Here is a 461373-nt window from a genome sequence, read left to right on the forward strand (position 1 = left end):
TCTTGGGCAAGTGTCCTCAGCCTCGATCGAGGTTCCTGGGTCAGGCCAGCACGCAGAAAATCCCGCCCCGGCCGAAGCCGGAACGGGATTCCACGAAACGGTGCGCCCTGTGGGGCTCGAACCCACGACCCACGGATTAAAAGTCCGATGCTCTACCAACTGAGCTAAAGGCGCCCACCCGAGCCCGGCGCGGTCAACACGCGCTCGACTCAAGCTCACCCAGTCTACAACACCCATCGGCATGCTTCGAACCGCTCGGAGACGATGCAACAGCCCTCTCAGGGCCAACGAGCGCGGCACGACCCGCGGAAGGGGTAGCCGGGGGTTTCCGCTCCGCGAACCCGTGAGACATGGCACGGTCCGGGCCGGGGGCCTGAGCCTAGACTGGGCGCATGCCAGCATCGAGCCAGCCGTCACGGCATCACAGTCCCGTCAAGTTTTCCCCGGGGATGTTCGAACACATCGACGGGGGCATGAACCCTGAGGTCGTCTCCCAGGCGGCGCATTCCTCCGCGTGGGCGTTGTTGACCCAGGGGCGGGCCAACAGCGACCCCTCCGTGACCGCGCGGCTCGTCGAATTCACCGACCACTACGGGCTCGAGGCCATCGCCGAGATGTGGGCCGAAGCGCCCGGCGTCTCCCTTCCCGGAGCCCTCTGGCGGATCTACGCGCTGCGCGACGCCGTCCGCCAGAACCCGGAGGCCATCAGCCATCACTACCACTTGGGCCAAGAGAACGCTCAGGTGTCTCGCGTGGTGGCCGGGGTCGCCGACCCGCCGGCGGCCGATGAGGTGTGCCGTACCATCGATGCCATTCTGACCGGTGCTTACACCGGAGAGTTCGACGTCGCCCTCGAGCGTTTCGCCGCGTTCTGCCGCGTCGTCGCCCTGGGCCAGGCCGTCGCGGCCGACCGGGCCGACGTCGCCGTCGAAGCTGTTGGCGCGGAGGCCCACCAGCGGGCCGGGGAATTCGTCTCGACTCCGGGCTCTACCGCACGGGGCAACCACCTGACCAAGGCGGCGCGTCGACTCATCACCACCGCTGAAGAGCTCGAGGCCGCGGCCAGTGCCTGGAGGCACAACCAGCTCGACTGAACGCCTTGCACGGCCGAAGCCCACGGGGTCTCCGGGTCAGAGCAGTCCCGAGGTCAGGCGACAGACGTTCTCGAGCGCCTTCAGGCGCAAGGGGCGCTGGCGCCACTCGTCGTAGTTGATGGCGAAACTGGTCTCGAGATATTCATCGGCGATCTCCTCGAGCTGGCCGGTGATCTCCTTGTCCAGGATCAACAGTGACACCTCGAGGTTCAGGGCGAAGGACCTCTGGTCCATGTTGGAGGAGCCGATGAAGGAGACGTCGTCGTCGATCAGCATGAACTTCGAATGCAGGACCGTCGGCGCGGGGTAGAGGTGAATGTTGATCCCGTTCTCCAACAGGGCCTCGTAATAGGACCGTTGCCCGAAGTGCGGGAAGAACTGGTCGCCCTTCTCGCACACGATCACGTGGATCTCGACTCCGGCCTGGGCGGCCGTGGTGAGGGCCATCTTCAGCGAATCGTCCGGGACGAAGTACGGGCTGCAAATGATGATCCGTCGCTCGGCGTTGTAAATCAGGTGGTTGATCAGGCGAAGGTTGTTCTCCGTCTCGAACCCCGGCCCGGAGGGGACCACCTGTGCGCGCACCCCCGAATCGACGGCGGGCAGGTCCTGGTCCACCTCGTCCAGCAGGAGGTCGCCGGTCTCCGAATACCAATCGGAGATGAACAGGGCGTTGAGTTCGTCGACCATTGGCCCCTCGACCCGGAGCATGAGGTCTTTCCACGCCAGGTTCTTCCTGAGGTTGGCGCGCTTGTTGTAGGACCGGTCGATGATGTTCTGGGAACCGGAGAAGGCGACGTCGCCGTCGAGCACCAGAATCTTGCGGTGGTTTCGGAGGTCGGGCCGCTGGTATTCGCCGCGCCAGGGGCGGATGGGCAGGGAACGCCGCCATGAGATCCCCGAATCGTTCAACATCTTGACCAGCCGGCTGTATCCCGGGTAGCCGGCAGACCCCAGCTGGTCCACCATGATGTGGACCTTGACGCCCCGTCGGTGCGCGCGGAACAGGGAATCCAGCAAGGGCGCGCTCGTGGCGTCGTACGCGACGATGTAGAACTCGAAGTGCACGTACTCCTTGGCCTTGTCGACCTCCTCCGCCATGAGGTTCATGGCCTCGTGGTTGTCGCGAATGAACTTCAGGTGGTTGCCGCCGGCCATGGGCAGCGACCCGAGCTTGTAGTTCAGCTTGGCGGCCGCGATATCCGGTTCCCGCAATCCGGTCGCGTCGCCCAGGATCGGTTGATCACCGATCTGTTCCCGGATGATTTCGTTCATGTGCGTCTGGCGCTCGCGACGACCGCGCGGCAAATACGTCGAACCAATGACCAAGAAAGCCACGATTCCCACATACGGAATCAGGAAAATCGCCATGAGCCATCCCAGAGCCACGGACGGCTTCCGGTTGTACGGAATCCAGCAAATGGCGACGACGCGAATCAACATATCGATGACGACGAGCGTCGTATCCGCCCACGTTGGCAAACCGGGGATGTTCAGGAGCGAGTAGGTCACGGGCCAAGTCTACGGGAGGAGGGGGTGGTCTCGTCTCGGTCCCAAGGGATCAGGCTGCCATCCTCCCGGTCCTCATCGGAGGCGGACGGCCTGGTCGGACGCGGTCCGTTCGCCCGGGAGGATCCCCTGGATCCCGCCGATGCACCGCGATGCCGGGAGAGGGAGGTCAGTGCAACCACCAGAAGCAGGACCACACACGCTGTGAGGATTCCGATATTGATCCAGATATTGTGAACGTCAATGTTCGCGTACGGAGGGTTCTGCCCGGCGGCATTTTCTCCGGACGGAAAGTAATTGCCCGGAAACCCATTGATGAATACATTGGTGGCCTCCGGCCGCCCGAACTCGAGGCCCGAGCGGAAAACCGTCCCACGACTCCACGGCAAGGGAACGAAAGTCGCGTACCTCTGGATTCTGTCGACGACGACGTAAACGGCCCACGCCCCCACAACGTACAGCCACCACCGATGCACACGGGACATCCCGAGCGCGATCGTCGCCAACAACGCGCAGAACGTTGCGACTCCGACCGCGGCTTCGAGCCCGTAGAACAAGACCGTCGACGTCAGTTCCTCCGCCGGAGGCGTGTGTGACCGATGGACGGATGCGATGACCACCTGTCCGGCCTGGATGAGCCCCATGACGAGGCACGTCTGGATGGTGGGCGGAATGGAGAGTGATATGCGTCTGGGCAGGCTCACGACGGCAGCGGTGGAGGAAGCCGGCCGGACGGCCGAGAGGATCAGGAATCCGGTGTACACCAGGAGAACGGTCCACGTCACGAAGACGATCTCCGGAGTCACGGATCGCAGCCAGGGGGCGGACACGGACTGCGCGCCAGAGAACCGGTTCAGGATTCCCGGGGTCCAGATCACCAGCATGCCCGCGAAATACAGCGGCAAATGGCTCAGCACGGACCTCAGCGGTCGGGGTGCGTCCTCGCTGAGGGCCCGCAGATACGGCTGGCCGTTCTTGTCCATGAAAAGTCCTCGCGTCGCGGTCGGTTCAGCCAGAATACCGTGACGTCGCCACGGCTAGGCCGTACGCGCTCGTGCGCGCCGGAGACCAACCTTCGGAACACGAGTGGGCCCGCGCGAGAGACAGCTGCACGCCCTCAGGGGGCGCCGTGTAGGGAGGCGGGTTTTCGAACGATCCCTCGGCGTGGTCCTGATGCCCCGCCATCAGAATCGCTCGGTGTGCGTGCAGCAACCCGGCGTAGGCAACGCCCGGTCGCAAACGGTCTGCGTCGGCATACACGATCCAACCCAGCCGGTGCTCTCCCAAACTGCGGCAGACCCCGGGAAGATGTTCGGAAGCGACACCTATTTGTGGGAACACGAGGCCGAGCACCTGCCAGGCGGAAAGGACGGCGGACGGATCCGGGCACGGGCGGCCGTTCAGAAGGTCCCGGGCCGCCAGAAGCCCCGTGCGGAACTCCTCCGGCAGGCCCTGGATGGCCATCGAATGCATGCGCAGGGCGGCTTGGAACGCGTCGTAGCGGGCCTTCTGGATCTGCCCGTCCAGCCACGGGGCGGGGGCCCCTTCTTCCTGCCAGTCCCCGGCCAGCCACTCCTGGTCGATGGCGTGGTCGGGATACGGGTAACTCGCGAGCTCCTCCCGAAGAGAACGCACCGATTCCTTGTTGTCCCGCAGGTCGTCGCGCAACGCCTCGTGGGCTGCCCGCAACTGTCGGAGTTCTCGGTGCACCCGGTCGACCCTTGCCTGTGCCGATTCTTCGTCCGCCTGGGCGAGGCTCTGATCCCGACGCAACTGCCCCAGCCTCTCGCGCCAAGGGATGCGGTTTCGCCCGAACGTTGCCAGGCGCGCGATCATGCGAGGCTCGTCCCTCAGATGGGCCGCTATCGCGTCGCTGTACTCCATCGACTTGGCCCGGGCGGCCTGGTGGGACCGGCTGAGCCCGGCCAACTCTTCTTCTTTCTCCTCGATACCGGAGGTCGACTCGGCGAGCGCCTCAGCAATGTCCGTCACCACGTGTTCGTTGCGCAGGAGCATCGGGACGACCTCGTGGAATCTTTGCCTCTCCGCGAGCAGGGACTTGACCCTTTCCACGTTCTGCAGGACGGTCCTGGCAGTCTCGTCCCAGGTCTCGTAGTCCTCGGGACCCATGGTCGGGGAGGCGTGGTTCAAGGTGTTGAGCACCATGTCGATCGCCCGGACGGCGTCCACGGTCTGTCCGTCGGCGAAGCCTTGGTAAGGGCTCTGAGCGGTCATGCCGGGGAGGATGCGCACATGCACCGAGGAGCCTGCTTCGGATTCGGACGTGGCCCGCAACGGCGACGACCGGACGAATTCGAATCCGGTCAGGTCCGGATGAAGGGCGAAAAGGTGCCGCCCCGAGGACCAGCTCAGAGCTTCGGGATCGAACAGCTCCGCCGGGTCGGGGATCCGGGCCATAGCGACCGCCCTCCGAGTCACGAGACCCGCGACGACGTCGTCGGTCCATTCGGGCTCCGGGGCCCCGGCCGCCGTGCTGCGGGGACAGGTCCACAGGCCTTCGGACTCTCCGAGCTCGTTGAGCGAGGCATTGATGGCGAACTGCGTGGACACCGAGGGTCGGCTGAGGTGGAAGGTCCCTTCCGGAACCATCCGGGGTGCCACCGCGTAGTAGAGGGCCTCCCTGGAGTCCTGGACGCGTTCGAAGGGTTCCGCGGCGTCGACCCCCAGCAGTCCGGCGGCCGCCTGCCGGAACCGGGTCGTCTCCGTCGCGAGATCCAGATCCTTCGCCGCCGGGTGATTGAGCTGGGACACGTCCCCGGCCGCGCTCGGCGGGGGACCCAGGACGCTGCGAATGCGCACCGGAAGATTTTTGGCCCGGTCGGGGAACACGTCGGGGAGCCTCAGAAAGTCTCTGGTGTATCTGACGGCCGTCACGAGGTCGGAGCGTTCGAGCATACGACGGCGCGGACGATCGGGTCGACGTCGGCCGGTCTCGTCGGGAACGGACCGGGGCGTCTCCTCGCGAGGGCCGTTCGCCCGGATTCCGCGCATCCGAACCCCGTGTTCGGCCCAGGTCCGAATCAATCCGTCTCGCCAGGCTCGTGCGGCCTCGGCATAGGTTTCGGGCAGATCCGCCGTCCCTGCTTCTGCCCCCGCGGCGACGGCGGCGGCCCACGCGGTTCTCGAGAGCTCGAGCGAGTCCGGCAGGAGTTGACCGTCTTCCGAAACAGCCGCGGCAAAGAGCGCGGTCAGCTCGGTGCGGCCCCTGGTCTCCACCGGGGCGAAGCCGGCATATTCGAGCAGCCGCCGATACCTGACCAGGCCGGCGAACACCGTGTGGTGCCACGAACGGTCCCGCGCGGAGCTCGAATGACCTGTACCGGGTTCCCACGGCATGTGGTGGCCCGAAAGGTAGTCCTTGACCGTGATTGACCGGCTGGACGCGCCCGGTGAGGGGAGAACCCGGGGGCTGAGCTGGGCCACGGAACGCCACAGCTCGATCGGGTCATCGTGAATACGGGTCCGCGCGGTCATACAAACTAAGTTACAAGCCATGGATCGTGGCCCGAGTCAGGGGGTTTAGTATTAAGCAAGGTGTGGCTTGTCAGCCACCGTACGGGCACCGGCTCTTCTCTCGTGCCGAGGGAATCCGACTCGGGGCCGCCGTCCCCGGGACCCAAGGATCTCGACCCCCGATCCGCGGTTGCCCGCACGTTGTACCAATGATCCGTCGTCCAACCCCCTGAGGAGCCCATCCCACAGTGACCAATGGCCACATCCGCGAGATCGTGTCGTTCGCCCCATCCAAAGCGGACCACATACCGGCAATCCGGATCGCGGCGAGTGTGGCCGTGCCGCTGGCGGTGCTCCTCCTCCTGAGGCGGGTGGATCTCTCGATCTACGCGTCCTTCGGCGCATTCACCTCGATCTACGCCCGCCAGGAACCCCTCAGGGACAGGCTCAGGCACCAGTCACAAGCGGCCGCTCTGCTCATCGCCTCGATCGGCGTCGGTCTCGCGCTCGCATACCTCCAGCCCGGACCTTGGGTCGTGATTCTGGTGTGCGCGCTGGTCGGCGGCGTGGGCGCAATGATCGGCCTGATCCTGACCCTGCGACCGCCGGGAGGGCTGTTCTTCATCTTCGCTTCGGGCGCGGTCGGCTCGATGCCGACAACACCGCCCGTCCTCCTGGCCCTCCTCGCGGGGGTGGGCGCCGCCGCCTGGTCGATCCTGGCCGGCATGGCCGGGTCCTTCCTGGGCGAGGGGCGCAGGGGACCGGTGGCCCCCGTGCCGGCCCACCACGGCCAGACCAGGAAACAGATCCTGCAGCGCGGGCTGATGTTCTTCGGCGCGGCGGCGATCGCCGGCGTGCTGGGTCAATTGCCCGGACTCAGCCATGCGTACTGGGCCATGGTTGCTGCGGTCGCACCCATCGCCGCCCCGAACGTGACCGCCCGGCTGTACAAATGCATCCAGCGCATTGTCGGCACCTTCGGAGGAATTCTGATTGCCGCGTTCCTCTTCTCGACCGGCCTGCACGAGTGGCACATGGCCGTTTACGTGGTCATTCTCCAGTTCCTGGCGGAGGCCTACGTGATGAGGAATTACGGGTTCGCGATGTTCTTCGTGACACCATTGGCACTCATGATGGTGCAACTGGCACATCCTGCCTCGCCCACTGAGATCCTGACCGCTCGCATGGCGGAAACCGCCATCGGCGCCGCGGTCGGGTTCGTCCTGATCCTGCTCACCCGGACGCCGGCCGAGCGGGAAGCAGACACCCAGGCCATGCCCATCCTCCGCCACAGCGATCGCAAGAAGAAGGTCTCATGACATCTCGACGCCGACGCATGAACGCAGCGGGTCTCAGGAAACAGGCCTCCAAGGTCCTGAAGTTCTCCATCGTTCTGCCGCTGTTCATGACCATCATGTTCCCCCTGGTCTACGGGTTCAGCATGCACTCGCCGTCCCCGCACGGCCTCAAGGTCGCGGTCATCGGCTCCGACCAGAAGACCGAGCAGCTCGCGTCGAAGCTCAACGCCACCTCCGGAGGCGCCTATGAGGTCTCGGCGGTCGGATCGACGGACGAGGCCAAGGACAAGATCGAATCCTTGGAGATCCGTGCGGCCTGGGACCCGCAGACCAATACGGAATACGTCGCGACGATGGGAGCCTCCACGGCCGCCCAGTTCGCGGAGGCGTACTTCGAGAAGGCGGCCCCACAGATCCTGGTCCAGTCCGGGCAGTACCAGGATCCCGGGGACGTGCCCAAACCAACCGTGGACGACCTGGTCCCACCCCCGCCCAACGACGGGATGGGCACCTCCCTGATGTTCATGGGGCTGCCCGTGCTGATCGCCAGCTTCATGACCGCGGTCGGCCTGAGGAGCAACCTGGCCCAACTCAGTGCCAAGGTCGCGATCAGCATCATGGGAATCATGGCGCTGTTCATCGCGACGGTCCCGATGTTCATCGCATACGCGGTGCACGGAGCATTCTCCGAACACGGTTTGCCCGTGTTCTGTCTGCTGGCTTTCATGTCCTTTACCGTGATGCTGTTCCACACGGGCGGACTCAGACTCATCGGGCTCTACATGGCCCTGCCGACAATGTTCCTGCTGGTTCTGCTGGGTATCCCGTCCTCCGGGGCGGGGATGGCGATCGAACTCGTTCCGCCCGTATTCCAGGGGCTCCACAAGATCCTGCCGACTCCGGCCCTCATGGAGGCCCTGCGCAGGATCCTCTACTTCCCGAACGCGCCGCTGAGCAGTTACATCATCACGCTCATGGTGTGGTTCTTCCTGGCCCTCATTCTGCTGGCGTCGTCGTTCCTGAAGAGGCCCAAAGCCTCGGACGATGACGCCCTGTCCTCCGAGAAGGAGGACGCGGACCCTGTTCCGGCGGGCACGGGCCGCCACATTCGGCGGACGTACTCCTCGCCCGGGTTCCGGCACTACTTCGGGAGCCGGAGACTGGTCTCCGAGGAGCAGATGAAGAACCGCTTCGGGCTGGTCCATGCCTTCAAGCTGCCCGTCATCATGATGATCGCGTTGCCTCTGATGTACATCGGCCTCGTGCACGCTCCGTCGCCGAACCACATGAAGCTCGACGTCGTCGTCTCCGACCAGACCTCGGAGAAGCTCGCGCAGACCATGAAGGAGCTGCCTTCCTCCGAATACGAGGTGCGCACGGTCGACGACGCCGACCAGGCACGTCAGGACGTCACCGAGAACAAGGCCCGCGCCGCGTTCGTCCCGGCGTCCGCCGCGGGGGACATTTCCGAGCGGAAGGACCCGGCCTCGTCCGTCCTGTACGTCGCCACCGGCAACGGGATGCAGGCCGAGAGCTCGGTCGAGAAGCTCTTCGGAACCCTGACTCAAGGGAAACCGATGGAGAACGTGGACGTCGCCCCGACGGACGGGCACGACAAATTCGGCATGTCGATGATGTACCTCGGCATGGGCGGAATCGTCGGGTCGAACCTGGCCGGAATGATGATCGGATTGGTCGGACGAGGCTGGCACTGGGGCAGACGCGTCGCGTGGGTCATCGGGGTCGCGGCCGCGAACACGTTCCTCCAGTACGTGATTTCGGTGCACGTGGTCCAATTCCTGCACCCGGGTGCACCGTGGACGGTCTGGGGGATTCTGTTCCTGACGTCTCTGACGATTCAGTTCTTCACCCTGGGCGGGGCGCTGTTCCTCCGAAATTCGGTCATGCTGATTTCCTTGCCCCTGTTCGTCATGTGCGGTGTGCCGAGTTCGGGGCTGTTGCTGCCCCTGGACATGGCCCCACACCTCTACACGGTGCTCAACCACCTGGTGCCGAGTTCGGCGGCGCTCGGGGCGATCAGGCTCCAGGTGTACTTGCCGGAGGCTTCGATCCGCGGGGACATCGTCCTGGAGCTCGTGTGGTTGCTGATCGGCATTCTGCTCTACACCGCGGGCCACCTGTACGTGGAGCATCTCAAGCGCAAGAATGCGGATGAGGAGCTGGCGGACGCGCGACAGTACGAGGACGAGGACCCGGGCGATTTCGAGGGCAGGGTCCTGACCGGAACCGAGAACCCGGAGACGCGCCAGATGCGCGCCCTCCGGGTCGAGCACGAGAAGGCCGCGCAGGGCAAGAGCCAACCCTGACCCCGCACTGCCTCCCGGGGCGGGTCAGTTGGCCGTACGCACCTTGCGTTCGGAGGCCACGGCCTTCGCCAACTCGTCCAGGGCCGACCGCCAGCCGTCGACGACGGTTGCGTGGACCTCGCGGGGCAGAGGGCCCTGGCTCACGACGACGCGCGTGCCCTCGGTCCCGTCGATCTCGCGCGGCAGGAACTCGATCCGGTGAAGGACCGTCGCATCCGAGGCCTCGCCGTCCGGGCCGGGGAGCGACTCACGGTGTTCGAGGAGTTCGCCGTCGACCACGCTCACGAACGTCGAGTACAGCGGCACGGCCTGTCCCGGCTGGGCGTGGTTGACCATCGCAAGCCGGAACGTGCCTCCGGGCCGGGGATCGATCGAGATCGTGTGCGCGGGCACGATCCACCCTTCCGGGCCGTACCATCCGGCGAGCCGCAGCGGATCGACGAAGGCCCCGAAGACGTCCTGCGGCGGTGCCGGGACGTCGCCGGAGACCGAGACGATCTGGTCCGTCGGGACCGTGGTCAGAATGCTCACTTCTCCGCCTTCCTACGCGTAGTACCTACCGAGGAACTCGTCGCGGTACTGAAAATATTCCCCGGAGGCGATGGTTTCTCGTGCGGTATCGACCATGCGGACGATGAAACGCTCGTTGTGGATCGAGGCGAGCGTCGCGGCGAGGCGCTCTTTGGCCTTGAACAGATGGTGCAGGTACGCCTTCGTGTAGTGCGCGCAGGTGTAACAGTCGCACCCGTCGTAGATCGGGCTGAAATCCGTCTTGAAGCGGGCGTTGGACACGTTGAATCGGCCGTCCGGTGAGTACACGGCGGCGGTCCGTGCCACGCGGGTGGGGGAGACGCAGTCGAAGGTGTCCGCTCCGTTCTCGATCGCCACGAAGATGTCGTCCGGTTCCGAGATGCCGAGCAAGTGCCGAGGCTTGTTCTCGGGAAGCTCTTCATTGCACCAACGGACGATCGTCCCCAGATTCTCCTTCTCCAGAGCCCCGCCGATGCCGAAGCCGTCGAACTCCATGTCACCCAGGTCTCGGCACGCCTTCCGGCGGAGATCCTCGTACTGGGCACCCTGAATCACTCCGAACAGCGCCTGGTACGGCTTCTCGGACCTCTCTCGCGTGAGACGCTGGTGCTCCGCGATGCATCGCATGGCCCACAGGCGCGTCCGCTCGAGGGCTTCCTCCTGGTATCCGCGGGAGTTGTAGAGCGTGGTCAACTCGTCGAAGGCGAACATGACGTCGGCTCCGAGCCGGTGCTGCACGCTCATCGAGACTTCCGGCGTGAATCGGTGGAGGTCCCCATTGAGATGGGACTTGAAGGTCACGCCGTGGTCGTCGACGTGGGCCATGCGCTCTTTGCCGCGGGCGACGTCGTCGTCCCCCACGGGTCTGCCGTCCGCGCCCCGGGTGCCCTCGACCGTTCCCATGTCGATGACCTTCTTGAACCCGGAACCCAGGGACATGACCTGGAAACCGCCCGAGTCCGTGAAGGTCGGTCCTTCCCAGTTCATGAACCGACCGAGACCGCCCGCGGCATCGAGCACATCCGGACCCGGCTGGAGGTACAGGTGATACGCGTTGGCGAGCAGGGCCTGCGCCCCGAGGTCCTCCATCTGACCTGGCAGGACCGCCTTCACGGTCGCCTTGGTCCCCACGGGGACGAAGGCGGGCGTCCGGATCGTGCCGTGCGGAGTGGTGATGACTCCCGTTCGGCCGAGGAATTCGCCCCCGTTGTTGCGGTTCAGGGCCGCGGAGGAGGAATCATTGCCCGAAGTCTCGGCGAGCCGGGCGCCGAGATCGAAACGAAAGCTGGGGTTGGGAAATTCGGTGTTGGACACCCGACCTATCCTAGATGGTCCGTGGGACTCAGGAAGCCAGGTTCGGCAGGCCCTCGATCATTCGTTCGGAGGTCTCCCAGAGCCTGTATGCGGTCAACGGATCCTGGCCCTGACGGGCGATGCTCGCGGGCTTCTTCCTCGCGAAGTATCCGCCCGAGCCGAAGTCGACCCACGGCTCGGCCTCCGCGAGCCAGACAAGGGTGTCTGCCCCTTGGTCCGGACCGGTGAGCAGCTTCTGCACGGGACCGCGATAGAGGGCCTCGACGCCGGCACCCGCAGACTCCTGAGCGAAATTGCTGCTGATCACTCCCGGGCGGAACGAGGCCGACGCAAGGCCGAGGTGGCCGTACCTGCGTGACAACTCCTGGGCGTGGAGCAGGTCGGCGAATTTGGCGTTTCCGTAGGCGGTCCGTGGATCGTACCGCTTCTCGGCATCGAGGTCCTCGAGCGAGAAGCGCGAAAAGAGCCGGTGGGCCATGGAGGACGTATTGACCACGGTGGCGTTCGATGAGATGAGCCGGTCTATGAGCAACCGCGTCAGATAGAACTGCGCGAGGTAATTGACCTGGAAGGTCATCTCGTGGCCGTCGGTCGTGATCCACCGGCCCTTGCCGAAGATGCCGCCCGCGTTGTTGGCCAGCACGTCGATTCGGTCGGTGGATTCGACGATGTCGGACGCGAGCGCGTGCACCTGAGAGAGGTCGGAGTAGTCGGCGACGAAATGGCGTGCACCGATCGACTCCGCAACGGAACGCGTCTTGTCCGGTGAGCGCCCGACCACGACGACGTCATGCCCCTCCGAGCTCAGCCGACGCGCGGCCGCGGCCCCGATGCCGTCCGAGGCACCGGTGATGACGATGGTCTTCTTGGTGTTCTCTTGCATCAACAACGTCCCCATCCTGCGTAGGCGAGGGCTCTGCGGACCAGATCCCCGCTTCCGCCTTCGAATTCTTCCTGGACTTCTTCTCGCAGTGCCTCTTCCGGGGTGAGCCAGGACAGCTGCAGGGCGTCCTGGCGCGGTTCGCAGTCGCCATTCACCGGGATCACGTAGCAGAGGGCTACGGCGTGCTGTCGGTCGTCGGTGAGGCCGGACTGGGACGGATGAGGGAAGTACTCGGCGATCGTGAACGGGGTCAGAGAGGGCGGCAACTGCGGCATCGCAAGGGGCCCGAGGTCCTTCTCGAGATGGCGCAACAGGGCCGCCCGCACGGTCTCCCGATAGTGGACCCTCCCCGAGACGAAGGACCGGATCATGTTGCCTTCGTCGTTCGGTCGTAGCAGGAGCCCCACGTCGCTGACGCAACCCAAGGGGTCCAGCGTCACTGGGACGGCCTGGACATAGACCATGGGCAGTTGCTGTCGGGCCTGAGCCAGCTCTTCTTCCGAGAGCCAGCCCGGAGTGGGATCCGGGGTGCGTACTCTGCTCATGATTCGGTTCTATCTCACGGGTTGGTGTGATGCCTAGCCATTTGGGGTTTTGTTCGGGAGGTTCGGCTACCCGCTGAACCGTCCGGGGCGCCGGGGCGGCCACGGAGTCGCGAGGTGGACGCTGTGCCGCGAGATGGCAACTATGTGCGTTTCACCCCGCGAGGTGGCAACTATGTGCAGTTTTGGGCACCAAAACCGCACATAGTTGCCACCTCGCCCTCAAAACCGCACGTCATTGCCACCTCGGCGTGCGGACGGCGGCGCGCGATGGGGTTGCGTGGCGGTTGGCCGTTTGGGAGGGGGCAACCGGCGACGTCGTCGTGCCCGGGATGCCCTGTTATGTGGCGGTTACCGGAATGAGGGGCGTTGACCCCCGTTAGGTGGAGCTCCAGCCCCCACATCAGGGAGGCGATCGCCACCGAATCGGGCAACCACCACCTCAACGAGAGCCCCCATGCCGGGGGGGGGGGGGGGAGGAGGAGAGAGGGAGCCTCCGAACCCGTGGCCTACGTCAGCCGATGGGCGGCCTCGAGGATGGTCCATGCCTGAATCTGCGAACTCAACTCGACCTTGGCCCCGGTGCCGAGGGTCTCGGCGCTGTGGCGGGTGGCGTCGGGGGAGAAGAGAACCACCGACTCGCCTCGGATCTCGTTGACGTCGATCCCCGGTTCGTTGAGTGGCAGATCGGGGTCGTATTCTCGCCGGCCGGCCCACAGCAACTCGCCCGTGGCGATGACTGCCTCCCGGACGGCGCTTCGGAGCTTGGGATCCACCCGCGCGTCCTGGGCAGCGTTCGCCAGGTAGCGGGCCAGGATGCCAGCGAACAGTCCGCCGTCTCCCGAACCGCGGGTGTCGAGCACACGGAATTCCGTGTCTCCCTCCATATGAGGGACGGTGAAGCGCTCCAGGACCAGCCTGATGACGTCCTCGACGTGCCGAAGGTCGCTGCCGGGGATCTCCAGGTGCGCCCCGATAGCAACACCCTGGTTGTAGGGGAATGCGGCTTCTTGGAGCGCGTGTTCGCGGGACCCGTCTCGCTGGAGCACCAGTTTGATCCCGTCCAAGTAGCCCTTCTCCGGCGACCACAGATTGCTGCGGAACCAATCCACGAGCCGACCAGCGGCGTCGTACTCGCCGGCCCTGGCCAGGGCGATCGCGATGGGGCCGGACGCGGGAAGGTTCTTGAAATCTTCCGCCTTGGACCAGAAGGCCCCACCGCCGAGGTCCTCTGTCACGGCTTTGCGCAGTTGGGGGTAGAGGATGCGGCCGACTTCCTGGGCCGGGGCCGAACCAGCGCCGTTGACCTGGTGGGAGAGCGCGTTGAGTCTCTGCGCGGCGAGGACGAGCCAGGCCATGTCGTCGTAGTAGGCGTTCACGTAGGTGCCGAAATTGTGGACCCGGATGCCGCGGAGCAGCCGGTGGCACTGGTCGATGACCCATTTGGCGTCGGACTCGCGCCCGGACCCGGCGGCTCGCTTGCCCGCGTCCACGAAGGCGTCCAGGAGGTGGGCCTGCCACCAGTAGTTCCAGTCGGTGACCTTTTTCCGGAACCCTTGGACGGGCGGGAGCGTCGGTTCGCCGATCAGGGTTCCCGGTACGTGCATGAGCCGGTGAACGAACAATCGGTTCACGGAGTACGAGGCCCGTTCGGCCCGTTGCGCATATTCTGCCTTGTCCTTCTGTTTGGCGCTGAAGAACAGGCCGCGGGAGGCCGTGACGGTGCGGGACCGATCGCTCGGGGTGTTCGGCGTGGTCGGATGGGTCTCGTTGCTCATGGTTCCTCCCGGTCTGCGGCTCCGATTCCGGTGGAATCGGCGAACGTGCTGATCCCCAGGTTACGGTCTGATCGGATGCGAAGGTACTCCTGAGTGAACGGATGTTTGAGGAGGACTTCCCGGGCCAGCAGCTGGAGCCGACCGATGGGGCGCTCCAATTCATCGTTCCTGATCTGCGGGTACAGAGGATCGCCGCAGATCGGCCTGCCGAGGGAATTCATGTGCACTCTGATCTGGTGGGTCTTTCCGGACAGCGGGTTCGCTCCGTACAGACCCCAACCGGAATCGCCGAGCTCCTTGAGGAGCAGCACGCCCGTGACCGCGTTCGGCGGTCCCTCCACCTCTCGGGCCTGGAGGGAGGACGAGTCCTTGACGATGCGCGACCGGACCATGTGAGGCTCCTCCGGGTACTTCGGCAAATGTCGGGGAGGGGCGACGTCGTCCGCCTCTGGCCTCTCAGGGGCCGTCGGTTCCAGCGGGGCGATGAGTTCGTACGTCTTCGACACCCGTTGGAGCTCGAACAGTCCCTGGAGCGGGCCGCGGGCCTCGCGTGTCTTGGCGAAGAGGAGCACCCCCGCCGTGAGCCGGTCGAGTCGGTGCGCGGGCGATAGTTCGTCGTTACCGGTGCTGTTCCGCAGTTTTGTGACCGCGGTCTGCCGGACGAAGGACCCGCGGGGCGTCACCGGGAGCGAATGAGGCTTGTCGACCGCGAGCACGTGGTCGTCCTCGTAGAGGATCGGCAGGTCTCCGGGCAGCTCGGGCTCGTCGGGAAGGGGACGGAACACCCACACGTGGCCGCCGGGCACGAACGCGGCGTCGAAGTCCAGCGGGGTGCCGTCCGCGTCGAAGACGTCTCCTCGATCGAAGAGGTCGCGGGTGAACCCGGCGTCGTGCGGTGGAAATCGATCGGTGAGGAAGTCCGCTACGGTCCCGTACCCACCGCCCTCGGGAAGTCTCACGCGTGTTGGTGAAACGCCGTCGCGCGGCGGGACGGGACTTGGGACTCTGGGTCGACGTGCCATACGACGGTCAGTCTATCGAGGCGGCCGTCTCCGGGTTTTCCGATGAGGCGTCCTCCGCGGAGTTCCGCCCGATCCGGCTGTGACGGCGCGAATAGAGGAAGTAGACCACAATGCCGAGGGCGAGCCAGATGACGAAGCGGATCCACGTTTCCAAGGGCAGGTTCATCATCAGGTAGAAGCAGACGATTGCCGAGACGATCGGGAGGACCGGAACGAACGGAACCTTGAAGGAGCGTTTCAGATCGGGGCGCTTCTTGCGGAGGACGATCACGCCCACCGAGACCAGGACGAAGGCCGAGAGGGTGCCGATGTTCACGAGATCGGCGAGTTTGGCCAGCGGAACAAAGGCTGCGAGCAGCGCGATGGCCAGGCCGGCGAGCATCGTGAAGCGGTACGGGGTCCTGAACTTGGGATGTGTCTTGCCCAAAGCCTGGGGGAGAAGATTGTCGCGTGACATCGAGAACCCGACGCGGGTCTGGCCGAGGAACAGGATCATGGTCACCACGATCAGGCCGATGCAGGCGCCGATCGCGATGATGTTTCCCATGGCCGGGAGGCCGTTGTTGGTGAAGGCCGTCGCGAGCGGGGCGCCGTCCTTCGGGTCGATGTCCTTGTAGTTCTGCATGCCGGTGATGACCAGCGAGACGCCCGCGTACAAGATGGTGACGATGGCCAGGGAACCGAAGATGCCGATGGGCAGGTCCCTTGCGGGTTGCGGGTCTCCTCAGCGGTGGTGGCCACGATGTCGAAGCCGATGAACGCGAAGAACACCATGGCCGCGGCCGCCAACACACCTCCGATCCCGAACACGCTGGGCGCGATGCCGAAGAGCGACTGGACCAGCGGAAGCGTGAGTGCGCTGCCGTCCGCCTCGCTCGCTCCTTGGGCGGGCGGGATGAACGGAACCCAGTTGGAGACCTTGACGAAGAAGATGCCGACGATGATCACGGCGAAGACGACCAGGAGTTTGATGCCGGTGACCACCTGGTTGAGTCGGCTCGACAGTTTGACGCCGGTGATCAGGACGACCGTCAGGGCCGCGACCAGCAAGAAAGCGGGAAGGTTGATCCAGCCGGTCTCGGTCGAGGCCAGGGCGTCCGGGATGGCGAGTGGCGTATCCGCGAGCAGGACCCCCAAGTATTGACTGAACGATGTCGCCAGCGCGGCCGCGCCGACCGTGAATTCGAGGATGAGGTCCCACCCGATGATCCAGGCGGCCAGTTCTCCGAGGGTCGCGTACGTGAAGGTGTAGGCGGAACCGGCGACCGGCACCGTCGAGGCCAGCTCGGCGTAGCACATGGCCGCCAGCCCGCAGGCGAGCCCGGCGATGAGGAAGGACAGGACAATGGCGGGCCCCGCATTGGTTGCGGCGGCATGGCCAGTCAGGACGAAGATGCCCGCGCCGACGCACACGCCGACGCCGAAAACGATGAGATCGAGTGCGCCAAGGTTCTTCTTGAGCTGATGCTCGGGTTCCTCGGTGTCCCGAATGCTCTGCTCGACGGACTTGGTGCGAAATAGCCCAGAGGTCATGATGACTCCTTGCGTCTCAGGGCAGGCCTACAATATTGACGCTTGAGCATACGCCGAGTTAAGCGGATTGGGACGCCGAATCTCAGGATGTGAGACATTTAGGCATCCTCCATTCGCCTAGTAGAGCGGGGTAGGTCTGCGACCTTTGGTAGGGTCCCAGTGGTTGAGGGCACATCGTCGAGGTTGAGCCAGGAGCACATATGAAGAAGCGAATCGAAGTCGTCGGTGCAATCCTGATGCGTGGTGAAGCTGTGTTCGCAGCGCGGCGAGGTCCTGGAATGACACTAGAGGGATACTGGGAGTTTCCGGGCGGCAAAATTAACCCAGGAGAAACGCCTCAATCCGCTTTGGCTCGGGAAATGCGCGAAGAACTAAACTGCGAAGTCGAGGTCGGTGAGTTTGTCACCACGACCGAGCACGAGTACGACTTCGGAATCGTCGTCTTGTCTACGTATAAGTGCACCATCAAGGGCACAGAACCTGAACTTTCCGAACACGCCGAAATATGCTGGGTGCCTGTCAGCGAACTCGGCGGGCTCTCATGGGCACCCGCAGATGTGCCGGCAGTGGAAATTATCCAGGGCGATCAGTGCGCATGACAGCATTGCAATCGGGACTTCGCGCAGACCTCGAGTACGGGTTTGTTGATCGTCTTGCAGCGTCCGACCGGCGCCAGCACCCGGAGCTCATCTCGAATGATGGGGAAGTGACCATGCTCCGGGCGATTGAAACGGAGTTGAAGAAGTCCAGCCGGTTCGTATTCTCGGTGGCATTCATCAGCTCCGGAGCCCTGGCCTTACTGAAGCAGTGCCTTCTGGATTTCCAAGGCAGGGGAACCATCATAACCTCGACCTATTTGGGATTCAACGATCCCGATATGTTCCATGAATTGTTAGCGCTAAAGAATATTGATGTCCACGTCTATCCAGATGAGGCATCCGGATTCCACCCCAAAGGATATCTATTTGATCAGGAATCTGGGCAGACTGTCATTGTGGGCAGCTCAAACCTCACCCGAAAGGCGTTGCTTACTAACCAGGAGTGGAACCTTAAATTTGCGGCGGCGCCTGAGGGGCAAATTACGGAGCAGGTCCAGCAGGCGCTCGAGAGGCAGCTGCGGAAGTCTGAGCAGTTGACCCCGGAGTGGATTGAGCGGTATCGAGAGGAACGGGTCGCGCCTGCCGGACCAGACGAACGTGAGGCCGGTCCTCGTGACGTGCTCCCGAGCGGTGGCATCATTCCAAATGACATGCAGGCTCGAGCTCTCGAATCGCTTGCACGTCTGAGACAGGAGGGAGAGAAGCGTGGATTAGTTGTCTCCGCTACTGGGACAGGAAAGACGATCCTGGCCGCCCTCGAAGTAAAACAAGCTCGGCCTAAGAGATGCCTGTTCCTGGCGCACACCGAGGGAATTCTGAATAAAGCGAAGGAAGAGTTCGCTCGAGTACTGGGTGTCGGCGTAAATGAAATAGGGTCAATCGGCGGCGGGAAACATCAAAGAGATCGAGAACTGACTTTTTCGACCGTCCAGTCGATGTACCGGGAAATTGAGGCCGGAAATTTCTCTCCAACTGCTTTTGACTACATACTCATCGATGAAACTCATCGGGCGGGCGCGAAAACGTACTTGCAAATTGTCGATTATTTCTCCCCTAGGTTCCTGTTGGGGCTAACCGCCACCCCAGATCGCATGGATGACTTCAACATCTACCGGCTATTTGACTACAACGTTGCGTGCGACATCCGTCTGCAAGATGCCCTAGAGGTGGGGATGCTGGCTCCGTTTAATTACTATGGCGTATGCGATTATACGGACTTGAGTGGAAACACGGTCAGCGACACGAGTGAACTCGCGAAGTTAGTGACTGAAGAGCGCCTCGGGTATGTCCTTAAGATGATCAAAACGGCTCTTCGCAGTTGAGGGGGTAGGTGGCTGAGCGCGTCGGTCGCCGGATGAGGGTCGAGGCCTTCCGATGATGGAAGTTCTCACACTGACCATCTGCCGGAAGACCTCGACGTGCACCACGCTACCTTCGCGACCCCTGATCTGACCGTGTTCTGCCATCTCGACGAGCTCGGCCTCGTGGCCACCGGTCAGCTTTTTGAGCCGGATCGCGCGGTGATCGAGTGCCGCGTCGCCGAGCCGGATCCGTGGTGCCGGGGATGCGGTAGCCAGGCGCTCTCGCGCGGGACGGACACGCGGCGTCTCGCCCACGAGCCGTTCGGTCATCGCCCGACGACGCTGCTGGTCCGGGTCCGCCGCTACAAGTGCTCGGGATGCGGACGGTCCTGGCGTGAGGACCTCACGGCAGCGGCGCCCGAGCGAGCCAAGCTGTCCCGTAGCGGGATGCGGTGGGCGTTGGAAGCGCTCGTGATCGACCACCTCACCGTCGCCCGCGTCGCCGCCGGACTCGGTGTCGGTTGGCACACGGCGAACAACGCGGTCCTCGCTGAAGGGCGTCGAGTGCTGATCGACGATCCCGCCCGGTTCGACGGCGTCGCCGTGATCGGCGTCGACGAGCACGTCTGGCGCCACACGAGAGTCGGCGACAAGTACGTCACCGTCATCATCGACCTCACCCCGAACCGCGACAAGACCGGCCCCGCCCGTCTGCTGGACATGATCGAGGGTCGCTCGAAAGCCGTGTTCAAGACCTGGCTCGCCGCACGCCCGCAGGACTGGCGCGATGGTGTCGAGGTCGTCGCGATGGACGGGTTCACCGGCTTCAAGACCGCCGTCAGCGAGGAGCTCCCGGACGCGCAGGCGGTGATGGACCCGTTCCACGTCGTCCGCCTCGCCGGCGACGCCCTCGACACCTGCCGTCGTCGCGTCCAGCAGTGCCTGCACGGCCGGCGGGGCCGCAAAAACGATCCGCTCTACAAGGCCCGCCGCATCCTCCACACCGGCGCGCAGCTGCTCACTGACCGGCAGCAGACCCGTCTCGAGGCACTGTTCGCGGTCTCCGAGCACGTCGAGGTCGAGGCGACCTGGGGCATCTACCAGCGCGTGATCGCTGCCTACCGCGAACCCGATCGGAAGACGGCGAAGAAGCTGATGACAGCCGTCATCGATTCCGTCTCCAGCGGCGTCCCCGCCGCGCTCGTGGAGGTCCGCAAGCTCGGCCGCACGCTCAAGCAGCGCGCCGCCGACATCCTCGCGTTCTTCGACCGGCCCGGCACGTCCAACGGGCCAACAGAGGCGATCAACGGGCGCCTGGAACACCTCCGCGGCTCCGCCCTCGGATTCCGGAACCTCACGAACTACATAGCCCGATCGCTGCTCGACACCGGCGGCTTCAGGAGCCACCTACCCCCTCAACTGCGAAGAGCCGACAACGCTTGGAGATGACACGGTCCGGAAGATCCTAGATCCGGTCGATCTTGCGAAAATTCACTTATTTGTGCGTAAGCATATCGCTGAAAGTCGAGATTTCTACTACCTCGGTAGGGCATCCCCCCGCGCAGCGGAAAATTGTCATATGCCGGGAGTTTCCGGATCTTCGAAGGTGGTGAGGATGAAACTCGACATGGAAAGACCAGTCTCGGCTGAGTTGTATGACTACTTCGAAGGAATCTCGGAATGGTGAGCCCTCCGGGGTCAAGACCCCTCAACGGGTCATCATCGCCCACTGCGGTAGTCGGTCGTCGTCCTGCATCGCGGGTGGCGAGGCCTAATGACACCCGGCGTGTCGTTCTGAATGAAAGACATATGCCGGGGACCTCCCCGTATCGGTGGGGTGTCTTCGTGTGTTGCTCTGCGGCGACTTGCAGATTCCCACCCCGCTGAAAGAAAAGTAAGCTGGGTCACCATAGACGCGCCCAGTCCGATCGACAGTCCAGGAAAACGAGGTCACCGATGTCCCAGAGCCAGGAACCGCAGGAGCAGGGTCAGAGAAAGCTCCTCTGGCGCCCCACCCGGGAATCGATCGAACAGTCCCGGATGTACGCGTTTGCTCGCCGCATCGAGCAGAAGTACGACGTCGACCTTCCTGACTATGCTTCCCTCCACGCCTGGTCGATCGAGAACCTCGAAGACTTTTGGAAGGAGGTCTGGGAGTGGTTCGGCATCGTGGCCTCGAAGACGTCGGACCAGGTCCTGACGACTCGGAAGATGCCGGGCGCGAAATGGTTCCCCGGGGCTTGCCTGAACTACGCCGAGAATTCCCTCCGTGCGGCGAAGACGCGGCCGAACGACGTCGCCATCATCGGCGACCACGAAACCGCGGAACGCACCGAGACCACGTGGGCGGACCTCGAGGCGCAGGTCGCCTCGCTCGCGAAAAAGCTCCGTGACCTGGGCGTCGAGCCCGGCGACCGCGTCGCCGCCGTCCTGCCCAACATTCCGGAGACCGTCGTCGCGCTCATGGCGACGGCCTCGGTCGGTGCGATCTGGTCGGTGGTCAATACCGACTTCGGGCCGCCCGCCGTCGCGGACCGGTTCGCCCAGATTGAACCGAAGGTCCTCTTCACCGTGGACGGCTACACATACAACGGGACCCTGCGCGACATGACCGAGACGGTGCAGCCACAGCGCGAGCACCTGCCGACGGTCGAACACGTGATCATGATCGACCAGTGCGACCCGTCCGAGGTCGGCAGCATCCCCGCGGACGTCAGTCTGTTCTCGGACATCGTCGCGGTCCCGGCAGAACCACGGTACGAGCAGGTCCCCTTCGGCCATCCCCTCTGGATCCTCTACTCGTCCGGGACCACCGGCAAGCCCAAGGGCATCGTTCATTCCCACGGCGGCGTCACCCTCGAATTCGTGAAGTCCCTGGGACTCCACGCCGGGGTCGGCGAGGAGGACATCGTCTACATCGCCGTCGCGACGACCTGGATGATGTGGAACATGCACATGGGGAACCTGCTGGTCGGCAGTACGATCCTGGTCTACGACGGGTCGCCCGCGTACAACGGACCGGACAAATCCCTGGAACTCGTCGCGCGCAACAAAGTCACCTTCTTCGGCACAGGCGCCGGAATCCTCAGCATGGCCCAGCGCGCGGGCCTCCACCCCAACACGACCTACGACTTCTCGGCCCTGAACGGCATCCTGGTGACCGGATCGCCCCTTCCCGATCCCGCGTGGGACTGGGTCTACGACGCCATCAGCCCGGACGTCCGGCTGGGCTCGGACTCAGGCGGCACCGACGTCACGACGGCCTTCGTCGGCAGCAACCCGTACATGGACGTCTACAAGGGCGAGATCATGGGCCCGTACCTCGGGGTCGACGCGCAGTCCTGGAATTCTGAGGGGCGGCGCGTCTGGGACGAGGTCGGCGAACTCGTGATGACGGTGCCCATGCCGAGCATGCCCGTTTTCTTCTGGAACGACGACGACGGCAGCCGGTACCACGATGCCTACTTCGATCTCTTCCCCGGAACCTGGCGCCAGGGCGACTGGACGACCCAGCGCCGCGACGGCCGGATGGTCATCCACGGTCGTTCCGATTCCACGATCAACCGTGGAGGAATACGCATGGGCTCCGCCGACATCACGGACATCGTCGACCAGGTCGACGGCGTCGCCGCGTCCATGGTGATCGGCGCCGAACTCGCCGGGGGCGACTACTACATGCCGTTGTTCGTGGTTCCCCAGCCCGGAAAGCGGCTCACGGACGAGCTCAAGGCCGAGATCGTGCATACGATCCGGACCCGGATCTCGCCCCGCTACGTCCCGGACGAATTCATCGAGGCCCCCGCGGTTCCCCGTACCCGCACCGGGAAACTCATGGAGATCCCGGTCAAGAGACTCTTTCAGGGGGCGGATCCGGGAACCTTGAACCGGGCCAGTGCGGAGGACGCGACGGTCCTGGACTGGTACGCCCAGGCGGCCGGGATCTTCCGGGAGAGTCGGGGTGCCGGCGGCCGCTGAGTGCCGCTCGCGGTCCCCGCCCTTTTTCGGGACCGGCTTGCCCGGGGCGGCGTCTCCATACCGGCGCGACGTGGCAATCGCGTGCAGAATTCCGCGCGAAGTGGCAGTTTTGAGCGATTTTGGCTGCCAAAAAAGCACGAGATTGCCACCTCGGGCCGTGGACCGCACGAGATTGCCACCTCGAGCCGGCGCCCGCACAAAATGCCACTTCGGGGCCGAACAGCGACCAGCCCCCCCGGACCGAACAGCCCGTTGTGCTCACTAGCCCCGGTGGGGCACAGACAACGACGACCTCACAACCGGCGTGCCCTGGCTCTGAGCAGGCGTTGAACTTCTCGAGCAAACAAGGGAGCGCCGGCCTGGGTCAGACGCCCAGGGAGATCGACGCCGTACCCGGACTGATCTCGTTGCGACCAATACTGCAGTTGTGAGTCAAGCACTCGAAGGCGCGATCCCTCGTCGGTAAACTCCACCACCTGCATCAGGAAGCTGTCCGCATCCATGACCTCAAAATGCAGGGAGTCGTTGACGTCGGTGGCCCACGTCAGGAGTCCGACATCGTTGGTCACGAGTGCGTCCACCGGTTTGTGGCGTGCTGCCTCGACCACATGAAGGTCGTGAGGGTCCGGGAAGTCCTGGTATTCCGCGCGATGGGGGTCGACTGTGAACCCGGTGATCATCTTCGAGGTCGTCATCTTTTCGAGGTGCTTCCACCAGCGATCGAGCAAGTTGCCGTCGGCATCCGGGAACTTCCGGCGAGTGTGGTAATCCACCTCCGCCTGAATATCTCGGGTATGGAATATCTCGTACACTTGCTCCTCGGTCGCGAAGCTGAGGAGGTAGATCCAATCCCGCAACGTCTTGGACAGATGAATATTCGCATCGAGCAGGATCGAGTACGTGTCCAAGGTCATGGAATGATTTTAGGTCAGTGGCGATCACACCTGCGGTTGCTCGTTCATGCCGATCTCGGCCTCGCTGTCCCTCAGCTGGGCAAACGCAGCGAACCTTTCGGCGAGTTGTTTTTGGCGGAAGGTCTCGACGTCCTCAGCGTTGATGCGAAAATGGCTGCCCACCTTGTGAGCGGGGATTTTCTGCTCTTTGATGAGCTTCATCAAGGTCGGACGGGACATCCCGAGCTGACGTGCCGCGACCGTGGTGGTGAGTTCTTTGGTCTCTGAGCCGACGACGACTTTCTTTCCCTCGCTCAGCAAAATGATCACCTGTTCCAGGATTTGCGACAGCTCCGGACCCAAGTCCCGGGCCGGTGACCCTTTCACCTCAACGGTCACCTTGAGATCGGTAAGTCCTGACGAATCGATCTGCAAACCCCGGACAAGTTGCCGTGCCTTCTCATGTGGTGTGGCGTCGGCCTGGAGACGATCCAAGGCCATGGAGCTCGATGCCTGCATGGTCCCTCCTGTTTTTCACCGATCCTAGAACCCAAGTGAAATAACTGCAACCGATTGCACTTGCTTCGGAGGGACGTCCCCACCTACCGTCGCATCCGGATGCCGCGCGGTGTCGTGTAGAAGCCCGCCGCGACCAAGCTGTCGCGGAGCACGGCGATGGGGGCGCGCTCGCCGTCGTCGCTCGTGGTCCCGCGCTCGAGAATCGACAGGCCGTTGACTTTCTCGACCACGAGCTTGTCCACGGCCCCGATCCGCACGGCAGAGGCGACAGCGGGGCCCGCGAGGTCCAGGGCGGTTTCGTCCGTGGAAAAGGCCAACATCGTTTTTCCGCCCCGTTCGATGTACAGCACCGGGGCGCCATCCACCAACACCACCAGGGACCCGGCCTTCCTGCCGGGCCTGGCCATGCGGGACTCGTCGTCCTGTCCATCGGACGTGCGACCGAGCAGTCGCGCCGGGGGAACGGCGTCGGGCCATGGCAGTGCGGCACCGTAGGCATTCGCGGGATCGCTCGCGGCCAGGATCACCGATTCGGGGGAGCGCGGTTCCGATGCCGATTCCCTGAGCTGGTCGTCAATTGTCGAGGACCTGAGGATGTCCACGGTCGAGGGAGCGGCGAACTGGGCCCCTCCAAGACCCTCGATGAAATATCCGCGCCGGGCTTCTCCCTGGTCCTCCTGCGCGGTCAGGATCTGGTAGACCGCCGCGAAGCCGCCCGGAGTCTCCTCCTGGGCAACGGCGCCCCTGGTCAGCACCCCGTAACGGTCCAGCATGAGCTGAGCCATCGCGACGGCGCGCACGGTCACGTCCAGGGGGTCGTCGTCGAGGAACGCGCTCACCCTCGACCACCGGCCGCTCAGCTCACGTTCGCGTTGGGGACTCAGCCCTGACATCCCCGCGGGCGAATCACCCAGTCCACCCGGCGAGGGCTCCAACCCGGTGGACGACGACGGGTCCGCACCGGATCCCATGGGGCGTCGGCCAAGGCGTGCGGTGGCGATTCGTCCGGCGCCTCGACGGCCCCTCGACCGGGACCTTCCCGGTGCCTTGGGGCGAGCATGGGCGGATTTGCCTCCGTCCAGGAACGCACGGAGCGGGCCGGCCGTGTCATTGGTGATCAGCCCGGCCCACACCAGGTCCCACAGTGCGTCGCCCGCGGTGCCGAGAGCCAGACCGGCCCGCGCCGCGATACGAGGAAGGAAATCCGCCCCCTCACCCATAGCATCGAATACTTTTCGGGCGTCGTCGCTCAGGTCCTCCAATCGCTGCGGCGGTTCCGGGGGCACGGTCAGGTCTGCCGATTCGGCCAGATGCAGGCTCACCCACCCGTCCTGCCCCGGAATCGTGCCCGAACCGGTCCACAGGACGTCTCCGCGGGACATTGCCTCGTCCAGCATGCGGGGCTGGTATCCGTGGATACGGGCGGGCAGCACCAGGGTCTCGAGCGCCGAGGCCGGTACGGGGAAGCCCGCGAGCTGGTCGACGACGGTGAGCAGGCCGTCGGAATCGTCCACGCGCGGGTCGTCGGCCGCCCCGTCCGCCCTGACATGCTGCCAGGCGGGAAGGAACCGAGCGTAGGTCGCGCCGTCGACCGGTTCGATCTGGGACCTCAGCTTGGCCAGGGAACGACGCCGGATCGTGCGGAGCACCCCCGCGTCGCACCATTCCACGGCCTGCTCCCCGCCGGCCTGCTCCCCGCCGGCCTGCCCGCGAGTCAGCTCCGGGGGCAGGAAGCGCCCCTGAACCACGCGACGGTCCACGGCCAGACGGTGCAGGATCGTCTCGACGACGGCCGTCCCCAAGCCCAGAGCCTCGGCGGCCCGGACGGCCGTGAACGGGCCGTGAGTTCGAGCGAAGCGGGAGACGAGGTCGCCCAGGGGGTCGTCCACGGGCTCGATGAAGGCGTGAGGTACCCCCATGGGCAGCGGGGCGCCCAGACCATCGCGCAAGCGGGCGGCGTCCTCGACCGCGGCAACCCGTTCCTCACCCGAAATCCTGGTGATGAAAGCCCGGTTCGCATCCACCAGTTGCTGGGAGAACGCGCTCGCGTCCTCTCCGTCCTCGAGGCGGACGGCGGCGTTGTGCATGGTCAGCGGCCCCAGAATCCGCAAGAGATCCGCGAGACCCTCGACGCCGTGCAACTGTCGGCCCTCGGCCAGGCGCTGCAACTGCGCCTCGGTCTCGCGAATGACGTCCGGGTCCAGCAGCTCACGCAGTTCGTCTTTCCCGAGCAGCTCGGACAGGAGCCCCGGATCGAGAGACAACGCCGCGGCCTTGCGCTCGGCAAGGGGAGAATCGGTGTTGTAGAGGAATTGTCCGACGTATCCGAAGAGCAACGTCTTCGCGAACGGGGACGGCTCGGGCGTCTCGAGCTCGCGCACCGTGATGCGCCGGGACTCGATGCTCTCGTGGATGCGCCGCAGGGCCGGAAGATCGTAGACATCCTGGAGGCATTCGCGCACGGTCTCCAGGATGATCGGGAAATTCGGGTGCTTCCGCGCGACGTCGAGCAACTGGGCCGAACGCTGGCGCTGTTGCCACAGCGGTGTCCGTTTGCCCGGGTCACGACGCGGCAGGAGCAGGGCACGTGCGGAGCACTCCCTGAAACGCGAAGCGAAGAGCGCAGAGGAGCCGACCTGCTCGGTCACGACAGCTTCGATCTCGTCCGGCTCGAACATGAACAGGTCGGCACCGGGAGGATTCTCTTCCATGGCCGGTATGCGCAGAACAATGCCGTCGTCCGCCGCCATGGCGGAGCCGTCCAGACCGTAGAGCTCGTCGATGCGCGCTCCCACGGCCAGGGCCCACGGGGCGTGCACCGGCATCCCGTAGGGCGAGTGCAGGATGACCCTCCAGTCGCCGAGTTCGTCGCGGAAGCGTTCGACGACGACGGTCTTCTCGCTGGGTACCTGACCGGTGGCCACGCGTTGTTCGTCCACGTAGGCGCACAGGTTGTCGACCGCCCAGTCGTCCAGCCCGGCGTCGGCCAGTCGCTCGCGGGCCGCAGCCGCGCCCTCGTCGCCCTCGGACAGCGCCGCCGCCAACTCGCGGGTGAATCGTCCAGTCGCTTCGCCCAGGTCCACGGGTCGCCCCGGACCGTCGCCGTGCCAGAAGGGAAGCTTGCCGACCTGGCCCGGTGCGGGAGTCACGTTCACGCGGTCGTGGGTGATGTCCTCGATGCGCCAGCTCGTGGCACCCAGTGCGATGACGTCGCCGGAGCGAGACTCGTAGACCATCTCCTCATCGAGCTCACCGACGCGTTTCGGGCCGCGGGCCTGCTCGTCGGAGCCGACAATGTACACCGGGTACAAACCGCGATCCGGGATCGTGCCTCCCGACGTGACGGCGACGCGTTGGGCGCCGGGGCGGGGCTCAAGGGTTCCCGCGTCCCGATCCCAGACGAGCCGAGGGCGCAACTCGGCAAATTCGTCGGAGGGGTACTTTCCGGCGAGGAGGTCGAGGACGGCGTCGAACGCGGACCGCGGCAGCGCAGCGAACGGTGCCGTATGTCGTACGGCGTCGAACCACGCCTCGACGTCGATCGGTCCGAGGGCGCATGCGGCGACCGTCTGTTGGGCGAGGACGTCCAGAGGATTGGCAGGGATGTGCAACGGTTCGATGGCGCCGGAACGCATCCGTTCCACGGTGACGGTGGATGAGAGGAGATCGCCTCGATGCTTCGGGTACATCACGGCGCGCGAGACCTCGCCGACCTGGTGCCCGGCGCGACCCACGCGCTGGAGGCCGCTGGCGACGCTCGGCGGGGACTCGACTTGGATCACGAGGTCCACGGCGCCCATGTCGATTCCCAGCTCCAGGGAGCTCGTGGCGACGACGCAGCGGAGACTGCCCGATTTCAAGGCGTCTTCGATCATGGCCCGTTGGTCCTTGGACACCGACCCGTGATGGGCCCGCGCAAGTTCGGCCGGCGCCGTGCCCGAGGTCAGGTGGTTCACCGCGGCCGGCGCGTAGGGGACCTCGTTGCCGTCGGGAAGGACGCCGGGATCGCCGGGTTCCGGGCCGTTCCCCGGGCCCCTCTGCGAGTTCCGCCCCGGGGTCCCGGAAGGTACGTTGCCTCGTTGCTCTTCCCGGAACGCGTGGACTTCGTTGAGTCGCGACGTCAGCCTTTCCGCGAGCCCGCGGGAATTGGCGAAGACGATGGTGGACCGATTGGCCTCGATCAGGTCGACCATTCGTTCCTCGACATGCGGCCAGATGGACGCGACAACGGTGTGAGGCGGCTCGGGAGGGAGTGGCCTGGACGTCGAACGCTCGCCCTCTTCGGGTCCTTCGTTCCGTGTCAGGGGAGATTCGAGGTCCAGCCCCAGAGCGTCCTCGAGAGTCGCCGTGCCGGAGGATGCCGATCCCGCGCTGACGCCCGAACGCTGTTCCGGCAGATCGGTCCGGGGCACCGGCGTCGTCAGGTTGGACATGTCGGGGACCGGCACCGAGACGGACAGGTCCCAGTTCTTGACCGCTTCGGGTCGGACAACACTCACGGGGGAGGTGCCGCCCAGGAACCGTGCGACCGTCTCCACGGGTTCGACCGTGGCCGAGAGCCCGATGCGTTGAGCCGGTCGGGGCAGGATGCGGTCCAGGCGCTCGAGGGAGACCGCCAGGTGGGCGCCGCGTTTGGTCCCCGCGACCGCATGCACCTCGTCCACGATCACGGTGTCGACCTGGGACAGGCTCGACCGCGCCTTGGAGGTCAGCATCAGGTACAGGGATTCCGGCGTCGTGATGAGGATGTCCGGCGGATCGGTGAGCAGTTGCCGTCTTTCCTTCGCCGGAGTGTCTCCCGAACGGATCCCGACCGAGACCTCGTTGGGCTCGGTCCCTTGGTACCTGGCGGTCTGGGCGATTCCGACCAGGGGAGACCGGAGGTTTCTCTCGACGTCCACGCCCAAGGCTTTGAGCGGGGATATGTAGAGCACCTTGGTGCGGTTGGTGGCCTTCTTGCGGCGGGACTTCGCTCGCTGAGTGCCCGAGTCCGGTGTGTCCTCCGAGGATTCGTGATCCGCGGACGAATCGGTTCGCTGCGTCGGCGCGCTCTGGCTGCCGTTGGTGTGCATGAGCCTGTCGAGGGCCCAGAGGAAAGCGGCGAGGGTCTTGCCGGATCCGGTCGGTGCCACGACGAGGGCGTGACGCCCCTGGGCAATCGCGTCCCAGGCGCCGTCCTGAGCCGAGGTGGGCTGCCTGAAGGCACCCGTGAACCATTCACGGGTTGCTGGACTGAATCGTTCGAGAGCCGATGGCATATCTCCTATTGTGCCTCTGGTTCCTCTGAGGTTTCGTGTCTCTTGTCTCCGGAAGCCGACGTCGCCCGCGGGAGTCGTGCATCACATTTGAGTCACGCCGGGACATCGGCGGAATAGGCTGAGCGCGCCATCCGTTTACCCGTAAAGCAATGCGCGTCCGGTCCGGACGTACCCCTCAGATGAAGGAATTCGAATGATCGATACTGTTACCCAGGCCCAACTGACCGACGAGGATCTGCACCTGCTCTTCAACACCCGCACGGTCAGCGAATTCGAGGACGTCGAGGTCACCGAGGACCAGAAGCGCGCCATTTACGAGCTGGCGAAAATGGGGCCGACGGCCTTCAATTCGCAGCCTCTCCACGTCGTGTGGGTCGAGAAGGGGGAGAACCGCGACCGCCTGGTCTCGCACATGATGACCGGAAACCAGCCCAAGACCTCCGGTGCGCCCCTGGTCGCCGTGCTGGCCGTGGACACGAAGTGGCACCACAAATTCGACAAGTTCCTGCCGGCTCGCCCGCAGATGGGCCAGATGTACCTGGACAACCCCGAGCTTGCTGCCTCGACGGGACGGGACAACGCCTTCATCCAGGTCGGTTACTTCGTGATGGCCGTTCGGGCCCTGGGCCTCGCGGCCGGCCCGATGACCGGTTTCGATCCCGCGGGCGTGGACGAGGACCTGCTTGCGGGTACTGACTTGAACTCGCTGGTCGTCGTCAATATCGGCAAGGGCGTGGATCCGGCCTACGACCGTTCCCCGCGTTACGCCTACGAGGAATCCACGACCACGCTCTGAGCCCCGAGGGTCATCAGCGCTGGACGCCGACCTTGCTCACGGACAGTTGCTGAACAGACTGATTCGCGCACGCCGACATCGGGAAGCTGACATCCAGAACCTGTCCGCTTCCCGGTGCGGCAATGCGAAGACCGGAGGCGCTGGTCTTCTGGCAGGTTTCTCCGTAGAGACCCGGTTGCGTGCTCCGGAGGACCGCCGACGTCGAACCGCCCGGTTCCAGCGTCGCTCCGTTCCCGGCCAGTTCCGTTGCCTGCATCGCAGGAGGCCCGATGACCTGCCCCGAACCGTCGAGGAAATTGACGGTGGGGTAGCCGGAGAGCTTGCACGAATCGGAGCCCGAGTTCGTGAAGGTGAGGTTGTAGTCCGTCGATCCGGCCGCGTTGCCGGATTCCTCGATGGCTACTTTCAGCGCCCCGTCTCCACAGGTTGAGCCCTTGGCTCCTTGAGGAGACGACGGGTCCGGTGAAGCGGGATCCGTCGAGGGCGGCTGGTCGCTCGGCTCCGATGCACCGGGCTGACCCTCCGCCGGTGCGCTCGATACCGTTCCGGATGGCTCCGGGGTCGGGGATTCTTCGACCACCGAGGGCGTCGGGGCCGGCGTCGTCGGGCTGGGGCCGGGACGCTCCGAAGGCCCCGCAGACGCGGACGACGACGCGGAGGCCGAGCTCGAAGCGGACGGGGCGGCGGAGGAGGACGGCCCGTCTGAGCCGTGCGTCCCGCCCGAGGAGCACGCACTCGTCCCCAGGAGCAGGACTAGCAGACCGGCTCCCGCGAGAGACGTTCTCCAGCGTCGGTTGGTGTCATGGACCATGATTTCAGGGTAGGCGCATTCTCAGAGCGGTTCCACCACATTGCATCCATGCGGGTCCGCTCCGTTCGACCGTGACGCCGGCGCCCCTTACATTCCGGGTTTGAGAGTTACTGTCGCGCCGTCGAGCCCTTCGTTGTACTCGGTCTGGCACGCCAGGCGCGAGTAGTCGTTGGCGACGTCATCAATCATCTCGAGCAGGTCTTCCTCGGCCTCGGTGCGTTCGTCGCCCCCGGTCTCGAAATGCTCCGGATCCATGAAAGTGTGGCAGGTCGCGCAGGAGGCGTTGCCCCCGCAGGTGGCCAGCACGGGGTACTGGTTCTTGTGAAGGCATTCCAGAAGGGTCTGGTTGTCCTTCCACTCCACCTCCTGGGCCTCTCCCGACTCATCGACCACGGTGATGTTGATGCTCATTGCTCTCCAAGCTGGACGAATTCTTCTCTCGGGACAGTGTAGGTCGGCTCCAGCGGAAGGAGTAACCGTCCCTTCACAAGGAGTGACCGGAAACATACCGCGCTCTGTCGGCGCGACATGTCCAGTAATCTGGCGACTGATCCTACCTCCAGGAGGCCGCATGAGTCCGAAGCATCCGCACGACCAACCGGAAGAGCAGTTCCTGTTCTCGCTCGACCTCGCCGAATTCGAGGAGTCGGGAAAGACCTCCCACGGGTCGGGGTCGGCACGGGCTCGGAGCGGTGCGGATCGCGCGGCGGGCCGGAAGACCAGCACGGCCCCCGGCACAGCGAATCAGGGGAGCGCGGAGGGCAGATCCGGGACCTCGGGCGCGGAGCAGGCGCCGACGTCGGAAGCCCGGACGCCGTCCCCGCAGAGTGCGCCGGTTGCTCCGGAGCCGCCGAACCTTGACGAGGCCAAGGCGGAGATGACCCGCGCCGAAGTCGCGGCCTTCCACAGGTCCAAGCCCGAGTACCTGCTGGACCGTGCGCGTCGCGTATTCCACCGCGCCCTGTTGGACGAACGCGTCCTGGTCCTGAACCCGGGCAGTGGTGTCCCTTCCAACGCGGACAAGGACTCCGCCTCGAGCATTCGCTACGCACGCTGCGTGGCCCAGGGCATCGGTGGCGTTCCTGAAACCTCCCGCGCGCCCGGCAAGGGCGTCAGCAGGAATTTCGAACGGGCAGTCGCCGCGTACCTCAAGTCGGTCACGCAGGCCCTCGACGCCGTGAGGCCGGGCGACTGGGTCGTTCGGCGCCTGGGGGACCGGGAGGAATGGACGGCCATCGAGGACGCATCCGAGATTTTCGAGCAATACGACCATGTCTCGGGGATGCGGGAGGCTATTCTCGGCCGTCGAGACCTGCGTGCCCTTCTTGGGCACGACACCGAGATCATGGCCCCCGACGTCGTCATCGCGCGTCATCCCGTCCCTGACTCGGAACTCAACGGTTCGGCCCGACTGGTCGATCCGATGGGACCGTTGGCGGCCTCGACCCCTCTCCGGGCGGCCGTCCAGTCCAAACCGCTGTTGCACGCCGTGGTCTCGTGCAAGTGGACGCTGCGCAGCGACCGTGCCGAGCAGATCAAGGCGGAAGCGCGGCACCTGATCCGGAACCGGCGGGGCAGGGTCCCTCACCTGGTGCTGGTCACGGGGGAGCCGATGCCCTCCCGCATTGCGTCGGTTGCCCTCGGTACGGGAGATCTCGACTGCGTGTATCACTTCGCGCTGCACGAGTTATTGGATGCGATCGACCCCGAGACCGACCCTGCCGGTGCCGAACTTCTTCACACGATGGTCCAGGGAAGGAGACTCCGGGATATCTCGGACCTGCCGCTCGATCTGGCGATCTAGCCCTCGTTCTTTGCCCGCCCCGTGGCCAGCGCGATCGCATGGGCGCGGTTCTGGGCGCCGAGCTTGGTGAAAATGTCATTGGTGTACGACTTGACCGTTCCCACCGCCAGGAAGAGTTGCTGAGCTATCTCGGTGTTGCTTCGGCCGGCCACCATGTGGGTGAGGACTTCGGCTTCTCGGGCGGTCAGGGTGGGGAACCGGTCCCGCGGAGAGATGCTCTGCGGGGAGAAGGAACCGGCGAGTTTCTCACCGATGTCCCGGGTGAACGTGACTTGCCCGGTCGCGGCGGTTCGGATTGCGGCAGCCACTTCTTCTCGGCCGGCGTCCTTGGTCAGGTACCCGCGGGCGCCGCTGGCCAGGGCGCGGGCGATCGAGTCGTCGTCGTCGAATGTGGTCAGCACGAGCACCGCGACGTCGGGATGTGAGGTGCGAAGGGCCGCGGTGGCCTCCGCTCCGTCCATCTCCGGCATCCGGAGGTCCATCAGGACCACGTCCGGCCCGAGTCGGTCGACCATCTCCACCGCTTGTCGGCCGTTTTCGGCCTCGCCCGCGATCTCGATGCCCTCCGTCAGGGAGAGTACTGCGGTCAGGCCGTCACGGACGATGGCTTGGTCGTCCACCACCAGAACGGTGATCACTGAGGCACCTCCAGAGTCACGAGGAATACGGTGTTCTTCTCGACGCGGAGAACGCCTCCGATGGACTCGGCTCGTTCCCGAATCCCCAGGAGCCCGAAGCCTCCACCGACCGAGGAGGTCGGTCCACCCGCCGATGCAGGCGTCCACACGGTCAGACGATACCCGTCCGGAAGAGGCGCCAACCCAATGTGTGCGCACTCGTCCGGTGCGTGCCGACGAGCATTGGTCAAGAACTCCCGCAGGCCACTGAGGAGGACTTCGGCTGATGCTGGGGACATCGCGCCCGTTGCCGCGATCTCGGCCTCCGCGGCAAAGCCCAGTTCTCGGTGGGCCCGGATCAGTTCCTCGGCTCCGGCGTCGAATTCTGGTGCGGGCGCCCTCAGGGCCGCCACGGCACGGCGGGCGTCCTTCAATCCGGATCCGGCCAACTCGCGTGCATCCCTGGCCCGGGACAGCGCAGCGGTATTCTTCCCGGCTTCGATCTCGGCGGCCAGCGCATCCAGCTGAATCGTCAGCCCTCCCAAGCTGTGGGCGAGGACATCATGCAGATCGCGGGCTATGGCCGTACGTTCCTCGGCGGCGGCCGTCCGCGCCCGTTCGTGGGCCGCGGCCAGACGGTCCTGGAGGGCGGCCCGTTCCGCGACGGCGACCGCGTCGGCCTGGCGCCTGAGAAGGCCGAAGGGGATGATCAACAAGAAACCGGCGAAACACCCGATACTCGTGGGCAGGTCCGCTTCGCTGATGACGACCCCCGCACCGACGGCGACGATTCCCTGCCCGTGCGTCAGGAGAATTCGCTGCAACGACATCGTGCTGTCACGGGACTGTCTGAGCAGCCCGGCAAACGCGGGTATCGCTCCGAGGACGTCGGTGCCTGGCCCGCTGAAACCGCCGACGGCGATCATTACCACGTTCAGCGCCAGGAAGGACCGGGTTCCGGGGCGGGTGAAACAAGCCTGGGCGAACCAGCAGGCCAGGGCACAGATTCCAAGAGCGGCGAAGACCGGATGATCCCCGTGGACCAGTCGTGTGGCCAGCGCATAGGTCCAGAGCGCGCAGACCGCGCCCGTGATGATGATCCTCGCGGGACTGGCATACGCCTGGGCAACCTTCGGACCCGAACCGGTTTCAAGCTGTGACACGGTTGTCCACTGTACGTCGGGCGAAGACGGCCCCGTTGACGATCCGGTTGGCGGCAATGACAAGGTATGTCGGCCACATCGAACTCATCAGGTCGTAACCGTGCGCCGAACTGAAGATTCCGAGACCAACGCGCAGGCCGAGGAGCAGAAGCCAAATGGCCAGGCCCTGAACGCCCGCGCGGCTCTCCTGCTCCGGCAGATCCGCGACTGGTTCTTCCTTTCTCCGGGCCCTGGCTTCGGGCCTCGCAACGGTCTTGTCGCTGATGGGCCTGACTTCCGCGAGTTTGGCTTGCCAGAGCCCGAAGGCTGCGCCCGCGACGAGTTCGATGGCGAGGATTCCCACGTCTCCGCCCTTGACCGGGATCGGAGAATGCCAGAGATTGGCCACGGCGATGATTCCCAGAACCATCCCAATTTTCATGTTTCGTTGGGGTCGGACTGGAGACCAGAGGAACTGCCGGAGGCAGATCCATGCGATGAGGACTACGAGAAGAGCGAAACCGGTGAGCGTCGAAGTGTTCATGGCTTCCATGGTTCTTCGCGGAACCGCCCAACCGGCACCCCCGTAGGGTGGGGATCAGGGTGGTTGTGTGTCGATTCTTGTCTCGACACCGTGTGGATACGAAAAAGCCCCGTCACCTTCCGATGACGGGGCTTCCGCTGATGTGCGCCCGAAGGGATTCGAACCCCCAACCTTCTGATCCGTAGTCAGATGCTCTATCCGTTGAGCTACAGGCGCCCGGCCCACAAACGCATTACCGTTCAAGGCCGAGTACTACCTTACATGCGGGTTTACGGAACGCCAACTCGGGGTTCTGTGATCTCTGCCGCACCACAATCCCGGGACACTATGTTCGGTTTACGCTACTCTGGTCTAGTCACAAGGGACGGAGCTGGAATTCGTGGACCGCACAGCGGGCACGAGTCCGAACGGACATCGAGCACCCCCACACAATGTCGTGAGTGATGGCCCGAGAGGGCCGAAACCTGTTGAGGGGAACAATTAATGACTGACATCGTCGTCGGAAACAGCGACAAGCTGAAGCCAGCCGTGGAAGAAGCCCTGAAGAGCGCACCGACTCAGCACCAGCGGTTGCTGGACTGGGTCCGCGAAGTCGCTGCATTGACTGAGCCGGAGACCATCCATTGGGTGGATGGCTCCCAGGAGGAATGGGACCGTCTCACGAGTGAGCTCGTGGACGCCGGGACCTTCGTCCGGCTCAATGAGGATGAATTTCCCAACTCATTCGCCGCGTTCTCCGATCCGGAGGACGTCGCCCGCGTGGAGGAGCGCACGTTCATCTGCTCCAGCACGCGAGAGGGCGCCGGGCCCACCAACAACTGGGTGGATCCGGAGGAGATGAAGGCGACCCTGACCGAGAAGTACCGGGGTTGCATGCGTGGGCGCACGTTGTACGTGATCCCTTTCGTCATGGGCCACCTGGGTGCCAAGGATCCGAAGTTCGGCGTCGAACTGACGGACTCCGCCTACGTCGTGTGCTCGATGCGCATCATGGCGACCATCGGGCAGGACGTTCTGCGCACGATGGAGGAAAAGGACGCCTTCTTCGTGGAAGCCCTCCATTCCGTGGGCGCGCCTCTGGACGAGGGGCAGGACGACGTCGCCTGGCCGTGCAACCCGGACAAGTACATTGTGCAGTTCCCCGAGGACCGCGCGATCTGGTCCTTCGGATCGGGATACGGCGGAAATGCCCTGCTCGGCAAGAAGTGCTACGCCTTGCGCATCGCCTCGGCCATCGCGCACGACGAGGGCTGGCTTGCGGAGCACATGCTGATCCTGAAGGTCACCGACCCCCAGGGCGAGACCCACTACATCAGTGCGGCCTTCCCGTCGGCCTGCGGCAAGACCAACTTCGCGATGATCGAACCCACCATCGAAGGCTGGAAGGCCGAAATGGTCGGGGACGACATTTCCTGGATCACCTTCGACGACGAAGGCAAGCCCCGGGTGATCAACCCCGAGGCCGGCCTGTTCGGCGTCGCACCCGGAACCGGGTGGACCACCAACCCCAACGCGATGCGCGGCGTCGCCAAGGGCAACACGATCTTCACCAACGTGGCTCTGACGGACAACGGCGGTGTTTGGTGGGAAGGCATGACCGATGAGGTCCCTGAGCACCTGATCGACTGGAAGGGGCAGGACTGGACCCCGGACTCCGGTCGTCCCGCGGCACACCCGAATTCGCGGTTCTGCACGCCGATCGAACAGTGCGATATCGTCGCGCCCGAGTACAGCGACCCCGACGGCGTCCCGCTGTCGGCGATCGTCTTCGGCGGCCGCCGCAAGACCACGGTCCCGCTCGTGTCCGAATCGTTCGACTGGAATCACGGCGTCTTCCAGGGGGCCACGCTGTCCTCCGAGACCACCGCAGCTGCGAAGGGCCAGGTCGGCGTCGTGCGTCGCGACCCGATGGCCATGCTGCCGTTCATCGGTTACAACGCGGGTGACTACCTCCAGCATTGGGTGGATATCGCGAAGAAGTACGGCGAAGAGAACATGCCGAAGATCTTCTACGTGAACTGGTTCCGCCGCACCCCGGACGGTGGATTCGCCTGGCCCGGTTTCGGCGAGAACTCGCGCGTGGTCAAGTGGATCGTCGAACGCCTGCAGGGCACGGCCGGTGGCAAGGAGACCCCCGTCGGTATCGTCCCGAACGTCGAGGACTTGGACCTGACTGGGTTGGACGCCGACCCGAAGGATACCGAGGCCGCCCTCGCGGTGAACGTCGACGAGTGGAAGGAAGAACTTCCCGGAATCGATGAGTGGTTCGAGAAGCTTGGCGACCACGTTCCCGCGGAGGTCAAGGAGCAGAGGGACGCCCTGGGCGCCCGTCTCGACGGCTGATACCGGGAGCACGATGAAGGACGCCGCCCGGCCGCCCTCAGTGGGCGGACCCGGCGGCGTCCTTTGCATGTGATGGGGCTGGTCGAGGCCCCGACGACTTCGGGGCCCTGGCAGCGGGCCGCCCGGGCAGCGGGCCGCCGGGGCAACCGCGCCATCCGGGCAACCGCGCCGTCCGGACCCTGTCGGCCTTCTGGCCGTGCCGCAATTACTGCCGGATCAGCCCCAGGACCTCGTCGCGAACGCGTTCCATGGTTGCCGGGTCAGGGCCCTCGACATTGAGCCGCAGGAACGGTTCGGTGTTCGAGGGGCGCAGGTTGAACCACCAGCCGTCGGTGCGATGGGTGAACGTCGTCCCGTCCATGTCGTCGACATCGATGGGCTCGTCGGCCAAGGCTTCACGAACGCGCGCGACCGCGGCCGCCTTGTCCTCGATCTCCGAGTTGATTTCGCCGGATGCGACGTACGGCGCATACTTCTCGGCCAGCCCGGACAGCGGTCGCTCCTGCGTCCCCAAGGCCGCCAGCACGTGCATGGCGGCGAGCATCCCGGTGTCGGCGTTGAAGAAGTCCTTGAAGTAGTAGTGGGCCGAATGCTCGCCGCCGAACACGCCGTTCTCGCGAGCCATGACGCCCTTGATGAAGGAATGCCCCACCCGCGTTCTCACGGCCCGGCCGCCCAGGGACTCGACGAGCTCGGGCACGGCCTTGGACGTAATCAGATTGTGGATGACCACAGGCTCTTCGGTGCCGTCGGCCTGGGCACGGGCAATCTCCCTCTCGGCCACCAAGGCAGCGATCGCGGACGGAGTGACGGGGTCCCCCTTTTCGTCGACCACGAAACACCGGTCGGCGTCACCGTCGAAGGCCAGGCCGAGGTCCGCTCTCTGTTCGACGACGGCGGCCTGCAGATCGCGCAGATTTGCCGGTTCCAGCGGATTCGCCGGATGGTTCGGGAAGGTGCCGTCCAGATCGAAGTACAGCGGGCTGACGTCCAGCGGCAGCGCGGGCAGGACGGCGTCGCCGAGAACGGCAGGCGTCGTCATTCCCGCCATGCCGTTGCCGGCGTCGACGACGACCTTCAGCGGGCGGATGGACGACAGGTCCACGAGGTTGCGCAGGTACTGGGCGTAATCGACGAGAATGTCCCGTTCCGAAACGCTCCCGGTGGTCTCCAGGGCGACGACGCCGCTCTCGAGATAGCGCTGGGCGGCATCGCGGATATCGAACAGTCCGGTCTCGGAGGAGATCGGGACGGCCCCTGCCTTGGCCATCTTCATGCCGTTGTACTCGGCGGGGTTGTGCGACGCGGTGAAAGTGACACCGGGGGCGTCGAGGACACCGCACGCGAAGTAGAGTTCGTCGGTCGAGATCAGGCCGATCTTCACGACGTCGGCTCCTCGGGCCGTGGCCCCGTCCGCGAACTCGTCCATGAATTCGGGGGATGAGGGCCTCATGTCGCCGCCGACCAGAACGGTCTTTCCCGAGAGGTCAAGAACATCGACGAAGGCGGCACCCGTGGCACGCACGCTTTCCCGTGTGATGGACTGGCCCACGATCCCGCGGACGTCGTAGGCCTTGAACGACTCTTGTAGGTTAATGCTCACCCGCACAATTCTACGTGGGCGCCCTCCGAAAACCCTCGGAATCGCCGGGGTGACAGCCATCATAGCCTTGGGGTGCGACTGCGTTGCGGGAACCGGTTGTGGTTGGATGATGGGTATGGGTCAGCTGCTCAAAATGGTAAATCCAGTCCAGAATTATGCGTGGGGAACGCGGGATACGCTCGCCCGACTTCGCGGCGAGAACAAGCCCGCTTCCGAACCGGAAGCCGAGCTGTGGGTCGGGGCGCATGCCAAGGCGCCGTCCTCGGTGCTCACGGCCGGAGGAACGAAGTCCCTGGCCGACTGGGTCGACGAGGACCCGGAGACGGTCCTGCCGGAAGGCACCTCCGGATTCCCGTTCCTGTTCAAGATTCTGGCCATCGATTCGCCCCTGTCCCTCCAAGTCCATCCTTCCGAGCAACAGGCCGTCGAAGGATTTGAGAAGGAGAACCGGGCGGGCATCGCGCTCGGCGCGAACGAACGCAATTACAAGGACGACCGTTCCAAACCGGAGACCGTCATCGCGTACTCGCCGGTGCGTCTCCTCACCGGGATCCGGCCAGCGGCCGAACTCAAGCGGATCGCCAAGGAACTCAACCTCACGTGGCTGGCCGAACTGGCGGATTACGACGCCGCGGAGATCATCAAGGCCATCTTCGCCAAGGACGAGACGAGCTCGGCCCTGGCATTGGATGCGACGGTGAACGCGGCCATGGACTGGAGTCTGGCTCATCCCTTCGACGAGGACGACGCCGCCTACCGTCGCGACCGTGAGGGCTTCGACCTCGACGCCGTCGCCGACCTCATCCTGTTGCTCCACGATGCCTACCCCGGTGACCGGGGGACCCTGGTGGCCGTGGCCATGAATCAGCTCTTTCTGAAACCCGGGGAGTCGGCCCACACACCGCACGGGCAGGTCCACGCGTACCTCCAGGGCACCGCGATCGAGATCATGAATCCGTCCGACAACGTGATGCGGGCCGGACTGACGCCCAAGCACATCGACATCAAGGAACTGCTCTCCGTGGTCGTCGCCGACCAGCCCGCCCCGGACCTGGTGCTCCCCGCGGAGCAGCAGCCCGGCGTGGCCCGCTACGGCCTCTGGGACTCACACATGCACGTGGACCACGTGGCCGTGTCGCCGGACACTCCCGTCGAGTACACCTGTGATGGGCTCTCGGCTATCCTGTGCGTCGAAGGCGACGTCGAAGTGGCCGGTGCCGGCGAACGAATTGGCCTGCGCGGCACGGAATCGGCACTGCACATCGGGTCGCGGGACGTCCTGACCCTGTCCGGAAACGGCCAGGTGTACACGGCCGTCCGGACCTGACCCCGATCGTCCACGCAGGGAGAACACCCAACCCATGAATCGACCCGTCGCCGCATCAACCCGAGCGACAGAAACGGATGCGAACATGCCGTTGCAGGAGCAGGAACGAGCTCCTCGCCGTGGCCCCGACCTGCCGCTCGGCGTCGTCGCTCTCGTCGCCCTGGCGGCCCTCGTGGTCTTCATGGGTGGGCTCAAGTTCATCTCGGAGATCTTCGGGCCCATGTTCCTGGCCTATTCGCTCGTCGTCGCGGTTCGACCGATGCGATTGTGGCTGGCCGACCGCAAGGTTCCCCGGTGGCTCGCGACGGTTCTGGTGGCGCTGTTCCTCTATGCGATATTGCTCGCCATTATCGGGTCCATGGTCGTGTCGGTCCTCCAGCTCGTCGAGACCCTTCCGAATTACAGCGGAAAATTCGCGACCCTCTACCAGCAGACGCGCCACTTGCTGAGCGACTACGGTCTCAGCGAGACGGACGTCGGGGATTCTCTGCTCGAATACCTTCAGCCGAGCCGAATCCTCAGCGCAGCGACCACGATCCTGAGCGGACTGTCATCCGCGGGGTCGCAGCTGTTCGTGCTGGTGATGGTGATGGCTTTCCTCTTCATCGACGCCACGATCATCCCCGGACGTCGCTCGGAAATCGCAAGCGCCAAGCCGGGTCTCGGCCAGGCCTACGCGGACTTCAGCCACAGGACCTCGAAGTACTGGGTCGTCAATACCGTCTTCGGCGCGATCGTGGCCGTTCTGGACACGATAGCCCTGATGATTCTGGGGGTCCCGCTGGCCTTCACCTGGGGCGTGTTCTCGTTCGTCACGAACTACATCCCCAACATCGGGTTCGTCATCGGCCTGATCCCGCCGGCCCTGCTCGGACTGCTCGCCGGCGGACCGGCCACGGCCATCTGGGTCGTGGTGCTGTACTCCGTGATCAACTTCGTCGCCCAGTCGGTGATCCAGCCGAAAGTCACCGGGGACGCCGTCGGCCTCAACACGACCGTCACTTTCGTCTCGCTGATCTTCTGGTCGGCGATCGTCGGCCCGCTGGGCGCGATCCTCGCCGTCCCGCTGACGCTGTTCTTCAAGGCGATGTTCATCGATTCGGACCCGAGATCGCGTTGGATCGGCGTGGCCTTCGACTCCAGGGGCAAACCGAATGATCTGCGCTGGTCGGAACAACTCGTCCACGAGGACGGTCGGTATTCGCTGAGGAAGACCTACGGTCCCGAACCCGGGGAGGACGCCGAACCTCCCGCGAGTCTGACCGCGCGAAAACGCCGGCTCAAACGCGAAAAACGCCGGCGGCTGAAGCAGCAGAACACCCAATAGACGCGAACCGTCAGCCATCACTCCCGAAAGAGCATCATGAAAGTCATCCTCACCGTGACGGGCCTGGACCACGAAGGCATCATCGCCGCCGTCTCCACTGGTCTGGCCGATCTTCACGTCAACATCCTCAATGTCTCCCAAACCCTCATGGAGGGCTACTTCACCATGATCATGCAGGGTGAATTCGACGAGTCGAAGCAGACCATCGAAGACATCCAGGCGGCGATGGAACCCATCGGTCAGGCGGCGCAGGTCGAGATCCGGATCCAGTCCGAGGCCATCTTCGAAGCCATGCACACCCTCTAGGACGTCCCGCCATGATCGATACGAACGCCAATATCCTCGAAACCATCCAGATGATCGAGGAAGACAAACTCGACATCCGCACGGTGACCATGGGCATCTCGCTGCTCGACTGCATCGATGCAGACGGGGCCAGGGCGCGGGCCAAGATATACGACAAAATCACCCAGCGCGCGAAGAACCTGGTCGGGGTCGCCGAAGGGATCGAGGCCGAACTCGGGATCCCGATCATCAACAAGCGCATCGCGGTCACCCCGATCTCGATCGTGGCCGGCGCATCGGGCGATTCCGACTACCTCGAATACGCCCGCACACTCGACCGGGCCGCGCGCGCGGTCGGCGTCGATTTCATCGGCGGATTCTCGGCGCTGGTCGACAAGGGGCAGACCGAAGCCGATCGCATTCTCATGTCCTCGATTCCTCGGGCGCTCGCGGAAACCGACGTGGTCTGCTCTTCGGTGGACATCGGCTCGTCACGCGCCGGCATCAACATGGATGCCGTGCGGGACATGGGAGAGGTGATCCGCGAGACGGCGGATCTGACGGGTGAAGCCCACGGTTTCGGTTGCTCCAAGCTCGTCGTTTTCGCCAATGCCGTCTCGGACAATCCCTTCATGGCGGGGGCTTTCCACGGCGTTCAGGAGACGGACTGCGTGGTCAGCGTCGGTGTCTCAGGTCCCGGCGTCGTCAAGCGTGCCCTGGAAAAGGCTCCCGGGGCGTCCTTGAATGTCAGCGCCGAGGTCATCAAGAAGGCCGCTTTCAAGACCACGCGCGTGGGGCAACTCGTCGGGAACCTCGCGGCAGAGAGGCTCGGGGTCTCCTTCGGGATCGTGGATCTTTCCCTCGCGCCCACGGCCGAGGTCGGCGACTCCGTGGCGCGGGTTCTCGAGGAGCTCGGCCTCGAGGTGGTGGGAACCCACGGGACCACGGCGGCGTTGGCGCTGCTCAACGACGCCATGAAAAAGGGAGGCCTCATGGCATGCTCTCGCGTCGGTGGGTTGTCCGGGTCCTTCATCCCGATATCGGAAGACATCGGCATGATCGAGGCCGCGGCTTCGGGGGCCATCACCCTGGACAAGCTCGAGGCGATGACAGCCATCTGCTCCGTGGGGCTCGACATGGTCGCCGTTGCCGGAGACACCCCGGCGTCCACGCTCTCGGCCATGATCGCCGACGAAGCGGCCATCGGCGTCATGAACCACAAGACGACCGCCGTGCGTGTGATCCCCGCGGTCGGTCTCGGGGTGGGCGACGTCGTCGAGTTCGGCGGGCTCTTGGGACGGGCGCCCGTAATGCCCGCGCACGAAGGGTCCTCGGAGATCTTCGTCCGCAGGGCGGGCCACATCCCGTCCCCGGTCCACGGTTTCCGGAACTGACCCGCGCCCCTCGGCGGTCAGTGGCGGAGTATCAGGCTGGCGGCCATGGCCTCGAATGCCAGGCGCGGGCTGACATTGGTCGAGATCCGTCTGCGCGTGAGATTGATCGTGTCGATCTGCTCCAGGGTCCGTTCCGCGCTGGAATTGAGCGCGTAGTCGGACAGCTCCCGTTCCAAATGGTGATTGACCAGACGTGAGCCCGTTTTCAGCTGGAGTGTCAGCACGTCCCTGTAGAAGGTCGAGAGGTCGATGAGGAAGCGGTCGAGGGTGTCGACCTGAATCCGTTTGGCACGCCGCTTCTGGTCCTCCTCGAGGCGACGTACGGCGGCCTTGATGGTCGGCGGCACCCGGCCGGACTCGGGCGCGCCGAGAGTCACGAGCAGGTCTGCTTTTTCCTGGTCGTTGCGTTCCTCGGCATCGGCGGTTGCCTCGGCCTCCGCCGTGGAGATGAGGCGATCCGCGGCGGCCACGGCCGAGCTGATCCCACCCAGGCCCAGGGGGAGCCGCACCACGTCCTCGCGGCGGGCTTTCGCCTCGGGGTACAGCGCGAGCCGACGAGCAATTCCGATGTGTCCCTGTGCCAGGCGTGCAGCCTGCTCCGCGGTCTCCGGATCGACTCCGTCCCTGCGCCCAAGAAGCTCCGCGACTTCCTCGGCCGTGGGGACTTTCAGAGTGATGGCGCGGCACCGTGACCGAATGGTCACCAGGACGTCGACCGGGCTCGGCGCGCAGAGCAACCAGATCGTGTGCGGAGGAGGTTCTTCGATCGCTTTCAGCAAGACGTTGGACGTGCGTTCGGGCATGCGATCGGCGTCCTCGACGATCATGACCCGCCACCGGCCCACGGCGGGGCGGTCCTGGGCCTTGACCACGAGGTCGCGAGCCTCTTCGATCTTGATCTGGACATTCTCGGTCGCGAAATTGGTGACGTCCGCGTGCGCTCCGGACATGGCCGTACGGCACGATTTGCACTCCCCGCACCCCCTCTCCGCCGGGTCCGGTTTCTCGCAGAGCAGCGCCGCAGCCAGGGCGCGTGCGGCCGTTGACCGCCCTGATCCTGGAGGTCCCGTGAACAACCAGGCGTGCGGAGGCAATTCCGACGCCGCCGCCTTGCGGAGCTGGACGACGGCCTGTTCCTGGCCGACCAACTGGTCCCAGACGCTCATGGTGTCTCACCCGCCATCAGGGTCGGCAGGACGCTGTCCCACACCCTGTCCGCGACCTCGTCGACGGAACCGGAACCATCGATCACTGTTTTCTTCGATCCAGGGCTCCGAACCAGACCCTGGAACGATTCCCGCACGCGGGCATGGAACGAGTCGGGCTCCGTCTCGAGTCGATCCAGTGCGCCTCGGGAGGCCACGCGGTTGCGTGCATGTGAACCGTCGACGGACAGGAAGACCGTCAGATCCGGGACGAGATTCTCCGTGGCCCACAGGGAAAGATTCGTGACGGCGTCCTCGCCCAGCCCCCGTCCGCCGCCCTGGTAGGCGGCCGAAGAGTCGATGTATCGGTCGCACACGACCACGGCTCCGCGTTCGAGGGCCGGTGCGATGAGCTGATGCGCGTGGGCGGCGCGGGAAGCGGCATACAACAATGCTTCGGTGCGGGCGTCGATCACTCCGTTGCCCGTCTCGAGCACGAGGGAACGGATCTTCTCTCCGATATCCGTTCCTCCGGGCTCTCGGGTCAGGACGACCTCGCGGTCCAGCCTTTGGCGGATCCGGTCCTCGAGAATCCGCGCCTGAGTCGACTTCCCGGTACCGTCCCCGCCTTCGAACACGATGAAGGTTCCGGGGCGCCGGGAAGTCACTTCGGGCGGTGAATAGTGGAGCTCTGAAGTCACCCTCGTAGCCTATCGAAATCAGGGGCGGTCCATGGGCGCGCACCCCGGTTTGCCGTGGGCGGACGGGTAATCTGTGGACTATGCACCAGAATTCCTCGGATATCCACGGACGCAAGGGGCACGAGCCCGACGAGATCGTCGCGGAAGAAGCGCGCGCCGAACATCAGGGCACGGACGCCGATTCGCCGTGGTCGCGCGAGACCCTGGTCGTCTCGGCGGGGCGACCGGAGAGGGAACATGACGCCCCGGTGAATTCGCCGATCGTTCTCTCTTCGACGTTCCACGGCGCTGGCCCCATTCTGCCGGAGGACCGCGCCTACGGTCGGTTTACGAACCCGACGTGGGAGGACCTGGAACAGGTTCTCTCGTCCCTCGAGGGGTCGGAGCTGCCGGCTCTGCTCTTCGGTTCGGGCATGGGCGCCGTCGCCGGCGTCGTGGGCCAGGTCCCCGTGGGGTCGGTCATCGTCATGCCGGAGCACACCTACTTGGGGTCGATGTCCTTGGTCCGTCAGATGGAACGGCGTGGTGTCTGCACACTTGTCGAGGTGGCCATCGAAGACACGGATCGCGTGATAGAGGTTCTGACCGAGCGGGCGCGTTCCCTCCCCGAACCCGCCCCTGGTGCCGAGGCCCCGTACGTTCTGTTCTGGCTCGAAAGCCCGACCAACCCCATGCTGGAGGTCGCGGACCTTCCGACCCTCCTGGCGGCCGCCCGTGGCCTGGGAATTCGAACGGCCGTCGACAACACCTTCGCGACCCCGCTGGTGCAGCGCCCCCTGGAATGGGGTGCGGACTTCGTGGTTCACTCGGCAACCAAGTATCTGGCCGGGCATTCCGACGTCGTCATGGGGGCCGTTGTGACTCGTGACCCCGCGCTCAGGGAAGCGACTCTGGCCCAGCGCTCGCTGGGAGGAGCGATCGCCGGACCCGTCGAGGCGTGGTTGGCGTTGCGCGGACTGCGAACCCTGTCCTTGCGTATCCGGCAGTCGTCGGCATCCGCGCAGGTTCTCGCGGAACGACTGCGCGATCATCCGGCCGTCGCCGAAGTCAGGTACCCCGGCTTGCCGGAGGACCGCGGACACGATCGGGCCAAGGCACAGATGAGCAACTTCGGCTCGGTGCTGTCGGCGACCCTGGATGCCGACGCCGAGACGACACAGCGGGTCGTCGAGGCCTTGCGGCTCTGGACGCCGGCGACCTCGTTGGGCGGCGTGGAATCGCTGGTCGAGCGACGTCGCCGACACTCGAACGAGGCCCAGAGCGTCAGCGAGGCGCTTCTGCGACTGTCGGTGGGCATTGAGGACGTCGAGGATCTCTGGTCGGATCTGAGTCAGGCTTTGGACCACGTCGAGAAGCGATAGGGTGAACGCATGGAGATCTTGACCATCACGATGGCCCTGGAACGAATCATCGATCTTGCGCTCGGGCTGATCCTCTTCCTGCTCGCGCTGTGGGCCTTCGTCTCAGCGCTCGGGGCGAGCGACCACGCCTACCAGTACTCCTTCAAACGCACGAAGAAGTTCTGGGTACTCGTCACGGGAGCCTGCCTGCTTGCCGCCGTGATATCCATGCTCGGCGCCCTGCGCGGCGGTTCCTCGAGCCTGTTCCTCCAATTGATCGCCGCGTCGGCGGTGGGCGTGTTCCTGGCCGATGTCCGTCCGGCGGTCCGCACCAGGAAATAGCTCCTTCCGCAGGGCCTTTACCGGCCTGCGCGATGACGAACGCACAACGGACAGTGCCCCGGGTTCGCCCGGGGCGCTTTTATTTCCTGTGGATTTCCTCCCGATGAGGTCCCGGAAAGTGGAACAATGGGGGACATGGCTGAAACGTACAAACTTGTTCTGCTGCGTCACGGGCAGAGCGAATGGAACAAAGAGAATCTGTTCACCGGTTGGGTCGATGTGCCCCTGTCCGACCAAGGGCGGGAGGAAGCCGTCCGTGGTGGTGCACTGCTCAAGGAGCGCGGCATCCTTCCGGACGTCGTGCACACGTCCTTGTTGCGTCGTGCCATGAACACAGCGAACCTCGCGTTGGACGAGGCCGACAGGCTGTGGATCCCGGTCAAGCGGAACTGGCGTCTCAACGAGCGTCACTACGGCGACCTTCAGGGCAAGGACAAGGCCGAGGTTCGGGACAAGTACGGCGAGGAACAGTTCATGCAGTGGCGTCGTTCCTACGATGTTCCGCCGCCGCCCCTGGACGATGACTCCGAATTCTCCCAGGCCCATGATCCGCGGTATGCGGACGTCGAAGATGCTCCCCGGACGGAGTGCCTCAAGGATGTTCTCGAGCGGATGCTTCCTTACTGGCACGAGGGGGTCAAGCCGGATCTTGCAACGGGCAAGACGGTTTTGGTCGCCGCACACGGCAATTCCCTGCGGGCCCTGGTCAAGCACCTGGACGGTATCGCGGATGAGGACATCTCCGGCCTGAACATCCCGACCGGAATTCCGCTCTATTACGAGCTGGATGAGAATTACAAGCCGGTCAAGCCCGGTGAGTACCTGGACCCGGACGCGGCTGCGGACGCGATCCAGGCCGTTGCGAACCAGGGCAAGAAGTAGCCCGTATCCCACGACGCACACCAGCCGCCCGATCAATCCCATGGTCGGGCGGCTGGTGTGCGTCGTGGCGCGTTCTGCGTTGAACGGGACCTGACCCGGCCCACGCGGTCCGGGCACATGGTCTGGGTTACGAGTGGCTTGCCGTCGGGGCGGAGTCCCATTCGCCGGTCACGAGGTACGTGACCTTTCGGGCCACGGAGACGCCGTGGTCGCCGAAACGCTCCATGTAACGGGAAACGAGCGTCATATCGATGGTCGTCTGGGCATCGGACCCCCAGTCCGCTTCGGCGATGTGAGCGAAAACGGACTCGTGGAGCACGTTGATTCGACCCTTGGCCGCATAGATCTCGTCCGCGTAGGCCAGTTCCCGCGTCTCGAGCAGGTGGATGACGTTGTTGATGATCGCTTTGTCGTGATCGATGATTTCTTGGAAGGTCGGTACGAGGTCCTCGGGAACTGAAGTCTCCGGGTACCGCAACCGGGTGACCTGAGCGAGGTGACGTGCGAGGTCGCCTGCGCGCTCGAGGGAAGCACTCATGCGGAGCGCGCCCACGATCATGCGCAGGTCGGATGCGACGGGACCTTGCAGCGCCAGGAGGTCGATCGAACGCTCGTCGAGCTGGTTCTGGAGGAAGTCGATGCGGGCGTCGTCGGAAATGACCTGCTCGGCCTCCTGAATGTCCGCGTTCAGCAAGGAATCCGACGCGCGGTCGAAGGCCGTTTCAACGAGATTCGCGATCTCGACGAGGTCGTCGCCCACCTGCTGGAGCTCGGCCTGAAAAACTTTGCGCACGATGAAACGGTCCTTTCCTGACAACGCGTATCTACCTGTCGAGTCTGGCCATCTCGCGTAAACGCAGTGCCGGCCTTGGGTGAACCTTAGTTGAATCCATGGATGTGAACCATGCTCCGAACGGTGTCGGCGGCCCGTATGTGCCTAAGCTGTAAGGGTGAGTTCTGTGGCTATGGCCTTCATGTGGGGTCTTATCGGTTTGGCGCTCGGCGTGGTGAGTCACTTCGCCCTGCGCAGGAGCGATCGTCAGCGCGCCGAATGGGCCGTTGTGGACGAGCCCACCATCAACGACGGCGCGGCCCAGGTGCTGGCCGTCGTCGGGCAGGCGTACGTTCTGGTCGACGCCGTCGACGGGGTCGTGCGGGCATCCCAGGGTTCATATGCCTACGGACTCGTCAGAGGCCACAGCGTGGCGCAGTCGGAACTGTTGGACCTGATCAGACAGGTTCGTCGGGACGGCGTCATCGTCGAGAAGACCGTGGAAATATCCCGCGGGCCGATGGGGCGCGGCGTTCTCGTGCTCAATGTGCGCATTGCCCCCGTGGCCGACGAATACATCCTTATGCTGGCCGACGACCGGACCGAGATCACGCGGGCTCAGGCCATTCGTACGGATTTCGTCGCCAATGTTTCTCACGAACTGAAGACTCCGGTGGGGGCGGTCCGCCTGCTGGCCGAAGCCATCGAAGGCTCGTCGGAGGATCCGGAAGCGGTGCGGCACTTCACCCGGCGGCTTCACAAGGAGTCGGCTCGTCTGACGGCCCTCGTGCACGACATCATCGAACTCTCGAGGTTGCAGGGAACCGACATCGTCCAGAAGGGGACGATCATCGACCTCAACCAGCTGGTGCACGAGGCAGCGGACCGCAACAAGCTGGCCGCTGAGAACAAGAACATATCGATCCGTGTCGGCGGCGCGGCCACACGTCCGGTCCACGGGGACCCGGAATTGCTGATGACTGCGCTGCGCAACCTGATCGACAACGCGATCCGGTATTCGCCGGAGAACACCAGGATCGGCGTCGGCATCAAATCCAAGAAGGGCACAGCGCTGGTCTCGGTCAAGGACCAGGGGCCCGGGATTCCGAATGACGAGCAGGACCGGATCTTTGAGCGGTTCTATCGCGTCGACGCCGCGCGTTCGCGCCAGACCGGTGGGACCGGTCTGGGACTGTCCATCGTGAAGCACGTGATGGCACAGCACGGTGGCGAGATTTCCTTGTGGTCGACGCCGGGACAAGGATCCACTTTCACGGTGAGCCTTCCCGAATTGGACGAAGCCACCGAAAAAGACCTTCGGGACAGCGAATCGGAACCGGCACCGATTCGGGACCAGGAACCCGTCTCCATCACGGCGGTGGACGACGCCCCCGCGGGGTCCGCGGAGAAGAGCAGACCGGCTGGATCCGGTCGTGACGAGGAGGATACTCAAGCATGACTCGACTCTTGGTAATCGAGGACGAGGAGGCTCTCAGCGAGCCGCTGGCGTTCTTGTTGGGACGTGAAGGGTTCGAGGTCACGGTGATCGACAACGGTCTGGATGCGGTTGCGGAGTTCGATCGAGCCGGCGCGGACCTCGTTCTGCTGGACCTGATGCTTCCGGGGCAGTCAGGAACAGAGGTCTGCAAACAGCTGCGGCAACGATCCAATGTCCCGATCATCATGCTGACCGCGAAGGACACGGAGATCGACAAGGTACTCGGCCTGGAGCTCGGCGCGGACGACTATGTGACGAAACCGTATTCGTCCCGAGAACTCGTGGCCCGCGTGCGTGCCGTGCTGAGACGGCAGACGGAGACCGAGGAGCTCGTGACGTCGACCGTTGAAGGCGGCCCGGTCCGGATGGACATAGAGCGCCACGTGGTGAGCGTCAACGGATCGCAGAAGTCCATGCCGCTCAAGGAGTTCGAACTGCTCGAAATGTTGCTGAGGAATGCGGGGCGCGTGCTGACCCGAGGGCAGCTCATCGACCGCGTGTGGGGAAGCGACTATGTGGGGGACACCAAAACACTGGACGTCCATATCAAACGACTCCGGTCCAAGATCGAGCCGGACCCCTCGCACCCGAGGTACTTGGTGACGGTCCGCGGGCTCGGCTACAAATTCGAGCCCTAGGCCGGACCCTTGGCCGAAATGCGCGAAGGCTCCCTGCCGATGATTCGGCAGGGAGCCTTCGTGCATGTGTCTCAGTCGCCTGGCTCGCATCCGGCGAAGTGAGCCCGGTTCTCGGGGCCGCAGGAGTCGGAAGTCGAGGAAGCCTAGCTGGGCGAGGAACCGTTCGAGGGCTGAGTGTCCGCCAGGTTGGGCATGTACTGCTGGTATTCGTCCAGGGTTCCGTCGAGTACGGGAACATTGGACGTGGTGCTCTGGGGCCCGACGGAGAGCTTGGTGTCTTCCAGGGTTTCGCCCGGGACCTTGCCCACGGGCTTGAGGAGAGTCTCCTGCTTCTCGAGCTGGACCTTGCCGTCGGCCGGAACCTTGACGGAGGCCGTGGCGTCACCGGTGTCGATGGTGACGTTCATTTCCTTGTCCGAGGAATTGATGATCGTACCCAGCAACCGCCCGGCGGAGTTCTTGTCCTTGGCGATCACCATCAGGTTGCGGAATTCCGCATCGGCCACGTTCGCGTGGACGCCGTCCGAAGCCGCGTAGTGGATCGTGGTGGGCTGTTCGTGAATGTAGCCGCAACCGGCGGTGGCGGACAGAACCGCGACTGCGATGGCTGCGGTTGCTCCAGCGCGCTTGACGTTCTGGCGACCGAAAGACTTCACGTCTCACTCCTTGTGTGGTGATGCGAGGATCGAGCGGCGCCCTTGTCTGAAGCGTCGCGGACTCATTCCCTGGTCAGTTTAGCGTGTTTTGTGGACGCTTCGTCTGCAACGGCTCCCGTGGCGATCGTCCCGATCTCCGGCAGGCCGGTGCACGGGTCCCGTATCCCCGAATTCTCGCTCCGAGCGATCCACAACGGGTGGCGAATACCTCATGTTTTCCTGCACTTCATTGTAGGAAACTCATCGGCCCCTGGTGTAAATGGGCCGTGGTAAACTGGGTAGGCTGAAAGGGGTTCATCCATATGCTTTTTGAGGTTGGCGAAACCGTCGTTTACCCTCACCACGGCGCTGCGACGATCGAAGAGATCAAGACTCGCATGGTCAAGGGCGAAGAAAAAATGTATCTCAAGCTCCAGGTCGCCCAGGGGGATCTGACGATTGAGGTTCCGGCGGACAACGTCGACATGGTGGGCGTGAGGGACGTCGTTGATGAGAACGGCCTCCAGGAGGTCATCAACGTACTCCAGGCCGAGGATGTCGAAGAGGCCAGCAACTGGTCCCGCAGGTTCAAAGCGAACTCGGAGAAGTTGGCTTCGGGGGACGTCCTCAAGGTCGCCGAGGTCGTCCGCGATCTCTGGCGGCGCGAACAGGTCAAAGGTCTTTCCGCGGGGGAGAAGCGCATGCTGTCCAAGGCACGGCAGATTCTCTCGTCCGAGGTGGCACTCGCGAGAGACATTGACGAGGAAGCCGCGGAGACGGAGCTCGACAAGATCCTGGAGCACTGAATTCGTCCACCGGGCGCCCGGCTCGCCGGGACCGCCTGGGCCGCGGCGTCATTGAAGACGACGATCGCGCGTTCCTCCGTCCGGGAGGGACGCGCTTTTGTTGTTTGAGGTGTCCTTCGTGCGCGGGGCGCCGACCGGGCCGTCGAACTGTCCGAGGGGACAGGACCGTGCGCCACGGAGTGCGGGGCCCGGCGGTTGGACGTCGTCGCTGGACATCGCCGCTAGAATTGCCCCGTGAGCTTGCGTTTTTACAGTACAGATACTGCCACTGTCCGAGATTTCGAACCGGTGAATCCCGGGGAAGCCCGCCTCTATTACTGCGGAGCGACCGTCCAGGGGATGCCGCACATCGGGCACATCAGGTCTGCTCTCGTTTTCGACCAGCTCAGCAACTGGCTGCGCTATCGCGGCTACAAGGTCACCACCGTCCGCAACGTGACCGATATCGATGACAAGATCTTGGCCAATTCTGCGGCCAGTTTCGAGCAGGGGTACTGCGGAAATTACCCCGAGGAGGAATGGTGGGCCCTGGCCTATCGGTTCGAACGCATTTTCTCCTCGGCCTACGACACTTTGGGCATCAAGGCCCCGACGTATGAGCCGCGGGCGACTGGCCATATCACCGAGATGTTCGGACTCATCCAGCGGTTGATCGACAGGGGGCACGCCTACCCGGCCCTGGACGATTCCGGAGACGTCTATTTCGACGTGAGGTCTTGGGGCCCGTACGGGTCACTGACCCGGCAGAACATTGACGACATGCAGGCTGCGCCCGACGCCGATCCCCGAGGCAAACGGGACCCGCGTGACTTCGCGTTGTGGAAGGGGCACAAAGAGGGAGAGCCGCAGACGGCGTCGTGGGATTCCCCGTGGGGACGGGGTCGTCCGGGGTGGCACCTGGAGTGCTCGGCCATGGCGGGGAAATACCTGGGTGAGCGTTTCGACATCCATGGTGGGGGGCTTGATCTGCGGTTCCCGCACCACGAGAACGAACTCGCCCAATCCACCGCGGCCGGCTTCGGCTTTGCGAATTACTGGTTGCACAACGGTCTCGTGACCTACGAGGGCGACAAGATGTCCAAGTCCATCGGCAATACCGTTTCGCCGGAGGAGATGCTCGAGACCGCACGTCCCCTTGTTGTGAGGTACTACCTTGGTCAGGCTCACTACAGGTCCGTGCTCGATTACCGTCCGACGTCCCTCGACGAAGCGCGGGTCGCGGTGGAACGCGTCGAGTCCTTCCTGGCGAACTCCGGGGGAGGTGCCCCGGGCGGGGAGATGCCGGAGGCCTTCGGCCAGGCCATGGACGACGACCTCAACATCCCGCAGGCCCTCGCGGTCCTGCACGATCGCGTGAAGGCGGGAAATTCGGCGCTGTCGGCGGGGAAGACCGACGACGTCGAGCTCGAAGCACATGCGGTCAGGGCAATGACGGACGTCTTGGGGCTGACATCTTTGATGGATTTCGGGCCCCGAAATGGATCCGGCGCGGAGCGATCCGCGCTCGATTCCCTGATCAGAACCCTCCTGGCCCAACGGGCCGATGCGCGCGCTGCGAAGGACTGGGCGCGCGCCGACCAAATCCGTGACGAACTCACCGCAGCCGGAATCACTGTGAAAGATTCCGGCGACGGCTCGACTTGGTCGGTCTGAGACCGGACCGAGTACAGAAAGGCAAACCATGGCTGACAACAATCGCCCCGGAGCCATCCGGAAGAAGAAGCGTGCCCCGCTCAAGGGGACGGGCGGCCACGGCCGTAGGTCCCTGGAGGGCAAGGGCCCCACCCCGAAGGCCGAGGACCGGCCGTACCACAAGGCCTACAAGACCAAGAAGGCCGCCGCCCGGAATCAGCAGCGTGGCGCGCAGCCGCGCCAGCAGCGACTGGGCGGAAAGCGGACCAGCGAAGAGCTCGTGACGGGCCGCAACGCTGTACTGGAAGCTTTGCGTACGGACATTCCTGCGAAGCACATCTATGTGATGGCCAATATCGAACAGGACGATCGGGTCAAGGAAATTCTTGCGACCGTGGCGCATCGGGACATCCCTGCCCTGGAGATCACGAGGAGCGAGATCGACCGTCTGACGGAAGGCGCAGTCCACCAGGGGCTTGCCCTGCAGATTCCGCCGTACAAATATCCCGACGCCGGCGACCTGACCTCGACGATCTTGGAGAAGTGGCACGCCGGGGAGATGGCCCAGCCGCCGCTCTTCGTCGCGCTGGACGGAATCACAGATCCCAGGAACCTTGGCGCGATCATCAGGAGCGTGTCCGCGTTCTCGGGCCATGCGGTGATTGTGCCTGAGCGTCGGGCCGCCGGCGTGACTGCTTCCGCGTGGAAGACAAGCGCGGGTGCGGTCTCACGTGTTCCGGTGGCCAAGGCAACCAACCTCAACCGGACGATCGGCCAGCTCAAGGACCAGGGAGTCTTCGTGGTCGGGCTCGACGGCGACGGCGACGTGGAGTTGCCCGACCTCGAGTTGGCGACGGAACCCTTGTGCGTGGTCGTGGGATCCGAGGGCAAGGGGCTTTCACGTCTCACGGCGGAGAAGTGCGACCAGGTCGTCTCCATCCCCATCGATTCCGCGATGGAATCCCTCAATGCTTCCCTCGCTGCAGGCATCGCGCTCTACGAGGTTTCGCGCCTTCGCCGAAGCGTCGGCGGGGACTGACCTGTGCCCTTCCGGGCCGCTCCAGCAGGAGTGACCCATCCCACGGCTTCCCGAGTTGCGGGGTTCCGTGGGCGTCTGTAAAGTAATGCGAGTTGCCACGGCGACCTGGTCACGACCGGGGAGTGGCGACAAACCTCCACTAAGATCTCAGGATCAACGAGTTGCGTCGTCAGGAACGACCAGCTAAGCTGGTGGATTGTCGCTCTGAAGAGCAATCAGCTCGAAGAGGTGGCAGGAAGAGTGAACAAGGCGGAAACGTCAAGTTGACTCGCCGGAGGACAGCCGGTAAACTTGTTCAGGCAACCGCGGGAGCGGACATCATACCAGGTGAAAGTTCCTAGTACAGGTTTGTTGTTTGAGAACTCAATAGTGTGCTTTGTTTGAATGTTGTACCAAGTTTTTTGAATTCTTGTTGGTTTCAACATTGCCTGGCAGGCGTGGTGCTGTCACCTCCGTGATGGTGGCCTGTTGGGGTTTTATTTTGTTGGGCCACGGGTTTTTCTTTTTGTTTTTTAACGGAGAGTTTGATCCTGGCTCAGGACGAACGCTGGCGGCGTGCTTAACACATGCAAGTCGAACGCTGAAGCTGGGTGCTTGCACCTGGTGGATGAGTGGCGAACGGGTGAGTAATACGTGAGTGACCTTCCTTGGACTCTGGGATAAGCCCGGGAAACTGGGTCTAATACCGGATACGACCAGTCCTCGCATGGGGTGCTGGTGGAAAGGGTTTGTACTGGTTCTTGATGGGCTCACGTCCTATCAGCTTGTTGGTGAGGTAATGGCTTACCAAGGCGACGACGGGTAGCCGGCCTGAGAGGGTGACCGGCCACACTGGGACTGAGACACGGCCCAGACTCCTACGGGAGGCAGCAGTGGGGAATATTGCACAATGGGCGCAAGCCTGATGCAGCGACGCCGCGTGGGGGATGACGGCCTTCGGGTTGTAAACCTCTTTCAGCAGGGAAGAAGCGAAAGTGACGGTACCTGCAGAAGAAGCGCCGGCTAACTACGTGCCAGCAGCCGCGGTAATACGTAGGGCGCAAGCGTTGTCCGGAATTATTGGGCGTAAAGAGCTCGTAGGCGGTTTGTCGCGTCTGCTGTGAAAGCCCGGGGCTCAACCCCGGGTGTGCAGTGGGTACGGGCAGGCTGGAGTGCAGTAGGGGAGACTGGAATTCCTGGTGTAGCGGTGAAATGCGCAGATATCAGGAGGAACACCGATGGCGAAGGCAGGTCTCTGGGCTGTTACTGACGCTGAGGAGCGAAAGCATGGGGAGCGAACAGGATTAGATACCCTGGTAGTCCATGCCGTAAACGTTGGGCACTAGGTGTGGGGGACATTCCACGTTTTCCGCGCCGTAGCTAACGCATTAAGTGCCCCGCCTGGGGAGTACGGCCGCAAGGCTAAAACTCAAAGGAATTGACGGGGGCCCGCACAAGCGGCGGAGCATGCGGATTAATTCGATGCAACGCGAAGAACCTTACCAAGGCTTGACATACACCGGATCGCAGCAGAGATGTTGTTTCCCTTCGGGGCTGGTGTACAGGTGGTGCATGGTTGTCGTCAGCTCGTGTCGTGAGATGTTGGGTTAAGTCCCGCAACGAGCGCAACCCTCGTTCTATGTTGCCAGCACGTTGTGGTGGGGACTCATAGGAGACTGCCGGGGTCAACTCGGAGGAAGGTGGGGATGACGTCAAATCATCATGCCCCTTATGTCTTGGGCTTCACGCATGCTACAATGGCCGGTACAATGGGTTGCGATACTGTGAGGTGGAGCTAATCCCAAAAAGCCGGTCTCAGTTCGGATTGGGGTCTGCAACTCGACCCCATGAAGTCGGAGTCGCTAGTAATCGCAGATCAGCAACGCTGCGGTGAATACGTTCCCGGGCCTTGTACACACCGCCCGTCAAGTCACGAAAGTTGGTAACACCCGAAGCCGATGGCCCAACCCTTGTGGGGGGAGTCGTCGAAGGTGGGACTGGCGATTGGGACTAAGTCGTAACAAGGTAGCCGTACCGGAAGGTGCGGCTGGATCACCTCCTTTCTAAGGAGCTCAACTTTTGGTTGGCCATGTCCGTGCACGAGTGTTGTGCGGGTGGTTTGCTCATGGGTGGAATGCGATATTCAGTGGTTGCATGGTGGCATCGTTGTGGTGTTGTTGTGTGGCTGGGCAGAGTGCACTGTTGGGTTTTGAGGCAATGAGCCGTGTGGTTGTTGTCTTGGTGCCTGTGCGCCGTGCTGGGTGCCTCCTGGTTGGGGGTGTTTGGTGTGGTGTGATGGGTTGTTGTTTGAGAACTATATAGTGGACGCGAGCATCTTGGGGTTCCTGCCTGTTGTGGGTGGGTTCCCTGGTGATTGTTTATGTGAATGCCTTTGTGGTGATCATTTGTGTGTAAATCGTTAAGGGCGCACGGTGGATGCCTGGGCACAAGAAGCCGATGAAGGACGTGTGAATCTGCGATAAGCCTCGGGGAGTCGATAACTGGGCTGTGATCCGAGGGTGTCCGAATGGGGAAACCCCGCTGCTTGTCAAGGGCAGTGACCCGCACCTGAATGTATAGGGTGTGTGGAGGGAACGGGGGGAAGTGAAACATCTCAGTACCCTCAGGAAGAGAAAATAATAATGATTCTGTTAGTAGTGGCGAGCGAACGCGGATGAGGCTAAACCTGTGGTGTGTGATACCGGCAAGGGGTTGCATCACGGGTGTTGTGGGGCGCACTTTTACTGGTTCTTGTCTGGCTGGTGGTGTGCAGTGTTGTGGTAGGCGAATCATCTGGGATGGTGGACCGGAGTGGGTGAGAGTCCCGTAGTCGAAACCATGGTACTGGCATTGTGTGTGTTCCCGAGTAGCACGGGGCTCGTGGAATCTCGTGTGAATCTGCCAGGACCACCTGGTAAGCCTGAATACTTTCTTGTGACCGATAGTGTATCAGTACCGTGAGGGAATGGTGAAAAGTACCCCGTGAGGGGAGTGAAATAGTACCTGAAACCGTGTGCCTACAAGCCGTCAGAGCATCGTTGTGGTGTGATGGCGTGCCTTTTGAAGAATGAGCCTGCGAGTTAGTGCTGTGTCGCGAGGTTAACCCGTGTGGGGTAGTCGTAGCGAAAGCGAGTCTGAAGAGGGCGTATCAGTGGCACGGTCTAGACCCGAAGCGGAGTGATCTACCCATGGCCAGGTTGAAGCGTGTGTAAGAGCGCGTGGAGGACCGAACCCACTTCAGTTGAAAATGGAGGGGATGAGCTGTGGGTAGGGGTGAAAGGCCAATCAAACTCTGTGATAGCTGGTTCTCCCCGAAATGCATTTAGGTGCAGCGTCGTGTGTTGCTTGTCTGAGGTAGAGCTACTGGTTGGCTGATGGGCCTTTACGGGTTACTGACGTCAGCCAAACTCCGAATGCGGGCAAGTGTAAGCGCGGCAGTGAGACAGTGGGGGATAAGCTTCATTGTCGAGAGGGAAACAGCCCAGATCATCGACTAAGGCCCCTAAGCGTGTGCTAAGTGGGAAAGGATGTGGAGTTGCTGAGACAACCAGGAGGTTGGCTTAGAAGCAGCCATCCTTGAAAGAGTGCGTAATAGCTCACTGGTCAAGTGATTCTGCGCCGATAATGTAGCGGGGCTCAAGCACACCGCCGAAGTCGTGACAATACCGTTGTGGTGTTGGGTAGGGGAGCGTCGTGTACTGCGGTGAAGCTGTCGTGTGAACGTATGGTGGAGTGTACGCGAGTGAGAATGCAGGCATGAGTAGCGAATGATGCGTGGGAAACGTATCCGCCGAATGATCAAGGGTTCCAGGGTCAAGCTAATCTTCCCTGGGTTAGTCGGGGCCTAAGGCGAGGCCGACAGGCGTAGTCGATGGATAACGGGTTGATATTCCCGTACCGACGAAGGACCGTCCATACCAAGCCGGTGATACTAACCGTCCGGGTCGTGCTGTGTGCTTCCTTGTGGAGTGCTGGTGCGTGCCTGCACGGGACCTGATCCGGGGCGGTAAACGCATTAACGGGTGTGACGCAGGAAGGTAGCCGGGCCACGCGGTGGTTGTCGTGGTCTAAGCATGTAGGGTTGGTCGTTGTTAAATGCGCGGCCTGTGTGCCTGAGATGTGATGGGACCCCTTATTGTGGGGGGATCCGGTGATCCTATGCTGTCGAGAAAAGCATCGGCGTGAGGTTCTAGTTGCCCGTACCCTAAACCGACACAGGTGATCAGGTAGAGAATACTAAGGCGTTCGAGAGAATCATGGTTAAGGAACTCGGCAAAATGCCCCCGTAACTTCGGGAGAAGGGGGACCTTGAGCGTGAGCTGCCCGTGCGGTGGTGAGCGTGTAGGGGTCGCAGAGACCAGGGGGAAGCGACTGTTTATCAAAAACACAGGTCCGTGCGAAGTCGCAAGACGATGTATACGGACTGACTCCTGCCCGGTGCTGGAAGGTTAAGAGGACTCGTTAGGCCCCTTTTTTTGGGGGTCGAAGCGGAGAATTTAAGCCCCAGTAAACGGCGGTGGTAACTATAACCATCCTAAGGTAGCGAAATTCCTTGTCGGGTAAGTTCCGACCTGCACGAATGGAGTAACGACTTCCCTGCTGTCTCAACCATGAACTCGGCGAAATTGCAGTACGAGTAAAGATGCTCGTTTCGCGCAGCAGGACGGAAAGACCCCGTGACCTTTACTATAGTTTGGTATTGGTGTTCGGTGTGGCTTGTGTAGGATAGGTGGGAGATTGTGAAGCTACGGCGCTAGTCGTGGTGGAGTCGTTGTTGAAATACCACTCTGGTCATATTGGATGTCTAACCTCGGCCCATGATCTGGGTCAGGGACAGTGCCTGATGGGTAGTTTAACTGGGGCGGTTGCCTCCTAAAGAGTAACGGAGGCGCCCAAAGGTTCCCTCAGCCTGGTTGGCAATCAGGTGTTGAGTGCAAGTGCACAAGGGAGCTTGACTGTGAGACTGGCAGGTCGAGCAGGGACGAAAGTCGGGACTAGTGATCCGGCGGTTCATTGTGGAATGGCCGTCGCTCAACGGATAAAAGGTACCTCGGGGATAACAGGCTGATCTTGCCCAAGAGTTCATATCGACGGCATGGTTTGGCACCTCGATGTCGGCTCGTCGCATCCTGGGGCTGGAGTTGGTCCCAAGGGTTGGGCTGTTCGCCCATTAAAGCGGCACGCGAGCTGGGTTCAGAACGTCGTGAGACAGTTCGGTCCCTATCCGCTGCGTGCGTTGGAGAATTGTGGAGGCCTGTCCTTAGTACGAGAGGACCGGGACGGACGAACCTCTGGTATGTCAGTTGTACCGCCAGGTGCATGGCTGATTGGCTACGTTCGGGAAAGATAACCGCTGAAGGCATCTAAGCGGGAAGCTTGCTTCGAGATGAGTTCTCCTTGCCCCTTTTGTGGGTGTGAGGCTCCCTGTAGATGACGGGGTTGATAGGCCGGGTATGGAAGCCAGGACTGAAGACTGGTGGAGTTGACCGGTACTAATAGGCCGAAGGTTTATACACAATACACTCCCCGCTTTGTGGTGGGGCTGTTGGGTGGTTGCTGCGAGGGTTTGTAGATGATTGTTGTGTGTTCGTGTTCACTGTATGGTTTTGAAACAACAACCTGTTGTGGGTGTGTTGTTTGATTGGTTTTCACCATGCCAGTCCCGCGTGTTGTGTGGGTTGGTGTGTGTGGTTGGTTTTTTCGGTGGTTATGGCAAGAGGGGTACACCCGGTCTCATTCCGAACCCGGTAGTTAAGGCTCTTAGCGCTGATGGTACTGCACCCGGAAGGTGTGTGGGAGAGTAGGTCGCCGCCGAAAATATTCTTTGGGGGAGTGCGTACGTGCGCGAGGGGTTTTTGCTCCTTGTGTGTGTGCTCACTCCCCCCTTTTTTGTTTAACCCCCGGTGTGTGGGTGTCGGTGCGGGTCGGTGGGGTGATCACACCCCACGCCGCTCTCCGGTCCCTGTGGCCCATAGATAAACCCCCGGCCCCTTCCAAGGGGCCGGGGCTTTACTCGGTTAACGGAGGGACCCGTCGTCGGCTGGTTCAGTCGGTGGCGTTCGCGTCATGCCAGTCTGCCTGAGCAGAGTGCTTACGGCGAAGGTGGGCCAGGCGAGCGAGGGCATGGGACATCGCTTCGGGCCCCGTGACTCGCAGGCGTGCCACGGAATCCGCCCTTCCGACCTTGATACCGAGGTCGTCCGGGCCGAGGACGGCCAGGGCGTGTTCATCCGTGAGGTCGTCACCCGCAAAGATGGACACGTCCGCCTGGACGACATCTCTGACGGTCTTCATGGCGTCACCCTTGTTCACCTCGAGCACCGCGCATTCGACGACGTACTGGCCTGGGGACAACATGACTCCCGGAATCCGTTTGAGCGTCTGCACGGCGTCCGCCTCGGCGGCCTGAGCTGCCTCGTCGTCGTCCATGGTCCTCGTATGGAATCCCACGCCGGCCGGTTTGTGTTCTATTTCAGAGCCGGGATGGCGTCGGACCAGATCTTCTACGGCCTGGGTTGCCTGCTCGAGCGCCGCGCGTTGGTCGTCGCTCAGTCGCAGGCCGGGAGACTCCTCACCGGCAACAGACAAATCGAATTCGGCGCCGTGCGACCCGGCAAGCAACATCTTGCGCCTGGGATCGGCCACTTCGCGGAGGAAGTCCAACGGGCGTCCGGAGATGAGCGCGACCGAGGTATTCGGGAGATCCGCCAGAGAGTCCAGGGCGTTCTCCGACAGCGGCAGGGCCCGCGCCTCCTCCGGGTCGGTCGTGAATGGGGCCAGCGTTCCGTCGAAGTCCATCGCAACCAGCAGGTTGTCCACACTTGCTGCACGTTGGAGCTCCTCCTCCACGGCCGGGGTGGGGAAGGGGCCGTGGCCACGATCCATGTGGCCCACCGCGGGCAGCTCGTCCGTGGACGGCTCCGGACCCAGATTGTCTTCTCGTGTCTTGGACAGGTCCTCCAGGAACCGCGTCGACCAGTCCTCGACGTCGTGCGCGAAAATCTGCTCCCTCATGCCCTTCATGCGATCCTGTTGTTCTTCGATCGTCATGTTCTTGGCATAGAGCAGGGCTTCCTTGAACCCGTCGATGTCGTGCGGGTTGATCTGTATCGCGTCCGGAAGCTGCTCGGCAGCGCCCGTGAACTCGGAAAGTACCAGGGCGCCGGTGTGATCCAGGTGGCTCACCACGAACTCCTTCGCGACCAGGTTCATGCCGTCACGCAGGGACGAGACCACCAGGACGTCGCTGGCCAGGTACAGAGCGATCATCTCTTCGAACGGGTAGCCATGGTGCAGGTACCTGATCGCGGTGTGGGACATCGTGTCGAATTGGCCGTTGAGTCTTCCGACCATGCCCTCGATCTGTTCTCGCAGCTCTATGTACGAGGCGACCCGCTCGCGGGAGGGGCTCGCCACCTGGATCATCGCCGAGCTCTCCACGGTGAGGTCACCGTCATTCAAAAGTTCCCCATAAGCCTTCAGGCGGTGGCGAATGCCTTTGGTGTAGTCCAACCGGTCCACGCCCAAGTAGATGGTCTTCGGGTTGCCGAGTTCTTCCCGGATCTGACGTGCGCGCCTCTTCGTCGAGGCCAGGGAAGCCATTTCCGTCACGGCTTCCACATCGATCGAAATGGGGTATGACGTCGCCCGAGCAATCCATGTGGGGAGGTCGCGATTGAGTCGTTCCTTGCGGGCGCGACGTCGGGATGTCACGTTCGGCATGGCATTGGTGTAGGCCCGGCGGAACCGTTCGTTCTCTTCGTCCTCATGCTGCTCCTGAGGCGTCTGCGTGACCTCGGCCCGTTCGCCGTCGAACTGGACGCCCAGGATCTGGTCGCAGCACCTCCGGAAATTCTGGGCGTCTCCGGGACGCTGGAAGCCGAGCAGGTCCGCGCCCAGCAGCCCGGTGAGGACCTGCTTGCGCCACGGGAGCTGCGCGAAGATTTCCAACGGCGGGAACGGGATGTGGTCGAAGAACCCGATGGTGAGGTCGGGACGGAGGTGTCGCAACATGGCGGGTACCAGTTGCAACTGGTAGTCCTGGACCCAGACCGTGGCATTGCGGGAGGCGCTGCGTGCCGCCGATTCCGCGAAACGACGGTTCACAGCGCGGTATGTGTCCCACCACGTACGGTGGAACTCGGGTGGGGCGATCACGTCGTGGTACAGCGGCCAAATGGTCGCGTTGGAAAAGCCCTCGTAGTAACGGCGGACCTCGCCCTCCGAGAGCCCGACCGGCACGAGATGGAATACATCATGGTCGAAGGGTTCGAGCTCTTCGTCGGCGGCACCGTGCCAGCCGACCCAAGCACCGGAATGACTCGACATGACGGGGGCCAGGGCGCTGACCAGCCCACCCGGAGAGCGCCTCCACGTGGACTCACCGGCCTCGTCTACTGTTCGGTCCACGGGCAGCCTGTTGGCCACGACGACGAAGTCGTAGTCGCCCACGGGGCCTTCTTCGGAAGCAACGCGATCCTGCGTCAGATCTTCACTCGGATTCATGGTTTCTCCCTTCAACCAACCTGTACCAAGCCTATCCGCAGTTGGCGGCAGAGGAAGGAGCGTTCTCCGAGGAATTCGTTGACCGGCTATTCAGCAAATTCGGCTAGGCTATTCGCGACTGCAAGTACCGTCCAACTCGAACAGGGAGCATATCGTGGCATCTTCCACTTCGCCGCGCAGCAGCGAGGCGAGAGAAAAGGCGCGCCAGATCGCCGCAAAGCAGAGCAAAGGGGCCGGCAAGAAGTCCCGTCTCTGGTGGCAGATCGGCGTGGTCGTCGTGCTGGTGCTCATCATCGGCATCATTGCTGCGGTCTACACGCACAACAAGAAGAGTGAAATCCCGGATGCCGGTCCGGTGCCCGCCAGCGCGAACCAGTACGGCGGAATCGTGTTGACGAAGGACGGTATCAAGAAGGACACCTCGGACGTCGACGAGCGGGATGTCAACGACGTCAAGAAGTCCTCCGAGTCCGCCCCGCCGGATGACGAGTCCAACGGCAAGGAGACCACCCTGCCCCTGGGCATGACCACGTCCGAGGACTCCAAGAAGAACGGTGAACCGGCGAGGGTGACCACGTTCCAGGATTACAACTGCGTCCACTGCGCCGAGTTCGAAAAGGCCAACGGGGACGAGATCAAGCAGAAGGTTCTCAACGGAGACATCACCCTGGAAATCCGTAACCTGAACTTCCTCGACCAGGAGACAAGCACGGAGTACTCCTCGCATGCCGCGGCGGCCGCCTACTCCGTGGCCGACCAGGTCTCGCCCGAGAAATTCCTCGATTGGCAGCAGGAAATGTTCTCCCACCAGGGGCAGGGAGGCATGAGCAACAAGGAGATCGCCAAGATTGCGGACAAGTATGGTGCCGACATCAAGGACGATCTGGACAACAACAAGTACAGGCCCATGGTCAACGTCTTGGTTGCCGAGTCGAAGAAGAACGACGTGCAAGGCACCCCGACCACTTATGTGGACGGAAGAAAGTTCACGGGACAGAGCTTCCCCGACTTCCTCAACGGCATCATCAAGGACAAATCGGGTCAGTGATCCATGCCTGGGGCGCAGCCTGTGAGGCACGATGCCGGTCGACGGAGTCGTGCCTCACACGCGGCCCGGCGGGTTTGGGATAGTCCTGGGCGCCAGGTAATCTGATCAAGCGCCTCGGCGCCTGCCTCCTTAGCTCAGATGGCCAGAGCATCTGTCTTGTAAACAGAGGGTCGCCGGTTCGAATCCGGCAGGGGGCTCCAACGTCCCCGGAATATCAACGAAGTAGCATTGATATTCCGGGGATTTTTCTGTTTAAGACCCGGACGGGGCTACTATGGGGCTACTTTCAGACGGGGCCATGGCTGCGACCACGGCAGAGAAATCGACCATCTCCGCCCGCTCGACGTAGTATCGTCGAGTAATTTCCGGGGACGAATGACCCAGCTGATCCGCCGCAGCGGCCATGCCTTCAGCGCGTTCGATAAGAGTCGCGACAGCCTTCCGATAGTGGGCGAAAGACACGTGTGCCCACTTCTCGCCACGGGCAGATCTCCAGAGCCTGCGCATGTTCGAGTCCTGGAAATAGGTTCCTGCTCGCGTCGCGAAGACCGGGCCGCTCTTGTCTGCGGTGCGCATGTATCGCAATCGCAGGACTTGGACGGTGAACTCTGGGATCTTGAACCATCGAATAGACGTTGTCGTCTTCGCGGTCTCCTGCCGGGTGACTCCAGCTTCGGTGTAAACGATCGTGCCGGTGATGCGAATCGTGCCATTTTCCAAATCCACGTCTTCCCACCGGAGGGCCAGTACTTCGCCAGGACGGCACCCAGTGCCCGTAAGCACGTCCAGAAAGTCCAGCATCAATGTTGCGTTGCGTGGTGGGCCGGGGGCACGGACTGTCCCCCAGGCTCGTACGTTGTCCCGGATCTCTTGGATTTGTTCGGGGGACAACGCCGTAACGGATTTTTGCGGGTTCTTATTCATCTTCGCCGCGTCAACTGAGTTGTGTGTGACGGCGCCGTCCAGGACGCACATGGTCATGATCTGCGACAGGGCGACCTTGCAGTGTTTGGCGGTGGTCGTGCCACCCACGGTCTTGTCGCCTATTTTGCGGGGCTTCGCGACAACGGACAGGAACTCTTGGACCTGGGAAGGGGTTATCTCCCGTAGCAAGAGTGCGCCAATGAGCGGCGTGATGTGGGTTTTGACCACGTTCTTGTAGATGCGTTTGGTCGCGTACTTGCGGTCGGATGATTCGACTTGGTCTAACCACTTCTTGGCGGCCACGTGTAGTTTCGTGGAGCCGTTGAGTGTCTTCGCCTGCGGTGGGGTTCGACTGGTGTGGCGGGCTATGAGCAGTGTTCGGGCTTTCGCCCGGGTGGGGGCGGTGGCTTTCATGCGTCGTCTGATGCCGTCTTTGTCGCGGGTGTATGCGACGGCCTGCCAGTGTCCGTTGGGGAGACGATCTATGCGGATGGTGCCAAGACCCCCAAGAGGCAGTGGTTCACGCGGCATGTGTTTTTTCCTTGAGGTGTGTGGTGATGACCCAGGGGAGTACGTCGTATGCACGGCACCATTCGGCCATGTCGGTGATCCCGGCTGTGATGGTGGGGTCTGTGTTTTTCATGAGTCGTTGGGTGGCGATGCGGTCGCGGCGAGTTTCACGTTTCGCGTGCCAAACCGGGTCTGTCGTGGGTTCGTCGCCGTATTCGTGATGGACGATTTCGTGGGCGAGGGTGCAGCGTTTGCCGCGTGTGGTGAGGGTGGCGCGGATGATGATGGTTAGGCAGTCGTGGAGGTATATCCCGTTCCGTCCTGGTCCGGGGTCCCCGTAGACCACTCGAAGGCCGAGTTGGTGGGCGTGGTCTTCGGGGTTGTACATCTTTTACTCCTCTGGAACGTCGTCTTGTTTCTCCTGGGCGGCGAGGCAGTAGCCGTCCTGTTCCAAATTTGTATGTCTTGCGACTGACAACTTAAGGACTTCGTCTTCGTAAGCCTGGGTGGCTCGGCCCATGAGGTCGTTGATATTGACACCCAGCGCTTGGCAGATCATCTCTACGTCGTTGAGAGTTAGCTCCTTGTTCGCCTGGCTGATCCTCTCGTTGAGGTAATTGCGGCTACGGTCCACGAGTTTGGACAGGTTGAAGGACGTCATGCCTCGATGTTCGAGTTCCTTGCGCACTTCCGCTCGCACGTGGAGAGAGAAACTGGCTGGTGCTGTGATGGCGCGTCGTGTGTTCATGCGGCAAGACTACCCCAGGGTTTCCGGTGTTTCCTCAATTGCGCAAAGAAATTTCCGGGCACAGTTGACAAAATTCCTCAAATGAGGAACGCTTGGTTTTGTCCGAAGGGAGGTAGCGATGAGCTACAAGGAACAGGTCGCGGCGAATGTCCGTGCAGAAGCAGAACGTTACAGAGTGCCCGTCGTGGATATGGCAGAGGCGCTTGGGATTGGGGCGACGGCCATGTATGCCCGTCTGAGCGGGGTCGTACCAATCAAGTTGGATGAGATACCGGAGCTTGCCCGGATGATCGGGGTGCCGGTGGAGATGCTGAATAAGTATGACGCCGAGGAAGTGGCTGCGGCATGATCTGCGCGCATGAAGGCAAAAAGAAAGCCGCCCGAGCAGGGGCGGCAATCAGTGAAAGGAGTTCTGTCGTGGAACTTTTCAAGTATCAGGATACACCAGTCCGAACGATCATGGAGGGCGGAGAGCCCTGGTTCGTCGCATCCGATGTCGCGAAGATCCTCGGGTACGCGAATGCCTCAGCTACTGTTGCACAGCATGTCGATTTGGAAGATGCCCGCAGGGCAACCCTCGCGATTCACGAGGGTTCCCGCGAGGTTTCACGTGAGCGCACGCTGGTCAACGAATCGGGCATTTACGCTCTGACATTTGGTTCGCACCTTTCCGAAGCTCGGAAGTTCCGCCGCTGGGTTACAAGTGAGGTTCTTCCTACGATCCGTAAGACGGGTTCGTATGGAGGCACCCTAGTGCTGACTGGTCCCGAGCTGATGGCGAGGGCGTTGCTTGAGGCGCAGTCCACGCTGGAGGCGAAGGACGCGAAGATCGCGGAGCTTGCTCCGAAGGCTGATGTGTTCGATGAGTTGTTGACTGCGGATGGTTCGTATCTGGTTGGGGACGCGGCGAAGATTCTTTCCCGTGCGGGTATTGAGACTGGGCAGAAGCGGCTTTTTCAGAAGCTTGACGAGTTGGGGTGGACTTCTAAGCCGTTTGGGCGGTCACGGCGTGCGACTCAGCGTGCTGTGGAGCAGAGGTTGATTGTGGTGAAACCTGTGACGTATTGGGATGCGAAGCGTGAGGAGCGTGTGCTTGGTGACCCGCAGGTGAGGGTTACGGTGAAGGGGCTGTATAAGCTTCGGGATTTGATGTTGTACCCGTTGGAGTTGACAGCATGATCGCTGCGCTCGATCCGAAGACGAGGCTCACTACACCGGAGGCGGCGGAGTACATGGGTCTCGAGGTGAAGACACTGCATAACTATCGTTCTGCTGGGACCGGCCCGGCATGCATCCGTGTAGGCCGTTGTTACCAGTACCGCGTTGAGGATATCGAGAAGTACCTTGACCGGAACCGCGTCGAACCGATTCGATAACAGGCTCATCGCATTTGAGGGTGTAGGTGGTTCCTGAAGCCGCCGGTGTCGAGCAGCGATCGGGCTATGTAGTTCGTGAGGTTCCGGAATCCGAGGGCGGAGCCGCGGAGGTGTTCCAGGCGCCCGTTGATCGCCTCTGTTGGCCCGTTGGACGTGCCGGGCCGGTCGAAGAACGCGAGGATGTCGGCGGCGCGCTGCTTGAGCGTGCGGCCGAGCTTGCGGACCTCCACGAGCGCGGCGGGGACGCCGCTGGAGACGGAATCGATGACGGCTGTCATCAGCTTCTTCGCCGTCTTCCGATCGGGTTCGCGGTAGGCAGCGATCACGCGCTGGTAGATGCCCCAGGTCGCCTCGACCTCGACGTGCTCGGAGACCGCGAACAGTGCCTCGAGACGGGTCTGCTGCCGGTCAGTGAGCAGCTGCGCGCCGGTGTGGAGGATGCGGCGGGCCTTGTAGAGCGGATCGTTTTTGCGGCCCCGCCGGCCGTGCAGGCACTGCTGGACGCGACGACGGCAGGTGTCGAGGGCGTCGCCGGCGAGGCGGACGACGTGGAACGGGTCCATCACCGCCTGCGCGTCCGGGAGCTCCTCGCTGACGGCGGTCTTGAAGCCGGTGAACCCGTCCATCGCGACGACCTCGACACCATCGCGCCAGTCCTGCGGGCGTGCGGCGAGCCAGGTCTTGAACACGGCTTTCGAGCGACCCTCGATCATGTCCAGCAGACGGGCGGGGCCGGTCTTGTCGCGGTTCGGGGTGAGGTCGATGATGACGGTGACGTACTTGTCGCCGACTCTCGTGTGGCGCCAGACGTGCTCGTCGACGCCGATCACGGCGACGCCGTCGAACCGGGCGGGATCGTCGATCAGCACTCGACGCCCTTCAGCGAGGACCGCGTTGTTCGCCGTGTGCCAACCGACACCGAGTCCGGCGGCGACGCGGGCGACGGTGAGGTGGTCGATCACGAGCGCTTCCAACGCCCACCGCATCCCGCTACGGGACAGCTTGGCTCGCTCGGGCGCCGCTGCCGTGAGGTCCTCACGCCAGGACCGTCCGCATCCCGAGCACTTGTAGCGGCGGACCCGGACCAGCAGCGTCGTCGGGCGATGACCGAACGGCTCGTGGGCGAGACGCCGCGTGTCCGTCCCGCGCGAGAGCGCCTGGCTACCGCATCCCCGGCACCACGGATCCGGCTCGGCGACGCGGCACTCGATCACCGCGCGATCCGGCTCAAAAAGCTGACCGGTGGCCACGAGGCCGAGCTCGTCGAGATGGCAGAACACGGTCAGATCAGGGGTCGCGAAGGTAGCGTGGTGCACGTCGAGGTCTTCCGGCAGATGGTCAGTGTGAGAACTTCCATCATCGGAAGGCCTCGACCCTCATCCGGCGACCGACGCGCTCAGCCACCTACCCCCTCAACTGCGAAGAGCCCGATAACAGGCGCAAATTCAAAACCCCTGAAATTTTCTGGGGAGGACTCTACCCAAATTCGCCTTGCTGTTCGCGGCTTGGCTTGCTCATAGGAGAGAACTATGCGCGCTGATATGAGCGCTTTCTTAGCTGGTGTGGACCGGTCGGATACGAAGAACACGATCAAAGAAGTGTTTTTGGCGAACGCTGAAGGGTTGCGTCTGGAGTTGTCCCGGTCGAGGGCTGCCCTGCTGGCGGATAAGTACAAGCGGGGCCGGTTAGATAGGTATGACCCGGACCTTGTGAGGGTGTTGGATCATGCGGACCCGACTGGTGAGCAGGCAGTTGAGAATGTCCTGTTCCGGGCTGCGTAGAGCAATCTGTTCCACTGGCGGGGGCCGCGGAGTGTGTGGTGCCCGCCTGCCAACATAAGGCGGGCACCGTGTGGAGGTGTTGCAAGACCGCAAAATCCCCACGAGCCGAAGTTTAGCAGGTTTTGTGAGGCCACCCCTCCAGTATATGGGGGACAGAGGTGGCCTCGTGCGGGGTCGTCGGAAGAAAACCCCGCAGACCAGGATGCTAGCATAACGCCGCCTAGAACGGCAGGGGAGGAGGGGGCGTGATTGGTGTTCAGGCTGTCGCGGTCATCGTGCAGTTGGGGATGCTGGTGTTCCAACTGTGGTTGTGGCATGAGACAAAACAGTCGGAGAAGCGGAACGCCACGTACTACTCGAGGTACTACTCATCGGGGAAAGAAACCAATTTGTGAGTTTTGGCGCTGGCTTCCGGGCCGTCCAGAACGTTTTGGTTCGGGCGGCGTAGGTGAGGCCGCCCCGGTTTTCAGGTGTGCCTGACTATCTGGTAGTTGGGCTCCGGGGCGGCCTCCCTGCGGGGGTCAGCGAGTCCCCGCACGATAAAACGCTAGCACAACGCCACCATGCTAGCCGAGGTCTTTATGGTCTAGTAGCTCCCAAGCATTGTCGAAAGTGATGCTTGCGCCGATATCGGCCCGCTCTTGTAGCTGTTGTTTCTGCCGATAGAACCGTGCGTTCTCTTTGTCGTTGATGGCCCCGAATGGTGTGTGGAAATGGACTGGGACTCCCAAGGGGATTGTCCAGGTGTTTGCGCCGTCTGGTCCGAGGATGGTGAACAAGACTGGTTGGGGGACTGGGCTGTTGACGAATGCCCGATACATCTCTTCCAAAGCTCCTAGGGTGCCAGCCGGCATGTCTAGCTTCAGGGGGTTCGCCGCGGTCGGATCGATTGTGAGCGTAGCGAGTTTGCGCACTGGTTTCCCGTTCGTTAGTGAGGTCCACGGTTGTGGCGATTTGATGCTACCGAGGGTAGGGGGCCAACCTGTGTGTTTTCAGTGGGTCTGGGCATGAAGAAGGCCGCCCCCTTAGCGAGAACAGTCAGAGCTGGGGGCGGCCTCTTGCGGATATCTGCAGGAATTCCGCGATACGAAATGCTACCAGGTTTTTTGGGTGAGGCCGCCCCGGTTTTCAGGTGTGCCTGACTATCTGGTAGTTGGGCTCCGGGGCGGTCTCGTGCGGGAGGGGTCTGAGAGCCGGTGTGACTGAAAAGTACCTGGATTATAGGTGTGGGTCGCCTGTACCTGTGTGGTCGGGTTGGGCGGCCGGGCCGGTATCTGCAGGGCTCCCGCGAGGCTAAACAGTAGCACAACGCCGCGTACGGCGGCAGGAGAGAAGCGGCATCTCTAATTCGAGGGGTGCCACAGAAGATCAACCAAGGAGAGGGACGTAATGACTCTGTTTAAACGCAGACAGAAAACCACTGATCTCTTGAGTCTCATCCTCAGTGAGGTCCGAGGACTCAGAGTCTCCATAGACGAACTGAACCGGAACACCAGGAGTAAAAAGAAGTACCACTTTCCCGGTGGAGCCATGGTTGGCTTCGACCTCGAAGAAGCTAAGACCCGCCTCAAGCAGCGCGTGGATTGCGGCTTGGGCTTTTCGGGCGGTGGAATCGTTCATGGTGTAAGCGGTTGTCCCGTAGACGAGGTCGGCCATCGGAGTTCTCCTTCAGGTGTTGGGTTTTCTGATTCTAAGTCGGGTGAGCCGAATGACTAGACCGATGTCTGAGGAGATGACGCCGGAGGAGTATGAGGCGGCTCGTGAGGAGTGGATGCTCCGAGGCGAGGACGTCGTTGAGTCGTTGTCCGCGTCTGGGCAGCCGTTCTCGTTCGACATGGTGCGCCGTGAGCTGCCGGAGGCGTTACACCCGAATCATTATGGGCAGTTGATGAAGCGGCACCGTGTGAAGGCGTTGGTGGATAAGGTACAGGCCCGTCCGTCGAGTATCCCGACTCGTCGTGGCGGGCTTTCTTATGTCTACGTGGGCCGTGGTTGGGATGAGGTCGCATGAGGCCGTATCCGAAGCATGATTCGTGTGATGCGTGTGGGTTGCCTGGGTTGCATCACACGCATGAGACCGACAGTGAGGGTTCGGAAGAGCAATTGTGGGAAGAAAGGACTGGGAAATGATTGAGGAGTACACGCCGGACAGGTCGCGGAATGTTGAGTTGCCGACGTTGGCGGCGGCGGTACCGACGGGTGCGCATTTGAGGTTTTCGGATGGGACGGTGTGGTACTTGGACCGGACGGATCTGCGGTTGTTGATGGACACGTTGGGCTATGCCCTGGAACGGTCCGAGCAGGAGGAGCGGTCGTGTTTTGGTTCGTGATGTTTGTGGTGTGGGCCGGGTTGACCGGTTCCACGTTGTGGTTGGAAGAGTTCAAGCCCTGGAAGAGGATTCCGGGGCTTTTTTCGTACCTGAAAGGAGAAGGTTGTGGAGAGCACGCGTAGGGCGGCACGCAGGAACAACGAGCTGGGGCGGCAGCGCGGTACTGGTTCGCCGGAGAAGAGGTCCCGGTCGGAGGTCTCCTACGGGGAAGAAGTGAACCGGTTGCATCTTGCGCTGTACTTCCGGTCGAGGACAAGACGCCGCCGGGAGGATGCAGCATGAGCGATCCGAAGAAGATTCACGAGGCACTGGCCGATGTCATGGAGGACGTCAGGGCTGTGCGTAAGGGTGACCAGAATACGCACCAGCGGTTCATGTTCCGTGGTGTCGATGCGGTGGTCAACGCGGTAGGCCCGAAGCTGCGTAAGCACGGTGTGGTTGTGATGCCGGTCGAGGTTATCGCTCGGGAGGTGGACCGGGATCAGACGAAGTCCGGGGCGATCAACTACATCACGAGGTTGACGGTCCGGTACCGGTTCACTGGTCCGGCAGGGGATGCTTTAGACGCGGTGGTGGCCGCCGAGAGCATGGATACCCAGGACAAGGGCACAGCGAAGGCGATGTCGGTCGCGTTGCGGACCTGCCTACTCCAAGCACTCTGCCTACCGACCGACGACACGGACCCGGACGCTGAGAGCCATGAGGAATCGGTGAACCCTGAAGACGAGATCCGGTCCCGGATCGAACAGGCGACCGCGCAAGGCCCGGACGCGGTCCAGTCGCTCGGGACGTGGGCCAGGGGCCGCTGGCCTGATTGGGCTTTGGACGAGTTGAGGAAACGACTCGCGACGATGAGGGGGAAGTAATGGATCAGAACATGCCTGCCGTGTTGGTGGCGTACTACATGCAACGCGAATTGAAGAAGTACCTGGACGATCACAAGGGCGATCTCATGCGTGAGCTCAACCCGGGTGATTCGGTCTCTGCCCGGTATGACTTGGATGGGCAAGAGCTGCCGTTGGGTAAGGCCACCAGGACGGAGCCTCGTCCGGCGTGGAAGGTCACCGACAGTGACGCCCTGATGGAGTGGGCCGAGGCGAACATGCCGGATCTGGTGGTGACTCAGAAGGCCCTGGACAAGTCGGGGGTGGATGAGCTGTTGCGGACGGTCAAGCACCAGAACGCGGCGATCACCAGTGAGGGCGAGGTCATTCCCGGGATCGAGTGGGACAACGCGGGCGGCTCATATGTGCGGTTCACTCCGGCGAAGGACATTGCGGAGAAACTGGCGTTGCTCAACCGTGAGGGCCGCCTGGTTGGTCTGACAGGGGAGGTGCTGGGCATTGAACCCACAGTTGAAAGCTGAGTTGGTCCGGTTGTTCAAGAGGGCGGAAGGTCGTTATGGCCCCGCCTTTTTTCATGCTCTGGACGAGGTCGCGGCCTGTCCCGCGTATCGGACTTCTCCTGGTGAGGTAGCGGAGTTGCTGGATACGGAGATCCTCGACGGCGTGGGCCAGTTGTATCGGAAGGAGCGGACGAAGTGATCCAGACCGACATCAACCGGCATTTATTGGAGTGGGACAAGATCGCTCAGGCGTACCGGTCCACGATCAACGCCCACGCCGAAGCCGAGAACACGTACAGGCAGGAGCGGGCGAAGTTCATCATCCGAGCCAAGGACGCCGACCCGAAACTGTCCCAGGCCGGGGCGGAAACCCTGGCCGATGCCGACGACCCGGTGATGACCCTGCGGTTGAAGAAGGAAGCGAAGGCCGGCGAGGTCGAGGCTTACCGTCAGAAACTCTTCTGGTGCAGGGCCAAAGCGGACTCGCTCAGGTCTGACCGTGTGGACGAGCGCGAAGCAAACAAACTCTATTCCCAACACGGAGGTGGCGCGTGATCGCCAAGACCAAACGACTCAAAGTATTCGACCGTGACGGGTGGGCGTGCGTGGCCTGCGGGGCGCAGTCGGAGCTGACACTTCAACATCGCATCAACCGAGGTATGGGCGGAAGCAAACTGTTCGACGGCTACGAGTGTCTGATCGTCCTTTGTGCCCGGTGTAATACCCGCCTCGAGCAGGACGCCGACTTCGCGGAGCTCGGGCGACGTCGTGGGTGGAAGCTGCCCCGGAATCGGCGGGTCTACCCGGCGCATGAGCCCGTGTTCTATCACGGTGATTCTCGGCAGTGGTTGCTCGACCCAGATGGGGAACGACGCCTGGACGAACCCGCATTTTGAAGGCCCGCCATGAGCGGGCCTTTCTCATATCCGTCTTGTCGGGGCTGGCACCTGACATCGAAGAAATGAAAGGAGGAACAACGTGGCACGAATCAGGACAATCAAACCCGAGTTCTGGGACTCACCAAGTCTGCCAGCTGACCCGTGGGCGAGGCTGACGTTCATCGCCCTATGGAACTGGGCGGACGACTACGGAGTGGGGACGTTCAACGAGCGTGAGCTTCTCGGGTTCATTTTCCCGAACGACGATTGGGTGGACTCATGCAAGTTGCATGAGTGGCTCATGAGTGTTGAAAACGCTTTCGATTTGGTGTTCTTCAAGGTGGGTCGACGGGCTTATTACTACATTCCGTCGTGGGATGCGCACCAGACGGTGAATAGACCCTCGAAAAAGCGTAATCCATCCGTTGATGACGCTGACGAGTTCTTTACTCTGGCCCGTGATTCCGGGGGAGTAGCGAAGAATCGTGAGTCACTCACGGAGGGCTCATGCAAAACGGGCTCTTCGCAGTTGAGGGGGTAGGTGGCTGAGCGCGTCGGTCGCCGGATGAGGGTCGAGGCCTTCCGATGATGGAAGTTCTCACACTGACCATCTGCCGGAAGACCTCGACGTGCACCACGCTACCTTCGCGACCCCTGATCTGACCGTGTTCTGCCATCTCGACGAGCTCGGCCTCGTGGCCACCGGTCAGCTTTTTGAGCCGGATCGCGCGGTGATCGAGTGCCGCGTCGCCGAGCCGGATCCGTGGTGCCGGGGATGCGGTAGCCAGGCGCTCTCGCGCGGGACGGACACGCGGCGTCTCGCCCACGAGCCGTTCGGTCATCGCCCGACGACGCTGCTGGTCCGGGTCCGCCGCTACAAGTGCTCGGGATGCGGACGGTCCTGGCGTGAGGACCTCACGGCAGCGGCGCCCGAGCGAGCCAAGCTGTCCCGTAGCGGGATGCGGTGGGCGTTGGAAGCGCTCGTGATCGACCACCTCACCGTCGCCCGCGTCGCCGCCGGACTCGGTGTCGGTTGGCACACGGCGAACAACGCGGTCCTCGCTGAAGGGCGTCGAGTGCTGATCGACGATCCCGCCCGGTTCGACGGCGTCGCCGTGATCGGCGTCGACGAGCACGTCTGGCGCCACACGAGAGTCGGCGACAAGTACGTCACCGTCATCATCGACCTCACCCCGAACCGCGACAAGACCGGCCCCGCCCGTCTGCTGGACATGATCGAGGGTCGCTCGAAAGCCGTGTTCAAGACCTGGCTCGCCGCACGCCCGCAGGACTGGCGCGATGGTGTCGAGGTCGTCGCGATGGACGGGTTCACCGGCTTCAAGACCGCCGTCAGCGAGGAGCTCCCGGACGCGCAGGCGGTGATGGACCCGTTCCACGTCGTCCGCCTCGCCGGCGACGCCCTCGACACCTGCCGTCGTCGCGTCCAGCAGTGCCTGCACGGCCGGCGGGGCCGCAAAAACGATCCGCTCTACAAGGCCCGCCGCATCCTCCACACCGGCGCGCAGCTGCTCACTGACCGGCAGCAGACCCGTCTCGAGGCACTGTTCGCGGTCTCCGAGCACGTCGAGGTCGAGGCGACCTGGGGCATCTACCAGCGCGTGATCGCTGCCTACCGCGAACCCGATCGGAAGACGGCGAAGAAGCTGATGACAGCCGTCATCGATTCCGTCTCCAGCGGCGTCCCCGCCGCGCTCGTGGAGGTCCGCAAGCTCGGCGGCGCGCTGCTTCATCGTGCGACCGAGCTTGCGGACCTCGACCAGCGCCGCCGGGACGCCGGTGGTGATCGTAGCGATCACGGCCTGCATGGCCAGCTTGGCCTTCTTCTTGTCGGGCTCGCGGTAGGCGGCGACGATGCGCTGGTAGATGCCCCAGGTCGCTTCGACCTCGACATGCTCCTCACTCGCGAACACCGCATCCAGTCGGACCCGCTGACGGTCGGTGAGCAGACTCGCCCCGGTGTGCAGGGTGCGGCGAGCCTTGTAGAGCGGATCGCCCTTCATCCCGCGGTGCCCCGTGGTGTCCTGCTGGACCCGGCGCCGACAGACATCGAGCGCATCACCGGCGAGCCGGACCACATGGAACGGATCCATGACGGGAACAGCGTCGGGCAGCTCTTCGGCCGCGGCGGTCTTGAACCCCGAGAACCCGTCCATCGCGACCACCTCGATCGCCTTCGACCAGTCCTTCGGGCGGGCGGCTAGCCACTGCTTGAACACCGCCTTCGAGCGGCCCTCGACCATGTCCAGCAGCCGCGCCGGGCCCGTCTTGTCGCGGGCTGGGGTGAGGTCGATGATCACGGTGACGTATTTGTCGCCGAACCTGGTGTGACGCCAGACGTGCTCGTCGACACCGATCGTGGTGACCCCGTGGAACCGGGCAGGGTCGTCGATGAGTCGACGCCTGCCCTCGGCGAGGATCGCGGTGTTCGCGGTGTGCCACGACACCCCCAGTCCTGCGGCGGCGCGGGAGACGGTGAGGTGGTCGACCACGATCGCCGTGAGCGCCCACCCGATCCCGGCGCGGGAGATCTTCGCCCGCGGCGGCGCCGCCTTCGTCGTGTCCTGCCGCCAGGTCCGCCGGCATTGGCCACACCGGTACCGGCGCACCCGCACCAGCAGCGTCGTCGGCCGGTGCCCGAACGGCTCGTGCGCAAGCGGCCGCGTGACGGTGTCACGCGGCACGCCCTCCGCACCGCACTTCCGGCACCACGGGTCGTCGTCGACGACGCGGCACTCCAGCACCGCCCGGTCGGGCTCGAGCAGCTGGCCGACGGCTTCGAGGCCGAGCTCGTCGAGACGGCAGAACGTGGTGAGGTCAGGGGCCGCGAACGTAGGGTGGAGCAAGTCGAGGTCTTTCGGGATGGCAAGCGTGAAGAACTTCCATCATCCGGGAGACCTCGACCCCTACCCGGCCGCCGACGCGCTCAGCCGACTACACCCTCGTTCGCGAAGAGCCACTTTCAAGTGCTCGACGGTTATCTTTTAGAGTTCCTTCAACGTAAACGAGCCTCTTTGGAACTCTCTGAGATTACTCGATAATTTTACTTGAATCCGAGACGCCATGTCGCCGTACCATCGGAGTTGATGGACGAATGATCGGCATTCGGACAGATATCCTGGAACTTTAGACTGAGATTATTGAACGTTGCCGTCTGGGTGAGTCCGGCATCAGTTGTTCCTTGAGGGCGGCCGAGGGTCACATCGTAATATGGGAAGTCTTTCGAGTTGCACTTACCCTTTTCAGGATGTTTGGTATAGTCCTCATGCCAGGACATTAGGTTATTAGTGGTTATACCTTCTGTCTCTTCTGGGATTTTGTAGGATCCGGCGTTATATTCCTTATGGGAAGCGGTGTCGATGACTTTGCCATGAAAGGTGTGGTCCTCTTTCGTGAACGTCATAGACAAATCATACTTTGCACCGGCGGTGAAGGGAATGTCAGTCGCGCAAGTTACACCACCCCCACCGTCAGCCCCACTATGGCAAAGTCCTGTGTCCACCGGAGTAGCGTTCTTGTTGAAAGAGCTAAAGCGGACTGATACTTGACGATGGCCATCCCTGGCCCGCTCCATCGGCTGCAACCCGAAATACCCGGCGTCATCGGAATGTGCGTAGTAAAACTGGTTGGAAAAAAAGAACTGACGAGTATCGGGCGAACTATTGATCGTCATAGGAAATGTCATTTTGGCGAATTTGTGCGGACTGTCGCCGAAATTTGGCCAAACGACTCCGTGATACCCATTAGAGTAATCTTCGGGTGCTTGCCTTGCGCTGCCCGATGTAGGTTTTGAATCCTGCTCTTGAATGTTGGCTGGAGCGGGCTGGACTGATTGAGCGGCAGAGGGTGTTGTGACGACTGCGGTGAGTGCCATGCAGGCGATTGCGGGGGCAGTTAACCATTTCATGATAATAATCACTCCAATTATTTGGGCTTAAGCGGGATTTCGCTGTTGACGGGGGTCGTTTCGACTTGCACCAGGAGAATGCTGTGAGGCTAATTGTATTGTAAGCCGTAGACGATTGTCAGTTTTTGCTGGCATTTTGAGAGGCGGAGGGCCCCATCTAGAGTGGGGTCAAGAGGGGCCCTCCTTGCGCTCTGATGGATTCTGTTTATGCTTGGCGGACCAGCGCGAAGTCTATCCGTGGAACTGCATCAATGCCTTTGAGAATTCGTAAGGACTCTGCTCGACTTTCGATGTTTCCTTATTGTCGCGGTTTGTTGACCACGCGGATACCCTGCCGATATGGTGCTGGTTGGCCCACGTCACTAGTTTCTTTGCGTTGTTGACCGTAAAAGTCTCAGTTTCCACGTCGTTTACCCCTAGCATTGGGGTAATGCCCACCATTTTCCACAGCTGGGCATCAGTCCTACTGGTGCCATAAACGGATTTGAGCTGGTCGTGAAGGCTTTCACCTGCCTTGATTGCCGCGTCACCCATATCGCCGTGCCCGGGCCATGCCGAATCGCCGTAATCCATAGCCATCACGTTCCAGGTGTCTACCGCCAGGCCGGCTTTGACGGCTTCCTTCACCAGATCAAGACCTTCTGGAGTGAGACCGGTTGGCAGTACCGGCAGGGTAAATGAAACATGCAACGGGTTTCCTGTGGCTTTATAGCCCTGTTGCAGGGAGGCTAAGACTTCCATGCGGCGTGCCACCGCTTCTTTATTTTTAAGTCCTGCCCCTTCGATATCGAAGTCGACTTTATTGGTTTTAAGTCGATCAAATACTGATTTGTAGGCATCTCCCAGCTCGCCTTTATCAGTGATCACTTCGGCCAGTTCTTGGTTGGCGGCCCCGCCGAAGCTCGTGACTACATCACCATGACTATTGCGCAGATCGTTGATAGTCTGGATCTTGGAATTTCCAGAAACTGGCTCAGTTTTCTGCGCACCCCAAGCGGGGAAGTATTTCCCATCATTGCCTTTGGCCGCTTGGATGAAGCCAGTAGTGAAATAGGGGTTTCCGATCTGCTGAGAAAGTTCAGTCAGGTTAGCGGGGGGCCAAGCGTCCATGTCGGTGTAAGGCACGAACGGGGCAGGGGCCTGATGATTATTGTCGATCGCAGGGATAAACGCCGTCGATTGCTTCCACTCCAGCGTTAGAGGTGTGCCGGCGGCGGGAACGTAATCCTCGGATTGCCCTGCTTCGGTGACTGTAACGGTGCGAGTGGCCGCATCGTACTTGGCGTTTTCCCAGCTGTCCATTTGAGAGAATTCCTGGCCAGCGGGTAGCTTGATCTGAACCTCCCATCCCGGGACGGTGACAGCTTTGCCGTCTTTGGGGACTAGCTGGAAATGCGTGATACCTCCGGAGCCCCAGTCCTGGTCCTTCGAGCTGGCCTGATCGCCAACCCATTTTACATCTAGCTTGTCGGCACCCTTGGTGACTGTGGCCGTCGTTTTAGTTTTCTGCATCTGGATACTGGATGATCCTGATGGTGCAGGTTCCTGTGCTGTCCCGGCAGCCTGAACGGTGGGTGCGGCGCCGATCAACGAGATGAGGGCGAGGCTGGTGACTGCTGAGGCGGTTTGCCATTTCAAAAGAATCAACTCCAATGTTATTGATGTGCCCATGCCTTGAGACTAGAGGTGTCTATCCAGGCTGGGGCAGGGTGTGCCTGCATGGCTTAAGGTAATACAAGTTTGAATGTATGGGTAGCGGGGTTGGCCAAAAGGTCCTGCCAGCGTTTGCTGGGCGATGGTCCGAATACGGGGCTACTTTGGGGCTACTTTGGAAGGTAATTCATCTGATATTGGCGGGAATGTGCGGGATATTGTTCGGGAAATGTATTGTCTGGAAGCTGGATACTAAGGGGATCAAGTGGTTGTTGCAGGAAACGTCTGGAACTGTCAAACGTGCGTGATCCACCAACAGAGGGTCGCCGGTTCGAATCCGGCAGGGGGCTCCAAAATCAAAGGGCCACGAACGGCATCAACCGTTCGTGGCCCTTTTGCATGTCCCGGGTCATGCGGCGTCGCGTGCCGGCATGTGGATTAAGCGTGTGGCTTGACCTGGTGACAAGGGGATTCTCCACCTTCCTAGACTGGTGTCGAAGCGTACTTCCGTTGGACCCCGCTGGAGGAGACACCATGACTCAGAAGAATACGCAGAACCACGTCGGCGCCAATCAGCTGACTTTTCAGAATCCCGTGAACCGCTTTCCCTCGATCGAGCCCCCGCAGCAGCATCAACCGGAGCCCGGCCTGGACGAACAGCTCGTCCCCAAGGCCGATAGGGGAGAGACCAGCTATCGGGGGACCGGACGCTTGGAAGGGCGCAAAGCCCTGATCACTGGCGCCGACTCCGGAATCGGGGCCGCGGTGACCATCGCTTTCGCGAGGGAAGGTGCCGAGGTCGCCCTCAACTACCTTCCGGCCGAGGAAAAGGACGCCCAGTACCTCAAGAACCTCCTGGAAAACGAGGGGCACACGGTGCACCTGCTCCCGGGCGTCCTGACCGACAGGGAATTCTGCCGGAGCGTGGTGGACCAGGCCCACGAAGCCATGGACGGGCTCGATACTCTCGTCAACAACGCCGGAAAGCAGGTGGTGACCGACGGACTGCAGGGCCTCAGCGATGAGGAGCTGGAGGCGACCTTCGACGTCAATATTCTGGCCATCTTCCGGGTCACCCGCCATGCCCTGAACTATCTTCCGGCTGGCTCCTCGATCGTCAACTCGACGTCGATCCAGGCCTACGACCCGTCGCCGCACATCATGCATTACGCCTCGACCAAAGCGGCCATCAACAACTTCTCCAAAGGGCTCAGCCAGGAACTGGCCCCGAAGGGAATCCGTGTCAACGCCGTGGCCCCGGGGCCGATTTGGACGCCGCTGCAGGTCAGCGACGGCCAACCGAAGGACGCCCTTCCCCAGTTCGGCAAGAACACTCCGCTCGGACGCGCGGGTCAGCCCACCGAGTTGGCCCCCGCATACGTCTTCCTGGCGTCGTCCGAATCCAGCTACGTGATCGGGGAGACCCTCAACGTGACGGGCGGACAGGTCTCGCCGTAGCCACGGCGCGGGCGAGGTTGGTGACCGACCCCGTGGCCGTGATGCACCAGTGCACCGCGAGAACAAGAAGCAGCGCGAGGGACAGAAGATCCCACCCCATCAGGTGGGTCCCGAGGCTGCAGGTCCCCACGGGGAAGGTCATGGCCCACCAGCCGGGGGTGAACGGCATGCCGCGGAGAAACTGCCGGTAGGTCGTCGCGGCCGCCCATGCAAAGACCGGGATTCCGATGCACAAGACGACCACGCCGTACCCGTGGGCGATCTCCGACAGGATGGAGTCGACGCCCGGGCTGACGAACGGGGTGGTGGCCATGGCCAACGACTGGGCAGCTGCCGTCGACTGCCCCACAATGCCCAGAGGAATGAAGGACGACGCCGCGGCGGCCGCTGGGAGCGCCTCGTGCCTCCACGAATGCTCATAGGCGACTCCGAACACTGCGACGCCCATGCCCAGGGCCACGAAAAAGCTTCCGACGGACAACAGGCCCGTCAGGATCGCTCCGTGCGGGGACGCGGCGTGCGCGACCAGTTGGGCCCCCGTCGTCGCCGTCACCATGGGCGCGACCACGGGCAATCCCCACGCGGGCAGGGGGTGCTCATGGTGAATCTTCATGAGCTTGGCCGCGAACCCGACTGCGCTGACCCATCCGATCGCGGTTCCTATGAACCACAGGACCCAATCCACCGACCAGGCGGTTGTCTCCCACTGGGGAAGCCAATGAGGGATCACGGTAGACGTCGCCGAGCCCACGGACAGGCACCCCATCGAGACCATGCCCCAGGCGCTGACTTCGGAATGCTTGGACAACGAGTCCCTGAGAACACGAGGTCTACGAACGCACCTCGCCAGAAAACCCACGGTGAGCAGGATCAGCAACGCCCATCCGATCAAGCACAGCACCACGTCCAGAACCGCGATTCCATGGGCCCGGAGAAGGGACGACAGCAACGACGTGCCCATCACGGAACCGAACCACGCGGGGCCTGCGGGAACCACGGTGGGGCGTCCTTCGCTCGCCGGATCCTCCAGCGGGCGCGTGTCGAAATGTTGCGCTGAACGAAGCATGAATCGAGCCTATTCCCGCCATTGCGCCTCGAGTAGAGGGTATTCACCTGTCGGGTCACAACTACAGCTTGTGACCAGCTAGGCTTGGACCATGAGCGTGCATCGACTTCCCGACCTCTCGGTCTGGGCCCTGATCGACGAGGTGGACCGGCGAGGAAGTCTCGGCGCGGCGGCCCGAGCCCTGGGGATGACGCAACAGGCGGCCTCGGCCAAAGTCAGGGGCGCAGAAAGTCTCCTCGGGGTCGACCTGTTCGTGCGCTCTCCACGGGGCGCCGTCGCGACCCCGGAAGGACGCACGGTGCTCGAGGCCGCAGCGGGTCTGCTCGAGTCGGCGCGCTCGCTTGCGGAAGCGGTCGACTCGGTTCGCGGGGGCACCTCGAGGCGGCTCACGGTCGCTGCCAGCAATACGGTGGTCGAGCACTATCTCCCAACGTGGACCGGGGCCATGCTCCGCAGGGATCCCGGGATGAGGATCGACGTCGTCGCCGCGAACTCCCGCGAGGTCATGCGCGACGTCGTGGCCGGAGACGTCGAGCTCGGTTTTGTCGAAACCCCAGAGAGTCCCGGTGGCGATCCGGACGCGGGGCGTTTGCGCGAAGAAGCCCGTTGGCAGGGCAAGCTCCTGGCTCGTTCGGTGGCCTGGGACAGCATCGTCCTGGCCGTGACCTCGGCCCACCCTTGGGCCGAGGAACCACCGACGGTGGACCAGGTTCGCGCCACACCACTGCTGCTTCGGGAGTACGGTTCCGGAACCCGCCGCGCCGTCGAACAGGCTCTGCCGGGAATGGCCGCTCCCGCGGCGGAGGTCGGTTCCCTTTCCGCGCTGTGGCGCACGGCTCGTGCGACCGGGATCCCCACGTTCTTGCCGTCGCGGGCGATTGTCGAGCCCCTGGTGCCCGTGCGTGTCGAGGGTCTCGACGTCGGGCGTCCCATTCGTGCGATCTGGCGCCGAGGTCGTCACCTGTCCGCCGTCGCGAGTTCCCTGATTGCGGCGGCGGAGGACCCGGCATCCGCGTAACAGGGAGTGGGCAAGAGGATGTTGGGCGTCACACAAAAGTCCACGCAAGCCCACAGGCCCGAGTAGGATCGATCCGGATCGATCTATGAGGAGACAGCGAGTGACACAGGAACAGGCCGAGAAATCCGTGATGACGGGGCGTCTTGTCGTCGTGCGCCATGGGCAGACCGACTGGAACAAGGCCGGTCGGATGCAGGGCAGCTCGGACATCCCCCTCAACGACAGGGGCCGCGAGCAGGCGCACGAGGCCGGAAGGGCCTTGGCAGAACAGAATGAGTTCTGGAGCTACCTCGGGGCGTCCCCGCTTTCCCGTGCCCAGGAAACGGCCCGCATCATCGGTGAGCACGTGGGCTTGTCGGAGATCGAAACCGTCCCCGGCGTTATTGAGCGCGCCTATGGTGACGCCGAAGGACAGACGCTGACCTTCGAGGACTCGCGCCATCCGCAGGACCTGTTCGCGGGAGTCGAGCCCGAAGCGGATGTCTACCGTCGAGGAGTTGCAACCCTCAAGGACCTGGTCCTGGAGCATCCCGGGGAGAACCTCCTCGTGGTGAGCCACGGGACGCTCATCCGCAGGGTTCTCCTGGCGACGACGCCGGGGGACTGGACCGAACACGTGCCGAACGCGACCCCGATCGAGGTCGACATCGAAGGTTTGTTCGCGTGGGATCCGGAGCAGCTGGTCCTGGACTGAAACGTTCCGTCATGGAGACCACGAAAGCGGTGTGCCGGGGATGTGCGTTTCCCTGCGAACGCTAGCGATCGCAATCAATCCCGTTGACCGGACCACTTAATGCCACATAAAATCAAACACGCACAAACGGGGGTTTCCCGTTGACGTAACCGGGAGTGTTTCACCATGTTCGCTGAAGAACGACGGGCGGAGATCGCCAAGCTGGTCAGCAGCGCCCGGCGAGTGAACGGTGCCGAACTGGCCCGACGATACGAGGTCACGATGGAAACCGTGCGCCGTGACCTGGCGGCCCTCGAAGCCGATGGCCGGTTGCGCCGCGTGCACGGCGGGGCCGTGACCGTCGAACAGTCCACTGCGGTCGAATCCAGCATTTCCTCCCGCCAGACAGTCAATACCCCGGAGAAGCATCGGATTGCGTCCCGCGCGTACCAGCTCCTGCAGGACGCCGACGCCGGGGCCGTGGTTCTCGACGCCGGTTCGACGACCGAAATCCTGGCCGACCTCATCGCAACTTCGGACTTCTCCCTCAAATCCGGTGCCGATCGCCTGATCGTCACCCATGCTCTGCACATTGCGGTCAAACTCGCCGAGGCCGACGGGATCGTTCTCGACCTCGTCGGCGGCCAACTGCGCAAGATGACCTGGGCCGCGGTGGGTACGCGAGCTGCGGAACATTTTTCGACCATCCGCCCGGACATAGCCCTGATCGGCGTCAACGGACTCAACGAAGAGTTCGGGCTGTCGACTCCCGGACTGAACGAGGCCATCGTCAAGACCGCGATCGTGCGCAGCGCGCGCCGCGTGGTCCTTCTGTGCGATTCGGCCAAATTCGGTCAGGAGTCGCTCGTGAGGTTCGCGAGCCTGCCCGACATTGACGCCCTCATCACTGACAAGGCGCCCGAAGGATCCTTGGCAGCCGCCCTCGAAGAAGCGAACGTAGAGGTTCTCATCGCATGATCGTTACCCTGACAGCCAATCCCAGCCTTGATCGAACCGTCGAGATTCCTGCTGCCCTGGATCGCGGAACCGTGATCCGTGCCAGCCGTTCGGTGGCAGACCCCGGCGGCAAGGGCGTCAATATTGCCCGCGCTCTGAGTGTCAGCGGCGTCGAGACGGTCGCCGTGCTACCCGGGGACGACGGCGATCCCGTTCTGGCCGGTCTTGCCGAGGCGAACGTCAGGTATTCGAACCTGGCGACCGGTTACCCGATCAGAACAAACGTGACCGTTGCCGAGCCGGACGGGACAACGACCAAAATCAACGCCCCTGGCGAGCCCTTCGACGAAAGAGCGCAGCGCGAGCTGACTCGCTTGCTGATCAATGAGGCCGACGGCGCCGGTTGGCTGGTGCTTGCCGGTTCATTGCCTCCCGGAGTGCCCAGCGACTACTACGCCGTGATCTCCAGGGCGGTCAGGGAAGGCCTGGGGGCCGAGGCTCCCCGCGTCGCCGTGGACACCTCCGGGTCCGCGCTGAGGGACACCCTCAACGGCCAGGACGGCCTGCCGACCCTGATCAAGCCCAACTCCGAGGAGCTGGCGGAACTGGTGGGACGTTCGGGAGCGTGGGAAACGCTCGAATCCGATCCGGTGGAGACCGCCAGGACCGCCCGTGAACTCGTGGACCGCGGCGTCGGATCCGTGCTGGCGACGCTCGGTGCCAAAGGCGCCGTCCTGGTGACTGCGGATGGTTCGTGGCATGCCCAGCACGCACCGATCCGGGCCCGGAGCACGGTCGGTGCCGGGGACTGCTCGCTCGCCGGATACCTCCTGGCTCACGAAGCCGGTCAGGAGCCGCAGGAATGCTTGCGCCAGGCCGTGGCCCACGGGTCGGCGGCCGCGTCCCTGCCCGGGACCCAGGTTCCTACCCTTCAGGACACGACCCCTCAGGCCGTGACCGTGACAAAGATCGACTGACAGCACGACCCATATCACGCCCCGGCGGGCCGCCCCATCGGGCCGCCCGACCGGGCCCGCACCATCAAGGAGAACCTCATGTCCGAACTGATCACCGCAGATCTCGTGGTCTTGGATCAGGACCTGGGCGAGGACCGCTTCGACCTCATCAGGAATTTGTCCGAAAAAGTCGTCCAACAAGGCCGGGCGACGTCCCTCGAGGGCCTCTACGCGGACGCCAAGGCCCGCGAATCCAAGACCGACACCGGAATCCCGGGCGGAATCGCCATTCCGCACTGTCGGTCGGAATCGGTCACCGAGGCAACACTGGCCATGGCCAGGCCCGCACCCGGCGTCGACTTCGGGGCGAAGGACGGACCTGCCGACCTCATCTTCTTCATCGCCGCACCGGAAGGCGCAGACCAGGAACATCTCACGCTGCTGTCCAAACTGGCGCGCTCGCTCGTCAAGAAGAGTTTTGTGGCGTCCCTCCGTTCGGCCGAGGATCCGCAGGACGTCGTGGACCTGGTCAACGGGGCACTCGGGCTCGGCGGTGCAAACGAGGCCTCCGACGCCGGGGCGTCGGCGGGCCCGTCGTCGGATCGGGTAACCCAGGAGGGCGGATCGAAGACGCCCACGGGCGAAGGATCCACGTCGTTGGCCGCCGGCGCAACGGCAGCCGCCGGCGCCACGGCAACCGCTGGCGCCACTGCAACCGCTGGCGCGTCGGGGGCTGAAGCGGCCGCTTCGTCCGCAGACACAGCCGCGTCCGATGACGATCACGGCACGACGTCCGCCACGGAGGATGCAGCCTCAACGAAAGACTCGAGCGAAAAAAGACTCGTGGCCGTGACCGCGTGTCCCACGGGGATCGCCCATACCTACATGGCGGCGGATTCCCTGGCCCAGGTTGCCGAGGAAAAAGGCATCCGTCTCGACGTCGAGACCCAGGGGTCCTCGGGGAACGAAGCGCTGTCGCAGGAGACCATCGACGCCGCCGACGCCGTGATCTTCGCAGTGTCCGTCGACGTTCGGGACCGGGAGCGCTTCGCAGGCAAGCCGGTTATCGAATCCCCGGTGAAACGAGGGATTGACGAACCCGAGGCCATGATCGACGAAGCGATCGCGGCCTCGGGGGACCCGAACGCGCGCCGGGTGTCCGGTTCCAAGTCCGCGAATGCCTCCGCGGCATCGGACGAAGGCACGTGGGGCGGACGAATCTACCGCTCGCTCATGACGGGCGTTTCCTACATGATCCCGTTCGTCGCGGCGGGCGGTCTTCTGGTGGCCATCTCCTTCATCCTGGGCGGCTACGAGATTGCCAACAACGCCAACGACATCCTGGGAATCTCGGACGACGCCGTCACGGGGGACGGCGCGTCGCTGTTCAACCTCGGAGACACGAGCCTTCTCCAGTACCTTGCCGCCGTGGCGAACGTGATCGGCAACTTCGCGATCGGGCTCCTGGTGCCGGCCTTGGCCGGGTACATCGCCTTCGGCATGTCGGGGCGACCGGGCATCGCTCCCGGATTCGCGGCCGGCCTGGTCGCCAATACCGTGGGCGCCGGCTTCCTGGGCGGGATCGTCGGTGGTCTCCTGGCCGGCGTCGTCGCCTATCTGCTGGCGAAACCGAAGCTTCCTCGGTGGCTGGCCGGCATGATGCCGGTCGTCATCATCCCGTTGCTCGCGACCATGATCTCCAGCGGTCTGATGTTCCTGATCCTGGGGCAACCGATTGCCTGGATCATGACCGTGCTCAACGATTTCCTGATGTCGATGTCCGGCGCATCCGCCGTGGTCCTGGGCCTCATCCTGGGCGCGATGATGGGGGCCGATCTGGGCGGCCCGATCAACAAGGCCGCATACCTCTTCGCCACGGCCGGGCTCTCCGCCGGAAACGACGTCTCGAAGGAAATCATGGCCGCGGTCATCGCCGCCGGAATGGTCACGCCTCTGGCGATGGCGCTCGCGACGACGATCCGCAAGAAGTACTTCACCGAGGCGGAGATCTCGAACGGACGCGCGGCCTGGTTGCTGGGCGCGTCGTTCATCTCCGAGGGAGCCATTCCGTTCGCGGCGGCGGACCCGTTGCGCGTCATTCCGTCCTCGATGGTCGGAAGCGCCGTCGCCGGTGCCGTGTGCATGGGGTCGCACGTCGCCTCACCCGCGCCACACGGCGGCGTCTGGATTGTGTTCCTGGTGGACAATTGGCCGATGTACCTGATCTCGGTTGTGATCGGAACGATCGTGACCGCAGCGGTGTACCTGGTCCTCAAGGGCCTCGGCAACGCCAAGACCGGCAATGAAAAGGCCGACGAGGTAGCGGCAGCTTCCTGACAGTCGGCACGAGCTTCACGAGTAAGGACTGATAGCGATGAAGAAACTCACCGGAGTAGGCGTTTCCGCCGGGCGGGTCATCGGCCCCGTGCTGCAGATGCCCGAACCCATTCAGGAGCCGACGCCCGGATCCACCCTCGGCGACGACCAGTCGCCCGAGGAAGCGGTCGAACGTCTCCAGCAGGCGGCCGCCTCCGTCAAGGAGAACCTCAAGGAGCGTTCCGGGCGGACCTCGGGCAATGCCGCCGCGGTTCTGAAGTCCACGGCTCTCATGGCCGGGGACAAGGCGTTGCTGAAGAGCGCGAGCAAGCTCGTGACCGGCAAGAACTACACCCCCGAGCGCGCGATCTGGGAAGCGGCAGGCCTGTACGCGGAGCAGATGAAGGCCTTGGGTGGCTACATGGCCCAGCGGGTGACCGACATCCTGGACGTCAGGGCGCGCATCGTGGCGGAACTGACCGGTGAGCCCGCACCCGGGATCCCCGAGTCCGAGGACGCCTTCATCCTGATTGCGGAAGATCTGGCCCCGGCCGACACCGCAACGCTCGACCCCGAAAAGGTCATTGCGTTGGTGACCTCCGAGGGCGGGCCCCAGGCCCACACCGCGATCCTCGCCAGGGACCTGGGCCTTCCCGCCATCGTGGCCGCCAACGGTGCAACCGAGGTTCCGGAAGGCACGGTCGTCTACGTGGACGCAACCGACGGGACCATCGTCGTCGAACCCGGAGACGCCGAAAAGCATTTGGCCGAGAAGTACGCGAACCGCAAGGCGATTCCGGAGTTCGACGGCGCGGGTGTCCTTGCGGACGGAACAGGTATCCCGCTGTACTCCAATGTCGGCAACGGCAAGGCGGCACTGACCGCGGCGGAGAACCGGGCCCAGGGTATCGGCCTCTTCCGGACCGAATTCGCGTTCCTGAACAGGGAGGAAGAACCCTCGGTCGAGGAACAGAAGGTCGAGTACAAAGCCGTTTTCGACGCTTTCCCGGGGCAACACGTCGTCGTACGGACGCTGGACGCGGGTGCGGACAAGCCTCTGCCCTTCCTCACGGACGCCTCCGAACCCAACCCGGCCCTGGGCGTCCGCGGGTACCGGACGGATTGGACGACTCCGGGCGTCCTGAAACGCCAGCTCGAGGCGATCTCGGCCGCCGCGAAGGAGTCCAGCGCCGACGTCTGGGTCATGGCTCCGATGATTTCCACGGCCCCGGAAGCCAAGGACTTTGCGGTTATGCTCGATGAGGTCGGCCTCGACGTGCACGGCGTCATGGTCGAGACCCCATCGGCCGCCGTGACGGCGGAGGCGATCCTCCAGGAGGTGGACTTCGTCTCGATGGGAACGAACGACCTCACGCAGTACACGATGGCCGCGGACCGCCTGCTCGGGGCATTGGCCGAGCTGAACAACCCGTGGCAGCCGGCGGTCCTGGAAATGATTCGGCTCACCGTCGAAGGCGCCCAGCGGGCCGAAAAAACGACCGGCCGGGAGAAAACGGTGTCGGTCTGCGGCGAGGCCGCGGCCGATCCGGCGTTGGCCGTGGTTCTGGTCGGGATGGGAGTCAAAGCGCTTTCCATGAATACCCGTTCCTTGCCCGCCGTCGCCGCCGTCTTGAAATCCGTTACGCTGGAACAAGCACAACAGATTGCATCCAAGGCCTTGGGCGCGCGATCTGCTGAAGAGACAAAGGATGTGGCTCGCGCGGAGCTGCCCATCCTTGATGACCTCGGTCTGTAATCAGTCCGGCATCTCAAGGGACGTTCCGACGCCCCGCCTGACCACATAATCAAGGAGAACAATCATGGCAGAACGTATCGCCACCATCGCCAGCCGAGTCGGCCTCCACGCTCGACCGGCTGCGATTTTTGCCGAGGCTGCTGGCGACCTTCCCGTCGAGGTCACCATCGCCGCCGAGGGCGAGTCGGCTGATGAGGCAATGGACGCGTCGTCGATCCTGTCCCTCATGTCCCTGGGTGCCAAGCACGGCGACAAGGTTGTCCTGCGAGCCGAGGGCGAGGGCGCTGACGAGGCCCTGGACAGCCTGGTCAAGATTCTCGAAACGGATCACGACGCCGAATAGTCGGCGACGGCCGAGGTGCTCGACGCCTCGAGCCGCCCCGGCCCAGCATTGAGCCCGAGTTCGTTGTCCACAGAAGACGACGATCTCGGGCCTTTGTGTGAGGACTTTCCGAAACTCCGCCGTAAACTGGTGGAGACCAGCCCGCGGCGCGGGAAAACCAACCATGGCGTGGGGCAATACCTCCGCGCACGGCAGATGAGGATTCTTTGCGACACTTCACCGCTCGATTCGCGACCGATCAGGAAATCGACAACTGGGATGACCACGTCACCTCCAACCCCAACGGTGGCAACCTTCTCCAGTCCGCGTCCTTTGCCTCGGTCAAGTCCGCTCACGGGTGGAAGCCCGTGTTCATGGTCTACGAGGGCGTGACCGAAGTCGGCGAGGGGAACGACGTCGAGGAGCGAGAGGTTTCCAGCTACAACCTCGTCCTCGAGAAAAGCGTTCCTCTCCTGGGCAAGATCTGGTACATGATCAAGGGACCGGACGTCACCGACATCGAGGACATCCCCGCGATCATGGAGGCCAACCGGGAGTTCGTTCGGTCCAACGGCCTGAAGGTCTTCGCCATCAAGATCGAACCGGACATCGAGGATTCCGAATCTCGCAGCGCGTTCCTCCACCGTGCCGGCCTGGTCAAGCAGTTCAACATCCAGCCCAATGACTCCACGGCGATTCTTCGCACGGACGCGGACGAGGAGACGGTGCTCAAGTCCCTGCACTCCCGCGGGCGGAACGCCGTGCGCCGCGCCAAGCGTGAAGGGGCAGAAGTCGAACAGGTCGAACTCACGGAGGAGAACATGAAGAAGATGTTCTCCCTGATGGACACGGTCGGCCAGGGCAACGCGAACGTGAACCTGAGGTCCTTCGAGTACTACAAGCAGTTCTGGACCACCTTCGCCCGCGCCGGACAGGGACGCCTCTACTTCACCTATGAGGACGGCGAACCGTCCGTCGGCGCCTTCGTCATTCGTTACGGGCGCAAGGGCACCTACAAGGACGGCGGGTCCAAGCCGCGTCGTCGTCAGTACGGGGACTCGCACTTGGTGCAGTGGATCGCGCTGACGGACCTCATGACCGATTACGGGATCGAGGAATACGACTTCTGTGGGACGCCGCCCAAGGCGGAGCTCAAGAACAAGGAACACGGTTACTACGGGTTGGGACTGTTCAAGACCAGCTTCACGAAGACGGTGATCGACTTCGTCGGTGTCTACGACCAGGTCCTGAACCCGACCGCGTACAAGGCCTGGGTCTCCGTGGTCGAACGCGTTGTGCGCCAGATCTGGTGGCGCCGTACCAAGCAGCCTTTCTACTGAGCCGACCCTCAGGTTCTCGCGAACCGATTCTCAGGGGCGCTCGGTAGCGTCGAAGTGAGTCATGTGCCTAGGAGGGAAGATGAGCGAAGGGCAAGGGGAGCAGCACCTTTCGGGTGCCTACCCTTCCGCGGACTTGCCGCACGAGTCCGGGTCCGAAGCCGACCCATTCGGCCCCGACGTCGCAGAAGACATCTACACGGATCCGTTCTCCGGAAGTCACACGGCCCCCATCGCTCCCGACAGCACAACGGCCGAGCAGCCTGCCGCATCCACGACGGGTCTTCTCGACTCTGAAGGGGAGTACGGCGAGGAACCCCTGACGGGACCGCCGACTCGCGCCGAACAGCAGTCGACGGGGTTCCCCGCCGTCAGCAGGTCCCAGATCCGGGACGAACGGCTCGCGGAGATCCTCGGACGACCGGAGCACGGCGAGTCCGGGGCCGACCACAGCTCGGCATCGGCCGGCGGCCGAACGGGATCCACCGCGTACTCTGAGGAGAACCCCCAGCCCGAGACCGACATCAGCAGCTTGGGCGCCGCGACCCAGGGATCCGGGGTCCAGGACGCCGAGCGGATCGCCGCCACCAGGACCGCCCCGCAGGATGTCTTCCGCAATACCCAAGACCTGACCGGCAGTTATGCGGCGGGCATGCAGGCGGCACCCGCGGAACAACCGATAGCTCGTGCCAGCTATCCTTCCGCCGAGGCTCCGACCGCCCGGCCGTCTCAGCCCCGACGCGGCATCGGCTTGCGTCGGATGATGCGCTCCGAAAACTTGCCCACGGCCCCCATGAGGGTGGTCGAAAGACTCGCGAACTCGCCCTTCGCCAACCCTCGACGCCGCAAGGAGAATACCGAGGCCCGCAAAACGCTCAATTTCGCGTTGCGCATGGCGGAGACCATGTTCCACTTCGGCGCCGATTCCCGCGACGTCGAGACGGCCATCGTCGCGACGTGCGCGACCTACGGCGTCGAGGACGTCGACATCGACATCACCAACCAGTCGGTGATCATCAACTACATCTCCGAGTACGGAATCCACTCGGATGCGAATGAAGCGACGGACGAGAATGGCGGCGTCTTCAGCCACACCGTGGTTCGTGTGGTCCGGTCCTGGTCCGACAATTACGCCGGGCTGACCGAGACCCACCGCCTGGTCAAGACGATCACCAACGGTGAACTGTCCCGGTCCGAGGCGGAAGCGCGGCTCAACCGTATCCTGTCCAAGCCCAAGCCTTATCCGCGCTGGCTGGTGAGCCTCTGCAACTCTCTCGCGGCCGCGGTCCTGACGATCGGTATCGGCGGCACCTGGCCTGGCGCCATCGTCTCCTTCGTGACGTTCGCGCTCGTCCAGGTGATTGCTGGGAAACTGGCTTCGTGGAGGATTCCTTCCTTCTTCACCATGGCCGCGTGTTCCGCCGTGGTCACGCTCATCGCGATGGCGCTGTGGGCCATCGGTGCCCCCATTTCGCCACCACACATTGTCGCGTCCGGGCTGATTATGCTCCTGCCCACGCTGACCCTGGTCTCGACCATTCAGGACGCGATCAACGGGTTCCCCGTGACCTCGGCCGGGAGGCTGGTCGCCACGGGGTTGTCGTTCCTCGGGCTGATCGTCGGCATCGCGATCGCCATCTCGATCACCAGCTATGCCGGATTCGAGGAGATCAAGGTGGACAGCGTGATCTTCTCCGGAGCGCAACCGTTGGTGAATATCATCTTCATGCTCATTGCTACCGCTCTGATCGCCGTGACGGTCCAGGTGAAACCCGAACATATTCTCTACGGGGTATTCAGCGCTTTCTGTGGCCTGATGGTTTACCACCTGTTCGGTTGGCTCGGTGCGGGCGGACGCATGATCTCGATGCTCGGCGCGATCGGCGTGGGCTCCGCGTCCGCGCTCATTGCACAGCGTCGGGTCATCCCGCAGGTCGTCATCGCCGTTCCCGGGCTGACGTTCTTGCTCCCCGGACTGACCATTTTCCGTGGGATGTACACGCTGACGGTCAATATCGACCCGGTCACCGGGATCATCCCCATGCTCAACGCCGGGGCGATCATCATGTCCATGGCCGCGGCAGTCGTCCTCGGCAATTATCTGATGCGTCCACTGATGAGCAAGGATCCGCAAGTCAGGCGAAGGCTTGTCCGTAGGAGGAGACAACAGCCGGAGCCGCTGGGCAACTGAAGCCGGCGTCGTCGAGAGTTACTGGATGCGCCAATCGACCGGTTCGAGCCCCAGGGACTCCAGATGCTGGTTGGCCGTGCTGAAGGGCCGCGATCCGAAGAAACCTCTGGATGCGGACAGGGGAGAAGGGTGCACGGACTCGATCTTCGGTACGTCCGGACCCAGTTGGGCACCCGCGTTCCGGGCGTCCCTGCCCCACAGGATCGCGACGAGAGGCTTGTGGCGTGCGCCCAGAGCTTGGATGGCGGCGTCGGTGACGGATTCCCATCCCTGGTTCCTGTGGGAACCGGCCTCGCCCTCGCGCACCGAAAGGCACCGGTTGAGGAGCATGACTCCCTGGCGCGACCACGCGGTCAGGTCCCCGTGCCGGGCGGGTGGGATTCCGAGGTCCGCTTCCAGCTCCTTGTAGATATTTCCCAAGGAGCGGGGCAACGGACGCACGTGGGGCTGGACGGAGAAGGAGAGCCCCATCGCATGACCCGGTGTCGGGTACGGATCCTGACCGATGATGAGGACCTTGACCGAATCCATGGGCTCCTGGAAAGCGCGGAACACCTGGCCGGCAGCCGGAAAGGTGCGGTGCCCCGCGGAATGCTCGGCCCGCAGGAAATCGCCCATGCGTCGAATCGTCGGCTCGACGGGTTCGAGGGCCTCGGCCCAGTCACAGGCCATGATCTCGGACAGCGGCTGAGCGCCCACAGTTGCTCCCTGGTTCGTGTACGACGACGGTGGTCCCTAGACTATCCTCGTGGAGTCCCTGACCGAAGCCGAGCGCGCCATCCTTGAGATGGAGAAGAGAACCTGGAGGTATCCGGGCGCCAAGGAGCGTGCCGTGCGCCGGGAACTCGACATGCCGGCGACCGAATACTACATGCGCCTCAACCGCCTGATCGACGATGTGCGCGCCATTCGGGAGGAGCCGGCGCTGACCCGGAGACTCAGGCAACGGCGGGATCTCTGACGATCTTCGTTGCACGTGCAGAATTTGACCAGCCGGGCCGGATATTGTGGATGCTTGACCGATGCGCGGCCGAGCGTACGCAACCCCGAAAACGACGAGGACACTGATGGCCGAGTACGAACACGATGAATTCGACGACGTCCCCGCGGACTCGCCACGGCGCGGCGCATACCGCGGCGAGGTGCCCGAGAAAACTCGCGGCTACAAGCATCTCGCGGCCCTGATCGTCGCCGGCGTCTGCGCGCTCGTTCTGGGCGGCGTGTTCTTCCTGCTCTCCCCGAAACTTGCCTCGCCCGAGTCGGCGAGCGCCACGAAGTCGTCCTCGAGCAGTCACTCTTCCTCGGACTCTTCATCCTCGAAGGGCGGGGAAAACGCGGATTCGTCCGAGACCGAACCCGATTCTTCGACGTCGCTCGCGGTGTACAACCAAGGCGCGGCGGAAGGCACGGCGACCAATGCCGCGTCGACCCTGACCGACGCCGGTTGGAAGGTCTCCGATGTCAGCAACTGGGACGGCCCCTCCCAGGAGGCCACCGTGGTCTTCTTCACCGACGGCCATGAGGACCAGGCCAAAGCGGTAGCCGACAAGCTGGACATCGACAACGTCAAACCGGCTACCGACTCCGGCTACGACGTCGTGGTCGTTCTCTCAGATGACGGCGGAACCTCCGCGGAATCCGGCCAGGGCGGCGAGAACGCCGACCAGGGGGCCGGAAGCGCGGGACAGGACGCCGGAGGATTGGGCCAGGATTCCGGAGGACTGGGCCAGGACTCCGGGACAGCGGGCCAAGACGGCAGCGGTATCGGTCAGGACTCCGGGATTCCGGGCCAGTAGTAGATCGTCACGGTTCGGCACCTCGTGGCCGCTTGCGTTCCTGCTATCGGCACGACGCATCGGAGGGACGGCGAGCGGTGCTTGCGGCGGCCGATCCTACGGATGTGCTGTGAGCGAAGAGCCGTTGCCGTCTGTGGAGAACGTTTGCACTCTCCGTCGCCGAGTGCCAAGATTGGACTTAGCACTCATCCACCTCGACTGCTAAACACGTCGCTTGGGCCGGCCGATTGTCGGCCGGGCGGCAGGCGTCGCGGATCGATGGGCAAAGACACAGTCACCACGGTGAGGTGTGGGAGCAGGTCGCCCAGAGCGTGGTCTGGTCACCAGCCGTCCGTCGCGGGCACCGTGGCTGATGTATCCGTCTACCGTCCAGGAGGGACGTAAGCCACCATGGCAAAACTGATTGCTTTTGATGAAGAGGCACGGCGCGGACTCGAGAAGGGCCTGAACACCCTTGCCGACGCGGTCAAGGTCACGCTTGGGCCCCGCGGTCGCAACGTTGTGCTGGAGAAAAAGTGGGGTGCCCCCACGATCACCAACGACGGCGTTTCCATCGCACGTGAGATCGAGCTGGAAGATGCGTACGAGAAGATCGGCGCCGAGCTCGTCAAGGAAGTCGCCAAGAAGACCGACGACATCGCGGGTGACGGCACGACCACCGCGACCGTCCTGGCCCAGGCCCTGGTCCGCGAGGGCCTCCGCAACGTTGCGGCAGGCGCGGATCCGCTGTCTCTCAAGCGCGGCATCGAAAAGGCCGTCGAGGCCGTGACCAAGGAATTGCTCTCCTCCGCCAAGGAGATCGAGACCGAGGAAGAGATCGCGGCCACCGCTTCGATCTCGGCCGGTGACCCCGAGATCGGCAAGCTCATCGCGCAGGCGATGGAGAAGGTCGGCAAGGAAGGCGTCATCACTGTCGAGGAGTCGAACACCTTCGGGCTCGACCTCGAGCTGACCGAAGGTATGCGCTTCGACAAGGGCTTCCTCTCCGGTTACTTCGTGACCGACGCCGACCGCCAGGAAGCGGTCCTCGAGGATCCCTACATCCTCATCGTCAACTCCAAGATCTCCAACGTGAAGGACCTGGTCCCCGTGCTGGAGAAGGTCATGCAGTCCGGCAAGCCGCTGCTGATCATTGCCGAGGACGTCGAGGGCGAGGCCCTGGCACTCCTGGTCCTGAACAAGATGCGCGGCTCCATCAAGTCCGCGGCCGTCAAGGCACCGGGCTTCGGCGACCGTCGCAAGGCTCAGCTGGCCGATATCGCCGTCCTGACCGGCGGCCAGGTCATCACCGAAGAGGTTGGTCTCTCCCTCGAGACCGCAACCCTCGACCTGCTGGGCCAGGCCCGCAAGGTGGTCGTGACCAAGGACGAGACCACGATCGTCGATGGCGCGGGTTCCGCCGAGGAGATCGAGGGCCGTGTGGCCCAGATCCGCGCCGAGATCGCCAACACCGATTCGGACTACGACCGTGAGAAGCTGCAGGAGCGCCTGGCGAAGCTTGCCGGCGGTGTGGCCGTGCTCAAGGCTGGTGCCGCGACCGAGGTCGAGCTCAAGGAGCGCAAGCACCGCATCGAGGATGCAGTCCGCAACGCCAAGGCGGCAGTGGAAGAAGGCATCGTCTCCGGCGGCGGCGTGGCACTCATCCAGGCCGGTGTTCGTGCTTTCGATTCCCTCAGCCTTGAAGGGGACGAAGCTACTGGCGCGAACATCGTCAAGGTGGCCGTGGACGCTCCGCTCAAGCAGATCGCAACGAACGCCGGCCTCGAGCCCGGAGTCGTGGCGGACAAGGTTCGTGGACTCGAGCAGGGCTACGGCCTGAACGCTGCAACCGGGGACTACGAGGACCTCATGACCGCGGGCATCAACGACCCGGTCAAGGTGACCCGCTCGGCACTGCAGAACGCTGCATCCATTGCCGGACTGTTCCTGACCACCGAGGCCGTCGTCGCCGACAAGCCCGAGAAGAACGCCGGCGGTGCCGGTGCCGAGGGCATGGACGGAATGGGCGGCATGGGCGGCATGATGTAGTCATCGGCCCTCCGGGCACATGCCCGGCAGCCTCCGAAGCCCCGCACGAGTTCGACTCGTGCGGGGCCTTTCTGTTGCATTCCGGGCCTACCGGGGCGTGAGAATGACGTCGATGCGTCATGTTCGGCCGGTCGGAGTAAGGTGGGCAACCGGAAAAAATCCTTCGAGGAGTTGGGACGACGGGTGGGGAACACGAAGAGCAAGGCCTGGTTGTGGGCGCTGGTGCCTTCATGTTCTTCTCCCAAACGGGCCTCAACATCGCCAGGCCGCAGATGAGCTACAAGCTCATAGCCCTCGGCGCGCCACCATTCACGATTGGTCTGGTGACCTCTGCTTACGCGATTGTCCCCGTATTTGCCGCGATCGCCATGGGACGGCTGGCCCAGAGGATCAAAAGATTGAGGCTCCTTGTGCTCGGGGGCGGACTCCTCATCGCGGTAGGCACCGCGATGCTCGCCGTCGTCGATGGCGTGGGAACCATCGCGTGCGCCAGTCTCGTCTTCGGCATGGGGCACCTCGTCTCCCAAATCGGCTCACAGTCAGCGGTCTCCAGGTACGCGTCCGACCCCGGCCTGGACCAGGGATTCGGCTGGACTACCGCGGGGCTGTCTGCCGGTCAGCTCGTCGGGCCGCTGATCGGTGGCTGGGTTCTGGGGCTCCACGCCGACCCGAGCGAAGCACAGAGGCTCAATGACATTGCGATCGCCTCGTGGATCGGTGCCGGGTGCGCCCTGGTCTCGATTGTTTTCATGCTCCTTCCCGTGGTGAAGACCACCTCGCGGGCCCAGACCGGGGCCTCGCCGTCACAGGCTGCCGACACAGGGGACGCCCCGGAGACAACGGAGCCCGCCTCGAAGGCCACCACCACGAGGATCCTGCGGACACCCGGAGTCGCCTCACACATCCTGGCGTCCTTGGCCATGCTCTCGATCATGGACATCCTGACCTCCTTCCTTCCGCTCGTCGGCGAACAGCACGGCGTCGCTCCCGTCTGGGTCGGTATCCTCCTGGCCGCCCGCAGCCTGGCCTCGATCGTGTCCCGATCGATGATCTCCGTCCTGTCCGCCCGGTGGAACAGGACACAACTGGTGCTGGTTTCCCTCGTGCTGGGTTCCCTCACGGTCGCCGCCGTACCACCCGTCATGTCCGTGATTCCCGCGGCCCTCGTGCTGCTCCTGATCGGGGGCTTCTTCATCGGACTCGCACAGCCTCTGACGATGACGATGATCATCAAATCCGTTCCGACCACATGGAGATCTCCTGCGCTCGCGGTTCGCCTGACCGGCAACAGGGTGGGGCAGGTCCTCATCCCGCTGGTGGCCGGCGCCGTCGTCGCGCCCGTGGGACCCGCCGGAGCCATCTGGCTGACCTGCGCACTGCTCCTGGGGTCGGCAGGGGAGAAAGCGCTCCGGTATTCGCGACAAGGAGCCACGAGTGCCGACCTCTGACCCGGAGCCGACCTCTGACCCGGAGCCGGGGACTCGGTTTCGCGGGATACCATGGGGTCACCATGCAATGCGATGATTTCGACGCCGGCGCCTGCCGGTCCTGTTCCCTGATGGGGGTCCCGTACCGCACCCAACTTCAGGACAAACAGAATCACGTCGAGACATTGTTGGCCGAATTCGAGGGAGTCGATTGGCCAGCCCCCATGGGGAGCGCCGAATCCGGTTTCAGGAACAAGGCCAAGATGGTCGTTTCGGGTACCGTGGACCGGCCGATGCTGGGAATCCTCGACCGAGGAGGGCGCGGCATCGACCTGTCCGAGTGCGGGCTCTACCCCGAGCCGGTCCTGCAATGCATGCCCGTCCTCAAAGCCCTCATTCGGTCCCACGGCCTGACGCCCTACGACGTGCCTTCGCGGCGGGGTGAGCTCAAGAACATCTTGGTGACGGTTTCACCCGACGGGGAGGTCATGATCCGCTTCGTACTGCGGAGCAAGAAGCTGGTGGTCCCGATACGCCGCGCCATGGCAGACCTGCGGCACGCTCTTCCGCACGTCCGAGTGGTCAGTGCGAACATTCTGCGCGAACACAAAGCTCTCGTCGAAGGCGAGGAAGAAGTGCCGCTCACGGACGAGCAGTTGCTGCCGATGCGGCTCAACGGGCTCACACTGAACCTCAGGCCACAAGGTTTCTTCCAGACCAATTCGCGGATTGCGGCGGGAATGTACGAGCAAGCTGCGGCCTGGGCCGCCCAACGGGGGCCGGACAGGGTATGGGACCTGTACTGCGGCGTCGGAGGATTCGCTCTCCACGCGGCACGGCGGCTCGGTCCTCGGAGCACGGTTCGCGGAGTGGAGATCAGTGCCCAGGCCATTCAGGCGGCCAAGGCCAGCGCGGCGGAGGCCGGGCTGAACAATGTGACCTTCGACGACGCCGACGCCCGAGCATTTGCCGCAGGCTCTGCCGAGAGCCCAGACATGATGATGGTCAATCCGCCCCGGCGAGGTCTGGGACCGGCAATGACGGAATGGATCGCGGCGAGCGCGACGAGCACTCTCATGTACTCGAGCTGCAATGCTCGTTCGCTGGTCAAGGATCTGCGTGCGTTGTCGTCGTTCAGGCCCCGGGAAGCGAAGATGTTCGACATGTTCCCCCAGACCAACCACTACGAGACGATGGTTCTGCTCGAGCGGGTCAACTGACGGTACGGCTGGTTGATCCGGCGGAATACACGGAACACCGTGGCACGGAGGCCGCGGAAGAGGAAGGACGACGATGAACTGGACGGACGCGCGCGGCGCCGAAGCAGTGGGGGCCGCTGCCCCCAGTGCCGTCCCCAACGAATCCGCCGTGCGGGGGACCGAGAGCGGCATGCCCGATTTCGCGTTGTCCACGGGGCGCGGGACTCTCGAAGCTTCGGGCGTCCGCGAACGCGTGTCCGAGGGCCGGGCCGCTCAGGCCGCGGCGGAGCACGAATCGGTCGTCGTCGGCATGCTGCCCTTTGACCCGGAGGGCGAGCCGCTGCTGTTCGTGCCCGAACACGCCGCATGGACGACAAGGAACGAGAGCCCTCTGCCCCCGTTCGACGTCGCCCGACCGACGGCAGCCCACGGGCTCGACAGCCAAATATATCGCGACGCCGTGGCGTTGGCCGTGGCCCGGATCCACGAGGGGACACTGGACAAGGTCGTCCTGTCCAGGGCTTTGGACCTCTGTTACGACGCCCAGACCATCGACCCCGAAGCCGTGTACAGAAATCTCCTCGCGCTGTACTCGACCGCGTATGTTTTTTCCGTCCGAAACCCCTCGACGGGGGAGTACGTGATGGGGGCGAGTCCCGAACTCGTGGTCGGGGTCGAAGACAGTCGGTGTTCGACCCACCCGTTGGCGGGATCGTCGGCACGGCGTACGGCGGACGGCCCGACCGAGGACGCCCAAGCGGGAGAAGCCCTGTTGCGGTCCGCGAAGGACCGGGCGGAGCACGCAACCGTGGTGGACGACATCGCGGCACGCTTGGGGCCGCTGTGCGCCTCGTTGACGGTTCCGCCTGCCCCGACCCTGTTGGCCACGCCCCAGCTGTGGCATCTCGGGACGGCCATGAGCGGGACACTGCGGCCGGGCGTGACGGCATTGGACGCGGCCCGGGCCGTGCACCCGACCCCCGCGATCTGCGGGATGCCCCGGAACGAGGCGTTGGACCTCATCCGAGAGGTCGAACCCTACGAAAGGGGATTCTACGGAGGCCTCGTGGGCTGGATGGACCAGCACGGCAACGGCGAATGGGCTCTCAATCTCAGGGGCGGTCGAGTGGGAGAGGGGCGTGCAACTCTCTGCGCAGGAGCCGGAATCGTCTCCGGGTCCACGCCTCAGAACGAACACCACGAGACAGCCGTGAAGCTCTCGACGTTCCTGGCCGCCCTCGGCCTGGACCTCGACGATGTCGCAGCCGTCTCTCGGTAAAGTGGGGACAATGAGCACACAAGGCGCGATCACGGACCCGACGGGCGACGACGAGACCGGCGAGGCATCGCCGCGAGGTGCCGACGACGCCGTGATCGTGGCCGCCGCCGATGGCTCGGCTCTCGGGAATCCGGGACCCGCGGGGTGGGCCTGGTACGTGGACGAAGGGTCCTGGCAGGCCGGTGGCTGGCCCCACGGGACCAACAACATGGGGGAGCTGAAAGCCGTTCTCGCCCTCTTGCAGGCCACGGCAGACCGTCCGAACAGACCACTGCGGATCCTGTGCGACAGCAAATACGTCATCAATTGCATCACCCAATGGATGCCCGGTTGGAAAGCGAAGGGCTGGAAGAAGAAGGACGGCAAACCCGTTCTGAACAGGGACCTGCTGGAAGAGCTCGATCGAGCCCTGGCCGGGCGCACGTACGAATTCGAATGGGTCAAGGGCCACGCCGGTCATCATCTCAACGAGGCCGCGGACGAACGCGCCCGGGCCGCGGCCACCGCGTTCCAGAACGGCCAGGACCCGGAGACGGGGCCGGGGTTCGTCCCCGGTGCCGGGGGCGCCGGGGACGAACCCGCGGGCGCAGACGACGCGTCCACGGAAGCGGGGGACCATCCCTCCCGCCCGCAGGAGAAATCTGCGCAGGCCGCCGTCGAGCACGAGAAGCTCCTGAGCGACCGCGAGACCTGGGCCGACGCCCAACGTCTCGCGCCGCTGCTCGCAGAGGACCTCGTGTGGGTCACGGCCAAGGGCCGACTGGCCGACAAAACGGCCGCCATCAACTATCCGGAACAGGCCTTCGCGCTCGATGGGGATCCGGATCTCGTCCGGTCCCACGCGGTCTCGGACGACACCGGGCTGGTCGTCAGCAACGTCCGGACGGCGCGTGGGCCGGCGGTTCGGTCAAGTCTCTGGACCCGAACCACCCATGGCTCCTGGACACTGGCGATGCGTCAGGACACCCTCGAGCTCTGAGCCGTGGCTACCCGGCAAACAGGGATGCGTTCGCGGCTTCCGTCTCGGCGTAATTGACACCGGCGTTGGCCAGTGCGGTATTGATCTGGCCGATGGATTCCTCGACCTGAGCCTGGGTGGCCCTCCACGCGGAGAGAACCTCTTGGAAATTTGCCGCCGCGGAACCGGTCCAACTGGACTGGAGATCCTGCAGCGATGACGTCATGCCGTTGACCTCGGACGAGATGCGCTCGACGTAACCGTACGCCTCCGCCGTCTTGGCCGCGATGACTTCCGAATCAACCACGAATTGAGCCATGTCTTCCTCCTGATCTCGTGGCGCCGATGCGCCCCATGCCGGCCGGAACGGGCCGGTGACAGGAGGATAAGACGTCACGCCCTCGGCAGAGCCCTGGCGCTTCGCGATAAATCACCGTTCGCGGGACAGCCAACCGTCAGGAAGGGATTTCCCCGGTCTGTGGATGAGCGGTTCCGTCCTCGGCCTCGGGGGCGTGCTGCGGAACCTGGACGACCATCGTGGCGCCTCCACCGGGGGACTCCTCGACGCGCACGGATCCGTTGTGCTGAGCGATGATGGCAGCCACGATGGCCAGACCGAGTCCGGTGCCGCCGGTGTCCCGCGCTCGCGATTCGTCGGACCTGTAGAAGCGCTCGAAAACCTTTTGCATTTCCTCGCCCTGGATTCCCGGTCCGTGGTCCACGACCTTGACGACGGAGAGGAACTGCCCATCGATGCCGGGGCGGGACCCGACGGCCAGTTCGATGGGCGTGCCCTCCGGCGTGTACCGCAGGGCATTGGTCACCAGGTTGGCGAGAACCTGCCGAAGACGCGACTCATCGCCCAGAACGGGTGCGGGCAGGCCCGGGCCGGAATCCAGGCCCACGACGGCGATCTCTCGCTCCGGGGCCGAGGCCGCGGCGTCGCCGGCGGCGTCGTTGGCCAGGTTCAGAAGGTCCACCTGGGTCATCTCCATCGCTCGACGTTCGTCGATGCGGGCGAGCATCAGGAGGTCTTCGACCAGCTGGCCCATCCGTTTCGACTCCGCTTCGATGCGGGACATCGCCTTGGCGACGTCTTCGTCCGTCTGCAGGGCCCCGTGCCTGTACAGCTCGGAGTATCCACGAATCGAGACGAGAGGAGTGCGCAACTCGTGAGAGGCGTCTCCGACGAAGCGGCGCATCTTGACCTCGGAGCGCTTCTGGGCGTCGAAGGATTCCTCGATACGCGTCAGCATGACGTTGAGCGACAGCGAGAGCTGACCAATCTCCGTGCGGGGGTCGTGACGTTCGATGCGTTGGGACAGGTCGCCGGCCGCGATGCGGGCAGCGGTGCGCTCCACGCGCGTCAGTGGTTCGAAGGCTCGCGTGACCAGAACCCAGGCCAGTGCCGCGGCGGCTGCGAGGGTCGCCAGCCCGAAGGCGAGGGTCAGGAGCCCGACGAGGGTCACCACGGCGTTGGTCTGTGTCAGGGGTGTGGCGATGATGACCGTGTATCCGGAGTCGTCGGTCGCCAGGGGAAGGATTCGCCACTCGGTGTCGCCGTTGTTGCTCGGCACGGTCAGGCCCTGGCCGTTGTAACGCATCCCGTTGTCATGGTTCCAGCCGTTCAGGCGGGGAGACGAGTTGCCGTCGTCGGCGACGATGGAACTGACCAGGTTGCCGTCCGAGTCCATCAAGTAGGCCGAATAGCGGAACCCGGGACCGTTCGAGGATACGGCCTTGTCATTGCCCAAATACTTGGTCAACGACGACGAACTGGACTTCATCTCGGTGTCGATTTGCTGGACCAGCTGTCCTCGGAGGGCCGAAATGGCCACCAGGCTCGTGACGGCGATCGCCAGGGCGAGCAGCAATCCGGTCAGCATGACCAATTGGGTGCGCAGGGACAGCGCACCCAATTTGGATTGTCGTACTCGGTTGGTGACGGAGTACACCACGGATTAGTGCTTGGTTGTTCGCAGGAGGTAGCCGACGCCGCGCTTGGTATGGATCAGCGGCGGCAAGGACTTGTCATTGTCGATCTTGCGGCGCAGGTAGGAGATGTAGGACTCGACGATCGAGGCGTCACCGTTGAAATCGTATTCCCAGACGTGGTCCAGGATCTGCGCCTTGGACAGAACCCGGTTCGGGTTCAGCATCAGGTAACGGAGCAGCTTGAACTCCGTGGGTGACAGGTCGATTTCACGATCGCCGCGGTAGACCTCGTGGGCGTCGTCGTCGAGGACCAGGTCTTCGACGTGCAACCTGGAATCCTCTTCCTCGAGCGCCTGCGTCCGGCGCAGCACCGCGCGGATGCGTGCCACGACCTCGTCCAGGCTGAACGGTTTGGTGACGTAGTCGTCCCCGCCGACGGTCAAGCCGGTCACCTTGTCCTCGGTGTCGTCCTTCGCCGTCAGGAAGAGGATGGGGAATACCAGACCGGTTGCTCGGATCTTGCGAGTTACGGTGAACCCGTCCATGTCCGGGAGCATGACGTCCATGACGGCGAGATCGGGGGCATCAGCCGTCGCCTTGTCGAGAGCCTCGCGACCATTGGCGGCCGTGATCACCTCGAATCCCGCGAACCTCAACGAGGTGGCGAGGAGCTCGAGAATGTTGGGCTCATCGTCGACGACTAGCAGCTTGGCTTCTGACTGTTGTGCTTTCACAGGGTCAAGTCTGACCCAACTATCTGAATGGACGCTGGGCATTGGTCAGGGGAATCCTGGTTCAGGTCTGGGCGACTCCGGGTTGGAAGCCCTTGTCAGACGGTCAGAGCGATCTACGTCGCCTGGCAGCGAGGACCAGTGCGACGATGAGAAGGACGAATGCGATCGGAAGGCAGATCAGGGGCACCTGGGTCAGGAAACTCCACGGGTGGAAGCCCGACCACTTCAGAATCAGCATGACGACGCCGCAGACCACGCAGAGCACGGCGATGACTGCGGCGAGACCCGCGAACCAGGTGAATGCTCCGGACTCCGCCGCACCCTTTCCCGGCTGCGAAACCCCCATCGAATCGTCCGTGGCCTCACGGTCGGAGCTCAGTGGCGAGTTCGCGCGGGGAGAAGAGGAGTTGTTCATGGCCTCAACGGTACCGTCTTTCGGGAGTTCGAGCCCGCACGAAGTTCTGGCCCGCTGTATAATAGGGACTTCAGGCTTTCGCGCACCGGAATCGCTCGGGCGGGAGAAACCGGGCATCACGGCCCAACATCGAGGGGCCGCCAGGGTTCGGTCATGACGCCGCGGACCAGCGTGTGCAACCCACGGTCCGGCGTCCCCGCCCTGGGTCCTGGGTTTCTGGCGAGGCGGACGGAATCGACTCGCGGCACTCGACCAGGGGTGCAGCGAGCCGTCGTGCGTCGCCTCCTCGGCGAGACCGGGTGCGCCAGCAACGGGGGACAAGGCCCCCACCACAACGCAAAGGAAACGATCATGCCCACCGGAAAAGTGAAGTGGTACGACGAGTCGAAGGGCTTCGGCTTCGTGACGGCCGAGGACGGCCAAGAGGTCTTCCTGCCGTCCTCCGCACTTCCGCCCGATGCCAAGGGCGTCAAGTCCGGCACCCGGCTCGAATTCGGTATTGCCGAAGGCCGGCGGGGCGCGCAGGCGCTGTCCGCCCGCCTGCTGGACAAGGCCCCGTCGTCGGTCAAGAACCACCGCAAGCCCGCGGACGAAATGGCCGTCATCACCGAGGACCTCATCAAACTGCTGGACGGCGTGTCCAACACATTGCGCCGCGGAAGGTACCCGGATCGAGCGGTCGGAAAGAAGGTAGCGACGATCCTGCGCAACGTCGCTGACAACCTTGATGCATAAATCTGCTGGTCACGGGGTTTAATAAGGGATATGGCGAAAACACTGCACGATGAATCGGCGGTCGCGGTCGACGGCACTGAAGCAGCCGTCGAACCGGCGAGGCCGACCCTCGGCGCCCAGAGGACGCCGCGACGGCGGACGACCCGGCTGGACTCCGTTCTGGACGAGGCCAAGGAAACGGCGTACCGCAGCGTCCTGGAGATCACTCCCGAAGAGACGGTCGGCACGGTCCACCACATTCGCGGGGAAGAGGACCGGCTCAGCACGCACCTCTTCGAATGCACCCTTCCCGGGTACCGGGGGTGGTTCTGGTTCTCGACCGTCGCACGCGCGCCTCGCTCGAAAAAGGCGACCGTGTGCGAGGTCGGCTTGTTGCCCGGCGACGACGCCCTGCTCGCCCCCGAATGGATACCCTGGGCAGACCGATTGCGTCCCGAGGACGTCGCCGAGCACGCCGAGGGCCACGACGGTGAATCCGACGAAGATGCCGAGGACTCCGGCGCCGAGAAGAACAACGAGGAGACCGAGGAAGCTTCCGCGGACAAGGAATAGTTAACCAGGGGGCTCGGTCCACGATCGGTCGTCGCCCCGCAAGGAGATGACCCGGAACGCCTACCCGAAAAACCGATAACGCCCGCAGCTCGCGCCGAGGAACCTTCCGATCCCTCAAGGTTCCGAACTACCGCCTGTGGTTCGCGGGTGCCCTGATCTCGAATATCGGGACCTGGATGCAGAGGATCGCCCAGGACTGGCTGGTCTTCAACCATCTCTCCCATGAGGACTCCACCGCGATGGGCATCGTGATGGCTCTTCAGTTCCTGCCGCAACTCGTCCTCGCGCCGTACGCGGGTCTCCTGGCGGACCGCGCCGATCGGCGGAAGCTGTTGTTCCTGACTCAGACCTCGATGGCCGTTCTGGGTGGTCTCCTCGGCGGGCTCGTCCTCTCCGGAGCGGCGCAACTGTGGCACGTCTACATCTTCGCTCTTCTGCTCGGAGTGATCACGGCGCTCGACTCACCCGTGCGGCACACCTTCGTGTCGAACCTGGTCTCGGACGCGGACCTGCCGAACGCCGTCGCCCTCAATTCGATGTCCTTCAACTCGGCTCGCATGGTGGGTCCCGCCATAGCCGGTGTCCTGGTCGGCGCGGTCGGTCCGGGCCCGGTGTTCCTGATCAACATGGTCACCTTCGTGGCCATGATCATCGCGATAGCGAAAATCGACACCGGCAGCCTGCGACCCATGCCACGGGTCTCCCGTGCAAACTCGCGGATGAGGGACGGAATCGCCTACATCACGAGCCGGCCGGACATTCTGGTCGTGATGATCGGAGCCTTCCTGGTCGGGACCTTCGGAATGAACTCCGCGATCAATATCGCGGCCATGGCCACGACCGAATTTGGATACGGCGCGAACCAGTTCGGTTTCCTGACCTCGACAATGGCCATTGGGTCGATCACGGGAACACTCATGGCGGCCAAGAGGGAACGGCCCCGGCTCCGATTCATCTTCGGTGCCGCCGGCGCCTTCGGTCTCACATGCCTTCTCGCAGCGCTCTCGCCGACCGTCGTGGTCTTCGCCGTCGTCCTGATCCCGATGGGGTTGGCGGCGCTCACCTTCATCACCTCGGCGAACGCTTACGTCCAGGTCTCCACCGAGCCCCAGATGCGCGGCCGGGTCATGAGCATCTACATGGCCGTGTTCATGGGAGGCACCCCCATAGGCGCACCCGTGGTCGGCGTCGTCAACGACACCCTCGGAGCGAGATGGGGGTTGGGTGTGGCCGTCATCGCGGGCCTGGTCACCGCGGCCCTCGGTTTCTTCTGGTACTGGCGCAGCCAGCACCTCCACCTGACCTTCGACCGGTCACGGCGAGGTTTCGTGCGTCTGGAGAAGGACGCCGACTACTCGCCCGTCACCGCCGCACTGGAGGTCCAAGAGCCGCGGTGAGCGCTTGGCCGCCGGGGCACCCCGGCGGCCGGACGCTCACGGCCCGTGGCCGATCAGGCCAGGCGTTCGATCACGTAATCGATGCAGGACAGCAGGGCGGCGACGTCGTCCGGGTCGATCGCAGTGAACGTCGCGATACGCAACTGGTTGCGACCGAGCTTCCGGTACGGTTCGGTGTCCACGATGCCGTTGGCACGCAGCACCTTGGCAAGAGCGGATGCATCGACCGTGTCGTCAAAGTCGACGGTGGTGATGACGGTCGACCGGTTCTCGGGTCGCCCCACGAAGGGGCTGGCCACGTCGCTGGCCTCGGCCCACCGGTACACGAGGTCGGATGAACGCGCCGTGCGCTCGGCTGCCCAGCCCAAACCACCGTTCTCGAGGATCCATGCGATCTGGTTGTCGAGCATGACCAGGTTCGCCAAGGACGGAGTGTTGTAGGTCTGGTTCTTCCGTGAATTGTCCACGGCAGTGGTCAGGTTCAAGGAATCCGGAATCCAGCGGTCCGTGGACGCGATGCTGCTGACCCGGTCCAGGGCCGCCGGGGAGAAGAAGGAGAGCCACAGGCCGCCGTCGGACGCGAAATTCTTTTGCGGGGAGAAGTAGTAGACGTCGGCTTCCCGCGGGTCCACGGCCATGCCCCCGGCGGCGCTCGTCGCATCGATGAGGACCAGGGCATCGTCCTCCACACCGGAAGGGCGCTGGACGGGTGCAGCGACGCCGGTCGAGGTCTCGTTCTGGGGCCACGCATAGACGTCGGCGCCGGGAACGGGGGAAGCGGTCGGGCGGGTTCCGGGCTCGGCCGAGGTGATCTCGGACGGGTCGAGGAACGGAGCCTTGTCGGTGGTCGCCGCAAATTTGGATCCGAACTCACCGAAGCTCAGGTGAGCCGCCTTGGAGCGCACGAGGTTGAATGCGGCCGAGTCCCAGAACGACGTCGCCCCGCCATTGCCCACAATGACCTCGTACCCGTCCGGCAGTTCGAACAAGTTCTCCAGGCCGGAGCGCACCGAACCGACCAAGTCCTTGACCGGAGCCTGACGATGGGAGGTTCCGAGGAGGGACTGGGCCGAAGCGACGGCTTCGACCTGTGCGGGGCGAACCTTGGACGGGCCCGCGCCGAAACGTCCGTCGGCGGGAAGAAGTTCTTGGGGGATGACAATGTTCTCGGCCACTATTCGTGCTCCAATGATCAGTGAGGGGTGCGCGTGGTTTCCGCGGCGTCCTGACTCCACCATTGTGCTTCGTAGAGTCCTCCAGGAGTGAATCTTCGACGGAAGATGAACCTAAGCACCTAGAATGGACGGACAAACAGGCAGGAAAATTACGAGAAGGGCGTTATATCTCCGATGACGGACCTCGTTGACACAACAGAGATGTACCTCCGGACCATCCTGGATCTGGAGGAAGAAGGCATCACACCGATGCGCGCCCGGATCGCGGAGCGGCTCGACCATTCCGGGCCGACCGTCTCGCAGACCGTGGCACGCATGGAACGCCACGGGCTCGTGCACGTCGAGAGCGATCGTTCCTTGTCCCTGACCCCGGACGGCCGGAGCCGCGCTGTATCGGTGATGCGCAAGCATCGCCTGGCGGAACGACTGCTGGCCGACGTCGTGGGGCTGGACATGGCCTATGTTCACGACGAGGCCTGCCGCTGGGAGCACGTGATGAGCGAACGCGTCGAGCGCCGGCTCGTCGAGCTCCTCAACTCGCCGAAGTTCTCGCCGTACGGCAACGCGATCCCGGGGCTCGAAGAACTCGGGGTGACCAGCGAGAAGGACGATCCCAAGACCGTGACTCTGACGATCGCTGCCAAAGATTCCTCGGATGAGGATCGATTCACGATCGCGCGTTTCCCGGAAGTGCTTCAGGCCGACGTCGACATCATGAAGGTTCTCGGTCGTGCCGGCCTCCGCCAAGGATCGGTCGTTGGCATCCAACCGAAGGTCGGAGCGATTCACGTCCGCGTCGAAGGCGAGGCCGAAGGCGTGGACATCGACATGGACATCGCGGACCACATCGTGGTCAAGCGCGGCGCCTGAACGGACGTGGCCAAGCTCTATTTCCGTTACGGAGCCATGAACTCCGGCAAGTCCACCGCGTTGCTGCAGGCGGCTTTCAACTATGAGGAGCGAGGACAGCGCATCGTGCTGGCCAAGCCGAAGGTTGACACCAAGGGGGAGGCCCACATCGTCTCGCGCCTGGGCGTCCAGCGCGAAGTCAATATCCTCCTGGCGCCGGAAGAATCCGCCCGCGACACCTTTCTCCATCACGCCCATGGCGACGACGACGGCGGGCTCGGGGTGAACGTGGACTTGCCGCCCGTTGCCTGCCTGCTGGTGGACGAAGCCCAATTTCTGACCCCGGAGCAGGTCGATGACCTGATGAGGATCGCCGTGCTGGATGGCGTGCCGGTCCTGGCGTACGGGATCAGAACAGATTTCCGCACGCGTGCCTTCCCCGGTTCTGCCCGCTTGCTCGAGCTCGCCCACACGGTGGAAGAGCTCAAGACCATTTGCCGCTGCGGCCGGAAGGCCCTCTTCAACGGTCGCAGGGTCGGGCAGGACTTCGTCTTTTCGGGGAGCCAGATCGCCATCGACGGCGAAACAGTGACCTATGAGTCGCTGTGTGCGGCGTGCTATCTGAAGGAGACCGGCGGGGTTCTGGGCGAGTAGACCTCGCCGCCCCCGGAGGCCGCCGGATATCGAATCGTGACCCAAGTCGGGATCCTCTTAATCGTTTCGTGACCTTTGCGGCACCTTTGGTGGGGCTCTGCATCGGCTCAAGGGGGTGCCGAGGGGCCTCGGAGGCACCTGTGCGACACGACACGAAAAAAATTTTAAGTGTTGCATCGTGTGCCATGTCACTCCCGCTGGTTTTGGCCCTTCCCCGCGTTTGTGCTGATCAAAGGGGTCTTGGTTCGGCTCGAAAAACGCCGCGGGTGACATCGGTCATCCCGATGGTGGGGTCGCGACCCCTTCGCGGGGGTCGCTCTCGTGACCAAAACGTGACTTTTCCTTGCCCTGTGTGTACTCTCGACATCGTGCCAATCACTGGTCGAGACGGCACCTTCGGTCAGAACGCCTAGCTCTGCCACTGACCGAAGAATCGAAAAACCAACAGTCCGCTGGCAGAGGCGGGGGACCCAACAACGGGTTCTTCCACGGAAGAGCCCTCGGGGTTAAGTCGCAACAGCGACCGGGTGACTCCCATCCGAACCCGACAGCTCACCTCGTAGGCGCAGGGAGGAAAACTTTTATTATGACTAAGCACATTGCTCGCCACCGCGCTGCAACTCAGTCCCACGTCGTTCGCAACACCGGTATCGCAGTTGCCGCCGCTGGCGTCATCGCCGGCTCGGTTGCTCCGGCCAACGCTTTCGCTTCGGCCGCTCCGGTTGAGAACGCCGCGAGCACCACTCAGGCTTCCTCGGCTCAGCAGGGCGGCGTCAGCGTTCAGAACGCTGACTACAGCGCCCCGGCCGACAACAACACGCAGGACGCCGGCTCGCAGGCTACCGGTAGCCGTGCCAAGATCGTCGAGGATGCCAAGACCGGCGAGGGCGGTTCCTACGTTTGGGGCGGCCGTGACTTCAAGGCCTGGGACTGCTCCGGCTTCGTTTCCTGGGTTGCTTCGCAGTCCGGTATCCAGCTGGATGCCTACACCCACTCCATGGTGAACCAGCTCACCCCGACCGATTCCCCGCAGCCCGGTGACGTTGTCTTCACCAACGGCTACGAGCACGTCGGTATCTACCTCGGTGACGGTCAGATGATTTCCGCTCTGAACCCCGACCAGGGCACCACGATCACCTCGGTCGACGGTGGCGGAATGATGCCGGTTGACGGCTACTACAGCATGCCCGGAATGTAATTCCGGTCTACTGACTTCGCCTTATGAGGACAGAGGGGCGCCCGGGAGGGAAACCCGGGCGCCCCTTTTTTCGTATCTGAACACCCCTCTGCTCGCACACTTCCGCGCATGTTGTCGATGCACGGAACTGAGGGACGTGCCGGATGCAACGGCACCCCTCCATGAATTCAAGGAATTTTCATGGCACCGACTACCTACCTCTCGCACAAGACACTTCGCACGACCGGGGCCCTGACGGCGTCGGGACTTCTGGTCGGCAGCATCGCGCTCGTTCACGGCCTCGAATCGGCCGAACCCGAGCCGGGCGCATCCCCGCAAGCTTCCACCACGGTTCCCAGCACGTCGCTGGCTTCGGCACACGCGAATCTGACCTTCGTTCCGGTGGCCCTGAAGCGCCCAGAGACCGATCCGCAGGTGCTCGCGCAACTGGAGGCGCAGCGCGCCGAGCATCGGAGGACGGCCGACGAAGAGGCGGCGCGGCTCGAAGAACAGCGTCGTGCCGAAACGGAACAGGCCGTCGAGAACCCGACGCAGTCCGAACAACAGGTCCAGCCCAAAGGTGCCCAGGACGTCGAGGTGGCCCTCGCGACGCCGGACGACACGAGCGAGGACATCGGCGTGGATCGGGCGCAATTTTCCGAGGAGTCTTCGGTCGATCATCCGCAGCTTCCCGAGGGCGGCAGAACGGGTGGCCCCCACACCCAGGGGATCGTGCCCGCGGCCGAGATCGGTGGCAACGGGGTGCCTCGACCGGCCTCACTGCATACCACTCTGGGAGACGCCGTGGCAGAGGCCGCCAAGGCCCAGGTGGGTGTCCATCAGGACTGCACCATGCTGGTCACGAATGCCCTCAGGGCGCGCGGAATTTCTTTCCACGGATGGCCGAAGGACTATCTCAGCCTGGGCCACACCGTGAGTGCCGAGGAGGCGCAACCGGGCGATATCGTCTATTACGCGTCGAACGGGATGGGCGGATCACACGTCGCGATATACATCGGCGACGGCCGGGCCATCCACGGTGGATGGGAAGGCGGGACGACCGCCGAATTCGGTACAGAACTTCCTTATGCGTCATCTCCTCTCTATATCCGTGTGGATCGTTGAATTCATGGCTATGATGGAAAAGTAGGTTTTCCTCCTTGGGCGAGACACTTGTGAAGAATGTGATCTCGTCAATACCGGACCGCGCAAGGCTCCGGGTGGTGCGGCCCCCTCGACCAGTGGGGGCCGCACCTTTTTTGTGCTCAGGGCGAGACGGCGTGGACGTGGCACAGATCCGTTCTGCAACCGCCAAGTTCGAGGTTCTATCATGAGGGCATGCCCTCACAATTCGAACCTCCCCAGAGCAGCAGCGATCAGGAATTCCGAGCGATGGCCGTCGGCATGGTGGCCGGGGCGGTTCCCGGGATCATCGTGGGCCTCATCCTCTCCCTCTCACTGGGCAACCCGGCCATGTGGGTTTCGATCGCCGGCGGAATCGGTATCATCATCGGTCTTGTTGCCGCGGTTCTCTACAACAGGGCCCGTGCCCGCAAGAAGGGAAGGGGCGACGACGCCGAAGGCAAAACCGGTGCCTGATTCACCGGCTCATCCGTCTCGGAGGGAGGCGATCTCCGACCTCAGGTTGTTCCGCGCGACGCCCTCCCACTGGGCGCTGGCGACGTCCGTCAGGTAGATCCTGTCCTGATTCAGGAATCCCTCGAGGATCTCCGCCCGCGTGCGGCGGAAGATGTCTTCGGGAACGTGCGAGTACTCTCTGCGCACGGCGCTCGCGTACCTTCCGTACCGTCCGGGAGACGCCGCCAGAATGCCCAAGTCGGCATCGTGGAAAATTGGCCACAACGGATCGCGCCCGGCCGCCGTGTGGTCGATGGTGCCCAGAATCAGCCCGCGCACGCGATCAAGTGCCCCCGGATCCACAACGCCGGTCAAGTCTGTCGTGACAAGATCGGCGCTGTCCCGTTCATCCTCCTCGGGGCGACCCCTGTACACGGCGTCGTGGTACCAGGCCGCCAGGCGCAGGACGAGCCATGAATCGGAGTCCTCGAATGATGCGGAACCGAGGCGATGTATGTTGTCGAGAACCTCCGCCAGGTGAACCGTGGTGTGATATTCGCGACCTGGTGAGTCCCAGCGGTTCAGTAATTCCTGGCCGGTCTCCGGGGCGCCGGGCACAGTGGTTTTCCAACTCCGCAACAGGCGAGGGCGGATCTTCGCAGGGCGCTCCTTCGCCGGAATGCGCAGGCCCGAGGCCGCCAGGCGTCGGGTCAGCTCATGGGCCGTGACTCTCGTGGCGCCCGCGGCGACGGCGTCATCGATCAGGTGTCGCGGGACGTCGTAGTGGTCTTCGTCAAAAGCCTTGGGGCTGATGGGAGTCCTGCCGACCAGTTCGTGGAGTTCGTCCAGACTGGTGTCCGAGACGAGGTGGGAGAACATCGTGCCGTGGGCTGGCCACAGCGGAGGGTCAATCAGAACGGCCATGAACCCAGCATGGCACGGGAACCTGTACACTGGTGCGGTGCGCCCTCGTAGCTCAGGGGATAGAGCACGGCTCTCCTAAAGCCGGTGTCGGTGGTTCGAATCCACTCGAGGGCACTCTCGCAATCCGTCACGTGGTCGGCATCTTGGCCGATCGGTCGTGGCGGATTTGTTTTTGCCCGCGAGGCCCGTGCTGGCGACAGGTCAACGAGCCGGAACGTCGAAACCCTGCCTCAGGGGTTCGGGCGGTTCCCATAGTTGTTGCAGGCGTCGTGCACACGCCTCAACAAGCCGCCGGAATGGTCCCCTTCGGCAGGGTTTCGATCCGTGGTTCTCTTGCTCATACTCGCGAGTACGAAAAGGACGCTACTTGTTGGGGATGGCTTCCACAAGGTGTGACGTCGTCATCCTGTCCATCGCCCACGAATGCTCCGTTTGTGAAGCAATGTTTATTCCGCGTAGAATAATCCGAGTGGAACACGACTCTCAGCGGCGGATGAAACTCACGCCATTGGCCGTGACGGTTCTGGGGTTGCTCCGGGAACGTCCGATGCACCCGTACGAAATGGCCCAGATCCTCAAGAAGCGGGGAGACGACCACCTCGTCAGGGTCAGCCCCGGAGCCCTGTACCACACGGTCGAGAAGCTCCAGGACCACGGACTGGTCAGAATCGACCGGGTGGAACAGGCCAACAACAGGCCGGAACGAACCATCTATGCGGTCGAACCGGCTGGCGAACGCGCCGCCAGGGAATGGGTGGTCGCCGAGCTGTCCACGGTGCGCAGCGAATATCCCGTGTTTCCGGTAGCGCTTGCGGTGGCCCCCAAGCTGCCGTGGTCGGCCGTTCGGGTCGCCTTCCAACAACGGATCGCGGTGCTCCGAGATCAAGTGTCCGGCCGGGAATCCAGGCTGGACCGGGCACGAACAGAGGGCATCGACGAAATCCTCCTGCTCGAGGACACCTACGTGCTGGAACTCCAGGCGGCACAGATCAACCACATGCAACGAACCATAGACCTGGTCGACAGCGGCGCCCTGACCTGGCCCCCGCAGTCCGATCGACCGGACGCCCCGAAAGAAGAAGCATGAACTCCGAATACACTCCGCGGCACAGCAGTGCCGCGACCGCGAAGGCCGGGTCGCCCACGGGCGAATCGGCCGACACCAGCACGCGCGCCCGGAAGGACCTCGACACCGCGCACGAGAACAAGGCCCACGGCAAGGGCGAAGACAAACAGGCCTGGAGTGCCCTCTGGGCCATCGTCATCGGGTTCTTCATGATCCTGATCGACTCGACGATTGTGTCAACGGCGATGCCGGCCATCATGAACCACTTCGACACCGGCATCAACAAGGTCGTGTGGGTCACCAGTGCGTATCTGCTCGCCTACGCCGTCCCGCTGCTGGTCACCGGCAGACTGGGTGACCGCATTGGACCGGGCCGCATGTACCTGGGCGGATTGGCTCTCTTTACGGCGGCATCCCTCTGGTGCGGGCTCTCGGGAACTATTGAAATGCTCATTGTCGCCCGCGTGTTCCAGGGGCTCGGCGCCGCCGTCATGACTCCGCAAACGATGGCGATCATCACCCGACTCTTCCCGGCGGAGCGCCGGGGGCCCGCGATGGGTGTCTGGGGTGCGACCGCCGGCGTCGCGAGCCTCCTCGGGCCGATTCTGGGCGGCCTCCTGGTCGACGGCCTCGGCTGGGAATGGATCTTCTTCGTCAACATTCCGGTCGGCATCTTCGCGTTCGTGCGGGCCTGGCAGAAGATCCCCAAACTGGAGATCCACGCCCACCGCATGGACTACGTGGGCGTGGTCCTGAGCGCGATCGCCATGTTCCTGATTGTCTACGGAATCCAAGAGGGCCATGGGCACGATTGGGGTGCCGTCTGGGGCCCGATCACCGTGCCGGAATTGATCATCGCCGGAGTCGTGATCTTCGCCCTGTTCATCGTGTGGCAGCGGGTGACCAGTACGGAGCCGCTGATTCCCCTGGGGCTCTTCCGCGACAGGAATTTCTCGCTGGGCAACGCGGCCATCGGCATGGTCGGGCTCATGATCGTCTCGTTCGTGCTGCCTCTCATGCTGTACTTCCAGCTGGTCCGTGGCATGTCGCCCACGGAGGCGGCCCTGATGATTGCCCCGATGGCGATTGTCTCGGGTGCGCTGGCTCCTGTGGTCGGCGGCCTCATCACGGCGGCCAGGGCTCCGTTCATCGCCGTCTTCGGGCTGCTGATGAACGTCCTGGGGCTCGTGGGCTACTGGTTCTTCATGTCCCCGGGCGCCTCGATCTGGGTCCTGTTGATTCCTTCGTTCGTGATGGGCATCGGCGGTGCCTGCATGTGGTCTCCCATTTCGATCACGACGACGCGCGACCTCGCCCCGAAGCAGGCCGGAGCGGGGTCCGGCGTCTTCAACACCACGCGTCAGGTGGGCGCGGTGCTCGGCTCCTCGCTGATCGCGATGATGATGGAGAACCGCATCGCGGCCCATCTCCCGCAGATGGCCGGTCAGTCGGCCCAAGGCGGAGAGGCGGCGGCGGGCAGCTCGCAACTGCCGGACATGCTGCGCGACGGGTACACCACGGCGATGGGGGAGAGCATTCTCCTGCCGGCCGCGGCCGTCCTCGTGGGCGCCGTGGTCGCGGCGTTCTTCCGGCCGCGGGCCAAAGGAGCTGGGCGGGTTTCGTAGGAACACGTCCGGAGGGTATGTCGGCCCCCACGTTCATCTCTTCTTGCAATTCAGGAAAAGCGGGTGTCGGCTGTGGTGTCTGTGCGAATGCTTCCGCCTTTGTCCGGTACAGGGGGGGGATGGAGGGCTGTAATGTAGGTTGATGCGGAGCGGCAGTGTGCAGAGCCTCTGGCGCTCAAGGCGAATGCCTTGGTGTTCCTTTTGGACTGGGGAAGAGCCCGTCCATGATGAACCTTTCTCAGCGGTTGCTGAGGTGAAGTTCTACCCGGAGGGATCATACAGAACTTTGGCCTGGGAAAGAGTAAGAGAGAGGGGTGGAGAGGCTTGACTCGTCATAGGGGTTGGTCTATGTTGTGAAGTATTGCACTCAACGGGGCAGATAGGGGAGCTAGATGGGGCGCGACAATCTGCTGCCGCTGATGTGTGCCAAGACGAACTATCCCGGGCCTGGTGAGCCTCTCGAGTATCTTAAACTGACTGACCACGCGCTTGACTCGGTGCATGCGGCCGAGGTTCTTTGGGATTCCCGACCCGTTGCTGTGCGCCGTCGCCTTGCTGATCTTATGCATCTGTCAGTCGACGAAGTGCGACGGGTGGTAGTTTTCTTGGCCGGAGCGCACGACGTCGGCAAGTGCTCGCGAGCTTTCTCCGTCAAGAATTCCGAGCTCTGGGCACCTATCGAAGCTGCGCTGGAGGGCTCGTCTCCCACTGATGATCTGGACCAGCCTCATGCCTTCCACTCTGCTCTGGCCCTGGTCCGATGGTTAAGGAGCCGTCCGGACCTGGATATCCCTCCGTCTCTTCAATTCGATCTTGCCGCTGTTCCTGGTGGCCACCACGGGGTCTATCAACGAAAGACAGATTTGTCTTTCCCTCTGGAGCTGGTGGGGGAGGCGGAGGGGGAGGACCCGTGGTTTGCCGCCCAATCGGCACTTCTTGATCTTATTGCTGAGCGGACGAGCGCTATTTCTGCGCTCAACGCTCTGAAAGTACCGTTTCTCGGCAATATTGTCGTTTCTCTTCTGACTGGCCTGGTCATTCAAGCCGACTGGACTGCCAGCAACTCTTTCTATTATCCCCTAGGGCCGGTCTCTGGGGATGGTCGACCGGCACGTGAACATCGTGCGGCCTCCCTGACCAATCGTCAGGCCGCCCCTAGATTCACCGATCCAAGCCTTGCAATGACGGCGGATCACTTTATCTCCAGCAGATTTGCTCGGTCCCGATCGTTTTCAGCCAATCCGTATCAGCGTCAGGCTTGGAACATCGCGTGTGGACTATCGGATCCTGCCGGGTTGCTTCTGGTCGAGGCGCCCACCGGTCAGGGTAAAACTGAGCTGGCTCTCACTTACGCTGAGGTTCTCGCTGCTCGGTTCGGCTACGAAGGGCTGGCCTTCCTACTTCCCACCACGGCAACCGCCGACGGTGTCCTCGGTCGTATTCGGGGATGGTTGGAAAGAGCTCTTCCGCGGGACCAGGTTGCCTCTATGGGGCTGGCCCACGGCCGTGCCGAACTCAACGAATTTTTCACTGAGCTCCCCTCACGCCCACATGCCCCGATCGATGACCTGGACGCTCCATCGGAGCGGGTCTATGCCGATGCAGCTTGTGCGCGCCGAAAGCTGCGCCTGAATTCGCACGTAGTCGTTGGCACTATCGATCAGCTGCTATTCGCGGGTCTAGATTCCAAACACGTCAGTATTCGCCATGAGGGACTGGCTGGGAAAGTCGTGATTATCGACGAGGTCCACGCTACGACTCCTTACATGCGGGTGTTTCTCAGTGCCGCGTTGCGTTGGCTCTCGGCGTTACGTGTACCGGTGGTCGTCATGACTGCTACCTTGCCGCCCGCGGCTCGTGACGACATCGTCAATGCCTATCGTGAGTCACTCGGGTGGCGTGAACGGGACCGGCTTCAGCAACGTGGAAATCCCCTGGCCTCGTCGGCCGCGGGAACTGATGTGTTTTCTGATGATTATCCCCGCCTGTGCTATATCTCCCCGGAGGATCCTACTCAGGACCTGGCCATTCCCGTCCCACTGGACCAGACCCCAACTGAACTCACAGTGAGTGTCATCGAGGACAGCGACGCGGAATTGGCCGCTCGCCTGGACGAAGGAACTCGCGACGGCGGATGTGTGGCGGTCATATGCAACACGATTCGACGCGCCCAGGAACTCTATAGGGAAGTCAGCAAGCGCGTCGGCGGGGGAGTCGTCCTCCTGCATTCACAGTTCACCGCAGCAGACCGTGCCTCGCGGGAACGTGCACTTCTGAGACAACTTGGTCCTGCAGATTCCCCGGAAGTCACTCGTCCGCATCGTCTGATCGTGATCGGAACGTCAGTCTTGGAGCAATCCCTCGACATCGACGTAGACCTGTTAGTCACCGACCTGGCTCCGATGGATCTTCTCATTCAGCGTTGTGGCAGGCTCCACAGGCACCCCGGAAGAGTGCGCCCCAGGGGCCTCGATAGTCCGCGGGTACTCATCCGAGGGGTTTCATTCCTTGCGGGGAGTCCAGTTTTGGACCAGGCCGCTGCCTCGATCCATCCGAAAAGTATCCTCTATGAAACCTTGGCTGCCATCACCCACGTAGGGAGTCCGCAACAGGGAACCCTCCGGCTGCCCCACGAAGCCAGTCACCTGGTGCGTCAGGTTTATCTCGAACGACCCGCCAAAGAACGAGGATGGAATCTGGACTTGGATTCGCTTCGCGATGAAGAAGGGCGGGAAGTCAATGCGAGATGCGCCATCGCAAGATCCGCTTGTCTGCGTTCGCCGGCCTATGCCGAGTTCGAGGGTGCGCTGCCCGGTGTGGGTTCGCGTGAGGACCTCATGCGTCGCAACAACTGGACAGAACAGGAAGCCTTTGATGCCGCTCGAGTCCGTGACGCAGAGGACTCCTTCGAAGTGATCCTGGTGCGGGACGATGATGGCGCTGTATCCGCGGCCAGCCCGAACAGCCCGCTGAACGATGTACGGCTGACTGATCTGGCAGTGCTGACTGCTATGCAAGCCCAAGAGTTCCTCATGCAACGTATCCGGTTACCCCGACGTCTCATTACGGCTGGAACGTACTCCGCGGAGGCTCGGGAGGCGCGGACTCTGGCGGTCCTGGACGAGCTCGAAGCTCAAAAGGTTGACCTGTTCCAGCAGCACCGTTTGCTCGCTGGCGAGCTGGTACTACGTCTCGACTCAGACCTGAAAACGAAGCTCGGCGGAAAAACTCTCGAGTACTCGTCGGAATTCGGTTTGATGCTTCACAACTGTTCAGGAGGCAGCGATGGCTGACCAGTCACGACCATCATTCGACCTGTGGTCCCAAGCTTGGATCCCCGTCAAATTAGGCCAAAACTCACTTTTGGTATCCATTCAGGACTTCTTCGACCGGGCCGGCGAACTGGCCTACTTTGAGGGAGAGGTGCCGACCATGCCGCTTGCCATTCAGCGGATTCTGTCCACGGTTCTGAGGCAGGCCGTCGAGCCCAGACAGGGCGAGAACGGCCACCAGGTATGGGCCAGAATTTGGAAGGAAGGCCGATTCCCGATGGACGAAATCAGGTCCTACGGGCAGGCATACTCCGGCCGGTTCGATCTTTTCCACCCCGAAAGGCCCTTTTTGCAGGCTCCCGGATTGGCGACGGTCAAGAACGAATACCTTAAACCTGCCGCTCTGCTCTCCACAGTGCCTCGTGGTAGTTCGCAATTCACTTCGCGAGCGGGAGAGCAGACAGACACAATGAGCCCTGCGGAGGCTGCCCAGTGGGTTATACATGCGATGGGGTTCGATGTGGCGGGTATTAAGCCGGGTGCCCTCGGCGACGACCGCGCGAAGGGAGGAAAGGGTTACGGCATCGGCACGGGCTGGCTGGGGAGGCTCGGTGCCTTTCGTCTGGTTGGCAAGGATCTATTTGAAACACTCATGTTCAATACCCGGTTTCAAGGGTACGACGACGCTGTACAGGATATGGCGTTGTGGGAGCGCGATGATGTCTTGACCGGCGCGGTGTCAAGGCCTGAGAACAGTCAGCCGAGGGGAGATGCGGATCTCTATACCTGGCCTTCTCGCCGCATCCGCCTCCATTTCACTGGCACCGGGGAGGTTGACGGAGTGCTGATCACTCAGGGGGACCGACTTCTCGCCTATGGTCAGGAAAGGACGGAGCCCGCGTCGTTCTGGAGGAACAGTCCTGCACAAGCTAAAGCGCTAGGGACCTCGAACGCAGTATTCATGCCACGGTCTCACGACCCAAATCGGGCCGCTTGGCAGCGCATCGATTCTGTTCTTGCTCATCCTGGGACCGTTCCCCTTAAGGGGCAGGAAAAAGTTGTTATGCCGCTGCTTATCAGCCAATTGCGAGAACTAATCGCGAATGGGGTGCTTTCGTCGGACACGAAGGTTCTGGTCGAAACCGTGGGTTTGGTTTATGGAACACAGGACTCTGTGGTAACGGATATGTACTCCGATCGCGTTTCCTTCGCTTCGCGGCTCCTCCTTCCCCCGAGTATCAGGGCTCGTGCACGGGTGGTCGATATCGCTCGGCTGACGGACGAGATGGCTCACCAGGTGGCTTACAGAGTCAAGGACGCGCGCGAAGCGGCAGGAGCTTCCGGAGAGAATACGTCAGCGACCGTGCTCAGCAGGCTGTACTTCGATATTGATCCTGCATTTCGAAGATGGCTGAACGATCTGGACGTCGATCGGGTGGACGAACACATCGAAAACTGGTGCTCGACTCTGTTCGACCTGCTGATGACAACGGCCAAGGCTGAGATGCTTCGCCTCGGGCCGCGTGCACTCGTGGGGCGTTCAGGCGCCGAAACTGCGCGAGGCACGAGCGCATTGTCTGCTTTCAATGCTCTCGTCTCCACGTTGCGCAAAAGACTCAAACCTATACCTGCGGACACTCCGCGAGAAGGAGCCCACTCATGAACGAACGGCATACCGGTATGAAGCCGAGAGAGTTTGTTCGATCTCGTATCAGGGGACTCGTAGCGGCCACAGAGGCGGGCCGCACCGATGTGCCGGCTCGTCTAGCTGCATTGAGACGGGGCGTGGGCAAGATGCCGGGCACAGATCCGTCCATCTGGGAAGTCACGCTGGAGGGGTTGGACGTTCCGGTCTCCCGGGCCAACTCCTCGCCGACCGCCGAAGAGTGGGCTGCGCACCTCGCGCTGACCAGTTTTGCCCTTCATCAGCAGTCGATCTCCGAGCCCATGCAACGTTCTGAGCGAACCTTCGGAGAGGCGATCCGGCTCCTCGAGGCGGCACGCGGTGAGAACGGCGGTGGGGTGCGGCGACGTTTAGACGCCCTTGTCACGGCAAGTTCGGGAGCCGAATTTCAACATCACCTGGGCGCCCTCATTCGTATGTTGCGTGCAGAACGGATCGGATTCGACTACCCGCGGTTCGCCGCGGAAATTACCCGTTTCCTCAATCCCCGGACCCGTTCCCGGGCCCAGCTGGAATGGGCCAGGCAGTATTCACGTACTACTTTGGCCCCGGTCCTCGCAGGTAATTCCACTACCACCGATCAGGAGCAATCATGAACAACCTCTACATCGACGTGCACGTTCTGCAGACGTTGCCCCCAAACAACATCAATCGGGATGAGACTGGTAGCCCCAAGTCGGCTATCTTCGGCGGGGCGGTTCGTCAACGTATCTCAAGCCAGGCATTCAAACGAGCGGTCCGCACGGACATGGCGAAATCCATCAGCGGGAACCGACTCGGGCTGCGTACCAAGGATCTTCCTGTCCAGGTGCAGCAGGCGGTCCTCGAGCTGACGGATGCAAGCCCCGAAACAGCTATGCAATGGGCGCTTGAGGCGCTCAAGGCCGCTGGTCTGAAACCCGAGCGACCCAAAACAAAGAAGAGCGATGAACCAAAGCCGGAAGAGACCAAGTACCTTGTCTTCGTCGGACAGTACCAGGTGAAGAAGCTCGCTCGGCTCGCCGTCGAAAACCAAGGAACGTTCACCGAAAAGTCCGCCAAGACGGCTGCTAAGGCAGCCTTGAAACAGGACCAAGCGATCGACGTATCACTTTTCGGTCGCATGGTTGCGGACGCCGCCGACCTGAATGTCGACGCCGCGGTTCAGGTCGCTCACTCGATCAGTGTTCACGAGAACACTCCTGAATTCGACTACTTCACGGCCGTGGATGATCTGCGTGGTGAAGACGAGCAAGGCGCGGACATGATCGGGACTGTGGAATTTACTGCATCCACTGTTTACCGCTACGCCACGCTCAACGTACCGGCACTCATGGAAAATCTGGGCGACGCCGATGCGACCTCACTGGCCTCGGCCGAATTCGTCCGCAGCTTTATACGAGCCATGCCTACGGGCAAACAGAACACCTTTGCCAACCGCACACTGCCCAGCGTCGTCGTGGTCTCGTTCTCCACGAGTCAGCCTTCCAACTGGGTCGGAGCATTCGAGAAACCTGTGCTTGCCGGGCAGAACGGGTACGTGTACGAGGCGGCCACGGCGATGGCCAAGTATGCGACAGATCTGGACGCGGCCTACGGCGAGTCGGCGACTCGACTTGTCCTGGCACTGCCGGTGGCAGGGGACAGTATTGCCAGACTGGGGGAAACGGTCGATCTGGATGCCCTTGTGGAACGAGTTCGTGAGGTTGCAGCCGACGTGGCAGCCGGGAGGTGAATACTATGTCATCCACTCTTCTCATCAACCTGAAGGGGCCACTTCAGGCGTGGGGTGTAGACAGCGTCTTTCCCGTACGTCGCACCGGCAGGGTGCCTTCGAAGTCCGGCGTACTCGGGATGGTGGCTTGCGCCCTCGGCCGGCGTCGAGGCGAGTCCCTCGAAGATTTGGCTAGTCTCGAATTCGCGGTTCGGATTGAACGTCAAGGTGTCCTTATGGAGGACAACCACAACGCAACCCGCGCCGGATCGGTCACGCCGATGCTGTCTCGGAGGCAATACCTTTGTGACGCCCATTTCACCGCCGGGCTCGGGGGAGACCGAGAGGAGCTTGAGGTCATACGGCGGGCACTTTTACACCCGCGTTGGCCGCTTTATCTGGGCCGACGCTCGTGTCCACCTATGGGTCCCGTGGTACATAGCTTGGTAGAAGGGCGGCCGGTCGAAATCCTTAAGGACCTCCCGGCCCAGGAGAGCGAAGTCTTCGCACGGCATCGCTCGGACGAAGACCGGGTCGTACTGGACATTTACACCGATGCGCGGCCCGAGTCGACTCGATACGAAGTCGCCCGAGACATCCCAGTGGATTTCTCGCTCGAGCGTCGCATTCACCATGAACGACGATTTGAGGAGAACAGATCTCAGAAGGTCGCCTTCGCGCATGCTCGTCAGCGTTCCGAGCCAACGATGCCAACACCACCGGACTTGGGCCTTCACGATCCGATGTCAATTTCCTCGAGTTTCGGTGAGTGCGGGTCCTGCTATCAAGGCGGGCCGGCTGGTAAATCCGTCGGCACAGAGGAGACCTGATGACAACTCTTTCAAGAATCGTGATCGATCCGAAGTCCCGGGAGGCGGTGCGTATTCTTTCAAATCCCAGGAGAGTGCACGGCGAGCTTGCTCGGCTGACGGATGGAATGAAGTACGCCCAGGGCCGACTCCTCTGGAGGCTAGACCGGCTTGGCGAACAGATTGTTCTCCATATCGTCACCCCAGCACCGGTGGACCTTGCTGAGCTGAACGGTCGCATTGGACGTCTAGGCAGCCAGCCCGCGAGTCTGGATTTGGGGGCCGCGCTTGCGAAGGTGCGACCAGGGCAGCGTCTCCGTTTCAGCCTCCGAGCCAACGTGATCAAACACGTGGTGCGAGCGGGATCCACTAACGCTTCAAAACCACATCTGACGCGAGGCAAACCAATGGGGCTGATCAAGGAGGAAGAGCAACAGGAGTGGCTCGTTCGACAGGGCGAGAGATTCGGTTTCAGCGTCGATCGTCGTGAAGTCGCAACACGAACCCTACCCCAAGAGCGGATCGGCAAGTGGACAGCTGATGGTAGGCGCGAGCGGACGGTGACGCTCAATGTGGTGCAGTTCGATGGGATCCTGACAGTAACAGATCCGGAGCGGCTCCTGGCGGGGCTAAGCCAAGGAATCGGCAAAGGGAAAGCTTACGGTCTTGGAATGCTGACGATTTCTCCGGTAACTCATGTCTGAACGACAAGTTGCCGGTCGACCGTCTCCACGTTCATCCTTGGGAAGAGCGTCCGACCGCATTTCCTTTCTCTACGTCCAGAGGGCGACGGTGCATCGCGATCAGAACGCGATCACATTTCAGGATGAGTCCGGTGTGTTCAACGTTCCTTCAGCGATGATCCAAGTCCTGTTGCTGGGGCCAGGCACGAGGATCACCCATGCCGGGATGTCATTGCTGAGCGAATCGGGGACCTCCGTGGTCTGGGTCGGAGGAGGGGGCGTGCGTTGTTATGCGCACGCACGACCCCTATCCGGCAATACACGGCTACTCCAAGAGCAGGCCCGCCTGGTTTCATCGACCAGATCCCGCCTGGCTGTGGGCAAGAAGATGTATTCGATGCGGTTCCCAGACGAAGAAGTCAAACACTTGACAATGCAACAGCTTCGAGGGAGAGAGGGATCGCGAGTACGCCGAATCTACCGCGAAGCATCCGAACAATACGGTGTCTGTTGGAAGCGGCGGGTCTATAAGACGGGAGATTTTGAGGCTTCGGATGAGATCAACCAGGCACTCACTGCTGCCCACCAATGCCTTTACGGAATTGTCCACGCCGTGATTGTGGCCTTGGGCCTCTCACCCGGGCTCGGGTTCGTCCACACGGGACATGAGAACTCTTTCGTTCATGATGTCGCAGACCTGTACAAAGCGGAGACGACCATTCCGCTGGCTTTCCGTATTACAGCCGAGAACCCTGACGACGTAGCTTCTCGTGTTCGTCATGCAGTCCGCGAACAGATCACTTCTCAGGCATTTATGGAGCGTTGCGTTCGGGACATTCATCAGCTCATCCTTCCCCGCAACAGGACGGAGGAGGACCTCTCATCGAGAGTTGCCCTTTGGGGGCTCTTCGCAGTTGAGGGGGTAGGTGGCTGAGCGCGTCGGTCGCCGGATGAGGGTCGAGGCCTTCCGATGATGGAAGTTCTCACACTGACCATCTGCCGGAAGACCTCGACGTGCACCACGCTACCTTCGCGACCCCTGATCTGACCGTGTTCTGCCATCTCGACGAGCTCGGCCTCGTGGCCACCGGTCAGCTTTTTGAGCCGGATCGCGCGGTGATCGAGTGCCGCGTCGCCGAGCCGGATCCGTGGTGCCGGGGATGCGGTAGCCAGGCGCTCTCGCGCGGGACGGACACGCGGCGTCTCGCCCACGAGCCGTTCGGTCATCGCCCGACGACGCTGCTGGTCCGGGTCCGCCGCTACAAGTGCTCGGGATGCGGACGGTCCTGGCGTGAGGACCTCACGGCAGCGGCGCCCGAGCGAGCCAAGCTGTCCCGTAGCGGGATGCGGTGGGCGTTGGAAGCGCTCGTGATCGACCACCTCACCGTCGCCCGCGTCGCCGCCGGACTCGGTGTCGGTTGGCACACGGCGAACAACGCGGTCCTCGCTGAAGGGCGTCGAGTGCTGATCGACGATCCCGCCCGGTTCGACGGCGTCGCCGTGATCGGCGTCGACGAGCACGTCTGGCGCCACACGAGAGTCGGCGACAAGTACGTCACCGTCATCATCGACCTCACCCCGAACCGCGACAAGACCGGCCCCGCCCGTCTGCTGGACATGATCGAGGGTCGCTCGAAAGCCGTGTTCAAGACCTGGCTCGCCGCACGCCCGCAGGACTGGCGCGATGGTGTCGAGGTCGTCGCGATGGACGGGTTCACCGGCTTCAAGACCGCCGTCAGCGAGGAGCTCCCGGACGCGCAGGCGGTGATGGACCCGTTCCACGTCGTCCGCCTCGCCGGCGACGCCCTCGACACCTGCCGTCGTCGCGTCCAGCAGTGCCTGCACGGCCGGCGGGGCCGCAAAAACGATCCGCTCTACAAGGCCCGCCGCATCCTCCACACCGGCGCGCAGCTGCTCACTGACCGGCAGCAGACCCGTCTCGAGGCACTGTTCGCGGTCTCCGAGCACGTCGAGGTCGAGGCGACCTGGGGCATCTACCAGCGCGTGATCGCTGCCTACCGCGAACCCGATCGGAAGACGGCGAAGAAGCTGATGACAGCCGTCATCGATTCCGTCTCCAGCGGCGTCCCCGCCGCGCTCGTGGAGGTCCGCAAGCTCGGCCGCACGCTCAAGCAGCGCGCCGCCGACATCCTCGCGTTCTTCGACCGGCCCGGCACGTCCAACGGGCCAACAGAGGCGATCAACGGGCGCCTGGAACACCTCCGCGGCTCCGCCCTCGGATTCCGGAACCTCACGAACTACATAGCCCGATCGCTGCTCGACACCGGCGGCTTCAGGAACCACCTACACCCTCAAATGCGATGAGCCAGATTCAGGGCCCAGGTAGCCCGGGTAGAGAGCCCAGGGAACACCCCCGCAGGCGCGGGGAAGATCCGATGCGGGGCAAGGTAATTTTCACGCCACGGGGAACACCCCCGCAGGCGCGGGGAAGATGGTTTTGAGGGCGTCACCGACGGCGCGAACGAGGGAACACCCCCGCAGGCGCGGGGAAGATACTGCTTTCCGTAGCCAACTGTAGTCTCAAGCAACAAAATTCATTCACTTTCGACGAGGTCAGGATCGCAGGACAAGTCTAATCTTTGGTGCGTTTAAGGAACCGCCTGCGCGATGCCTTGCTCCATCCCCTATCTGGCGTACGTCCTGACTCCCCCGATTCCTGGCCCTTAAATTGAGGAGAGTCGTTGGGGCCGCCCGACGCCTCGGAATCGAAGTTTTTAGTTCGAGAGATGGTCCCGCTGACCGGCCCCGGTAACGGACGTTGCATCAGGGTCAGGCCATCAAAATCTTTGGGAGTCCAATCGTGTCGATGTACTCGAAAATCCAGCCCTTGCTCGTTATCGGCGTCAATGACCATGATGGAACGTCCGTTCTTGGCCAGGTCCACCGTCGCCTTCCAGATCTCGTCACGAACCCGCGCACTAACACAGCCCACAAATACCCCGGCTGAAATTTCAAGCAACCAACGGGTGATAAATCCGCGCAGTCCAGCAGGACAAGCGGTGAGGATGAGGACCGTCACGCTATCCAGCCCTCCTGATTTATTCCACCCTCCACAAACCCTTGATGGGGATCCCAAAGGGGCTCATCGCATTTGAGGGTGTAGGTGGTTCCTGAAGCCGCCGGTGTCGAGCAGCGATCGGGCTATGTAGTTCGTGAGGTTCCGGAATCCGAGGGCGGAGCCGCGGAGGTGTTCCAGGCGCCCGTTGATCGCCTCTGTTGGCCCGTTGGACGTGCCGGGCCGGTCGAAGAACGCGAGGATGTCGGCGGCGCGCTGCTTGAGCGTGCGGCCGAGCTTGCGGACCTCCACGAGCGCGGCGGGGACGCCGCTGGAGACGGAATCGATGACGGCTGTCATCAGCTTCTTCGCCGTCTTCCGATCGGGTTCGCGGTAGGCAGCGATCACGCGCTGGTAGATGCCCCAGGTCGCCTCGACCTCGACGTGCTCGGAGACCGCGAACAGTGCCTCGAGACGGGTCTGCTGCCGGTCAGTGAGCAGCTGCGCGCCGGTGTGGAGGATGCGGCGGGCCTTGTAGAGCGGATCGTTTTTGCGGCCCCGCCGGCCGTGCAGGCACTGCTGGACGCGACGACGGCAGGTGTCGAGGGCGTCGCCGGCGAGGCGGACGACGTGGAACGGGTCCATCACCGCCTGCGCGTCCGGGAGCTCCTCGCTGACGGCGGTCTTGAAGCCGGTGAACCCGTCCATCGCGACGACCTCGACACCATCGCGCCAGTCCTGCGGGCGTGCGGCGAGCCAGGTCTTGAACACGGCTTTCGAGCGACCCTCGATCATGTCCAGCAGACGGGCGGGGCCGGTCTTGTCGCGGTTCGGGGTGAGGTCGATGATGACGGTGACGTACTTGTCGCCGACTCTCGTGTGGCGCCAGACGTGCTCGTCGACGCCGATCACGGCGACGCCGTCGAACCGGGCGGGATCGTCGATCAGCACTCGACGCCCTTCAGCGAGGACCGCGTTGTTCGCCGTGTGCCAACCGACACCGAGTCCGGCGGCGACGCGGGCGACGGTGAGGTGGTCGATCACGAGCGCTTCCAACGCCCACCGCATCCCGCTACGGGACAGCTTGGCTCGCTCGGGCGCCGCTGCCGTGAGGTCCTCACGCCAGGACCGTCCGCATCCCGAGCACTTGTAGCGGCGGACCCGGACCAGCAGCGTCGTCGGGCGATGACCGAACGGCTCGTGGGCGAGACGCCGCGTGTCCTCCCGCGCGAGAGCGCCTGGCTACCGCATCCCCGGCACCACGGATCCGGCTCGACGACGCGGCACTCGATCACCGCGCGATCCGGCTCAAAAAGCTGACCGGTGGCCACGAGGCCGAGCTCGTCGAGATGGCAGAACACGGTCAGATCAGGGGTCGCGAAGGTAGCGTGGTGCACGTCGAGGTCTTCCGGCAGATGGTCAGTGTGAGAACTTCCATCATCGGAAGGCCTCGACCCTCATCCGGCGACCGACGCGCTCAGCCACCTACCCCCTCAACTGCGAAGAGCCGCCATTGGGCCGTGGCCGCGCCGATGCCGAAGTCGTTCATGATGTCCGGGATCGCCACGGACAGAACCGTTTCGTTGAGGATCATGATGAGCGCCGAAACGACCAGGACGGCCAGGACACTCACGATGTGCCGTGTCGTCAGTACTTCGGGAGAGCGATCCGAGTCCGACTCTGACCGCGCCGCGGCGTCGTCCTGCTGAACGGACGGGGTCCGGGAGTTCGTGTGCGAGGCGTCTGAGGACATACACGTACCTAGTTTCTGTGAGAAGTGGAGCCCCGATAGTGTCACAGTGCGCCACTCCGGCGTAAGTGCCATGAACCTGTGATGTCCGGCATGGTCGCGGCGATCAACAACGTTCGGGCTGAGGCCACGAGCCGAGTCCCGACCTAACCCCAGTGCCCACTCATCGGCCGAATCGTCAGTTCCTTCACGGCGGCCTCCCCTGACTCCACCGTGAGGGCCACGCGGCGCTCGCCAGCGCCGGGGAAAGCGAAGGAAGAGATCGATTCCTCGCCCTCGTTCAGGAACACCTCGACCGATCCGCGATCAACCAGGACACGCAGCGCGAGGGTGCCGTCCTCCGTCGCTCTGGCAGGAGCGGAACGTATTCCGCGATCGGCAGTCACTGACGCACGTCGGTCCAGCACAACGCGTCCCATTTGGTCGTCGTAGGCCACGAATGCTGCTTCCGCCCCGTCGCTCGTACGACCAATGGACAGCCCCGCCCGTTCGGCCGTCGTGGCGTGCAGGTCCAGCACCAGGTCGATCTCGGCCGTGTCGATACCGGCCACAACATCGCGCACACCCTCCGAGGCAGTGAAGGTCCCGAAGGCGCGGGAATCTTTGCGCAGGAGCGCGATCTCGGCCGCCGGGCGGTTGCGCAGACGTAGGCGGTCGTCCAAGGAAAGGACCCGTGGAACGGTCAGCTGGCCCGCCCATTCGTCGGCCTGAGTCGGCAGTTTGCGGTCGAACGCGCCCATCCACGCGAACAGGATCCGTCGGCCGTCGGGAGCTTCAAAGGTCTGCGGCGCATAGAAATTGTGGCCCCAATCGAGGTGGCGGTATTCGGTCAACGGGGAGAAATCGCCCCCGGGCGTCCATTCGCCGACCACGTACCCCGCATGGTGACCGTTGCGCCCGGTGTAGCCGCGCGGTGTGCGGCCCATGGGGCAGATGAGAAGCACCCAGTGATCGCCCAGGGGGAAGAAATCCGGGCACTCCAGCATGAACGAGTCCTCGTCCGGGTCCCGGTAGAGGATGCGGTCGAACACCCAGTCGGTCAGATTCTCGGAGCGGTACAACCAGACCTCTCCCCGGTTCCGGGCCGAGCACGCGCCGAAGACCATCCACCAGGTTCCCTCCGTGCGCCAGACCTTGGGATCGCGGAAATGAAGCAGATCCGCGGGGCCTTCGACCACGACGCCGTGCTTTTCGAAGGTCACCCCGTCCGAGGAAACCGCCATGCACTGGACTTGGATGTTTCCTTCATCCTCGTTGATCCCGTTGCGCCAACGATGGCCCGTGTAAAAGGCATAGAGGCGGCCGTCGTCGCCCTCCACGGCGGAACCGGAGAACACACCGTCACGGTCCTCCTCGAGAGAAGGCGCCAGGGCGATCGGTTCTCTGGTCCAGGTGACGAGATCCTCGCTGGAAACGTGTCCCCAATGCATGGGTCCCCACTGCGACGAATGGGGGTGATGCTGGAAGTAGGCGTGGTACCGACCTTGGTAGAAGCACAGCCCGTTGGGATCGTTGATCCATCCTGCGGGGGCCGCGATGTGGAATTGCGGATACCACCGGTCGTTGCGTTGCTCCCTCAGGGCGAGGTTCGCGGACTGTGCGGCGTCGATACGGTTCTTCAGAGTCGAGTCGGGCATGGGAGATTACGCTTTCTGGGATTCTCGTGGGGCATCTCGGAGGAAGGGGTCGCCCTGTACGTCCTGGTCGTCCCTCTTGAGGACCAAGAACCCATACGCGGCGGCGATCAAAACGATGCCGGCGATGACGTAGAACGTCGGTTGGTAACCGATCGCGTCGCGCAGGTTTCCCAGTACGGGGGAGAGAAGGATGTTCCCGATCTGGGATGCCAGCTGGAAACCGACCATGTACATCGTTGCGGACAGAGCAGGGTTGAAATGAACCGTGAAGTATCGAAAGACGGGGAGGATGCAGAGGGCGACTTCGGGCGCGTGGAACATCTTGACGAAAGAGATCATCACCGGGTCGTGGAAGACGGCGCACCCAAGGATCCGCAGGAACATGACCATCATCCCCAGCATCAGAGTGTTCTTGACCCCGATTTTCCGCATCAGAATGGGTACCAGGCCCAACATGATGGCTTCCAGGAAAACCTGCACGGAATTGAGCACTCCGTAGACCTGTTGACCGTGGCTCGGAGTGTCGAAGAGTTTGGTGTAGAAGTCGGGGAACATCTGCTGGTCGAAGACCGTGTAGAAGGTCCAGGAGAGCAGAACGAACACGACCATCGCCCACAGCGAGGGAAGGCGCAGTACGCCGAGCATCTCGCGGAGCCCCGGCGTGGTATCCGCCCTGGTGGGATCCATGGTGGTGGTCATCTCTTCCCGGGGCGGGGTGGCCGGTGCTTTCCACAGAGTCAGGACGAGGAAGCACAGAATGCCGAACACGGATCCGAGCCAGAAGTTCAGATTCGGTTTGACCGTGAAGAGGAACCCGGCAATCAGGGCCACAACCGCGTATCCGAAAGAGCCCCACATGCGAGCCTGGCCGTACTCGTAGTTGTAGGTGCGCGACAGGCGTTCGGAGAACGCCTCCATCAGTCCCGCCGCCGCGACGAAGCCTGCAGAGAGCACGACCGCACCCACGATGGTCCCGACCATGAACGCATTCTCCAGCAGCGGCCGGTACACCCAGATCATGAAAGGGCCGATCAACGACATGATGATCGAGGCCCCGATCACCAGGTGACGTCGGATGCCCAGTCGGTCCTGGACGGCGCCGTAAGCGAGCATGATGACCAGGGTTCCGACCGAGTTGATCGAGTAAACGGTTCCGACCGCGCCACCGCTGAGGCCCAGCCCCGAGCTCTCGTCCGTCAGCCAAATCTGAAAGAACGACCACCAGACGCCCCACGAGGCGAAGAAGAGGAGGAGAGTCAGGGAGCTCTGCTGGTAGGCGGGATCCTTGAGCTGCTGCTTGATTCTGGAGGAGTCGGCCACGCTGCCACTTCCTTGTGATTCGTCGTCGGGCATGTCGATTGTCATGCTAAATCGATTTAGCAAAACGGTATCACCGATCTCTCGCGTGGTCCACGTCTCACGTAGGATGGGCTACGGCCGGGCCCGGACGGGCGAGAGCCGGTGGCTAACGAGGAGATCCATGAGCAAGCGCCCTACTCAGGCCGACGTCGCCCGCAGCGCGGGGGTGTCCGCGACCACCGTGAGTCTCGTGCTCAATGGCAGGACCGGAACGAGGATCTCCGACGACGCCGCACGTCGGGTCAGGGTCGCCGCGGAGACGCTCGGTTATTCCCCGGATCCGACCGCCCTGAGCCTGCGCACGGGACGGACCAGGACTCTCGGCTTCGTCTCCGACGGCGTCACGGTGACCCGCTATGCCTCAGCGATGATCCGTGGAGTCTTGGACGCGGCAGAATCGAAGGGGCAGAGCGTCATGATGGCCGAGGTGGATGACCATCCGAACCGTTGGGAGAGGGCCATCGTCGACCTCTCGGACCGCAAGGTCGATGCCATCGTCGTCGGTCTCATGGTCGCCCGCAAGATCGAATTGCCGCCCATGCCTTCCGGGGTCTCGACGGTGATCGTCAACGGTCTGTCGGGCGGACTCCCGAGCGTTCTTCCGGACGAATTCGAAGCGGGACGAGCCGCCGCCGAATATGTGATTCGGGCAGGACACCGTCGCATCGCGTTCGTCGGGCGGTCGGAACGCATGCTGGACCCCGTAGTATCGGCCACAGTCGGACGGCGCTATCAAGGTATCGATCGTGCCATGGCCGATGCGGGACTGCACTTCACCACGACGTGTGACCTGCCCGAGTGGGAACCAGGTCCAGCACGGGAGGCTGCCATGTCCGTGCTCGAGTCGCCGTCACGCCCTACCGCGATTCTTGCGGCGAACGACCGCGTGGCTTTCGGCGTCTACCAGGCGGCGGCAGACCTGGGACTCACGATCGCAGACGACGTATCGGTCATGTCTTTCGACGACGAGGCTTTGGCGGACTACCTGCGCCCCGGGCTGACAACCATGCGACTGCCCTACCGCGACATGGGCATGGCCGGGGTCAGGGAGGCCCTGAACCCGGGCAACGACCTCCTCGAGCTTCCGATGCCGCTGGTGGAGAGGGGATCGGTGGCGCCCCCTCGGGGGTGAACAGGACGGCAGGAAGGTCCCGGTGCGGGCCGTCGGAGTGCGGCGCATCGCTTCGCGGTGAATTGGGCCTTTTGACCGAAACAGGTCTCACGCCCGCCGAAGCCCTGGACGCCGTGACGGGCGGCTTCTGTCCGCCAGAATGCCCATGATTTTGTAATTACCAGACGATCTGCACTCAAGGAGCCGGGAGTTCGAAAGGCTCGCCGCAGGTCATGTATGACGTATTTTTGCCCCGAATGTCGGCCCCGATGCCCCGCCGTGAGCGGGGCAGTACCGTGACGAGAACGTCCAGACAACGACTCGGGGGATTGATATGAACGCGATCAAACTTCACTGGTTCCTGCCGACGAGCTCCGACTCCCGGGGCATCGTCGGAGGAGGTCACGGCGCCAATGTCGTGGGAACCGCGGCGATCAGGCGGCCCGACCTTCGTTACCTGACTCAAGTTGCGCAGGCCGCCGAATACAACGGATTCGAATCCGTGCTGACGCCCACCGGTCTGTGGTGCCAGGACTCGTGGCTGACCACGGCCGCAATCGCCCAGCACACCGAGACCCTCAAATTCCTCGTCGCGTTCCGCCCTGCGGCCATTTCGCCGACTCTCGGGGCACAGATGGCCGCGACCTACCAGGACATTACCGGTGGGCGCCTGAACGTCAATATCGTGACCGGAGGGGAATCCGCGGAACAGCGAGCATTCGGCGACTTCAACGACAAAGACACGAGGTACGCCAAGACGGGTGAATTCCTCGACGTCGTCGGCCGCCTGTGGGACCACGGCGAACCGTTCGACTACGAGGGCGATCACATCCGAGTGGGTCAGGCGCGACTGGCCCATGCCCCCGAGCCGCGTCCCGAGATCTATTTCGGCGGATCCTCCCCGGCCGCGGGCCGAATTGCCGCCGCTCACTCGGACGTCTACCTCACCTGGGGCGAGCCCCCGCAGCAAGCGAAGGAAAAGATCGACTGGATTCGGGGACTGGCCAATGAGCAGGGGCGCAACGTCAGGTTCGGAATCCGGTTGCACACCATCTCGCGGGACACGTCGGAGGAGGCTTGGGCGGTCGCCGAGAAGATGTTGGATGGGCTCGACCCGGAGCTGATCAGGAAGCAGCAGGAAGCGTTGCGCCGGTCCGAGTCGGAAGGCCAGCGGCGGATGCTGGATCTGAACCGCGGGTCGGTCTCGGATCTCGAAATCCACCCTGGGCTCTGGGCCGGCGTGGGACTCGTGCGCGGGGGAGCCGGTACGGCACTCGTCGGGTCCCACCGGGAAGTTGCCGACCTCATCAAGGAATACATTGCGGTCGGGTTCGAAGAATTCGTGCTCTCCGGGTATCCGTGCCTTGAAGAGGCGTATTGGTTCGGCGAAGGCGTACGTCCGCTCCTGGCCAACGAGGGACTCCTGTAAACCGGCCGGATACGGTTGAACGCGCAACATCGGCCGGGAAGTCGGAAACGATGCGTACTCATCGTTGCCGATTAGCTATGGTTGCTCCATGAAGATTTTGGTGCTTGGCCCGGGCGGGCGCGAACACGCGATCATCAGCGCGCTCCTGCGCGATCCGGCCGTCACGGAGGTCCACGCGGCACCCGGGAACGCCGGGATTGCCGAGATCGTTCGGACTCATGCCGTGGACGCGAACAGTCCGGAGGAGGCCGCTGCTCTCGCCGAACGCCTGGATGCGGACTTGATTGTGATCGGTCCCGAAGCTCCCCTGGTATCCGGCGTGGCGGACGCTCTGCGAGAGGCCGGGTTCCCGGTGTTCGGCCCCAACGCCGATGCCGCCCAGCTGGAGGGCTCCAAAGCATTTGCCAAGGAGATCATGGCCGCCGCCAACGTCCCGACAGCGATGGCCCGGGTCGCTCATGACCTCTCGACCGTCGAGGAATGCCTCGATTCCTTCGGGGCACCGTACGTCGTCAAGGACGACGGCCTGGCCGCCGGCAAAGGTGTCGTCGTCACCGAGGACCGCGACGCCGCTCTGGCCCACGCCGAGGCGTGTTTCGATGCGGGCTCGTCCGTGGTTATCGAGGAATTCCTGGACGGTCCGGAGGTCTCGCTCTTCGTGATCAGCGACGGGCGTCGCACCGTGCCCCTCACCCCGGCCCAGGACTTCAAGAGGATTTACGACAATGACGAGGGGCCGAACACGGGCGGCATGGGGGCGTACACCCCGTTGCCGTGGTTGCCCGAGAACTTCACCGATGAAGTCGTCCGACGGGTGGCCCAGCCGACGATCGACGTGATGGCCGATCGCGGAACCCCCTTCGTGGGCGTCCTCTACTGCGGACTCGCACTGACGAGCCGCGGCATCCGAGTCATCGAATTCAACGCTCGCTTCGGCGATCCGGAAACCCAGGCGGTGCTGGCCCGATTGAAGACGCCGCTCGGCCAACTTCTCCTGGAGGCCGCCCAGGGCGGGCTCGACGGCCGAGAATCTCTGCGATGGGATCTCCGGACCGCCGTGGGGGTCGTCATGGCGGCCGAGAACTACCCGGAGGCCCCGCGCAAGGGCGACGTCATCACCGGTATTGCCGACGCCGAGGCCCTTGAGGACGTCTCCGTCCTGCATGCCGGGACCAGCAACAAGCGGACGCTGTCCGGCACGGACTCGGTGGTGACCTCCGGAGGTCGAGTACTCGCCGTCGTCGCCCTCGGCGAGGATCTGGATGACGCGAGGACAAAGGTCTACCGAGGCGTCGACAAGATTTCCTGGGACGGCGCACAGTATCGCCGAGATATCGCGGAGAAAGCCGCAGCAGGCCAGGTCAAGGTTCCCTGTCCCTAGACCACACATCGTCGGCCTCGCGCGTGCGGCGTGGGGCCCGCACATCACTCACACACAGGAGCGCAGCGCATGTCCCCAGAGCCCACCGACATTCCGGGCTGGAAGCACATCTATTCGGGAAAAGTCAGGGACCTCTACGTCCCGGCGGAGGGCAACGACGTCATCGGTTGCTCCTTCGCCGACAATGCCGAGGCCCGCGCGGGATCCGTCATGGTCGTGGCCACCGATCGGATCAGCGCATTCGACCACGTCCTGCCCACACCCATTCCGGACAAGGGCAAGATCCTGACCCAGCTCAGCCTGTGGTGGTTCGAGCAGCTCGACCAGGTTCCCAATCATGTGCTCTCGACCGACGTCCCGGAGGAAGTCTCCGGACGCGCCATGATCTGCAAATCCTTGTCGATGTTCCCCGTCGAGTGCATCGCCCGGGGGTACCTGACCGGTACCGGCCTCAAGGAGTACCAGCGGTCCGGCACGGTGTGCGGCATCGAATTGCCGGAAGGCCTGGTCGACGGCTCCAGGCTCGATTCCCCGATCTTCACGCCGACGGGCAAGGCCGAGGTCGGTGAGCACGACGAAGCCATTACGTACGAGGAGATGACCGACGCCGTCGGCCGCGCGATGGGGGAGCGCATCCGGGAGCTGACCCTCTACATCTACGGGACTGCGGAAAGAATCGCCCGGGAACAAGGAATCATCGTCGCCGATACCAAGGTCGAATTCGGTCTCGACTCCTACCGCGGGGAGGTCACGCTGGGCGATGAGGTCCTGACCCCCGATTCGTCGAGATTCTGGGACGGGGCGCAATGGGCCCCGGGGCGCGCACAGGCGAGTTTCGACAAACAGTTCGTGCGCGACTGGCTGCTGTCCGACGCCGCGGGGTGGGACAGGACGACGCCCCCGCCCGAGCTTCCTTCGGAAATCGTCGAGAGGACCCGTGCCCGGTACGTCGAGGCCTACGAGAAACTCACCGGAACGGAATTTTCCGCATAGGCCACTCCGTAGAACCACCGGATGTGCTCCCGAACCCTCTGCGACGCCTCGTCGGGCCTGCGATGCTGGACCGACTCGAGGATTCCGCGGTGCTGCTCCTGCAGGGTCCGACGGACCGAGGGCCAGTCCCCGAGGCGGGGCACGCCCTCCTGGACATAGCCGACCGTCGCCTGGCGCAACGAGTCCAGGATCGTGGTGACGACGACGTTGCCACCGAGCCCCGAGACCACCAGGTGGAAGTGCGCATCCAGCTCATGGAAGCGCATATCGGGGAGCATCGGATCGTCCATCTCGTCCAGATACCTCTTCGCCCTGGTCAGGGCTATTTTGTCCTGGGTCGTCGACCATCGGGCCGCCGCGTCGGCGGCAGCTTGCGACTCAAGCTGTTCACGGGTCGCAACCACATCTGCCACGGGCAGGAAATTCGACGCCAAGTGCATGCGAAGGCCCCAGCCGAGGGCTGCCGACGGTTCCGAGACCACGACCGCCCCCGCGCTGGGGCCTGAACCGACTCCCGAACGCACGAGTCCCATGGCATCAAGGACTCGAATGGCTTCACGGACCGAGGCACGGGATATCCCGAATTCCTCAGCAAGAGCGCGCTCCGCCGGAAGTCTGTCTCCCACGACGAGTTCCCCGTTGCGCAGTCGATCCTCGATGTTCTGCAGGACGATGGTGTAGGTCTTCTTCTCCACAGAACACAACCTTAGCTGCGCAAAGCATCGTCGGTCAGGGGAGCATCCAGGAGATCAGGTCCGATTGCAAGAAAACCAACGTGCAAATGATCACGAGCATGGCCAGGGACCACGGGATCACGCGCTTGAAGATCTCGGACTCCTTGCCCTCCATCTCTACGGCGGTCGCGGCGATCGCCAAGGACTGCGGGGAAATCATCTTGCCGACGACGCCTCCGCTCGTGTTGGCCGCCAGCATCAGATCCGGATCGAGCCCGGCGTTGGTTGCGGCCGTGTGCTGCAGGTTGGAGAACAACGCGTTGGCCGAAGTGTCCGAGCCGGTCACGGCGGTACCGAGCCAGCCGAGGGTCGGGGCCAGGAAGGCGAAGACGCCACCCAGGGACGCGAGGTAGGTTCCGATGGACACGGTCTGCCCCGAGAAGTTCATGACGTAGGCGAGGGCCAGAACCGACACGATGGTCAGGGCCGACCAGCGCATCCTGTAGAAGCAGTGCCAGAGCTGGGCAACCGACTGACCGAAACCGAGCCTGTATCTGCCGTTCTCGTGGAAGATCATGTAGAGAACGGTCACGATCAGGCCGGCAATCAGGAGCATGGTTCCCGGGTTGGAGAGCCACTGCAAATTGAAGGTCGTGCCCGAAATGGGCTTGCCCGATGAGGTGACGATGTGCCCGGACGTGACCGGCCAGGGGATCTTGATGTCCGTCTTCTTGAGGGCGACGGGCACATCGATGCCCGCTTTCCAAAGCTTCCCGACGGCGAACACACCGACGACCACGAGGTACGGCAGGAGAGCCATCCAGACCCGGACCGGACGCAGACCCTCCGTGGCCCGAGGCGCCTCGATTCCGATGCGCTCACGAAATGCTTCGGTCCCGCGGGGCTTCCACACCTTGAGGAACAGCACCGCGACTCCCAGGGAGACGAGGCACGCGACGATATCGGTGAGCTCGTAGGAGAAATGGGTCGCCGACCACCACTGGGCGAGACCGAAGGAAAGGCCGATGACGAGAGCCGCTGGCCATGCGTCGCGGACGCCCCGGAAGCCGTCGAGGAGGTAGAGCAGGATGAAGGGCACGAGCACCGCCACGAACGGGGCCTGGTGGCCCACAATCGCCCCGATGTGGGCCGGGTTTTCGCCGGTCAGTGTTCCCGCCGTGGTGATCGGGATGGCCAGGGCCCCGAAGGCCACGGGAGCCGTGTTGGCGACCAGAACCGTCACGGCCGCGCGCAACGGCTTGACTCCGAGGGCGAGGATCATGGTCGCCGTGATGGCCACAGGCGCCCCGAATCCGGCCAGGGCCTCGAGGAGACCCCCGAAGCAAAAGGCAATCAGGATCGCCTGGATGCGGATGTCGCCTCCTCCGATGCGGTCGAAGGTCAGCCGCAAATCCTCGAATCTGCCCGACTCGACGGTGACCTGGTAGAACCACAGGGCCGTGACGATGATCCAGACGATGGGGAAGGCCCCATAGGCCAAGCCCTGCGTTCCGGACATCAGGGTGAGCCCGACGGGCATCTTGAAGCCGATCACGGCGACGATGATCGACACCAGCAGCGCGCTGAGCGCCGACGTGTGGGCCTTGGCTTTGACCCCGAGCAACATGATGAAGAACGTCAGCAGCGGAAGGATAGCGACGAGCGCCGAGAGCCCGACCGAGCCGCCGACGGCGGTGGTGGTGGCTGTGAATGTATCCACGCGGTCTCCTTGTGATGGGTTGACGCGCGTCCTGGAACGAGCATCAACGCTGATGCAATGAGTGAAGCGACCACGTCTGCAAGACTAGTTCCGATACTATGTGTCCCGCATTACAGTGTGGTCAGACCAGTACCATACCGATGGGCGAGAGGAAATCAAAACAGGGTTCGAGGGCAGTGCGATGCGGCCGTGGTGCGGCACACATCCTGGAGGTTTTTAGGTCAGAAAAAGATGCGCTAATTCCGCCGTGTTGCCTGAAATTACGCCCCGGACACTTGTAAACAGCCTCGATAAGGGTGAGTTAGGCGCTCCTTATTGGAGGTGGTTAATAAATTGTCACTATGGTGGGAACGACTGGTGGGCATCCTCCCGCCCCACTCCGGGAGCGGGCCCGCACTAATCGGAATGGAGACGCCATGCGGATCGCACTTTTCTCAACGTGCATCGTCGACGCGATGTACCCGCGGGTCGCTCGAGCGACCGTGGACATCCTGGAACGCCTCGGTCACGAAGTTGTTTTCCCACCCGGTCAGACGTGTTGTTCGCAGATGCACGTCAACAGCGGATACTTCGATGATGCGTATTCGATCGTCAAGAACCACGTGGATGCGTTCTCGGACTGGGACTACGACGTCGCCGTCGCACCCTCCGCTTCGTGCGTCGTCTCCCTCGGGCACCAGCAGCCCATGATCGCGCGGCACGCGGGCGACGAAGGAACCGCAATCGCGGCCGAGGACGTTGCGGGCAGAACCTTCGAACTGTCGAAACTTCTGATCGACGTCCTGGGCATTACCGATGCGGCCGAACAGCTCGGCTCATACTTCCCCCACAAAGTCACCTTCCATTCGAGCTGTCACGGCATGAGGATCATGCAGTTGGGCACCCGCCAGTCCGATTTGGTGCGAACCGTCGAGGGCCTGGAATTCGAGGAGCTTCCCGACCTCGATCAGTGCTGTGGTTTCGGCGGCACCTTCTCGTTCAAGAATGCTGACACTTCGGGTGCCATGACCGCCGACAAGGTCAAGAACATCGAATCGACCGGCGCGGAGATGTGCACCGGGGGCGATGTCTCCTGCTTGATGAACATTGGCGGTGCCCTGTCGCGCAAGGGCTCGGACGTGACGACCCTGCACTTCGCCGAGATCCTCGCCAGCACCAAAGACAATCCGCTCGAAGTCTCCGGACCGGTGGCGCTGACCACCACCACGGGAGGGAAATAAGCATGACCGTCACACAGTTGGGGATGCCCAAGGTCTTTCACGGTACGGGCAATATCGCCGCCGAAGAGTCGTTCACGTCCTTCGCCGGCAGAGAGCTCAAGAACGAACAATTGCGGGCGAACCTCGGTTTCGCGACGCACACGATCCGCGACAAGCGTGCCAAGGTCGTCGGGGAATTGCCGGATTGGGAGCTCCTCCGCACGGCCGGATCCGAGATCAAACAGGACGTCATGGTACGCCTGCCCGAATTGCTCGAACAGTTCGAGAAGAACTTCACCGAGCGCGGAGGGAAGGTCCACTGGGCGCGCGACGCCGATGAAGCGAACCAGATCGCTCTGGACATCATCCGCGAACAGCAGGCCGAAGAAGTCATCAAGATCAAATCGATGGCGACCCAGGAAACCGGCCTCAACGAGTACCTCGAGGAAAACGGCGTGTCAGCCGTGGAGACCGACCTCGCGGAGGAGATCGTGCAGTTGGGCGAGGACAAGCCCTCGCACATTCTGGTGCCCGCAATCCACCGCAATCGCTCGGAGATCCGCGACATCTTCCTCAAGAAGATGCCGCACATCGACAAGGACATTTCGGACAACCCCGCCGAGCTTGCCGAGGCCTCGCGACACCACCTGCGTGAGAAGTTCTTCCGGAACAAGGTCGCAATTTCGGGAGCCAACTTCGGCGTCGCCGATTCGGGCACGCTCAGTATCGTCGAATCCGAGGGCAACGGCCGGATGTGCCTGACCCTCCCGGACACCCTCATCTCGTTCATGGGAATCGAGAAGTTGGTGCCGACCTTCCAGGATCTGGAGGTCTTCCTGCAGTTGTTGCCGCGTTCCTCGACCGGAGAGCGGATGAACCCGTACACCTCGATGTGGTCGGGAGTGACGCCGGGGGACGGGCCCCAGAACCTGCACGTGATCCTCATGGACAACGGTCGCACCGCCGCTCTCGCAGACCAGGTGGGCCGCCAGGCATTGCACTGCATTCGTTGCTCGGCCTGCATGAACGTGTGCCCCGTCTACGAGCGGGCCGGCGGTCACGCCTACGGATCGGTCTATCCGGGACCGATCGGCGCGATTCTCTCTCCGTTGCTCACGGGTGTGGAAGCCGAAGAGAACAACTCTCTGCCCTATGCGTCGTCGTTGTGCGGTGCCTGCTACGAGGCGTGCCCGGTGAAGATCAACATCCCGGACGTCCTGGTTCACCTGCGCGGCAAGGACGTCGATGCCAAACACGGCAAGGGCGAGGAAGGAAACAAGCGCCAGGCCCCCGACCAGATGGACGCAATCATGGGTGGCGCCAAGGCGATGTTCTCCAATTCGACATTGCTCAGCATCGCCGAGCGGGGTCTGCCCGCAGGGGGTCTCGCGGCAGGTCGGGATCACAAGATCAGCTGGTTGCCGGGCCTGATCGGAGGATGGACCAAGTACCGGGACATTCCGGAGCCTCCGAAGCAGGCTTTTCGGCACTGGTGGAAGAAGAACAAGAAGAACGGTCCCAAGCAAAGGGCCGCTTCCGACCGGGTCGACGTCGACGCCTTGATCGCCAAGAACTCCGGGTTGGCCGAAGAGCTCCATCGTCGTCATGCGGGCGAGGCCCAGGAAGAGCGTGAGGAAGCCCAGGAACAGGCCGCCGAACTCAAGAAGGAGCAGCGCCGGGAGCCCGACATGGTTCGGCGCGAGGAGGACCTGCTCAAGGGGCAGGACGATTCCTCCAACGGCACCACGGGCGAGGGGACCTCGTCCCAGGAGGGGAACGACTGACCATGTCAGAAGCAAAGGCAGAGATACTCAGACGAGTCAGGGCATCCCTGGCCGACAGTCCCGAAGCCCCTGAGGTCACGCGCGCGTACAGGACGGAATCGGAGAAATCGGCGCACGACGTGCGGGCCATGTTGATCGATCGATTGCTCGACTACAAGGCGAACGTCTACGAGGAGACCACGGACAGCGTGGCTGAGCGCATCGAGAAACTGCTCGGCAAGTCCGCCCGGTACGTGATTCCCAAGGGCCTGAATCTCGACTGGTTGCCCGAAGACAGCGCCGCGCGGCGTCACCTCGTGGATTCGGGCAACGGTCAGAGAGCGGGGTCCTTGACCGATCGCGAACTGGACGCCGTCGACGCCGTCGTCACCTCGTCGACCGTCTCCTGCGCAGAGACCGGAACGATCTTTCTCAACGCGTCCGACGAAGAAGGACGGCGTGCGATCACCCTGGTCCCGGATCATCACATTTGCATCGTTCCGGCGGAGTCGATCGTGGAATTGATTCCCGAATCGGTGCGGCGTGTGAATCCCGAGCGTCCGATCACGATGATCTCCGGACCGTCGGCGACCTCTGACATCGAGCTGCAGCGCGTCGAAGGCGTCCATGGGCCACGCACCCTGGACGTCATCATCCTGGACGGTCAGTAGCCGCTTCCGGGTGGTGACCGCAGAGACGTCGGTCCCGGGAGGCAGGGATCGTCCTGCCTCCCGGAGGTGCGGGATGCGCCTGCCCTGCGTGTTCCACATCAGGTCTCTGCCCGGGCGGGACGGAGCCGGCGTCCACAATTCGGCGTCCGATCTGTCGCCTCGAGGCGCAATGCCGCCTTCCTCCTGGCACCCTCGAGGACATGAATCGCTCAGCCTCGCCCGGTGGCCTCCGACCCGGAATCCCGGCCGGCGCCCTGATCGCCGCGACCGTAGCCCTGCTCGCCATCCTGGGATGGATCACGGTTCAGGCCGGCAACGGGGCTGCCGGCGGGTGGTCGGTCCTGCCGGAATGGCCGTCGCGACGTCTCCTGTTGTCCCAGGACACCGCCGATCACCTGGCCCGGGTGACGGTACGGGCCAAGGGGGCGGGGAAGCCCTATGATCGATCGGCCTTCGGCAGTCCCTGGTCGGACGAGGACCACAACGGTTGCGACACCCGCAATGACATCCTCTCCCGGGACATGGCCGATGTTTCGTTCGGCGACCGGTCATCCTGCCGAGTCAGGCAGGGAACTCTCGCCGATCCGTACACCGGTCGAACCATCGAGTTCGTCGCAGGCAAGGAATCTCGGAAGGTTCAGATCGATCACGTCGTCGCACTGTCGGATTCCTGGGTCTCGGGGGGCATGGGAGTGGCCGGCAGAGAGACGCCGTGCCTTCGCCAACGACCCGGAGAATCTGCTGGCCGTGGATGGGCCGACGAATGAGGACAAAGGGGGCAGCGACGCCGCGGAGTGGCTCCCACCCGATCGAGCTTTCCGTTGTCCGTATGTGGCACGCCAAGTGAAGGTCAAAGCCGCCTACGGGCTCAGTGTGACTCCGGAAGAAAGAACCACGATCTTGGATGTGTTGAGCCGGTGCCCGAATTTCGGGCTCAGCCCGTCGCCGGGCAGGTCGGCGCGTGTCCCCGGTTCAGCCGGCGGTCTCGAGCTGGCGATTGATCCGATGGACCAGCATGTCGAGGGCGACCAGGTTTCCGCCGCCTTCCGGAACGATCAAGTCCGCGCGCCGCTTGGAAGGCTCCACGTAGAGCTCGTGCATGGGCTTGACCGTCGCAAGATACTGGGATTCGACCGATTCGACGGATCGCCCGCGTTCGAGGACATCCCGCTTGATGCGCCTCAGGATTCGGACATCGGCGTCGGTGTCCACGAAGAGTTTGATGTCGCACCGTGCGCAGATCTCGTCCTCGGCAAAGAGAAGGATTCCTTCGAGGATCACAATCGGCTGTGAGTCGATCGTCAGGGTTTCGTCAGAACGATTGTGGTCCGCGTAGTCGTAGACCGGACATTCGATGCTCTCCCCGCGTGCGAGCTGATCCAGATGCTGAATCAGCAGCTCGTTGTCGAACGCTTCGGGAGCGTCGTAATTCAGCAGAGCGCGCTCGTCGTAGTTCAGGTCGTCGCGTCGTTTGTAATAGTTGTCGTGGTAGACCACCGAGACGTGCTCATCGAAGCTGGCGACCAGGGCCCGGGTCAGGGTCGTCTTCCCCGATCCGGTACCGCCTGCGATGCCGATGACCAGTGGCTTCATTCGTGTTCCGCTCCCGATGCTCGATGCCTGCCGCTAATACATTGTGCCGCACGGACGGTCGTCAACCTACGCGGGGCCACACACAACTGCGCCCGACGGACGGAGGAAACTCCGGCCATCGGGCGCAGTACGAGGAGAAATCAGGCTTCGACCTCGGCGTCGGCGAACGTCGAGGTGTCGATGACGCAACGGAATTTCACGTCACCCGCGACGACGCGCTCGTAGGCGTCGTCGACCTTGTGCACCGAAACCTTCTCGATCTTCGCCCCGAACCCGTGTTCGGCGCAGAAGTCCAGCATTTCCTGGGTCTCAGGGATGCCACCGATATTGGAACCGGCGATAGCCTTGCGGCCACCGATCACCGATCCGAAGCTGAACGCCTGCTTCTCGGGCGGCAACCCGACCACGGCCATGACGCCACGGGGCTTCAGCAGGCTCATGTACTTGTCCACCGGGATCGACGCCGAGATCGTGTTGAGGATCAGGTCGAATTCGCCGCGGTGGTTCTTGAAGAAGTCCTCTTCGGAGGTGGCCAGCGTACGGGTCGCGCCGAGCTCCTTGGCCTCCTGCTCCTTCTTGAGGGAACGGGACAGGACGGTCACCTCAGCGCCCTTGGCCGCAGCGATCTGGACGCCCATGTGTCCGAGACCGCCCAGACCGAGCACCGCGACCTTCTTGCCCGGTGCAGCATCCCACGTGGCCAGAGGCGAATACGTGGTGATGCCTGCGCAGAGAAGGGGAGCGGCGACGTCGAAGTCCAGCGCGTCGGGGATCCGCAGGACGAAGTCCTGGTTGACCACGACTTTCTCGGAGTAGCCGCCCTGCGTGATGCTGCCGTCGACATCCTCGGAGTCGTAGGTGCCGACCATGCCGCCACGCGTGCAGTTCTGCTCCTGCCCGTCGCGGCACTCCTCGCACTCTCCACAGGAGTTGACCATGCATCCGACGCCCACGCGGTCGCCGACCTTGTACTTGGTGACGTCGGAGCCCACGGCTTCGACGACGCCGGCGATCTCGTGACCCACGGTCAGCGGGAAGTGCGCCTCGCCCCATTCGTTGCGAATCGTGTGGATGTCGCTGTGGCAAATGCCTGCGGCCTTGATGTCGATCAGGACGTCGTCGGGCCGCGGATCCCGGCGGTCAATCGTGGCGACCTTGAACGGTGCGTCCGGTCCGGTCTTCTGAAGTGCTTTGACTGAAATGGGCATATGAATGCCTCCTGACGTCGTGCTGATGGGATATGTATAAATCTACGGCTATATCTGAGCCATGTCCGGAAAGTTCGCCATGCGCATTATCGGCTGTGATCTTGCTCAGGATTGTGACCTCCCATGTGGATGGGCTCATGGACGCATCCTTGAGGTGCGAGTAGAAGTAGGAGATATGCCTACAGATTTGCCCGGAAAATTCGACGCAGAACAGAAGAGGATACTGGCCCTGACACTGGTGCCACTCTTCATGTCCCTGCTCAGCGTCTCCATCGTCAACGTGGTCCTGCCCGCCGTTCAGGAATCGATCCATGCCGGCAGTTCCGAGTTGCAGTGGGTACTCTCCGGGTACGCCCTCGCTTTCGGTGTGCTGCTCGTCGCCGCAGGGCGAGCCGGCGACGTCTACGGCCGCGGAAGGCTGTTCATCCTCGGCGTCAGCCTGTTCGGGCTGGGAGCCCTCGTCTCCGGACTGGCCCCGACGCCGATCGTTCTGAACATTGCCCGCGTGGCCATGGGTCTCGGTTCCGGATTTCTGAACCCCCAGGCCATCGGCCTCATTCAGCAGTACTTCAAAGGAGCCCAGAGAGGAAAGGCATTCGGCCTCTTCGGCGGCGTCGTCGGTGTTTCGGTGGCCATCGGGCCGGTACTGGGCGGCGTGCTCATCAGTCTTTTCGGCCCGGAGATCGGTTGGCGGGCCGCCTTCCTGGTCAACGTTCCGATCTGCGTGGTCGCGATTCTGCTGGCCAAGGCATGGTTGCCGGATTCTGCGTGGGAGCCCGTACCCGCTGAGCACTCGACGTCGTCGATGCCCGTCGTGTCGAAGAACGGATCGGCCCCGCGCCCCAAGGCAGACCTCGACCCGGTCGGGCTCGTCTCCTTCGGCCTGGCGGTCCTGCTGGTCATGCTTCCGTTCGTCGAGTCCTCGGTCGGCCCCTGGATCTGGGGCTCCATGGTGGTGGCCGCCGCACTGTTCGTTTTCTGGGCGTTCTGGGAGAAGAAATACCGTCAACGCGGCGGCGAACCCATGATCGACATGGAGCTGTTCAGGACTCGCTCTTTCGCGAACGGAACCATGCTCATCGGACTCTACTTCGTCGGTGTGACCAGCATCTGGGTGCTCGTGGCGCTCTACATGCAGTCCGGTCTGGGGCATACCGCGCTCGCCTCCGGGCTCATGGGATTGCCCGCGGCGGCCGCCAGCGCCATCAGCGCGCCGATCGCCGGCAGGCACATCGTACGCATGGGACGACCGCTCGTGCTGATCGGCATGGGCTCGGTCTTGTTCGGCCTCCTGACCACCGCTCTCCTGGTGTACCTCCACGGGCAGGTAGGTCTCAGCGAATGGTGGATGCTTCTCAGCCTGACCTTCGTCGGTGGGGGACAGGGGCTCGTTGTGAGCCCCAACCAGACCCTGACCCTCGCCGATGTGCCGATGCGTTATGCCGGTTCGGCGGGAGGCGTGCTGCAGACCGGCCAGCGAGTCGGCACGTCGATCGGAATTGCCGCCATCACGGGCATCGTCTTCGCGATCGTGGCCCACTCGACCTGGCCCACCGCCATGGTTGTGGGGCTGCTGGTCATCGCCGTCGTCGTGATCCTGGCCGGAGCCATCGGCGTTCGCGACGTCGTGACGAGCCGACGCGAGGCCCAGGCGGCCTGACGAACGGCGACTGGTCCTCACCATCTCGGCCGTGCCGAAGAGTGCGAACCGGGCCCTGAAACGGCACGGCTCGCACACCGGAGGTTCTGGATGGGCTCTCACGGGGCCAACAAGGAAGCCGCGGGTCCGTCATCGACGGATCCGCGGCTTCCGGCACATGGTCAATGCCCATTTAAAAACATGAGTCGCGGAACCTTATGAACGGTTCCGCGACTCTGTCCTTGGGTCGGGATGACAGGATTTGAACCTGCGACCTCGTCGTCCCGAACGACGCGCGCTACCAAGCTGCGCCACATCCCGATGTTGACTTGTCCGCTCGGGAAACCCGGTATCGCGTCAAGCAACTTCTCTAGAATAGCGGATCGGCTATATCGCGGCAAACCAGCGGTTCGTGGCGGCGACCACGTCGGCGTCCCGGATCACCGGCTGGCCCACTCCACCAATTGGAGAATGTTCTGGTACGTGTGCCCCGTGGCTTCGGTCATTCCCTGCTCGCACGTCCGGTTCGACGACGCGTAGGCCGCGTACTGCCGTTGGTTGACCTCACGGGCCTCGGCGCGCGTGGCCGACTGGGTGAGCTCAGGATGCAGCATTCCGCGGTCGCCGGCATACGCGCAGCATCCCCACTCGAGGGGGACGTCGCATGTTTCGGCCACGGCGTTCCCGAGTTCCTCGAGATGCGGCCCCAGCCCCAAATGGGTCAGCGAGCACGTGGGGTGCAGAACCAGAGATTCGACCTTGCGCCGGATCGTCAGCTTCGGGAGGACCGTCGTCGCAACGAACTCAACCGAGTCCAGGAAACGGATCCGGGAGAAATCCCGGATTTCCCCGTCGGACCCGTGCTGCGGACCGGCGGCTGCGGCGTCGAGCACCTTGGCCTTCATGGTCTCGAGACCTTCTGTGCATGAGGAGGCGTCACAGACCACGGGCAACCGTCCGCCGTCCGAGGCGGCCCACAGACCATCGAGGACTCGGTCGGACATGACGGAGTACCCCTCCGTGAATCCCTTGGATTTCCAGGGTGTACCGCAGCACATCGAACCGATTCCCTCCGGGGTGTTCCATCGCAAGCCGGCGCGATGCGCCACGCTCATCAACGATGAGCCCGCGCTCTGGTCAGCCGGTGATCCGGAGGAATCAACCGCGCCGAACATCGAGTTCACACAGGCCGGGAAGAACACGAAGTCCGCGGCGGGATCGGTCCGCTCCGCACGGCGTCTTCCGCCCGAGGGCAGATGCTTGTTGTATCGGGGCACGGTGTCCTCGCCCATGACGGCGCGACCGACGTCGGTCGCGGCCCTCGGCACGGGCCAGGGAAGCATCTTCGCGGTCCTCAGGCCATAGTTGGCCAGATTGTTCGCGGCCTCCCAGTGCTGCGCCGCGACCTTCCAGCCCGAGCTCTCGGCGGGGCGCTGGTGCTCCGAACGCAATCGACGAATCAGGTCACCTGTGTTGATGTCGACGGGGCACCGGGTCACGCACATACCGTCCACCGCGCAGGTTTGTTCTCCCTGGTAGTCCCAGTCGGCCTCGATTTTCTTGACCAGATCGTGGTCTCCGCGGGCGCGTGCTGCTTCGAGCTCGCGGCGCATCACGATTCGTTGCCGTGGCGTCAGCGTCAGGTCTTTGGAGGGGCAGACCGGCTCGCAGTAGCCGCACTCCACGCAGCGATCCACCTCTTCCTCGACCGTCTCGGCGACCTTGAGGTTCTGGACGTAGGAGTCAGGATCATCGTTGATCACGACCCCGGGATTCAGCATTGCCCCCGGGTCCACGAGTCGCTTGACCTCGCACATGACGTCGTAGAGCTCGTCCCCGAATTGGCGACGCACGTAAGGGGCCATGATCCGGCCGGTGCCGTGTTCTGCCTTGAGCGACCCCCGGTTGCCCAGCACGAGGGAGACCATGTCCTCCGTGAAGTCACGATAGCGGTCGAGTTTTTGGGGCTCGGAAAAACGCTCGTTGAGCATGAAATGGATGTTGCCGTCCTTGGCGTGCCCGAAAATCACGGAATCCTGGTATCCGTGGGTGTCGAACATGGTGCCGAGATCGCGGCACGTCTCGCCCAGCGCGTCGACCGGGACCACGACATCTTCGAGCAATGCGTTGGTCCCGGACGGGCGATTCCCGGCCACCGTCGCGTACAGGTTGTTCCTCGCTGACCACAGGAGGGCGCGCTGGGACGGGTCCGTCGTCATTTCGGCGGGGGAGGACAGCTTGAGCCCGTCCAACATGGAACGCGCGGCGTCGTGACGCTCGGCCACCTCTTGCTCGGTTTTGGCCTGGAACTCGACGAGGAGTGCCGCGTGCCGGTCGACGTCGATTCGAGCGAGCGAGTCCGCAACCTTCCCCGTTCGTTGGGCGACACGGATCGACGTCGAATCCAGAAGCTCGACGGTCGCCATGTCGGCTTCGACGAGGCTCGGTACCGTCGATGTCGCGGAGATCAGGTCCGGGAAGACGAGAAGTCCGGTCGACGTGGCCGGGAGGATCTCCACCGTGCGGAAAGTGGCCGAGGCGACGAAACCCAAGGTTCCTTCGGACCCGATCACCAAGTGCTCCAGGATGCGGACGGGATCGCGGAAATCCAGGAAGGCATTGATCCCGTATCCCATCGTGTTCTTCATCGAATACTGATGCTCGATGGTCCGTCGGGATTCCGGGTTCTCGACGACCCGACGGCGCAGGCGCAGCAGCCCCTCGTGGAGTTCCGGCTCCTGGTCCCGCAGACGGGAGTCCGCGTCCGGCTCGGAGGTGTCCAGGGTCGTCCCCGACGGCAGAATCAGGACCATGGAGTCCAAGGTTCGATACGTGTTGAATTCGGTTCCGCAGGACATTCCCGAAGAGTTGTTGGCGATGACTCCGCCGATGGTGCAGGCGGACGACGACGCCGGGTCGGGACCGATCTTGCGCCCGAAACGACGGAGGGCCCCGTTGACGGCCCCGACCGTCGCACCGGGCTGGACCCGCACCTTGTTCCCGTTGTCCAGGACCTCGATGCCACGGAAGGCTCGACGCGTGTCCACCATGACGCCGTCCGATACGGCCTGGCCGGAAAGGCTTGTACCCCCTGACCGAAAAGTCACCGGCAGTCCGGCCCGCGAGGCCGCGGCCATCACGGCTGCTACTCCGTCCGCGGATTCGGGGCGCACGATGCCCTGCGGAACGAGAAGGTAGTGGGACGCGTCGTGGGCCATCGACAAACGGTCGATTTCCTTGGACGACGTCGTGCCAACGTGGCTCGAGTCCATTCCCGCGGCCATGGTGTCGAACGCGGGGCTCGGCGGTGCCGCCGAGACCGTGAGTGCGGACGGCGCGGAAGAGGGTAATGATGTGGTGGAGGTCATGATTCCATCCTAGGATCACGACGATTGGCGTGCCACGGAGGTTTACCATTCCTCAAGAACGGGCAAGGCAAGGCAGATTAGGGGAAGGTACGGCAAAGGCAGAAGGTGGGGAAGGGGAGAGGGCGGGACGGCAGGCGCGGTATTGCCCGGTTCACCCCGCGCCCGGCGTCAGTGGGCCTTTACGCGTCGCCGCTTTCTCGTTCCCGCGCGGTCAGGCGGAGAAGGACCGCCTCGGGTGGGCAGAACAGGCGGACAGCAGCAAATCGAGAGGTTCCCAGGCCCGCGGTGACCTCCAGCGGGATGCCTTCGTCATAGGAAATGCCCCGAGCTCTGGCGGGGTCCAGATCGCAGTTGGAAACCACCGCATGGCCTCCGGGAAGGCAAATCTGTCCGCCGTGCGTGTGACCGGCGAACATGATGTCGGCGCCGTCTGCGACGAACCGGTCAATGGTCCGTCTGTAGGGCGCGTGCATGACTCCGACGCGCAAGGACGGTTCTGTCCCTCGCGAACCAGTCGTGGCCCCGTCACCGGCCGGACCGTGATCCGCCTGCGGGAATCCCGGATGGCGATCGTATCCGAGGTGAGGGTCATCCACTCCGGAGAAGTCGAGGCGAACGCCTCCGATCTCCATGCTGTCCGCCCGGTTGATCAATCCGATCCAACCGCGGTCGTCGAAGGCTTGGTGCATTCGTCGGAATGGAAGGACATCCGGGGCGTCGCGGTCCCTCTTCTCGTCACCGGTGTGTTTCCACAGGTAGCGCGCCGGGTTCTTGAGCTTGGGCGCAAAGTAGCAATTGGACCCGGGGACGTAGACACCGGGCAGATCCAGCAACGGATCCAAGGCATCCAGCAAAGGATCGAGGGCTTCGGTATGACTGAAGTTGTCTCCTGTGGAGACGACCAAGTCCGGGTCCAAGTCTGCGAGGGAACGCATGAACTGCGTCTTGCGCCGCTGCCCCGGAATCATGTGCACATCCGAAATGTGCAACACGGACAAGGAAGGACTTCCGGGAGGCAGGATCGAGAGGGTTTCCTTCCGCACCCGGAAACGGTTCAACTCGACGAAGTGACCATAGGCAAGCACGGCGGCCCCCGCGGCAGCCGAAAGTCCCATGCTCCTCAGAGCCAATGAGACGATCGACGCCGTGGGGGCCGCCGGTCGGTCAGTGGTGTTCACCGTGGACTACTTCGCCTTTTGCGACTTGATCTGGTCGCCCTTGACGCTGTCGGAAGGATCCGTGAACGGGTCCGTGTTGTAGTCGCGGGACACGGCCTTCATGTAGTCCTGCCACTGGCGACCTGCGTAGGTTGCACCATCGACGTAATCCTTGGTCTGGCCACCGATGCGCAACCCGTTCAGGGAACGGGAACCCAGGTCCACGTTGCCGACCCAGGAAGCCGTGGAGACGCCCCGGGTATAACCGACGGTCCAGGTCTGGGTCGAATCGTCAGTGGTACCGGTCTTTGCAGCCGATGCGTTCTCCAACCCGATTCCTCGGTCATGGGCCGAACCCTTGGTCAGAACGTTCTTCAGGACGTAGTTGACGCCCCGGGCCACATCCGTGTCAATGGCTTGATGGCAGTTGACCGGCGCCACGTCCATGGGCTGTCCTCGACGATCGGTGATCGACTCGATCGAGCGCGGGGAGCAGTACTTTCCCTCCGAGGCGTAGGTCGCGAACGCGTTGGCCATGGCCATGGGAGCAACGTTCTCCGTACCGATCAGGGATGCGAGGGAATCCTGGGTCTTGATCTGATCCCCTGTGCCGTCTCCCTTCACGATGCCCAGGTCCTGAGCAGTCTTTCCGACACCGCAGAGGTCGAGGTAATTGTCCATGGCGTACAGCGCGGAGTTGATCGAGTTGTAGATACCCTCGTTGACCGTCATGGGCCGGTTGTAGCCCTCTTCGGCGTTCTGGAAGGACCAGGCGCCGTTCGCGCCGGGATTCTCCACCGTGCCGCCGGGCTTGCAGCTTGCTCGCCACTTGGTTCCGGCAGGATAACTCAGCGGAGATGCGTCGATGTTGGCCTCGACGCCGTTGCCTTCCTTGATCCATTGGGTCAGAGAGAACGGCTTGAACGTCGAACCGGGCTGGAAGCCGGGGGTACCGCCCATTCCGGAGTCCACGTTGTAGTTGTAGACCGTGTTTCCGACGCCCTTGCCGTTGTTGTAATTCGAGTTCTGGGCCATCGAGAGGATATTGCCGGTACCGGGCTCGACCGAGACCATCGAGGAGCTGACCGAGTCGGGGTTGTCGTCGGTCGGCTGGGTCTGGTTCACCTGGTCCTGGGCGGTTCCCTGGTCCTTGCTCTTCAGCGTCGTCTTGATGGTCAGTCCACCGCGAGTCAGCAGAGCGCGACGCTCGTCACTGTTGTCCCCGAAGCGCTTGTCCTGAAGGAACTCGTTACGCACGTAGTCACAGAAATACGGGGCGTCGGTTGCGGCTTCACAGCCCGAATCCGTGGTGTGGATGTCCAGGTCCAGCGGAGCGTCCGAAGCCTCGTCGAACTGTTCCTGATTGATCTTCCCGTGCTGCAACATGGTGTGGAGCACCGTATTGCGCCGGTCCGTCGCGGCCTTGGGATTTGCCTGAGGATCGTAATAGGAGGGGGACTGGACCATGCCGGCCAGCAACGCCGACTGCTGGACGTTCAGGTCCTTCGCGTCGATGCCCCAGTAATAGTGGGCGGCGGCCTGGACACCGTAATTGCTGCCGCCGTAGTTCACGAGGTTCAGATAGCCGTTGAGGATGTCGTCCTTCGACTTGTTCTGCTCCATCGAGATGGCAAGCTTCATTTCTTTGATCTTGTCCAGCATGCCCTTGTTGGACCCCATGGTGGTGGTCGCGTCCCCACCGTTCTGGGTGGCCTGATCGATCAGCAGGTTATTGACGTACTGCTGGGTGATCGTCGAGGCGCCCTGACGCGTTCCGGGGTGCACCAAGTTGTTCAGCAACGCTCGTCCGATACCGAAGGCATCGACACCACCGTGGTCATAGAAGGTGTCGTCCTCGATGGACAGCTGCGCATCTTTCATGCTGTCGGAGATCTGATCGAACGATACTTCCGTGCGGTTCTCCGAGTAGAACGTTGCCAGCTTCTTTCCGTCGCTCGTCAGAATGGTGGACGGCTTGGACAGCGGACCCGCGGAGAGGTCGTCGGGGAGTCCCTTGAACCAGTTGATCGAGGCACTCGCCGTCAGACCGGCTGTAGCCGCCGGCGGGATGAGGATGCCGGCAGTCACGAACCCCGCAACGATACTGAGGGCAATGAACTGGATGAAGTCGCTCGGGGCTCGTCGTTCACGCCGCCGAGCTGATTTCTTGGGTGAAGCCATTCCAACAGCATACAAGTCGATTGGACAAAACGTGCGCGTCAACGGTCCCACTGTGGACAAAACTCGGCGTGTCACGGACTGCGCTGAAAGCCCCCTGAACACGTGCCCGGAAACCACACTGTGGGAGTAGAGAGTCGACCAGGCATCCGTGGTGTCGCCGACCGGAATAGCGCGGTCTTGCGGCGGTGGATAGGCTGGGGCCATGACTCAATGGGAATACGCAACAGTTCCGCTCATGATCCATGCGACCAAGCAGATCCTCGACAATTGGGGACAGGACGGATGGGAGCTCGTCACGGTCCTTCCCGGTGCAGCTCCCGCGGGCGACGCCCCCTCGGGAAACATGGTCGCGCCCACGCAGTCGAACCCGATTGCCTACTTCAAGCGTCCCAAGGAGGACTGAGATCGTGGCAGATTCCAAGGTTGAGGAACGGCTGGCCGCCGAAGGTCTGCAGGTTCCTGAAGTTGCCGTACCGGTTGCTTCGTATGTTCCTGCTGTGATTTCCGGCAACTATGTTTACACCTCTGGCCAGATCCCGGTGCAGAACGGTGAATTTGCTGTCAAGGGCAAGGTGTCGGACGGCGGCGAGCCAGGAACCGTCGGGTTGGAGGATGCCCAGGGTCAGGCACGAGTGTGCGCGCTGAATACTTTGGCGGCCGTCAAATCCGTGATCGGAGACCTGGATCGTGTGACCAGGATCGTCAAGGTCACGGGGTTCGTCAGCTCGGTTCCCGACTTCACTGGTCAGGCCCAGGTTCTCAATGGAGCCTCCGAGCTCTACGGCAAGGCGTTCGGAGACGCCGGCGTCCATGCCCGATCGGCCGTCGGAGTTGCGGTCCTTCCCCTCGACGTGCCCGTTGAAGTGGAACTCATCGTTGAATTTGCCTAATCCTCTGACGCTGCCGATTCACCGGGTCACCGCGAAGAGTGGCCCGGCCGCCGATCCGCGGACTTGTGGTGCTTCGTACTTCCCGCTGACTCCGCGGGAGGCGACGGCTGCCCGGGCATGGATGGCCGAGGAAGACAAGACAGCTTGCTGCCAGATGAAGACGGCGGCCGCCGTGGTGTACATCCGTGAGGGTGCCCACGGACTCGAGACTTTTCTCACGTACCGCCCGACCCCCGAATCGCCGATGGGTCGCATCTGCTTCCCGGGCGGCGTCGTCGAGCAGGACGATCACGAGCCGGTGGGGTGGTACGGCCCGACCCCCGCACAGTGGGCCCAGAAGTTGGGGCACGACGACGTCGTAGTGGCACGCAGCGCCGTGGTGGCCGCCGTGCGGGAGAGTTTCGAAGAGGTCGGCGTGCTGCTGTCCGGCCCCAACGAGCAGGACACGGTCGAATACACCGAGGCGAGCGAGACGATGGCCTCGCGGGAATCGATAGCCGGCCACGAGCTGGGCTTCATCGCTTATCTCAAACGCGGAGGACTCAAGCTCCGGACAGATCTGCTCAAACCTCTTGGCCGGTGGCAGACCCCTGACTTCTCGCACCGACGCTTCGACACCCACTTCTTCGCGTCGGTGGTTCCCGTGGGCCAACGTCCCAAACTCCTGTCCTCCAAGGGGGTCTGGGGAAGGTGGGTTCCCGCGCGCGACGTCGTCGCCGACCGTTCCTCCACAGCCTTGGGCGACGAAATCGGTCGAGAGGACACGGTGGGGCGCCCCCTCGAGGAACTCATGACGCCGGGAACGCTGTGCGTGCTGGAGTCTTTGGCCACGTGCCAGACGACGATCGCTTTTCTGACCAAAAAACGTCAGGTTCACGTCAAGAAGCCGGAGCTCGTGGAGAAGAACGGGGAGCTCATGCTGGCCTTCACACCCCCGAGGGACGCGGTCAGGACCAGGTCCAAGGGAGCTTAGCCCAAGGTCGGGCGAGGGCTCGCAGGAAAGAAGGAGCCGGGTGCGTATGCACCCGGCTCCTTCTCAAGTCACGACGCGTGAGCGCCCGAAACACCGATCAGCGGCTCCTCTGTCGCAACCGCTGCAGATCGAGGATGACGACGGCGCGGGCCTCGAGCCGAATCCAGCCGCGCTGGACGAACTCGGCAAGGGCCTTGTTGACGGTCTCGCGAGAAGCACCCACGAGTTGCGCGAGTTCTTCCTGGGTGAGCTCGTGGGCAACCAGGATGCCGTCCGTGGCCGGGCGGCCGAAGCGGTCCGCCAGGTCAAGGAGCGCCTTGGAGACGCGTCCGGGGACGTCGGAAAAGACCAGATCGGCGAGGTTCTCGTTGGTCCGGCGAAGGCGACGGGCCAGGGCCTGGAGGACCTGTCCGGAAATCGAGGGGCTTCGGTCCATGGCCTTCTTGAGGCTGGAGTGCTTGACTCCGGCCAGGCGGGATTCCGACACCGCGGTTGCCGACGTCGAGCGGGGGCCCGGATCGAAGAGCGCCATTTCACCGAAGATTTCGCCGGGTCCCATGATCGCGACCAGATTCTCGCGGCCGTCCGATGCGGTGCGGCCGAGTTTGATCTTGCCGGAGACCACGAAATACAGCTGGTCCCCCGGGTCGCCCTCGTAGAACAACGTTGCACCGCGCGAGAGGTCCACCTCGGTCAATTCCTCGGTGAGCGCGCCAAATGCTTCGTCGTCCAGGGTTGCGAAGAGGGGAGCCCTACGCAGAACCTCGATATCCATAATTCTCCTCAGTGATCCGGGACTTTGATGCCCGCCGCACGCGTCCACACCATCTCAGGCATTGATTCGGGATGGGCGCGACGCCGGCTGATCGTGTGACAAATTCAACCTATCTGAAATCCACTGTATAAGTTGTGTGTCGAATCCGCCACAGACGAGCCCATATCCTTGCATAAAGGTTCCTGAACGTCGAATTGACTAAGGTTCTTATCAGGTGCCGTACCTAATATGGAGAGTCTTCCCGACCGCCTGCGTCGTCGGGAGATGACCGCGACGATTGGTGATCATGCTGACAGACTTCTCACTGCTGGACTGGATCCTCATCCTGATTCTGCTGGCTTACTTCGTATCCGGCTATGCACGCGGGTTTTTTCTGACCCTCGGATCGGTGGTCGGGTTCGTTCTGGGAGCCGTCGCCGCGTTCTACGTGACGCCATGGCTGGTCGAAAGGGCCGAGGGCGGCTGGCGGATCGTGGTGGCCATTGTGAGCATCGGCATCCTGATCCTGATCGGTCAGGCACTGGGCGTGGCCATTGGTCGACCTCTGAGGAGAATCACCGAGAGGACGGGGCTTGGGGTCGTCGACCGCATCGGCGGGGCGTTGCTGAACACCCTGACCTGCGCTTTCGTGATCGTAGTCCTCAGCTTTTCGGCCTCGCAACTGGGCGTCGCAGCGATTTCCTCCGCCGTGAACAAGTCGACGGTGATCACCGGTCTTCAGTCGGCGACTCCGCAACCCGTACAAAGGGGAATTGCCGAGGCCAGGGCCGCCGTCCTCGAACAGTCGGGGATCCCCCGCTTGGACGAGCGACTCTTCCCGCAGGAAGCGGCTCCCACCGAGACCTCCGACTCGGATTCTTTGCGAGCGGCCGAAGACTCCGTGCTGAAGATCAATGGCACCGCGGAGGCCTGTGCCCAGAACCAGTCCGGTTCCGGCTTCGTCGCCGCCTCGCACAAGGTCATCACCAATGCCCACGTGGTCTCGGGCGTGGACAGCCCGTTGGTCCAGACTCGTCAGGGCAAGAGCTATGAAGGCAATATCGTCTATTTCGATGCCGACAAGGACATCGCGGTCCTCGACGTTCCCGGCCTCGATGCTTCGCCGCTGAAGGCCGGGGAAAACGGAAAGGCCGGTGACGTGGCCAATTTCATGGGGTATCCCCTGGGCGGGCCTTTCACCTCGCGTTCGGCCTCGATCCAGGGCCTCGGCTACAACTCGACGACCTCAGAAAATGGGACCACGACCCAGCCGCGAGAGATTTACCAGCTGGCGGCCGACGTCCAGCAGGGGAACTCCGGCGGTCCCTTGCTGAACGACCAGGGACAGTTCATCGGTCTGATTTTTGCGAAGGCCACCCAGGGGGAGACGGGCTACGCCCTGTCGATGACCGAGCTCGAACCCGTGCTCCAGGACATCGAATCCATGAACCAACCTGTCCCCAGCGGTGAGTGCACCTCGGGCTGATCGAGGGGACTCACCGCCGCTCCGTCAGCGCTGGGCCAGGTAGTCCAGCGCCATGATGTATCCGAAGGCCCCGGCACCGGCGATGACCGTCTCGGCCTGCAGGGACACGAAAGACCGGTGACGGAACTCTTCCCTCTGGTGGACGTTCGACAGATGGATTTCGACGACGGGCAATTCGGCCGCCTCGAGTGCGTCATGAATGGCAATCGAGTAGTGCGTGAAGGCTGCCGGGTTGATCAAGATCGCCGACGCCTCGGAGCGGGCGCGTTGGATGGCGTCGACCAGGTCGCCTTCGTGATTCGATTGCATGAACTCGATACCCAGGCCAAGCTTTTCGGCGTGGGACCGCACGGAGTGCTCGATGTCACGGAGCGTCGTCGTTCCGTAGACCTCCGGTTTGCGAACCCCGAGCATATTCAGGTTGGGGCCGTTCAGCACAAAAATAGGTTTGGTCATAAGTTCATTCTTCCATGGGACAGCTCAGCGCCCGGGCGGCCGGGTTCCCTCCGCAGGGAACCCGGCCGCCCGGGCGCTGACGTGGTCGGTTATCGACCGAGCGACTCGGTGATCTGGTCCATGACGGTCTGGTCCGCCAAGGTCGAGACGTCGCCAACGGGACGATCCTCTGCGACATCCTTCAGCAGGCGTCGCATGATCTTGCCGGACCTGGTCTTCGGCAACTCCGGAACGATCAGAACCTTCTTCGGCTTGGCGATCGGAGAAATCTCCTCGCCGACGTGGGCCCGAATCTCTGCGGCCAGATCCTCCTGGTCGCGTCCTTCCGCGGTCGCGTCGTCGGACAGGATCACGAAGGCGATCACAGCCTGTCCGGTGGTCTCGTCGGTTGCGCCAACCACCGCGGCCTCGGCCACCGAATCGTGGGAGACAAGCGCCGACTCGATTTCCGGGGTCGAAAGGCGGTGGCCGGAGACGTTCATGACGTCGTCGACCCTGCCGAGTACCCAGATGTCGCCGTCCTCGTCCCTTTTTGCGCCGTCGCCCGCGAAGTAAGTCTTCTCGTCGAATCGCGACCAGTAGGTATCGACGAAACGCTGGTCGTCTCCCCAAATGGTGCGCAGCATGGACGGCCACGGCTGGGTCAGCACCAGCAACCCGGACTCCCCGTTGGGAAGTTTCTCTCCGGAGTCGTCCACGACCTGAGCATGGATCCCCGGCAGCGCGTGCTGGGCGGAGCCGGGCTTGGCCACCGTGACCCCTGGCAACTGGGAGATCATGATGCCGCCGGTCTCGGTCTGCCACCACGTGTCGACAATGGGGCAGCGTTCCTTGCCGATCACCCGGTGGAACCACAGCCAGGCCTCGGGGTTGATGGCCTCGCCGACTGTGCCGAGCAGTCGGAGCGAGTCCAATCTGTACTGTGCCGGGATCTCCTCGCCCCACTTCATCATGGTCCTGATGGCGGTGGGCGAGGTGTACATGATCGTCACACCGTACTTGTCCACGATCTCCCAGAAACGGCCGCGATGCGGGGAGTTCGGTGTTCCTTCGTAGATGACCTGACTCGAGCCATTGAGCAGGGGGCCGTAGGTGATGTACGTGTGGCCCGTGACCCATCCGACGTCGGCGGTGCACCAGTAGACGTCCGTATCCGGCTTGATGTCGAAGACGTTGTAGTGGGTGTATGCGGCATGAGTCAGGTAACCGCCCGTCGTGTGGAGGATCCCCTTGGGCTTGCCCGTGGTGCCGGACGTGTAGAGGATGAACAGCGGATCCTCGGCGTTGTTCGGCTGGGGGGTGTGCTCCGCGGACGCCTTGTCGACCGTCTCGTGCCACCAGACGTCTCGCCCCTCGGTCCAAGCAACATCCTCACCGTTGCGCTTGACCACGAGGACGTGTTCGATGCTCTCCGCGCCCTTCGACAGCGCCTTGTCCACCGTGGGCTTGAGCTGAGTCGGCTGGCCACGCCGGTAGGAGCCGTCTGCAGTCACGATGAGCTTGGCCGCGCCGTCCTCGACCCGTGACCGAATCGCGTCCGCCGAGAATCCTCCGAAGATCACGGAGTGGACCGCACCGATGCGAGCGCAGGCCAACATCGTGATGACAGCCTCCGGGATCATGGGGAGGTAGACCGCAACGCGGTCCCCCTTCTCGATTCCGAGTTCCTGGAACGCGTTGGCCGCCTTCGACACCTCGTCCTTGAGGTCTCGGTAGGTGTAGGTCCGGCTGTCGCCCGGCTCGCCCTCGAAGTAAATGGCCACCCGGTCGCCGTTGCCTGCCTCGACATGGCGGTCGACGGCGTTGTACGCGGCGTTGAGCTCGCCGTCCTCGAACCATTTGGCGAAAGGGGGATTGGTCCAGTCGAGGGTCTGTGTGAATTCCTTGTCCCAGTGGAGGAACCGTTTGGCCTGTTCGGCCCAGAACTCGGTTCCTTGGGAAGAAGCCTGTTCGTAAAGGTCGCTCCCGGCGTTCGCCTGGGCGGTGAACTGCTGGGGCGGATCGAACGTGTGGTAAGTCTCGCTCACTGTGCGTCCTTTCTGGTGGATGCGGTCTGCGGACCGCGAAATCATTCAGTTCTACTGTAATAGACATCTCGTGACTCGGATCACTGGTTGCAAGGGTTTCGCAGGCAGGAAAATCTCCAGGTCAGCCGCATACGGCTCCTGGGGCCGACGTCGCCGGTGCGCACGTTGCTGGGTAGGCTGGGTCGATATGACGAGTGCACCAGGGCAAGAGGGCTTCGGTCCGGAGATACGGCACGTTCCTGAGGAGAAGGCACGTGCGGGTGCCGCACGGCGACGTCGTTCCGGGACGGCGGAAACCCATCTCGGAACCGTGCGGCGCGCGCGAAGGATCAACCGGATTCTGGGCGAGACCTATCCGTACGCGGTCGCGGAGCTCGATTTCGACAACGCCTTCGAGCTCGTGGTGGCCACCGTTCTCTCCGCGCAGACCACCGACACCAAGGTCAACGCGGTCACCCCCACGTTGTTCTCGGCCTTTCCGGATGCACAGGCGCTGTCGACGGCCGATCATTCGGCGGTGGAGGAGATCGTGCGCCCCCTGGGGTTCTACCGTTCGAAGGCCAAGTCGATCATTTCGCTGGCCGGGCAGATCGTCGACGAGCACGACGGCCGGGTGCCCGAGACGCTCGAGGAATTGACGGCCCTGTCAGGGGTCGGCCGGAAGACCGCGTTCGTGGTGATGGGAAATGCCTTCGGCCTGCCGGGGCTCACCGTTGACACTCATTTCGGCCGCTTGTCGCGCCGGCTCGGGTTCACCGAGGAGCAGGACCCCGTCAAAGTGGAAAAGGACGTCGCGGGTCTGTTTCCGCCCGGAGACTGGACGATGTTGTCGCACCGGCTCATCTACCACGGGCGCAGAATCTGCCACGCCAAGGTTCCGGCGTGCGGAGTATGTCCCGTGGCCGACCTCTGTCCGTCCTACGGATCCGGTGAGACCGACGAGCGCGCGGCGGCACAACTCCTCCAGTACGAGTTCGCCCCCGGACGCGAGGAGCTGCACCGCCGGTATCTGGAAGGTGCGACACGCCGCGAGCTGCGGGAGGAAGGGTACAGCCTTGGCCGATGAAAGCCGGAGGGATACGACGACGACCGCCCTCGAGGACCTCAGGGACCTTGGCAGGCGGGGGAGCACGATCGTCATGGACGATCGCGAGCCGTGGCGGATCGGTGCCATGGATCCGGAGTCGACCAAGGATGCGGCGGTCCTCATCCTGTTCGGTGTACTCGACGACGCCCTCGCGGCATCGTCGAGCGGTGCCGAGTCGGGAGTGGGCGCTGACTTGGACGTGCTGATCGTGGTCCGGGCGGGAACGCTGCGGCAGCACGCCGGTCAGCCGGCCTTCCCCGGCGGCAAAGTGGACCCGGAGGACCACCAGGCCGAGGATCCCTTTGTCGAAGCAGCGCTCCGCGAGGCCGTCGAAGAGACCGGTCTCGATCGGGACGGCGTCGAGGTCGTGGGAAAGCTCGCACCCGTGCCCCTCCCGGTCAGCAACTTCATGGTCACCCCCGTGATCGGATGGTGGAAGGACCCCTCACGTGTCGCCGTGGTCGACAGTGCAGAGTCGTCCAGAGTCTTCCGGGTGCCGGTACGCGATCTGATCGATCCGGGCAACCGCCACTACGCCGCGGTGACCCGCGGGCGGCTGACCTACACATCGCCCGCCTTCGACATTGTGGACTCCACGCAACGGGTGACGATCTGGGGATTCACAGGCGTCGTTCTTGACCGTGTTCTCCACGAGCTCGGATGGGACCAGGAATGGGACCGCACCCGCTCGGAGCCGGCCCCTCGCTGAACTCCGTCCTCGGCGGAATGCTCAGTACAGTGCACGGCGTCACCTCGGCGAAGGAACCTATTTGGCTTCGGCGTAGGAGTCCACCGTTTCGACTGTCAGGGGGAAATCCACGGGAGAATCCCCGAACAACAACCGGCCGGCCGATGCCGCAGACTCCCTGACAATATCGGCGACAACCTGTGCCTCCGACTCCGGGCCGTGGAGCACGACCTCATCGTGCACGAAGAAGACCAAGGATGTGCTCATCGGTCCGCCGTTTTCTCCGCCGGATCGCAGGCGCCGGCGAATTTCTCCCATCCAGCACAGCGCCCACTCGGCGGCGGTTCCCTGAACCACGAAATTTCGGGTGAAGCGACCCTGGGAACGGGCCATCGTGTTCGACCGGGCTTCCGCCGAGGCCGTGCTGACGTCCTTCACCGTGTCGAACCATCGTTGGTCCGGCGGCGGGGAGGTCCGGCCGAGCCACGTGGTGACTTGGCCGCCCCGCTCGCCACGGTCCGCAGCATTCTCGACGACGCCGATGGCCTCGGGGAACAGCCTCTTCAGATGTGGTGCCAACGATCCGGCCTCACCGGACGTGGCCCCGTACATTGCCCCGAGAAGAGCGACTTTGGCCGCCTGCCTGTCCTTCAACGCGGAACCCGTTCTTTGCCCGATCTCCGCGATGCCGACGTACAGGTCCTTGCCCTGCCCGGCCACGGTCAGAGCCCGGTCCGATGACATCGCTGCGAGGATGCGAGGTTCGACTTGTGAAGCGTCGGCAACCGTCAGGACATTGCCTGGGTCTGCGCGGACGGCGTCGCGTACCGTTTGCGGAATCTGCATCGCCCCTCCTCCGTGCGCGGCCCACCGCCCGGTCACGACGCCGCCGACCACGTACGCCGCGTGAAACCTTCCGTCCCGGACCCACTCGTCCAGCCAGTGCCACCCGTTGGCGGTCCAGAGCCGATACAGCTGCTTGTACCGCAGGACGGGCCCGATCATCGCTCTACGCTGGTCCGAACTCGAGCCTCCACGATCCGCCCACGCCATCAGGTCCCATTTTCGTGTGGAAGAAACCTCGATGCCTGCGGAGTGGAGCGCGCGGAGAAGGTCTTGGGGCGAATCGGGATTGAGCCGGCTCGTCCCCAGCGTTCTTCCGATCTCCTCGGCCAGCTCCTGCATCAGGGCAGGTCGTTCTCCTTCGGCGGGCCGGGGGCCGAGAAGCTCGTGAAGAATCCGTTGGTGGATGTCCGCGTTCCAGGGAAGCCCTTCGTGATACATCTCGGCAGCTATCAACGCGCCCTGGGACTCAGCGGCCAGCAGCAGGGTGAGCCGTTGACGTCCCGGGGAGTCGTCCACCGCGCCCTTCTGTGCCGCGAACTCTTCCACAAGCTGGTCGATGCCGGGTTCGGCACGCGACCCGGGCCGAGTCGGCGCGTCGAACAACGAAACCTGCTGAGGGTCACGGCGAGGGGGAATGTGGCCCGCAGAGGCAGGCTCCGAGGGCCGTAGGTCCACGGCCGGGCTGTACTGGACTTGATTGCTCGGCAGCGTTGCGGCGTTCCGAAGGATGGTCTGATTCAGCGCGAGGTCCCAGCAGCGGGAGACGGAGACTCCTGCTCTCAGCAGTGACGGGTAGACCGCGTTCGTGGACGACCAAACCCATCGGATGCGGTCGGGATGGGGTGAGGTCCGGTGCACCGCGCTCACGAAGTCGGACAACTGATTCTGCGCGAAACTGCGGGTTGAGCCGGCCACACCGTTCTCCACCGTGACGGCTCGCCAGACGGCGTCGTTGCCTTGCGCAGACGAGCCGGGGTCCTGGGGGCCGATCACGATCACCATGTCTCTATTATCCAGCCCCAGGCAGCCCGTAGATTTGTCTCTGTGGACAACGCAATGCCAATTTCTCAGAATCCGGGTCTTCCGAGGGTGTGGGGCCACACCGTCGATGACATGACCCGGTGCGTTCATTACCACCAGCCCGAGGACGTCATCGCGATTCGCTTCAAGTGCTGCGACAGGTACTACCCGTGCCATCTGTGCCATGCCGAGGCCGAGGACCACGAGGCCCACCAATGGTCCGTCGACGAACGGGAGACCCCGGCCATCTTGTGCGGGGGATGCGGAAGCGAGCTTCCGATCAAGGAGTACATGGCCGCTTCCCGGTGCCCTCGGTGCGCGATCATGTTCAACGAACGGTGTGCTCTTCACTACGACCTGTACTTCGAGGTGGACTAGCGCGCGGCATGGATCAGTACGATCCGTCCACAGGAGACCTGTTCTCGAGGGGAATTGCGAATTCTCCACACTGGAGACCCACGCAGGGAGAATTCCGGTGGGCCCGAATCCTGGTGGAGTCACGATGTCGGCATGGATACCGATTCACGACGACACATCGCTGACCCCGAGGTTTCGGAGGCGGAAGACTTCGTCCGGGAACTGATCGATCGAGCGCCTTCCGACGGACTCTTGAACGGAGCTTCGGGGGCGCTCCTGGCCTGGGGCGACAGGCGCAGCTTCTTGCGCGTGACCGAGGACGTGGCGCGGGCGGTAGGCACAGGCTTGCGCCGGGTGCCGGAGAACGGCCGACCGATCATCGGTCCGCGCGACGCTTTGGTGATGGAGGCGGAACAGGCCGAGGATCCTGTTCGTTGCCCTGACGCCTATCTGAGGTCGACGCCGGGTCCGAGGGGGCCCGCGATTGTCTGCGGGTTCGCAGGGGGTTCTGATCCGTGGGCTGCGGCGCGGAGGCTCGCGGCCTTCTGGCACCAGCCCGACGTCGTGATTCTCCCGCAGGGCAGGGGCTGGTTGGCCGACCGGATCGCCGGAAGCCCGGGAGCCGAACACACGCACCCAACGATCGGGGTGCTGGGCGTGTGCGGTGGCGTGGGAACGACGACGACGGCGCTCTGGGTTGCCTCAAGACTTCTCGAAGACGGCAAGCCTCCGATCGTCGTCGACGCCGTCCCTGGCAGCACAGCCCTCGAAAGCTGCGTCGCCGGCGAACCGATGAGCGGACTCAGATGGGAAGACATTGCCCGATTGCCGTACAGACCAGAGGCGGCCCACATCGTCTCCGCTGTTCCGGCCCCGCACGGGCTGCCCATCCTCTCCTCTGATCCGGACACCACCGGGCAGAGCCAGGATTCGGGGACGACCCTCTGGGCGACCATCGATGCCCTGAGCCATGAGGCCATGCCCGTCGTCGATCTCGGCGCAATTCCGCTGACGTGGTCAGCCATGAATTCGACGTCCGTGGCCCGGTGCTCGGCCCTGCTCTTGTTGGTTCCGTTCACCCTCCGCGGTTTGTGCCAGGCGAGAGCGGCGTGCCATCGATGGTCCGGGGTCCTGCCCGTCGTCCCCGTCGGAACGGGGCCCAGATGGTGCGATGTCTCCGACCAGGACGTCGCCCAGGCCATAGGGATGCCGTTGGCAGCCACCATCCCGCACGTGGTGCCGGTTCACGACTCCTATGAGGCCGGTCGGGTCCTGGATATTGCCTACAAGCGACCGTTGCGTCGGGCCCTCGGCGAGATCGTGGATGCCGTGGGCGCGGCGGTTGAGAGTCGTGCCGGACGCGGACGTGGCCGCGGGTACTCCGCGGGCCAACAATTCGCGAGGATATCGCCGCAGCACCGGAGACCGGCCGGCGCCGTTTCGGAGGACCAGGCAGCGAATGGACCCTCGTGCTCGGATGTTGGGCGCGCATCCGACGTTTCGGCCGGTAGGGGCGCCGAATGAGCCCGGTGTCCCCGGCAGCCGAACGATTGGCCGCCTGGGAAGCACGACGGGCCCGTTTTCAAGGGCTGGGAATACTCGAGCCGTTGCTGGAGAGGCCGGGGGTCACGGACATTTATGTCAACGGTCCTCGAGAGATCTGGACGGACGGCGCACAGGGGATGCAACGGACCGGTCTGTGTTTTCCCGACGACGTCGCCGTGCGCGATCTGGCGACACGCATCATCGCCTCCGAAGGCCAGCGTCTGGACGCAAGTCGCCCCTGTGCTGATGTGCAGACTCCGGACGGCTACCGGTTCCATGCCGTACTCCCACCGGTGGCCGCACGGCAGACGCACCTGTCGATCCGGCTCCAGCCCTCCCTGAGGCCGGATTTCTCCGCTCTGCAGAAGGCGGGCATGTTTTCCGAGGAAACAGGAGAGCTGATTCGTTCCTTGGTGCGCAGGAAACGGTCGTTGTTGATCAGTGGCGGGACGGGCACTGGCAAAACGACCCTGCTGAATGCGGTATTGGGACTCTGCCCGCCGACGGAGCGTCTGGTCCTGATCGAGGATTCGCCAGAGCTCGAACCCGACCACCCGCACGTGGTCTCCTTGCGTTCCCGAGATGCCAATGCGGAAGGGGCTGGGGAGGTGACACTGACCTCCCTGATACGCCAGGCGCTGAGGATGGGCCCTGACCGGCTGATCCTCGGGGAATGCAGGGGAGCGGAGGTCAAGGACTTCTTACTGGCCATGAACACCGGACACGAAGGCGGTGGTGTGACATTGCACGCCAACTCCGCCGCGTCGGTACCGTCGCGACTTCTGGCTCTCGGTGCCCTGGCCGGTTTGGGACATGACGCGGTGGCTCACCAGGCCGCGAATGCCGTCGACGTCGTCGTCCACGTGCGCCGGTCGGGTGTACACCGGTGGGTCAGTCAGATGGGACTGCTCAGCCTGGAAGGCAACGACCTGGTGGTTGTCCTCGCGGTGGAATTCGGGGTCGACGGCGATGCCACCTGCGCTCGGGCCTGGTCTACCCTTGCGGCCCTGGCTGACCTGGATGGGAGCCGCCCGACTTCGTGGCAATCTTCGCCGCAGGGTTCAGGGCCGTTGACGGGCGGTGTGCGGCCGTGACGTTCTTGGCGCTGGCGTGCGGGGGTTGCGGAATCCTCCTGATCGGGGTCGGGACACTTCGGGCACCTCGCGTGGGTTCTTCGGACTCATCCGTGACGGATCGTCTGTTGTTCCGGACCTTTTCGGCGGCCCGGTCGTTGAGAGCTCGCAGGGAAGCAGTGAGCCTCGGATGCTGGCCGGAAGTCATCAGGCAGCTCTCTGCGCTGACAGCGGCGGGGATACCGCAGAATCGCGTGTGGTCGGAGCTGGAGCAGGCATGGACCTCGAATCGTGGGGCATACCTGGCGTCCTCGGGCGACCGCGTCACGCGGGACGTCGTGAGCACGATCGGCCAGGCTGCCCGCGTGTCCGAGGCGGGCATGGATGCCGTCCGGACGTTGGAATCGACCAGGCCCCAATTGTTCTCGTCCAAGGCGGTTGTTGACGCCTTGACCGCCACATGGTCGGTTTCGAAACAGACCGGCTCCCCGATCTCGGAGGTGCTGGTCAGGATCGCGGAGGCGGTCGAGGACGATCTCGATGCTCACGCCGCGCGAGAGGCGGCGATGTCCGGTCCGCGCGCCACGGCCAGACTGCTCTCGGCCCTTCCGCTCGTGGGGTTGGCCATCGGGCTGATCCTCGACGCCGACCCCATCGGCGTGCTCGTGGGGAGCCTCTGGGGACGCGTCGCACTCGGACTCGGGATGGTGCTGGGCGCGACGGGAGCGTTGTGGACCCGACATCTGGTTGCTTCGGCGCGGGGCACCCAGACGACCGAAACGATGGATGTTTCGCCATCGTGGGGGAGGCCCGTTCTTCGGCTCCTTGGCTGGCAAGGGCGACTGGAACGGTGGCAATCATGAAACCCACGACGTCGCCCGGACACCTGTTGACCGAATGGGCCGGTCATCGCGGAATGCGACGGCGCATGCTGGCCCACCACGCCGTTCGGACCGGTGACACGCACCTGAGTATTCGTGTGTGGCTCGAACTGACGGCCACCGTGCTCGAGTCGGGTGTTCCTCTCGCCGAGGCATTGCGCATCGTGGCGGAATCGGCCGAATCCTCCGCACTCCAGGGGGTGGCTCATCGGCTCCGTCTTGGGCTGCCCTGGGATGCCGCATGGCTTCTTGAGGCGCCGTCCCGTGAGGGGAACTCGGACGAACGGCAAACCATGCGAATTCTTCGCGAGGTCTTGACCCTGGCTGTCCGGACCGGCGCGCCAACGGCGTCGATGTTGAGAGCGAGAGCCATGCAGCTGCGGCGGTCCGAGCATCGGGAGGCAGAGAAAGTGGCAGCCGCCCTTGGCGTGAAGCTTGTCGTTCCGCTGGGTCTGTGCTCGCTTCCTTCGTTCGTCTGTTTGGGCGTGGTTCCGATACTCATCGGCTTCATGCCACGGATGTGGTCGTGACCGACGATGCGACCAAAGCTCCGGCATCGGACATGCCGGTTGGGAAAGGAAAGATCGATGGAAACCACGGACATCACCCACGATGTTCCTGCGGAACCGCCAGGCACAGGAGCGCACACATTGCCCGCCACCAAACCGCTTGAGCGAGTGGAACCAGAGGACGACCACCCCGAACTCGGGGCCACGACCGCAGAGTACGGAATCGTCATGCTCGCGGCCGTGGGATTCGCCGGGCTGTTGGTGGCAATACTCAAGAGCGGAGAAGTCAAGGAGCTTCTTCTCGGGGTCATCCGGACTGCGCTCTCGACGGGTTGAGGGGTCGACGTGACGGCTCGGTGGTGGAGCCGGAGGCCTTGGACGGGGCCTCCGGCGCTGCCCGGGGAGGTCCGAGGACGGAGGACGGTGAACATCACGGAACACATGGGGTACTGGCCATGAGCGCGGGTCATGGGGTCGTCCGACGGAAAGAATCGACCTCTCGCCGAGGGCCGGTGCGGCGGTCGCGCTCGGCGGCTCCGGGACACGGCACGACGCGAAGGCATGATGACGATCTCGGCGCGGTGACGGCAGAGTTCGCTGTGATCATGCCGGTCATTGCCGTGGTGGTCTCCTTGGTCATCGGCGTCGCGGCTGTCGGCACGACGTCAGTGCGCACGGAGGAGGCGGCACGCCTGGCCGCGCGGTCGCTTGCCCGAGGAGACAGCGAGGCCGAGGCCAGGAGAATCGCACGGGACATCGCTGGTCGGCATGCCGTCGTGGGCATCCTGCACGGCGATCGTCTCATTCGGGTGACCGTTGCATCGCCTGCCCCTGGACCGATCGGAGAATGGGGAGGCATAGTTCTGACCGGACAGGCTGAAACGGGCCCGGAGCCAGGGGCCAGCACGTGAAGGAATCTCGGGCAGGCCCAGGTTCCGAGGCCGAGGTCGATCGTGGCTCGGCGAGTGTGGTCGGTGCGATGCTCATGATGGCCGCCGTAGCCGCCATGGCCGTCGTGGCGGCGGTTGCGCACGTGGCCGTCATGAATTGCCGTGCGGCGACGGCGGCCGACCTGGCGGCGCTGTCGGCCGCCGATGCGGCCCGGGGCCTGACGACGGGCGACCCCTGCGACATCGCCACCCGCGTGGCCCGAGGCAATGGGGCGCGACTCGTCTCATGTACCGAAGTCCCCGGGCTGGCCGGGGCGATCGACGTCGATGTCGAAGTCGCCCTCAATCACTGGGTCACAGTCCTCGGGCCGGCACGTGGCATGGCTCGCGCTGGTCCGCCCGCTGAGGAGGTGAGCGATCCTCCCTGATGCCTAGCTACCGGGATCGGCCGTGGCCTCCCTGAGCATTCCCCGGAGCAGATCGATGGCTCCCTGCTTGCTCAGGGGATTGTTCTTGTTGCCGCACTTGGGCGACTGCACGCACGAGGGACATCCGTGATCGCACTCGCAGGACAGGATGGCTTCCACCGTGGCTTCGAGCCAGGACCGTGCGATGTCGAAACCGCGTTCGGCGAAGCCGGCGCCACCCGGGTAACCGTCGTACACGAAAATCGTCGGCAACTCGGTGTCCACGTGAAGCGCTGTGGACAGGCCGCCGATGTCCCAACGGTCGCACGTGGCCATCAGCGGAAGAAGACCGATCGCGGCATGCTCCGCCGCGTGGAGCGCACCGGGAACCTGGGGCTCTGCAACACCGGCCGAGTTCATGAGTTCCTGGGGGATGGTCCACCAGACGGCCCGGGTCACGAGTTCCTGGGCCTCCAGATCGAGGGGCTCCTCATCGATCAGCTCATTGCTCATGACCGCCTTGCGCTGGAAGGACACAACCTGCGTGCGCACGCGAACCATGCCTCGGTGCAACGTGACTGGCCCCCAGGCACGGGTGGACTCGATCTCGAGCACGCTGACTTCGGTCACATCCCGCGCCTGGGTATAGAAGTTGGGGTGGGCACGACTGACGACGACGGCCCGGCCCTCTTCGTCCAGTTCCTCGACGCGCCATGTCTTGCCCTGGTGCACGTAGATGGCTCCGGGATGGGCCTGGTAATGGACCTGACCGGATTCCATCGTCCCGATGATTCCGCCGGTCTCGGCTTCGATGATGTCGAGTCGGTGCCCGCCTCCGCTTCGAATGTCGACGAGGTCGGCGGCCGATTCGGGGTGGGTCCAGAACCAGCCTGTCGGGCGCCTGCGCAAATACCCGTCTCGGACCAGTGTTTCCAGTACGGCTTCCGTGCCCGGGCCGAAGAGGCCGAGTTCCTCCGGACGTATCGGCCTCTCGGCAGCAGCGGAGCAGAGATGGGGTGCGAGTACATAGGGATTGCCGGGGTCGAACACGGTGGATTCCACCACGGTGTCGAAGATGTCCCCGGGATGGTGCGCCAAGTAGGTGTCGAGGGGATCGTCACTGGCCACGAAGACCGCCAGGGACTCCTGACCAGCCCGGCCCGCTCGCCCGATCTGCTGGAAGAAGGACGCGCGAGTCCCCGGCCAGCCGGCCACGAGCACGGCGTCCAGACCGGCGACGTCGATACCGAGTTCGAGGGCCGGGGTCGATGCAACCCCCAGCATTTCGCCCGACCGGACCTGGCGTTCGAGCTCGCGCCTCTCCTCGGGAAGATAACCCGACCGATAGGCACAGACCCGGTGAGCGACCGAAGGGTCGATGTCCTGAAGATAGTCCTGGGCCTGCCCCGCCATGGTTTCGGCACCGCGACGGGATTTGATGAAGGCGATGGTCCTGATCCGCTCCGCGACCAGGTCCGTGAGCATCCCGGCGGCCTCGGAGAGGGCCGAGCGACGTCGCGGGGCCCCATTCTCGCCCGCGCCGCCGAACCCCCGGGAAGGCAAGGGAGCGGTCGGCGACGAGGGCTCGGGCAGTCCGGTTGCCTCACCCTTGCCCCGTGTACTCGCGGCCAAGTCGTCCTGCGGCAACGAGTCCTCCAACAGCGGCTCCCACAGAAGCACCGTCACCGAACCGTGCGGGGAGTCGTCCTGGGAGTAGGCCGAGACACGGGGAGCCTCGACGCCGAGCAATTTGGCGAACGAATGCTGCGGATCCGCCGACGTCGCGGACGCGCCGATGAACGTGGGCGAGGAGCCGTGCAGCGCGCAAATGCGGCGCAACCGCCTCAGAATCATCGATACGTGAGCGCCGAACACGCCGCGATACCCGTGCGCTTCGTCCACGATCACGTACCGCAATTGTCGGAGGAACCGTGCCCATCGTTCGTGATTCGGCAACACACCTGCGTGAAGCATATCCGGATTGCAGAGCACGAAATTCGAGTGATCTCGGATCCACGAACGCTCTGCGAATTCGGTATCGCCGTCGTAGGTGTCCGCCCGGAGGTGAGGAATCCCGAGTGCCCGCAGGGCAGACAACTGATCCGCGGCGAGAGCCTTGGTCGGGGCCAGATACAGGACCGTTGCTTCGCGCGAATGCAGACTCGACCCCGGGTCCGTCGAGCCCCGGACGATGGCGTCCAGCGTGGGCAATTGGTATGCCAGCGACTTGCCGGAGGCCGTGCCGGTGGCGATGATGACGTGATGTCCCCGTGCCGGAGAGACTGCTCGTCCGGCGGAGCGGCATTGCACGGCGTCGTCGAGGGATTCCGCCTGGGCAGAATGTGCCGCGTCCGCGGCCAGAACCTGGTGACGATACGGCTCGGGTACCCCGAGGCCCTGGAATGCTTCGACGACGCTCGGGTGGGCCCAAGCCGGCCACGGAGAGACGACCGCTTCCCGCTCGGGCAGCACACGGGCATGCGCGATCTCGGGGGGATCCTCGCCCCGATGGAGCGCCCTCAGCAAATGGTTCGGTTCCGGCACCAGACCATTGTGGCACCCTTCGATCTGCCCTGCAGTGCCGGGGAGCAGGACGGCTCCGGACCGATCGTTCAGCGAGTGAGTCATGGCACAATAGAGGCATGAACATGCCGATGAACATCAAGGGGGAAAAGCACCCGGAGGACCGCGAGCCCCGGGTCCGGGACCTGACCGAGGAGGAGAGCTGGCAGATTCTCTCCGCGGCCCGTTTGGCACGGTTCGTCACCGTCGACGAGGGGGAGATCGATATCACTCCGCTGAACATCTTCGCCGCAGACGGGCGGATTTACTTCAGAACGGCTCCCGGCAACAAACTCACGAAGCTCCAGCTGAATCCGAACGTCGCACTGGAAACGGACAAGATCGAGGGGGCTGTTGCCCACAGCGTCGTCGTCCGTGGAAGTGCCCGGCTGCTGACGGACCCGGACGAAACGGACAGGGTCGCCTCCCTCCCGTTGTCGCCGTGGGTCCATACGGACAAGCTCGACTTCGTGGAGATCACGCCCGAGAGGATCACCGGACGTCGTTTCCGGCTGGGCGACTGACGCGAACCTGCGGTCCCGCGCGGTCGGCCCTGTGTCCTCACCACCTGGCCAACGGGACCGTGTGAGATGCATCCGAGTGCCCGGAAAACGCCTCGGTCCAGTACGCCGCCTCGCCTAAACTGCTGTCGTGGCAATTTCTCGAATCGTTCTCTACTACCAGTTCGTCCCGATCGCGGATCCGGAGGCCGTGGTGCTGTGGCAGCGAGCCCTCTGCGAAAAGCTGGGCTTGCGGGGCCGGATCCTGGTCTCCGAGCACGGCATCAACGGGACCGTCGGGGGCGAGATCAATGCCGTCAAGCAGTATGCGCGAAGCACACGCCAGTACTCCGGTTTCCGCGGCATGGAATTCAAATGGTCGGACGGCGGGGCCGAGGACTTTCCGCGACTGTCCGTCAAGGCGCGGGACGAGATCGTCGCCTTCGGTGCAGCGGACGAACTTGCGGTGGACGAGAACGGGGTGGTCGGCGGCGGAACCCACCTGAGCCCGAAGCAAGTCAACGAACTCGTCGAACGCGAGGGCGACGACGTCGTCTTCTTCGACGGCCGGAACGCCTTCGAGGCCCAAATCGGGCGATTCAGGAACGCGATCGTCCCGAGCACCAGGACCACGCACGATTTCCTGGCCGAACTCGAGTCCGGCAAGTACGACGACCTCAAGTCCAAGAAGGTCGTGACCTACTGCACCGGCGGAATCCGGTGCGAGATCCTCTCCGCGCTCATGAAGAACCGCGGCTTCGAGGACGTCTACCAAATCGACGGCGGGATCGTCCGCTACGGGGAGGAATACGGGGATTCCGGGCTCTGGGAAGGTTCCCTCTATGTCTTCGACGCGCGAATGCACATGGAGTTCACCCCCGACGCCGTGACCATCGGCGAATGCGAGTCCTGCGGTGCAGGCGCCAATCGGTTCGAGAACTGCAGCAATCAGCAGTGTCGAGACCTGATCCTGCTGTGCCCGGATTGTCGGCAGGGGAGCCCGACCTGCCCGGACGGCTGTGCGTCGAACGACGTCGCGACCGAGATACCCGCGAACGAAGAAACCGTGGCCTAAGAGCCTGCCGGGTACAGCGGATTGTGTCCCGGCTCGACACGTTCCTCGGGACGAACCGGACCGGGTGCCGTCGCACCGGCTGCGGCGTCGAAGGGGCTGCCGCCCAGGTGGTCACGACCAGGGTCGGTCAACCAGCCGGAGACATCCGGTCCGACCGGCACGATCCCCGTCGGATTGATGTCCTTCTGCACCCCGTAGTAATGCTCCTTGATCTGCTGGAAGTCGATGGTGTCCCCGAAACCGGGGGTCTGGAACAGGTCGCGCGCGTATCCCCAGAGATGGGGAAGGGTCGCGAGCATCTGTCGATTTGCCTTGAAATGGGAGAAATAGACGACGTCGAACCGCGCCAGGGTCGTGAACAGTCGAACGTCTGCTTCGGTGATGTGGTCGCCCATGAGGAAGCGGCGGTCGGACAAGCGCTCCTCCAGCCAGTCGAGGGCGGTCCAGAGCCTCTGGTACGCCTTCTCATAGGCTTCTTGGGAGCCCGCGAAACCGCATCGGTACACCCCGTTGTTGACCTCAGTGAAGACCCGGTGCATGACCTCCCGCATCTCTTCTTCCTGGTCCTCCGGCCACAGATCCGGAGCTCCCTGGCGGTGGAACGCGCTCCACTGCTTGGCGAAGTCCTCAGTGATCTGGGGGAAATTGTTCGTGACCACCTCACCTGAGGGGATGTCCACGATCGCCGGAACGGTGATGCCGCGGGGATACTCGGGGAATCGGCGGAAGTAGGCTTCCTGAAGTCGTTCGATACCCAGCACCGGGTCTTTCCCCTCGGGGTCCAGGTCGAACGTCCAGGAACGGACGTCGTGAGTCGGTCCGGGCATACCGATCGAGATGGCGTCCTCCAGGCCCAGGAGCCTGCGGACGATGATTGTGCGATTGGCCCACGGGCACGCTCGTGCCGCAACGAGCCGATACCTGCCGGCTTCGACGGGCCAGATCCCCTGGTCCCTCTGATCGGTCCCTGGTTCGAGCCCTGAATCCGAGACAACGCGATCCTCGATGTATTGGGTGTCCCGTGTGAATTCTTTTCCCTGGGTCACGTACGCGCCGCGCGTCGTGTGGTTTTCCTGATTCCCGTCCATGCCCCCACTATGCCCCGAGTTGGTTGCGACGTAAACCAATTGAGGACCTCGTAGACTGGGACAGTGACTTCCGCACCCGAATTCTCCCGTGTATCCGCGACCCCGTTCAGCGACGACGTCGACGCCGTGGAAAGCCTGGCCGAAGCGTTGGCCGCCGTCGACTATTCCCACGAGGGGGTGCTTCGGCTGCTCGGGGACGGTCCGTTCGAGGCGATGGCCAGGGAGCAGATGGTCCCCGCCCAACACAGGATCGACGAGCTCCTCAACGGGCGTGCGACGGCACGAGCCGGTCAACGACGACTCGCCGGCGTCGTCGAATTCTTCATGCTGGGTGGCCTGATGACCGCCGAAGCGCTGGACGCGACCCTGGGCGAAGGCGCCTACGGTGTCCTCGAGCGACTCAACCTGCTCCTGCCGGCGGACACGCACGACGACGCGGGTCGGGGAAGATTCCGCGCAGCCTTCGATCTCCGGCCCCACTCGGCCGACGACGGAACGGATCTCTGGGTCGTCTCCGACCTGGGGTCGCATCAGACGGACGGTGCCTTGCCGAGAGACCACGTGCTGGGAATCGGACAGGCCTCACTGACCCTGGCTCAGCTCACGGAGCGTCGAGCCGTGAATCGGGCTCTGGACCTGGGGACCGGATGCGGAATCCAGGTATTCCACTTGCTGGCGCACTGCGACCACGTGACGGCAACCGATATTTCCGATCGGGCGCTCGCCATGACCCGTTTCAACCTGGTGCTCAACGCAGCCGCTCTGGGCCTGGACCCGGCCGCGATCGATGACCGGGTGAGCCTGCGGCTGGGGAGTCTCCTGGAGCCGGTCCACGGTGAAACCTTCGACTTGGTGGTCTCGAACCCACCGTTCGTCATCACCCCACGGAGAGCAGGCGAGACGGACCTCTACACGTACCGTGACGGGGGACTGCCCGGCGATGAGATCGTCTCGACCCTGGTGCGCCGCGTTCCCGAAGTGCTGAATCCGGGCGGGCGCGCACAGATGCTGGGGAACTGGGAAATTCTCTCGGATCCCGAAGCCGAGAACGGCCGCGAGTCCTGGGCGCGCCGCCCGCGCGCGTGGTTGTCCGAGAACAGTGACGCCTGGTTCATCCAGCGCGAAGAGACATCGCCTGAGCAGTATGCGGAAACGTGGTTGCGGGACGCGAGCCAGAACAGGGACCGGGAATCCTATGAGACGGCCTATCTGGACTACATGGCCGACTTCGCGAACCGTGGGGTCGCAGCCATCGGCTTTGGAATGGTATGGCTCAGGCGCGCGTCGGGGTCCCCCTCGATGCGCCGGTTCGAGACGATCGAGCACCCCATCCAGCAGCCCGTCGCGCCTTTCCTCTCGAGCGCGGTCGACGCCCACGATGCCCTGGCGGGCATCAGCGATGAAGACCTTGCAACCTTGCATCTCACGGTGGCCGAGGACGTGACGGAGGAGAGACATCAGCGCCCGGGCGCCGAACACCCCGGAGTGATTCTGCTCCGGCAGGGGGCGGGACTGCGTCGCACCGAGGTGATGACCACCGAGGTTGCCGGTTTTGTCTCGGCATGTGATGGTCAACTCAGTGTCGGCCAGATCGCGGACGCCTTGGCGGCCCTGCTCGACTGGAAGGACGAGGAGCAACGGTCCGAGCTGTTTGCCCGCGTCCGTGCCCTGATCGAGGGCGGATTCCTCGAAATCGACGAGTAGGGCCTCTTCGGACCATTCCACGCGGTGAGCGAACCGCTGGGCCCCCGCAGTTGCGAATTCCGAGCGCGCGGTAGCCTGGGCCCGAACCCCTTCAGGTCGAAGCAGGCTCGTATGTTCGAGTCTGTGGATACATGACGAGAGCCTTCTGATCCTCGGCTATTGTGGGGGCGTATCGACCAGTATGGACACAAGGAGCGACGTGCCAACACAGGGCAAGGGCAAGACGACCGGCAAGAGCCTCCTCATTGTGGAGTCTCCTTCGAAGGTCAAGACCATCGGGGGTTACTTGGGGGACGCGTATGTCGTCGAGTCGTCCATGGGCCACATCCGAGACCTTCCCCAGCCCTCGGAGTTGCCCGCTGAGCTCAAGAAGACTCCCGTCGGCAAGTTCGCTGTGGATATCGACCAAGGGTTCGAGCCGTACTACGTGGTCAACCCGGACAAGAAGAAGAAGGTCACCGAACTCAAGCGTCTGCTCAAAGAATGTGACGCCTTGTATCTGGCCACCGATGCCGATCGCGAGGGCGAAGCGATCGCGTGGCATCTTCTCGAGGTCCTCAAGCCCAAGGTGCCCGTTCACCGCGTGACCTTCCCCGAAATCACCAAGGAAGCTGTCGAGCGGGGATTCGAGAACGTGCGATCGATCGACGACTCCCTCGTCGACGCGCAGGAAACTCGGCGCGTTCTCGACAGGATCTACGGCTACGAACTGTCGCCGGTTCTGTGGCGCAAGGTCTCCCAGGGCCTTTCCGCGGGTCGTGTGCAATCGGTCGCAACCCGGCTGGTCGTCGAGCGCGAGCGGGAACGCATGAAATTCCGGTCGGCGCAGTACTGGGACCTGGCGGGAATCTTCGAGACGAAGGCATCGGAGAGCTTCAAGGCCAAGCTCTCGGCGTTGGACGGGATGCGCGTGGCGTCCGGAAAGGACTTCGCGGATTCCGGGGAGCTCAAGCAGAGCGCCCGGGCCAAGGTTGCGCACCTCGACGAAGAGACGGCCCGCGGCCTGGTCTCTGCGCTGGAGGGTTCGGAGTTCTCGGTCTCCTCGGTGGAGACCAAGCCGTATACCCGTCGCCCGGCCGCGCCGTTCACGACGTCGACTCTGCAGCAGGAATCGGCCCGAAAGCTGCGGTTCTCCTCACGGTCGACCATGCAGGTCGCACAGCGTCTGTACGAGAACGGTTACATCACCTACATGCGTACAGACTCGGTCGCGCTCTCTGACCAGGCCGTGAACGCTGCGCGTGCGCAGGCGACCGAGCTCTACGGCGCCGATCACGTCCCGTCCAAGCCGCGGCTCTATGCCTCGAAGTCGAAGAATGCCCAGGAGGCACACGAGGCAATTCGCCCGGCTGGCGATTCCTTCCGCACACCGGCCGCGGTCAAGTCCAGGCTGTCCTCGGACGAATTTCGGCTCTACGAATTGATCTGGAAGCGCACCGTGGCCTCGCAGATGGCCGATGCCAAGGGGCAGACGGCGTCCATCAAGCTCGAAGCGCAGACCAACGATTCCCGGACGGCGGAGTTCTCGGCATCGGGTACGGTCATCACCTTCCGGGGATTCATGGCCGCCTACGAGGAAGGCAAGGACGCCGCCCGGGATGCTGAAGACGCCAAGGACGGCGACGACAAACGACTCCCGAACATGGCCGAGGGCGACCGGCTCACTGGCCGCGACATCGAGGCCAACGCCCACGAGACGTCGCCGCCTCCTCGCTACACGGAGGCCTCGCTCGTGAAGGCCATGGACGACCTGGGGATCGGACGCCCGTCGACCTATGCGGCGGTGATTTCGACGATCATGGACCGCGGGTACGTCAACAACCGCTCGGGCTCATTGGTGCCCTCCTGGACCGCTTTCTCCGTGGTCCGGCTCCTGGAAGAACACTTCTCCCGCTACGTCGACTACGAGTTCACCGCGGAAATGGAAGAGGACCTCGACAGGATCGCACGGGGCGAAGAGCAACGGACCGACTGGTTGACCGGTTTCTACTTCGGGAACGCATCCAGGAACGGGCTGAAACCGATCGTGGAGAACCTGGGCGAGATCGATGCTCGGGCCGTGAACTCCATCGAGATCACGGATGGCGTGACGCTCAGGGTCGGACGGTACGGCCCCTACCTCGAGACCGGCGGAACGGTGGACGAGGACACCGGGGAGATCATGGGTCCGATTCGGGCAAACGTGCCCAGCGACCTCGCCCCCGATGAGCTCACGGCCGAGAAAGCCGCCGAACTCATCGAGCAGGGCAAGGCGGACGGCAGGGAGCTGGGGACCAACCCGGAGAACGGGCGCACAATTCTGGCCAAGGACGGCCGCTTCGGGCCCTACGTGACCGAAGTGGTTCCCGAGCCCACCGAGGAGGAACTGGCGAATCAGCCGGTCGAGTACTACAAGAACGGCAAGCCCAAGCCGCCGAAGAAGCCCAAGAAGGAGAAGCCGCGCACGGCTTCGCTCCTGAAGTCGATGTCGCTCCAGACCGTGACGCTCGAGGACGCCCTCAAACTGCTGTCACTGCCGCGCGTCGTCGGCACCGACGACGAAGGCACGGAGATCACGGCCCAGAACGGCAGGTACGGCCCCTACCTCAAGAAGGGGACGGACTCGCGCTCGCTGAGTTCGGAGGAGCAGATCTTCTCGATCACGGTGGACGAGGCCTTGGCGATCTACGCTCAGCCCAAGCAGAGGGGGAGGGCGGCCGCCAAGCCGCCCCTTGCCGAACTCGGAAAGGATCCGAGCAATGACAAGCCGATTGTGATCAAGGATGGGCGCTTCGGACCGTATGTGACGGATGGGGAAACCAACGTCACGGTTCCCAGGTCCGAAACCGTCGAGTCCATGACCCACACCCGGGCGGTGGAGCTGCTCGCGGACAAACGAGCCAAGGGGCCGGTCAAGAAGAAGTCCGGAACGGCCAAGAAGTCCGGAACGACCAAGAAGACCGCGGCCAAGAAGACCTCGACCACGAAGTCATCGTCCGCGTCCGGGACCAAGAAGACGTCGGCGGCCAAGTCCACTGCCACGAAGTCCTCCGGGACCAAGTCCGCGACCTCGAAGTCGGCGTCGAAATCCACGGCGTCGAAGTCCACGGCGAGCAAGGACCACTAGGATGAGGCTGTCTGTCCTGGACGTCGGCTCCAACACGGTTCATCTGCTCCTGCTGGACGTGCAACCGGGCTCCCGACCGGAACCGTATGCGTCGCACAAGATGCCATTGCAACTGGTCCAATACCTCGACCAGGACGGAAACATCTCGGACGCCGGCCGGGACGCCTTGACGAAATTCGTGATCGAAGCGCGAGATTTCGCGGCGGAGCACGACGCGGAGGATCTGCTGGCCTTCGCGACCTCTGCCATCCGTGAAGCAGGCAACGGGGCGGAGGTTCTGGACTTCGTCAAGTCGACCAGTGGAGTCAACCTCACCGAGATATCCGGAGACCAGGAAGCTGCCATCACCTATTTCGCCGTCCGGCGATGGCAGGGCTGGGGCGCAGGAACGATCCTCGACCTGGACATCGGCGGCGGTTCCTTCGAAATGGCCATAGGCGACGACGCGTTGCCCGATGTGGCCGTCTCGACTCCGCTGGGCGCAGGTCGCCTCACGCGGCAATTCATCCACCACGACCAGGCGAAGCCCAAGGAGATCAAGGCGCTGCGCAAGCACGTCAAGGAGACGCTCAAGCCGGCCGTCGACACCGTGAAGAAGGCGGGGTCCCCGAACATGGTGGTCGGCACGTCCAAGACCTTCCGTTCCTTGGCGCGCATCTGCGGGGCCGCCCCCTACGCGGCCGGCCCATACGTCAAACGTGAGTTCCATCTGGAAGACCTTCGACTGTGGACGCGACGGATGGAGGCGATGACGCCGAAGGAACGCGCCGACCTTCCCGGCGTGTCCTCCAAGCGAGCGGCCCAGATTCTCGCGGGAGGGATCGTCGCCGAGACCGCGATGGACCTGTACGGCATCACGATCATGCGGTCCGTGCCCTGGGCACTCAGGGAGGGGCTCATCCTCCGGCGTATGGACCGGCTGAATTCCCAGGATTCGATGGCCACGGTCGATCCCAAAACACTGACATCGATCGCCAAGGAGTAGTCACGGTGGAGGAATCTGTTCCGGAAACGGTAGCCGCCCATGGGGCCGAATCGCCCTCGAGGCCCGTTGCTCTCTCGACGTCCTCGGTGTTCCCGATGGGAGTCAAGGACACGTTCGCCGTCGCCCGGGACCTGGGGTACGACGCCGTGGAGGTCATGATCACGGGCAACCCGCTCAGCCGCGACCCGGACGAGCTGCTGGACTACGTGCAGGAGTACCAGCTGCCGATCGCTGCAATCCACGCTCCAACCCTCTTGCTGACCCAACACGTGTGGGGCGATGCGTGGAACAAGATACGTCTTGCAGCAAAAATGGTGCACCGGGTCGGGGCTGACGTCATGGTCGCCCACCCGCCGTTCGTGTGGCAGCGGAAGTATGCGAAAACATTCCCGGAGGGGGTGCGGCGCATTTCGGACGAAGAAGGCGTGAAGATCGCGGTCGAGAACATGTACCCGTGGCGTGTCGCCGGACGGGAAGTTCTCATGTACGCGCCTCACTGGTCACCGCTGGGCCAAGACTACGAGTGGGTGACCTGGGATTTCTCCCACGCGGCGGCCTCCGGGACGAACTCTTTGGACGCCGTTCGTCAGCTCGGCGACCGGCTGGGCCACGTCCATCTGACGGACGGTTCCGGACAATCCGTCATGGACGAACACGCCCGCCCTGGGCTGGGGACCCAACCCGTCGCGGAAACTCTTCATCACCTCGTCGAGACCGACTGGAAAGGCGTGGTTGCGGTCGAGGTCTCGACCCGCAAGGCCAAGGACACCGGCCAGATCGACGAGTGGTTGGCCGAATCCCTCGATTTCGCCCGACGCCACCTTCGATAACGTAGGAGCAGACCGCGCAAGAAACTCTACGAGGAGGAACCATGTCCGAACCCATCATCACGTTCCTGGGAACCGGGTCCATGAACGGCTCGATCATGTCCGGCTTGCTCGCCGGCGGGACGGCCCCGGAGCGGGTCCGCGCCACGACCCGTTCGGCGGCCAGCGCCCGCAAGCTGAAGGAGTCGCTTCCGGAAGACCAGCGCGATGTGACCGTGTACTCGGGGGAGGACAACGAGTCGGCCAACCTCGACGCCGTGAAGGACGCCGACGTCGTCCTCCTCGGGGTCAAGCCCAAAGGAATTCTGGACCTGGCCGCAGAGATCAAGGACGCCCTCGCTGACGATGCACTGGTCATTTCGGTGGCTGCGGGCATTGATCTGGCGATGCTGGAAGGCGAGTTGCGCGCAGGACAGCCGGTCATCCGCTCCATGCCCAACACTCCGTCTCGTGTCGGTCGCGGCGTGATCGCCCTCGCGGCGGGGACGCACTGCACGCCGGAGCAGCTGAAGCTTGCCCACGAGGTTCTGGCCAATTCGGGGACCGTTTTGGACGTGGAGGAAGACCAGATCAACGCCGTCACCGGCGTGTCAGGGTCCGGCCCGGCCTATGCGTTCTTCCTCGCCGAAGCCATGCAGAAGGCAGGGGAGGCGATGGGGCTCGACAGCGAGACGGCCCGCCTCCTGGCCAAGGAGACCGTGTCAGGGGCCGGCGAATTGCTCCATGCGGATGACGCCGACCCGGAAGCCCTCCGCAAGGCCGTCTCGAGCCCGAACGGAACCACGGAACGCGCGATCAATGTCTTCGCCGAGGGCGGGCTGGTCGAGCTCACGGAGAAGGCCGCCAAGGCATCCGCCAGCCGGGGCGCCGAAATGGTCGAGGAATTCCGCCGCTGAGCATTTCCCCGGAACGGAAACCGCTGGCCACACCCGCAGAGACGGTGTGGCCGGCGGTCCGCACGGCTTTATGGCCGAGCAGCGAACCGTTCGATGAGATCGACCTGGCCTGAGACGATCAGCACGTCGCGGGACGTGACCTTGGTGCGCGCCGTGGCGTAGGTGAATTCCTCACCGGGTGACTTCACTCCGACAATCGTGACCCCGTAGCGGTTCCGGACGTCCGATTCCTGCAGGGTGAACCCATGGGTCTCCTTGGGCGGGTACATCTTGACGATGGCAAAGTCGTCGTCGAATTCGATGTAGTCCAGGAGCCGTCCGGAGACCAGGTGAGCGGTGCGCCGTCCGGCGTCGGCCTCCGGGAAGATCACGTAATGGGCTCCGATCCGGGAGAGGATCTTGCCGTGGGCGGGCGTGATTGCCTTGGCCCAAATTCTCTCGATCCCCAGGTCCACCAGGTTCGCGGTGATCAGAACGCTCGATTCGATCGAGGTCCCGACCCCGACCACCGCGGAGGTGAAGTCCCCCGCCCCGACCTGACGCAATGCGTCGATGTCGGAAGCGTCGGCTTGGATCACGTGCGTGAGGAGGCCCGACCATTTCTGGACCATGTCCGGGTCACGCTCGATGGCCAGGACTTCCTTGTTCTGGCGGCGCAATTGCTGGGCGGTCGCTGCGCCGAAACGGCCCAGGCCGATGACCAGAACCGGCGCGTTGTGGGGTGAACGATCAGCCAATGATGGGCCTCTCTTCCGGGTACTTGTACAAGCGACTGCGGGTCCTCAGGGCCAGACCAGTGGCCACGGTGATGGTTCCGAGACGACCAATGAACATCATGACGGACAGGACGTACAGGCCCGTCGCGGGAAGCTCGGCGGACAACCCTACGGACAGACCACACGTTGCGTAGGCCGAGATGACCTCGAACAGGATCTCGTCCAACGGGTGATGCGTGATGAGCATGAGGGCCGCGGTGCCGAGCACGACAATAGTCGCGCTCATCATGACCACCGAGATGGCGATGCGCAACACGGTGTCCGGGATCGTGCGGCGGAAAGCGATCACGTACTGGTCGCCCCGGGCCTCGGCCACGATGGCGATGAAGATGACGGCCATCGTCGTGATCTTGACGCCGCCCGCGGTGGAGCCCGAACCTCCTCCCACGAACATCAGCAAGTCGGTCAGGAGCTTGGTGATCGAGTTCGTCTGATCCATGTCGACGAGATTGAACCCGCCCGACCGTGTCATGACCGAAGCGAAGACCGAATGCAGCAATCGTTCCACGATGCCCTCGTTGCCGATCGTATCCCGGTTGTTCCATTCGGCCGCACCCCAGAGGAAAGATCCCAGGACCACCAGCAACAGCGACCCGAAGACGGTGATGCGGGCATTCAGGTTCCAATGCCGGAGTCGGAGCCCGAACATCCTGACCACCAGGATCACGGGAAATCCGAGGGAACCGACCCAGACGCCGGCGCATAAGGGCAAGAGAATCCACCAGTCGTTGCCGTAAGGAACCAGCCCGTCCGTGTGCGGAGTGAATCCCGCGTTGTTGAAGGAAGAGATCCCGTAGAACACTCCGTGCCACAGGGCCTGGGGGAGATCTTCGCCGAGCGTCATGAGTCGCAGAGCCAGAATGGCCGCAATGATGCCCTCGATGCTCGCGGAGGTCAGCACGACGGTGCGCAACAGGGAGCCGACCTCGCCGAGTTTGCCCTGTCGGCTCGTGATGTTGAGGCCTTCCTGCGCGAAGAGCTTGGTGCGCAACCCCAGTTTCCGTCCCAGCGCCATGGACAGCAACGACGTCATGGTCAGGGTCCCCAGACCGCCGATCTGGACGCCCAGAAGAATCACGAACTGCCCGAACAGGGACCACTGGGTCGACGTCGTCAGCGTGGTGAGGCCGGTGACGGTCACGGCCGACGTCGCCGTGAACGTGGCCTGCTCCAGGGCCGGTGGATGCCCGGATCGGCTGGCAACAGGAAGCATGAGCATGAGCGAGCACAGCACGATCACGAGGAAGAACAACGTGATGGAGATGCGTGAGGGAGTGGTCCCGAAGATCCGATTGACCAGGTCCCTGACCTGATCCACGGGGCGGCGGGGCTCCGCGGCCAGGGTGGTGTCCTTGCTCAACACGCGCACTCCTGACGACGACAGTCTGACCTTCCCTAGCGTAGCGGCTGACCCGCTCTCCGACTGGCCCGAATACGCATGGGGCCGGAACGCGTGCCACAATAGGCCTGTGACGTCACTTACAAACTTTCGCGGAAGTGGGCAGGGTGCGGATCCGACCTCGCTGGTGACGTGGGATCCGGCGATGACCGCATATTTCTTCGGCGACTACCACCCCATGCACCCAGGGCGACTCGATGCGACGGCGCATCTCGCGCAGGACTTGGGACTCTTTGGTCTTCCCCACGTCACGGTGGAGAAGCCCGAGACCGCCGACGAGGCTGCTCTGCTGACCGCGCATTCGCAACAGTACGTGGACATCGTCAAGGCCGTCAGCGAGAACCCTGACCTGAAGGTGCCGGGCAGTGGCTTGGACGGCGAGGAGACCCCCGGTTTCGCAGGGGTCCATGAGGCGGCGTCCAAACTCGCCGGTGGGACTTTGCGCGCGGCGACCGCGGTCAAGGACCAGGAGGTCGCTCGCGCGATCAATTTCGGCGGCGGCATGCACCACGCCCACAGGGATCACGCGAGCGGATTCTGCGTGTACAACGATTGTGCCGTCGGAATCCAGTACTTGCTGGACCACGGGGTCGAGAAGGTTCTGTACATCGACATCGACGCCCATCACGGCGACGGGACGCAAAGCATCTTCTGGGACGACCCTCGGGTGCTGACGATTTCTCTCCACGAGACGGGCATGTCTCTCTTCCCCGGGACCGGATTCGCTGCGGAGACCGGACCGGAGGGGGCTGCGGCCGGAACCGCCGTGAACGTGGCCCTGCCGACGACGGTCGCGGATGCCGATTGGCTCAGGGCCTTCCACGCGATCGTGCCGCAGCTGGCCAGGGCCTTCGAACCGGAGATCATCGTCTCGCAGCACGGGTGCGACTCGCATTTCAAAGACGACATGACCCACATGCGCTTGAGCGTGGACGCGCAGCGTGAAGCGGCCCTGTCGATCGCCGACCTGGCGAACGAACTCTGTGAGGACCGGTGGATCGCGACCGGTGGCGGCGGGTACAACTGCCTGGACGCGGTGCCCCGTGCGTGGACGCACCTGATCGGCATCGTGGCCAATCGGCCCGTCGAGGTCACGACGCCGACGCCGGAGTCGTGGCGCCGCTACATCACCGAAAAATACGGGGTCCGTGCACCACGGTTGATGGGGGACGAGGCGGACATCTGGTGGCGCTCCTGGGAGATCGGCTTCGACCCAGGAAATGTGTTGGACAGGACGGTCATGGCAACCCGCAAGGAAGTTTTCCCCCTGTGGGGCCTCGACCCCTGGTTCGACTGAGGATCCCGTCCGCCGAGTTCGGAACATTCATGAAGGGAACGGGCGGGCGTGTGCGCATACTCGGTACGGAATACACCGTTATGGTGGAAGCATGAGCAATGACGTGTTTGCTGTGGTGGCAGACCCCACCCGTCGTCGGATCCTGACCGTCGTGAAGGACGGGCCCCGTCCGGTCAACGACGTCGTGACCGAGCTGGGAGTGAGCCAGCCGACCGTGTCCAAGCATCTCAAGGTGCTGCGAGAAGCGGGCTTGGTGACCATGAAGGCGCAGGGCCAGAGGCGGCTCTACTCGCTGAACCCCGTACCGTTGGAATCGGTCCGAGAATGGGCCGACCAATTGGTCGCGGACACCGCGGACGCGGAAGCGACAGAACCGGCAAAGACCGAGGCCGAAACGGCCGAGACGGGCGACCTGGAGACGGGTTCCCCCGAGGTCGCCGCGTCCCAGCCCTCGGAGGACGAAGGCACCGACGTCGTTCGGAGCGACGACGTGCCGGCGTCGTCCTCGGGCCCCGAACCGGCATCCGAGGGCTCGGCGTCGCAGGAGTCCGGACCCTCACACCGGCGCACCCGCCATGGCGTGGTGTTCGCCCCGCTGGCTCCCCTGAGCGCTCCTGAGCAGACGGAAACCGAAGAGATCGAGGAGCTCACCTCGGACCTGGCGCCGGCGGTCGTGCCCGGCGAGCAGGCCTCGGGAGAGGCATCCGGACGGGACGACGTCGCCCCCATGCCCGAAAACGAAGAACGGACGCGGTCCACGGAGTGGGAGCCTCTCGACCCGGAGGTGCGCCGCACCAAGGAGTATGCGGGAGCCCAGCACGTGGCGGGAGAGACCAAACAAGCGGGATTTTTGGCTAACCTGTTTTCCAGGAAGCGCGGGCGATAGGAGGGGGTGTCCCCTCCGGCCTGGACCTTCATCGTTGACGAGAGTGAAAGACACACCACCGTATGGCTACCGACCGCAAGATCCTCCAATGGCTGGAGAACGAGCTGTTCGACGGAAACCTCGTCCTCGGACAAGAGCTTCCGAGCGAACGCAGAATCTCCGAGGCCGTCGGGGCCTCCCGCAGCGCAACCCACGAGGCGTTGAAGACCCTTGAGTCGATGGGAATCCTCAGGCTGTACGAGGGCAAGAGGCACCAGATGATTGCCCAGCTCGTGCGCGAACCCGCGGCGAGTGCCGGCCCGGCCCTCAAGCTCCACATGGCAACGGCCGAGTACCCCCTGAGGGACATCGTGCACACCCGTGTGCTCCTCGAGACGTGGGCGTTGCGTCGCGCCGACCGGGAACACCCGGCGATGCGCGAGCTCACGAAGATCATGGACGAGATGGCCCGTGATGATCTTTCCCTGAAGGACTTCCACCATCTCGAGGTCTCCTTCCACGTGGCCCTGACCAGACTGGCGGGGAATTCCCTCGTGACCGGGCTGATGACCGGGTTGCGTGACTCGATCTACGAGTACACTCTCTCGCTGGTGGGCTACGTCCCGTTGTGGTCGACGACCGCGACGCGACTGTGCGCGGAGCACCGGGCCATCTACGCCGCGCTCGAGGCGGGAGACAACGAACTCGCGGCACGGATGGTGGCCGAACACATCGAGGGCCATTACCTCGAAGCGGGCGTGGACCCCGACCGCAAACAGCGGTCCTCGGGATCGGTCTTCGTCCAGCCCGAAGCCGATGCCGATGGCGAGGTCCACCCCCTGGAGCCGTCCTCGACCCTCGCGCACAGCGTGGCGGACACGAAGGAGCGCGACGCCGACATGCCTGACTCCGCCCCGGAGGTTGCGGAGACTCTGAACTCGATGGAACCGGCGGATGAATCCGGCGCACATGGCGGCTCGTCGCGGGCCCAATGACCGGCGCCGTGGAACCCCTGCCCTTCGATTCGAGGATCGTTGACCCGACCTTGTAGGGTATGGGAGGAACGTTCTCACTGTGGGGCTTGTCTTTCCCCGCCAGAGACTTCGTGAGCGAACGTTTTGACCGCAAGCCTCCGCTGTCCTCGGTACGGGACGGCAGGGACGCCATCCGGTGGTGCGGCCGTGCGAGAGCGCGCCGTCCATCGATGTCCGACTATCAAGGTAGGGATCCTATGGGTTCAGTTATTAAGAAGCGCCGCAAGCGCATGGCGAAGAAGAAGCACCGCAAGCTGCTTCGCAAGACCCGTCACCAGCGCCGCAACAAGAAGTAGACACTTTTTGTGCCCAGCATCTTCGGCCGCCACCTCCATCGAGCGAGGGGCGGCCGAATGCGTATCGGGCACCACCATTCACCGGGGCGGAGGGCCCGACATGACGCGAGAGACCGATTTCGAGCAGAGCATTTCCGTGGAACTGCTGACCAGCCCCGGATGCCATCTCTGCGCGGACGCCAAAAGAGACCTCGACGAGGTAACGGGTCCCCTGGGCCTGGAATGGGCTGAGATCAATGTCGAGGACCACCTGGATCTGCTCAAGCAACATGCCGAAGACATTCCGGTCGTCCGGGTCAACGGGGTTCCGCGTGACTTCTGGCGGGTCGACAAGCCTCGCCTCCGGCGGATTCTCCAGGGGATGATGGCAGGCCGCGACCCGGAAGAACTATGAGACATCGCTCGTTGCGCAGGGCCCTCCTCGAATGGCCGCCGGTCGGCCGATCTGGGAGACTGAAAACATGAGTCCACGTGCAACTGTTCACCTCCTGAGGCATGGTGAGGTCCACAACCCGGATCGCATCGTCTATGGTTGCCTCCCCAATTTCCATCTGTCCGAGACCGGCCAGGCGATGGCCGAACTGGCGGCCCGTGAGCTTGAACGCAGGGCCGCCGACGGCGCAAACATCACCTATCTGGCGGCCTCGCCGCTGACGCGCACCCAGGAGACTGCGGCCCCGATCTCCGAGAAGCTCGGTCTTCCCATTGCTTCGGACGGGCGTGTCATCGAAGCGGGAAACCACTTCGAGGGTCTGCACGTGAACAGGTCGGAACTCCTGCGCAACCCGCGCCACTGGCCCAAACTGGTCAATCCCTTGCGGCCGTCCTGGGGCGAGCCGTACCGCGAGCAGGTCGATCGCATGTCCGAGGCGATCAAGTCCGCCGCGGCCGAGGCGGTGGACAGGGGAGGAGACGGCGCCGAGGCCGTGATCGTCTCACACCAGTTGCCCATCTGGATGGCCCGGTCGAGCATCGAGGGCCGGCCCCTCCCTCACGATCCGCGGTCGCGCCAATGCAATCTCGCGTCACTGACCTCGTTGCACTTCGACGACATCAGCGCCGGAACGCGGCCTCGGATCGAGTATTGTGAACCGGCGGCCGAGCTCTACTCAGGGGTCATTCAGCTTCCGGGATCATAATTCGATACATGGGTCCGTGGTCGATCCCAGCCCCGCCTGTGGACATTGACTTCCCGGCGACCTTTCCGAGGAACGCGCCGTCGGACCCCGAACCAACATCGTGAAATCTTCCAGAGAGTCACCCATGCCCAGTTCTTATTCCAAGCCGATGACGCGCCGAGGCCTGCTGTCGGCGGCCTCGGTGCTCGGGCTGGCCGCCTTGACCGCCTGCTCCGACAAGGACAACTCGGAGCTGGCAGACCAGGCGAACTCAGCGGACGGCAAAGGGTATGTCTCGGGGGACGGATCCGTGACTGAATTCAAGGAGAAGGACCGCGGCGAACCCGTGGACTTCGAGGGGACGCTGTTCGACGGAACCCCGGTGAAGGGCTCGGATCTTCCCGGCAAACCGAGTCTGCTGAATTTCTGGTACGCAGGGTGTGCCCCGTGCCGTGCCGAAGCCCCGCACTTGCAGAAGCTCTTCGGGGAGTTCGGCGATGCCGCGAACTTCTACGGGATCAATCTCCGGGACGAGCAGGGAACGGCGGAAGCCTTCGAACGCAATTTCGGGATCCAGTACCCCTCCGTGGAAGACCGCGCCGGGGGAGTGCTGATGGACCTCTCCGAATACGTCCCGGCCCAGGCCGTACCGACCACTCTCGTCCTGGACTCCCAGGGGCGTGTGGCCGCGCGCGTCCTCGGGCAGATCGATGAGTCCGTGGTTCGTACGCTTCTGCAGGACCAGGTCGAGGGCAAAGATTCCTCGTCGAAGAATTCGTAGGTTGAGCCTTGGATCTAGCCGCAGATTCTTCCTTCGGTTCCGTCGTGCTGGAAGGCTCGCTCTGGGCCTCCATTCCACTGGCGGCGCTGGCTGGACTCATCTCCTTCGCGTCGCCTTGCGTTCTTCCCCTCGTGCCGGGGTACCTGGCCTATGTCACGGGACTGACCGGCAACGACCTCCAGCGAAAGCGTCGCGGACGCATGTTCGCCGGAACGGCCCTGTTCATCCTCGGTTTTTCGGTCGTGTTCGTCCTGATGTCCGTGGTGCTCGCCCAGATCGGGGCCGCACCCTGGGTGCGCGGGCAGACCTGGATCCAAGTGGTTCTGGGACTCGTGGTGATTCTGCTCGGCGTCGTCTTCATGGGCGGTCTGTCGTGGTTCCAGAAGGACAGAAAAATCCACTCCAAGCCGCCCGCCGGGTTGTGGGGCGCACCGGTCCTGGGCATCACTTTCGGGCTGGGTTGGGCGCCCTGCATCGGACCGACCTTCGCGGCGGTGCAGGCGCTGGTCTTCATCGAGGGCCCCAACAGTCTCAAGGCCATCGGCCTGACATTGGCCTACTGCCTCGGTCTGGGTATTCCGTTTCTCCTGATCGCCCTCGGGTTCAGGAAATCGGCAGAAATGTTCGACTTCCTCAAGAAGCACCGTCGGGCCCTGCAGATCGTCGGGGGCATCGCGCTCGTCGTCGTCGGCGTGCTGATGGCGACCGGCCTCTGGGCGGCAATGATGTCCTGGCTCCAGGCATCGAGCCCAGGATACGAGCTACCGGTGTGATCGAGACCAGGAAGGTTCCCGAACCACCACGGCAGAAATCCGCTACCGAAGATGGATGGCATGAGTAACAAGAAGAAGGCAGCCAAGAAAGACGCTCCGGTCCTGGGGCCCATTGGCATGCTCAGGTGGGCCTGGACCCAACTGACCAAGATGAACACCGCGCTGTTCCTCTTGCTGCTGCTCGCGGTCGCCGCGGTCCCGGGATCAATGTTCCCCCAGAACATTCAGGACCCCCAGAAAGTCCAGGAGTACAAGGACTCCCACACCACGTGGGGCCCGATCGCCGACAAGCTGCAGCTCTTCGACGTGTTCTCCTCGGCCTGGTTCTCGGCCATTTACATTCTGCTGTTCATCTCTCTCATCGGGTGCGTCGTCCCGCGGACTATCAAGCACGCCAAGGCCTTCAGGGCCAAGCCGCCGCGAACACCCCGCAACCTCACGCGCTTGCCGCAGCATCGCGTTCTGACCATCCCCGTCGACTCGGTCGAGGGAGGACTCACGGCCGACGGGGCGGTACGCACCGCCAACAAGATCTTGCGCAAGCGCCATTACCGGACCGAAGTCCGTGAGGATTCCACGGCCCCGAGCGTCGGTGCGGAACGCGGCTACATTCGGGAAATCGGCAACCTGTTGTTCCACGCGTCCATGATCGGTGTGCTGGTCGGCGTGGCGATCGGCGGTCAGTTCGGCTACAGCGGGCAGAAGATCGTGGCCGAGGGAGAATCCCATGTGAACACCCTCATCAGCTACGACTCCTTCAAACCCGGGACCAATTACAACCCGGATTGGCTGCGCAACTTCTCGGTCACCCTGGACAAACTGAATGTCACCTACGACCGTGACAAAACGTCCTCGACGTACGGTCAGGACCTCAGCTACGACGCCCAGATGACGGTCAAGGACAGCCCCGGGGCGAAGGCAAAGAAGGAATCCCTCAAGGTCAACGAGCCGCTGAACATCGATGGCAACAACGTTTACCTCCAGGGCAACGGCTATGCCCCGATCGTGAAGGTCACCGGCGGCGACGGGAAGGTCGCCTACGAGGGCCCGGTCGTCTCCTTGCCGACGGACAAGGTCTTCACCTCCTCCATGGTCCTCAAGGTTCCCGACGCCGGGCCGGACCAGCTCGGTTTCGTCGGGATGTTCCTCCCGACCGCGGTGATCCAACCCGGCCAGATGCCGTACTCGGCAGACGCGGCTCCGGCGAATCCGGCCCTGGTCCTGTCCTCGTACTCCGGGGATCTCGGTCTCGACGACGGCAAGCCGCAGAACGTGTACGTGCTCGACACCGACAAGCTCAACGAGCTCAACTCGATGAAGTCGGAGAACGGCGGAATCGTGCTGACCGAGGAGAACAACAAGCTCGATCTTCCCGACAACAAGGGAAGCATCGAGTTCGAAGGGGTCAAACGGTACGCAGGCCTGGATATTCATTACGACCCGGGCAAGCCCGTGGTCCTGGTCTCCTTCCTGCTCGCCTTCGGTGGCCTGATCATTTCGCTCTTCGTGGCCCGTCGTCGGTTGTGGGTCAAGGCCCGCGAGACGACGCTCGACGGGGGAACCAAGGCCGTCGTCGTGGAATACGGGTTGCTGGCGCGCGGGGAGGACCCGAGGCTTGCGGCAGAGGCCGACAAACTGACCGAAATCTTCGCCCAGGAATGGGGACTAGAATTCAGCGAGGGATAATTTCCTCGCATCGGACCGACTGGTCGCGGGAGTGCCCCATCAGAGCCTCCCTCGCCTCGTCGTTCCAGAAAGGGAAGCATGACCATCAACGAGAACCTGGGCCAGTGGAGCGAAACCTTCATGCTGCTGGCCGCGGTGACCTACCTGGTGTCCTTCGTCGCCTTCACCTGGGACCTGGCGTCCCATTCCCGCGCCACGCGCAAGGCGGAGGCGGCTGCCGGCTCTGCCGATGAAACCGGCGTACCGGCCACGGTCGGGGCGAGCCCGGTCGCACGGAACAGCGAGAAATCAGGTTCGGGCGTCTCGGCGGCCGTCCTGGAAGGCGGGGGAGGCGGCAGTCGCGGTCGCGCCTACAACGCCCGGACCAGGGCCAAGCTGAACAACTACGTCGCCGACGATTCGATGACCTATACGGGGGAACGGCGGGTGGCCGCACGCGTCGCCGTCGCCGTCATGATCATTGCGTGCGCGATCCACGTGATCGGCGTCGTGACCCGCGGACTGGCCGCCGGCCGTGTTCCCTGGGGCAACATGTACGAGTTCTGCACCACGGGCGCACTCGTGGTCTCCGTGGTCTTCCTCGTCGCGCTGATCTTCCGTGACCTGCGTTTTGTCGGGGCACTGGTCACCGGGCTGTCCCTGATCATGATGGTCGCCGCCACGATCGGCTTCCCCACGCCCGTGGGCCACCTCAAGCCCGCTCTGCAGTCCTACTGGCTCGTGATCCACGTATCGGTGGCCGTCATGGCCTCCGGCGTCTTCACCATTACGTTTGCGATGGCCGTGCTCCAACTGATCCAGTCCCGGCGGGAACGGAAGCTGATCGAAGGGGAAAAGGCCGGACTGGGCTTCATGCGCCTGGTCCCGTCATCCCAGGCGCTCGAGAACTTCGCCTTCCGTCTCAACACGGTGGGCTTCGTGATGTGGACCTTCACCCTGGCCATGGGCGCAATCTGGGCCAACAAGGCCTGGGGGCGTTACTGGGGCTGGGACACCAAGGAAGTGTGGACCTTCGTGATCTGGGTCGTCTACGCGGCGTACCTGCACGCTCGGGCCACGCGCGGTTGGACCGGGCCCCGTTCCGCATGGTTGTCGATCATCGGCTACGGTTGCATCATCTTCAACTTCACCGCAGTGAACGTGGTCTTCAACGGGCTGCATTCCTACTCCGGCCTGTAGGAGCCGGCCATCGGCCGCGCGGACCGCCCCCGGACGTGCCGGTCAGGACACGTCGGGGTCCGTATCGTCGCGGCCCTCTTCCCGACGGCGTCGCTCTTCGTCTCGCTTCCTGCGTTCGGCCTGCTGGTCCAAGAATTTGAGGTAGGCCTCGTCGTCGTCCGGAGCGCCCTCCGGCGGCAGGCCGTGGCTGCCGGCGTCTGAGCGGCGCCCTGCCCTGTACCGTCGGAAACCGAAGACCAACCACAGCACCGGTCCGAGCACGGGGAATATCAGCGCGATGATGAACCACAACGCTTTGGGCAGAGCCACGATATGGCGCTTTTCCGTGCGGGCGATGTCGAGAAGGGCATAGATGGTCATGCCGACGACGACGGCCGCCGCGACGATGATCAGTACTGCTCGCATACATGTCAGCTTACCGGTGGCGTGCGGGCCAGGTCACTGAGCGGATCACCAGGTCCGGAGAGTAGACTCGGTGACCGTGAAATTCTTGTACTACACCCTGCTCCGCTTCGGCCTGATGGCCGTTGTCTTCGTAGCCTGCGTCTACCTGGGAACGGGCGCGATCCTGGCCGGGGTGTTCGCCATCCTCATCGCATTCGCCGTCGCATACCTGGGCTTTCCGAGGCTCCACGAGCAAGCCAGCAGGGACTTCGGACGGTTCTGGCGCAAGCTGCGCGGCAAGAAGACCAAGAGGACCGTGGAGGACGAGAACATCGAGGTCGAGGACCAGTACGTCGACGAACAGCTTCGTCGTGAAGGCCGCGACGTCTGACCGACGCGCAACCTGACGGCTCCGATTCCGTCACGACCCCATCGAGAGGGATTGGTTCGGGTCTAGGCCGTCGCGCCGATCTTGCGGTTGCGACCGGCCAGAGCACCTGCGATCAAATGGACCACCATGAGGGCCAGCAGGATCACGATGACCATGACCCAACCACCGAGAACGTCGGCGAACCATCCGGCGAGCAACGGACCCAGGGCTGCCATCAGGTAGCCGAGGCATTGGGACATACCGGAGAGCTTCATCGTCTGGGCCGAGCTCATCGTCCTGAGACCGATCATGGCGAGGGAGAGCGAGAAGCTGCCACCGCAACCGATGCCGATGAACGAGGCCCACAGGGCCGCGGCCTGAGGCAGAATGAGAGCCCCACCCAGGGCGACGATCAGGAAACCCGCCATGATCATGGCGAGCCAACTCTGCGAGGCCCTCCGTTCGGCAAGGAAACTCACGCTCAGGTTCCCGAGGATGCCGAGCAACTGCATCAGGAACAGGTGGAATCCTCCGGTCGCGGGATCCATTCCCACGCTGGCCTCCACCGTCGGCAGCCAGTTGGCGGCCGTGTAGAAGATCAGCGACTGGAGTCCCATGAATATCGTGACCTGCCAGGCCAGCGGGGACTTGAGCAACGAGACCTTGCGCGATGCGTTCGGTTCGGCGGGCGATGGGATCGCAGGCATGGAACCGGTCATGGCCTTGGCGAGTGACCCCGAACGCTCGTACTCGCGGCGCCGGGTCGCACGTGTCAGGAAGAACCACCACACGGCGCACACGAGCGGCACGGCGGCCCAGATTGCCAGGGCCGAGCGCCACGACCCCGGCAGGGTGTGCGACAAAGGCGCCGTAATGCCTGAGGCGGTCGCGGCACCGACCGAGAGCACGGCCGTGTAGAGGCCGGTCATGAGGGACACGTGCTTCGAGAAATCACGTTTGACGATGACCGGAACAAGGACGTTCCCTGTAGCGATTCCGACGCCGATCAGGAGCGTTCCGACCCAGAGCCAGCCGATGCCGGGGGTCGATCTCAGAAGTATGCCCAGCCCGAGGACCGCGAGAGCCACCAGGACCACCCGTTCGATCCCGATGCGTTGGGCGGGAATGGCCACGATGGGGGAGAGGATTGCGAAGGCCAGGAGCGGCAAGGCCCCGACCAGCCCGAGTCCACCGGATCCCAGACCCGTGTCGTCGCCGATCAGGTGGAGAGCGGGTCCGACCGTGGTCAGCGCCGGCCTAAGACAAGAAGCGATGAGCAGGACGACGATGCACCACGCGGCCGTGACCTGGCGGGCACCTGAGGGGGTCGCGGGGCCGTCGGAAGCGGGAAGGTCAGGGTTCCGCGGACGGTCCGATGCGGAATTCTCGGGAGTGTCGGTCACCTGATCATGCTCCAATGATTGACGCGACCAGAAGCAGGAGAGCGAACAGCAAACTCAGCAAACCGGTCTGTTTGAGGACGGGAATGAGCCTTCTCATGTCCGTGGCGGACAGAACGGTCCGGACGGCGGGCCAGGCCAGCGGCAGCGCCAGGAGGACCAGAAGGTTCCACGGATTCTCCGGGACCGTGAACAGCATCAGCGCGAAAGCGAGACCTACCTCTGCCGCGTAGGCCAGGCGAGCGCGGGAACCACCCAGCCGGACCGCGAGCGTGAGCTTTCCCGCTTCCGTGTCCGTGGGAATGTCACGCAGGTTGTTCGCCATCAGGAGCGCGCAGGCGATGAGACCCAGCGAAACCGAGGACACCACGGCGGTGAGCGACAACTGCGAGGCCTGGGTGAAGGTCGTGCCCATCGTCGCGACGAGACCGAAGTAGAGAAACACGAAAAGGTCGCCCAAACCCATGTAGCCGTAGGGGCGTCGTCCTCCGGTGTAGCCCCACGCGGCGAAAACCGCTGAGAGTCCGATGAGCAGGAACCACCATTGTCCGGTGATGACCACCAGCGCGAGCCCCGAGACCATGGCGAGACCGAAACAAGCGAAAGCCGCGAGCTTCACGTGCCGCGCGGGAGCGGCGCCAGAACCGGTCAGGCGCATCGGGCCGACACGGGAATCGTCCGTGCCCTTGATCCCGTCCGAGTAGTCGTTGGCGTAGTTCACGCCGATCTGGAGGAACAGGGCCACCAGCAGCGCAAGAACGGCGCAGACCGGTCGGAACTGCCACAGGTGGACGGCCGCGCCTGTGCCGGCGATGACGGGAGCGACGGCCATGGGCAACGTACGCAGGCGTGCTCCCTCGACCCACTGTGCAACGGTTGCCACGTGCGCTCCTCTCGGTGTGCCGGGCACGCTCGCGCCGGGCGGAAAGCTTGGGATGACAATTCATTGTCTCACTTCGGCGGAATCGCGCCAGTCGGACGCATTCACTCCATGGCGTCCGGGGCCAGCAGCCGGTGCACCTCCGTCCGGTCCGGCTTCCCCGTGCTGGTCTGCGGCAGGCGGTCCAGGACCCGGATGGTCTTGGGCGCCGCGGCCCGGCTGAGGTCCTGGCGGACACGATCGGCCAGGCTGGTCACGTCGGGCTCCCGGTTCGGTCTGCGCGAGACGGCCGCCCGAATCTCCTGGCCCCATCGTGGACTCTCGACGCCGACGACGACGGCCTCCCGCACGGACGGGTCCTGTTCCAGGACGGCGGCCACGGCACGGGCCGAAACCTTGACCCCGCCGGTGAGGATGACGTCGTCGGCCCGCCCGGCGACGGAAAGCCCTTCACGGTCGGAGAACGTGCCGAGATCATCGGTCCGGTACCACCAGGTGCCGTCCGGACTGCGGCGGAAGGAGCTGGCCGTCCGCTCGGGATCGCCGAGATAGCCCGAGGCGACGGTCGGCCCGCCCAACCAGATGCGTCCCGGGGCCGAAGGATCGGTGGCGGGCTCCACGGCAACGTGAGTCCCTGGCAAGGGATGTCTGTCATACACGCACCCTCCCGCCGTCTCCGCGCTGCCGTAGGTCTGGACCAGGGGGATGCCCAGCTGACCGCAATCGCGCAGGAGTGCCGTCGAGGCCGGCGCTCCGCCCAGCAGAATCGCGTCGAAACTTCTCAGCGCCTCGAGTATTTCGCTCTCGAGGGCGGCGTCGGTCTCCGCTTCCTCCACCAGGGTGTGGAGCTGCGTCGGGACGAGTGAGGTCATCCTGTGCCCAGAGGGCAGGCGGTGTGCGGCGTCGAGAAAATCGCGTGCGGTGAAGCGGCTGCCGTCCCGAACGGATGCGGTCACCGCGGGACGGGTCGCGGCGAGAACCGAGCGGGCCACGACTTGTGCCCCGGCGACGTAGTGCACGGGCAGCGCGAGCAACCAGTGGGCGCCGCCGTCGGTGCCCGTTGCCTTCTCGGTAGCCAGCCCCGAGGCCCTGAGCGCTCCCGCGGACAGGACCGTCTGCTTCGGGCGCCCCGTGGAACCCGAGGTGCTCACCACGAGCGCCGCCACGTCTTCGCCGATTCTGGTCTCGCGCGTGATCGTCCGGGAGAGGGAGTCGCGGAGGCGCTCGACGTCGACGGACCCCGGCCCGTCGAGGAAGACCGCAACCTCGGAGGCCTCGGGAACAGCAGAAACGGGGGAGAGCTGAGAAAAATCCATGGCGTCTCCAGCCTAGTCGTGGTCCCTGGTCGCTCGACCGCGGCCGGGATTCGTCAGAAGTAGTAGGGGAACGCGCTCCAATCGGGATCCCGCTTCTGCAGGAAGGCATCGCGCCCTTCGACGGCCTCGTCGGTCATGTAACCCATGCGCGTGGCCTCACCGGCGAAGACCTGTTGCCCGACCATGCCGTCGTCGGGAAGGTTGAAGGCGAATTTCAGCATGCGGATGGCCTGCGGGGACTGGCGTGCGATGTCGGCGGCGCACTCCAGGGCGGTGCTCTCGAGCTCGGCATGGGGTACAACCTGATTCACGGCACCCATCTCGTGCATGCGCTGGGCGTCGTACTCCCTGGCCAGGAAGAAGATCTCGCGGGCGGCCTTCTGGCCGACCTGACGCGCCAGAAGGGCCGATCCGTACCCCGCGTCGAAGGACCCCACGGTGGCGTCGGTCTGCTTGAACTTGCCGAATTCGCGCGATGCGATCGTCAGGTCGCAGACGACGTGGAGGGAATGTCCGCCGCCGGCGGCCCAGCCGGAGACGACGGCAATGACCACCTTCGGCATGGTGCGAATCAGACGTTGCACTTCGAGAATGTGCAGGCGGCCGGCCCGGGCCGGGTCGATCGAGTCAGCGGTCTCGGACTCGGCGTACCGGTAGCCGTCCCGTCCACGAATCCGCTGGTCCCCACCGGAGCAGAAAGCCCACCCGCCGTCTTTCGGGGAGGGCCCGTTGCCGGTCAGCAGCACGGTACCGACGTCGCTGGTCATCCGGGCGTGGTCCAGGACCCAGTACAACTCGTCCACGGTTCCCGGACGAAAGGCATTGCGCACTTCGGGGCGGTCGAAGGCGACCCGGACGCACGGAAGGTCTCTCACGATGCGTCCCGTCGCGTCCCTTTCGACCTGACGGTGGTAGGTGATGTCCTCGAGGTCCTCGAAGCCTTCGACCGTTCTCCAGCGGTGGGGGTCGAAGACGTCGGACACGGATTCGGGCAGCGCGGAGTTCTCGGTCGTAGTCATCAGTGCGATTCTAGCCGGCACGGAAAAAACCTGCCCGCTCGGGTGCACCCGAGCGGGCAGGCCGCGCGACGAGAGGGCATCGGGTCAGCGGGCCGTGGCCAGTTCCTTGGCCTCGGCGAACTCGCGTTCCACACGCTCCGACGGGCGGTGCGTCATCAGCGAGACGACGACGCCGACCACGAGCGCGGCGGCGAACCCGGGGACGATCTCGTAGAGCGCGAGGATCCCCGTCGACTCCGGATCCTGGATCGCGTACCGCCACACGATCGTGACCACGGCGCCGACGATCATCGAGCAGAGTCCTCCCGAGGCCGTGAGTTTCCTCCAGAACAACGACAGCAGCATCAACGGACCGAAGGCCGCGCCGAAACCGGCCCATGCAAAGGCGACGAGCTCGAGGACCGCGGAGTCCGAGTCGAGGGCGATCAGGGCCGCGATCACGGACACGGTCAGGACCGCGCCGCGCGACATCCACAGCTGGACCTTGGGGGTGGGCCGCCGCTTGATGAGCAGCATGGCCAAGTCTTCGACCGCGGCGGAGGAGGAAACCACGAGCTGTGAGGACACCGTGGACATAATCGCCGCGAGCACGGCGGCCAGCACGAAACCGGCGGCGAGCGGGTGGAACAGGATCTGGGAGAGGTCCAGGAAGACTGTCTCCGCGGATTTCGAGTCGGTCAGGCTGGCTTCAGGATGGGTCGAGAAATAGGCGATGCCGGTCAATGCCGTGGCAATCGTGCCGACCACGGACAGGACCATCCAGGAGATGCCGATGCGGCGTCCGGTCGGCGCGTCCTTGGGAGAGCGAAGGGCCATGAAGCGCACCACGATGTGCGGTTGGCCGAAGTATCCGAGCCCCCACGCCAGCGAGGAGATCACTCCGATCGCGGTGGCCCCGCTGACCAGTGAGGGAGCGTCCGGATTGGCCTCGGAGACGGCGTTCAGAACATGACCGGGACCGCCGAACTGGATGACGGCAACGACGGGAACCATGACCAGTGCGACGAGCATCAGGAGCCCTTGCGCCACGTCCGTGAAGGTCGCGCCCAGGAAGCCTCCGAAGAACGTGTAGAGCACCGTGATCGCGGCGATCACGATCATGCCCACGTGGTAATTGCCGTCGAAGGTGGTCTGATAGAACTTGCCGCCGGCGACCATGCCCGAGGAAACGTAGAAGATGAAGAAGATCAAGATGATGAGCCCGCAGGTCACGCGCAGGACCCGACTCGAGAGGCCATCGGCTTTGAGGCGGTTGTCGAAGAACGAGGGGATCGTGATCGCATTCCCCGAGACTTCGGAATAGGCGCGCAGGCGCGGGGCCACCACTTTCCAGTTGACCCACGCGCCGATGGTCAGGCCGATGGCGATCCAGGCGTCGAGGAGCCCGGAGACGTAGATGGCACCGGGCAGGCCCATGACGAGCCAGCCGGACATGTCGGAAGCGCCCGCGGACAGCGCCGCGACTCCGGGTCGGAGGGATCTGCCTCCGAGCATGTAGTCCTCGTTGTCAGTGTTCTTGGTGCTGGCCCACAGGCCGATGGCGATCATCCCCAGGAAATAGATCCCCAGGGCGATGTACTGGAATGTCTGGTCGGACATTGTCGTATTCTCCGGTGCGTCGATTGACGAGTGCAGCCCTCGGGCGTGACGGGAGCCACGAGTTCAGCACCCGAGTATGCCAGATCACGCGAAGGATGGGGAGAATCTGAAGGAATGCGCAGGAGTCATTCCCGTGGCGTCTGCGGCATCTGGGCCGTACGGATGACCTGCAACGCCTCGGTGTGCGTGGTGATGACGGCCGCCGAACGATTGGCTCGCCATGTGACGGCCGCGCCGGACAGGACGATCAACGCAATGCCGATATAGGCCGAGGCCGAGAGCAACTCACCGAGGAGGGCGAGCCCGACCAAGGACGAGACCACGGGATCCAGGGAGAAGAAGACCCCGACGACCGCAGGATTGGTCATGGTCGCCGCGAACGCGTCGCAGGAAAAGGCCAGAGCGAGACCCACGGCACCGATGAACACGGCGATGCCCCAGTCGCCCACGGTCATGTGGGGGAGGGCCAGCGCCGTCGCCGGGGACCACATGATGGCACCGATCGCGATCGACACGGAGAGTCCGCGGATGCCGGCGGTCGCTTCTGTCCCGCTGCCGATCTTGCCGGACAGCAGCGTGTAACCCGTCATGGACGCGGCGGCCATGACGGCGAAGACATATCCCAGAAGATCCGTGCTCCCGAAGGTCGGCCCGGCGATCAGAACAACGCCCGCCAGGGCCCCTACCGCAAACAGGCCGTCCTTGAACCTGCGCACGCCGAACATGGCCACGGCGAAGGCTCCGAGGTACTCGATCGTCACGGCCACGCCCAGGGGTATGCGATCCACCGCGAGGTAGAAGAACACGTTCATCAGGGAGGAGACGACGCCGTAGGAGACCACGGAGAGCCAGTCCCTTCGGGTGAACCGCCAGAATTTCGGCCGAGCGATGAGCATCAGGACGACGGCGGCCGTCGTCATCCGCAGGCCGGACACCGAGACGGGGCTGAACTTCTCGAAAAGGGTCGTGGCCACCGCGGACGTGGTCTGGATGCCGGTCGAGCCGATGAGCACGGCGATCAGAGCGGTGGTTCCCCGATGGCGCCGCGGAATGCGTTCAGTCAGAGACACGGGGCACCTCCGCCGCGGGATCGAGGACAGTCCAGGGGTCCAGCGAGATCGTCTCCGGGTCGAAGACCTCCAGCATCTGCGAGGCCGACTCGGGAAGGGCCCCGGCGTCGTCGGTCCGCAGGCTCCGGAGCGGCATCGAGGAGGCGATCATGCGCACGATCTCGGCGGGAACCACCCCGTTGTCCCGGAGCTCGGCCACGGTGACGGCCCCGTCGCGCTTGGCCAGCCGCTTGCCCTCCCGATTCAGGGCGAGCGGAACATGGACGTAGTCCACGCGGCCGAGCCCCAACAGGGAGGCAAGACAGGACTGCCTTGGGGCGGAGGAGAGCAGATCATCGCCGCGCACCACCTGGTCGATGCCTTGAAAATGGTCGTCGACGACCACGGCCAGGTTGTAGGCCGCGCGTCCGTCGTTGCGGACCAGAACCATGTCGTCCACCATCCCCGTGTACTGGCCGGCGTAGCGGTCAAGGACCGTCCATTCGCGGGTTTCGCTGCGCAGCCGGAGAGCCGCCGGACGTGACCGTGCGCGTTCGGTCCGTTCGTCGGCGGTCAGAGTGCGGCACGTGCCGGGGTAGGCGCCGGGGGCACCGTGCGGGGCGGAGGAGGCCCCCTGGATCTCTCTCCGGGTGCAGAAACACTCGTAGACCATTCCGCGTTCGCGGAGACGGGCGACGGCGTCCTCGTACGCGACCGTGCGCGTCGACTGGATCAACGGTTCGCCGTCCCAATCGATGCCGAGTGCCTCGAGGTCGTCCATTTGGCGTTGGGCGGAGCCTTCTCTGACGCGGTCGAGGTCTTCGATCCTGAGACGGAAGGCGCGCCCCGTGGACCGAGCGAACAGCCACGCGTAGAGAGCGGTGCGCAGGTTTCCGAGGTGAAGGTCTCCCGACGGCGACGGGGCGTAACGGCCCGCACCAGAGGGGGAGGCAGACACATCGGAGGGGGAGAGCATGGTCCCATCGTAACGAGGCGGGCAAGGCCCGATCGCATCGGGCGAACGAGGGTTTTCGGATACGGTCGCCCTGTGATCCATTCCGATCAAGTACCGTAGGCATATGGCTCGAACACAAGAAATTGCCGACGGGATCTACGTCATCGCGACCGATGACTACCGTTTGAACACCGGATTGATCCTTGGCGCGGACAAGGCCATGGTCATCGACACGGGTGCCGGCCCCCGCCAGGGCGCCGAAATCTTCCGTGCCGCTCGCAAGATCACGGACCTTCCGTTCGTGGTCGTGAATACCCACGCGCACTACGACCACTTCTTCGGCAATGCCGTCTTCGCGGCGGACGGCACCACCGATTTCTGGGCCCACCCCAACGCCGAGCGTGCGATGGAGCGCTACGCCGACCGCCAGCGCGGCTACGTGGAGACCTTGGAACCGGAAATGGCTCATCATCAGGGGCCGAACACCGACATCATCCCGCCGACCCGCCTCCTTCCGGGCGATGGCGGACGCGCCTCATTCACCCGCGTCGACCTGGGAGACCGGGCCGTGACGCTGTTCTATCTGGGACTCGGACACACCGACAATGACGTCCTCGCGGGTGTCGACGAAGTCCTGTTCACGGGAGACATCGTGGAACAGGGTGCCGACCCCGCTTTCGACGATTCCTTCCCGGAGGTCTGGGTCCAGACCCTGGCAACGGTCGCCGGCCTGGACCGTTACCACGTCTTCGTCCCGGGACACGGAACCCCTGTGGAGCGCACCTTCGTGCAGCGCCAGTCCGAAACCATGAGGGAAGCGATCGACAGGATCGCGGCGTCGACCTCGAATCCGGAGGCCGGCCCCACGACCGCGGCGATGTACAAACTTCCCTACGACGCCGGGGTTACCCGTATTCTGCTGGACCGCCTGGCCTACCTCGAGGAAAAGGGAATGATGGGCGAGGACCTGTCCGTGGAGGACACCCCGACCGGCGTGACCGGCCCCATCACCACGGGCGAGCACGCTTAGACGGCCCGCCCAGGAAGGTCAGTACGACCACACCTTCGTGTAGGGCCGTTCTTCGGTCGGTTGCTTGCGCCTCAGGAGCAAGACGAGCAGGGCCGTGGACAAGAGTCCGACGGCAAAGATCAGGCACAGGCTGCCCAGTAGAGCGGCCCCCGCGAAGTGTTGCTGGGCCGCGATCATGTACGTGGCCACCGCGCAGAAGGCCAGGAAGAGCCCGGTGATGACCATCAGCGGAATCAGGAGCATCCCGGTGTGACGGGTGCTCGCGGTGTCCTGGTCCTCGGCCGGAACGAACCGAAGCACGAGCAAGGCCAAGGCCGTCCAGGCAGCGACCACGAACAGCGCGGCGACGACGTCGGCCGGCCGGTGCCATTCGTTGATCACGGTGGCAACCCCCGCGAGAGTCCCGAACATCAGCATGACCAGGGACATGAACGGGCGCCATTTCTTGGGAGCCGCGATGAACAGTGCCGCTCCGGCCGCCGCGGCGAACGTCGTGTGGCCCGACGGCAGGGAATTCATGGTCGCTTCCTGGACGCCGTAGTTCGGCTTGGCCAGGATCAGGTACTTGAGCGCCTGGGTCGTCCCGTTGGCCCCCGCGGCCATGGCCAGCCCGATCACGGCGGGCAGGAACCGGTGCCTGCGAACGAGGACGAAAAGGATCCCGATGACCGCCAGGACACCGGCTATGGCAGGGAGGGCGTTGAGCAGGTGGTCCGAGTCCCTGCTGTACCGGCGGAGGTTGTTGCTCACCTCGGAGGTTGCGGTCTGATCGATCCATTGGCCGGAATAGCTGTAGAGGAATGCCCAGACCGTGCCCCACAGGCCGAAGAGCATGATGCCGATCACGACCAGGTGCTTGATGACGACCCCGACCGTCGGCGGGTGGAAGGTTCCGCGCCTCGTGGAAGGCCAATCGCGTACAGGCGTCTCGCCCTGATCTCGCGTTGGCTCGGTACTCATTGGCCCAGGACCCCCTGTACGTTGTGTCAATCCACCCATTGCAGTTCAGCATGCCAGTGCGACCTGCCCGTTCGTCGGAATTTTCCTGAGCATTTCCTGGGCGGTGGATCCTCGAATGGCCTAGGTCCTGCCGAAGGTGCACAGTGGATCCATGAGCTTGCGAGAACTGCCCCTCCTGGAACAGCTTGAAGACACCGCGGTCGTGGTCTCCGTGCCGCTCAACGTGCGGTTCCGAGGGGTCGAGCGCCGGGAAGCGCTCTTGGTCCAAGGCCCCCAGGGGTGGGGAGAATTCTGCCCGTTCCTCGAGTACGGGTCCGACGAATCGGCCCGGTGGTTGGCCTGCGCGATCGAGACCGCGTGGGAACCTGCCCCGGAAGCTCGTCGCGACCGTATTCCGGTCAACGCGACCATGCCCGCCGTGGGCCCCGAGAGGGTCCCGGAGGTGCTGGGGCGCTCCCGCGGGTCGGTGCGTGAGGTCAAGATCAAGGTCGCCGAGAAGGGGCAGAGCCTCGCCGACGACGTCGCCCGCGTGCGTGCGGTCCGGAGGGCCGCGCCCGATGCCGTGCTGAAGATGGATGCGAACGGAGGCTGGGACCATCGGGAAGCCCTCGAGGCGCTCCGCGCTCTGGCCGAATTCGAACCCGCCTACGTGGAACAGCCGGTTGCCGATATCGAAGGGCTGGCTCGTCTGCGCGAGGCGGCCGACAAGGAAGGGCTGCGAGTGCCTGTCGCGGCCGATGAGTCCGTGCGCAAGGAATCCGACCCGTTGAGAGTCGCTCGCCTCGGGGCCGCGGACCTGATCGTGGTCAAGGCTGCGCCCCTGGGCGGACCGCGGAACGCCCTGGACATCATCGAGAACGCGGGGCTCCCGGCCGTCGTCAGCTCGGCGTTGGAGACGTCCGTGGGAATGTACAGCGGCCTCGCGCTGGCGGCGGCCCTGCCGCGGCTGGAGCACGGTTGCGGGTTGGGTACCGCCTCGCTCCTGGCGGGGGACCTGACCGCCGATCCGCTGATCCCCGAGGACGGCTGCCTTCCGGTGCGCCGGGTCAGTCCCGACCCGGGGCGACTCGACGAGTTCCGGGCGGACGGTGGGCGCCGTGACTGGTGGATGAAAAGATTGAGCAACAGTTATCAGCGGCTACTGGCCCGTGGCGAGCGATCGGGCGACGCGGGCCACGAGTGAGGAGCAACGCATGCACCAGGACTACCGGTTGATCACGGCGGCACCGCCGGTCGCGGACTACGTGCGGCTACGGGCCGAAGCCGGACTCTCACCGAAGACGAAAGCACAGGCGGCACCGGCGCTGACCGGGTCCTGGGCCTGGGCGCACGTCGAACACCGCTCCACCGGTGAGGTGGTGGGCATGGGGCGAGTCCTCGGCGACGGCGGCTGGTACTTCCACATCGCCGACATGGCGACCCTCCCCGCCCACCAGGGGAGAGGCATCGGGCGGGCCGTCATCACCTCCCTGATCGACAGGATCCGGGAGCACGCCCCGGACGACCCCTACATCACGCTGATGGCCGACGAACCCGGCCGTCCCCTGTACCGCAGCGTGGGCTTCAGGGACGCGATGCCCCACTCGATGGGAATGGTTCTGCCTCGCGAGTGACCGACCCTCCCCAGTGAACGGCAGACCAGGGCAACCGCGGTGATTCGCGCGGGGAGCCCAGCACCTGGGGTTCGAAGACGGACACGTCCGGCACGTCATCGGCGTCCTCGTAGACGTCTTCGAGGTACCGATGACCCGTGTCCGGGCACGTCATGAGGGTGCAGTGTGCTGAGGAAGCTCGATCTCGGCCCAGGTAGTCGGCCACCGCGTAGGCCGCCCCGGAGCTGAGCCCGGCAAAGAGCGCATGCCTCCTGCACAGAGCGAGGGTGCCCGCGCGTCCTACCTCGTATGAGACCCAGTGGACGGAGTCGTAGAGCTCGTGCCGGACGTTGTCGAAGGGAATCGAGCTGCCAATGCCCGCGATCAGCATGTCCGGGTCCTCCACGTCCTCCGAGCCGAAGGTCACCGACCCGAAGGGCTGGACCCCCACGAGACGCACCGTCAGCCCCGAGGCAGCCAGCCCGAGACCGAGCGCCCCGCTGGAAACCCCGGATCCCACTGGAGCCACGAGGTCCACGGAACGGTACCCACGGCCCCGCAACAGGTCGCCGCACCGAGTCGCAATGGGCTGATAGCCCGCGTAGTGGACGGCGTCGTGGTACTGACGCATCCAGTGCCAGTCCGGATGCGCCTCGATCAGCTCGCGAACCCGCGCGACGCGTCGGTCCTGATCGGCCCGGAGGGAGGTGCTGGGCGGCATCTGTTCGAGTTCGACGCCCAGCAGGTCCAATTGCACGCGGAGGGTCTGGTCGATCGTCGTCGAGCCGATGATGCGGCAGCGGAGCCCCAATTCGTGACAGGCCATGGCCAAAGCGCAGGCGTAGATCCCGCTCGACGAATCGATGACCGTGCCGCCTCGCCGGATGGTGCCGCGACGCATGAGCTCGAGCAGTGCACCCCGGGCGGACCGTGCTTTCATGACCTCGAACCGGAGGGCGAAGAGATCGGGGGACAGCTCGATGACATCCGGGGCCCCCAGGGCCACGCCGGCGTGCGGAGCTATGGCCTGCGGAAGATCGGAGGCGGTGATTTCGTTGCTCAAGGGTCCTCCCCAAGAAAGTGCGCGGTCGAGTCGAAACCGGCGGCGTCCAACGCCCGCCGAGCCCGGAGGATTCGCTGGTCAACCGCCGCATCGGCCGGGTCGTACATGACCGAGCAGACGGTTCCGCTGTGCGCGACCTGAACCCCCACCCCGCCGGTGCGTTCGCAGATCTCGAACACACGGGGAAGGTCGGGTTTGGGCAGGTACCGCTGATTGATCAACGCGGAGTCGGTCGCGACTCCGCCCAGAATCCTCGTATTGCCCGTGCGCACGGCCGTCTCCAGCGCGCTCGTCAAACGAGCGAAGTCGGCATGCTCGTCGGACGTATAGGCGGGCGGACTCACCCCCCAGCGTGTCCACGGGCTGACCCGGCAGTCGGCACCCCACCAGCCGAACGGGCGGCAGGGGACGGTCCCACCGGCGCAGCACCTCCGCGTGGCGCTGGGCGAAGAGAACGGGCGTGGTGTCGAAGGCCAACGGGTCCGAGGCCGTCTCCGCCTGGACCGCGATCGCGCTGACGTGCAGGTCGTCCAGGGGCAGTCCGCAACAGTCGCAGACCGCTCGAATGGTCGCGACGACGTCGGCGGTCGAGGAGCCCATCCCACAACCTCGCGGAAGGTCGCTGCGCAGCTGCAGGGTGCCGCCCGGTGGCCGAGGAAGACCAAGGTCGTCGCAGGTTCGAAGCACGATCTCCGCGGCCCTCACGGATTTGCCGCGGGTACCGTCCGCGTGTACTCCGCGGTGCGTGCGATGGGGTCGGAATACGGCGGAGGCTCCATGCCGCGGCAAGGGAATCGTCACGAGGGCGGGCACGACCTCGGACCGGCGTGGGCTCCAGGCGACTCCCTGGAGGAGTTCGCCGTGGTGGCCCCTGCAGAAGCCTCGCCCCGGTTGAAACTCGCCCGAGACGACGCCTGGACCCGGCCGGAGGACGGTTGCGCGAGCCCCACGCATTCCTCCGACGGTTGGGCGATCCGATCCGGGGCCGATCATGACCGTTCCCTCCGATATTCGACATTCAGCCGACGTGCCGCCGCCAGGGACGCAAAACAGGCGCCAGTCGTGAGGCCGGCCAGGACGAACCCGGCCCCGTGCCATCCCCACACCATGGCGCCGAGGCCCGCGACGGACGCGCCAAGGCATACGCCGAGGCTCTGTCCGGCGCCGTTGAGTCCGAGAACCGTTCCCCGATGGCCGCCCGACTGCCTGACCAACAAGGTCGTCATCGCGGCCGCCAGGACGGCGTGCGAGACACCCAGGGCGGCGGTCGCGAGGAGTGCCACGGGCAGATGGTCGGTGAGGAACAGAACGAGGACCGCGACGGCACCCACCATGGCGGCGACGGCCCCCGCGATCGCTGTGACCACCGGATTGTCCGCCCGGCGGATCGCGAAGCCGCCGAACCAGTTGCCCAGGAAGAAGGAGAGCCCCGACAGGGTCCACACCAGTGAAAACACTCCTGCGCCCAGGTGGAAGCGCTCGTCATAGAGGACCGCCAGGTACGCGAGTTGGCCCATGAACGCGGCGGCGCGCAGGGCCGAGGCCGCGAGAAGCATTGGGACCGAGGCCAGGGTCGAGGCGATCCGGAACGATCGCAGGTATCCGGTGCCGGGACCATTGCGGTCGGCCATCGAATGCTCAGCCGAGGCCGGCCGAGCCAGGAACAAGGCCATGGCGAGAGCGGAGCAGAGGACGGCCGTCGCGATCAGATCACCCCGCCACCCCCACCAGACTGCGGGTCCGGCCAGGAGTGGGGCGGAGAGAACAGCCGTCAGGGTCATTACCGCCGAGACTTGGGTGGCTGCCCGGCCCGACGTCGACTCGTCGTCGAACCTGTCCGCGGCCATGGCCGAAGCGGCCGGGTTGAGCACCGAGGTTGCCGCCCCGACGAGGAGACAGAACAGGGCCCATGCCCAGACGGGCCCGACCAGCCCGACGACGCACGCGGCGGCCAGGACCAGCAACGACCAGATCACCGCGGACCGGCGGGGCACACGGTCCAGCAAGGGGGCACAGGTCAACCCGACCAGGAGCGCAGCAACGCCACCGACCCCCCGAAGGCTGCCCATCAGCGTGGCGTCGTGGCCACTGTTCCTCGTGATATCGACCAGGAAATTGGAGTAGATCGTGAATGGCACCAGGCCGAGAGCGCAAGCCCCGAGGAGGGGCCAGATCCTGGTCGCGATGGCCGCGTCGTTCAGAGATGCATCCGTTGTCGATGCTTGGTTCATGGGTCGTCCTTGCTTGGGGATTCTCGTTCGACCGCTCATGGCACTCGGTAGATGTGCAGAAGGGTCTCGTCCGCGCTGAACTGGGAAAAGGGGAAGTGCTCGGCGCTCAGGGCAAACACCCCGCGTCCCAGGAACTCACGAGCGACGGCCGACCCCGATTGGGCGTACAGCGCGAGAGGCAGGGAGCGGTCGATACAGCGGTGTCGTATTCGGTCGAAGCTTCCGTTTCCGAGTGTCATGCCGGTCGCGATGACCGCATCCGCTTCGTCGAGAACCTCGTCCATATCGTTCGTGACGGGATCTCCCCACTGCGTGAACTGCATACCGAAGTCACACGGCAGGGGCTCTCCTCCGCGTTCCCGGATCGCCGCGACCAGCGGATTCACCACCCCGATGAGGGCCACCCGGTCTCCGGAACCGATGTCCAGCAGACGCGCCACGGCATCGTCGCGCGCTTCGGCACGCTGGTCGGGAGTCCCGGGAGGAAGGCGGACTGACTGTGCCCGGTCATCGTCCCGGTGAGGGCGGCGCGCCGCCAGCCATCCGTCCAGGGCCGCCAACCGGATCGGAGACCGGGAATCCTGCAACAGGTCACCGACCGGGCGACCGGACAGGTCAGAGACGTCCGGTCCCAGTTCTCCGGCCTCGACGGCGCAGGCGCCGAAAGCGTTTTCGACTCTGACAAGGACGTACTGGTTCCGATAGAGCTGATCTCCTGCGGCGAGCCTCGTTCCGTGCTGGACGTAGAAGACGCTGCGGGCGATCAGGGGCTCCGAAGCGGATCGTTCGTGAAGCAGCACGTGGTGGCGGAGGTCGTCCACCGAATCAATGTCCTGGTGCATGACCGGGTTCACCGCAGCCCCCTCTCCCTGAGGTACTCGGAGAGCTTTTCGGCGGCCTCGATGTTGCGGGGACCGGCCACCGCTTCGCCATAGTCCATAACGTAGATGTTGTCCTCTCGGACCGCGGGGGAGTCCTTGATGGGCGACTCGTTCTTGAGGTAGTCGATTTTGTCCTCGACCGGCTGCTTGTTGTAGTCCACGACGACGATGGCCTGGGGATCGGCGGTGACCACCGACTCCCAGCCGACGGTGTCCCACCGCGCATCGACATCCGAGGTCACCGACCGTGCGCCGGCCAGCTCGACCACCGAATTCGTGGCCGTCCTCTTCCCCGCCGTGTACGGCTCACTGGTCCCGGAGTCGTACACGAACACACGGCTCTGGTCCTCCGGGCGTGGGTCCTCAGCGAGTTTCTTCCTGCGCTGCTCCAGATCGGAGACCAGAGCGTCGGCCCGGTCCTGGACGTCGAAGATGGTGCCGAGGTCTTTCAGATCCTGGATCGTCGCATCGATGGGCTCCGGGTCGGAGGTGTCGGATTTGTAGTTGTAGCAGGTCTCGTTCTGCATGTATGCGTTGATGCCGACCTTGGCCAGGGAATCAGGCGTGACCCCTCGTTCTTCGCTGAAGCCCGCCTGCCAGCCGGCGAAGACCCAGTCGGCCGAGGCGCTGACCAGGGACTCCTGGCTGAGCACGGAGTCCGAAATCGTCTCGACCTTCTGGTAGTCATCCCGGTACGGGGATTTGTCGATCACGCTGCTGACGGTTTTGGGCAACACGATCCCGCGCATCCGATCGGCCAGGCCCAGGGAGAACATCTTCTCGATCGCGGAGACGTCGTAGGCCACTGCCTTGCCCGGGGACGGATAGGACGTCGTCTGACCGCAATTGGTCACGGACTTCTTGGGGGCGCCCGAGCCGTCTTCCTCGACGGAGGCGCCGCATCCGGACAGGATCAGCGCACTCACGATTCCGGCCGAGCACCACATGGCTCGGCGACGTCGGGCCCTGGCGGTGACGTGTGCGGGTCTGGAATGGGGGATCATGGATCTCCTTCATTGGGGGGGTGAGGTGGACGGGACATGCCCGGAGCGTGCGGGGGCGTCATCGTTCGTCGGGTCGATTCACCACGGGAACAGGAAGTGCGGGGCGCCGTTGTCCGGCCGGGTCGTCACGAGGGGGCGGACCGCATAGACCTTTTCGATCAGGTCTGCGTCGAGGCGCGCGGTGGGTGGGCCGTCGGCGACGATGCGGCCTCGGTCCATGACAACGACCCGGTTGCACGCGCTCGCGGCGAGGTTCAGGTCGTGCAGGGCCATGATGATGCCTGGTGGACGCGTCGACGTGCCGGTAGGGGATTCGTCGTCACTCGGGTTCGGTCCTCCTGGGGCCGTCGTCTGGTGGGCCAGTTTCCGCAGGAGTCCGACGAGCTCGACCTGGTACCTCAGATCAAGGTGGTTGGTGGGTTCGTCGAGCAGAAGGTAAGGGGTCCGTTGCGCCAGTGCCCGGGCAAGGAGGGTCCGCTGGCGTTCGCCGCCCGAGAGTCCCAGAAAACTCCGGTCGGCCAGGCCCTGGACCCCGGTCCGGGCCATGGCCGTGGCAACGACCTGCTCCGTCCGGCAAGCCGGCGTCGGGTGAGCCGCGGCCCCGAGCGCGACGACCTCGGCCACCGTGAAATCGAGGTCTCCCCGTTCCTCCTGGGGCAGCGCCGCGAGGAGCGACGCCGACTCCCGGAAGGACAGCCGGTCCATGCGGGAACCGTCGATCAGAACGGCGCCGCTGCTCGGCCGGAGCGCACGGTACAGAGCCTTGAGCATCGTTGATTTGCCGCAGCCATTGGGGCCGACCAGACCGACGACGTCGCCGGGGCTGATCGTGAGGGAGACTTCCCTGACGACGTCGCGGCCGGCCACCGGGATCGAGACGTCGTCCAGGACGAGTGCGTCGTTCGCCTTCATCGCGCACCTCCGAAGACATATCCCCGCCGACGAATGAGCAGCACGAAGACGGGAACGCCGATCAGCGCGGTCATCACGCCGAGGGGAAGTTCCCTGGGCGGGACCGCGAACCGACTCAGCAGATCGACCCAGACCATGAACACGGCGCCGAACAGTGGGGCCAGAACCGTGGCAGGCCTGTGCGCGGGGCCGAGAACGATGCGCGTCAGGTGGGGGATCACCAGGCCAACGAATCCGATGGTGCCCGCGACCGAGACGAGCGTGGCCGTTCCGATCACGGTGAGCAGGAAGAGGCGGCGTCTCAAAGCCTCGGGATCGACGCCGAGGCTCGCCGAGGACCCGTCACCCATCGAGAGGACGTCCAGGTCAGGAGCTCGATACCACAGGTACGCGATGACGCCGAGCGTGACCGCCCCCGCCAATGGAAGTTGTGCCCATGACGCTCCGCCCAGGGAACCGAGCATCCAGAACATCACGGTCCGGGCGGCGTCGCCCTTCGCATCGAAGAAAACGATCGCGGACATGAGCGCCTGGAATCCGAAGGAGAGGACCACGCCCGTCAGGATCAGCCGTACCGGGGCGATTCCGCCCGAGGAGCGTGACAGGGCGTATACCAGCACCGAGGCGATGAGGGCCCCGACGAATGCGGCCGCCGACAACGCATACACGCCGAAGGAAGACAGGATCCCCCAGGACACGACGGCGCTTGCACCCACCGAGGCGCCCGAGGAGATGCCCAGGATGAACGGATCGGCGAGTGGGTTCCTGACCATGGCTTGGGCGGCGATCCCCAGGGCGCTGAGTCCGGCCCCGACCACGGCAGCCATGACCGCTCTCGGGGTCCTGATCTCCGCGACGACGGTGTATTCGGTCACGTCGGAAGAGCTGATAGCTCCTCCCGTGACTGCCGACCAGAGGTAGGTTGCGGTCCGGCCGAGAGGGATCGACGCCGCACCCCAGGAAATGGCCAGCAGCAGGGAGAGCACGAGGAACGCGCCCAGCCCGCAGTCCAGCAGCACGCGACAGCGGTGGTTCGTGCGCAGAGATGAATGGGTCATAGGTTAATAATGATAATCATTCTCAATAAAAAATCCAGGTGCGACGTGGCGGGACGACTGGGACGGTCGTCGAGAGGGGAAAACTCGGATTGCCGCCGCGGCGTAAAATGGTCAGGGTGACTTCTTCAGACTCCCAGCCCGACGCGTTCCTCACCGCGGTATCCGTGCTGGATTCCCTCATCCGATCCGGAATGCGCGAGGTGGTCCTGGCCCCCGGGTCCCGTTCGGCCCCATTGGCCTACGCGCTCGCGGCGGCTTCGGAGGCCGGCGTCGTCGAAGTCCATGTCCGCATCGACGAACGGACCGCCGGATTCACGGCCCTGGGCATGGCCAAGGCATCAGGGCGACCGGTCGGAGTGGTCACGACGTCGGGCACGGCCGTCGGTGAGTTGATGCCGGCGGTCATGGAAGCCAATCACTCCGAAGTTCCCCTCGCAATCCTTTCCGCGGACCGGCCCCCACGCCTCCGGGGAACGGGAGCCAACCAGACCACCTGGCAGCAGGGGCTCTACGGGGTCCACGTGCGGGCGTCCGCGGATCTTGTGTCCTATCCCGAACCGGAGCCGGGGGACCAGACGGTGGCTTTCACCGAGTGTCTCGCGGCGCTGACGGGCCGGGATCCTGCCGCTTGGGATCGGCCGTCGAATCGCCCGCTGGGGCCAGTGCAGATCAACGTCGCTTTCGACGTGCCCCTGACTCCCGAACCGCGAATGCGCGACACACTGCGTGCCTGGGCCGACTCCGTGACGGATCTGAGTGCGCCGGTCGCGCCCCGTAGGGCGGATCGCACGGTGACCGAGGCCCTGGACGATTCGGAGCATGAGGAGGCGGCGGCTGCCGCTGAAGCGAGCTCGGCCGCGTCGTCGGTGGCGCCTGGCGCCGAGGTGGTCAGGACCGTCGTCGTCGCCGGGGACGGGGCCGGTCCTCTGGCCCGCATGTTCGCGGAGGCAGCCGATCTGCCCCTTTTGGCCGAGCCCTCGTCGGGTGCCAGAAGCGGACCCAATGCGGTGGGTGCATATCAGTTGCTTCTCGAGGGGGAGTTGGGGGACCAGATTGAACGTGTCGTCCTGTTCGGCCGCCCGACGCTCTCCCGCTCCGTGGACCACCTGCTGCATCGGGACGACGTCGAATCAGTGATTTACCTGCCCCGTCCCGTGGCGTGGGCCCTCCCGGACCGGCGACCCGAGACCCCCGTGGAAACGCTCGTCGAGGCGCGGCGGTTCGCCGGGCGCCCTCCGAGGTCGTGGCTCGAACGGTGGCATGCCGAGGACGCGCGCGCGGACAGCGACCTGCAGCGGGCGCTGACCGCGGCGCGGGATCGCAACGGCCGTCTCAACGGTCCTCTGGTTGCCCGAGCAGTTCGGGAAGCCATGGCCGACGACGGCCTCGCGCTCGTCTGCGGGTCCTCCAACCTGATTCGCGATCTAGACCTCGTGCCGATCGACCCGCAGACCGCTCACGACCCGATGGTGTGGTCCAACCGTGGGCTGGCCGGCATCGACGGGACCGTGGCAACCGCTTCGGGGATCGCTCTCGCGCGTCGGGAGCCCCTGCGTCTCCTGCTGGGCGACCTCACCCTGTTGCACGACGCCGGCTCCTTGCTCTTCGGACCGGGCGAGACGGTCCCGGACCTGCAGATCATCGTTTTCAACGACTCCGGCGGTGGCATCTTCTCGACGCTCGAACACGGCAACATCGCCAAGGCAGACGGGTGGGCCGGTGCCGTCGAACGGTTCTTCGGCACCCCGCACGACGCCGACGTCGAACGTCTGGTCACGGCCCACGGCCATCGCTACATGCGGGCCGACGACGAGGACGCGCTGCGCGCGGCGCTGGCCACCCCGATTCGGGGGATCAGCGTGATCGAGGTCCGTGGCACGCGAGAAGGGCTGGCCGAGGAACGGGCCGAGTGGAAGAACATCGTCGCCCGCGATTCCCACCCGGGCAGCCGTTAGGCCCGGAGGGGTACGGGCCGCGGCCGCGTTGGGTGGCGGGTTCAGGTGTTGAGGGGCGCTTCATCTCCCGCCCTCACCCCCCCCGCGTTGGGTGGTGGGTCCCGGTTCTGAACGGCGTTACATCTCCGGCGTTGGGTGGCGGTTGCCTGTTTCGGTGGTGCGGACCTCCGTCAGGAGGGGGCTAAAGCGCCACATCAGGAGGGCAATCGCCTCCCGATCGAGTAACCGCCTCCTGATCTGACCGCGATCGCTCGCCGACGTCGTCGATAATCGTCGGTAACCGCCCCGCAATCCGGTAAAGCCCACAGCGCGGCACCCCGGGACCGCGAACGACGTCGTTAGCACCCTGCGACTCCCCTCGAGGCGGCAATTCCGTGCACCTGAGGCCCCCACCACGTGGCGAAGTGGCAGTCTTGTGCAGTTTTTGCGGTCAAATGCGCACGCCACTGCCACCTCGCGCCGGAGGGGCGCACGCCGCTGCCACCTCGCGCCGCGACGGGCCCGCACACGAAAAGCCGGCCGCCCCTGGTGGGGCGGCCGGCTCGTCGTCTCCTGGCGCTCCGGGCCTATGCCCGGCCCGAGGCCCGGGGCCCGGGAGCGGAGAGGCTACTCCTTGCGTTCCAAGGAGGCCCCTTCGACGTCCACGTTCGGGAGGATCTTGTCGACCCAACGCGGCAACCACCACGCCTTGGACCCCAGAAGGTACATGAGCGCCGGGATCAGCGTCATGCGGACCACGAACGCGTCGAACAGGACGCCGGCGGCCAGAACGAATCCGATGGACGCGATCATCGCCTCCCCGCTGAACACGAACCCGAGGAACACACCGGCCATGATCAGGGCCGCGGCCAGAACGACCTTCGCGCTGTGATTGAAGCCGATGATCACCGACTTCTTGCCGCCACGCCCGTGGCTGTACGCCTCGCGCATCGATGACACCAGGAACACCTGGTAGTCCATGGCGAGGCCGAACAGCACGCCGGCCGCCAGAATCGGCAGGAAGCTCAGGATCGGGCCGGGGTCCGTGACACCGAAGAGGAATCCGAGCCATCCCCACTGGAATACGGCGACGGTCGCGCCGAAGGCCGCCAGGAGCGAGAAGAGGTAACCCAGGGTCGCGGTGAGCGGCACCAGGACCGAGCGGAACACCAGGATCAGGACGAGCAGCGACAGGCCGAGAACGATGGCCAGGTACACCGGAAGCACCTTGAGGAGCTTTTCCGAGATGTCGATGTTCATTGCTGTCTGGCCTGCGACGCCGAAGGTCACGTCGCCGTCGTCGGTGTGGACCGTGTGGTCACGCAATTCGTTGACCAGGTCGTTCGTCGAGGACGCGCTGGGCCCCTCCTCCGGAACGATCTGGTACATCAGCATGCTGTTGTCCTTGGAGATCGCGGCAGGAACCACGGTATCGACGTCCTTCTGCTCCTCCAGGTCCTTGGCCACATCGATCTGGAGCTGCTTCGCCTGATCCTCGGTGGTCCCATCGGGCAAGTCCGCCGCCGCGATCATCGTGGAGTTGCGGCCCTCGCCGAACTGCTCCTCGATCGTCTTGAAGCTCTTGTACGCTCCGGTGTCGGGGCTCGAGCTCGTCGCGTCGGGCAGCCCCAGGCGCATCTGGGTCATCGGCAGTGCGACGACGATCAGGACCAGCGCGGAGACGATGGCGGTGATCAGGGGTCGTTTGGTCACGACCTTGAGCCAACCGTGCGGGGTCGACTCGTGCTCCAGGTGGGCCTTGTGGGCGCGGTCCTGGAGCTCGCCCTCCTCGACGAGATTCTCCGTCTGTGCCTTGTCCCGCAGCTCGGCGCGGCGCTGAATCGTCTTCCACCGCTTCTTCGTGATGATGCGCCGACCGGTCAGGCCGAGCATCGCGGGTGTCAACGTCACCGCGACCAGGACGGCCAGGAAGACCGAGCCCGCGGCGACGTTGCCCATCACGGACAGGAACGGAATCCCGACGACGTTGAGCGCCAGCAGGGCAATGATGACGGTCGCGCCCGCAAAGACGACGGCATTGCCGCTCGTCCCGGTGGCAAGAGCGACCGAGTCCTTCATGCTCATGCCGCGGACGAGGTTGTTCCGGTGTCTGTTGATGATGAAGAGCGAGTAGTCGATGCCGACCGCGAGACCCAACATCGACCCGAGAGCCGGTGTCGTGGAATTCATTTCGACGACGCCGGACAGCGAGAACGTTCCGAGCATGGCCGCTCCCACGCCGACCAAAGCCATAAGGATCGGCAGACCCGCGGCGATGAACGTTCCCATCATGACGAGCAGCACGATGAAGGCCACGATCACGCCGATGATCTCGGCGGTCGGTTTCATCTCGGGCTGGCCCTCGAGGTTCTGGTCGAATTCGACGTCGAGACCCTTGAGGTCGGCGTCGGCGAGGTCAGAACGCACCTCCGACAGGGTGTCGGGGGATACCGAGTTGATCTCGTCCTTGAAGCTGATGCTCGCCAGTGCGGTCGAACCGTTGTCGGAGACCGAGGAGTACTTGCTGGACATGTCCAGCTTCTCCTTGTTCTGGTCGTACTCCGACTTCTTCTGCTCGAACTGCTGCTTCTGGGTGTCCAGTTCCTTCTGTTTGCCGTCGATCTCCTGGTAGGCATCGGCCGGCGCGTTGGAGGAATCGAGTTTGGACCGTGCGTCGTCGATCTGTTTCTGGCCGTCCTCCAGCTTCTTCTGACCGTCTTCGATCTGAGGCTGCGCCTGCTTGAGCTGGGCCTTGCCCTGTTCGACCTGCTTCTGCTGATCGAAGGGATTGGTCGTGGATTCGACGCCGTCGACCTTGTCGACCTTCTGCAGGGCACTGGCCAGGGCCTGCTTCTGGTCGGAAGAGATGGCCTTCCCATCAGAGGTTTTGACGACCGCCTGTCCGGTGCCGGCGTTCGCGTTCATGTCGAATTTGTCGCTCAGCTCGTCCTGGAGCTGCTGCGACTTGGTGCCGGGGATCGTGACGCTGGAACTCAGATCCCCCTTGAATGCGGCGTACGAACCGCCCAGGGCCAGGAGGATCACAATCCACAGACTGATGATCACCCATGCCTTGCGGGCGGCGAAACCGCCGATGCGATACAGGAGTTGTGCCATGACTTCTCTCGGTAGTTGATGGTTCGTGTCAGATGCGAGGACGGCCAATGGCCACCTGCTCGAAGGCCCAATCGATGTCTTCTCGCAGGGATTCCAGGTTGAGTAGTCCGAGTGCTTCGGTTCCCTGGAAGGGTTTCGGGGAGAGATCGCCGTCGTGCTCGGGAGAACCGCACGTGGGGCTGTCGAGGACGCCCATCCGATGGATACCCCGGAGCAACCCGAAGGCGATTCCGTTGGTGAGGTTGGAGATGTACATCCGGATCCTGATGTTCTGATCGAAGTCGAGATCCGGATAATTCTTGGTGGTCGATTCCATGATCTGGTTCGAGACGTCCGCGAGGGTCAGAACCACGTGGCGTCCCAGCAGGTCGACCATTTCCGTGTCGAGCCGCAGGCTCAGGGCCAGGAAGCTGTTGAAGAGGTGATCCGCCTCAGGCCGATCGAAACTGGCCCTGAACTTGCGGTCGAGGGCGTCCGGGATCTCGGAGATCGGCAGTCCGGCGGGAATCTCGGGTTCACTCAGCAGCCGCGTGAGATACGACGTGATGCGTGACAGCACGACCTCGTTCAGGTTGGGGAAGTGGTTGAACAGGGACCGCTCGGAGATCCCGGCTCGGTCCGCGAGTGCCTTCGATTTGAGGGCTTCGACTCCGTCTTCGAGGACGATCGATTCGGCGGCCTCAAGGATGGCCTTGCGCGTGGCCTCGCGCCGAGCGTGTCGGCGGTCGCCGTCGGGAAGGGTCGAAGTACTCATGTATTTACAGTAATTGCAAATTGTTTGAGCGAGCAACGCCCTTCCCGTGTGCGGTTTACCACCCTCTACTGTCGGTCTGGGGTCTCTTCGTCGTTGTGCCGTTCCAGGGAGGCGCCTTCGACGTCGACGTTCGGCAGGATCTTGTCGAGCCACCGGGGCAACCACCACGCAGATTCGCCGAGAAGGTGCATGGCCGCCGGAATCAGGCTCATTCGGATCACGAAAGCATCGAGCAGTACGCCGAAGGCGAGTCCGAAACCGATGGACCGGATCATGGTCAGCTCCGAGAACACGAATCCGCCGAACACGCTGAACATGATGATCGCGGCCGCCACGACCACGCGGGCCGACTGGTTGTAGCCCATCACGACCGCGGTTCGGGCGTTGGCCCCGTGGGTGTGCGCTTCGCGCATTCCGGAGACCAGGAACATCTGATAGTCCATCGCCAAGCCGAACAGGATCCCGACGGCCAGGGTCGGGAGGAACGAGAGCACGATGGTTGCGTCGTGGACCTGGAAGATCTGCCCGAGCCAGCCCCATTGGTAGATCGCGACGACGCCGCCGAAGGATGCCAGCAGCGAGAACAAGAAGCCCAGCGTCGCAATCAGGGGCACCAGGATCGACCTGAAGACGAGCACCATGATCACGAAGGACAGGCCGAGAACGATGCCGATGTATCCCGGCAGAGCCTGCGACAGGATCTGGGAGATGTCGATGTTGCCCCCGGTCTGTCCCGTGACGCCGAGGGTCACGTCGTCGTCCTTCTGCGTCTCCGACGAGAGGTTCCGCAGGTCGTTGACGAGGTTCTCGGTGGACTCGGCGGCCGGTCCCTCCTCGGGGGTCACCTGGAAGACCTCGACCGAATGGTCCTTGGAGATCGGGCCCGGAACCACGTTCTTGACGTCGTCCTGCTGCTTGATCTTCTCCGCGATCTTCAGCTGGAGATCATTGGCCGTGGATTCGTCGGTGTCGGAGGGGAGCTCGGCCACCGCCAGGATGGTTCCGTTCGCGCCCGCCCCGAATTTGTCCTCGATGGTCTTGTACGCCTTGTAGTCGGTCGAATCCACGGATTCCGTCGAGGAATCGGGCAGGCCGAGTCGCATCGACGCCGTGGGGATCGCGATGATTCCGAGTGCGACCACCGCGCCGATGATCACGAGAACGGGATGGCGGGTGACCACAGAGGACCATCCGTGGGCCTCCCGGAGCGTCTTGGTCTTCAGGTGCTTGCCCGCGTGCCCGTGGTAGGCGGCTCGCTCGTTCTTGTTCAGGACGTGCAGGCCGATCAGTCCGAGCAGGGCCGGGGTCAGTGTCACGGAGATGAGGACCGCGATGAGGACACACATCGCCGCGGTCGTCCCCATGATGCCGAGGAACGGGATCCCGACGACGTTCAGCGCCAAGAGTGCGATGATGACGGTCGTTCCCGCGAAGACCACGGCATTTCCGCTCGTCCCATTGGCCAGGGCGATGGAATCGGTGAGGCGGTGTCCCTCGCGCAGGTTGACTCTGTGTCGGTTCAGGATGAACAGCGAGTAGTCGATTCCCACCGCGAGTCCCAGCATCAGTCCCAGCATGGGGGTGATCTGCTGGATGTCGATCACGGCCGAGAGTGACATCGTGATCAGCACGCCGATCCCGACGCCGATCAGTGCCGTCAGGATCGGCAAACCGGCGGCAACGATGGTTCCCAGCATGATGAGCAGAACCACGAGCGCCACGACGACGCCGATGATCTCGGCAGGGCCGGCCAGGGCACCGAGGTCCTGGGCGATGGACTGGCTGTAGTCGATCGAGACTCCCTCGATCCCGGCGTCGTCGATCGTCTTGACCAGGGAGTCCTTGGTGTCCTGACTGATGTTCTGCTCGCTCTTGTCGAAGGAGATCGAGGCGACGGCCGTGGTCCCGTCCTGTGACACGAGGGCCGCGGACTTGGACAGGTCGAAGAGCTTGAGCTTCTGGTCGTACTCCTGCTGGCGCTCCTTGAGCTGATCGCGGTTCTTCTCGAACTCGTCCTGCTTGCCGTCGAGCTCGCTGCGTTGCTTGTCGATCTGCTTCTGCTGCTCGTCGAGTTGGCCCTTTGCCTGGTCCGCGTCGGGGGAGGCGGCGGCCTTCTGCTTGGTCTCGTCGAGCTGCTTCTGGGCCTGGTCGACTTTCTGTCGCCCGTCCTCGAGCTGTTGCTGTCCGCTGCCCAATTGTCCCCAGGCGCCTTCGAGCTGACGGGCGGCGTCGTCGAGCTGGGACTTCGACTCCTCGATGGAGCTCTTGGTCTGGAACGGATTGGTGGTCGAAGCGACGCCGTCGACCTTCTCCGCGCCCGAGAGGGCGTCAGCGATCTGCGACTTCTGCTTGCCGGTGAACGGCTTGTCGTCGTCGGTCGAGATCACGACCTGGCCCGTGCCGTGGCTCGCCTCGGGGACCTTGTCCTTGAGGACGTTCTGCAACCGTTCGGTCTCCGACCCGGGCAGGGTGAACGCGTTGCTCAACTGGCCGCTGAAGGCGGCGAAGCTGCCGCCGGCGGCCGCGAGAGCCACCAGCCACACCACGAGTACGAGCCATGCTTTGCGAGCGCACGCGCGGCCGATGCTGTAGAGCAAGGATGCCATGGTCAAATCCCTTTCAGGGCGGAGGAGAAGGAAATGGTGGTCAAATATTCGAGGGCTTCGCGCACTTTGTCGCGCGCTTCCGCGAGGCTCGAACCCCGGCCGTCGTCGCCCAGAGCCTCGTGGAGTGCGACGCAGATGGTCTGAACGAGCACCCGGCACAGGATATGGATGTGCATGGCGGGGGCCTGCGGATAGAGGGATTCGACGATCGCGACCAAGCGGTGGATCATCCGTTCGATCGAGGCCTGTCCCCAGGTGTCCATCCCCTGTCGGTCGACCATCCGGCCCGCGGTGGCGACGCTGTCGCGGATGACCTCGAGCACATCCGCCCGCAGCACGAACTCCGTCAGGGCCTGGGACACGCTGGTGCTCATCGTTTCCGGCGTGCCCGCGGAATCCGGGGCGAAATCCTCCACGAGCCGATCGAAATTGTCGTTGACTCGGGCGAATGCCGCTTCCTCGATCGAGGAGAAGTGGTTGAACACGGTCCTCCGGGAGACCCCGGCCCTGTCCGCGAGCTCATCCACGGTCAGGCGGCTCGGTCCTACCCGGAGCACGAGATCGGCCGCGGCGGACGCGATCGCGTCGCGATTCTGAGCGCGCACCAAGCTCCTGCGGTCGTGGGGGCGGACATCATCGTGCGGCGACGCGTCTCGCTGCGGGGTGGAAGGCATGTGACTGAGCTTATTCGAGAAGATGCACTGAGTGCAATCAAATTGAGCGTGGATATGTATTGCGGCTCATTTCCACAGTCCAGGTTCTGGGCCGGCGCCCGGTCTGACAGAATGGACAGCGTGAACCGAGCTGATCTTGACAAGAAGTCCGAGGAAGTCTCCGCAATGTTTGACGGGGTCGCACCGAAGTACGACCTCATGAATTCGTTGCTGTCCCTGGGGCAGGACCGCGGATGGCGCAAGGCGACCGTCGCGGCCGCCGAGCCACAGGCCGGCCAACGGATTCTGGACGTGGCCGCGGGCACCGGAGCCTCCTCTGCGCCCTATCTGAAGGAGGGGCTCGACGTCGTCGCGGCCGACCTCTCGGAGGGCATGCTCGTCGAAGGAAAGCGGAGGCATCCCGAGATCGATTTCGTCCGGGCGGACGTCACGGATCTCCCCTTCGAGGACGCCGAATTCGATACCGTCACGATGTCCTTCGGGCTCCGCAACGTGGCCGATTATCCGAAGGCGTTGCGTGAACTGCACCGCGTCACGAAATCCGGCGGAACGCTGGTGATCTGCGAGTTCTCGACTCCCACGTGGACGCCGTTCCGCTTGGTCTACCAGGAATACCTCATGCGTGCGCTGCCCCTCGTGGCAGGCCTGTTCTCGTCGAATCCCGAGTCCTACACGTACCTCGCGGAGACCATCAGCGCATGGCCCGACCAGGAACCGCTCGCTCGAGTGATCGCCGAGGCCGGGTGGGAGCACGTCCAGTACCGCAATCTGACCGGAGGCATCGTGGCCCTTCATCGGGGGTCCAAGGCCTAGTCGTATGAAGATCATCGTTGTCGGCGCGGGCCCAGCCGGGGCCACCGCCGCGTACTGGCTCGGGCGCGGTGGGTACGAGGTCACCGTCCTCGAGAAGACACGCTTCCCGCGGGAAAAAGTGTGCGGGGACGGTCTGACCCCCCAGGCTGTGCGGGAGATGGACCTCATGGGTCTGCCTCACGGCCTCGAGCAGGGTTACCACCGGCAGAAGGGTCTCCGCTTGCGGGCGGCGGGCAGGAGCCTCGAGGTTCCGTTCGAATCCCAGGGTGATGTCCCCGGCTATGGGCTGGTGCGTACCCGGTACGGATTCGACGAGGAGCTCGCCGACCACGCCCGGTCGGCCGGCGCAGTGGTACTGGAAGGCCATGCGGCCCAGGAAGTCATCCGTGCGGGCGATCTCACGTCGTGGCCTTCCGGCCTGTCCCGAAACCTGGCCGGGGATCCGGAACGCATCGTCGGAATCCGCGCGCAACTGCACGATGAGCGGGGGCGCCGCACCGGTGAAACCCGTGATTTCCATGCTGATCTCGTTCTGGCGGCAGACGGTAATTCAACCCGAACCGCGGTCTCGGCCGGCCTTGCCAAGCGGGACGACCGCCCCATGGGCGTGGCCGTCCGAGCCTATTACGAATCGCCTCTCGGTGATCTGGACTGGATGGAGGGCTGGCTCGAGCTGGAAGGGGACCGCCCCGAATCCGGCGACCGGCCCGAGCTGTTGCCGGGATACGGGTGGATCTTCGGCGTGGGGGACGGCACCGCCAACGTCGGCCTCGGAATCCTCAACACGTCGGAGCAATTCGGAAAGCTCGATTACCGACGCGTCCTCTCCGAATGGACCGCGGGTATGCCCCCGGAATGGAACCTCGATGCGGAGCATCGCCGGGGCAGAGTTCTCGGCGCGGCCCTGCCCATGGCATTCAACCGGACCCCGCACTATGTTCCCGGTCTGATGCTGCTGGGTGATGCCGGAGGCATGGTCTCTCCGTTCAACGGTGAAGGCATCGCCAATGCCATGCACTCGGCGCGGGTCGCAGCCGACGTCGTCGACGACGCCGCACGAGCCAACGGGCCGGCCCAGAGAGAACTCGTTCTCGACCGCTACCCGGACATCATTCGAGCGACGTGGGGATCCCACTTCACCCTGGGTCGCGCGTGCGCGCAACTGATCGGACACCCGGCGCTCATGAGGGCATCCGTGTCCCTCGGAATGAGGGTCCCTGCGATGATGAAGGTCATCGTGGATGTCATGGCCGACCAGGTGCCGCAGGAGCCTCGGAACGCGATCGACAAGGCGGTGCACATCATCGAATCCCTGACGCCCGCGACCTCCACCCGGTGACCACCATCCGAAGCCAACGGCCTATGGCCCCGAGAGAAACGGTTAGTGTTAAGCCTGTGACTGATACACCCCCCGGACAGCATGACGACCAGCCGGAGAGCGCTTTCGCCCAGGCTCTCGCGGGTTCCGAGGACACGCACCTGCCGTCCGGATTCGAGCTCATCGCCCGTGACGAAGAGCTCGGTCCGAAGATCCTCCGCAGTCTCGGTGAGGTTGAGGAACGCCTGGACCGCGCCGTGCACTACACGGATGCCCTGGCCGACGTCGCCGCCCGACACCTGCTCGAGGCCGGCGGCAAGAGGGTCCGGCCTCTCCTGACGCTCCTGGCCGCCGAGATTTCGGGCGGTATCAACGACGACACGATCGAGGCAGCGGTCGTCACGGAGCTGACGCACTTGGCCACGCTCTACCACGATGACGTGATGGACGACGCCTCCAAGCGCCGCGGGGCGGATGCAGCCCACACGATCTGGGGCAACTCGGTCGCGATTCTCACGGGAGACCTGATTTTCTCCCGAGCGTCCCTCATGGTCTCCGACCTGGGGGCACGTGCCCTGGCCGTGCAAGCCAAGACCTTCGAACGACTCGTGCTCGGCCAGCTGTACGAAACGGCCGGTGCCAACCCGGACGAGGACCAACTGGCCCATTACATCAAGGTCATCGAAGGCAAGACAGGCTCCTTGATCGCGGCCGCGTGCGAGTACGGCTCGCACCTGGCCGGTGCCGAGGAGCAGACCGTCCAGACGCTGATCCGATACGGAGAGCTGGTGGGTGTCGCCTTCCAATTGGCCGACGACGTCATCGACGTCACCGGATCGCGCCAGACCTCGGGCAAGACTCCCGGGACGGACCTGCGCGAAGGAGTGCCCACGTTGCCGTCGATTCTGGTGCGGAAGGCCGCCGAGGACGGCGACGAGGAGGCCCGCCGCATCGTGGACCTCATCGAGGCGGATCTCAGCTCGGACGAGGCGCTGGCCCATGCAGTCGAGGCACTGGGCGCTCACCCCGCCACGAACACGGCGTGGGACATCGCCTACCGGTGGGCCGACGACGCCATCAAGACCCTCGAACCGTTGCCGGAAACAACCGTCAAACAGGCCCTCAAATCATTCGCGGAAGCCGTGGTGCACCGGGACTCCTGACGGGGCCCGGGCTGACACCGAAAAGAATCCCGGCGACACCGATTCGAATCGGTGTCACCGGGATTCTTTCGTACTCGCGGGGCGCGGATCTGCGCGGGAAACCGCGGGTCCGGACCCTCGGGGCCCGGACCCGATCTGGTTCTACAGTCCGAAGAAGCGGCTGAAGAAGCCTTTCTTCTTGGTCTCCTCGCCCTTCTGCGTCTCGGCCTCGCGCTCAGGGGCCTCCGCCCGAGCGGGTTCGGCCTGCTCGGCGCGTTCGTCGGCCGCCTCCGTTGAGGCGGTCGAACCCGATGCGGCGCTCGCCGGGGCGGACTCGGCGGACTCTCCCGCGCGTGCCGCGTCGTTCTCGGCCTGTTCGGCCCGGAGCCGCTCCAGGGCGGACCGGCGGTCCTCGTCCTCTGCCTCCTGCTCGCGGGTGCGGGTGGAGTCCGGCTCCTCGATCACCGGGTGCGCATCCGTCACCGCGTCGTCGGAGGCCGGTGCCGCAGCAGCCGCGGCCGGGGCCGCCTGTTCGGAGGTCGCGGCCTCGTCGTCCTCGACCACGTGCGTCGAGACCAACCCGGGTTCGGCATCCTGGCGCGGTTCCTGGTCGAAGGGCTGGCCTTCGGCCGTCGGCTGGGTCCGCTCGACTCCCTCGGTGTCCTCGAGCGCGGGTGCCGCCTGCGGCTCGTCCTCGGACGCCAGCGCCGCCTCGGTCGCGGCGACCCGCTGGGCTTCGGCCTCTTCGCGGGAGAGACGCTGCTGTTCGGACTCGCGCTGCGCGATGGCCAGCGACCTGCGTGCCTCTTCCCGGAGCGCCTGACGGTGCTTGTCTGCGTCCTTGGCGGCCTGCGCCAACTCACGCTTGCTGACCACCGGCTCGGCCTGTTCGATGCCGGAGATGCTGTGGTCGTCGAACCACAGTCGCAGTGCGCCGTCTGCCGCGGTGATCACCGCACAGGCTTCCGTGTCCCAGGAAATGTGGGCGCCGCGCAAACGGGCGTAGGAATCCACGGCTCGCTGATGATGGACCGCGGTGTTGGTCTGCAGCGCCTGGGCCATGATCCTGCCCATGCGGTTGACCGTGGGCTCCGGGAGCTCCAACTGGGGGCCGTCGACCAGGAGCCACGCACGCACTCCTCCGCCGGCCGCGGCGGGATAATGCGCGAATACGCCCGTGACGGCCTTGGACGCCAGCGTGAGCCTTCGTGCCAGCCCTTCCGAGAGCACCAGCTCGTCGGTGGTCAGCTCCTGGACGCCCAGGTGCTCGCCGGCCTCGCGCGCCTGCACTGCTGCCGTCACGACGACGTCGGGGAAATGCCCCAGCTCCTGCCAGGACCAGATCCACGAGCCGCGCTGGTCCGATTCGGTGCCGAGCAGATAGGGATCGAGCGACACCGAGGGATCGGAATCCAGCGTGAAAGACGGTGCAGAGAAGTCCACCGTCCACTCGGAATCGCCGCTGATCTCGGCGAGACGAGCCTGGTATTCGGTGGAGATGAAGATCGATTCGTCAATCAAGTCCTGCAGAGTTTTCGTCATGAAAACAGGCTAGCAAGTAAACGCCCGTGCAGAGGACTCCTCAGTTGTCACCGACTGTGTAGGCTCGAGGCAGGAAAGGTCGCCGATCCAGCGGCGACGTTGCACGTGATCAGCCGAAGGAACATCCCATGCCAAGTACGGCTCCCAGCAACCCGACGGAGGAACTGCCCGAGGAGGAGCGGCAACAGCGTGCCGGAGAGGCGGTCAACCGCTTGGGGCACTGGTTGCTCTCGTCGACCACCACGGACCCGGGTTGGGACCAGCTCATCGCAGACATCAAGCCTTCGCGGCGCGAACCGGGCTCATTCCTGGCCCGAATCACCGAACTTCGCGGAGAGCGAGAAGTGACGGGGTCCACGGGCTTGATCGACGACGATTCGAGCGCCCTTCCGCTCCTGCGGGAACATCGCCGGGCCACCTACACCCGGGCTCACGGAGCATGGCTGTCGATCAGCCTCATCATTCAGGCCGAGGGGTGGCCGGTTCCCGAGTACCAGGTCGGTATCGACACCAATCACGACGACGAACCAGAATCCTGGGGGCAAGAGTCCCCTCTGGCTGCGGAGGACCTGGTCGGGGAGTGGGAGACATTCCCCCGCGACCGGATCCACCTGCCGGAGTGGATGCTCGAGCGAACCCAGGGTTACCAACCCGAGAAGCAGGTCACGCCGTCTCCCGACGAAGAACGGCACGCACACCCCATCGCCCCGTCCCAGTTCGACGACGCGTACGAGGACTCCGACACCACACCGGAATCCCTGAACCCACAGGTGGAACAAGCGCTGTCCCACTTCGCCCACAAGCCCACGGAGCAGACGATCGCGAACGTGCTGAGATGTCTCATGGGCGGCGAGGTCCTGTTGGACATCACCGGTTCCACGTTGGTCCCCGGTCCACGCGGGGAACGTGTGGGGCCGGGCTCACAGGTCAGGGTCCAGGCTGTCCTCGGAAACGACGGCCGGCGGTCACTGGCCGTGTACCTGCGTGAGGAAACCGCTCGCAATGTCGTCTCCGCCTCCGGTCGCTCCGCCCAGGAGCTGATGCTCAACCGCGAGTCGGGAGTCTCCGTCCTCCAGAACTTCGTGGCGGACGAAACCCTGTCGGACATCATCGTCGAACCGAACTCGCCCGATTCCTGCCGCATCGAAGGGCCGCAGGCCGAGTGGGCCATGAACACGCCCAGGAACGACGCGGCGAAGAACGCTCTCCTCGCCAAGAGCATGCAGCGCCTGATCGGTTCCTTCATGGGACCGGGGTCGGTGTTGCTGCTCGGCATGAGGGAGAGCGAACAGGGGTTGAGGCCCGTCTTCGCCCAGCCCGAGGGCGACGGGGAACCACAGACGTTCCTCCTCTTCACGTCGGCTCCCGAGGTTGCGGCCCTGGACCCGCAGTTGCAGGTGCGATCCGTCCCCGCACTGGATGCGATGCGTCTCGCGGTGGAGTCCGGGGCGACTCACGTCAAGATCAACGCCCTGGGCCCGAGTGCACTCCTCCCGATGGACCAGGTCAGAGAGATCCTCGAGATCGCGGCGCTCCAGGAGAAGGTCCGGACCAGGGCCTCCTGACTTCGCAGCATCAGGCTGCTGAACGGGCCGGACAGCCGACCCGACACACGAAGAGGGGGCTTCCCACCGTTGGTGGGAAGCCCCCTCTTCGTGTGGTCCCGCAGCCTGGGGCCGCGGAAGGACTCACAACATCAGGCGCCGGGGACGTCGTCGCCAGCGTTCTGCTGGACGGTCTTCTCGATGCGCTCGCCGACTTCCTGGTCGATGTTCTTCCAGTACTGGATCGCGTTGGAGAGCACCGGCTCGACGCAGTCGCCGAGCATGCCGGCAACGGTTTCGATCAAGCGCTCGCGGGCACCCTCGTCGTAGACCTCACGGACCAGGGTATGAGCCTGACCGAAGTCATCATCCTCCGAGTGCAGGGTGTACGCGGCGCGGACCAGTTCGCCGTCGGCCTCCCAACCATTCTCCACCGGGCCCTGTTCGTCCTGGTAGGCGCGTCCGTACGAGTTCGGCGCGTAGACCGGAGCATCACCGCTGTGGTGGTACTCCATCTGGCCTTCCTTGTCGTAGGAGTTGGTGCGGACCAGGGGAGCGTTGACCGGCAACTGGTTGAAGTTCGTGCCGATACGGTTGCGCTGGGCGTCCGGGTAGGAGAACACGCGGCCGAGCAGCATCTTGTCGGGGGATACGCCCGTTCCCGGAACCGTGTTCGAGGGGCTGAACGCAGCCTGCTCGATCTCCGCGAAGTGGTTGCGCGGATTCCGGGTCAGGGTGAACCGGCCCACCGGGATGCGCGGGTAGTCCTTCTGCGACCAGATCTTGGTCAGGTCGAAGGGATTGAAGCGGTAGGTCTTCGCATCCTCGTACGGCATGACCTGGACCTCGAGGCGCCATGACGGGAAGTCGCCCCGGTCGATCGCCTCGAACAGGTCGCGGCGGTGGTAGTCACCATCGGAACCGGCCAGCTGCTCGGCTTCCTCGTTGGTCATGTTCTCCACGCCCTGCTCGGTGAGGAAGTGGTACTTGACCCAGAACCGCTCGCCATCCTCGTTGACCCACATGTAGGTGTGGGAGGAGTAGCCGTTCATGTGGCGCCAATTGCGCGGCAGGCCGCGGTCGCCCATGAGGTACGCGACCTGGTGGGCAGACTCGGGCGACAGGCTCCAGAAATCCCACTGCATGTTGGCATCGCGCAGACCGGAATCGGGGGTCCGCTTCTGGGAGTGGATGAAGTCCGGGAACTTCATGGGATCGCGCACGAAGAACACGGGGGTGTTGTTGCCCACCATGTCGAAGTTGCCGTCCTCGGTGTAGAACTTCAGGGCGAAGCCGCGGACGTCCCGCCACGTATCCGGCGAACCGAGCTCACCGGCAACGGTCGAGAAGCGAGCCAGCATCGGGGTCTTGGTGCCCTTCTGGAGGAACTTGGCCTTGGTGTACTTGCTGACATCCTCGGTGACCTCGAACTCGCCGAACGCGCCCGAGCCCTTGGCGTGCGGGCTGCGCTCGGGGACGCGCTCCCGGTCGAAGCGTGCGAGCTTCTCGACCAGGGCGACGTCGTGCAGCATCAGCGGGCCGTTGGGGCCGACGGACAGGGAATTGGCGTCCGACTCCCTGGGTGCGCCCGACTCGGTGGTCGAGGGCTTCGTAGGATCAGTGGTGCTCTGGTTCGAGACGAACTCAGTCATCGATGATCTCCTTCTTCTTGTGTGTGTTGATGGTGTGATGGCCGGACTCAGTGAGCCGTGAGCCCGGACGATGTGGGGGCCGCGTGTGCGGCGTGGGGATCCGGTGAACCCGTGCCCTCATCGGGGGAGCGGCACGACTGGCAGATTCCCCGGTAGACGACGTCCGCGGCGATGATCGACATGTCGTGGGTCTCCGAAGGGGTGAGACAGGGGGCTTCACCGATGGCACAATCGACGTCTTCGATACGACCGCACACGACGCACAAGGCGTGGTGATGATTGTCCGATGCGCGCGTCTCGTAGAGGGCGGGTGTGTTCGGCGGCTGGAACTTGCGGAGCAACTCGATGTCGGTCAGGTCCGCAAGGACCACGTAGACGGACTGGACTGTTATATTCGGCAGTTCGTCCCGTACGTAGGTGACGATATTTTCGGCCGGCGAATGCTGGTGCCGATGCACGGCAGTCAGGACCGCGATACGCTGCTTGGTCACCCTCCGTCCGCGAGAGCGCAGTTCATCGGACCATTGGGCACGCAGATCATCGAGGGACGGTCCCTCGAGGGCGTGGCCGGGGTGCTGATGAACTGATGTCATGCACACCACTGTACCGTTATTCTGAGTCGCTCACAATAAGACGGACCTGTGGAAACTCCCAGGGCTACGTCAGGACTGGTCAAGCGGCGGTTGTCAGAATAGTACGGCCGGCGCTCCGGGGCGCGGTCGTTTCGGGGCGAGAAGTGCTTTACAGTTGAACCATCTCGAGTCCCGAGCGGCGATCGTTGCCCGGGACTCAGCGCGCCAGAACCCACGGCCACGCAAGGAGATGCGCGGAACAATGCACAATCATTTCAACGGACTGAAGACGGTCCTGCTCATGGGCGGGATGTTCGGCATCCTGCTCGCGGTCGGCGCCGTTCTCTCTGCGGGCAGCGGCCGCAGCATCTTCATCTGGGTCTTCGCGATCGGCGGGCTTGTCGCAACGGCCGTCAGCTACTGGAACAGCGACAAGATCGCCATCGCCTCGATGCAGGCGCGGCCGGTGTCCCGTGATGAGGCGCCCGGTATGTACCGGATCGTCGAGGAGCTCTCGTCCAAGGCCAACCAGCCCATGCCACGTCTCTTCATCGCTCCGACCATGTCGCCCAATGCCTTCGCCACGGGGCGCAATCCTCAGCATGCGGCCGTCTGCTGCACCGAGGGGATTCTTCAGTTGCTCAACGAGAGGGAACTGCGAGGCGTTCTGGGGCACGAACTGATGCACGTGTACAACCGAGACATCCTCACCTCGTCGATCTCTTCCGCGATCGCGGGCGTCATCACCTCGGTCGCGCAGATCATGGTGTTCTTCGGCGGTGCGCTCGGGGGCCGGGAGCGTGGTGGCAATCCCATCGCCGCGATCCTGATGGCGCTGCTCGCACCCCTGGCCGCGACCGTGATTCAGTTGGCCGTGAGCCGTACGCGGGAATACGACGCCGATGAGGACGGAGCCCGCCTGACCGATGATCCGTTGGCGCTGGCGTCGGCCCTTCGCAAGCTGCAGCAGGGGACTCAGCAGGCCCCGATGGATCCCGAGAATCAGCGGACCGTCAACACGGCCCACATGATGATCGCCAACCCGTTCCGCATGGCCCAGATGCAGAATCTGTTCTCCACGCATCCGCCGATGGACAAGAGGATCGCCCGCTTGGAGAACATGGCTGGCTATGGCGGCAACTCGCCGCGGTACAACTGACGCCACAGCCGACCAGGGCGATTGATCGGCCGAATGAACGAGTCCCCGTGTTCCGCGGAACACGGGGACTCGTTCATTCGGCCGGGACTTTCGCCGGGTCCGCGGCGCGGATCGGAGGAAGTCAGCGGTAGTTCACGAACTGCAGATCGACGTCCAGGTCAGATCCCTTGAGCAGGGTGATGACGTCCTGGAGGTCGTCCCTGGACTTCGACGAGACGCGCAATTCGTCGCCCTGGATGGTTGCTTTGACGCCTTTCGGGCCCTCGTCACGAATCAGCTTCGTGATCTTCTTGGCCTGGTCCTGAGCAATGCCCTCCTTGATGGAGGACTCGATCCTGTATTCCTTGCCGGAGGCGTACGGTTCGCCGGCGTCCAAGGACTTGAGGGAGATGCCTCTTTTGACGAGCTTGGACTCGAAGACGTCCAAGGCAGCCTTGGCTCGCTCTTCCGAGTTGGCCTTGACGAGGATCTTCTCGCCCGAGAAGTCGATCGAGGCTCCCACCCCTCGGAAGTCGTAGCGCTGCGAGATCTCCTTGGCGGCCTGGTTGAGGGCATTGGACACTTCTTGCTTGTCGACCTTGCTGACGACGTCGAACGAGGACTCGCTGGCCATGGTGGACTCCTTGTCATTGAGGAACGTGAAACCGGTCCCCAGTTTATGGCACGTCGGCGGCCTCGGTGCCCGATGTTCCATGGAGTGGGCGAGGTGCAGATGGACCAGAGCGTGTTTCCGCGGCCCCCAAGTTGGGGGTGCAGAGGGTGAGAGGTCCCGCGACTGCCGCCTCGGTGGGTGACGCCGCGGGTGGGTCTCGGTTCTGCCGCACTGTGAGACAACGTGGCACGAATCGTTATCGAATCGTCACCCGATTCCTGTGGTCCTCACAGGTCCGCATCCCACACTTGAATCATGAACACCTCATCGAGATTCAATGGGAGTCCTCGCGGCTCGTTGGCCGGTGCGAGAAAACGGCTCGCCGCCGATGCGGCCACGCACCGCGTCGTCTCGGAACGGTCGGTCGTGATCTCGCACAGCCGCCGGGCCTGGTCATCCAGCGAGCCCCAGTCCTTGATGGCGACGCCACGTGGCAGGCTCGTCGAGCCGGACCTTGTCCGGCGCCTGGACGGAGTCCGTGAAGACTTGGAAGCGTCTCTGTCTCGCGGTGAAATCACGCAGGAGCAGCTTGAGAAATTCCTCGATCGCATGGAGGGCCGGCTCCTGGAGGAACAGGGCTCGGGTCCCAACTCCTAGCCCCGCTTCGCCCCTGCGTCGCGGCGGGTGCCTTTGATCACAATGGAGATCTGGGCCCGCCCTCGGTTTGTGCATCCCGCGAGTCTTTGGGTACTGTTGAACCCGCTCCCGTTGCCGGGGGCATGGATCCTTCCGGGCCGAAACGGTTCGGTGGAACACTCGGCAGATTACCCGAGCGGCCAAAGGGGGCTGACTGTAAATCAGCTGGCACTGCCTACGGGGGTTCGAATCCCTCATCTGCCACCGCAGCACAAGCCGCGAACTCTCCGAAGAGTTCGCGGCTTGTTCGTTTTAAGACGTCGTCGGCCGGACGTCCGTCCCGGACCCGGCACCTGATCACTGGTTCGCGCTGCGAATCGTACCCAGGAATGCGGCGGCCCGATCCTGCACCTGCAGAAAAGTCCCGGCGGGTGAGCCGTGGGTGAACGTCCTGGGCTGCTGGAATCTCGAAATGTAGTGTCGGGGCCATGCCGACTATTGAATTGACGCAAGACAACCTCAACGACACGATTTCGAACAACGACATCGTCCTGGTGGATTTCTGGGCCGAATGGTGCGGGCCGTGCAAGCAGTTCGCTCCGGTCTTCGAATCCGCATCGGAAAAGTACGAGGACGTCGTCTTCGGAAAGGTGGACACCGAGGACCAGCAGCAGCTTGCTGCCGCCGCGGGAATCACCTCGATCCCTACTCTGATGGCCTTCCGCGAGCAGACGCTCGTCTTCGCCCAGCCCGGCGCCCTGAACGGGTCGCAGCTGGAACAAGTGATTGAGGCCGTTCAGGGCCTCGACATGGACGACGTGCGCCGCCAGATGGCCGAGGCCGAGAAGGAAGCCGCCGAACAGCAGGGCCAGCAGGAGGCCGACCCCGGCCAGGCCTGATCCTTCCGGGGCGGTAGGCCCCGGGTCACAGACTTTTCATCACCCGGCGAGCGACCGAGGGGCGACCCTTGGTCCTCGCCGGGGTTCTTTAACGGTGGACAGACCCAGCAGACGGACCACACGCTGCCGATTTCCTGCCCAGGGTCTGAGCAATTCGAGCATGCGGGTGTCGTCGCCTCGACGTCCCTCCAGGGCGTAACAGACCCCGTGGGCCAGGTGGTAGTCGCCCACACTGATCGCGTCGGGCAGCCCGTGCGACCTCTGCATTGCTTCGGCGATGGTCCACGCTCCGATCCCCGGAACGGCGGAGAGTTGGCGGGCGACGTCGCCCGGCCCGGCGGACTCAGCGAACCGCAGCAGCGACGGGGCCCGTTCGGCGAGGGAACGAACCGCGCGTACTCGATGCGCGTCCACACCCGCACGGCGCCACTCCCAGGACGGGACGGACAGCCACTCCTGCGGCGTCGGGAACGCGACCATGCCTTCCGGTGGGTGCGGTACGCCGTGAGGGGCAGGCGCCGGATCGGAGCCGATCCGTCGCACCATCCGCTGCCAGGCACCGATGGCCTCGCTGCCGGTGACCCGTTGCTCGAAGATCGCAGTGACCGTCTGTTTGAAAATCCAGCCCGTCGAGCACAGACGCAGCCCGGGGTGCAATCGGTAGGCCGCCCTGGCATGGTGCGGGAGCAGGCCGAACTCGGGGGAGGAGGCGAAAACGGACCAGTCGTCCTCGAGACCGACGAGACGGCCTGCCGACGCCAAGAAGACGTCGACTTCGTCCCGATCCTGGCCCCAGGCCACGACGTCGATCGGAGCCCCCGCCAGGAGGCCGGACGTGGCCGACTGATCGAGAACCGCAGCGATCCCGTGCCCTTCGTGTTCCGGCACGCGCGCGGTCAGAAAGACTCGGGTCCGGTGAGGCGAAGTCTGCACGGAAATCGTCGGATCGTGGGAACCGCGACGAAGAACCGACACGCTGCGTGCCAGGTCCACCGGTGCCTCGAAAGTCAGCCGGCGTTCGGCGCAGTATACGGTGGACATGCGCTCCATCATCGCACGAGCAGACAGGGACCGGGCAGTTCTTCGCCCGAGCCATGCCTTGCTCGACGAACCGACATATCCCGATGTCGCCGCAACCACGCCCCGACGACAATCCGCAGGCCACCCACATGAGCGATACCTCAGCGACACGAACCACCCACGGGCAGATCACCCCCACCTCTCCAGTGCGGTCGCATCTCTCGCGCCGAATTCCACGAGCGGTCGCGTGCGTGCTCGGCCTTGCGGCGGCGACCGTCTACACGGCGATCTCGCTCGTGCAATGGGGGCTGATGGAGACGCCGTCGTGGGACCTGGCGATCTTCACCCAAGCCCTCAAGCAGTACGCCGGCCTCGCCCCGCCCGTGGTCAATATCAAGGGGTACGGCTTCAATCTCCTGGGCGACCATTTCCATCCCATCCTGGTGCTGCTGGCACCGCTCTACGCTCTCTTGCCTTCCGGGCTGACCCTGATGGTCGTCCAGGACCTCTTGCTGGCACTCGCCGTCGGCGTCTTCGCGTGGTACGGGACCCGGTACCTCGGTGTCGTGCGCGGTGCGTGCCTGGCTCTGGGATTCGCCGCGAGCTTCGGGGTCCTGGAAGCGATCCGGGTGCAATTCCACGAGGTCGCCTTTGCTGTGCCGCTCATGGCCCTGGCCCTGTGCTCGGTCGCGACCGGACGGTTGCGTGCCGCACTCTTGTGGGCGGCACCGCTGGTCTTCGTCAAGGAAGACCTGGGCGTCACCGCCGCCATGGTGGGGGTCCTGGTCGTCGCCCGTTATATCCGCGACGGCGGTCTGGGGATACGGTCGGGCCGGATGACGTACCGCAGGGCCATCGGCTCGCCGCTCGTTGTCCAGGGCATCGGGCTCATCGTCTGGGGACTTTCTTGGAGCGCGGCCGCCGTCTTCCTGATCCTTCCGGCCCTGAATCCCCGCGGACACTTCGACTACGGCGGATCGGTGGACGTGTGGGGTGCGCTCGCCGACCCGTTGCAGGCCCTGGGGTTGATGTTGTACCCCTGGGCCAAATCGCAGACGCTGCTCCTGCTGGCGGTGACCGGTGCCCTGGTATTCCTCAGGTCCCCGGTGGTGTGGGTCGGCGTCCCGACCCTGGTGTGGCGATTTCTGTCCGACAACCCCGGGTACTGGGAACCGACCTGGCACTACAACCTCGTGCTGATGCCGGTGATCTTCGCGGCGGTGTTCGACGCCGCGCTGCGCGTTCGACCGATCCGGGCGACAAGTGTCGCGAGGGCCGTGGAGCGCATGACGGCGGCGGGCCCTGTGCTTACGGCCGGGATCGCGGTTGTCCTGGTCGCGGGGTCGACCGCGAGTCCGCTGCTTTCGCCCGACCAGTCGCGGTCACCGGGCAGCATTGCGGCCAAACAAGAGGCCCTCCGCAGGATCCCCCAGGGCGCGAGCGTCGCGAGCGACCTCTCGGTGCTGACCTACCTGGTTCCTGACCATGACGTCCGGTGGATCGGGCACCGGTCGGACCCGGCCCCCGACTACCTCGTGCTCGACCGCACGACCGGAACGTGGAATGGGGCAGACGCGGAAGAACTCGGGGCGACCGCGGCGTCGATGTACGGCGGTCGTTACGCTGCGGTCCAGGACGATCACGGCGTCGTCGTCCTGGAGCGGGGGAGGTGAGCGATGCGTCACCATGGAGCGGAAAATCCCCGTGGATGCGGTAAGCTGGCGAATACTACCGGGATTCCCCGTTTTGTGCCGAGTCAGTCCCGAACCTTTTGAGGGACCCGGCCGTTGCATGACGTGTATTAGCTCGCCGCCGTGCCCACCCGAGACAACCGATCCTTGAGATCGACAGAGGTGCGCCCAGAGAAGAAACACCATTTCCTGAATGCCTCAGGAAGTGTTTGCGGGCAGATTCAAGGGGACAGAACCGGCCGCCGCCCATGAGGGACGGTGCGTGAAACCCCAACTCCATAAGGACCAATTGGTGACTCAACCCAACCAGACCCTGCCCGAAAACGCTTCCGCCGCCGCGACCGACGTCGCCGAGCCCGAGGACAACACCGTTCGCTTCACCGATCTCGGCCTCGACGGCCGCGTTCTGGGGGCTCTCGAGAAAGTCGGATACGAGAAGCCCTCACCGATCCAGGCCGAGACCATCCCGTTGCTGCTCGAAGGGCGCGACGTCGTCGGCCTCGCGCAGACCGGTACCGGGAAGACCGCTGCCTTCGCTGTGCCGGCCCTGTCCCATCTCGCCGAGCTTTCCGACGTCAATGGAACCAACCGCGACACCCAGGTGCTCGTCCTGGCCCCGACGCGCGAACTCGCCCTCCAGGTGGGCGAGGCCTTCTCGTCCTACGCGAGCGAAATGCCCGACTTCACCGTCCTGCCGGTCTACGGCGGTTCGCCCTACGGCCCGCAGCTGGCTGGGCTCCGTCGCGGCGCGCAGGTCGTCGTCGGCACTCCGGGCCGCGTGATCGACCACCTCAAGCGCGGCTCGCTGGACTTGTCCAACATCAAGCACCTCGTTCTCGACGAGGCCGACGAGATGCTTCGGATGGGCTTTGCCGAAGATGTCGAGCAGATCCTGGCCAAGACGCCCGAGGAAAAGCAGGTCGCCCTGTTCTCGGCAACCATGCCCAAGTCGATCCGCAAGCTCGCGGAACAGTACCTTCACGATCCGGTCGAGGTTCGCGTCGAGTCCAAGACGACGACGGCGGCCAACATCCGCCAGCGCTACATGCAGGTCATGCACTCCCACAAGCTGGACGCCATGACTCGCGTCCTCGAGGTCGAGGAGTACGACGGCGTCATCGCCTTCGTGCGGACCAAGAAGGAGACGGAGGAAGTCGCCGAGAAGCTTCGCGCTCGGGGTTTCCAGGCCGCGGCCATCAACGGTGACATTCCCCAGAACCTGCGTGAGCGCACCGTTCAGTCTCTCCGCGACGGTCGTGTGGACATCCTCGTGGCGACCGATGTCGCCGCCCGAGGTCTCGACGTCGAGCGCATCAGCCTCGTGGTCAACTTCGACATCCCGCACGACACCGAGTCCTACGTCCACCGGATCGGCCGTACGGGCCGCGCCGGTCGTGAGGGCGAGGCCATTCTGTTCATGACGCCGCGCGAGAAGTACCTGTTGCGTCAGATCGAGAAGGCCACGCGCCAGAAGGTCGAGCTCATGCACATGCCGAGCGCGGACGACGTCAACGCGACGCGTCTCCAGCGCTTCGCCCAGCAGATCACCGACACGATCGAGTCGGAGGATCTGACGGTCTTCAAGGACCTGGTCCAGAAGTACGAGAGCGAACACGATGTTCCTGCGCAGGACATCGCCGCCGCGATCGCCGTCATCGCCCAGAACGGTCGTTCCTTCCTCGTCGAGGAGCTGCCGACCAAGGCGGCCCCGCGCGGGCGCGAGGACCGTGGGGGTCGTCCTGAGAAGTCCGGTCGGAAGCGCAGCGACGAAGGCCTGACCACGTACAAGATTCAGGTCGGTCACGAACAGCGCGTGTCCCCGGGATCCATCGTCGGCGCCCTCACGAACGAAGGCGGTCTCGACGGGTCGCAGGTCGGGAACATCGATATCCGGGGCGGTTTCTCCCTGGTCGACCTCCCGAAGGACCTGAACCTCGGCGATCTGAGCGATATCCGCATCAACGGCAATCCGCTGGACATCCAGCCCGACCGTGGCGGCAACCGTGGTGGCGGTCAGCGCGGCGGACATCGTTCGGGCGGGTACCGTGGCGGACGCGGCGGCAACCGTGGGGACCGCGGCGGTCGCGACGACCGTGGCGGCTACCGCGGGGACCGTGGTGCGCGCAAAGGCGGCTTCCGGAAGTTCTAGACTTCCTTGTGAGTAACGGCACCCTGTACGGATTTGTCGGACTATCCGCTCGTCTGTATAGTTTTATGTCGTTGCCCCGATAGCTCAGTGGTAGAGCGCCATCTTGGTAAGATGGAGGTCCCGGGATCGATTCCCGGTCGGGGCTCTCATGTTGAGGGCCTGCGTCGAGCTCATGCTCGGCGTGGGCGCTTTCATGCCTGGCGGTGTAGCTCAGCTGGTTAGAGCGCACGACTCATAATCGTGAGGTCGACGGATCGAGCCCGTCCACCGCTACCAACAACGAACCCCGTTCCGCGAGGCGACCAGCCGCGCAGGGACGGGGTTCTTCTGTGTTCGGGCGGTCCGCGACGAGGCACGGCAGCCCCGAGGGCGGGCAATGGGCCGGGCGGTAAAGTGTTGGCGGAAGACTCATGCACCGTGACCAGACCACATGCGGGTTCGGCGCACACGTGGTGCATCACGCCATGAACGACACAACATGAGGAGCAGCATGTCCGACACGAAGGGCATCGCCGAGGACCTCCAGGGGCGCGTCTACTCCAACGCCCCGGTCTACTCGGTGTCCCGCGAAAAGATCCGCGAATTCGCCCGAGCCGTCAAGGCCCAGTCCGCGGCACACTACGACGTCGCCGCGGCCCGCGAACTGGGCTACGCCGACGTGGTCGCTCCACCGACCTTCGCCATCATCGTGAGCCAAGCCGCCGACGCCGAGCTCATTCAGGATCCGACGGCCGGGATCGATTTTTCGCGCGTGGTTCACGCCGACCAGCGTTTTACGCACCATCGGCCCATTGTGGCCGGTGACGAGCTCTCGGCAACAGTGCACGTCGATTCCGTGCGAACGATGGGTGGTGGGGCGATGGTCACCACTCGAGAAGAGATCGTGGACCAGGAAGGAAACCCCGTGACCACGGCCCTTTCGTCCCTGCTGGTACGAGGCGAGGAATAGTATGCAGACACCGAACGCAGCATCAGTCGAAAAAGGCCAGTCCGTCGGCCGCCGGGAAATCCAGGTCAGCCGGGCCGATCTGGTTGCCTACGCGGGAGCCAGCGGCGACTTCAACCCGATCCACTGGAACGAGCGTTTCGCGCGGGCCGTCGGACTGCCGGGAGTCATCGCCCACGGCATGTTCACCATGGGTACGGCCGTCCAGCTCGTGACGGACTGGGTGGGGGATCCCGGGCGGATCCTGGACTACCAGACCCGATTCACCAAGCCCGTGCCGGTTCCGGACGCGCAGGCGGATGCGAGCCCGGCATCCGGTGGAACCACCATCACCGTCGAAGGAAAAATCGGTGCGGTCGACGAGGAGAAGGGAACCGCGCGCGTGGATCTCACGGTCTCGGCCCCCGACGAAGACGGCAAGGAGCAGAAAGTCCTGGTCAAGGCCCAGGCGCTCGTTCTCCTGTAGGACCCGAGCCGATGGCCGGGACATCTTGACTGGCCTCCCTGGGCTCGTCTGGAATTGAGTACCGACACATCGACGTGCCGGCCCCACATCGCGGAGTGGCCGAACGGCCATTTTCGCCCGTCGGGGACGGCACGTTCGTTGTCTGACCGGCCATGGTCCGGAAGCATCCACTCGCAGGCACACCAGAGGGAAAGAAGCTCGCCTATCTCATCGCACCAGATCACCACCAAGTCCTGGTTCTATTCCGTCCTGGGTATCTACCTGGTCAGCGGGCTCTCCATCTCCGCCTGGCTCGTTCGAGTGCCCGCGATCGCCCAGGAGCTGAACCTGTCCGCCGGGCCCCTGGGTCTCCTACTGCTGACCCAGACGGTCGGTGCCTTCTTGTCCGTTTCCGCCTCCGGCATGGTCGTGATGAAGCTCGGTGCGCAGAAGACTCTGTGGCTCACCTTCGCCCTGATGATGGTCGGCGGCCTCGGACTCGCGGTCGGGGTCTCGTTCCTGCACTCGGTCCTCGTGGCCGGAATCGGCCTGGGGCTCTTCGGCCTCGGCCAGGCCACCTATTCGGTCGGTGCGAACGTGCAGGGCGCGGCCGTTGAGCGTGCCCTGAAGAAGCAGCGTATGCCCCTGATGCACGGGTGCTTCTCGATCGGCACGGTCATCGGATCGATCGTCGGAACCGCGATGACAGCGGTGGGAGTCTCGGTGTTCTGGCACATGCTGAGCGTCTACATCGTGGCGATCATCCTGGTCGTCCTTTCCCTGCGCAACACCAGGCACGAGGGCGAGGACATCCACCCCGGCACCACGGGTCTCATGGCCATCGTCTCCTCGGACGAGGGACAGGGCACCTTCACGATCCGTCATGCCTGGTCCGAGAAGAGGACAGTCCTCCTGGGCATTTTCGTGCTCGGAATGGCCCTGGCGGAAGGTTCCGCCAACGACTGGGTGGCCCTCGCCCTCACCGATGGGTACGGCGCGAGCGCCTCCGTCGGCGCCGTGGGGTACGGGCTGTTCGTGGCGGCCATGACCACCGGTCGGCTCCTGGGCACCGGATTGCTCAACATGTACGGGCGCGTCGCCGTCATGCGGGTGGCCTGCATCCTTGCCGTGATCGGCCTCGGGACCTTCGTCGTCTCACCATGGATCGGGCTCGGAATGGTCGCGATCTTCGTGTGGGGTACCGGCGCGGCCCTCGGATTCCCGGTCGGTATGTCGGCAGCCGCAGACGATCCCTTCCGGGCCTCCGCGAGGGTCTCGGTGGTCTCGACCGTGGGCTACGGCGCGTTCCTCGGTGGGCCGCCCCTGCTCGGCGTTCTGGGGGAGGCCCTGGGGGTCCGGAACGGCCTCGCCGTGGTGCTTGTGCTCGTGGTCGTGTCCCTGTGCCTCGTCCCTCAGCTCACGTCGCCCGACCGGCGCAACCGTCCCGAGCCCAAGGACGAGCCCGCGCGATGGGTCAACGAGGGCGAGGACCTGGCAGACGAGGACACCACCGAGAGGCCCATGTCCATGGACGATGCCCTGCGCGCCAGAAAGCGGCACGGGGACCAGAACGGCGACGAGTCCTGACGTACTTCCTCACGTCACCGCTGGTCCGTTGCGGGTCGAGCGCTGGTTAGACTGGACCACGTGACTGAAACCCTTTTGAGTGAATTGACGACCCTCGGTGTGGGCGGACCCGCCGGATCCTACGTGCGTGCCGATGACGAAGAGAGCATCATCGACGCCGTCCGGGAAGCGGATGCGAGCGGCAAACCGTTGCTGGTGCTGGGTGGCGGATCCAATCTCGTCATTGCGGACCGCGGTTTCGACGGCACGGTCGTGCACGTCGCCTCCCGCGGATTCGACGTTCTCTCGGAGGACAACGGCCAGGTCAGGCTCTGGGCCGCCGCGGGCGAACCATGGGACGATCTGGTCCGCAACAGCCTCGACCAGGGACTCAGCGGTCTGGAGACACTGTCGGGAATTCCGGGGATCACGGGCGCGACGCCGGTACAGAACGTCGGTGCGTACGGGACCGAGATCTCCCAGCACTTCGGGGCGGCCCACGTCTACGACCGCCGCACCGGAACTCGTTGCCGATTCACCGGGGACGACCTCGCCTTCGCGTACCGCACGTCGATGCTCAAGCGCGAGATCCATGACGGCTCACCCCGGTACGTGGTTCTCGCTGTCGAGTTCGTGCTCGAGAGAGCCCAGAACTCCCAGCCGATTCGATACGCCGAGCTCGCGCGCCGCCTGGGCGTCGAGGTCGGGGACCGCGCCCCGGCATCCACGGTTCGTGAAACGGTCCTGGAATTGCGTGCCGGCAAGGGCATGGTTCTGGACCCCGCGGATCGCGACACCTTCAGCACCGGTTCTTTCTTCACGAATCCGATCATTCCGGCGGATACGCAGCTTCCCGTGCCCGACGACGCCCCACGCTACCCCGTCCTGGATCCCGCGGGCAGGGTCGACGAATCCAAGACCAAGCTCTCGGCCGCGTGGCTCATTCAGCACGCGGGTTTCGACAAGGGTTTCGGTCTGGAAGGCGAGTCCGCCCGCATCGCCGGCGGGCGTGCGTCCCTCTCGACGAAACACACGCTTGCCATCAGCAACAGGGGAGCGGCAACCGCGGAGGACGTGCTTGCCGTCGCCCGGGCTGTCAGGGACGGTGTGGTCGAGACCTTCGGCGTCCGGCTCGAGGCCGAACCCGTGATCGTGGGTGCGGAAATCTAGTAGCCTGCGACCTTTCCTGGTCAACTGTTCGCCGAGACTCGGGGAAATCACAGGTGGATCGGTCAGGCTGGGGTTTGAGCCCGGGGTTTGGTCACAGATCGACGGATTCTGGGACGGAAGCCAGTATGCTGGTCGTAGAAGTACAGGTCCCGCGGATCGTTCCTCCCTCAAGGAGTGGTCCAGGGTCCCGCACATCGGATTCCACTCAGGAGCAGGGGGTGCCCGTGGGAATCGAAAAGGAAATCGAACAAGGCCAACGCGAAGGCCGTTTGCACCATGCGCTGACACGGTTTCGTGCCTTCACCGGACGCCATCCGGTGCTTCGCCTGGTGCACAAGGTGTTGGTGTCCTTCCTCGGAGGCGTGATCGTTCTCGCCGGCGTCGTCATGCTCGTGACGCCGGGGCCGGGGTGGTTGGCGATCTTCCTGGGTCTGGGCATTCTCGCCACCGAGTACCCGATTGTGCACCGTTTCAACCAATGGGCGAAGTCCAAAGTGGTGGGCGTCTGGCATCGTTTCTCGGCGTGGCGCGCGGAACGCTCGGTGCGTCGTGCACGAGCCCAGGAACAACGGTCTCGGGACCGCATCGCGAAGAAACAGAGCAGAGAGCTCCTGGAGGCCCAGTTCCGGCGCAGCCACAATTGCGCTCCGCACCGCCCGCTGGCGTCTCCCCGTCTGGTCATGCCTCGATCCGCGGGTCGAGCCCGCCGCATCGGCCGTATGCCGAGGGTCTAGGGGGAACAAAGCAGGTCCGGGTGGGCCCCAGTCACCCGGCTTGCGGTCAGGACCGAGAGCTCACTGCTCGGAGCTCAGCGGTGTCTCCTCGTCGATGACGCGACGAACCAGGGCCTCGGCCTCGTTCTGATTGAGGCCGATGTTCTTCAGTTCCGCGAGGAACTTGTGGGTCAGTCTCAGAGCCTTGTCTTCCACACTGGAACCCGCCCGAACGAAGCTCCCGGCGCGTCCCTTCGTCTCAACGACCCCCGCCGCCTCCAGCTCCTTGTACGCCTTGGCCACCGTGTTGTTGGCCAGATGGAGCGACGCCGCAAGTTTCCGCACCGGAGGCAAACGCGTGCCCGACTCCAGCTCTCCCGTGTGCCGGGCCTCGACCACGCGGCGTCGAAGTTGGGCATACGGTGGTACCCCGGAATCGAGACGCACGGAGAAGAACTCGCGAGCCGCGCCGTCGTCGGTCCAATCGATGGTCCTGGGCGCTTCCTGACCGGCCCTGGGTTCCTGATCCTTCACGGTGGTCTCCTAGAGGGTCCCGGTAGCGATGGCGAGCATGCGGCGGACGGGTTCGGCCGCGCCCCACAACAGCTGGTCACCGACGGTGAAGGCCGAGATGTACTCCGGCCCCATGGCAAGCTTGCGGATGCGTCCGACCGGGATGGAGAGCGTCCCGGACGCCGCGACCGGAGTCAGGGCGTCCATCGTCGCTTCCTTGGTGTTGGGGATGACCCGCGACCATTCATTGTCCCGATCGATGATGTTTTCGATCTCTTCGACCGGCAGATCGTCGGTCAGCTTGATGGTCAGCGCCTGTGAATGGGACCGCATGGCGGCGATGCGGACGCACAAGCCGTCCATGATGACCCTGTCCTCGTCGGACAGCCCCAGAATCTTGTTGGTTTCGGCGTCGGCCTTCCACTCTTCGCGGGACTGCCCATTGCCCAGGTCGGCATCGATCCAGGGGATGAGAGAACCGGCCAGGGGCACGCCGAACTGTTCCGTGTCCATGCCGCCCGAGCGCTGGATGTCCAGGGCCTTGCGATCGATATCGAGGATCGCGGAGGCCGGGTCGTCGAGTTCCGCGGCCACGGACGCCGAGATGTCGCGGAATCCCTTGAGGACTTCGCGCATGTGCCGGGCACCGCCACCGGATGCGGCCTGATAGGTCATGGCCGTGGTCCAATCCACGAGACCTTCCCGGAAGAGCCCACCCAGGCCCATGAGAAGACAGGAGACCGTGCAGTTTCCCCCGACGAAGTCCTTGATGCCGCGATCGAGACCCTGATCGATGACGTCGCGGTTCACGGGGTCGAGAACGATGACGGAGTCATCGTTCATGCGCAGCGTCGACGCGGCATCGATCCACAGCCCGTCCCAGCCTCGTTCGCGCAAGCGAGGATGGACCGATTTCGTGTAGTCGCCACCCTGCGTGGTCACGATGATCGGGAGCTTGGCCAGCTCATCGATGTCGTAGGCGTCCTTGAGCGTACCCGTGTCCGAGACGCCCGAGAAGCTCGGGGCAGCGCCGCCCGCGTTCGACGTCGAAAAGAACACCGGGTCGATTTGCTGGAAGTCCTTTTCTTCCTCCATGCGCTTCATGAGCACGGAACCCACCATGCCGCGCCAACCGACAAAACCTACAGAATCTCCGGACCGAAATGCCATGATGCTCAGTGTACCGACAGACCGAGGACTTGGGCCTCCGGTCGTGACACATGTCAATCTGCATCGTCACGCCCGGTCGGGCCTGTCTCGTTACCTGGTGAATTCGAGGAATCTGTAGGCGATGTGTGCCGGATGAAGGACGCCGTCGGCATCGGCGAGGCGGCCCCTTTCCTCGACGCCGGAGCCGAGCTCGGTCATGGCCCATTCGGAATCGAGTTCGGGGGCGCACCGGTCCCCGGGAACCGTGACGTCGAGTTCCGTGACCACGGCCCGGGTCAGTCGGCCGTCGATCACGCCCGGAAGGTCGGCGAGCCCCAGAGCCTGCTCGTAGACCCGCGAACCGCCGATGATCCACAGGTCGTTTCCGCTTCTCGGCGCTTCATTCGCCACGGAGAGGGCCTTGGTGATCGAGTCGGTCCAGATGGCGCCGTCATGATGAGCGTGTCCATCGACCGTGTCGGCCGCCGTCGGGATCGAGCCTGTCAGGACGATGTTGGTCCTGCCCGGCAGCGGGCGGAATCGTTCGGGAAAGGACTCCCAGGTGCTGCGGCCCATGATGACGGGACAACCCGACGTCGTGCTCTTGAAGAAGGCGAGGTCGGCGGGAACGAACCACGGCATGGCGCCGCCGAGGCCGATGACGCCGCCGCGGGCCTGTGCCCAGATGGCGGAAAGACGTGGCGGCTCCGTGCCGGCGGGAACTGACGTCATACCGCGATGGGAGCCTTGATCGGCGGGTGGGGATCGTAACCGTGGACGGAGAGGTCGTCGAGTTCATAGAGGTCGATCGAGCTGCGATGGCCCACTTCGAGAGTGGGATACGGCCGCGGCTGCCGGGAAAGTTGTAATTCCACTTGTTCCCGGTGGTTGTCGTAGATGTGGCAGTCGCCGCCGGTCCACACGAAGTCCCCCGGAACCATGCCGACCTGGTCGGCGACCAAGTGGGTCAGAAGTGCGTAGGAGGCGATGTTGAACGGGACGCCGAGGAACATGTCGGCCGAGCGCTGGTACAGCTGGCAGGACAGCCGGTCCGGTCCACTCTCCACGGGCTCGACGTAGAACTGGAACAGCGCGTGGCACGGGGGAAGGGCCATCTCATCCACTTCGGCAGGATTCCAGGCGCTGACCACGTGGCGGCGGGAGTACGGGTTCGTGCGCAAGGATTCGATGACCTTGCCGATCTGGTCGATGGATTCCCCGTTCGGGGCCGGCCATGACCGCCACTGAGCGCCGTAGACCGGACCGAGGTCCCCGTTCTCGTCGGCCCACTCGTCCCAGATGTGCACGTTGCGGTCCTGAAGCCAGCGGATATTGGTCGAGCCCCGGAGAAACCACAACAGCTCCACGGCCACTGCTTTGAAACGGACCGTCTTGGTGGTCAGGAGAGGGAAGGTCGTCGAGAGATCGTAGCGAATCTGGCGGCCGAAGACCGACGTCGTGCCGGTTCCGGTCCTGTCTCCTCGGTGATTGCCGTGGTCCAGGATGTCTCTCAGAAGGTCTTCGTACGGAGTCGGTACGAGCTGCGGGCTAGTCGTCAAAGGGATCAATCTTCTCCAGGGATACGACACGGTCACGGTGCTTGAGGCTGATGTTCAGCACCAGCATCTGTCCCGGTGTCAGGTACGGGTCCTTGGTCGGTAGAGATTTACGCAGGTCCTTCGGCAAATGATGGCCGATGACCTTGAGGATGGTGGGCAGCACCGGCCGGTGCGTGCACAAGACCGTCGAGTGGTTCGACTCGAAGAGAGATTCCATCAATTTCGCGGCCTTGGCCGGCTTGCGCTTGTGCTCGGCTTCGGTCAGTCGGTTCTTTTCCTTGATGCCGAGACCGTTGGCCTTCGCGTAGCCCGCGACGGTCTGCATGCATCGCAGCCAGGGACTGGAGACGATCTTGCCGGGCTTCCAGGCATCGAGCAACCTCCAGACGGCGTGTGCCTGGCGTTTGCCGGTCGCGGCCAGAGGGCGGTCGCTTTCGGCTCGTGACCACGTGGAACGCGGCTTGGCCTTGGCGTGCCGGACCACGATGAGCTGTCGCGTCCTCAGGTCGCCGGCCTCGTGCAGCTCAAGAAGACGGTCGAGGGGCAAACGGTCCGAGGAATTCGTCAGCCGTTCCCTGGCGACGTCGGGGCGGACCCACTCGAGCCGGTCGACCTCACCGGCGTCCTCTTTCGCCGTGGTCCCCGGGGAGATCTCGGAGGCCCAGTAGTGGACTTCCTTCTTTCCTCGGGAGACCTTGTACTTCGTCCTGGCCAGGGGCGGCCCGAGAAGAATCTTGAGGCCGACTTCCTCACGAACCTCGCGCACGGCCGTCTCGGCGATGGACTCGCCGTCGTCCTGCTTGCCCTTGGGCCACGACCAGTCGTCGTACTTGGGGCGGTGGATGACAAGGACTTCGAGGCCCGCGCTCGACTCGCGCCAGCATATGGCGCCCGCGGCGACCACCGCCGGGGAGTTCTTGGAATCGTCTGACATCGAGTGTGAATCCTTCGGTGAAGTGCTGTGATGATGCGTGGGCGAGATCGGTCGACGACCCCGGTCACTGACCCGGGTACATGCCTCGTTGGGAGCGCGATTCCAACAACCTGGACTGGACGTCACGCAGGGGAGTCCCGTCCGCCGCGCGCGAGAATCGTGTCCAGGTTCCGTCCGATTCCAGGTGCCAGTTGGCCGTCTTCTCCGACATGTACATCCCGATCATGTCCAGAAGGTACCGGATATGCACCGGGTCCTTGATCCGCACCAGGGCCTCGACCCGTCGATCCAGGTTACGGTGCATCATGTCGGCCGACCCAATGTAGGCGACCGGTTTGCCTCCGTTCTCGAAAGTGAAGACCCGCGAGTGCTCGAGGAACCGGCCCAGGACCGACCTGACACGGATGTTCTCCGAAAGCCCAGGAACGCCGGGTCGGAGCGCGCAAATGCCTCGGACCACGATGTTGACCTCGACGCCGGCCTGCGAGGCCCTGTACAAGGAATCGATGATGGCTTCGTCCACCATCGAATTGCACTTGATCTGGATCCTGGCGTTCAGACCGGCGCGCTTGTGCGAGATCTCGCGGTTGATGCGGTCGATCAGCCCGGAGCGCAACGACCTTGGAGCGACCAGCAACGACTTGTAGGCCGTCTTGGGCGCGTACCCCGAGAGCTGGTTGAACAGGCGCGAGACGTCCTCTGCGACCTGGGGGTCGCAGGTCAGCAGCCCCAAATCCTCGTAGAAGCGGGCCGTCGACGGGTGGTAGTTGCCGGTGCCGATGTGGCAGTAGCGGCGCAGGCCGTCCGATTCCTTGCGCACAACCAGGGACAACTTGCAGTGGGTCTTGAGCCCCACGATCCCGTAGACGACGTGCACCCCGGCTTCCTCAAGTTTGCGGGCCCACGAGATATTCGCCTGTTCGTCGAACCGAGCCTTGATTTCGACGACGGCCAGAACCTGCTTGCCGGCCTCCGCGGCCTCGATGAGCGCATCGACGATGGGGGAGTCTCCCGACGTCCGATACAACGTCTGCTTGATGGCCATGACCTGGGGATCCGACGCCGCCTGTTCCAGAAAGGCCTGGACACTCGTCGCGAAGGAATCGTAAGGATGCTGCAGGAGCACGTCGTGCTCCCGCGTCGCGGAGAACACGTCGGCCGCCGTCGCGGTCTCGGCGGCGTTGAGGAAACGGCTCGTGTGCGCGATGTGCTTGGGATAATGCAATGACGGCCGATTGACCTTGACGATGCCGGTCATGCCGCGCAGATCCAAGGGCGCGGGCAGACGGTAGACCTCGGCGTCGTCGACCCTCAATTCGGAGACCAGGAGGTCGAGGATGGCCGGATTGATGGTGTCCTCGACCTCGAGTCGCACGGGCGGTCCGAAACGACGCCGCAACAACTCTTTCTCCAGAGCCTGCAGGAGGTTCTCGGCGTCGTCCTCTTCGACCTCGAGGTCCTCATTGCGCGTCACGCGGAAGACATGGTGCTCCACGACCTCCATGCCCGGGAAGAGCTCGTCCAAATGCTCGGCGATGATGGCTTCCAGGGGAATGAACCGTGCCGACCGAGACGGGGAATTCGCATGGCGGGAACCATCGACCGAAATCATCCGGTCCAGCTGGTCCGGGACCTTGATGCGGGCGAACAATTCCTTGCCGGTCTGGGGGTTGCGGACGATGACCGCGAGGTTCAGGGACAGACCGGAGATGTACGGGAAGGGGTGGGCCGGGTCCACGGCCAGCGGGGTCAGGATCGGGAAGACCCGTTCCCGGAACTGGCCCGAAAGCCTTTCCTGCGCCTGGGCTTCGAGATCGTCCCAGCCGACCACGTGCAATCCGGCTTTCTCCAGTTCCGGCAGGACCTGGTCGTGGAAGACTTCGGCATGGTGCTGTTGCAGGCGGTGAGCCGATTCGCTGATCAGCTCCATCTGTTCGTCCGGGGTCAGGCCGGAGGCCGACGGGACTGCGATGCCCGTGGCAATCCTGCGTTTGAGCCCGGCGACTCGCACCATGAAGAACTCATCGAGGTTGGATGCCACGATCGACAGGAAATTCAGGCGCTCGAGCAGGTACAAGGACGGGTCCTCGGCCAGTTCGAGGACTCGGGTGTTGAAATCCAGCCACGAGGACTCGCGGTCCGCAAACCGTTCCGGGCCGAAGTCCCCCTGGAGCAGCGGTGTCGAGAACTGCTCCGGAGCGTCGATGCGATCTCCGCGAGTTTCTGCGCGCTCGATCTTGGCGATGTTTGTGGCCTGGCCGGGGTGGGTCAGATTGTTCTGCCCAGTCTCCGTGACCGCCTCGGGCTCGGCATGGACCGTGTCCTCATCGGTTACCGCGGACGACGGCGCGTACATCTTGTCCACATCCCACGGACGGAATCCGAGGGACTCGTACAGCCCGACCGCGGCCGTGTTGTCCGCATCCACGTAGAGGACGATCGCGTCCAGGGGTTCCTCGGCGGAGTCGTCCTCACCGAAGCGGGCCAAGTAGTCCATGCCGATGACGGTCAGAGCCCGACCCAGCCCGGTTCCCTGTGCGTCCGGTGAGACGCCGACGGCGTAGACCTCCCCCTCCCGGGAGCCCTGGTCGGTGTCCTCGATCTTGGTCCAGTGGAAACCGAGCAGCGCCGGATTGCCGCTGGAGTCCTGTTCCGTCTCGGCCAGGAAGAAGCCTTCCGGCCTGAACCAGGAGTCGTTCTGCCGGGCGCGGAGGTCCTCGATGCCCAACTGACCCTGCTCCGGGTGGTCGGCGAAGGCCCGGGAATTGAGATCCACCCAGGCCTCTGCGTCCGAGTCCTGGAAGGTCCGGACGTGGACGGGCGGTTCGGGGGCGTGCTTCTCGGTGAGTTCCCGGATGCTCTGGCGGGCCTTGGCGGTGAGGTCCAACCGCATTTTCCACAGTTCGCGCACCGGGACATAGCCGAAGCTGTCGGCCAGAGACATCGCGGCCAACGGGGCCGAATACTCCCGCGAGCGACCGGCCACGCCCGAACCGTGAACCCACACCCGGTAGTCGTTGACCTGTTCTCCCAGGCCGCTATCGCCCAGAAGCATCTCGGCGACGGCACGCCCCAAACCGGAGCCCCGGTGCTTCGGGTCCACCATGCCCTCGACGGTTCCGGTGGACTCCGCGTCCTCGGGTGCGGTCGCGACCGCCGCGGCAACGAGGGCCTCGCCCTCGAACGCCGTGATGACCAGGGGTGCTGCGGATGCGCCGTCGCTCTGCTCGGCCGCCCGCCTGAGTTGGACCAAGGTTTGCTCGGACAAGGGCTGGGCGCCGTCGGCCGAATGTGCGCGCTGGGCCAGATTCTCGATCTGACCGACCAGGTTCGAGTCCGGACGTGTGCTGTCCAAGGAGTATCGAGAAGCCGCATTTCCGAGCGCTGAAGTCACCGCGTACCTGCCCATTCCGGTTAGCCTGCTGGTCGGCGGTGCCGTGGCACCGCCGTGTCTTTCTCCACTCTACAAGCCGGCACCAGGGCCGGCCCCGCGAAGCGTGCTGCCCAGGGAGAAATGTGGACGAACATTTTCTGACTGGCATCGGCTGATTCCGCAGACGGTCACTCCTGCGGCGTCGGCCGTGCCTCGGTGAAGCTGTATCCCACGTTGCGCACCGTCGTGATCAGCTGGTCGTGGTCAGGGCCCAATTTCGCGCGCAGCCGACGGATATGGACGTCCACGGTTCTCGTTCCCCCGTAATAGTCGTATCCCCAGACCTCGGAGAGCAGCTGCGCCCGGGTGAACACGCGGCGAGGATTCTGCACCATGAACTTGAGGAGCTCGAACTCTTTGTAGGTGAGGTTGAGCGTGTGCTGACCGGCGCGTGCGGAGTAGGTGGCTTCGTCCACGATGACGTCCCCGCACCTGATGACGTCTTCCTGAGCGGCCGGCCCCTGGGGACCCGCCGCCGCGAGCCTGATGCGTGCCTCGACCTCGGCCGGACCCGCCGAGTCCAGCAGGATGTCGTTCACCAGCCAGTGGGGTGAGACGGCGGCCAGGCCTCCTTCGGCAAGAATCATGACCGTGGGAGTCTCCAGGTCGCTTCCGCCGAGCATTTGGACGGTATTCCGGGCGTTCACCAGGGCCCCGGTGCCGTCGACGAGAAGCAGTTCCGGGGAGCGGGAGGCGATTTCGGCGGGCGAGGCGGCCAGAGGGCGGACCTCCGCCTCGTGCGGCAACAGGGCCAGGGCGGGAACGACGTCGGCGGGCGAGCTCGCGGCGTCGCTGAGCATGAGCATCTTGACCATTGGCGTCGTCCCTTCCGGAGGTTTCACTCGTTCCGGACGCGCGGATCCGGGAGCTTTCTGATCGTTCCCGGTGCCGTTCGTGCGAAACGGGCCGGGACACGGGGAGGCTCCGTTGCCATGTGATCGCCAGTATAAGGCCAGATTGCCGAGCGGGCGGCATGCTACATGTCGTTGCCGCGTCCCACCCCACGGATAGACTGGGCGCAAACGACGGGCAAACGCCCTGGCGGGGGCTCAAGCTCCGTCCCACTCATGAACGACCCTGGAGGATCTGTGGCTCCCAGCGACGTGCCGACCGGAACCCACGCATTGCGGACCGTGGGGACGGAAGGAAGGCAACGCTATTGGCTCGTGGCGTTGTCGAGTCTGATTGCCCTCGTCGTTTCCTTGGTCGGGGCGGTTCTCTCGCCCGTGGTCTCCCTGGTGGCAACGGTTCTGCTGGTCGCTCTCATCGCGTGGGGGTGGCCCGCTGCTTCCGGTATCGCCGAATTGCGAGGAATCAAGAACGTTCTTGCGCACAGCGTGATCTTCGCGCTCTGCGGCTGGGCAGGTTGCGCACTGGTCTATCTTGCGCCGACGGGCAAGCTGCTGACCCTGTTGCCCGCGGTCGTGGCCGTCGGCGTCGTCGTGGTGTTTCTGGCCGAATTGGTTCGGGGAGAGGGCGCCGCCGCCCGGCTCGAATCCACGATCAGCGGAGCCGTGGGCGTCTTCACTGCAGTGAGCGCCTCGGGATGGGTGGGGATGGCGTTGATCCACCATCGCACCGAGACGGGGGCCAGCGTTTGGGGCGCCGGCGCGATTCTTGCCCTGTGCATCGGCATCGTGGGAGCGCGAATGATCGCTGCGGGACCCGAGGGCGGATTGCGGCGCGGGGCCATGACACTCGGCGTCACACCGGTCGCATTCTTGGGGGTCCTCGGGTATGCGGGCACGCTCGTCATCGATCGCGTGATAGCTTGGTTGCCATGATCATTGCACTCGAAATCCTGTTCCTCACGTTGTTGGGGCTGGCATCGTTGTCCATCCTGGGCTGCGCCGCGCTCGTGGTCGGTGGGCTCTTCCGAGGCCAGAAGTAAAGCACTCAGCGTAGTCAACGGCCCGGGCGTGGATGCTCGGGCTTTTGGCGTTTAAGATGGGTGCATGGCTATTGAAATCCCCACGGATCTGACCCCTGAACTTGTGCCCTTCGCGTGGCTGCTCGGCCACTGGGAAGGCGTCGGAGTCCTCGGCTACGCCGACGAAGAAGAGAGGCAGTTCGGGCAGATCGTCGACTTCTCCCACAACGGCCTGCCATACCTCGAGTACCGCGCCGAGTCCTACCTGTTGGACGACCAGGGCAACCGGACCCGCCAGATCAGCGTGGAGACCGGTTTCTGGCAATTGGACCGCAAACAGGGCGATGAGGACGCCGGCCCCGGGTTGTTGCCCGGCGCGGAGAAGCCGCTCCTCCAAACCGCCGCAGATGTCGAGAAGATGCGGAATGACGACGAAGCCTTCGACATCCTCGCAACGATCAATCATCCGGGTGGGGTGAGCGAGCTGTACGTCGGCGTCATCGACGGCCCCCGGATCCAGATGGCCACGGACGCTGTGATGCGCGGCGCCAACGCGAAGGAATACACTGCCGCTTCGCGTATGTACGGCCTGGTGAACGGGGAACTCATGTGGGCCTGGGACATGGCGGCAGCCGGTCAGCAGATGAGCTCGCACGCATCGGCGCGTTTGCGCAAGGTTGACGTGGCCGCATGACCTGGTCCTCACCTCTGCTCTCATTGGACGGTGCCGTCGAAGCCGGCGGCCAGGACAGCGGCGTCGCCGCGCACTATGGGGATCCCATCCGCGAGCAACGCGGTCTCGCCCGGGCAACGGCCGAACGGCCCGTCGCCGTCGATCTGTCCAACCGCGGCGTCGTCTCCGTGTCCGGGGAAGACCGCGCCAGCTGGCTGACCACGTTGTCATCTCAGGTCATCGACGGTCTGCCGGCGGGGGCGAGCACCGAGACGACGTTGCTGTCCGCCCAAGGACGCATCGAGTACCAGCCGCACGTCGTCGTGTCCGAGGACATGGTGTGGCTCATCGTCGAAGCGGGCCAGAACGAGGGCCTCGCCGAATTTCTCGAGTCGATGCGTTTCATGCTCAGGGTCGAGGTCAGGGACGAGACGGCCGACGTCGCCGTCATCGGATCCACGGTCGACCTCCGCGGACGCGCAGGCGTCCCCGCGGAAGCCGTGGCATGGCAGGATCCCTGGCCCCAGATCGGCGTCGGGGGCACGACCTACGCCGGCACGAGCCCGCATCCCGGCGAGGGCTGGCAGTACTGGGAGATTCTCGTCCGGAAATCGGATCTCGCATCGCTCCGTCCCGAGTGGGCAGGAACCATGGCGCTGGAAGCGTTGCGGATCGAGGCCTGGCGGCCCCGGTACGCCACCGAGGTCGACGCTCGAACGATCCCGCACGAACTCGACCTGATGCGGACGGCCGTGCACATGTCGAAGGGGTGCTACAAGGGGCAGGAGACCATCGCTCGGGTGCACAATCTGGGGCACCCGCCGCGGCGGCTCGTGTTCCTCGACCTGGACGGTTCCGAGCACACGCTCCCCGAGCCAGGCTCCGAGGTCTTCGCCGTCGGAGGGAAAAGGGCCGTGGGTCGAATCACGAGCGCCGCGTTGCACCACGAGGCGGGTCCCATCGCCCTGGCGGTGATCAAGAGGATGGTGGATCCGGAGGCTCAGCTGGTGGTCCGTGACGACACCTCGCACGTGGCAGCGGAGGACGCCGGAGACGACTCGCCAGAGCCTGCCGTCGTCGAGTACGCGGCCGCGCAAACCGTGATCGTCAGCCCGGATGCGGGACAGGCCGTGGGGCGGCGCAACAGGGACGACTTCCTGAAACCCTGAGAACCGGTCGTCCCGGCGGGGGCTTTCGGCCGGAGCCGGACGCCGCGCCGTCCGGAGCGGTCGGGGTCACCGCCCGAAGAGCACCTTGGCTTCGTCCCACCGTGCCTGGGGGACCGTCTTGAGCCCACTCAACGCTTCCTCGAAGTCCACGCGGGTGATGTCGGTGCTGTCCAGGCCGACCATCTTGCCCCATTGGCGGTCGTGCACCAGGTCGACCACGGCCATGCCCATGCGCGTGGCGAGCACTCGGTCGAAACCGGTCGGTGCACCGCCCCTCTGAATGTGACCCAGGGTCGTGTTCCTGGCCTCGATGCCAGTCATCCGCTCGATCTCGTGGGTTACGTATTCGCCGATTCCGCCGAGGCGAGGCCGGCCGTCCTGCTCGAGGCCCTTCTCGTGGACGACCTCGTCGAGCCCCTCGGGAATGAATCCTTCAGCCACGACCACCAGGGGAGAGCGCCCGCGTTCGTGGACCTCGCGAACCCAGTCCGCGACCTGGGTCATGGGGACTTTCTGTTCGGGAATCAACACGGCGTGAGCTCCCGCGGACATGCCGGAGTGCAACGCGATCCACCCCACGTGCCGGCCCATGACCTCCGCAACCATGCAGCGGTGGTGGGATTCGCCCGTGGTCCGCAACCGGTCCATGGCGTCGGTCGCGATGGAAACGGCTGTATCGAAACCGAAGGTGTAGTCGGTCGCGTTGAGGTCGTTGTCGATCGTCTTGGGCACGCCGACCACGGGGAGGCCCGCATCGGAGAGCCTCTTGGCCCCTGCAAGCGTTCCCTCGCCGCCGATCGCGACGATCGCGTCGATCGCGTGGCGCTCGAGCATCACCGAGATGTTCTCCGGACCGCCCTGCGGCCCATCGAAAGGGTTGGTGCGTGACGTCCCCAAGATGGTTCCGCCCGTACGGGCCAACCCGCGAACCCGCGTTCGGGGCAGATCCATGATGTCGCCCTCGACGACCCCACGCCATCCGTCGCGGAAACCGACGAACTCGTCATCGTAGGTCTTGACCCCATTGAGCACCGCACCACGAATCACCGCGTTGAGCCCGGGGCAATCGCCGCCACTGGTCAGAAGTCCGATTCTCATGGGGTGTCTCCCTCGCTACGAGTCGAAGTATTCAACGCCTCTCAGTGTAGCGAATAGTTGGGAACTTGTGGATGTCCACATCGAGCGAAAGCGGCAGGTCTGCCCCGGAGTCCCGAGGGGCTTCCGGCTCACCTCTTCGGGTCAGTGTGGGTTTGTGTTGGTTTCTGTTCTGGTTCCGCAAACGTCGGCCCCGGGCCACGGAACGGCCCGGGGCCGCGGATTGTCAGCGCGACGCGGTCGCCAGCAATTTCTGGATTCTTTCCACACCCGCGCGGAGGTCGTCATCCGCCAGCGCATAGGAGAGTCGGAGGTATCCGGAAGGGCCGAAGGCTTCGCCCGGAACTACCGCAACTTCGGCTTCGTCCAGGATCACGTCCGCGAGGTCCGCGGACGAGGAGATCGTGCGTCCGGCGATGTTCGACCCGAGCAGGCCGGTGACGTCCGGGTAGGCGTAGAAGGCGCCCTGGGGAGTGGGGCAGGTGATTCCGTCGATCGCGTTGAGCCCCTCGACAATGGCCCTGCGCCGCCGATCGAAAGCGGCCCTCATCTCGTCGACGGCGTCCATCGGTTGGGTCACGGCCGCCAGGGCCGCCCTCTGTGCGATGTTGTTGACGTTCGACGAAAGGTGCGACTGCAGGTTCGACGCGGCCTTGACGACGTCCGCGGGGCCGATCAGCCATCCGACGCGCCATCCGGTCATCGCGTAGGTCTTCGCGACACCGTTCAGGATGATGACGTTTTCCCGAAGCTCGGGGGCAGCGGTGGCGATCGAGGTGAAGGGGGTGCCGTCGTAGGTCAGGTGCTCGTAGATCTCGTCGGCGATCACGAAGATCCCCTTGTCAGCCGCCCAGCGTCCGATGGCCGCGGTCTCCTCCGGGCTGTACACGGCGCCCGTGGGGTTCGACGGCGAGACGAAAATCAGCGCCTTCGTCCGGTCCGTGCAGGCCGCCTCCAATTGATCGACGGTGACCTTGTAGCCTTGCTCGGACCCCGCAAATACTTCCACCGGGTTGCCTCCCGCCAGACGGATGGCCTCGGGGTAGGTCGTCCAATAGGGGGCCGGAAGAAGGACGTCGTCGCCCTCGTCGATGACCGTCGCAAAGGCCTCGTAGACGGCCTGCTTGCCGCCATTGGTCACGATGACCTGCGAAGGATCCACGGAGTATCCGGAATCCCGCAGTGTTTTCTCGGCAATGGCCTGGCGCAGTTCGGGGAGGCCGGCAGCCGGCGAGTACCGGAAATTGGCCGGGTCGTCCAGCGCCTCGCGGGCCGCTTCCACAATGGGGGCCGGGGTCGCGAAATCGGGCTCTCCCGCACCGAAACCGATCACGGGGCGCCCTTCGGCCTTGAGTGCCTTGGCTTTGGAATCCACGGCCAAGGTGGCGGACGGGGCAATGGCGGCGATGCGTGCCGAGATGCGCTCCTGGGACGGCATGGTGCTCACTTTCGTTGAGAACGGTTCCGGAATCGCGGCCCGTCGGGGTGTGCCCGCGGGTGCTGCTCCAATCCTATGCGCAGCCCGGTGCCGAGGACATGCGCAGAACATGCTTGTGGAAACATTGCTCAAGACCGGGCCGGCGGAATCCACGGAACCCGTCTCCGTCCCCAGCGAATTGCGGGCACTCGACAAAGTCGCTAAAGTTGAACTCCGGTGCTCGCCACCGAGGATCGCTCATGCCCGAGGGCACCAGCGCGGACCTGAAGAGCTGAGGGCGGTATCCCGTCGAAGGGCAGTGGCGCAATTGGTAGCGCAGCGGTCTCCAAAACCGCAGGTTGCAGGTTCGAGTCCTGTCTGCCCTGCATTTTCATCCCCTCACGAAGACCCATTCGTGGCATATAGTCGACAACGTTGTACAACGTCCAAGCCATAACGTCAGAAAGGGGCGGTACCGAATGGCTAAAGCTGCTGCTGCGGGAGCCGCCGATCAAGAGTCCAGTACCGAGAAGCGAGGCTTCTTCGGGAGGATCGTCCTCTTCCTCAAACAGGTCATCGGCGAGCTGAAAAAAGTCGTCAGCCCGACTCGTCGGGAACTCCTCAATTACGTGATCATTGTCCTGGTTTTCGTCGCGTTCATGCTGTTGCTGATCTTCGGCCTCGACTACCTGTTCGGGCAGGGAGCCTTCTGGCTCTTCGGTGACGGCGGCTTCGGTCAGAAGCCGCAAGGCCCCCAGGGCTAAACTGAGAATTCAGACGAATCCGCCTCGCGGCCGTGCCAATGGGTTGCGGGGATGCGAAGACCCCCAAGAAAGCAGGAAACGCAGTGTCCGAGCAGGAACTCGATAACTCCGCCGAGGAGAACCAGGTCGATCAGACCTCTCCCGAGCAGGCAGAGCAGGCCGACGCCGCGGAGCAGTCCAGCCAGTCCGGCTTCGAACAGACGGAGTCCGCGTTGGTCTCCTCCGCTCAGGATGATTCTGAGAACGCGGAGGACGCATCCGGCGACTTCGACGACACCGTCGAAAAGGTCTCGGAAGCGGCCGAAGAGGACGCGGACGTCGACCCGATGCAGGAATTCCGTTCGAAGCTTCGTCGCCAGGAAGGCGACTGGTACGTGATCCACACGTACGCCGGTTACGAGAACCGCGTCAGGACCAACCTGCAGACCCGTGCCCAGTCGATGAACATGGAGGACGATCTCTTCGAGATCCAGGTCCCCATGGAAGAAGTCCTGGAGATCAAGAACGGGCAACGCAAGACCGTGCGCCGCGTGAGGATCCCGGGCTACGTGCTGGTCCGCATGAACCTGACGGACGAGTCCTGGGGCGTCGTGCGCCACACGCCCGGCGTGACCGGATTCGTGGGCCAGGATGCTTACAACCCGGTGCCGCTTCGGCTCGATGAGGTTGTCGACATGCTCGCCCCGGTTTTCGAGGCGGAGCAGGCCGAAGCGGCCAAGGACGCCGGCGAACCGGTCCCGGCCGAGGTTGCTCCTCAGGTCAACGTCGGCTTCGAGGTGGGCGAGTCGGTCATCGTCAAGGAAGGCCCCTTCGAGACCCTCCCGGCGACCATCTCCGAGATCAAGCCCGAAGCGCAGCAGCTCGTGGTTCTCGTTTCGCTCTTCGAGCGCGAGACCCCCGTGAGCCTGGGCTTCAATCAGGTCACCAAGATCTGATCATTTTCTTCTCGCACGCAATGCGCGGTCCCGCCCAGAAAGCGGTGACCGCGCATTCGTTCGTGATGCAGTGATATTGCTCCCCCTGAGTGGAGAAAACCATTCGTGCGGGACTACACTGAGATTTTGCGTGTGCTCGTGCGCTTTGGCGTGCTCACGCGCGGTCGCCGCGCCACGGTGACCACCCGCCGTCGTACGCTCCTGTGCGTCGGTCAGCCCCAGAAGAAAAGGACCTCAATTGGCTCCCAAGAAAAAGGCCGCAGGCCTCATCAAGCTGCAGATCCAGGCAGGTGCCGCCAACCCGGCGCCCCCGGTTGGTCCCGCGCTCGGTCAGCACGGCGTCAACATCATGGAATTCTGCAAGGCGTACAACGCCGCCACGGAATCCATGCGCGGCAATGTCGTGCCCGTCGAGATCACGGTCTACGAGGACCGCTCGTTCACCTTCATCACCAAGACTCCTCCGGCCGCCGAGCTCATCAAGAAGGCCGCCGGCGTCGCCAAGGGCTCCGGAGTTCCCCACACCAACAAGGTCGGCAAGATCAGCGTGGACCAGGTCCGTGAGATCGCCGAAACCAAGATGCCCGACCTCAACGCCAACGACATGGACGCGGCTTCGAAGATCGTTGCCGGTACCGCTCGTTCGATGGGCATCACCGTCGAGTAGTCCCGCGGGATTTCCGACGTTCATTCAATAAATCATTCAGCCCGCTCTCGCAGCGGGGGTCCGCCACATGAGCGGGCCAGTGGCAGGGCCGGCGCGGTCCGACAGACCACAACTGCACAAGGAGAAACAAGCAGATGGCAAAGCGCAGCAAAGCGTACCAGGCAGCCGCAGAGAAGATCGATCAGGACAAGCTCTACGGCATCGGTGAGGCAATCCGCCTCGCTCAGGAGATCAACTCCTCCAAGGCCGACACCACCGTGGAGGTCGCATTGCGCCTCTCGGTCGACCCCCGCAAGGCCGACCAGATGGTTCGCGGCACCGTGAACCTCCCGAACGGCACGGGCAAGACCGCCCGCGTCGTCGTGTTCGCCCAGGGTGACAAGGCTGCCGCGGCCGAGGAAGCCGGCGCCGACTACGTCGGTTCGGACGAGCTCATCGGCAAGGTCGCCGACGGCTGGGTCGATTTCGACGCCGCCGTGGCCACTCCGGACATGATGGGCAAGGTCGGTCGCCTGGGCAAGGTCCTGGGTCCCCGCAACCTCATGCCGAACCCGAAGACCGGCACGGTGACCATGGATGTTGTGAAGGCCGTGGGTGACATCAAGGGCGGCAAGATCGACTTCCGCGTTGATCGCAACTCCAACCTCCACTTCATCATCGGCAAGTCCTCCTTCGACGCCGCCCAGCTCGAGGAGAACTTCCAGGCAGCGATCGAGGAGACCGCGCGCCTGAAGCCCTCCGCCTCGAAGGGACGTTACGTCTCCAGGATCACCGTGGCCACGACCTTCGGCCCCGGCATCCCGGTCGACCCGTCAGTGGCCGAGAAGTAGGAGTCCGGATTCGATCGGAACGGTCACGAAGACCTTGACGATCGTGCCGACCACGAGGCCCCGCACCGTCCTTGGCGACGGTGCGGGGCCTTTGTGTGTGCTCAGGGGAGTGAAGCCCGCGCGAGGCGCGTGCACCAACGGCGAAGGAGCGAAACCGCTGTGAGTCTGGTCTTCGAGGCAGTCAGCAAATCGTTCGGTGGCGAGTCGGTCCTGCGAGAGCTCGACCTCACCGTCGGTACTGGTCAGCTCATGACGGTGCTCGGTCCGTCAGGTGGGGGCAAGACCACCATGCTCAGGATTGCGGCGGGGCTCGAATCGCCGACGTCGGGCGTCGTCCACTTGGACGGGAAACCGGTGCGACTGGGCGATTCGTCGGTCGCGTTTCAGGACACCCCGCTCTATCCCCACCTCTCGGTCCTGGACAACGTCCTGTTCCCGCTCCGACTCAAGGCAGCCCGGGGAAAGAACTCGCGGTACAGGACCGACCGGGAGCGCCGCGCCGCGGCGTCGGACGCCCTCGAGATGATGCACATCCCGGACTTGGGGCCGCGGCGGATCAATCAGTTGTCCGGCGGCCAGCGGCAACGCGTCGGTATTGCCCGCGCGCTCGTGCGCGACGTCGGCCTGTACCTGTTCGACGAGCCGCTCGCGCATTTGGACCAGGCGTTGGCCCGCGACATTCGTGAGGACCTGCGTGCCGTGCAGCGAGAGAAGGGGCTGACCATGGTGTACGTGACGCACCAGGTGGAAGAAGCCTTCGCTCTCGGGGACACCGTCACGATCCTCAATGACGGCCGCCTCGAACAGATCGGCCCGCCCCAGGAGCTCTGGCAGAGGCCTGCGACGCAATTCGTCGCCGGATTCCTCGGCGGACATTCCATGAATTTCGTGCCCGGCGAGGACGGGATCGTGCGAGGTTTCCGGCCGGAGAACTGTCTCGTCCAGGACTTTGCCGGGGTGCGGACCGACCGGGGCAATGAGTCCGTTCTGCGCTTCAACGGCACGGTCGTGGGGTCGTCATTCCTGGGGGAGCAGACGCTCGTCGTCGTCGACGCCGGGTCCGGAATGCGGCCCCTTCGGGCGTTGCTGCCCTCGGTGCGTTTCGGTGAGCCGGTCGACCCGCCCGCCATCGGGGAGAAGGCCTGCGTGCTCGTCGACGGGGTGAATGTGCACGAATTCGACGCGGCAACCGGGCAACGGGTTCTTGTTGCTGATGCCCGCGGAGGAGCCAGTGCAAAACCCCAGTGATGTGCGTCCCATCGAGCTCCTCCGGGTGGCTCCGTCGCCGGACGTGTGGTTTACTGGAACTACCAAAGACCGCCGGTCGTAGGTTTTGCACGCCCCCGGGCGTGTTTATCCGCCATAAGAGTTCCCGCAAGGAACGGCCAGTGCAGGTGAACGTGACACAATCGGACTCCGTGCATTCTCATGCGCGTTGAGATTTCGCTGTGCCCCGCCATCTGCGCGGGGCATTTTTTGTGGGCTCATGGGCGCCCGGCAATCAGACCGGAAGGAGTACCATGGCGACACCGGAAAAGGCGGCCGCTGTATCGGAGCTGAGGGAGCTTTTCTCCAACTCGGACGCTGCTGTTTTGACTGAGTATCGTGGTCTCACCGTGAGCAAGCTCGGAGAGCTTCGTCGCTCGCTCGGTGAGAACGCTGAATATGCCGTGGTGAAGAACACGCTGACCGCCATCGCGGCCAGGGAAGCCGGCGTCGAGGGCCTGAACTTCGACGACCTCAACGGCCCCACCGCAATCGCCTTCATCACCGGGGAACCGGTTGAGGCGACCAAGAGCCTGCGTGACTTCGCCAAGCAGAATCCCCAGCTGGTCATCAAGAGTGGTTACTTTGAGGGTAAGACTCTCGGTGAAGCTGACATCCAGAAGCTTGCGGATCTTGAATCTCGCGAGGTGCTGCTCGCCAAGGTTGCGGGTGCGGCAAAGGGCTCCCTCTCCAAGGCCGCCGCACTGTTCCAGGCACCGCTTTCCAAGACTGCTCGTACCGCAGAGGCTCTGCGCACGAAGGTCGAGGAGCAGGGTGGAGAATCCGCTGCCTGAGACGTCCTCGGACGTCACCAACGGGAACCCGTTGGCCCTGCGCCTCAGCCTGGGGAGCAGGAGAATCCAAGATCCGTTGCAGGAAACCTCTGCAACCAGACATAAGAAGGAGCCAAACACATGGCCAAGCTGACCACTGAAGAACTCATCGAGGCTTTCAAGGAACTGTCCCTGATCGAGCTGTCCGACTTCGTCAAGGCCTTCGAGGAGACCTTCGACGTCACCGCTGCTGCCCCCGCCGCCGTTGCCGCTGCACCGGCCGCCGGTGGCGATGCAGGTGCTGCCGAGGCTGAAGAGCAGACCGAATTCGACGTCGTGCTCGAGTCGGCCGGCGACAAGAAGATCGGCGTCATCAAGGAAGTTCGTGCCCTGACCTCCCTCGGCCTCAAGGAAGCCAAGGACCTGGTCGACGGCGCTCCGAAGCCGGTTCTCGAGGGTGCTTCCAAGGAAGACGCCGAGAAGGCCAAGGAGCAGCTCGAGGGCGCTGGCGCTACCATCTCCCTCAAGTAATTCCTTCCGGAATTCTTTGGTCGAAGGCTCTCCCACCCGTGCGGTGGGGGAGCCTTCTCCCGTTTAAGGCCCTCGAGTCAAAACCCTTGGCATGAGCTGCGGTCGGGCTCAGACCCTCTCACGCAGTTCGGGATACAGGAGGAGCGCGGATCAGTCGAGGGGCAGGCAGTCGATGCGCTGCCCGTCTGTGGCCCCCTCCGGTGGTATGACGGCCAGAACATCCGCGGCCGCGAGGCCCGAGAGCATGTGGGACCGGGTTCCCGCGCAGGGGCGAGCGACGTCGTCGTCCAGAACGCAAGGGGCAAGGGTCGTGACCGCCTTGCGCGAAGGAGGCACGTCCCGGCCCAGCACCGCGGTCCGAAGGCGGGGCATGGTCCGACCCAGGAACCCCGCCAGGGCCACGGGCGCCAGCCCGTAGAGGGATGTGTGCGCCGCGAGAGGATTCCCGGGAAGGCCCAGAACAAGACGGTCGCCCGGCAGGCGTCCGACGATCGTCGGGTGTCCGGGGCGGACGGCGATCGACGTCGCGACGAGCTCCGTGCACATATCCTCGAGGATCTGCCGCACGACGTCCTGGCTCGAGGACCCTGAACCTCCCGTGAGAATCACCAGGTCCCCGCTGGCCCAGGAGATCCACTCGCGGATGACGTCGTGGTCGTCGTGCAGCCTCGTGCGTTCGCTGATATCCGCGCCCCAGCCGCGCAGCAGGTGCGGGAACTGGGCGGAGAAGGCATCACGGACCTCCCCGGGGTGCGGAACGCCCGAGTCGATCACTTCGTTGCCTGTGAAGGCCATGCTGACGGACATGGGCCGCCGGGCGGAGACGACGTCGATGCCGCAGGCCGCGAGCAGAGCAACGTGTCTGGGGCCGAGAACGGTGCCCGCGGCGACGAGTTCGGCACCGCGTTCCATTTCCTCGCCGCGTCGCCTCATGTCGCGGCCTGGGTTGTAGGGATGGTCCGGGAGGCTCCGGACCGTCGTCCCGCGGGTTTCGGCGTGCTCGATACGGACCACACCCTCGGTTCCTTGGGGCAGAACCGAACCGGTCAGGACCGGCCAGGCTTCCCCGACGCCGATGCTGCCGGATCGACGATGGATATTGCGTTCCCCCGAGGACCGCACCGGATCCGAGACCAGGCGCCACGGACCCGGTCCGGCCACGGCGTATCCGTCCATGGCAGAGGACTCGAAGTGGGGAACCGGTATGGGGCTCACGATCGGTGCGGACGTCGTCGTGCCGAGAGCGTCCTCGAGCCGCAGATTCTCCGGACGATCCAGGCTCCGGCCGATCTCTCCCGCCAGCTCGTACAGATCCTCGCGGACCGTGGTCCAGTCCCGCCTCACGTTCGACTCCCTGAGAAGCGTCCGGCGGTCCCGTCGACGAAGCCCAGCGATACGGCGTCGTCCCACGTGTCGATGTCCTTGCTCGAGCCGGTCGGAAGCTCGACGTCCACGGGGGAGAGGCGTTTGAGCCGGGACATCACGGACTGAGATTCCGCGGGTTCCGTGAAGGCTTCCAGGGCGCGGTCGAGACGCAGAACCGACATGAGCGGTTGCCACCTTCCGTCCTCCACCCCGATGAACGCGGTCTCCTCGGAGCCGTGGGCGAGGACGGCGCGGCGAAGTTCGGCCAGGCCAGGGCCGGGGTGAGGCATGTCAGCGGCCACCACGAAGACCCAGGCGCGTCGGGCGGCGTCGGGGCCGCTGTCCCGCACATCCGTGCCGTCCATGAAGGACAGGCCGGCGCGGATCGCCGCGGCCGGACCCGAGTAGGGCGGATCCTCCCGAACGAGTCCCGCGTCCGTCGGTAGTGGGATATTCTCCGGGCCGACGACGACGCATTCGGCGGCGCCCACCTCGGCGAACCGGTCCAGGTCGGTGAGCACGGCGTCCACCAGGGTCAGGCCGTCTCTGGACAGGAGGGGTTTGTCAGGAGTCGGGCCGGGGGCCGACGCGTGGAGCCGGGAGGATCGGCCACCCGCGAGGACGATCGCTCGGAACCGGATCGGAAGGAACGGGGCCATCGGTCAGCCTCCGGCGAAGGGCGGCATGATATCGATGCGCTCGACGTTCGCGAGAGGAGCCGACGGTTCGGCTCTGCGCCCATCGGCCAGGAACGTGCATCGTCCGAAGACCTCCGCCAGCGTCAGGCCTGCGGCTCGGTGCTCGGTGTGCTCTCGTCCCAGCGTCTCGACCAGATCCGCGAGGGTCACGAGACCGTTCGCCCCGGCGTCGACGGTTTCGGTCGACTGGCCGCGGGCCGCCCGCGCAGCGGCGAAGTAGTGGATGTCGACCAATTCTCAGCCTCCGATGGCGCTCATGCTGCGATCGGGCTGAACAAATTCGGGCGTACCCAGACCGACCTTGGTCTGCCCGTGGGCCTTGGGCTTGGTCCACATCGCGGCCTGCCAGATTTCGGCTATCCGCTCGTCCGTCGACCCGTCCCTGAGCGCCTCCATCAAGTCGGTTTCCTCGTGGGAGAACAGGCAACTGCGGATCTTGCCGTCGGCCGTGATCCTGGTCCGGCTGCAGGCTTCGCAGAAAGGCTCGGTGACCGAGGCTATGACGCCGACCTGGCCGAGGACCGGTGCCGGATTCCCGGCGACGGCCGTGCCCAAGGGGTAGACGTCCCACAGCTCGGCGGGCGCCGATCCCCGGGGCTCGGCCTGGGGCACCAGGTCGAAGTCCTCGGAAATGCGATCCCTGACTTCCCCGGCCGTCACCATGCCGCTGCGCGTCCATTCGTGGTCGGCGTCGAGCGGCATCTGTTCGATGAACCGGAGCTGGAAGTCGTGGCGCAGAGACCAATCGAGCAACTCGCCGGCCTGGTCGTCATTGACCCCGCGCATCAGGACCGCGTTGATCTTGATGGGATGAATTCCCGCGTCGGCTGCGGCCTCGAGGCCACGAAGCACGTGAGGGAGCCGGTCCCTGCGCGTGATCTTCGCGAAGGTTTCGGGGCACACCGTATCGAGGGACACGTTGATCCTGTTGAGCCCTGCCTCGACGAGACGATCGATCTTCTTTTCCAGCCCGATACCATTGGTGGTGATCGACATCGGCAAAGTGGGGTGGAGTTCGCGCAAGTCGCCGAGGATCGTTGCCAGATCGGCGCGAACCAGCGGCTCGCCGCCGGTGAATCTGACCTCGCGGACTCCCAGGAGCCTGACGCCGATGTCAGCGATGCGGACCGCTTCGGAGGCACTCAGGAGCTCGTTCTTGCCGAGCCAGTCCAGCCCTTCGGCCGGCATGCAGTAGGTGCACCGCAGGTTGCACTTGTCGATGAGTGAAAGTCGGAGATCGTTGGCTACGCGACCCCATTGGTCTTCCAAGAGTCCCAATGCTGCCTCCTCGGATGTATTGCTCCACTACCCACGGTACTCGGGTTCACGGCTTCCTTGGAACCGAGCCGGCATTCACCCTCGGTGTTGACCAGGCGGAACAGAAAGAAGAGTGGGGAGCCGGGCTGTCCCGTATTCGATAGGAAGGTGATGTACATTTCCATGGGGAGCCATGTCACACGGCAATTCACTCGAGAGGAAGCACCTATGAGCAACGCACAGCAGCCCACGTCCGGGAACCGGGTGCGACGCGGCCGTCGCACGAGGCTTGGTGCCGGCCTTTCGGTGGCCGCAGCCGGTGCCCTGTTGCTCGCGGGCTGCGGCGGGTCCTCCGGGGATTCGGGATCGGATAACTCGGAGAAGGTGACGGTGTTCGCGGCCGCCTCGCTGAACAAGGCGGGTGACGAGCTGGCCTCCAAGTACAAGGAAGACCACCCGGAGACCGACATCAAGTGGAACTACGCAGGATCCTCCAAATTGGTCCAACAGATCGATCAGGGCGCCTCGGCCGACATGTTCATCTCCGCTGACCAGCAGAACATGGACAAGGCCCTGGCTCTGGACGCCTTCAAGGACTCCCAGGACACCTCCGTGATCGCAACCAATACGTTGCAACTCGTGACCGCACCCGGCAACCCTGGTGACATCCACTCGATCCAGGACGCCTCGGGCAAGCCGGTCGCCGTCTGCGCGCCCGAGGTTCCGTGCGGGACCCTCGCTCAGCAGGCACTGGACGCCGCGAGCGTCGAACTCGACGACGCGAGCCAAGAAGCCAACGTGTCCGCCGTCTCGACCAAGATCAGTCAGGGCGAGGTCGATGCCGGATTCGTGTACTCGACCGACGCGTTGAACATGAAGAAGAACAGCGAAGACGTCGAAGCCATCGACCTCAAGGGCATCGAGAAGAACAAGTACCCGGCAGCCATCACCGATTCTGGCTCGAAGAACGACGGTGCCAAGGACTTCTACAAGTGGCTCGAGAGCGACGACGCCAAGAAGATCCTCAAGAAGTACGGCTTTGGCTCGGGGCAGTAATTCCAACTACGCGTTCCCCGCGTGGCTGTACGTCCCCGCGGGGATCGCGTTGCTCCTGGTCCTCGGGCCTCTTCTCGGCCTCGTCGTCAAGATTCCCTGGTCCGAGGCCGGAAGTCTCCTGTCCGAACCGTCGGCGGTTCAGGCCCTCGAGCTGTCCCTGACCACGTCCTGCATCTCCACGGTGTGCTGCATTCTGGTGGGTATTCCGCTGTCCCTCATGCTGACCAGGTCGGGGAAGGCGCGTGCCTCCGGGTCGGGGAGGGCCGGCTCCGGTGGGCTGGCTTCCGCGTTCAGCGGCCCCATGGCCTTCATCGTCTATGCCCCGCTCGTGCTGTCTCCGGTGGTCTCGGGCCTGGCTCTGATGTTTTTCTGGGGGCGCAACGGGTTGCTCGGCAAACTGTTGGCCGAAGGCAACGTGACGATCGCGTTCACCTCGTGGGCGGTCATCCTCGCCCAGGTCTTCGTCTCGATGCCCTTCTTCGTCTCCACGGCCGTCACCGCCCTCACCGCGATTCCCCGAAGGTACGAGGAGATCGCCGCGACGGAAGGAGCAACGCGCAACGAGGTGGCCCGCAAGGTCCTGTTGCCGCAAGCCCTTCCCGGCCTGCTGACCGCGGGGCTCCTGAGCTTCGCACGGGCCCTGGGCGAGTTCGGGGCGACCATCACGTTCGCGGGGAATATCGAAGGAACAACCCGCACCATTCCGTTGAACATCGAAATCGGGCTCAGCTCCAACGACGTCGACGCCGCGCTCGGAAGCTGCATCATGCTCCTGGCCCTGTACGTTCTGGTCGTAGGACTTTTGCTGATGGCCCGTTTCCTGTCCTCGCTCCGAAAGGCGGACACATCCCATGCATGACGCGGAACTCTTCGCTCCTGCGGAATACCGTGAACACCTCGTCAGCCTGGCCCGCGACCTGGGAGCCGGGCCCAGGGCCGAACGGGTCGAATTGGGCGCCGCCGTGGGGCGTGTGCTGGCCGAGGACGTCGTCGCCCCGGCAGACTCGCCGCGTTTCGACAATTCGCAGATGGACGGGTATGCGCTCAACGCGGACGCGGTGGGCCGCGAGGACAGGTTCTTCGGCGTCGGGCCCGTGGTTCCTGCCGGGACCGATCCGGCGAAGGAATACCCTCTGGGACTCGACCGGGCGGATACCGTCTGCCCGATCATGACCGGGGCCAAGCTGCCCGAGGGAACCTGCGCCGTCGTCCCCGTGGAAAAATGCGATCCGCCCGAATTCGCCGCCCTCGGTGCCCAGGTGCGTGTCCCTCGGCCTCCGGAGGGGCAGTTCGTCCGTCCCGCGGCGTCGGACCTGCGGCGCGGCGAGACCCTGGTATCCGAGGGGCGAACCGTGACCCCTCAGACCGTGGGGGCTCTGGCCAGCCAGAACGTACGCTCTGTCGAGGTCTGGGCCAGACCGCGCGTGCTGATCTGCACCGGAGGAGAGGAAATCTCCCAGTCCGAAGACCTGGACCAGGCGCAGCTTCCGGACGCCAACGGCCCGATGCTTGAGGCGCTCGCCGGACACCACGGACTCGAGGTCGTCGAGAGGATCGTGACGGGAGACGACCCGCACGACCTGAGAAACAGGCTCGACGACGCCATGACGCGATGGCGCCCGGACCTCGTGGTGACCTCCGGCGGAATCAGCCACGGCGCCTTCGAAGTGGTGCGACAAGTTCTGGAGGGCCGACCCCGGGCATGGTTCGGGCATGTGGCACAGCAACCAGGCGGGCCCCAGGGTTGCGCGGCGCTCGCGGGCGTGCCCGTGGTCGCCCTGCCGGGAAATCCGGTCAGCACCTTGGTCTCATTCCGCCTGTTCGTGGCGCCCCTGGTGGCGCAGGTCTGGGGCGCCGCCGCGGAACCAACGGTCCTGGCAGCACGCTTGTCCGCCGATGTCGAAGGCGTTCCCGCCAAGACCCAGTTCCGCAGGGGGCGACTCGCGGTGGGAGAGGACGCGACCGTATCGGTCGAGGTTGTCGGTGGGGCTGGCTCTCACCTGCTGGCACAATCGGTGGGAGCCGACTGCCTGATCGAGGTACCACCGGCGAGTCACCTGTCCGGAGGAGACGTGGTCAGCGTCCACCCACTGGCACCGCACCCGCATCACGAGGAGCAAACATGACGAACACCGAGCAAGGCCTGACGCACGTCCGGGAGGACGGGTCCGCGCACATGGTGGACGTGACCGGGAAGGACGACACCAGCAGGGAAGCCGTGGCGATCGGCGTCCTTCGGACCAGGCCCGACGTCGTCGAGCTCATGTACGCGGCCGACCTGCCGAAAGGCGATGCCCTGCCCGTGGCCCGCATCGCCGGCATCATGGGGGCGAAGAAGACCCCGGAGCTGATTCCCTTGTGCCACCCGCTGCCGTTGGGCAAGATCACGGTGGATTTCGAGCGTCTCGACGACGGCGTGCGCATCGAGGCCAAGGTCAGGACGCGGGGAGCAACCGGCGTCGAGATGGAAGCGCTCACCGCGGTCAGCACCGCCGCGCTCGCCCTGTACGACATGATCAAAGCCGTCGACAAGCACGCCGTGATCGGCGATATCCGTGTTCTCGCGAAGTCCGGCGGCAAGTCCGGTTCGTGGACCGTTGAGGAGGAAGGATGACGAAACGCACGGCGTTGGTGTTGGTTGCTTCGACTCGGGCCGCGCAGGGGGTCTATGAGGACCGCTCGGGGGAAATCCTGGTCGACTGGCTTCGATCCGAGGGATTTGAGGTTCCCGACGCCGTCGTGGTCGAGGATGCTCGCTTCGGGCAGACGTTCGGAGACGTCGTCCGGGAATCGGAGGAACGACCGCGGCTCATCCTCACCTCCGGAGGGACGGGGCTCAACGCGGACGATCGGACGGTCGAGACGGTGACCGAGTTCCTGGATTACGACGTCCCCGGGATCATGCACGCGCTGTGGCAGAAGGGCCTGGAATCGACCCCGACGGCCGTGCTCTCCAGGGGAGTCGCCGGAGTCATCGGCGAGAGCCTGGTCGTCACGCTTCCCGGGTCTCCCGGCGGAATCAAGGACGGCATCGCGGTGCTCGGCGGCCTGTACGAGCACGCCCTGGACCAGTTGGAGGGCCGACGTGGGCACTGACAATCCGCAGGATCCCGCCTACGTGGCGGAACAGACCGGCGTCGTCGTGCGCGCGGACGTGATCGGAGAACCGCTCGAGGACCTGGCCCGCGAGGCCCGCGACGCAACGATGACGCGTGCGATGGGTGCGCTCGTGGTCTTCGACGGGGTCGTCCGGGACCACGACCAGGGGCGCGGCGTCCAGGGCCTGACCTATACCGCGCATCCGCAGGTCGTGCACGTCATGCACGACGTCGCCGGCCGCGTCTCTGCCCGGCACCCGGACGTCCGATTGTGGGCCGTGCACCGCATCGGCCCGCTCGAGATCGGGGAATCTGCCCTGACCGTGGTCGCCGCGGCGGCCCACCGAGGTCCGGCGTTCCGGGCCTGTGAGGACATGGCCGACACGATCAAGGCCGAGGTCCCGATCTGGAAGGAACAGGTGCTCGACGACGGCACGGTCGACTGGGTCGGGCTGCATTAGGCGACCCCGGGAGGCAACCGCGGGTACGGTCCTTACCTTTCCGGGACGGTCGGCGTCTCTTTGGTCAGCGGGTCGGCGACGTCTTCCAGCCCCTTGTTCTCGGCGTCGATACCCAGGAACCAGGCAACCAGACCGCCGGCCATCATGATCGCCGAGCCCATGAGATAACCCCAGACCAGAGGACCGCGCGCCTCGCCGGTGCCGATCAGGACGCCGTAGATTGCCGGGGCGAGTGCGCCGGCGATCTGCGCGATCGAGAAGAAGTAGCTGATCGCCTGGCCCCTGACCTCGATGGGGAAGATCTCGGACACGGTCAGGTAGGCGGCCGAAGCACCCGCGCTCGCGAAGAAGAACGCGACGCACCAGAAGATCGTGTGGGTCACCGGTCCCAGCACGTTGATCGAGAAGAGGACAGCAGAAACGGCGAGGATCACGGCGGAAATCCCATAGGTCGCGAAAATCATCTTCCGTCGGCCGATCGTGTCGAAGAGCCGTCCCAGGAGGATCGGTCCCAGCAGCGAGCCCAGGGCGAACGGGATCATGTACTTGCCGGCCGAGGAATGGCTCACCCCGTAGAACGTCTCGAGCACGATCGCGTAGGTGAAGAAGATCGCGTTGTACAGGAACGACTGGGTGACCATGAGCGTGATGCCCAAAACCGTCCGTTGGGGATAGAGCTTGAGGAACACGTGGGCGAGCTGTCTGAACGGCAGTTTCTCCTCGGGTTTGATGGTCAGGGCCTTGGAATCGTCCACGGCGGGGATCTCGTGGCCCTTGTCCTGCACGTCCTTCTCAATGCCTTCGACCACTGATTCGGCCCTGTCGCCCTGGCCGTGGGTCAGCATCCAGCGGGGAGATTCCGGGATGTGGCGGCGAATCATGATGAGGATCAGCCCGAGCACGGGTCCGATGAAGAACCCGATGCGCCAACCCCAATCGATGGGGAAGATGGCCGGATCAAGCAGGAAGATGGTGGCGATCGCGCCGATCATGACGCCGCCCCAGTACGTGCCGTTGACGATCAGATCCACGCGTCCCCGGTATTTGGAGGGAATCAGCTCGTCGATGGTCGCGTTGATCGCGCTGTACTCGCCGCCGATGCCCGCACCCGCCACGAACCGCCAGATGTAGAGGAACCAGACGGAGTTGGACAGGCCCGCGATGCCGGAGCCGACGAGGTACACGGCCAGAGTCAGGATGAACAGCTTCTTCCGGCCGATGCGGTCCGTCAGGGCACCGAAGACCAGAGAACCGACGACCTGGCCCACGAGGTAGACCGTCGCGGCGCGCGTGATCTGCTCCGTGGACATGTCGAGCGTCTCCGCGAAACCGTTGGCGGCAACGATCTGGACTTCGAGGCCGTCGAGGATCCAGGCCGTTCCCAGGCCGACGATGATCATCGTGTGGAATCTGCTCCACGGCAGCCGGTCCAGGCGGGCCGGAATCAGGCTGGTTACTGTCTTCATAGTGACCAACATAACGTCACTATGTGTCCTGGGCCAGGTTCCGCGGGCGGCGGGTCGGTGCGGCGGGCCGGTGTAGCGGATCGGTGCGGGGGGCGGAGGTGCGAGCCTCGAGGTGGCAATTTTGTGTGCCGCAACTCGCGAGGTGGCGGTTTCGTGCAGGGGCGCGCCACGAGGTGGCAGATTCGTGCGTCGGGCCTTCGCCGAGGTGGCGCATTTGTGCGCGGCATCCGGCGAGGTGGCAATGCCGTGCAAGATTTCCGGCGAGGTGGCGAATTCGTGCGCGAATTGGCCCGTTTAACGCACGCCACTGCCACCTCGCGCTCGGATCCGCACGCCATTGCCACCTCGCGAGCTGCTGCGCATGAAATTGCCACTTCGTCCCGGAACCCGCACAGAATTGCCGCCTCGGCCTCCCGACCGCCTGACACTGCCAGGATGCCGGCGGACCACCCGCCGAACGACGCCGCCACCCCAGCCGCCGAACGATGCATAGACCCACCCCACCCGCCGAGCGACGCCGCGGCCGCCACACTCACTCACCCCGCCATCCGCCGAACGACGCCGCGGCCGCCACACCCGCCCCGCCGTACGCCGCCACACTCACTCACCCCGCCACCCGCCGAACGCCGCCACGCCCGCCAGCGCGTTCGCATCCGGGTCGCTCGTGTCCGTGGGATGTGGCACACTTAAGTCCAATTGCCGCATACGCACTGCGGGAGAGCCTCGGCTGGTCCGAGCGCCGAAGGAGCAAACCCTCCCCGGGAAACTCTCAGGCCAATGAACCGTAGTGCGAGGCAACTCTGGAAAGGGGTCCCATGACCCCGCCGAAGGGGCAAGGTCGGGCGAGCACCGGCCGAAAACTCTCAGGTCGAGGCACAGAGCGGGGAGGACAGTTCAGCACACCCTCGGAGAGATGATGTCCTTCCCCGAACGCCACCTCGGACCCCGCGCCGAAGAGATCACTTCGATGCTCGACGTACTCGGATACGACTCGCTGGATTCTCTGGCCGACGCCGCCGTGCCGGGGTCCATTCGCCGTGGCACACCGCTCGAGCTGCCGGGGCTGCCGGAGGCCCTCAGCGAGCACGAAGCCACCGCACGCATCAGGTCCTTGGCCGACCGCAACCAGGTCAAGGTCCAGATGATCGGCCAGGGCTACTCCGAGACCATCACGCCGGCCGTGTTGCGGCGGAATATCCTCGAAAACCCGGGGTGGTACACCTCCTACACCCCGTACCAGCCGGAGATTTCGCAGGGCCGGCTCGAAACCCTGCTCAACTTCCAGAACGCCGTCATGGACCTGACCGGCATGGACATCGCGAACGCGTCGATGCTGGACGAGGCCACCTCGGCGGCCGAGGCGGTCGTGATGATGCGTCGCGCCAATCGGAAGGTCAAGAACGGCAAGGTCGCGGTCGACTCCCGCCTCCTTCCTCAGACGCTCCGGATTATCGAGGGTCGTACGTCCACCTTGGGCATCGACGTCGTCGTCGCGGATCTGTCGCACGGTCTGCCCGACGAAGACCTGTTCGGGGTGCTCGCCGCGCAGATCGGTTCGGAGGGCCAGGTCATCGACAACACCGATCTCGTCGAGGCGGCGCATGCCCGCAACGCATTGGTTGCGATCGCGACCGATCCGTTGGCACTGGCCCTGCTGGTCTCGCCCGGGACCCAGGGGGCCGATATCGCCATCGGCAGCACCCAGCGGTTCGGCGTTCCGCTATTCTTCGGCGGCCCCCACGCAGCATTCATTGCGGTTCGGCGCGGCCTCGAGCGGTCTCTTCCCGGACGGCTGGTCGGGGTCAGCACGGATTCCTCGGGCCGGCCGGCGTACCGTTTGTCCTTGCAGACGCGCGAGCAACACATTCGTCGCGAGAAGGCGACGTCGAACATCTGCACCGCCCAGGCGCTCTTGGCCGTGGTCGCGGGCGCGTATGCGGTCTACCACGGGCCGGAAGGCCTGCGGAGAATCGCCGAGGAGATCCACGACAAGGCCGCGTATCTGGCCGCCGGTCTGGCGGCGGGCGGCATCGAACTGGCCCACACCGCGTTCTTCGACACCGTGACCGCGGTGGTTCCGGGACGTGCCGACGACGTCGTCGCAGCGGCTCTGGACAAGGGCATCAACCTGCGTCGAATCGACGACGATCGCGTCGGGGTGAGCGTGGGGGAGCCGCACACCTTCGACCAGCTCGACGACGTCCTGGCCGCTTTCGGCGCCGGACGTTCGGACTCGCCGCAGGACTTCGATCTTCCCGCTTCCCTTCTCCGCCAGGACGAGTACCTGAGCCACCCCGTGTTCCACAGCCACCGCAGCGAGACGTCGATGATGCGTTACCTGCGGGAGCTCGCGGACAAGGACCTCGCCCTGGACCGCACGATGATCCCGTTGGGCTCGTGCACGATGAAGCTCAACGCCGCCTCCGAGATGGAGCCGATCTCGTGGCCGGAATTCGCCAACATCCATCCGCTGGCCCCAAGAGACCAGGCTCAGGGCTGGCTCGAGCTGATCGATGATCTCCAGCGCTGGCTCACGGCAATCACCGGATACGATGCGGTCTCCCTCCAACCGAATGCCGGATCCCAAGGCGAATACGCGGGACTTCAGGCGATCCGTGACTACCACCGCGACCGTGGGGAAGGGGACCGGGACATCGTCCTGATTCCCGCCTCGGCCCACGGGACCAATGCCGCGTCCGCCGTCATGGTGGGCCTCCAGGTTGTCTCGGTCGCGACCGCCGAGGACGGCTCGATCCTGCTCGACGATCTGAAGGACAAGATCGACAAGTACGGTCAGAGGCTCGCAGGCATCATGATCACCTACCCGTCCACGCACGGAGTCTACGAGGAGACCGTGACCGAAGTGTGTCGGTTGGTCCACGAAGCCGGTGGACAGGTGTACCTGGACGGCGCCAACTTGAACGCCCTCGTGGGCCTCGCATCGCCGGGAGAGTTCGGCGGCGACGTGTCCCACCTCAACCTGCACAAGACCTTCTGCATTCCGCACGGCGGAGGCGGCCCCGGCGTCGGTCCGGTCGCCGTGGCCCCGCAGCTTGCGCCCTACCTCCCGGGCGACGCCGCGGAGATCGACGCCGAATCGGGAGCGGACTCCAAGCGGGTCGAAGCCGTGTCCCAGGCCTTCTTCGGCTCGGCGGGCGTGTTGCCGATCTCCTGGATGTACATCGCGATGACCGGGGGAGAGGGCCTGCGCAGCACCGCACAGGTCGCGGTGCTCAACGCGAATTATTTGGCCAAGAAGCTCAACGACTTCTTCCCGGTGCTGTACACGGGACCCTCGGGCCTGGTGGCCCACGAATGCATCCTGGACCTGCGGCCGATGACCCAATCGTCCGGGATCACCGCGGAGGACGTGTGCAAGCGCCTCATCGACTTCGGGTTCCACGCTCCCACTCTGGCTTTCCCCGTGGCGGGGACGCTCATGGTCGAACCGACGGAGTCGGAGGACCTGGAAGAACTCGACCGGTTCATCGAGGCCATGGCGCAGATCCATGAAGAGATGACGGACGTGGCCGAGGGGCGGGCGAAGGCGGAGACCTCGGTTCTTCGCATGGCTCCCCACACGGCCGAAGTGTTGACTGCGGACGAGTGGGACCGGGAATACTCGCGAGCGTCGGCTGGTTATCCCGTCGCTCGGTTGCGGCGCGCCAAGTACTGGGTTCCCGTCGGTCGCATCGACGGTGCTGCGGGCGACCGAAATTTCGTCTGCGAGTGCCCGCCGATCGAGGCCTTCGACATCGAAGTCGACGAGTCCGCGGCCGAGTGACCCTCACGAAGGAGAGAGTGAGTTCATGACTATCCAGAATCAGGATTACATTCCGGAGACCGAAGGCCCTCGCCGGACCGCGCTGTACGAGGTGCACGAATCGTTGGGGGCCTCCTTCACCGACTTCGGCGGCTGGGAAATGCCGCTCAAGTACGACAACGATGTCGCCGAGCACAAGGCGGTTCGCGAGGCCGCGGGTCTGTTCGACCTGTCCCATATGGGTGAGATCCGCATCGCGGGTCCCGAGGCCTCAGCGCTTCTGGACCACGCCCTGGTCTCCTCGTTCGGGAAGCTCGCGGTCGGACGCGCCAAGTACTCCGTGATGGCCAACGACCGGGGCGGGCTCGTCGATGACCTCATCACGTACCGAGTGGCCGACGAGGAGTATCTCGTGGTTCCGAATGCGGCCAACGCCGACGCCGTTCTGCGCGAGTTCACGGTCAGGGGCACGGATTTCGAGGCAAACGTTCACGAGGAAACAGCGGCAACGTCGCTCATTGCTCTTCAGGGACCGGTCGCCGCGTCGGTGATCGCCGAAGTCCTCGACGACCTCCGGCTCGCTGACGGCGGAACCGATCTGGCCGGGCTCAAGTACTACGCCGCCGCTCCGGCCGTCCTGGGAGGCATCGAGGTCCTCCTGGCCCGGACGGGGTACACGGGCGAGGACGGCTTCGAGCTGTACGTGCCCAATGAGTCAGCTCCAGCACTCTGGGCGCTGTTGGCCGAGGCCGGCAGGGACCGCGGCGTCGTGCCGGCGGGTCTCGCGGCACGTGACTCGCTCCGCCTCGAGGCCGGGATGCCCCTGTATGGTCACGAACTTGGGCCGGAGCTCTCGCCCTACACGTCCGGACTGGGAAAGATGGTCGACGCGGCGCTGCGGAACAAGGAGGAGTTCGTCGGAAGGGACGCCCTGGAGAAGGCCCAGTCGGCGGCTCAGGACGAGGGGCACCGCATCCTGGTCGGCCTGAAAGGACTGTCCAAGCGCCCCGCACGCGCTGGGTCGGTCCTCGTCGACGGCGAGGGAGAGGACCATCGGGAGATAGGAACCGTCACCTCGGGCATTCCGTCGCCGACGCTGGGGCACCCCATCGCGATGGCCTTCGTCGACTCCCGGAACGCCGAGACGGGAACCACGATCGCGGTCGACATTCGCGGACGGACCCAGGACTTCGAGGTCGTTGACCTCCCGTTCTACCGCCGGTCCGAATAGACGCATGACCAACGTCGCGAGCAACGGAGCCGTACCAACCTGGGGAGGTGTGGAAAGCCATGATGAGCACCACAGACATCAGCATTTTCGATTTGTTCAGCATCGGGGTGGGACCGTCGAGCTCCCACACCGTCGGCCCGATGAGGGCGGCCAACCGGTTCGTCACGGAGTTGATCGCGGGAGGTCGCCTGAACGACGTCGCCGGCATCAAGGTCGACCTGTACGGTTCGCTCGCCGCGACGGGTGCGGGGCACGGAACCATGTCGGCGACCATCAAAGGGCTGGCGGGCTGGGTCCCCGAGACCATTGATGTCCGCGAGTCCGAACAGATGGTCGCCGACAACCAGGCCACGGGAAAGCTCGCGCTGGCCGGTTTCGGCCCGGACTGCGTCAGGTCCGAAGCGACTCGGGATGACCTGGTCGAGGGTCCGGAGGTCGCCATCAGCGAGAAGGAGATGGTCCTCCGCCCGCTGACGGTCCTCGAACGCCACACCAACGGTATACGCTTCACCGCGACCGATACCGACGGCCTCATGCTCGACGAACGGACGTATTTCTCCGTGGGCGGCGGATTCGTGATCGAAGAAGGCGAGGAAGCCGCCGGGGGAGACAGCCTGACGGATGTGCCCTACCCGTTCGACTCGGCCGAGGAGCTGGTCAGCCAGGCCAACGAGGCCCGGATCTCGATCGCGGAACTCAAAATGGCCAATGAGATGACGGCGAGATCCCGGGACGAGGTCGAGGCCGGGATCCTCCACATCTACACGGTGATGCGGGAATGCATCGGTTCGTCGCTGTCCCGCATCGGTTACCTGCCCGGTGAGCTCAAGGTCCGGTGCCGTGCCCAACGGTGGCACAGGGAGCTTCTGGAAGAGGATCCGAACAAGGACCCGCAGTACTCCATCGACTGGGTCAACCTCATCGCGCTCGCGGTCAACGAGGAGAACGCCTTCGGCGGCCGGGTCGTGACGGCGCCCACCAACGGCGCGGCCGGCATCGTGCCCGCCGTGCTGCACTACGCCGTGCACTACATTCCCGAGATCCGTCACGGCGGCCGCAAGGCCAAGGAGCGTGCCGTCATCGACTTCTTCCTGGCGGCGTCCGCGGTCGGATCCTTGTACAAGAAACGCGCGTCGATCTCGGGGGCCGAGGTCGGTTGCCAGGGTGAGGTCGGCTCGGCGTCGTCGATCGCGGTCGGCGGTCTGGCCCAGGTCCTCGGCGGCAATGTCGAGCAGGTCGAGAACGCGGCGGAGATCGCAATGGAGCACAATCTCGGGCTGACCTGCGACCCGGTGGGCGGTCTGGTCCAGATTCCCTGCATCGAGCGCAACGCGATGGCTGCGGCCAAGGCGGTGAACGCCGCCAAGATGGCGATGCGCGGCGACGGTGAGCACCGCGTGTCTCTCGACCAGGTCATCGAGACCATGCGTCAGACCGGCGTCGATATGTCCAACAGATACAAGGAGACCTCGCTGGGCGGCCTGGCGGTCAACGTCGTCGAATGCTGATCTTCGTTCGCCGGAGGCGCCCACTGGACAGACCCCCGGAAAGCATGTAGTGTAAAAATTTGCGCTTTCCCTAAATTTTTGTGCCTTCATATAGCGGTGGGTACAACTGATGGATCCAGCTCACGCTTCCAGGCAACCACGACCACCGACACGCAGAGACAGCTCGCCTCCGAGCGCGTCTCGTGCGCCTTGAGATCGCCCGCCGGAATGCGTGAACCCCGTGGATCCGGGCAAGCCTTCGTGTACAGACAGGTCTGTGGAAGGATCCAATCTTGGTCGCCTCGAGCACCTCCAATTATGATGCCGCTCACGCGGAGGGAAACCCGCACGACGGTTCCGCCTCACGCATTTCATTCGCAAAGATTCACGAACCACTCAGTGTTCCCAACCTGCTGGCCCTGCAGACGGAGAGCTTTGACCGCCTGGTCGGCAACGAGCGCTGGATCGAGCGCCTTGCCGAGGCGGACGAGAAGGGCGACAACTCCGTCTCCCGCGTCTCCGGCCTGACCGAGATCTTCGAAGAGATCTCGCCGATCGAGGACTTCCAGGGCACGATGTCCCTGTCCTTCTCGGAGCCGGAATTCGCCGATCCGAAGTACTCCATGGAGGAGTGCAAGGACCGCGACGCAACCTACTCGGCGCCGCTGTACGTCAAGGCCGAGTTCATGAACAACGAAACCGGCGAGATCAAGCAGCAGACCGTGTTCATGGGCGATTTCCCGCTAATGACCGAGTCCGGAACCTTCGTGATCAACGGTTCCGAGCGCGTCGTCGTCTCGCAGCTGGTTCGTTCTCCCGGCGCATACTTCGAGAAGGCCGTCGACCGCACCTCGGACAAGGACATCTTCTCCGCCCGCATCATCCCCTCGCGCGGTGCATGGTTCGAGCTCGAGATCGACAAGCGCGATCAGGTCGGCGTCCGTCTGGACCGCAAGCGCAAGCAGTCCGTGACCGTTCTCCTCAAGGCCCTCGGCTGGACCGACGCGAAGATTCTCGAAGAATTCGGCGAGTACGACTCGATCCGTGCGACCCTCGAGAAGGACACGGTCGAGACCCGTGACGAAGCGCTGATCGATATCTACAAGAAGCTTCGCCCGGGTGAGCCGCCGACGGTCGATGCGGCCCAGTCGCTGCTCGACAACATGTACTTCACCCCGAAGCGCTACGACCTGGCCAAGGTCGGTCGGTACAAGATCAACCGCAAGCTCGGTGTGGACAAGCCCATCGAGGACAACGACTCGTCGGTCCTGACCCAGGACGACATCGTCGCGATGATCCGTTACCTCGTGACCCTGCACGCCGGCGGCAAGTCCATCAAGGGCAAGCGCGACGGCGTCGAGCAGGACATCCTGGTCGACACGGACGACATCGACCACTTCGGCAACCGCCGCATCCGTGCGGTCGGCGAGCTGATCGAGAACCAGATCCGCACGGGCCTGTCCCGTATGGAGCGCGTGGTCCGGGAACGCATGACGACCCAGGACGTCGAGGCCATCACGCCCCAGACCCTGATCAACATCCGACCCGTCGTCGCCTCCATCAAGGAGTTCTTCGGCACCTCGCAGCTCTCGCAGTTCATGGACCAGAACAACCCGCTGGCCGGGCTGACGCACAAGCGTCGTCTCAACGCCCTCGGCCCCGGCGGTCTGTCCCGTGACCGCGCGGGCATGGAGGTTCGCGACGTGCACCCGTCCCACTACGGACGCATGTGCCCGATCGAATCCCCCGAAGGTCCGAACATCGGTCTGATCGGCTCCCTCGCGACCTTCGCGCGCATCAACCCGTTCGGCTTCATCGAGACCCCGTACCGCGAGGTCTCGAACGGCAAGGTGACCGAGAAGGTCGTCTACCTCACCGCGGACGACGAGAAGGGCAAGACCATTGCCCAGGCCAACGCCCCGTTGACCGAGGACCAGACCTTCGTCGAGGACTACGTCCTCTGCCGCGCCGCCGATGGCTCGGGCGAGGCCGAGGCCAAGCCGGCCGGCGACGTCGAGTACATGGACGTCTCCCCGCGCCAGATGGTCTCGGTCGGTACGTCGCTGATTCCGTACCTGGAGCACGACGACGCGAACCGCGCCCTCATGGGTGCCAACATGCAGCGTCAGGCAGTGCCGCTGCTCGAGTCCGAGTCCCCGGTCGTGGGCACCGGCATGGAAGGCTACGCCGCGATGGACTCCGGCGACTCCGTGCTGGCACAGAAGGCCGGTGTGGTCCGCGAGGTCTCGGCCGACATGGTCGTCATCGCGAACGACGACGGCACCACGACGTCGTACCCGATCGCGAAGTTCCTGCGCTCCAACCCCGGCAACTGCTACAACCACCGCGTTGTGGTCTCCGAGGGCGACCGCGTGGGTGCACGCGGCCTGATCGCGGACGGTCCGTCGACCGACCAGGGCGAATTGGCACTCGGCAAGAACCTGCTCGTGGCCTACATGTCCTGGGAGGGCCTCAACTACGAGGACGCGATCATCCTCTCGCAGCGCATGGTCTCCGACGACGTCCTGACCTCGATCCACATCGAGGAGCACGAGATCGACGCCCGTGACACCAAGCTCGGTGCCGAGGAGATCACTCGTGACATCCCCAACGTCTCCGAAGAGGTCCTCTCGGCCCTCGACGAGCGCGGCATCATCCACATCGGTGCCGAGGTCGAGGCCGGTGACATCCTGGTCGGGAAGGTCACGCCGAAGGGCGAGACCGAGCTGACCCCGGAGGAGCGCCTGCTGCGCGCCATCTTCGGTGAGAAGTCCCGCGAGGTCCGCGACACGTCGCTCAAGGTCCCGCACGGCGAGTCCGGCACCGTCATCGGCGTCCGCGTGTTCGATCGGGACGAGGACGACGAGGACATGCCTCCCGGCGTCAACCAGCTGGTCCGCGTCTACGTGGCCCAGAAGCGCAAGATCACCGACGGCGACAAGCTCGCCGGCCGTCACGGCAACAAGGGCGTGATCTCCAAGATCCTGCCCGTCGAGGACATGCCGTTCATGGCCGACGGAACCCCCGTCGACGTGATCCTGAACCCGCTGGGCGTTCCCGGCCGTATGAACATCGGCCAGGTCCTGGAGGTGCACACCGGCTGGCTCGCCAAGCAGGGGTGGAAGATCGAGGGCAACCCCGAGTGGCTCGACAACCTTCCGAACTTCCCGAAGGAATCGGGCCCGACCAAGGTTGCGACCCCGGTGTTCGACGGTGCGGACGAGCAGGAGATCTTCGATCTGCTGGACCACACGAACCTCAACCGCGACGGCGAGCGTCTGATCGACAGCACGGGCAAGGCCCTGTTGTTCGACGGTCGTACCGGCGAGCCCTTCCCGGAACCGATTTCGGTCGGTTACCAGTACATCCTCAAGCTGCACCACCTGGTGGACGACAAGATCCACGCGCGTTCGACCGGGCCGTACTCGATGATTACCCAGCAGCCGCTGGGCGGTAAGGCCCAGTTCGGCGGTCAGCGTTTCGGTGAGATGGAGGTGTGGGCACTCGAGGCCTACGGCGCCGCCTACACCCTGCAGGAAATCCTGACCATCAAGTCCGACGACGTCCACGGACGCGTCAAGGTCTACGAGGCCATCGTGAAGGGCGACAACATCCCCGAACCGGGTGTTCCCGAGTCCTTCAAGGTGCTCATCAAGGAAATGCAGTCTCTGTGCCTGAACGTCGAGGTCCTCTCGACCGAAGGCAATGCGATCGAAATGCGCGACTCGGAGGACGAAGGATTCCGGGCTGCCGATGAATTGGGTATTGACCTCTCCCACAACGAGCCCAGCTCGGTCGAGGAAGTCTAGACCTCACTCATCCACCCCAGATCCTTCACGAGTTTTTGAGAGAAAAGGACCCCATGTCCAACGAATCTTCACTTGGCCTGATGCGGATTGGCCTGGCCACCGCGGAAGACATCCGAAACTGGTCGTACGGTGAGGTCAAAAAGCCGGAGACCATCAACTACCGAACCCTGAAGCCGGAGAAGGAAGGCCTGTTCGACGAGCGGATCTTCGGACCCACTCGCGACTGGGAATGCTACTGCGGCAAGTACAAGCGCGTGCGCTTCAAGGGAATCATCTGCGAACGCTGCGGCGTCGAGGTCACGCGTGCCAAGGTGCGCCGTGAGCGCATGGGCCACATCGAGCTCGCCGCTCCAGTGACCCACATCTGGTACTTCAAGGGTGTTCCCTCCCGTCTGGGATACCTGCTCGATCTGGCGCCGAAGGATCTCGAGAAGATCATCTACTTCGCCGCCTACATGATCACGTGGGTCGACGAGGAAGGCCGTCACGACGACCTGCCGAACCTGCAGGCCGCGCACGACAAGGACAAGAAGGCCCTCGAATCCGAGCGCGACACCGACATTGCGGCGATCGCCAAGGAGACCGAGGAAGAGCTGGCCCGCATCGAGGCGGAAGGCGGCAAGGCCGCCGAGAAGCGCAAGCTGCGCGACTCCTCGGAGCGTCAGATGGCCCAGGTGCGCAAGCGCGTCGACGCCGAGATCGCCCACATGGACCAGGTCTTCGAGCGCTTCAAGAACCTCAAGGTCAGCGACCTCGAGGGCGACGAGGCGCTGTACCGCTCCATGGTCGACAAGTACGGCATGTACTTCGAGGGTTCGATGGGTGCCGAGTCCATCAAGAACCGTCTCGAGAACTTCGACATGGCGGCCGAGGCCGAGGCCCTGCGCGAGGTCATCCAGAACGGCAAGGGACAGCGGAAGACCCGTGCGCTCAAGCGCCTCAAGGTCATCAACGCGTTCCTGACGACCAACAACTCGCCGCTGGGCATGGTCCTGGACGCGGTCCCCGTGATCCCGCCGGAGCTGCGCCCGATGGTTCAGCTGGATGGTGGCCGCTTCGCGACGTCGGATCTCAACGATCTCTACCGCCGCGTGATCAACCGCAACAACCGCCTGAAGCGTCTTCTGGATCTCGGTGCCCCCGAGATCATCGTGAACAACGAGAAGCGCATGCTCCAGGAGGCCGTCGACTCGCTGTTCGACAACGGCCGCCGCGGACGTCCGGTCACCGGACCGGGCAACCGTCCGCTCAAGTCGCTGTCCGACATGCTCAAGGGCAAGCAGGGTCGTTTCCGTCAGAACCTGCTCGGAAAGCGCGTCGACTACTCGGGTCGTTCCGTGATCGTTGTCGGACCCCAGCTGAAGATGCACCAGTGCGGTCTGCCCAAGCAGATGGCCCTGGAGCTGTTCAAGCCGTTCGTGATGAAGCGCCTGGTCGACCTGAACCACGCGCAGAACATCAAGTCGGCCAAGCGCATGGTCGAACGGTTCCGCCCCCAGGTGTGGGATGTTCTCGAGGAGATCATTACCGAGCACCCCGTGTTGCTGAACCGTGCACCAACCCTGCACCGTCTGGGCATTCAGGCGTTCGAGCCGCAGCTCGTCGAGGGCAAGGCCATCCAGCTCCACCCGCTCGTTTGCTCGGCGTTCAACGCCGACTTCGACGGTGACCAGATGGCCGTGCACCTGCCGCTGAGCCCCGAGGCCCAGGCCGAGGCACGCGTCCTGATGCTGTCCTCGAACAACATCCTGAAGCCCTCCGACGGCCGCCCCGTGGCGGTTCCCTCGCAGGACATGATCATCGGCCTGCACCACCTGACTACGGTCCGCGAAGGCGAGAAGGGCGAGGGCCACGCGTTCTCGTCCCTGGCCGAGGCCCTCATGGCCATGGAGCGCAAGGAGATCCACCTCAACTCGCGCGTCAAGATCGTGCTCACGGACTTCGTGCCCTACGAGGGCTGGGAAGCTCCCGAGGGCTGGGAGCAGGGCCAGCCGGTCCTGGTCGAGTGCACGGTCGGGCAGGTCCTGTTCAACGAGACCCTCCCGGCCGACTACCCGTGGTTCACCGGCATCGCCGACAAGAAGGGCCTCGGCCAGCTCGTCAACGATCTGGCGGAGAACTACCCGATGGTCGACGTCGCCCGGACCCTGGACAACCTCAAGGACACCGGTTTCTACTGGGCCTCCCGCTCGGGCGTGACCGTGGCCGTCTCCGATATCGCGACGCCTCCGGCGAAGCGCGAGATCATGGCCGGCTACGAGAAGCAGGCGGACGAGATCCAGGGCCAGTACGAGTTGGGCCTGATCGACGACGACGAGCGTCGTTCGGAACTCATCGACATCTGGACCAAGGCGACCGACGAGGTCGCCGAGGCCATGCGCGAGAACCTGACCGATCTGAACACGATCAACCGCATGGTTTCCTCGGGCGCCCGAGGAAACTGGATGCAGGTGCGCCAGATCGCGGGTATCCGTGGTCTCGTGGCCAACACGCGTGGCGAGATCATGCCCCGCCCGATCAAGTCCTCCTACCGCGAGGGCCTGTCGGTTCTGGAGTACTTCATCGCTACCCACGGTGCCCGTAAGGGCCTCGCGGATACCGCGTTGCGTACCGCAAACTCCGGTTACCTGACGCGTCGTCTGGTCGACGTCTCGCAGGATGTCATCGTTCGCGAGCTGGACTGCCAGACTCGCCGCGGCCTGAACCTGCCGCTCGTCCAGATCGACGAGGATACCGGTTCGGTCATGCTGCACGAGGACGTCGAGAACTCGATCCACGGTCGTATCCTCGCGGTCGATGCCAAGGACGAGAACGACAACGTGCTGGCCAGCGCGGGCGACGACGTCTCCGACGCCGTGATCCGCAAGCTGTACCAGGCCGGCGTCCAGAACGTGCGCGTGCGCTCCGTGCTGACCTGCGAGTCCGCCGTGGGTGTGTGCGCGAAGTGCTACGGCCGGTCGATGGCCTCCGGCAACCTGGTGGACATCGGCGAAGCCGTGGGCATTATCGCCGCCCAGTCCATTGGTGAGCCCGGTACCCAGCTGACCATGCGTACCTTCCACACCGGTGGTGTGGCCTCCTCGGAGGACATCACGCAGGGTCTGCCGCGTATTCAGGAGCTCTTCGAGGCGCGTACCCCGAAGGGTGTCGCCCCGATCTCAGAGATCGCCGGACGCGTGTCCATCGAGGACACGGACAAGGCCCTCAAGATCATCGTCACCCCGGACAACAAGGACGACGAGGCGATCGCTTACCAGATCCTTCGCCGTGCCCGTCTGCTCGTGGACGAGGGCGACCGCGTCGAGGTCGGCCAGCAGCTGGTCTCGGGCGCCGTGGACCCGAAGGAAGTCCTTCGTATCCGCGGACCGCGCGAGGCGCAGAAGCACCTGGTGGACGAGGTCCAGGGCGTGTACCGCTCGCAGGGTGTGGGCATCCACGACAAGCACGTGGAAGTCATCATCCGCCAGATGACGCGTCGGATCACCGTCATCGAGTCCGGTGACACCGCGTTGCTGCCGGGTGAGCTCGTCGAGACCGTGGCCTTCCAGCAGGCCAACAAGACGGCGATGATCAACCAGCAGCGTCCCGCCGCGGGCCGTCCGGAGCTCATGGGCATTACCAAGGCTTCGCTGGCCACCGACTCGTGGCTCTCCGCGGCCTCCTTCCAGGAGACCACTCGCGTCCTGACCCAGGCCGCGATGGAGGGCAAGTCGGATCCGCTGGTCGGGCTCAAGGAGAATGTCATCATCGGCAAGCTCATCCCGGCCGGTACCGGCCTCGATCGCTACAACACGATCGACGTCGAGCCGACCGAGGAAGCACGCGAGAAGCTGTACGCCAATTCGACAGGGTTCGGCGACTTCAGCTACGCGGCGGAGAACGACGCCTCCGTGGCCGCCGAATTCCAGGCCATCCCGCTGGATGACTACGACTTCGGCAGCAACTGATTCGACCGCAGAATCGAAGCGGGCGTTGAGGCACTGAGCCCTCGCGTCCGATGACAACGGCCGGTTCCCTCCCTACGGAGGGGACCGGCCGTTGTCGTTCGCATGGCGTACATCGAGTCACATCACGAACGGGCTGCCGGTAGATTGGCGACGGGGCGAGTCAGGCATCACAGTTGCCCCGGAAGGAGATCGACATGGCGGTCGAAGACCACGCAGAGAAGAACCTGGATGAAGAGAACTTCACCGCGCCGACGGTGACCGGCCCCGACGCCGCGGCCGACCGTCAGGCAGACATCAACAGGGAAGTCCGGCAGCACCAGGAGCAGTACCGGGCGTCCGGTGCCCGCGAGAGCCAACCGCGGCTCGACTACGCCCCATATCGCAGTTCGGTGCTGCGGCACCCGACCAAGGACCCGCACCACACGGACCCGGAACTGATCGAGCTGACCTCTCCGGCGTTCGGCCACCGCGATGTCCACGACCTGGAATCGGATCTGACGGTTCAGGGCGGGGGAGAACCGATCGGGGAGCGCATCAAGATCCGCGGTCGTGTCATGGACCCCGCGGGCCGTCCCGTCAGGAACCAGCTCGTTGAGATCTGGCAGGCCAATGCGGCCGGACGCTACATCCACAAACGAGATCAGCACCCGGCACCGTTGGACCCCAACTTCACCGGCGTCGGCCGCTGCCTGACCGGTGATGACGGTTCCTACGAATCCACGACCATCAAGCCCGGTCCGTACCCCTGGAAGAACCACCGCAACGCGTGGCGCCCTGCCCACGTGCATTTCTCCTTGTTCGGGACGGATTTCACGCAGCGGATGATCACCCAGATGTACTTCCCGGGTGACCCGCTCTTTGCCCTCGACCCGATTTACCAATCGATCGTCGACCCCAAGGCCCGGGAGAGACTGGTCGCCTCGTACGACCACGACGTGTCCGAGCACGAGTGGTTGCTCGGCTACACCTGGGACATCGTGCTGGGCGGGAGCAACCGCACCTGGATGGAACCGGAGGATGAGAACTGATGGCACGCGAAGAACTACGAACCCCCGTCAGCCGTGGTCGGACCGTCGAGAATCCGCCCGCCGACCTGACCCCGACGCCGGGACAGACGATCGGCCCCTTCTTCGGCTACGCGAACGCGCACGAGGAGGTGGGCCTGCCCTATCGGGGAGGGCCCGAGCTCGTGAGCCGCGCCCACCCGGAGGCGTCACGACTTCACGGGCAGGTGTATGACGGCGCAGGTGATGTCATCCCGGACGCGATGCTCGAAATCTGGCAGGCGGATCCGCAGGGTCGGATACCCGAGAAAACCGGTTCACTGAACCGGGACGGGTACACCTTCACCGGATGGGGCCGCCAGGCCGTCGACCGGTTGGGCACCTACAGCTTCACGACCCTCGAACCGGGCGCACCGGGACAGGGCCACGCGCCGTACTTCCTGATGGTGATCTTCGCGCGCGGACTGCTCAACAGGCTCTTCACCCGCGTCTACCTGCCCGACGACGAGCAGGCTCTGGCGGGCGATCCCTTGCTGGCCTCGCTCCCTGTGGAGCGCCGCCGGACCTTGATCGCGACACGCCTCGACGACGGCTCCCTGCACCACGACATCCGCCTCCAGGGCGACCGGGAGACGGTCTTCTTGGCCTACCCCGGGATCGAGAGCTAGTCATGGTTTTCACCGATCTCCTGGTCCCCGGCGGTCAGCGGGCCGAGCCCGTGATCGGCGACGCCGCCGTGGTGCGCGCGCTTGTCCGAGCCGAATCGGCCTGGGTTCTGGCCCAGGCCGACCTGGGGTGCGCGGATGCACCGACCGCGGTGCGGGTGGCTTCGGTCCTCGACACCGTGGGGGACGAAATCCTTGCGGAGATTGCCTCGGAGGCCGAGGGCGGAGGCAACCCCGTGATCGGTCTGGTCCGGCGCCTCAAAGCTGAGGTCTCGGACCCTGACGGCGGGCAGGACGCCGCCCGGGAGCTCGTGCACCGGGGGCTGACGAGCCAGGACGTCATGGACACCGCGCTCATGCTGCTGGTTCGTGATTCGCTCTGGGCCGTTCACGAGGCTCTCGGGTCCGCGGCGGACGAGCTCGAGGGGCTCGCCTCATCGCACGCCGAGACCCCCATGGCCGCGAGGACTCTCGGTCAGCACGCCCTCCCCACGACCTTCGGGGCTCGGGCGGGACGCTGGCTGGATGCCGTGGCGGCGGCCCATGCCGCGACGGACCCGGATCGTTTGTGGCTCCCGGTGTCAGGGGGAGGGGCCGCCGGGACGAACGCGGCCGTGCTCGATCTCGCGGGGAGCTCGAACGACGACGGGCTCAGCATGCCAGTTCCCGATCGGCTGGGGCTCATGTGGGCCCAGCGGTTGGGGCTCAATGCCCCGGCCTCCGAACAGGTCTGGCACACGCGGCGTCGGCCTCTGATCGACGCCGTTGAGCCGCTCGCGAGGGCGGCCACCGCGTGCGGCAAGATCGCCGGCGACGTCGTGATCTCATCCCGCAACGAGATCGCCGAACTCGCAGAGCCGGCGGCGAAGGGGCGAGGGGGATCCTCGTCGATGCCGCACAAGCGCAATCCGAGCATGTCGATCCTTGTCCGTCGCTCGGCGGTCGCCTGTGCTCGGGCCATCGGCGAACTGCTCGAGTCCGAGGCCCTCGCGGTCGAGGAACGATCGGACCTGGCCTGGCACCTGGAGTGGGAACCGATTCGTACTGCCGCCCGGCACAGCATCATCGCGTCCACGATGACGGCCGAAATGCTCGCGGGCCTCGAGGTGGATGCCCAAGCCATGAGGTCCCATCTCGGCCAGGATCCCGCCGAAACGGCCGGCTCCCCGGGGACGGGAAACAGTGCAGACCAGGCCCGAGCGGCCGCACGCCGTTGGAAGAACGCGAAGGAGAAGAAATGACCGTACCGGACCTGACTCCCGTCGCACTCGGGGACAACCTCACGGGCTCGCAGCCCGAGGACCACGCCCGCCAGGACAAGCCGCCTCTGATTCTCGGACCCTCGTTGGGCACCGCCGTGACTCCGCTGTGGGCGCCGGCCGCGGCTCACCTGAAGGATCGTTTCGAGCTGATCGGATGGGAGCTTCCCGGGCACGGTCGCGGAAGCGTGGTCGCGGACGAATTCGATGTCGAGGATCTCGCGGAGGGCGTGCACCGCCTGGCCGATCGTCTTCGCCAGGAGCGCGGCACCCCGGACAAGAAGTACTTCTACGCGGGTGTCTCGGTCGGGGGCGCCGTGGGGCTTGCCCTGTCCCTCGCTCATCCCGACGCCGTACAGGCCGTGGCCGCGATCTGCACGGGTGCCAAAATCGGGGAGCGCGCCGGGTGGATCGAACGGGCCGAACTGGTCGAAACCTCCGGGACACCCACGCAGGTCATCGGATCCGCGGAGAAATGGTTCGCGCCCGGTTTCCTGGAACGGCAGCGCATCGTTGCAACCGAGCTCCTCCACAGCCTCCAGGAAGCCGATCGGAACGACTACGGCCTGGTGTGCCGGGCCCTGTCACGATGTGATCTGCGTGATCGTCTGGGCGAGATTTCGGTCCCGGTGCTGACCCTGGCTGGTGCGCACGATGTGGCAACGCCCCCGGAAAGTCTCCAGCAGGTGGCCGACGGCGTCGCACAGTCCGCGTCCGTGGTCTTCGACGACGCCGCCCATCTCCTCCCCGCGGAACGTCCCGAAGATACCGCCCGGGAGATCGCCGCGTTCTTCCTTCCCGACGACGGCCGGTCCGGTGGGTCGTCCGACGTTCGGTCGGAGAATGCGGCCTCGGGGACGGAATGGCCGGCCCTTCCCGACCCCGTTGCACCTCGGTCCAGGGTCAAGGAAGAAGGCATGACAGTGCGCCGGGAGGTCCTCTCGGACGAGCACGTGGACCGTGCCGAATCCCGGACCACGGAGTTCACCGCACCGTTCCAGGACCTCATTTCCCGATACGCCTGGGGAGAGATCTGGACCCGCCCCGGGCTGGACCGGAAGACGCGCAGCGCGATCACCCTGACGGCCATGATCGCCCTCGGTCACTGGCAGGAATTCGACATGCACATCAAGGCCGCGCGCAGGAACGGCGTCGGGATTCCCGAGATCCAGGAGATCATTCTCCAATCCGCGATCTACTGCGGTGTCCCTGCCGCCAATACCGCCTTCTCCCGGGCCCAGTCGGTCCTGGACGATCTGGGCGACCTCTGAATTCAGAGTCACGACAACAACCCCTCCGGAAGGAACCCATGAACGAGTTGCATCCCGCGTACGTCTACGACGCGGTCCGGACGCCCTTCGGCAAATACGGCGGCGGGCTCTCCGGCACGCGCCCCGATGACTTGGCGGCCTTCGTGGTTCGTCGCATCGTCGAACGCGCCCCTGGTCTCGCCGGCGAGTCGGTCGATGAAGTCTTCCTCGGAAACGCCAACGGCGCGGGGGAGGAAAACCGCAATGTGGCACGCATGGCGACCCTCCTCGCGGGCCTGCCGGAATCGGTGCCCGGGACCACGATCAACAGGTTGTGCGGATCCTCGCTCGATGCCGCAATCCAGGCGAGCCGGGCCATCAGCCTGGGCGAGGCCGACGTCGTCGTCACGGGCGGCGTGGAGTCCATGTCCCGGGCACCGTGGGTTCTGCCGAAGACCAGCAAGCCTTTCCCCGCGGGGGACCTGAACCTGGCGTCCACGACCCTGGGCTGGCGGCTGGTGAACCCGGAGATGAAGGATCGTTGGACGGTTTCTCTCGGCGAGGCCACCGAGCGCTTGGCCGAGAAGTACGGTGTGCGACGCGAGGCCATGGACGAGTTCAGCGCCCGCTCGCATCGGTTGGCAGCCGAGGCCTGGTCCTCCGGTTTCTACGACGACCTGGTCGAACAGGTCCCCGGGACGGACCTGGAGCGCGACGAGTCGATGCGGCCGGACAGCACGCCAGAGACTCTTGCAGGCCTGCGCACGGTGTTCCGCAAGGACAACGGTCAGGTCACCGCGGGCAACTCGTCGCCCTTGAACGACGGCGCCTCCGCGGCCCTGCTCGGCAGCGAGAAGGCCGCAGAGGCGGTTGGCCTGGATCCGCTGGCGCGTCTTGCCGGCCGGGGCGTGGCCGCCAACGAGCCACAATATTTCGGTTATGCTCCCGTCGAGGCAGCGAATCGTGCCCTGGAACGGGCCGGGATCACCTGGGACGACGTCGGCACCGTCGAACTCAACGAGGCTTTCGCCGCGCAGTCCCTCGCGTGCATCGACGCATGGGGCATCGATCCGGAGATCGTCAATCCGCACGGTGGCGCTATCGCGATCGGGCACCCGCTCGGAGCCTCGGGAACGAGGATCCTCGGCACCCTGGCCCGCTCCATGAAGGCCTCAGGCACCAGATGGGGCGTGGCCGCGATCTGCATCGGCGTCGGTCAGGGCCTGGCCGTGGTGCTCGAGAACGAAGAAGGAAGGTGAGAGGCCAGTGGTGAACTTCGTGACGAGCGCGGAAGAGGCCGTTCGAGGGATTACGGACGATTCGACGGTCATGATCGGCGGATTCGGGGTCGCCGGCCAACCGGTGGAGCTGATCGACGCCCTGATCGACCAAGGGGCGACCGGACTCACGGTGGTCAACAACAACGCGGGAAACGGCGACGTCGGATTGGCGCGCCTGATCGCCCTGGGTCGGGTCAGGAAGATCATCTGCTCCTTCCCGCGGCAGTCGGATTCGTGGCATTTCGACGAGAAGTACCGGGCGGGGGAGATCGAGCTCGAAGTCGTGCCGCAGGGAAATCTGGCGGAGCGGATCCGCGCCGCCGGAGCGGGGATCGGGGCCTTCTTCACCCCGACCGGATACGGCACGGAGCTGGCCGAGGGCAAGGAAACCAGGGAGATCGACGGAGTCCACTACGTCCTCGAGTACCCTCTTCGGGCGGACTTCGCGTTGACCAAGGCCTGGACGAGCGACGACGTCGGCAACCTGACCTACAGGAAGACGGCGCGGAATTTCGGCCCGATCATGGCGGCCGCTTCGAGCCATTCGATCGTTCAGGTCTCCCGCAGGGTCTCCGCCGGAGACATGGACCCGGAGGCCGTGGCGACCCCCGGAATCTATGTGGACACGGTCGTGAACATTCCAGAAGCATCGACGAAAGGCCAGGACTCATGAGCGCGCTCAGCACGACTCCTCGCACCAGTGACAATGCCCTGGACCGTGAGGCAATGGCCCGATTGGTTGCCGAAGACATCCCCGCGGGGGCCTTCGTGAATCTCGGCATCGGTCAACCGACCAAAGTCTCGAACTACCTGGATCCCGAGCACGGTGTAACTCTTCACACCGAGAACGGGATGCTCGGTATGGGTCCCCAGGCCCACGACGAGGACATCGATCCCGATCTCATCAATGCCGGAAAGATCCCGGTCAAGGAGACGCCAGGAACCTCGTATTTCCACCACGCCGATTCGTTCGCGATGATGCGGGGAGGACACCTGGACATCTGTGTTCTCGGTGCATTCCAAGTCGCCCAGAACGGGGACCTCGCGAACTGGTCCACGGGGGCACCGGGAGCCATCCCTGCGGTCGGCGGGGCGATGGACCTGGCCATCGGCGCGAAGCAGACGTTCGTGATGATGAACCTGCGGTCGAAGGACGGCACCCCGAAATTGGTCCGTGAGTGCGACTTCCCGTTGACCGGGGTCGGATGCGTGTCCCGTGTCTACACGGATGCGGCGGTGTTCGAATTGGCCGACGGCGTCGTCCACGTCCGGGAGACCTTCGGCATCGACGCGCAGGACCTCGCCCGTGAGCTCGACGTGGACTTGCAGGGTCCGCTGGACACCGCGGCCACGGGCAACACCTCCGGTGCCCGGACCACGACGGGCGCCCGATGAGCGAAGCCTATGTCCAGTCCCTGGCGCGCGGCATTTCCGTGCTGCGGGCCTTCGACGCCGACCACGCCAGCATGTCCCTGTCCGAGGTGGCCCAAAAAACCGGGCTGACCAGGGCCACGGCCCGCAGATTCCTCCACACTCTCGTGGAACTCGGATACGTCCACGCGGACGGCAAGGTCTTTCGGCTGAGCCCGACGGTCCTGGGCATCGGGTATTCGTATTTGTCCAGCCTGTCCCTGCCGGATCTTGCGTATCCGCACCTGAGGGAACTCTCCGGGCGGGTGGGGGAGTCCACCTCGATGTCGGTCCTCGAGGGCGACGACATCATCTACGTCGCTCGGGTCCATGCCCGGCGCATCATGCACGTGGCGATCAGCGTCGGGACCAGTTTTCCCGCCCACGCGACGTCGATGGGCCGGGTCCTGCTCGCGGGGTTGGACGAAGAACGGCTCGAGGCGTACCTCGAGCGGCAGGAACCCGAAGAGCTGACGGGGCACACGGTCACCGACATCGACGAGCTGCGTGCGCGCATCCTGCGGGTCCGGGAACGCGGGTGGGAGATTGTGGACCAGGAACTCGAAATGGGTTTGCGATCGGTAGCCGCCCCGGTGACGGACGCCAAGGGCCGCCACATTGCCGCCGTCAACGTCTCGATGCGGGTCGGCACGGAGAATGCCCGAGCCGACAAGATCAAGGAGAAGATCCTGCCGAGGCTCAGGGAGACGGCCCTCCGCATCGGCCACGCCTATCGGTCCGGGGCCGGGCTGAGTCTGCCCTCCTGACGCGGAGGGACCAGTCGTCGCGTGCCTCACAGTCATTCGCCAACGGGCCGATTCTGGGGTATCGTTGATGTCGAAGTACTCAGTCTCAGTGCGAGTGTGCTGTGCGCGAAGGCTTGTGACCCCGTTCGACGGACCGCTGAAGGTCTGTTGGCGCAGGTCGGGAAGACCGCCACGGTATGCGACAGAGGCGGGCTTCGGAATCAATGGCAGGTATGGATACGGTCCTCTGGCACACTTTTTATTTTTTTGTGCCAAAATGCCATCGGTTAACCGTGCCCATTTCTCGAAAACGCTAGACCGGTTTATCAGTGCTCTCAGCGCGGTCGCACCGCACGAGGCATACATTTCAAGGCCCTCCTTGGTGAGGGCCAAGATCAAACGGAGAACTCAACAGTGCCTACAATTCAGCAGCTGGTCCGGAAGGGCCGGACTCCCAAGGTCGTGAAGACCAAGGCGCCCGCTCTCAAGGGCAGCCCCATGAAGCGCGGTGTCTGCACCCGCGTCTACACCACTACCCCCAAGAAGCCGAACTCTGCTCTGCGCAAGGTTGCTCGCGTCAAGCTCAACGGCGGCGTCGAGGTCACGGCATACATCCCCGGTGAGGGCCACAACCTGCAGGAGCACTCCATCGTGCTCGTCCGCGGCGGTCGTGTGAAGGACCTCCCCGGTGTTCGTTACCGGATCGTTCGCGGCGCTCTCGACACCCAGGGTGTCAAGGGCCGCGGCCAGGCACGTTCCCGCTACGGCGTGAAGAAGGAGAAGAAGTAATGCCTCGTAAGGGCCCCGCTCCCAAGCGTCCGCTCGTCGTCGACCCCGTCTACGGGTCGCCCCTTGTGACTCAGCTGATCAACAAGGTTCTGCAGGACGGCAAGAAGTCCACCGCCGAGCGCATTGTCTACGGCGCGCTCGACGGCGTCGCCCAGAAGACTGGCACCGACGCAGTGACCACCCTCAAGAAGGCGATGGACAACATCAAGCCTTCGCTCGAGGTTCGTTCCCGCCGCGTCGGCGGCGCCACCTACCAGGTGCCGGTCGAGGTCCGTTCCGGACGCGCGACCGCTCTCGCCCTCCGCTGGCTCGTGGGCTTCTCGAAGCTCCGCCGCGAGAAGACCATGACCGAGCGCCTGATGAACGAGATCCTGGATGCCTCCAACGGTCTCGGTGCCGCTGTGAAGCGTCGCGAGGACACCCACAAGATGGCCGAGTCCAACAAGGCCTTCGCCCACTACCGCTGGTAATTTCTTCCTGTGGGCCCGCCGCTGTCCGGCGGGCCCGATGGTCGATCCACCTGAAAGGGAAACATCGTGGCACTTGACGTGCTTACCGACCTGAACAAGGTCCGCAACATCGGCATCATGGCCCACATCGATGCCGGCAAGACCACCACTACCGAACGCATCCTGTACTACACCGGCATCAACCACAAGCTCGGTGAGACCCACGACGGTGCATCCACGATGGACTGGATGGCCCAGGAACAGGAACGCGGCATCACCATCACCTCCGCGGCGACGACGTGCTTCTGGAAAGACACCCAGATCAACATCATCGACACCCCGGGCCACGTCGACTTCACCGTTGAGGTGGAGCGTTCCCTGCGCGTGCTCGATGGCGCCGTTGCCGTCTTCGACGGCAAGGAGGGCGTTGAGCCGCAGTCCGAGACTGTCTGGCGTCAGGCCGACAAGTACGAGGTGCCCCGCATCTGCTTCGTCAACAAGATGGACAAGCTGGGCGCGGACTTCTACTTCACCGTCGACACCATCGTGAAGCGTCTGGGTGCGACCCCGCTCGTCATGCAGTTGCCGATCGGTGCCGAGAGCGACTTCGTCGGCGTCATCGACCTTCTCGAGATGAAGGCCTACGTCTGGCCCGGCGACGCCAAGGGCGATGTTTCCTTGGGTGCGACCTACGAGATCCGCGAAATCCCGGAGGAGCTTCAGGAACGTGCCGCGGAGTACCGTGACAAGCTCGTCGAGCAGGTCGCGGAGTCCTCCGAGGAACTCATGGAGAAGTACTTCGAGGGCGAAGAGATCACGATCGACGAGCTCAAGGCCGGTGTGCGTGCTCTGACCGTCGCCAACGAGGCCTACCCGGTCTTCTGTGGTTCGGCGTTCAAGAACCGTGGCGTGCAGCCCATGCTCGATGCTGTCATCGACTACCTGCCGTCCCCCCTGAACGTGCCCCCGATGGTCGGTCACGACCCGAGGAACGAAGAAACCGAGCTGGTCCGCCGGCCGGCGAAAGACGAACCCTTCTCGGCTCTGGCCTTCAAGGTGGCCGCACACCCGTTCTACGGGCAGCTGACCTACATTCGCGTGTACTCCGGTATCGCAACCTCGGGCCAGCAGGTTCAGAACTCGACCAAGGGTCGTCGCGAACGTATCGGCAAGCTCTTCCAGATGCACTCCAACAAGGAGAATCCGGTGGAGGAGATCCAGGCCGGTCACATCTACGCCGCGATCGGTCTCAAGGAGACCACGACCGGCGACACGCTGTGCGACCAGGCCAACCAGATCGTTCTCGAGTCGATGACCTTCCCGAAGCCCGTGATCTACGTGGCCATCGAGCCCAAGACCAAGGGCGACCAGGAGAAGCTGTCGACCGCGATCCAGAAGCTCTCGGCCGAGGACCCGACCTTCACAGTCTCCCTCAACGAGGAAACCGGTCAGACCGAGATCGGCGGCATGGGCGAGCTCCACCTCGACGTGCTGGTCGACCGCATGAAGCGCGAATTCCGCGTCGAAGCGAACGTCGGCAAGCCGCAGGTTGCCTACCGCGAGACGATCAAGAAGGCCGTCGAGAAGGTCGACTTCACCCACAAGAAGCAGACCGGTGGTTCCGGTCAGTTCGCGAAGGTGCAGGTCGATTTCGAGCCGATCGCTCTCGATTCCGAAGAGCTCTACGAGTTCGAGGACAAGATCACCGGTGGCCGCGTGCCCCGCGAATACATTCCTTCGGTGGATGCCGGCATCCAGGGTGCGATGCAGCTCGGTATCCTCGCGGGATACCCAGTGGTTGGCGTGAAGGCCACCCTGGTGGACGGCGCCTACCACGACGTCGACTCCTCCGAGATGGCCTTCAAGATTGCCGGTTCGATGGTGTTCAAGGAAGGCGCTCGTCGCGCCAACCCGGTGCTGCTCGAGCCGCTGATGGCAGTCGAGGTCCGTACTCCCGAGGAGTACATGGGCGATGTCATCGGCGACTTGAACTCGCGCCGTGGACAGATCCAGGCCATGGAAGACGTCGCCGGCGTCAAGCTGGTGACAGCCCTGGTTCCGCTGTCCGAGATGTTCGGCTACATCGGTGACCTGCGTTCGAGGACGCAGGGACGTGCGGTGTACTCGATGACTTTCGACAGCTATTCAGAGGTCCCGAAGGCAGTTGCCGACGAGATCATCCAGAAGAGCCGCGGGGAGTAGATCTCCGCACGGCGGCTCTTCCGGGCCGCCTTCCCATCCAAATAATCAAAGCCTAGAAACTTGCGCTGGTTTTCGTGCGGGATGAATTTTCCGTTATTGTTGATCAGGAATCCGTCTTCAACCACGGACTGCGCAGAAAGCCAGCGCAAGTTTCCATCAAACGTTCTAGGAGGAACATAGTGGCTAAGGCAAAGTTCGAGCGCTCCAAGCCGCACGTCAACATTGGTACCATCGGTCACGTCGACCACGGTAAGACCACTCTGACTGCTGCGATCTCCAGTGTTCTCGCGAAGAAGTTCCCGGACCTGAACGAGCAGCAGGACTTCGGTATGATCGACGCCGCTCCCGAGGAGCGCCAGCGCGGCATTACCATCAACATTGCTCACATCGAGTACCAGACCGACAAGCGTCACTACGCTCACGTCGACGCCCCGGGTCACGCTGACTACGTCAAGAACATGATCACCGGTGCCGCTCAGATGGACGGTGCGATCCTCGTGGTCGCCGCAACCGACGGCCCGATGGCCCAGACCCGTGAGCACGTTCTGCTCGCGCGCCAGGTCGGCGTCCCCACCCTCATCGTTGCGCTGAACAAGGCCGACATGGTTGAGGACGAAGAGCTTCTCGACCTCGTCGAGATGGAGGTCCGCGAACTGCTGTCCTCGCAGGAGTTCGACGGTGACGAGGCTCCCGTCGTGCGCGTCTCCGCTCTCAAGGCGCTCGAGGGCGACGAGCAGTGGGTCAAGTCGATCGAGGACCTCATGGAGGCAGTCGACGACTACATCCCGGACCCGGTTCGCGACAAGGACAAGCCGTTCCTCATGCCGATCGAGGACGTCTTCACGATTACCGGCCGCGGCACCGTCGTGACCGGCCGTGCGGAGCGCGGTACCCTGGCCCTCAACTCGGACGTCGAGATCATCGGCATCCGTCCGGTCCAGAAGACCACCGTGACCGGTATCGAGATGTTCCACAAGCAGCTCGACGAGGCCTGGGCCGGCGAGAACTGTGGCTTGCTCCTGCGTGGTCTCAAGCGTGACGACGTCGAGCGTGGTCAGGTTGTTGCTGCTCCGGGTTCGATTACCCCGCACACCAACTTCGAGGCGAACGTCTACATCCTCTCCAAGGACGAGGGCGGCCGTCACAACCCGTTCTACTCGAACTACCGTCCGCAGTTCTACTTCCGCACCACGGACGTTACCGGCGTCATCACGCTGCCCGAGGGCACCGAGATGGTCATGCCCGGTGACAACACCGAGATGAGCGTTGAGCTGATCCAGCCCATCGCTATGGAAGACGGACTCGGCTTCGCCATCCGTGAGGGTGGCCGCACCGTTGGTTCGGGTCGCGTTACCAAGATCACCAAGTAACATTTCTTTGTGATCCCGACGGCCGGCGCATGACACCGCGCTGACTACCGTCCGAAAGGGCCCCGGCTTTTGCCGGGGCCCTTTCTTTTGCTTTTCTATCCTTTTTCTCGGTCACCTCGGAAAATGGTGAAAACCTTGCCTCGGAAACCGGTTGGATTCTGCCGCAGAGATATGCGTGACGGCCAGAAAATAGCGTCCCCATGCGGATTCGGCGCCGGCGGGAGAGGGGTTCCGCCCGGAAATTTTCGGATGAAGAATTCGAGAAATGTATAAAATAAGAGCGACTCGTTTCTTACGAGGTTCACCTATTACTCGCACTTCAAAGGGTGGAACTATGTCGTTCAACATAACTCGCAGAACTCTTCTCAAGGCTTCGGCCATCGCCGCGGCCGCCGCACCTGCCGTCGCCGTTTCCGGACAGCCGGCCGTGGCCACCGGAGGCTCCAACCGGATCGCCATCATCGGCTCCGGATACGGGGGAGCGGTCGCCGCGCGGAAGTTGGCGCAGGCGGGCAAGCAGGTCGATCTCATCGAGATGGGCACGGACTGGGAAAAGATGAGCCCCATCAAGGGCCGGATTTTCACGACGATGACCTCGCCGTCCGCCCGTTCCATGTGGTTCAAGACCCGCACCGACATGCCTTTCAGCTATCTGGGCGGAATGGACCTGGTCAACCGGCGCATTGACCGGGGCGCAGGTGCACTGGACATCGAATACTTCGCCAACATGAAGGTCTACGTGGGGCGGGGCATCGGCGGCGGCTCCCTGGTCACCGGCGGCATGGCCGTGACTCCGCGTCGTTCCTTCTTCGAGAAGGTTCTGCCGCAGGTCGATGCGGAGGAAATGTACAACGTGTACTTCCCGCGTGCGAACAGCGGCCTGCGGGTCAACGATCCCGCGATGGACGTGGTCATGAACTCGCCCTGGTACCAGTTCGCCAGGGTCAGTGCCGACCAGGCCAAGCGGGCCGGCATCGGCCATGTCATGGTCCCGAACGTGTACGACTTCGACTACATGCGCAAGGAAGTCTATGGCCAGGTGCCGCGATCGGCACTCGACAAGCAGGTCATCTTCGGCAACGACTACGGCAAGAATTCCCTGCCCAAGACGATCCTGAAGGAAGCTCTGGCCACGGGTCGGGTCAACGTGATTCCGATGACCGAGGTGCGATCCATCGAGCGCGCTCCGGAAGGGGCCTTCCGGCTCCAGACCAAGACCATCGACTTCAACGGGAATCTCATTGAGAACCGGACCCGGGAATACGACCGTGTGGTCCTGGCCGCTGGGTCGATCGGCACCACCCGACTGCTTCTCTCCGCTCAGGGGGAGGGCACCATCAACGGGTTGCCGGATGCCATTGGCCGAGGTTGGGGCCCGAACGGCAATACCATGCTCGCGCGCAGACTCAGGACTCGGTCCGGGTGGCGCCAATCCACGATCCCGGTCATGGGCCTGTCCAACTGGGACGACTCCACGGACTCGGTGTTCGCCGAGATCGCTCCGTTCCCGGCAGGCATCGACCTCAGGACTGGCGTCTACCTGGCCCTCACGAACAATCCGCACACGGGAACTTTCACCTGGAACCGCGGCAGCCAGAAGATGTTCTTGGACTGGGGGCCGAGCCACGCGGAGCCTTCGGTGCGTGCGGCCCAGAAGTTCTTCGATCGGATCAACCGGGCGAACCCGGGGACCGGATACCGCTCCGATTTGTTCGAGAAGCACAAGACGTTCTCGGACTACTTCACGTACCACCCGCTGGGCGGAGCGGTGCTGGGGGAGGCCACCGACCTGCAGGGCGAGGTCAAGGGCGTGCCCGGTTTGTTCGTCATGGACGGTTCGTTGATTCCCGCCAAGATCGGGGTCAATCCCTTCGTGACGATCACTGCCCTCGCCGAGCGGAACATGGACCGTCTCGTCGACGCGCAAAGGTTCTAGTCGACATGGGGAATATGGCAGAACCCCGCCATACGCGGCTCAGGCGGCGGACCCTCGTGGGGTCGGCCGCTTGGGCCGTGCCCGTGCTCGTCACGGCGAATGCCGTACCCGCGGTCGCGAGCAGCATGAAGACCGACCTGGCCATCGACGTCGTGGATCCCCCGTACGATCTGGATCATTGGCGGCCGAAGGACGAGGTTCCCGTCTACAGGGGGCCCAAGGGACACAGGGTCGCTGCGCGAGGCTCGCTGCCTCCATCGATCCGTATCACGAACGTCGGTCGGCTGACCGCCGTCGACCCGAGCGGCAGCGTCGAGATCATCATCCGAGACTACGGAAATGACAGGGCGTCCTCGGCGCCGGGCCGGCTCAAGGCAGGAACCACCAACCCGAGCGTGATGTGGACCGACACCACGAACCAATCCGGCGCCAAGTACAAGTACACGTGCCGCGGGGAGCTCCGACCGGGGCAGAGTATCGACATACCGCTGAGATACTTCGTCAACCCTCCTTTCCTGCACGCCGAGTTCAATGTGCTGGTAGCCGCCTGGGTCGAGGACCAACAGGAAGGCGACTACGACGACAACAGCCTCAGAATCGGACATGTACCGTGGATCAGCGTGTTCTGACTGCTTCGCTATGACGTCCGACGCGGACGGTCCGAGGCACGGCGGCCCCTGACCGAGAACAGGCAGGGGCCGCCGTGCCGCCACCGGAGTGTCTTTCGCCACTTCGCCGGTCCGGGCTTGCGCCTTCTCGCGAGCCTCTGGCAGGATAGACAACGTTGTTCAAGCGCTTGTCGGCGTTGACCTGCCCGAATCCCAGGGATGCGGGGCAGTTCCGTCCAAGCCCAAAATGACCCGGTCCGAACGACTCTGGAATGTCGTGCGCGAACACTTCGCGACACGCCCGAGTGCGGGGGTCGGTGCTTCAACGGATTGAGGAACCCGGGAATGCCGGATTCAGTTCGTGTGAGGCGGCGCCAGGAATCGAACGCCGGAATGGCTGGAGCGAGACGATCGCAACGCCGTTCGCATCGCCCGGTTTCTGCCAGAAGACGCCATACAGAGGAGTCCCCAGAGACTCCTACACAGGGAAGTACTTGAAGAAAGAGAGTCCGACAGATGGCGGGACAGAAAATCCGCATCCGGCTGAAGTCGTATGACCACGAGGTCATCGACTCCTCGGCTCGGAAGATTGTTGAGACGGTGACGCGTGCTGGTGCGACGGTTGTCGGCCCCGTGCCGCTGCCCACCGAGAAGAACGTGTACTGCGTAATCCGCTCGCCGCACAAGTACAAGGACAGCCGCGAGCACTTCGAGATGCGTACGCACAAGCGGCTGATCGACATCGTCGACCCCACGCCCAAGGCCGTTGACTCGCTCATGCGCCTGGACCTGCCGGCAGACGTGAACATCGAAATCAAGCTGTAAAGAGGATCGCATCCCAATGACTACCACATTCGAGCGCCAGGTGAAGGGCCTGCTGGGCACCAAGCTTGGCATGACCCAGGTCTGGGACGAGAACGGCAAGTTCGTGCCGGTTACCGTCGTCAAGGCCGATTCCAACGTTGTCACCCAGCTGCGCGACCAGGCCACCGATGGCTACAACGCCATCCAGATCGGTTTCGGTGCGATTGACCCGCGCAAGGTCACCAAGCCCCTCGCCGGACACTTCGAGAAGGCCGGGACCACTCCGCGCCGTCATCTCGTCGAGGTTCGCACCGCGGACGCTTCCGAGTACTCCCTCGGCCAGGAGCTGACCGTTGAGCTCTTCGAGACCGGCCAGCACGTCGACGTCGTGGGCAAGACCAAGGGCAAGGGCTTTGCCGGTGTCATGAAGCGTCACGGCTTCAAGGGCGTCGGTGCCTCGCACGGTCAGCACAAGAACCACCGCAAGCCGGGTTCCATCGGCGGTGCCTCCTACCCCGCACGCGTGTTCAAGGGAATGCGCATGGCCGGGCGTATGGGCAACAACCGCCACACCACCCAGAACCTCACGATTCAGGGTGTCGACACCGAGAACAATGTTCTGCTGATCAAGGGCGCCATCCCCGGCCCCAAGGGCGGAGTCGTTCTGGTTCGCACTGCTGTGAAGGGAGCCTAACTCCAATGGCTACTGAAACCGTAAAGGTTGAGCTGCCGGCCGATGTCTTCGGCGTCGAGCCCAATGAGGCTCTGATGCACCAGGTCGTCATCGCGCAGTTGGCCGCCGCCCGCCAGGGCACCCACAAGGCGAAGAACCGCGGCGAGGTCTCCGGTTCGGGACGCAAGCCGTTCAAGCAGAAGGGCACCGGCCGCGCCCGTCAGGGTTCGGTCCGCATGCCGCAGCACACTGGCGGCGGCATCGTGCACGGTCCCGTGCCGCGCAACTACTCGCAGCGCACGCCCAAAAAGATGAAGGCCGCCGCCCTGCGCAGCGCCCTGTCCGATCGTGCGACGCACGGCCGCATCCACGTGGTCAGCTCGCTCGTCGAGGAGATCTCGACGAAGGCCGCCAAGGCAGCCTTGAGGGATCTGACCTCTCGCAAGAACGTGCTGGTTGTTATCGACCGCAAGGAAGACAACGTTGCCCTGTCCGTTCGCAACCTTGAGTTCGCCCACGTCCTGTACGCGGACCAGCTCAACACGTACGACGTGTTGCGCGCCGACGACGTGGTCTTCACCAAGGATGCCTACGACGTGTTTGTGGCAATCGCCAGCAAGGCTGGAAAGAACCAGGAGGACGCCAAGTGAGCGCCACCATCAAGGATCCCCGTGACGTCATCATCGCGCCTGTCGTCTCGGAGAAGAGCTACGAGCTGATCGACGAGGGCAAGTACACCTTCGAGGTCGACACTCGCTCGAACAAGCTGGAAATCAAGGACGCCGTGGAGCGCATCTTCGGCGTCAAGGTTTCCACCGTGAACACCATCAACCGTGCCGGCAAGCGGAAGCGTACGCGCTTCGGCTGGGGGTCTCGCAAGAGCACCAAGCGTGCCATCGTGACCCTGAGTGAAGGCAGCATCGATATCTTCGGCGGTCCGCAGGCCTAGCGCCGCGGAGACCACTTTAACGAGGAACTGAATTATGGCTATCCGTAAATACAGGCCGACAACGCCGGGCCGCCGCGGCTCGAGCGTTGCCGACTTTGCAGAAATCACGCGATCGACTCCCGAGAAGTCGCTGCTGCGCCCGCTGAACAAAAACGGCGGACGCAACAACAGCGGTCGCATCACCACCCGTCACAAGGGCGGCGGACACAAGCGGGCCTACCGTTTGATCGATTTCCGCCGTCACGACAAGGACGGCGTCGATGCCCGCGTTGCGCACATCGAGTACGATCCCAACCGCACGGCGCGTATCGCGCTGCTGCACTACGTTGATGGCGCCAAGCGCTACATCATCGCCCCCAACCGCCTGAAGCAGGGCGACGTTGTCGAGTCCGGCCCGAACGCGGATATCAAGCCCGGCAACAACCTGCCGCTGCGCAACATCCCGGTCGGTACCGTGATCCACGCCGTCGAGCTCCGCCCCGGTGGCGGCGCGAAGCTCGCCCGCTCGGCCGGTGCCTCGGTGCAGCTCGTCGCCAGGGAAGGCAAGTACGGACAGCTCCGTCTGCCCTCCGGCGAGATCCGCAACGTGGACGTTCGTTGCCGCGCGACCATCGGTCAGGTCGGCAACGCCGAGCAGATCAACATCAACTGGGGCAAGGCCGGTCGTAACCGCTGGAAGGGCGTTCGCCCGACCGTTCGCGGTGTTGTCATGAACCCTGTCGATCACCCGCACGGTGGTGGTGAGGGCAAGACGTCCGGTGGTCGTCACCCCGTCAACCCGAACGGCAAGCCCGAGGGACGCACCCGTCGCCCCAACAAGGAAAGCGACAAACTCATTGTGCGTCGTCGTCGTACTGGCAAGAACAAGCGCTAAGGAGCCTGAAACATGCCTCGTAGTTTGAAGAAGGGCCCTTTCGTTGACCAGCACCTCTTCCTGAAGGTTGCCGCTCAGAACGATAAGGGTTCCAAGAACGTCATCAAGACGTGGTCCCGCCGCTCGATGATCGTCCCCGACATGCTCGGACACACGATCGCCGTGCACGACGGACGCAAGCACGTTCCCGTGTTCATCACCGAGTCGATGGTCGGGCACAAGCTCGGCGAATTCGCTCCCACGCGGAGTTTCCGCGGCCATGTGAAGGACGACCGCAAGGGTAAGCGTCGCTGATTCGGTTTCGACCGATCCAGCAGCGTGTAACTCTTCGACATTAGACGAAAGAGAGATAGGCAATGGAAGCCAAGGCATCTGCGCGCTTCGTACGCGTGACGCCTATGAAGGCCCGGCGCGTCGTCGACCTGGTTCGTGGCAAGCAGGCGAATGAGGCACTGGCGATTCTGAAGTTTGCTCCGCAGCAGGCTTCGGACCCGGTTTTCAAGGTCGTCGAGTCGGCTGTGGCCAACGCCCGCCAGCTCGCGGAACGTGACAGCGTCGCGTTCAAGGAAGAGGAACTCTTCATCAGTGAAGCGTTCGTCGACGAAGGCCCGACCATGAAGCGGTTCCAGCCGCGAGCCCAGGGTCGCGCATACCGCATCAACAAGCGAACCAGCCACATCACCGTGGTTCTCGCTACCCCGGACAATGAGGAGGACCGCTAAGTGGGACAGAAAATCAACCCGCACGGATTCCGACTGGGGATCACTACGGACCACAAGTCGCACTGGTTCGCTGACTCCAACAAGGAAGGCCAGCGCTACAAGGACTTCATCCGCGAGGACGTGAAGATCCGTGAGCTCATGTCGAACGGCATGGAGCGCGCAGGCATCGCCAACGTCGAGATCGAGCGCACCCGCGATCGCGTCCGTGTGGACATCCACACTGCGCGTCCGGGCATCGTGATCGGCCGCCGCGGAGCCGAGGCCGACCGCATTCGCGGCGAGCTCGAGAAGCTCACCGGAAAGCAGATTCAGCTGAACATCCTCGAGGTCAACAACCCCGAGATCAACGCTCAGCTGGTTGCCCAGGGAGTTGCCGAGCAGCTCGCTTCGCGCGTCGCCTTCCGCCGCGCGATGAAGAAGGCCATCCAGTCCGCTCAGCGGGCCGGGGCCAAGGGCATCCGCATCCAGTGCTCCGGACGACTCGGCGGCGCCGAGATGTCCCGCTCGGAGTTCTACCGAGAGGGCCGCGTTCCCCTGCACACCCTCCGCGCCAACATCGACTACGGCTTCTTCGAGGCCAAGACCACCTTCGGTCGCATCGGTGTCAAGGTGTGGATCTACAAGGGTGATCTGACCGATAAAGAACTTGCTGCTCAGCAGGCCGCACAGGGCAACCGCCGTGGCAACGACCGCCGTGGAGGCGGCGAGCGTCGTCGTCGCAACGCCGGTGGAAACGCCGGTCGCCGCGGTGGGCGCAACGAGCAGCAGAACAGCGCTTCGGAGGCCCCCGCCGCTGAAGCCAAGACTGCAGAAAACGGTGAGGCATAAATGCTGATTCCCCGTCGCGTAAAGTACCGCAAGCAGCACCACCCGAAGCGCACCGGCGTCGCCAAGGGCGGCACCACCGTGTCGTTCGGTGACTGGGGCGTTCAGGCGCTGGCACCCGCGTATGTGACCAACCGTCAGATCGAGGCTGCCCGTATTGCCATGACCCGCTACATCAAGCGTGGCGGCAAGGTCTGGATCAACATCTTCCCGGACCGCCCGCTGACCAAGAAGCCTGCCGAAACCCGTATGGGTTCCGGTAAGGGTTCGCCGGAGTGGTGGGTTGCCAACGTCAAGCCGGGCCGTGTCGTGTTCGAACTGGCCGGCGTGAGCGACGAAGTCGCGAAAGAGGCCCTGCGCCTGGCAATCCACAAGCTCCCCATGAAGGCACGCATCGTGCGTCGCGAAGGTGGTGAATAGAAATGGCAGTAGGATCCAAGGATCTCTCCATCGACCAGCTCGCCGAACTGGACAACGGGGCTCTCACCGAGAAGCTGCGTTCGTCCAAGGAGGAGCTGTTCAACCTCCGTTTCCAGAAGGCCACCGGGCAGCTCCAGAATGCGGGCCGCTTCAAGGCTGTCAAGCGCGATATCGCGCGCATCTACACGGTGTTGCGCGAACGCGAGCTGGGCATCCGACCCGAGGCCGAGGGCAATGCCCAGGCTTCTGACAAGAAGGCCGACAAGAAGGCTGCAAAGGCAGCGAAGAAGGCCGATACGGCTAGCGCTACCGAAGGTGATGCCAAGTGAGTGAACAGAAGACGGAAGAGCGCAATCTCCGCAAGACCCGTCGTGGATACGTCGTCTCGGACAAGATGGACAAGACCATCGTCGTCGAGGTCGAGGACCACGTGACCCACGGTCTCTACGGCAAGGTCATGCGCCGCAGCCACAAGGTCAAGGTGCACGACGAGCAGAACACCGCCGGAATCGGCGACCTCGTTCGGATCATGGAGACCCGCCCGATGTCAGCCAACAAGCGTTGGCGCATCGTGGACATCGTCGAGCGCGCCAAGTAAGGCTCGCTGGGCGACCCGCTCCTGAGAACCCCCTCCCGCTTCGTGCGGGAGGGGGTTTTTGCGTTTAAGAAGACCAAGTGGGTTCTTCGGACCGGGGCACGACGGCGATTGCGCCGTCCTGCTCAACCGCATCGCAACGTCTGCCCAAGCCAGGTACGCAATGACAAGAGGCGCGAAATCGCAGTAAACTTAGGGGTGCCATATCGGGGGATAAGGGGACAGTTAATAATGGATCAACGCGTGCGCCGGCGTGATGGCAATCCACGGACGTGGTTGAGGACGATCATTGGCCTCGTGGCCGCCGCGGCCATCCTGTGTGGCCTCACCGGATGCGACGTCTTGGCTTCCGGAGGGTCCACCGAGAACGCCTCGGAGCGCGTGGTCAAGGACATCGACGACGCCGAGGTGCGCGTCCCAGACAACCCGAGTCGCGTCGTCGCGCTCTCGGAGCCCACCCTGGACGCCGCACTTGCGCTCGGAGTGACCCCCGGGGGCACCGTCTCCGGCCGAGGACAGAATTCCGTTCCGGGCTACCTCGCGGACAAGGCCAAGGACATTCCCTTGGTCGGAGGCATTGGGGACCTGGATTACGAGAAAATCTCCAGCCTCGAGCCCGACCTGATCATCGTGGATGGGACGAGCGTCAACAACAGGCCCGACGTTCTGGAGATCCTCCGGCAGATCGCCCCCTTGGTTTTCTGCGGGTACGCAGGCGGTCCGTGGGAGCTGAATTTCGACACCACGGCCCGCGCGCTCAACCTGGAGGCGAAGGGCGAAGAGGTCAAGTCGGCTTTTCGTGACGAGGTCAGCAAAGGCAGAGCCCAACTCGCGCCCACGTACGGGGACAAGACCTTTTCGATCGTGCGGTGGCAGGGGAGCGGACCTTCCCTGATCCTCAAGGAGCTTCCCGCGGGGCAGGTTTTGGAGGGGCTCGGTCTGAAGCGGCCGCAATCCCAGGACCGAGAAGGGAGAGGGCATTCGGACCCGGTCTCCTTGGAGAACCTTTCGACCATCGACGCGGACTACATGTTCTTCGGAACGCTCGGTGGCGCAAGCCAGGCGAACCCGCATTCGGACTCTACGTCCGATCGAGAGGGTGCGGCTCAGGCGCTTGAGACGGCCGAGGAGACGTCGGGCTTCACGGATCTGTCCGCCTACAAGAACCACCACATCATCACCGTCGATGGGTCCCGTTGGACCTCGACCGGTGGCCCCTTGCTGCTGAACGGCATCGTCGACGACATCCTGGCCGAGCTCGCCTGAGCGACGCCATCCGCCGGGGCCCACAGTCTCCGGCGCCCTTCCTTCCAGTGACCGAAGAAACTCCATAACCCATGATGAACATCGGAATCTCTCGTACCAGCGCGCGATCTCGCACCCACATCAGACGGCTCCTCTCGCTCCTCCTCGCCGCGGTTCTCGCCCTGGCCGCGTGCCTGGTTCTGCCCAGCGCCTCGGCCGACGACGCATCGAACAGGCAAACCGTCACAACCAACGAGAAGACCGCCGAAGTCTCCGGGCCCCTCACGGTCGACGTCGCCGGGAAGATCCATGTCGAGGGCCGGGATTGGAAGAATTCCCTCGCCGGGGGAGCGCGGATCGCCGTGAAATACGACAAAGGCACCGTGGCCGTGAACGGCGAGAGCGTGGTCACCCAATTCGAGGCCAGGACCGACGAGACCTTCTCCGCAGAGCTTCCCGTCCCCACCCAAGCAAACTCGGACAAGCCGTGGTTGCCCGGAACCAAGCACACGATTCATTTCCTGAGCGGAAGCCTCAAAGAGGGGGACCTGCCTCGCAATGCGGTTCTGAAGGTGTCAGTGGCTGGACAAGCTGAGTCGCCCGCACAGACGCCGTCGTGGGTTTCGGCGACGTCGACGGTGAACTCGGGTTCGCCCGCGACCATCGACGTCGCACCGTTCACCACCGGGAAAAACACCACCCTCCACCTGATCGGCAAGGGATGGAAGACGGCGGACGGGAGGTCCGGCTCCATCGTCTCGATCAAGGTCAACTACCAGGCGCCGACCGGGAAAATCGAGCAATACGCCAGGGAAGACCAAGTCATCAGCGACCACTTGGCTTCCCTCGGGAAATCCAAGGACCCGACATCCTGGGTCCTTCTCGTCCCGAAGGGCACGGCCACGCAGGACCCCGAGCACGGCTTGTACACGATCGACCAGACCGGATCCTTCGACATCACGGTCAAGGCGCCCGAAGAGCTGCGCCATGGCAAGCCGGGGCAATACGTGACCATCACGGCGCAGTCGGGGCGGAACCTGACCGGGGACGTGCAGCGTCGGGCAGTCACCGATCCGATACCGGTCGATGGAGAGGCAGCACAACCCATTCAGGACATTTCGGAGGTCCGCTGCAGTACTCAGGCGCCCCAACCGACCGCACGGGTGGAGAACCAGTTCATGCAGCGGGGCGACAAGCTTCACTTGGTCGGCGAAGGGTGGTGCAACCCTGGGGGGGGGGGGGGGGGGGCAGGACCGGCGCCCCGAAGGTTGCGGTGAAGCTCGACGAAGGCGAAATCTCCCATCCGGACACGGCGCTCCACTCCAACAGGAGCATCTGGGCACTCGTCGACCCTGATCCGGCCACGGGTGTTCTCGATGCCTGGATCGAGTTGCCGGACGGTACCACCACAACCTCCGTGCCCGAGTTCCCCGAGGGCGCCCACAGCCTGCGCCTCCTTTCGGGCTCCCTTCGCCATGGTGATCTTTCCATGACCTTCGGCGGTCGCGGCACCCTGGACTTCACCGTGGGCGAGTACCGCCCCAATGGAATGGCACCGGCCCTGGGCCTCGATGAGCTCACGGAGGATTCGCGTCACGATGTCCGGGTCAATCGCGACGGCCCGCGGATCACGGTGGAGGTTCCCGGAGCACGACCTGGGCAATGGGTCAGGGCAACGCCCTACGCCGAGGCTGCGCCTCGCAACCAGTGGGGAAGCGGATGGGTGCGCCTGGACGACCACCGTTCGTTGAGCTACGACCTGCCCGATGACGCGGCGGCAGGAGACTACCGGCTCGTTGTCCAGAACGGGGAGCGCGAGGACTTCGGGACGTTGCTGGGTTGGGGTCAGCTGACGATTCCCGAGAACGCACGCGGTCCGCGCGCGGAGGTCGGCCCTGCCCACGGCCGCGGCGCCCAGGGAACGTCCGCGCGCCGGTCTGCGGCGCATGCGGCACCGGCGTCGGGCCTCACCACCGGATCGGGCCAGACCAGCGCTGCCCGTGCGGTTCCCGGGAGCCCGGCGGCCGTGCGGGAGATGACGAGTCTGGGCCGGGTCCGGAGCCGGGCCCCGCACCGTGCCCGCGTTCTCCGCGCTCCGGGCGTACCTGTCTATCCCTGGGTGCGCGCGGCCCGCCACCCAGTCCATCGAGTGGTGGCTTCGCTCCGGGACGCGGAGAAGGACGCCCACCACCACGCACGTCCCCTAGCCTCGCCGTCCGCCCGGAGTCAGGCTCTGGATTCGGAGTCCGACTCTCAGGGGACGAATGCGGGACGGGAGGAAGCAAAGGTCACCCTGAAGATCCTGACCTGGAACAACGTGTTGCTCGCGCTCGCGGGCGCCTTGCTCCTGGCCATGGTCCTGTACCTGACCCACAAGCCGCACCAGGCGGCGTCGCAGGCCTCCGAGGCTTCGGCGACCCGAGAGGCAGAGGCTTCGGACGGCTAAGGAAGGAACCGAAAGCATTATGAACACCTTGTACTTCCGGCGACCCCTCATGGCACTGATAGCCGCGGTGGTGGCGCTTCTGGTGGGATTCAGTGGCGTCTCCGCGCTCCCACCGGGCGGCGCCAAGGGAAGCACGCACGGAACTTCCTCGTCCGTTTCGCCGGGCAACCTCAGGGCAGGCGACACTCTTCATTTCACCCTGAGTGGCTTCCCTCGGAACGAGCAGGTCTACATCAAGATCGACAACGGAGACGCATGCCCCAAGGACGCTGCTCAGGGTGCCTGCGTGGTGCACCAGCAGAAATCGGATGGGAACGGACACGCGGAGGGTTCGTTCGTCCTGCCCAAGGATCTGAAGGACGGCAAGCACACCCTCCGCTTCCTGGCCACGGAGGTCATCCCGGGCAAGGGAAGCCAGGGCTTCACCAACATCAGTCCCGAGTTCACCACCGCGGGCGTCAACCAGAACTCCTCGGGCGGCCAGCGGTACAACGTCACGTCCGAGGACATCCTCTCCGGAGGGACGCGACAGGATTCCGGCTCCGGTGAAGCCTCGGCGAATCGAGGCAACGGCGGAGGAACGGCCGGGAACGGCCAGCAGTCGAATGGCGGACAGCCCGGAGGACAAGCTGGGGGATCCGGCGAGAGCAGCCAGGGCGACGACGCGGTCGAGTACGTCGACGCCGACGGCAACCCGATTTCCAAGGAGGAATACGACCGGCTGATGGCAGGTTCCTCGGGTGCGGGAGAGGAGTCCGGCTCGGAAGACCAAGCCGCGGAGCACAAGGATGCGGAGAGCGGAAAGAACGACGGCTCCAAGGGCACGAAGAAGCGCAAGGCCACCGCGAGTCCAGGGGCCAAGGCCAAGAACTCCGGGGACCATGCCGAGAACGCTTCGGCCGAAAGCGCGAAGGACTCCGCCGGATTCCCCTGGGTCGGCACCATCGCGTTCGTCGTCATGGCCTTGACCGCCGCGACCGTCTGGTATGTCAGGCGCCGGCGCTCAGGTTCTCAGGAATCCTAGGCGGTGATGCGAGGTGATCACCCCTCCCATCGCGCCGCCGTCGAGATCGAGCCCATGACGGCGTCGGTCGTGCGGAGGCGGTCGCCGGCCCGAGTCGCGTGGTGCGGACTGTTCGCCGCCTGTGCCGCGGCGGCCGTTCTGGCGTCTCTGCGCTTCGGTTCCAACGGGCTGGCAGGTTCCGACGTCGTCGAGGTCTTCCGCGGCGCGGGCTCGGCAACGGCTCGAACCATCGTGATGGAACAACGGATACCCCGCACCCTTCTGGGCCTGCTCTGCGGTGCGGCGCTCGGAGTCGCCGGATCCCTCATGCAGTCGCTGACGCGCAACCCTCTGGCGGAACCAGGGCTGATGGGCGTCAACGCGGGTGCCTCCGTCGCCGTCGTGCTCTCCGTGGTGCTCTTCGGCCCGCAGAACATCCACGTCTACATGTTGGCGGCGCTCGGAGGAGCGGCCGTGGCCGGCGCCGGGGTCTTCGTCCTGGGTCGTGGGGAAACGGGGTCAATCGTCCGGCTGGCGCTCGCGGGTGTCGCTCTCTCCGCGGCCCTGGCCGCGGCCAACCAGGCGTTGGTCCTGTCCAACCGGGACGCCTTCGATGAGTTCCGGCTCTGGGTTGCCGGCTCCCTCGAAGGGCGGGATGTCACGGTCGTGGAGTCGATCGGCCCCATGGTCGCGGTGGGTTTGGTCTTGGCCGTGGCCGTTGCCCCTTCGATCAATGCGTTGGCTCTCGGGGAGGAGTCCGGTGTCGCCCTCGGCGTGCGGCTCGCCAGGACTCAGACGATCACTCTTGTCTCCGTGGCTCTGCTGACGGGTGCGGCCACCGCGGCGATGGGGCCGGTGGCCTTTGTGGGACTTGCCGTCCCGTTCGTGGTCCGCCGGGCGGTGGGAAATGACGTCCGCTGGGTCAATGCTGGGTCCCTGCTCCTGGGCCCCGCGTGGTTGCTGGCCGCTGATGTTCTGGCCCGAGTCGTCATCGCCCCTGAGGAAACGCAGGTGGGAATCATCGCGACCCTGGCCGGGGGGCCGCTGTTCATGGCGATGATGTCCGGTCGGCAGGTGAGGTCGCTGTGAGAGCCGCAAGGAACCGCTCTGGCGGCGGCAGAGGGCTGTTCCGCAAGGACATGTCGGGCCGATTCGTTGTCTCGATCAGGCGGGTCATCCACGCGGACTTCCCGGTCCGCCAGCTGGTCGTGCACCTTGTTCTGGCTCTGCTTCTGGCGGCGGTCGCGGGCTGGGCCATGACACAGGGCGAACGAAACCTTGGCCCCTCCGGCGTCTACGAGGCGCTCATGGGCAGGGGAGACCGTCTCGACGTCTACTTCGTGAACCAAGTCCGGCTGCCCCGGGTGGCCGCGGCGATCGCGGTGGGTGCCGCGCTGGGTCTTTCCGGTGCGACGTTCCAGATTCTGTCCGGGAACCCCCTGGGCAGCCCCGATGTCATCGGCTTCACTCATGGCGCGGCCACGGGGGCGTTGCTGCAGATTCTCGTATTCGACGCCGGCCCGTTCGGCGTCGCGGCAGGAGCGATCCTCGGCGGATTCGGCACGGGCCTCATCATCTACCTGTTGACCCGGCACACCGGTCTGCGAGGATACCGCCTCGTTCTGATCGGAATAGGCACCGGTGCGACCTTGGGGGCAATCAACTCACTCCTGGTGGTTCGGGCGTCGTTGACGCAGGCGCAGACGGCGGCCTCCTGGCTCGCCGGGTCCCTGAACACCATGAATTGGAGCAAGACGCTCTTGATCGCGGCCGGGCTCCTGATCCTGTCGCCGGTCCTGATGAAGGCTTCCGGTCCGCTGGCGATGCTCCGGTTCGGGGACCAGCTCGCCGTCGGAAGGGGAGTGCGAGTCAACGCGTGGCGAGTCACGGGCATGTTCGTGGGAGTTCTCCTGGTCGGTCTGGCCACGGCGATAACCGGTCCGCTGGCGTTTGTGGCCCTGGCAGCCCCGCACATCGGCAGGAGCCTCACCGCGTCGCGTGGCGCGGGACTCACGACCGCGGCACTGATGGGCGCGGTCATCGTTCTTTGCTCGGATGTCGCGGGCCAGCACCTTCTGCCCGTTTCGCTCAATGCGGGCGTGGTAACCGGCGCTCTGGGCGGGCTGTATCTGGTGTATCTGATCATCGTGGAACGGAGACGAGCGTGAGCAGCATGAACGCACGGGCGAGCAGATTGCGCGCAGAGGGGATGACCGTGGGCTACGGCCACGACGCCGTGCTCTCGAAACTCGACTTCCAGGTTCCCGACGGCGAGCTGACGGTGATCCTGGGGCCGAACGCTTGTGGGAAGTCGACCCTGCTCAAATCGTTGTCACGGGTGCTGACCCCATCGGCGGGGAAGATCTTCCTGGACGACGTCGCCATGGAAAAGAGCCGCACCAAGGACATCGCCCGGGTTCTGGCCATGTTGCCGCAGATTCCGGAGGCTCCCTCGGGGGTGAGCGTCGCCGACGTCGTCGCTCGCGGGCGCTACCCGCATCAGTCTCTATTGCGCGCGTGGACCGACGACGACGAACGCGCGTGTGTCGACGCGATGACCGCGGCGAATGTACTACCGCTCAGGGAACGGTCGATGGAGGAGCTCTCCGGCGGCCAACGCCAGAGGGTCTGGATCGCGATGACTCTGGCTCAGGACACGCCCCTGATCCTCCTCGACGAACCCACCACGTATCTGGACATCACTCATCAGATCGAGGTGCTCAATCTGACTCGCCGGCTCCACGGGGCCGGCCGCACGATCGTCATGGTTCTCCACGACCTCAACCTCGCGTTCAGATATGCCACGCGGGTCGTGATGATGCGGGACGGGCGGATCATCTCCCATGGCAGCCCCCACGAGATCGTGGACGCTGACCTGATCGCCCGGGTGTTCGACCTCGAGGCCTTGGTGGTGGCCGATCCGGTGACTGGTGCACCCATGGTCGTCCCCGCGGAAAGTACTTTGTAACCGATATTAAGGTTACCTTAAATGCGAGAGTAGGCTACCTTAAGCATGTACCAAGGGTCGGCGTTATCACGGTCTGGTTCGACCGCGCGAGTGCGGGTCGCGACCGGACACCGTTACGGCCTCTGGGCACCATTCGCATTCAGAAAACTATGAGGATCACTATGTTTTCCTACAACAACTTCCGCCCTCGGGGCTTCAAGGTATGGGCGACTGTCTCCGCGGCAACGGCCCTGACTTTCGCAGGAACGTTGACCGCGGCTCAGGCCGACGGGGCAATGTCTCCGGCGGCTCCGGCTCACGGTTCTGCTTCGGCAACGTGCGAATACCGCAGTTTTGACGTCCGTGCCGAGCAGACCCAAGGTCTGCCAGGGCAGTACCAGCTGGCGTATTCGAAAAAGAACGACGCGCTCTGGGCAACCGGTACCGTCCTTGGCGGAGCAAGCACCACGGCCACTCTCGCCAAGATTGATCCGCAGACCATGAAGGTCGAGAAGACCGTTGCTCTGGACACCGTGCCCTACGTTCCGAAGCACGCGACCGAGCCCGCCGGCGTCCAACTCAAGGGAGCCTTCGGGATCGATGTTGACGATGTGAACAACACCGTATGGGTGACCAATACCGTCGCGAATGAGGTCACGGTATACGACCAGGCCACCCTGAAGGAGGTCTTCTCCACCTCCAAGCTCTCGCAGGACGAGCGTGCGAAGATCGACTTCGCCCATCCGCGCGAAGTTCGTGTTGCCGACGGCAAGGCATTCGTGGGCGTTCGTGGTTCCGTGCTGGTCTTCGACACGAAGACTTACGCATTCCTGCAGAAGATCACCGTGGCCGATGTTGAGGACAAGACCACCGCCGTGATGAATATGTGGGTGGACGAGTCGGAAGGGAGGGCCTACTTCCCGGTGCGTATGAGGGATGAGGTCAAGATCTATGACCTGAAAGATCTCTCGCAGCCGCTTCAGGTGGTCAAGCTCCACAAGCAGGACCCGGGGGCCAATCTCTACGCATCCGACGTCGTGGTGGATCACTCCCTCAATGAAATATACGTTTCGTCCCAGGGCGACAAGGGGAAGAACTCCGGTGTGGGCGTCTATGACAAGACCACCGGCGAGTTCAAGGCGTGGATCGATCTTGGTGGAAGGGCACTGTCTCTGGATGCGGATGAGGACAACGACGTCGTGTACCTCACCGATTTCGATGGCAAGTCTCCGGACAAGGGCGTCTACGTGATCGACGGCCGTACCCACACGGTTGCGGCCTCCGTCGCCAAGAATTCCTCGGATGCTCCCTTCGGCGTCAACGATGTTGTTGTGACACCCAAGGGCGTGTTCGCCGTGGACAAGGGCGGGGCATACAAGAACGCGGAGGTTCCCTTCACGATCGATTACCGCACCGGAAAATTCACCACCGCGTCGACGTCCGTCAAGGGCGTGCAGAACAAAGCCCCTGAGGGTGCACCCGCCGACTGGCAGCCCGCCGAGCCGACCCCGATCAACGCTGACACTCTCGTCAAATTGACCGCGTCGCCGACTGGAACCGTCAAGGGCCAGACGAAGCCTGTGACGGGCTCCGAAGCGAACGTCAAGACGGTCGAGTCGAGGCAGGACGCAGAGGCCAAGGTCACGGGCGCCACCGTGGTCTCCGAGGGTCAGGCCATCAAGGTGTCGGGGACGGGGTGGAAATACCCGAAGGGGGCTGAAGGGTCCACGATCGCCGTCAAGTACGACCGCGGCAAGGTCTCCATCAACGGCGATGCAGTGATTGGCACCGTCGAGGCAGACGCCGAAGGCAATTGGTCTATCGAGCTGCCTTACCCGACCGCCGACAACTCCACCGTCAAGGACGCTTCCTGGGGCCCGGGAACCTCGCACACGCTCTCCTTCCTCTCGGGCTCCATCAAGGAGGGTGATACGTCCCGTGGCGCGAACCTCGATATCACCATCGCCCAGCCGACCTGTGGCGCACCGGAAACGATGCACGTGACCCCAACGAACAGGGACTTCCAGGGATACGGAACACTGGTCGATTCGAAGGTCGGTGAAATGGCTGCTCCTGCCGACCCGGTGAAGCCGGAGCCGACTTCGAACCCGAGCCCGAGTGAGCCGGTCAAGCAGGAGCCGATGCCGGCTCCGAGCCCGAGTGAGCCGGTCAAGCAGGAGCCGATGCCGGCTCCGGCGTCCTCGACCGACGGAGATTCGAAGGGTTCTGGCGCAGGAAACACCGAGCAGGACCCCGGGAAGAGGGCTTCCGAGGCCGGTGGCCAGGCCCAGGGCCAGCCGGGCGCTGGGCAGCAGGGCGCCGGGCAGCAGGGTCCCCAGGCCGGTGGCCAGGGGCAGACCCAGGGTCAGCAGGGCTCCACCACGAAGTCCACCGGGGCGGCCCCCGGTGAGACCGGAGATGGTGCCAGCACGAAGGAAGGCGGATCGTCCGCCGCCACGGGAGATCCTGCAAGCGCCGGCGATGACGGCCAGAAGGCTTCGGAGAACAACGCTCCCGAGAATTCTGGCGATCACGGTAACGCCGGTGCCGCCGCAAGCGGCAACACCATGAACAACAACGGCGGGGCGTCGGGCACCTCCGGCTCCCAGAGCCAGAGCGGGACGAACGGGTCGGGAACGGCTTCCCAAACCTCGACCCCTTCGAACAACTCCGCGCCTGCCGCGCAGTCCAGCCTGGCCCACACCGGTGCCGGGAAGCTGATGTGGGTTGCCGGATTGGGTGCCGCGGCACTGGCCACCGGTGTTGCGGTGGTGGCGCTCCGACGCAAGAAGGCCCACTGATCGGGTGACGCGCTGAGCGCACCCGACGCATCCCTCTGGGCGTCCTGAGAATCGGGGCCGAGGCGGTTCGTGCTGTTCCGCCTCGGCCCCGGTCATCGTTTCGAATGAGGCAGGGGTGACGAACGTCAAGTCCTTCCCGGCGTCTCGGCTCGTCTGGCCCTGTCCGGGTGGAGTTCGCTTGTGATAGCCTTGAATACTTGTGTGGGCCCACTCGGCCTACGCTCAACCACGGGTTTTTCGTGCCAGTGCATAATGCCGCTGTCAACGGGCGCATTCGCCCGCCATCGAAGCGGGACCAGATGTTCCTGGCATGGACGGCCCCAGGCGCAACCGCCAACTTCCGTTCCTCGAGATACGGCAGACCGGTGCGTCAACCATCCCGAACACAGTGTTCCGCAAGGCCCACGTCGCGTCAGTCGGGCAACCGGCGGCGTCGTGAGAACCAGCGAGACGACAGGAGTACTCAGTGATTCAGCAAGAGTCACGGCTCAAGGTCGCCGACAACACGGGAGCCAAGGAAATCCTTGCTATCCGTATTCTCGGTGGATCAGGCCGTCGCTATGCAGGTATTGGTGACATCATCGTCGCCACCGTCAAGGACGCAATTCCTGGCGGAAACGTCAAGAAGGGTGACGTCGTCAAGGCAGTCATCGTTCGTACCAAGAAGGAGACCCGTCGTTCAGACGGTTCCTACATCAAGTTCGATGAGAACTCGGCGGTGATCCTCAAGAACACCGACGGCGACCCCCGCGGTACCCGTATCTTCGGGCCGATCGGGCGCGAGCTGCGCGAGAAGCGGTTCATGAAGATCATTTCGCTTGCTCCGGAGGTGCTCTAACTTATGGCCAAGATCAAGAGCGGTGACCTCGTGCAGGTCATTTCTGGTTCCGAGAAGGGCAAGCAGGGCAAGGTCCTGAAGGTGTTCCCCGCAACCAACCGCGTGCTCGTCGAGGGCGTCAAGGTTGTCACCAAGCACACCAAGGCCAACCCCAACACCGGTGAAGGTGGCGGCATTCAGAAGGTCGAGGCCGCGATCCACGTTTCGAACGTCGCGATCGTCGACCCCGAGACCAAGAAGCCCAGCCGCGTTGGCTACCGCGAAGAGACCGTAGAGCGTGACGGACGCAATCGCACCGTTCGCGTGCGCGTGTCCAAGAGCTCGGGTAAGGACCTCTAATGACCGAAACCAAGATCACCCCAAGCCTCAAGACCAAGTTCAAGGACGAGGTTGTCCCCGCACTGCAGGAGCAGTTCAACTACGGCAACCCCATGCAGTCGCCGAAACTCGTCAAGGTCGTCGTCAACATGGGTGTCGGAGAAGCAGCACGCGACTCCAAGCTCATCGATTCGGCCGTCCAGGACCTGACCCTGATTACGGGTCAGAAGCCGCAGGTGACCCGCGCCAAGAAGTCGATCGCCCAGTTCAAGCTGCGCGAAGGCCAGCCCATCGGCTGCCACGCGACTCTTCGCGGCGACCGTATGTGGGAGTTCCTCGACCGTCTGATCTCCCTGGCCCTCCCGCGAATCCGCGACTTCCGCGGCCTCTCGGACCGCCAGTTCGACGGCAACGGCAACTACACCTTCGGTCTGACCGAGCAGTCCATGTTCCACGAAATCGATCAGGATTCGATCGATCGCGTGCGCGGTATGGACATCACCGTGGTCACCACCGCCAAGACAGACGACGAGGGTCGCGCGCTGCTCCGCCAGCTCGGCTTCCCGTTCAAGACCAACTAACTGCTACGTTTCAGGTCCGCCTCCGGAACTCCGGAGAGCGGAAACCGTAACGGGGAAGGGCAAGTGCCCACATGACCATGACAGATCCTGTCGCAGACATGCTGACGCGTCTGCGCAACGCAAACTCGGCACACCACGATTCCGTGTCCATGCCGTACTCCAAGCTCAAGGCCCGGATCGCTGACATCCTCAAGGCCGAGGGCTACATCAAGGACTGGCACGAGGAAGAGGCCCGGGTCGGCAAGACCCTGGCCCTCGAACTCAAGTTCGGTCCCAGCCGCGAGTCCTCCATCGTCGGAGTTCGTCGCATTTCCAAGCCGGGCCTGCGCGTCTACGCAAAGTCCACCAACCTGCCCCAGGTTTTCGGTGGACTCGGCATCGCCATCCTGTCCACCTCTTCGGGGCTGCTGACCAACAAGCAGGCCTCCAAGAAGGGCGTGGGCGGCGAAGTCCTGGCGTACGTCTGGTAGTCGGTCACAAGAGAAAGGAAGAGAATAATGTCACGTATTGGACGTCTCCCCATCTCGGTGCCGGCTGGTGTTGAGGTCAAGATCGACGGCTCCCTCGTGAGCGTCAAGGGTCCCAAGGGAGAACTCTCCCAGGAGATCGCCTCGCCGATCACCGTCTCCCTCGATGGAGACACCCTCACTGTCAACCGTCCCGACGACGAGCGCGAATCCCGTTCGCTGCACGGCCTGAGCCGGACGCTGATCAACAACATGATCGTCGGCGTCTCCGAGGGCTACACCAAGAAGCTCGAGATCGTCGGCACCGGTTACCGCGTGCTGGCCAAAGGCACCGACCTGGAATTCGCTCTGGGCTACAGCCACCCCGTCTTCGTGAAGGCTCCGGAAGGAATCACCTTCACCGTGGAGGGCAACAACAAGCTCACCGTTTCCGGTATCCACAAGCAGCAGGTCGGCCAGGTGGCCTCCAACATCCGTAGCCTCCGCGCGCCCGACCCCTACAAGGGCAAGGGTGTTCGCTACGAGGGCGAGCAGATCCGCCGCAAGGTCGGAAAGGCTGGTAAGTAAACATGGCTAACAAGACGAAGTTCGCCGCTCGCAAGCGTCGCCACGTGCGCGTTCGCAAGCACGTCTCGGGCAGCGCCGCGCGTCCCCGTCTCTCGGTGTTCCGGTCGACCAAGCACATGTTCGTGCAGGTCATCGACGATACCCAGGGCAACACGCTGGCTTCGGCCTCCACTCTGGAAGCCGAACTGCGCTCCGCAACCGATATGGACAAGACCGCAAAGGCCAAGCGCGTGGGCGAACTGATCGCCGAGCGTGCCAAGGCAGCCGGTATCGAGTCCGTCGTATTCGATCGTGGCGGCAACAAGTACCACGGCCGTGTGGCCGCTGTTGCTGAAGGCGCCCGGGAAGGTGGGCTGGCACTGTGAGCGAGCAGACCGCAAACGAAAAGGAAAATCAGGTGGCAGAGAACAACGCTGCAACCGAGAACTCCGAGAATGACAACTCCTCGAAGCGCGACGACCGTCGCGGCGGCAACCGCGGTGAGCGCGGCGGCCGTGGTCGCAATGACCGCAATGATCGGGGTGGCCGCGGTGGACGCGGTGGCCGCGATGAGGAGAAGGACAAGTACATCGAGCGCGTGGTGACCATCAACCGCGTGTCGAAGGTCGTCAAGGGCGGCCGTCGCTTCAGCTTCACCGCTCTCGTCGTCGTCGGCGACGGCAGCGGCCTGGTGGGCGTCGGCTACGGCAAGGCCAAGGAAGTTCCCTCGGCCATCGCCAAGGGCGTCGAGGAAGCGAAGAAGAACTTCTTCCGCGTTCCCCGCGTCGAGGACCGCACCATCCCGCACCGCGTGCAGGGTGAGGCGGCGGCCGGCGTCGTCATGCTCCGTCCCGCAACCGCTGGTACCGGTGTTATCGCCGGTGGTCCGGTGCGTGCGGTACTCGAGTGCGCCGGCATCCACGATGTGCTGTCCAAGTCCCTCGGTTCCGCGAACCAGATCAACATCGTGCACGCGGCCATCGAGGCCCTGCGTCAGCTGGAAGAACCCGCTGCTGTTGCGGCCCGCCGTGGCCTGCCCAACGACGAGGTCATCCCCAGCTACCTTCGGCGCGATGAGAAGGCAGGTGCGTAATGTCCGGTAAGCGTATTCAGCCCAGCGATTCCCAGCTGGAGATCACGCAGATGAAGTCCTATGTCGGCCAGAAGCAGAACATGCGCGATACTCTGCGCTCACTGGGGCTCAAGCGTCCGGGCAACAAGGTTGTCCGCACCGCCGACCCGGTGACCTGCGGTATGGTCAACACCGTCGCTCACCTCGTGAAGGTTGAGGAGGTCAAGTAAACATGGCAGATACCAACGAAGAGCGCCAGGCCATCAAGCTCCATGATCTGCGTCCGGCCCAGGGATCGCACAAGGCCAAGACCCGTGTGGGTCGCGGTGAAGCATCCAAGGGCAAGACCGCTGGTCGTGGTACCAAGGGCACCAAGGCTCGTTACCAGGTCCCGGCAGGTTTCGAGGGCGGGCAGCTTCCGCTGCACATGCGCCTTCCGAAGCTGCGCGGCTTCAAGAACCCGTTCCGTGTCGAGTACCAGGTCGTGAACCTGGCTCGCATCGCGGAGCTCTACCCCGAGGGCGGCGACATCACCGTCGAGTCCCTCGTGGAGAAGGGCGCGGTTCGCAAGAACCAGCCCGTCAAGGTTCTGGGCGAGGGCGAACTGACCGTCAAGGTCAACGTCACCGCCGACAAGTTCTCCGCTTCCGCTGCGGAGAAGATCCAGGCCGCCGGTGGCACCGCCACCGCGACAGGCAAGTAGAACTGCGATCGAGCTGATGCTCGAAGCCAGTATGTAGAGGCGAGGTCCCTCCCCGGACGCCCCGGGGAGGGGCCTCGCCTTGTCTGCACCCGAACGTGGTTCAACGGGGTGACAGACGCAATCGACCCCCTGCGACGCATTGCCGTTAGACTTACGGGGGACATAGGGGACTGATGTCTGCTCCACCTGGAGCATCGACACCAGTCCCAATGAACGAATTCTTACAGGAGGCCAAGTGCTCGGCGCTTTCGGACGGGCGTTCAAAACCCCCGACCTACGACGCAAGCTGCTGTTCACGCTCGCGGTCATTGTGATTTACCGCGCCGGTACTTTCGTGCCAGCGCCGGGCGTTGACTACGGGAACGTGCAACAGTGCATCGCCATGGGAGGCACCACCGGCGGCATCTACGACATGGTGAATCTCTTCAGCGGTGGCGCACTCCTCCAGCTGTCGATCTTCGCCCTGGGTGTGATGCCCTACATCACGGCGTCGATCATCGTGCAGCTCCTGCGCGTGGTCATCCCCAGATTCCAGGAGCTCCACGAAGAGGGCGGCCAAGGGCAGCAGAAACTGACCCAGTACACGCGCTATCTGACCATGGGGCTCGCTCTGCTCAACGCGACGACGATCATCTCCTTGGCTCGCTCCGGCGCGCTGCTGGGGAACTGCCCTCTGCCGGTCATTCCCGACGACTCGATCATCATGATCCTCGTGATCATCGTGACCCTGACCGCCGGAACGGGCCTCATCATGTGGCTCGGTGAGCAGATCACCGAGAAGGGCGTCGGCAACGGCATGTCCTTGCTGATTTTCACCTCGATCGCAGCATCCTTCCCGTCGGCCCTCGGACAGATCTTCAAGACCCAGGGCTGGGGAGTCTTCGCCGCCATCCTCGGAATCGGCTTGCTGGTGATCATTGCCGTCGTCTACGTGGAGCAGTCCCAGCGCCGAATCCCGGTGCAGTACGCGAAGCGCATGGTCGGCCGCAGGACGATCGGCGGTACGACCACGTACATTCCGCTCAAGGTCAACATGGCCGGCGTGATCCCCGTGATCTTCTCATCGTCGCTGCTCATGTTGCCTGGGCTCGTCGGCCAGTTCGCGACCCCCAAGGACGGTACGCCGCCACCCGAATGGGTCAACTGGATCAACTCGAACCTCGTCAAGGGCGACCATCCGCTCTACATGATCCTGTACTTCCTGCTGATCGTCGGATTCGCGTACTTCTACGTGTCCATCACGTTCAACCCGCAGGAAGTCTCGGACAACATGAAGAAGTACGGCGGCTTCATTCCCGGCATCCGTGCGGGCAGGCCGACCGAACGGTACCTTGGTTATGTTCTGAATCGCATCACGCTTCCGGGCTCCCTGTACCTCGGGATCGTTGCGCTCATCCCGCTGATCGCATTGGTGATGTTCAACGCGAACCAGAACTTCCCGTTCGGCGGCACTTCGTTGCTGATCGTGGTCGGCGTCGGTCTGGACACCATCAAGCAGATCGATGCCCAGTTGCAACAACGACACTATGAAGGACTTCTGCGATGAATCGTCTGCTCATCGTCGGGCCGCCAGGCGCCGGCAAGGGAACCCAGGCCGCCAGGATCTCGGAGGAGTTGTCCGTCCCGGCCATCTCCACCGGGGACATCTTCCGGGCCAATATCAAGGAAGAGACTGCCCTGGGCCGCGAGGCCAAGCAGTACATGGACGCCGGCAACCTGGTTCCGGACTCGGTCACCAACCGTATGGTGCGTGACCGTCTCGGTCAGGAGGACGCCCAACAGGGTTTCCTGCTGGACGGATACCCCCGAAACACCGCGCAGGTCGAGGAGCTCGATTCGATCCTCGAGGACCTCGGCCAGAAGATCGACGGGGTGCTCCTCCTGACGGCCGACACCGAGGAGCTCGTCCAGCGTCTGCTCGGACGTGCGGAACAGCAGGGTCGCAGCGACGACACGGAAGAAGTCATCCGGCACCGCCTGGACGTCTACGCCGAGGAAACGGAACCCATTGTGGGACTGTACGAAGCCCGGGGCATCGTGACCCGGGTGGACGGCCTCGGAAGCATCGATGACGTGACCGACCGACTGCTGGCCGCAGTCCGGTAGTTTCGACTGCGCGCTCACGAAGTGCCGGCTGCGGGCCCCTGACCCTCCTGGTCAGGGGCCCGCACGTCTTTCTGGCCGTCCGTTGCGCTGTCGAGCTCAACCTGGCGGTCACAGCCAAACCATCCCTACTCCCGGAAAGCCGCACCCATGTTCGGTCGACGAAAAATCCAGTACAAGACCAACCAAGAATTGCGCGCGATGGTGCGCGCCGGCGTCGTCACCTCCCAGGCCCTCGACGCCGCCGTGGAGGCCACGGCCCCCGGCGTCACGACCGCTGAACTGGATCGCACCTTCCGCGACGTTCTGGACCGGAACGGCGCGACCTCCAATTTTCTGGGGTACTACGGCTTCCCGGCGACCATCTGCGCCTCGCCGAACGACGTCGTGGTGCACGGCATCCCCAACGATCGGCCGCTCGAGGACGGTGACATTGTCTCCATCGACGGGGGAGCGATCGTCGATGGATGGCACGGTGACTCCGCGCGTACGGTCCTCGTCGGCGAGACAAGCCGCCAGGACGCAGAGCTGTCCGAGATGACGCGGGCAGCCATGTGGCGGGGAATCGCGGCCGCGGCCACAGCCCAGCGCGTCGGAGAGATCGGAGCGGCCATCGAGTCCTTCGTTCGCAAGGAAGCCGGTGGAACCTACGGAATCGTCGAAGAGTACGTGGGCCACGGCATCGGAACCGAAATGCACATGGCGCCGGACGTTCCCAATTACCGGACTCGTGATTCAGGTCCCAGGATCAAGCCTGGAATGGCTCTGGCCATCGAACCTATGCTTGTGACAGGATCGACGCAGACCGAGGTCCTCGACGACGACTGGACGGTCAAAACCGTTGACGGCTCGCATGCCAGCCAATGGGAACACTCGGTCGCCTTCCACAGGGACGGCATCTGGGTCCTCACCGCAGAAGACGGCGGCGCGAATGAGCTGGCCGCGCTGGGGGTCACCGTGGCCCCGATTCCCGACTGATCATCGCATCACACACCGCACACAGGAAAAGGGGCACCTTCGTGTCATCCGAGACTTCTACCCCGGTAGAGATCACCGCCAAACCCGAACCGGGAAAGATCCTGCTCAAGGCACCCCGTCGGAGCAAGCCGCCGCGCCATATCGCCGACATGGATCTCGCCGGGCGCAAGGAGTTCCTCAAGGAACTGGGCCACCAGCCGTTCCGTGCCTCCCAGCTCTCCAAACACTACTTCGAGCGTCTGGTGGACGATCCTCAGGAAATGACGGATCTCCCGGCGAGCTCGCGGGAGCAGATTGTCGCGGATGCGATGCCCAACCTGCTCACGACCGTCAACACTCTCGAGGCCGACGGCGGGGACACCCTCAAGATGGTGCACCGCCTCTTCGACGGCGCCCTGGTCGAGTCCGTGATCATGCGCTATTCGAACAGGGTGACGATGTGCATCTCCTCCCAGGCGGGGTGCGGCATGAACTGTCCCTTCTGTGCGACCGGTCAGGCCGGCCTGACGCGCAACCTTTCGACCGCCGAAATCGTCGAGCAGGTGGTTGCGGGGGCTCGCATGGTCAAGAAGATGAGCGGACTGGACGGTGCCGAGGACGGTCCGGAGGAAACCAAACCGCTGCGCATCTCCAACATCGTGTTCATGGGCATGGGGGAGGCCCTGGCGAACTACAAGTCCTCTCTGGGCGCAGTGCATCGATTGATCGACCCGTCCCCCGAGGGAATGGGGATTTCGGCTCGGAACATCACAATGTCCACGGTTGGTCTCGTCCCCGGGATGTACAAGTTCACCCAGGAGAACATCCCCGTGACCCTCGCATTGTCCCTCCATGCTCCGGATGACGAGTTGCGTGACGAGCTCATTCCCATCAACAACCGGTGGAAGGTCGATGAGGCGCTGGACTCGGCCTATGACTACTACCGCAAGACCGGGCGTCGGGTCTCGATCGAGTACGCACTGATCAGAGACATCAACGATCAGGGCTGGAGAGCGGACCTGCTCGGAAAGAAACTCGCCCGGCGCGGCCGTGGGTGGGTCCACGTCAACCCGATCCCACTCAACCCGACGCCCGGATCCAAGTGGACGGCGTCGCGCCCCGGCGTCGAACAGAACTTCGTCGAGCGTCTTCGCGCCCACGGCATCCCGACCACCGTTCGTGACACCCGTGGTTCGGACATCGATGGTGCCTGCGGGCAGCTCGCTGCCGCGAGCTGACGGACTCGCCGTCTGGCGAGGAACGTCACAGCCCTTCGCGGGGTAGCTCGGAGTTAACATACCGCCAGGTATGGCGTACACTTGTGTGTTGGTTGTGTCTGCCGTGTGCGCGCACTGCGCGCCGAGGCGGCAGAAAGAATCATTCAATTGCTCCTCGCCCACTGCGTGGGGCACCGACGTTAGCGGAGGATATGGCCAAGAAAGACGGCGTAATCGAGATAGAGGGCTCTGTGCTGGAGGCTCTGCCCAACGCGATGTTCCGCGTTGAGCTGGACAACGGCCACAAGGTTCTCGCACACATCTCCGGAAAGATGCGTCAGCACTACATCAGGATCCTTCCCGAGGACCGTGTTGTTGTTGAACTCTCTCCGTACGATCTCTCGCGTGGTCGCATCGTCTACCGCTACAAGTAGATCTCATGCCCGCCTCGAGCGGAGTGTGAAGGGCACCGCCCCTCAAGGGTGGTGCCTGTCTGCGTGGACGGGATTCGACGACGCGTGGAATCCCGTAACAACTACAAGTTGCAACAACGCAAAGGAAAGCGATGAAGGTTCAGCCGAGCGTGAAGCCCATCTGCGATAGCTGCAAAGTGATCCGCCGCCACGGCGTGGTCATGGTTATCTGCAGTAACCCGCGCCACAAGCAGCGTCAGGGCTAATAGCTTTCGACGCAGCCGGTCACCGCCGGCACCCAGGAAAAGGCACCGCTCCCCATCAGTGGGATACCTCCGGATACAGAGGCCGGAGACCGGGGAAACCCGGGCAGTGATGCTGTAAACCTCTGGATCAACTACAAGGAGAACCGCCACTATGGCTCGTCTCGCAGGAGTGGATCTTCCCCGCGAAAAGCGCGTGGAAATTGCTCTCACGTACATTTACGGCGTGGGTAGGACCCGCGCACTCGAGGCCCTGACCAGCACCGGCGTCAGCCCGGATATCCGCGTCAAGGACCTCTCCGACGCCCAGCTCGTTCAGCTGCGTGACTACATCGAGGAAAACCTCAAGGTCGAGGGCGACCTCCGCCGCGAGGTAGCCGCCGACATTCGGCGCAAGGTCGAGATCGGCAGCTACCAGGGACTCCGCCACCGCCGCGGCCTTCCCGTGCACGGACAGCGCACCAAGACCAACGCGCGTACCCGCAAGGGTCCGAAGCGCACGGTTGCCGGCAAGAAGAAGTAATCACACTTTCGCGTAGGAGAAGTTTTTAATGCCCCCAAAGACTCGTGCTGCGGCCGCTCGTAAGCCTCGCCGCAAGGACAAGAAGAATATTGTTGCCGGTCAGGCGCACATCAAGTCCACGTTCAACAACACCATCGTTTCGATCACCGACCCCTCGGGTGCCGTGATTTCCTGGTCCTCGGCCGGTGAAATGGGCTTCAAGGGTTCGCGCAAGTCGACCCCGTACGCCGCCCAGATGGCTGCCGAGTCCGCTGCAAAGCGCGCTCAGGAGCACGGCGTCCGCAAGGTTGACGTGTTCGTGAAGGGTCCGGGCTCGGGCCGCGAAACCGCTATCCGTTCGCTCCAGGCCACTGGCCTCGAGGTCGGGTCCATCTCCGATGTGACCCCGAGCGCGCACAACGGTTGCCGCCCCCCGAAGCGTCGCCGCGTCTGATTCAGGCGCAGCCGTCCGCCAGGCTGGTGTATCCCGTGTTTGGGAAACGCAGGCCTGGGTCTCATGGCTCTCGTCATGAGGCATCCGGGTGCCGCAACCGCGGCCCCTTATCCCTTGTTTTCCCCAACCTGTGTTGCGTCATATAGCGGATGCTCGCTGAAAGGAAACATCAGTGCTCATTGCACAGCGCCCCACCCTGAGTGAAGAAGTTGTAGCGGACAACCGCTCGCGCTTCACGATCTCGCCCCTCGAACCCGGATTCGGCTACACGCTGGGCAACTCCCTGCGTCGCACGCTCCTGTCCTCGATCCCCGGTGCCGCCGTGACCAGCATCCGCATTGACGGCGTGCTGCACGAATTCTCGACGGTGGACGGTGTCAAGGAAGATGTCACCGAGATCATCCTGAACATCAAGCAGCTGTCGGTCTCCTCCGAGAACGACGAGCCGGTCATCGCCTACCTGCGCAAGCAGGGCCCGGGCGAGCTGACCGCTGCAGACATCGAGGTTCCGGCCGGCGTGGAGATCCACAACCCGGAGCTGCACCTCGCAACCCTGAACGCTCAGGGCAGCTTCAACGCGGAGCTCACGATCGAGCGCGGTCGTGGTTACGTTTCGGCATCGCAGAACAAGGCCGGAACCGGTGAGTCCGAGGTCGGCAGGATCCCCGTCGACTCGATCTACTCCCCGGTCCTCAAGGTCACCTTCCGTGTGGCCGCGACCCGTGTCGAGCAGCGCACCGACTTCGACAGCCTCGTGCTTGACGTCGAGACCAAGGAAGCCATCGCCCCGCGCGATGCCGTCGCCTCTGCAGGAAGCACCCTGGTCGAGCTGTTCGGTCTTGCTCGTGAACTGAACACCGAGGCCGAAGGCATCGAGGTCGGACCGTCCCCCGCGGACGAGTCCATGGCCGCCGACATGGCACTGCCCATCGAGGACCTCGACATGTCCGTGCGTTCGTACAACTGCTTGAAGCGTGAGGGCATCCACACCGTGGGTGAACTCGTGACGCGTTCCGAGGCAGATCTGATGGACATCCGGAATTTCGGTGCCAAGTCCATCGACGAGGTCAAGGACAAGCTGGCTGAGCTGGGGATGTCCCTGAAGGATTCGCCCGCGGGCTTCGACCTGGCGGCCCGCGCGGCCGAGGCCGAAGAAGTCGACGAGGAAGACTCCTTCTGACCCCTCGGGCGGTGACCAGCCGACCACAGCCAACATCAAATCTTTGGTCCCCGCGAGGTGAGTTCGCGGGAACCATGACCAATGGAGAGAAACTGATATGCCTACTCCCACCAAGGGGCCGCGCCTCGGCGGCAGCCCCACGCACCAGCGCCTGATTCTGGCGAACATGTCCCAGCAGCTCTTCGAGCACAAGCGCATCACCACCACGGTGACCAAGGCCAAGCGTCTTCGCCCCGTGGCCGAGCGTCTGATCACCTTCGCCAAGCGTGGGGATCTGGCCGCCCGCCGTCGTGTGATGCGTTCCCTGACCGACAAGTCGGTTGTGCACGAACTGTTCACGACCATTGCTCCGGCCATGGCGGATCGCCCCGGTGGCTACACCCGGATCACCAAGATCGGTGCTCGCCAGGGTGACAACGCTCCGATGGCCGTCATCGAGCTCGTCATGGAGCCCGTTGCGTCCAAGTCCGTTGTGGACGAAGCCACGCAGGCGGCCAACGCTGCCGCGACCGCAAACCAGTCCGGCGCCGCTGAGTCCGCTCAGGCTCCGGCTGAGACTGCGGCCGCAGAGCCCGTCGCCGAAGAGGCAGCCGCCCCGGCCGCCGATTCCGACCTCCCTGCAGGTGCCCACGCTCCGCTCGAGTCCGGAGAAGCCCCCGAAGGGTTCGAGGTCAAGGGCAACCGCGATTCCATGAAGTACCACGTTCCCGGTTCGCGCTGGTACACCAGCACCCGCGCCGAGATCTGGTTCGACAACGCTGAGTCCGCCGTGGCCGCCGGTTACGCGCCGGCAGGCGGCGCCGCAGCCCAGAAGGTCTCCGAGTAGGGACCGCTATCGCGTGCACTGCACGCGGCCCTCATGGCCCCGTCCACCCGTGGTGGACGGGGCCATTTCTTCGATGGTGTGAAACCCCAGCATGAAGGAAGAACGATGACCCCTACGGAGAACGACGGCGGGCCTCCCGAGATCCGAGCCGCCACTCGCCTCAACGAGGCTCCGGAGCCCGGCCGGAGTCTTGGAGCCGGGTCGCCCCTGGGCGCCGACGAGCGACCTGCGACGCAGCACGCCGCCGGCGACAATGGTCCATTGATCCGTCGTATTCGTATGGACCTTGCCTACGACGGTTCGGTCTTTTCGGGATGGGCCAAGCAGCCCTCGCTCGTGACGGTCGAGGGCTCCTTGGAAGAAGCGGCCCGCCTGGTCCTGCGTCATGATGTGAGATTCACGGTCGCGGGACGCACCGACGCCGGTGTGCATGCAGATCACCAGGTCGTGCATTTCGACGTGCCCGACTTCGTATGGGAGGGGCTGGCCGCGAGACGGGCCAAGAGCGGCGACGGCCAGTCCGATACGCCCGAGCAGGCCCTGGTGCGCAAGATGAACGGTGCCCTGGGTCGGGTCCTGTCCGCGGTCGCGGCTCCGCTGCGTCCGGGAGCGCGAGGAGCTGCGTCGGGCGCCGTCGTCGTTCGTTCGGCCAGAGCTGTGCCGTCGGATTTCGACGCCCGCTTTTCGGCGCTGTCGCGCTCATACACCTATCGGATCGCGGATGGCCTGGAGAGACAGAGCCCTCTGAACAGGACGACGTCGTATTGGTGCCGTCAGCCGCTGGAGATCGATGTGCTGAATGCGGCAGGGGAGCGCCTGCTCGGTCTCCACGATTTTCTGTCCTTCTGCAAGCCCCGTCCTGGAGCCACGACGATCCGGGACCTGCACTCGGTGCGGTTCGAGCGCAATGACCAAGGGCTCATCGAGGCGAGAATCAGCGCCGACGCCTTCTGCCACAACATGGTCCGGTCGATCGTGGGGTCTTGCGTTCTCGTGGCTCAGGGAGCGCGCGACTTCGACTGGCTCGATTCCAGGATCGAGACGCCCGCCCGCGATTCCAGCGTCCGCTTGGCGCCCCCGGAAGGCCTGGTCCTCGAATCCATCAGCTATCCGGCCGACCCGAACGAGTGGGGCCCGCGGGCCCGAATGACTCGTTCCCGGCGCCCGGAACGTTGAGCTACCGACCATGATGCGTGGTCTCCGTGCGACTGATGTGGGCGAAATCGCCATGGTGTGGCTCCTGGCTGTGGATTAAGCGCAGATACTCCGGTATAGTTACTAGCTGTTGTGCGTGTCCCACCTCGGTTCATGCGTTGTGTCTTGTCCGCCCAGTTGCAGGGCAGAGGGATGAGCCCAACGGCGAGACTTCGGGACGGAACGGATGTTGTCTGGCCCTCACCCAGACCCCTTCGAGCGCACCTGATCTGGCGTGACACCCAACTAGCGCCAATGAAGTAATTCCGACACGAAGGCAAAATAACGTGCGTACGTACACTCCGAAGCCCGGCGACATCGATCGCCAGTGGCATGTCATCGACGCCACCGACGTTGTCCTGGGTCGCCTTGCCAGCCAGACCGCAACACTGCTGCGCGGCAAGCACAAGCCGACCTTTGCTCCCAACATGGACACCGGTGACTTCGTCATCATCATCAATGCCGAGAAGGTTGCCCTGACGGGCGCCAAGCTCGAGAAGAAGCGCGCCTACCGCCACACCGGTTACCCGGGTGGCCTGCGTTCCGTCTCCTACACCGAGTTGCTGGAAAAGAACCCGGTCAAGGCCGTCGAGAAGGCCGTCAAGGGCATGCTTCCCAAGAACAAGCTCGCGGCCGAGCAAATCAAGAAGCTCAAGGTCTACGCCGGTGCCGAGCACCCGCACGCTGCCCAGCAGCCCAAGACCTACGAGTTCGAGCAGATCGCCCAGTAATCGGGCCTACGAAGACAACTACAAGGAGAAATCGTGGCTCAGGATACTGAAGACCAGATCACCACCGAGGGCGTGGAGGCGACCAGCTACACCTCAGAGTCCTCCGCCCCCGTCGTCGAGAGCGCTCCGACCGAAAGGCCGGCCCTGACCGTTTCGGGCGCTGCCGTCGGTCGTCGCAAGCAGGCCGTCGCCCGCGTTCGCGTCGTCCCCGGATCGGGACAGTGGACCGTCAACGGCCGCCCGCTGGACGTCTACTTCCCGAACAAGCTGCACCAGCAGGAAGTCAACGACCCGTTCAAGCTCCTCGAGCTCGAGGGTGCCTACGACGTCATCGCCCGCGTTCACGGTGGTGGCCCCTCCGGCCAGGCCGGTGCGACGCGTCTCGGCGTTGCTCGTGCACTGAACGAGATCGACCTCGAGAACAACCGTCCGGCCCTGAAGAAGGCCGGCTTCCTGACTCGTGACGCCCGCGTCATCGAGCGCAAGAAGGCAGGTCTCAAGAAGGCCCGCAAGGCTTCGCAGTTCTCCAAGCGCTAAAGCTTCCGGAGTACTCCTCAACCCCTCGTCGTCCTCTGGGCGGCGAGGGGTTTTGCGTGTTCAGGGACCTCCGAAGCTGTCGGTCCCGGCGTCGGTTCGGCCTCCGGTGCGCGGTCTGTGCCGCGGGACCGCATAAAATGGGCGTGTCCGCACTGGGGAAAGGAAAGAGGTTCAATGTCGAACACTCATCGAAGCAAGGCGTCCAAGTCTTCCGGCACGGAAGCGACGAGCCACGCTACTGAACCGCAGGTTTCCGAAGCGAGTCGGCGCGCAGCCGAACAGGTCACGGTCCGGGGCACCCGAGACCGAGCGAGCGGTGAGGAAGCCACGCCGGCGGTGGCCGAGGCCCTGAAAAAGCAGGAGAGGCGAGTCTCCGTCACGGAGGACTACGCCGCCGAGCTGGACGAGATCGCCTCGCTGCAGCATCGGCTCAAGAAGGAGCACTCGACGTCGGAAGTATGGAAGATCGGCTATCCGTACGAAGAGAAGCTCAAGCGCAAGGAGTACGAGAAGGCCAAGCGCGCCCTTCAGATCGAGTTGCTGAAACTCCAATTGTGGGTCAAGGAGACCGGGCAGAAGATCCTTCTCATCTTCGAGGGCCGTGACGCCGCCGGAAAAGGTGGCTCCATCAAGCGGTTCACGGAGCATCTGAACCCGCGTGGGTCGCGCGTGGTGGCTCTGGAGAAGCCGACTGAGATCGAACAGACCCAGTGGTACTTCCAGCGATACGTCCAGCACCTTCCTTCCGGCGGCGAAATCGTGCTGATGGACCGTTCTTGGTACAACCGGGCCGGTGTCGAACGTGTGATGGGGTACTGCACCCCTCAGCAGTACTACGAGTTCATGAGGCAGGCCCCGGAGCTGGAGCGGATGCTGGTCAACTCCGGAATCAAACTCATCAAATTCTGGTTCTCGGTCACCCGCGCCGAGCAGGTGGCCCGCTTCGAGGCGCGACGGACCGATCCCGTGCGCCAGTGGAAACTTTCCCCGACGGACCTGGCGTCCCTGGACAAGTGGGACGACTACACCGAGGCCAAGGAAGCCATGTTCTTCTACACGAACACCGGCGATGCCCCGTGGACGATCGTGAAATCCAATGACAAGAAGAGGGCCCGGCTCGAGGCGATGCGGTACGTGCTGTCCCAATTCGAATACCCGAACAAGGATCACGAGGTGGTTGGGTCTCCCGACCCACTGATCGTTGGCCCCGCCTCGGACGTCTTCGAAGCGGAAGAGGGCAACAACCGCGATGGGTTTCCGGTAGTCAAATCGGAGGATAGCGGTTCACATGCGTAGAATGTCTTGCGATGTCTAGATTATTTGGAACCGACGGTGTGCGTGCGCGCGCCAACAGCGAGCAGATGAGCGCCCGCTCGTCGCTCGAGTTGGCCCAGGCCGCCGCCGTCGTACTCGGATTCGACCAGGTTCCCGGTGGGGAACGACCCAAGGCAGTCATCGCCCATGATTCCCGCGTCAGCGGTGAGTTCATCGGGGCGGCCATCATGGCGGGACTGGCGTCCTCGGGGGTCGACGTCTACGACGCCGGGATGCTTCCGACACCCGCGGCGGCCTACCTGGTGGCGGATCTGGAGGCCGACTTCGGCGTCATGATCTCCGCCTCGCACAACCCCTTCTACGACAACGGGATCAAGTTCCTGGCGCGGGGCGGGAAGAAGCTTCCCGACGCCGTGGAGGACAGGATCGAGACCCTCTTCCGGTCGCAGGATTTCCGGTTCCCGGACGGCGGCCAGGTCGGCAAGATCTCTCGATTCTCCGACGCCGAGGACAGGTACGTCACGCACCTGCTGTCGACGTTGCCCGGTCGCCTCTCCCTGGATGGGCTGAACATTGTGGTCGACTGCGCGAACGGTGCTGCCTCCGGATGCTCTCCGGACGCCTTCCGCATCGCCGGCGCGCGGGTTCACGTCGTCGCTGCCGAACCCAATGGTACGAACATCAACGACGGCGTCGGATCCACTCACTTGGAAGGACTCCAAGCCAAGGTCAAGGAGCTGGGCGCGGACCTCGGGATCGCTCACGATGGCGACGCCGACCGCTGCCTGGCCGTGGACGAACGCGGTGAGGTCGTGGACGGGGACACCATCATGTCAGTTCTCGCGCTGGCTCGCAGGGACGCGGGCAAGCTCAAGGACAACACACTGGTGGCGACCGTGATGACAAACCTCGGCATGGAGAAGTACCTGGAATCCGAGGGCGTGAAGATGGTGCGCACCAAGGTGGGGGACCGCTACGTCCTGGAAGCCATGAACGACAACGGCTACACCCTGGGCGGCGAACAGTCTGGTCACGTCATCATGAGCGACTATGCCACCACGGGTGACGGCATCCTCACCGGGCTCCACCTGGCGGCCGAGGTGAGCCGCACGGGCCTCTCCCTGTCGACGCTGTCCCACAGGTTCGAGCGTGCACCTCAGACCATGATCAACGTCCCCAACGTCGACAAAACCGCGACCGGCACCTGCGAGCCCGTCCAGAACGCCATCAAGGCCGTGGAAGAGGAGCTCGGCAAGGACGGTCGCGTTCTTCTGCGCCCGTCCGGTACCGAGCCCCTGGTTCGAGTCATGGTCGAGGGCCCCGACCAGGAGACCGTGGACCGTCACGCGGCACGATTGGCCGACGTCGTGGCCAAGGAACTGGCGCTGGTGACTGCCCCGTAACGGACTCGCCCCGGCGACTGTCCATGACTAAGGCCCCGCACCGACGAATCGGTGCGGGGCCTTCTTGGTTCCTGACTGTGAAATGCGCCGCGGCTACAAATATTCTTCGACGACGGCGTCCGGCGGAGGCTAGTTCTTGTTGGCCTCAGGGTCGACGTAGGAGGACGCGCCGGTGACGTTCTTGTTGGAGATCAGTGCGTCGCGAATCTCGGTCAGCAGGGCGACCTCCGGCTCGGTTTCGTCCTCCTCCTCGAGTCCGAGCTTGCGGGCACGACGGGCGTTCATGGCGTTGATGGGCATGACGATGCAGAAGTACAGGGCCGCCGCGACCAGCAAGAAGTTGACGAGGGCCGTGAGGAATACCCCGATCTTGATCTGGCCGAAGACCAGGAAATCGTCGAATTTGGGCGAGCCAACGAGCATGGAAATGGCCGGCATGATGACCGACTCGACGAGGGCGTTGACGACGGTGCTGAACGCCCCGCCGATAATGACACCGACTGCCAAGTCGATGACATTGCCGCGCATGATGAAATCTTTGAAACCTTTGAGCATGCGGACAATCCTAGCCAAGACTTGGGCAAATGCGCATCGGGAAATGCAGAATTCTGTGTCGGTCCGTCACACACGGCCCCGTCGAGAACCGACAGCAAGGGAATCGGGCGGGTCGATCAGTTTTTTCGCAACAGGACGCGTCGCGTCGAATGGTCCGCATCCTTCGAAAGAATCAATTTGGCCCTGCCTCGTGTCGGGCGCACGTTGTGCAGGAGATTTGGCTCGTTGATCCGACGCCAAATATCGAGTGCGGTGCTGCGTGCTTCGTCGTCGGAGAGGTTCGCGTACTTGCGGAAGTAGGAGTCAGGATCCGTGAAGGCCGATCCGCGCAGCTTGAGGAACCGGTCCACATACCACTGCTCGATATCGCTGGTTCGCGCATCAACGTAGATCGAGAAATCGAAGAAGTCACTCAAGGCGAGTGCGGCCTTGTCATCGGGGCGCAATTGCGCCGGCGCCAAAACATTGAGCCCTTCGACGATGAGGACGTCAGGTCGGGTGACCACCGTTTCGTCGTCCTGGAGAATGTCGTACGTCAGATGGGAATACTTGGGGGCCGTGACCACGGGGGCCCCGGACTTGATCTCGGAGACGAAGCGGAGGAGTGCTCGACGATCATAGGACTCCGGGAACCCTTTCCGTTGCATGAGTCCCCGGGCCTCGAGCTCCGCATTGGGATAGAGAAATCCGTCCGTAGTGACGAGCTGAACATTCGGCGTCGTTGGCCAGCGACTCATGAGGGCACGGAGGAGACGGGCCGTGGTGGACTTGCCCGCTGCCACCGAGCCGGCGACGCCGATTACGAACGGCGTCCGCTGATGGTGCTCGTGAAGGAAGTCATTCGTTTTCTGGTTCAGGTCCCCGACCGAATTCACATACAGGTTCAACAACCTGGACAGGGGGAGGTAGACCTGACGGACTTCCTCGACGTCGAGGGTCTCGCCGAGGCCACGGAGTCTTTCGATCTCGGTCGATGAGAGTGGTACATCGATTTCGTCCGAGAGTCGCGACCAGGTCTCCCGGTCCAGCGACACGAACGGAGAAGTGCGTGATACTGCCGTCGCTTGGCTCATTGAAAAAAGTGTACGGCGATTCACGCGCCATGTCCGAATTCATTGCGAGGAGATATCCGGTCCACAGGTGTACTTCGCCAGGTGTGCAAGCGGTTATGCTACTCCCAAGCCGGAAAACGTATAGCCCATTCGAAAGCCGGTGAGTCCGCAGCCGCTGTCTCGGCTTCGGAGCGCGGTATCCGTGCGGAACCGGTGGCGCTTCGGAACCCCAGGCCGCATGCCCGTCGAATCTGGAGTCATCGTGTCAACCGCATCCACTGAAGCCACCGAAAAGAAGAAGGTCGGGGCGCGCGTTCGCGTGCAGAAATTCGGAACCTTCCTCTCCTCCATGATCATGCCGAATATCGGTGCCTTCATCGCGTGGGGGCTGCTGACGGCATTGTTCCTCTGGTCGGACGATCCGGGCGGGGGGCAGGGGCCGTTCGCCAACGAGCACATCAACGCCGTCCTGAACCCGACGGTCACGTACCTGTTGCCGATTCTGATCGCTTACACCGGCGGCAAGCTGATCCACGACGTCCGGGGCGGCGTCGTAGGCGCGGTGGCCACCATGGGCGTGATCATCGCGACCTCGAGCCCGGTCTTCATCGGCGACAACCCCGGGTCGCCGATGTTCCTCGGGGCCATGATCATGGGGCCACTCTCCGCGTGGGTCGTCAAGAAGTTCGACCAAATCATGGAGGGGCACATCAAACCCGGGTTCGAGATGTTGGTCAACAACTTCTCCTCGGGAATCATCGGTGCGGCACTGGCCATTGCCTCGATGTTCTGGCTCGCTCCGATCATGCATCTTCTGATGAATGCCGCCGGTGTGGCCGTCCAGTGGCTCATTGACCTTCGTCTCCTGCCTTTGGCGTCGATCCTGATCGAGCCTGCCAAGGTGTTGTTCCTCAACAACGCGATCAACCACGGGATCCTGACCCCGCTGGGCACGGATCAGGCGCTTCAACAGGGCAAATCGATCCTGTTCCTCCTGGAATCAAACCCGGGCCCCGGCTTGGGCGTTCTCTTGGCCTACATCATTTTCGGCCGTGGCAGCGCACGGGCATCGGCACCGGCCGCTGCACTGATCCACGCCTTGGGCGGCATCCACGAGATCTACTTCCCGTACGTTCTGATGAAGCCCCAGCTCCTCCTGGCCACGATCTTCGGAGGAATGTCCGGGGTCTTCGTGGAGCTGCTGTTCGACGCGGGGCTGCGCTCGCCGGCCGCACCCGGGTCATTGATCTTCCTGTACGTGAATGCGCCCCCGAACGCGATGCTCGGGGTCACCTTCGGGTGGATCACCGCGACCATCGTCTCTCTGGTGATTGCCTCCGTGATTCTCAAGGCGTCGAAGCAGGGCGAGGACGACCTGGCCCAAGCGACGGCCGACATGGAACGCATGAAGGGCAAGAAGTCCTCCGTCGCCGGAGCCCTCGGGGGCGACCAGGCCAAGAACTCGAGGATCGAATCGATTGTCTTCGCGTGCGACGCCGGGATGGGGTCCTCCGCGATGGGCGCTTCGGTTCTGCGCAACAAGATCAAGCACGCGGGGTTCGGCAGCGACGTCACGGTGGTCAACAAGGCCATCAACTCGCTCACGGACGACTACGACCTGTTGGTCAGCCACGAGGACTTGGCCGACCGCGCCGCGGCCCCTACTCCCTCCGCAACGCACGTGGCCGTTGACAACTTCATGAGTTCGCCGCGTTACGACGACATCGTCGACCTGATCAGCCAGCAGCGAGGAGGCGACAACGGGCAGACCGCGGCTGCATCTGCCGAAACCTCCGCAGCATCCGCTCAGGGGAGCGAGGACCAGGAGATACTGGCCACCTCCTCGATCATCCTGGGCGGGACCGCGGACGGCAGGGACGACGCCATCGACGAGGCCGGCAAGCTCCTCGTGAGCACCGGGAAGGTCGATGCCTCCTATATCGACTCGATGCACGAACGCGAAGGATCAGTCTCGACGTTCATGGGCAATGGCCTCGCCATTCCCCACGGAACCAACGACGCGAAGTCGGCCATTCATTCTTCGGCGATGTCCTTCGTGCGCTATGACGAAGGGATCGACTGGAACGGCAAGACCGCACGCTTCGTCATCGGCATTGCGGGTGCGGGGGGAGAGCACCTCTCCCTGCTCCAGAAAGTCGCCAAGATCTTCTCGAACAAGGAATCCGTGGCCCAGCTCGAGGCCGCCAGCACTCCGGAGGAGATCCTCGAGATCTTCGGAAAGGTCAACGCATGAAAGCACTCCATTTCGGGGCCGGGAACATCGGCCGCGGTTTCGTCGGCGTACTGCTCCACGAGGCCGGCTACGACCTCGTGTTCGCCGACGTCGCACAACCCCTGATCGACTCCCTCAACACCGAGGAGTCGTACACGGTGCACGAGGTGGGCAACCAAGCGCGCGATATTCGTGTCACAGGGTTTTCCGGCGTCAACTCCGCTGCGGACCCCGAGGCGCTCACGGAGCACATCCGAACCGCGGACATCGTGACCACGGCCGTGGGGCCCACGGTGCTTCGGCTCATCGCGCCCGCGATCGCCGAAGGTCTCAGGGCGCGTGCCGCCTCCGGCGCAGGCAAAGTCGCCGTCATGGCCTGTGAGAATGCCATCAACGCGACCGATGGCCTGGCCGAAGCGGTACGGGCCGTATATCCGGAAGCCGACGAAGCAGCGATCTTTGCGAACACCGCGGTGGACCGCATCGTGCCGAACCAGGAACCCGGACAGGGTCTCGATGTGACCGTGGAGACATACCACGAGTGGGCCGTCACCTCAGCTCCATTCGGCGGGACAACACCGGACATTCCCGGAGTCACGTGGGTCGACGACCTGGCTCCGTACATCACGCGCAAACTGTTCACCGTCAATACCGGCCACGCCGCGACGGCGTACTTCGGATTCGGGGCGGGAATATCCAAGATCTCCGATGCACTCGAGAATCCGGGTGTGCGCGCAAAGGTCGAGTCGGTTCTGGCCGAAACGAAACAATTGCTGGTTGAGAAATTCGGGTTCGCACCCGAGGTCCAGCAACAGTACGTGGAGAAGATCCTGACGAGGTTTACCAACCCGCACCTCCCGGACACCGTGGATCGTGTGGGACGCGCACCGTTGCGCAAGATCTCGCGCCAAGAGCGTTTCGTCGGGCCGGCCGCCGAACTTGCCGAGAACGGGCATCCGGTTGAAGCGCTCGTTACGGCGATCGGTGCGGCCTTGGCTTTCGACGTACCCGAGGACGCCGAGTCGGCCGAGATGCGCAGGCGTTTGGCCGAGGCGCGAGGCGACCGTTCCGCGACCAATGTGTTGGTGACGGAATGGACGGGGATTGATGCGGCTCACCCGCTGTACGAACCTCTGTCCGAGGCTTTCTCCCGGGCCTGAATCGACCCGTGGACCAGTTCGACGCGGTCCCGTTCCCACCAGGGGAGCGGGGCCGCGTTCCGTGTCACTACCGAGCGGACGGCATCATGCTCTGGCGTGGGATAACATGAGCACATGTGTGGAATCGTTGGATACGTAGGCGAGCCCGGCTCGTCCGAACGTCAGTACTATGCACTCGACGTCGTTCTCGAAGGGCTTCGTCGACTCGAGTATCGCGGTTATGACTCGGCCGGCGTCGCCGTGGTCGCCGATCACCGCATCGGCAATCGCAAGAAGGCGGGCAAGGTGGCCGCCCTGGATGCCGAACTCGAGGCGAATCCGTTGCCGAACGCCGTGCTCGGCATCGGTCATACCCGGTGGGCCACCCACGGCGGACCCACCGACGCGAACGCCCATCCGCACGTCGTCGACCACGGTCGTCTGGCTGTCGTGCACAACGGCATCATCGAGAACTTCTCCGAGCTGCGGTCCGAACTCGGCGGCAAGGGATACGACTTCGTGTCGGAAACCGACACCGAAGTCGCCGCGACCCTCCTCGCGGACTACTACAACAACGACGCCGACCACGATCTGTCCGTGGCGATGCGCATGACCTGCCAGCGCCTGGAAGGCGCCTTCACCCTCTTGGCCGTCCACGAGGAGCACGAGGACCGGATCGTCGCGGCGCGACGCAACTCGCCCTTGGTCATTGGTCTCGGGGAGAACGAGAATTTCCTGGGATCCGACGTCTCGGGCTTCATCGACTACACCAAACAGGCCGTCGAGATGGGCAACGACCAGATGGTGACCATCACGGCCCAGGACTTCGAAATCACCGACTTCGAGGGGAACCCCGCCGAGGGGAAGCCGTTCGAGGTCAAATGGGATGCCACCCAGGCCGAGAAGGGCGGGTTCTCGTCCTTCATGGACAAGGAGATCCACGATCAGCCGGCAGCCGTGCGGGACACGCTGCTCGGCCGCTTGGATGAGAAGGGGCGTCTGACGCTGGATGAACTGCACATCGACGAGTCGGTGCTGCGTTCCGTCGACAAGATCGTCGTCATCGCCTGCGGCACCGCGGCCTATGCCGGGCACGTCGCCCGTTACGCCATCGAGCACTGGTGCCGGATCCCCACCGAGGTCGAGCTGGCTCACGAGTTCCGCTACCGCGATCCGATCGTGACCGAAAAGACCTTGGTCGTGGCGCTTTCCCAGTCCGGCGAGACCATGGACACGCTCATGGCCATCCGGCACGCCCGCGAACAGGGCGCCAAGGTCATCGCCATCTGCAACACCAACGGTTCGTCGATTCCCCGCGAATCGGACGCATCGCTGTACACCCACGCGGGTCCCGAGATTGCCGTGGCCTCCACCAAGGCGTTCCTCGCCCAGATCACCGCCGCCTACCTGCTCGGCCTCTACCTCGCCCAGTTGCGCGGCAACATGTACTCGGACGAGGTCATCGAGATTCTCGACGAGCTGCAGAAGATGCCTGAGAAGGTCCAGGAAGTCATCGACAACGAGAAACAGGTCCAGGACCTGGGCACGCAGATGTCCGATGCATCCTCGGTGCTCTTCCTCGGTCGCCATGTCGGTTTCCCGGTTGCCCTCGAGGGGGCGCTCAAGCTCAAAGAAATTGCCTACATCCATGCGGAGGGTTTCGCGGCCGGGGAGCTCAAGCACGGTCCGATCGCCCTGATCGAGGAGGGCCAGCCCGTCTTCGTGATCGTTCCGTCCCCGCGGGGCCGCGATTCCCTGCATGCGAAGGTCGTCTCCAACATCCAGGAAATCCGCGCTCGTGGGGCAATCACGATCGTCATTGCGGAGGAGGGCGACGAGGACGTCAAGCAGTACGCCAACCACATCATCTATGTGCCGCAGGCGCCGAGCCTGATGCAGCCGCTGCTGGCCACCGTGCCGCTTCAGGTCTTCGCGTGCGCTCTCGCCGGTGCGAAGGGCTACGACGTCGACCAGCCGCGTAACCTGGCCAAATCGGTCACCGTGGAATAAGTGGTCCCTGGAGAACGCCCGTTGCAGTCATGCGGCGGGCGTTCTCTTGTATCCCGGGTATCCGAACCAGAAGAACAGGAGTTCCGCGTTGATCATGGGAACCGGAGTCGACGTCGTGGACATCGACCGATTCGCCGAAATCATTCAGCGCACACCCCGGTTGCGCGATCGGCTCTTCACTCGGGAGGAACACGACCTTCCGGCCCGTTCCCTGGCCGGTCGTTTCGCGGTCAGGGAAGCGGTGGCCAAGGCCTTGCACGCCCCTCCCGGGATGATCTGGAGGCATTGCTGGGTCCGCAAGGATCGGTACGGTGCCCCGAGGCTCGTGGTTACGGGCACGATTCGGGAAACCGCCGAACACCTCGGCATCAACAGGTGGCATGTCAGCATTACCCACGATGGCGGGGTAGCCATGGCGAGTGTGATTGCGGAACGCTTGAATGAAGAAGAACTGCTTCTTGCGCAACGACTCGAGGAGACGACGTGGGGCTGAGGACGTACACCGCCGAACACATCACGCAGACCGAGAAACCGCATCTGGACGCGGGAGTTCCCCTCATGGACCGGGCCTCCCACGGGCTCGGAGAGACTGCGTCACGGCTGTTGGCCGAACGCACGGGCACATCCTTCGGGAAGCACGCGCTGTTGCTGGTCGGCAAGGGCAACAACGGTGGTGACACTCTGTATGCGGGGGCGTACCTGCGATCGGAGGGCATGAAGGTCACCGCCGTCCTCCTGGCCGACGGTTGTCACGATGAGGGGCTGGAATCCTTCACTCGGTCTGGGGGACACGTGCTCCGGGTATCGGACATGTCCGAATCGGATGCTGTGCGCAGCGTCGTCGACGAATCGGATCGGGCGGATCTGATTATCGACGGAATTCTCGGTACCGGCGGTCGCGGCGGCCTGAGGAGCCCCGCGCGCGACGTCGTCGCAGCAGTCGGTGCGCGGCACGGCACGTCGGAAGCAAGGAATCGCGACCGGAAACCCCTGGTCATCGCGTGTGATGTTCCTTCGGGGCTGGACGCGACCACCGGCCAGGTTCACGGTCCGGTGCTCCCCGCGGATGTCACGGTGACTTTCATCGGCGCGAAGACCGGGCTCGTCGCCACCCCGCGGCGTAGTCTCGTCGGCCGCATCGTCGTCCTGGACCTCGGAATCGGCGAGGACCTCCCCGCAGCCGACGCCGAGGTCATGCAGAATTCGGATTTCCCCAGCGTGTGGCCGATGCCGCGTGAAGGGGACCAGAAGTATTCCCGGGGCGTCCTGGGCACCGTGGTCGGCAGCGACGATTTTCCCGGCGCGGGACTCATGTGCCTCAGGGCTGCGATCAACGCCGGCGTCGGAATGGTCCGGTATACCGGAGGCGACTTCCTTGCCGGAACCGTCGCGGTGGCCTGTCCGGAAGCCGTGCGGACCGAGGCGGTCGGCGTCGACAGGGTTCAGGCCTGGGCCATCGGATCCGGAGCCACGGGGTCGGTTCGAGAACACGATATCCGGGCCGCGCTGGACTCCGGGCTTCCTTTGGTCGCCGACGCCGCCGCCATCGATATCCTCGCCCGCGACGCCGCCGACGACTCCCGGTCCGGCCCACACGTTGTCATGACGCCCCACGCGGGCGAACTCGAGCAGGCACTCGAATGGTTCTCTCGACTCAACTCCAAGGGCGCCGAACCGTTGAGACAAGCCGCGGAGGATGCGGGATGGCCTCGCGAGGAATTCCCCGAGGAGGGGTATCCGTCTCGCGAGACCATAGAATCCAGCCCGCTGGTGTGGGCCCGTGCAGCACAGACAGTCCTCGGCGGGACGATTCTGCTCAAAGGCCCGACCACGGTTGTGGCGGGTCCGGGGCGCACGTGGGTGCATTCCGGAAACAGCTTCTGGCTTGCGACAGCCGGTTCGGGTGATACTCTGACCGGCATCCTCGGAGCCGGCATCGCCGCGTACGCGGCACGCGTCGAGAACGGCCAGGCGGACCCCGCCGACCATGACGCCTGGGCGCGTGTCACCGCTGCCGGTCTGCTGGTTCAGCGTGCGATGAGCCGGGTCGCTCCCGGACCGGTGCCGCCGACCGTGGCCGCGGAACGGATTCCTCAGGCATTGGGCAACCTGGCCGGACGCTGACCCAGCCGGTCAGTGCGCTCCCACGGCGGTGAACACGGCTCGAACGGTTTTGCACAGCACGATGATGTCACCGATGACGGACCAGTTTTCCACGTAGTACAAGTCCAGCCGGGTTGACTCCTCCCAGGAAAGGTCGGAGCGGCCCGAAACCTGCCACAGGCCGGTAATGCCGGGTTTGACCAGAAGGCGGCGGTGGACATCCTCCTCGTACCGACGAACCTCATCGTCCAGGGGCGGGCGCGGGCCGACGAGAGACATGTTGCCCGTCAGCACGTTCCACAGCTGGGGCAACTCGTCGAGCGAATAGCGACGCATGAATCGCCCGACACGGGTTACTCGCGGGTCGTCCGCGATCTTGAACAGAACTCCCTGGCCCTCGTTCCGGTCCATGAGTTGGGCCTTGAGCTCCTCCGCATTGGGGACCATCGAGCGGAATTTGTACATCGAGAACGTGGAGCCGTGGTGCCCCACGCGCTTCTGGGCGAAAAACACCGGCCCCTGCGGGGAATCCAGCTTGACCACGAGGGTCAGCACTGCCAGCAGGGGTGAGAGCAGCAGCAGCCCGAGCGCACTTCCGACGATGTCGAGCAGGCGTTTGACGAATGCGGCGGGACCCCGCATGCGGGGCGTCGACACGTGAATCAAGGGAAGGCCATTGAGCGGTTGCGTATGGAAACGCGGTCCCGCAATGTCCGTGAGCGCGGGGGCCATCATGAGGCCGACATGCTCGTCGGCGAGCAACCACCCCAGCTTGCGCATGTTCCGCGGCCAGATGAGATGCCCGGTCGACATGGCGACGACGTCGATCGCGTGCTCCCGCACCACGCGCAAGATTTCCTCGGGGTCCGTGCTGTGCCCCAGCAGAGGGACGTCGCGGTGAGCGGCAAGTTTCTGCGCATCGGGCAGACCTGCGAAATAGATGCCCGCGGGAACGTAACCGTAATTGCGGGCGCCGTCCATGGTCTCGACCAGGTGCGCCGTGGACTTGGCATCGCCGATGATCAGGGCTCGGATCAGGGCCCGCCCCAGAGTGCGGCGTCGAACGATCCACGTCCGGAACATGAGCCGCTGCATCAACAGCAAGAGGATGCCCAGGGGAGCGGCGATCAACACGTACCCACGTGCCAGCTGGGCGCCGACGGCGTAGGCAAGAATCGCGATTGCCGCGAAGACCGCCAACGAGGACGTGACGACTTTCCGGTATTCGTCATTGCCGGCTCCGAGGATGCGCGAAGTGCGTGCGCCCCCGAGCCACAGTGTGACCCACCAGATGACTCCGAGGCCCGAGGAAATGATGCCGTACGCGATCGGATCGTTGCCCCTGATGGGCAGCGTTTCATCGAGGTCCGTGCCGAACCGAAGTGTCTGGGCGACGAACACGGCGATCGCGATCGCGTCCGTAACGGACAAAACCTGGACGGCCTTGGTGTTCCACGTCATTCGGTGAGCCCGAGGCGACGCCGTCGACGCCTCGGCCACCGAGCCGGCCGCCGAATCAGAATCCCCCGAAGCGATGGCCACCGGCACTTTTTTTGGGCGCGCCTGAGCCCCTCATTGTCGTCATTGTCAGCGGATCCCCCTACCGCAACATGTCGAAAGGCAACAGATCGCCGTGTTCGTGCGAGACGGCGAAAAATTACCGAAGAGTATGCATCGCTACTATAGCCCGACGTCGTTCGAGGGGAGGGGTCCGTCCACTATGTAGTTGGTTACTTTCGAGTAATGATGCGGGACCACATTGTCGTCCATCGGGACGCAGACTTCGAGCGCCCCCTGCGCTTCGGAGACAAACAGTCCCGGATCGTTGCAATCCGCGATGCCGATGGTCGGTATTCCGGCCGAAGCGGCGGCTCCGGCCCAACCGTGGTCCGCCACCACGAAATCAGGGCGCGAATCTCGGGCGGACAGCTGCTCCAGCACCAGGCGCATCGGGTGGGGGAAGTGAGTATGCGCCAGCGAGCCGTACTGCTGGAACATGACGACGTCGTTGATCTGGCGGATGTCGCCCCCGTCGAACGCCATGCCCTCCTCGATACCGATCACGGAGGCGCCGCCTTGGCGGGCGGCGTCGGCCATGTGCTGGTAGATCGGGAACAGGCCCGCAGGATGACCTGTGGCGAACAGGATGGCATCTCCGGCCTCCACGGCCTGGCGGAAGCGCTCGCGGTAGCGGTTCAGGGCGCGAAGGCACAGGTCTGTCCCGATGGTGTCCTGGCCTTCGACGTGACTTCGGTCGGCGACGATGCCGCACCGCGTGACCATCAGGTCGAAGACCTCGTCCCAGCTCCACTCCCGCGTGAGATCGACTCCGAATTCGAGGTGTTCGTTGCCGTCGAGAAAGCCGGTGATGTGAGCGAGGTTGACCTCTCGAGCGGTAGCGACCTCGCCCGTGATGCGAGTCGTCTCGAGGTGCTCGGCCAGGGCGGTCAGGTCTTCGGCGGTCATGCTTCTCCTTCGCGGACGGTGTGACGTAACGGTGTGTACGGTGCTGATCAGTGGCGGCGCAGGTCCTGATACAGGCCTGCGGTTCGTCGAGCGGCGTCGTCCCACGTCAGCGTGCGCGCGTGGGCCAATCCGGAGGCGGACAGCCGCTGCAACAGGTCGGGCGATCGCGCGGCACGGACGAGTTCCCGGGCCCACGCCTCGGGAGTCCGGTACCCGACGAGGATTCCGGCTCGTCCGTCGTCCACGGCGACTCGCAATCCGCTGACGTCCGAGGCGAGGACCGGAGCGCCCGAGGCCTGGGCCTCGAGGGCAACCAGGCCGAAAGTTTCCGAGGAGGAAGGGCACGCGACCACGTCGCACCGACGGAAGGCCTCCGCGAGCTGTTCCCGGTCGCTGGCCGGCACGAAGAGGCAACGGTCCAGGATCCCGCGTTCGCGTGCCAGGGCGCGAAGGGAGGACATGTAGTCCTCCGGCGCTGTTCCCCGGATTTCCAGGCGGATCGATGGAACGTGTTCCGCCGCGAGGGCGACGGCCTCGATCAGGATTTCAGGGCCCTTGAGGGGTTGGGGGCGGCCGGCGAACAGCACGGTGAATGGGCCCGTGGTCACGGCCCCGCGGCGTCTTTCTTCCGACGTGGGCCGGAATATCGCCGTATCGACACCCGGCGGGATGACTCGCAGTCGTTCGGGGGCGGCGTCGTAGAGGTCACGCATTTGCTCCGCCTCGTACCGCGTGTTGACGACCACCGCATCGGCGAGGGCAGTAAGACGCTGTTCGGCCGACGCGCGTTCCTCCAGTTCGGGGTTTTCACCGCCACGCGAGTGCAGGTTCTTGACGCGTGCGGTCGTGTGGAAGGTCAGCACGAGTGGTGCGCTGGTGCCCAACTCCTCGCGGTAGACCGTGGCGGCCTCACCGGAGAGCCAATAGTGGGCGTGAACGATACCGGGGGACAAGGAATTCTCCCGTGCGTACCGTGCGCATGCCCGACCGAAGTCTCCGGTCAGGACGGGCAGGTCCTCCTTGGCCGCGCCCAGAGCCTTGGGCAGGTACAACGTGTGCACGACGACGCCGGGTTCGGGCCGGGCCGTCGCGATCTGCTCCATCGATGGGTCGGGATGCGGATCGTTGGTGACCTCCGCGGGATCGGTCGCGAGGGTGAAGGCCTCGACTCGAAAGCCCTGGGCCGCGAGCGCCCGGGAGAGACACGCGATGTAGACGTTCATGCCCCCCGCGTTGCCGTCGCCCGGCTGGGCCAGGGGAGAGGTATGCATGCTGAAAAGGTGTACTGACTCTTGCTCGCTCGCGCCCGAAATGCCCACGCTCTCAACAGTACGTCACCCGACCGCTCGCTCGCCGGGCCGGGCAGGCGGTCGCTCGACCTCGTCCGGAGTTCACATCATCGGGCGGAGGGCCGCAAGGTGAGAGAATGACCCCATGCCATCCGCAGAACTGAACAGTGGCCCGACCGCGGGCACGTCCGCCGTCCCCGGACCGGGGCAGTCCATCGATTTTCCTGCCGAGCAGGCGCTGCCCGAGCGTGCGGCCCTGATTGATCTGGCGGCGATCGCGTCCAACGTGGCGCGCATCAAGGAACTCGCGGGCACGGCGAAGCTCATCGCGATCATCAAAGCGGACGCCTACGGCCACGGGGCTCTGCCCGTAGCGCGGACCGTCCTGGAGGCCGGGGCCGATGCCCTCGGGCTGGTGCATGTTCGGGAAGCCCTCGAATTGCGAGCCGAAGGGGTATCCGGGCGGATGCTTGCCTGGCTCCACACGCGGGCCACGAATTTCGAGGCGGCCATCGAGCAGGACATCGAGCTGGGCGCGTCCGGGTGGGACCTTGAGGCCGCCGCGGAGGCGGCGTCCTCCGTCGGTGCGCCGGCCAAGGTCCACCTCAAGATCGATACGGGCCTCGGTCGCAACGGCTGCACCATGGAGGAATGGCCGGGGCTGGTCGGGCGGGCCGCACAACTCGAGGCCGACGGCCTGGTCAGGGTCACCGGTATCTTTTCGCATTTGGCCGTCGCCGACGAGCCGGATCGTGCCGAGACCCGGGAGCAGCTCGACAAATTCGACGACGCCGTGCACCAGGCCCGCGCCGCGGGGCTGGCTCCCGACCTGCTGCACGTCGCCAACAGCCCGGGCATCCTGACCGCGGATCGTTATGCCAGGGGCGGGACCAACCGCATGACGGCCGACGCCGTTCGCGTCGGCGTCGCACTCTACGGGCTGTCGCCGATTCCCGGGACTCCGCCTGAGGAATTCGGGCTCACACCGGCCATGACACTGCAGACCTTCGTCAGCTCCGTCAAAGAGGTTCCCGCCGGGCAAGGGGTTTCCTACGGGTTGCGGTACTCGACGTCTCGACCCACGACCTTGGCCCTGATACCCCTTGGATACGGGGACGGCGTGCCGCGGGTCGCCACCGGTGGACCAGTGAGGATCTATCCCTCGGGCGCGGAAGCGGCCACCTACCCGGAGGTTGGTCGGATCGCGATGGACCAGCTCGTCGTCGACCTGGGCCGACCCGGTCTCTCCGACCCGTCCCTGGGGTACCTGCACGCGCCCGTCGTCCTCTTCGGATCCGGCGACAACCCTTCCGTCAATGACTGGGCCGACGCCGCCGGGACCATCAATTACGAGATCGTGACGAGAATCTCCCCGCGGGTCGACCGCATCTATCTGCGAGAGGACAACGCGTGAGCCACACGAACGACCAGTCACCATCCACACGGCCCCAGAAGGCCGAACTCGATGTGCAGCTCGGCAGCCCCGAGGCGACGGCCCGGGTTGCGCACGCGCTCGCGGGGAATCTCCGGTCCGGTGACCTGGTGGTGCTGACCGGGGAGTTGGGAGCGGGAAAGACGACGTTCACCCGGGCTCTCGGCGACGGACTGGGTGTTCGTGGTGCGGTGATCTCCCCGACGTTCGTCCTTTCCCGGATTCACCCGAACGATTCGGAAGGTGCCCGCCCCGGTGGGCCGGACCTGGTGCACGTGGACGCCTACAGGCTGTCCAGCCCGGAGGAGGTCGACGACCTCGATCTCGAGTACACCATGGACCGCTCCGTGACGGTCGTCGAATGGGGCCGGGATCTGGTGGAACACCTGAGTGATTCCCGGGTCGAGATCACGCTGATCCGCTCGCAGGGATCGGATGCGCCGCTGGTCGAGGGCGAGGAGGAGGACCGTGATCCCCGACGTGCCGTCATCTCCTTCATGGGCGACCGGTGGGGCGAGCCGGAAATCGAACAGCTCGTCCACAAAATCCGGGCAGCGGCCGAAGAATAGTTCCTCGCATTAGACTTGGGGCGTGCTCATTCTCGGTTGCGATACATCTTCCATAGCCAGCGGCGCCCTGGTTCGGGTCCCGGTCGTCGATGGCGCCCCGGACGCCGGTCACCTCGAAGTCCTCGGCAGCTTCCGGACCCAAGACACCCGATCGCACGCGGAAGCCATGGCTCCGGGCCTCCGGGACCTCCTGGAGACCTCCGGAATCCGTGGGCAGGATCTGGACCTGATTCTCACTGGGGTGGGTCCCGGACCATTCACGGGACTGCGCGCGGGCATCATGACGGCCAGAGCCATGGGGTGGGCCTGGAAAGTCCCCGTGCGCGGTGTCGTCAGCCTGGACGCCGTGGCCGAGGGCAGTCTTCACGACGCCGCTTCCGCCGGGCACACCGTCTTCGGCGTCGCGACCGACGCGCGGCGTCGCGAGGTTTACAGCGCCGTCTATCACCTGGCCGACGACGCGACCGGCGCCACGGGGTATACGAGGGCTCACGGACCCGTCGTCGGACCTGCCGGGGACTTGGAGCCCCAGATCCCCATGGCCGGTCGCGGTGCCGAGCTCTACGCCGACGTCCTCACCCCCGTGTCCGGACACGACCAGGACGAACCCTTGGCGGAACTTCTGGTCGCCTCCGCGCTGCGCACGGGACTGGACGCGACCCTGGAATCGACATCGCCCCTCTACCTGAGGGAATCCGATGCCCGTGTGCCCGCCGACAGGAAGAAGGCCACCAGATGACCCGGCCCAGCATCGGCCCGCGGCCCACTCCTTCCGTCTCTGATGCCGAAGTCCCGGTCGAGTCCGAGACGCTTCCGGCCGGATACTCCGCTCGCACCGCCGAACTGGACGATCTCGAGGCCGTTCACGAACTCGAATCAGCGCTGTTCCCCGAGGACGCGTGGCCCATCGACATGTTCCTCGCGGAGATCTCCCACCCCGCGCGTCGCTACACCGTGGTCGAAGCAGGCGGAGAGCTCATCGCCTACTCGGGAATGATGGCCGTTGCGGACACGGGGGACGTGCAAACCATTGCCGTTCGACCCGGCCACGAAGGGCGTGGGATCGGCCGATGGCTCATGAACAGAATGCATGAGCAGGCACGGGCCATGGGAGCCGAGACCATGATGCTGGAGGTCCGCGCCGACAACCCCAGGGCCCAAGGGCTGTACACGGTCCTGGGCTACGAACCGATACACGAACGCCGGGGCTACTATCAGGGCGGCGTGGACGCCGTCATCATGAGCCTCGATCTGAGAGCCGGCGCAGACCGCACGGAGGGATCCAACCGTTGACCACCACATCCGCACCGCGCGAACCGATCGTCCTCGGGATCGAGTCATCGTGCGACGAAACAGGTATCGGGATCGTGGCGGGCCGACGACTCCTGACGAACACTGTCTCCACGTCAATGGACGAGCACGCGCGATTCGGAGGCGTGATCCCGGAAATCGCGTCCCGCGCTCACCTGGAGGCCATGATCCCGGCACTGGACGCGGCCCTCGATGAAGCGGGTGTCGGCATGGACGAGGTGGACGCCATCGCCGTGACCAGCGGGCCCGGATTGTCCGGCGCCCTGATGGTAGGAGTCAGCGCCGCCAAGGCGCTCGCGGTCGCCACCGGCAAGCCCCTCTACGCCGTCAACCATCTCGTCGCCCACGTCGGAGTAGGTCTCCTCGAGGACAGCGCGAGTGCTGCCGAAGACACCGAGAGCGAGGCCTCCCTGCTCTCGGGGCTCGGGGCCCTTCTGGTCTCGGGCGGGCACACGGAGATACTCAAGGTCTCGGATATTTCAGGCGATGTGACGCTGCTGGGATCCACGCTCGACGACGCCGCGGGCGAAGCCTATGACAAGGTCGCCCGAGTCCTGGGGCTGTCCTATCCCGGCGGACCCGCGATCGATCGAGCCGCCGCATCGGGGGACCCCCGGGCCTTCACCTTTCCACGAGGGCTGACGGCCGCCAAGTACATGGGAACGGTCCAGGACCCCGGGGGTCACCGTTACGACTTCTCCTTCTCCGGCCTGAAAACCGCCGTCGCCCGCGTCGTCGAGGGCCTCGAGGCACATGACGAGCCCGTGCCCGTCGCGGACATCGCGGCTTCGTTCCAAGAGGCCGTGGCCGACGTCGTCACGTCCAAAGCCATGCTCGCTTGCACCGAAAACGGCATCGATACCTTGTTGCTCGGTGGTGGGGTCGCCGCGAATTCGAGGCTGAGGCAGCTCGTCTCCGAGCGGTGTTCGGAGCACGGAATCCGGCTTGTCGTACCGAAGCTTTCTCTGTGCACCGACAACGGCGCGATGGTCGCGGCGTTGGGAGCACGACTCGTGCAGTCGGGTGTGGCACCCAGCGGACTCGACTTCACCGCGGATCCGTCGCTGCCAGTCACCACGGTGTCCATCGGGTCCTGACCGGGAGAAGAGCGCCCGGAACAGGATCTGCGATCCGATCCGGCCCGGTCGGACAGATTGATCGGGCTAGGAATCCCGGTATCCGTACCGCGTCAGATCGACCGTGTCACGGACCACTGCCCTGAGATCGTGGTCGTTCTCCTCGAAGACACGGCGCTGGCGCTCGTACCCCGGTCCGCGTTCGATCATCCGGTGCACACCGGCCAGCTCCGCGGCGCAGTCGAGGTCCTGGGCAATGGGCTCGAGCCTGGTCACGAGGTCGGTGCAATGCTCACGGAGGGGCAGGACCGTTCCGGCGGCGTCGGCGATCACGGTGGCGTCCAGTCCGTACCGTGAAGCCCTCCACTTGTTCTCCTCCGAGAGCCACCGGGGCATGAGCTCCACGTGACCGCCGTCCTCCACGGTGCGGGAGACTTCCTCGACGATGCACTGGGTCAGGGCAGTCATCGCCCCGATTTCCTCCGTGGTCGCCAGCCCGTCGCAAATTCTCATCTCGACTGTTCCGTACCGGGCCACGGGACGGACGTCCCACCGGTTCTCCGATTCCTCGGCAATAATTCCTGCACCGATCGACCGGTCGATGTAGTCCTCGTACTCGGACCATTTCTCGAACGGGTACGGAATTCCGCAGGTCGGGATCTGCTGGAAAACCATGGCCCTCTGCGAGGCATAGCCGGTATCCACGCCCATCCAGTACGGAGAGCTGGCCGACAGCGCCAGGAGATGGGGATAGTAGTTGACGAGCTGGTTCACCGCGGGGAGAGCTTTGTCGCGGGAGTCGATGCCCACGTGCACGTGGGTTCCGTAGACCAACATCTGCCTGCCCCAGTACTGGGTGCGCTCGAGGACCTTCTGGTACCGGTCCTTCTCCGAAACCGGCTGCTCGCTCCATTGGGCATACGGATGCGTCCCCGCCGAGTAGAGGTCGACTCCCAGGGGATCCGCTTCCGCGCGGAGTGCATCGGCCAGCCGAGTGAGCTGGTCCATCGCATCGGCGACCGTGGGGCACACGCCCGTGACCGCCTCGACGGTATTGGACAGGTACTCCCGCGTGATCTGCGGCGCGAGGCCCTCGGGATCAATGAATTCCGGGTGGGAGGACTCCAGGGCCCGGATGAGCTCGGCGGCTGCCGGAAGGAGATCGCCCGATTCCCTGTCGGCGAGGGCAATTTCCCATTCGACGCCGAGGCTCGACTGACCGGAGCTGGAAAAAGTGATCATGGTGGTCCTCCCGTGTCGGGGTCAATTCATCTTAGCGGGGAGGGCGGCGAACGGTGCAGCGTATATCGCCCGGACGACACGCGGCTTCACGCGGAATCCAAGGCCTGCCCCGGCGCGGTGTCACGGGTGCGCGCGGCGAACCACGAAGGCCGCTCGGTGCTCCGAGTCGGGGGACTCCCACCGAGTGAGGATGAGCGTCGCGTGGTGATTGCCGGCCGGCTTCTTCTTTTTCGAAGAGTTCCCGGCGAGCAACTGACGTCGCAACGTTTCCGGGACGACGTCGACCCCTCGCTTCTTGATGGTCAGACCCGTGATTCCGTTCTCCCGGACCCAGGTTCTGAGCGCTTTCGTGCCCATCGGCAGAATTTCGTCGACGACCCAGCAGGTGGCTCCGGCCAGGTCTTCGCACCGGTCAGAAGCAAAATAGGCGATCCGGGGGTCGAGGAGGTGACCTCCGACCTGGGACACCAGCTGGTCAACGAGGCCGGCCCGAATGACCGCGCCGTCGGGCTCGTAGAGGAAATCAGCCGGGGGACCGACGGGAGGAGCCTCCCCGGCGTCCTGCCCGAATCCGGAATCCGACGTGTACTGGGCCAGGACGTCCGGTTCCAGCGGATCCGCGCCGAGCAGGGTCGCGGAACGCTTGACACCAGGGCGGGCGAGCGCGTTGAACCACAGAACGACCTCGACGACGTCGCCCCCACAACTGACCCACTCGGCCTCGGCATTCTCGGGAATCTCGGACCGATCCATCCCGGGGCCCATTTTGACGCCCATGGGCATTCCCGTCTCGGCCCAGCGACGTATCACGGAGAAGGGAGGCGCGAAGGCCTCCGGATCGAACAGGCGGGAAACCTGGCCGTCCGTGGTGTCCCGACGCGCGGGATCGAGCCACAGCGAACGGATCGCCGTGCCGTCCTGGGTGCGGAGCGACGCGGGATCGAGCTCGGTCACGTCACCCACGCGAACCTCCGACTCATGGTGGACGGAAAGGTTGTGCCGGGCCATCGACGCGGTATCGGGATCGATGTCGTAGGACATCACCGGGAGACCTTCGCTGAGAAAGGCTGCCGAGTCCGCCCCGATGCCGCAGCCCAGGTCGGCGACCGGCCCGGCGTCGGCGTCCCGAAACCTTCGGGCGTGCCACAGCGAGACGGCACGGCGCGTGGCCTGTTCCAACCCGGAACGGGTGAACAGCATGCGCTGGGCGTCCTCCCCGAACTTGGACCGGGCCTGCACCCGGAGTTTGGCCTGGGTCAGCATGTCGGAGGTCTGCTCCGGAGTGAAGCCTCGTTTGCGGAGGGAGCTCGAGAGGGCCAGTGCGTCGCTTTCGCGGTATTCCATCCGGTCCAGGGCGGAGAGCTGATCGGGGGTGAATGAATGCGTCACGCGACCACTGTATCGGCCGTCAGCGCCACCCCGGTCGGCGTCATCCTTACCGCTGAGGGCGAAACCTGGCACTCGTCTTGACCCTCTGCTAACCCTCCGAATAGAGTCATGTTTAGCACTCTGGCAGTCAGGGTGCTAAATGGGCCTGGCGCTCAATCGGCACCGCGACGACGGTTGGCACGCCCTTCACGGCTCACGCCAAGAATTGATCCATCCAAGGAAGAAGGTCACTCATGTCCGTCTCCATCAAGCCTCTCGAGGACCGTATCGTCGTTCAGCCCATGGAGGCTGAGCAGACCACCGCATCCGGCCTGGTCATCCCGGACACCGCCAAGGAAAAGCCCCAGGAGGGCAAGGTCGTGGCGGTTGGCCCCGGTCGTGTCGATGACAAGGGCAACCGCGTCCCCGTCGACGTCCAGGAAGGCGACGTCGTCATCTACTCCAAGTACGGCGGAACCGAGGTCAAGTACTCGGGCGAAGAATTCCTCGTGCTCTCGGCACGTGACGTGCTGGCCGTCGTCGAGAAGTAAGACTTCGGCGAACCCGCACTTTTCTAGACCTGTGTAAGGAGTCATGTAGTTCATGGCAAAACAGTTGGAATTCGACGACGCAGCCCGCAAGGCCCTCATGGCCGGCGTGGACAAGCTCGCCAACACGGTCAAGGTGACTCTCGGACCCCGCGGTCGCAACGTCGTTCTGGACAAGCAGTGGGGCGCTCCCACGATCACCAACGACGGCGTCACGATCGCCCGCGAAGTCGAGCTTGACGATCCGTACGAGAACCTCGGCGCGCAGCTGGCCAAGGAAGTCGCCACCAAGACCAACGACGTGGCAGGTGACGGCACGACGACTGCTACCGTTCTCGCTCAGGCCTTCGTCAACGAGGGCCTGCGCAACGTGGCCGCCGGTGCGGCACCGAGCGAAATCCGCGCGGGCATCGAGGCGGCCGTCAAGGCCGTGTCCGAGCGTCTGCTCGAGAACGCCCGCGAGGTCGAGGGCGCCGAGGTCGCGCACGTTGCTGCTATTTCGGCCCAGTCCGAGCAGATCGGCGAGCTCCTTGCGGAAGCATTCGAGAAGGTCGGCAAGGACGGCGTCATCACCATCGAGGACGGCTCCTCGACCGAGATCGAGCTGTCCGTGACCGAAGGCATGCAGTTCGACAAGGGCTACCTGTCGCCGTCGTTCGTGACCGATGCCGAACGGCAGGAAGCTGTCCTCGAGGACTCGGCCATCCTGATCTATCAGGGCAAGATTTCGGCCATCGCCGACCTCATGCCCCTGTTGGAAAAGGTTGTTCAGGCGAAGAAGCCGCTGACCATCATCGCCGAGGACGTCGACGGCGAGGCCCTGTCCACCCTGGTGGTCAACAAGCTCCGCGGAAACCTGAACGTGGTGGCCCTCAAGGCACCCGGCTTCGGCGACCGTCGCAAGGCCATCATGCAGGACCTGGCGGTCCTGACGGGCGGAGAGGTCATCACGAGCGAGCTGGGAATCACCCTGGATTCCGTGACCCTCGAGCAGCTCGGGCAGGCCCGCCGCGTCACGGTGACCAAGGACAACACGACCATCGTGGACGGCAACGGCTCCGCCGATGACGTCGCCGAGCGCGTGGCACAGATCCGCTCCGAGATCGAGCGCGTGGATTCCGAATGGGATCGCGAAAAGCTCAAGGAGCGCCTGGCCAAGCTGTCCGGCGGCGTATCCGTGATCAAGGTCGGAGCTGCGACCGAGGTCGAGGCCAAGGAGCGCAAGCACCGTATCGAGGACGCCGTGTCCTCGACCCGGGCCGCGCTCGAAGAAGGCATCGTCGCCGGTGGCGGATCTGCCCTGGTCCACGCGGCCAAGGCGCTCGATTCGGACCTGGGGCTCCAGACCGAGGGCGCGCGGACGGCGGTCGACATCGTTCGACGCTCCCTCGTGCAGCCCTTGCGCTGGATTGCCGACAATGCCGGGGAGGACGGCTACGTGGTCGCGTCTCGCGTCCAGAGCCTCGACGCCGGCCAGGGGTACAACGCCGTGACCGGAGAGTACGAGGACCTGATCAAGGCCGGCGTCATCGACCCGGTCAAGGTCACTCGTTCCGCGCTCGAGAACGCGGCGTCCATCGCTTCGATGGTCCTGACCACGGAAACTCTGGTTGTCGACAAGCCGGAGGAAGAGGAAGAGGCCTGATTTCGGGTCCTCACCCCAACGCCCCCGTGCTCTCTGTGAGAGCGCGGGGGCGTTCCTGTGTGTGAGGGGTCATGCCACGATTTAGTTGCAATGCAATGTATCGTCTCTTCTGGCCATCTCGCGATGGCGAAATGCTCGGGTTCGTCGCCGCGTGGCGCGTGCCGCGCGGCGCGTGACGCGGGTCGTTGGCCGACGCTGGAGTCCACCCTGAGGGCGGACGTTCCGGCGTCGGACGGTGGCACGTGACACGTTCTCGGGTCTCCTCGAGGGACCCGAGTGGCGAGCCTGAGCACGGGTACAAAATTTTGCGCGCCAGACGAATAGGATGAAAACTCGTGTCTGCCCGCGGGTCGCTCGTATCCGCTCCACGGACGTCCGTGACCGAGCGCTGGGCTACGGGCCGACCCGCAAACCGATACCGATCGCTGGCATCGCACGAATCAACAAGAACACCGCCTCTGCCGAGGCCGACACAGGATCTTGAATGACTGAATCGAACGGGACGACAGGACAGGTCCCGCCCCCGGAAGGCGGCCAGGCCCCAGAGGCCGCACCTCGCAGAAAGAGGGCTTTCCGCCCCGAAATCCAGGGACTGCGCGCCTTTGCCGTGCTCCTGGTGGCGATCTACCACATCTGGTTCGGCCGGGTGTCCGGCGGCGTCGACGTCTTCCTGATGATTTCCGCGTTTCTGATGACCCTGTCCTTCACGGGCAAGATCGAGCGCGGAGTCCGCATCGGCTGGACGGAACTGACCAAGTACTGGTTCCACGTCTTCAAGCGCATCATGCCGCTTGTCGCGATCATCGTGGCGGGTTCCCTGGTGCTGACCCGGCTGTTCATGTCTCCGGATCGATGGCTGTCGATCATGCACGAAGCATTCTCCGTGACGTTCTATTACGAGAACTGGTTCTCGATCGTGAACGCCGTGGACTACTACGCGTCGGACTCGGGTGCAGCCTCGCCACTGAGGCATTTCTGGTCCCTGTCCATCCAGGGCCAGATCTTCATCATGTGGCCTCTGCTCTTCGCGCTCGGCAGCCTTCTGGTCCGCAAGATGGGGACCAAGGTCCGGCCGGTTCTGGCGACCATCTTCGCCGTCGTCTTTGTGACCTCATTCGCTTTCTCGGTCTACTACACGTACTCGAACCAGACCGCGGCCTACTTCAACACCTTCGCCAGGCTCTGGGAATTCGCGATGGGTTCTTTGGCGGCCATCGTGCTTCCCTGGATCCGTGTTCGCACCGGCGTGGCCGCGATCCTGAACTGGGTCGGCCTGCTGGCCATTCTGACCTGCGGCGCCCTCCTGGACGTCGAGGGCCAATTCCCTGGCTTCATCGCCCTGTGGCCCACACTGGCTGCGAGCTTCATCATCATTTGCGGGCAGTCCACCACCAAGTGGGGAGCCGATCGCCTGCTCAAGTGGAAGCCGCTGGTCTGGCTCGGCTCCAACTCCTACGGCCTGTACCTCGTCCACTGGCCGCTGCTGGTGTTCTATCTGACCATCACGGGACGGGAGAAGGCCGGGTTCTTCTCCGGCGTCGTGCTCCTGGCGCTCTCCATCGGCCTGGCGTACGTGCTGACGAAGTTGGTCGATACCCCCATCCGCAAGTGGAAGTGGGCCGAAACCAAGCGGTGGCGTGCTGGTGTGGTGATTCTCGGGTGCATCGCTCTCGGGGTCGGATCCGTTCTGGCGTGGCAGGCGCGCATCGCCTACGTGACCCACAAGATCGAGGCCAACGCCGACAAGAACAACCCGGGCGCCGAGATCCTTGATCCGGATTACACCTACAAGGGCGACGACAATCCTGGGCTGCTTCCGACCGCACTGACCCGGAGCAACGACTTCGCCGAGGTCAACGGTCTGGGGCAACAGTGCGACAAGGACAAGGACTTCAAGAAGGACATGCACGGCCTCTCCGGGGGAGAGTGCTACCGGGTGGTCAAGCAGGACCATCCGAGCAAGCACGTCGTCGCGGTGGGCAACAGTCACACGGAACAGTGGATGACCGCTCTGAAGCAGAAGGCCCAGGACGACAACTGGGACCTGACCTTCGTGCGACACCCCGGCTGCTTCTTCACGAGCACGCAGGACAACTGGTTCTCGGGTGCGTGCCAGGAATGGCTCCCGCAGGCGGAGGACGCCATCCAGGACTGGCACCCGGACAACCTGGTCATCCAGTCCACCTTCTCCAGCTATGACGGCGCCGCCGAAGGCATCCGCGAGGGCACCGAGGACCAAGTGCGCAAGTGGACGAGCGAAGGCGTCGGCGTCATCGGCATCAGGGACAACGCACGCTTTGCGCAGTCCCACACGGAATGCGAGAACAAGAACAGCTTCGAGGACTGCACCTTCCCGCACGCGACGGCCGGGACCGAGGACCCGACGTCCGCGTGGCGCACGGAGATCCCCGGTTACGGGTCGTTGGACATGGACGATCTGGTGTGCCCCGACGGGGCCTGCCCGCCCGCGGTGGGCAATATTTACACCTACATCGACGACAACCATCTGACGGCCACCTACGTGCGCAGCATGCAGAAGTTCTTCGACCAGAGGTACGACGACGCTGCGCAGGTTTCCGAGGATGCGATGGCGCAGGCGGGCGGGCAACCCTCCTGACCTGAGTACGACTATTTGCGGCCGCGCCGGAAGCCTCGCGGGCTTCGGGTGCGGCCGCAACTACGGAATTTCCGGACCGGCGAGTACAATTCACCTGTCCAGCGCCTCCCTTCCGGGGAGGAGCATCAGTCGTGCAAATCCTTGCGGGTTTGCAATCGCACCGAACTGAGGAAAAACCGTGCCCTCGCCCAGGCAAGTCAAGGGGTCCACCGCGCCGTGGCACCGACGTACCCCGCGCCAACAGAACACAACGCTCCGCAAGCGCGGGTTCCGCCCCGAGATTCAGGGATTGCGGGCCTTCGCCGTCGTGCTGGTCGCCGTCTACCACGTCTGGTTCGGGCGGGTGTCCGGCGGCGTGGACGTTTTTCTGCTCATTTCCGCGTTCCTCATGACCACGTCCTTCGTGGGCCGCATTCAGAGGGGCGCCGCACTGGGGTGGCACGAGGTGACCCGGTACTGGGTGCATGTCTTCAAACGCATCGTCCCGTTGGCCGTGGTGACCGTTGTTCTGACCCTGCTCGGGTCGAGACTCTTCCTTGGGGCCGATCGGTGGGTCCCGGCCATCCGGGAGGCCTTCGCCGTCCTCTTCTATGGCGAGAACTGGTACTCGATCAGGCACGCGGTGGATTACTACGCCTCGGACTCCGAGGCGGCCTCGCCCTTCCGCCATTTCTGGTCCCTCTCGATCCAGGGCCAGATCTTCCTGGTCTGGCCGTTGCTGTTCTGCCTGACGAGCCTCATGGTTCGTCGCCTGCAGGCTCGGGCCCGCAGGATCCTGGCCCTGATGTTCGTAGTTATTTTGTTGGGCTCACTGGCTTATGCGGTGCACCAGACCGCCGTCGACCAGAGCGGTGCCTACTTCAATACCTGGGCTCGGCTGTGGGAGTTCGCGTTGGGTTCCCTGCTGGCGATCGTCTGCACGCGCATCACCATCCGTGGCCCACTCGCCGCTGTCCTGTCCTGGACAGGCATGGCCGCCATCCTGCTCTGCGGCGCGCTCCTGGACGTGCAGGGCAAGTTCCCCGGAATCGTCGCCCTGTGGCCGACCGTGGCCGCGTGCCTCGTCATCGCGTGCACGCCGTCGGGCACGCGCTGGGAGCCGAAAGAATTCTCACCTGGAAGCCGTTGGTGGTCCTGGGGTCGGCGTCCTACGCCCTCTATCTGGTGCACTGGCCTCTATTGGTCTTCTACCTGGCCGTCACGGGGCAGGAAAAGGCCGGATTCTTCGCGGGAACGGGGTTGCTCACGATGGCGACGGCGATTGCGCTGGTCCTGACCCGAGTTGTCGAACGACCACTGCGTCGCTGGTCATGGGCGGACGCGCGGCGCCGGCGAGGCCTGCTCGTCATTGCAGCGAGCATGCTCCTGGCCGTGGGGCCGGCCTGCGTGTGGGATGCCCGCATCGCCTCCGAAGCGCGGGTCGCCCAGACCGAAGCCGCGAACAACAATCCTGGGGCACGGGCTCTCCTTCCGGGATTCAGGTACGAAGGGGCCGACGACGCCGCCATCCTCCCGACGCCGGCCCGGCGTCCCGACGACTGGTCGTGGCAGGTGGTCCGTGGGACGCCATGCCGCGACGTCGATCCGCCGTCAGCGCTGAAAGGACTCGAGGCCGACCAATGCCTCACGTACCACCGCCCCGATCGACCGAGCCGGCACGTCGTCGCGGTGGGCAACAGCCACATGGAGATGCTGCTCCCGGCGATCGTCGATGCCGCCCGGCGCAACGGGTGGGCCCTGACCTTCGTGCGTGCACCGGGGTGCGAATTCACGAGCGTGGCCCTGAACAACAGGATTTCCGCACCATGCGGGCAGTGGATGAGGCGCGCCGAAGCGTACATCGGCGCTCACAAGCCCGATGTTCTGCTGATGCTGGCCACACACTCGACCGTCGGTGGGGAAGGCGAGGTCGTCCGGCCGGAGACACAACGGCAGGTTGAGCGGTGGACTCGGCGGGGCATCGACGTCGTGGGCGTGCGGGACGTGCCGCGTTTTGCGGAGAAGCATGCCGACTGCGAGGCCCGCAACGGGATCGCCGGCTGCGCGTTCCCGAGCCCCATGGGGCAGACCAATCCGACCGCGGAATGGGCGCAACAGATCCGCGGGTTCGCGCCGCTGGATCTGCTCGACCTGGTCTGCCCTGACCGCAGCTGCCCGGCGCAGATCGGCAACGTCTACACATACCTGGACAACAACCACCTGACGGCGACGTACGTGGACTCGATGAAGCACATGGTGGGGGACAGGCTCGATACCGCGATGCGGACCGCGAGCTCCCGGTGACCTTCGCGCAGCCGGCCGCATGGTCTCCGTCACCTGGGCGGGCACGGGGGAGCGTTCGGGTTGCCGAACGTCCTATGATGAGAGGCAACAGCTCGGGGCGCCGAGAGGCTCGTACCGAGACGCGCGACGTGAAAGGTCCCATTCTCTTGACCCAGCCCACAGCCCTGTCCGATGACCCCTTCGGCCTGACCGGTCTGACCTACGACGACGTCCTCCTGCTTCCCGGGAACACGAGCGTCAACCCCTCGGACGCGGACACGACGACGCGGCTGTCCAGGAGGATCAGCCTCAAGTCCCCGATCATCTCCGCCGCGATGGACACCGTGACCGATTCCCGGATGGCCATCGCCATGGCCCGGCTCGGCGGTATGGGCGTGATTCATCGCAACCTTTCGATCCATGACCAGGCGGAGCACGTGGACCGCGTCAAGCGGAGCGAATCCGGCATGATCACCAACCCCGTGACCATCTCGCCGGACGCAACTCTGCGTGAGCTCGATGATCTGTGCGGCCACTACAAGGTCTCGGGGCTGCCCGTCGTGGACAGCGACGACAAGCTCGTGGGCATCATCACCAACCGGGACACTCGGTACCTTTCCGAGCAGGAGATCGAATCGCGATCCGTCGCCGAAATCATGACGAAGATGCCCTTGGTCACCGGCCACGAAGGCATGACCAAGGACGAGGCCTTCGGTCTGTTGGCCTCCCACAAGATCGAGAAGCTGCCGCTCGTCGACGACCAGGGACGACTGACCGGTCTCATCACCGTCAAGGACTTCACCAAGACCGAGCAGTACCCCAACGCGACCAAGGACGAGGAGGACCGGCTGCGGGTCGGTGCCGCAGTGGGATTCTTCGGTGACGGTTTCGAACGGGCCATGACCCTGGTCGACGCCGGTGTGGACGCGTTGTTCATCGACACCGCCAACGGACATTCGCAGGGCGTGCTGGACATGATCGCCAGGTTGAAGAAGGAGCCGTCCGCCGCGCACGTCGACGTCATCGGCGGCCAGGCGGCCACGCGCGAAGGGGCGCAGGCCATCGTCGATGCCGGCGCGGATGCCGTGAAGGTCGGAGTGGGCCCCGGGTCGATCTGCACGACCCGCATCATCGCCGGCGTCGGCGTCCCGCAGATCACCGCGATCAACGAATCGGCCAAGGCCACGATCCCCGCCGGTGTTCCTCTCATCGCCGACGGAGGCCTCCAGCACTCCGGAGAGATCGGCAAGGCCATGGTCGCGGGCGCCGACTCCGTGATGCTCGGATCCATGTTGGCCGGTTGCGATGAATCCCCGGGCGACCTCATCTTCGTCAACGGGAAACAGTTCAAGGCCTACCGCGGGATGGGGTCACTCGGAGCCATGCAGACCCGTGGCAAGAAGGCCTCTTTCTCCAAGGACCGCTACTTCCAGGCGGACGTCAAGAGCGAGGACAAGCTCATCCCTGAGGGCATCGAAGGCCAGGTCGCCTACCGGGGACCCCTGTCCGCGGTGCTGCACCAGCTCGAGGGCGGTCTGCGCCAGACCATGTTCTACGTGGGCTCGATGACCATCGAAGAGCTCAAGAACAAGGGCAAATTCGTGCGAGTGACGCCGGCCGGTCTCAAGGAATCGCATCCTCACGACATCATGATGACCGTCGAGGCCCCCAACTACCGCCGCTGACTCGGCCACGCCCGTGCAGGGGCGTACGGAAGGAAGATCTTGACCAACGACATCGAAATCGGGCGCTCCAAACGTGCCCGCCGGACGTACTCGCTCGACGACGTCGCCCTCGTGCCCGCCCGGCGCACGAGGGACCCGCGGGACGTCAACACCGAATGGCAGATCGATGCCTTCAAATTCGCGACACCCGTTCTGGGTGCGCCCATGGACTCGGTCATGTCGCCCGAGACCGCTATCACCCTGGGCAAACTGGGAGGCGTCGGCGTTCTCAATCTCGAAGGTCTCTGGACCAGGTACGAGGATCCCGAACCGTACCTCGACGAAATATCCTTGTTGGCCCGTGACGACATGTCGCATGTGACCCGTCGCATGCAGGAGATCTACGCGGAACCCATCAAGGAGGGGCTGATCACCGAGCGGCTGGCCCAGATTCGGGACGCCGGCGTGGTGGTTGCGGGATCCCTGACCCCGCAACGGACCCAGGAGTACTACAAGACGGTGGTCAATGCCGGCACGGATCTTTTCGTGATCCGTGGGACCACGGTCTCCGCCGAGCACGTGTCCCAGAATCAGGAACCGCTGGATCTGAAGAAGTTCATTTACGAGCTCGACGTTCCGGTCATCGTCGGGGGAGCCGCCGGTTACACGCCCGCTCTCCACTTGATGCGGACGGGCGCCGCGGGTGTTCTCGTGGGCTTCGGCGGGGGCGCGACCACCACGACCCGCAGGGCACTGGGCATCCACGCGGCCATGGCCTCAGCTATCTCCGACGTCGCCGCCGCGCGCAGCGACTACCTGGACGAATCGGGCGGACGGTATGTGCACGTCATCGCCGACGGCGGCCTCGGCCAGTCCGGCGACATGATCAAGGCCATGGCCATGGGCGCCGACGCCGTCATGATCGGGGCGCCCCTGGCCCGAGCGAAGGAAGCACCCGGACGCGGCTACCACTGGGGACCTGAGGCACACCACCACGAGTTCCCCCGGGGAACCCGGACTCCCATGAACCAGGTCGGCTCGCTCGAAGAGGTTCTTTACGGCCCGTCGCACCACGTGGACGGAACATCGAACCTCATGGGCGCCGTGAGGCGTGCCATGGCGACCACCGGTTATTCGACGCTCAAGGAATTCCAACGGTCCGAGGTTGTCCTGACGGGACGCCCCCAATACTGAACGACCCATGGACCGGGCGCCGCGACGAGGTTGCCCGGTCCCTGGATGACTTGGGGAAATCCCAGGCAGGACAGATAGGCTGGACGCCGTGCTCAAACTAGCTCTTACCCCACGATGGCTGGGTGCGCTTCTGCTCGCCCTGCTGATGTCAACGGGGTTCATGCTGTTGAGCAAATGGCAATTGGGATCCGCGGATTCGGGACAGATCAATGCCGATCCGGGCAAGGAAGTGGTCAAGCCGCTCCGCGACGTGGCCGACCCGCAGGATCCGGTGCTCCAGTCCGAGGCCGATTCGATGGTCCAGGCCAGCGGCCACTACGTCGAGAACTCGAGCCGATTGGTCGAGGGACGCGTCAACGACGGAACCAAGGGGTATTGGGTCGTCAGCCAGTTCCGGCTGGACTTCGATGCCGCATCCGAGGGCCAGGACTACTCCGTTCCGGTCGCGCGAGGGTTCACCACGGACAATGACACCCAGGCGCTCAGTCCCGAACCGTCCGGCGACGTGACGGTGATCGGCCGTCTGGTGGCCAACGAAGCCCCGGTGACCTCGAAGGACACCAAGACCAAGGGTGCACTGGGATCTGCCGCGACCGCCCAGTTGACCAACATATGGGACACACCGTTGTACGCAGGGACCGTGGCCGCGGTCTCCGAATCACCGGCCGGCGAGACGTCCCCCGTCGATGCCGACGGACACGTGGACAAGGACGCCGGGCTGGCCGAGCCTCACGACAAGCTCAGCCGGATCCACACCGAGCAGGTCGTGGACCATTCCGTGGACTGGCTCAACATTTTCTACGCGATCGAGTGGGTGGTCTTCGCTCTCTTCGCGATCTATCTGTGGTGGCGCATGCTGGCCGACTCGCACGAACGCATGATTCACCCGGAGAAGTACTACGAGATCCTTCCTGCCGGGGAAGGCAACATGTTCTACGAGGAGTCCACGGGCAGGTACTTCTACTACGACGCCGATGATCGGCAGTACTACTACTTCGACGAGCCCGTCGCCGAGGAAACCGATGAGCCCGACGGCGGGCACGCGTCCGCCGATGCCTCGGTCGGGACCGCACACGAGAATCAACGAGGTGACCAAGGTGGCCGATAAGCCAACGCCCAAGAACCAGCCCCAACCCGTGGAGCGCACGGACGGCAAGAGGGTCCCGCTGCCCGCGGACGCCACACCGCAGAAGGCGGGCAATGTCCGGGCGACCCGCAGGAAGTTCGGCGGGACCCAGGCACAGATCCGAGGAGCTCTCGCGATCTACAAGTACTGTGCCTGGATCTCCGGAACGTTCCTGCTGCTGCTGGTCGTCGAAATGGTGACCAGGTACATCTTCGGGTACGACCTGATGGCCGGCGCCACCAACGCATCGACGGGAGAGAGCGTTGCCCTGGGGTGGTTGAACAGGGACACGGGCAACCTCACCGGGGGCCTGAACATCTCGACCGGCGTCCTGATCATTCACGGTTGGTTCTACGTGATTTACTTGCTTGCGTGCTTCCGTCTCTGGCTGCTCATGAGGTGGCCGCTCCCGCAGCTGATCGTGATGGCGCTGGGCGGCGTCGTCCCGTTCCTGTCCTTCATCGTCGAGCGTCGCATCCATCGGGAGACGGTCGCCCAGGTGGCCGCGAACCCGAAGTCCGCAAAAAGATACTGATCGCGCAGGCAAACCGTGCCAGCACCAGCGGTGCATGCCCAACCGGCCCGGCTTCGACCGACATCGTGTTCTAAACTGAAAATATCGGGCCCCGAATCAGGGGCAATTTCTCCGCACCCGACAACATCGAAAGTATGGCAGTGACCCAATCCGATTCCTCGGCGACATCCGAGTTGGAAGATCGCCCCGTTCTGGTCGTCGACTACGGGGCGCAATACGCCCAGCTCATCGCACGCCGTGTGCGTGACGCCAACATCTATTCGGAGATCGTGCCCCACACGATGCCGACCGAGCAGATCCTTGCCAAGAACCCCGCAGCCATTGTGCTCTCCGGAGGCCCGTCCAGCGTGTACGCCGAAGGAGCCCCGGCCGGAGACCGTCGGCTCTACGAGTCCGGTGTTCCGGTGTTCGGCATCTGTTACGGCTTCCAGGTGATGGCGCAGACTCTCGGCGGCAACGTGGCCCACACCGGTCTGCGCGAATACGGCGCAACGGATGCGACCCTGACCGGCAATGGCGTCTCCTTCCTGGCAGGCACGCCGGTGGCGCAGAACGTGTGGATGAGCCACGGCGACTCCGTGACCGAGGCGCCGAGTGGTTTCGAGGTCCTGGCGAGCACCGAAGGGGCCCCCGTGGCCGCATTCGTCAACGAGGAGAAGAAGCTCGGAGGCGTGCAGTGGCATCCCGAGGTCAAGCACTCCGATTTCGGTCAGCAGATCCTCGAGAACTTCCTGTTCAACGTCGCAGGTCTCAAGCCGACCTGGACCACAGGCAACGTGATCGACGAGCAGGTCGAGAAGATCCGTGAACAGGTCGGTGACGCCAAGGTGATTTGCGCGCTGTCCGGCGGCGTCGACAGCTCGGTCGCGGCAGCACTCGTGCACAAGGCCGTCGGCGACCAGCTGACCTGTTTCTTCATCGATCACGGTCTTCTGCGCGACGGCGAGCGTGAGCAGGTCGAGCAGGATTACGCCGAAACCATGGGCATCAAGGTCGTGACCATCGACGAATCGGACCGGTTCGTCTCTGCTCTGGAAGGTTTGACGGACCCCGAGGACAAGCGCAAGGCCATCGGCCGTGAGTTCATCCGCTCCTTCGAGGACGCCCAGCGCAAGCTCGTGGCCGAACTCGGAGGAAACGGGGAGGACATCAAGTTCCTGGTCCAGGGAACGCTGTACCCCGACGTCGTCGAATCCGGCGGAGGCGAGGGCGCCGCCAATATCAAGTCCCACCACAACGTGGGTGGCCTTCCCGAAGACCTGGCATTCGACTTGGTCGAACCCTTGCGCACGCTGTTCAAGGACGAGGTTCGTGCCATCGGCCGAAAGCTCGGAGTCCCGGAGAAGATCGTGGCACGCCAGCCGTTCCCCGGTCCCGGGCTTGGGATTCGTGTGATCGGTGAGGTGACCCGTGAGAATCTGAGTGTTCTGCGTGCGGCAGACGCCATCGCTCGCGCCGAACTGACCAAGGCCGGGCTGGACAACGAAGTCTGGCAGATGCCGGTGGTGCTCTTGTCGCAGGTGCGCTCGGTGGGTGTTCAGGGCGATGGTCGAACCTACGGGCATCCGATCGTTCTCCGGCCAGTCTCCTCGGAAGACGCGATGACAGCCGATTGGTCCAGGCTTCCCTACGATCTCCTGGCCAAGATCTCCAACAGGATCACCAACGAGGTCCAGGAGGTCAACCGGGTGGTTCTGGACGTGACCTCCAAGCCTCCCGGAACGATCGAATGGGAATAACTTTCTGAGACCGTCTCGGTCTCGGACGCACGTGTGGCCCGCCCCGGAAACCGGGGCCGGGCCACACGTGTCTGAGCACAACGACATCGGGTTCTGCAACGCAATCCGCTCGGTGTGCTTCTACTATAGAGAGGGCGCGCGGTTTCCGCGCGGCAACCACGTGCGAAGATGACGCCGACCACACCGGAAGCAGAGACAACGTGACGAAGCCACACTCCGCCGACCAGAACGATCAGGACAACTCGGGGGCCGAGGACCGCCGCACCTCGTCCGTGCCCTGGGCGAGCCCGCAAGGGTCTGAGGCTGCTGACAAGAGCCGTGAATCGTCGGACCAGGACGCCTCGCGCACGCCGTCCCAGGAATTCCAGGTCGAGCAGGTAGGCGACGACGCATCCGAGGCCACACGGCCTGAGTCCGTGGCATCGCTCGGCGGCGTCACGGTCACGGCGGCGACCGACTCGGAGGCCAGTGGGGAAGACGCGGCCGCGGAGGCGGACCACCTCGAACCGAGCACGTCGGGCACGGAGACCACCGATGGGCCACCGGTTGAGGAGGAGTCGGACGGCGAAGATTCGCCCGTGGGGGACCCTGGAACTCGAGACGAGCACGGTCACTCCGGTGCGAAGGCGAATCCCACCCCGGACGCGTCCACGGACGATGCCTCCGCCGATCGGGACGAACTGCGTCTCGGTCGGTGGCTGAAACAAGTCGATGTGTACACCGGACCGGATGCGCTCCTGGACTTCAACCCGGTCGACAATGTGCATATCGACCTGTCGAATTCCAATCCCTCGGGTTACGCTCAGCTGTTGTCCGGGCGCAGAACCCGCTTGTCCACGATTCTTCGCGACCGAGCTGAGTTCTCGAACGGGATCCGGTCCGCGCACGCTATTCGAGGAAAGGTCTTCGAGCTCGACGCAGACCATGGTCTCGACGCCGGCTTCCTCGCGGCCGGAACGGCGTCCTGGTTCGCGACCAAGAATCCTTCAGGGACACCGGACGGCGCACGTGGTGAGCGGCGGCATATAGCACCCATCCTTCTGGCCCTCGTGACGATCAACCCTCACCCGGACGGCGACGATTTCGAATTGCGCATCAACGGGCCGGCTCGCCTCAACCCGGCGATGGCCCGCCAACTGCGCAGAGAATTCGGCATCGATCTGTTCGAGCAAGGTGTGCACCGAACGGCCACCTCGGGCTCACGGCTGACCCCGGATGCGGTCCTGGAGGCCATGCGCTCGGCGTGCATGAAGGTTCCCGGCATGCACATCGAGTCCCGGACCGTGATCTCGACCTTCGCGGATCTCGCGGACACCGTGGGGGAGCTGCCGAGCACCGCGACCTCCGGACTGCTTCGCGAGCTCTCGGACCTGAATCGGATTCGGCTCGACGAGTCCTATGAAAAACGGGAGTTCACGTCGTCGCCGGCTCCGGCGAACCAGGTGGATCCGGCGGAAGAGACGCTGGTCTACGACGCCGATGACACCGTCTCCGAATTGGTTCAGAGGGCCAGGGCCGGCGAGTCGATGACGGTCACCTCGCCAGCAGGAACCCAGCACCTGCGGGCGGCTCTCAACGTCGCCGCGGGTCTCGTCTCCGAAGGAAAATCCGTACTCTTCCTCGCCGAACGCAGGGAGACGCTTCAGAATGTGCGGCGCAGACTCTCGGAACTCGGGCTTTCGGACCTCACCCTCGACCTCGGAGAAGACCCCGAACCGGAGGAACTGCACCGAAAATTCGTTGAGACCATCGTGAGCCACGAGCGTGCCGTCGAGCCGCGGCTGTCCGGTCTGCACGATGAAATCCGCAGCACGCGGCGCCAACTGATCGAGCACATCGACTCCTTGCACTGGCGCGATGAACGCTGGGGTGTGACGCCGTTGCAGGCGATGCAGACCCTTGCCGAGCTGACCTCGCAGGACGAGGCGCCGTCGACCCGGGTGCGGTTCAAGCGTGGCGTCATGGACGCGACGGTTGATCGTGCCGAGACGGTCGCGCAGCTGGAGAGGGCCGCAGAGCTCAGGGCCTTCAACCCGTCGACGCGCAAGGCCCCTTGGTTCGGGGCGACCTTGGTCAACACCGAAGAGACCAAACAAGCACGTGCACTGGTGCGCAGCCTCCTGGAGACCACTCGAACCCTGCGCAAGGAGATCACCGAAGGCTTCGAGAGCATCGGCCTCCGCCCCGAGAGGACCCTGGCCGGGTGGAAGAAGCAACTGGATCTGCTCGAAGGAATCCGAGTTTCCCTCTCCCGGTTCAAAGGTGACATCTTCGATCGGCCCGTGACCGACTTGATCGCGGCGACCGGTGCGTCGACCTGGCGGCGTGAACGCGGCATCGATATGTCGGCGATTCAGCGTTCGCGGCTCCGCCGGGCAGCCAAGGAGTACATCGTTCCGCAGGTGCACATTTCCGATCTGCACCAGGCCCTGATCGAGGTCCAGGCGCAGCGGGAGCAGTGGCAGACATGGGCCGTGGACGAGCGAACGGTCAGCTTGCCCGGAAACCTCGAGACCATCGGGCGGTCCTACGCCCAGGTGGCCGACGGACTGTCCGACGTGTCGATCGTCATGGAAGAGAGCCCGGTCCGGAAGGACTACTTCACGCTGCTTCTTCCGGATCTGGTCGAAACCCTGGAGGCCATGGCGAACGACCGCATCCTTCTGGACACCCTGCCCGAGCGGGAGCAACTGCTGCACATCCTGCGTGGCAAGGGTCTGGAGGAATTGCTGTCCGATTTGGAGGAGCGGCACGTCGCTTCGGACCGGGTTGCCGCAGAATTGGACCTGGCGTGGTGGCAATCTGCCTTCGAGATCATGCTCGAACGCCCGGAGGTCAACCTGGTCAGGGGCAAGACTTTGACCGAGGTGGAATCCTCGTTCCGTCGGGCCGACGTGGCGCACATTGCTTCCGGGCCCGCCAGGGTCCGTTACGACGCGGCCCGCGGGTGGAACCGTCGCGTCTCTCTCAAACCTCTTCAAGCCAAGGAATTCCGGCGGATGCTCAAGGGCGCGCCGTGCGCTCTCGGCGAGTACTTGGATCAGGCGCCCGACATGGTGGCCGGACTGCTCCCTGTGTGGTTGTCCAGCCCCTTCGGCGTCGGCCGCACCCTGCCCCAGTCGGCCCACGTTGATGCCGTCATTGTCCTCGACGCCGAGTCGACACCGCTGGGGGCTTGCCTTGCTGCCTTGTCCCGCACGCGCCAGGTGATTGCGTTCGGAGACGACCACGCCGGCTACCCGCAGCCGTTCATCGTGTCTCCAACCACCGGAAACGAACAGCCGCCGTCGGAGGAGCCCGTGGAATCTGCCATGCAGGTTCTCGGCGAGATGCTTCCGGGCCTCACCCTCGACCGTGTGCATGAGTGCCGGGACCAGTCCCTGGTCTCGTACCTCAACAACCATTTCTACGGCGGTGCCCTGTCGACCATGCCGTACGGTGAGGAAGCAGTCAGCAGGATCCGGTCGTTGGACGTCGACTACCTCACTCGGAAAAAACCCGACGACCGGGTGGGGGCGCCCGTTATCGAGTCGCCCAAGGCGGAAGTTCTCGCCGTGGCCGAGATGGTCTTCGAGCACGCGGCTCAGAACCCGCGACAGTCCCTGGCCGTTCTGACCGCCGGAACGCGCCACGCGGCACGCATTGCCGAGGCCGTCCGACGAGGTCTCGAATCCCGGCCTGATCTGCGGGAATTCTTCGAGCCCGGCCAAGAGCCCTTCCGAGTTCTGGATCTCGCTCGGTCTCAGGGGCTGCGCCGCGACAGGGTCATTTTCAGTCTGGGCGTTGCCGCCGAAGCCGGTTCGCGCTCCTCGCACTTCGGGCAGCTGGCTGACCGGCACGGACGTCAACGCTTCGTGAAAGCAATGACGACTGCCCGTTTCCACACTCGAGTCGTGACCTCCCTGAGCCTGGAGCAGCTTCAGGCCGCGGACCTGACAACGGGAGTCAAGGATCTGGCACGTTTCCTGGCCTCCTTCGAGGCCTCACGGGACCGCGAGAATTCGGGACAGGCGGCCATTCTTCCTCCGGAGCACGCGGGCAGCGAGTTCTTGTCCGTGTACGACGCCGCAGAGGATGAACGCAAGGCCGATTGGCTTCTCGCCGATCTCGTGCGGCGGCTGAGAGGCGCGGGGGCCGAAGTGTCCGTGACTCCGGGCAAAGAAGTCGACGCCGTGGCCACGGCACATGCCGAGTCGATGTCGGCCGGGGCCGTCATCAGCCCGAGAGCACGAACCTCCGGGGATCCCGAGACTCGTGACTCCTCCGCGATGCGTCTCCCCGTGGCGCTCTCCAGCGACGGGACGGAAGCCTATGCGGCACTCTCGGTGCGCGAGCGGTCCCGTTTGAAGCCCGAGCGTCTGGAAAGAACGGGGTGGAACCACGTGTCCCTGTGGGCCGTGGACGTCTTCACCGATCCACAGTCCGTCGCGGACCGGATCCTCGGATATTTGGGCCTCGAACCTCAGGACCGCGGGTGACCCCCGATCCGAACCCGGAACCCAGGAAGCAGAGGCGCTACCGCCATCGGGGACCGCGGAGGGCCACGGGCGGCAGCACGGTGAGCCAAGGGGAACCCGAGCGGCTGGCGGGTCTTGGGGACTCACCCGAGACCCCTGGAACGGACGGCCGCGATTCGCGGCGTGGCCGAAGCCGGGGCGCGAGCGAGCCCACGGAGCAGACCTCCCCGAATCGGGGCGACGACGCCCGCGGACGCTGGTTGCGCGAACAACGACCCCCGCACTGGGACTGACCGTGATGTGACGGTTCGGTGCCCCGCCACGGATTCACTGGGTCGCCACGTCCGGACTCCCGGGCGTCGTCGCCGCGACGACGATTTCCTCGTGCACACTGGCAAATTGCTCGGCAACATCGGGCCGGACGGCGAAGAATGCGAGATTTCCCCCGGGTGCGGCATCCGGCGCCCGGTTCGAGAAGCCCGCGTCCGCGTCCGGCGTGCTGTCCGGGGGCATGATCAGAAAGCCTTGCGCCCGCAACCGCTCGTGTTCGTCCCCATGGGCGAACAGATCAACGGGGGTCAGCCTCCCGAGGTGCCGCAACGAGGCTGCGTCCCGGACAGGCAGGGCAACCGCCACGGTTCCCTCGGGAAGATCGCGTGTCAGATCCGTGGGGACCGTCATCGACCCCGTGACCTGATGGCCTCGGTCCACGGCGACCGCGAGTCTGGCCCCGACGACGGATTCGAGTGGGGGAGCGCTCTCACGCAATGATTCGACTCCCTCGCCGCGAACCGCAACCACCTCGACGTCGTCGGAGGAAAGATCATGGCCCGCCGGGAGCCGACGTTTCGCGATCAGGATCTGGGCCTCAGGATTCGACGGATGGGTCGGCAGGAACCAGCTGCCAAGGGTCGCCGCGATCAACAGGACAGTGCCGAGCAGGCGGGCCCGTCGGCTGAGATGCGAGCGAATTCTGACGCCGATCGGAACGGTCGGACGCACGCGGCGGAACGGTGGGCGGAACCGGAACAAGAGCATGGACCGAAACTGTCACGACAGAATGACAATCGGCGTGCGCGCGGCCCGGGAAAACAGGGCACTGTGCGTTCCACGGTCCATCCGGGCCGGACAGTCGTCACTGTGGACGGACGAGCACCCTGGACACGCTGGACCTGCGAGAGGTTCAGGAGTCGCTGCCTGCCGACGAGCCGGATGACGTCGAGCTGCCTGCCGACGAGCTGGACGCCGACGAGCTGGATCCTGAGGCCTCCGACGAAGAAGTCGTCGATGTCGAGCCGCCCGAGGTCCCGGAACCGGAGGACTTGGAATCGGTGCTGTAAAACCCGCTGCCCTTGAAACTCACGCCCACGGTGTTGAATTTCTTGCGCAAGGACTCGGTCCGGCATTCGGGGCATTCCTTGAGCGCGTCGTCCGTGAAGGCCTGTCGAATATCGAATGCGTGCTGACAGTTCTTGCACACATACGCGTATACGGGCATGAGCATTCTCCTCTGGGTTCGTGGGATGCGGCGGAACTATATTACGGCCAGTTCCCGATGCGAGTGAATCCGCGTTCCGTGCACACCAGGTCCAGCCGCGCGTCATGCGGCTCCGTCGGAACCGACCCCGCCTCCAGCAATTCGTCCGCGAAACACACACCCACATTCGACGTGGACCGCGGACCGCTCGACACGGCCGCGAGGGCGGCGTCGTAGAACCCGCCCCCGTAGCCCAGGCGAAACCCTGAGAGGTCGATCGCGAGAGCCGGTATCAGCCGAAGATCGGCACGCACGAAAGCCTCGGGACCGTACCTCTCTCCGACCGGCTCCCTGATACCGAAGCGGCTCTCGACGACGTCGACGGCCGGGGTCCACGCGGCCCACTCCAGAAGGCGTCCGGGCCTCGTCACCGGCACGAGGATCCTCCGCCCGGAAGCGTGGACTTCCTCGAGGGCGGGCTCGATCGGTGGTTCCCCGGCGGTCGGAAGGTATGCGCACACCGTCGCCCCGGACGGCGAGAACCGCACGATGTGCTCCGCCAGCAACCGACGAAACGCCTCCGATGCGCTCTCCTCCCCGGGTGCGGAAGTCTGCCTGTTGTGGGCACGGGCATCCAACAAACGGGCTCTCAGATCGCTCTTGGAGCGGGTGACACCCGAATCCTGCATGAGTGCTCCTCCTCGCACGGGTTGGGCAGGGGCTCAGATATTCAGGGTAATGGTTTCCAGCACGACGACGACGTGCCCGGCGCCCTGGACCCACACGTGAGAAACAGTGGCGCGTTCTTCACAGCAACGACTTATCCTGCACTACAAACCTGCTGTGACAAACCCAAGGTTTTTCGCAGGTCCTCAGCTATTCTGAGAGGTATGACCGCAAATGATTCACAGAAACCAGTCACCAAGGCTGTGATCCCGGCCGCAGGACTGGGCACTCGGTTCCTGCCGGCCACCAAGGCCAGCCCCAAGGAGATGCTTCCGGTCGTTGACCGCCCGGCCATCCAGTACGTGGTGCAGGAAGCCGTTTCCGCTGGCCTCGATGACATTCTCATGATCACGGGCCGTTCCAAGCGCGCATTGGAGGATCATTTCGACCGGATCCCCGACCTCGAGGCGTCACTCGAGGCGTCGGGCAAGAAGGAACTTCTCGCGTCGGTTCAGCACGCCACCGCGTTGGGGGAGTTGCACTACCTGCGCCAGGGCGATCCGAAGGGCCTGGGGCACGCGGTACTTCGTGCGAAAACCCACGTCGGCGATTCGCCGTTCGCCGTGCTCCTGGGCGATGACCTCATTGATGAGAACGAGGATCTCCTCGAGCGGATGATCGAAGCCCAGCAGAAGACCGGCGGCAGCGTCGTCGCTCTCATGGAGGTGCCCCAGGACCAGATCAGCGCCTACGGATGCGCCGCGGTCCAGGCGGTCGAGGGCGAGGACTACGTCAAGGTCACCGGCATGGTGGAAAAGCCCAAGCCGGAAGAAGCCCCGTCCAACCTGGCGATCATCGGCCGGTACGTGTTGCATCCCCGAGTCTTCGATGTCCTCGAGGAGACGCCTCCCGGACGCGGTGACGAGATCCAGCTGACGGACGCCCTCGAGACCCTGGGACAGAGTGAGGGAGAAGGCGAAGGCGTGTACGGCGTGGTGTTCAAAGGACGCCGCTTCGACACCGGAGACAAGCTGTCCTACCTCAAGGCCAACGTCATTCTCGCCGCGGAGCGCGAGGACCTGGGCCCCGGCCTGCGCCCCTGGCTGAAGGAATTCGTCGCGTCACTTCCGGACGAATAACCCTCTGACCGAACCACAGATTGAATCCGGAATGCGGGGTCTCGAACGAGGCCCCGCATTCTCCGTGAGATCCGGGTTTGCTGAGCCCCGGACTCAGGATTTGTATCGAATGAATACGGCGAAATATCAGGTGACACGCCCGGTCGCAGTGGGTTGGACCACGCTTCGACGCCTGTAAACTACAACCGTGTTGTTGTCATGGGTTTCGACGTCCAGTCTTCTGTTGATCGTCGCTTTCGTCCTCGTCGCGTGGTCGGTGCGCAGTTTCGAACGCCGCCGTCGACCCGCCGTGATGGCGCAGGTCGTGGCCCCGGATATCATGGACAACACAGAGCCCGCCTTCCCCCGGGACAACGTGCTACTGCGTCAAAGGAATGACATGAACAGTACCCAGTCCCCGAAGAATTCCTCGGCGGCAGCCCCCCACGCCGTGCCGCCGGAGTCCTCCGTGGTCTACGAGGAGGAGACGCGCAGCGAAGGTGTCCGTGTGCCTCGCCCGAAGAAGTCCACCGCCGCAACTGAGCGGCCGGCCACTTCGGCACCGCGCATTCGTGTCGGGCGCACAGCCACCGCCGTGGTCGGCCTCCTGGCCATTCTGGTCGGCATCGTCACGGCCATCGCCGCACCCTTCACGGCCATCGCCTGGCCCGTGCCTGTTTTTCTGCTTCTGGTCGGGGTAGGTGCCTTCGGTGGCCTGCGTTATCTGGCGCTCGCCGACAGAGGCCTCCTGGGCTCCGCGCGCCCCGGCAGATCGACGTCCCCCGCGACGGAAGGCCGGAATGCTGAATCGTCGCGGTCTCGCGGCGAAACACTTTCATCGGAGGCGCCGTTGACGACTGCGGGCAGTGACCCCAGCTCGGCCGACGTCGCGGCTCTGTCCCCTGAGTCCGCCCCGGCACGCGGCCAGGAAAACCAGAGGCCCGCCGAATCGGAGGCTCGTCCGGAGCCGACGGCGAGGTCCGCAGAACAGGACGAGTCGACCGAACGCGCTGGCCAAGCCCCCGACGTCGGTGGCGAGGGCCTGGTCGTCAGGCGGCCACGCAATTTCCTCGACGACGGGGGAGCGCAGACCGGTTCCGCGGCATCCCGCGAGCCCGAGGTGCAGGCACCGTCCGACTCGGCGTCGCCCATTGCCACGGTCGACGAGGTGCCGTTCGTGGACGACAACGGCAGGGAAGGCATGGACATCGAGTACCTGCGTGAGCAGGCTCGACGTGTGGCGGCGGGCAAGCCGGTGGCCTTCACACCGGTCGTCAGCGAATGGTCACCCGTCGAGGTACCGAAGCCTACGTACGTCGATGCCCCGGAGGTTCGGCGCGAGACACCGGATCCGATCGAGGTCCCGGAGGAGCCGAAGTCCTCTTCCTCGACGTTGGAAGAGGCAGCGCGCAAGGGGGACAGCGTACTGAATCTCGACGACGTCCTGTCTCGTCGTCGCGCCTGAACCGTCACGCCGAAACGTGCAGAGCCCGTCGCGAAACCGGCGGGCTTTGTGGTATCCATGAGAGGCTCCACCATTCCTGAACCACGGGGCTTCGTCTCAGGACAGCCCAGATCGGAGAGTACTGACACGCCATGAGCACTACACAGCAGGAAATCGAGCGGAAATACGAGGCGGTCACGGCCGACGCCGTGAGTCCGGACCTGACCGGACTCACGAGGCTCGTCGCGGATACCGAAGCAGAGACCCAGAACCTGGACGCGACCTACTTCGATACCGCTGCGTGGGCCCTGGCTCGTCACCGCGTCGTCGTCAGGCGTCGCCTTGGCGGCCACGACGAAGGCTGGCATATCAAGTTCGCCCTGGGCGACGGCCGTCAGGAAGTGCACTTCGATCTGCTCAAGGACGCCGAGTCCATGCCCGCCGCCGTGAAGAACATGCTGTCCGGGGTGACCTTGGGTGCATCCCTGGAGCCCGTGGCGAAGCTCTCGACGCGCCGGCTCCGTACCCTTCTTCGTGACGGTGACGGGCGCGCCGTCGCAGAGCTGTGCGACGATACGGTGCGCGCGTACGATCACGCGACCGGGGCGGAACGATCGTGGCAGGAGTGGGAGGTCGAGCTCCTCGTGGACGACCTCGGCCGGAAGAAGCAGGAGAAGATCTTCGGCGACGTCGAAAACGTCCTGGAAGCAGCCGGTGCGGGTCCCTCGACGTCGGTCGCCAAGATTTCTCGTGCGCTGGGACAGGACCGGGCTTTCGACGAGGCCGCAGGAATTGAGGCGCCGGAACGTCGACAAGACGGCGACGAGGGACCGAAACTGGGCTCCGCACAACGGCTGATCGCCCGCCTCATCGGTGAGTACCTGGACGACGTGCCGACCCTGGATCTGGGCGTGCGCGCCGGGGTCCCCGACGCCGTGCACCAGCTGCGGATCCGGCTCAGGGGGATCCGGAGCCTCCTGAGGGGCCTGCGAGGCGTGATCGACGACGACGCGGAGAGGCGTCTCTCCGCAGGCCTGCGGTCAGCCGGGGAGAACCTGGGCCCTGCTCGCGACCTCGAAGTGGCTCGGGGGATCCTCGAAGGGCTGTACCAGTGGGACGGCCTGACCGCCGGAACCAGACAGGAAATCCTCGAGGTGTTGAGCGAGGACGAGGACGCCGCTCTGCGCACGGCACGAAACCGTCTGTCCTCGCCCGAGCATCTCGACCTGATGAAGGACCTCCGTGCGTTCGTTCTTCAACCCCGTCTCGACGAGGTCGCTTCGGAGTGGTCGCAGAAGAAGGTCAGCAAAGCGATCCTGGGGAACCTGGAATCGCGTCTGCACCGGCGTCGCTCCCGTGTGATGGACCTGGACGAGCCGACCATCGACGAGGCCCTGGAACACGTCCACGATGTCCGGAAAGCGGCCAAGTCACTGCGATACGCGGTCGAAGCGCTCGATGCGGAATCGGCTCTGCCGAAGAAGCGCGCGGACAAGGCGAAGAAGTCGGCCAAGAGGGCCAGGTCGTTGCAGTCGAAGCTCGGGCGGTGCCTCGATCTGCACGCCGCCCACGAGTGGCTTTCGCGGGCGGGGCGGGTTTTCCAGCGCCGGGAGCTCGACAGGTACGGCGTGGGGCTCTTGGAAGGAGAAACCATGCTGCGGCTGAGGGAGACGCTGTCCCAGGGGATGGACCGCATCGAAAAGACGGATTGAAGCTCGTGAATGCGGCCGGTGGGCCGGAGGCGGTTTAAATCGAATGGGCCCCGGGGGACAACCCGGGGCCCATTCTTTGCATCACACACAGGAAGAAGGTCTTCACTCACTGGAGGCGCCGACCGCTGTGAGTCTGCTGTTCAGCAGACCGTCCCAGGTTTGCCTCCCGGCTATTTGGTAATAAAAACATTACCTAATGGTCTGCGGGTGCGCTACCCCAAAATTAGGTTTGCCTGTGTTTTCTTGATGACGTGCTGTGCCTAAGCAGCTTGCCGCCTGCTGTCGTGGGGATGTGCGTGCCGTGGAACGCACATGAACGTGAGCAAGCTCATATGTGTCGACGGTTTCGGGTCTCGGCGGACAGCAGTTTGTCGGGTGCCCACGACGAAGGGTTGGCTCAGTGGGTGGCCCATCGCACGCCAGGGGCCGGGCGATGTTCGGTAGGCTGGTTCTCATGCGAGCGTGGATCGAAAACCTTGATCTGGGAACAGCGATCCTCTTTTTCTGGGGTGTCGGAGTCCTCAGGACCAGCCTCGTCTATGGGGTGGGTCGTCTCGTTGCAACCGGCGGCCGCCATGTGCAACGGCTCGCGCCCGCTTTCGAAACACCCGTCTACAAACACGCCGAGGCTTTCGTCAATCGGTGGGGGATTCTTGCGGTGCCCGCCTGCTTCCTGACGGTCGGATTTCAGACCGCCGTCATCGGGGTCACGGGGTTCACCCGCATGCCGCTCGTCCGGTGGATACCCGCAATGCTCGTGGGAACCCTGATCTGGGGTGCCATCTACGGCACGGTGGGCATGGCCGTGGTCTGGGCCTGGCTCCAGAGGCCGTGGCTCGCGGCGATCGCGATCGGCGTCGTACTTCTGGCCGTTCTGACGCTCAAGTTCTGGCCCCGTCGGGCGAGGCTCGAGGCGCGGGAAGCCCAGGATTCCTGATGGGTCCGGTGCCGGACCTGGGGCAAGAAAAAACCCTGCCCCGCGGCATGCGGGACAGGGTTTCGACTCTTGTGGAGTGGAGCTAAGGGGAATCGAACCCCTGACCTTTTCATTGCGAACGAAACGCTCTACCAACTGAGCTATAGCCCCAAGCAACCCCTCTACCGTACTCCGCCGCTGCCGTCGGCACAACTCGGGACGAGACGGGATCCGCCCCGCGCCGCTGGTAGGTTGTCAGCATGACAGACACCCCCTCAGGAGGATCCACCGAGCCCGACGACGCCGCACCGGCCGATGCGTCCCCGGAGCGGGACGAAGTCCTCGGCCCGCCGCGGGACGGACTGACGGTCGGTTTCGTGCCCGGGATCATGCCCGACAAATGGTTCTCCAGGTGGGACGAACGATTCGGGACCACCACACCCCTGACCCGGATGGCCCTCGATGAAGGTTCCGGGGTGGAAGCCCTTCGATCGTCCGCCGCACACATGGCCTTGCTCCGGCCCGACGACGAGCGCGGCCGCCCCGACGCCACGGAATTCCACGCGGTTCGCCTCTTCGAAGAGAAGCCAGTGGTGGTTCTTCCCGTGGACCATGTGCTGACCTTGCTGGACGAGGTCCCTGTCGAAGAGCTCGCCGAGGAGTTCATGTTGCAGGACCCCACGTCGATCCCCGAATGGGCGGACGCAAGCAGCACCTATCGGGCGCACCACCCGAGGAAACTGCCGAGCATGAGGGACACCTCTGACGGCATCGAATTGGTGGCCGCGGGGATCGGGCTGATGATCGTGCCGATGTCCGTGGCGAGGCATCACCACCGGAAGGATCTGACCTACCGCGTGGTCGAAGACATGCCGTCGCGGCCGGTTGACCTCGTGTGGCTCCGTGACGACGTCTCGGACCGGGCACCGGCGGACGAGGAGATCCTCCAAGAGTTCGTGGGTATCGCCCGAGGCCGCAAGGCGTCCAGTTCCCGGGGCTCCTCGGGCACGGCGGAGAACGCGCACCGGGAATCACGGAGAAAGAAAGAACGCCCGGCACCGGTTCGAAGAAAACCGGGCCGGGCGCCGTCGGGCCGAACTAGTTCGACGAAGAATCGTTCTGGGAAGAGGTCTCGGACGTCGTCGCGGGGGAAGAAGCGGTAGGCCCGTTGGACCTCGCGGAGATGATCGGCATGGTCTGAGTTCCGTGAACCACCGATTGGTTCTGCAACGGAATGTGCAGGCCCTCTCTGTCCAGGGCCGACTTGACGTAGACGCGAAGCACGCGGGCCACGTCCCATTGCTGCAAGGGTGCGGTGCGCATCGCGATGCGCATGGTGAGGTATTCGCCGGTCATCTCCTCGACGCCCCACACCTCGGGCTTGCCCCGAACGGAGTGACCGACTTCGGTCTCGTTCTTGACCTTCTTGGCGGCCTTGAGCAAGAGGCTCGTCACGTGGTCGATGTCGCAACTGTAGGGGACGGGGACGTCCACGATGGTCCGTGCCCAACCCTGCGACTTGTTGCCGACACGAAGGATCTCGCCGTTGCGGACGTGCCACAGGGTGCCTTCGACGTCGCGCACCTGAGTCACGCGCAAGCCCACCGATTCGACGGTGCCGCTGGCTTCACCCAGGTCGACGACGTCGCCGATGCCGAGCTGGTCCTCGGCGACGATCGAGACGCCCGCCAAGTAGTCCTTGACGAGCGATTGTGCACCGAAGGAGAGCGCAACACCGGCGATCCCGGCGCTGGCAATGACCGGGGCGATGTTGAACCCGAGTTCCGAGATGATCATGAGGACAGCGATGGTCCAGATGACGATGGTTGCGACCGAACGCAGCACCGAACCCACCGTCTTGGCCCTCTGGGCCTGACGCTGACGGGCGGTGACCGCGTCCTCGACCCACTCTTGGGGGCCATTGCTGTTCTTCTTGGAAACGACCCGCGCCTTCGTCCCCTTCGCGATGCTGTCCGTGACCTTGTGAATCACGGTCCTCGCCAGGAGATTGACCAGGACGGAGATCAGGAAGATCAGGACGATGCGAAGTGGGTGGTCGAGCCAGAAGTCCAAACTCGAGACGTCCGTGAGGAGGTTGCCGGAGTCTGCGGCGGAAAGATTCATGACCAAAATTTTAGGAGACCACCGTGTGACGGTGCCAAATATCGGCTCAAGAGATCCTGGACGCGTGCCCTTCGCGGGACAACTAGGATTGTGTCCATGGCTCTCGACATGGACACGCGACCCGCCGCTTATGCGGTCATCATCGAACAGGGCAAGATCCTGCTGACCCATTGGACGGGAGAGACGCACCCCGAGAGAGCCGGGTGGACCCTGCCCGGCGGCGGCTTGGAAATCGGTGAGACGGCCGAGGAGGCTGTGATCCGGGAAGTCTACGAAGAGAGCGGCTACGCAGTACGCCTCGACGGAATCCTCGGGGTCGACAGCAAGTATTACGACGACGGGCGCGACCGTCCTTTCCACAGCCTTCGGATTCTCTACCGGGCGTACATCACCGGTGGCTCTGCGGAGGTGATCGACGTCGGTGGCTCGACCGACGACGTCGCCTGGGTCCCCTTGGAGGATCTGCCCCAGATTCGGAAAGTATCCTTGGTCGAGGTCGCGGCCGAACACTACGGTCTGGCCCACTGAAGCGGGCCGCGAGCCCCCGCCCCCAAGAATTCCGCGAGGAGATTGAAGTGAAGCGTTGGATCCTGCCGATCCTTGCCATGATGGCCGCACTCGTGACTGTCCTGAGCGCGTGTTCCGGCGGCGGGGAAGCGACCCCCGATCCTTCGGCGTCCGACTTCCGGACGATTCGCATTGGGAAGGGGACGACGCACGAGTCGGAGGTCATTGCCAACCTGTACGCCGGGGTGTTGCAGAAATCCGGGTACAGCACGGAGGTCGTGGATTCTCCCGACGATCGACTCGACGTGGTGAACCAGATGGCCAAGGGGGACGAGAACTCCGTCGATCTCGTCCCGGACTACTCCGGGAACCTGCTGTTGTCCCTGACCGACGGCGGTCGCAAGAACCCGAAGGCCACGGCGTCGCCCTCCTCCGACCAGAGCGACGCGAGCGATCCTCGGGTCAGCAAGTCTCCGACCCCTACACCCAGCCCGAGCGCGGCCTTCAACGTGCACGGGATGTCGAGCAGCGACATTTCGTCCACGCTGCCGAAAGTGCTTCCCGACGGAGTGACCACCCTCAACGCATCCTCCGCGGAGAACAAGGACGCGTTGGTGGTCAACCAGATCACCGCGGCGAAGTACAAACTCTCGACGATCAACGATCTGGCGGAGCACTGCCAGGACCTCAAATTCGGTGTACCGAACGGTTTCGAGGACAAGTCGTACGGCAACAAGGGGCTCAACGAGCTCTATGGGTGCGCGCCCAATAATTTCAAGCACGAGGACGATCAGGAGAAGCTCTCCAACGACCTCGACGACGGCAGCATCGACGTCGCGGACCTGTACACGGCATCGGCGGTGGTCAAGGACAACAATTACGTGGTTCTGGAGGATCCGAAAGCGAATTTCATCGCCCAGGAGGTGGTTCCCGTGGTTCGTTCCGGGGAGTTGCCGGATTCGGCGAAGTCGGCGGTCAATGACCTCTCGGCCAAGCTGGGGACGGGGGATCTGGTGTTCCTCAATCGGCTCACGACCGGGGACAAGCCCATTTCTTCCAAGGACGCCGCCGACTTCTGGCTCAAGGAGAACGGCTTCTGACGAGTCGGGCCATGTCGAAACATGCGTGCACAGCGCTGTGCGGCGGCCCCGGTTCGGATAATCTGAAACCTTCGCGAAGGCTAACGTGACACACATCAGTACACGTTCGGACGAAGGGTACGCTGAATCGCATGGCACAATTCCGGCAATCGACGAAACTGAACAACGTCCTGTACGACATTCGAGGACCGGTACTCGAGGAAGCCCAGAGGATGGAGGCGCAGGGTCATCGAATCCTTCGCCTGAACATCGGCAACCCGGCACCGTTCGGTTTCGAAGCGCCGGACGCGGTCATGATGGACATGATCCGGCACCTGCCCGAGGCGCAGGGGTATTCCGATTCGCGAGGCATCTATTCCGCGCGGACCGCCGTGGTGCAGTACTACCAGACTCGGGGGATCCGGAACCTCGATACCGACGACGTCTACATCGGCAACGGCGTCTCGGAAATGATCACGTTGTCCCTTCAGGCCCTGTGCAACCGGGGTGACGAGATCTTGGTTCCGACACCGGATTATCCCTTGTGGACGGCGTCGGTTGCCCTGTCCGGCGGAACCCCGGTGCACTACCAGTGTTCCGAGGAGGACGGCTGGAACCCGGATATCGAGGACATCGCCGCGAAGATCACGCCCAATACCAAGGGCATCGTGATCATCAACCCCAACAATCCGACCGGGGCCGTGTACTCCAAGGAAACCCTGCAGCAGATCGTGGATCTCGCGAGGGAGCACGATCTGATCCTTTTCTCGGACGAAATCTACGAGAAGATCACGTACGACGACGCGGAGATGGTCAATACCGCGACCCTCACCGGTGAGGACGTGCTGTGCCTGACCTTCTCGGGGCTGTCCAAGGCATACCGTGTGGCGGGCTACCGGGCCGGGTGGTTGGCGATCACCGGCCCGATGTGGAAGGCCGAGGACTATGTCGAAGGCATCAAGCTCCTGGCCAACATGCGCATGTGCGCCAACGTGCCTGCGCAGCACGCCATCCAGACGGCCTTGGGCGGGTACCAGTCGATCAACGACCTGATCCTGCCTGGTGGCAGGCTCCGCGAGCAGAGGGACATTGCCTATCAGAAGCTCAACCAGATTGACGGTGTGAGTTGTGAACAGGCCAAGGGCGCGTTGTACCTGTTCCCCAAGTTGGACGCGGAGAAGTTCGGGATCGTCGACGACGAACAGTTCGCGCTGGACCTGTTGAAGGAACAGAAAATCTTGGTCAGCCACGGAACGGCCTTCAACTGGAAGGCCCCCGACCATTTCCGTCTCGTGACCCTTCCGGACGTCAAGACTCTCGATACGGCCCTGGACCGGATCGGGGAGTTCCTGAGCGGCTACCACCAGAGCTGACGGACCGCGGGTCCGTCAGGTGAGGGCCCCGAAGGTCGATTCGGAGCCCTCACCCGTCACTCGCTGTTATCTCCGTTGGACTGGGCGCGGCGTTCTTTCGCCGCGTCCAGTCTCTTTTTCGCTCCGTCCAGCCATTCCTCGCAGCGTTGGGCCAGAGCTTCCCCTCGTTCCCACAGGGCCAGTGAGTCCTCGAGACTTGAGGCACCGGATTCGAGCTTGGAAACGATTCCCATGAGTTCCTCGCGTGCCTGTTCGTAGCTGAGATTCTCGACGGGGGTGAAGTCTTCGTTCGGCATGGATTGTCCTTCCGGCGGTAGCGGATGTGCGAATACGGTGTGTGGTTGGTCTGGGGGATCTAATCGGGCTTGTCGCGCGGATCGTCGCGTTTGATACTGGTGACCGAGGCGTCGAAACCGCCGGAGGCCACGCGAACAGTGACCGTGGAATCCGGGGTGAGGGATTGTGCATCGTGCACCACGGACCCGTCCGAGTGCTGCACGACGGCGTACCCCCTGTCGAGGGTCTTCTGCGGCGAGAGCGATCTGACGCGAGAGCGCAAATGCGCGATGGAATCCACGTGACGGTCCACGGCGACACGCACCGCTCGCAACGCTCGTTCTCTGGCGGTGTCCGTTTCTTCCTCGCGAGCCATGAGCATGGTTTCCGGATTGGCCAGGACCGGTCGGGACCGGTACTGGTGCAACCCATTCGACTCCCGTTCGATGAAGATGCGCAGAGCACGCTCGGTGGTGGCTCGTGCCTGATTGATGCGCAGGCGTTCTTCCTCCACATCGGGGACGACGGTCTTTCCGGCGTCGGTGGGGGTGGATGCCCTCCAATCGGCGACGTGATCCAGCAAGGGCTGGTCGGCCTCGTGCCCGATCGCGGAGACCACGGGAGTCCCGGCACGGAAAACCGCTCGGAGCATGTCCTCCTCGCTGAAGGGGAGGAGGTCTTCGAGCGCGCCTCCGCCTCGCGCGATGACGATGACATCGACCGCGGGGTCCGCGTCCAGTTCTTGAAGGGCCGCGGTGACCTGGGCCAGGGCCGTCGCACCCTGCACGGCGACCTCCCTGACTTCGAACTGGGCGGCGGGCCAGCGCAACCGTGCGTTTCGGATGACGTCTTTCTCCGCGTCCGAGTCCCGCCCCGTGATGAGACCGATGCGGTGGGGAAGCACCGGTAATGGCTTCTTGGCGCCCGGGTCGAACAGGCCTTCGGCTTGGAGTTTGCGACGGAGACGTTCGATGCGCTCCAGCATGTCTCCCAGGCCGACCTGGCGAATTCCGCTGCCGACCATGGACAATCGCCCTGTTTTCTTCCAGAAGTCGGGCTTGAGACGCACGACCACGCGCATACCGTGTTCCAGATCGCCATCGAACCGGGCGACCTCCGACTGGAACAGGCTCACCGGGACGGAGACTTCCTCGTGCAGATCCCGAAGGGTCACGTATGTGACTCGGGCCCGTTTCTTGAGTTCGATGATCTGGCCTTCGACCCAACTGGGATCGCACCGTGAGATGTACTGACTCATTTTGGTCGAGAGCACATGCAACGGCCAAGGGTTGTCCGGGGTGGTGTCCCGGGCGAGTTGCGGCAAGGGTGCCTTCTGGCCGTCCCCGTCGGCTTCTGAGGACGACGTCGCGGGATCGAATTCGTCAGGGGATCGCGGGTTGCTCATGGTCAATGTTTACCAGGGTCGACCGACAGAATAAGGACCTTCGGCATTCTGTGGATGAGAATACAGCGGTGTTTTCGGTGAACGATTACGGTGGTCCCATGCCTCGTTCCGTTCCCTCGACCCTTCGCTGGGTGTTCTCTGTCATCGCTGCGGTGCTTGCAGTCTGCCTGGCGACTCTCACGCTGTTGTTGGCGTGGTTCCAGCAGTCCGTGGGAGACGAGTCCCATTTCGTGTCGAGTGCCGATGACGTGATCCAGGAAGAGTCATTCCGCTCGGACCTGGCGGATGCCGCGACCCAGCAGATCATGGATTCGGATTCCGTGCAGCAGTATTTGGGCGACGGATCGACGATCGGGGGCCTGCCGGGCCTCCAGAGCTGGGCCAAGGACCGTGCTTCCGGTTTGATGCACTCGACCGTGAAGGGCGTGGTCGACTCCGAGGACTTCCGGTCGACATGGAAGCAGACGGCCAAGGAAACCCACGCGAGCAACTTCGGTGACGACCCGTCCTCGACCCTTGTGGTGGACGCGAGTCCGATCTACCAGTCGGTCAACGACAAGGTGGAGAACGCGGTCCACATCGACCTGGGACTGGGAGATGATACGGCTCGGATCGAGCTGGAGAAGGCGCCTTCCTCGGGTGAGGAGGGCCCCATGGCCCACTTCCTGCATAACGCCCAGTCCCTGGCCGCCGTCGCCCCCACCTTCGGGGCGGTAGCGGTGGTGGCGACTCTCGTTTCGGCACTCGCTGCTCCCCGCGGCAAGTCACTGTTCGTCGCTCTGGTTGCTGCGGCCGCCGGTCTGGTCACCTGGGTGAGCATGACCGTCTTGGCGGCCCGCTTCCATGCCCAGCTCGACACCGTGGAGGGTACAGGCGGGCTCATCGCGCAGCACATGGGTGATGCATTGACGTCCAACGTCCAGGCATGGGCCCTGACGAGTCTGGGAGTGGGATTGGGGATCGCGCTGATCCTGGTGATCATCCACGTGATGAATGCGTCCCGCCACGCGAACCATTCGCACACCTTCTAGGAGGCCGACCGGTCCTCCGGCTCGGGGGCGGCCTCATGGAATTCCGGCGCGCTCAGAGGCTTGGGTGCCGTTTCCACGGGAGAGGCTTCGAGACGTTCGTCCGAAGCGGCGGTCGGATCCAACTCATTGATCTTCCGCGCCGTGACGAAGACCCGTGATTCGAGGGAACCCAACATCGAGTTGTAGGACTCGACGCTGCGGGTCAGCGCCCTCCCCATGCTCTTCAGGTGTCCGCCAACGCTCGAGAGCCGTTCGTACAGCTGACGCGAGTGGGCCAAGAGTTCCCGGGCATTCTGCGAGACCGCTTCCTGCCTCCACGAGAGGGCCACCGCCTTGAGCGAGGCCAGCAAAGACACCGGCGACACCAGAGCGACCCCACGCGATGAGGCATAGTCCAGCAAGTTCGAATCGGAACGGAGCGCAGCGGACAGCGCCGATTCCATGGGAAGGAAGCACAGCACGATCTCGGGGGACGTCTCACGTGCTTCCCAATACCGCTTCGAAGACAAGGCATCCACGTGGGAACGCACCGCTTTGGCATGTTTGGCCTCCCAGGCGGCCTTTTCGGATTCTTCCTCTGCTTCCTGGGACTCCAAATACGAGTCCAACGGGGCCTTGGAATCCAGGACCAATTCCTTGCCCCCGGGCAACGAAACCACCATGTCCGGACGCAGGCGATGCGTTTCCCCGGACTCGTCCCGAACTTCGGAGACCACCTGCTCGGAATAGGAGACGTGGCGTTCCATGCCTGCCGCTTCGACGACGCGCCGCAGCTGCGCCTCTCCCCACGAGCCGCGAGCGGTCGTGGAGCGGAGCGCGCTGGAGAGATGGTGCGTTGATTCCCGCAGTTCCTCCTGACCGCGGCGGGAGACCTCCAAAGCTTCTCTCACGGAACCGAATTGATCGGCGCGCTCGCGTTCCATCTGCCGGACCTGTTGTTCGACCGTGGCCAGCTGGTTCTTGACGGGTGCGAGAGCGCGCAGGACATCCTGGTCCGTGCGGGCGCGGTTCTCCAGGCTTTCCACGCGTTGGGCCAACTGCTCCCTGCCCTCCTGGGCCGCCGACAGATCGCTGCGCAGACGAGAGTTCTCTTCAGTGAGGTCCGCATCCGACGTGCGAGAGCGTGCACCGAGCACGAATCCGACAATGCCCCCGATCACGAGGGCCAGCAGAGCTGAAAGTGCAAGAGGCAATCCGGTCATGATTCCACTGTGCCAGGACGGACTGACAACTTAGGACAAGCGATGGGTGCCGGAGCCTCTCGTCGCGGCCTGTTGCTGGTCCTTCTTCACAGCCAACCGCTGTCCTGGGCCTGACGCACGGCCTCGAACCTGTTGTTGGCATTCGTTTTCCGGATCACGGAGGACAGGTGGTTGCGGACCGTCCCGTTCGACAAGCTCAAAGAGGAGGCAATGCCCTTGACGCTCGATCCGTCCTGAGCTGCTCGACAGACCTCGATTTCCCGATCGGTCAGGGGGTTCTCGGGGCTGAAGAGAGACTCCTGCGCCAGCGACGGATCGATGACCCGCAATCCGGAGTCCACTCGCCGGACCGCCTCGGCAAGTTGGGCAGGGGGAGTGTCCTTGACGACGAAACCCCGGACTCCCGCGGACAGGGCCCGCTTCAGATAGCCCGGTCGCCCGAACGTGGTCACAATGATGACCTCGCAATCCAGGCCGGCGTCCCGCACCAGCTCGGCCGCCTCGATGCCAGTTCCTCCCGGCATCTCGATGTCCAGGAGGGCGACGTCGACCGAAGAGCTCCGGACGGCGTCGAGCACCTGGTCGCCCCGGCCGACTTGGGAGACCACCTCGATATCGGGTTCGGAATCCAACAGGACCGCCAGGGCTCCGCGGACGAGGTCCTGGTCGTCCGCAATGAGGACTCGGATGGTGCTCATGGTTCCTCCAAGGGGGAGCGATCGCCGTTCATGGTGACGAGGACCCGGGTCCCCGGGTGCTCGCCGTCGAGCAGGTCTTCGCGGGGCACCACGTTTTCGACGACGAGTATCCCGCCCGCCTGTTCGACCCGCTCGCGCAGGCCGTTCAGCCCATTGCCGAAGTCCGAACCGATGCCTCGGCCGTCGTCCGTGACCTGTATTTTTTCGGGTGTGAGCATGACGGAGCAACGCGAGGCGCCCGAGTGCCGGACCACGTTGGTCACCGCCTCCCTCACGGCCCACGAGAACATGGACGCGTTGACCCCCGAAACCTCTCGGGCCGATGGCGACGACGGGAGATCCGCCGTGATGCCGGCGGTCGGGAGCGCCTTGCCGGCGGCGTCGATCTCGCCCGCAAAGTCGGGCTGGCGCAGGCGTGTGACCGTGGACCGAACGTCCGCCAGTGCCGTCCTGGACAACCGAGCGATCTCCAGGACCTCTTGTCTGGCGCCCTCGGGATCGGATTCCATGGTCCGCGCCGCGACCTCGGACTTCAGGTTGATCACCGTCAACGAATGACCGAGCAGATCGTGGACGTCGCGGGCGACGCTCTCGCGCTCGGTCGAGACCGCAAGATCCTGGCGGAGACGGTTCTCGACGTCTTCCCGTCGCGCAGCGATGGCGACGACCAGAACGATGATCGGGCCCAACACGGTTCCGCTCAGCACGTAGGGAAAGGCCCCGGAATCGGCGGCCAGAAGGACGGCGACGTTCGTGGCGACCACCAGCGCGGAGGTGAGAAGGATCCCGGCGCGAGACGGCAGCAAGAACAAGAACGCGGCGACGAAGAACGTGGTCAGGTTGACCACGCTGAGTCCGATGAGGAGAGACAGCGCGGCAACGATGATTGCCATGAGTGCGATCCAGCACCAATACAGTCTGTACCGGCGTCTTACCAGAAGTTCGGAGTAGCCGAAGCCTCCGGCGTAGATGACGCAGAACAAGCCGATCAAGGTCAATCCCGCACCGAGTCCGAGCGGGGTGCGCTGAACGTAGAAGAGCGGAATGACCGCAAAGACCACAAAGATCAGCCAGACCCCGGCCTGCACCGCACGGATCGCCTGGAACCGGGGCCTCTCAGGTTTCACTTGCGTTCCTTCTGTCGACGGCTCAGGACGGCACACGCCCCGGAGAAGACGAGTGTCCACGCGATGACGTTGACCACGGCATACCACAACGGATCGGTCACGGTGCCGGTCCCGTCGCTGATGGCCTGGATGCCATCAGTCAGAGGATAACGTGCCAGGCTCGAGGCTCCGTAGAGCGGGGTGAAGCGTGACAGGCCCATGAGGAACTCGGGCAGGGGCGAGAACGCGTTACCGATGAAGGACAGGATGACCAACGCCGTACTGGAGATCGAGACCGCGGATTCCGACCGGAAGAGCAAACCGAACATCATTCCGTAGAAGCCGAAGGGGAGTGCGACCACCACGGCGAGCACGGCGCACGTGATCCACTCGCCGGCAGGCATATCGGCTTGGGTGAACAGCCCGGCAATGTTCACGGCGAGCACGGGGAGCAGGGCGCGGACCAGGATGATGACGCCCTTCGACGCGAGCATCGCGGGTGTGGGAAGTGGCGTCAGGGCCAACTGGCGTCCCCACCCCGTGGATTGTTCGACGACGACGTTGCCGGTCGTCGCGCAGGCCGCCACGACGCCGCCGTAGACCGCCATCCCGATCATCACGTAGGCGGCGGTATTGCCATCGTTCAAGGGCGCCTCGGCATAATCCTGCATCGCCCCGAAGAGCAGGTAGAAGACCACGGGGAGGATCACGGAGAAGACGACGCCGGAACGGTCGGCGAGGGTCCTGCGGAGATCGATGAGTGTGAAAGCTGCGATATTCATGGTTGTCCTCCCGGTCAGTGGGTGCGCTCGGATCCGGCGAAGGAGTCTTCGGGGCGATCCGTGGTGAGGGCGAGAAATGCGTCTTCGAGGGAGCCTGCGGAAATGGTGAGGCCGGTGGCTCCCGTTCGTGTGAGCAGATAGCGGGCGAGTTCGTCCGATTGGTCGGTGGTCATCGTGGTGCGGTCCCCGTCGACCGAGACGGAGCGGACACCCGGCAGGGACGAGGCCTCGACGTCGTCGGGGAGCACGGCCGAAACCTGGCTCGGGGCGGCGTGGGCTCGCACGTCGTCGGTCGGGCCGTCGACGACGATGCGACCATTGCCGACCATGATGATCCGCTGGGCGAAGTTCTGTGCTTCTTCGATGTAATGGGTCGCGAACACGATGGTCCGCCCGCTGCTGGCCTGGGTCTTCATGGATTCCCAGAACTTGTGGCGGGCGTTGGCATCCATGCCGCTGGTCGGTTCGTCCAGAATCAGCAGGTCAGGGGAGGAGAGGATCGCCAAGGCGAAGCGGATGCGCTGTTGTTCGCCTCCTGAACATTTGACGACCTTCCTGTCCGCCAGATGCGTCAAATCCGCCTGGTCCAGCACCGTGTCCGGGGGCAGCGGGTTCCGGTGCGTGGCCGCGATCATTCGAATCGTGTCCCGTACGGTGAGGTTGGGCAGTAGGCCGCCGGTCTGCAGCACCGCACCGATCCTTCCGTGGGCGATGGCCTGGTGCGGTGTTCCGCCGAAGGTCCTGACCGTCCCTGACGAGGGTTTGGTCAGCCCCAGAACCATGTCGATGAGGGTCGACTTCCCGGCCCCGTTGGGGCCCAGGAGCCCGATGATTTCCCCGGATCCGACCTCGACGTCGACGCCGTCCAAGGCGTTGAACATCCGCCCGGATCCGTCCTTGAAACTCTTGATGAGGCCTTGGGCCTCGATGACCGTGTTGTTCATGGTTCAAGATTCGCCGCTTCCGGTCGAGGGCACGCATACGGGATGTCACCGTTTGTCCATGACGTTTGTCAGGGGTACCGGAGGCGGGCAGGATGAGGACATGAGCGAGAACATGGATGACCAGTCAGCACGCCAGCAGGATCCCGGCTACCGTTCGGTCGAGGTACAGCGGCTCGGCACGACCCGTTACCGTGCGACCAACGCAACCGGCGACGCCGTCGAATTCGGGCAGGGCGAGGGGCTGATGAGCCCGGTCGAGTTGTTGCTGGCCGCGATCGGCGGGTGCTCGGCGATCGACGTCGACGTCGTGACGTCGCGCAGGTCCGAACCGGAAGAGTTCCGGGTTGTCGCGAGCGGGATCAAGGACAAGGACGAGAGCGGCGGAAGCCGGATGCGCGATATCGAGCTCTCCTTCTCCGTGAAGTTTCCCGAGGGCGAGGTCGGCGACAAAGCCGCGTCCATGGTTCCCCGCCTGGTCGAGCTGGCCCGGACCAAGGACTGCACCGTGTCCCGGACTGTGGAGCACGAGACGGACGTCAGCATGCGGATCGAGGACTGAGCACACCTTGAGTTTTGGGCATTTCTCGCGTCCGTTGGGGGAGTGAATGCCCTTTGGCGCGAGGCACGCGTGGACCGGTCGTTTCGTGGGCTTCGAAGGTCGCCATGACCTCGGCCGACGTGGCGGGTAGGATAGGGCACCGTGGCTTTAACTATCGGAATCGTGGGGCTGCCCAACGTGGGCAAGTCGACCCTCTTCAATGCACTGACCCGCAGCACCGTCGTCGCGGCGAACTACCCGTTCGCGACCATCGAGCCGAACGTGGGTGTGGTGAATCTGCCGGATCCGCGGCTCGAGCGTCTCGCCGAGATCTTCTCCTCCGAACGGATCCTTCCGGCGACGGTCTCCTTCGTGGATATCGCTGGAATTGTGAAGGGCGCCTCGGAAGGTGAGGGCCTGGGCAACCAGTTCCTCGCGAACATCCGTGAGGCGCACGCGATCGCGCAGGTCGTGCGGGCCTTCGACGATCCCGACGTCGTCCACGTGGACGGGAAGATCGACCCCGCCTCGGACATGGAGACGATCAACACCGAGCTGATTCTGGCCGACCTGCAGACTTTGGAGAACGCGATCCCGCGCCTCGAGAAGCAGGTCAAGATCAAGAAGGGCGACGCCGCCCAGCTCGAGGCGTACCAGCAGGCCCAGAAGATCCTGGAAGACGGGGAGACCATCTTCCGGGGCGCCGCGGGCGCGAAGCTCGACACCTCCTTCTTGCGCGAGCTCAACCTGCTCACCGCCAAGCCGTTCATCTACGTCTTCAACTGCGACGACGGCGTCCTCCAGTCCGAGGAGCGTCAGCAGGAACTCCGTGAGCTGGTGGCCCCGGCCGAAGCCGTGTTCCTGGACGCGAAGCTCGAGGCCGACATCGTCGAACTGGACGAGGACGAAGCGCGCGAGATGCTGGAAATGTCCGGACAGGACGAGTCCGGGCTGGACAAGCTGGCTCGTACCGGATTCCACACCCTGGGGCTGCAGACCTACCTGACGGCCGGCCCCAAGGAGGCCCGCGCCTGGACGATCAACAAGGGCGACACAGCCCCGCAGGCCGCCGGCGTGATCCACACCGATTTCGAACGCGGCTTCATCAAGGCCGAAATCGTCTCCTACAACGACCTGGATGCCCTGGGCTCGATGGCCGAAGCCAAGTCCGCCGGCAAGGTCCGGATGGAAGGCAAGGACTACGTCATGCAGGACGGGGACGTGGTGGAGTTTCGGTTTAACGTCTAGGCGCGTTCCGCTTCAACGTCTCACCCGGTCTTGGCCTGGGCCGCCGCGGTCCCACGGATGCCCCGTCACGCGTGGGCGCGTGAGACTCCCACCCCTCCGAGGAAGACCTCGGCCACGTTCTCGGCGTGACGATCGGCATCGGTATCGGGGTGCGCATCCAGGTAGTCGAGCATGCTGTCGACCATCCCCTGATAGGTCACGGCAAGGATGTGCGGGTCGAGGTCGCCCCGGAAGTCGCCATTGGATTGGCCTTGACGGAAGATCTCCTCCTGAGAGGCATGCATGTCCTCGAGGTAGCTCGGGCCCAGCGCTGGTTCGCCCACGGCGGTGCGGAGGTTGAGCGCGATCTCCTTGATCGCTCGTCGCTCGGCTTCGTGGGTGACTCTGAGCTCAGTGGTCGCGTGGATCGCCGACCGGATCACCGTCGGGGCCGGCGCGTCAAGGTCAAGCATCTTCCCGGCCGCGCTGGTGAGGGACGCCAGGGCGTAGTGCGTCGTCGTCTCGAACAGCTGGTCGAGATCGGTGAAGTAGTGCCACAGGAGACCCTTGGATGCGCCTGCGACGCGGGCGATCTCGCTGGCAGTCGTCGCTTGAAAGCCTCGGTCTGCAAGAACGCGGATGGTTGCGTCCATCAGCTGCTCGCGGCGCTCGTCTGCGCTGAGCCGCCTCCGCCCGGTCATGCTTCGCTCCAAGTGGCTCGATCGCGCCAGACGAGCGCGGCGATGACCGCCATGAGCGCGGCGATACCGAACATCTCGATTCTCATCCACAACGGAACGAAGCCGGGGATGAGTGCCTCGATGACATTCACGATCGCCAGCACGGCAGCGATGACCCCGACCGCACCGTAGGCGTGGGCGTTCCCACGGACTGCCGCACGGGTGCGCAGCGGGAGAAGCACCGCGAAGACAGCCACGATCATGGCGTGCCACCAGGCTTCATCGGTCGCCTGTGCGGGTGCGAGGAACGTGAGGGCCACGAGCACCAGGATGGCGACAACGACAGCGGCGACGTAGACGGCTACAAGACGCGCGATCCATGGTGATACACGAGGATATGAGTTGCTGACCATGGGGTCAATATTATTGACCATAGGGTCAATAGGTCAAGTGGTCGCCACTGTGATGGTCCAAGGCATGGGCATGTGGTGGAGCTCCGGTTTAACGTCTAGCGTTATTGACGGCTCTCGTTACATGCCTCCCTGTGTGCTGAGATCGGTTGGCAGGCAGCCCGCCGAGCTCACCTGTTTCGCCCGGAGAGAGGGGACCCGAAGATGTCGAACTCATCGACTGCCACGCAGGCTGCTCTGATCGGGCCGATCCATCCAGGCGAGGTCCTCATGGCGGACTTCATCGAGGGGTTCGGCATCACCCAGAACAAGCTCGCCATCTCGATCGGGGTGCCACCGCGGCGGATCAACGAGATCGCGCACGGCAAGCGAGGCATCACGGCTGATACGGCCAATCGCCTGGCGCGACACTCCGGAACGTCCGCTGTCAGACGGTTCGGCATACATGGCTTCGGGCTGAAGGGCCGCCACCTGTGATGGGAAAACGGCCCCGGTTTTCCATGGGTGACCTGCTGAGTCGCGGGATGCTGATGAGCCGAAACGCCTACAGGCCACTGATTCATTGTTTGATGTGTTTGACGGTTGGGATGGGGTCCTTAAACTAAAAGTGCCCCGGCGTAAGCCGGGGCATTCAATGGAAGGAGGTAAAATGACGGTTGTAGTCGGACTCTCAGTCACACTCCTAGTTCTGAGGAGCGCAAGAGGAATCGTCGGACTCATCCGAGACCTCCGCGTACCCAAGGGCCAAGGACCTAGGGGGCCGAGTCACCACTCGGCGTCCTGGTCCTTTCAATCGTGAAGGAGCCAACCATGAAAAATAAGGTCACCGATATAGCGTTCGGCATGGTGATCACTGCACTCTCCTACGCAACGCACCAACCCGTGTGGCTGACAGCGACGATGGCGGGATTGACTGTCGTCTTGGCCGGCGTCGTAGCGGCGCGGGCGGTGATCCGTCGTGAGCGATGAGCCTGCGCTTGAGGTCGTGTCCACGGCTCGCCAGGAACGGGACGACGCCGACCACAGGTTCCGTGTCTCCATGGCTACCGCCGTTGATCGGGGTATCCCGTTGTCGCGTATCGCTCTTGTAGCCGGGATGAGCCGTCAGGGCGTGTGGGCCGCCGTGCAGAAGCTCAAGGGCTAGTTACTTCCGTTGGTGGGGTGCCGGGGTCGGTGCGGAGAGTCCGCCTTCTCGATGTCGTCTCGGCCGGTCTCATCCGCGTCGATCCTTGCCCTGGACGGGCTGTGTTCTCGAGAACGCAGCACATTGCTGGCTCTTCGCAGTTGAGGGGGTAGGTGGCTGAGCGCGTCGGTCGCCGGATGAGGGTCGAGGCCTTCCGATGATGGAAGTTCTCACACTGACCATCTGCCGGAAGACCTCGACGTGCACCACGCTACCTTCGCGACCCCTGATCTGACCGTGTTCTGCCATCTCGACGAGCTCGGCCTCGTGGCCACCGGTCAGCTTTTTGAGCCGGATCGCGCGGTGATCGAGTGCCGCGTCGCCGAGCCGGATCCGTGGTGCCGGGGATGCGGTAGCCAGGCGCTCTCGCGCGGGACGGACACGCGGCGTCTCGCCCACGAGCCGTTCGGTCATCGCCCGACGACGCTGCTGGTCCGGGTCCGCCGCTACAAGTGCTCGGGATGCGGACGGTCCTGGCGTGAGGACCTCACGGCAGCGGCGCCCGAGCGAGCCAAGCTGTCCCGTAGCGGGATGCGGTGGGCGTTGGAAGCGCTCGTGATCGACCACCTCACCGTCGCCCGCGTCGCCGCCGGACTCGGTGTCGGTTGGCACACGGCGAACAACGCGGTCCTCGCTGAAGGGCGTCGAGTGCTGATCGACGATCCCGCCCGGTTCGACGGCGTCGCCGTGATCGGCGTCGACGAGCACGTCTGGCGCCACACGAGAGTCGGCGACAAGTACGTCACCGTCATCATCGACCTCACCCCGAACCGCGACAAGACCGGCCCCGCCCGTCTGCTGGACATGATCGAGGGTCGCTCGAAAGCCGTGTTCAAGACCTGGCTCGCCGCACGCCCGCAGGACTGGCGCGATGGTGTCGAGGTCGTCGCGATGGACGGGTTCACCGGCTTCAAGACCGCCGTCAGCGAGGAGCTCCCGGACGCGCAGGCGGTGATGGACCCGTTCCACGTCGTCCGCCTCGCCGGCGACGCCCTCGACACCTGCCGTCGTCGCGTCCAGCAGTGCCTGCACGGCCGGCGGGGCCGCAAAAACGATCCGCTCTACAAGGCCCGCCGCATCCTCCACACCGGCGCGCAGCTGCTCACTGACCGGCAGCAGACCCGTCTCGAGGCACTGTTCGCGGTCTCCGAGCACGTCGAGGTCGAGGCGACCTGGGGCATCTACCAGCGCGTGATCGCTGCCTACCGCGAACCCGATCGGAAGACGGCGAAGAAGCTGATGACAGCCGTCATCGATTCCGTCTCCAGCGGCGTCCCCGCCGCGCTCGTGGAGGTCCGCAAGCTCGGCCGCACGCTCAAGCAGCGCGCCGCCGACATCCTCGCGTTCTTCGACCGGCCCGGCACGTCCAACGGGCCAACAGAGGCGATCAACGGGCGCCTGGAACACCTCCGCGGCTCCGCCCTCGGATTCCGGAACCTCACGAACTACATAGCCCGATCGCTGCTCGACACCGGCGGCTTCAGGAACCACCTACACCCTCAAATGCGATGAGCCAGTTTCCCGCCTCCGTAGGCGAAGCACTTCGATCCAGCGACACCAGGTGTTTCGCATGAAGTATGGACAGTTGTTATTCCCGTCCTCTGTATGGCCGTCCAATACGCGTGTATTAGCGCTAATAATACGATCGTATTGTCGATGTTGGGGGTTCCCCATGTTTCGGATCCTTTAAATTCTGCGTCTGTTGGCCCCGTTGCTCGGCGTCATCATGCTGATCAGCTACCGTCACCGGGCCTCAGAACCTGCGATGTGGGGGATTGCTGGCGCTCTGGCAGGAGCTGTCGCTTCATTCGTGGGATTCTTCAGCCCTCGGTTGAGATTGTTGGGTGAGGGCGAGGTCTCAGGGATCTGAATTGTCGAGCGCTTGGAGATATGGTCATGGATCCGTACCAGGCCGCCCGTCCTTGGAGTGATCCTCTTTCTGGGTGGACCAGCGGGAGGACCTGCAGGGACCAACGGCCGGAACCATCACGCTGCCGCAACGAATGTGCTGGGCGCCCTTCCGAATCTTGGTCCCGTCAGCCGCGCCCGCCAAACTCCATCGCAGATGAACTCCGTCTGACCCTGAATCATCAACGGGCGCCCGAGAAGCGCCCCCTGTCCTGCGACAAGGTTGCCTTGAGGTCGACGGCTGCCTGATCGGCAAGGATCTCCTGCTCTCCTGCGGCGAGGCCCTCGAGGGCAATGCGGACTACGTCGGCGGGGTCGTTCTTGGGTACATCGACGTCGGCCATCATGTCGGTGTCGGTGCTGGCGAGGAAGAGCGAGCTGACTTGAATACCGTCGCCGGAGAGTTCGGCCCGCAGCCCATTGCTCAGTGCCCACACGGCGGCCTTGGATGCCCCGTAGCTATTGGAGTGCTCGTATCCCAGCCAGGCCATGACCGAAGAAACATTGAGGAGCGCGCCGCGGCCGCTGACCTTGAGGACCGGGGCGAAGGCCCGCACCATGTGGAGGGTGCCGAAGTAATTCGTTTCCATTTCCTGTCGGATGTCGGCGAGGTTGCCGTCGACAAGTCGGGCAAAAGTTGAGACTCCGGCATTGTTGATCACAAGGTTCGCGTCTGACGCGATGCTGGCGGCCTCCGCGACCTGATCGGGATCCGTGATGTCGAGGGGGAGTGGGGTTGCCTCGGGAACGTCGAGGGATGCGGGGTTGCGCGCGCCGGCGAAAACCGTCGCGCCGCGTTCGACGAGTTGGCGGGCGAACTCCCGGCCGAGTCCGCGGTTGGCTCCAGTGACGACTGCGACCGAGCTCGAAAGGTCCAGCATGATGTACTCCGTTTCTTCTTGTCTGGTCAACGCTGCAGTCACTACGCTAAAACCTGACGCCAGCGTCAGGTTCAATATCAGAAACTGTGAGGTACACCATGCTTTCGATCGGTGCCGTGGCCTCTGCGGCGAACGTGACGCCGCGAGTGGTGCGCTATTACGAGCAACAGGGCTTGCTCTCCTCCGAGCGCACCAGCGGCGGGCAGCGCCGCTACCCCGAGGCGACGGTCGAACGGGTCCGTTTCCTTCATCAGCTCATCCAAGCGGGCCTGAGCAGCGCCTCGATCCGGGAGCTGCTCCCGTGCGTCGATAGCCGGGTCGCCACGGCGTCGACCCTCCGCACCTTGGAGGCCGAACGTGACCGACTCCGCGCACGCGCGGCCGAGCTCGAGGCCATGGGCAACCGCCTCGACGATCTGATTGGTGCCGCTCGAGCCACCATGGACGAGGTGGCGAGCTAGGTTTTGCCGGTCATGACGCTTGGGCTGCAGTCCCGGTGCGCGGCGAACAAATCGCGATACCGAGTGAGACAGAAGGAGAAGGTCCGTGACCTGATTGCCGCGTGCGCAGTGGATCTCCTGTGGCTCGAGAGCTCTGCGCAATAGTTCGACCATCAACGAGGAGGGTCACTGACTTGCCCGTCAGCAATCCTCTCCCGCAGCTGATCGGTGATACTGCGAGGTCTGCGGCCCAGCAGGCGCGTGAGCGTGGGGTCCGAATTCGCAAAATGCCCGCTCCTGGTGGCCTGGAACATGGACAGGGTGAAGCGCGCGACCTCTTCGGGAATGCCGTTGTTCATTGCATCTCTCACCCACGTCTCGTCGTCGACGACGACGCGCTCGATCTTGCGACCCGTGATCTCGGATGCGGACGCGGCGAAGTCCGCCAGGGTGACCGGCTCGGGCAGCGTCAGGTCAACCGGGCCATCCAACGGTGTGTCGGCCGTGAGGATCGCGGCGGCCGCCTCCGCGGCATCGCGCCGGTCGACCCAGGAGAAAGGACCGTCCGCGGGCATAGCGATGACCCCTGTTTCCTGCCACGCACCGAGCAACTGTGATGGGTCGCCGTAGAAGCCGTTGCGCAACGCAGTCCATGCGACTCCGGACTCCGCAAGATGCTGTTCAGTGGCCGCATGGATCCTGAGCGGCGGGTAGGGCGTATCGAAAGCTGTCCCATGGGCGCTCGTGTACAAGATGCGATGAGCCCCCGCGTCGACGGCGGCATCGATTGCTCTGTCATGCTGTGCGACGACGTCGGAAGATTGGTCGCTGGACGACACGAGGAGGACTTGATCCGCGTCGGCGAACGAGCGCCGCAGGGCCTCGGGGTCGTCGTAGCTCGCCTGCCGTACGCGGACTCCTCGATCTGCCAGGTGCTGAGCGCGTGCAGGGTCACGGACGCTGACGCCGATGTGGTGTGGTGGCACCCGCTTGAGGAGCTGGTCGACCGTGGCCCCGTTGAGGGCGCCTGTGGCTCCGGTGACGATGATCATGGGAAAGTCCTTTCAGGGGGGGTACGAGAACGTGCTCGTGGTTCACGCCCGGTGCCAGGGAAGAGTGAAGTTTACTCATTGAGTCAACTTTGCGTTGACCCCAGCCTGCACTAAGTTGACTACCTGAATCAAGTTAATCGTCGGCTGACAAGGAGGTTGCCTCGTGCCCGACTTGCGAAGTGCGTCCGCTCTCCGTTCGGATGCCCGTCGAAACGTCGATCGGATACTGCAAGCGGCGGTGCGGGTGTTCCGAGAACAGGGGTTCTCGGCATCGCTCGACGAAATCGCCGCGGCCGCCGGGGTGAGCAAGGCGACGATCTTCAATCGGCTCGGTGGGAGAGTCGGGCTCATCGATGCCGTCATCGACGACGTCGTCGCGACCGAGTTGAAGGCTGTCATCGAGGATGCGAAGTCCGTCGTCGGCGTCCGAGATCGGATCCGGGGCTACATCGTTGCGCTCCGTGACCTGCAGTATGAACGTCCGGCCGTCAACGATGTCCTTCTGCAGGAATATCGCGAGTCGGAACCCTTGCTCGACCTATGCCATGCGGGGACAGACTTCCACGAAAGCCTTGTCGCACAAGGGCGTGCCGCAGGCATCCTGGCCCATGACCTCACGGCCGAAGACTTTCAAGCACTCGCCCGAGACAATGCCCTGGCGCTCAAGCACGGTGGCCGGCCGCCCCGCGCCGACTATGATCGACGAACTGGTTTCGTGCTCGACGGGATCTGTCCATCGCGGAGTACATCCGCCTGACCTTGCGTTCAGTCGAGATCCGCTGTCAGACAGTCCGCGGATTTCCTCGGCCGAAATTCCACAGGCAGCGTCACCGGTCCGGAGCTCCGTGTGAGAATGGCCAGACGCACGGAAGGAGTGACATGGGTGACAACAAGGAACTCTTCTACCGGTGGATCCAGCAACTCTGGAGCGGGCCGGCCGACCGCGAGGCGCTGCGCGAAGCCGCCGGGGAGCTCGTGACGGACGACTTCATCGGACACTGGCCCGGCCGAGAGGTCCACGGACCCGATGGGCTGGCCGACATCCTCGCCGAGACCAAGGGCATGTTCTCCGATCTGACCTTCGAGATCGAGGTGCCTCCGCTGGTCGATGGCGATATGGTCGCCGGGCGTTGGGCCGGTACGGGAACCATGACCGACGGGACCGTCTACGGCTTCTTCGGCAATGACATCCTCCGCGTCGACCATGGCAAATTCCGTGAATACTGGGTCGCCTCGGCGGAACGATAAATCCACTGCCCGAGGGTGCGTCCGCAGAGCGGCGGCACGCCCAGAGCGACGGCGTCCGCGGAGACCGGCGTCGATCGTTGCCGACCGACGTCGACCGTGGCGTCAGCCCCCGATGCCGACCAGGGAGGCCAGCCAGGGCAGGAGGGCGACGATCAGCGCGCCTCCGATCACGTCGAAGATTACTCCCGTGCGAATCATGCGTCCGATCGGTACGGTCCCTGACCCGTAGACGATCGCGTTCTGCGGCGTCGATATCGGGAGCATGAAACCGAAGGACGCACCGAACGTGGCTGCGAGGGCCGGAACCACGGGGTCGACGCCGGCGGCCACGGCCAAGGGGACCACGATCGGCACGGTGACGGCGGCAGCGGCCGTATTGCTGGTGGTCTCCGAAATCAGGATCGCCAGAACCACGGCGGCCGCGGTGATGACGAGGCCGCTCGAGACGCCCAGGGATGAATACAGGCCGTGACCGATCGTCTTGGCCAAGCCTGAATCTCCCATCATGGCTCCGAAGATCATCCCGGAACCAAACAAGAGGATGGTTCCCCAATCGATCTTGGCCGCGTCGGACCACTCCAGGGTGCCTTTGAGTTTCTTCGTGTCCGTCGGGAGAAGGAAGAGCAGAGCAGCGCCGATCACGGCGACAATGCCCTCGTCCAAACGATCGTCCACGGCCTTGTACACGGTCGAATCCACACCGACGAACAGGCTCAGAATCGCGGGGAACACCCACAGGACGACCGTGACGGAAAAGGCGATCACCGTGTTGATTTCCGCCCGGGACATCCTGCCCTGGGCCCGTTTCCGGTCGGCGATGAATTCCGCCACGCCCTCGATCCGGCGCGTCTCCGGGCGGTTGACCAGGAAAAGAATCACCATCAGGACCAGGAGCATGCAAAGGCAGATCGGAGCCGCCGCGGCAACCCACTGCCCGAAGGAGATCTCGGTCCCGGTGGTGGACTCGATGAGGCCGCGGCCGATCAGGTTCGGCGGCGCGCCGACGGGGGTCAGGAGGCCGCCGATCGAGGCGCCGTAAGCCAGCATCAGCATCAGGGCAGCACCCACGCGCAAACGCATCGGGTCGAAGTCCTGCTTGACCACGCCCTTGTCCTGCATCAATTGGGCGATCACGGTCAGGATTCCCAGGGCTGTGGGCAGAAGCATTGCGACTGTCGCGGTATTCGAGACGAAGGCGGAAAGAACACAGGTGATCACGCCGAAGGCCAGGATGATACGCACCGTGGACTTTCCGACCCCGGGAACCCCCAGAACCAGATAGGCGATGCGCTGGGCGACGCCGTGTTTGAGCATGGCCTGAGCGAGGATGAACGCACCGATGAACGTGAAGATCGTGGAGGACCCGAACGGTGCCAGGGCATCCGATGCAGGGGCAACACCCACGAGGACCATCATCGCGACGCCCAGAAGGGCCGTGACCGGGATCGGTATCGATTCGCACAGCCAGAGCAGAATCACGCCGATCAGAACGGACGCGACCTTCTGCTGCGTCCCGTCCATGCCCTGGGGCAGGAACCACATGGCCAGAAAGCCGATCGGCGCCAGGAAGAAGCCCGATACGCGCCGAATCTTCTCGACCCGTTCCTCGAGAGGGGAGAGGCGTTGCTGGTCGAGGCCGCGATACGTACCGCCTCCGAGTAGCGCCTTGGAGACATCCGTCTTGGGGCCTGGCGATGTGACCGCCCCGGTTGCCTGAGCCAATGTGACCTCCTTGTGTGAACGATGGATCCAGCATGGTCTGCGTCACACATCAAGTCCAAGACCTATTATTGGTTACTGGCATAGACAAAACCTATGAGCGGGGAATGATGGACATCAGGCAATTGACCTACTTCTTGGGGATCGTGGATCACGACGGGTTCAGCCGAGCGGCCGAAGCCCTGCACGTGGCTCAGCCGTCCCTGTCCCAATCCATCCGGTCACTCGAGAGGAGTCTCGGAACCGAGCTGTTTCGCCGGACGGGCCGCGGCGTCGAGCTCACGGCCGTCGGCAAACAGCTCATCGGCCCCGCGCGGCAGGTCCTCCGGGACCTCGACGCCGCCCGGGCCACGGTGAGCGCTATCCAGTCCCTCCGGCAGGGCACGGTCGACATGATCGCGATGCCGAGCCCGGGCGTCGAGCCGCTGACCTCATTGATCACCGAATTTCATGAGCATCATCCGGGTGTGACCGTCAATGTTGACGCCGCCTTCACCCCTGAAGACGTGATCCATGCCGTGCACTCGGGGTCGGCCGAGATCGGGCTTCTGGGGTCTGCAGGGAAGCCCAGGAGTGCGGATCTGCAGGTGTGGCAGCTCGATACCCAGCCGCTCGTCCTCATCTCGCCTCCAGGAACACCCGCACCGACCCCGGATATCCAACGATCGGCGCTGGAGGGAATGGACTACGTGATTTCGCAGCGAGGGTCCATGATGCGCCAGCTGATCGACGACCTTTTGGTCAGCGGAATCGAGGTCAACGTCGTCGCCGAGGTGGCGCACAGGACCTCGCTGCTGCCCATGGTCAGGGCCGGACTCGGTCACACCGTCATGCCGAACTCGTGGCGCTCGATCGCAGAAAGCAGCGGATGCACGGTGCGTCGCATCGAACCCAGCGCATATCTCGACATCTTTGCAGTCTGTCGTTCTTCGGGCCTGACACCTGGGGCCGAAGCGCTGATGGCCATGATCCGAGAGCGGTACAAGATCCTCACATCATAGGGAAAACCTATACCTTTGCGTGAAAATTCGTCTTGGACGAATGGGGTATCGGGGAGTTGTCTGGTTACGGACACAGAGACAACACGCCGATTCAGGAGTAACCGCATGGCTGCCGCAACCAAGACCTTCGACATCGCTTCGATCCCGGCCGACGGTGTCGGTCACGAGGTGGTGGCCGCCGGACGCGAGGTTCTCGAGGCTATCGCGACAAATTCCGGCGGACAGTTCGGGTTCGAATGGAGAGATTTCGACTGGGGCAGCGAATACTACGCCCGCACCGGACGCATGATGCCCGAGGACGGGCTCGAGCAACTCAAGGACCTCGACGCCATCTTCTTCGGAGCGGTCGGCTGGCCCACGGTCCCGGATCACGTGAGCCTCTGGGGGCTTCGCATCGCGATCTGCCAGGGCTTCGACCAATGGGCCAATATCCGGCCCGTTTCCATGTTGCCGAACGTGCAGTCCCCGATCGTCGGTGCCCACGAGAGAGACCTTGACTGGATCGTGGTCAGAGAAAATTCCGAGGGCGAGTACTCGGGCTTCGGCGGACGAAACTTCTCCGGCCGTGAGGGGCTCGGAGAGGTCTCCACGCAATCCGCGGTCTTCACCGAGGTGGGGTGCGAAAGAATCTTCCGATTCGCCTTCGACCTGGCACGAACACGGCCCGGCAAGAAAGTCTCCAAGGTGACCAAATCGAATGCGCAGCAGTACGGCATGGTCCTCTGGGACGAGGTCTTCGACCGCGTCGCCCAGGATTATCCCGATATCGAGACGGAGTCCGTGCTCGTGGACGCGATGGCCGCCAAGTTCGTGCTGCGCCCTGAAGACCTCGACGTCGTCGTCGCCTCGAACCTGCACGCGGACATTCTCTCCGATCTCGGTTCGGCGATGTCGGGTTCGCTCGGCCTGGCCGCCAGCGCGAACCTCAACCCGGACCGTCGATTCCCTTCGATGTTCGAGCCCGTTCACGGCTCCGCACCGGACATCGCCGGGCAGGGCATTGCCAACCCCGTCGGCCAATTCGGCTCGGCCGCGCTCATGCTGGAGCACTTCGGTCTCGACGTCGAAGCGAAGAGCCTTCAGGTCGCGATCGACAGGACGTGCGAACAGGGCATCCTGACCCGGGACGTCGGCGGCACGGCCAGCACCCACGACGTGACCCAGGCCGTCATCGACAACCTGGGCTGAATCATGCCCAGGGTTCTGATCGCTTGCGACAAGTTCAAGGGCTCGGCGACGTCGCAACAGATCGCCGACGCTCTGGGCCGTGGTCTCAGGCGCGTGGCCGGTATCGAAGTCTCCGCCATTGCCGTCGCCGACGGCGGAGACGGGACCCTCGATGCTTGCGACCGTCTGGGGTACGAACGGATCACACGCACCGTGGCCGGTCCCGATGGAACTCCCGTGTCGGCGCAGCTTTCGTTGGACAGGTCCCGCCATCGGGCCGTCATCGAGGTCGCGGCCGCTGCCGGGCTTGCACTGGTCTCTCGCGACGGAAGGATCCGTCCCGACGCCGAAGCCGAGCGTGCCACGACCACCGGCGTGGGAGAACTGATCCTCTCAGCCCTCGACGAAGGAGCTCGAGAGGTCATTCTCGGCCTCGGCGGCAGTGCGACGACGGACGCGGGTGCCGGAATGCTCATGGCCCTCGGCGTGCACCTGGTGGATGCATCGGGGAAGCGTGTCACGGACCTGCGGAGGCTCGACGATGTGCGGCGCATCGATCTCTCGACGATGGACCCGCGCCTGGCCGAGACCAGGTTCATCGCCGCATCAGACGTGACGAATCCGTTGACCGGGCCGCAGGGTGCGGCCGCGGTCTACGGCCCGCAGAAAGGGCTGCACCACGACCGTATCGGCGACGTCGATCGCGCGCTCGGGAGCTTCGCGACCGTCACCGAAGACACTCTGGGGTGCTACGGGGCCTCACAGGCTCCAGGGGCTGGAGCCGCCGGTGGTCTCGGCTTCGCGGCCGGTACCTACCTGGGCGCCGAGATCGTTTCAGGCGCAGACCTGCTGCTCGACCTCGCGGGATTCGACGAGCTCGCGGCATCGGCCGATGTGGTCATCACAGGGGAGGGGAGGCTCGACGACCAGACCCTGAGCGGAAAGGCGCCCGCCGTCGTCGCCCGCAGGGCACGGGACCTGGGCAGGGCCGTGGTGGTCGTGTGCGGAACCTGCGAGGCAACCGATGCTTCCCGGCTGCGTGAGTCCTACACCTCGATCCATGCCCTGACCGATGTGAATTCCGATGTGTCTGCCTGCATCCGGGATCCCCTTCCGCTCGTGACGGAGATCGGCGCAAGGATCGGGGCTCGGCCCGGCCTCGGGGGCGAGAAGAACGTTGTCAGCGCCTACCTGTACAGTGGTCCGCATGACGGAGATACTCAGCCCCAGCCAGCTCGTCCGTGCCCGCGAATCCGGGCGTCTGGTGGGAGGAATTCTCCAGACACTCCGGGACAGGGTCCGGCCCGGAACGAATCTCCTCGACATTGATGGCTGGACGCGAGACATGATTGTCGACGCCGGGGCCGAGTCCTGCTACGTGGATTACGCACCGTCCTTCGGCAGCGGCCCCTTCGGCCACTACATCTGCACCTCGGTCAACGATGCGGTGCTCCACGGGCTCCCTCACGATCAACGACTCGCCGAGGGCGACCTGCTGACCCTTGATCTGGCCGTCAGCCTCAACGGAATCGCCGCGGATGCGGCGATCAGCTTCGTCGTCGGCGGCAATCCGGCACCCGAGGACGAGCGCATGATCGCCACCACCGAGCGGGCGCTCGCGGCCGGGATCGCCGCCGCCTCTCCCAAGGCGCGCATCGGAGACATCTCCCACGCCATGGGCGCCGTCCTCAAGGAGGCCGGATACCCGATCAACATGGAATTCGGTGGGCATGGGATCGGCACCACGATGCACCAGGACCCGCACGTCGCCAACGACGGTCGACCCGGCCGCGGTCAGAAACTGCGGCCTGGGCTTCTCCTCGCCCTGGAGCCGTGGGTCATGGTGGATACGGACCAGTTGGCCGGAGACCCGGACGGATGGACACTTCGCAGCGCCACCGGGTGCCGAACCGCTCACTCCGAACACACGGTCGCCATCACGGACCGGGGAGCGGAGATCCTGACCCTTCCCACCACGACCCAGGACTGATGCTGGGCCCGGCTGTCGTCGGCTAGTTGCCGAAGGACTCCAACAGCGCGAGTGCCGCCTCCTTGCCCAGCTGATGCGCGGCCAACGGGCTGTCTCCGGTCAACAGGTTGCGATCGCGCGCGGTGGCACCCGTCATGTCGTCGTTGGTGATCGTGAGACCGGCCTCCGAGAGCCTCTTCCCGAGCCGCCAGGGCATTTCACCGGGCAGGTATCCGATATCGACGTTCGCGCCGAAGTCCAGAGAATCCGGGAAAGCGGCAATCTCGTAGCCGGCGAACGGGTTGCTCTGCCGATCGATTCCGGCCGCGAGCAGGGCAGCGGGCCCGTGGCAGAGCGTGACGACGAGGCGGTCGTTCCGAAGGAAGAAATCGAGGACATCCCGAACCTCGGTGCTGTCCGGGATCCCGTTCATGGCACCGTGGCCACCGGGAACGAACACGGCGGCGTAGTCATCCAGGCCGTCCGCGATCACCGTTCCGAGCTTCTTCGGAGACTTGAACTTCTCCTTGGTCGCCTCCCACGCCGAGGCGACGGCGTCGTCCTCCCCGGGATATGCCCACCACTCGAATTTGCCGGGGCCGCCGCTGGTCGTCGCGACGTCGATGTCGTAGCCGGCCTCCGCCATGTGATGGATCGGCAGGAGCGTCTCGACCGGGTGATTTCCGGTGGAGAAGAACGTCCCGTTCCGCATGTGCATGTACCGCTCATCGGTTGCGATCACGAGCACCCTCCATCGACCGCCGGTGTACTTCTCCTCCGTCGCGAGGCCGTCGAAGTCGGTCTTGGGGGCCGTGTACTGGGAGAGGGAGTAAGGGGACGGGAAGAACGCGTTGTCTTCTGCCCGGTCCGGTGTCGGCTGGCGATCTTGGTTGTTCTCGGTCATGCTGAGGTTCCTTTCGCCAGGTCGAGGGCTGTGAGCCATTCGATCAGCAATCGTGTCTCGGTGCTCCCCAGCGTATCGGGTTGTGAGGCGGCAATTTCAATGGCCGAAGCGATCGGGTTCCGCTCCGGCCCCGCGGTATTCGTGATCGCGGCGAGAACCCCTTCGCGCACGGCCGCCGAGAGCCGCGGGTCCGCTTCGGCCAGGATGATCTGCCGGAGGGTCACGCCAATGTTCGTCGACAGAATGTGCGCGGCCGCCTGCTCAGATGGAACGGCCAACCGATTCTGGTCGGCCGCCCGCGCCGTGAGCTCGCGGAGAATGCGCGCCGCCTTGTCCTGGGGCGCGGGCGAGTGTCCGGGACTCACTGTTCCGTACATCAGCGTGTAGAAGCCCGGATTCGCCAGCCCGAATTCCACGTGTGCGTCCCAGCCTTCGCGAATGTCCTGGATCGGGTCGCCGGACGACTCCATGGACGACTTCTTGCCCAGGTAGAGATCGAAACCGTAGTCGATGACGGCGTCGATGAGCCCCTGCTTCGATCCGAAGAAGTGGTACAGCGTCGGCATCTTGACGCCGGCAGCATCGCACACGGCGCGCAGTGAGAACTCCTCGCCGGGTGATGCGGCGACGAGGGCCCCCGCCGCGAGGATCAATCGATCCCTGGTGCCTCTTTCCGTCATGTCAGCCATGCTGTTATGGTAACGAATGTAGCAACGTTATAAGAACATGTAACACAGGTATGGAGGTGCGCGATGAGCGAGCACACATTGTCAGGGAAGAACGTCCTCATTGCCGGCGGGGCCAAGAACTTGGGCGGTCTCATCGCTCGACAGGCTGCCGAGGCCGGGGCCAACGTGGCCGTCCACTTCAACTCGGACGAGACCCGCTCCGATGCGGAACAGACCGTGGAGGCCGTCAGGGCCTCCGGGGGCCGTGCCGAGATGTTCCAAGCGGATCTGACCGTTCCGGCGAACGTGACCCGACTCTTCGACGACGCCGAAAAGGCCCTGGGCACCATCGACGTCGCGGTTAACACCGTCGGCAAGGTTCTGCGCAAGCCGATGGCGGAGACCACCGAAGAAGAATACGATTCGATGTTCGATATCAACTCCAAGTCGGCCTACTTCTTCATCAAGGAAGCGGGACAGCACTTGGCCGATGGGGGCAAGATCGTCACGATCGTCACGGCGCTTCTCGCCGCCTTCACCGACGGGTACTCGACCTACGCCGGCGGCAAGTCTCCCGTTGAGCACTTCACGCGTGCGGCCGCGAAGGAATTGTCGGAGCGCGGTATTTCGGTGACGGCTGTGGCGCCGGGGCCCATGGATACGCCGTTCTTCTACGGTCAGGAAACTCCGGAGCGCGTCGAGTTCCACAAGTCCCAGGCCATGGGCAACCAGTTGACGCAGATCGAGGACATCGCCCCGATCGTGCGGTTCCTGGCCACGGACGGCTGGTGGATCACGGGTCAGACGATCTTCGCCAACGGCGGGTACACGACCCGGTAGTGACTCCGGACGGGACCTTTCCCCGTCTCAGTTGCGGACCGAGGCCTCGGGTCGGCGCGATGTCACGTGTCGGCCCGAGGCCTCGCCTGCGTGGGACCGGTGGGGGCCGAGGACTCCCAGACGGCGCGCCATTTCTCTGCCAGAGAGCCCACGGTTTCGTGGGCGTTGAGACCGCTCGGGTTGGGGAGAACCCACAGCTCGACGTCGTCGGGCCAACCTGGCGGCGCGACGCCTGCCTCCTGGCGGCCCATGACGGCCTTGGGCATCGAGAACGCCTGACGGTACGCGGTGATACCCACGACCGCGACGGCCCGTGGCCCGATGGTGCTCACCCGCGTGACGAGTTCGGCACCGCCGTCGATCAGTTCCTCGGCGGACAGCTCGTCGGCACGGGCCGAAGGACGAGGAACGACGTTGGTGATTCCGATCCCTCGGTCCACCATCATCCGCTCGTCCTCCCGTGAGAGCCCTCGCGACGCATCGACGCGCCTGGGAAGAATCCCCGCCTCCTCGAGGGAGGGCCAGAAACGATTTCCTGGTCGGGCGAAGGGAGCATTCACGGCAGCGGTCCATGGGCTGGGGTTGATGCCGACGATGAGCAACCGGATCCATCCGGAGTTCTGTTCGTCCCGGGGCCAGGGGAGGACGTCCTCGCGCCCGAGACCGGATTCGATCGCGTCCCGGAGCTCCTCCTTCGATGGCCGTCGGCCGTCCAGGGGCGATGCGGCCCGCCACGGTTCCCAGGCGTTCGACGACGGCCGTTCGCGGTTGGCCAAGCGATCAGGGAGGTTGGGGCTCATGGCCCCACTGTACGCGGGGTTCGCAGCTGCGACGCGGACTCTCCGGTTGCGCGGGATGACCGGCAGCCATTGAGGAGTGGCGGCTCCGGTGCTAGACCGAATACATGCGTGCATACGGAGTAACCCAGTACGGAGGGCCCGACGCCCTCCACCCCATCGATGTTCCCCAAGAAGACCTCGGGCCGGGAGAAATACGGGTCGCAGTGACGGCCTTCGCCGTGAGCCCGACCGATACGAGCGTCCGCGCCGGGCAGCGTTCGAAGGACGATCGGGCCGAAGACCCCGGAGATGTTCCCGGTATGGATGTCGCGGGAACCGTCGTCGAGCTCGGCCCGGACACCGACACCGATCTCGAACCGGGAGACCGCGTCGTCGGCATCGTCCAACCGCGAGGGCAGCACGGCGCCTATCGGGAAGAGATCGTTCTGCCACAGGGATCGGTGGTCCGAGCGCCGTCGAACGCTTCGGACGCAGCGGCCTCGACCCTGCCCATGAACGCCCTGACCGCACGGCGTGCACTGGACCTCCTGGGTCTCGAACCCGGCCAAACCCTGGCGGTGACCGGAGCGGCCGGAACCTTGGGCGGGTACATCATCCAGCTCGCCAAAGCCGACGGGCTCGAAGTCGTCGCCGACGCGGCGGAGAAGGACGAGGACCTCGTGCGGACCCTCGGCGCAGACCACCTCGTTCGGCGCGGCGACGATGTTGCGGATCGCATCCGCGAACTCTTCCCCTCCGGCGTGGACGGCCTGGCGGACGCCTCGATCCAGTCGGAGCAGGTCCTCCCGGCGGTCAAAGACGGCGGAGCCGTGGCCACCTTCCGCGGCTACAAGGGCGACGGCGCCCGGGAGATCAATGTGCACCCGGTCATGGTCTGGGACGTGGCGGAGGACCGAGAGATGCTGTCGACCCTGCGTGACCAGGCGGAGAACGGAACTCTCACCCTGCGCGTCGCCGAAACCCTTCCGGCGGCCGAAGCGGCGGAGGCACACCGCCGGCTCGAGGCCGGGGGAGTGCGCGGCCGGATCGTGCTGGACATGACCGCCTGATTCGTCCGGTCATCGGGGGAGGCGGCGACGTCGGCCGCGGCACGCCGAGCGGAGTGGACGTGTCACCTCCGGACCTCGAGGTCACTTGGGACGATACAGTCAACCCATGATGACCCGGAGACTGCATATCAAATGGCTGATGTGGGGCGTTGGCCTGGCCGCATACATGCTGGCCCTGATCAACAGGAGCTCGTTCTCGGCCCTCGGGCCCGCGGCCCAGGACCATTTTGGGGCCGAAGCAACGGTTCTGTCCTCATTTCTGGTGCTTCAGCTCGTCGTGTACGCGTTGTGCCAGATCCCTGTGGGCGTGTGCCTGGACCGCTTAGGCACCTCGTGGGTCATCGCTTCGGGCATGTTCCTCATGGCCGTGGGCCAACTCGTCCTGGCCGCGACCAGCCTGATTCCCGTCGCCATTGCCGCCCGTATTCTCCTCGGTGCGGGGGACGCGTGCATCTTCACGTCCGTGGTTCGCCTGGTCGCCGAGTGGTTCACACGGAAGCAGACGCCCCTGGTCAACCAGATCACGGGTCTCGCCGGGCAGGTCGGTCAGCTCGTGGCCGTGGCACCGCTGGCCGCCGTGATCGGCGCTTTCGGGTGGTTCTCGGGGTTCGCGAGCCTGACGGCCATCGGCGTCGTCATCCTTCTCCTGGTCGCGCTCACCATGCGGGACGGCCCCGGGGCCGGAACCATCCTCGAGCGTCTGACCGGCAGGAAAACCGACATCCAGACGGCCGGAACCACGCTCCCGGCCGATACCGGTCCGATCATTCTCACGGAGGTCCTGCCGGTGGTCGGGCCGGGATCAAGCGGTATCCGACCGGCCGTGGTCTCCCTGACGAAACGGCCGGGCGTTCGTCTGGCCTTCTGGGTCCATTTCTCGACCATGTTCGCGCCGGACAGTTTCCTGCTCCTGTGGGGCACCCCGTTCCTGACGGGCGGCTTGGGGTACTCCGACGCCGCGGCCCACACGATCCTCAACATCGCCATCGTGGCTTCCATGGTCGGCGCGCTGCTCTTCGGACCGATTCTCTCCAAGTATTCCGAACACCGTGTGATGCTCGCCCTCGGTGGCGTGCTCGTCATGTTCGCGTCCTGGCTGGTCCTGCTCATCTGGCCCGGTACGGCACCCTTCGGGGTCACCGCCGTGTACGGCGTCATCATGAGCGTCGGGATCCCGCTGTCCATGGTCGCTTTCGACATCGTGCGAACCCACGCACCGAAGCGCCAGCGCGGCGTCGCCACCGGGCTGGTCAACATGGGCGGCTTCAGCGCGGCGCTGATCACCGTGTTGGGCATCGGCCTGGTCCTGGACCTGATGCACGCCGGAACCCCGGACACCTATTCCCTCGAGGGGTTCAAGGCGGCCATGTCCGTGCAGATCCCGTTGTGGGTCCTCGGTGGAACGATGATCCTGATCGAGACCCCGAAGGCCCGTCGGTACCTCCGGGAGCGCGCTCGCTGAGGCAGAGACCCCCTACAGTTCGGCCTGGGCCCCCATGACCGTGGTCCGTTCCGGAGGAAGATGAAGGGCCTGCGTCCGATTTGCCGAGAATTTCTCGAGAAACCGGAACAGGGTCTTCTGCGGCCGCGGCATGCAACTGTCCTGCCCGGGTTCGATGCGGAATACCGAGAGCATGTACATCGCCTCGGACGGATCGAAGCCGAGTTCGGGGTATTCCATGGTCGCCAGTCGAAGCGCCTGGGGGACGTCCTGGGAATCGTTGAATCCGACCTTGCACAGGATTCGCACGATGCCGTTGCCCGGTTCGCCCAGGTGGGTGACCGTGATCCGCTGGTCGGCACGAACATGCGGGACGCCGATGTTCTTCATCGTGATGACGACGCAGTTCTCGTGCAACACGTGATTGGACTCGAGATTTGTCCGGAGCGCCAGGGGAACCGTGGCGGGATTTCCGTGCGGGTACACGGCCAGCCCGGCAACGCGCTGGACGGAGGACTGCGCGAGCTGCTCGGTGAAGGCTTCGATGGGCCCTTCCATCGCGGCCCTCCGGCCCCACATGATGCGTGACCCGCGCTTCCACGTCATCATGACGACGACGAAGCACGCCGCGATGAGCAACGGCAACCAGCCGCCGGAGAAAACCTTGACCGCATTCGCGCCGAACAGCAGAATCTCGAGGCCGCCGACGAAGACCGCCAGCGCCGCGACCTTGGCGAACGGCCATTTCCACACGGCCTGAGCCAGCAGCAGGAACAAGGAGAGTTCGAGCAGCAGGGTCCCTGTCACGGAGAGTCCGTACGCCGCCGCCAGATTTCCGGAGGAACGGAAGACCAGCACGAGCGTGAGGACGCCCAGGAACAACAAGATATTCACGGTGGGCATGTAGATCTGGCCTCCTTGCTCACGGGACGTCTGCACCACGCGCAAGCGGGGAAGCAGGGATGAGCGCGTGGCCTGGCGAGACACCGAGAAAGCACCGGAAATGACCGCCTGGGAAGCGATGATGGTCGCGCAGGCGGCCAGAGCCACGAGAGGGATTCTAGCCCACTGCGGGGCCAGGTTGAAGAACGGGTTGGTGATGGTCGAGGGATTGTCGAGGATCATCGCTCCCTGACCGAGGTAGTTCACGGCCAGGGCGGGGAGCACCAGATACAGCCAACCCAGCATGATGGGCCGCCGGCCGAAGTGGCCCATGTCCGCATAGAGGGCTTCCACGCCGGTCACGGCCAGGACCACCGCTCCCAGAGCGACGAACGCGATGAAGGGCCTGTCCAGGGCGAAGGCGATCGCGTAGGTCGGCGAGAGCGCTCGGAGTACCGAAGGATTCTCGACGATCTTGGGCACGCCCAGAACCAGCAGGACGAGGAACCACACGACCATGACCGGGCCGAAGGCCTTGCCGATCTTGCCGGTGCCCCATCGTTGGGCAACGAAGAGGCCGGTGAGGATCAGTGCGGAAAGCGGAACGATGTACTCGGCGAATCCCGGATCCACGACTTCGATCCCCTCGATCGCGCTCATCACGGAGATGGCGGGCGTGATCAGGGAGTCGCCGTAGAAGAGGGAAGCCCCGATGATGGCGAGGACGACGGCGGCGCCTGCGCGGTGCGACGTCTTGCCGAGTTTGTGTCGGATCAGGGCCGCAAGGGAAAGGATGCCGCCCTCGCCGTGGTTGTCCGCGCGCATGATGAAACCGATGTACGCCAGGGTCACGATGAGCAGCAGGGACCAGATGACCATCGAAATCACGCCCAGGACGTCCTCCGACGTCGCACGGACCGCACCACCGTGAATGCTGAAGACCGTCTGCATCGAGTAGAGGGGGCTGGTCCCGATGTCGCCGAAGACGACGCCCATCGCGGCGACCACGAGAGCGGCGGGCGCCTTGGACCGAGGTCGAGGCGCGTCGAGAGGGAGGGCCATGGTCCGGTTCGTGGCGGCGGCCTCCGGGTGGGGGTCATTGCCCGGGTGCTGGCCATCCTCCGGAAGTGGTTCGTCCTCCGGTGAAGAATCGCTATTTGACGAGGGAAAATGGTTCGAATGAGAACCACATGTCGTATTCACGAAGGATGATTGTGCCACCACCGTGAACGGGCGGCAATGCAGTGATCGACTGTCCGAGTGTGATTTGGGTCAAACTTGTTTCGAATGTGTCGGGCGCCGACCAGCGACAGCAGACCCGGGCAGTACCTGGTTGCGCGTGCCGCCGCCTCGCCGGCCGCGTCCGGGCCCAAGCGTCGCCGTGCCCCAGGCGAGACGGCGTTGCCCACGAAGCCCCATTCCCACGCGAATTCGCCCGGGCCGGCTCGAGTCGGTCGGGCAACAAGATAGGGTAAGAAACCTTCCTCAGATCTTCGCAGTCGACCAGCAGGCAGGCACCACATGACTCCCTCACGCGCCGGGGACGGCCTTCGACTCGTTCCCATGCGACCACGCGATCCTTCCGAGCCGAATCGGGCCGCGAGCACCTTGGAACTCTTCTTCGACCTGGTGTTCGTGGTGGCGGTCAGCACGGCCGCACAGAATCTGCACCACCTGATGAGCGAAGGGGACGTGGTCAACGGCCTGGTCCACTATCTGATGGTCTTCTTCGCGATCTGGTGGGCCTGGATGAATTTCACCTGGTTCGCGACCTCCTTCGACACGGACGACTGGCTGTACAGAGTGGTCACCTTCGTCCAGATGGCCGGAGTGCTGGTTCTGGCCGCCGGGCTGGAGCCTGCCTTCGCCGAGAGCGAGTACACCATCCTGGTCGGTGGGTACGTGGTGATGCGCGTTGCGATGGTTTTCCAGTGGGTCCGTGCGTCTCGTCGCGGGGATGTCGCCTCCCGGGCCGCGCGCTGGTACGCGGCGGGCATCCTCGTGGTCCAGGTGCTGTGGGTCGCCTGGCTGACCATCGATGCGCAGGTGCCGCAGATGGTGGTCTTTGTGATCCTGATGCTCGCGGAGATTTCCGTGCCGGTCGTGGCCGAGACCCGAGGCCGGACCACGTGGCACCCGCACCACATCACCGAACGATACGGATGTTTCACGCTCATTCTGCTCGGGGAATCCTTGGCGGGCTCGGCCAACGCGATCATCGAAGGATTGCACGACACCGAGCACCTGGGCGAGATGATCGCCATGGGAGTTCTGGCCTTCGTGGTGACCGCCGGGTTGTGGTGGGTGTACTTCTGGCCGCCCCACCACCGCGCCATCTCGTCCTTCGCCGAATCGCTACGATATGGCTACTGGCATTACTTCGTCTTCGCAGCCGCGGGGGCGTTTTCGGTCGGCATCGAACTCGAGATCGACGCGCTGTCCGATGCATCGCACATAGCCCCAGTGGCGGCGTCCTACGCCGTGGCGGTCCCGGTCGCGGTACTCCTGGTCGGCATCTGGTGGATCGCGATCAGGAAACACGCGGATCGGCTGGTCAACGCCGCTCTGCCTCTGGGAGCCGTCCTGGTGCTTCTGGACCCGGTGCTTCCACTGCCGGTTGCGGTGACGGCGCTGGTGATCGCTGCGGTCGTCGTCGTCCTGGTGATTCGTGCGCCTCTTCCCGAGCCGCAGGACGCCCGGGACGGCACGGACCCGATTCAGGAAACTCCTGCCGGCGACTCGAGCTGAACCGCGGCCAGCAGCCGCTGGGCGAGTCGCTCGTTGTCCCGGAACACGTGGGCGTCGGTCCCGGGCCGAGTGAAGGCTTCCTCGACCGAGCCCGCGACCGATGGTCCCACCATGAGGAGATCGTCCTGGGGTGCGCCGGAGGCGTCGAGGGCGCGGTTGGTCGCATCGATCAGGAACTTTGCCGCCGCTCCGCCGCTGTTCTCGAGCCTGAGCTCGCCCCGGTCGATGAGATCCCGCAGGAGTTCGTCCTTTGCGCGCTCTGCGCTGATCCTGGCCAATCGCGCGTCGAACAGGCTCGGGGCCGAGACGGTCTCCGGGCAGGAACCCGCCGTCGTCTCGAAGCGTCCGTGGCGCAGCCCGACCTCCGTGTCGGGTCCCAGGAACCTGACCAGTCCGGCCCGGTGGAGGGCAAGCAGGTTCTCGAGCCTCTGCGGCGGGGGACCGGAGGCGATATAGGAGAACAGACCGTGGAACCCGGCGTCGAAATTCTGGATCCTGTCCTCGGCCGAGAAAGCGCCTTGGCTCACGAGTTCACGGACCACGTAGTACGCACCGACGAGGGCATGGAAGCGTGCAGAATCCTGGGACCACGCCGGGTCGGCGGCACGATCGATGTCCTGGCGTACATGCTGGGCGACCGTGTTCTCGACGTCGGTGAGGCTACCGAACTCCATCCCCCGCAGCGGGCGGTCTATCGTGCCGAGATCGTAATGATCCCGCGGGTCGGGCGTGCGATCCCGGGCCCATTCGTCGGTTGCCGCACGGGCAGCGGCAGCATCCTCCGTGCGGCCCTCGAGGAACACAGCGCACCACTCGTCGCCCTTGTCACGCACGTCCTCGATGCCGAAGCCGACGCGCTCCGAGTGCCGATACGCGAGTTCGGAATAGTGGGCAACGAACAACTCCATGTCGACCAGCGGCATGATGTCGTCCTGAACGCTCAGCGCCGCCTCGGCACCGGCGTCTCGCTCCCCGGCCAACGACGCCGCATTGTCTCGCGTCATGTAGCGGGTCGGACCCACACGCATCCCTTCGGGAAGATAGCCGAGCTTGGAGCGGTAGGGAACGCCGCGCCGGGAGCCGACCCACAGGACCGGCTCCCGGCCTGAGGGGACGTACCGCGTCTCCTTGCCCTTCCCGCGGAAGACCCCGCCCCGGTCCTCGGTCAGCATCATCATCGCGTCCACGAAGGCCAGTCCGAACCCGCGTACGAGCACGTCCTGGCCGGGAAGCAAGGAGGACAGATCGACGTCGGCGGTGTATCCGGGAGCGATGTAGGTCAGCCCGTGCCGCTCGGCCGCGGATTTCATGGCCGTGGTGTCCGGATCGTCCATGATTTCGATGAACCCCTGGGCCAGGACCACCACGTCCGCGATGATTTCGTCCTCGCCCGCAGAACCGTCGAGAACGACCCTTCGTCGCCCCTGTGAGGGAACGATTCGGGACGCGGTCGAGCGGTGCACGTGGACGCGCACGTTCTCGGGCATGTGTGCAATGGCGCGGTCGAAGGCCCAGGCCAAATAGGCGGCCTGAACCTGCCGCGGGGCGAAACTGGTCGGGGTCAGACGGTCGGCGTCGGGGCCGAGCCCCCGCCGCTCCAGCTCTTCGCGGCCTTCGCCTGCGACCCAGGTTGCGAGGTCGGGCCCGGTCACGGGGGCGGCGGACAGCGAGGCATCGGAATCCGGAAAGATGGTGACGTCTCGCGCGACGGAGTTCATCCACAGCGTCGGGGACTGCTCGTGTCGCCAAATCCGGCCGCCGCCGACCCGGTACGGGTCGATCACATGGATGTCCAGGGGACCGCCGCGTGAGGAATCCTGACGCAGGGAGGCCGCCAGGGACAGAAGGATTCCTGTGGTCTTCGGGCCGCCTCCCACGAAGACGATCGTGGAGCCCACGTCAGTTCGCCCGCTCGCCACCGGACAGCGCCGCGACTGCGGCGTCGGGCATGGGAGCATCGAGCAGGATCCCCTCGACACCGGCGACGTCCGTGGCCTCAGCAGCAGACTCGACTCCCACCAGCTCATTCGCCTCGTCCACCAAGGCGGACAGGACCGAGGCCGTGGCCTCGCCACGAGCGGTTCTGCCTTCCTCGGTCAACGCCACGGACAGCAGCACCGTCGGCCGGGCAGGACCGGTCGCGACCGCGTCGAGAAGACGTCGACCGGTCTCGGCATCCGTGGACGCATCGGCATCCAGGACGGCGACGTCGGCGAACCGCGCCGCGGCCCGCGCGGAGGCGTCGTCGGAGACCCGGACGAGGACCGGCAACTCGCCGCGCGGCGGCCGAGGCGTGATTGAGGGCCCCTTGACGGTGAATTCGCCGCCGACGGAATCGGTGCCCGTGAAGTCCACGTAGTGCACCTTGTCCCGATCGATGAAGCGGCCCGTGGCTTCGTCCCGGATGACGGCATCGGGTTCCCAGGAGGCCCACAGGCGGTGGACGACGTCGTCGACGTCGCCGGCTTCGTCCCAGACCGCATCCGGACCGGCCGCCGAACGCCTGCCGACGGCCGACGCGGCGGAGGCATCGGTCTGGACCGAGGGGGAGTACCCGGCCCGACCCGTCGAGGCGAAGTCCAGCGTGGCCGTGGCCGTCGAGACGTGAAAGGGCTCGTTGTGGGTGACCGGGACCTCCGGAACCAGTTCGATGTGTTCCGATTGCGGGGCGAGCCACGCCGAGACCGTCAGGGCATCCGCGCCCGAGACGAAGTCATCCCGGAGCACCAGCCACCGGACCGGGAGCTCTCCACCGGCCGTCGAGTCCGCCTGCCGGATGACAGAGGTGAGTGCATTGAATTCCGTGGTCGCCTGCGGGGCAATGGCCACGGCAAGAGGCAAGTTCATGATGTTCTTCCTACTTTCCCACTGGCTGATCTGAGGCTTCCCGCGCGGCCGCCCACTGGCCCGCCGGCGTGGGCCCGGGGAGGCCCATGCTGTCGCGGAGAGTGTCCCCGGGGTACTCGTCCCGATAGACGCCGCGGGCCTGAAGCGCCGGGACCACGGTGTCGACGAATTCATCGAGCCCACCGGGGGTCAGGTGCGGAATCAGGATGAACCCGTCGGCGGCGCGCTCCTGGATGTATTCGTCCATGCTCCCGGCGATTTCGTCGGCAGTGCCCACGAACCCGTGGCGTGTGGAGACCTCGACGACGAGGTCGCGGATCGACAGGTTCTTGTCCCTCGCCAGCCGCCGCCATTCCTCGATCAGGGGGCGCGGGTCCTTGACGTGCTGGACCCTTCCCTGCGAGAGATTCCCCGAACCGTCGTCGGGCTCGATGTCCGGCAGGGGTCCGTTCGGATCGTAGGCGCTCAGGTCCCTGCCCCATTGCCTCTCGAGGAACGCGATCGCACCGGGCCCGGAGACCTGCTGGTAAGCGACCGACCGCGACCGTTCGACGGCGGCCTCGTGGGTGTCACCGATGATGAAGGTGACCCCGGGGTAGACCTTCAGGTCGTCCTCGGACCGCCCGAATCGGGCGAGACGCTCGGTGATGTCGGCGTAGAACGCCTTGCCGTCCTCGAGCGCCGAGTGACGGGTGAAGATGGCGTCGGCATTGGCGCACGCGAAGTCGCGGCCCTCCGGCGAGTCACCGGCCTGGAAGAGAACCGGGTGGGTCTGCGGGCTCGAGGGGACCGGGAAGTTTCCGGAGATCGAGAAGAAATCGGAGGAGAAATCGAAGGGCCCCGCGTCGGAATCCCACATGCTGCGGGCCGCATGGATGAAGTCCACGGCCCTGCGGTATCTGTCCGCACGATCCAGATACCCGCCCCGACGGAAGTTTTCACCGGTGAACGCGTCATTCGTGGTCACCACGTTCCAGCCGGACCGCCCCGCGGAGACGTGGTCCAGAGTCGCCAGCTTGCGTGCCAGGTCGTAGGGCTCGTTGAAAGTCGCGCTGAGAGTCCCCACCAGGCCGAGACGGCGGGTCACGGCGGACAGGGCCGAGAGGACCATGACGGTCTCCGGACGGCCCACGGTGTCCAGGTCGAAGACCTCGCCCTTGTGCTCGCGCAGACGAAGGCCCTCCGCCAGGAACACGAAGTCGAACAGGCCGCGTTCTGCCGCCCGGCTGAAGTGCTCGAAACTGGAAAAGTCTATGTTGGAGCCCGACTGGGGATCCGACCACACGGTGGTGTTGTTGACACCGGGGAAATGTGCCGCAAGGTGCACTTGACGCTGGCTCATCCTGCTCCTCATTCGAAACGTTGGGGGTGAATCTCATTAGGAATTCGGCGAGGGGAGTGGATCTCGTCGTTCCCGACGGTCTGTCTGACTGGAATTTCAGCGTAGGAGCCTTTGGCCGATGCGGGTAAGCACCCTTCACAGTGCGAAACATGACCCCAAGCGTCTCGCGGGGGAAAGCTGTAGATTCGGGAATAACAGAGGTCGCTGCACGCGTTCCCTCAAGCAGAATTCCCACGATCCGATGGAGGAAAAGTGCCAGTACCGAATGACACCAGTGCGAAGTTCGCCGCCTATGCGCATCCGGGACGACTCGTGAGCACGGAGTGGGTCGCGGAGCACGCCAAGGACCCGGACGTTGTGCTCGTCGAGAGCGATGAGGACGTGCTCCTCTACGAGACGGGGCACATCCCTGGCGCGGTCAAGGTCGATTGGCATACGGAGCTCAACGACCCGGTGACGCGTGACTACGTGGATGGAGAGGCCTTCGCGCGGCTCATGTCGGACAAGGGCATCGGCCGGGACTCGACCATCGTGGTCTACGGTGACAAGTCGAACTGGTGGGCGGCCTACGCGCTGTGGGTCTTCACTCTGTTCGGGCACGAGGACGTTCGCCTCATGGACGGCGGACGGGCCAAGTGGATCGAGGAAGGGCGCGACATCACGACCGAGGTTCCTTCGCCGGCTCCCGGTGAGTACCCGGTCGTCGCCCGCGACGACGCGCGCATTCGCGCCTACCTGCCCCAGGTTCGCGAGAGCATCGGAACGGTGCCCATGATCGACGTCCGCAGCGACGACGAATACACGGGTCGCCGGACCCACATGCCGAACTACCCCGAGGAGGGGGCGTTGCGGGGAGGCCACATTCCTACCGCTCGCTCCGTGCCCTGGGCCCGGGCGGCCAACGAAGACGGAACTTTCAAGTCCGCCGACGAACTGCGAACCATCTATCAGCAGGAACTGGGACTCGAACCGAATCAGGACATCATCGCCTACTGCCGCATCGGTGAACGATCGAGCCACACGTGGTTCGTGCTCGAGCACCTGCTCGGCTTCGACAATGTCCGCAATTACGACGGGTCCTGGACGGAATGGGGCAATGCCGTGCGCGTGCCCATCGTTCAGGGCGACGAACCAGGAGAGGCCCCCGCAGCATCATGACCGAGACCGCAACCGAACTCCCCGCAGCGCTCCAGGAGATTGTGGACGAATTCGCGGAACTGCCGCCGCAGGACCGTCTGCAACTCCTCCTGGAATTCAGCAATGGCTTGCCGGAACTGCCGTCCAGGTTTCAGGACCACCCCGAACTTCTGGAGCCGGTTCCCGAATGTCAGTCTCCGATCTTCCTGATCACCGAGGTCGAGGAGGATGACACCGTGCGGTTGTACTTCTCCGCCCCACCCGAGGCGCCGACGACCCGTGGTTTCGCCGGGATCCTCCAGGAGGGGCTCGACGGCGCGTCGGCCGACGTCGTCGCGGGAGTCCCGTCCGACCTGCCGTTGAGGCTCTCCCTCACACAGGCCGTGAGCCCTTTGAGGTTGAATGGGATGAGCGGCATGCTGTCCCGCATCCAGCGCCAGGTAGCCGAGAAGACGAACTAGGCACCATCCATCACCGAGCACAACGACGTCACGAGACAGAGGAATACACATGGCTGAAATCACCTTCAAGGGCAACCCCACGCAGACCTCGGGCGAACTGCCCGAAACCGGGACGACGCCGCCGGCATTCACCTTGGCAGGGACGGACCTCGGCGAGGTCACCGAGAACGATTTCGAGGGGCAGACCATCGTCCTGAACATCTTCCCCTCGGTGGACACCGGGGTCTGTGCGGCCAGCGTCCGCAAGTTCAACGAGGAGGCCGCAGGCCTCGAGAACGTGTCCGTGGTGTGCGTGTCGAACGATCTGCCGTTCGCCCTCGGACGCTTCTGCGGCGCAGAGGGCATCGACAACGTCGTCACGGCGTCGGGTTTCCGCTCGACTTTCGGAGACGACTACGGCGTGCGCATCACCGACGGCCCGATGGAGGGGCTCCTGGCCCGCTCGGTCGTCGTCATCAGCCCGCGGGGCGAAGTCGTGCACACCCAGCTGGTCCCCGAGATCGGTGAGGAACCGGACTACGACTCGGCCATGGCCGCCGCGCGCAGCTAGGCGCCCACCGAACCGGCTTCCGAAGGGCCCGCACCGACGCGCAGCCGTCGTGGCGGGCTCCTCGTTTGCCCAGGCAGCCGCCGAAGTGCGGGGATCGGAGGGCTGGCATTCGTCCCGGACACCGCCGCAACGCACGGATCCGGTGGTAACCTAGGTTGACTTTGGCGTTCGACCCTCGGGGGTATTCGTGTCCAATAGTGACGACAAGCTGGAATCCTTCACATCAGAAGGCCTCAAGCGCGGCCTCCGCAATCGTCATATGCAGATGATCGCGATTGGCGGCGCTATCGGGACCGGTCTCTTCCTCGCCTCCGGCGGCACGATCGCCAGCGCGGGTCCGGGCGGTGCGTTGGCCGCCTACGCCGTGATCGGAGTCATGGTGCTGCTGCTCATGCAGTCACTCGGCGAAATGGCCGCCCACCTTCCCATCGCGGGATCCTTCCAGAGCTACGCGACGCGTTTCGTGAGTCCTTCCTTCGGCTTCGCCATGGGGTGGAACTACTGGTTCAACTGGGCGATCACGGTTGCGGCGGAACTGGTGGCTGCGGGCCTCATCATGTCCTTCTGGCTTCCGGACGTCCCCGGCTGGGTCTGGGCCGGCGTCTTCCTGATCCTTCTCACGACCTTGAACGCCATGTCCTCTCGAGCGTACGGCGAAGGAGAATTCTGGTTGGCTGCGATCAAGGTCGCGGCCGTCATCGTCTTCCTGGCGGCCGGCGTCCTGATGATTTTCGGGATCCTCGGCGGCGATTCTCCGGGCTTCTCGAACTGGACCGAGAAGGAAGCGCCCTTCAACGGTGGTTTCCTGTCGATCATCTCCGTCTTCATGATTGCCGGGTTCTCTTTCCAAGGGACCGAGATGATCGGTGTCGCGGCCGGTGAGGCCGAGAACCCCCGGCGGGACGTCCCCAAGGCCCTGCGCTCGGTCTTCTGGCGCATCATGCTCTTCTACGTCGGCGCGATCATCGTGATCGGTTTCCTGATTCCCTACACCGACCCGAACCTGTTGCGGAGCAACGAATCCGATATCGCGTACTCGCCCTTCACTCTCGTCTTCGAGCGGGCCGGCATCGCCTTCGCGGCCTCGCTCATGAACGCCGTGATCCTCACGGCGATCCTTTCCGCAGGAAACTCCGGACTGTACGCCTCCGCCCGCATGCTGCTGTCGCTGGCGCTGGAGGGCAAGGCTCCGAAGATCTTCCGCAAGGTCAACAAGCGCGGCGTCCCCATGCCTGCTCTGCTCGCGACAGCCTCGGTGGGGCTGGCAGGGTTCATTACGGCCGTCATCGGTGAGGGCGCGGCCTACACGTGGCTGGTCAATATCTCCGGCCTCTCGGGGTTCATCGTGTGGGTCGGGATTGCGGTGTGTCATTACAAATTCAGACGCGCCTACGTCGCCCAGGGCTATGACCTGAAGGATCTTCCGTACAAGGCGCCCCTGTTCCCGCTGGGGCCCATCGTTGCCTTCGTGCTCTGCATCGTGGTGATCCTGGGGCAGAATTACGAGGCCGTGTTCAACGGTGAGCTGTTCCATGTCCTGAGTTCCTACATCGGTCTGCCGGTGTTCCTCCTGGTGTGGCTCGTGCACAAGCTCGTGACCCGTTCGAAGCCGGTGAATCTGATGGACGCCGATGTGCAGTCCCTGCAGCCTCAGAAGAGCAAGGCCTGATCCACCCGACGCCCTGTGGCGGCGCGCGGGCGCGACGGGGCCGGCCGTCGCAAGCGCAACCGGGAGCTCCGACGCGGCGTGACGACGCAGCGGGATGACCTCCGTGGAGACTCCCGGTACCACCCGTGGAGGGTGCACTGGCTCTTGTCGATGGGAATTTCCTGTTGCTAACCTTGGAGTAAGCACAAGGCGGTGCGCCGCAGAGCACGTATACTGCGGCGCCCCGCCTTTTTTGCCTCACTCCTGGATCGACCGGTGGAGCCCGTTGGTCGGAAGAGTGGCGGGTCCTCGGCACCGTCCGGAAGTGAATTCAGTCCGACGTGCTGTCAGGAGGACACGATTGACTACTGAAAGTTCATCTTCTCCGTCGCCCGAGGGGACGGGGTCGCACTCTCCGGACACGGGCCAGTTGCGCTCCGCAGCGATGAGCCAGGAACCTCGCCGCACCGCGCGGCTCAGGGTCATTTCCGCATCGTTGCTCGTGGCTCTCGGCGGGCTCCTCTACGGATACGACACCGGCGTCATTTCCGGAACCCTGGCCCAGATCGCCGACGACTACGGCGTCAGCGAACACGGTGTCACGGCCGAGTTCATCACCTCATTCATTCTTGCCGGTGCCGTGGTCGGAGCCCTGGGGGCGAGCTTCTTCGCCCGTCGTTTCGGGCGTCGGGTGACCATCATGGCGGTGGCCTCGGTCTTCGTGGCCGGCGTCGTTTTCTGCGCCATCTCACCGAACCCCTACGTCATGATGGCCAGCCGCTTCTTTCTCGGCCTCGCCGTCGGCGGGTCGACCCAAACGATCCCGACGTATATTTCCGAGCTGGCGCCCAAGAACAAACGCGGCAGCTACGTGACCTTCTTCAACATTGCGATCGGCGTCGGTATCCTCTCCGCGGCCCTCGTCAACTTCTTTCTCCGCGACGTCGAATGGCACTGGAAGATCGTTGTGGCCGCGATCCCCGCGATCGTGCTGGTGCTTGGCATGATTCCGCTGCCAAAGAGTCCGCGGTGGCTCGTCAGCAAGGGAGAAGTCGATACGGCGACCGAGGTACTCGAATGGGTCCGTCCGAGCGAGAAGTCGGCGAAGAAGGAAATCCGCGAGATCGAGAAGACCCGCCGGGAGGAGCAGCGGCAGGCCGCCAAGAGTGAATGGTCGGCCATGCTGAGCGAGAAGTGGATGCGCCCGGCGATCATCGCCGGCGTCGCCGTGGCCGTCTTCACCCAGATCACCGGGTTGGAAATGATGATCTACTACACCCCGACGCTTCTCACGCACGTGGGTCTGCCGTCCGATATCGGGCTCAGCATCAACGTGATGGTCGGTCTCGTGTACGTGGTCATGACGGCCATCGGTAGGTTCATCGTCGACCGGATGGGCCGCAGGACCCTCATGTTGTGGACCCTGCCCTTCGCCGCCCTGTGGATTGCCCTCTTCGGCCTGACCCTGTTCATGGGAGGCGACCACCCGAACATCCCGCTGATGCTGATCTTCCTCATGCTGTTCATGGTGTTCCAGGCGGGCGGCATCCAGGTGGTCGGCTGGCTCATGGGTTCCGAGCTGTATCCATTGAAAATTCGCACCTCGGCCACGAGCCTTCACGCCATGGCGCTCTGGGGATCGAATCTGGTGGTCACCTCCACCGCCCTGACCTTGGTCAACTTCCTGTCGCCGGGAGGGGCAATGATGGTGTACGCGGCGCTCAACGTGATCGCGTGGATCGTGATCTACTACCGGGTTCCCGAAACCCGGGGGCGTAGCCTCGAGGACATCGAATCGAGCCTCCACGAGGGAGATTTCCTGCCGCTGGAGCGCAAGAGGCTCGCGCGCGAGGGCGCCGAACTGCACTAATCGGCGTACCCCAGCGCCTGATCGCTTGCGGGAAGAGCCCGGAACTGGATTGACTCTCGTCGATGCGGTTTCGGGCTCTTTTGCGGATCGTGACGTGGATTTCAAAGTCTGACAATTGCCCGAGGACTGCCGACTCCTTCCGACTCAAATGCGCAAATATGCGGCAGTGTGACGTAGATGGACATTCTGGCAAAGCGGGTATCCGGCACGTGGCTGGGGGATGAACGCGAGTGAATATCGCGGCGAATCCGTTGCCCCAACCTGGGATCTTCCCTAGCCGTCCGGCGAATCATTGACCGTGGGTGCGCATGTGGATAGATTGAACGCATAAGCCGAAGTCATTTGATTTCGAATGTGGATTGGTAATTTCGTCCAACCAACAAAAGAAGGTAGTGACCATGACCAATAACCAGAACATTGAGTCCCTGCGCAACAGCACGGTGTACGGAAACAATGGCGAGAAGATCGGCAAGGTCGGCGAGATCTATCTCGACGACCAGACCAATGAGCCCACGTTTGCAACCGTCAATACGGGCCTGTTCGGTTCCAAGGAAACCTTTGTTCCGCTGAACCAGGCAGAAGCCTCCGACAAGGGACTGACGGTCCCCTTCGACAAAGAATTCGTCAAGGATGCCCCGAACATCGATGACGATGGCTCCCTGAGCCCCGACGAGGAGCAGCGCATCTACGAGTACTACTCGCTCGATGGCAATGCCTCCGGACGCGGCGACGCATCGGGCCGTGGTGACGAGGACGGCTCCCGCGACGACCAGTCCGCAGACGCACGCGCTGGTCAGAGCGGCGACCAGGGAAACGCTGCCGGAACCGCAGCGGCAGGCACCGCGGCGGCCGGTACGGCTGCTGCGGGGACCGCCGCCGCTGGCACTTCGGCCGCTGGCGGGGCAGACGACCGCGACTCGGCCCAGGCGGGCACGGGACGTCACAGCAGCGGTCAGCCCGAGGCCGCGGACACCCGCGACGGCGTCGCAGACCGGCCCGAAACCGCGGAGAGGTCCGAAGCCGCGGGACAGGCCGGAACCGGCCGCCACGGCGCATCGGACAACGACGTCGTCGCCCACGAGGAGCGTCTGGCCGCGACCGACCAGACCGAGCGCCGTGAAACCGGCCAGGTTCGCTTGCGCAAGCACGTGACCACGGATACGGAAACGGTGGAGGTCCCGGTTCGCCGCGAGGAGGTGCAGGTCGAGCGCACCAAGATCGACCCTGACTCGCCCGAGGCGCACCAGCCGGTCGATGGCAAAGAATTCGGTCAGGACGAAGAAGTTTCGGTCACCGCCTACGAGGAGCGGCCGGTCGTCGACACCGAGACGGTGGCGACCGAGCGCGTTCACGTCGGCAAGCAGTCCCATGAGGAGACCGAGACCGTTTCCGGCGAGGTCCGCAAGGAAGAAATCGAGGTGGACGAGGAAGGCAACCGCCGCGACCAGCGGTAAGGGAGCCGGGATACGTCCCCAACGACAAGTGCCCCGGGGCTCGTGAGGTCGAGCCCCGGGGCACGTGCCGTCCGGCGGACGGCGCGTTGAGGACCTTGCGGTGACAGAATGAACGAGGGCCCCGAATGCCACGGCATTCGGGGCCCTCGGTGTTGTTCGGTCCGTTACTTCGTGAGCCGGGCCAGAATCCCGTTGAGGGTTTCGGACGGGCGCATGGCCGAGTCGGCCTTGGCGTCCTGAGGCCAGTAGTAGCCTCCCAACTCGACGGGGGAGCCCTGGACGTCCAGCAGCTCCTGCGCGATCTTGTCCTCATTGGACTTCAGGCTCTCGGAGATTTCGGAGAAAAGCTCCGCGAGATCCGTGTCCCGAGTCTGTGCGGCCAATTCCTCGGCCCAGTAGGTGGCCAAGTAGAAGTGGCTGCCGCGGTTGTCGATTTCCCCGACCTTGCGCGAGGGGGACTTGTTCTCCTCGAGGAAGGTGCCGGTCGCGGCGTCGAGGGTGTCCGCGAGGATCTGTGCACGATCGTTGCCGGTCGTGCTGGCCAGGTGCTCGAAGGACGCGGCCAGTGCGAGGAACTCACCGAGCGAATCCCACCGCAGGTGGTTCTCTTCAACAAGCTGCTGCACGTGCTTGGGAGCCGAACCGCCCGCACCCGTCTCGAACAGTCCGCCGCCATTGATGAGCGGCACGATGGACAGCATCTTGGCTGAGGTCCCGAGCTCGAGGATGGGGAACAAATCGGTCAGGTAGTCGCGGAGCACGTTGCCGGTCACGGAGATCGTGTCGAGGCCCTGACGGATTCTGTCGATCGAGAACTTGGTGGCATCGATCGGGGAGAGGACGCGGAGGTCCAAGCCCTCCGTGTCCTCGTCCTTGAGGTACTCCTCGACCTTTGCAATGAGGTTCCTGTCGTGGGCGCGTTCCTCATCGAGCCAGAACACGGCGGGCGTGTCCGCATCGCGCGAGCGACGGACGGCCAGCTTGACCCAGTCACGCACCGCGACGTCCTTGGTCTGGCATGCGCGCCAGATGTCGCCGGTCTCGACCTCGTGGGAGATCAGAACCTCTCCTGCGGAGTTCAGAACCTCGACGACGCCCTTGCCCTCGATCTCGAAGGTCTTGTCGTGGGAACCGTATTCCTCGGCCTTCTGGGCCATCAGGCCGACGTTGGGGACCGACCCCATGGTCGTCGGATCGAAGGCTCCGTTGTCGCGGCAGTCCTCGATCACGGCCTGGTACACGCCCGCGTACGAGGAGTCCGGGAGCACCGCGAGGGTGTCGTGTTCGTCGTCGTCGGCGCCCCACATGTGGCCGGAGGTGCGGATCATGGCTGGCATGGACGCGTCCACGATCACGTCCGAGGGAACGTGCAGATTGGTGATGCCCTTGCGGGAGTCGACCATCGCCAGAGACGGGCCTTCCTCGAGTCCGCGCTCGATTCCCTCCTTGACGCCTCGGGCGGTCTCCTCGTCGAGGAGATCCAATCCGTTCAGAATCGAGGCCAGACCATTGTTGGGGGAGAGGCCGGCGGCGGCGAGCTTGTCGCCGTAGGTCTCGAAGACGTCCGAGAAGTACGCCTTGACCGCGTGACCGAAAAGGATCGGATCGGAGACCTTCATCATCGTCGCTTTGAGGTGAACCGAGAAGAGGACATCCTCCTCGCGTGCACGCGCAACCTGGGCGGCCAGGAACTCATCCAGAGCGGCCGCGCGCATCACCGTGCCGTCGACGATCTCGTCCTTGAGGACCTTCAAACCGTCCTTGAGGACCTTCTGCGTTCCGTCCTCGCCGGTGAAGCGGATCGTCAGGGTGTCGTCCGAGGGCATGATCACGGACTGTTCGTTGGACTTGAAGTCGTCGGCACCCATGGTCGCGACGTTGGTCTTGGAGTCCTTCGACCAGGCGCCCATGGTGTGCGGGTTCTTCCTGGCGTAGTTCTTGACCGACTGCGGGGCACGGCGGTCCGAGTTGCCCTCACGCAGCACGGGGTTGACGGCAGATCCCTTGACCTTGTCGTAGCGAGCCCGGGCATCGGCGTCCGCATCGGACTTGACCTCGTCGGGGTAGTCCGGCAGGTCGTAGCCGTCAGCCTGAAGTTCCTTGATGGCGGCCTTGAGCTGGGGCACGGAAGCCGAGATGTTCGGCAACTTGATGATGTTGGCCTCGGGGGTCTTGGCAAGCTCTCCCAATTCGGCCAGGGCATCATTGACTCGCTGGTCCTCGGGCAGGACATCGTTGAACTGGGCGAGGATGCGGCCGGCGAGCGAGATGTCCCGGGTCTCGATATCAACGCCAGCGCTGTTCGCGTACGCCTCCACGATGGGCTTGAATGAGTAGGTCGCCAGCAGCGGCGCTTCGTCGGTGTGGGTGTAGATGATCTTCGACATGAGTTTTCGGCGTACTCCCTGCTTGATTTCGAGGGTTATTTCCACGGGCCAATATACCGGACCCGCCGGTTCGAGCCTCATCGATGAACCGGTTGATGACGCCTCGCGCCATGGCCGTCGAGCTCGTGGCCGAAGTGCGGTACCGCGGGATACAGGTGCAGAAGACCTCCACGACCGAACGAGTTCCGATGAAACGCGGCGTCGTCCGGCCCCTCGTGGGGCAACAAGGTGGGGGTCATGCCACGAATCACCGTTTCAGCAGTTGTCGTGACGGACCAGCAGGGGCGGGTCCTGACCGTTCGCAAGCGCGGAACCCACAGCTTCATGTTCCCCGGAGGCAAACCCGAGCCGCACGAATCGGCGCTCGACGCCGCCGTTCGGGAAGTCCGTGAGGAGCTCGGTGTGGACATCCCGCGGCCGGGGCTCGAGTATTTGGGCAGGTGGGAGACCCAGGCGGCCAATGAAGCAGGGCCTGAGCTGGTGGGCGAGGTCTTCCTGTGGAACCACGCCGGGGCAGACGACGATCTGGCCGGCATTTCTCCTCGGGCGGAGATCGAAGAACTGCGATGGAGCCGCCCGGAAGAGTCTCTTCAGGACAGTGACATTGCACCGCTGACCCGTGAGCGCGTTTTCCCTCTTCTGATCGAGCGGTCCGAGCGGAGTGCGTGAGCGCGTTCGAAGCACGGGGTGAGGAAGACAGTCATGGGAGCGCCCGGCGGGAGGGGACCCTCCCCGCGTCGCGGGTTTCGCGGACACCTGACACGGAGCGCCGGCTGCGGAGAACTCTCCACGGCCGGCGCGTTATTGTCCGCTCAGGTCACGGGCTTGTGGTCACGAGGGTGACTACTTCCTCGTGCGACGATCGAGGTAGTAGGAGATCAGCCCCTTGGTCGAGGAGTCCTCCTGGTCGAGGGCTGCGGTGTCGCCGCCTACCGCGGGGGCCAGGTCCTTGGCCAACTGTTTGCCGAGTTCCACGCCCCACTGGTCGAAGGAGTCGATGCCCCAGATCGTGCCCTGCACAAAGGTGATGTGCTCGTAGAGGGCGATCAGCTGGCCCAGGACCGACGGTGTCAGTTCGGGTGCCATGATCGACGTCGTCGGCCGGTTTCCGGAGAAAACTCGGGCCGGGACAACGGCCTCGTCGGTTCCTTCCGCCCGGACCTCGTCAGCAGTCTTGCCGAAGGCCAAGGCCTTGGTCTGGGCGAAGAAGTTTGCCAGGAAGAGCTCGTGTACGTCCGTATCGCCGTCCTTGACGGGATGGCTGGGATTCGCGAAGGCGATGAAGTCGGCCGGTATCACCCGGGTGCCCTGGTGAATCAGCTGATAGAAGGCGTGCTGGCCGTTCGTGCCCGGTTCGCCCCAGAAGATTTCACCGGTCTGGGTCGTCACGGGGGTGCCGTCCCACCGAACCGACTTGCCGTTGGACTCCATGGTCAGCTGTTGCAGGTAGGCAGGGAAGCGGTGAAGGTGCTGATCGTAGGGGAGCACGGCGTGCGACGACGCGTCGAAGAAATTGACGTACCAGACGTTGAGGAGCCCCATGAGGATCGGGAGGTTCTTCTCCGCGGGCGCCGTCCGGAAGTGCTCGTCCATCGCTTGGAATCCACCGAGGAATTCTTCGAATGCGTCCGGGCCCAGGACGATCGCCAGAGACGTTCCGATCGCGGAGTCCACGGAATAGCGGCCTCCTACCCAGTTCCAGAAACCGAAGGCGTTCTCCGGATCGATCCCGAAGGCCTCCACCTTGTCGAGGGCCGTGGAGACGGCAACGAAGTGTTTGGCGACCGCCTCATTGTCCGAGCCTTCGTGGGCTCCGGACTCCTTGAGCCGATCGAGCAGCCACGTCCTGCAGACGCGAGCATTCGTGAGCGTCTCCAGCGTGCCGAAGGTCTTCGAGGCGACGATGAAAAGAGTGGTCTCGGGGTCCAGATCGGCGACGGTCTCGGCCGCGTCCGTGGGATCGATGTTCGAAATGAACCGGGCGGTCAAGCCGTCCTGGGCGAAAGTCTTCAGCGCCTCGTACGCCATGACCGGGCCGAGGTCGGATCCGCCGATACCGATATTGACCACGGTCTCGATGGGGCGGCCGGTGATTCCCGTCCACTCTCCGGATCGAACTCGATCCGCGAAGTCGTAGACCTTGGCGAGGACCTCGTGGACGTCCTCGTCGATGTCCTGACCATCAACTCTCAGGCTCGGTTCGCTTCCCTCCGGGCGCCGCAGGGCGGTGTGAAGGACGGCCCGGTCCTCGGTGACGTTGATGTGCTCACCAGCGAACATGCTGTCGCGTCGACCTTCGACGTCGGCCGCATTGGCCAGCTGCAGGAGCAGCTCGCGTGTGCGCGGGGTCAGAAGGTTCTTCGAAAGGTCGGCGACGAGGTCTCCCGCCTGAACGGTGAACTCCTCGGCCCGGTCCGGGTCCTCGTTGAACCAGGTCCTCAGGTCGGGCGCCAGCTCGGCCTTGTGCTGCTCAAGCTCCTTCCACGGGTCGGTGGAGGTGATGTCGGGAATCTGTGGTGCACTCATGCCCCCTATTGTCCTATGGCGGGCCCGGATATTCCACAGGTACGTCGTTGTCGGACAGGGAGTCGAGGCGCTGGAGCGGGGTCGTCCTGCCGCCGGAAAGTTGACACTCTTGTCGAACTGCCGGGTATTCTATTGGTAAGTGTGCTTGCATTATGCAAGCGTCACCCATCGATCATTTGTGGCATATGTCACTGAGTTGTTCCGGTGGGGCGAAAACTCACTTGCACGCATTACTTGATGAGGTACGCAAAGAGGATTGTATGGCTAACTTTTTGACCAGAAAACCTGACATACGGGTCGGGGGAGTGCCCGACCGCCTGCGTGAGAAGATGAAGCGCGGCGCGATCGACAAGCGAGTTTTCATCCCAGCAGCCATCGTGATGGCTCTTTTTATTGGCATCACTATGCTTTTTCCCCACCAGGCCAATGAGGTCTTCGGGGCGCTCCAGACGGACGTCATCGGATACTTCGGCTGGTATTACACCGCCATTGTGGCCATTTTCGTGGTTTTTGCCCTGTATCTGGGGTTCAGTCGGCTGGGCGACATCAAATTGGGTCCGGACGATTCCACGCCGGATTATTCCTTCATGACCTGGCTGGCATTCCTGTTCGCGGCCGGTATGGGTATCGGACTGGTGTTCTACGGCGCCTCCGAGCCGATTGCCCACTACGCGTCGCCTCCGCCCGAGGTCGGCGGGTCGAAGGAGCAGCTGGCACAGCAGGGCATGTCCTGGAGCTTCCTCCACTGGGGTCTGCACCCGTGGGCCATTTACGTGATCGTCGGAATGGCCATCGCCTATTCCGCCCACCGGAAGAAGCTCCCGCTCTCCATCCGCTTCTCGCTCAAGCCGTTGCTCGGTGACCGGATCAGCGGAGTCTGGGGGGACATCATCGACATCGTCGCCCTGGTGGGCGTGCTCTTCGGCGTGGCGACGTCGATGGGTCTCGGCGTCATGCAGATCGCCTCCGGCCTGGGATTCCTCAACATCGATGCCACCGGCAATCTGGGATACACGATGATCATCGTCGTGCTGTCCGCGGTGACGCTGTTCTCCGTGGTCACCGGCCTGGAGAAGGGCATGAAGTGGTTGTCCAACGGCAACCTGGTGCTGGCGGCCATCATCGCCCTGTTCGTGCTCGTCATGGGTCCGACGATCTTCCTGCTCCGCGAGTTCGTCCAGGCCATCGGCCACTACCTGCAGCACGTCATCGAGATGACGGCCTCGACCTTCGCCTTCGACGGTTCCGAAGGGCAGGAGTTCGCGGGAACCTGGACCACCTTCTACTGGGGCTGGTGGATTTCCTGGTCGGCCTTCGTGGGCATGTTCATCGCCCGAGTGTCCCGCGGACGCACGGTGCGTGAATTCGTCCTGGCGGTTCTCCTGATCCCCGCTGCGATGTCCTTCTTCTGGTTCTCCGTGATGGGCGGCACCGCGCTGCACACCGAGCTCTTCGGCAAGGGTGGACTCGTCGACCTGGAGAGCGAAGGCGTCCTGTTCACGATGCTGCAGGACCTGCCGGCCTCCGGGGTGCTGATTTTCGGATCGGTCATCCTGATCATCGTGTTCTTCGTGACCTCAGCCGACTCCGGCGCATTGGTCCTGGGTATGATCTCGTCTTCAGGATCGCCGAACCCCAAGACCTGGGTTCGGGTCTTCTGGGTCCTGATCGCGGGTGGAACCGCGACCGCCCTGCTCTGGGCCGGCGGCGAGAACTCGTTGAATGCGATTCAGACGATCTCGATTCTCACGGCGTTGCCGTTCTCGATCGTCATCGTGTTCATGTGCATCTCGCTGTTCAAGTCCTTGCAGGCCGAACACCGGTTGTTCATCCGGGCCCAACGTCGCCAAGTTCGCAATGAGCTGGCGGACGAGATCTCGGAGAACGTGAACAGTCAGGTCGAAGCCAGCTTCTCCCAGCTCGAGGAGCAGTGGAATGACCGGATGGAGGCCGAGGCCGCCGAAGCCGCGGAGAACGCGGTGGAGGCCCGAACGGGAATGACCACCAAGGTCGCCGGCAAGAAGAAGAAATCCGGAAAGCTGCCGTGGAGGTCGTTCGACGACTGATCGCGGCGCTCGCCGTCCGCTCGTTCCATCGATCACCTGATGGGAAGGCCCGTCCCCGAGGCAAGGGGGCGGGCCTTTCGTGTGTCCAGTGGGATCGCCGGGTTGAGACGTCGCACGGGCGGCGATCCGGTCGCGCATGAACACGAACCTCGTTGAACCTTGGGGGTCGCATGGAATCGCTTCGACACGCCGGGAAATTCCTCGCCCGCCCCGATGTCGCGCGGTATGGCGCCTGTCTCGTGGCCCGATCACACCCGGGAAACCGCGTGGTTACAAATGCGCAACAGTTGTGGTCTACACTTCTTTCATACGTGTCATGCATCACAACTTTCGCCTAGTCAGCGTGAGGCTGGCTCTCTTCGCCAGGGGTGCATCGACCGCGTTTGTCACACTGATCAATCACTCCTAGGAGGAGAAATGCGATTTTCGCGCATTTCCACATTCGCGAGCGTGGCGGCGATCTCCGTTCTCGCTCTCTCCGGCTGCGGGGGGCGGCACCGCGGGCGGCGGAGAAACAGATTCTTCCGCGATCATCACCGCTGACAGCGTCGAACCCCAGAACCCCCTGGTCCCGACCAACACATCCGAAAACGGCGGCGGCGTCGTCGTCGGCAGCATCTTCAGCGGTCTGATCGCCTACGACGAGGACGGCAAGCCGCAGAACGACCTGGCGGACTCGATCGACTCCGACGACAACCAGAACTGGACCATCAAGATCAAGAAGGACAAGAAGTTCACCAACGGCGAGCCGGTCACCGCCCAGAGCTTCGTCGACTCGTGGAACTACGGTGCGGCCGTCAAGAACGCACAATCCGGCGCGAACTTCTTCAGCCCGATCGAGGGATACGACGACGTGTCCAAGGAAGGCTCCGAAGAGGACAAGATGTCCGGACTCCAGGTCGTGGACGACAACACCTTCACCGTCAAGCTGAAGTCCCCGCAGTCCGACTTCAACCTCCGGCTCGGATATTCGGCGTATGTGCCGATGCCCGAATCCGCTTTCAAGGACATGAAGGCCTTTGGCGAGAACCCGGTGGGGTATGGCCCGTACAAGATGGCCAAGGAAGGTGCCTGGCAGCACAACACCCAGATCGACCTGGTCAAGAACGACGACTACGACGGCCCGCAAAAGGCCAAGAACGGTGGCGTCACCTTCAAGCTCTACCAGAACCCGGACACCGCCTATCAGGACCTTCTGGCCAACAACCTCGACGTCCTGCAGCAGATCCCGACCTCGGCCCTGGGCAATTACAAGGACGATCTGGGCGACCGCAGCCTGGACGAACCGTATGCAGGCAACCAGACCATTGCGATTCCGTACTACCTCAAGAACTGGAGCGGCGAAGCCGGCAAGCTGCGTCGTCAGGCCCTGTCGATGGCCATCGATCGTGATGAGGTCATCAAGGTGATCCTGAACGGTACCCGGAAGCCGGCAACCGACATGACGGCACCCGTGCTGGAAGGCTACAAGGGCGACGTCAAGAACTCGGAGAACACCAAGTTCGACAAGGACAAGGCCAAAGAGCTCTGGGAGCAGGCCGAGAAGATCCAGCCCTATGACACGTCCGAGAAGTTCACCGTCGCCTACAACGCCGACGCCGGCGGCCACAAGAAGTGGGTCGACGCCGTGACCAACCAGATCAAGAACAACCTGGGCATCGAGGCCGAAGGCAAGTCCTACTCGACCTTCAAGGAGGTCCGCACCGATGCGACCTCCGGCAAGCTGACCGGCGCGGTCCGTTCCGGCTGGCTGGGCGACTACCCGTCGCTCTACAACTTCATGGAGCCCACCTACACGAAGGGCGCCAACTCGAACGACTCCAAGTACGACAACCCGGAGTTCGAGAAGAAGTTGGACGAAGGCCTCCAGGCGAAGGACAAGAACGCGGCGAACAAGGCCTTCCAGGAAGCGGATTCGATGCTCCTCGAGGACCTTCCCGCGATTCCGTTGTGGTACCAGCAAGCCAACATGGGGTGGTCGGAGAGCGTTTCGAACGTCAAGGCGTCCTGGAACGGCACTCCGATGTACTTCGACGTGGAGAAGTCCTCGTGACCCTGCCGGAAACGGCCTGACAAAACAGCAGATGGAGGGCCGCCCGGCGGCCCTCCATCTCCTCTTCCCCTCAGAGGCAGATATCTATGACAACCAATGCAACCACCGGACGGCCACGTGCCGTCGTGACAGAGCAGGGGACGATCTGACCCATGCTGTGGTACCTCTTCAAACGAATCCTCCAACTCATTCCCGTATTCCTGGGGGCCACCCTCCTGGTGTACTTCCTCGTCTTCATGCTTCCCGGAGACCCCCTCGCGGCTCTCTGCGGCGAGAAGGGCTGCACGCCCGGCGTCGCGGCGGCGCTGACCGAGAAATACCATCTCGACGATCCGTTCCTGGTCCAGTACGTGAACTACCTGGGCGGCCTCTTCACCGGTGACCTGGGAGTCAACTTCTCCGGTCGAGAAATCGGATCGATCCTCGAAAACGCCTTCCCCGTGACCGCGCGACTGGCCATCGAGGCCCTCGTCTTCGAGGGAATTTTCGGTGTGATCTTCGGCCTCTACGCCGGGCTCAAAAAGGGCAAGCTCTTCGACTCGACCGTTCTGGTCATTTCCCTCATCGTCATCGCCATCCCGATCTTCGTTCTGGCCTTCATGCTCCAGTTCTTCGTGGGCGTGCGGCTCGGCCTCGCGAAACCCACGGTCTCCGGAACGGCCGGATGGGGAGAACTGATTCTGCCCGCAGTGGTGCTCGGCCTGGTGTCCTTCGCGTACGTCCTGCGCCTGACCAGAACGTCGGTCGCGGAGAACGCGAACGCGGACTACGTGCGTACCGCGACGGCCAAGGGCCTGACGCGCGGACGAGTGATCCGCGTGCACATTCTCCGCAATTCCATGATCCCGGTCGCGACGTTCCTCGGCGCGGACCTCGGGGCGCTGATGGGCGGCGCCGTGGTCACGGAAGGCATCTTCAACGTGCCCGGAATCGGCTCACAGCTCTACAAGGCCCTGACCCTGGGCGATGCGCCGACCGTGGTCTCCATCGTGTCGATCATGGTCCTGATCTTCTGCGTGGCCAACCTCCTGGTTGATTTGCTCTACGCCTGGCTCGATCCGAGGATCCGCTATGCATAAATACGAAAACACTGACACCACGCCCTCCCCGAACGAGGGCATCACGGAACCGACGCGCGAGCGGCTCCAGCCCGAGGCCGCCGAACACGCCGTCGCGGGAAACCAGAAGGACCTCCCCGGTTCCGCGCTCGCCGTCGAACACTACATCGCCGATATCGACGAGACCCCCGTAGCCGCGACGGATTCGACCGTTGCGGACGAAGCGCCTCTCAGCCTCTGGCGGGATGCCTGGCGGCAGTTGAGGACCAAACCGACGTTCATCATCTCGGTGATACTGATCGTCCTGGCGGTCGCCATCGCGTTCTTCCCGCAATTGTTCTGGAGCGAGGATCCCTCGAGCGCCGAGTGCCTTCTTCAGAACTCCAACGGCAAGGCGTCCTCGGGCCACATCATGGGGTTCACGGCCCAAGGGTGCGACGTGTTCTCGCGCGTCATCGCCGGAACCAGGGCTTCGCTGACCGTGGGGCTCTTCGCGACGCTCGGCGTCGTCGTCATCGGTGGAATCATCGGCGCGATCGCCGGGTATTTCGGTGGCTGGGTCGACGCCGTCCTGGCCCGCCTGGGCGACATCTTCTTCGCCCTGCCCCTCATCCTCGGCGCGCTGGTCATCATGCAGCTCCCGGCATTCCGGGAGAACCGCGGTGTGTGGACGCTCGTCGCCATCCTGGTGCTGCTGGGGTGGCCCCAGGTCGCACGCATCATGCGTGGCGCCGTGGTCGAGGTCCGCAACGCGGACTACGTGACGAGCGCCCGATCCCTGGGGGTCTCCTCCTTCAACGTTCTGCTGAGGCACATCATCCCCAACGCGATGGCCCCGGTCATCGTGATCGCGACCATCTCCCTGGGCACGTTCATCGTCGCGGAGTCGACGCTGTCCTACCTGGGCATCGGTCTGCCCCCGGACGTCATGAGCTGGGGAAATGACATCTCCGACGGCAAGGACGCCTTCCGTTCCAACCCGATGCCCGTGTTCTGGCCAGGCCTGGCCCTGTCCCTGACGGTTCTGAGCTTCATCATGCTGGGCGATGCCCTGCGCGATGCACTCGACCCCAAGTCCCGGAAGAAGTGACCCATGACCGAACAAACATCACACCCGCTCCTGGACATCAAGAACCTCGGAATCACGTTTTCCACCAGCACGGGCGACGTCGAGGCCGTCAAGGAATCGAGCTTCTCGGTGATGCCTGGTGAAACCGTGGCGATCGTCGGGGAATCCGGTTCGGGCAAATCGACCTCGGCCCTGGCCGCCATCGGGCTTCTGCCCAGCAACGGCAGGATCTCCGGCGGGCAGATTTTCTTCGACGGCAAGGACATCACCCACATCGACGAATCCGAGAAGGTCAAACTGCGCGGCAACCAGATCGGCATGGTTCCGCAGGATCCCATGTCCAACCTGAACCCCGTGTGGAAGATCGGATTCCAGGTCAAGGAGACCCTGAAGGCCAACGGTCTTCCGTCGTCGGACAAGGACGTCAGCCGCGTCCTCGAACAGGCCGGACTTCCGGACGCCGACCGTCGCGCACGCCAGTACCCGCACGAATTCTCCGGCGGGATGCGGCAGCGTGCCCTGATCGCGATCGGGCTGTCCTGCCAGCCGCGCCTGCTCATCGCCGACGAGCCGACGTCCGCGCTGGACGTGACGGTGCAACGGACGATTCTCGACCACCTGGAGGGGATGACCCAGGATCTGGGGACGGCGGTTCTGCTGATCACGCACGATCTCGGGCTGGCCGCGGAGCGCGCACGCAAGGTCGTGGTCATGTACAAGGGCCGGGTCGTCGAGGCGGGACCGGCACTGGACCTGTTGCGGAACCCTCAGCATCCGTACACCAAGAAGCTCGTGGATTCGGCGCCGTCGCTGGCCTCCCGCCGCATCCAGGTGGCCAGGGAGACGGGGCAGGAGACCGACGAACTGCTCGCCGAGCGGCCGAAGACAGAGATCCAGGCGTCGCTGCAACACGATTTCGTCCAGATCGAAAACTTGTCGAAGGTGTTCAAACTCAGAGGAGCCTGGGGCAAGTCCGAACAGTTCACCGCGGTCGACGACGTCTCGTTCACGATCCCGCGCGGGACGACGACGGCCGTGGTCGGCGAATCCGGTTCCGGCAAGTCCACCATCGCGCGAATGCTCTTGGGTCTCGAATCGATCACTCGGGGCCGCATTTCCTTCGACGGCAGGGATATCGCCGGGCTCAAGGGCCGGGAGATGTTCACGTTCAGGCGACGCGTACAACCGATTTTCCAAGACCCCTATGGCTCGCTGGATCCGATGTACAACATCTTCCGGACGATCGAAGAGCCCATGCGTGTCCACAAAGTCGGTTCCAAGGCGGAGCGCGAGAAGAAGGTCAAGAGCCTGCTCGACCAGGTGCAGCTCCCGCAATCGATGATGGCTCGCTACCCCAATGAACTCTCGGGGGGACAGCGTCAGCGTGTTGCGATCGCGCGTGCCCTGGCGTTGAACCCTGACTTGGTGGTTTGCGACGAAGCCGTCTCGGCCCTGGACGTCCTCGTGCAGGCGCAGATCCTGAACCTTCTGGCCGAGCTCCAATCCGAACTGGGCCTTACCTACCTGTTCATCACCCACGATCTGGCGGTGGTCCGCCAGATCGCGGATCGGGTGTGCGTCATGGAGAAGGGCAAGATGGTCGAGACCGGGTCCACCGATGCGGTGTTCGAGGACCCACAGACCGAATACACCCAGAAGCTGTTGGCGGCCATCCCGGGTGCGGGGCTCATGATCCCGCCCGAAGCCGCCTGACACCAGGTCCGCACCCGAGTCCGAGGCCCGGGCACCCGCCACCACAGGCCGGGGCCCGGGCCTCGGCGTTTGACGATGCGGCTATGATGGACATTGGCCCAAGAGGTCGCGCTAGATCGCGCCTGAAAATTATGCCGACGCTGTGGCATCCCATGACGTCACCCCAGCCACTGACCAGCAAAGCGAGCCTTATCGTATGACTGAAACTTCCAGCACCGCTACGCGCACCGACATCCGCAATGTCGCGATCGTGGCCCACGTTGACCACGGCAAGACCACCATCGTGGACGCCATGCTCAAGCAGACCCACGCATTCTCTGACCACGCGGATGTCGAAGATCGCGTGATGGACTCCGGTGATCTGGAACGCGAGAAGGGCATCACGATTCTCGCGAAGAACACCACCGTGGAGTACTCGGGCGAGCATTCGAAGGGCGAGACGGTCACAATCAACGTGATCGACACCCCGGGCCACGCCGACTTCGGTGGCGAGGTTGAGCGCGGGCTGTCGATGGTCGACGGCGTCGTGCTCCTCGTCGACGCGTCGGAGGGTCCGTTGCCGCAGACGCGCTTCGTGCTCCGCAAGGCACTCGCGGCGAAGCTTCCGGTCATCCTGGTCGTGAACAAGGTCGACCGTCCGGACGCCCGCATCGAGGAAGTCGTCTCCGAGACCATGGACCTGCTCCTGGGCTTGGCCTCCGATCTTGCGGACGAGGTCCCCGACCTGGATCTCGACGCCGTCCTCGACGTCCCCGTGGTCTACGCTTCCGGCAAGGCCGGCCGTGCCTCGACCGATCAGCCCGCCGATGGCGAGATTCCGGACAATGAGGACCTCGAACCCCTGTTCAAGACGATCATGGAACACGTCCCGGCTCCGACGTACAACCCTGACGGCGTCCTGCAGGCCCACGTGACCAACCTGGACTCCTCGCCCTTCCTCGGGCGTCTGGCTCTGCTGCGCGTTTTCAACGGAACCCTCAGGAAGGGACAGACCGTTGCCTGGGCGCGTCAGGACGGCCAGCTCAAGAACGTCCGCATCTCGGAGCTGCTCAAGACCAAGGCCCTCGACCGTGTGCCGGCCGAAGAAGCAGGTCCCGGCGACATCGTCGCGGTTGCCGGCATCGAGGACATCACCATCGGTGAGACCCTGACCGACGCCGAGAACCCGGATCCGCTGCCTCTGATCACGGTGGACGAGCCCGCCATCTCGATGACCATCGGAATCAACACCTCGCCGATGGCGGGTCGGGTGAAAGGCGCCAAGGTCACCGCGCGCCAGGTCAAGGACCGCCTCGACAAGGAGCTCATCGGCAACGTGTCGATTCGCATCCTCCCGACGCAGCGTCCCGACGCCTGGGAAGTCCAGGGCCGTGGCGAGCTCGCACTGGCCATCCTGGTCGAGCAGATGCGTCGTGAAGGCTTCGAACTGACCGCGGGCAAGCCGCAGGTCGTCACCAAGATCGTCGACGGCAAGGTCCACGAGCCCATCGAATACATGACGATCGATGTTCCGGACGAATACATGGGCGCAGTCACCCAGCTCATGGCGGCCCGCAAGGGGCGCATGGAAACCATGACCAACAACGGCACCGGCTGGGTCCGCATGGAATTCCGAGTTCCGGCGCGCGGCCTGATCGGTTTCCGTACGCAGTTCCTGACCGAAACCCGGGGCGCGGGCATCTCGAACTCGTACGCGGACGGTTTCGAACCGTGGGCGGGCGACATCGAGTACCGCACGAACGGCTCGTTGATCGCGGACCGCGCGGGCGTGGTGACCCCCTACGCGATGATGAACCTGCAGGAACGCGGCACGTTCTTCGTCGAGCCGACCTCCGAGGTGTACGAAGGCATGATCGTGGGCGAGAACTCACGCGCCGACGACATGGAAGTCAACATCACGAAGGAGAAGAAGCTGACCAACATGCGTTCGGCCAGCGCGGAGAGCTTCGAGAACCTGACCCCTCCGCGGAAGCTCACGCTGGAGGAATGCCTCGAATTCGCTCGCGAGGACGAATGCGTCGAGATCACGCCCGAGGCGATCCGCATCCGCAAGGTCATCCTCGACGCCCACGAGCGTGTGCGCGCGTTCCGAGCACGCAACCGCGCCAACTAGATCGAGGTACCGGACAGCACGCCTTCACCGATGACAACTCCCTCAACGCACGGTTCCCACCCCGAGCCGTTCTACCCCGAACAGGCCGAGTACACCGCGCCGGACGCACTGGCCTCGCTCCTGCCCGAGTCCCTGGACCCGCGGCATGCGACGATGCTTTTCATCCACGCGCACCCGGATGACGAATCCACGTCGACGGGCGCGACGATGAGCCACTACGCCCGGGCAGGGGCCGCGGTGGACTTGCTCACGATGTCGCGCGGCGAGATGGGGGAGGTCATCGGTGAACGGCATGCCGACCTGGACGTCCGAAAGCGTTCGGACGATGATTCCGGGGACGCCCTGGGGGCCCTCCGCGAAACCGAGTTGGAAGCGGCCTGCCGCGAACTCGGTGTTCGCCACCACTGGTTCGCCGAACGGCGTCGCAGCCCCGGATACTTCCGGGATTCAGGTATGTCCTGGGGGAAGCACGGGAGGGCGACGTCGGCCGCGAACGCGGCGTCCGACTGCCTGACGCGGGCGCCGTTGAGGGAATCCGCGGCAGCCATTGCCCGGGTGATCGAAAAGGTCCGGCCCGACGTCGTCGTGAGTTACGACGTCGACGGCGGGTACGGTCACCCCGACCACCGGCGGACCCATGAGGCGACCATGAAGGCCCTCGGGATGCTCTCCCGCAAGGCGCAACCGTTGCTGGTCTGGGGCGTCGAGGGAGAAGCCGACCCGGACGACGACCGCCGGCAAGCGGTCGTCGAAGGCGATGCGGCCACCAAGAAAACCGCGATGGCCGCCCACGAGACCCAGGTCGAAGTGGGCGACGGCATGACCTTCCACTACTCGAACAACGTCGAGCAGAACATCAGTGCGGCCGAGTCCTACCGGCTCCTCGCCGAATCGATCGACGTGTCCCAGGAAGATCCCGAGGATCTGGCCGCAGGGCCGGTCAATTCGGTGATCGCGGGTGCCGGTGTGGGACTGGTGGTCGGATTCATCGGCACCATGTTCCACGCCTCGATCAGCTACTTCTCCGGCTGGTACCTGCCCTGGGGCCTCGGCCTGGCGTTGTTGCTGGTCCTGAGCGGGACCCTCTGGATCTCCCACTACACCCGTCGGACGTGGGCCACGGTCCTGCCCGGACTCTTCGCTTTCATCGAGATCGGGTTCTTCGTCTACGCCCGCTCCGACTCGTTGCTGGTGATTCCTAATCCGAAGGTCCCCATCGGGCAGATCGGGATCGCCTGGATACTGGGGATCCTGGTCATGACCATGATCGGGCAGTGGATTTCCAACAGGACGATCCTGAAGTCGCGAAATGCTTAATCTTCGTCAAGACTTCATGGAGCTTAACCGCCGGGCTCCCGGTCAGTGATACCCCATACAGTGGAGTCAACCGGGTAGGACGTCGCGTCGAGCCCGACTAGACTGATGGTTCAACAGACGTGCCGCGGAGCAACGAACCGAACCGCGACGACCGGCGAACCCGGTACCGATGAGAGGTTTGAATGACATACGTAATCGCCCAGCCCTGCGTCGACGTGAAAGATCGCGCCTGCGTCGAGGAATGCCCCGTGGACTGCATCTACGAAGGCGAGCGGTCACTGTACATCCACCCGGACGAATGCGTGGACTGCGGTGCCTGCGAACCCGTGTGCCCGGTCGAGGCGATCTACTACGAGGATGACGTCCCCGAAGAGTGGGAAACCTACACCTCGGTCAATGCGGATTTCTTCGATGACCTGGGATCCCCGGGCGGAGCCGCCCGAACCGGCGCCCTCGACTACGATCACCAGTACATCGCGGACCTTCCGCCCCAGAACCAGGAGTAGGACCGCGACCCATGCCCGATTTCGGCCTCAGCCTGCCTGATTACCCGTGGAACGCTCTGGCGCCGTATCGCGAACGTGCTGCCGCGCACCCGGACGGAACCGTGGATCTGTCGATCGGTACGCCGGTCGATCCGACGCCCGAGGTCGTCCGCCGCGCCCTGGCGGATGCCGCCGACGCCCCCGGGTACCCGACCACGCAGGGCACCGCGGAAGTTCGCCAGGCCATTGCCGAGTGGTACCGGCGTCGCCGTGGTGCGGACGGTGTGGACGAGTCCTCGGTCATGCCCACGGTCGGGTCCAAGGAGTTGGTCGCGTGGTTGCCGTTCCTGCTCGGGCTGGGGGAGGGCGACGTCGTCGTCCGTCCTGTTGTTGCCTACCCGACGTACGACATCGGCGCGACGCTGGCTGGTGCCCGGGTCGTCGCGGCGGACGACCTGTCTGCCCTCGACGCCGAGACCCGGTCCCGGGTCAAGCTCGTGTGGATCAACTCTCCGGGCAACCCGACCGGCAGCGTGCGGGACGCGGAATCGCTGAGTCGGCTCGTGGCAGAGGCACGTGACCTCGGCGCCGTGGTCGCTTCCGACGAATGCTATGCGGAACTCGGATGGGGAGACTGGGACGAAGCCCGGGGTGGCCGTGCCGTGCCGTCCGTCCTGGACACCACGGTCTCGGGCGGCGACCTGACGGGCCTGCTCTCGGTGTACTCCCTGTCCAAGCAGTCCAACCTCGCCGGCTACCGTGCCGCCTTCGTCGCCGGCGACCCGGGGATCATCGCGAACCTCATCAACTCGCGCAAGCACGCGGGCATGATCGTTCCGAGGCCGGTCCAGGACGCGATGACCGTGGCTTTGGGTGATGACGCGCATGTCCGGGAGCAGAAGGACCGGTACCGGCGACGTCGCGAGGCTTTGAAGCCCGCGGTCGAGGACTACGGCATGAGGATCGAGGACTCCGAGGCGGGCCTGTACCTGTGGGGGACCATGGGCGAGGACACCTGGACCAGCGTCGGCCGTTTCGCGGATCTGGGGATCGTGGTCGGGCCGGGTGTCTTCTACGGCGACCACGGGCAGGGACGCATCCGCATTTCCCTCACGGCGACGGACGAGCGGATCGACGCCGCCGTGCGGAGGCTGGCCCGCGGCTGATTCGCCGACGCCGGCATCGACTGCCGGTCCGAGGAATCCGGTGCGCACGGAGACGTTTCGGTGTACCACGGAAAGGCCTCGGACCCGCACGTCAAGCGCCGCGAAATGTCTCTGCATATCATCGGGATGATTCGTGACGGTGTGTCGGCAAAGGGTAGGCTATGCAGAGGAAATCTGTGTCCCCGCCCACGCCCGTGGCCTTCACCGTTGCGGAAGGGGCGGCGATTTTGTGTCGGCCCCAGGAAACCCCTCGAGCCCCAACGGATCGACGGAGGACACACGCAAACGGGAGGAAATATGACCGATAAAGCGACCTTCACTTTTGATGGTACGAGCGTCGACTGCCCCGCCGTCGAACCGACCGACGGGTTCGGAGCTTTCGATATCGCCAAGCTCCGTTCCGAAACCGGCGGATACGTCACCTACGATCCCGGGTTCATGAACACCGCGAACGTCCAGTCGGCCGTCACCTACATCGACGGTGAGGCCGGGATCCTGCGGTACCGCGGGTATCCGATCGAGGACCTCGCGAAGAAGGCGAGCTTCGTCGAGGTTGCCTACCTGCTGATCTACGGCGAATTGCCGACGCAGCAGCAGCTGGATGACTTCGACCACATGATCCGCACGCACACCATGGTCCACGAGGACCTGAAGATCTTCTTCTCCGGTTTCCCGCGCACCGCGCACCCGATGCCGGTCCTGGCTTCTGCCGTATCGGCGTTGTCGACCTTCTACAGCGATTCCCTGGACCCGCACGACGAGCACGAGGTCGAGGTCTCCACGATCCGCCTGCTGTCCAAGGTCCCGACCCTTGCGGCCTACGCCTTCAAGAAGTCCAAGGGCGAGCCGATGCTCTACCCGCAGAACGACCTCAACTACGCCGAGAACTTCCTGCGGTTGTGCTTCGGGGTTCCGGCCGAGGACTACGAGGTGGACCCGGAGATCGCCGAGGCGCTCAATCTCCTCCTGATCCTCCACGCCGACCACGAGCAGAACTGCTCGACCTCCACGGTGCGCCTGGTGGGCTCGTCGGATGCCAACATGTTCGCTTCCGTCTCCGCGGGCATCAATGCCCTGTACGGTCCCAAGCACGGAGGGGCCAACGAGGCCGTCCTGAACATGCTGCGCAGCATCCAGTCCGAGGGCATCAGCCCCGAAGACTTCATGGAGAAGGTCAAGAACAAGGAAGAGGGCGTCCGCCTGATGGGCTTCGGCCACCGGGTGTACAAGAATTACGACCCGCGCGCCCGCATCGTGAAGGCCACCGCCGACAAGATCCTCCGCAAGATGGGTGGCGACGACGAGCTGCTCGATATCGCCATGCGCCTCGAGGACAAGGCCCTGGCGGACGACTACTTCGTGGAGCGCAAGCTCTACCCGAACGTCGACTTCTACACGGGTCTGATCTACAAGGCCATGGGTTTCCCGGAGCAGATGTTCACGGTTCTCTTCGCCATTGGTCGCCTGCCGGGCTGGATCGCACAGTGGCGAGAAATGATGCTGGACCCCTCGACCAAGATCGGTCGACCGCGTCAGGTCTACACGGGCGAAACGGAGCGCCGTTACCCCGGAGTGGAGTAATCCACGACGCCGTGACGCACATCCGATGATCTCGGGCCGTCGCGTGCGCGTCGGGTCGCAGAATGACCCGGTCCGCACACGGCGGCCCGCGGTGCGTTAAACGGGGATTCGTGCTGCGTCGCGCCGCGGGGCGTGAGGCCGGGGAGCGGGGCCGCGAGACCGAGGAGCGCTAGGCCGCGAGCCTTGTTGGGTGGCGGTTGCCCGCGGGGTGGGTCCCTGTTGGGTGGCGGTTGCCTGCGGGGTGGGGCCCTGTTGGGTGGCGGTTGCCTGCGGGGCGGGGCCCGGTTGGGCGGCGGTTGCCTGCGGGGCGGGGCCCTGTTAGGTGGCGGTTGCCCGATGGTGAGGCGTTTTCCGCCGGTAGGTGGGGGTTCAACCCCCTCAAAAGGTGGGGAACCGCCACCGATTCGGGTAACTGCCCCCCCCCCCCCCAACGGCTCGCGGTAGCCCGGGTTTCAACCCCCTCGAACGGTGGGGAACCGCCACCGAATCGGGTAACTGCCGCCGAACGGCTCGCGGCAGCCCTGGTTTCAACCCCCTCAAACGGTGGGAAAACTCCACCGAATCGGGTAACTGCCACCCAACCGGTCGCGGCAGCCCGGGATTCAGCCCTTCGAACGGTGGGGAAGCGCCACCCTATCGGGTAACTGCCACCGAACGGCTCGCCGAGGCGGGGTCCGCCCGCTGGAGCGCTGAGCGGATTGGCAGTCATGAACGAGTCCGTCCAAGTTCCAGCGGGTGCTAGCTCGCGCATGGGTGGCGGTTGCCCGATGGTGAGGCGTTTTCCGTCGGTAGGTGGGGGTTCAACCCCTCGAACGGTGGGGAACCGCCACCGATTCGGGTAACTGCCGCCGAACGGCTCACGACAGCCTGGGTTTCAACCCCTCGAACGGTGGGGAAGCGCCACCGAATCGGGTAACTGCCACCCAACGGCTCGCGGCAGACCGGGGTTCAGCCCTTCGAACGGTGGGGAAGTGCCACCGAATCGGGTAACCGCCACCGAACAGCGCCGCCGAGGCGGGATCCACCCCCCCCCGGAGTGGCGAGCGGATCGGCCGCCATGAACGAGTCCTTCCGGGGTCCGGTGGATGCTAGCTCGCGTACCCGTTCGGGTTGTTCTCCTGCCAGCGCCAATGATCGGCGCACATCGTGTCGATATCGCGGGTTGCGGACCACCCGAGATCGGCCAGTGCGGAGGAGGGGTCGGCGTAGGACACGGCGACGTCGCCGGGGCGGCGATCCACGATCTCGTACGGGATCTCCTTGCCGGACGCCTTTTCGAACGCGTCACGGACCTCGAGAACCGAGTAACCATTGCCGGTTCCGAGGTTCCAGGTGTGCAACCCGCCCCGGTCCGAGATCGCGTCCAGGGCTTTGATGTGGCCTTCGGCCAAGTCGACAACGTGGATGTAGTCCCGCACGCCGGTCCCGTCCGGGGTCGGGTAATCGTTGCCGAAGACCTTCAGCTTGTCCCGGCGTCCCACGGCGACCTGCGCGATGAACGGCAACAGGTTGTTGGGGACGCCCGTCGGGTCCTCTCCGATTCGTCCCGAAGCGTGCGCGCCCACGGGGTTGAAGTACCGCAGGAGAGCTACGTTCCATGCATCGTCCGCGTTGGCCAGATCAATCAGCATGTCCTCGATGTGCTCCTTGGTCCGGCCGTAGCAGGACTGAGCATCCATGGGGAGCTTCTCGGTGAGCGGCATCTCTTCGGGGGCGCCGTACACGGTCGCCGACGAAGAGAACACGATCGAACGACAACCGACCGACTCCATGGCCTGAAGCAGGTTGATCGTGCCCGCAACGTTCGTGTTGTAGTACCACAGCGGTTTCTCGGCCGATTCACCGACGGCCTTGAGGCCCGCGAAATGGATGACGGCCTCGGGCCGGGTCGAAGCGAAGAGCTCATGCATCGCCGCGGCGTCGAGCAGATCGACTTCGTGGAATTCGATCGCCTTGCCTCCGGCCAATTCACTGACGCGTTCCAAGGACGTACGGGACGAGTTGGCCAGGTTGTCCATGACCACGACCTCGTGCCCCGCTTCCAGCAAGGCGAGGACCGTGTGGCTGCCGATGTATCCGGCACCGCCGGTCACCATGATCTTCATGTTTGATTCCTCAAAGTTGTGATTCAGTTGGCGTGCAGGATCGAGTTGAGCTCCACCGTGCCGGTGGCCCGCGGAATGGCCTCAACGGTTCCGGTCTGGGAATTCCGGCGGTAGAGCAGATTCGACGTTCCGGACAAATCGGCGGCCTTGACCACCGTAGATTCCTGATCGGTGACCACGGTGACCCGCGTTCCGGTCGTCAGGTACAGGCCGGCCTCGACGACGCAGTCGTCGCCCAGCGAGATGCCCACTCCGGCGTTCGCCCCCAGGAGCACGCGCTCTCCGAGACGAACGCGTTCCTTTCCACCACCGGACAGCGTGCCCATGATGGAGGCACCGCCGCCGACGTCGGTATGGTCGCCCACGACGACGCCCTGGCTGATGCGTCCCTCGACCATGGCGTGTCCCAGGGTTCCCGCGTTGTAGTTCACGAAGCCTTCGTGCATCACGGTCGTGCCATCGGCGAGGTGAGCGCCCAGCCGGACGCGGTCGGCGTCACCGATGCGGACGCCGCTCGGGACCACGTAATCGACCATGCGGGGGAACTTGTCCACGGAGTGGACGGTCACGTGTCCGCGGGAACGCAGTGCCAGCCGGGCCCGACCGAGGTCCGAGGCCAGGACGGGTCCGAAGTTCGTCCAGGCCACGTTCACGAGCTTGCCGAAGATGCCCTCTAGGTTGATCGAGTTGGGCTGCACGAGACGGTGGGACAGCGCATGCAGCCGCAGGTAGGCATCGGCCGCGTCGGAGGGGTTCTCCTGCAAGGCCGACGTGGTTTCCACGACGCGCAACTCCACGTTGCGGGCGGCGTCGGAGCCCTGAGCGGTCTCCAGATCCTCCCGCACTGAGGTGTCGGCGGTTTCGGACAGGGAGGGGGTCGGATACCAGACATCCAGGACCTGTCCTTCGTCGGGACCTGAGGCCACGATGGTGGCCAGGCCCAATCCGGCTGCGTATTCGGCGCTCGTACTTGAAGTCATAATGACCAGTCTACGAAAACCGCGCCCTACATCCGTAGATCGGGAATCATTCATATCGAAACGTAAGACGACGCTAAGGTGAGTGCATGACTCCCGACAGCGCACCGCAACAAGGAACCGTTCCCGAGTTGGACCTGACGAAGGACGTCGCCGAACTGACGGCCGATCTTTTGGACGTGTATTCGGTCTCCGACAGCGAGGGGCCGATGACCGACGCCATCGAAAGGGCGTTGAAGGGCTACGCGCACCTCACGGTCCACCGACACGGCGACACCCTCGTGGCCCGGACGGATCTGGGACGACCCGAACGTGTGGTCCTGGCCGGTCACGTGGATACCGTCCCGTTGCCGAGAACCGCTGGCGCGCGAGGCACCGTGCCGTCCGAGTGGGACCAGATCGACGGCCGCAAGGTTCTCTTCGGACGCGGTGCCACCGACATGAAGGGCGGCGTCGCGGTCCAGCTCGCTCTGGCCGCCCGGCTGACCGAGCCGTCCCGGGACATCACCTACGTCTTCTACGATCACGAAGAGGTCTCCAGCGATGCCTCGGGCCTGGGCAAACTCCTCGAGGTTGCGCCGGACCTCGTGACCGACGCCGACTTCGCCGTCCTCCTGGAACCGACCGACGGACGGATCGAGGGCGGCTGCAACGGAACCATGAGGTTCTGGGTGCACGCGACAGGAACCGCGGCGCACTCGGGACGCGCCTGGATGGGGGAGAACGCTATCCACAAGGTGGGAGACCTGTTGCGCATTCTGGAGCAGTACCAGCCGGAGAGCGTGGTCGTGGAGGGGCTCGAGTTCCGAGAGGGACTCAACGCCGTGCAGATCGACGGGGGAGTCGCGGGCAACGTGATTCCCGATTCGTGCAACGTCCACATCAACTACCGATTCGCCCCGGACAAGACCCTGGAAGAGGCGACCGAGCGGATGCGCAGGATCTTCGACGGGTACGAGCTGGACATTGTGGATGCCTCGCCCGCGGCCCGGCCCGGGCTGGACGCCCCGTTGGCGAAGGACCTGGTTTCCTCGGTCGGCGTCGACCCTCACCCGAAGTATGGGTGGACCGACGTCGCCCGATTCTCCGCACTCGGAATTCCCGCGGTGAACTTCGGTCCGGGCGACGCGCTGCTGGCCCACTCCGACGACGAACACGTCTTCGCCTCCGAGGTTCACCCATGCCTGGACGCCCTCGAACGGTGGCTGACGGCCTGAAGGGTCCGTCCACGCGGCACCCGGGCAAGAATTGACGATGCCGCCCGTCCCTGGTCTGGGGAGGGGCGGCATCGTGCCGGTTGTGCGAACAGGATCAGACCTTGGCCCTGACCCCGACCCGATGGCTCAGATAACGCGACAGCCACTGGGCCAGAGTGGTCAGCAGGGCATTGATCACGATGAAGAGCAGGGCCGCCACGATGAGGGCCTGAAGCATCGAATGGGCCGCTCCCAGCCGTTTGGCCGCATCCAGCAATTCGCCGTAGGTGATGATGTAGCCCAGGGCGGTGTCCTTCAGAATCACCACGAACTGACTGAGTAGGGCCGGCATCATGGCCACGAGGGCCTGCGGCAGTTGGATCATTCGCAGCACCTGCCCGGAAGACAGTCCCAAGGACAGGCCTGCGTCACTCTGCCCCTTGGGCAACTGGTGGACTCCCGAGCGAACCAATTCCGCGATGACCGATCCGTTGTACAGGGTCAGTCCCAGGACCACCGCGAAGAATGGCAGATGATTCGGGTTGATCAGGGAAGTATGCCCCAACCAGAGCCAGAAGAAGATCATCATGATCAGAACCGGCACGGCCCGCAGAAACTCCACGACCACGGTGCAGACCCAACGGATCGGGCCGATCAGGGAGAGCCGGCCCATGCCGAAGACAAGCCCGAAGACCACCGATGTCACGATTGCAAGGAACGCGGCCTTGAGCGTGCCCCAGAGGCCGGGCAGGAACAGATGGGCCCAGGCGTCGCCGGTGAACAGGAATGCCCAGCGGTCCCAGGTCAGCTGGTCCTGCCGCTCCAATCGGATCAGGACGAGCAGAATGATTCCAGCGATTACCAGCGCGCCGATGATGTTGAAGACCCGGGTCAGGCGTTTGGCCCTGGGGCCCTGCGCGTCGAAGAGTGCGTTCTGAGTGCTCATCGCTTCACCGCCCATTTCCTCGACGCCCACGTGGTGATCAGGCCCACGGGAATCACGATGATCACGAAGCCGAGGGCGAAGGTCATGAAGATCGCGAAGATCACGTCGGAGTCGAATTCGATCATTTTCTTCATCATCACGGAGGCCTCGGCGACCGACGCGGCGGCCGCGACCGTGGTGTTCTTGGTCAGAGCGATCAAGGCGTTGCCCAGTGGTGTGATGGCCCCTCGAATGGCCTGCGGAAAGATGATCAGGCGAGCCGTGGGGAGGAACCCCAGGCCGATCGAGCGGGCGGCCTCGGCCTGCCCCAGGGGAACGGTGTTCACTCCCGACCTGATCGCCTCGCAGACGAAGGCCGCGTGGTAGATCGACAGCATGGCCACAGCGAAATTGAAGAAATTCTGCTTGAAGTCCGTGGAGAGCGTGATGTGCATCTGCGTCCACAGGGCCAGAACGGCCATGACCATCAGAATGGTCAGTGGCGTATTGCGCACGATGTGGACGTAGGCTCCGCCGAGCAAACGCAGACTGGGCACCGGAGAAATCCGCATGAGCGCGACGACTGCTCCGATCAGGAACGCGAAGACGGCCGCCCAGAATGTCAGCTGGATGTTGACCCAGAACGCTCCGACGACGTCGTAGTCGGCGAAGAGACGGGAGAACTGGTCGAAGTAGCTCATGCACACCCCTCCGTGGGTTTCGGCGGATTGGACTTCGCGTCGAATTCATAGCCGGACCCCTCGGTATTCTTCGACACGAACTTCTCCCAGGACCCGTCATCGACCATCGAGGTGATGGCCTTCGAGATTTCCGGGCACCGGGTGGTGCCCTTCGGCAGTCCCACGCCGTATTTCTCCTCGGTGAAGGTCTGGCCCGTGAGCTTGAACTTGCCCTTGTTGGTGCCGGTCGAGGCCAGACCTGCCAGGATGATGTCGTCGGTCGTCAGAGCGTCGATGCGGCCTGCTTCCAACGCGCCGATGCACTCGGCGTAGCTGTTGAGCTCCACGAGGTTGGCGTTCTCGGCGTATTTTTCCTTGATCTTGGCGGCGGACGTCGACCCCTGGACCGAGCACAGGTTCTTGCCGTTGAGATCGTCCGGCCCGTGGATGTCCGCGTTCGACTTCTGAACCAGCAGGTCCTGTCCGGCCACGAAGTACGGGCCGGCGAAGTCGACGGACTTCTTGCGTTTGTCGGTGATCGAATAGGTGGCCACGATCATGTCGACCTGATGGTTGGAGAGCATATTCTCACGATTGGCCGAGGGCGACTGGACCCATTCGATCTGGTCCGGGGAATAACCGAGTTTCCCCGCGAGGTAGGTGGCGACGTCGACGTCGAACCCGGAGTATCCGGTCCCGTCCTGATAGCCCAGACCCGGCTGGTCGAACTTGATTCCGATGCGGATGCGGTGGTCTGACCCTCCGACGCCGCACGAAGCCAAGGACAGGCAACCGATGATTGCCAGGGCCAGTGCCCTGAGCACGACCCGCTTGCGATGGCGCACGATTCCTCCTTTCACGGTGGCGACCGGTGGTCAGTGATTGAGGATCTTGCCCAGGAAGTCCTTGGCACGATCCGATTGCGGATTGGTGAAGAATTCCTCAGGGGCGTTCTCCTCGACGACGGCGCCATCGGCCAGGAAGACCACTCGGTCCGCCGCTTCGCGCGCGAATCCCATCTCGTGGGTCACCACGATCATGGTCATGCCCTCCTTCGCCAGGGAGGCCATGGTGTCCAGTACCTCGGTGATCATCTCCGGGTCGAGGGCGGAGGTCGGTTCGTCGAAGAGCATGACGCGGGGCCGCATGGCCAGGGACCGGGCAATCGCCACGCGCTGCTGTTGCCCGCCCGAGAGCTGGGCGGGCAGCTTGTCGGCCTGGCTGACCACTCCGACCTTTTTCAGCAGAGCCTCCGCCAGTTCCCTGGCCTCCCGTTTGGACTTGCCGCGGACCTTGATGGGGCCCATGGTCACGTTCTCCAGAACGGATTTGTGGGCGAACAGATTGAAGGACTGGAAGACCATGCCGACCTCCGAACGAAGCTCGGCCAATGCCTTGCCCTCGGCAGGAATCTCCGCGCCGTCGATCTGAACGGAACCCGAGTCGATGGTCTCCAACCGATTGATGGTCCGACAGAGGGTCGACTTTCCCGAGCCGGACGGGCCGAGGAGTACGACGACCTCACCCGGTTTGACCGTCAGATTGATGTCGCGGAGGATGTGGTGGTCACCGAACCACTTGTTGACGCCCGAGAGTCGGACCTCGGCGCCGGCCTGTGAAATGGCTGCGGTGCCACCCTCTGGAGCTGCAGTGCTCATCGAATACCTCATGCTGATTGACTGGAAGGTGATGAGAATCATTTATACCAGTGTTGTGTCTCACGTGAGGTCGCCCGAAGGCAGCCTTCGGGGGAGGTGCCGAACGCCCGGCGCGGACCCGACTCGGGCAGATCGTCCATCGAGGAAGTTCCCGAACTCATGGTCCAGAATGGAGGCATGAACTTTATCCTGGTGGGATTGACTTTCGTCATTCTGGCGGCCGTGCTCATCTCGTGCGCCGTCCTGGGCGCGGACCGACTCTCCGGATCCGAATACGTTTCCCGAGACGGCATCGATTGCCCCGGTCCCGAACGGGGCCCGTTGGAGCACGGTCGCACGACCCCCGACGTCGACCGCCCGACCGGTCGCCACGGCACCAGGTGACGCCCGTACGCCGGTTCGCCGCCGACGGCGTCGAACGGATCCGACAACGTATTCTCGGGTCCCCGATCTTCCTCTGGGTCTTGGGCGTCTACGCCGCAACCCGGATTTGGGGCTGGGTCGTCTTCAGCCTGGTCGGACGCCAGCAACAGTCCAGCCCCTGGGGGTCCGGGCCGATGAGCTACCTGCAGTTCATCGCCATCTGGGACGGGGACTGGTACCGGCACATCGCACAGGCGGGGTACCCGAGCACGCTTCCGGTGGACCTGTCCGGAAGCGTGGACCAGAACCCCTGGGCCTTCTATCCCTTGTTCCCGATGACGGTGTCAGGCCTCATGAGGGTCACGGGACTTTCCTGGCCTGCCGCCGGGGGACTGGTGTCCATCGCCTGCGGAGCCGTTGCCTCAATCCTCCTGTACGGCTTCTTCACCTCGGCCCGGGCCGTCGCCTCTCGGTCCGAGGATGCCGGAGGGGAACAGTATGTTTCTCCGCGTCGCATCCTCCACGGCCTCGGGCTGAAGCAGCCCGGACGCGGCATCGATCGGTTCGCCCTGTGGTCCACGGCGCTGGTCCTGCTCAATCCGATCGCGCCGATCCTCCAGGTTCCTTACGCGGAGTCCATGAACTTCATGTTCCTCGCCGGATTCCTGCTGGCCCTGGTGCGAGGAAATCTGGTCATTTGTTCGCTGGTGCTGATCCCGACCTGCTTGTCCCGACCGGTCGGGGTGCCCGTGGCGGCCGCGCTGGGGTTCTGGTGGCTGACCCGTTTCGTCCTGGCCTACCGCGAGCGTTCCTCGACGGAAGGGTTCGCTCGCTTCGCCGCCTCGTTCCGAAGAACCGCACGATACCTCGGCGTCGCCCTGTTCGCCTGCGTCTGCGCGCTGGCCTGGCCAGGTATCGCCTGGATCGCCACGGGGCGATACGACGCCTACACCTCCACCGAGACGGCGTGGCGCGGTGAGCACCTGCTGCCCGTGCAGCCCTGGATCGACCAGTCGCTGAACTACTTCGGCGCTCCCGGCCCCCTCATTCTCCTGATCCTGGTCCTCGGGTTCCTGTGGGTCATGCACAGCCGCGTGGTGCTGACGACGTTGCCGCGCAATATCCGGTATTGGTGCTACGCATACGTCACATATCTGCTGATTTTTCTCTTCCCGCAGTCCTCGACCTTCCGCCTGCTCCTTCCGGTTTTCCCCCTGGCCGCGCCGCTGGTGGCGCTCTCCGAATCGCGTGCATACCGGGCAACACTGCTCATCGGGGCGGCCCTGGGGCAGCTGATCTGGGTCGGATGGCTGTGGCACTGGAAGGAACTTCCCAGCGGAGGCGACTACCCGCCGTGAGCCCGGCGGAGCCCGTAACCATCGGTTGTTAAGGTGATCGAGCTATCATTGATCAACCGAGGTTCGAACCTCCTCGGCGAACAGCGTCTATCCGACAAGGAGAAACAATGGCCGCGATGAAGCCGAGGACCGGCGAGGGACCCATGGAAGTCGCCAAGGAAGGCCGGTCCCTCATCATGCGGATTCCCCTCGAGGGCGGTGGCCGCCTGGTTCTCGAGATCACGAAGGACGAGGCCCAGGACCTCAAGGAATGTCTCGACCCCATCACGCAATAGGGAGGGGAGCGGAGCACCCGCCCAACGGTCGAGCGAACGCACACGGACCTCAATCACAATGACCGGCTCCGGCCCATCGGGGGCTGGTAATGTGCTGGTGTGTTTGGAATCAACGGGGCCGAGTTCGTCGTCTTGGCCATTATCGTTTTCGTGGTGATAGGCCCTGAGCGCATGCCCGAGTACGCGCGGCAGCTCAAGGACCTCATCAAGTCATTGCGACGCACGGCCGCGGGTGCCAAGGATGATCTCAAGGAAACCTTGGGGCCGGAACTGTCGGACATCAACTGGAGGGCCTACGACCCCAGACAGTACGATCCGCGCCGGATCGTCCGCGAGGCGCTCCTGGAAGACGACGAGGAACAGCAGGAAGAACAGAACAAGGCCTCTGCGCCGCCTGCTTCCAACACGACGCGATTGAGCCCGGGTCAACTTGCTCCCTACGACACGGAAGCCACCTGACCCATCGACGGACTGCGGCTTCCTGGCCAGACCGGACGGTGTCCTCCGTCCGGTCTTTTTTCTGTCCTCGTGGTTCTTCTGTCCTCGTGGTTCGCCGCACGAGCCGTGACCGGGTCAGCTCAGGTCCAAGGGGAGCCTTCGCCCGGAGAGCCCTCGCTTCTGCTTTCTGATTCCGTCTGCGACGTCGGAGAGAGCCCGGGCCGAGGGA

At 64.2% G+C, this 461373-nt stretch carries 413 protein-coding genes, 10 tRNA genes, 3 rRNA genes, 6 pseudogenes and 3 riboswitches (1 of these 435 cut by a window edge); of the genes and pseudogenes, 288 read left to right on the plus strand and 144 right to left on the minus strand.

Features of this window, described 5'->3' with window-relative positions:
• Positions 1-101 precede the first annotated feature (101 nt).
• A tRNA-Lys gene (locus ACTSLZ_RS04215) sits at positions 102-174 on the minus strand.
• Between the two features lie 275 nt (positions 175-449).
• On the opposite strand from ACTSLZ_RS04215, the gene ACTSLZ_RS04220 reads away from it, so the two are divergent.
• Positions 450-1094 carry a hypothetical protein gene (locus ACTSLZ_RS04220; protein WP_443095822.1) on the plus strand — a complete coding sequence of 215 codons (645 nt, stop codon included), beginning with the start codon at positions 450-452 and terminating at the stop codon, positions 1092-1094.
• A gap of 36 nt (positions 1095-1130) precedes the next feature.
• On the opposite strand, the gene cls is transcribed toward ACTSLZ_RS04220, so the two are convergent.
• The 3 genes from cls to ACTSLZ_RS04235 all read right to left on the minus strand — a co-directional run bounded on the left by cls (position 1131) and on the right by ACTSLZ_RS04235 (position 6098).
• A complete protein-coding gene (gene cls / locus ACTSLZ_RS04225) occupies positions 1131-2537 on the minus strand; it encodes a cardiolipin synthase (protein ID WP_443096089.1) in 1407 nt (468 codons plus the stop codon).
• A 65-nt stretch (positions 2538-2602) separates the two neighbouring features.
• Positions 2603-3586: a hypothetical protein gene (locus ACTSLZ_RS04230; RefSeq protein WP_443095823.1), complete on the minus strand. Its 984-nt coding sequence runs from the start codon at positions 3584-3586 to the stop codon at positions 2603-2605.
• Positions 3587-3611: 25 nt separating this feature from the next.
• Positions 3612-6098: a hypothetical protein gene (locus ACTSLZ_RS04235; RefSeq protein ID WP_443095824.1), complete on the minus strand. Its 2487-nt coding sequence runs from the start codon at positions 6096-6098 to the stop codon at positions 3612-3614.
• 227 nt (positions 6099-6325) lie between these two features.
• On the opposite strand from ACTSLZ_RS04235, the gene ACTSLZ_RS04240 reads away from it, so the two are divergent.
• Both ACTSLZ_RS04240 and ACTSLZ_RS04245 read left to right on the plus strand, forming a co-directional pair.
• A complete protein-coding gene (locus ACTSLZ_RS04240; RefSeq protein ID WP_443095825.1) occupies positions 6326-7396 on the plus strand; it encodes an FUSC family protein in 1071 nt (356 codons plus the stop codon).
• Positions 7393-9702 carry an ABC transporter permease gene (locus tag ACTSLZ_RS04245; protein WP_129315157.1) on the plus strand — a complete coding sequence of 770 codons (2310 nt, stop codon included), beginning with the start codon at positions 7393-7395 and terminating at the stop codon, positions 9700-9702. Before ACTSLZ_RS04240 ends, ACTSLZ_RS04245 begins: the two co-directional genes overlap by 4 nt.
• Positions 9703-9726: 24 nt before the next feature.
• Here ACTSLZ_RS04245 and ACTSLZ_RS04250 read toward each other — a convergent pair whose 3' ends face one another.
• The 8 genes and pseudogenes from ACTSLZ_RS04250 to ACTSLZ_RS04285 all read right to left on the minus strand — a co-directional run.
• The gene (locus tag ACTSLZ_RS04250) at positions 9727-10233 is read right to left on the minus strand and encodes an SRPBCC family protein (protein ID WP_443095826.1); all 507 of its coding nucleotides are present in this window, start codon (positions 10231-10233) and stop codon (positions 9727-9729) included.
• A gap of 12 nt (positions 10234-10245) precedes the next feature.
• Positions 10246-11547: a tRNA guanosine(34) transglycosylase Tgt gene (tgt, locus tag ACTSLZ_RS04255; RefSeq protein ID WP_443095827.1), complete on the minus strand. Its 1302-nt coding sequence runs from the start codon at positions 11545-11547 to the stop codon at positions 10246-10248.
• Between the two features lie 28 nt (positions 11548-11575).
• The gene (locus ACTSLZ_RS04260; protein WP_443095828.1) at positions 11576-12430 is read right to left on the minus strand and encodes an SDR family NAD(P)-dependent oxidoreductase; all 855 of its coding nucleotides are present in this window, start codon (positions 12428-12430) and stop codon (positions 11576-11578) included.
• Positions 12430-12975 (minus strand): NUDIX hydrolase family protein, encoded by a 546-nt coding sequence (locus tag ACTSLZ_RS04265; protein WP_129315153.1) that lies wholly within the window; start codon positions 12973-12975, stop codon positions 12430-12432. The genes ACTSLZ_RS04260 and ACTSLZ_RS04265 overlap by 1 nt, the downstream gene beginning before the upstream one ends.
• Positions 12976-13481: 506 nt before the next feature.
• Positions 13482-14750: a glycoside hydrolase family 76 protein gene (locus tag ACTSLZ_RS04270; protein WP_443095829.1), complete on the minus strand. Its 1269-nt coding sequence runs from the start codon at positions 14748-14750 to the stop codon at positions 13482-13484.
• Positions 14747-15709, minus strand: a complete 963-nt coding sequence (locus ACTSLZ_RS04275; protein WP_443095830.1) for a pseudouridine synthase — start codon at positions 15707-15709, stop codon at positions 14747-14749. Before ACTSLZ_RS04275 ends, ACTSLZ_RS04270 begins: the two co-directional genes overlap by 4 nt.
• Positions 15710-15779: 70 nt before the next feature.
• Positions 15780-15941, minus strand: a complete 162-nt coding sequence (locus ACTSLZ_RS04280) for an amino acid permease C-terminal domain-containing protein (protein ID WP_443096090.1) — start codon at positions 15939-15941, stop codon at positions 15780-15782.
• Positions 15942-15968: 27 nt separating this feature from the next.
• Positions 15969-17305, minus strand: a pseudogene (locus ACTSLZ_RS04285) (amino acid permease); the annotation flags it as partial.
• A 200-nt stretch (positions 17306-17505) separates the two neighbouring features.
• Here ACTSLZ_RS04285 and ACTSLZ_RS04290 point away from each other — a divergent pair.
• The 5 genes from ACTSLZ_RS04290 (at position 17506) to ACTSLZ_RS04310 (ending at position 23180) form a co-directional block, all read left to right on the plus strand.
• Entirely contained in the window at positions 17506-17904 is a 399-nt protein-coding gene (locus tag ACTSLZ_RS04290; RefSeq protein ID WP_178980258.1) for a (deoxy)nucleoside triphosphate pyrophosphohydrolase, read from the plus strand.
• Entirely contained in the window at positions 17901-19226 is a 1326-nt protein-coding gene (locus tag ACTSLZ_RS04295) for a DEAD/DEAH box helicase family protein (protein WP_443095831.1), read from the plus strand. Before ACTSLZ_RS04290 ends, ACTSLZ_RS04295 begins: the two co-directional genes overlap by 4 nt.
• 96 nt (positions 19227-19322) lie before the next feature.
• Positions 19323-20654: an ISL3 family transposase gene (locus tag ACTSLZ_RS04300; RefSeq protein WP_443095832.1), complete on the plus strand. Its 1332-nt coding sequence runs from the start codon at positions 19323-19325 to the stop codon at positions 20652-20654.
• Between the two features lie 40 nt (positions 20655-20694).
• Positions 20695-20892, plus strand: coding sequence for a DUF3427 domain-containing protein (locus tag ACTSLZ_RS04305; protein WP_443096091.1), 198 nt, complete (start codon positions 20695-20697; stop codon positions 20890-20892).
• 269 nt (positions 20893-21161) lie between these two features.
• Positions 21162-23180, plus strand: coding sequence for an acetoacetate--CoA ligase (locus ACTSLZ_RS04310; protein WP_443095833.1), 2019 nt, complete (start codon positions 21162-21164; stop codon positions 23178-23180).
• Positions 23181-23473: 293 nt separating this feature from the next.
• Here ACTSLZ_RS04310 and ACTSLZ_RS04315 read toward each other — a convergent pair whose 3' ends face one another.
• From ACTSLZ_RS04315 to ACTSLZ_RS04325, 3 genes are all read right to left on the minus strand, one after another.
• On the minus strand, positions 23474-24094 hold the full coding sequence (locus tag ACTSLZ_RS04315; protein WP_443095834.1) for a PIN domain-containing protein: 621 nt from the start codon (positions 24092-24094) through the stop codon (positions 23474-23476).
• A 24-nt stretch (positions 24095-24118) separates the two neighbouring features.
• Positions 24119-24592 carry a helix-turn-helix domain-containing protein gene (locus ACTSLZ_RS04320; RefSeq protein ID WP_443095835.1) on the minus strand — a complete coding sequence of 158 codons (474 nt, stop codon included), beginning with the start codon at positions 24590-24592 and terminating at the stop codon, positions 24119-24121.
• Between the two features lie 83 nt (positions 24593-24675).
• Positions 24676-29850, minus strand: coding sequence for an Lhr family helicase (locus tag ACTSLZ_RS04325; RefSeq protein WP_443095836.1), 5175 nt, complete (start codon positions 29848-29850; stop codon positions 24676-24678).
• 193 nt (positions 29851-30043) lie between these two features.
• Between ACTSLZ_RS04325 and ACTSLZ_RS04330 the strand changes: the two genes are divergently transcribed.
• The gene (locus ACTSLZ_RS04330; RefSeq protein ID WP_129315136.1) at positions 30044-30646 is read left to right on the plus strand and encodes a malonic semialdehyde reductase; all 603 of its coding nucleotides are present in this window, start codon (positions 30044-30046) and stop codon (positions 30644-30646) included.
• A 13-nt stretch (positions 30647-30659) separates the two neighbouring features.
• On the opposite strand, the gene ACTSLZ_RS04335 is transcribed toward ACTSLZ_RS04330, so the two are convergent.
• Together ACTSLZ_RS04335 and ACTSLZ_RS04340 are read right to left on the minus strand one after the other, a co-directional pair.
• Positions 30660-31457: a DUF4232 domain-containing protein gene (locus ACTSLZ_RS04335; protein ID WP_443095837.1), complete on the minus strand. Its 798-nt coding sequence runs from the start codon at positions 31455-31457 to the stop codon at positions 30660-30662.
• An 87-nt stretch (positions 31458-31544) separates the two neighbouring features.
• Positions 31545-31868: a 2Fe-2S iron-sulfur cluster-binding protein gene (locus ACTSLZ_RS04340; protein ID WP_129315134.1), complete on the minus strand. Its 324-nt coding sequence runs from the start codon at positions 31866-31868 to the stop codon at positions 31545-31547.
• Between the two features lie 160 nt (positions 31869-32028).
• Here ACTSLZ_RS04340 and ACTSLZ_RS04345 point away from each other — a divergent pair, with 160 nt between their 5' ends.
• Entirely contained in the window at positions 32029-33261 is a 1233-nt protein-coding gene (locus ACTSLZ_RS04345; RefSeq protein ID WP_443095838.1) for an NgoMIV family type II restriction endonuclease, read from the plus strand.
• On the opposite strand, the gene ACTSLZ_RS04350 is transcribed toward ACTSLZ_RS04345, so the two are convergent.
• From ACTSLZ_RS04350 to ACTSLZ_RS04365, 4 genes are all read right to left on the minus strand, one after another.
• A complete protein-coding gene (locus ACTSLZ_RS04350; RefSeq protein ID WP_129315132.1) occupies positions 33258-33899 on the minus strand; it encodes a response regulator transcription factor in 642 nt (213 codons plus the stop codon). The genes ACTSLZ_RS04345 and ACTSLZ_RS04350 overlap by 4 nt on opposite strands.
• A complete protein-coding gene (locus ACTSLZ_RS04355) occupies positions 33896-35041 on the minus strand; it encodes a sensor histidine kinase (RefSeq protein ID WP_443095839.1) in 1146 nt (381 codons plus the stop codon). Before ACTSLZ_RS04355 ends, ACTSLZ_RS04350 begins: the two co-directional genes overlap by 4 nt.
• Entirely contained in the window at positions 35028-35564 is a 537-nt protein-coding gene (locus tag ACTSLZ_RS04360; RefSeq protein ID WP_443095840.1) for a hypothetical protein, read from the minus strand. The genes ACTSLZ_RS04355 and ACTSLZ_RS04360 overlap by 14 nt, the downstream gene beginning before the upstream one ends.
• Before the next feature lie 143 nt (positions 35565-35707).
• Positions 35708-35780, minus strand: a tRNA-Arg gene (locus ACTSLZ_RS04365).
• A gap of 267 nt (positions 35781-36047) precedes the next feature.
• On the opposite strand from ACTSLZ_RS04365, the gene ACTSLZ_RS04370 reads away from it, so the two are divergent.
• On the plus strand, positions 36048-37907 hold the full coding sequence (locus ACTSLZ_RS04370) for a phosphoenolpyruvate carboxykinase (GTP) (protein ID WP_129315129.1): 1860 nt from the start codon (positions 36048-36050) through the stop codon (positions 37905-37907).
• A 205-nt stretch (positions 37908-38112) separates the two neighbouring features.
• Here the strand turns inward: ACTSLZ_RS04370 and ACTSLZ_RS04375 are convergent, their stop codons facing one another.
• Complete coding sequence (locus tag ACTSLZ_RS04375; protein WP_443095841.1) at positions 38113-39510, minus strand: phosphomannomutase/phosphoglucomutase; 1398 nt, start codon at positions 39508-39510, stop codon at positions 38113-38115.
• 133 nt (positions 39511-39643) lie between these two features.
• Between ACTSLZ_RS04375 and manA the strand changes: the two genes are divergently transcribed.
• From manA to ACTSLZ_RS04395, 4 genes are read left to right on the plus strand one after another with little or no spacing between them, the layout of a single operon-like run.
• Entirely contained in the window at positions 39644-40837 is a 1194-nt protein-coding gene (manA, locus tag ACTSLZ_RS04380) for a mannose-6-phosphate isomerase, class I (protein WP_178980245.1), read from the plus strand.
• Between the two features lie 34 nt (positions 40838-40871).
• Positions 40872-42164 carry an AI-2E family transporter gene (locus tag ACTSLZ_RS04385; RefSeq protein ID WP_178980244.1) on the plus strand — a complete coding sequence of 431 codons (1293 nt, stop codon included), beginning with the start codon at positions 40872-40874 and terminating at the stop codon, positions 42162-42164.
• Between the two features lie 36 nt (positions 42165-42200).
• Positions 42201-42470: an ACT domain-containing protein gene (locus ACTSLZ_RS04390; protein WP_129315125.1), complete on the plus strand. Its 270-nt coding sequence runs from the start codon at positions 42201-42203 to the stop codon at positions 42468-42470.
• Between the two features lie 11 nt (positions 42471-42481).
• The gene (locus tag ACTSLZ_RS04395; RefSeq protein WP_443095842.1) at positions 42482-43843 is read left to right on the plus strand and encodes a PFL family protein; all 1362 of its coding nucleotides are present in this window, start codon (positions 42482-42484) and stop codon (positions 43841-43843) included.
• Positions 43844-43860: 17 nt separating this feature from the next.
• On the opposite strand, the gene ACTSLZ_RS04400 is transcribed toward ACTSLZ_RS04395, so the two are convergent.
• Together ACTSLZ_RS04400 and tmk are read right to left on the minus strand one after the other, a co-directional pair.
• Positions 43861-45009: a DNA polymerase III subunit delta' gene (locus tag ACTSLZ_RS04400; protein ID WP_129315123.1), complete on the minus strand. Its 1149-nt coding sequence runs from the start codon at positions 45007-45009 to the stop codon at positions 43861-43863.
• A complete protein-coding gene (gene tmk, locus ACTSLZ_RS04405; RefSeq protein ID WP_443095843.1) occupies positions 45006-45689 on the minus strand; it encodes a dTMP kinase in 684 nt (227 codons plus the stop codon). The genes ACTSLZ_RS04400 and tmk overlap by 4 nt, the downstream gene beginning before the upstream one ends.
• Positions 45690-45769: 80 nt before the next feature.
• Here tmk and ACTSLZ_RS04410 point away from each other — a divergent pair, with 80 nt between their 5' ends.
• From ACTSLZ_RS04410 to ACTSLZ_RS04420, 3 genes are all read left to right on the plus strand, one after another.
• Positions 45770-47050 (plus strand): trans-sulfuration enzyme family protein, encoded by a 1281-nt coding sequence (locus ACTSLZ_RS04410; protein WP_443095844.1) that lies wholly within the window; start codon positions 45770-45772, stop codon positions 47048-47050.
• 9 nt (positions 47051-47059) lie between these two features.
• A complete protein-coding gene (locus ACTSLZ_RS04415) occupies positions 47060-47371 on the plus strand; it encodes a DUF2516 family protein (RefSeq protein ID WP_238692338.1) in 312 nt (103 codons plus the stop codon).
• 135 nt (positions 47372-47506) lie between these two features.
• Positions 47507-48253, plus strand: a complete 747-nt coding sequence (locus ACTSLZ_RS04420; protein ID WP_397555754.1) for a phosphoglyceromutase — start codon at positions 47507-47509, stop codon at positions 48251-48253.
• 127 nt (positions 48254-48380) lie between these two features.
• Here the strand turns inward: ACTSLZ_RS04420 and phoU are convergent, their stop codons facing one another.
• The gene (gene phoU / locus ACTSLZ_RS04425) at positions 48381-49046 is read right to left on the minus strand and encodes a phosphate signaling complex protein PhoU (RefSeq protein ID WP_178980239.1); all 666 of its coding nucleotides are present in this window, start codon (positions 49044-49046) and stop codon (positions 48381-48383) included.
• Between the two features lie 157 nt (positions 49047-49203).
• Here phoU and ACTSLZ_RS04430 point away from each other — a divergent pair, with 157 nt between their 5' ends.
• Positions 49204-50484: a sensor histidine kinase gene (locus tag ACTSLZ_RS04430; protein ID WP_129315119.1), complete on the plus strand. Its 1281-nt coding sequence runs from the start codon at positions 49204-49206 to the stop codon at positions 50482-50484.
• Positions 50481-51161, plus strand: coding sequence for a response regulator transcription factor (locus ACTSLZ_RS04435; RefSeq protein ID WP_129315118.1), 681 nt, complete (start codon positions 50481-50483; stop codon positions 51159-51161). Before ACTSLZ_RS04430 ends, ACTSLZ_RS04435 begins: the two co-directional genes overlap by 4 nt.
• Before the next feature lie 143 nt (positions 51162-51304).
• Here the strand turns inward: ACTSLZ_RS04435 and ACTSLZ_RS04440 are convergent, their stop codons facing one another.
• Complete coding sequence (locus ACTSLZ_RS04440) at positions 51305-51817, minus strand: hypothetical protein (protein ID WP_129315117.1); 513 nt, start codon at positions 51815-51817, stop codon at positions 51305-51307.
• A 302-nt stretch (positions 51818-52119) separates the two neighbouring features.
• Here ACTSLZ_RS04440 and ACTSLZ_RS04445 point away from each other — a divergent pair, with 302 nt between their 5' ends.
• The 6 genes from ACTSLZ_RS04445 (at position 52120) to rrf (ending at position 61069) form a co-directional block, all read left to right on the plus strand.
• Positions 52120-52602 (plus strand): CarD family transcriptional regulator, encoded by a 483-nt coding sequence (locus tag ACTSLZ_RS04445; protein ID WP_129315116.1) that lies wholly within the window; start codon positions 52120-52122, stop codon positions 52600-52602.
• Positions 52603-52836: 234 nt separating this feature from the next.
• The gene (gene cysS, locus ACTSLZ_RS04450) at positions 52837-54255 is read left to right on the plus strand and encodes a cysteine--tRNA ligase (protein ID WP_443095845.1); all 1419 of its coding nucleotides are present in this window, start codon (positions 52837-52839) and stop codon (positions 54253-54255) included.
• Positions 54256-54283: 28 nt separating this feature from the next.
• A complete protein-coding gene (rlmB, locus tag ACTSLZ_RS04455) occupies positions 54284-55273 on the plus strand; it encodes a 23S rRNA (guanosine(2251)-2'-O)-methyltransferase RlmB (RefSeq protein ID WP_436595392.1) in 990 nt (329 codons plus the stop codon).
• Between the two features lie 512 nt (positions 55274-55785).
• Positions 55786-57315: ribosomal RNA gene (locus ACTSLZ_RS04460) — 16S ribosomal RNA — on the plus strand.
• A gap of 346 nt (positions 57316-57661) precedes the next feature.
• Positions 57662-60768, plus strand: a 23S ribosomal RNA gene (locus tag ACTSLZ_RS04465).
• A 183-nt stretch (positions 60769-60951) separates the two neighbouring features.
• Positions 60952-61069, plus strand: a 5S ribosomal RNA gene (gene rrf / locus ACTSLZ_RS04470).
• Together the 16S, 23S and 5S rRNA genes form the textbook arrangement of a ribosomal RNA operon.
• A gap of 228 nt (positions 61070-61297) precedes the next feature.
• Here the strand turns inward: rrf and otsB are convergent.
• On the minus strand, positions 61298-63757 hold the full coding sequence (otsB, locus tag ACTSLZ_RS04475; RefSeq protein WP_443095846.1) for a trehalose-phosphatase: 2460 nt from the start codon (positions 63755-63757) through the stop codon (positions 61298-61300).
• Positions 63758-63911: 154 nt separating this feature from the next.
• Here otsB and ACTSLZ_RS04480 point away from each other — a divergent pair, with 154 nt between their 5' ends.
• Positions 63912-64805 (plus strand): DsbA family protein, encoded by an 894-nt coding sequence (locus ACTSLZ_RS04480; RefSeq protein WP_443095847.1) that lies wholly within the window; start codon positions 63912-63914, stop codon positions 64803-64805.
• Positions 64806-64928: 123 nt separating this feature from the next.
• Positions 64929-65005: transfer RNA gene (locus ACTSLZ_RS04485), tRNA-Thr, on the plus strand.
• Between the two features lie 52 nt (positions 65006-65057).
• Here ACTSLZ_RS04485 and ACTSLZ_RS04490 read toward each other — a convergent pair.
• From ACTSLZ_RS04490 to ACTSLZ_RS04500, 3 genes are read right to left on the minus strand one after another with little or no spacing between them, the layout of a single operon-like run.
• Positions 65058-66260 (minus strand): tyrosine-type recombinase/integrase, encoded by a 1203-nt coding sequence (locus ACTSLZ_RS04490; protein ID WP_443095848.1) that lies wholly within the window; start codon positions 66258-66260, stop codon positions 65058-65060.
• Complete coding sequence (locus ACTSLZ_RS04495; RefSeq protein ID WP_443095849.1) at positions 66250-66627, minus strand: ImmA/IrrE family metallo-endopeptidase; 378 nt, start codon at positions 66625-66627, stop codon at positions 66250-66252. Before ACTSLZ_RS04495 ends, ACTSLZ_RS04490 begins: the two co-directional genes overlap by 11 nt.
• Positions 66628-66630: 3 nt before the next feature.
• Complete coding sequence (locus tag ACTSLZ_RS04500; protein ID WP_443095850.1) at positions 66631-66939, minus strand: helix-turn-helix domain-containing protein; 309 nt, start codon at positions 66937-66939, stop codon at positions 66631-66633.
• A 166-nt stretch (positions 66940-67105) separates the two neighbouring features.
• On the opposite strand from ACTSLZ_RS04500, the gene ACTSLZ_RS04505 reads away from it, so the two are divergent.
• From ACTSLZ_RS04505 to ACTSLZ_RS04515, 3 genes are all read left to right on the plus strand, one after another.
• Positions 67106-67336: a hypothetical protein gene (locus ACTSLZ_RS04505; RefSeq protein ID WP_443095851.1), complete on the plus strand. Its 231-nt coding sequence runs from the start codon at positions 67106-67108 to the stop codon at positions 67334-67336.
• Between the two features lie 68 nt (positions 67337-67404).
• Complete coding sequence (locus ACTSLZ_RS04510; protein WP_443095852.1) at positions 67405-68166, plus strand: BRO family protein; 762 nt, start codon at positions 67405-67407, stop codon at positions 68164-68166.
• Positions 68163-68363 carry a helix-turn-helix domain-containing protein gene (locus ACTSLZ_RS04515; RefSeq protein ID WP_443095853.1) on the plus strand — a complete coding sequence of 67 codons (201 nt, stop codon included), beginning with the start codon at positions 68163-68165 and terminating at the stop codon, positions 68361-68363. The genes ACTSLZ_RS04510 and ACTSLZ_RS04515 overlap by 4 nt, the downstream gene beginning before the upstream one ends.
• Before the next feature lie 5 nt (positions 68364-68368).
• Here the strand turns inward: ACTSLZ_RS04515 and ACTSLZ_RS04520 are convergent, their stop codons facing one another.
• On the minus strand, positions 68369-69679 hold the full coding sequence (locus ACTSLZ_RS04520) for an ISL3 family transposase (RefSeq protein ID WP_179628043.1): 1311 nt from the start codon (positions 69677-69679) through the stop codon (positions 68369-68371).
• A gap of 710 nt (positions 69680-70389) precedes the next feature.
• On the opposite strand from ACTSLZ_RS04520, the gene ACTSLZ_RS04525 reads away from it, so the two are divergent.
• Positions 70390-70539, plus strand: coding sequence for a hypothetical protein (locus tag ACTSLZ_RS04525; RefSeq protein ID WP_443095854.1), 150 nt, complete (start codon positions 70390-70392; stop codon positions 70537-70539).
• 973 nt (positions 70540-71512) lie between these two features.
• On the opposite strand, the gene ACTSLZ_RS04530 is transcribed toward ACTSLZ_RS04525, so the two are convergent.
• A complete protein-coding gene (locus ACTSLZ_RS04530; protein WP_443094854.1) occupies positions 71513-71800 on the minus strand; it encodes a hypothetical protein in 288 nt (95 codons plus the stop codon).
• Positions 71801-71864: 64 nt separating this feature from the next.
• Here ACTSLZ_RS04530 and ACTSLZ_RS04535 point away from each other — a divergent pair, with 64 nt between their 5' ends.
• The 8 genes and pseudogenes from ACTSLZ_RS04535 to ACTSLZ_RS04570 form a co-directional block, all read left to right on the plus strand.
• Complete coding sequence (locus tag ACTSLZ_RS04535) at positions 71865-72155, plus strand: hypothetical protein (RefSeq protein ID WP_443095855.1); 291 nt, start codon at positions 71865-71867, stop codon at positions 72153-72155.
• Positions 72156-72270: 115 nt separating this feature from the next.
• Positions 72271-72474: a hypothetical protein gene (locus tag ACTSLZ_RS04540; RefSeq protein WP_443094852.1), complete on the plus strand. Its 204-nt coding sequence runs from the start codon at positions 72271-72273 to the stop codon at positions 72472-72474.
• Positions 72475-72752: 278 nt separating this feature from the next.
• Positions 72753-73340, plus strand: coding sequence for an ERF family protein (locus ACTSLZ_RS04545; RefSeq protein ID WP_443095856.1), 588 nt, complete (start codon positions 72753-72755; stop codon positions 73338-73340).
• Positions 73341-73351: 11 nt separating this feature from the next.
• On the plus strand, positions 73352-73840 hold the full coding sequence (locus tag ACTSLZ_RS04550) for a hypothetical protein (RefSeq protein ID WP_443095857.1): 489 nt from the start codon (positions 73352-73354) through the stop codon (positions 73838-73840).
• 174 nt (positions 73841-74014) lie between these two features.
• Positions 74015-74374, plus strand: a complete 360-nt coding sequence (locus ACTSLZ_RS04555) for a hypothetical protein (RefSeq protein ID WP_443095858.1) — start codon at positions 74015-74017, stop codon at positions 74372-74374.
• A complete protein-coding gene (locus tag ACTSLZ_RS04560; protein ID WP_443095859.1) occupies positions 74371-74715 on the plus strand; it encodes an HNH endonuclease in 345 nt (114 codons plus the stop codon). The genes ACTSLZ_RS04555 and ACTSLZ_RS04560 overlap by 4 nt, the downstream gene beginning before the upstream one ends.
• A gap of 82 nt (positions 74716-74797) precedes the next feature.
• Positions 74798-75238, plus strand: a complete 441-nt coding sequence (locus tag ACTSLZ_RS04565; RefSeq protein ID WP_443095860.1) for a hypothetical protein — start codon at positions 74798-74800, stop codon at positions 75236-75238.
• Positions 75239-75326: 88 nt separating this feature from the next.
• Positions 75327-76499: pseudogene (locus tag ACTSLZ_RS04570) on the plus strand (ISL3 family transposase); the annotation flags it as partial.
• On the opposite strand, the pseudogene ACTSLZ_RS04575 reads toward ACTSLZ_RS04570, so the two are convergent.
• The 3 genes and pseudogenes from ACTSLZ_RS04575 to ACTSLZ_RS04585 all read right to left on the minus strand — a co-directional run.
• Positions 76389-77561: pseudogene (locus ACTSLZ_RS04575) on the minus strand (ISL3 family transposase); the annotation flags it as partial. The pseudogenes ACTSLZ_RS04570 and ACTSLZ_RS04575 sit on opposite strands and share 111 nt — an antisense overlap.
• A 197-nt stretch (positions 77562-77758) precedes the next feature.
• Positions 77759-78634 carry a hypothetical protein gene (locus ACTSLZ_RS04580; protein ID WP_443095861.1) on the minus strand — a complete coding sequence of 292 codons (876 nt, stop codon included), beginning with the start codon at positions 78632-78634 and terminating at the stop codon, positions 77759-77761.
• 219 nt (positions 78635-78853) lie between these two features.
• Complete coding sequence (locus tag ACTSLZ_RS04585) at positions 78854-80293, minus strand: chitinase (RefSeq protein ID WP_443095862.1); 1440 nt, start codon at positions 80291-80293, stop codon at positions 78854-78856.
• Positions 80294-80809: 516 nt separating this feature from the next.
• Between ACTSLZ_RS04585 and ACTSLZ_RS04590 the strand changes: the two genes are divergently transcribed.
• Positions 80810-81733 (plus strand): SDR family oxidoreductase, encoded by a 924-nt coding sequence (locus ACTSLZ_RS04590; RefSeq protein ID WP_443095863.1) that lies wholly within the window; start codon positions 80810-80812, stop codon positions 81731-81733.
• Here the strand turns inward: ACTSLZ_RS04590 and ACTSLZ_RS04595 are convergent.
• Positions 81702-82799, minus strand: a complete 1098-nt coding sequence (locus ACTSLZ_RS04595) for a TDT family transporter (protein WP_443095864.1) — start codon at positions 82797-82799, stop codon at positions 81702-81704. The genes ACTSLZ_RS04590 and ACTSLZ_RS04595 overlap by 32 nt on opposite strands.
• A gap of 91 nt (positions 82800-82890) precedes the next feature.
• Between ACTSLZ_RS04595 and ACTSLZ_RS04600 the strand changes: the two genes are divergently transcribed.
• From ACTSLZ_RS04600 to ACTSLZ_RS04640, 9 genes are all read left to right on the plus strand, one after another.
• Positions 82891-83817, plus strand: a complete 927-nt coding sequence (locus ACTSLZ_RS04600) for a LysR family transcriptional regulator (protein ID WP_443095865.1) — start codon at positions 82891-82893, stop codon at positions 83815-83817.
• Between the two features lie 100 nt (positions 83818-83917).
• The gene (locus ACTSLZ_RS04605) at positions 83918-84511 is read left to right on the plus strand and encodes a histidine phosphatase family protein (protein ID WP_443095866.1); all 594 of its coding nucleotides are present in this window, start codon (positions 83918-83920) and stop codon (positions 84509-84511) included.
• Between the two features lie 165 nt (positions 84512-84676).
• Complete coding sequence (locus tag ACTSLZ_RS04610) at positions 84677-85468, plus strand: DeoR/GlpR family DNA-binding transcription regulator (RefSeq protein WP_129314859.1); 792 nt, start codon at positions 84677-84679, stop codon at positions 85466-85468.
• Positions 85465-86424 carry a 1-phosphofructokinase family hexose kinase gene (locus tag ACTSLZ_RS04615; RefSeq protein WP_443095867.1) on the plus strand — a complete coding sequence of 320 codons (960 nt, stop codon included), beginning with the start codon at positions 85465-85467 and terminating at the stop codon, positions 86422-86424. Before ACTSLZ_RS04610 ends, ACTSLZ_RS04615 begins: the two co-directional genes overlap by 4 nt.
• Positions 86425-86502: 78 nt before the next feature.
• Positions 86503-88740: a PTS fructose transporter subunit IIABC gene (locus tag ACTSLZ_RS04620; protein WP_443095868.1), complete on the plus strand. Its 2238-nt coding sequence runs from the start codon at positions 86503-86505 to the stop codon at positions 88738-88740.
• Positions 88741-88777: 37 nt separating this feature from the next.
• Positions 88778-90475 (plus strand): phosphoenolpyruvate--protein phosphotransferase, encoded by a 1698-nt coding sequence (gene ptsP / locus ACTSLZ_RS04625; protein WP_443095869.1) that lies wholly within the window; start codon positions 88778-88780, stop codon positions 90473-90475.
• A 64-nt stretch (positions 90476-90539) separates the two neighbouring features.
• Positions 90540-90818, plus strand: a complete 279-nt coding sequence (locus tag ACTSLZ_RS04630; RefSeq protein ID WP_129314870.1) for an HPr family phosphocarrier protein — start codon at positions 90540-90542, stop codon at positions 90816-90818.
• 206 nt (positions 90819-91024) lie between these two features.
• On the plus strand, positions 91025-92137 hold the full coding sequence (locus ACTSLZ_RS04635; RefSeq protein ID WP_443095870.1) for a lipid II:glycine glycyltransferase FemX: 1113 nt from the start codon (positions 91025-91027) through the stop codon (positions 92135-92137).
• Positions 92138-92216: 79 nt separating this feature from the next.
• Positions 92217-94325, plus strand: a complete 2109-nt coding sequence (locus ACTSLZ_RS04640) for a threonine/serine ThrE exporter family protein (RefSeq protein ID WP_443095871.1) — start codon at positions 92217-92219, stop codon at positions 94323-94325.
• 18 nt (positions 94326-94343) lie between these two features.
• Here the strand turns inward: ACTSLZ_RS04640 and ACTSLZ_RS04645 are convergent, their stop codons facing one another.
• Positions 94344-95024 (minus strand): uracil-DNA glycosylase, encoded by a 681-nt coding sequence (locus ACTSLZ_RS04645; RefSeq protein ID WP_443095872.1) that lies wholly within the window; start codon positions 95022-95024, stop codon positions 94344-94346.
• Between the two features lie 49 nt (positions 95025-95073).
• On the opposite strand from ACTSLZ_RS04645, the gene ACTSLZ_RS04650 reads away from it, so the two are divergent.
• From ACTSLZ_RS04650 to ACTSLZ_RS04680, 7 genes are all read left to right on the plus strand, one after another.
• Positions 95074-95286: a DUF3263 domain-containing protein gene (locus ACTSLZ_RS04650; protein WP_238692323.1), complete on the plus strand. Its 213-nt coding sequence runs from the start codon at positions 95074-95076 to the stop codon at positions 95284-95286.
• Between the two features lie 106 nt (positions 95287-95392).
• A complete protein-coding gene (locus ACTSLZ_RS04655; RefSeq protein ID WP_443095873.1) occupies positions 95393-96121 on the plus strand; it encodes a LytR C-terminal domain-containing protein in 729 nt (242 codons plus the stop codon).
• Positions 96122-96511: 390 nt separating this feature from the next.
• A complete protein-coding gene (gene groL / locus ACTSLZ_RS04660; RefSeq protein WP_129314880.1) occupies positions 96512-98149 on the plus strand; it encodes a chaperonin GroEL in 1638 nt (545 codons plus the stop codon).
• A 230-nt stretch (positions 98150-98379) separates the two neighbouring features.
• The gene (locus tag ACTSLZ_RS04665) at positions 98380-99597 is read left to right on the plus strand and encodes an MFS transporter (protein WP_443095874.1); all 1218 of its coding nucleotides are present in this window, start codon (positions 98380-98382) and stop codon (positions 99595-99597) included.
• A 62-nt stretch (positions 99598-99659) separates the two neighbouring features.
• Positions 99660-100796: a 23S rRNA (uracil(747)-C(5))-methyltransferase RlmC gene (gene rlmC, locus ACTSLZ_RS04670; RefSeq protein WP_443095875.1), complete on the plus strand. Its 1137-nt coding sequence runs from the start codon at positions 99660-99662 to the stop codon at positions 100794-100796.
• A 73-nt stretch (positions 100797-100869) separates the two neighbouring features.
• Positions 100870-102054 (plus strand): isochorismate synthase, encoded by a 1185-nt coding sequence (locus ACTSLZ_RS04675; protein ID WP_443095876.1) that lies wholly within the window; start codon positions 100870-100872, stop codon positions 102052-102054.
• A 10-nt stretch (positions 102055-102064) separates the two neighbouring features.
• A complete protein-coding gene (locus ACTSLZ_RS04680) occupies positions 102065-103033 on the plus strand; it encodes an RNase H family protein (RefSeq protein WP_443095877.1) in 969 nt (322 codons plus the stop codon).
• 7 nt (positions 103034-103040) lie between these two features.
• Here the strand turns inward: ACTSLZ_RS04680 and ACTSLZ_RS04685 are convergent, their stop codons facing one another.
• The 4 genes from ACTSLZ_RS04685 to ACTSLZ_RS04700 all read right to left on the minus strand — a co-directional run bounded on the left by ACTSLZ_RS04685 (position 103041) and on the right by ACTSLZ_RS04700 (position 106096).
• On the minus strand, positions 103041-103331 hold the full coding sequence (locus ACTSLZ_RS04685; protein ID WP_443095878.1) for a WXG100 family type VII secretion target: 291 nt from the start codon (positions 103329-103331) through the stop codon (positions 103041-103043).
• 136 nt (positions 103332-103467) lie between these two features.
• On the minus strand, positions 103468-104898 hold the full coding sequence (locus ACTSLZ_RS04690; protein WP_129315103.1) for a sensor histidine kinase: 1431 nt from the start codon (positions 104896-104898) through the stop codon (positions 103468-103470).
• Positions 104899-104973: 75 nt separating this feature from the next.
• Positions 104974-105681 (minus strand): response regulator transcription factor, encoded by a 708-nt coding sequence (locus ACTSLZ_RS04695; RefSeq protein ID WP_238692325.1) that lies wholly within the window; start codon positions 105679-105681, stop codon positions 104974-104976.
• Between the two features lie 103 nt (positions 105682-105784).
• Positions 105785-106096 (minus strand): hypothetical protein, encoded by a 312-nt coding sequence (locus ACTSLZ_RS04700; protein WP_129314894.1) that lies wholly within the window; start codon positions 106094-106096, stop codon positions 105785-105787.
• 351 nt (positions 106097-106447) lie between these two features.
• Here ACTSLZ_RS04700 and ACTSLZ_RS04705 point away from each other — a divergent pair, with 351 nt between their 5' ends.
• From ACTSLZ_RS04705 to ACTSLZ_RS04715, 3 genes are all read left to right on the plus strand, one after another.
• Complete coding sequence (locus ACTSLZ_RS04705; RefSeq protein WP_129314896.1) at positions 106448-106831, plus strand: cold-shock protein; 384 nt, start codon at positions 106448-106450, stop codon at positions 106829-106831.
• A gap of 30 nt (positions 106832-106861) precedes the next feature.
• Positions 106862-107383, plus strand: a complete 522-nt coding sequence (locus ACTSLZ_RS04710; protein ID WP_443095879.1) for a DUF3027 domain-containing protein — start codon at positions 106862-106864, stop codon at positions 107381-107383.
• Between the two features lie 134 nt (positions 107384-107517).
• On the plus strand, positions 107518-108780 hold the full coding sequence (locus tag ACTSLZ_RS04715) for an MFS transporter (RefSeq protein ID WP_443096092.1): 1263 nt from the start codon (positions 107518-107520) through the stop codon (positions 108778-108780).
• Between the two features lie 53 nt (positions 108781-108833).
• Here the strand turns inward: ACTSLZ_RS04715 and serC are convergent, their stop codons facing one another.
• Positions 108834-109958, minus strand: coding sequence for a phosphoserine transaminase (gene serC, locus ACTSLZ_RS04720; RefSeq protein WP_443096093.1), 1125 nt, complete (start codon positions 109956-109958; stop codon positions 108834-108836).
• Positions 109959-110129: 171 nt separating this feature from the next.
• Here serC and ACTSLZ_RS04725 point away from each other — a divergent pair, with 171 nt between their 5' ends.
• The 5 genes from ACTSLZ_RS04725 to ACTSLZ_RS04745 all read left to right on the plus strand — a co-directional run bounded on the left by ACTSLZ_RS04725 (position 110130) and on the right by ACTSLZ_RS04745 (position 114234).
• Complete coding sequence (locus ACTSLZ_RS04725; protein ID WP_178980220.1) at positions 110130-110825, plus strand: metal-dependent transcriptional regulator; 696 nt, start codon at positions 110130-110132, stop codon at positions 110823-110825.
• A 6-nt stretch (positions 110826-110831) separates the two neighbouring features.
• Positions 110832-111458, plus strand: a complete 627-nt coding sequence (locus ACTSLZ_RS04730) for a thymidine kinase (protein ID WP_443095880.1) — start codon at positions 110832-110834, stop codon at positions 111456-111458.
• A 431-nt stretch (positions 111459-111889) separates the two neighbouring features.
• Positions 111890-112036, plus strand: a riboswitch (cyclic di-AMP (ydaO/yuaA leader).
• Between the two features lie 8 nt (positions 112037-112044).
• Positions 112045-112656 carry a C40 family peptidase gene (locus ACTSLZ_RS04735; RefSeq protein ID WP_443095881.1) on the plus strand — a complete coding sequence of 204 codons (612 nt, stop codon included), beginning with the start codon at positions 112045-112047 and terminating at the stop codon, positions 112654-112656.
• A gap of 180 nt (positions 112657-112836) precedes the next feature.
• Positions 112837-113760, plus strand: a complete 924-nt coding sequence (locus ACTSLZ_RS04740) for a C40 family peptidase (RefSeq protein ID WP_443095882.1) — start codon at positions 112837-112839, stop codon at positions 113758-113760.
• Between the two features lie 213 nt (positions 113761-113973).
• The gene (locus ACTSLZ_RS04745; protein ID WP_443095883.1) at positions 113974-114234 is read left to right on the plus strand and encodes a hypothetical protein; all 261 of its coding nucleotides are present in this window, start codon (positions 113974-113976) and stop codon (positions 114232-114234) included.
• 9 nt (positions 114235-114243) lie between these two features.
• Here the strand turns inward: ACTSLZ_RS04745 and ACTSLZ_RS04750 are convergent, their stop codons facing one another.
• The gene (locus tag ACTSLZ_RS04750) at positions 114244-115137 is read right to left on the minus strand and encodes a DUF4031 domain-containing protein (RefSeq protein WP_443095884.1); all 894 of its coding nucleotides are present in this window, start codon (positions 115135-115137) and stop codon (positions 114244-114246) included.
• Positions 115138-115178: 41 nt separating this feature from the next.
• On the opposite strand from ACTSLZ_RS04750, the gene ACTSLZ_RS04755 reads away from it, so the two are divergent.
• The 11 genes from ACTSLZ_RS04755 (at position 115179) to ACTSLZ_RS04805 (ending at position 128294) form a co-directional block, all read left to right on the plus strand.
• A tRNA-Arg gene (locus tag ACTSLZ_RS04755) sits at positions 115179-115251 on the plus strand.
• Between the two features lie 355 nt (positions 115252-115606).
• A complete protein-coding gene (locus ACTSLZ_RS04760) occupies positions 115607-116224 on the plus strand; it encodes a PadR family transcriptional regulator (RefSeq protein ID WP_443095885.1) in 618 nt (205 codons plus the stop codon).
• Positions 116221-117828, plus strand: coding sequence for a DHA2 family efflux MFS transporter permease subunit (locus ACTSLZ_RS04765; protein ID WP_443095886.1), 1608 nt, complete (start codon positions 116221-116223; stop codon positions 117826-117828). The genes ACTSLZ_RS04760 and ACTSLZ_RS04765 overlap by 4 nt, the downstream gene beginning before the upstream one ends.
• A 392-nt stretch (positions 117829-118220) precedes the next feature.
• Complete coding sequence (cas3, locus tag ACTSLZ_RS04770) at positions 118221-121121, plus strand: CRISPR-associated helicase Cas3' (protein ID WP_443095887.1); 2901 nt, start codon at positions 118221-118223, stop codon at positions 121119-121121.
• Entirely contained in the window at positions 121114-122763 is a 1650-nt protein-coding gene (gene casA / locus ACTSLZ_RS04775; RefSeq protein WP_443095888.1) for a type I-E CRISPR-associated protein Cse1/CasA, read from the plus strand. The genes cas3 and casA overlap by 8 nt, the downstream gene beginning before the upstream one ends.
• Positions 122760-123380 carry a type I-E CRISPR-associated protein Cse2/CasB gene (gene casB / locus ACTSLZ_RS04780; RefSeq protein ID WP_129314921.1) on the plus strand — a complete coding sequence of 207 codons (621 nt, stop codon included), beginning with the start codon at positions 122760-122762 and terminating at the stop codon, positions 123378-123380. The genes casA and casB overlap by 4 nt, the downstream gene beginning before the upstream one ends.
• Positions 123377-124498, plus strand: a complete 1122-nt coding sequence (cas7e, locus tag ACTSLZ_RS04785; protein ID WP_443095889.1) for a type I-E CRISPR-associated protein Cas7/Cse4/CasC — start codon at positions 123377-123379, stop codon at positions 124496-124498. The genes casB and cas7e overlap by 4 nt, the downstream gene beginning before the upstream one ends.
• Positions 124499-124503: 5 nt before the next feature.
• Positions 124504-125307 carry a type I-E CRISPR-associated protein Cas5/CasD gene (cas5e, locus tag ACTSLZ_RS04790; protein WP_443095890.1) on the plus strand — a complete coding sequence of 268 codons (804 nt, stop codon included), beginning with the start codon at positions 124504-124506 and terminating at the stop codon, positions 125305-125307.
• Positions 125307-125990, plus strand: a complete 684-nt coding sequence (gene cas6e, locus ACTSLZ_RS04795; protein WP_443095891.1) for a type I-E CRISPR-associated protein Cas6/Cse3/CasE — start codon at positions 125307-125309, stop codon at positions 125988-125990. Before cas5e ends, cas6e begins: the two co-directional genes overlap by 1 nt.
• A complete protein-coding gene (gene cas1e, locus ACTSLZ_RS04800) occupies positions 125983-126903 on the plus strand; it encodes a type I-E CRISPR-associated endonuclease Cas1e (RefSeq protein ID WP_443095892.1) in 921 nt (306 codons plus the stop codon). Before cas6e ends, cas1e begins: the two co-directional genes overlap by 8 nt.
• 80 nt (positions 126904-126983) lie before the next feature.
• Positions 126984-128294 carry an ISL3 family transposase gene (locus ACTSLZ_RS04805; protein ID WP_179628043.1) on the plus strand — a complete coding sequence of 437 codons (1311 nt, stop codon included), beginning with the start codon at positions 126984-126986 and terminating at the stop codon, positions 128292-128294.
• Positions 128295-128562: 268 nt separating this feature from the next.
• On the opposite strand, the gene cas2e is transcribed toward ACTSLZ_RS04805, so the two are convergent.
• From cas2e to ACTSLZ_RS04830, 5 genes and pseudogenes are all read right to left on the minus strand, one after another.
• Entirely contained in the window at positions 128563-129009 is a 447-nt protein-coding gene (gene cas2e, locus ACTSLZ_RS04810; protein WP_443095893.1) for a type I-E CRISPR-associated endoribonuclease Cas2e, read from the minus strand.
• Between the two features lie 63 nt (positions 129010-129072).
• Positions 129073-130382, minus strand: a pseudogene (locus ACTSLZ_RS04815) (ISL3 family transposase).
• A gap of 80 nt (positions 130383-130462) precedes the next feature.
• Positions 130463-130738 (minus strand): hypothetical protein, encoded by a 276-nt coding sequence (locus ACTSLZ_RS04820; RefSeq protein ID WP_443095894.1) that lies wholly within the window; start codon positions 130736-130738, stop codon positions 130463-130465.
• A gap of 143 nt (positions 130739-130881) precedes the next feature.
• On the minus strand, positions 130882-132372 hold the full coding sequence (locus tag ACTSLZ_RS04825) for a glycoside hydrolase family 32 protein (RefSeq protein ID WP_443095895.1): 1491 nt from the start codon (positions 132370-132372) through the stop codon (positions 130882-130884).
• 6 nt (positions 132373-132378) lie between these two features.
• Positions 132379-133737, minus strand: a complete 1359-nt coding sequence (locus tag ACTSLZ_RS04830; protein WP_443095896.1) for an MFS transporter — start codon at positions 133735-133737, stop codon at positions 132379-132381.
• Between the two features lie 115 nt (positions 133738-133852).
• On the opposite strand from ACTSLZ_RS04830, the gene ACTSLZ_RS04835 reads away from it, so the two are divergent.
• The 4 genes from ACTSLZ_RS04835 to ACTSLZ_RS04850 all read left to right on the plus strand — a co-directional run bounded on the left by ACTSLZ_RS04835 (position 133853) and on the right by ACTSLZ_RS04850 (position 138645).
• Positions 133853-134863 carry a LacI family DNA-binding transcriptional regulator gene (locus ACTSLZ_RS04835; RefSeq protein WP_443095897.1) on the plus strand — a complete coding sequence of 337 codons (1011 nt, stop codon included), beginning with the start codon at positions 133853-133855 and terminating at the stop codon, positions 134861-134863.
• 313 nt (positions 134864-135176) lie between these two features.
• Entirely contained in the window at positions 135177-136271 is a 1095-nt protein-coding gene (locus ACTSLZ_RS04840) for an LLM class flavin-dependent oxidoreductase (RefSeq protein ID WP_129314646.1), read from the plus strand.
• An 88-nt stretch (positions 136272-136359) separates the two neighbouring features.
• Positions 136360-137652 (plus strand): phosphoribosylamine--glycine ligase, encoded by a 1293-nt coding sequence (purD, locus tag ACTSLZ_RS04845; protein ID WP_443095898.1) that lies wholly within the window; start codon positions 136360-136362, stop codon positions 137650-137652.
• A 69-nt stretch (positions 137653-137721) separates the two neighbouring features.
• Complete coding sequence (locus ACTSLZ_RS04850) at positions 137722-138645, plus strand: phosphoribosylaminoimidazolesuccinocarboxamide synthase (RefSeq protein WP_129314650.1); 924 nt, start codon at positions 137722-137724, stop codon at positions 138643-138645.
• Here ACTSLZ_RS04850 and ACTSLZ_RS04855 read toward each other — a convergent pair.
• Positions 138609-139340, minus strand: coding sequence for a FadR/GntR family transcriptional regulator (locus ACTSLZ_RS04855; RefSeq protein WP_129314652.1), 732 nt, complete (start codon positions 139338-139340; stop codon positions 138609-138611). The two genes, ACTSLZ_RS04850 and ACTSLZ_RS04855, sit on opposite strands and share 37 nt — an antisense overlap.
• Positions 139341-139374: 34 nt before the next feature.
• A complete protein-coding gene (locus ACTSLZ_RS04860) occupies positions 139375-141039 on the minus strand; it encodes an L-lactate permease (protein ID WP_129314653.1) in 1665 nt (554 codons plus the stop codon).
• A 416-nt stretch (positions 141040-141455) separates the two neighbouring features.
• Here ACTSLZ_RS04860 and ACTSLZ_RS04865 point away from each other — a divergent pair, with 416 nt between their 5' ends.
• From ACTSLZ_RS04865 to ACTSLZ_RS04885, 5 genes and pseudogenes are all read left to right on the plus strand, one after another.
• A complete protein-coding gene (locus ACTSLZ_RS04865; RefSeq protein ID WP_129314655.1) occupies positions 141456-142259 on the plus strand; it encodes a (Fe-S)-binding protein in 804 nt (267 codons plus the stop codon).
• Between the two features lie 2 nt (positions 142260-142261).
• Positions 142262-144022 carry a lactate utilization protein B gene (locus ACTSLZ_RS04870; protein WP_443095899.1) on the plus strand — a complete coding sequence of 587 codons (1761 nt, stop codon included), beginning with the start codon at positions 142262-142264 and terminating at the stop codon, positions 144020-144022.
• A gap of 2 nt (positions 144023-144024) precedes the next feature.
• On the plus strand, positions 144025-144672 hold the full coding sequence (locus ACTSLZ_RS04875; RefSeq protein ID WP_443095900.1) for a LutC/YkgG family protein: 648 nt from the start codon (positions 144025-144027) through the stop codon (positions 144670-144672).
• Positions 144673-144872: 200 nt separating this feature from the next.
• Entirely contained in the window at positions 144873-145439 is a 567-nt protein-coding gene (locus ACTSLZ_RS04880) for a hypothetical protein (RefSeq protein WP_443095901.1), read from the plus strand.
• Positions 145414-145512, plus strand: a pseudogene (locus ACTSLZ_RS04885) (hypothetical protein); the annotation flags it as partial. The gene ACTSLZ_RS04880 and the pseudogene ACTSLZ_RS04885, both read left to right, overlap by 26 nt.
• Positions 145513-145644: 132 nt before the next feature.
• On the opposite strand, the gene udk reads toward ACTSLZ_RS04885, so the two are convergent.
• The gene (gene udk / locus ACTSLZ_RS04890) at positions 145645-146265 is read right to left on the minus strand and encodes a uridine kinase (protein WP_178979446.1); all 621 of its coding nucleotides are present in this window, start codon (positions 146263-146265) and stop codon (positions 145645-145647) included.
• 140 nt (positions 146266-146405) lie between these two features.
• Complete coding sequence (locus ACTSLZ_RS04895; protein ID WP_443095902.1) at positions 146406-147473, minus strand: NAD(P)-dependent alcohol dehydrogenase; 1068 nt, start codon at positions 147471-147473, stop codon at positions 146406-146408.
• Positions 147474-147648: 175 nt separating this feature from the next.
• Between ACTSLZ_RS04895 and ACTSLZ_RS04900 the strand changes: the two genes are divergently transcribed.
• The gene (locus ACTSLZ_RS04900) at positions 147649-149133 is read left to right on the plus strand and encodes an MFS transporter (RefSeq protein WP_129314666.1); all 1485 of its coding nucleotides are present in this window, start codon (positions 147649-147651) and stop codon (positions 149131-149133) included.
• Between the two features lie 226 nt (positions 149134-149359).
• Here ACTSLZ_RS04900 and ACTSLZ_RS04905 read toward each other — a convergent pair.
• The 4 genes from ACTSLZ_RS04905 to ACTSLZ_RS04920 all read right to left on the minus strand — a co-directional run bounded on the left by ACTSLZ_RS04905 (position 149360) and on the right by ACTSLZ_RS04920 (position 155818).
• A tRNA-Pro gene (locus ACTSLZ_RS04905) sits at positions 149360-149433 on the minus strand.
• Positions 149434-149552: 119 nt separating this feature from the next.
• Positions 149553-152480, minus strand: a complete 2928-nt coding sequence (locus ACTSLZ_RS04910; RefSeq protein WP_443095903.1) for an FAD-binding and (Fe-S)-binding domain-containing protein — start codon at positions 152478-152480, stop codon at positions 149553-149555.
• Between the two features lie 179 nt (positions 152481-152659).
• Positions 152660-153595 (minus strand): metallophosphoesterase, encoded by a 936-nt coding sequence (locus ACTSLZ_RS04915; protein ID WP_443096094.1) that lies wholly within the window; start codon positions 153593-153595, stop codon positions 152660-152662.
• Between the two features lie 69 nt (positions 153596-153664).
• Positions 153665-155818, minus strand: coding sequence for a transglycosylase domain-containing protein (locus ACTSLZ_RS04920; RefSeq protein ID WP_443095904.1), 2154 nt, complete (start codon positions 155816-155818; stop codon positions 153665-153667).
• Between the two features lie 202 nt (positions 155819-156020).
• Here ACTSLZ_RS04920 and ACTSLZ_RS04925 point away from each other — a divergent pair, with 202 nt between their 5' ends.
• The 3 genes from ACTSLZ_RS04925 to ACTSLZ_RS04935 all read left to right on the plus strand — a co-directional run bounded on the left by ACTSLZ_RS04925 (position 156021) and on the right by ACTSLZ_RS04935 (position 157681).
• The gene (locus ACTSLZ_RS04925) at positions 156021-156221 is read left to right on the plus strand and encodes a DUF4177 domain-containing protein (RefSeq protein ID WP_129314669.1); all 201 of its coding nucleotides are present in this window, start codon (positions 156021-156023) and stop codon (positions 156219-156221) included.
• 4 nt (positions 156222-156225) lie between these two features.
• Positions 156226-156708, plus strand: coding sequence for a RidA family protein (locus tag ACTSLZ_RS04930; protein ID WP_129314671.1), 483 nt, complete (start codon positions 156226-156228; stop codon positions 156706-156708).
• A gap of 172 nt (positions 156709-156880) precedes the next feature.
• Entirely contained in the window at positions 156881-157681 is an 801-nt protein-coding gene (locus tag ACTSLZ_RS04935) for an NUDIX hydrolase (protein ID WP_443095905.1), read from the plus strand.
• Positions 157682-157778: 97 nt separating this feature from the next.
• Here the strand turns inward: ACTSLZ_RS04935 and ACTSLZ_RS04940 are convergent, their stop codons facing one another.
• The gene (locus ACTSLZ_RS04940) at positions 157779-158456 is read right to left on the minus strand and encodes a Crp/Fnr family transcriptional regulator (protein WP_129314673.1); all 678 of its coding nucleotides are present in this window, start codon (positions 158454-158456) and stop codon (positions 157779-157781) included.
• A 286-nt stretch (positions 158457-158742) separates the two neighbouring features.
• Here ACTSLZ_RS04940 and ACTSLZ_RS04945 point away from each other — a divergent pair, with 286 nt between their 5' ends.
• Positions 158743-159921, plus strand: a complete 1179-nt coding sequence (locus tag ACTSLZ_RS04945) for a MarP family serine protease (protein WP_443095906.1) — start codon at positions 158743-158745, stop codon at positions 159919-159921.
• 24 nt (positions 159922-159945) lie between these two features.
• Here the strand turns inward: ACTSLZ_RS04945 and aroQ are convergent, their stop codons facing one another.
• Positions 159946-160377: a type II 3-dehydroquinate dehydratase gene (aroQ, locus tag ACTSLZ_RS04950; RefSeq protein ID WP_443095907.1), complete on the minus strand. Its 432-nt coding sequence runs from the start codon at positions 160375-160377 to the stop codon at positions 159946-159948.
• Between the two features lie 89 nt (positions 160378-160466).
• A complete protein-coding gene (gene acs, locus ACTSLZ_RS04955) occupies positions 160467-162449 on the minus strand; it encodes an acetate--CoA ligase (protein WP_178979453.1) in 1983 nt (660 codons plus the stop codon).
• 142 nt (positions 162450-162591) lie between these two features.
• On the opposite strand from acs, the gene nth reads away from it, so the two are divergent.
• Both nth and ACTSLZ_RS04965 read left to right on the plus strand, forming a co-directional pair.
• Positions 162592-163470, plus strand: a complete 879-nt coding sequence (gene nth, locus ACTSLZ_RS04960; protein WP_129314681.1) for an endonuclease III — start codon at positions 162592-162594, stop codon at positions 163468-163470.
• Positions 163460-164200: a CoA pyrophosphatase gene (locus ACTSLZ_RS04965; RefSeq protein ID WP_321201188.1), complete on the plus strand. Its 741-nt coding sequence runs from the start codon at positions 163460-163462 to the stop codon at positions 164198-164200. Before nth ends, ACTSLZ_RS04965 begins: the two co-directional genes overlap by 11 nt.
• A gap of 57 nt (positions 164201-164257) precedes the next feature.
• Here the strand turns inward: ACTSLZ_RS04965 and ACTSLZ_RS04970 are convergent, their stop codons facing one another.
• Positions 164258-166027 (minus strand): bifunctional 3'-5' exonuclease/DNA polymerase, encoded by a 1770-nt coding sequence (locus ACTSLZ_RS04970; RefSeq protein WP_443095908.1) that lies wholly within the window; start codon positions 166025-166027, stop codon positions 164258-164260.
• A 54-nt stretch (positions 166028-166081) separates the two neighbouring features.
• On the opposite strand from ACTSLZ_RS04970, the gene ACTSLZ_RS04975 reads away from it, so the two are divergent.
• The 8 genes from ACTSLZ_RS04975 to ACTSLZ_RS05010 all read left to right on the plus strand — a co-directional run bounded on the left by ACTSLZ_RS04975 (position 166082) and on the right by ACTSLZ_RS05010 (position 171728).
• The gene (locus ACTSLZ_RS04975; protein WP_129314686.1) at positions 166082-166423 is read left to right on the plus strand and encodes a CHY zinc finger protein; all 342 of its coding nucleotides are present in this window, start codon (positions 166082-166084) and stop codon (positions 166421-166423) included.
• 132 nt (positions 166424-166555) lie between these two features.
• Positions 166556-167926 carry a hypothetical protein gene (locus ACTSLZ_RS04980; protein ID WP_443095909.1) on the plus strand — a complete coding sequence of 457 codons (1371 nt, stop codon included), beginning with the start codon at positions 166556-166558 and terminating at the stop codon, positions 167924-167926.
• A complete protein-coding gene (locus ACTSLZ_RS04985) occupies positions 167923-169041 on the plus strand; it encodes a TadA family conjugal transfer-associated ATPase (protein ID WP_443095910.1) in 1119 nt (372 codons plus the stop codon). Before ACTSLZ_RS04980 ends, ACTSLZ_RS04985 begins: the two co-directional genes overlap by 4 nt.
• Before the next feature lie 92 nt (positions 169042-169133).
• On the plus strand, positions 169134-169883 hold the full coding sequence (locus ACTSLZ_RS04990; protein ID WP_443095911.1) for a type II secretion system F family protein: 750 nt from the start codon (positions 169134-169136) through the stop codon (positions 169881-169883).
• Positions 169880-170431, plus strand: coding sequence for a type II secretion system F family protein (locus tag ACTSLZ_RS04995; protein ID WP_443096095.1), 552 nt, complete (start codon positions 169880-169882; stop codon positions 170429-170431). The genes ACTSLZ_RS04990 and ACTSLZ_RS04995 overlap by 4 nt, the downstream gene beginning before the upstream one ends.
• A 57-nt stretch (positions 170432-170488) precedes the next feature.
• Entirely contained in the window at positions 170489-170746 is a 258-nt protein-coding gene (locus ACTSLZ_RS05000; protein WP_178979460.1) for a DUF4244 domain-containing protein, read from the plus strand.
• Positions 170747-170991: 245 nt separating this feature from the next.
• Entirely contained in the window at positions 170992-171321 is a 330-nt protein-coding gene (locus ACTSLZ_RS05005) for a TadE family type IV pilus minor pilin (RefSeq protein ID WP_129314695.1), read from the plus strand.
• On the plus strand, positions 171318-171728 hold the full coding sequence (locus ACTSLZ_RS05010) for an Rv3654c family TadE-like protein (protein ID WP_443095912.1): 411 nt from the start codon (positions 171318-171320) through the stop codon (positions 171726-171728). The genes ACTSLZ_RS05005 and ACTSLZ_RS05010 overlap by 4 nt, the downstream gene beginning before the upstream one ends.
• A gap of 3 nt (positions 171729-171731) precedes the next feature.
• On the opposite strand, the gene ACTSLZ_RS05015 is transcribed toward ACTSLZ_RS05010, so the two are convergent.
• The gene (locus ACTSLZ_RS05015; RefSeq protein WP_443096096.1) at positions 171732-174251 is read right to left on the minus strand and encodes a DEAD/DEAH box helicase; all 2520 of its coding nucleotides are present in this window, start codon (positions 174249-174251) and stop codon (positions 171732-171734) included.
• Between the two features lie 98 nt (positions 174252-174349).
• On the opposite strand from ACTSLZ_RS05015, the gene ACTSLZ_RS05020 reads away from it, so the two are divergent.
• Both ACTSLZ_RS05020 and trhO read left to right on the plus strand, forming a co-directional pair.
• Complete coding sequence (locus ACTSLZ_RS05020) at positions 174350-174793, plus strand: pyridoxamine 5'-phosphate oxidase family protein (RefSeq protein WP_238692314.1); 444 nt, start codon at positions 174350-174352, stop codon at positions 174791-174793.
• Positions 174794-174920: 127 nt separating this feature from the next.
• Positions 174921-175844 (plus strand): oxygen-dependent tRNA uridine(34) hydroxylase TrhO, encoded by a 924-nt coding sequence (trhO, locus tag ACTSLZ_RS05025; protein ID WP_443095913.1) that lies wholly within the window; start codon positions 174921-174923, stop codon positions 175842-175844.
• Here the strand turns inward: trhO and ACTSLZ_RS05030 are convergent.
• Positions 175841-176932, minus strand: a complete 1092-nt coding sequence (locus ACTSLZ_RS05030) for a glutathione S-transferase C-terminal domain-containing protein (protein ID WP_129314700.1) — start codon at positions 176930-176932, stop codon at positions 175841-175843. The two genes, trhO and ACTSLZ_RS05030, sit on opposite strands and share 4 nt — an antisense overlap.
• 63 nt (positions 176933-176995) lie before the next feature.
• Between ACTSLZ_RS05030 and ACTSLZ_RS05035 the strand changes: the two genes are divergently transcribed.
• From ACTSLZ_RS05035 to proC, 5 genes are all read left to right on the plus strand, one after another.
• Positions 176996-178636 carry a DUF7059 domain-containing protein gene (locus ACTSLZ_RS05035; RefSeq protein ID WP_443095914.1) on the plus strand — a complete coding sequence of 547 codons (1641 nt, stop codon included), beginning with the start codon at positions 176996-176998 and terminating at the stop codon, positions 178634-178636.
• Positions 178637-178835: 199 nt separating this feature from the next.
• Positions 178836-181742 (plus strand): type I DNA topoisomerase, encoded by a 2907-nt coding sequence (gene topA, locus ACTSLZ_RS05040; RefSeq protein WP_443095915.1) that lies wholly within the window; start codon positions 178836-178838, stop codon positions 181740-181742.
• Between the two features lies 1 nt (position 181743).
• The gene (locus ACTSLZ_RS05045) at positions 181744-182727 is read left to right on the plus strand and encodes a Ppx/GppA phosphatase family protein (protein WP_178979466.1); all 984 of its coding nucleotides are present in this window, start codon (positions 181744-181746) and stop codon (positions 182725-182727) included.
• 95 nt (positions 182728-182822) lie between these two features.
• Positions 182823-183557, plus strand: a complete 735-nt coding sequence (locus ACTSLZ_RS05050) for a sugar phosphate isomerase/epimerase family protein (protein ID WP_129314830.1) — start codon at positions 182823-182825, stop codon at positions 183555-183557.
• A gap of 41 nt (positions 183558-183598) precedes the next feature.
• Positions 183599-184450 (plus strand): pyrroline-5-carboxylate reductase, encoded by an 852-nt coding sequence (gene proC / locus ACTSLZ_RS05055; RefSeq protein WP_129314708.1) that lies wholly within the window; start codon positions 183599-183601, stop codon positions 184448-184450.
• 68 nt (positions 184451-184518) lie between these two features.
• Here proC and ACTSLZ_RS05060 read toward each other — a convergent pair whose 3' ends face one another.
• Both ACTSLZ_RS05060 and ACTSLZ_RS05065 read right to left on the minus strand, forming a co-directional pair.
• A complete protein-coding gene (locus ACTSLZ_RS05060) occupies positions 184519-185187 on the minus strand; it encodes a potassium channel family protein (RefSeq protein WP_129314710.1) in 669 nt (222 codons plus the stop codon).
• Complete coding sequence (locus ACTSLZ_RS05065) at positions 185180-186589, minus strand: TrkH family potassium uptake protein (protein WP_420852872.1); 1410 nt, start codon at positions 186587-186589, stop codon at positions 185180-185182. Before ACTSLZ_RS05065 ends, ACTSLZ_RS05060 begins: the two co-directional genes overlap by 8 nt.
• A gap of 181 nt (positions 186590-186770) precedes the next feature.
• Here ACTSLZ_RS05065 and ACTSLZ_RS05070 point away from each other — a divergent pair, with 181 nt between their 5' ends.
• The 10 genes from ACTSLZ_RS05070 to ccsB all read left to right on the plus strand — a co-directional run bounded on the left by ACTSLZ_RS05070 (position 186771) and on the right by ccsB (position 195654).
• Positions 186771-187922: an acetoin utilization protein AcuC gene (locus ACTSLZ_RS05070; RefSeq protein WP_443095916.1), complete on the plus strand. Its 1152-nt coding sequence runs from the start codon at positions 186771-186773 to the stop codon at positions 187920-187922.
• A gap of 91 nt (positions 187923-188013) precedes the next feature.
• On the plus strand, positions 188014-188808 hold the full coding sequence (locus ACTSLZ_RS05075; RefSeq protein WP_443095917.1) for an ArsR/SmtB family transcription factor: 795 nt from the start codon (positions 188014-188016) through the stop codon (positions 188806-188808).
• Between the two features lie 62 nt (positions 188809-188870).
• On the plus strand, positions 188871-189782 hold the full coding sequence (locus ACTSLZ_RS05080; protein ID WP_129314714.1) for a FadR/GntR family transcriptional regulator: 912 nt from the start codon (positions 188871-188873) through the stop codon (positions 189780-189782).
• Positions 189783-190018: 236 nt separating this feature from the next.
• Positions 190019-190117: a 30S ribosomal protein bS22 gene (locus tag ACTSLZ_RS05085; RefSeq protein WP_003792170.1), complete on the plus strand. Its 99-nt coding sequence runs from the start codon at positions 190019-190021 to the stop codon at positions 190115-190117.
• A 100-nt stretch (positions 190118-190217) separates the two neighbouring features.
• Positions 190218-190511, plus strand: a complete 294-nt coding sequence (locus ACTSLZ_RS05090) for a glutaredoxin family protein (RefSeq protein ID WP_443095918.1) — start codon at positions 190218-190220, stop codon at positions 190509-190511.
• A 67-nt stretch (positions 190512-190578) separates the two neighbouring features.
• Entirely contained in the window at positions 190579-191256 is a 678-nt protein-coding gene (locus ACTSLZ_RS05095) for a histidine phosphatase family protein (RefSeq protein ID WP_129314719.1), read from the plus strand.
• Positions 191257-191380: 124 nt separating this feature from the next.
• Positions 191381-192016, plus strand: coding sequence for a TlpA disulfide reductase family protein (locus ACTSLZ_RS05100; RefSeq protein ID WP_178979470.1), 636 nt, complete (start codon positions 191381-191383; stop codon positions 192014-192016).
• Positions 192017-192024: 8 nt separating this feature from the next.
• Positions 192025-192789 (plus strand): cytochrome c biogenesis CcdA family protein, encoded by a 765-nt coding sequence (locus ACTSLZ_RS05105; protein ID WP_129314721.1) that lies wholly within the window; start codon positions 192025-192027, stop codon positions 192787-192789.
• A gap of 60 nt (positions 192790-192849) precedes the next feature.
• Positions 192850-194475: a cytochrome c biogenesis protein ResB gene (gene resB, locus ACTSLZ_RS05110; RefSeq protein WP_397555055.1), complete on the plus strand. Its 1626-nt coding sequence runs from the start codon at positions 192850-192852 to the stop codon at positions 194473-194475.
• 78 nt (positions 194476-194553) lie between these two features.
• Positions 194554-195654: a c-type cytochrome biogenesis protein CcsB gene (ccsB, locus tag ACTSLZ_RS05115; RefSeq protein WP_129314726.1), complete on the plus strand. Its 1101-nt coding sequence runs from the start codon at positions 194554-194556 to the stop codon at positions 195652-195654.
• A 42-nt stretch (positions 195655-195696) separates the two neighbouring features.
• On the opposite strand, the gene ACTSLZ_RS05120 is transcribed toward ccsB, so the two are convergent.
• The gene (locus ACTSLZ_RS05120; protein WP_178979473.1) at positions 195697-196059 is read right to left on the minus strand and encodes a PLD nuclease N-terminal domain-containing protein; all 363 of its coding nucleotides are present in this window, start codon (positions 196057-196059) and stop codon (positions 195697-195699) included.
• A 70-nt stretch (positions 196060-196129) separates the two neighbouring features.
• Between ACTSLZ_RS05120 and ACTSLZ_RS05125 the strand changes: the two genes are divergently transcribed.
• Positions 196130-196429: a DUF4229 domain-containing protein gene (locus tag ACTSLZ_RS05125; protein WP_443095919.1), complete on the plus strand. Its 300-nt coding sequence runs from the start codon at positions 196130-196132 to the stop codon at positions 196427-196429.
• Positions 196430-196491: 62 nt separating this feature from the next.
• Here ACTSLZ_RS05125 and ACTSLZ_RS05130 read toward each other — a convergent pair whose 3' ends face one another.
• The 7 genes from ACTSLZ_RS05130 to gluQRS all read right to left on the minus strand — a co-directional run bounded on the left by ACTSLZ_RS05130 (position 196492) and on the right by gluQRS (position 204647).
• Positions 196492-197811, minus strand: a complete 1320-nt coding sequence (locus ACTSLZ_RS05130) for a CynX/NimT family MFS transporter (RefSeq protein WP_443095920.1) — start codon at positions 197809-197811, stop codon at positions 196492-196494.
• Between the two features lie 4 nt (positions 197812-197815).
• Positions 197816-198691: a 1,4-dihydroxy-2-naphthoate polyprenyltransferase gene (locus ACTSLZ_RS05135; RefSeq protein WP_129314738.1), complete on the minus strand. Its 876-nt coding sequence runs from the start codon at positions 198689-198691 to the stop codon at positions 197816-197818.
• Positions 198692-198792: 101 nt separating this feature from the next.
• Positions 198793-200004 (minus strand): AMP-binding protein, encoded by a 1212-nt coding sequence (locus ACTSLZ_RS05140; RefSeq protein WP_443095921.1) that lies wholly within the window; start codon positions 200002-200004, stop codon positions 198793-198795.
• 53 nt (positions 200005-200057) lie between these two features.
• A complete protein-coding gene (locus tag ACTSLZ_RS05145) occupies positions 200058-201023 on the minus strand; it encodes a 1,4-dihydroxy-2-naphthoyl-CoA synthase (RefSeq protein ID WP_443095922.1) in 966 nt (321 codons plus the stop codon).
• Between the two features lie 84 nt (positions 201024-201107).
• Positions 201108-202622, minus strand: coding sequence for a sodium/proline symporter PutP (gene putP, locus ACTSLZ_RS05150; protein ID WP_443095923.1), 1515 nt, complete (start codon positions 202620-202622; stop codon positions 201108-201110).
• 125 nt (positions 202623-202747) lie between these two features.
• Positions 202748-203692: an EamA family transporter gene (locus ACTSLZ_RS05155; RefSeq protein ID WP_443095924.1), complete on the minus strand. Its 945-nt coding sequence runs from the start codon at positions 203690-203692 to the stop codon at positions 202748-202750.
• Complete coding sequence (gene gluQRS / locus ACTSLZ_RS05160; RefSeq protein WP_443095925.1) at positions 203679-204647, minus strand: tRNA glutamyl-Q(34) synthetase GluQRS; 969 nt, start codon at positions 204645-204647, stop codon at positions 203679-203681. The genes ACTSLZ_RS05155 and gluQRS overlap by 14 nt, the downstream gene beginning before the upstream one ends.
• 103 nt (positions 204648-204750) lie before the next feature.
• Between gluQRS and ACTSLZ_RS05165 the strand changes: the two genes are divergently transcribed.
• The gene (locus ACTSLZ_RS05165; protein ID WP_129314751.1) at positions 204751-205656 is read left to right on the plus strand and encodes an MBL fold metallo-hydrolase; all 906 of its coding nucleotides are present in this window, start codon (positions 204751-204753) and stop codon (positions 205654-205656) included.
• Positions 205657-205674: 18 nt separating this feature from the next.
• On the opposite strand, the gene ACTSLZ_RS05170 is transcribed toward ACTSLZ_RS05165, so the two are convergent.
• Positions 205675-206616 carry a phosphatase PAP2 family protein gene (locus tag ACTSLZ_RS05170; protein WP_443095927.1) on the minus strand — a complete coding sequence of 314 codons (942 nt, stop codon included), beginning with the start codon at positions 206614-206616 and terminating at the stop codon, positions 205675-205677.
• 151 nt (positions 206617-206767) lie between these two features.
• Between ACTSLZ_RS05170 and ACTSLZ_RS05175 the strand changes: the two genes are divergently transcribed.
• Positions 206768-207799 carry an o-succinylbenzoate synthase gene (locus tag ACTSLZ_RS05175; RefSeq protein ID WP_443095928.1) on the plus strand — a complete coding sequence of 344 codons (1032 nt, stop codon included), beginning with the start codon at positions 206768-206770 and terminating at the stop codon, positions 207797-207799.
• A gap of 10 nt (positions 207800-207809) precedes the next feature.
• On the plus strand, positions 207810-208229 hold the full coding sequence (locus tag ACTSLZ_RS05180; protein WP_443095929.1) for a GNAT family N-acetyltransferase: 420 nt from the start codon (positions 207810-207812) through the stop codon (positions 208227-208229).
• Here ACTSLZ_RS05180 and ACTSLZ_RS05185 read toward each other — a convergent pair.
• From ACTSLZ_RS05185 to ACTSLZ_RS05220, 8 genes and pseudogenes are all read right to left on the minus strand, one after another.
• Positions 208180-209271: a pyridoxal-phosphate dependent enzyme gene (locus ACTSLZ_RS05185; RefSeq protein ID WP_436594437.1), complete on the minus strand. Its 1092-nt coding sequence runs from the start codon at positions 209269-209271 to the stop codon at positions 208180-208182. The genes ACTSLZ_RS05180 and ACTSLZ_RS05185 overlap by 50 nt on opposite strands.
• A complete protein-coding gene (locus ACTSLZ_RS05190) occupies positions 209268-209615 on the minus strand; it encodes a hypothetical protein (RefSeq protein ID WP_443096145.1) in 348 nt (115 codons plus the stop codon). Before ACTSLZ_RS05190 ends, ACTSLZ_RS05185 begins: the two co-directional genes overlap by 4 nt.
• A gap of 157 nt (positions 209616-209772) precedes the next feature.
• Positions 209773-210369, minus strand: a pseudogene (locus ACTSLZ_RS05195) (GHMP family kinase ATP-binding protein); the annotation flags it as partial.
• Positions 210261-211502: an MFS transporter gene (locus ACTSLZ_RS05200; RefSeq protein ID WP_443095930.1), complete on the minus strand. Its 1242-nt coding sequence runs from the start codon at positions 211500-211502 to the stop codon at positions 210261-210263. The gene ACTSLZ_RS05200 and the pseudogene ACTSLZ_RS05195, both read right to left, overlap by 109 nt.
• A gap of 35 nt (positions 211503-211537) precedes the next feature.
• Positions 211538-212344 carry a Rossmann-like domain-containing protein gene (locus tag ACTSLZ_RS05205; RefSeq protein ID WP_443095931.1) on the minus strand — a complete coding sequence of 269 codons (807 nt, stop codon included), beginning with the start codon at positions 212342-212344 and terminating at the stop codon, positions 211538-211540.
• 8 nt (positions 212345-212352) lie between these two features.
• On the minus strand, positions 212353-213387 hold the full coding sequence (locus ACTSLZ_RS05210; RefSeq protein WP_443095932.1) for an ABC transporter substrate-binding protein: 1035 nt from the start codon (positions 213385-213387) through the stop codon (positions 212353-212355).
• 78 nt (positions 213388-213465) lie between these two features.
• On the minus strand, positions 213466-214299 hold the full coding sequence (locus tag ACTSLZ_RS05215; protein WP_443095933.1) for an ABC transporter ATP-binding protein: 834 nt from the start codon (positions 214297-214299) through the stop codon (positions 213466-213468).
• Positions 214296-215357: a FecCD family ABC transporter permease gene (locus tag ACTSLZ_RS05220; protein WP_443095934.1), complete on the minus strand. Its 1062-nt coding sequence runs from the start codon at positions 215355-215357 to the stop codon at positions 214296-214298. Before ACTSLZ_RS05220 ends, ACTSLZ_RS05215 begins: the two co-directional genes overlap by 4 nt.
• A gap of 116 nt (positions 215358-215473) precedes the next feature.
• On the opposite strand from ACTSLZ_RS05220, the gene menD reads away from it, so the two are divergent.
• Positions 215474-217312 (plus strand): 2-succinyl-5-enolpyruvyl-6-hydroxy-3-cyclohexene-1-carboxylic-acid synthase, encoded by a 1839-nt coding sequence (gene menD / locus ACTSLZ_RS05225; RefSeq protein WP_443095935.1) that lies wholly within the window; start codon positions 215474-215476, stop codon positions 217310-217312.
• 606 nt (positions 217313-217918) lie between these two features.
• Here the strand turns inward: menD and ACTSLZ_RS05230 are convergent.
• The 4 genes from ACTSLZ_RS05230 to ACTSLZ_RS05245 form a co-directional block, all read right to left on the minus strand.
• Positions 217919-220408 carry an MMPL family transporter gene (locus ACTSLZ_RS05230; RefSeq protein ID WP_443095936.1) on the minus strand — a complete coding sequence of 830 codons (2490 nt, stop codon included), beginning with the start codon at positions 220406-220408 and terminating at the stop codon, positions 217919-217921.
• 28 nt (positions 220409-220436) lie between these two features.
• Entirely contained in the window at positions 220437-221162 is a 726-nt protein-coding gene (locus ACTSLZ_RS05235) for a TetR/AcrR family transcriptional regulator (RefSeq protein ID WP_443095937.1), read from the minus strand.
• A gap of 65 nt (positions 221163-221227) precedes the next feature.
• Positions 221228-223768 (minus strand): MMPL family transporter, encoded by a 2541-nt coding sequence (locus tag ACTSLZ_RS05240; RefSeq protein ID WP_443095938.1) that lies wholly within the window; start codon positions 223766-223768, stop codon positions 221228-221230.
• A 2-nt stretch (positions 223769-223770) separates the two neighbouring features.
• On the minus strand, positions 223771-224373 hold the full coding sequence (locus ACTSLZ_RS05245; protein ID WP_443095939.1) for a TetR/AcrR family transcriptional regulator: 603 nt from the start codon (positions 224371-224373) through the stop codon (positions 223771-223773).
• Positions 224374-224553: 180 nt separating this feature from the next.
• Between ACTSLZ_RS05245 and ACTSLZ_RS05250 the strand changes: the two genes are divergently transcribed.
• The 3 genes from ACTSLZ_RS05250 to ACTSLZ_RS05260 all read left to right on the plus strand — a co-directional run bounded on the left by ACTSLZ_RS05250 (position 224554) and on the right by ACTSLZ_RS05260 (position 227736).
• Positions 224554-225255: a demethylmenaquinone methyltransferase gene (locus tag ACTSLZ_RS05250; RefSeq protein WP_129314780.1), complete on the plus strand. Its 702-nt coding sequence runs from the start codon at positions 224554-224556 to the stop codon at positions 225253-225255.
• Between the two features lie 4 nt (positions 225256-225259).
• A complete protein-coding gene (locus ACTSLZ_RS05255; RefSeq protein ID WP_443095940.1) occupies positions 225260-226594 on the plus strand; it encodes a geranylgeranyl reductase family protein in 1335 nt (444 codons plus the stop codon).
• A gap of 140 nt (positions 226595-226734) precedes the next feature.
• On the plus strand, positions 226735-227736 hold the full coding sequence (locus ACTSLZ_RS05260) for a polyprenyl synthetase family protein (RefSeq protein ID WP_443096097.1): 1002 nt from the start codon (positions 226735-226737) through the stop codon (positions 227734-227736).
• Positions 227737-227877: 141 nt separating this feature from the next.
• Here ACTSLZ_RS05260 and ACTSLZ_RS05265 read toward each other — a convergent pair whose 3' ends face one another.
• A complete protein-coding gene (locus ACTSLZ_RS05265) occupies positions 227878-229257 on the minus strand; it encodes a DUF6882 domain-containing protein (RefSeq protein WP_443095941.1) in 1380 nt (459 codons plus the stop codon).
• Positions 229258-229385: 128 nt separating this feature from the next.
• Here ACTSLZ_RS05265 and ACTSLZ_RS05270 point away from each other — a divergent pair, with 128 nt between their 5' ends.
• Positions 229386-230822 carry an SseB family protein gene (locus ACTSLZ_RS05270; protein ID WP_129314789.1) on the plus strand — a complete coding sequence of 479 codons (1437 nt, stop codon included), beginning with the start codon at positions 229386-229388 and terminating at the stop codon, positions 230820-230822.
• A 131-nt stretch (positions 230823-230953) separates the two neighbouring features.
• On the opposite strand, the gene ACTSLZ_RS05275 is transcribed toward ACTSLZ_RS05270, so the two are convergent.
• Together ACTSLZ_RS05275 and ACTSLZ_RS05280 are read right to left on the minus strand one after the other, a co-directional pair.
• The gene (locus ACTSLZ_RS05275) at positions 230954-232453 is read right to left on the minus strand and encodes a catalase (RefSeq protein ID WP_129314791.1); all 1500 of its coding nucleotides are present in this window, start codon (positions 232451-232453) and stop codon (positions 230954-230956) included.
• A 47-nt stretch (positions 232454-232500) separates the two neighbouring features.
• A complete protein-coding gene (locus tag ACTSLZ_RS05280) occupies positions 232501-233046 on the minus strand; it encodes a Fur family transcriptional regulator (protein WP_443095942.1) in 546 nt (181 codons plus the stop codon).
• A gap of 241 nt (positions 233047-233287) precedes the next feature.
• Here ACTSLZ_RS05280 and htpX point away from each other — a divergent pair, with 241 nt between their 5' ends.
• Positions 233288-234184 (plus strand): zinc metalloprotease HtpX, encoded by an 897-nt coding sequence (gene htpX, locus ACTSLZ_RS05285; protein WP_129314797.1) that lies wholly within the window; start codon positions 233288-233290, stop codon positions 234182-234184.
• Between the two features lie 121 nt (positions 234185-234305).
• On the opposite strand, the gene ACTSLZ_RS05290 is transcribed toward htpX, so the two are convergent.
• The gene (locus tag ACTSLZ_RS05290) at positions 234306-234797 is read right to left on the minus strand and encodes a YajQ family cyclic di-GMP-binding protein (RefSeq protein WP_129314799.1); all 492 of its coding nucleotides are present in this window, start codon (positions 234795-234797) and stop codon (positions 234306-234308) included.
• A 294-nt stretch (positions 234798-235091) separates the two neighbouring features.
• On the opposite strand from ACTSLZ_RS05290, the gene ACTSLZ_RS05295 reads away from it, so the two are divergent.
• From ACTSLZ_RS05295 to trxA, 3 genes are all read left to right on the plus strand, one after another.
• Positions 235092-235433 carry a hypothetical protein gene (locus ACTSLZ_RS05295; RefSeq protein WP_443095943.1) on the plus strand — a complete coding sequence of 114 codons (342 nt, stop codon included), beginning with the start codon at positions 235092-235094 and terminating at the stop codon, positions 235431-235433.
• Between the two features lie 161 nt (positions 235434-235594).
• Positions 235595-235676: transfer RNA gene (locus ACTSLZ_RS05300), tRNA-Tyr, on the plus strand.
• Between the two features lie 224 nt (positions 235677-235900).
• The gene (gene trxA, locus ACTSLZ_RS05305) at positions 235901-236311 is read left to right on the plus strand and encodes a thioredoxin (RefSeq protein WP_129313843.1); all 411 of its coding nucleotides are present in this window, start codon (positions 235901-235903) and stop codon (positions 236309-236311) included.
• A 39-nt stretch (positions 236312-236350) separates the two neighbouring features.
• Here the strand turns inward: trxA and ACTSLZ_RS05310 are convergent, their stop codons facing one another.
• Positions 236351-237352, minus strand: a complete 1002-nt coding sequence (locus ACTSLZ_RS05310; protein ID WP_129313844.1) for a DNA-3-methyladenine glycosylase family protein — start codon at positions 237350-237352, stop codon at positions 236351-236353.
• 128 nt (positions 237353-237480) lie between these two features.
• On the opposite strand from ACTSLZ_RS05310, the gene ACTSLZ_RS05315 reads away from it, so the two are divergent.
• The 9 genes from ACTSLZ_RS05315 (at position 237481) to ACTSLZ_RS05355 (ending at position 246032) form a co-directional block, all read left to right on the plus strand.
• Entirely contained in the window at positions 237481-239004 is a 1524-nt protein-coding gene (locus tag ACTSLZ_RS05315) for a DUF2079 domain-containing protein (RefSeq protein ID WP_443095944.1), read from the plus strand.
• A gap of 211 nt (positions 239005-239215) precedes the next feature.
• Positions 239216-241171 (plus strand): DEAD/DEAH box helicase, encoded by a 1956-nt coding sequence (locus ACTSLZ_RS05320; RefSeq protein WP_443095945.1) that lies wholly within the window; start codon positions 239216-239218, stop codon positions 241169-241171.
• A gap of 73 nt (positions 241172-241244) precedes the next feature.
• Positions 241245-241316, plus strand: a tRNA-Thr gene (locus ACTSLZ_RS05325).
• 54 nt (positions 241317-241370) lie between these two features.
• Positions 241371-241447: transfer RNA gene (locus tag ACTSLZ_RS05330), tRNA-Met, on the plus strand.
• Between the two features lie 214 nt (positions 241448-241661).
• Complete coding sequence (locus ACTSLZ_RS05335; protein WP_397555029.1) at positions 241662-242120, plus strand: FAS1-like dehydratase domain-containing protein; 459 nt, start codon at positions 241662-241664, stop codon at positions 242118-242120.
• Position 242121: 1 nt separating this feature from the next.
• A complete protein-coding gene (locus ACTSLZ_RS05340; protein ID WP_178979498.1) occupies positions 242122-242583 on the plus strand; it encodes a MaoC family dehydratase in 462 nt (153 codons plus the stop codon).
• A gap of 138 nt (positions 242584-242721) precedes the next feature.
• The gene (locus ACTSLZ_RS05345) at positions 242722-244149 is read left to right on the plus strand and encodes an MFS transporter (protein WP_443095946.1); all 1428 of its coding nucleotides are present in this window, start codon (positions 242722-242724) and stop codon (positions 244147-244149) included.
• A 60-nt stretch (positions 244150-244209) separates the two neighbouring features.
• Positions 244210-245298 carry a UDP-N-acetylmuramate dehydrogenase gene (locus ACTSLZ_RS05350; protein WP_443095947.1) on the plus strand — a complete coding sequence of 363 codons (1089 nt, stop codon included), beginning with the start codon at positions 244210-244212 and terminating at the stop codon, positions 245296-245298.
• A gap of 224 nt (positions 245299-245522) precedes the next feature.
• Entirely contained in the window at positions 245523-246032 is a 510-nt protein-coding gene (locus ACTSLZ_RS05355) for a PGPGW domain-containing protein (RefSeq protein ID WP_238692219.1), read from the plus strand.
• 60 nt (positions 246033-246092) lie between these two features.
• On the opposite strand, the gene ACTSLZ_RS05360 is transcribed toward ACTSLZ_RS05355, so the two are convergent.
• From ACTSLZ_RS05360 to ACTSLZ_RS05390, 7 genes are all read right to left on the minus strand, one after another.
• Positions 246093-246545 (minus strand): GntR family transcriptional regulator, encoded by a 453-nt coding sequence (locus ACTSLZ_RS05360; protein ID WP_238692220.1) that lies wholly within the window; start codon positions 246543-246545, stop codon positions 246093-246095.
• A 9-nt stretch (positions 246546-246554) separates the two neighbouring features.
• Positions 246555-247694 carry an aspartate-semialdehyde dehydrogenase gene (gene asd / locus ACTSLZ_RS05365; protein WP_129313851.1) on the minus strand — a complete coding sequence of 380 codons (1140 nt, stop codon included), beginning with the start codon at positions 247692-247694 and terminating at the stop codon, positions 246555-246557.
• Positions 247695-247784: 90 nt separating this feature from the next.
• Positions 247785-248405 (minus strand): dihydrofolate reductase, encoded by a 621-nt coding sequence (locus tag ACTSLZ_RS05370; RefSeq protein WP_443095948.1) that lies wholly within the window; start codon positions 248403-248405, stop codon positions 247785-247787.
• Positions 248402-249232 carry a thymidylate synthase gene (locus ACTSLZ_RS05375; protein ID WP_443095949.1) on the minus strand — a complete coding sequence of 277 codons (831 nt, stop codon included), beginning with the start codon at positions 249230-249232 and terminating at the stop codon, positions 248402-248404. The genes ACTSLZ_RS05370 and ACTSLZ_RS05375 overlap by 4 nt, the downstream gene beginning before the upstream one ends.
• The gene (locus tag ACTSLZ_RS05380) at positions 249222-250166 is read right to left on the minus strand and encodes an NUDIX hydrolase (protein WP_436594409.1); all 945 of its coding nucleotides are present in this window, start codon (positions 250164-250166) and stop codon (positions 249222-249224) included. Before ACTSLZ_RS05380 ends, ACTSLZ_RS05375 begins: the two co-directional genes overlap by 11 nt.
• A gap of 64 nt (positions 250167-250230) precedes the next feature.
• The gene (locus tag ACTSLZ_RS05385; protein WP_443095950.1) at positions 250231-253575 is read right to left on the minus strand and encodes an RNA degradosome polyphosphate kinase; all 3345 of its coding nucleotides are present in this window, start codon (positions 253573-253575) and stop codon (positions 250231-250233) included.
• 152 nt (positions 253576-253727) lie between these two features.
• Entirely contained in the window at positions 253728-254414 is a 687-nt protein-coding gene (locus tag ACTSLZ_RS05390; RefSeq protein ID WP_443095951.1) for a winged helix-turn-helix domain-containing protein, read from the minus strand.
• Positions 254415-254687: 273 nt separating this feature from the next.
• Here ACTSLZ_RS05390 and ACTSLZ_RS05395 point away from each other — a divergent pair, with 273 nt between their 5' ends.
• From ACTSLZ_RS05395 to ygfZ, 3 genes are all read left to right on the plus strand, one after another.
• Complete coding sequence (locus tag ACTSLZ_RS05395) at positions 254688-255383, plus strand: hypothetical protein (RefSeq protein WP_238692221.1); 696 nt, start codon at positions 254688-254690, stop codon at positions 255381-255383.
• A 171-nt stretch (positions 255384-255554) separates the two neighbouring features.
• A complete protein-coding gene (locus tag ACTSLZ_RS05400; protein ID WP_178979506.1) occupies positions 255555-256163 on the plus strand; it encodes an FABP family protein in 609 nt (202 codons plus the stop codon).
• A complete protein-coding gene (gene ygfZ, locus ACTSLZ_RS05405; RefSeq protein ID WP_443095952.1) occupies positions 256160-257311 on the plus strand; it encodes a CAF17-like 4Fe-4S cluster assembly/insertion protein YgfZ in 1152 nt (383 codons plus the stop codon). Before ACTSLZ_RS05400 ends, ygfZ begins: the two co-directional genes overlap by 4 nt.
• Before the next feature lie 66 nt (positions 257312-257377).
• On the opposite strand, the gene ACTSLZ_RS05410 is transcribed toward ygfZ, so the two are convergent.
• Together ACTSLZ_RS05410 and ACTSLZ_RS05415 are read right to left on the minus strand one after the other, a co-directional pair.
• Positions 257378-258409 (minus strand): 6-phosphofructokinase, encoded by a 1032-nt coding sequence (locus tag ACTSLZ_RS05410; RefSeq protein WP_129313859.1) that lies wholly within the window; start codon positions 258407-258409, stop codon positions 257378-257380.
• 223 nt (positions 258410-258632) lie between these two features.
• The gene (locus ACTSLZ_RS05415) at positions 258633-259844 is read right to left on the minus strand and encodes a pyridoxal phosphate-dependent aminotransferase (RefSeq protein WP_397555018.1); all 1212 of its coding nucleotides are present in this window, start codon (positions 259842-259844) and stop codon (positions 258633-258635) included.
• 292 nt (positions 259845-260136) lie between these two features.
• Here ACTSLZ_RS05415 and ACTSLZ_RS05420 point away from each other — a divergent pair.
• From ACTSLZ_RS05420 to rplL, 8 genes are all read left to right on the plus strand, one after another.
• Positions 260137-260209: transfer RNA gene (locus tag ACTSLZ_RS05420), tRNA-Trp, on the plus strand.
• A gap of 93 nt (positions 260210-260302) precedes the next feature.
• Positions 260303-260587 carry a preprotein translocase subunit SecE gene (gene secE / locus ACTSLZ_RS05425; protein ID WP_129313861.1) on the plus strand — a complete coding sequence of 95 codons (285 nt, stop codon included), beginning with the start codon at positions 260303-260305 and terminating at the stop codon, positions 260585-260587.
• A gap of 83 nt (positions 260588-260670) precedes the next feature.
• On the plus strand, positions 260671-261522 hold the full coding sequence (nusG, locus tag ACTSLZ_RS05430; protein ID WP_443095953.1) for a transcription termination/antitermination protein NusG: 852 nt from the start codon (positions 260671-260673) through the stop codon (positions 261520-261522).
• Positions 261523-261760: 238 nt separating this feature from the next.
• Complete coding sequence (rplK, locus tag ACTSLZ_RS05435; protein WP_443095954.1) at positions 261761-262189, plus strand: 50S ribosomal protein L11; 429 nt, start codon at positions 261761-261763, stop codon at positions 262187-262189.
• Positions 262190-262323: 134 nt separating this feature from the next.
• On the plus strand, positions 262324-263019 hold the full coding sequence (gene rplA / locus ACTSLZ_RS05440) for a 50S ribosomal protein L1 (protein WP_443095955.1): 696 nt from the start codon (positions 262324-262326) through the stop codon (positions 263017-263019).
• A 159-nt stretch (positions 263020-263178) separates the two neighbouring features.
• A complete protein-coding gene (locus tag ACTSLZ_RS05445; RefSeq protein WP_443095956.1) occupies positions 263179-264267 on the plus strand; it encodes an ABC transporter ATP-binding protein in 1089 nt (362 codons plus the stop codon).
• A gap of 272 nt (positions 264268-264539) precedes the next feature.
• Positions 264540-265079, plus strand: a complete 540-nt coding sequence (gene rplJ, locus ACTSLZ_RS05450) for a 50S ribosomal protein L10 (protein WP_129313865.1) — start codon at positions 264540-264542, stop codon at positions 265077-265079.
• Between the two features lie 120 nt (positions 265080-265199).
• The gene (gene rplL, locus ACTSLZ_RS05455) at positions 265200-265589 is read left to right on the plus strand and encodes a 50S ribosomal protein L7/L12 (RefSeq protein WP_129313866.1); all 390 of its coding nucleotides are present in this window, start codon (positions 265200-265202) and stop codon (positions 265587-265589) included.
• Positions 265590-265739: 150 nt separating this feature from the next.
• On the opposite strand, the gene ACTSLZ_RS05460 is transcribed toward rplL, so the two are convergent.
• From ACTSLZ_RS05460 to moaA, 4 genes are read right to left on the minus strand one after another with little or no spacing between them, the layout of a single operon-like run.
• The gene (locus ACTSLZ_RS05460; RefSeq protein ID WP_443095957.1) at positions 265740-266933 is read right to left on the minus strand and encodes a molybdopterin molybdotransferase MoeA; all 1194 of its coding nucleotides are present in this window, start codon (positions 266931-266933) and stop codon (positions 265740-265742) included.
• The gene (gene mobA, locus ACTSLZ_RS05465) at positions 266930-267613 is read right to left on the minus strand and encodes a molybdenum cofactor guanylyltransferase (RefSeq protein ID WP_443095958.1); all 684 of its coding nucleotides are present in this window, start codon (positions 267611-267613) and stop codon (positions 266930-266932) included. The genes ACTSLZ_RS05460 and mobA overlap by 4 nt, the downstream gene beginning before the upstream one ends.
• 3 nt (positions 267614-267616) lie before the next feature.
• On the minus strand, positions 267617-267886 hold the full coding sequence (locus tag ACTSLZ_RS05470) for a MoaD/ThiS family protein (protein WP_129313869.1): 270 nt from the start codon (positions 267884-267886) through the stop codon (positions 267617-267619).
• 3 nt (positions 267887-267889) lie between these two features.
• Positions 267890-268930 carry a GTP 3',8-cyclase MoaA gene (gene moaA, locus ACTSLZ_RS05475; RefSeq protein WP_443095959.1) on the minus strand — a complete coding sequence of 347 codons (1041 nt, stop codon included), beginning with the start codon at positions 268928-268930 and terminating at the stop codon, positions 267890-267892.
• A 207-nt stretch (positions 268931-269137) separates the two neighbouring features.
• On the opposite strand from moaA, the gene modA reads away from it, so the two are divergent.
• Genes modA through ACTSLZ_RS05505 form a run of 6 tightly spaced genes read left to right on the plus strand, consistent with a single transcriptional unit; the run spans position 269138 to position 273524 of the window.
• Entirely contained in the window at positions 269138-269965 is an 828-nt protein-coding gene (gene modA, locus ACTSLZ_RS05480; protein WP_443095960.1) for a molybdate ABC transporter substrate-binding protein, read from the plus strand.
• Positions 269949-270824 (plus strand): molybdate ABC transporter permease subunit, encoded by an 876-nt coding sequence (locus tag ACTSLZ_RS05485; protein ID WP_443095961.1) that lies wholly within the window; start codon positions 269949-269951, stop codon positions 270822-270824. Before modA ends, ACTSLZ_RS05485 begins: the two co-directional genes overlap by 17 nt.
• Positions 270817-272091 (plus strand): molybdopterin molybdotransferase MoeA, encoded by a 1275-nt coding sequence (locus tag ACTSLZ_RS05490; protein ID WP_443095962.1) that lies wholly within the window; start codon positions 270817-270819, stop codon positions 272089-272091. Before ACTSLZ_RS05485 ends, ACTSLZ_RS05490 begins: the two co-directional genes overlap by 8 nt.
• On the plus strand, positions 272088-272579 hold the full coding sequence (gene moaC, locus ACTSLZ_RS05495; RefSeq protein ID WP_443095963.1) for a cyclic pyranopterin monophosphate synthase MoaC: 492 nt from the start codon (positions 272088-272090) through the stop codon (positions 272577-272579). Before ACTSLZ_RS05490 ends, moaC begins: the two co-directional genes overlap by 4 nt.
• Positions 272576-273061 carry a MogA/MoaB family molybdenum cofactor biosynthesis protein gene (locus ACTSLZ_RS05500; protein ID WP_443095964.1) on the plus strand — a complete coding sequence of 162 codons (486 nt, stop codon included), beginning with the start codon at positions 272576-272578 and terminating at the stop codon, positions 273059-273061. The genes moaC and ACTSLZ_RS05500 overlap by 4 nt, the downstream gene beginning before the upstream one ends.
• On the plus strand, positions 273051-273524 hold the full coding sequence (locus ACTSLZ_RS05505; RefSeq protein ID WP_443095965.1) for a molybdenum cofactor biosynthesis protein MoaE: 474 nt from the start codon (positions 273051-273053) through the stop codon (positions 273522-273524). The genes ACTSLZ_RS05500 and ACTSLZ_RS05505 overlap by 11 nt, the downstream gene beginning before the upstream one ends.
• 32 nt (positions 273525-273556) lie before the next feature.
• Here the strand turns inward: ACTSLZ_RS05505 and ACTSLZ_RS05510 are convergent, their stop codons facing one another.
• Entirely contained in the window at positions 273557-274990 is a 1434-nt protein-coding gene (locus ACTSLZ_RS05510; RefSeq protein WP_443095966.1) for an MFS transporter, read from the minus strand.
• Positions 274991-275693: 703 nt separating this feature from the next.
• Positions 275694-275785, plus strand: a riboswitch (glycine riboswitch).
• Positions 275786-275879: riboswitch (glycine riboswitch) on the plus strand. It begins immediately after the preceding riboswitch.
• A gap of 27 nt (positions 275880-275906) precedes the next feature.
• On the opposite strand from ACTSLZ_RS05510, the gene gcvP reads away from it, so the two are divergent.
• From gcvP to glmM, 62 genes are all read left to right on the plus strand, one after another.
• Positions 275907-278774: an aminomethyl-transferring glycine dehydrogenase gene (gene gcvP, locus ACTSLZ_RS05515; protein WP_443096098.1), complete on the plus strand. Its 2868-nt coding sequence runs from the start codon at positions 275907-275909 to the stop codon at positions 278772-278774.
• A gap of 25 nt (positions 278775-278799) precedes the next feature.
• On the plus strand, positions 278800-279984 hold the full coding sequence (gene gcvT / locus ACTSLZ_RS05520) for a glycine cleavage system aminomethyltransferase GcvT (RefSeq protein ID WP_443095967.1): 1185 nt from the start codon (positions 278800-278802) through the stop codon (positions 279982-279984).
• Positions 279985-280043: 59 nt separating this feature from the next.
• Positions 280044-281492 (plus strand): L-serine ammonia-lyase, encoded by a 1449-nt coding sequence (locus tag ACTSLZ_RS05525; protein WP_443095968.1) that lies wholly within the window; start codon positions 280044-280046, stop codon positions 281490-281492.
• A 272-nt stretch (positions 281493-281764) separates the two neighbouring features.
• Entirely contained in the window at positions 281765-285280 is a 3516-nt protein-coding gene (gene rpoB / locus ACTSLZ_RS05530) for a DNA-directed RNA polymerase subunit beta (protein ID WP_129313880.1), read from the plus strand.
• 53 nt (positions 285281-285333) lie between these two features.
• Entirely contained in the window at positions 285334-289227 is a 3894-nt protein-coding gene (locus tag ACTSLZ_RS05535; protein ID WP_129313881.1) for a DNA-directed RNA polymerase subunit beta', read from the plus strand.
• 194 nt (positions 289228-289421) lie between these two features.
• Positions 289422-290255, plus strand: coding sequence for a protocatechuate 3,4-dioxygenase subunit beta (gene pcaH / locus ACTSLZ_RS05540; protein ID WP_443095969.1), 834 nt, complete (start codon positions 289422-289424; stop codon positions 290253-290255).
• The gene (pcaG, locus tag ACTSLZ_RS05545) at positions 290255-290899 is read left to right on the plus strand and encodes a protocatechuate 3,4-dioxygenase subunit alpha (protein ID WP_443095970.1); all 645 of its coding nucleotides are present in this window, start codon (positions 290255-290257) and stop codon (positions 290897-290899) included. The genes pcaH and pcaG overlap by 1 nt, the downstream gene beginning before the upstream one ends.
• Before the next feature lie 2 nt (positions 290900-290901).
• Positions 290902-292137, plus strand: coding sequence for a lyase family protein (locus ACTSLZ_RS05550; protein WP_443095971.1), 1236 nt, complete (start codon positions 290902-290904; stop codon positions 292135-292137).
• A complete protein-coding gene (gene pcaDC, locus ACTSLZ_RS05555; protein WP_443095972.1) occupies positions 292134-293426 on the plus strand; it encodes a bifunctional 3-oxoadipate enol-lactonase/4-carboxymuconolactone decarboxylase PcaDC in 1293 nt (430 codons plus the stop codon). The genes ACTSLZ_RS05550 and pcaDC overlap by 4 nt, the downstream gene beginning before the upstream one ends.
• Positions 293427-293473: 47 nt before the next feature.
• Positions 293474-294664, plus strand: coding sequence for a thiolase family protein (locus ACTSLZ_RS05560; protein ID WP_443096099.1), 1191 nt, complete (start codon positions 293474-293476; stop codon positions 294662-294664).
• A 7-nt stretch (positions 294665-294671) separates the two neighbouring features.
• Complete coding sequence (locus ACTSLZ_RS05565; protein ID WP_178979527.1) at positions 294672-295358, plus strand: 3-oxoacid CoA-transferase subunit A; 687 nt, start codon at positions 294672-294674, stop codon at positions 295356-295358.
• The gene (locus ACTSLZ_RS05570) at positions 295355-296080 is read left to right on the plus strand and encodes a 3-oxoacid CoA-transferase subunit B (RefSeq protein WP_397555004.1); all 726 of its coding nucleotides are present in this window, start codon (positions 295355-295357) and stop codon (positions 296078-296080) included. The genes ACTSLZ_RS05565 and ACTSLZ_RS05570 overlap by 4 nt, the downstream gene beginning before the upstream one ends.
• The gene (locus ACTSLZ_RS05575) at positions 296077-296862 is read left to right on the plus strand and encodes an IclR family transcriptional regulator domain-containing protein (RefSeq protein ID WP_129313888.1); all 786 of its coding nucleotides are present in this window, start codon (positions 296077-296079) and stop codon (positions 296860-296862) included. The genes ACTSLZ_RS05570 and ACTSLZ_RS05575 overlap by 4 nt, the downstream gene beginning before the upstream one ends.
• A gap of 393 nt (positions 296863-297255) precedes the next feature.
• A complete protein-coding gene (gene rpsL / locus ACTSLZ_RS05580; RefSeq protein WP_129313889.1) occupies positions 297256-297630 on the plus strand; it encodes a 30S ribosomal protein S12 in 375 nt (124 codons plus the stop codon).
• Entirely contained in the window at positions 297630-298100 is a 471-nt protein-coding gene (gene rpsG / locus ACTSLZ_RS05585; protein ID WP_129313890.1) for a 30S ribosomal protein S7, read from the plus strand. The genes rpsL and rpsG overlap by 1 nt, the downstream gene beginning before the upstream one ends.
• A gap of 66 nt (positions 298101-298166) precedes the next feature.
• Positions 298167-300281: an elongation factor G gene (gene fusA / locus ACTSLZ_RS05590; protein ID WP_178979529.1), complete on the plus strand. Its 2115-nt coding sequence runs from the start codon at positions 298167-298169 to the stop codon at positions 300279-300281.
• A gap of 179 nt (positions 300282-300460) precedes the next feature.
• The gene (gene tuf / locus ACTSLZ_RS05595; RefSeq protein ID WP_129313892.1) at positions 300461-301651 is read left to right on the plus strand and encodes an elongation factor Tu; all 1191 of its coding nucleotides are present in this window, start codon (positions 300461-300463) and stop codon (positions 301649-301651) included.
• Between the two features lie 334 nt (positions 301652-301985).
• Positions 301986-303587 (plus strand): GMC oxidoreductase, encoded by a 1602-nt coding sequence (locus ACTSLZ_RS05600; protein WP_443095973.1) that lies wholly within the window; start codon positions 301986-301988, stop codon positions 303585-303587.
• Between the two features lie 14 nt (positions 303588-303601).
• On the plus strand, positions 303602-304216 hold the full coding sequence (locus tag ACTSLZ_RS05605; RefSeq protein WP_443095974.1) for a hypothetical protein: 615 nt from the start codon (positions 303602-303604) through the stop codon (positions 304214-304216).
• A 495-nt stretch (positions 304217-304711) separates the two neighbouring features.
• Positions 304712-305020, plus strand: coding sequence for a 30S ribosomal protein S10 (rpsJ, locus tag ACTSLZ_RS05610; protein WP_030015043.1), 309 nt, complete (start codon positions 304712-304714; stop codon positions 305018-305020).
• 16 nt (positions 305021-305036) lie between these two features.
• A complete protein-coding gene (gene rplC, locus ACTSLZ_RS05615; RefSeq protein WP_129313895.1) occupies positions 305037-305693 on the plus strand; it encodes a 50S ribosomal protein L3 in 657 nt (218 codons plus the stop codon).
• A gap of 5 nt (positions 305694-305698) precedes the next feature.
• Positions 305699-306322 carry a 50S ribosomal protein L4 gene (gene rplD, locus ACTSLZ_RS05620; RefSeq protein ID WP_129313896.1) on the plus strand — a complete coding sequence of 208 codons (624 nt, stop codon included), beginning with the start codon at positions 305699-305701 and terminating at the stop codon, positions 306320-306322.
• The gene (gene rplW, locus ACTSLZ_RS05625; protein WP_443095975.1) at positions 306319-306621 is read left to right on the plus strand and encodes a 50S ribosomal protein L23; all 303 of its coding nucleotides are present in this window, start codon (positions 306319-306321) and stop codon (positions 306619-306621) included. The genes rplD and rplW overlap by 4 nt, the downstream gene beginning before the upstream one ends.
• Before the next feature lie 34 nt (positions 306622-306655).
• Positions 306656-307495 carry a 50S ribosomal protein L2 gene (rplB, locus tag ACTSLZ_RS05630; RefSeq protein WP_129313898.1) on the plus strand — a complete coding sequence of 280 codons (840 nt, stop codon included), beginning with the start codon at positions 306656-306658 and terminating at the stop codon, positions 307493-307495.
• Between the two features lie 12 nt (positions 307496-307507).
• The gene (rpsS, locus tag ACTSLZ_RS05635; RefSeq protein ID WP_129313899.1) at positions 307508-307789 is read left to right on the plus strand and encodes a 30S ribosomal protein S19; all 282 of its coding nucleotides are present in this window, start codon (positions 307508-307510) and stop codon (positions 307787-307789) included.
• A gap of 62 nt (positions 307790-307851) precedes the next feature.
• Complete coding sequence (rplV, locus tag ACTSLZ_RS05640; protein ID WP_129313900.1) at positions 307852-308217, plus strand: 50S ribosomal protein L22; 366 nt, start codon at positions 307852-307854, stop codon at positions 308215-308217.
• Positions 308218-309045: a 30S ribosomal protein S3 gene (gene rpsC, locus ACTSLZ_RS05645; RefSeq protein WP_129313901.1), complete on the plus strand. Its 828-nt coding sequence runs from the start codon at positions 308218-308220 to the stop codon at positions 309043-309045. It begins immediately after the preceding gene.
• Positions 309046-309462, plus strand: a complete 417-nt coding sequence (gene rplP, locus ACTSLZ_RS05650; RefSeq protein ID WP_129313902.1) for a 50S ribosomal protein L16 — start codon at positions 309046-309048, stop codon at positions 309460-309462. It begins immediately after the preceding gene.
• A 2-nt stretch (positions 309463-309464) separates the two neighbouring features.
• On the plus strand, positions 309465-309791 hold the full coding sequence (rpmC, locus tag ACTSLZ_RS05655; protein WP_129313903.1) for a 50S ribosomal protein L29: 327 nt from the start codon (positions 309465-309467) through the stop codon (positions 309789-309791).
• Entirely contained in the window at positions 309788-310060 is a 273-nt protein-coding gene (gene rpsQ, locus ACTSLZ_RS05660) for a 30S ribosomal protein S17 (RefSeq protein ID WP_129313904.1), read from the plus strand. The genes rpmC and rpsQ overlap by 4 nt, the downstream gene beginning before the upstream one ends.
• 240 nt (positions 310061-310300) lie before the next feature.
• Entirely contained in the window at positions 310301-311323 is a 1023-nt protein-coding gene (locus ACTSLZ_RS05665; protein ID WP_443095976.1) for an ABC transporter substrate-binding protein, read from the plus strand.
• Positions 311324-311394: 71 nt separating this feature from the next.
• Positions 311395-312579: a hypothetical protein gene (locus ACTSLZ_RS05670; RefSeq protein ID WP_443095977.1), complete on the plus strand. Its 1185-nt coding sequence runs from the start codon at positions 311395-311397 to the stop codon at positions 312577-312579.
• A complete protein-coding gene (locus ACTSLZ_RS05675; protein WP_443095978.1) occupies positions 312576-313748 on the plus strand; it encodes a hypothetical protein in 1173 nt (390 codons plus the stop codon). Before ACTSLZ_RS05670 ends, ACTSLZ_RS05675 begins: the two co-directional genes overlap by 4 nt.
• A 19-nt stretch (positions 313749-313767) precedes the next feature.
• Complete coding sequence (locus tag ACTSLZ_RS05680) at positions 313768-314772, plus strand: plasmid partitioning protein (protein WP_443095979.1); 1005 nt, start codon at positions 313768-313770, stop codon at positions 314770-314772.
• A gap of 6 nt (positions 314773-314778) precedes the next feature.
• Entirely contained in the window at positions 314779-315840 is a 1062-nt protein-coding gene (locus ACTSLZ_RS05685; protein ID WP_443095980.1) for a FecCD family ABC transporter permease, read from the plus strand.
• 50 nt (positions 315841-315890) lie between these two features.
• A complete protein-coding gene (locus ACTSLZ_RS05690) occupies positions 315891-316919 on the plus strand; it encodes a FecCD family ABC transporter permease (RefSeq protein ID WP_443095981.1) in 1029 nt (342 codons plus the stop codon).
• 5 nt (positions 316920-316924) lie between these two features.
• The gene (locus ACTSLZ_RS05695) at positions 316925-317719 is read left to right on the plus strand and encodes an ABC transporter ATP-binding protein (RefSeq protein ID WP_443096100.1); all 795 of its coding nucleotides are present in this window, start codon (positions 316925-316927) and stop codon (positions 317717-317719) included.
• A gap of 161 nt (positions 317720-317880) precedes the next feature.
• The gene (locus tag ACTSLZ_RS05700) at positions 317881-320499 is read left to right on the plus strand and encodes a hypothetical protein (protein WP_443095982.1); all 2619 of its coding nucleotides are present in this window, start codon (positions 317881-317883) and stop codon (positions 320497-320499) included.
• A 466-nt stretch (positions 320500-320965) separates the two neighbouring features.
• The gene (rplN, locus tag ACTSLZ_RS05705; RefSeq protein WP_129313909.1) at positions 320966-321337 is read left to right on the plus strand and encodes a 50S ribosomal protein L14; all 372 of its coding nucleotides are present in this window, start codon (positions 320966-320968) and stop codon (positions 321335-321337) included.
• A gap of 3 nt (positions 321338-321340) precedes the next feature.
• Positions 321341-321676: a 50S ribosomal protein L24 gene (rplX, locus tag ACTSLZ_RS05710; protein ID WP_129313910.1), complete on the plus strand. Its 336-nt coding sequence runs from the start codon at positions 321341-321343 to the stop codon at positions 321674-321676.
• Positions 321676-322236: a 50S ribosomal protein L5 gene (gene rplE / locus ACTSLZ_RS05715; protein WP_129313911.1), complete on the plus strand. Its 561-nt coding sequence runs from the start codon at positions 321676-321678 to the stop codon at positions 322234-322236. The genes rplX and rplE overlap by 1 nt, the downstream gene beginning before the upstream one ends.
• A 71-nt stretch (positions 322237-322307) precedes the next feature.
• A complete protein-coding gene (gene rpsH, locus ACTSLZ_RS05720) occupies positions 322308-322706 on the plus strand; it encodes a 30S ribosomal protein S8 (RefSeq protein ID WP_129313912.1) in 399 nt (132 codons plus the stop codon).
• A gap of 27 nt (positions 322707-322733) precedes the next feature.
• Positions 322734-323270, plus strand: coding sequence for a 50S ribosomal protein L6 (rplF, locus tag ACTSLZ_RS05725; protein WP_129313913.1), 537 nt, complete (start codon positions 322734-322736; stop codon positions 323268-323270).
• 2 nt (positions 323271-323272) lie between these two features.
• The gene (gene rplR, locus ACTSLZ_RS05730; RefSeq protein ID WP_129313914.1) at positions 323273-323635 is read left to right on the plus strand and encodes a 50S ribosomal protein L18; all 363 of its coding nucleotides are present in this window, start codon (positions 323273-323275) and stop codon (positions 323633-323635) included.
• Positions 323632-324342: a 30S ribosomal protein S5 gene (gene rpsE / locus ACTSLZ_RS05735; protein WP_129313915.1), complete on the plus strand. Its 711-nt coding sequence runs from the start codon at positions 323632-323634 to the stop codon at positions 324340-324342. Before rplR ends, rpsE begins: the two co-directional genes overlap by 4 nt.
• Positions 324342-324551, plus strand: coding sequence for a 50S ribosomal protein L30 (gene rpmD / locus ACTSLZ_RS05740; RefSeq protein WP_129313916.1), 210 nt, complete (start codon positions 324342-324344; stop codon positions 324549-324551). The genes rpsE and rpmD overlap by 1 nt, the downstream gene beginning before the upstream one ends.
• A gap of 2 nt (positions 324552-324553) precedes the next feature.
• The gene (gene rplO / locus ACTSLZ_RS05745; protein ID WP_129313917.1) at positions 324554-325024 is read left to right on the plus strand and encodes a 50S ribosomal protein L15; all 471 of its coding nucleotides are present in this window, start codon (positions 324554-324556) and stop codon (positions 325022-325024) included.
• Positions 325025-325259: 235 nt separating this feature from the next.
• Positions 325260-326570, plus strand: coding sequence for a preprotein translocase subunit SecY (secY, locus tag ACTSLZ_RS05750; protein ID WP_129313918.1), 1311 nt, complete (start codon positions 325260-325262; stop codon positions 326568-326570).
• Positions 326567-327130 carry an adenylate kinase gene (locus ACTSLZ_RS05755; RefSeq protein ID WP_178979538.1) on the plus strand — a complete coding sequence of 188 codons (564 nt, stop codon included), beginning with the start codon at positions 326567-326569 and terminating at the stop codon, positions 327128-327130. The genes secY and ACTSLZ_RS05755 overlap by 4 nt, the downstream gene beginning before the upstream one ends.
• A 147-nt stretch (positions 327131-327277) precedes the next feature.
• Positions 327278-328105 carry a type I methionyl aminopeptidase gene (gene map / locus ACTSLZ_RS05760; RefSeq protein ID WP_129313920.1) on the plus strand — a complete coding sequence of 276 codons (828 nt, stop codon included), beginning with the start codon at positions 327278-327280 and terminating at the stop codon, positions 328103-328105.
• Between the two features lie 41 nt (positions 328106-328146).
• Positions 328147-329322, plus strand: a complete 1176-nt coding sequence (gene rlmN / locus ACTSLZ_RS05765) for a 23S rRNA (adenine(2503)-C(2))-methyltransferase RlmN (RefSeq protein WP_443095983.1) — start codon at positions 328147-328149, stop codon at positions 329320-329322.
• Positions 329323-329513: 191 nt separating this feature from the next.
• On the plus strand, positions 329514-329735 hold the full coding sequence (gene infA, locus ACTSLZ_RS05770; RefSeq protein WP_129313922.1) for a translation initiation factor IF-1: 222 nt from the start codon (positions 329514-329516) through the stop codon (positions 329733-329735).
• Between the two features lie 131 nt (positions 329736-329866).
• Positions 329867-329980, plus strand: coding sequence for a 50S ribosomal protein L36 (gene rpmJ, locus ACTSLZ_RS05775; RefSeq protein WP_030014999.1), 114 nt, complete (start codon positions 329867-329869; stop codon positions 329978-329980).
• 151 nt (positions 329981-330131) lie between these two features.
• The gene (gene rpsM / locus ACTSLZ_RS05780; RefSeq protein ID WP_129313923.1) at positions 330132-330500 is read left to right on the plus strand and encodes a 30S ribosomal protein S13; all 369 of its coding nucleotides are present in this window, start codon (positions 330132-330134) and stop codon (positions 330498-330500) included.
• Positions 330501-330528: 28 nt separating this feature from the next.
• Positions 330529-330933, plus strand: a complete 405-nt coding sequence (rpsK, locus tag ACTSLZ_RS05785; RefSeq protein ID WP_129313924.1) for a 30S ribosomal protein S11 — start codon at positions 330529-330531, stop codon at positions 330931-330933.
• Between the two features lie 172 nt (positions 330934-331105).
• Positions 331106-332113 carry a DNA-directed RNA polymerase subunit alpha gene (locus tag ACTSLZ_RS05790; protein WP_129313925.1) on the plus strand — a complete coding sequence of 336 codons (1008 nt, stop codon included), beginning with the start codon at positions 331106-331108 and terminating at the stop codon, positions 332111-332113.
• Between the two features lie 97 nt (positions 332114-332210).
• Positions 332211-332939, plus strand: a complete 729-nt coding sequence (gene rplQ, locus ACTSLZ_RS05795) for a 50S ribosomal protein L17, sunset domain variant (RefSeq protein WP_443095984.1) — start codon at positions 332211-332213, stop codon at positions 332937-332939.
• 105 nt (positions 332940-333044) lie between these two features.
• On the plus strand, positions 333045-334115 hold the full coding sequence (locus tag ACTSLZ_RS05800; protein ID WP_443095985.1) for a tRNA pseudouridine synthase A: 1071 nt from the start codon (positions 333045-333047) through the stop codon (positions 334113-334115).
• A 305-nt stretch (positions 334116-334420) separates the two neighbouring features.
• Positions 334421-334864 (plus strand): 50S ribosomal protein L13, encoded by a 444-nt coding sequence (rplM, locus tag ACTSLZ_RS05805; protein WP_129313927.1) that lies wholly within the window; start codon positions 334421-334423, stop codon positions 334862-334864.
• 33 nt (positions 334865-334897) lie between these two features.
• Entirely contained in the window at positions 334898-335401 is a 504-nt protein-coding gene (gene rpsI / locus ACTSLZ_RS05810; RefSeq protein ID WP_443095986.1) for a 30S ribosomal protein S9, read from the plus strand.
• Between the two features lie 174 nt (positions 335402-335575).
• Complete coding sequence (gene ppk2, locus ACTSLZ_RS05815; protein ID WP_443095987.1) at positions 335576-336697, plus strand: polyphosphate kinase 2; 1122 nt, start codon at positions 335576-335578, stop codon at positions 336695-336697.
• A gap of 11 nt (positions 336698-336708) precedes the next feature.
• Positions 336709-338079 carry a phosphoglucosamine mutase gene (gene glmM / locus ACTSLZ_RS05820; protein WP_178979539.1) on the plus strand — a complete coding sequence of 457 codons (1371 nt, stop codon included), beginning with the start codon at positions 336709-336711 and terminating at the stop codon, positions 338077-338079.
• Positions 338080-338208: 129 nt separating this feature from the next.
• On the opposite strand, the gene mscL is transcribed toward glmM, so the two are convergent.
• On the minus strand, positions 338209-338634 hold the full coding sequence (mscL, locus tag ACTSLZ_RS05825; RefSeq protein WP_443095988.1) for a large conductance mechanosensitive channel protein MscL: 426 nt from the start codon (positions 338632-338634) through the stop codon (positions 338209-338211).
• Between the two features lie 116 nt (positions 338635-338750).
• On the minus strand, positions 338751-339707 hold the full coding sequence (coaA, locus tag ACTSLZ_RS05830) for a type I pantothenate kinase (RefSeq protein WP_178979540.1): 957 nt from the start codon (positions 339705-339707) through the stop codon (positions 338751-338753).
• 241 nt (positions 339708-339948) lie between these two features.
• Between coaA and ACTSLZ_RS05835 the strand changes: the two genes are divergently transcribed.
• From ACTSLZ_RS05835 to ACTSLZ_RS05855, 5 genes are all read left to right on the plus strand, one after another.
• Positions 339949-341940 (plus strand): PTS mannitol transporter subunit IICBA, encoded by a 1992-nt coding sequence (locus tag ACTSLZ_RS05835; protein ID WP_443095989.1) that lies wholly within the window; start codon positions 339949-339951, stop codon positions 341938-341940.
• Positions 341937-343079, plus strand: coding sequence for a mannitol-1-phosphate 5-dehydrogenase (locus ACTSLZ_RS05840; RefSeq protein ID WP_443095990.1), 1143 nt, complete (start codon positions 341937-341939; stop codon positions 343077-343079). Before ACTSLZ_RS05835 ends, ACTSLZ_RS05840 begins: the two co-directional genes overlap by 4 nt.
• A gap of 114 nt (positions 343080-343193) precedes the next feature.
• Positions 343194-345068, plus strand: a complete 1875-nt coding sequence (gene glmS / locus ACTSLZ_RS05845; protein WP_129313935.1) for a glutamine--fructose-6-phosphate transaminase (isomerizing) — start codon at positions 343194-343196, stop codon at positions 345066-345068.
• Positions 345069-345156: 88 nt separating this feature from the next.
• On the plus strand, positions 345157-345561 hold the full coding sequence (locus tag ACTSLZ_RS05850; RefSeq protein ID WP_129313936.1) for a holo-ACP synthase: 405 nt from the start codon (positions 345157-345159) through the stop codon (positions 345559-345561).
• On the plus strand, positions 345552-347192 hold the full coding sequence (locus ACTSLZ_RS05855; protein ID WP_443095991.1) for a bifunctional ADP-dependent NAD(P)H-hydrate dehydratase/NAD(P)H-hydrate epimerase: 1641 nt from the start codon (positions 345552-345554) through the stop codon (positions 347190-347192). Before ACTSLZ_RS05850 ends, ACTSLZ_RS05855 begins: the two co-directional genes overlap by 10 nt.
• Before the next feature lie 9 nt (positions 347193-347201).
• Here ACTSLZ_RS05855 and ACTSLZ_RS05860 read toward each other — a convergent pair whose 3' ends face one another.
• From ACTSLZ_RS05860 to ACTSLZ_RS05870, 3 genes are all read right to left on the minus strand, one after another.
• Positions 347202-348713, minus strand: a complete 1512-nt coding sequence (locus tag ACTSLZ_RS05860; RefSeq protein WP_443095992.1) for a sugar transferase — start codon at positions 348711-348713, stop codon at positions 347202-347204.
• A gap of 138 nt (positions 348714-348851) precedes the next feature.
• Complete coding sequence (locus tag ACTSLZ_RS05865) at positions 348852-349637, minus strand: phosphatase (RefSeq protein WP_443095993.1); 786 nt, start codon at positions 349635-349637, stop codon at positions 348852-348854.
• Positions 349638-349684: 47 nt separating this feature from the next.
• Complete coding sequence (locus ACTSLZ_RS05870; protein ID WP_443095994.1) at positions 349685-350908, minus strand: glycosyltransferase; 1224 nt, start codon at positions 350906-350908, stop codon at positions 349685-349687.
• 163 nt (positions 350909-351071) lie between these two features.
• Between ACTSLZ_RS05870 and alr the strand changes: the two genes are divergently transcribed.
• Genes alr through tsaD form a run of 5 tightly spaced genes read left to right on the plus strand, consistent with a single transcriptional unit; the run spans position 351072 to position 355335 of the window.
• Positions 351072-352340: an alanine racemase gene (gene alr / locus ACTSLZ_RS05875; RefSeq protein ID WP_443095995.1), complete on the plus strand. Its 1269-nt coding sequence runs from the start codon at positions 351072-351074 to the stop codon at positions 352338-352340.
• Positions 352337-352927, plus strand: a complete 591-nt coding sequence (tsaE, locus tag ACTSLZ_RS05880) for a tRNA (adenosine(37)-N6)-threonylcarbamoyltransferase complex ATPase subunit type 1 TsaE (RefSeq protein WP_443095996.1) — start codon at positions 352337-352339, stop codon at positions 352925-352927. The genes alr and tsaE overlap by 4 nt, the downstream gene beginning before the upstream one ends.
• A 22-nt stretch (positions 352928-352949) precedes the next feature.
• Positions 352950-353666 (plus strand): tRNA (adenosine(37)-N6)-threonylcarbamoyltransferase complex dimerization subunit type 1 TsaB, encoded by a 717-nt coding sequence (gene tsaB, locus ACTSLZ_RS05885; protein ID WP_443095997.1) that lies wholly within the window; start codon positions 352950-352952, stop codon positions 353664-353666.
• Entirely contained in the window at positions 353663-354220 is a 558-nt protein-coding gene (rimI, locus tag ACTSLZ_RS05890) for a ribosomal protein S18-alanine N-acetyltransferase (protein WP_178979549.1), read from the plus strand. The genes tsaB and rimI overlap by 4 nt, the downstream gene beginning before the upstream one ends.
• Entirely contained in the window at positions 354217-355335 is a 1119-nt protein-coding gene (tsaD, locus tag ACTSLZ_RS05895) for a tRNA (adenosine(37)-N6)-threonylcarbamoyltransferase complex transferase subunit TsaD (protein ID WP_443095998.1), read from the plus strand. Before rimI ends, tsaD begins: the two co-directional genes overlap by 4 nt.
• A 66-nt stretch (positions 355336-355401) precedes the next feature.
• Here the strand turns inward: tsaD and ACTSLZ_RS05900 are convergent, their stop codons facing one another.
• Together ACTSLZ_RS05900 and ACTSLZ_RS05905 are read right to left on the minus strand one after the other, a co-directional pair.
• Positions 355402-356556, minus strand: a complete 1155-nt coding sequence (locus tag ACTSLZ_RS05900) for a glutamate--cysteine ligase (RefSeq protein ID WP_443095999.1) — start codon at positions 356554-356556, stop codon at positions 355402-355404.
• Between the two features lie 120 nt (positions 356557-356676).
• A complete protein-coding gene (locus ACTSLZ_RS05905; RefSeq protein WP_443096000.1) occupies positions 356677-357945 on the minus strand; it encodes a THUMP-like domain-containing protein in 1269 nt (422 codons plus the stop codon).
• A gap of 233 nt (positions 357946-358178) precedes the next feature.
• Between ACTSLZ_RS05905 and groES the strand changes: the two genes are divergently transcribed.
• From groES to ACTSLZ_RS05965, 12 genes are all read left to right on the plus strand, one after another.
• Positions 358179-358475 (plus strand): co-chaperone GroES, encoded by a 297-nt coding sequence (gene groES / locus ACTSLZ_RS05910; RefSeq protein ID WP_443096001.1) that lies wholly within the window; start codon positions 358179-358181, stop codon positions 358473-358475.
• A gap of 52 nt (positions 358476-358527) precedes the next feature.
• Positions 358528-360117 (plus strand): chaperonin GroEL, encoded by a 1590-nt coding sequence (groL, locus tag ACTSLZ_RS05915; protein WP_129313948.1) that lies wholly within the window; start codon positions 358528-358530, stop codon positions 360115-360117.
• 484 nt (positions 360118-360601) lie between these two features.
• The gene (locus tag ACTSLZ_RS05920) at positions 360602-362734 is read left to right on the plus strand and encodes an acyltransferase family protein (RefSeq protein ID WP_443096002.1); all 2133 of its coding nucleotides are present in this window, start codon (positions 360602-360604) and stop codon (positions 362732-362734) included.
• A 178-nt stretch (positions 362735-362912) separates the two neighbouring features.
• Positions 362913-364010 (plus strand): acyltransferase family protein, encoded by a 1098-nt coding sequence (locus ACTSLZ_RS05925; protein ID WP_443096003.1) that lies wholly within the window; start codon positions 362913-362915, stop codon positions 364008-364010.
• An 83-nt stretch (positions 364011-364093) separates the two neighbouring features.
• Complete coding sequence (locus tag ACTSLZ_RS05930; RefSeq protein WP_443096101.1) at positions 364094-365017, plus strand: SGNH hydrolase domain-containing protein; 924 nt, start codon at positions 364094-364096, stop codon at positions 365015-365017.
• Between the two features lie 146 nt (positions 365018-365163).
• A complete protein-coding gene (gene guaB / locus ACTSLZ_RS05935) occupies positions 365164-366681 on the plus strand; it encodes an IMP dehydrogenase (protein WP_238692230.1) in 1518 nt (505 codons plus the stop codon).
• Between the two features lie 39 nt (positions 366682-366720).
• Positions 366721-367854: a GuaB3 family IMP dehydrogenase-related protein gene (locus tag ACTSLZ_RS05940; protein ID WP_129313952.1), complete on the plus strand. Its 1134-nt coding sequence runs from the start codon at positions 366721-366723 to the stop codon at positions 367852-367854.
• An 88-nt stretch (positions 367855-367942) separates the two neighbouring features.
• Positions 367943-368962: an SURF1 family protein gene (locus ACTSLZ_RS05945; protein ID WP_443096004.1), complete on the plus strand. Its 1020-nt coding sequence runs from the start codon at positions 367943-367945 to the stop codon at positions 368960-368962.
• Positions 368907-369515 carry a DUF3817 domain-containing protein gene (locus ACTSLZ_RS05950; protein WP_129313954.1) on the plus strand — a complete coding sequence of 203 codons (609 nt, stop codon included), beginning with the start codon at positions 368907-368909 and terminating at the stop codon, positions 369513-369515. Before ACTSLZ_RS05945 ends, ACTSLZ_RS05950 begins: the two co-directional genes overlap by 56 nt.
• A gap of 140 nt (positions 369516-369655) precedes the next feature.
• A complete protein-coding gene (gene guaA / locus ACTSLZ_RS05955) occupies positions 369656-371254 on the plus strand; it encodes a glutamine-hydrolyzing GMP synthase (RefSeq protein WP_420852858.1) in 1599 nt (532 codons plus the stop codon).
• 200 nt (positions 371255-371454) lie between these two features.
• Entirely contained in the window at positions 371455-375732 is a 4278-nt protein-coding gene (locus ACTSLZ_RS05960; RefSeq protein WP_443096005.1) for a hypothetical protein, read from the plus strand.
• Positions 375729-376004 carry a hypothetical protein gene (locus ACTSLZ_RS05965; RefSeq protein ID WP_443096006.1) on the plus strand — a complete coding sequence of 92 codons (276 nt, stop codon included), beginning with the start codon at positions 375729-375731 and terminating at the stop codon, positions 376002-376004. The genes ACTSLZ_RS05960 and ACTSLZ_RS05965 overlap by 4 nt, the downstream gene beginning before the upstream one ends.
• A gap of 34 nt (positions 376005-376038) precedes the next feature.
• Here the strand turns inward: ACTSLZ_RS05965 and ACTSLZ_RS05970 are convergent, their stop codons facing one another.
• The 3 genes from ACTSLZ_RS05970 to ACTSLZ_RS05980 form a co-directional block, all read right to left on the minus strand.
• Complete coding sequence (locus tag ACTSLZ_RS05970; RefSeq protein WP_443096007.1) at positions 376039-376749, minus strand: SAF domain-containing protein; 711 nt, start codon at positions 376747-376749, stop codon at positions 376039-376041.
• Between the two features lie 145 nt (positions 376750-376894).
• Positions 376895-377209 carry an FmdB family zinc ribbon protein gene (locus tag ACTSLZ_RS05975; protein WP_443096008.1) on the minus strand — a complete coding sequence of 105 codons (315 nt, stop codon included), beginning with the start codon at positions 377207-377209 and terminating at the stop codon, positions 376895-376897.
• 41 nt (positions 377210-377250) lie between these two features.
• Complete coding sequence (locus ACTSLZ_RS05980; RefSeq protein WP_443096009.1) at positions 377251-377877, minus strand: 5-formyltetrahydrofolate cyclo-ligase; 627 nt, start codon at positions 377875-377877, stop codon at positions 377251-377253.
• 201 nt (positions 377878-378078) lie between these two features.
• On the opposite strand from ACTSLZ_RS05980, the gene galU reads away from it, so the two are divergent.
• The 4 genes from galU (at position 378079) to ACTSLZ_RS06000 (ending at position 383065) form a co-directional block, all read left to right on the plus strand.
• Positions 378079-378993: a UTP--glucose-1-phosphate uridylyltransferase GalU gene (galU, locus tag ACTSLZ_RS05985; protein ID WP_443096010.1), complete on the plus strand. Its 915-nt coding sequence runs from the start codon at positions 378079-378081 to the stop codon at positions 378991-378993.
• 379 nt (positions 378994-379372) lie between these two features.
• Entirely contained in the window at positions 379373-380437 is a 1065-nt protein-coding gene (locus tag ACTSLZ_RS05990; RefSeq protein ID WP_443096011.1) for a hypothetical protein, read from the plus strand.
• Between the two features lie 131 nt (positions 380438-380568).
• Positions 380569-382128: a CYTH and CHAD domain-containing protein gene (locus ACTSLZ_RS05995; protein ID WP_443096012.1), complete on the plus strand. Its 1560-nt coding sequence runs from the start codon at positions 380569-380571 to the stop codon at positions 382126-382128.
• A 454-nt stretch (positions 382129-382582) separates the two neighbouring features.
• Positions 382583-383065 carry a DedA family protein gene (locus ACTSLZ_RS06000; RefSeq protein ID WP_129313963.1) on the plus strand — a complete coding sequence of 161 codons (483 nt, stop codon included), beginning with the start codon at positions 382583-382585 and terminating at the stop codon, positions 383063-383065.
• Between the two features lie 77 nt (positions 383066-383142).
• Here the strand turns inward: ACTSLZ_RS06000 and ACTSLZ_RS06005 are convergent.
• Positions 383143-383215: transfer RNA gene (locus ACTSLZ_RS06005), tRNA-Ala, on the minus strand.
• Positions 383216-383304: 89 nt separating this feature from the next.
• Here ACTSLZ_RS06005 and ACTSLZ_RS06010 point away from each other — a divergent pair.
• Entirely contained in the window at positions 383305-384207 is a 903-nt protein-coding gene (locus tag ACTSLZ_RS06010; protein WP_443096013.1) for a LysR substrate-binding domain-containing protein, read from the plus strand.
• Here the strand turns inward: ACTSLZ_RS06010 and ACTSLZ_RS06015 are convergent.
• On the minus strand, positions 384143-385168 hold the full coding sequence (locus ACTSLZ_RS06015) for a mechanosensitive ion channel family protein (protein WP_129313965.1): 1026 nt from the start codon (positions 385166-385168) through the stop codon (positions 384143-384145). The genes ACTSLZ_RS06010 and ACTSLZ_RS06015 overlap by 65 nt on opposite strands.
• Positions 385169-385264: 96 nt before the next feature.
• On the opposite strand from ACTSLZ_RS06015, the gene ACTSLZ_RS06020 reads away from it, so the two are divergent.
• The 3 genes from ACTSLZ_RS06020 (at position 385265) to ACTSLZ_RS06030 (ending at position 388127) form a co-directional block, all read left to right on the plus strand.
• A complete protein-coding gene (locus ACTSLZ_RS06020; protein ID WP_443096014.1) occupies positions 385265-385696 on the plus strand; it encodes an NUDIX hydrolase in 432 nt (143 codons plus the stop codon).
• A 47-nt stretch (positions 385697-385743) separates the two neighbouring features.
• Positions 385744-386775, plus strand: a complete 1032-nt coding sequence (locus tag ACTSLZ_RS06025; protein WP_443096015.1) for a glycine betaine ABC transporter substrate-binding protein — start codon at positions 385744-385746, stop codon at positions 386773-386775.
• 131 nt (positions 386776-386906) lie between these two features.
• Positions 386907-388127, plus strand: a complete 1221-nt coding sequence (locus tag ACTSLZ_RS06030) for a pyridoxal phosphate-dependent aminotransferase (protein WP_129313967.1) — start codon at positions 386907-386909, stop codon at positions 388125-388127.
• 56 nt (positions 388128-388183) lie between these two features.
• On the opposite strand, the gene ACTSLZ_RS06035 is transcribed toward ACTSLZ_RS06030, so the two are convergent.
• Positions 388184-388423, minus strand: a complete 240-nt coding sequence (locus tag ACTSLZ_RS06035; protein WP_443096016.1) for an exodeoxyribonuclease VII small subunit — start codon at positions 388421-388423, stop codon at positions 388184-388186.
• A gap of 59 nt (positions 388424-388482) precedes the next feature.
• Positions 388483-389808, minus strand: coding sequence for an exodeoxyribonuclease VII large subunit (gene xseA, locus ACTSLZ_RS06040; protein ID WP_443096017.1), 1326 nt, complete (start codon positions 389806-389808; stop codon positions 388483-388485).
• 98 nt (positions 389809-389906) lie between these two features.
• Between xseA and ACTSLZ_RS06045 the strand changes: the two genes are divergently transcribed.
• Positions 389907-390839 carry a hypothetical protein gene (locus ACTSLZ_RS06045; RefSeq protein WP_443096018.1) on the plus strand — a complete coding sequence of 311 codons (933 nt, stop codon included), beginning with the start codon at positions 389907-389909 and terminating at the stop codon, positions 390837-390839.
• Here ACTSLZ_RS06045 and rmuC read toward each other — a convergent pair.
• From rmuC to ACTSLZ_RS06070, 5 genes are all read right to left on the minus strand, one after another.
• Positions 390836-392041 (minus strand): DNA recombination protein RmuC, encoded by a 1206-nt coding sequence (gene rmuC, locus ACTSLZ_RS06050; protein WP_443096019.1) that lies wholly within the window; start codon positions 392039-392041, stop codon positions 390836-390838. The two genes, ACTSLZ_RS06045 and rmuC, sit on opposite strands and share 4 nt — an antisense overlap.
• Before the next feature lie 86 nt (positions 392042-392127).
• Positions 392128-392739: a response regulator transcription factor gene (locus ACTSLZ_RS06055; protein WP_443096020.1), complete on the minus strand. Its 612-nt coding sequence runs from the start codon at positions 392737-392739 to the stop codon at positions 392128-392130.
• Positions 392736-393866 carry a sensor histidine kinase gene (locus ACTSLZ_RS06060; RefSeq protein WP_443096021.1) on the minus strand — a complete coding sequence of 377 codons (1131 nt, stop codon included), beginning with the start codon at positions 393864-393866 and terminating at the stop codon, positions 392736-392738. Before ACTSLZ_RS06060 ends, ACTSLZ_RS06055 begins: the two co-directional genes overlap by 4 nt.
• Complete coding sequence (locus tag ACTSLZ_RS06065; protein ID WP_129313974.1) at positions 393863-394627, minus strand: ABC transporter permease; 765 nt, start codon at positions 394625-394627, stop codon at positions 393863-393865. Before ACTSLZ_RS06065 ends, ACTSLZ_RS06060 begins: the two co-directional genes overlap by 4 nt.
• 14 nt (positions 394628-394641) lie before the next feature.
• Positions 394642-395571, minus strand: coding sequence for an ATP-binding cassette domain-containing protein (locus ACTSLZ_RS06070; protein ID WP_443096022.1), 930 nt, complete (start codon positions 395569-395571; stop codon positions 394642-394644).
• A 100-nt stretch (positions 395572-395671) separates the two neighbouring features.
• Between ACTSLZ_RS06070 and ACTSLZ_RS06075 the strand changes: the two genes are divergently transcribed.
• Together ACTSLZ_RS06075 and ychF are read left to right on the plus strand one after the other, a co-directional pair.
• Positions 395672-396130, plus strand: a complete 459-nt coding sequence (locus tag ACTSLZ_RS06075) for an OsmC family protein (protein WP_178979571.1) — start codon at positions 395672-395674, stop codon at positions 396128-396130.
• 141 nt (positions 396131-396271) lie between these two features.
• On the plus strand, positions 396272-397357 hold the full coding sequence (gene ychF, locus ACTSLZ_RS06080) for a redox-regulated ATPase YchF (protein ID WP_443096023.1): 1086 nt from the start codon (positions 396272-396274) through the stop codon (positions 397355-397357).
• 65 nt (positions 397358-397422) lie between these two features.
• On the opposite strand, the gene ACTSLZ_RS06085 is transcribed toward ychF, so the two are convergent.
• Together ACTSLZ_RS06085 and ACTSLZ_RS06090 are read right to left on the minus strand one after the other, a co-directional pair.
• Positions 397423-398037: a TetR/AcrR family transcriptional regulator gene (locus ACTSLZ_RS06085; protein WP_443096024.1), complete on the minus strand. Its 615-nt coding sequence runs from the start codon at positions 398035-398037 to the stop codon at positions 397423-397425.
• On the minus strand, positions 398034-398450 hold the full coding sequence (locus tag ACTSLZ_RS06090; protein ID WP_443096025.1) for a hypothetical protein: 417 nt from the start codon (positions 398448-398450) through the stop codon (positions 398034-398036). The genes ACTSLZ_RS06085 and ACTSLZ_RS06090 overlap by 4 nt, the downstream gene beginning before the upstream one ends.
• 180 nt (positions 398451-398630) lie before the next feature.
• Here ACTSLZ_RS06090 and ACTSLZ_RS06095 point away from each other — a divergent pair, with 180 nt between their 5' ends.
• The 4 genes from ACTSLZ_RS06095 (at position 398631) to ACTSLZ_RS06110 (ending at position 401121) form a co-directional block, all read left to right on the plus strand.
• Positions 398631-398903 carry a HigA family addiction module antitoxin gene (locus ACTSLZ_RS06095; RefSeq protein WP_443096026.1) on the plus strand — a complete coding sequence of 91 codons (273 nt, stop codon included), beginning with the start codon at positions 398631-398633 and terminating at the stop codon, positions 398901-398903.
• Between the two features lie 333 nt (positions 398904-399236).
• Positions 399237-399395, plus strand: coding sequence for a hypothetical protein (locus ACTSLZ_RS06100; RefSeq protein ID WP_443096027.1), 159 nt, complete (start codon positions 399237-399239; stop codon positions 399393-399395).
• Complete coding sequence (locus ACTSLZ_RS06105; protein WP_443096028.1) at positions 399385-399570, plus strand: hypothetical protein; 186 nt, start codon at positions 399385-399387, stop codon at positions 399568-399570. The genes ACTSLZ_RS06100 and ACTSLZ_RS06105 overlap by 11 nt, the downstream gene beginning before the upstream one ends.
• A 240-nt stretch (positions 399571-399810) precedes the next feature.
• On the plus strand, positions 399811-401121 hold the full coding sequence (locus ACTSLZ_RS06110) for an ISL3 family transposase (RefSeq protein ID WP_179628043.1): 1311 nt from the start codon (positions 399811-399813) through the stop codon (positions 401119-401121).
• A gap of 578 nt (positions 401122-401699) precedes the next feature.
• Here ACTSLZ_RS06110 and ACTSLZ_RS06115 read toward each other — a convergent pair.
• Positions 401700-402440, minus strand: coding sequence for an SDR family oxidoreductase (locus ACTSLZ_RS06115; RefSeq protein WP_443096029.1), 741 nt, complete (start codon positions 402438-402440; stop codon positions 401700-401702).
• A gap of 56 nt (positions 402441-402496) precedes the next feature.
• On the opposite strand from ACTSLZ_RS06115, the gene ACTSLZ_RS06120 reads away from it, so the two are divergent.
• Complete coding sequence (locus ACTSLZ_RS06120; RefSeq protein ID WP_436594341.1) at positions 402497-402859, plus strand: MerR family transcriptional regulator; 363 nt, start codon at positions 402497-402499, stop codon at positions 402857-402859.
• Between the two features lie 152 nt (positions 402860-403011).
• Here ACTSLZ_RS06120 and ACTSLZ_RS06125 read toward each other — a convergent pair whose 3' ends face one another.
• Positions 403012-403890, minus strand: coding sequence for an NAD(P)H-binding protein (locus tag ACTSLZ_RS06125; protein WP_443096030.1), 879 nt, complete (start codon positions 403888-403890; stop codon positions 403012-403014).
• Positions 403891-404053: 163 nt separating this feature from the next.
• On the opposite strand from ACTSLZ_RS06125, the gene ACTSLZ_RS06130 reads away from it, so the two are divergent.
• Positions 404054-404647 (plus strand): TetR/AcrR family transcriptional regulator, encoded by a 594-nt coding sequence (locus tag ACTSLZ_RS06130; protein WP_443096031.1) that lies wholly within the window; start codon positions 404054-404056, stop codon positions 404645-404647.
• Between the two features lie 122 nt (positions 404648-404769).
• Entirely contained in the window at positions 404770-405138 is a 369-nt protein-coding gene (locus ACTSLZ_RS06135; RefSeq protein ID WP_443096032.1) for an ester cyclase, read from the plus strand.
• 102 nt (positions 405139-405240) lie between these two features.
• Here the strand turns inward: ACTSLZ_RS06135 and ACTSLZ_RS06140 are convergent, their stop codons facing one another.
• Positions 405241-406860, minus strand: a complete 1620-nt coding sequence (locus ACTSLZ_RS06140) for an SLC13 family permease (RefSeq protein WP_443096033.1) — start codon at positions 406858-406860, stop codon at positions 405241-405243.
• 104 nt (positions 406861-406964) lie between these two features.
• On the opposite strand from ACTSLZ_RS06140, the gene ACTSLZ_RS06145 reads away from it, so the two are divergent.
• The 4 genes from ACTSLZ_RS06145 (at position 406965) to map (ACTSLZ_RS06160) (ending at position 411015) form a co-directional block, all read left to right on the plus strand.
• Positions 406965-407858, plus strand: a complete 894-nt coding sequence (locus ACTSLZ_RS06145) for a LysR family transcriptional regulator (protein ID WP_238692242.1) — start codon at positions 406965-406967, stop codon at positions 407856-407858.
• 105 nt (positions 407859-407963) lie between these two features.
• The gene (locus tag ACTSLZ_RS06150; RefSeq protein WP_129314044.1) at positions 407964-409046 is read left to right on the plus strand and encodes a tartrate dehydrogenase; all 1083 of its coding nucleotides are present in this window, start codon (positions 407964-407966) and stop codon (positions 409044-409046) included.
• A gap of 3 nt (positions 409047-409049) precedes the next feature.
• Positions 409050-410354, plus strand: coding sequence for a glycerate kinase (locus ACTSLZ_RS06155; protein ID WP_443096034.1), 1305 nt, complete (start codon positions 409050-409052; stop codon positions 410352-410354).
• Positions 410290-411015, plus strand: a complete 726-nt coding sequence (map, locus tag ACTSLZ_RS06160; protein ID WP_443096102.1) for a type I methionyl aminopeptidase — start codon at positions 410290-410292, stop codon at positions 411013-411015. The genes ACTSLZ_RS06155 and map (ACTSLZ_RS06160) overlap by 65 nt, the downstream gene beginning before the upstream one ends.
• A gap of 22 nt (positions 411016-411037) precedes the next feature.
• Here the strand turns inward: map (ACTSLZ_RS06160) and hchA are convergent, their stop codons facing one another.
• Entirely contained in the window at positions 411038-411898 is an 861-nt protein-coding gene (gene hchA / locus ACTSLZ_RS06165) for a glyoxalase III HchA (protein WP_443096035.1), read from the minus strand.
• Positions 411895-412578 (minus strand): TetR/AcrR family transcriptional regulator, encoded by a 684-nt coding sequence (locus ACTSLZ_RS06170; protein WP_443096036.1) that lies wholly within the window; start codon positions 412576-412578, stop codon positions 411895-411897. Before ACTSLZ_RS06170 ends, hchA begins: the two co-directional genes overlap by 4 nt.
• A 72-nt stretch (positions 412579-412650) precedes the next feature.
• Here ACTSLZ_RS06170 and ACTSLZ_RS06175 point away from each other — a divergent pair, with 72 nt between their 5' ends.
• Positions 412651-413406, plus strand: a complete 756-nt coding sequence (locus ACTSLZ_RS06175; RefSeq protein ID WP_129314048.1) for an SDR family oxidoreductase — start codon at positions 412651-412653, stop codon at positions 413404-413406.
• Positions 413407-413468: 62 nt separating this feature from the next.
• On the opposite strand, the gene ACTSLZ_RS06180 is transcribed toward ACTSLZ_RS06175, so the two are convergent.
• Positions 413469-414206: a uracil-DNA glycosylase family protein gene (locus ACTSLZ_RS06180; protein ID WP_129314049.1), complete on the minus strand. Its 738-nt coding sequence runs from the start codon at positions 414204-414206 to the stop codon at positions 413469-413471.
• A gap of 104 nt (positions 414207-414310) precedes the next feature.
• Here ACTSLZ_RS06180 and ACTSLZ_RS06185 point away from each other — a divergent pair, with 104 nt between their 5' ends.
• Positions 414311-415255, plus strand: coding sequence for an NADP-dependent oxidoreductase (locus tag ACTSLZ_RS06185; protein WP_443096037.1), 945 nt, complete (start codon positions 414311-414313; stop codon positions 415253-415255).
• An 85-nt stretch (positions 415256-415340) separates the two neighbouring features.
• Positions 415341-416717 carry an MFS transporter gene (locus ACTSLZ_RS06190; RefSeq protein WP_443096038.1) on the plus strand — a complete coding sequence of 459 codons (1377 nt, stop codon included), beginning with the start codon at positions 415341-415343 and terminating at the stop codon, positions 416715-416717.
• Positions 416718-416729: 12 nt separating this feature from the next.
• Here the strand turns inward: ACTSLZ_RS06190 and ACTSLZ_RS06195 are convergent, their stop codons facing one another.
• Complete coding sequence (locus ACTSLZ_RS06195) at positions 416730-418640, minus strand: potassium transporter Kup (RefSeq protein ID WP_443096039.1); 1911 nt, start codon at positions 418638-418640, stop codon at positions 416730-416732.
• 459 nt (positions 418641-419099) lie between these two features.
• Between ACTSLZ_RS06195 and ACTSLZ_RS06200 the strand changes: the two genes are divergently transcribed.
• On the plus strand, positions 419100-420326 hold the full coding sequence (locus tag ACTSLZ_RS06200; protein WP_443096040.1) for a low temperature requirement protein A: 1227 nt from the start codon (positions 419100-419102) through the stop codon (positions 420324-420326).
• Here ACTSLZ_RS06200 and ACTSLZ_RS06205 read toward each other — a convergent pair.
• The 3 genes from ACTSLZ_RS06205 to ACTSLZ_RS06215 are packed head-to-tail and all read right to left on the minus strand — an operon-like array spanning position 420296 to position 424515.
• Complete coding sequence (locus ACTSLZ_RS06205) at positions 420296-422224, minus strand: FAD/NAD(P)-binding protein (protein WP_443096041.1); 1929 nt, start codon at positions 422222-422224, stop codon at positions 420296-420298. The two genes, ACTSLZ_RS06200 and ACTSLZ_RS06205, sit on opposite strands and share 31 nt — an antisense overlap.
• Before the next feature lies 1 nt (position 422225).
• Positions 422226-423173, minus strand: coding sequence for an LLM class flavin-dependent oxidoreductase (locus ACTSLZ_RS06210; RefSeq protein ID WP_443096042.1), 948 nt, complete (start codon positions 423171-423173; stop codon positions 422226-422228).
• Positions 423174-423183: 10 nt separating this feature from the next.
• Positions 423184-424515, minus strand: a complete 1332-nt coding sequence (locus ACTSLZ_RS06215; RefSeq protein ID WP_443096043.1) for an LLM class flavin-dependent oxidoreductase — start codon at positions 424513-424515, stop codon at positions 423184-423186.
• Positions 424516-424767: 252 nt separating this feature from the next.
• On the opposite strand from ACTSLZ_RS06215, the gene ACTSLZ_RS06220 reads away from it, so the two are divergent.
• The 6 genes from ACTSLZ_RS06220 (at position 424768) to ACTSLZ_RS06245 (ending at position 431635) form a co-directional block, all read left to right on the plus strand.
• Entirely contained in the window at positions 424768-425673 is a 906-nt protein-coding gene (locus ACTSLZ_RS06220) for a sulfurtransferase (protein ID WP_129314057.1), read from the plus strand.
• Entirely contained in the window at positions 425670-426113 is a 444-nt protein-coding gene (locus ACTSLZ_RS06225; RefSeq protein WP_178979603.1) for a SufE family protein, read from the plus strand. The genes ACTSLZ_RS06220 and ACTSLZ_RS06225 overlap by 4 nt, the downstream gene beginning before the upstream one ends.
• 49 nt (positions 426114-426162) lie before the next feature.
• Positions 426163-426663 (plus strand): thiol peroxidase, encoded by a 501-nt coding sequence (tpx, locus tag ACTSLZ_RS06230; RefSeq protein ID WP_129314059.1) that lies wholly within the window; start codon positions 426163-426165, stop codon positions 426661-426663.
• 259 nt (positions 426664-426922) lie between these two features.
• Positions 426923-428332 (plus strand): amino acid permease, encoded by a 1410-nt coding sequence (locus tag ACTSLZ_RS06235; RefSeq protein ID WP_443096103.1) that lies wholly within the window; start codon positions 426923-426925, stop codon positions 428330-428332.
• Positions 428333-428672: 340 nt separating this feature from the next.
• The gene (locus ACTSLZ_RS06240) at positions 428673-430181 is read left to right on the plus strand and encodes a sugar porter family MFS transporter (protein ID WP_443096044.1); all 1509 of its coding nucleotides are present in this window, start codon (positions 428673-428675) and stop codon (positions 430179-430181) included.
• Positions 430182-430579: 398 nt separating this feature from the next.
• The gene (locus ACTSLZ_RS06245; RefSeq protein ID WP_443096045.1) at positions 430580-431635 is read left to right on the plus strand and encodes a PRC and DUF2382 domain-containing protein; all 1056 of its coding nucleotides are present in this window, start codon (positions 430580-430582) and stop codon (positions 431633-431635) included.
• Positions 431636-431799: 164 nt separating this feature from the next.
• On the opposite strand, the gene ACTSLZ_RS06250 is transcribed toward ACTSLZ_RS06245, so the two are convergent.
• Complete coding sequence (locus ACTSLZ_RS06250) at positions 431800-434022, minus strand: NADP-dependent isocitrate dehydrogenase (protein ID WP_443096046.1); 2223 nt, start codon at positions 434020-434022, stop codon at positions 431800-431802.
• A gap of 237 nt (positions 434023-434259) precedes the next feature.
• Between ACTSLZ_RS06250 and ACTSLZ_RS06255 the strand changes: the two genes are divergently transcribed.
• Positions 434260-434691: an NUDIX hydrolase gene (locus ACTSLZ_RS06255; RefSeq protein ID WP_443096047.1), complete on the plus strand. Its 432-nt coding sequence runs from the start codon at positions 434260-434262 to the stop codon at positions 434689-434691.
• Between the two features lie 174 nt (positions 434692-434865).
• On the opposite strand, the gene pgi is transcribed toward ACTSLZ_RS06255, so the two are convergent.
• The gene (pgi, locus tag ACTSLZ_RS06260) at positions 434866-436548 is read right to left on the minus strand and encodes a glucose-6-phosphate isomerase (RefSeq protein ID WP_443096048.1); all 1683 of its coding nucleotides are present in this window, start codon (positions 436546-436548) and stop codon (positions 434866-434868) included.
• Between the two features lie 260 nt (positions 436549-436808).
• Here pgi and ACTSLZ_RS06265 point away from each other — a divergent pair, with 260 nt between their 5' ends.
• The 10 genes from ACTSLZ_RS06265 (at position 436809) to ACTSLZ_RS06310 (ending at position 451169) form a co-directional block, all read left to right on the plus strand.
• Positions 436809-438614, plus strand: coding sequence for a BCCT family transporter (locus ACTSLZ_RS06265; protein ID WP_443096049.1), 1806 nt, complete (start codon positions 436809-436811; stop codon positions 438612-438614).
• A gap of 709 nt (positions 438615-439323) precedes the next feature.
• Positions 439324-440667 carry a peptide ABC transporter substrate-binding protein gene (locus ACTSLZ_RS06270; RefSeq protein WP_443096104.1) on the plus strand — a complete coding sequence of 448 codons (1344 nt, stop codon included), beginning with the start codon at positions 439324-439326 and terminating at the stop codon, positions 440665-440667.
• 152 nt (positions 440668-440819) lie between these two features.
• A complete protein-coding gene (locus ACTSLZ_RS06275; protein ID WP_178979610.1) occupies positions 440820-441746 on the plus strand; it encodes an ABC transporter permease in 927 nt (308 codons plus the stop codon).
• Positions 441739-442815, plus strand: coding sequence for an ABC transporter permease (locus ACTSLZ_RS06280; RefSeq protein ID WP_129314066.1), 1077 nt, complete (start codon positions 441739-441741; stop codon positions 442813-442815). Before ACTSLZ_RS06275 ends, ACTSLZ_RS06280 begins: the two co-directional genes overlap by 8 nt.
• 3 nt (positions 442816-442818) lie before the next feature.
• On the plus strand, positions 442819-444507 hold the full coding sequence (locus tag ACTSLZ_RS06285; RefSeq protein WP_129314067.1) for a dipeptide ABC transporter ATP-binding protein: 1689 nt from the start codon (positions 442819-442821) through the stop codon (positions 444505-444507).
• 196 nt (positions 444508-444703) lie between these two features.
• A complete protein-coding gene (typA, locus tag ACTSLZ_RS06290) occupies positions 444704-446620 on the plus strand; it encodes a translational GTPase TypA (RefSeq protein ID WP_129314068.1) in 1917 nt (638 codons plus the stop codon).
• 30 nt (positions 446621-446650) lie between these two features.
• Positions 446651-447937: a PIG-L family deacetylase gene (locus tag ACTSLZ_RS06295; RefSeq protein ID WP_443096050.1), complete on the plus strand. Its 1287-nt coding sequence runs from the start codon at positions 446651-446653 to the stop codon at positions 447935-447937.
• A gap of 182 nt (positions 447938-448119) precedes the next feature.
• Complete coding sequence (fdxA, locus tag ACTSLZ_RS06300; RefSeq protein ID WP_129314070.1) at positions 448120-448443, plus strand: ferredoxin; 324 nt, start codon at positions 448120-448122, stop codon at positions 448441-448443.
• An 11-nt stretch (positions 448444-448454) separates the two neighbouring features.
• A complete protein-coding gene (dapC, locus tag ACTSLZ_RS06305) occupies positions 448455-449588 on the plus strand; it encodes a succinyldiaminopimelate transaminase (protein WP_443096051.1) in 1134 nt (377 codons plus the stop codon).
• Positions 449589-449885: 297 nt separating this feature from the next.
• On the plus strand, positions 449886-451169 hold the full coding sequence (locus ACTSLZ_RS06310; RefSeq protein WP_129314072.1) for a citrate synthase: 1284 nt from the start codon (positions 449886-449888) through the stop codon (positions 451167-451169).
• Between the two features lie 1088 nt (positions 451170-452257).
• Here ACTSLZ_RS06310 and galE read toward each other — a convergent pair.
• Together galE and dapD are read right to left on the minus strand one after the other, a co-directional pair.
• The gene (gene galE / locus ACTSLZ_RS06315) at positions 452258-453274 is read right to left on the minus strand and encodes a UDP-glucose 4-epimerase GalE (protein ID WP_443096052.1); all 1017 of its coding nucleotides are present in this window, start codon (positions 453272-453274) and stop codon (positions 452258-452260) included.
• A gap of 23 nt (positions 453275-453297) precedes the next feature.
• The gene (gene dapD, locus ACTSLZ_RS06320) at positions 453298-454254 is read right to left on the minus strand and encodes a 2,3,4,5-tetrahydropyridine-2,6-dicarboxylate N-succinyltransferase (RefSeq protein ID WP_443096053.1); all 957 of its coding nucleotides are present in this window, start codon (positions 454252-454254) and stop codon (positions 453298-453300) included.
• 86 nt (positions 454255-454340) lie between these two features.
• On the opposite strand from dapD, the gene dapE reads away from it, so the two are divergent.
• Entirely contained in the window at positions 454341-455468 is a 1128-nt protein-coding gene (gene dapE / locus ACTSLZ_RS06325; RefSeq protein WP_443096054.1) for a succinyl-diaminopimelate desuccinylase, read from the plus strand.
• 94 nt (positions 455469-455562) lie between these two features.
• Here the strand turns inward: dapE and ACTSLZ_RS06330 are convergent, their stop codons facing one another.
• The 4 genes from ACTSLZ_RS06330 to ACTSLZ_RS06345 are packed head-to-tail and all read right to left on the minus strand — an operon-like array spanning position 455563 to position 458710.
• On the minus strand, positions 455563-456393 hold the full coding sequence (locus ACTSLZ_RS06330; protein ID WP_443096055.1) for an amino acid ABC transporter permease: 831 nt from the start codon (positions 456391-456393) through the stop codon (positions 455563-455565).
• Entirely contained in the window at positions 456390-457073 is a 684-nt protein-coding gene (locus tag ACTSLZ_RS06335) for an amino acid ABC transporter permease (protein WP_129314077.1), read from the minus strand. The genes ACTSLZ_RS06330 and ACTSLZ_RS06335 overlap by 4 nt, the downstream gene beginning before the upstream one ends.
• Entirely contained in the window at positions 457070-457897 is an 828-nt protein-coding gene (locus ACTSLZ_RS06340) for a glutamate ABC transporter substrate-binding protein (RefSeq protein ID WP_443096056.1), read from the minus strand. The genes ACTSLZ_RS06335 and ACTSLZ_RS06340 overlap by 4 nt, the downstream gene beginning before the upstream one ends.
• 30 nt (positions 457898-457927) lie before the next feature.
• Positions 457928-458710, minus strand: a complete 783-nt coding sequence (locus ACTSLZ_RS06345; protein WP_443096057.1) for an amino acid ABC transporter ATP-binding protein — start codon at positions 458708-458710, stop codon at positions 457928-457930.
• 177 nt (positions 458711-458887) lie between these two features.
• On the opposite strand from ACTSLZ_RS06345, the gene ACTSLZ_RS06350 reads away from it, so the two are divergent.
• The 4 genes from ACTSLZ_RS06350 to ACTSLZ_RS06365 all read left to right on the plus strand — a co-directional run bounded on the left by ACTSLZ_RS06350 (position 458888) and on the right by ACTSLZ_RS06365 (position 461165).
• The gene (locus tag ACTSLZ_RS06350; protein WP_129314079.1) at positions 458888-459094 is read left to right on the plus strand and encodes a hypothetical protein; all 207 of its coding nucleotides are present in this window, start codon (positions 458888-458890) and stop codon (positions 459092-459094) included.
• Entirely contained in the window at positions 459091-460431 is a 1341-nt protein-coding gene (locus tag ACTSLZ_RS06355) for a hypothetical protein (RefSeq protein ID WP_443096058.1), read from the plus strand. Before ACTSLZ_RS06350 ends, ACTSLZ_RS06355 begins: the two co-directional genes overlap by 4 nt.
• A gap of 107 nt (positions 460432-460538) precedes the next feature.
• Positions 460539-460706 carry a DUF3117 domain-containing protein gene (locus tag ACTSLZ_RS06360; RefSeq protein ID WP_129314081.1) on the plus strand — a complete coding sequence of 56 codons (168 nt, stop codon included), beginning with the start codon at positions 460539-460541 and terminating at the stop codon, positions 460704-460706.
• 99 nt (positions 460707-460805) lie between these two features.
• On the plus strand, positions 460806-461165 hold the full coding sequence (locus ACTSLZ_RS06365) for a Sec-independent protein translocase TatB (RefSeq protein WP_443096059.1): 360 nt from the start codon (positions 460806-460808) through the stop codon (positions 461163-461165).
• Positions 461166-461279: 114 nt separating this feature from the next.
• On the opposite strand, the gene ACTSLZ_RS06370 is transcribed toward ACTSLZ_RS06365, so the two are convergent.
• Positions 461280-461373, minus strand: the end of a protein-coding gene (locus tag ACTSLZ_RS06370) for an Mrp/NBP35 family ATP-binding protein (protein ID WP_443096060.1). 1058 nt of this gene lie beyond the right edge of the window; 94 of the gene's 1152 nt are visible here — the last part of the coding sequence; its start codon lies off the right edge, out of view; the stop codon is at positions 461280-461282.

Origin of the sequence: Rothia koreensis (assembly GCF_052232265.1) — a bacterium.
GTDB lineage: Bacteria > Actinomycetota > Actinomycetes > Actinomycetales > Micrococcaceae > Rothia > Rothia koreensis.

What these genes read in the sequence shown, in the direction of transcription:
- ACTSLZ_RS04220 (WP_443095822.1), top strand. Translation starts at nt 450, where the DNA reads ATGTTCGAACACATCGACGGGGGCATGAACCCTGAGGTCGTCTCCCAG.
- cls (WP_443096089.1), bottom strand. Translation starts at nt 2,537, where the DNA reads ATGTTGATTCGCGTCGTCGCCATTTGCTGGATTCCGTACAACCGGAAG.
- ACTSLZ_RS04230 (WP_443095823.1), bottom strand. Translation starts at nt 3,586, where the DNA reads ATGGACAAGAACGGCCAGCCGTATCTGCGGGCCCTCAGCGAGGACGCA.
- ACTSLZ_RS04235 (WP_443095824.1), bottom strand. Translation starts at nt 6,098, where the DNA reads ATGACCGCGCGGACCCGTATTCACGATGACCCGATCGAGCTGTGGCGT.
- ACTSLZ_RS04245 (WP_129315157.1), top strand. Translation starts at nt 7,393, where the DNA reads ATGACATCTCGACGCCGACGCATGAACGCAGCGGGTCTCAGGAAACAG.
- ACTSLZ_RS04260 (WP_443095828.1), bottom strand. Translation starts at nt 12,430, where the DNA reads ATGCAAGAGAACACCAAGAAGACCATCGTCATCACCGGTGCCTCGGAC.
- ACTSLZ_RS04265 (WP_129315153.1), bottom strand. Translation starts at nt 12,975, where the DNA reads ATGAGCAGAGTACGCACCCCGGATCCCACTCCGGGCTGGCTCTCGGAA.
- ACTSLZ_RS04270 (WP_443095829.1), bottom strand. Translation starts at nt 14,750, where the DNA reads ATGAGCAACGAGACCCATCCGACCACGCCGAACACCCCGAGCGATCGG.
- ACTSLZ_RS04280 (WP_443096090.1), bottom strand. Translation starts at nt 15,941, where the DNA reads ATGATGAACCTGCCCTTGGAAACGTGGATCCGCTTCGTCATCTGGCTC.
- ACTSLZ_RS04290 (WP_178980258.1), top strand. Translation starts at nt 17,506, where the DNA reads ATGAAGAAGCGAATCGAAGTCGTCGGTGCAATCCTGATGCGTGGTGAA.
- ACTSLZ_RS04295 (WP_443095831.1), top strand. Translation starts at nt 17,901, where the DNA reads ATGACAGCATTGCAATCGGGACTTCGCGCAGACCTCGAGTACGGGTTT.
- ACTSLZ_RS04310 (WP_443095833.1), top strand. Translation starts at nt 21,162, where the DNA reads ATGTCCCAGAGCCAGGAACCGCAGGAGCAGGGTCAGAGAAAGCTCCTC.
- ACTSLZ_RS04315 (WP_443095834.1), bottom strand. Translation starts at nt 24,094, where the DNA reads ATGACCTTGGACACGTACTCGATCCTGCTCGATGCGAATATTCATCTG.
- ACTSLZ_RS04320 (WP_443095835.1), bottom strand. Translation starts at nt 24,592, where the DNA reads ATGCAGGCATCGAGCTCCATGGCCTTGGATCGTCTCCAGGCCGACGCC.
- ACTSLZ_RS04325 (WP_443095836.1), bottom strand. Translation starts at nt 29,850, where the DNA reads ATGCCATCGGCTCTCGAACGATTCAGTCCAGCAACCCGTGAATGGTTC.
- ACTSLZ_RS04330 (WP_129315136.1), top strand. Translation starts at nt 30,044, where the DNA reads ATGATCGATACTGTTACCCAGGCCCAACTGACCGACGAGGATCTGCAC.
- ACTSLZ_RS04335 (WP_443095837.1), bottom strand. Translation starts at nt 31,457, where the DNA reads ATGGTCCATGACACCAACCGACGCTGGAGAACGTCTCTCGCGGGAGCC.
- ACTSLZ_RS04340 (WP_129315134.1), bottom strand. Translation starts at nt 31,868, where the DNA reads ATGAGCATCAACATCACCGTGGTCGATGAGTCGGGAGAGGCCCAGGAG.
- ACTSLZ_RS04345 (WP_443095838.1), top strand. Translation starts at nt 32,029, where the DNA reads ATGAGTCCGAAGCATCCGCACGACCAACCGGAAGAGCAGTTCCTGTTC.
- ACTSLZ_RS04360 (WP_443095840.1), bottom strand. Translation starts at nt 35,564, where the DNA reads ATGAACACTTCGACGCTCACCGGTTTCGCTCTTCTCGTAGTCCTCATC.
- ACTSLZ_RS04370 (WP_129315129.1), top strand. Translation starts at nt 36,048, where the DNA reads ATGACTGACATCGTCGTCGGAAACAGCGACAAGCTGAAGCCAGCCGTG.
- manA (WP_178980245.1), top strand. Translation starts at nt 39,644, where the DNA reads ATGGTAAATCCAGTCCAGAATTATGCGTGGGGAACGCGGGATACGCTC.
- ACTSLZ_RS04385 (WP_178980244.1), top strand. Translation starts at nt 40,872, where the DNA reads ATGAATCGACCCGTCGCCGCATCAACCCGAGCGACAGAAACGGATGCG.
- ACTSLZ_RS04390 (WP_129315125.1), top strand. Translation starts at nt 42,201, where the DNA reads ATGAAAGTCATCCTCACCGTGACGGGCCTGGACCACGAAGGCATCATC.
- ACTSLZ_RS04395 (WP_443095842.1), top strand. Translation starts at nt 42,482, where the DNA reads ATGATCGATACGAACGCCAATATCCTCGAAACCATCCAGATGATCGAG.
- ACTSLZ_RS04400 (WP_129315123.1), bottom strand. Translation starts at nt 45,009, where the DNA reads ATGAGCGTCTGGGACCAGTTGGTCGGCCAGGAACAGGCCGTCGTCCAG.
- ACTSLZ_RS04410 (WP_443095844.1), top strand. Translation starts at nt 45,770, where the DNA reads ATGCACCAGAATTCCTCGGATATCCACGGACGCAAGGGGCACGAGCCC.
- ACTSLZ_RS04415 (WP_238692338.1), top strand. Translation starts at nt 47,060, where the DNA reads ATGGAGATCTTGACCATCACGATGGCCCTGGAACGAATCATCGATCTT.
- ACTSLZ_RS04420 (WP_397555754.1), top strand. Translation starts at nt 47,507, where the DNA reads ATGGCTGAAACGTACAAACTTGTTCTGCTGCGTCACGGGCAGAGCGAA.
- ACTSLZ_RS04435 (WP_129315118.1), top strand. Translation starts at nt 50,481, where the DNA reads ATGACTCGACTCTTGGTAATCGAGGACGAGGAGGCTCTCAGCGAGCCG.
- ACTSLZ_RS04445 (WP_129315116.1), top strand. Translation starts at nt 52,120, where the DNA reads ATGCTTTTTGAGGTTGGCGAAACCGTCGTTTACCCTCACCACGGCGCT.
- rlmB (WP_436595392.1), top strand. Translation starts at nt 54,284, where the DNA reads ATGGCTGACAACAATCGCCCCGGAGCCATCCGGAAGAAGAAGCGTGCC.
- otsB (WP_443095846.1), bottom strand. Translation starts at nt 63,757, where the DNA reads ATGAATCCGAGTGAAGATCTGACGCAGGATCGCGTTGCTTCCGAAGAA.
- ACTSLZ_RS04490 (WP_443095848.1), bottom strand. Translation starts at nt 66,260, where the DNA reads ATGCCGCGTGAACCACTGCCTCTTGGGGGTCTTGGCACCATCCGCATA.
- ACTSLZ_RS04495 (WP_443095849.1), bottom strand. Translation starts at nt 66,627, where the DNA reads ATGTACAACCCCGAAGACCACGCCCACCAACTCGGCCTTCGAGTGGTC.
- ACTSLZ_RS04505 (WP_443095851.1), top strand. Translation starts at nt 67,106, where the DNA reads ATGAGCTACAAGGAACAGGTCGCGGCGAATGTCCGTGCAGAAGCAGAA.
- ACTSLZ_RS04515 (WP_443095853.1), top strand. Translation starts at nt 68,163, where the DNA reads ATGATCGCTGCGCTCGATCCGAAGACGAGGCTCACTACACCGGAGGCG.
- ACTSLZ_RS04530 (WP_443094854.1), bottom strand. Translation starts at nt 71,800, where the DNA reads ATGGCCGACCTCGTCTACGGGACAACCGCTTACACCATGAACGATTCC.
- ACTSLZ_RS04535 (WP_443095855.1), top strand. Translation starts at nt 71,865, where the DNA reads ATGTCTGAGGAGATGACGCCGGAGGAGTATGAGGCGGCTCGTGAGGAG.
- ACTSLZ_RS04540 (WP_443094852.1), top strand. Translation starts at nt 72,271, where the DNA reads ATGATTGAGGAGTACACGCCGGACAGGTCGCGGAATGTTGAGTTGCCG.
- ACTSLZ_RS04545 (WP_443095856.1), top strand. Translation starts at nt 72,753, where the DNA reads ATGAGCGATCCGAAGAAGATTCACGAGGCACTGGCCGATGTCATGGAG.
- ACTSLZ_RS04550 (WP_443095857.1), top strand. Translation starts at nt 73,352, where the DNA reads ATGCCTGCCGTGTTGGTGGCGTACTACATGCAACGCGAATTGAAGAAG.
- ACTSLZ_RS04585 (WP_443095862.1), bottom strand. Translation starts at nt 80,293, where the DNA reads ATGGGCACATCAATAACATTGGAGTTGATTCTTTTGAAATGGCAAACC.
- ACTSLZ_RS04590 (WP_443095863.1), top strand. Translation starts at nt 80,810, where the DNA reads ATGACTCAGAAGAATACGCAGAACCACGTCGGCGCCAATCAGCTGACT.
- ACTSLZ_RS04595 (WP_443095864.1), bottom strand. Translation starts at nt 82,799, where the DNA reads ATGCTTCGTTCAGCGCAACATTTCGACACGCGCCCGCTGGAGGATCCG.
- ACTSLZ_RS04600 (WP_443095865.1), top strand. Translation starts at nt 82,891, where the DNA reads ATGAGCGTGCATCGACTTCCCGACCTCTCGGTCTGGGCCCTGATCGAC.
- ACTSLZ_RS04610 (WP_129314859.1), top strand. Translation starts at nt 84,677, where the DNA reads ATGTTCGCTGAAGAACGACGGGCGGAGATCGCCAAGCTGGTCAGCAGC.
- ACTSLZ_RS04615 (WP_443095867.1), top strand. Translation starts at nt 85,465, where the DNA reads ATGATCGTTACCCTGACAGCCAATCCCAGCCTTGATCGAACCGTCGAG.
- ACTSLZ_RS04620 (WP_443095868.1), top strand. Translation starts at nt 86,503, where the DNA reads ATGTCCGAACTGATCACCGCAGATCTCGTGGTCTTGGATCAGGACCTG.
- ptsP (WP_443095869.1), top strand. Translation starts at nt 88,778, where the DNA reads ATGAAGAAACTCACCGGAGTAGGCGTTTCCGCCGGGCGGGTCATCGGC.
- ACTSLZ_RS04630 (WP_129314870.1), top strand. Translation starts at nt 90,540, where the DNA reads ATGGCAGAACGTATCGCCACCATCGCCAGCCGAGTCGGCCTCCACGCT.
- ACTSLZ_RS04640 (WP_443095871.1), top strand. Translation starts at nt 92,217, where the DNA reads ATGAGCGAAGGGCAAGGGGAGCAGCACCTTTCGGGTGCCTACCCTTCC.
- ACTSLZ_RS04655 (WP_443095873.1), top strand. Translation starts at nt 95,393, where the DNA reads ATGGCCGAGTACGAACACGATGAATTCGACGACGTCCCCGCGGACTCG.
- groL (WP_129314880.1), top strand. Translation starts at nt 96,512, where the DNA reads ATGGCAAAACTGATTGCTTTTGATGAAGAGGCACGGCGCGGACTCGAG.
- ACTSLZ_RS04665 (WP_443095874.1), top strand. Translation starts at nt 98,380, where the DNA reads ATGTTCTTCTCCCAAACGGGCCTCAACATCGCCAGGCCGCAGATGAGC.
- rlmC (WP_443095875.1), top strand. Translation starts at nt 99,660, where the DNA reads ATGCAATGCGATGATTTCGACGCCGGCGCCTGCCGGTCCTGTTCCCTG.
- ACTSLZ_RS04675 (WP_443095876.1), top strand. Translation starts at nt 100,870, where the DNA reads ATGAACTGGACGGACGCGCGCGGCGCCGAAGCAGTGGGGGCCGCTGCC.
- ACTSLZ_RS04680 (WP_443095877.1), top strand. Translation starts at nt 102,065, where the DNA reads ATGAGCACACAAGGCGCGATCACGGACCCGACGGGCGACGACGAGACC.
- ACTSLZ_RS04685 (WP_443095878.1), bottom strand. Translation starts at nt 103,331, where the DNA reads ATGGCTCAATTCGTGGTTGATTCGGAAGTCATCGCGGCCAAGACGGCG.
- ACTSLZ_RS04690 (WP_129315103.1), bottom strand. Translation starts at nt 104,898, where the DNA reads ATGCTGACCGGATTGCTGCTCGCCCTGGCGATCGCCGTCACGAGCCTG.
- ACTSLZ_RS04700 (WP_129314894.1), bottom strand. Translation starts at nt 106,096, where the DNA reads ATGAACAACTCCTCTTCTCCCCGCGCGAACTCGCCACTGAGCTCCGAC.
- ACTSLZ_RS04705 (WP_129314896.1), top strand. Translation starts at nt 106,448, where the DNA reads ATGCCCACCGGAAAAGTGAAGTGGTACGACGAGTCGAAGGGCTTCGGC.
- ACTSLZ_RS04710 (WP_443095879.1), top strand. Translation starts at nt 106,862, where the DNA reads ATGGCGAAAACACTGCACGATGAATCGGCGGTCGCGGTCGACGGCACT.
- ACTSLZ_RS04725 (WP_178980220.1), top strand. Translation starts at nt 110,130, where the DNA reads ATGACGGACCTCGTTGACACAACAGAGATGTACCTCCGGACCATCCTG.
- ACTSLZ_RS04735 (WP_443095881.1), top strand. Translation starts at nt 112,045, where the DNA reads ATGACTAAGCACATTGCTCGCCACCGCGCTGCAACTCAGTCCCACGTC.
- ACTSLZ_RS04740 (WP_443095882.1), top strand. Translation starts at nt 112,837, where the DNA reads ATGGCACCGACTACCTACCTCTCGCACAAGACACTTCGCACGACCGGG.
- ACTSLZ_RS04745 (WP_443095883.1), top strand. Translation starts at nt 113,974, where the DNA reads ATGCCCTCACAATTCGAACCTCCCCAGAGCAGCAGCGATCAGGAATTC.
- ACTSLZ_RS04750 (WP_443095884.1), bottom strand. Translation starts at nt 115,137, where the DNA reads ATGGCCGTTCTGATTGACCCTCCGCTGTGGCCAGCCCACGGCACGATG.
- ACTSLZ_RS04765 (WP_443095886.1), top strand. Translation starts at nt 116,221, where the DNA reads ATGAACTCCGAATACACTCCGCGGCACAGCAGTGCCGCGACCGCGAAG.
- cas3 (WP_443095887.1), top strand. Translation starts at nt 118,221, where the DNA reads ATGGGGCGCGACAATCTGCTGCCGCTGATGTGTGCCAAGACGAACTAT.
- casA (WP_443095888.1), top strand. Translation starts at nt 121,114, where the DNA reads ATGGCTGACCAGTCACGACCATCATTCGACCTGTGGTCCCAAGCTTGG.
- casB (WP_129314921.1), top strand. Translation starts at nt 122,760, where the DNA reads ATGAACGAACGGCATACCGGTATGAAGCCGAGAGAGTTTGTTCGATCT.
- cas7e (WP_443095889.1), top strand. Translation starts at nt 123,377, where the DNA reads ATGAACAACCTCTACATCGACGTGCACGTTCTGCAGACGTTGCCCCCA.
- cas5e (WP_443095890.1), top strand. Translation starts at nt 124,504, where the DNA reads ATGTCATCCACTCTTCTCATCAACCTGAAGGGGCCACTTCAGGCGTGG.
- cas6e (WP_443095891.1), top strand. Translation starts at nt 125,307, where the DNA reads ATGACAACTCTTTCAAGAATCGTGATCGATCCGAAGTCCCGGGAGGCG.
- cas1e (WP_443095892.1), top strand. Translation starts at nt 125,983, where the DNA reads ATGTCTGAACGACAAGTTGCCGGTCGACCGTCTCCACGTTCATCCTTG.
- ACTSLZ_RS04820 (WP_443095894.1), bottom strand. Translation starts at nt 130,738, where the DNA reads ATGTCCTCAGACGCCTCGCACACGAACTCCCGGACCCCGTCCGTTCAG.
- ACTSLZ_RS04825 (WP_443095895.1), bottom strand. Translation starts at nt 132,372, where the DNA reads ATGCCCGACTCGACTCTGAAGAACCGTATCGACGCCGCACAGTCCGCG.
- ACTSLZ_RS04830 (WP_443095896.1), bottom strand. Translation starts at nt 133,737, where the DNA reads ATGACAATCGACATGCCCGACGACGAATCACAAGGAAGTGGCAGCGTG.
- ACTSLZ_RS04835 (WP_443095897.1), top strand. Translation starts at nt 133,853, where the DNA reads ATGAGCAAGCGCCCTACTCAGGCCGACGTCGCCCGCAGCGCGGGGGTG.
- ACTSLZ_RS04840 (WP_129314646.1), top strand. Translation starts at nt 135,177, where the DNA reads ATGAACGCGATCAAACTTCACTGGTTCCTGCCGACGAGCTCCGACTCC.
- purD (WP_443095898.1), top strand. Translation starts at nt 136,360, where the DNA reads ATGAAGATTTTGGTGCTTGGCCCGGGCGGGCGCGAACACGCGATCATC.
- ACTSLZ_RS04850 (WP_129314650.1), top strand. Translation starts at nt 137,722, where the DNA reads ATGTCCCCAGAGCCCACCGACATTCCGGGCTGGAAGCACATCTATTCG.
- ACTSLZ_RS04865 (WP_129314655.1), top strand. Translation starts at nt 141,456, where the DNA reads ATGCGGATCGCACTTTTCTCAACGTGCATCGTCGACGCGATGTACCCG.
- ACTSLZ_RS04870 (WP_443095899.1), top strand. Translation starts at nt 142,262, where the DNA reads ATGACCGTCACACAGTTGGGGATGCCCAAGGTCTTTCACGGTACGGGC.
- ACTSLZ_RS04875 (WP_443095900.1), top strand. Translation starts at nt 144,025, where the DNA reads ATGTCAGAAGCAAAGGCAGAGATACTCAGACGAGTCAGGGCATCCCTG.
- ACTSLZ_RS04880 (WP_443095901.1), top strand. Translation starts at nt 144,873, where the DNA reads ATGAATCGCTCAGCCTCGCCCGGTGGCCTCCGACCCGGAATCCCGGCC.
- udk (WP_178979446.1), bottom strand. Translation starts at nt 146,265, where the DNA reads ATGAAGCCACTGGTCATCGGCATCGCAGGCGGTACCGGATCGGGGAAG.
- ACTSLZ_RS04895 (WP_443095902.1), bottom strand. Translation starts at nt 147,473, where the DNA reads ATGCCCATTTCAGTCAAAGCACTTCAGAAGACCGGACCGGACGCACCG.
- ACTSLZ_RS04900 (WP_129314666.1), top strand. Translation starts at nt 147,649, where the DNA reads ATGCCTACAGATTTGCCCGGAAAATTCGACGCAGAACAGAAGAGGATA.
- ACTSLZ_RS04910 (WP_443095903.1), bottom strand. Translation starts at nt 152,480, where the DNA reads ATGACCTCCACCACATCATTACCCTCTTCCGCGCCGTCCGCACTCACG.
- ACTSLZ_RS04915 (WP_443096094.1), bottom strand. Translation starts at nt 153,595, where the DNA reads ATGGGACTTTCGGCTGCCGCGGGGGCCGCCGTGCTTGCCTATGGTCAC.
- ACTSLZ_RS04920 (WP_443095904.1), bottom strand. Translation starts at nt 155,818, where the DNA reads ATGGCTTCACCCAAGAAATCAGCTCGGCGGCGTGAACGACGAGCCCCG.
- ACTSLZ_RS04925 (WP_129314669.1), top strand. Translation starts at nt 156,021, where the DNA reads ATGACTCAATGGGAATACGCAACAGTTCCGCTCATGATCCATGCGACC.
- ACTSLZ_RS04940 (WP_129314673.1), bottom strand. Translation starts at nt 158,456, where the DNA reads ATGGATATCGAGGTTCTGCGTAGGGCTCCCCTCTTCGCAACCCTGGAC.
- ACTSLZ_RS04945 (WP_443095906.1), top strand. Translation starts at nt 158,743, where the DNA reads ATGCTGACAGACTTCTCACTGCTGGACTGGATCCTCATCCTGATTCTG.
- aroQ (WP_443095907.1), bottom strand. Translation starts at nt 160,377, where the DNA reads ATGACCAAACCTATTTTTGTGCTGAACGGCCCCAACCTGAATATGCTC.
- acs (WP_178979453.1), bottom strand. Translation starts at nt 162,449, where the DNA reads ATGATTTCGCGGTCCGCAGACCGCATCCACCAGAAAGGACGCACAGTG.
- nth (WP_129314681.1), top strand. Translation starts at nt 162,592, where the DNA reads ATGACGAGTGCACCAGGGCAAGAGGGCTTCGGTCCGGAGATACGGCAC.
- ACTSLZ_RS04970 (WP_443095908.1), bottom strand. Translation starts at nt 166,027, where the DNA reads ATGGTGATCGTGATCGGCCCCCAGGACCCCGGCTCGTCTGCGCAAGGC.
- ACTSLZ_RS04975 (WP_129314686.1), top strand. Translation starts at nt 166,082, where the DNA reads ATGCCAATTTCTCAGAATCCGGGTCTTCCGAGGGTGTGGGGCCACACC.
- ACTSLZ_RS04980 (WP_443095909.1), top strand. Translation starts at nt 166,556, where the DNA reads ATGGATACCGATTCACGACGACACATCGCTGACCCCGAGGTTTCGGAG.
- ACTSLZ_RS04985 (WP_443095910.1), top strand. Translation starts at nt 167,923, where the DNA reads ATGAGCCCGGTGTCCCCGGCAGCCGAACGATTGGCCGCCTGGGAAGCA.
- ACTSLZ_RS04995 (WP_443096095.1), top strand. Translation starts at nt 169,880, where the DNA reads ATGAAACCCACGACGTCGCCCGGACACCTGTTGACCGAATGGGCCGGT.
- ACTSLZ_RS05000 (WP_178979460.1), top strand. Translation starts at nt 170,489, where the DNA reads ATGGAAACCACGGACATCACCCACGATGTTCCTGCGGAACCGCCAGGC.
- ACTSLZ_RS05020 (WP_238692314.1), top strand. Translation starts at nt 174,350, where the DNA reads ATGAACATGCCGATGAACATCAAGGGGGAAAAGCACCCGGAGGACCGC.
- ACTSLZ_RS05030 (WP_129314700.1), bottom strand. Translation starts at nt 176,932, where the DNA reads ATGGACGGGAATCAGGAAAACCACACGACGCGCGGCGCGTACGTGACC.
- ACTSLZ_RS05045 (WP_178979466.1), top strand. Translation starts at nt 181,744, where the DNA reads ATGAGGCTGTCTGTCCTGGACGTCGGCTCCAACACGGTTCATCTGCTC.
- ACTSLZ_RS05050 (WP_129314830.1), top strand. Translation starts at nt 182,823, where the DNA reads ATGGGAGTCAAGGACACGTTCGCCGTCGCCCGGGACCTGGGGTACGAC.
- proC (WP_129314708.1), top strand. Translation starts at nt 183,599, where the DNA reads ATGTCCGAACCCATCATCACGTTCCTGGGAACCGGGTCCATGAACGGC.
- ACTSLZ_RS05070 (WP_443095916.1), top strand. Translation starts at nt 186,771, where the DNA reads ATGACCGCATATTTCTTCGGCGACTACCACCCCATGCACCCAGGGCGA.
- ACTSLZ_RS05075 (WP_443095917.1), top strand. Translation starts at nt 188,014, where the DNA reads ATGAGCAATGACGTGTTTGCTGTGGTGGCAGACCCCACCCGTCGTCGG.
- ACTSLZ_RS05080 (WP_129314714.1), top strand. Translation starts at nt 188,871, where the DNA reads ATGGCTACCGACCGCAAGATCCTCCAATGGCTGGAGAACGAGCTGTTC.
- ACTSLZ_RS05085 (WP_003792170.1), top strand. Translation starts at nt 190,019, where the DNA reads ATGGGTTCAGTTATTAAGAAGCGCCGCAAGCGCATGGCGAAGAAGAAG.
- ACTSLZ_RS05090 (WP_443095918.1), top strand. Translation starts at nt 190,218, where the DNA reads ATGACGCGAGAGACCGATTTCGAGCAGAGCATTTCCGTGGAACTGCTG.
- ACTSLZ_RS05095 (WP_129314719.1), top strand. Translation starts at nt 190,579, where the DNA reads ATGAGTCCACGTGCAACTGTTCACCTCCTGAGGCATGGTGAGGTCCAC.
- ACTSLZ_RS05100 (WP_178979470.1), top strand. Translation starts at nt 191,381, where the DNA reads ATGCCCAGTTCTTATTCCAAGCCGATGACGCGCCGAGGCCTGCTGTCG.
- resB (WP_397555055.1), top strand. Translation starts at nt 192,850, where the DNA reads ATGAGTAACAAGAAGAAGGCAGCCAAGAAAGACGCTCCGGTCCTGGGG.
- ccsB (WP_129314726.1), top strand. Translation starts at nt 194,554, where the DNA reads ATGACCATCAACGAGAACCTGGGCCAGTGGAGCGAAACCTTCATGCTG.
- ACTSLZ_RS05120 (WP_178979473.1), bottom strand. Translation starts at nt 196,059, where the DNA reads ATGCGAGCAGTACTGATCATCGTCGCGGCGGCCGTCGTCGTCGGCATG.
- ACTSLZ_RS05140 (WP_443095921.1), bottom strand. Translation starts at nt 200,004, where the DNA reads ATGGATTTTTCTCAGCTCTCCCCCGTTTCTGCTGTTCCCGAGGCCTCC.
- ACTSLZ_RS05145 (WP_443095922.1), bottom strand. Translation starts at nt 201,023, where the DNA reads ATGACTACGACCGAGAACTCCGCGCTGCCCGAATCCGTGTCCGACGTC.
- putP (WP_443095923.1), bottom strand. Translation starts at nt 202,622, where the DNA reads ATGTCCGACCAGACATTCCAGTACATCGCCCTGGGGATCTATTTCCTG.
- gluQRS (WP_443095925.1), bottom strand. Translation starts at nt 204,647, where the DNA reads ATGCTCTCCCCCTCCGATGTGTCTGCCTCCCCCTCTGGTGCGGGCCGT.
- ACTSLZ_RS05165 (WP_129314751.1), top strand. Translation starts at nt 204,751, where the DNA reads ATGGCTCGAACACAAGAAATTGCCGACGGGATCTACGTCATCGCGACC.
- ACTSLZ_RS05170 (WP_443095927.1), bottom strand. Translation starts at nt 206,616, where the DNA reads ATGAGTACCGAGCCAACGCGAGATCAGGGCGAGACGCCTGTACGCGAT.
- ACTSLZ_RS05175 (WP_443095928.1), top strand. Translation starts at nt 206,768, where the DNA reads ATGAGCTTGCGAGAACTGCCCCTCCTGGAACAGCTTGAAGACACCGCG.
- ACTSLZ_RS05180 (WP_443095929.1), top strand. Translation starts at nt 207,810, where the DNA reads ATGCACCAGGACTACCGGTTGATCACGGCGGCACCGCCGGTCGCGGAC.
- ACTSLZ_RS05200 (WP_443095930.1), bottom strand. Translation starts at nt 211,502, where the DNA reads ATGAACCAAGCATCGACAACGGATGCATCTCTGAACGACGCGGCCATC.
- ACTSLZ_RS05205 (WP_443095931.1), bottom strand. Translation starts at nt 212,344, where the DNA reads ATGCACCAGGACATTGATTCGGTGGACGACCTCCGCCACCACGTGCTG.
- ACTSLZ_RS05210 (WP_443095932.1), bottom strand. Translation starts at nt 213,387, where the DNA reads ATGATCCCCCATTCCAGACCCGCACACGTCACCGCCAGGGCCCGACGT.
- ACTSLZ_RS05215 (WP_443095933.1), bottom strand. Translation starts at nt 214,299, where the DNA reads ATGAAGGCGAACGACGCACTCGTCCTGGACGACGTCTCGATCCCGGTG.
- ACTSLZ_RS05220 (WP_443095934.1), bottom strand. Translation starts at nt 215,357, where the DNA reads ATGACCCATTCATCTCTGCGCACGAACCACCGCTGTCGCGTGCTGCTG.
- ACTSLZ_RS05230 (WP_443095936.1), bottom strand. Translation starts at nt 220,408, where the DNA reads ATGGCACAACTCCTGTATCGCATCGGCGGTTTCGCCGCCCGCAAGGCA.
- ACTSLZ_RS05235 (WP_443095937.1), bottom strand. Translation starts at nt 221,162, where the DNA reads ATGAGTACTTCGACCCTTCCCGACGGCGACCGCCGACACGCTCGGCGC.
- ACTSLZ_RS05240 (WP_443095938.1), bottom strand. Translation starts at nt 223,768, where the DNA reads ATGGCATCCTTGCTCTACAGCATCGGCCGCGCGTGCGCTCGCAAAGCA.
- ACTSLZ_RS05250 (WP_129314780.1), top strand. Translation starts at nt 224,554, where the DNA reads ATGGACAGCGTGAACCGAGCTGATCTTGACAAGAAGTCCGAGGAAGTC.
- ACTSLZ_RS05255 (WP_443095940.1), top strand. Translation starts at nt 225,260, where the DNA reads ATGAAGATCATCGTTGTCGGCGCGGGCCCAGCCGGGGCCACCGCCGCG.
- ACTSLZ_RS05265 (WP_443095941.1), bottom strand. Translation starts at nt 229,257, where the DNA reads ATGACGAAAACTCTGCAGGACTTGATTGACGAATCGATCTTCATCTCC.
- ACTSLZ_RS05270 (WP_129314789.1), top strand. Translation starts at nt 229,386, where the DNA reads ATGCCAAGTACGGCTCCCAGCAACCCGACGGAGGAACTGCCCGAGGAG.
- ACTSLZ_RS05275 (WP_129314791.1), bottom strand. Translation starts at nt 232,453, where the DNA reads ATGACTGAGTTCGTCTCGAACCAGAGCACCACTGATCCTACGAAGCCC.
- ACTSLZ_RS05280 (WP_443095942.1), bottom strand. Translation starts at nt 233,046, where the DNA reads ATGACATCAGTTCATCAGCACCCCGGCCACGCCCTCGAGGGACCGTCC.
- htpX (WP_129314797.1), top strand. Translation starts at nt 233,288, where the DNA reads ATGCACAATCATTTCAACGGACTGAAGACGGTCCTGCTCATGGGCGGG.
- ACTSLZ_RS05290 (WP_129314799.1), bottom strand. Translation starts at nt 234,797, where the DNA reads ATGGCCAGCGAGTCCTCGTTCGACGTCGTCAGCAAGGTCGACAAGCAA.
- ACTSLZ_RS05295 (WP_443095943.1), top strand. Translation starts at nt 235,092, where the DNA reads ATGAACACCTCATCGAGATTCAATGGGAGTCCTCGCGGCTCGTTGGCC.
- trxA (WP_129313843.1), top strand. Translation starts at nt 235,901, where the DNA reads ATGCCGACTATTGAATTGACGCAAGACAACCTCAACGACACGATTTCG.
- ACTSLZ_RS05310 (WP_129313844.1), bottom strand. Translation starts at nt 237,352, where the DNA reads ATGTCCACCGTATACTGCGCCGAACGCCGGCTGACTTTCGAGGCACCG.
- ACTSLZ_RS05315 (WP_443095944.1), top strand. Translation starts at nt 237,481, where the DNA reads ATGAGCGATACCTCAGCGACACGAACCACCCACGGGCAGATCACCCCC.
- ACTSLZ_RS05320 (WP_443095945.1), top strand. Translation starts at nt 239,216, where the DNA reads ATGCCTCAGGAAGTGTTTGCGGGCAGATTCAAGGGGACAGAACCGGCC.
- ACTSLZ_RS05335 (WP_397555029.1), top strand. Translation starts at nt 241,662, where the DNA reads ATGTCCGACACGAAGGGCATCGCCGAGGACCTCCAGGGGCGCGTCTAC.
- ACTSLZ_RS05340 (WP_178979498.1), top strand. Translation starts at nt 242,122, where the DNA reads ATGCAGACACCGAACGCAGCATCAGTCGAAAAAGGCCAGTCCGTCGGC.
- asd (WP_129313851.1), bottom strand. Translation starts at nt 247,694, where the DNA reads ATGGCATTTCGGTCCGGAGATTCTGTAGGTTTTGTCGGTTGGCGCGGC.
- ACTSLZ_RS05370 (WP_443095948.1), bottom strand. Translation starts at nt 248,405, where the DNA reads ATGACGTCAGTTCCCGCCGGCACGGAGCCGCCACGTCTTTCCGCCATC.
- ACTSLZ_RS05380 (WP_436594409.1), bottom strand. Translation starts at nt 250,166, where the DNA reads ATGTCAGACGATTCCAAGAACTCCCCGGCGGTGGTCGCCGCGGGCGCC.
- ACTSLZ_RS05385 (WP_443095950.1), bottom strand. Translation starts at nt 253,575, where the DNA reads ATGGGCAGGTACGCGGTGACTTCAGCGCTCGGAAATGCGGCTTCTCGA.
- ACTSLZ_RS05390 (WP_443095951.1), bottom strand. Translation starts at nt 254,414, where the DNA reads ATGGTCAAGATGCTCATGCTCAGCGACGCCGCGAGCTCGCCCGCCGAC.
- ACTSLZ_RS05400 (WP_178979506.1), top strand. Translation starts at nt 255,555, where the DNA reads ATGGCTATTGAAATCCCCACGGATCTGACCCCTGAACTTGTGCCCTTC.
- ygfZ (WP_443095952.1), top strand. Translation starts at nt 256,160, where the DNA reads ATGACCTGGTCCTCACCTCTGCTCTCATTGGACGGTGCCGTCGAAGCC.
- ACTSLZ_RS05410 (WP_129313859.1), bottom strand. Translation starts at nt 258,409, where the DNA reads ATGAGAATCGGACTTCTGACCAGTGGCGGCGATTGCCCCGGGCTCAAC.
- ACTSLZ_RS05415 (WP_397555018.1), bottom strand. Translation starts at nt 259,844, where the DNA reads ATGCCGTCCCAGGAGCGCATCTCGGCACGCATCGCCGCCATTGCCCCG.
- secE (WP_129313861.1), top strand. Translation starts at nt 260,303, where the DNA reads ATGGCTAAAGCTGCTGCTGCGGGAGCCGCCGATCAAGAGTCCAGTACC.
- rplA (WP_443095955.1), top strand. Translation starts at nt 262,324, where the DNA reads ATGGCAAAGCGCAGCAAAGCGTACCAGGCAGCCGCAGAGAAGATCGAT.
- rplJ (WP_129313865.1), top strand. Translation starts at nt 264,540, where the DNA reads ATGGCGACACCGGAAAAGGCGGCCGCTGTATCGGAGCTGAGGGAGCTT.
- rplL (WP_129313866.1), top strand. Translation starts at nt 265,200, where the DNA reads ATGGCCAAGCTGACCACTGAAGAACTCATCGAGGCTTTCAAGGAACTG.
- mobA (WP_443095958.1), bottom strand. Translation starts at nt 267,613, where the DNA reads ATGGCCCCGTTCCTTCCGATCCGGTTCCGAGCGATCGTCCTCGCGGGT.
- modA (WP_443095960.1), top strand. Translation starts at nt 269,138, where the DNA reads ATGAGCAACGCACAGCAGCCCACGTCCGGGAACCGGGTGCGACGCGGC.
- ACTSLZ_RS05490 (WP_443095962.1), top strand. Translation starts at nt 270,817, where the DNA reads ATGCATGACGCGGAACTCTTCGCTCCTGCGGAATACCGTGAACACCTC.
- moaC (WP_443095963.1), top strand. Translation starts at nt 272,088, where the DNA reads ATGACGAACACCGAGCAAGGCCTGACGCACGTCCGGGAGGACGGGTCC.
- ACTSLZ_RS05500 (WP_443095964.1), top strand. Translation starts at nt 272,576, where the DNA reads ATGACGAAACGCACGGCGTTGGTGTTGGTTGCTTCGACTCGGGCCGCG.
- ACTSLZ_RS05510 (WP_443095966.1), bottom strand. Translation starts at nt 274,990, where the DNA reads ATGAAGACAGTAACCAGCCTGATTCCGGCCCGCCTGGACCGGCTGCCG.
- gcvP (WP_443096098.1), top strand. Translation starts at nt 275,907, where the DNA reads ATGTCCTTCCCCGAACGCCACCTCGGACCCCGCGCCGAAGAGATCACT.
- gcvT (WP_443095967.1), top strand. Translation starts at nt 278,800, where the DNA reads ATGACTATCCAGAATCAGGATTACATTCCGGAGACCGAAGGCCCTCGC.
- ACTSLZ_RS05525 (WP_443095968.1), top strand. Translation starts at nt 280,044, where the DNA reads ATGATGAGCACCACAGACATCAGCATTTTCGATTTGTTCAGCATCGGG.
- ACTSLZ_RS05535 (WP_129313881.1), top strand. Translation starts at nt 285,334, where the DNA reads ATGTCCAACGAATCTTCACTTGGCCTGATGCGGATTGGCCTGGCCACC.
- pcaH (WP_443095969.1), top strand. Translation starts at nt 289,422, where the DNA reads ATGGCGGTCGAAGACCACGCAGAGAAGAACCTGGATGAAGAGAACTTC.
- pcaG (WP_443095970.1), top strand. Translation starts at nt 290,255, where the DNA reads ATGGCACGCGAAGAACTACGAACCCCCGTCAGCCGTGGTCGGACCGTC.
- ACTSLZ_RS05550 (WP_443095971.1), top strand. Translation starts at nt 290,902, where the DNA reads ATGGTTTTCACCGATCTCCTGGTCCCCGGCGGTCAGCGGGCCGAGCCC.
- pcaDC (WP_443095972.1), top strand. Translation starts at nt 292,134, where the DNA reads ATGACCGTACCGGACCTGACTCCCGTCGCACTCGGGGACAACCTCACG.
- ACTSLZ_RS05570 (WP_397555004.1), top strand. Translation starts at nt 295,355, where the DNA reads ATGAGCGCGCTCAGCACGACTCCTCGCACCAGTGACAATGCCCTGGAC.
- ACTSLZ_RS05575 (WP_129313888.1), top strand. Translation starts at nt 296,077, where the DNA reads ATGAGCGAAGCCTATGTCCAGTCCCTGGCGCGCGGCATTTCCGTGCTG.
- rpsG (WP_129313890.1), top strand. Translation starts at nt 297,630, where the DNA reads ATGCCTCGTAAGGGCCCCGCTCCCAAGCGTCCGCTCGTCGTCGACCCC.
- ACTSLZ_RS05600 (WP_443095973.1), top strand. Translation starts at nt 301,986, where the DNA reads ATGTCGTTCAACATAACTCGCAGAACTCTTCTCAAGGCTTCGGCCATC.
- ACTSLZ_RS05605 (WP_443095974.1), top strand. Translation starts at nt 303,602, where the DNA reads ATGGCAGAACCCCGCCATACGCGGCTCAGGCGGCGGACCCTCGTGGGG.
- rpsJ (WP_030015043.1), top strand. Translation starts at nt 304,712, where the DNA reads ATGGCGGGACAGAAAATCCGCATCCGGCTGAAGTCGTATGACCACGAG.
- rplC (WP_129313895.1), top strand. Translation starts at nt 305,037, where the DNA reads ATGACTACCACATTCGAGCGCCAGGTGAAGGGCCTGCTGGGCACCAAG.
- rplD (WP_129313896.1), top strand. Translation starts at nt 305,699, where the DNA reads ATGGCTACTGAAACCGTAAAGGTTGAGCTGCCGGCCGATGTCTTCGGC.
- rplB (WP_129313898.1), top strand. Translation starts at nt 306,656, where the DNA reads ATGGCTATCCGTAAATACAGGCCGACAACGCCGGGCCGCCGCGGCTCG.
- rpsS (WP_129313899.1), top strand. Translation starts at nt 307,508, where the DNA reads ATGCCTCGTAGTTTGAAGAAGGGCCCTTTCGTTGACCAGCACCTCTTC.
- rplV (WP_129313900.1), top strand. Translation starts at nt 307,852, where the DNA reads ATGGAAGCCAAGGCATCTGCGCGCTTCGTACGCGTGACGCCTATGAAG.
- rplP (WP_129313902.1), top strand. Translation starts at nt 309,046, where the DNA reads ATGCTGATTCCCCGTCGCGTAAAGTACCGCAAGCAGCACCACCCGAAG.
- rpmC (WP_129313903.1), top strand. Translation starts at nt 309,465, where the DNA reads ATGGCAGTAGGATCCAAGGATCTCTCCATCGACCAGCTCGCCGAACTG.
- ACTSLZ_RS05670 (WP_443095977.1), top strand. Translation starts at nt 311,395, where the DNA reads ATGATGAACATCGGAATCTCTCGTACCAGCGCGCGATCTCGCACCCAC.
- ACTSLZ_RS05680 (WP_443095979.1), top strand. Translation starts at nt 313,768, where the DNA reads ATGAACACCTTGTACTTCCGGCGACCCCTCATGGCACTGATAGCCGCG.
- ACTSLZ_RS05685 (WP_443095980.1), top strand. Translation starts at nt 314,779, where the DNA reads ATGCGAGGTGATCACCCCTCCCATCGCGCCGCCGTCGAGATCGAGCCC.
- ACTSLZ_RS05690 (WP_443095981.1), top strand. Translation starts at nt 315,891, where the DNA reads ATGTCGGGCCGATTCGTTGTCTCGATCAGGCGGGTCATCCACGCGGAC.
- ACTSLZ_RS05695 (WP_443096100.1), top strand. Translation starts at nt 316,925, where the DNA reads ATGAACGCACGGGCGAGCAGATTGCGCGCAGAGGGGATGACCGTGGGC.
- ACTSLZ_RS05700 (WP_443095982.1), top strand. Translation starts at nt 317,881, where the DNA reads ATGTTTTCCTACAACAACTTCCGCCCTCGGGGCTTCAAGGTATGGGCG.
- rplX (WP_129313910.1), top strand. Translation starts at nt 321,341, where the DNA reads ATGGCCAAGATCAAGAGCGGTGACCTCGTGCAGGTCATTTCTGGTTCC.
- rplE (WP_129313911.1), top strand. Translation starts at nt 321,676, where the DNA reads ATGACCGAAACCAAGATCACCCCAAGCCTCAAGACCAAGTTCAAGGAC.
- rpsH (WP_129313912.1), top strand. Translation starts at nt 322,308, where the DNA reads ATGACCATGACAGATCCTGTCGCAGACATGCTGACGCGTCTGCGCAAC.
- rplF (WP_129313913.1), top strand. Translation starts at nt 322,734, where the DNA reads ATGTCACGTATTGGACGTCTCCCCATCTCGGTGCCGGCTGGTGTTGAG.
- rplR (WP_129313914.1), top strand. Translation starts at nt 323,273, where the DNA reads ATGGCTAACAAGACGAAGTTCGCCGCTCGCAAGCGTCGCCACGTGCGC.
- rpmD (WP_129313916.1), top strand. Translation starts at nt 324,342, where the DNA reads ATGTCCGGTAAGCGTATTCAGCCCAGCGATTCCCAGCTGGAGATCACG.
- rplO (WP_129313917.1), top strand. Translation starts at nt 324,554, where the DNA reads ATGGCAGATACCAACGAAGAGCGCCAGGCCATCAAGCTCCATGATCTG.
- ACTSLZ_RS05755 (WP_178979538.1), top strand. Translation starts at nt 326,567, where the DNA reads ATGAATCGTCTGCTCATCGTCGGGCCGCCAGGCGCCGGCAAGGGAACC.
- map (WP_129313920.1), top strand. Translation starts at nt 327,278, where the DNA reads ATGTTCGGTCGACGAAAAATCCAGTACAAGACCAACCAAGAATTGCGC.
- infA (WP_129313922.1), top strand. Translation starts at nt 329,514, where the DNA reads ATGGCCAAGAAAGACGGCGTAATCGAGATAGAGGGCTCTGTGCTGGAG.
- rpmJ (WP_030014999.1), top strand. Translation starts at nt 329,867, where the DNA reads ATGAAGGTTCAGCCGAGCGTGAAGCCCATCTGCGATAGCTGCAAAGTG.
- rpsM (WP_129313923.1), top strand. Translation starts at nt 330,132, where the DNA reads ATGGCTCGTCTCGCAGGAGTGGATCTTCCCCGCGAAAAGCGCGTGGAA.
- rpsK (WP_129313924.1), top strand. Translation starts at nt 330,529, where the DNA reads ATGCCCCCAAAGACTCGTGCTGCGGCCGCTCGTAAGCCTCGCCGCAAG.
- rplQ (WP_443095984.1), top strand. Translation starts at nt 332,211, where the DNA reads ATGCCTACTCCCACCAAGGGGCCGCGCCTCGGCGGCAGCCCCACGCAC.
- ACTSLZ_RS05800 (WP_443095985.1), top strand. Translation starts at nt 333,045, where the DNA reads ATGACCCCTACGGAGAACGACGGCGGGCCTCCCGAGATCCGAGCCGCC.
- ppk2 (WP_443095987.1), top strand. Translation starts at nt 335,576, where the DNA reads ATGTCGAACACTCATCGAAGCAAGGCGTCCAAGTCTTCCGGCACGGAA.
- glmM (WP_178979539.1), top strand. Translation starts at nt 336,709, where the DNA reads ATGTCTAGATTATTTGGAACCGACGGTGTGCGTGCGCGCGCCAACAGC.
- mscL (WP_443095988.1), bottom strand. Translation starts at nt 338,634, where the DNA reads ATGCTCAAAGGTTTCAAAGATTTCATCATGCGCGGCAATGTCATCGAC.
- coaA (WP_178979540.1), bottom strand. Translation starts at nt 339,707, where the DNA reads ATGAGCCAAGCGACGGCAGTATCACGCACTTCTCCGTTCGTGTCGCTG.
- ACTSLZ_RS05840 (WP_443095990.1), top strand. Translation starts at nt 341,937, where the DNA reads ATGAAAGCACTCCATTTCGGGGCCGGGAACATCGGCCGCGGTTTCGTC.
- glmS (WP_129313935.1), top strand. Translation starts at nt 343,194, where the DNA reads ATGTGTGGAATCGTTGGATACGTAGGCGAGCCCGGCTCGTCCGAACGT.
- ACTSLZ_RS05865 (WP_443095993.1), bottom strand. Translation starts at nt 349,637, where the DNA reads ATGACCGCCGAAGACCTGACCGCCCTGGCCGAGCACCTCGAGACGACT.
- ACTSLZ_RS05870 (WP_443095994.1), bottom strand. Translation starts at nt 350,908, where the DNA reads ATGCATACCTCTCCCCTGGCCCAGCCGGGCGACGGCAACGCGGGGGGC.
- alr (WP_443095995.1), top strand. Translation starts at nt 351,072, where the DNA reads ATGCCATCCGCAGAACTGAACAGTGGCCCGACCGCGGGCACGTCCGCC.
- rimI (WP_178979549.1), top strand. Translation starts at nt 353,663, where the DNA reads ATGACCCGGCCCAGCATCGGCCCGCGGCCCACTCCTTCCGTCTCTGAT.
- ACTSLZ_RS05900 (WP_443095999.1), bottom strand. Translation starts at nt 356,556, where the DNA reads ATGATCACTTTTTCCAGCTCCGGTCAGTCGAGCCTCGGCGTCGAATGG.
- groES (WP_443096001.1), top strand. Translation starts at nt 358,179, where the DNA reads ATGTCCGTCTCCATCAAGCCTCTCGAGGACCGTATCGTCGTTCAGCCC.
- groL (WP_129313948.1), top strand. Translation starts at nt 358,528, where the DNA reads ATGGCAAAACAGTTGGAATTCGACGACGCAGCCCGCAAGGCCCTCATG.
- ACTSLZ_RS05920 (WP_443096002.1), top strand. Translation starts at nt 360,602, where the DNA reads ATGACTGAATCGAACGGGACGACAGGACAGGTCCCGCCCCCGGAAGGC.
- ACTSLZ_RS05930 (WP_443096101.1), top strand. Translation starts at nt 364,094, where the DNA reads ATGCTCCTGGCCGTGGGGCCGGCCTGCGTGTGGGATGCCCGCATCGCC.
- ACTSLZ_RS05950 (WP_129313954.1), top strand. Translation starts at nt 368,907, where the DNA reads ATGCCTCGGTCGGGACCGCACACGAGAATCAACGAGGTGACCAAGGTG.
- ACTSLZ_RS05970 (WP_443096007.1), bottom strand. Translation starts at nt 376,749, where the DNA reads ATGCTCTTGTTCCGGTTCCGCCCACCGTTCCGCCGCGTGCGTCCGACC.
- ACTSLZ_RS05975 (WP_443096008.1), bottom strand. Translation starts at nt 377,209, where the DNA reads ATGCCCGTATACGCGTATGTGTGCAAGAACTGTCAGCACGCATTCGAT.
- ACTSLZ_RS05980 (WP_443096009.1), bottom strand. Translation starts at nt 377,877, where the DNA reads ATGCAGGATTCGGGTGTCACCCGCTCCAAGAGCGATCTGAGAGCCCGT.
- galU (WP_443096010.1), top strand. Translation starts at nt 378,079, where the DNA reads ATGACCGCAAATGATTCACAGAAACCAGTCACCAAGGCTGTGATCCCG.
- ACTSLZ_RS05990 (WP_443096011.1), top strand. Translation starts at nt 379,373, where the DNA reads ATGAACAGTACCCAGTCCCCGAAGAATTCCTCGGCGGCAGCCCCCCAC.
- ACTSLZ_RS05995 (WP_443096012.1), top strand. Translation starts at nt 380,569, where the DNA reads ATGAGCACTACACAGCAGGAAATCGAGCGGAAATACGAGGCGGTCACG.
- ACTSLZ_RS06000 (WP_129313963.1), top strand. Translation starts at nt 382,583, where the DNA reads ATGCGAGCGTGGATCGAAAACCTTGATCTGGGAACAGCGATCCTCTTT.
- ACTSLZ_RS06010 (WP_443096013.1), top strand. Translation starts at nt 383,305, where the DNA reads ATGACAGACACCCCCTCAGGAGGATCCACCGAGCCCGACGACGCCGCA.
- ACTSLZ_RS06015 (WP_129313965.1), bottom strand. Translation starts at nt 385,168, where the DNA reads ATGAATCTTTCCGCCGCAGACTCCGGCAACCTCCTCACGGACGTCTCG.
- ACTSLZ_RS06020 (WP_443096014.1), top strand. Translation starts at nt 385,265, where the DNA reads ATGGCTCTCGACATGGACACGCGACCCGCCGCTTATGCGGTCATCATC.
- ACTSLZ_RS06030 (WP_129313967.1), top strand. Translation starts at nt 386,907, where the DNA reads ATGGCACAATTCCGGCAATCGACGAAACTGAACAACGTCCTGTACGAC.
- ACTSLZ_RS06035 (WP_443096016.1), bottom strand. Translation starts at nt 388,423, where the DNA reads ATGCCGAACGAAGACTTCACCCCCGTCGAGAATCTCAGCTACGAACAG.
- xseA (WP_443096017.1), bottom strand. Translation starts at nt 389,808, where the DNA reads ATGAGCAACCCGCGATCCCCTGACGAATTCGATCCCGCGACGTCGTCC.
- ACTSLZ_RS06045 (WP_443096018.1), top strand. Translation starts at nt 389,907, where the DNA reads ATGCCTCGTTCCGTTCCCTCGACCCTTCGCTGGGTGTTCTCTGTCATC.
- rmuC (WP_443096019.1), bottom strand. Translation starts at nt 392,041, where the DNA reads ATGACCGGATTGCCTCTTGCACTTTCAGCTCTGCTGGCCCTCGTGATC.
- ACTSLZ_RS06055 (WP_443096020.1), bottom strand. Translation starts at nt 392,739, where the DNA reads ATGAGCACCATCCGAGTCCTCATTGCGGACGACCAGGACCTCGTCCGC.
- ACTSLZ_RS06065 (WP_129313974.1), bottom strand. Translation starts at nt 394,627, where the DNA reads ATGAATATCGCAGCTTTCACACTCATCGATCTCCGCAGGACCCTCGCC.
- ACTSLZ_RS06070 (WP_443096022.1), bottom strand. Translation starts at nt 395,571, where the DNA reads ATGAACAACACGGTCATCGAGGCCCAAGGCCTCATCAAGAGTTTCAAG.
- ACTSLZ_RS06075 (WP_178979571.1), top strand. Translation starts at nt 395,672, where the DNA reads ATGAGCGAGAACATGGATGACCAGTCAGCACGCCAGCAGGATCCCGGC.
- ACTSLZ_RS06085 (WP_443096024.1), bottom strand. Translation starts at nt 398,037, where the DNA reads ATGACCGGGCGGAGGCGGCTCAGCGCAGACGAGCGCCGCGAGCAGCTG.
- ACTSLZ_RS06090 (WP_443096025.1), bottom strand. Translation starts at nt 398,450, where the DNA reads ATGGTCAATAATATTGACCCCATGGTCAGCAACTCATATCCTCGTGTA.
- ACTSLZ_RS06095 (WP_443096026.1), top strand. Translation starts at nt 398,631, where the DNA reads ATGTCGAACTCATCGACTGCCACGCAGGCTGCTCTGATCGGGCCGATC.
- ACTSLZ_RS06100 (WP_443096027.1), top strand. Translation starts at nt 399,237, where the DNA reads ATGAAAAATAAGGTCACCGATATAGCGTTCGGCATGGTGATCACTGCA.
- ACTSLZ_RS06120 (WP_436594341.1), top strand. Translation starts at nt 402,497, where the DNA reads ATGCTTTCGATCGGTGCCGTGGCCTCTGCGGCGAACGTGACGCCGCGA.
- ACTSLZ_RS06125 (WP_443096030.1), bottom strand. Translation starts at nt 403,890, where the DNA reads ATGATCATCGTCACCGGAGCCACAGGCGCCCTCAACGGGGCCACGGTC.
- ACTSLZ_RS06135 (WP_443096032.1), top strand. Translation starts at nt 404,770, where the DNA reads ATGGGTGACAACAAGGAACTCTTCTACCGGTGGATCCAGCAACTCTGG.
- ACTSLZ_RS06145 (WP_238692242.1), top strand. Translation starts at nt 406,965, where the DNA reads ATGATGGACATCAGGCAATTGACCTACTTCTTGGGGATCGTGGATCAC.
- ACTSLZ_RS06150 (WP_129314044.1), top strand. Translation starts at nt 407,964, where the DNA reads ATGGCTGCCGCAACCAAGACCTTCGACATCGCTTCGATCCCGGCCGAC.
- ACTSLZ_RS06155 (WP_443096034.1), top strand. Translation starts at nt 409,050, where the DNA reads ATGCCCAGGGTTCTGATCGCTTGCGACAAGTTCAAGGGCTCGGCGACG.
- hchA (WP_443096035.1), bottom strand. Translation starts at nt 411,898, where the DNA reads ATGACCGAGAACAACCAAGATCGCCAGCCGACACCGGACCGGGCAGAA.
- ACTSLZ_RS06170 (WP_443096036.1), bottom strand. Translation starts at nt 412,578, where the DNA reads ATGACGGAAAGAGGCACCAGGGATCGATTGATCCTCGCGGCGGGGGCC.
- ACTSLZ_RS06175 (WP_129314048.1), top strand. Translation starts at nt 412,651, where the DNA reads ATGAGCGAGCACACATTGTCAGGGAAGAACGTCCTCATTGCCGGCGGG.
- ACTSLZ_RS06180 (WP_129314049.1), bottom strand. Translation starts at nt 414,206, where the DNA reads ATGAGCCCCAACCTCCCTGATCGCTTGGCCAACCGCGAACGGCCGTCG.
- ACTSLZ_RS06185 (WP_443096037.1), top strand. Translation starts at nt 414,311, where the DNA reads ATGCGTGCATACGGAGTAACCCAGTACGGAGGGCCCGACGCCCTCCAC.
- ACTSLZ_RS06195 (WP_443096039.1), bottom strand. Translation starts at nt 418,640, where the DNA reads ATGGCCCTCCCTCTCGACGCGCCTCGACCTCGGTCCAAGGCGCCCGCC.
- ACTSLZ_RS06200 (WP_443096040.1), top strand. Translation starts at nt 419,100, where the DNA reads ATGACTCCCTCACGCGCCGGGGACGGCCTTCGACTCGTTCCCATGCGA.
- ACTSLZ_RS06210 (WP_443096042.1), bottom strand. Translation starts at nt 423,173, where the DNA reads ATGAACTTGCCTCTTGCCGTGGCCATTGCCCCGCAGGCGACCACGGAA.
- ACTSLZ_RS06215 (WP_443096043.1), bottom strand. Translation starts at nt 424,515, where the DNA reads ATGAGCCAGCGTCAAGTGCACCTTGCGGCACATTTCCCCGGTGTCAAC.
- ACTSLZ_RS06225 (WP_178979603.1), top strand. Translation starts at nt 425,670, where the DNA reads ATGACCGAGACCGCAACCGAACTCCCCGCAGCGCTCCAGGAGATTGTG.
- tpx (WP_129314059.1), top strand. Translation starts at nt 426,163, where the DNA reads ATGGCTGAAATCACCTTCAAGGGCAACCCCACGCAGACCTCGGGCGAA.
- ACTSLZ_RS06235 (WP_443096103.1), top strand. Translation starts at nt 426,923, where the DNA reads ATGCAGATGATCGCGATTGGCGGCGCTATCGGGACCGGTCTCTTCCTC.
- ACTSLZ_RS06245 (WP_443096045.1), top strand. Translation starts at nt 430,580, where the DNA reads ATGACCAATAACCAGAACATTGAGTCCCTGCGCAACAGCACGGTGTAC.
- ACTSLZ_RS06250 (WP_443096046.1), bottom strand. Translation starts at nt 434,022, where the DNA reads ATGTCGAAGATCATCTACACCCACACCGACGAAGCGCCGCTGCTGGCG.
- ACTSLZ_RS06255 (WP_443096047.1), top strand. Translation starts at nt 434,260, where the DNA reads ATGCCACGAATCACCGTTTCAGCAGTTGTCGTGACGGACCAGCAGGGG.
- pgi (WP_443096048.1), bottom strand. Translation starts at nt 436,548, where the DNA reads ATGAGTGCACCACAGATTCCCGACATCACCTCCACCGACCCGTGGAAG.
- ACTSLZ_RS06265 (WP_443096049.1), top strand. Translation starts at nt 436,809, where the DNA reads ATGGCTAACTTTTTGACCAGAAAACCTGACATACGGGTCGGGGGAGTG.
- ACTSLZ_RS06275 (WP_178979610.1), top strand. Translation starts at nt 440,820, where the DNA reads ATGCTGTGGTACCTCTTCAAACGAATCCTCCAACTCATTCCCGTATTC.
- ACTSLZ_RS06280 (WP_129314066.1), top strand. Translation starts at nt 441,739, where the DNA reads ATGCATAAATACGAAAACACTGACACCACGCCCTCCCCGAACGAGGGC.
- ACTSLZ_RS06285 (WP_129314067.1), top strand. Translation starts at nt 442,819, where the DNA reads ATGACCGAACAAACATCACACCCGCTCCTGGACATCAAGAACCTCGGA.
- typA (WP_129314068.1), top strand. Translation starts at nt 444,704, where the DNA reads ATGACTGAAACTTCCAGCACCGCTACGCGCACCGACATCCGCAATGTC.
- ACTSLZ_RS06295 (WP_443096050.1), top strand. Translation starts at nt 446,651, where the DNA reads ATGACAACTCCCTCAACGCACGGTTCCCACCCCGAGCCGTTCTACCCC.
- fdxA (WP_129314070.1), top strand. Translation starts at nt 448,120, where the DNA reads ATGACATACGTAATCGCCCAGCCCTGCGTCGACGTGAAAGATCGCGCC.
- dapC (WP_443096051.1), top strand. Translation starts at nt 448,455, where the DNA reads ATGCCCGATTTCGGCCTCAGCCTGCCTGATTACCCGTGGAACGCTCTG.
- ACTSLZ_RS06310 (WP_129314072.1), top strand. Translation starts at nt 449,886, where the DNA reads ATGACCGATAAAGCGACCTTCACTTTTGATGGTACGAGCGTCGACTGC.
- galE (WP_443096052.1), bottom strand. Translation starts at nt 453,274, where the DNA reads ATGAAGATCATGGTGACCGGCGGTGCCGGATACATCGGCAGCCACACG.
- dapD (WP_443096053.1), bottom strand. Translation starts at nt 454,254, where the DNA reads ATGACTTCAAGTACGAGCGCCGAATACGCAGCCGGATTGGGCCTGGCC.
- dapE (WP_443096054.1), top strand. Translation starts at nt 454,341, where the DNA reads ATGACTCCCGACAGCGCACCGCAACAAGGAACCGTTCCCGAGTTGGAC.
- ACTSLZ_RS06330 (WP_443096055.1), bottom strand. Translation starts at nt 456,393, where the DNA reads ATGAGCACTCAGAACGCACTCTTCGACGCGCAGGGCCCCAGGGCCAAA.
- ACTSLZ_RS06335 (WP_129314077.1), bottom strand. Translation starts at nt 457,073, where the DNA reads ATGAGCTACTTCGACCAGTTCTCCCGTCTCTTCGCCGACTACGACGTC.
- ACTSLZ_RS06345 (WP_443096057.1), bottom strand. Translation starts at nt 458,710, where the DNA reads ATGAGCACTGCAGCTCCAGAGGGTGGCACCGCAGCCATTTCACAGGCC.
- ACTSLZ_RS06350 (WP_129314079.1), top strand. Translation starts at nt 458,888, where the DNA reads ATGAACTTTATCCTGGTGGGATTGACTTTCGTCATTCTGGCGGCCGTG.
- ACTSLZ_RS06360 (WP_129314081.1), top strand. Translation starts at nt 460,539, where the DNA reads ATGGCCGCGATGAAGCCGAGGACCGGCGAGGGACCCATGGAAGTCGCC.